We start from the raw sequence: 461373 nt of genomic DNA, 5'->3' as shown, positions 1-461373 counted from the left end.
TGTTTAATAAACCATTGGTATTGTAAATCCACATAAAGATTAGCGTTAACACCGCCGAGGATGTAACAGTCGGGAGAAAATATAAAATTCGCCAAGCGTTCTTACCCCGAATCCCCGAATTCAAGGTGACAGCTAAAATCAACGCCAATACAGTTTGGCTAGGAACAACAATCACCACATATTCAATTGTATTTCTCAAAGCAATCCAAACCCGCTCATCGGTGATTAAGTGGGAGAAATTGCGCAAACCGATGAAATGATACTCAATTTCCCCTAGAAGTCTCACCCGATGGAAGGAAAGAAAGACTGCATAGAGAATCGGTAAAATTACGAAAATACCGAGAACTGCGATCGCAGGAGCCAAAAATAAATAGGCTGCTAAATTTTCACTCAGATACCACTTAGCAGAATTTTGTCGTCTGTTAAAGTTAATCACATTTTTTCCTTTCCCACCCGATCTAAACCAGACTGGAGGGTGACTGCCACCAACTATCTTGATTGATGACTATATATAGATTTTACACCTCAAACCACCACTCTAATTTTCCTGCCAATTTCCGAATTTAGAATAATACTAAATATAGGAGTGGGCACTTACATCATTTGAATTCTCCTCTCTACACACAATCCCATCCACCTCCTCAGCCCATCAGTTGAATTAAGGGGGAAAGGCTTAATATCTCATCCTTTTGTAGACTCTATCTGCTAAAACCTACTGGTGAATTAGTATATTTATTCATCCAAAATATAAATAAATGTAAAAATAATCCAGTGCTTACTTCCATCGCCGACCTATTTTTGGCTTAAAATCAGGGGTTTGGGGAGCGTGTCAATAAGCATTTATTCCTTTTTTTTCAAAAAAGCTCTGACTAGGGATATATTCTGTTTACAAAACCACACATTACTTAATATAATGTAAACAAAGATGAACTTATAAAACGATTGTCAGTGATGAATGGTATAGAGTTTCCGTGGCTGAGTGCCATAATTGGCTTGCCCCTAATGGCAGCCCTTGCGATTCCCCTGCTTCCCGACAAAGATGGAAAAACAGTGCGGTGGTACACCTTGGGAATTGCGATCGCGGATTTTGCCTTAATGATTATTGGCTTTTGGCAAAACTACGACTTCCAAAATTCAGGGATGCAGTTAGTCGAAAGCTATTCTTGGATTCCCCAAATCGGTTTAAACTGGTCAGTTGGTATTGATGGCTTATCCATGCCATTAGTTTTACTAACTGGTTTAATTAATACCCTGGCAATCTTCGCGGCTTGGCAAGTGAAAAACAAGCCGCGATTGTTTTATGCTTTGATGTTAATGATGTACAGTGCCCAAATCGGGGTATTTACCGCTCAAGATATGTTGTTATTTTTCTTGATGTGGGAAATCGAATTGGTGCCTGTATATTTACTGATATCAATTTGGGGTAGTGCAAAACGTCGGTATGCAGCAACTAAATTTATCATTTACACTGCCGCAGCTTCGATTTTCATCTTAGTTGCAGGTTTGACAATGGCATTCTCCGGCGATACCTTTACCTTTGACATGGTAGCCTTGGGAATGAAACAGTATCCCCAATTAATAGAACTTGTAGTATACACAGGCTTTTTAATCGCCTACGGCGTAAAACTCTCAGTCTTTCCCTTCCACACCTGGCTTCCCGACGCACATGGCGAAGCACCAGCAGCTGGCTCGATGATTTTAGCGGGTGTACTCTTAAAAATGGGTGGCTATGGTTTAATTCGCTTCAACATCGAAATGCTACCCAATGCCCATGTATACTTTGCTCCAGTCCTAGCAATACTTGGTGTTGTCAATATTATTTACGGTGCGTGTTGCGCCTTCGCCCAAAGGAACCTGAAACGTCGTTTGGCGTACTCTTCCATCGCCCACATGGGATTTGTTCTAGTTGGTATTGCTTCCTACACTGAACTAGGAATGAGCGGTGCAGTCCTGCAAATGTTGTCCCACGGTTTAATTGCAGCTGCCCTATTCTTCCTATCCGGTGTCACCTACGAACGTACCCACACCTTGATGATGGACAAAATGGGTGGAATGGCAAAAGTTATGCCTCGCACCTTTGCACTGTTCACCGCAGGTTCAATGGCTTCCCTCGCATTACCGGGGATGAGCGGTTTTGTCGGCGAGTTAATGGTATTCCTGGGTATCGCCACCAGCGATGTTTACAGTTCCAGTTTCAAGGTTGTGGTTGTACTCTTAAGTGCGGTTGGTGTAATTTTAACCCCCATTTACCTACTTTCAATGTTGCGGGAAGTCTTCTACGGACAGCAAAGCCAAGAATTACACCTAGATGCGGTTGTTGCTGACATCAAACCCCGTGAATTATTTATCACCGCCTGTTTCCTATTACCCATCATTGGTATTGGCTTGTATCCGAAAATTGCCACCCAAGTCTATGATGTGAAAACAGTAGAAGTTGCAGCCCATGCACGGGAAGCCTTACCAGTAGTTGCCAAGCAACAGCCTAGCAGTATGTACGCCCAAGTATTTTCTGCACCCACCATCGCTGAAGCTATTTCTCAGTAATCACTCACAATTGAATTCAGTAAATTAGCGTTAGAAAGTTAAATCAAGATTGGGGTGGTTGATAAATCACCCCATAATTTTTTGCCGGAAATTATGTAGGGCTTGCTGCTTGTAAGTCAATACGCTTGGTGTTAAGGATAACTGTAGGTTAGGCTGAGGCTTTACGTAGACTGTTGATTTTGTGGAAATTTACCCATAAGTTCACACAGTTTTTGTGATTATCTCGTCCCGATGCTCCGCGTGGGGACGCATTCCACGAGGGCTACTGCCTTAACCTACCCAATAATCAGGCTTTTAAGTCTATAAGTATAACTGAACTTTGTTGCGATATATCGCATCTCCCTCCCGAAATCTACAAATTAAAACAAATGGAGACGTTGCTGAATTTGGGTATGAATTATAATTATTTACATTTTGTATTCAAACCACAATAGTAGAGACGTAGCAATGCTACGTCTCTACACAACGTAAATTTTCAATTCATATTTGTATTCAGCAGCCCCCAAATTGAAGATTTTGAAATTACAAATCCCCTATCAACAGCTTCAGAATTAATCAATTTCCTCGTAATCATCTAGGATGCTGCTATCTTCATCAAAATCAAAGTTAAATTGGGGAGTAAATCCCTCTTCAGCTACAGCACTACCAGTATCGGCAACAGCAGAACCACTGGTAATTTCCACTACTTCCCCTGGTTCTCCACTGGCACGATTGTACACCTCTGCGCCAATAGCAAACAGTGCTTGCTGGAAATCATCTAAACGCTGTTTAAAATCAGCCACAGACACATCTGTTTGCTCCATTACTGCTTGTAAGCCAGCAAACTTCTCGGCGGCTAGGGTTTTCATGGCTTCCCCAATTAAATCACCGTTATCCTTGAGGGTGGATGCGTAGCTGGCACAAAGATTATCAGCTTGATTTTTCAAGCCAACCAATTCCATCCGTTTCCTGTCCTCTTCGGCGAACATTTCCGCCTCTTGGCGCATCCGTTCAACTTCGCTGCTACTTAATCCACCCGTATTAGTGATGCGGATACTTTGTTCCCGTCCAGTACCCTTATCTTGGGCAGAAACTTTCAATATACCGTTGACATCCATCTCAAAGGAAACTTCGATTTGGGGTACACCACGGGATGCGGGGGGGATACCAGTGAGCAAAAATTTACCTAGACTCTTATTATCCCGTGCCATTGCGCGTTCACCTTGGAGGACATGGATTTCCACCGAGGTTTGTCCGTCCACCGCAGTGGAAAATATCTGGGATTTACTGGTGGGAATGGTGGTATTGCGTTCAATAATCTTAGTAAAGACTTCACCCAGTGTTTCAATTCCCAAGGACAGAGGTGTTACATCCAAAAGTAATAGATTATCCACCTCTCCACCTAAAACCCCGGCTTGAATCGCCGCACCTAGAGCCACCGCTTCATCGGGGTTAATAGAGCGGTCAGGGGTTTTACCACCAAAAAACTTGACTAGGGCATTTTGAACGGCGGGAATACGAGTAGAACCACCCACAAGGATAATTTTATCAATATCTTCCGGTTTGAGCTCCGCATCCTTAAGGGCTTGAATCATTGGTTCAATGGTGGCCGCAATCAGCTTTGCTGATAATTCTTCAAACTTCGCGCGGCTTAATTCCATCTCTAAATGCTTTGGTCCAGTTTCATCGGCGGTGATAAATGGTAAATTAATCGAAGTCGTTACCATTGTTGAGAGTTCAATTTTGGCTTTTTCCGCAGCTTCCCGTAAGCGTTGTAAAGCCATTTTATCCTCAGCCAGGTTAATCTTTTCTTGCTGTTGAAAAGCGGTAATCATCCACTCAACGATGACGTTATCAAAATCATCACCACCGAGTTGGTTATTCCCACAGGTGGCTTTCACCTCAAAGACACCATCACCCAATTGGAGTATGGAAACATCAAAGGTACCTCCCCCCAAATCAAATACTAAAATTAACTGCTCTTCATCTTGCTTATCTAAACCAAAAGCCAAAGCCGCAGCCGTTGGTTCATTAATAATCCGCAGAACCTCCAAACCCGCAATTGTCCCAGCATCCTTAGTTGCTTGACGTTGAGCATCGGTAAAATAGGCAGGTACGGTAATTACCGCTTGCGTCACCGTTTCCCCCAGAAAACTTTCCGCATCCTGTTTCAGCTTTTGTAAAACCATTGCCGAAACTTCTTGGGGAGTATAATTTTTACCACGAATTTGCACATCAACAGTATCATCACGACCCTTGATACACTGATAGGGAACACGCGATCGCTCGGTTTCCGTGTCTTCCCAACGCCGACCAATAAAGCGTTTGATACTATAAATCGTATTTTCCGCATTCGTCACCGCTTGACGCTTGGCCAACTGTCCCACCAAGCGCTCACCACCTTTGCCAAAACCGACAATACTGGGGGTTGTCCTTCCTCCCTCCGAGTTCGCAATCACAATCGGTTGTCCACCCTCTAAAACAGCGACGCAACTGTTGGTAGTGCCTAAATCAATTCCAATAACTTTTCCCATAGGTATCGTTTCATATACTGAATTTTATTGACATGAAGCAGTGCGGCATAAACCACGACTTCAGTTTGTCGATGTTTCATCGGTGTCACTGACCAAGAGCGACAAACCGATTGAAACTTACTAAAAACTAATTAAGTTCAGCAGATACTTTTAGGGCAGATATCGCGCCATACCAATCACATTCGCTTTGTCGGATGGTGGATACAAGTTGGAATCAGACCAGAGAAATTATGTATTTATCTATACATAAATAAGTGACCACAGGGGCTAACCGCCTGTGGTGAGAAATACTGAATTCGTGCAACACAGGCGATACCCGTAAATTTCGAGTCAGTGCTGCTCAGAGGTTGAATTACTCCCCCTGGGTGGAAACAGAATCCTGTGCTTGGGGAGAAGCATCTTCCTTCGGTGCTGCAACTTTGACCATCGCATGACGTAAAACGCGATCGCCTAAAAAGTATCCGCGCACTAACTCTTCTAACACTGTTCCCTCCGGATATTCATCCGTAGGTTCGCGCATAACTGCTTCATGGAAATTCGGATCGAATGGTTGTCCCTCTGGTCGCATTGGCGACACACCAATCCGTTTTAAACAATCCACCAGTTGTTTGTAAACACTTTGATAACTTTTGTGGATGTTCATTTCCCCATCATTTTGGGGTTTAATTTGGGCACGAGCTCGTTCAAAGTTATCAATCACTGGCAATAGTTCAGTAATTGTATTGCGTTTGACCTGACCATCAAGTTCTTCTTTTTCTTTCTGAGTACGTTTGCGATAATTTTCAAAGTCCGCAGCAATACGCATGTACTGAGTCTGTCGTTCTTCTAGTTGCAGCTTTAAGCTGTCGATTTGCTGGGTCAATTGGGCTACGACAACAGCATCGCCTGTTTCCATTTGGTTGTCAGGTGATTGATTTTCCTGGTTGGCATTGTTGATATCATCAGCCGAATTTACCGTTTCGGTTACTTGTTCTTGTGAGGAATTGATATTGATTGGCTCTGGGGAGTCGCTATTCATCGTCTTTGTTGTTTCTCCTTAAATTGCTAATTTTTCGGATTAATGTCGGTTGTTAGCAATACCAGCATCTTTCCATGTGAGCTTGTAGTCCAGAGTAGTTTACACCCTCTTTGGCATGAAAGTTGATTTGCTACCGATAATAATTGATGGAAGCAAACCCGATCGACACACCCTGGTGTTTGTGCCAAAAACATTGAATATGACACCGTTTTCTATTGTGACAAATACCGTACTCATTGACATATAACCGCAAGGACGGCTTACCGTAGAAGTTTAGTCGATATTTTGCCCCATGAATCAACCTATGGGATTTTGGATTTTAGATTTTCGATTTTAAAATGCTGAAACTGTAATCCCGAACTAGTACAAGTCGGCGGAAATCGCCTACCATTCCCCTAGCTCCCATGCTCCGCGTGGGAGCAGAATCTGCGAGGCTCCAGCCTCGTGAACCAAGGCGGTAGCCCTCATTTACTGGGTGACCACGCAGAGCATAGTCACCAGATAAAATGCTGAAACTGTAATCCCGAACTAGTACAAGTCGGCGGAAATACGCCTACCATTCCCCTAGCTCCCATGCTCCGCGTGGGAGCAGAATCTGCGAGGCTCCAGCCTCGTGAACCAAGGCGGTAGCCCTCATTTACTGGGTGACCACGCAGAGCATAGTCACCAGATAAAATGCTGAAACTGTAATCCCGAACTAGTACAAGTCGGCGGAAATACGCCTACCATTCCCCTAGCTCCCATGCTCCGCGTGGGAGCAGAATCTGCGAGGCTCCAGCCTCGTGAACCAAGGCGGTAGCCCTCATTTACTGGGTGACCACGCAGAGCATAGTCACCAGATAAAATGCTGAAACTGTAATCCCGAACTAGTACAAGTCGGCGGAAATACGCCTACCATTCCCCTAGCTCCCATGCTCCGCGTGGGAGCAGAATCTGCGAGGCTCCAGCCTCGTGAACCAAGGCGGTAGCCCTCATTTACTGGGTGACCACGCAGAGCATAGTCACCAGATAAATGGTCTGGATATTTCCACCAACCCGAACTAGTGGTCTATCGTATTAATTAATTTTGATGGGTAAGAAAAAGTTCTTAGTAGCCCTAGTCTACGACAACCCTGCGGCTATAGCGCATTTAAAGTAAAGCTTTTTCGACCCTATAGCTACAGACCACTAGCCTTATATGTAGCGAACTGGGTAAGTAGGTAGGTGCCATTAAACATAAAACCGCAACATAACCAATCATTCGGCGTACAGACGCGATATATCGCGTCTGTCCCTACTCCCTCTGTATCAAGCTAAAATTTTAGATATTGTTGGATGGGTGACTGTTTGCAGTTGATAGAATCCTGTTTACTGGGGATGGGGTCGAGCGATAAATCCGCAATGTTTGCTCAAAATCGATCGTTCTCTAATCACCAGCGAAAATTATGCCTGCAAGTGAATCTGATCCGAATCAGTCTGACCAATCGGCAATCACTGATTTAACCAAGCTCAAACCTGTACATTTTGCCGATTTAATTCGCACAGCCCAATTAGTATACAATCCTGCTTCCTGCGCTTCTGGAATTGATGTTCAAGTCGATTGGCAGGCATTTGGTATGTCTTTCGTTGTGGAAGAAAATCTCCGAACTCTGGGTGCAGAGTACCGCTATGAAATGCCGAATATCCCCCCGGAAGAGATTTGGGGTAAGCTGCTACCGGAAACCAGAATTTGGTTTGTAGAAAATCGCGAACAACTGTGGAAGTTTGAAGAATATTTTCCTGCCTTGGATGAGGATTGACCGATGGAGTAACTACCATTATTACTTGCTTCTCACGTAATAACACATACGTATTTTTGCCCTTGCCATCCCTTGGCGATTCATTAAACTTATACACATATACACTTAAACCAGCATCTACCAAATCTTTACTTTTCCAAGAATTTACTATCCCCCCATAGCTGTAAATTTTGGGTATAGTGGGATGACTCCATCGCCTTAAATTTTTTCAACCTAAAGTATCTGTTAGAGCAAGTAGTCGTGGCAAGTAACAAAATTCTAGTTATTGATGATACTACAGTTGTCAGGGTCAAAGTACGCGAGATGCTACCCCCTGGGAACTTCCAAGTTTTAGAAGCAAAGGATGGGCTAGAAGGGCTAAATTTGATTCGTCAAGAAAAATTTAGCCTGATTATGCTTGACTTTCTCCTACCGAAGATGAGCGGATGGGAGGTTTTTCAGCAAATTCAAGCTCAATCTGATTTGCGTAAAACTCCCTTGGTAATTATGTCGGGACGCAAAGAAGAGGTGACGGAAAAGATTTCTGAACCCTTTGAATATTTTGAGTTTCTCGGCAAACCTTTTGATCAAAAGCAATTAATTAGCGCCATTAAGTCGGCAATGGCGAAGGCTAAATTACCCCGTCAAGAAACTACGCAAATACATGCGTATCAACCTCAGCCAAATACAGGTGCTGCTGCGGGAAATTCTGGTGGTGAGATTCAAGCTTTGAATGAGAAAATTGCCAAAATGCAGGCCGAAATCGATACTCTCAAAAAGCAACTTACTCAAGTAGTCACCTTTATTAAACAAAAAGTTAAATAATTGCCGCAAATTTCCTGATGTTTGCTGGAGGAGAAAAAGCCTGCTGGAGTGGGCTTTTTTGTTTTTCTGATGAATTTGATAGGGTTGCTCTAATTAGGGTCTGCTGTTTGTGTGCAAGCACGCTAGCTGCCAAAGTATTGTATGTGGGTTCCATCTTTCCATCTATGTTGTAGTTGTACTCTTTTTTCCAATTGGTATCTATAATTAGGCACAAAGCACTAAAGCCCACGTTATATTACATGGTTGGACTCCAGCGTGAGCATCAGCCAAATACGCACAAAATTACTGTAACTAGGGCTACTCCCGACTCCCGACTCCCGACTCCCATTTATGCTGCGATAATGGTTCTAGCGAGTGTATCTACGGTAGGGCAATAATGAAGAATCAGCATGTTTTGTTAACAGGTGGTGTTGGTGGACTCGGTTTAGGAGTGACACCTGCTGTGTTAGAAAAAGGTGGCCACATAACGATTCCCTATGTTAATTATCAACAGGTTGAACGTCTTAAGGGTTATGTAAATCCGGCTGATTTCGCGAGAATTCGATTTGTGACAGCGAATCTCAGCGATGAGGTGGTGGTTGCAAGGTTGATTGATGAAATGCCACGGGTTGATGTGTTGATTCATCTGGTGGGTGGGTTTTCAATGGGTAAAACCGATTCCTATAGCTTTGATGCGTGGAAGGCAGATTTTGAGCTAAATTTGCATACGACGTTTTTGTGCTGTAAACATGCTTTGCGACGAATGCGGGAAACTGGATACGGACGAATTGTAACGGTTGGTTCTCGTGGTGCGGTTGAACCTGTGGGACAATTGGCTGCGTATTGTGCTGCTAAAGCGGGGGTGGTAGCCTTAACCAAGGCGATCGCAGATGAAACTAAAGGGACTAATATCACTGCGAATGTGGTTCTTCCCAGCGTGATCGATACTCCTGCGAATCGGGAAGCAATGGGTAGTGCGGATGCTGATAAATGGGTCAAACCCCAATCTTTAGCTGAAGTTATCTGTTTTCTGGCTTCCCCTGCTGCTGGTGATATCCGGGGTGCTGCTATACCTGTATATGGTAGTGTTTAACTGCACACTAATTGGGGCTTGCACCACTCTTGCTGGCTACTTCGGCTAAAACTATTTTTTTCTCTCCCCAAATACTTGTTTATTTACCAGTTTTTTGAAAAAATATCTTCATTCTTCTTCAGTGGTGCATTTCCAAACTTTAATTTTAGGGTTATAACTTTTAAAACCTTTGTCAAAAGCTATACATTTTACAAAAATTAACAACACTTTTGATGCAAGCTGTCTCAGTATTTTCCGGTTGAATATCTCAAGGCTTGTCTATAATTTGCAAGTTTGAGTATTGAACAAGAGAATCAAAGCTGAAACTATCTTGTTTAAATCGTGTTGACATTTGAATGTTAGCTTCCATTCATTAAGCATACTTTTCTTTGAGTGCCATATGATAATGGAATATTTAGGGAATTGGAAATATCAATTTGTATAGGTGGGTGAGTGTAAAAAAATTCTTATTTTGTCTTTCAGTATAGGGGAACGACCTTTGGGGAAAATCCCTTGTATTTATCCTACTTTCAGCAGTTGATAATAGCTTTTGAAAGCCTATAACCGACTTTTAAGCACAAAATAAATGTTTTCCGTCCGGACAAGCTTGAATAGTGAAAGAAACTAGCAATTGTGACGGTTTGAGAAAATTCTTCTTTGTGTGTTCCACCATTGATTGTAACCAGGCGGATGTATCTAAGTTAATCAGCGCTAAGTCAATCACCTTTCGCAATGAAATATCAGGTACTCGACCAAATTTTTAACAAGCGGAATACACCACGGAAAATTGAGCAATTGTGGATTAATCAGCAATTGCTAATTACTAATTTTTCGGAACAAGTTCAGCGTTTTGCTGATAATCCGGAAGAAATCGCAATTGGAAAGGATATTCGCCTCGGATTTCCGGAATTAGTTGGTGCAGAAGATATTTTATCCCACTTATGGAGTGGGGAAGAGGAGTTATTTTCCTTAGAATGTATTACCCGTAGTCGGGAAAATCAACCGAATTTATATATTGATATTTATGCTTTTGTGGAAGATAATCCCACTACAGATGAAAGGAAATTAGCAATTTTAATTATTGATGTCACTGAGAGGGTATTTGTCTCCCAGCAATTTAAGCAACGCATTAACGAAGCCAAACTATCATCAAGTATGTTGGTGGCATATAAAAATTATATGGATCAGGTGCTGGCTTCGATTGCGGATGCTTTAATTGTGACTAATAAAGCGGGAGAAATTAAGCGAATCAATCGAGCAGCCATAGATTTATTTGGCTACGGAGAAGAGGAGTTAATTAATCAGCCCATTTCTCGGATTATTGATGAAAACCAAATTATCAAACAAGCTATTCAACAGCGAACTTTATTTGATAAATATTTTCGTAATTTTGAGGCTGTTTGTCGAACTAAAAATCAGGAGAAAATTTTGGTAGCATTTTCCTGTTCTTTAGTTCCAAAGAAAATAGCTGGAAATGAAGATATTGTTTATGTTGGACGTGATATTACTGCAAGGAAACTGCGACAACAACGAATAGCAACCCAATCAATTGTCACGAGAATTATTTCCGAATCAGCCCCTTTGAAAACATCGATTCCAGAGATTTTACGGGTGATTTGTCAAGGGTTAGATTGGGATATGGGGGAATTGTGGACAGCTAATCAATATATACCGATTCCGGGGAGAAAACAAGGAGTAAATCCGATTCTTCGCTGTGTGGAAATTTGGTCATCAAGAACCGTCAATGCACGCAATTTTAAATCGATTACTTGGCAAACTATGTATACCCCAGGAATCGGGATACCGGGAAGAATTTGGTTAATGGACACACCTTTATGGGTGAGGGATGTTCGGGAAGAAGAGGATAATTCCTCAGTGCGATCGCAAGTTGCTTTGTCAACGGGTTTACATGCTGCCTTTGGTTTTCCGATTTCGGATGAGAAGCAGATGTTTGGGGTAATGGTGTTTTGGAGTCGGGAAGTCCAAGCTCCGGATGCAGATTTGTTACAAATGATGGTATCGGTTGGTAGTCAAATTGCCGAATTTATTAAACGTAAACATTACGAAGAAGCTTTATTTGCCAGCGAACAAAGGTATCGCGACTTATTTGAAAATGCCAATGATTTAATTCAAGCTATTGATGTATATGGCAAGTTCTTATATGTCAATAAAGCTTGGTATGACACAATGGGTTATAACCAGGCAGAAGTGGCAAAAATGAATATGTTTGATATTATCCATCCAGACTATCTACAACAAAGTCGGCAAATTTTCTATCGGGTCATGTCCGGTGAAAAAATTGATATGGCAGAAACGGCTTTTGTCACCAAAGATGGTAAAAAAATTATTTTAGAAGGTAATATTAATTGTCAATTTGTTGACGGGAAACCCACTGTAACTAGAGGTATTTTTCGAGATATTACCCATCGCATTGAAGCGGAAATTGCCCTGCGTCAACAACAACAACAAACGGAGAAACTACTTTTAAATATACTTCCCGAACCCATTGCCAATCGTCTGAAAACCCAACCCGGAAATATTGCCGAAAATTTCGCAGAAGTATCTGTTCTGTTCGCGGATATCGTGGGATTTACGGAAATATCCTCCCAACTCAGCGCCATTCAACTTGTGAATTTATTAAATCAAATTTTTTCCGCCTTTGACCGCCTATGTGACCGATATCAACTGGAAAAAATCAAAACCATTGGTGATGCTTACATGGTGGTCGGAGGTCTACCAACCCGTCGTCATGACCATGCGATCGCGATCGCGAATATGGCTATTGATATGCTGGAGGAAATTAACCATTTTAATCATGAAAATAATCTCAATTTCCGCATTCGGATTGGCATCCATTCTGGTGCGGTGGTTGCGGGGGTAATTGGAATTAAAAAGTTTACCTATGACCTATGGGGTGATACGGTTAATATTGCTAGTAGAATGGAGTCTCACGGCATCGTGGGGAAAATACATGTATCTGAAGATACGTTTAATCTCCTCAAGGAACAATTTGTATTGGAAAAACGCGGTGATATTCAGGTAAAAGGTAAAGGTTCAATGACGACCTATATTTTATTGGGACGGAAATAGTCAGGGTTATAAATTCACCTAAATCAGACAAAATATACAAATTCAAGCTTAAGACAAACTAATTCGAGAAAGTTGCTTGGGAACTGAATTTCCCAAACAATAGCCACAAATCTATTTCGATGCCAGCTACCTTGAGTGTATTTGGCTGCAAGCCGTTGCTAGCTTTTCTACTTGTATCAGTAAATCATATAAAGTACATACATCTTCGTTAACTGTGGATAATCTCAATAAAAATTAATATTTTGTTGTTGTATGTATAAATCAATAAAGTATTACATCTATTAATCAAAAATCCTAATTAGTCTCATTCTTGAGTGCGATCGCAATTGATCCCGGTTTTCCCAAAGCGGGATCGTCGGGGATCATGTTTTTGATTAAGGATTTGTTAAAAACAAGTAAACAGTGGTGCTAATTGATGTATGTTAGCCTCTAGATGAGGAGGCCTAAAAACTCAAAAGTAAAGTCTGCAAATAGGAGCATTGTTGAGATTCGGTTTTTGCTGTCATAATACGTGCAGAAATCAAAATTATCGAATACGGTGTGGTCTATGTAATAAAAATTAGTCAGCAAAATCTGGCAGTTCTTTGAAAGTAATGTACTGGCGACCAAGAGGTTGTTTTACTTTCCGCAAAATCGTTGATTGGATAGAGTAATTTCATACTTACTGTAGCCAAGGTTCAGCTGACATTGATGGAGTCAAGATTAATTTCGTGATGTTGTATCTGTATGCTCGCAATTCAAAGCCTTGATATGTCTCTGTTTCGGCATCACACTTCATATTTTTGTTATGAAAGCTTGATTTTTTTAACATATCTTTAGATAATTTGAGGATATATAACGCCAAAATGAAAATAGTTTAGTATACCAAACTACAAAATCCAGCCACAAATCTATTTTTGTCAAATTTTCGTCAAAATGTTTGTTTCCAGCAAAAACTGGGAACACTATTTACGTGTAACTTCGTGAGAGATACAAATGAGTGTAAATACGGTGTCAACTACTAGCTACTATTCTCTGGATGTAATTCAGGATGAAGCGCGTCGATTGGTGCAGAAGGGATTATTGAGCCGACAGCAGCCAATATATACACTTTGCCAATTTATACCCGCTCGCGAGTGGGTTTGTGTGGAGTATGAGTTAGAAAAGAGCGACTTTCTGTTGCGCGATCGCATTGCTGATTTGATCGGTCGTGAACAGTGGAACAACGATTAAAGTTAAAGACCTAGGCAACCTCACATGAATGATATTACTTGCTTGGCGGAAATAAATCAGTTGCATTTGAAACATTCAGTGGCAATCAACTAAATTATTTCTGAATGTCGAGGTATATTTATTTAGTCGTTGAGATCATGGTCTCTTGGGGTGCAGAGGTAGAAAATGGGTTGTTAGTAAGTAATAGAAACCTTGCCTTGTGATTTCACCACGTTCATCCCATCATCTACACCCCTAATGGCAACACGACAGGTTGATAGCTTTGAAAGTCGCACAAACCCCGTGATACTCAAGCTGCTGACAAATGCGGACAGGAGCATCAAGCAACATGGCTGCATCACAAACTCACAAATATTGATTTTGATAAGCAAAAAAGTAAGCAAAGCGGAGCGGTTTATCAATTAAACGGCTCCGTTTTACCAACAATTAGCCAGGGTGGGCAAATTATATATTACTTCCTTTGGGTTTGACCAAGTGGTCACACCCCCCATTTATCATCAAGGCAAACTGCATCCAAGGAAGGAATCCTATCTACCACTTTCTCGCCGTTGGATGGCCGCAATAATCTCTATATTAGCTTCAGGAAAAGTAAAATTATTTAGTTCTTCTGGTTTGACCCACCGTAACTGTTCACACTCGATTGGTTGGGGTATACCTTCCCGATGGTGACAGTAATGAACGGTTAACGTCACCTGTAAATCTGTATATGTATGGTCAACGGTGATTAGATGTTCACCAACATCCACTTTGATTCCTAACTCTTCTTGGATTTCCCGTTGAATGCAATGAATCAAGAGGGTTTGTTGGTAACTTGCTGAGAATAACTCACTTTAATTTCGGTAGAGTCGAAAATATCATCAAGATTTTGTAAATGAATGGTGGCGAGATTTGCGGAATTATCCCAAGCCGTAATCTTATCAACCATTAAAAACTGGAAAAGCGATCGCAGAATTATTTGACTTAGTTGCAGATACCTCAATTACCAAGTTATGCAGCAAGGAGTTAGTTCAAATACTAATGGGTACCTACCCTGTATTTCTCACGAGTGAGTAATAAGCGTTGACTAACGGGTTAATTTTCCTACTACTCCCAACTCCCTGTAAGTTTTAGGGGTTTGCAAAAAATCCGGATTACATGCTTTGAAACTTTTGTTTCCCCAGTATTCGTGAGTAAATTACGACTACCGACTTGTCCATAATACTTTAGATTAATTGGAGGGTATTATGTCATTCTCAAAAAATTCTGTCATTAGTTTGGTAAGTTTTTCTGCTACTGCTGTATTGGCCATAAATCCAGTTTTAGCCCAAACTGTCAACCAAGAAATTAATGGTAGGGCCATTGGTCCAGAAACCTTCGTCAACGGAAGAAACTTGACAATCAATCCAACTGGTACTTTAAACCAATTAATAAATTGTGAAGCCAGAAACGACAATATACCATTAGATCCTCGTTGCGATGCCAGCAACATAGCAATTTATGGTTCTCCCAGAAAAATCCATCCATCCCGACCACCCCACCAAGGTAATCATGGTAGTCACGGTGGTCATAGCTATCCGATTCCGAACATCAACCAAAATATCAAACATGGTGGCACAAATACCAATGTGATTGCCCCAGCGAATTCCAGTTCCAGGTCTAATTCCCACTCTAGTTCCGACTCCTCCAGCACTAGCAATTCCAACGTCGAAATTAGGGATAGCGGTAAGAGACCATTTATAAAGTAAATCTTTAGGAGGTTAAACGACGCAGCATAATGGGAGTCATAACAGCATATATAGCAGCCTCACTCATTTCAGGAAGATATTCATAATCTTTGCTTCAGCGACGATACTGGTTAAACCAAGCAAATGTTCTTTCTACTAGCCAACGTTTGGGTAAAACCTCAAATTGTTTTTCTTTGCGGTGCATTACCTCAACTTGAGCTGGAATCATTAACCAAACTGCCAAGCCAAACTTGTCACCATCGTAGCCAGAGTCAACCCCCATGACTTCAACTTTTTCCAATAATTCTGGACGTTCCTCGGCAAGTTCCATCAAGGCATAGGCCGCAAGAACCCTCTCTCCAGCATTTCCTTCGCTGACGATGACTTTGAGTCACAGACCAAGACTATCAACTATTGTTTGGCGTTTTCTTCCTTTAGTTAGTTTGCCACCATCAAAGCTGTACACATCCCCCTTTTTTCAGTCGTTTTTACCGACTGGCTATCCGCTGCGATCGCACTTGGCTGTGCCAAACGACCCATTTTCTCTCTTAAGCGATCGCGCAATGTATGATTTAATTCTTCCCAAATCCCACGTTTTTGCCATTTTCGGTAATAGCTGTAAACAGTTGAGCTTGGGGGAAATTCCCCCGGAAGCATATCTCTACTCCCTATCCCCCGCAAGTGTTAGGGATTTATGAGAAATCCGGAAGAATTAGTTTGATTAGTTTGGTTACTGCATTACCAAATGGTCGCAAGGAAACTGGAATGCAGTATCAATCGAGAAAGTATTTTTTCTGCCGAATCATTTAAACTTAAACAAAAAAATTAACTCACCTATACTTGACACAGACAATGGGTGAGCTTATTGGTTGAGATCATTAATCCTTGAAGGTCAACAGTCATCAGTCAACTGTCAACAAATCACAAGATAAATAATCTCAGCCTACAAAGAAGATAACCAATTGACAAAGACCACTACATTCGCGACAAAGCAGCTATTTTTTTGAGCTTATCGGTTGCTAACCCTTCCAATTCCTCCAGTTGTAGCCAGCCTTCCTGAACTAAACGCGCAAACACAAATACTAACATCGAATACCTGTAATCATACTTCCCATCGATTTCGTGTCTTCTGGCACTCAGGTAGTCGTGCAAATTCCAAATCTGCTCTAACTGTTTAATTGCACCCGCTTGAGAACTAATTTCCTCAATCAAAGCACTAGTTTCCCTGGCATAAGCCTTGTCAAATGCCTTCCTGGCAATGGTTTTCTCGATTTCAGTCCATTCTATACTTGTCGCTTGCATGTCAAATGTCAAATCAGTAAATCACAAATTTTATAGAACTAACATACTACGCAATTTAACTACAAACCCGCTTCCTCATCTTGACTTTCTCCTAGAGAAAACTCTAGAAGGGAAGTATCACACTTATGCATTAGACAACCCTGAGCAGTAGTAACATTACCCTCACATACCTGTATTTATCACAAGTGAGGATAAATAAGTGTTGAGTAACGGGTTGACTTTCCCACTACTCCCCTACAGACGTAATTTGTGTGTGAGAAATTGGAGGTATGGGTAGTCAAAATGAAATTGCGCATTAAGTTATATTATTCACTCTATCAGATTTCGTTATTCAGACCAACAAAAAGAGCGCTAAAATCCTAGCGCTCGGTGCAAAATGTTAATTTTATTCACTTTAATTTACACTTCTTTAATTAAACTCCCCATATTAACGAGCTAAATTCAATAACTCCTTGGGAGAAGCCAGCAAGTCAATGGCGACGAAAAAGATTTTTCCTTCAGGATTTAACAAAAATCTCCAAGCCATATTCATCCCTACGGCAGCACCAAACCAGGGTGTTTGGACTTTACCAGTGACTTTGATTTGAGTAAAGTCATCTTCGGCTGGTTCAATCACACCACGTTCCGGCATTAATTTGAGATTTTGACACTCTTCACGCAGGAAACGCAACACTGCATCACGACCGACAATCGGTCTTTGGAAGGGAGGTTGTAAAGCGCCGTCTGGAGTAAACAATTCAATTAAAGCATCGAAGTCGTTAGCATTCATGTTGTTCATGTAGCTCAACACGGTTGGATTCTCAACCCCTTCGATTTTCACTTGAGTCCGTTCGGAAATCTCTTTCGGAACAACAACAGGTTCACTAATCCGTTTGTAATCACCCATTTTGTTGGGGTCGTAACCCATATCTACCACGGCGTTACGCAAAACAGTGATTTGTTGTCCTGATTCTAAATTTCTAATCGCTTGTAAAACTGCGGCTGCATTGGCAGATAATTGATAACCTTGGGGAATGGGGGCTACGATACCCTCTTCCATCCATTTTCCTAATTGATACCAAAAGCCTAGTTTGATATTAGCAGACCATGAAGCGTAGGTACGACAAATCGGTGTATCTGCCCGGTTTGCAAGGTCGCACATTACCTGTGACTGTTGAGCAAAGCTCATTTGCTTGATTTCATTCATTGTGGCTTCTGCAAACTGCATGTTTGCAGCACCAGGTGCAGCGATGGTGATAGTTTTGCCCATTTCTAAATAAGCAAACCAAATTAATGCCAATTGGTCTTCAGCACTTAATTGCGCATATCTGGCGATTGTTGCAGGTACTGCATCTGCGCTCAGGGTATTAGGAAATATATTCCGGGCTGTATCAATGGTAAATGGCATAGTCTCGGTTTTACCTGTATTAGGGTTTGCAACTAATAAGTTAATTTGAAATTCACAGCTACTGGAAAATTGTGCCGCTCAATACTTAAACTATCACAATATGTAACGAAATGTAAATAATTATTTACAATGCAGTTGATAAGTTATACTTTCCTGACAGAATCGGGTGTCAGAGTCGTGGAACTGTAAACGATATAACAATGCAACGCAAAAATGACCCCTCATTACTGGATTAATCGCAAATCCCTGAGAATTGCAGAAAATAGGAAGTAGTGGCTCTAACCCTAAAAAGCGTTAATAATATAAAGGCGTTAAAGCGCTACTACGTACCTTTATTTACTCATCAAGATGAATGCGATAGACCAGTAGCCGATATGTAATGCTTACACTAGAACGTATGAAATAGAGGCGATACTTCAGAGGAGTCATTACGCGATACTCCCTAGGAGTCGCTTTGCGATTCTATGATGTAACCTGAGTTCGGGATAAGAAATCCTCAAAACCCTTGATTTTTCTTTGTTTAGTTTGAAGCTCTGTTTTAAACTCTTCTCAACAAGACATATTATTAATTATTAAGATTGGTCTTATTTGTGACCCTTATTGACAAAAGAGTCGTAATTTAATTACTTGTCTTACTACTTAGAGTTTTTCCCAATCCTTACAGAATAGGCTTTTTAGCTTCTGGCTTAACCCGAACTCAGGTATGATGTAATGTTGACATGGGGGCTACTCCCTGCTCCCTATTTACAAGCGAGATTATGGCTAAGGTTTTTGACTCGATTACTCCGGATTTGGCAAAGTTTATTCAGGAGCAAAAGCTGTTTTTTGTAGCCACTGCACCCCTAAGTCCAGATACCCATATTAATTTGTCACCGAAAGGATTTGATACTTTTCGGATAATTTCGCCTCAAAAAGTGGGATATTTAGATTTAACTGGGAGTGGGAATGAAACTTCTGCCCATTTACAGGAAAATGGGCGTATTACCTTGATGTTTTGCGCGTTTCAAGGAACACCGCTAATTTTAAGGTTGTATGGGAAGGGTCACGTCATTCTGCCAAATACACCTGCATGGGGTGAATATTCGTCCTTGTTTCCCGATTTACCGGGAACTCGACAGATTATTATTGCTGATATTCATCGGGTACAAACATCTTGTGGTTTTGGTGTACCGTTATATGAGTATCAACAACAACGTCAAGCTCTAGTAGAGTGGGCGGAGAAAAAAGGGGAAACTGGAATTAAACAATATCACCAGCAAAAAAATATGACCAGTATCGATGGTTTAGCTACTCCCCTAAGTCAATTTGTCGGTGAGGAAGATGGAAATTGATCACATTTGCATTTGGGGGAAATCTGGAAAAATTGCAGGGAGTAGAGACGACCGTCGGGTCGTCTATAATTCTATATGAGGTATCTGGGTCTATCTAAATACCCAATGCGAGTAGGGCTGCACCGTAGGCGGGTTCATTTTGGGGTAAAATGACGTTAACATGGGGAAACTGGGATTGGAGTTGGGAAATAAAGTGGGGACGTAGTTGGGATTTTCCTTTCCAAACGCTACCAGTTGTCACCACGGGTATTTGATGTTGAACACTGGAAACATCTGTAAAGAGGCAATTAATCACCGTCCCTGTTGCTAAAACCAACTCGGCAACACTGTTTTCAATAATTTGTTGGGCTACCGGGTCTCCTGTGGCTGCCAACTGGTCTACAATTGGGGCTAAACTGGCAATTTCCTTGACACCCCATCCCTGACGGTAAATTACACGAACTAAATCTTCCATTGTTGTCAGGTGTAGATGGTTTTGGAAAGCTGCTAATAAGGCAGTTTGTTCACCGCGACCATCATAGCTTTTGATCACAGCTTGCAAAGCCGCGATCGCAATGTGATAGGCACTTCCCTCATCACCCAATAAATAACCCCAACCACCGACCCGTTTCGTTTCTCCCCGTCCATTGCGACCAAAGGTAATTGAACCCGTACCCGCAGCTACCACCACACCAACATCATGACCAATTCCCCCCACCAAGCTAATTAACCCGTCGTGGGTGATGAGTAATCCTTCGGGAGTTGGGGATGCGATCGCAATATTTTTGGCGGACAAAAAGTTTTTTAGTTCTGGTGATTGTAGGGAATCTAGAAACCGGGTTCGCAACAAATCCACATCGTCCGGACGACCCATCCCCGCTAAACCCAGACAAATCCCCCCAATTTGTATATTTTCAACATCCGTCAAGGATGCACAAATTGCTCCATGAATTGCCCTTAAGGTAGCATCAATACCGATACTTTGGTAATTAGCACCACCGGACACACCCCGACCAAGGATTTCTCTTTGCTGATTGACTAACACACAAACGGTTTTGCTTGCACCACCGTCAATACCGATTACATGAAGTGTCATCTCATTTTGGTTTTTAAAAACTTTTGGTGTTAATTCGTAATTTGTAATAGCCTACGGCAACGCTTCGCGTACGTAATACCGCTACGCGGGGAGCGAGCTACGTAATTTGTATTCTTTTGTGGTGGTAGAGTGGTGAGGAATCTTCGCTGCTTTAGCAGGGAGCGGATGTCAATTCTTGATGATTGATTATTTAGACGACCCGTCGGGTCGTCTCTACTACCGATTTTAAACAGTACCGACGAAAACCCGTTCAGCTGGTCCTGTCATATAGACCCGTTGGTCAATGTTTGACCATTCAATTAATAGATTTCCTCCTGGAAGCTCAACGGTGGCGATTCTGTCACTGCGACCTGTGAGGACTGCTGCTACTAAAGATGCACATGCACCGGTTCCACAGGCTAAGGTTGCACCTGCACCCCGTTCCCAGACTCGCATTTTCATGTAGTCACGGTCAACTATCTGGATAAACTCGGTGTTGGTGCGTTGGGGAAAGGCTGGGTGATGTTCAAATTTTGGACCAAGGTCGGCTAAAGGTATGGCTGCAACGTCGTCCACAAAGGTGATGCAGTGGGGATTTCCCATGCTCACACAGGTGACTTCCCAGGTTTTGCCGTCGATTTGTAGGGGGTGTTCAACTACTTTATCATTTTTGTCACCCAGATTGGTGGGAATTTCTGCTGCTAATAATCGGGGTTCTCCCATATCAACCCTGACCTGTCCATCTGGCATTAATTGGGGTGTAATTACCCCTGCGAGGGTGTGGATGCGGTAGGTATCTGTTTGTCGTTCCATCCCTTCTAAATCGGCAATAAATGCGGCTAGACAGCGAATTCCGTTACCACACATTTCCGGTTCCGAACCATCAGAATTGAAAATCCGCATGGTGTAGTCGGTTCCATCTTGACCTGGTAAGACAAAAATCACACCATCAGCACCGATACCAAAATTGCGATCGCATAATTGAGCTGCTTGGTCGGATGTAATTATAGGCAAAGGGTGCTGACGATTATCAATTAAAATAAAATCGTTCCCCAAACCATGATACTTAGTAAAATTGATTGCCATTTTGCCTGTGAATGCATTATCAAGGATTAGTTATGGATTGATGATCTGAGTTTATCAACCAAGGCTAAATCATCAATCCATTAACTTTTAACATTTTTCTGCCAACCTAGTTTAGGAATACAAAAATACCGACAATGCTGACAGAATTCGATACTTCCCTACCTAGCACCCGTCAAATTCAAACCCTGATTAAAGAAGCTGGTGTAATCGAGATGAAGTTAATCACAGGTGATTTGATTTGTGGTAAAGTCCTCTGGCAAGACCCCCAGTGTATGTTAGTTCTCAATGATAGCAATGAACGGATCACGATTTGGAAACAAGCGATCGCTTTTTTGAAGACGAAATAGATAAAGAATATCGTCATTGCGACATCAGGTAGACGCGTAGCAGATCGACTTGCTTACGTAGCAATTTTAAACATCTGATTTCTCACAACGAGTGCGTAAGTCCTGAAATATTAGCGGTGGGGGAGGAAGGTGTATTTGTATCCCCTTCCATACCTGTGTAGTCATCTAGGGACAACCGAGACTATCACGGGTAGCGACTCCGGTGACTGGGTTGATACCATCAGCGCGATCGCACATTAATTTCACTTGATAACGGTCAATTAACGCATCGGTAAAATCAGCCCCCGTAATATCCGCATCAAAAAAACGACTACGGGTGAGGGTTGCTTCTTGAAAAATGGCATTCTTAAGATTTGCACCGTCTAAGGTGACTCGATCTACTAAAGCACCGGTTAAATTTGCCCCTTCTAAGTTGGCTTTGAGTAAAACACCCTTGGTGAGAATGGCATTAGTTAAGTTGGAACCGTGAAAATCAATACCACGCATTTCCGCAGCCACAAAAGTAACACCATGTAAATCCAGATTAGAAAAGTCACGGTTTTCCAGACTAGTGCTATTGTAGTTGATAGTGTTTACTTGAGCATAGGCAGGTGTGGCACTTAACAGAACCAACAACCAAGCAAGATAAATGATTATTATTAATCCGAGAAAACGGCTAAGTAGTTTTTTCATACCTCAATTTTGACATAAAATTGGCTCGTCGAGACGATATTTGGTCAACAAGCATAAACCGATGACGGGGAAGGCTGATACCCATCAAAGGTCATCCAAAATCCATAGTAGAGACGACTCGTCAGGTCATCTCTACAGTAATCCATTAATCCAAAATCCCATGTCTTTCCCAATTAAAGCCTCTACACGCAAAATCAAAAGCTGTTATTGGCCAGTTTCCGAACTACCGGGGTTAAGTAGTGATGAATTATCCCTGCTGGAAAATGCTGGAATTCAATCGACCCAGGAGTTATTACAACTGACCTCAACTTCAGCCAATCAAATTAAACTTGCTCAAAAGTTACAAATCCACCTCCAACACCTGAGTAAATGGGTCGCATTATCAGATTTAGCTAGGGTGCAAAGTGTTGGTACGCAGTATTGTGGATTAATTTTACATGCGGGGATTACGAATTGTGTTCATTTAGCCAACGCACCCGTGAGTAATTTACATAAACAGGTGATGCGTTTGTATGTTTCCATGATGCAGCGTCGTGATTTGTGTCCCGGAATTGATTTGGTACAACAATGGACACAACAAGCACAAATGCTGATTATGGGGGAAAAAGGGAAGTCGGGAAACTGACGCAATCGCCGTTAGATGATTCTGTCGGATAGTAGTCAATATAAAGGCGCTAAAGCGCTACTACGTGTCTTTGTTTACCCATCCAAGTTAATGTGGTTGAAGTAGTATTTCACCACATATACCGCAGTCCGAGGGGGATTTGTGAAATCTTACATGCAGGGTTGTTAATGGTTGACGCTTAACAGTCATCAGTCAACAGCACGCTTTTTTCACGACTTCAATCGGATTGGTGTACTAGTTCTATAATTAGTGGACGTGATATTAAATGAATATCAACCATGAATTACTAAATTTCATCAATCCAAAATCTAGAATCCAAAATCTCAAATCCCATGAATCCGTATTTTCCCAGTCTTGGAGAGTGGCTTGGGGAAAAATCCATACATTAACAAGTCGATTACTGACGGATGTCGTATGGCAAGATGGGGAATTTGCTGTGATTTCTCCCCCTGGTCAGCAGATTTTTCGCCTTAGTCCCAGGGAGGATTTTGTTGTTGTTGGGGATATTTGGTTAACTAACCAAGGGGAATTATTGGCAAAATTAGGGTTGATACCGGAGGAATTTGATGGTGATGATTTAGACTTGGTGGGTAGACTCTGGGAAAGATGGGGTCGGGAATGCTTACAGTTGTTGGTGGGGATGTTTTCCCTGGTTATTTGGGAACGACGACAACAGCGATTATGGATGATTCGCGATCGCGTTGGTGCTAAAACCCTGTATTATACCCGTCATGGTGCGGTGCAATGGATTGCTCCCCAATTACCCAGTTTATCAGCTTATCGTTCCTCAGAGTTGGATTTAGTGGCATTGCGGGATTATCTGTGTTGTGCTTTTGTTCCGGGGGAGAGAACCCTATGGCAAGATGTGAAGGAGGTGCGACCGGGTACGGCAGTACTGTCACCTGCAACGGAAGTTTATATCTATTGGCAGTTGCAAGAAAATATTAGTAACCAGGAATCTTTGGAATGGCATGGTGAATCTTTACGGGGTTTATTAAACCAAGTTGTGCAAGAATATTTACCCACAAATCAACCCGTCGGTGTGTTTTTATCGGGGGGATTGGATTCCAGTTGTATCACGGCTTTAGCGGCAAAATTCCATTCCCATCCCGTCCATACCTATTCCATACATTTTGGTGCAGAATTGCCGAATGAGTTGGAATTTTCGAGTTTAGTTGCACAGCACTGTCAAACCCAACATCATATTTTAGAAATTACCTTTGCGGATATGTGGAATTATCTGCCGCAGGTAATGTTGCATTTAGATGACCCGATTGGGGATCCCTTGACTGTACCCAATTTATTATTAGGAAAATTGGCGAAAAATCACGTCGAAGTTATCCTGAATGGGGAGGGAGGAGACCCCTGTTTTGGTGGTCCGAAAAATCAGCCGATGTTGATTAATAGTTTGTATGGTGGGGTGACAAATCAAGATGGATTAGCTGCCTATTTAACATCATTTAAAAAATGTGCCGATGATTTACCGCAATTGTTAAAACCGGATGTTTATCATGCTGTTGGGGAGGAAAAATCCGTTTTTGCTCCGGATTTTAATGTCAATATGAATTATTTAAATCGCTTGATGGGATTAAATATTAAATATAAAGGAGCAGACCAGATTTTAACTAAGGTAAATAACTTAACATCTGCCGTCGGATTAACAGGTCGTTCACCTCTATTTGACCAGCGAGTGGTAGATTTAAGTATGACGATTCCACCGATATATAAACTTTCTGGTGTTGAGGAAAAAGCAGTTTTGAAACAAGCTGTGAAAGATATACTTCCCCCAAGTATTATTCATCGACCGAAAAGTGGAATGATGGTTCCTGTCCAATTAGGTTTTCGTAAATATTGGCAACAACAAGCCAGAAAAATGTTGCTGCATAAAAAAAGCGCGATCGCACCCTATTTTCAGCAACAGGTAATTCAGGATTGGTTAAATTATCGTGGTGATATTTGGGGAAGGTATGGTGTAAAATTGTGGTTATTAACTAGTTTGGAAGTTTGGTTACAGGTGCATCAGGGTTAATCTGTGTTAATTATCTACCCTAATTATCATCGGCAGCAGTTACGGCATAAAAACTATAATTAACGTGAGTTAAACGAATTCAAATAACCCCTTGACTTACCTATCTTTGAAAGTAATATAGGCTTTGAAAATATTGATTTTTAGTTGAAAAATACAGACTTTTCTGCCCCTATCCATTTTGAAGAGAGATGAGGGTAAAGTTCATCGAATTCATCTGAATCAACTCTAAATCTACTCAATAATTCCGATTAATATTTGCATCAAGACATCTAAATCATCCGGCACACGATATAAAGTAATATCTTGAGTAATATGCAACTTTTGTTGCTCTAATAAACCAAAACGCCAAGTATCTCCCACTGTAACTGCTCCATATAGAATATCTTGTTCTTCTGCTGTCGCTAAAGCAATTAACTCTACTGCTAGTTGAGTAAAACCCCTTGATAAATCATCATTTTTTGCCTCAATCACCAGAAAAGTTTTACCTGTTTCTGTGTGTGTATTTCGTAGTAAGTAATCTAGATTCCCTTTCAACTGAGAGTTCACCTGAAGAGGGTATTCTACACGCATTTGACACTTACAAAAACGCGTCACTTCCGCAAGTACTGGTGCTACCAGAATTTCCCGACGCGCAGTTTCGCTAGATAGAGTTACTAGTGGTAATAAATCCTCAATTTGCTGACGTAATTCAGGTAAACGTTGTGGTGTATGTTGAGAAAATGGTAAATTCATACGCGCACGGGAAAAACTATAACCCAATTCAGCTAAAATATCTTCTGTTTCATAGGGTAACTCGAAGTAGGAACGAAAGGTGTAATTTTGTCCTTCTTGCAAAATTTTTGGCTTAGACATATAATCTAATATCCGGGTAATAAGGAAGTATTTTCAATCTTCATACAGCAGATGGGTTTTTTATCGTTTTTTTCGAGTAGGCTACATTTACCGATGAAAGTATTTTTCCTTCACACTACCACTCCCTATTTTCAAAACAAATATTTTCTAACTTAGCTTTTATTTTCTCTCGTTATTCAGTAAAGTTCAATTTGAATTACTTGATGATGATTGGTTCTGGATGGAATTGTTGATTTTCGTCTAAACACCAACTATGGATATTGATGGTATGGGGAAAAACTCCAGATTTCTCCGAGAAAATAGGGAGTAGGGGATATGAATGAACTATTTTATTGTTTGGTTGTTTACAAACCTTCATCAGGGACTGATAAAAATTGACATCACTATTGGTGATAGCAACAATAATATAAGAATATCCAGACCAAGCATAACGACGGTCAAACTCGGAAGGAATCGCAGAATAATCAGGATGGGAATGGTAAATACCGATAATATCTAAACTGCGATCGCGAGCATTTTTTTGTGTATTCAGCATGACCTGGGGTGCGATCGCATATCTGCGACGGGGGGAATTTTCCCCATTTTCCCCAAAAATCACAGCATTTTCAGCATTCCACACGTTTTCTGTGGGAATTAATTCCACAGCGATTTTTTCCGGTTCTGATGTTTCATAGTTAATAGAACCCAAAATAATTCCACAACATTCAAAGGGATAACTGACACATCCATGTTGATAAATTTGTTCTATCTGTTCCTGAGTTAAACAAATTGCCATTGGATTTAAGAAACTCTGCAATACATTATCCACTACTCCCAACTCCCCATTCCCCACTCCCTGTATTCACCAGAACAAATACGCAAACAGCACATTACTTAAATAAATGTATAGTTGTGTCTACAGAGTGAGCAATATTCCAGGTCTACTGGTTAAATTCAAGATGGTGTTTTGATCTGAAAGCTGTATTTCGATTCTCAGGAGAAGTAGCCAATGATTTTTCCGCGTATACGTCGAGTGATGGTAGCTCTACTGCTCTCGCTTGTATTATTCACTACCGCTTGTGCTACCCAAGCACCGGGAAGATTTGATCAAGTCCAGCAAGAAACCCAACGGGGTGTACAAGCTGTCGATAAAAGCGCGACCCAAGGTGGTAGTTTTAACAAATATTTCCCCAATTCCCAATCTGGTTTTGAGCGGGTATTTACCCAGGAGAAAAAAGGCTTTGCTCAAGCTAATCTCAAAAAAGACGGTAAAGTGGTCGCTCAATTATCCGTATCCGACACATCCAGTGTACCAACCGCAGCCGCCAAATATGCCAACAGCGACAAAAAAATTGCTGGATACCCCGCAGTTCAAACTGGTAATACCCAAACAAGTATACTAGTTGGTAATCGCTATCAGGTGACAGCTCGCTCTGTAGACCCATCATTTACAGCAAGCGATCGCGCTGAATGGTTAGGTAAATTTAATCTCAGTGGGATAGCCAATTTGAAATCATAGACATACATCGGAAACAGGTAATTAATCCCAATTCCCTGAAAGTTATTTGACACTTAGCGGTTAGCAGTTAACAGTTAACAAATTGCATATTTATTGATAACGAGGACGAGACTGTGAGCAAACCAATATTTCAACTGGTTGATGAGTTACCCACCAGTGGATTAACCGTATCCCTGCTAAATTCCCTCGATTTTATTGCACCGGGACAATGGAAAAATACGGTGGGTTTTGTCAACACCATTAAAACCGTGACCGGGGAATCTGACGAAGCTTTAATTCAACAAATTGGTGAACGTGCAATCACCCTATACAATGATAAATCCCAAGGTTATCAAACCGCGATGTGGTTGTATCAAACCGTTGATAGCACAGATAAAGCATTAGCAGCAGCAGCGTTAGCGAATAAAATTGGTGAAAGTATTTCTTTTTTAGGATTTTTGAATAAGGTGACACCCAAAGCTGATAAAGCTCAAACCATTGATTTAACCCTCAAGTTGGTTGCAGAATTAGTTGCCTTTTGTAAAATTAATGGTATTCCTGGTGATAGCATTGGTGATTTTGTCGCCGCATTAGGGGAATATAGTAGTGAAGCCCTAATTCGCATGGCTGCTTTAGTATGTTTTGACGGTTTAATACCCCTTGGACCAGACTTTATCCGCAAAGCTACTGATGTCATTGGAGGTTTAACACCCCAGGAACTAGAACAAAATTCCACCTTTAGCTCCATGCGCGATGAGATTCCCGGCAATAATTCTGCTGGAAAACTTGATTTTATTGGTCAAAGTTTTGACTCAGTAAAAGGTTGGATGGGTGGATTAGTCACAACCCATAATCTCACACCCGACAAAGTTCTGGGTAACATTCGGAAATTTGTGGATATCACCGATGATAAACTTGACTACTTAGCCGCATTTATCGACGTGTCCACCAACTACTACGAACACACCGGAACCCAATCCTTAGCTAGACGTTTAATTGAACGAGCAATGGCTGAAATCTAACGATTTTGGATTTTGGATTTTGGATTTTGGATTACCCTTATGGGAAATTGATTGTTGGGTTACAGTGCAGAAGGTGAATAATATCGCTGCATATTATGATTTTGGATTTTGGATTATGGATTTTGGATTACCCTTATCCTGGATTTCTCACGAGTAAGTTGTAAGCCTTGAGTAACGGATTGATTTTCTGACTACTCCCTACTCCCCATTCCCTATTCCCTGTGGGTTTTAGGGTTTTGTGAGAAATGCGGGTTATGGGAAATTGATTGTTGGCTTAAAGTGCAGAAGGTGAACTACTCTCTACTCCCCACTCTCTGAATTTGCGGACATTTTTGTTTTTCTGCTGCAATTCTAGCTTTGACTTTATCGGGTAATCCAGGTTTTGAGTTGCCATATAAACGCTCGATTTCTTGGCTAAAATGGGCAGCAACAACAGGATTTTTCATAATTACTACTGTTTCATCATTATTGTGATTAGCTGCTGCTGACCAATTATGGGAACCCGTAATCACCGTTTGATTATCAATCACCGCAAATTTATGGTGCAATAAATCACCTCGTGCAAGTTGCGGGATTGCAACCGTAGCTGGTGTTGACCAGGGACGATTATCGGGTTCATACTGACATTTATGACTACGAGCAACCCCCAATAAGTCTAGCGCTTCACTGTAGTAACGAAACGCAAAGGAAGGTTCAAATAAAGCCCTAATTCTCACATTTTGTTGATGCTTATACTGCAAACTATCAGCTAATCTTTGTTCGGAAAAAACAAATAATGCTAAATCAATCGATTTATTTGCCTTCTCTAATTTGCGTGCAATTAAGCCATTACTGGAACTCTCCCAGGGTTGAGTTGGAGAAATAGGAGAAAAGTTAATTGTCACCACATTATTACCAACTTGAATTGTTTGCGGAGGACGGAAGGGTTTTTGCAAACCAAATTTACTTTTATAATTTCCCCTAATTCCCGTTCCCCACATTAAATCAAATTCTTGTCGAAAAATATCAGCGACTTCGACATTATCAATAATTACTAAATTATTCGCATTTCCTAAACTCTGGGAATTTAAATTTGCTGCTTTCGATGAAGAATTACCAGGTTTACCATAGTCACCATGTACATCACTCATGGTAAAGTTAGCAGAAGTAACAACCACAAAGCGATTATCTACCACGACAAATTTATGATGCATTAATCCACTGCCTTTACTACCATCACCAGTATCATCAATTCCAGGGATTTTAGCATTAGCTATTATGACTAATGCATCCCGTTGATTAATTTCCCCTTGACTTAATTTACCATCTTTATTTATATCAATAAAATGTCGGTATTCTTGATATCTTGTGCGTTCCCGCTCCGGCATTTTTTTGATTTCTGCTAAACTAAAACTACTTGCAGGACGACTGTAGTTATTTTCTAAAATTACCCGGATTTTAACTCCTTGTTTTTGCTTATCCACTAATGCTTGAGCAATTCGGGGTAAACGTAATTCCTGAACTGCTATATCAATAGTTTTTTCTGCCCTATTAATCGTATTGATAATTTGCTGTTCTAAATCATCCCCTAATCGCGTCTTTTTTCGGTATGGGTCTTGATATTGAGATGCAGCAGAGTGATTAAAATAAACTTGAATAAATTTATCTTGTGGTAATGACTTTTCTCTCTGAATATTAGATTTTGCCGCTTGACACCCGACTAGAATTGTAGTCAGAGTAAATAGTAAAAATACCCGTGAAAATAAATGGTAATAATGCACAATATTTATTACAGAAATCAGTATATAGCAATTAGACTTGAGTAGTGAAAAATAGCGTGTCGTTGACTGGTGACTGTTAACCGTCAACAACCCTATATGTAAGATGTCACAAATTATTTAGGACTGCGGTATATTTGGGATAATTGACTAGAATAGTATTGAATTAAGCTTGTTTTTAAAAATTATTATTCCTCATTCTCTAGAATAAAATCTCAGCAAAAATACGGGAATTAGTAAATATTTTCAAACTTGACTTGGGGTGCATCCCAGCTTTTATTGCTGGGTGAAAAAATAATCATTGTATGGGAAGCACGACCTTCAACAATCGATGGACTCGTTCGGAGTGATGGATTTTGCGATCGCTACGTTGCAACCCTACGGTCGATCCGCTACGCGTCTACGCAATGACAAAATCCGCATTTCTCACACAACCCTAAAACTCACAGGGAGTAGAAGGAAAATCAATCCGTTACTCAAGGCTTAAAATTTACTCGTGAGAAATCCAGGAATAGCCTCAAACGGTATATTTGTCCTTATAAACAGACGCGACAAGTCGCGTCTGTCCCGATTCCCTACTACAATCTAAATTAAACCGAACTGTTTCCAAGATTCTGCACAATGGGTAGGCATTATTTTCAGATGGGGATTATTTTGGTGCAGGATATGTAGTTTATATAATGTATCTGTATATTGCTGGGAATCAGCAAATAAAATAGTAGCTATTTTTTGTGGTTGAATAAATTCTTGATATGCACGACTTAACCAACAAGCATCTGCAATTAAAAAATATTTTTGGTGGTGGGTATCTGTCAAAATTAATCCTAATTGTCCTGTTGCATGACCAGGTAATTCCACTGCTATTAAACTATTGTCAGCAAAGATGTCAAACCCGGTTATAAAAGGTGAAAAATCGGGGGGTAGTTGGATATTCTTGGTATCTTCAACGTAGATAACTCTTTCGGGAAAATTATCGGGAATTAAACCGGGTAAAAAACCAGCTTTAACTGCATTCCATCCCCGGAGATTTTTGACCGCATTGTAAGCTGATTGAAAACACATAAATTGTGCATTGGGAAATTCCCATAAACCACCTACATGGTCAGCATGGAAGTGAGAAATAATAATATATTTGATTTCCGTTGGTTTAATTCCATATTTTTCTAATTGGGATGCGGGATTTTCTCCTGGTTGGAGATATACAGGAGTAATCATGGCATATAAACGATTGGGGAAAGTTCGAGTTTCCTCAAAGAACCTTTGTGAGTATCCGGTGTCATATAGGATAGCACCTTGTTGAGGATGGATAATGAGGGCAAAGATTGCTGGAAAATTGGCTATTTTCCACTTTCCTCCACGCATGACGATTGCTTCCGGATGGGTGCAATATCCGGCTTGAAAAAATTTAACTGGAACAGGAAGCATTTTGTGATTTCCACCATTGACAGAATGAATTTAATCCTTGTTCTATATCGATACGGGGTTGATAACCTAATTCAACTTTGGCTGAGGTAATATCTAGGGTTTGGCTGAAGGATAATACACCGACAGTGTAACGGGTAAGAATGGGTTCACGGTGATTCAAAAGGCTTTTTGATAAAATTTCCATTACTTGAGCTAGAGAATAGGCAAAGTGATAATTTAATTTTTTCAGTTTTAATTGACATTCTAATTTTTGAGCCAGCATTGCTAATAAATCTAGCAAGTACATGGGCTGACCATTGGTAATATTAAATATACGTCCTAATAAATGGTTTGGTGCAGATTGACACAAAAGTAAAGCATCAACAACATTCTCAACATAGGTCATATCGATTAATGCTTGTCCCTGATTAATTAGGGGGATTCCAGTTCGGAAATTAGCTTTGAGTAGACGTGGTAAAATAGTTGTATCCCCAGGACCAAATATGGCACGGGGACGGATAGAAATAACAGGTAAACCTTGTTGATGAGCTTTGGTTATTTCTTGTTCAGCGATTAATTTTGTTGCCACATAGTGATTAGCGGGTTTGGAGGTGAGATAATCAGTTTCTTTGATATTTAATCGATGGGAGAAATCAAAATATACGCTGGGGGTGGAAACATATATTAAACGTTTAATTGCATGGGTTTGACAAGCTTGAATAATATGACGTGTTCCCAGAATATTAGCGTGATAAAAATCTATGTACCGACCCCAAGGGGAAGATAATGCACCACAATGAAAAATATAATCGGCATTTTTACAGGCAGAAATGACGGCTTGTTGGTCTTCTAAGTTGGTTTTTAAAAACCTGATTCCCTGGGATTGGAGATATTTACCAATATTCTGATTTCGTCCAATTACGGTGACATTAGACCCATTTTTCACTAAGCGCTGGGCTAATTTTTCTCCTAGAAAACCCGTTCCCCCGGTGACAACAATATTCATTTTTCCTTTCCTGAGCGATATTTTCTTTTCTGTAAATAGACTTGATAGGGAGTGGGGAGTAGGCTGTAGTCTATTTGATAAAAATGTTAATAAATTTTCTTCCCTGCTTCCGTAAGCATCTCCTACTCAGTACTTGCTATCCCTATAGACGGAAGCCTTCTGGTAGGGTGAAGCTCTGCTAAACCTCCCGAAGGTATCCTCAAAGCATTGGGAAAGGGTGAAAATAGCCTATTAAACCAAAGCTGAAACCATTTTGCAATATTATAGTGAGGGTTCCATGCTTGTGTGGGAATTGCTGGAATTCTGAATTCTGTAGGGTTTGAACGGAGAGAGAGGGATTCGAACCCTCGTTAGAGTTTCCCCTAAACAGCATTTCCAGTGCTGCGCCTTCAACCACTCGGCCATCTCTCCAGGTCGTCACAAGTTTCCATCTTACAATGGAATTTTATAAACTGCAAAGAAATATCCAAAAAATTTTTTGTTGAGGAATTTAGTCCTAGCTATGTCAACAATTTCACCCATGCATACCGTGACAGTTCGCGATCGCGCTCGCAATATTGAGCATACCTTCCAAGTCCCAGAAGACCGCTACATCCTGCATACAGCCGAAAATAACGGTAAGGAACTACCTTTTTCCTGTCGTAACGGTGCATGTACTACCTGTGCAGTTCGAGTCCTGTCGGGGGAAATCTATCAACCTGAAGCCATTGGATTGTCTCCAGAACTTCGACAAAAGGGATATGCTTTACTTTGTGTCAGCTATGCTCGCTCCGATTTAGTCGTCGAAACCCAAGATGAAGACGAAGTATACGAACTCCAATTTGGTCGCTTCTTCGCAAAAGGCAAAGTTCGTGCTGGTTTACCCCTGGATGAGGACTAAAGGGATTTTGGATTTTGGATTTTGGATTTTGGATTTGAAAGGAGCTAAATAGCTAGCTATTTGCGTGTTGATATATTTCTCTCTTGGTTTGTTAACTTTTGACGGGTGACAGTAGAGATGTAGCATTATTACCCCCCCATTTCTCACAAAACCCTAAAACTCACAGGGAATATTCCGTGACGGAAGTAGAAGTAAAATCAGTCCGTTACTCAAGGCTTACAACTTACTCGTGAGAAATCCAGGTTATGTCTCTTCGAGTGTTAACTATCTAAACAAAAAGCTTACTTTATTGACTGCGTGCAGAATAACAGCACAAAGCAACTAGATAACTCATATTCCCGTACAGACGACCCGTTATACCGTTTCACCAAAATCTAGATACATTTTCTACCCCAGTTCCCCCAGTTGATGGGAAAAAAATAATCCTGTGTAGACAAAACCCGGTAGGATCGATTAGCAGCTATACCTATGCCGACACGCGAATTTGATTAATGACTGATAAATTGACTCCTCCAACAAAAAAACCGAATAATCCCCATTTTTCCTCTGGTCCTTGTGCTAAACGTCCAGGTTGGACTGTGGATGCGTTAGCGAATGCTTGTGTAGGGCGATCGCATCGTTCTCCAGCTGGACGCGCTAAACTTGCTGAGGTGATTGACCGTTCTCAGCAAATTCTCGGTGTACCCCAGGATTACCGCTTGGGTATTGTTCCTGCATCCGATACGGGTGCGGTGGAAATGGCGATGTGGTCTTTACTTGGTAAACTTCCCCTGGATATCCTTGCTTGGGAAAGTTTTGGACAGGAATGGGTTCAAGATGTGGTGGAGGAACTTAAACTCCAGAATACCCGTGTTCTCCAAGCTGATTATGGTGGTTTACCGGATTTAAGTACGGTGAATTTTGACCATGATGTGGTCTTTTTGTGGAATGGGACAACTTCTGGGGTACGGGTTCCCAATGGTGATTGGATACCTGAGCAACGGGGGGGTTTAACTATTTGTGACGCAACATCGGCTGTTTTTGCAATGGATATACCCTGGTCAAAATTGGATGTTGTCACCTATTCTTGGCAAAAAGTTCTCGGTGGTGAAGCCCAACATGGTGTAATTGTTTTATCACCCCGTGCTGTAGAACGTTTAGAAACCTATACTCCTGAGCGTCCGATTCCCAAAATTTTCCGTCTCACCAAAAAGGGTAAATTAATTGAAGGAATTTTCAAGGGGGACACAATTAATACACCCTCCATGTTGTGTGTGGAAGATGCTCTAGATAGTTTAAACTGGGCAGAAAGTATTGGTGGTTTAACAGGATTAATCAATCGCAGCGAAGCTAATCTGAGTGTAATCAGCAAATGGGTGGAAACAAGTGACTGGGCTGATTTTTTGGCGGAAACACCCCAAACCCGGTCTTGTACATCGATTTGCTTAAAAATTATTGACCCCTGGTTCCAAAGCCTAGCACCGGAAAAACAGGCTGAATATGCCAAAAAGTTATCTAGTTTGCTGGAAAAACAACAGGTGGCTTTTGATATCGCTTCCTACCGTTCCGCACCCCCAGGTTTACGAATTTGGGGTGGTGCAACGGTAGAAACTTCTGATATTGAAGCTTTGTTACCCTGGTTGGATTGGGGTTATGCAACTGTGAAGTCGGAATATACCTCAGCAGTCCTTGCATCTAGCTAGTAAACGGATGTAGTAGAGACGACCCATCGGGTTATCTAGACGACCCATCGGGTTATCTAGACGACCCATCGGGTTATCTAGACGACCCATCGGGTTATCTAGACGACCCATCGGGTTATCTAGACGACCCATCGGGTCGTCTCTACAATGGTAAAAATTGTATTTTGCCAGGCTAAATTTATGACAATATCCGCAAATCTATTACCAATACCCGATTTTTTTGATCCTACCCGTGTTGACCAGGTATGGCGGGTTCCTTACCAAGAACGGGCAAAACAAGCACAGGAATGGGCAAAAATTCACGGAATTAAACCAGCATCAGAAGATACAACCCGTGTTTGCTTACTGGCAATTGATGTCCAAAATACCTTTTGTATTCCTGATTTTGAACTGTTTGTGGGGGGTCGTTCTGGTTTCGGTGCGGTGGAAGATAATATCCGCCTATGTCAGTTTATCTATCGTCATTTAAGTGTAATTACGGAAATTATTCCCACCCTGGATACCCATACTTCCATGCAAATATTTCACCCTATCTTTTGGGTGAATAATGCTGGGGAAAATCCTCCTCCGATGACGATGATTACCTTAGCGGATGTGCAGCAAGGTCTCTGGAAAGTGAATCCGGGGGTTGCTTACAGCTTAAGCGGGGGTGACTATGCTTCTTTGGAATCCTTTGCTTTGCACTATGTTCAGCGTTTGCATGATGCAGGAAAATATCCCCTCACCATATGGCCCTATCATTCCATGTTAGGTGGTATTGGTCATGGGTTGGTTGCAGCTGTGGAAGAAGCTTGTTTTTTCCACGCGATCGCTCGTTGTAGTCAAACCCGTTTTGAAGTTAAGGGTGGTAATCCCCTGACGGAAAACTATTCGGTGTTGCGTCCAGAGGTGTTAGATGATGCAAGTGGTCGCGCAATTGCGAGTAAAAATAGCAATTTAATTGGGAAACTGCTCCAGTTTGATGTGATAATTATTGCCGGACAAGCAAAAAGTCACTGTGTCGCTTGGACTGTAGATGATTTGTTGACGGAGATTCAAGCTGTAGACCCCCAGTTAGCGAAGAAGGTCTATTTATTGGAGGATTGTACATCTCCGGTGGTTGTCCCCGGTGTTGTTGATTTTACGGAACAAGCAAATAGCACGTTTCAACGCTTTGCTGATGCAGGAATGCATTTGGTTAAGTCAAGTGGGTCTGTTAGTTCTTGGGGAGGGAGTTAGGAGACAGGAGTGTCGGAAAGCACTGTTGACAACAATCTTCCACGAGAATTTGTGAAATATTATGTCGAATCTGTTGACTTTTTATGCCTAAATGTTGACATTGAGTAATTGCGATAAATCTTGAGGAATGGAGATGATAGGAGTTTGGGAAAGTTTAATCAATATGGCGTTGCTGAATACAAATAGGAATTGAAAATTTACGTGGTTTTATGTAGAGATGTAGCATTGCTACGTCACTACGGTGATTTTGTTTTTAATACAAAATGTCAGTGATTATAATTTATGTCTATTATTAATTTAAAACTACTCCCGATTACCGTACAGACGCGACATGTCCCGTCTCTTCCTACTCTCCAATAACGAAGTCAAGTATTCAAAACGACTTTTAACACAATTTGTAAAACTTTTATATCAACTGAAATCAAGTTCAAAATACTATGTTTAAAAAATATATTTTTGGTATAGCTTTGGCAACTGCCACTGGATTTATAATCGCTGGATGTGGTGGTGAAACTGCTAGTAATAGTAACAGTAATCAATCGCCAAATACCGGCGATGTGAGTAGTAATACCAATAATTCTGCGGGGAATGTCGCAGGTGCAATTCCCATTGGTATCGCTTTTGCCCAAACTAGTAATGTGGCTTTATTGGGACAGGAAGGAGTTGCAGGGGCAAAAATTGCAGAGAAGTATTTTAATGATAAAGGTGGGGTTAATGGTACACCAATTAGATTAGTTTTTCAAGATACGGGTGGTGATGAAGCGGGAGCAATTAATGCTTTTCAAACTTTAATAAATAAGGATAAAGTAGTGGGGATAGTGGGGCCAACATTATCCCAGCAAGGATTTAGCGCTCACCCCATTGCAGAACGAGCAAAAACACCTGCGATCGCAGCTTCAAATACCGCTAAGGGTATCCCAGAGGTGGGTGATTATATTGCTCGTGTTTCGGCTCCGGTTTCGACGGTTGCTCCTAACTCTTTGAAGGCTGCTTTGAAGCAAAATCCTAATATTAAAAAAGTGGCTGTATTCTTTGCCCAAAATGATGCATTTAATAAGTCGGAAACGGAGATTTTTCAACAAAATGTCAAAGATTTAGGTTTGGAGTTGGTGACAGTACAAAAATTTCAAACTACCGATACGGATTTTCAAGCACAAGCAACCAATGCACTCAAATTTAAACCTGATTTAGTGATAATTTCTGGTTTGGCTGCGGATGGAGGTAATTTGGTGCGTCAGTTGCGGGAACTTGGTTATAAGGGTGCAATTGTTGGTGGAAATGGTTTAAATACATCGAATGTGTTTAAAGTTTGTAAAGCCCTATGTGATGGGGTGATGATTGCTCAAGCCTATAGTCCAGAGCATCCAGGTGCTATTAATCAAGCATTTCGTCAAGCTTATTTACAACAGTTTAAATCCGAACCACCCCAATTTAGCGCTCAAGCTTTTACTGCTGTACAAGTTTATGTGGAAGCTCTCAAGGCTTTAGACAAAAAAACAAAAATATCGAATTTACAATTACCCCAATTGCGCAGTGAATTAAATAAGCAAATCTTAGCGGGTAAGTATGATACTCCCATTGGCGAAATATCCTTTACACCCATTGGTGAAATTGTACAAAAAGACTTTTATGTTGCTCAAATCAAAATGAATCCAGATGGGAATACCGGAAAATTTGCATTTATTAAATAGAATACAGGAGACAGAATACAGGAGATAGAAAAATAATCTCGATTTTTATCTGATTTTCCTCCACCATTTTTTCTGCTTAGGGGTTGTTTGGAACGTGTCAATAAATACTTTATCAACCACTTGTTGAAGAGAGTAAATAGGCTCAAACGGTATATTTGTCGTTAGAAACTGACGCGACATGTCACGTCTCTCCCGATTCCCTTCTGCCTACTCCCAAAAAACGAGTTTGTTAAGTATTAAAATCGACTTTGAAAACATCCTCTTAAAGACAACCTAAAGCTTCAGCGTGAAATCTTAAATGGTCATCGATAAAAGTGGCGATAAAATAATAACTATGGTCGTAACCTTCTTGATAACGCAGTTGTAAAGGTTGTTTTACCTGTTGACAAGCTTGTGCAAATAGTTCTGGTTTCAATTGGGTTTCTAAAAACTTGTCTGCTGTTCCCTGGTCAATCAAAATTGGCCGTGGATAACCAACTTCCTTGACTAATTCACATGCATCATAAATACGCCAAGTTTCCCGATTTTCACCCAAATACCCACTAAAAGCCTTTTCTCCCCAAGGACACCGCATCGGAGAAACAATTGGTGCAAATGCGGATACAGATTTATATTTTTCCGGATTACGCATTGCACAAACTAAGGCTCCATGTCCACCCATTGAGTGACCAAAAATACTTTGTTTTTCTGTTTGTACAGGGAAATTATTGGCAATCAGTGCGGGTAATTCTTCGACAACGTAACTATACATGCGATAGTGGTGCAACCAAGGGGTTTGGGTTGCATCCACATAGAAACTTGCTCCCGTACCAAAATCCCAACTCAGGTCTTCACCAGCAATACCCGTATCGCGGGGACTGGTATCTGGTGTTACCAAAATTATACCGTATTTAGCTGCTAGTTGTTGCGCTCCCGCTTTGACCATAAAATTTTCTTCCGAACAGGTTAAACCCGACAGGAAGTAAATGACAGGTAGGGTCTGGGTTTGTGCTTGGGGGGGGAGATAAATTGCAAACCGCATCTTGGTTTGACATTCCTGGGATTGGTGGGAGTAGAAACCCAATTTACCAGCGAATGATTTGTATTCGGCAATTTGTTCGAGAACCATGTATCAAGGAAATGTTAATTTTCGGATTTAGTGTAGCACTGATGTTGACAAATGGGGATTTTTTTGAGAATCCTTGAAAGCTAGAGGGAGTGGGGAGCAGGGAATAGTTTTTCAGCTTTCTCCTTTCACTTTTCAAAAGACCTATATATCCGTGTATTTGCACTTTTTTCAGCCAAAATATATACAGAGACGCGATATAGATAATAGAAGATATAGGTATGGAGATGCGATATATCGCGTCTCTACTTTCAAAAATAATCAGAAATCGTTGGGACAGTACCTGCGAATATTTGGGTTGCGGTGGAAATTGCATTCCCACTTCCTGTGAGTTGGCCGATAAATTGTAGCTGTACAGGTGCAAATAAACCAGTGTAGATAGGTGCGAGGGTGCGAATATCCAATTCTAAATCCCCATTGCCACCCTTTTCAACTTTGGCTTGTCCATGATTGATTTGCAAGAGAAAATTACCGTTATTTTCTGCAATTAAATCGTCTTTTAATTGGAGGTGTAATTCTGCTGTTAATCCCGGTGGATAACCTCGTTTTTCCAACGCTTTGACGACATTTACAATCCGCATCATCCATTTTGCTGCATCGTGTAGTTGCTGATGTTGCTCCGGTAATCCGTAGGCGATCGCAGTAATTCCTGCATCTGACCAGCGAACCTTGGTAATTTGCGATCGCATTTTTGCTAAAAAAGCCCAAAAACTGGTAATCGCATCCTGATTTAATAATACCCAGTCACGGATACGCAGAATATTTTCACCACCACTGGAATACTGAGTATAGATAATATACCCTTGCGGTTGCTCCCTACCCCCAATCACATAAGCATAAACCGTATCTTCCTCAGTGCGAATTTTCTCACCCCACAAAAAGCGATCGCGTTGCACATATCCGTTGTATAGTCGGGTTTGTTGACTGTATAGTTTTGTAAATAAATCCAATTCATCCACTGCAACCCGCTCAAAGGGTAAAATCTGAGGTAACAAAGGAATCTGACTGCTTTTGATTTCCCACTGACAAACTATCCCCGCTTCCCCATAGCCAATTTGTCGGTAGAAATACTGGGTCGCGGGAAATAATACCGAAATCCCCATTCCCCTTGCATACATTTCCTTAACACTTTCCTGCATTAAGACCCTCGCAGCACCTTGACCCCGATATGCAGGAGCAATTCCCACCACAGCGATTCCCCCCATCTCCACACAATTATTACCCCACCACTGACCCAAAGGAATAATTGCCAATCCCCCAATTATTTCCTCCCCAGTACGAATAATTCGACAACGTTCCACCCCCATCCGGTGAATATAACTTTCTCCTCTACCTGCAAAACTAATAAAACACTGATCGAGAATCTCTCCCAATTTCTCGATGTCCTTGTGATGAGATAATTCACCATACCGTAGGGTGAGTGACATGGGATTTTTACACCTAAATGTTCAACACTACAATCGTATACAAAAAGGGAGTAGGGAGTGGGGAATAGGTAATAGTAAATATACAGCAATCCTAAAAAAGGGAGTAGGGAATGGGGAATAGGTAATAGTAAATATACAGTAATCCTAAATGATTTGTGAAATCTTAGATGTAGGGTTGTTAACGGTTGACAATTGACGGTTAACAGTCACCAGTCATCAGCACGCTATCTTTTACGACTTAAATCGGATTGCTGTAATTAAACATTTTTGATTGCTCCATAGATTAAAATCAGGAGCTTGAAACCCAAACAAATTAATTTATCATTCAATACAGTTCAGTTAGACTTAAAAGCCAGATTATTGGGTAGGTTAGGTTGAAGAATGTAGAGGCAGAGCCTAGGCTGTGTACTTTGTACCTTTTTTGGGATGGCAAATTCATGCACAAACCGTGACAACAAACTTATTCCAATACTCCGGCTGTTGATACATATAGGGAAGCTCTGCTTCCTGATTTGAGACAGAGTCTCGTGATCGGGACGAGATCATCACAAAAACGGTGTGAACTTATGGGTAAATTTCCACAAAATCAACAGTCTACGCAAAGCCTCAACCCAACCTACAGTTATCTTTAACTGAACCATATTGATTTATAATTACGAATTACGTAGCTTGCTTCCCGCGTAGCGGGTATTACGTACGCGAAGCGTTGCCGCAGGCTATTACGAATTAAAAAACTATGGTTGACATTTTGCAACCACCCTAGTTAATTTCATATCTTTATTTGTATTTAAACTGGAACTTGTAAGCGGGTTTTCCCAACCTAAAGGTTGACTAAATACGGGGCTAACAGTACATTTGCTAAGTGCATCGTCGAGAAATAGTTTCTCATTGAGTATGCTCGTTTCCAAATGATAATTTCCTTTAATTATGGGAATATTTTTTAGTATGTAATCACAATAACCTCGCTGGATATCACCAATAATACTATTATTTCTTGACTCAGAAGATGCTACCAATTTATAGATATTTTTCTCTGTAATAGAAGAACCGTTATATTTGGGATTTGGGATGATTCTGCTCAAAGTTATCCGTAATAGTTTCTTATCACATTTTGCAGAAGCTATCGGTTTAACAAGATATATTCTGCCGCGAATTGTCCTATATTTTTTATTATTCATTACTAGTAAATTAACATTTTCGGAGCTTGATTTCTTCGGAGTAGCCCTTGCTTCTATCAGCATCAAATTCACCAATAATAGTACGACAATAGTGCAAAATCTCTTGAACATAAACACATTATTTTTATATTTATTTTGGGCTTTGCTGATTTAGGGGATGATTTTGCTGAATATTAAACGAAATAATAATACTTTTAGCCTTCAGTTCATCCTGCATTTATGCAATGCCTTATTTTTCAGTATACCCGACAAGATTCAAGTACGATTCTTATATTTACATTTCCTTACTTTACTATAGCCAGGAGTTAAAACCTGCAAAATAAATTTTCTTTAAAGACTTTGCCAAACCTATCCCAAAACTTGCTCCAAATACGGATCATGTGTAACACCAGACAACTGTCACACAAAGCAGATTCTTCGGATTTCCATCGTAGTTTAATTATGCATAGGGTGACTTACGTTAATTTCGAAGAACGGGTCGAATGCTTTTCTCACCTGAAATCCTTCAGGTAGCCGTATTAAACAGCAAATCTAAAATCTCAAATCCAAAATCCCATAAGTTTTGTAAACAAAAAGTAACTTCGGTCGAAATCGCGATGACGAAAATTGAAATTATTGACTATTGATGGATTGTCAACCGACATAACTTGATTCACTTAGTAAGATAAATCCTTATATGTCATTACAAGCTGGTTTAGAAGCCCTAAAACAGGGACAATATCAACAAGTAGTCCAATATTTGGAACAGTGTTGTCGTCATAGTTCGGATACCCACGAACTAGTACAAGCACAGATGGGATTGGTGAAAGCCTACCCTCAAATTGGGGAATACCAAAAAGCGATCGCAATTTGTCAGCAATTAATGACTCATCCCCAAGACCAAGTTCGAGCATGGGCAGAACAGGTTTACCCGTCTTTACAGTCCCAGGAAAATTCACCTGCATCAGCCTTTACTAAGGCGGGTAGGGCGGCTACAGTAGGTGTAAAATTGGCGATGGGTGGGATGGGGGGTAACTTGGTTCTCGCTTCCGGTGTCACCATCACCCTCTTGTTTGGGATGGTATTTGTTCTCAGCTTGGCAATCGTTTTGATTATCGGTAGCGATAATCCCACCCAAGGCTTAGTGTCTGCGATCGCCCTCACATTACTGTTTAACATCTTGATGTTTTTCCTGTCTCCATTTTTGATGGACATCACCCAACGTTGGTTATACCGCACCCGGTGGGTAGACTTGAATGACATCGAAATGCACAGTCCCGAAACAGTCCGGGTTCTCAGACGAGTATGTCAACAGAAAAATCTGAAAATACCCAAATTAGGGATTATCGATGACCAAAATCCCACTGCTTTCACCTACGGTTCCCTCCCCAATAGCGCTCGGTTGGTGGTCAGTGAAGGTCTATTTAAATACCTGGACGACGACGAAATCGCTACCGTTTACGCTCACGAACTCGGACATATCGTCCACTGGGATTTTGCCGTCATGACCATTGCCGCCAGTTTGGTGCAAATTTGTTACCTGATCTACATCACCTTCAGAAACTTGGGACGGGGGGGTAGCAATAACAAAATTAAAGATGCCATGCAGGGTGCAGCCCTAGCAGCCTACGTATTTTACCTGGTTGGTACGTACTTAGTCCTGTACCTATCCCGTACACGGGAATACTTCGCTGACCACTTCGCGGCTGAAACCACGGGAAACCCCAACGCCCTTTCCCGCGCCCTAGTAAAAATTGCCTATGGTATCGTGGAGGAGGGAGCGCGTAATCCCGAACCCAGTCGTCTGATTCAAGGTACCCGTAGTTTAGGTATCTACGACCCCAAAGCCGCAAGTTCCACCGGAACCGCTTACCGCATCGCCAGTGATCAACAAAAAATTGGTCGGGTCTTCCTCTGGGATATGTTCAATCCTTGGGGTTGGTGGATGGAACTAAATTCCACTCACCCCTTGACGGGAAAACGGGTTCGTGCGTTAAGTACCTACGCCGAACAGTTAGGTTTAGAGATTGAATTTGACATGGGGAGAATTATCGGTGAAGGTAAGCGTCTAGACAAGAAAAAACTCTACGGTGATTTCTTGCTGGATATTGCTTTATTTCGAGCCGAAACAATTGGCTTTTTCGTGGCTTTAATTCTGGCTTTCTTCTTCATCTCCACAAATCCAACGGGAGCTACGTTCATGATTATCGGTTTACCACTGCTAGGTTGTGGTATCGGTATCCTGGTGAAAACCCTAGTCATGTATCCTAGCTTTGCCAACGCAGAAGCCACCGATATTTTAACTTTAATGTCTAACCCCTACGCAAGTCCTTTACGGGGAAAACCAGCCCAAATTACTGGGGAATTAATTGGACGAGGTGATGCGGGTTATCAATTTGGTTCCGACATGAAAATTCAAGACCGCAGTGGATTACTGTATTTACATTATGCTTCCCGCTTTGGTCCAATTGGTAATTTCCTCTTTGGGATGAAGCGGGTGGAAAGCCTAATTGGTCAACAAGTGGATGCAATCGGTTGGTTCCGTCGGGGAATTGCTCCCTGGATGGATTTAGTTAGTTTAACTTCTCCCAGTGGCACTCGTGTCAACAGTTACCATCGCTTCTGGTCATTTGTATTCGGTGGTTTGTTGGTGTGTGCAGGTTTGTACCTGAATTTCGTCATCCGATAAACGGTAGAGACGTAGCACCGCTACGTCTCTACCCATCCATAATATCCGCTACGTCTCTACCCGTCCGTAAATCCCAATTTTCACAAAAATTTAGGAAACCTGGGACAGTTCCCGTTGGGGTCTGGGAGCTTCCATCATTTGGTGATACAAAAGACCAGCGAGAATTGCACCGATGAGGGGTGCAACCCAGAATAACCATAGTTGTTGTGTAGCCCAACCGCCAACAAATACCGCAGGACCTAAGCTACGAGCGGGGTTAACCGATGTATTGGTGACGGGAATGCTGATGAGGTGAATTAAGGTTAAACCTAAACCAATGGCCACAGGAGCAAAACCCTTCGGTGCACGTTCATCGGTTGCACCCAGGATAATCAACAGGAACATGAAGGTGAGAAATAGCTCGGCAATAAAACAAGCTATTAGGGAGTATTTACCCGGAGAATGGTCTGCATAACCGTTGGCAGCAAATCCACTCGCAGCCAAGTCAAATCCAGGTCTTCCCGTGGCAATAATAGCTAAAATACCTGCTCCTGCGATCGCGCCTAACACCTGAGCAACTATATAACCAATTAAATCAGATGCCGGAAAACGTTTCGCAGCCCAAAGACCAACTGAAACGGCTGGATTCAAGTGACAACCGGAAATATGACCAATTGCATAGGCCATTGTCATCACTGTTAAGCCGAATGCTAAGGAAACACCAACTAAACCGATCCCAACTGGAAACAAGAAGTTATTATTGTCTGCTTGGGGAGCATTGGCCACAAAGGTTGCAGCAAGTACAGCACTACCACAACCACCAAAAACTAACCACAAGGTACCAATAAACTCCGCTATACAGCGTTTAACCATTGTCATTGTTTTGATCCCTTGATTCTCGATACAAGAATTAATCGACAATATTATTTAATTATTTTTTTAGACTTTTCCCTCACTGAAAATATCCATCTGTCATCCATATTTCCAGGTTGAAAACAGTCAATACTGGACAGCTATTTGGAGTTTTTACTCTAGAAAAGTCTAATTAAGTAAATATACTATCAGCAAGACTTGAGTTGCATTCATTATTGCTACATTTCTTTATATTTTATGACTGATAAATATTGGTCTAAATATTGGTCTTTCTGCTTAATTGTGGTGGCTGTTAGGAGGTCGGATATTCAACCTGTGTCAGAATTATAAAGGAATTACAAAGATGATATGTCCATGTTTTTATTTGGAAAAATTACCAGAAATATGTAGCAGAAATCAGCTAAAATTAGATAACAGTAGTCAGGCTGTGATATTGAGAGTTATTAATACTTTTTTGGTGGGTTTATCTCTAATTTCATCATCACCTTAATCATTAATTAAATATTAAATTTGAATAATAGAGGAATACAAATAGAGACATAGCAAACAGCTACGCCTCTTTCAGATATTTCAATATTTCAGTGATTACAAATCAAGGTTTCAAATCTCAAATCCAAAAATTATTGTTACAGGTGATACCATTTCACTCAAATTTTGAGGCATTTTCTTCCCCTGCATCCCCGACTTCCCTTGTTCCCCGTCAGGTATCAACTCCAAAGTAAAACGGTATAAGTAGGGTTTGCGGAAAAATTAGTAAAGACGCGATGTATCGCGTCTCTTGTAAGCTTGAGAGGGTATTTTAGTTCCAATAATATCGTTTACGCGAATGCTTGCTACATATCAGGGGCTGTAACCGTTGATTATTCTAGTTTCATTTATTGCAAAGTACAAGAGAATCGATATAACTGTAAATAGATTAAGTGCATAGAAGCTCAAAAACTTGGCATCTGTTGTTTTTTGGGTCTTGTGAAAAGTGGAAAGGGAAATATTAAAACTATTCCCTATTCCCTATTCCCTATTCCCCACTCCCTTGCTTGAAAACCCCTCAGAACTTACCCAAAGGGGGTAGGGAGAGTACAGACGCGACCTATCGCATCTGTACGGAGAGTAGTAAAAAACACTTTTAGACTACTCCCTCAAACTACCAGAGATTTACTGCAAATGCGGATTGTGAGTTTCCTTAACGGTCTACCGAACCCATAATCACGTCGATACTACCGAGAATAACGACGATATCAGCAACCTTGACACCGCGAAGCAGGTGAGGAAGGATTTGCAAATTATTATAGTCAGCCGGACGAATTTTCCAGCGCCACGGAAACACGTTGTCGTCTCCAACGAGATAAATCCCTAATTCACCCTTACCACTTTCTACCCGTGCATAGATTTCACCTTGGGGAATTTTAAAGGACGGGGAAACTTTTTTCGCCACGAACTGGTAGTCAAAACCATCCCATTCCGACTTAGCCCCAGCCATCATCCGTTTTGCTTCCAGATTCTCGTAAGGACCACCGGGAAGTCCCTTCAAAGCTTGACGGAGGATTTTCACCGATTCCCGCATTTCTCGCATCCGCACCATATAGCGAGCTAAACAATCGCCAGCAGATTCCCATTGGACTTCCCAATCGAAATCATCATAACATTCGTAGTGATCGACTTTGCGCAAATCCCATTTCACCCCGGAAGCACGTAACATTGGACCCGACAGTCCCCAGTTAATGGCTTCATCACGGGTAATTGTGCCGATTCCTTCCACACGACGACGGAAAATCGGGTTATTTGTCACCAATTTTTCGTATTCGTCGATTTTCGGTTCAAAATATTCACAGAAATCTAGACACTTATCGACCCAACCATAGGGTAAATCCGCAGCGACTCCACCGACGCGGAAGTAATTATTATTAACCATTCGGTAGCCAGTAGCAGCTTCCCAGAGGTCATAAATCATTTCCCGTTCCCGGAATTGATAGAAAAATGGTGTTTGCGCACCCACGTCTGCGAGGAATGGACCAAACCATAGTAAATGGTTCGCAATCCGGTTCAATTCCAGCATAATCACGCGGATATAGCTAGCACGCTTAGGTACTGTCACCCCTGCAAGTTTTTCCGGTGCATTGACTGTCACCGCTTCATTGAACATTCCTGCGGCATAGTCCCACCGACTAACATAGGGGACATACATGATAGTGGAACGGTTTTCGGCGATTTTTTCCATTCCCCGGTGCAGATAGCCAATGACGGGTTCACAGTCTACAACATCTTCCCCGTCAAGGGTGACAATCAGCCGTAACACCCCATGCATGGAGGGGTGATGGGGACCCATGTTGAGAATCATGGGTTCGGTTCTGGTTTCAATTCTGGCCATGAATAAACATTCTCCCCTTTATGAAATCTTGTATAGCCACCCTTGGAATTTTAGATTAGTTTTAATTCCAGCTTACACAAATTCTATAGCAGGGGAGGGGATGGGGGTTGTAATTTGGAAAATCAAAGGATTTTGGATTTTGGATTTTGGATTTTGGATTACTTATCTATGAGCCAATACCGTTTAGTTAAGGAATAAACAGGAACGAGATTATGCTTATTAATAAGGCTTTTCGGCATCACTTTCTGAAAAATATTCATTTATCTGAACCGTATTGATCTATGAGCAAGTGGTCTATCGCACTCAAAATGCAGTGTGTGTGCTAGGGATAGGAAAAACCACTTTCATCTCCAAGAGAAACTGGGCTACGCGCATCTGGGGTTCTGGGGTATGCAGTACATCTAGTCTATTCCCTACTCCCCACTCCCTATTTTCTCACGAAGATATGTAGAGGGGAAACTGGGTAGATTATAATTAGGTGTATTTCCTAATATATGATTTGTTGTTTCAGGTCAACAGAAAAACTGAACATATTTTAATTAACAACAGGGATGGAACTTGCGGGAGTGTTCCGTGCTTTGCGGGATGACTGAGCGTGAGGAGACAACCGATGATGAAGTTTCAAGTATTGATTTTATGTAAACTGGCTTGTGGTTGAGGAATAAGAAGGATAAATATTATGAAGGCGATGATTCTCGCAGCAGGGAAAGGTACACGTGTACGTCCTATTACCTACACAATACCGAAACCGATGATTCCGATTTTGCAAAAGCCAGTCATGGAGTTTTTGCTGGAATTATTACGTCAACATGGTTTTGACGAAATTATGGTGAATGTCAGTCATTTGGCTGAGGAGATTGAAAGTTATTTTCGTGATGGTCAAAGATTTGGGGTGCAAATAGCCTATTCCTTTGAGGGAAAAATTGCGGATGGAACCTTGGTTGGGGAAGCGATTGGTTCTGCGGGGGGGATGAAAAAAATTCAGGATTTTTCACCTTTTTTTGATGACACATTTGTGGTGTTGTGTGGTGATGCTTTAATTGATTTGGATTTGACTAAGGCTGTGGAATGGCATCGTTCTAAGGGTTCGATTGCCACAATTATTACTAAATCGGTTCCCAGGGAAGAGGTTTCGAGTTATGGGGTGGTGGTGACTGATGCGGATGGACGAATCCAGGCTTTCCAGGAAAAACCCTCAGTGGAAGAGGCTTTAAGTACCAATATCAACACAGGTATTTATATTTTTGAACCGGAGGTTTTGAAGTATATTCCTTCAGGGGTTGAGTATGATATTGGCGGACAGTTATTTCCGAAGCTGGTGGAAATGGGTGCGCCTTTCTATGCGATCGCCATGGATTTTGAGTGGGTGGATATCGGTAAGGTTCCTGATTATTGGCGAGCGATTCGCGGTGTGTTACTGGGAGAGATTAAAAATGTACAAATTCCTGGGAAGCAGGTGCGTCCGGGGATTTATACTGGTTTGAATGTGGCTGTAAATTGGGATCGGGTGGATATTACTGGCCCTGTTTATATTGGCGGGATGACGAAGATTGAGGATGGGGCAAAAATTGTTGGTCCAGCCATGATTGGCCCTAATTGCTGGATTTGTAGTGGTGCAACTGTTGAGAATAGTGTCATTTTTGAATGGTCGCGTTTGAGTCCGGGTGTACGTTTGGTTGATAAGTTGGTGTTTGGTCGTTATTGTGTTGATAAAACGGGAGCAACCATTGATGTACAGGAAGCTTCCCTAGATTGGTTGATTACCGATGCCAGACAAGAACCTCCTTCCCAAGCTCCGGTAGAACATCAAGCGATCGCTGAATTGTTGGAAATTAATCCTACTAACTAGCTTTGATTTCCAAGGGAGTCGGGAAGAATTAATGGGAAAACAGGTGTACGTGGGTATACCTGTTTTTTCATTAGGGAAGTGTCAATATATCTGCGAGGATTCCCGTTTCTCCCACCAAGCGATCGCTCCTAGGGGAATCGTACACAACCAATAGGGAGGATGAACCGTTGATACTCGAAAATAAGGTAATTCCTTCTGCGTGGTCATCCCCATTACCAAAGGGAATTGCTAAAATTGCTGTGGGGTGGTTGAGGGTTCCCTCTTGTACATGCATCCCATCCTGCTGCCGATAAACTGTAACTGGCCCATCTAAATCCATTGTTGGCCCTGCTAATATTAGTAAGTCATCACCATCACGCAACAAATCGCGAATCCCTAAACCTTGCAAGTTAAAGAAGTGTTTTTTATAGGGTCTACCCTCAATTCCAATGGGACATAGTTCTAAAATTCCGGGATTATTTGAGGTGACTTCTACTTCCAAAATCATCGCCCATCCACGTAATACCGGACCTCGCAAACCCAAAAAAATTCGATTCTGGTCAACTGCTATTCCTTCGATATCAAATCCGTTGTCTTTTCCAGGTATTTTGGCTTGAATAAATGCTCCGAGATGGGGATCGGTTTGTAGTGCATCGATGAGGGTATTCCCTTGAGGTGTAATTTGCAATTTAGCAGCGTTGAGTAGAATATCGGGATGGTGGGGGTGGGGATGGGACTTGTGTAAAGTTCCATTTACCAAGGGAATTCGACCGAGGAGATATCGGTTTGGTTCGGTGGCGATTGTTGCTAATCTTGCGAGATTTTTTATACCACTTTTATCCGGTTTGGGTTTTTTCCGTTTGTAACTATGGGAACCCACAAACCATAAATATTCATCCGTAAATGCCAACCCTTCAATGTCGATTTCTTCTGTTTCAGGTGCTGGTAACTCAAGATAATTGGATACATGAAATTGTTGATGGTTGGCAAATATTTTTTCCCCCATCCAATCTAGTCTTTCAATGGTTGATGTTTCATCTGAACCTAGCCACAAATGTTTTTCTGGTGTCAGTAGTACTGCGGAAATATCTTGGCGATGTTCAGAAAATAAATGACTAAAATCTAATTGCACCCGATTGGTTAAGGTTATATTTGGCATATTTTTTGGTGATGATTTTAAATGATGTTTTCAACGTTGCTTTTAATACTTAACTTATCATTTTTTCGGGAGTAGGAAGAGACGCGACATGTCCCATCTATACGGGAATCGGGAGTAGTTGGTATTTTTCAAGCTTGTGAGAAACCACTTTGATGGACATATCCTGTATGATTTGATGCTACTTTATATCCATAGAGTGGCAAAAATTACCTGATTTACAGGTTATTTTCAAAATAAATCATAAAGATAACTATTTTATTAATTTTTAAACTATTTTGGAATATTTATTTACAATCAATCGACAGTAAAAAGTTCTGATGGGTAGAATATTTACCTATAATGCATTTATAATTTAATTTTGCGAATCACCATCAGAAATAACAGTACACTAATTTAGTGTTGAGAGAATTTTGTGCTGGAATTTTTGGAAAGTTCCAATTGTAATAGAGTTCTGTTTATGACTGTCACTACACCACTTCGCTATCAAACCTTGGGTGATTACACATATCACGCAATTAAAAAACACCTGAAAAAAATCGAAAAATGGGAAGCATCCGTCAAAAAAGATGAAGACCCGGAAGCATTGCATCAAATGCGAGTCGGGATGAGACGATTACGGAGTGTGGTCAGTAGTCTGGGTTTTGCGGTGGAGTTACCGAAATCCGTTTGCGATCGCAATATCGGTAAAATCGCTCGTCGTCTCGGTAATTTAAGGGATTTAGATGTTCTCAAGGATATATTAGAAAATCAGTATCAGCCTGGTTTACCCAGGGAAGAGCAAAAATATCTGCAAAAAGGGTTAGAAACGCTCGCACAGCAGCGTCAAACTCACTTAGAGTTAGTGCAACAGTTGCTAAAATCTAATCGCTATAAATCCTTAAAAAATGATTTAGAGGATTGGTTATTAACCCCAATTTATCAACCGATTGCTTTAATTTCGATTAATTTTAGTGTATCCGATTTACTTTTACCAGAAGTGAGTAGGTTTTTCATTCATCCTGGTTGGCTAGTTGGTCTTGAAATTGATGGCGAACCCATAAATGGGAATTCAGAATCCAAGTTATTATTGGTTGACGAGAATAATCAAGATCAACTTAATGGTCATCTAATGGAAAATAGCAAAGTACTCCACCATTTGCGTAAACAAGCCAAACGTTTACGCTATCAAATGGAGCTATTTACAGATTTATATGGGGAAAAATACCAAAATTTCGTCAACGATATCAAAAATATTCAAGACATATTAGGTAATCTCCAAGACTCTTTAGTTTTGGAGGAATGGTTAATGGAGATATTTGGACAAGAATGGAGCAGAAAATTACCGCAACTCCAGCAAATTGTAATAGCAACTCGATGGGAATATTGGCAGCAATGGCAAGCTTTACATGCTAAATATATGCAACATTCCACGAGAGAATCATTACATCAAGAGATATTAGATTCCCACAAAAACGAAATCAAAAATCCAGAACAACACCAAATATCAATTTGAGGGATTCTGGTCAATCAACCAATTAACTTTTGCCAAGTTGCTGGTCCAACAATCCCATCAGCAAACAACCCTTTACTTCTTTGAAATGCCTTAACCGCATTTTCTGTTTGGGGGCCAAAAATACCATCAATATCTAAATTTAAACGAAATTGCAAATAGCGAACGACAACACCACCAGCATGGTTTCGACGGATAATTCGTTTGGCAAGAATTTCATTGATTGCTCCCCAGGTGGTATTCCCAGCTACACCAGTTTTTTGGATACCAACTATTTCTTGAAATCTTTCCACCGCACTTTTCGTTTGGGCATCGTACACATTATCTTCCGATAAAGTGCGTCCATTTGCCGGCTTAATTTGTAAGCGATTTAAAGCTCTTTTTAAGCGTAAAACCGAATTATCCGGATTATTTTTTTCATCGGGAATCACATTAATTTTTTCTTCCGGTGCAGCTTTTCCAGTTAAACCAATAACGATGGCATTAGCCATTGCTTCTGCTTCAAATATACTCATATCCTTTTGGGAGTCAATAAAGCAGCACTCCACTAAAATCGCTGGCATATTTGTATTACTAATTACAAATAAATGGGAGCCATTTTTTAATCCACGATTGAAAAAACCGAGTTTGACAATTTCATCTAATACAGGTTTAGCGATTTGATGTCCACGGGTAGAACCAGCAAAAATTTCCGTACCATTTGCTTTGCGATTAAAAGCATTAAAATGGATGGAAACAAACACATCGACCTTAGCTCTGTTAGCGCGATCGCATCTTTGTCGTAATGAATCAGCGACAGTTGTAGCTTTATCTGGTTTACACTCAACAACTTGATGACCTAAAGCTCTTAACTTGGCAATCACCCGATTTCCGACATCTAAAGTCAAATTATCTTCAAATTTAATCCCTCGCGCTCCCGTGTCGGGAGGACAATTGTGTCCAATATCAATTCCATAACGCATGATTTTTCTCCTCTGCTCATTGAATATTTTTGAGTGATAAATCGTAAATTTCGACCATTAAAGCTTCAATAATCAGCGTTGCAAAACCCTAGTTCTTAGTCGTGATTATGAGATTGCTTCCTGACACGGCAATGACGAAAACTCCAGTTTTGATTATGTAGGAAGTTTAATCCCATGACCTGGATTTCTCACGAGTAAGTTGTAAGCCTTGAGTGACAGACTAATTTCCCCTACACACCCTACGGGTGAGCGCAGCGTTGTCGTAGACTAGACGCTACGCGTCTACAATACTCCCTATTCCCTATTCCCTATGAGTTTTAGGGTTTTGTGAGAAATGCGGGATGACTTACTTGAAAATCGAAACCCTTGCAGAAAAGTGATATATTATGTCTCTAAATAGAAATTCATACCAGTATTTAGCAACAACCGATAAACCATTTTTTTATCATTATCTGATTATTCACAGCTATCAACTAGCAGCTTCTCAAATAACAAAATCTGCGCTACACATGATAAGGTATATATTTATAAATGTCCATTCATACTCATCACAAATTTTGAAAAATCAACTCAATTGTATAAGCTTTTTCAATCAATAAAAGAAAAACAGGGAATGCGCAAGCGATATCTTTGGCTTTCTCACCAAGATATGGAAAACTGGAAATTAAATATTGTAAAGTGAAACTATAGGTTGCTGAATTGGGGTATGAATTATAATTATCTATAATTTTGTAATCAAACCAAAATCACCGTGGTTGTGTAGAGACATAACATTGCTACGTCTCCACCACAAAACGTAAATTTTTTATTCATATTTGTATTTAGCAACGCCAAAATAATCATCACCAGCTAATCTCCCAGTAACATGTCCGCGACCGAGTATCATCAACCCAAACCAATTGACTATTCTGCACCGATTATCAAACGAGCAGAACGTTCCCTAATATGCTCACCCTTCCAACTCAAGTTATTTACCACGATGGCAGAAGAACGAGTTCCCATCAGTGAAATAACTGATATGCAGGGTGTAAAAAATCAATACACCTATAAACCAATGTCCGAATTGGTGGTAGATAATGCCCTTGTTTGGTTGATACAGGTAGGGTTAGTGCGACGCGAAGTTGATGGACAGGGGATTACCGATAGTTTTCGTTTAACACCCCTGGGTAAACAAATAGTGAAGAATATTGCTCTGGAAAAATTACCTCAACCAACATGGGGCGATCGCATGGCTAATTTTTGCACTCGCTGGTTGCGTATTCCCTTTTAAGGTCAGGAAATTAGGAGAACAGACGACCTTCCGGAGTCGTCTTTCCCCTATCCTTCCAAATCTGCGATTTCCTTGGGAACACCTGCGGTGAGGACTTCATTCCCAGTTGCTGTGACTAAAACATCATCTTCAATGCGAATACCAATTCCTGACCAACGGGGGTGAATGGGGGGTTGACCTTCTGCGGGTTCGGTATTCGGTACAATGTAAATACCCGGTTCAACGGTGAGAACCTGTCCTGCTTGAAGAATTTGCGGTTTATCTTCGCCATGTTGATAAACACCCACATCATGGACATCTAAACCTAACCAGTGTCCGGTACGATGCATATAGAAGGGTTTATATTTTTCTTCACCGATGAGGGTATCAATATCTCCCTGGAGAATCCCTAAATCCACCAATCCTTCTGTAATTACCCGGACAGCTGTATCATGGTGTAAATTATAGGCATTTCCCGGTTGAACCTGCTCCAGCGCCTGTTTTTGGGCAGTTAAAACAATTTCGTATAAAGCCTTTTGTTCCCCCGTGAATTTGCCATCAACCGGGAAAGTACGGGTAATATCGGAATTATAGTAACCATAGGCACATCCAGCGTCAATTAATAGTAACTCCTGGGGCTGCAACTGGCGGTTATTCTCGATGTAGTGGAGTACACAGGCATTGGCACCCGATGCCACAATCGAAGGGTAGGCTGGGCCACTTGCACCATATAATTTAAAAGTATGCTCAATTTCCGCCTGCACTTGGTATTCATAGACACCAGGTTTAGCAAAATCCATGGCCCGGATATGGGCTGCGACAGCGATGTCAGCAGCCTTGCGCATCAGTGATAATTCGGTCTCACTTTTAACTAAGCGCATCGGGTGGAGAACATGGGCAATATCTTCAATGGCAACTGGACCCGTTCCCCGTTTCGGATAGGTACGTAATAGCTGTTGCCAATGTTTGATGATAGTATCATTAAAATGGCGATCGCGACCAAATCGGTAATAAATCCGTTCAGCTTTTTCCAGGTATTGGGGTAATTTCTCATTTAATTCGCTGATGGGATATGCTTCATCAGCACCGTATAATTCCTTTGCACCTTCCACACCACAACGATAGCCACTCCAAACTTCCTTTTCTCGGTCTTTAGGTTGGACAAATAAAACAAATTTATGTTCTTCGTGGTGAGGTGCTAACACTGCGACCGCTTCAGCTTCATTAAATCCAGTTAAATAATAAAAATCGCTATCTTGACGGTAAGCATATTCCACATCATTATGCATCACAGCCATTGGTGCGCTACGGAAAATCGCAGTTCCATTCCCGATTTTTGCCATTAACCGTTCACGACGCTGTTTATATTCAATTTGCATATCCGGTTGCATTTAATATTTGTGAGCGTAAGTTACTGTGTATTTTAGCTCGTAAATGGAGTGAGTAGGGAGTAGCCATCATGAACTGCGTACACCAGAACGAATGAAAGTGGTTTTTATTACTCACTACTCACCACTCCCTATTCACTTTATGTCCATCCACCCCCGTTGAGCAAAATTACGTATATTCATGTTTGTCTGATACAGAATGGCTCGGCTATAACGGAGATGGTTTTTGTATATCTAAGTATAACTTTTAATATTATTCTCCCATCTAGCTATTTTCACAGGGGTGAAACCTACGTATGTATCAGACAAAAAATAATGCCTTAGAATTGGATGCTGGATTAACTCAGGTGAATTCCGGAAGTGGAAATCCGTCCACAATTTTGAGTACGGATTTAGATAGTGGTTCCTTTGCATCCGTAAAATTACTCAGTTCATCCCAATCAGCAAGTTCACCTCGCAAATCCTGGATGATTCCGACTGATTTTAATGGGGATGGCAAAACAGATTTAATTTGGCGAGATAGTAATACTGGGAATTTACGAATCTGGTTAATGAATGGTGCAAATACGATTTCCGTCTTTGAACTGGAGGGAATGAATCCGGATTGGGATTTTAAAATTGGCGATTTTAATGGTGATGGTAACAGTGATTTATTTTGGCGGAATTACAAAACTGGTGAAAATCAGGTTTGGTACAATAACAATAATGGGAACAGTTTTACCAAGACGAATTTAATCCGTGTTGACCCGCAAACTCTAGGCTATTGGGATTTTAAAGTTGGTGATTTTGATGGGGATGGTAAGCATGATTTAATGTGGCGAAATTACACCAATGGTCAAAATGCCATTTGGACTATTGAGGGTCAGGAGGTGACTGGTAGATTCCTGGATACTCTGGATAGAGAAAATTTAAAATATGATTTTTTAATTGGTGATTTTAATGGAGATGGTAAAACAGATTTATTTTGGCGACATTACCAAACTGGTGTGAATGCGGTGTGGTTAATGGATGGTTTCCGATTTACACAAGCAGAGTTTGTCTTTAAAGTTGATGATTTTAATTGGAATCCTAAAATTGGTGATAGTAATAACGATGGTAAAAGTGATTTATTCTGGAATCACCTCAAAAATGGACAAGTAGCAATTTGGCAGTTTAATGGAGCTCAAGTCCAACAAGCAGAAATTATTATCCAAATTCCCGACACAGACTGGGAACATGCTATCGGTGATGTAAATGGTGATGGTAAAACAGATTTAATTTGGCGTAATTATCGAGATAATAAAGTTGCCATTTGGGAAATAGATGGTTTTAATTTTAATGGTTATTTCCTGGGTAATCCCCATAAAACAGTCGGAAGTACGGAGGAATTTTCCGTTAGGGATGTGAATGGAGATGGGAAAGCCGATTTAATTTGGCGCAATTATGAATCCGGTGATAATCGTCTCTGGTTTATTAGTAATCGGGATGCAAATTCTCAACCTTTAGCTAATTTATCTAGGGGTTGGTTGTTATATTAATCTAAGTTGCTAGTGATACAAGTAGGTGGGTGGTACAAATTGTCGTTGAGATCAGGGAGTACAGACGACCCGTCGGATCGTCTGTAAGTAAAGGGAGGAGGAAGAGACGCAATATATCGCGTCTTTACTATTTTTCCGCAAGCCCTACTTACCCTGAGTTGCTGTTGTTTCACTTTTTACCGAAAGAATAGGTCTAAAGCCCCGTCCTTCTAGGACGGCTTTTTCTTTACAGCACTTTCGAGGTAAATGAGGTACACTTGTTATTAGTGCATCAAAAATTAAAATGAAACCCTACTCAATCGATTTACGAGAAAAAATAGTAAGTGCTTACGAAAAGGGTGATACATCAATTCGAGGAGTAGCTGTACAGTTTGGTATAGCAAAAAGCTATGTGCAGAAGCTAATCAGGCAAAAAAGATTGGAAGGGCATCTAGAGCCCAAAAAGCAAGGTGGAGCAATGAAGGGTAAGCTAGATGATTACGGTAGCGAATTAGCAGAAATGGTTCAAAGTTACCCGGATTTAACTTTATTGGAATATTGCGAGTATTTTGGAGAAAAATATAACATTTGGGTGTGTGCAAGTGTGATGTGTTGTGCATTGCAAAAACAAGAATTAACTCGAAAAAAAAGACTTTACGTAGCAGCCAAGCGAAAACAGAAAGAGTCCAAAAACTGAGATTAGAATATTGGGAGAAAGTAAAACACATAGACCCAGAAAACCTTGTGTTTATAGACGAAATGGGTGTTTTGCTTGGTTTGACTAGAACTCATGCTCGAAGCGATCGCGGGAGTAGAGCTTATGATTTTAAACCATATTACCGAGGTGCAAAAATAAGTGTAATTGGAGGAATTAGCTTCAAAAAAGTCTTAGCTGTGATGACTTTAAATGGCTCAATGAATGGAGAAGCTTATAAAGTTTTTGTAGAGCATTTTTTACTTCCACAATTATGGGTTGGTGCAGTCGTTGTAATGGATAATCTGCCAGCACATAAAGTCGAAGAGATTAAGCCTTTGATTGAATCTGTAGGAGCAAGTGTTCTTTATCTATCTCCTTATTCCCCTGAATTTAATCCAATTGAACATTGGTGGTCACAATTAAAAGCGTTCTTAAAACAGTTTTCTCCTAAAAGTGCATCTGTAGTTGATGGTTTAATTAAAATTGCACTGACATTAGTTGATCCAAAGCATCTAAAAAATTGGTTTACTAATTGTTGCTACTGTACCTCATAAACCTCGAATCTGCTGTATCTTCAGGTTTCTAATGAGTTCTCTAAGCACATCAGTTTTTGTCCTGCCGACAAATAAGCAGTAGTCTTCAAGGATTTGAAGTTTGTATTCTTCTACTCTAAAATCTAATCGTTTCTTCATACTATTGTACAGCGTTATTGTGTACAATAGTAGCATGAGAACACTACGATTTAAGTTGTACGAACACAAACGCAATAAACACCTCAAGCGAATGATTAACGCTTCTGGGGTGATTTATAACCATTGCATTGCCCTTCATCGTCGATACTACCGGATGTGGGGTAAACACTTGAGTTGTGCGAAACTCCAATCTCCTCCAATCTCATATAGCCAAATTGCGGAAACGTAACTTGTTTTGGCAATCAGTAGGTTCTCAGGCAGTACAAGATATTTGCCAACGCATTGAGAAAGCATACCAATTATTTTTTAAACACAACAAGAAGGGGGTTCGTCCACCAGGATTCAAGAAAGTTAAAAAGTACAAATCATTCACCCTTAAGCAAGCAGGTTATAAGTTTTTAAGTGGCAACAAGGTAAAGATTGGTAATCGAATATATCAATTTTGGAAGTCAAGAGAGATAGAAGGAACAGTCAAAACTTTAACTAGAAAACGCACATCATTAGGTGAGCTGTTTATGGTTATTGTTGTTGATGATGCTAGCAATCCAGACGTTGAAATCAAGACAGGTAAAATCGCTGGTTTCGATTTGGGATTAAAGACATTTCTCCCTTGCTCAGACGGCACTAAAATGGAGTCGCCCCAATTCTTCAAACAGTCACTTAATGCTATTAAAAAAGCCAGTAGGCAGCATTCCAAAAAGTTGAAAGGGTCAGCTAATCGAGAACGGGCTAGAAAGAATTTAGTACGCAAGTATGAGGATATTTCTAATACTAGACGTGATTGGTTTTGGAAATTAGCTCACGACCTCACTAATAGGTTTGATGTGTTGTGTTTTGAAACACTCAACCTCAAAGGAATGCAACGTCTTTGGGGGCGCAAGATATCAGACCTGGCTTTTGGAGAATTTCTACAAATTCTAGAGTGGATTGCCAAAAAGAAAGGTAAACAAATCGTATTTATTGATCAATGGTATCCGTCTAGCAAAACTTGTTCTAATTGTGGACACGTTCTAGAAAAATTAGATTTGTCAGTTAGAAAGTGGCGTTGTCCGTCCTGTCAGTCAGTCAATGGGAGAGACGAAAACGCAGCTAAAAATATTTGTGCAGTTGGGACATCGACTGCTGGGTTAGACGATTTAAGACGGACTTTGTCCGCAATCGTTGTTTGAGCCTAGAATCCCTGCCTTTGTAGGCTATCCATTAGTCACATCTTTCTTAACAAAGTCTGAAAAGCGATTATAGAAATGATTTCAGTAGAGGGATTAAGCATTAAGATTAGACAAAACTCAGAAAGTATGCATTTAGATTTGATGGGCTAGCTTCCAAGTTACGGCGATATCGTGCAATCGTCGTAACCCTCTCCAAATCGTCTTGACTCCAGGTTCCCCATCACCTTTACGACCCAGAAAACCACCTAGTCGAGCAATCATTCGTACAGCTTCTCTTAATGTTGGTGGCTGATCTGGTGGAATTGGGTTTTTGTTCACACTTACACATAAAGATTGCCATTCAACTGTAGTTAAAACCGTTTCACAACTTTGTTCTGGATTATCCCTTGCTTGGTAAGTTAACCATAATAATCGCCATGCCACAATCGAATATGTCGCTAATGCCATTGATAGGCGTTTTCCTGTCTCCAGTTGTAATTCCTCGATTCGACAACCGCTTTTCAATGTATAGTGATAACGCTCGATTAACCAACGATATGTATACCATTCAACACATTTTACCGCATCTTCAAGGCTATTAATTTCCAATGTCGTTAACAATAACCAACTGATTGGTTTTATCTCCGATGGTGGACTCTTTTCTTCTGCTAATATCACCTGTAGTTTTACTGGTTTACAAAGCGAACGCCCGAGCTTATTTTTTGGTACTTCTATTTCAACTGTTTCGTATCTAATTGTTAGTTTTGCTATCCTTTCTGGTCTTTCTGGATTTCTTCTTACCTTGACTTCTACTTCTCCCTGAGTTGGACTTGACCTGATCGCCTCATGTAGATAATTCGCTGTATGGCTAACTTTTCTATTATGAGTTCCTCTGATTAGTAAGTGGCTATTTTCTGGTCTTTCCTGATTAAATAAATCAAATATATCTGCTTCTGAGTCTGCTACTGTTATGATTTTTATCTTTTCTGGTAGTAATTTATTTGTTCTCTCTAGCCCTTCCAACCATCTTTGGCTTTCTTTTTCTTCTGTTTGTCTTTTTCTACGTGTTTTTGCTATTCCTAAATCTTCGATATTTCTTGACCATACTTGTTGGTCTATTACTCCCAGTGGAACTCCTTTTATGCTTGATAATAACGTTGAATGTACTTTTAATCCTAAACTTTTTCTCTGGTCTAGATATCCAATTCCTTCTGTTGCTGGATGACTTGTTACATCCATATTTGTTGTGTCTTGTATTGCTAATACTATCTCGTGTTCTTTTGCCCTTTCGATTGTACTTTTGATATGTCCATTGCTTATATCTGATGGTTTTATATACGGCGAACTCCACAAATCATATGCTGCTGTTGTCGCTGCTACGCTCCCACATGCTTGAGGTACACTCGATGTTGGTTGTGCTGCTAAATCTTCTACCATCTTTATCAAACGCTTGTTTCGCCGTTTATCTCCCAAATCCAAGTGCTTCAATTCCCTTGCTGCCCATTTTTCCATTTTTTACACCCTATCTTTCCTCTCTCAAAACTATACCTATCAAGCCTTTCGTCTTCTTTTAAGTATTTTTACTTTTTGTTAAGAAAGATCCGGGTAATGGATAGGCTTGCGAGGAGGGGAGACAAGTGTTGATTCATGTTTAATCATCTCACATGTTCGAGGAGGGGAGACAACTGTTGATTCATGTTTAATCATCTCAAATGTTCAGTGATGAAAGTACATCCACGGGAAATTTATCGTTTGTTGCGCGGTTCGGTTCCAAATGGGAAGCATGTATCGGAGTTGATTATTGGTTTGACTTGGACCTATTGTCGGGTGGATGGGGTGGGTTTGTGTATGAGTCCTGGTATTAGTACGCGAACTCTTTCTTGGTCGGGAACAATTGTAAATACACCAGTGGAAGATTTAGCAGTGTGGTTGGAGTCGTGGGATAGTTATCAAGCGACTGTGGGGATGGCTGCTGTTAATGCGGTGATTAATCATACTTCGCCTTTGTTAGCTGCTGCACAACCCCTCAAACCCCAAAAATCACCTAATTTAGCAGTGTTTGAATATTTCTTACCGTTAATGCGATCGCAAAAAGTGGTGGTGATTGGTCGCTATCCGGGTTTGTCTGTGTATGAACAGGAGGTTGATTTAACGGTGTTGGAACGTCAACCGTCTCCCCAGGATTTACCGGATATTGCTTGTGAATATTTGCTCCCGGATGCAGATTGGGTGTTTTTGACTGCGACTTCAATTGCAAATAAGTCTTTTCCCCGGTTGGTGGAGTTGTCACAACACGCAAATTTAGTACTGATGGGACCGACTTTACCTTGGTTGGAGGACTTGGGAAGGATGGGGATTGATTATTTAGCTGGGGTTGCAGTAACTCATCCCCAAAGATTGCGACAGACGATTTGTGAGGGGGGTGGTGTGAGGATTTTTGAAACTGGTGTGGAATACCGAGTTTTGAAGTTTTGACATACTCCCCGTCCTGAAGGAGCGGGGATTCTGGGGTCAAACAGCAATTTTAGTCTTTTATAACCCTGTATCCAGCAAATATCAGCGTTTAAACACCCTACTTACACCTACCCAAATTTCGATGAAATCTTTCACCCTAATTATGTTTTTTCGGTAAATATTCCTTCCGCTAGATCCGAAATATCACGATATTCAGTATTTGTTGGGTATATACAAATAAAACGATAAATATACCCAATTGCATGAACAGGACGTTTTTTGTCAAAATTGTTACAATATCTTTGATGTCGTTAGGGGGTATTGGAATACTTGGGGGTGGATTCCTCCTCAGTCGCACAGTTAATCGTCAGGAAGAATCATCGGTTGTCAGTAACATTTCGGACTATCAAATAATCCGTAATAAAATCTGGTTGAACCCCCAGGAAATTAGCCATTTTCCGACGGAAATACCAGCAGATGCACAGGTAAAAGGTTTTATTTACTCACCAGCATCCGCGACGGGTGGTAGCGCTTTGCAGTTGCGTTTACAAAAATCCCCATCCCAAGTACGAGAATTACTGAGTCACTACCGACAAATAGCCCAAGCTAAATATTACGGTGGACATACCAACGAACATTTGAATCGCGTTCGCGGTTTACCAACTACCTTTTTTTATACTGGTAATCATGAAGGTGATAACGCATTCCCCGCAAGTTATGAAATCCTCGTATTGGGGACAAAAGATGAGGGAATTACGGGTTTCCCCTGGAGTCATGGCCATAGTTATGGTGTGGCAATTAATACTCAGGCTGCGGAAATAGTTTACTGGGCTGAAGTTTGGTAGTATGGGGGGTTTGGGATGTTCCGGAGGTGATTGTGTTTGGAGAGGGGAAGATTGGTTTAAGATGGGAACAGCGATCGCATATCGCCATTGTTTTGGGCTGTTTTCATGTTGAAATCATGGATGGTTATTGCTGGTGTTGCGGTGATTGTGGCAATATTGGCAAACACAATTAGTTCACCGGATGATTTGCGTTGGTTTAACCGTTTGCAGCGTCCTAGTTGGTTGACTTTTGAACGTTTAATTCCCCTGATTTGGACGGTTATTTTTGTTTGTGGGGGTTGGTCGGCTTATATTGTTTGGGAAGCAAATCCGGGAACCCTCAACACCTGGTTATTAATGGGATTATACGTATTATTAGAAACTGTCACAATGTTGTATACCTCCGTCATGGCAAAATTACGGAGTTTGCGAGTGGGTGCAATGATTGGTGCAACAGGTTTTTTCGTATGTGCATTTCTAGCTGTGGCTGTGTTTCGTGTTTCCAGTACAGCAGTTTGGTTATTAGTACCCTACTTACTATGGAGTCCGATTGGTACTTACACGACTTGGGCAATGATTCCCCTCAATCCTCAAGACGCTTGAGTTAATAAGACAAAATTACTTCGGAAGGGACGACTTGTTAGACAGCAAGTTCCCCTCAATCCTCAAGACGCTTGAGTTAATAATACGACAGCATAGGCACAAATGCCTTCTTCCCGACCAACGGGTCCAAGTTTTTCATTGGTAGTTGCTTTCACACCGACTTGATTTGGTTCCAGGTCTAAAACCTTGGCTAGATTTCCTCGCATTTTGTCAATATGGGGTTTGAGTTTGGGACGTTCAGCAACTACTACCGAATCAATGTTAGCAATTTTCCAACCTTGCGATCGCACTAGTTGATTAACTTGGGTTAACAGGACTAAGCTATTAGCACCGGACCATTGGGGGTCGGAGGGGGGAAAATAATGACCAATATCACCCAAGGATAATGCTCCTAACATGGCATCCATAATTGCATGGGTCAACACATCCGCATCACTATGTCCTAGTAAACCTAGTTCATGGGGGATATCCACACCACCTAAAATTAAACGTCTTCCAGTGGTGAGACGGTGTATATCATAGCCGTTACCAATCCGAATGCTCATAGCTGTGTTGATTTGGTTGAAAATCAAGGATTGATTATATCAAAATTAGAAGTCATTTTCATGCAGTGATGGGTGATTTTTTGTATTTTCTGTCTTCTAGTAACTATTCACGGTTAAACTTTGCGATAGAATTCACGAGTTGTGATTGAATAATATTTGACTTCAGATGTATTTTGATTTCTGCTGATTATCACATGTAATATCGATTCTCTTGTACTTTGGAATGAATGAAACTAGAATAATCAACGGTTACAGCCCCTGATATGTAGTAAGCATTAGCGTAAAAGATATAACTCTAGTTATGATTAATTCAACATGGGTTAATATTTAGAACTAAAGGATAAATCTAAATATTTCATAAGTGGGATTTTTTGAACTAAAAAATATTTCAGAATCAAGAATAATTAGTTAGTTCACCCTATACCCGCATTTCTCACAAAACCCTAAAACTCATGGGGAATAGGGAATAGAAGGAAAATCAATCGGTTACTCAAGGCTTACAACTTACTCGTGAGAAATCCAGGTATATCATCATATGCAATACAAGCTTAATTAGCAGATTATTTCGTTTTCAACTTTCTCCCTTGCTTTTCGTCTGATGTAATTATGACAATAATTGGCTGATACAGCAGTCCGAAGGGGATTTGTGAAATCTTATATGTAGGGTTGTTAACGGTTGACAGTTGACGGTTAACAGTCACTAGTCATCAGTCAACGGCACGCTATTTTTCACAACTTAAATCGGATTGCTGTAGATATAGAAGTCTATCCTATCCATTCTAGGGAAAAATTCCCATAATTTTAAATGTTATACCAATTTGATATTGAAGATGTAGATGACGAAACCTACCCCCTAATCCCCTCTCCCTACTTGTGAGAAGGGGAAACAAAAATCCAGTTCTCTAAGGTAAGTTTGCTTAGTATTAGGGAGGGGTTGAATTCGCAAGCAACTTAACAAAGAATTGGTATTAGATATATTCGCTTTGTTCAAAACCAGTTTTGAATTGACCATGTAGATAAATATACTCCTTCTATACAACATCAGAAAATATTGCAAAATATCGGCTTTATTTTTTCGATGTTAGAGATATGGAATGCGCTGTGTTGATTGTGGAAAAATTTCTAGTTGATTGATACAGAGAAATATTATTATCACCTCTTCAGGTATATATAAAAAGGTAATTATGGATAGAGTTAAAGATAAAGTTATTATTATTACTGGAGCAGCTTTAGGTATTGGTCGAGCAACCAGTATATTGCTAGCAAAAGAAGGAGCAAAAGTCGCTGTTACGGATATTTTGGTTGATGAAGGCAAAGCCCTAGTGGAAGAGATTCAAAAAAATGGCGGAGAAGCAGAATTTTGGCATTTAGATGTGACCAATGAAAATCAAATTGAACGGGTTTTTGCGGATGTTTATCAAAAATGGGGAAAAATCGATGTTTTGGTAAATAATGCGGGAATCTCAGGAGTGAATAAACCAACCCACAAAATCAAACAGGAAGAGTGGAATCTGGTGATGTCAATTAATGTTAATGGGGTGTTTTTATGTACCAAACATGCTGTAAATTTGATGTTAAATCATGGTGGTGGAAGTATTGTTAATCTATCTGCTGCCTATGGATTAGTTGGCTCTCCCAGTCTTCCGGCTTACCATGCTTCTAAAGGTGCGGTACGGTTAATGAGTAAAACCGATGCCTTAACCTATGCCCATCATAATATTCGTGTAAATTCGGTTCATCCAGGTTTTATTATGACACCGATGATTGAAGAACATTTAGGTGGGAAAGAAAACGTTGAACATGGCAAGAAATTTCTCGACCGTCTACAACCTTTAGGACATATCGGTGAACCAGATGATATTGCCTATGGGATTTTATATCTAGCTTCCGATGAATCTAAATTTATCACCGGTGCAGAATTAGTGATTGATGGAGGTTATACTGCTGGTTAAGTTTTGGTGGGGGTTGCCAAACTACCAGTTTTACCTCGCAACTCGATCGACTTGATCCGCAGCGATCGCATACCAAATTTGGGCATAGGTTTGAGGGTTGAGTCTACCATTACCACGTCTCACACCGGGGAAAAGTCGGTCAAATTTGGTGTTAGTATCAATATTCAGTTGGCGAATCGTGTAATTCCCAAACTCCCCATTATTGGCACGACTTACCCACCCTTGGTAATCCTGTCCGCTATAATTACCAAGTCTACGACGGGCGGCACTACTTAGCTGGGCTTGTTCCAATTTTGACAACAATTCATTGCCCTGTTTTAACCACTCTTGCCGTAAGGCTGCATCTTCAGGATTACCAGTTAAGGCACGCCCCCGGACTTCTGGATTTTGAGTATAAAAAATATCGTTAACCGTTTGCACAAAAAAACCATCGGGAATTTCTAACTGTTGACGACGGTTGCTGAGATTGGCAATGGTTTGATTATCTTGATTTCTTTGATTATTATTACCATTACCACCATTGGAGTTACCATTACCAGCATCAGGTAAACTAGGCAAACTGGGTAAAGAGACATTGGGGAGAGAAATCGAAGAAACACCGCGAATCACCCCATTAACAACCGCCACACTACCAGCAATGACCAACACTACTACTGTAGTACCCACCATACTGACCGCAAAGGGACGTAACCACCCAGGAAAAGGAATTAAAGCAGCGATCGCTTGGGTTTGTTGATGGAATTTTGTACCCAAAGCAGTTTTACTTAAACGAGCAGCAGGTGCAGCTACCATTGTTGCGATTTTGGTGATACGGCTATTGGGGGGATTAACTTGATGAGTTAGATGACTTTGATTACTATGATTCATAGTAGAAACAGGTGCAACCGTCACAGGAGCAGCTAAACCATCCAAAGCCAAAAAAACATCCTTAGCACTTTGTAAGCGATCGCTAGGTTTAAGGGCAACCATTTTTTTGAGTACCCGTCCCAACTCAGGACTAACTTGAATCGCACTCCCCCAACGCCAAGCACCCTCGTAACTATCATACAAATCCTGGGGTTCCTTCCCAGTTAATAATACCAGAGCCGTCACCCCTAACGAGTAAATATCGCTACAAGGAAACACCTTACCTTGGCGAATTTGTTCTTCTGGAGCATAACCTTTTTTACCCAACAAAGTGCGATTTACACCCAATTGGGTAGCCCAAAAACCCTGGGAAGCAGGTAACTGTTTCACCGCACCAAAATCAATTAACATTGGCAGGTTATTATCCCGTCGTCGCATCAAATTATCCGGGGAAATATCACGGTGAATTACATCACGGGAATGCAAATAGGTTAACACAGGTAAAACTTGCCGCAGCAGGAGAATAACTTCCTCCTCAGTAAACCTTTTTCCCTCAGCAAGGCGTTGATTTAATAAATCCCAATAGGTTTCCCCATCCACAAAATCCTGGACTAAAAAGAAAAAATCCTTCGTACCAAACTGAGTTTGGAGAGTACGATGAAACTTAGGAATTTGAGCATGTTGTAGTTTTTTTAAAACATCCGCCTCCCGCTCAAATAACTCCTTCGCCTTGAGAACATCCTCCGGATTCTCAACCTGGGGAGCAAACTCCTTTATCACACAAGCCTTCTGCTCCTGGTGAGTATCCTCAACCAAATAGGTACGTCCAAACCCACCCTGTCCCAAAGTCCGTACCACCCGATAGCGATTTGCCACCATCTCACCCGGTGGAATTGCCAAAGCCTCACCACACTGCGTACAAAAACGATTACCAGCAACATTCGGGTGTTGTTTACTGCAAAAAACCTGCATAAGCACCAAGGAATTAAGGAATTAATGAAAGGGATTTTCTAAACTGCTACAACCCATGACTTGATTTTTACGGATATAGTGTCGCTGATTTGCGGAAATTGGCATAGGGATAGGGGGTAAGGTTTTTCATCCCTATTATTTTGCCAATTACATACCGCAAAACATCTAATCACGTAAAATAAATAACCCATGTAGAGACGCGATATATCGTGCCTCTACGATAATTGTTGATTTGAACACAAATAATAGCTGATGGATTATTTCATCTCGGATTAGGGATTATCTTTGGATTGGTTGCAGGTATATTCACCTGGATGGTGATGCGGAGGAGAGATAGTAATAGCACTCAGAATAATTCCTTGACATAAATATTAAATCTTCGTTATGATAACTCTAATCGAACAAGTCAGCCTAGTCTAGCGATATACACAGTATCCCTAGAGCGGGGGAACCAGTAAAGGGGCGTATTTCCAGTTTTTTTTACCAACTACACGGTAATTGGAAAGGGACATCTCTCAGTCCTAGCCCGTCAGCTAACCTCGTCGGCATTGAGGGAGATCGAATCGTCTGTATTTATATATAAGCGTTTCACTATCCCAGTTTTTTTTACTACGGCTTGTTCGCTTCATTAGATAGTTGGTGGTTTGGAACAGGCTTCTGGAGGACAAGTGTTTTTAGAGGGACAGCCAATCCGCAAGCCAGGAGCTGATCGGATGATGGTGTTCCAGCAGTATTCCCTATTACCCTGGCTGACGGTGCGAGAGAATGTACGATTGGCGGTGGATGAAGTGTGCGATCGCCTGTCACCTGCCGAGAAGAAAGAATTGGTGGAGGAGCATCTCGCTATGGTCAATCTTACTGCTGCTGCCACCAAATATCCTGATGAGTTGTCGGGGGGGATGAAACAGCGAGTCGGTATTGCCCGCGCTCTCGCCATCTGTCCCAAAATGCTGCTGATGGATGAACCCTTTGGGGCACTTGATGCCCTGACTCGAGGACGTTTGCAACGGCAGGTACTCGATATCTGGGAGCGGAACCCCCAGGCGGTAATGATGATTACCCACGATGTGGACGAGGCTATCTATATGGCTGATCGCATTGTGATGATGACTAACGGTCCCCATGCCCAAATAGGCGAAATTTTGACTGTGCCCTTTAACCATCCCCGCGATCGAACTGCCCTGCGCGAGGCAAAGGAATATTATGACCTGCGTAACCATGCTTTAGATTTTCTTGATCGCTATTTTGAGCAAATGGCTGGTTAGTTGGGTCATCTCTAGACGACCCGTCGGGTCGTCTCTACTGCTGTTTCGGTTTAATGTTACGAGCTTTGTAAAAGGTTTCTAAACTATCGCGATCGCCAACAAATCGCCAATGCCAAGGTTCGTAACTTACCCCTTGTTGATTATCCCTGGGAAAGGACAGTTCAAAACCATATTTAGCAGCATTTTGACTCATCCATGCAAAGGCTTTAGTTTTCTCAAAATTTTCGCTTAAATTAGTCGCTGGTGTATTCCCATCCCCAATATCTACCGCGTATCCGGTATGGTGTTCGCTGTAACCAGGGGGTGCGCTTAGTGCTGCTCGTTGAGCTGGGGTTTGGTTGCGTTGAGCGCCAACACCAAAAAATAATTGCTTCTGTTCCTGCTCGGAACGAAAGGCCGAAATTGGTACTATATTCACACCTGAGCGTCGTGCATCCTGCACCATGAGATGAAATTTCTCGGCTGCTGCTCTACGCAAACGCAAACGCGGATGACCGGGAATTGGCACTAAATCGCTTTCCGGTGCTTCCGGGTATGGTAAATGTCCTAGTAAAGCCTGTGTTGTATTATCTGTATTTTCTACTGGGGTCTGGTCTGGATTTACCTGGGATTTAGTTTCACCCTCTTTCGCTTGACGGGATGCGGTCAAAGAAAAAATAAAACCACTCAACCCAGCAATTAACACAAACCCTAATATCCCAGCAGCAATCAAAAAAATGACTCGTAAACCTCGTTGCGGTGCAGCATCAGGAGTATCGCGCAATGCTGCTGGAATGTCTTCTCCCGAACCATGTGCGGAATTATGGGGTTTCCCCGGCTGTCCAGCATTACTCAAGGTTAAACTCCTGTTTTTGATTGATTGTAACCACCACCGATTCTAAACCGTAAATAATAAAACACAACAGCCAACATTTTACAATAGGGGGAGTCGGGAATCGGGAGTTGGGAGTTGGGAGTCGGGAATCGGGAATTGGGAGTCGGGAATTCCCTCGCACCCATGCTCCGCGTGGGTGCAGAATCTACGAGGCTCCTGCCTCGTGAACGAAGGCAGTAGCCCTCGCTAACTAAGTGACCACCCAGAGCATAGTCACTAGATATAACATTTTACAATCAATAGGGGGAATCAGGAGTCGGGAGTCGGGAATTCCCTCGCACCCATGCTCCGCGTGGGTGCAGAATCTACGAGGCTCCTGCCTCGTGAACAAAGGCAGTAGCCCTCGCTGACTGAGTGAATCGGGAGTCGGGAATTGGGGATGCAGAGGAGTATATTTAATTACTTGCATATCTAAGTTATTCTGTCTCTTGTCTCCCGTATTCTTTATCAAATCTGGGAACTGGGAAATGGCTAGTGCATTCGTTAAAATATAGAAATTTCTTCTCCACGACCTTCACACATGTTGTCTAAAATGTTATTTAGCCACTGGCGGTTATTACTGATTATTATTTTCGGAAGTAGTGCGGTTCTAACTCCCCTATTCCTGAGTTCCTACGTGAATGCAGCGACTAATCAACGCCGATTTACCCAGGTCTCGAAAGTACCTTCCCAACCTGTAGCGATTGTGTTTGGTGCGGGGGTTTCCCCGGAGGGAGTTCCATCACCGATGTTAGCAGACCGGGTTGATGCAGCAATTGAGTTATATAAGCAAGGTCATGTCAAAAAGTTGTTGATGACGGGTGACAATAGTCGCGAAGATTATAACGAAGTTGGGGTTATGCAGCAGTATGCGGTGGAAAACGGGGTTCCCATTGAAGATATTACCCTTGACCATGCTGGATTTAGTACCTATGAAAGTTGTTACCGTGCTAGGAAAATCTTTGGTGTGGAGCAAGCGGTGTTAGTCACTCAGAATTTCCATCTCCCCCGTGCTGTGTATACTTGCAACCAACTGGGAGTAGAATCCGTGGGTTTAGGAACTCCTGATTGGGAACGATATAGCTCGAAAACGGTGGGAAGATATACCCTGCGAGAAAAGTTATCTATTCTCAAGGCAATTTGGGAAATTCATGTCACCCGTCCCCAACCAACTTTTTTGGGTAATTTTGAAGGTATTAAGTAGGGAAAAAGCAGTAAAGAAATCGGGTTTCTCAAACAAACTCGATTTCTAGGATGATGGCGATCGCAATACAATTTCAGAAAATGATTCTGTACATGTTAGTAAACTTCAAATTTGACGAAGTGATGTCTAACACTGCGTTGGTACAGACATTACAGAGCTTATTGGCGAGCGTCTTCTGCGATCGCAGTGGTCAAGTTCGTTCAGGGTAAAACTAGACGTTGCTCTTGGAGGCATTTGTTTTCAAGGTTTAACCCACGATTGCGCGATCGCTCTACAGGGTAGTAGGTTAAATCCGGCAATATCATAGTCTACCCATCCAAAGGACTACGAACAGCTTTACCACCCCGATTAAGAACATGGGTATAAATCATCGTGGTTTTCACGTCTTTGTGTCCGAGTAATTCCTGAACGGTGCGAATGTCGTAGCCATTTTGGAGCAAATGGGTAGCAAAACTGTGGCGAAATGTGTGACAACCCACTTTTTTTGCAATTTTCGCGGCTCTAACAGCTTGTTTTAAAGCTTTTTGTAAGCTGCTCTCATGTAAATGATGGCGACGGACTTCCCCGCTACGGGGGTCTTTGGATATGCTACCGGAAGGGAAGACAAATTGCCAAATCCAATCATACTTTGCCCGCACATATTTTCTTTCCAGCGCATAGGGCAAATAAACCGAACCGTAGCCTTTTTCTAAATCTTGAATATGTAGAATTTTAACGCTTTGTAAATGAATCTTAAGTTCCTCTGCGATGCTTTCTGGCAACATTGTCACTCGACTTTCATTTCCCTTTGTGTCGCGGACAGTGATTTGAAGTTGTTCAAAATCAATATCTTTAACTCGTAAATTTAAAGCTTCGTTCAACCTCATTCCGGTACCGTAAAGTAATTTAATTAAAAGTTGATGAACGCCAGATAATTTTTGAATAATTAATATAACTTCGTCTTTCGTTAAAACCGTTGGTAAATATTTGGATTTCTTTGCCCGTACTGCATCGACTTTCAAATCTAAATCTTGTTTTAATACCTCTTTGTAGAGAAAAAGAACAGCATGAAGTGCTTGGTTTTGCGTTGATGCAGCCACATTTTCATGGACAGCAAGATGCGTTAAAAATTCTTCAATTTCCTTACTCCCCATATCTTTGGGATGGCGCTTATTATGAAAAAGGATATAGCGTCTAATCCAATAGATATAGGTTTTCTCCGTTTGATAAGAATAGTGCTTAAGCCGGATAATATCTTGCACCTGTTCGAGTAGCTTTTTTGGGCGTTGTTCCATATAATGTTTTGTAGAAAATTCCGTATAATACTCTAAATAAGGATGTTATACGGAAAAATTCCATATAACTCCTAGACTTATACGGAAAAATTCCATATAATCCTTCTGTGAAAGGTGTTTATACGGAAAAATTCGGTATAATATCTGAATGAGGGCATAAAAAAGAATTTTTCCGTGTAATATGAAAAGAGAGGCTATAATCCTTGATATACCAGGATTGAGAAAAAGATTATACGGAAACTTTCCGTATAATAAATAGTTGTGCCGCTTCGTTTCTAGGTGGTGGTGGCAATTTGAAATTTCTCTGTTGATGTGCTAAGTCAAGTTGTTGTCAGATTTGCTGGCAGAGTACACATTTTTGTAAACACCTCTTTTTGGGTTGCCATAAATTCCACAAATGCTCGAATTCGCGGCGCGACAAAGCGACGATCGAGATAACAAGCCCACACCGGAACTTCTGGTGGTCGGTAAGGGTGGAGGACTTCTAATAAATGACCAGCCGAAATTGCTTCCGCTGCCAAGAACGTGGGCATCTGGCTCAAACCTATTCCAGCGATCGCAGACCGCACAATCGCATCTGCATTATCAAACACAACCGAACCACTCACTGCATATCGTTCCACCTTGCCATCCACAGCAAAAGACCAGGGATAGAAGCGCCCGGTCGCTCGATTGCGAAAGTTCAAACAGGAATGTTGTTGAAGCTCCTCTGGATGCTGGGGTTGCCCATATTGCTCAAAATAGATCGGTGAACCACAGACAATCGCAGGGTAAGTGACCAGTTGCCGAACAATCAGGTTTGCACTGTCGCTCAGTTGTCCTGTGCGAATCGCCACATCAATCCCCTGTTCAGCTAGATCGACGGTGCGATCGTCCATTGAGATATCTAGAACAATCTCTGGAAAAGCTTGGGTGAATGACTTGAGAATAGGCACTAGGCAAACTCGTCCAAATGCTGTCGGAACACTGACGGTCAATCGCCCTCTGGGAGTTGCACGGCTGCCTTGGATTTCGGCTTCCAATGCCTCTAGCTCTCCTAGTAATTGCTGACATCCTTCATAAAAGCGAACTCCATCCGCAGTGAGGCTAATACTGCGGGTCGTGCGATGAAACAGTTTGATGCCTAAGTCTGCTTCTAAACGAGCGACTGCTTTGCTCACCGCAGAGGTGGACAATCCCAGCACATTCGATGCCTGGGCAAAGCTTTGAACCTCTGCAACTCGCACAAATGCCAGCATATTCGACAAGCTCTTCATAACGATTATTGAAAAAAGGTGGATAAAGAAGTGAAATCTAGCCCCTTCTCAAAAGATTGTAAACAAAATATCTTGGAAATCAAGGAGAGCAGCGAAGACAAATGCAGCCTCCCAACCAACTATCTTTCTGAGGAAACAATTATGACGACTCAATATCCCTTTGTCCGTGAACTCTACGATGCATTTCAAAACGGTGAACTCGATCGCTGGGATGCCTTAGTTGCAGAAGATGTCTTAGTTAATTCCACGATGGGACGAGGTATTCAAGGACGAGAAGCCCTGAAAGGATGGGCAGGGCAATTTGTAAATGCCTTACAATCGCGAGTCGATTTGGTGGACGAATTTGAAGCGATCGATGCAGCAGGGAATGGTCGCGCCTTCTTTACAGTGTGCCTAGATTGGAAACATGCGGAAGTTTTTATGGGGATGCAACCCACGGGGCGAGAAGGCACTTCGATTGAAACCATGCTCCTGACGATCGAGAATGGAAAGGTTGTGCGGTGGGATGTTGCGGACAACACGGTTGAAATCAACATCTATTTCTGGGAGCGAGGCTGGGCAATTCCTCACAATGTTCATCCAGAGATTCTTGTGAAAGGAATGGCACGTCGTCCCAGCGTTGCTTAGTGCTTGCCAATTGGTACTCAAAATTCATCTTTACCTTAATTTTGGAGAAACTCATGAAAACGATTCAAGTTGATGAACATGGCGATGCGAATGTCCTCAAACTCGCTGAGGTTGAGATTCCTAAGCCTCAAGCTGGACAAGCATTAGTTAAAATTCACTATGCAGGTGTGAACTTCATTGATGTGGCAATGCGGCGTGGTTGGTATCCCAATCCACCCATTCCTACGCCGTTTACGCCAGGTGTGGAAGGTGCAGGAGAAGTGATTGCGATCGCAGATGATGTGACCGAAGTGAAAGTCGGCGATCGTGTCAGTTTCATGCAAGAGGAAGAGCCTGGACTCGATCGTGCTTATGCCGAATACATTCCGATTGCAGCCTGGAAACTGATTCCTCTACCGGATGCTATTTCGTTTGAAACCGCAGCGGCGATGACGGCTCAAGGCTTAACCACTCAATACATGATGAATGAGTTTGTCAACCTTCAACCTGGGAAAAGCATTCTGATTCATGCAGCGGCGGGAGGCATGGGATTAAACCTGGTGCAATGGGCAAAGCATCTCGGTGCATTTGCGATCGGCACAACGTCTAATGCCACCAAAGCACAGCGAGTTTTGGAGTTAGGGGCAGATGCCGTCATTGATTACACCCAAGAAGATTTTGTGCAGCGCGTCAAGGCATTAACCAATGGGAAAGGTGCCGATCTGATCATTGATGGCGTTGGTAAAACTACCTTTGCAGGAGATCTCGAAGCCGTTGCGACACGTGGGCATATTGTGACCTACGGGATTACGGGCGGCATCCCCGATGACATCAATCCGTTTGATTTGCTTTATCGATCCAGAACGGTACATGGTGCGGATCTGTTTGATTATATTGCCAATCGTGAGGAGCGTATCATGAGAGCCAACGCTGTTTGGGACGCGATCGCAGCAGGTTGGCTCAAACCTCAAATTTCGCAAGTATTTGCACTAGAAGAAACGATCGCGGCTCACCGTCTCATTGAGGATCGCAACAATATGGGCAAAATTCTGCTCAAGATGTAGTTCTTTTTACTGTAAGGAATCACACCATGAAACTCGCAATCTTAGGTGCTGGAAGCGTTGGGAGTACGTTAGGTCGAGCTTGGGCGAAGCAAGGGCACACCATAATTTTTGGCGTGCGTGATGTGAATGCGCCTAAAATCCAAACACTACTGATGGAACTTGGAGAAAATGCCCAAGCTGCAACGCTGGCTGAGGCAGCAACTCAAGCGGAAACTATCGTACTCACCGTAACTTGGGACGCGATGCCTGATGTGGTCGAGGCGATTGACAATCTAGACGGTAAAATTTTGCTCGATTGCACGAACCCATTGGTTGCAAATCAACTAGATGCTGCATTGAATTTGGCTCAGTCCGGTGGGGAACAAGTTGCAGCTTGGTTCCCAGGTGCAAAGGTCGTCAAAGTTCTCAACCAAGTGGGTTGGGAGACGATGGCAGACCCACAATATGGTGCGGAAGTTGCCACGATGTTCTATGCCGGAGATGATGCGGGCGCGAAACAAATTGCATCTCAACTGGTGACTGAGCTTGGATTTGAGGCGATTGATGCTGGGTCACTCCAAGCGTCCAAATTCCTGGAGTCAATTGCAGTCTTCTGGGGACAGTTAGCTTATGGACAAGGATTGGGACGGAACATTGCGTGGCAATTGCTCAAGCGATAGAACTCTTTAACGAATTGAGTTGCTCTAGGAGGTCATTATGAATATTGGAATCATTGGCTCCGGCAATGTGGGCGGTACAGTAGGTGAACTTTGGGCGAAAGCTGGACATCAAGTGATGTTTAGCTTCTCGCGCTCCTCAGAACGGTTACAGACACTAGCTGCTCAGATAGGTACAAATGCAACCAGTGGAACACCCGCAGAAGCTGCAAATTTTGCAGATGTCGTGTTGTTCGCTCCGAATTTTTGGCTTGTGCAAGAAGCGATTGCTCAAGCTGGTTCTCTTGCAGGCAAAATTGTCATCGATACGACAAACCCTTACCGTTGGGCTGAGAGCGGTGGCATCGTCAGAATGGTTGGCGAGAATGTTTCTGGTGCAGAGACAATCCAAAAACTATTACCAGGAGCTAGATTGGTTAAAGCCTACAGCAGCTTTCAACCCAGTGCTTTGCGACGATGGGCAGAGCGTCCTTTAGATCAGCGATTGGCAGTTGCGATTGCTGCTGACGATGAAGCTGCAAAAGCAATCGTGGCTCAACTAATAGAAGACAGTGGCGGTCGCCCGTTCGATCTTGGTACACTGCAAAACGCTAGGTTGATAGAAATCCCTGGCTCCTTTTCCTCAAGTGATAATCTCACCTTAGATGCTGCATTCAAGCGACGGTTGCAAGTCCTTGGTTACTAGCGCCAGCAGCACAACAACCCCCTTGCAGCGGACGGTTGAGAGATCTCAGCGGGGATACAAAGGTGATCTGCCGCCGCTGAAGGGGAACGTTATGCCGCTGAATTGTCGTTAAGACATAGACAAGAAGTTTTACGTTACGCAAAGATTTGGAGAGTTCAAAAATGGGATGGAGTAACTGGGTAGAATGTCCGTTTGATGGCAGTGGTAATATTGATCTGTCTGGATTAGGCGAAGCTCCTAACTCTTCAGGCATCTATGCTATTGCAACTAAAACGGGTTGGAGCTACAACACACAATACGTTGGCAGATCAGGCAGGAGTATTCGCGGGAGACTACAAAATCATCTCTCTGGTCGAGGAAATCGCGTTGTCCGGGGAATTTTGGAAAATAAGAAAGAGCGTCCGAGCGATCCAACTCAAGCCCTCTATTTTGCCTTCTTAGAAACCAGAGAACATAAACTGATTGAAGCTGCCTATATTGACGCAGAAGATAGACCTGTCGGTAACTTAATTAGAGCAAGGCTTCCTGAAGGGCTAAGGGAGAATGAAGTATACACGTCTGAGTTGGAAGACTAGTCTCAGTGAAAGGGCTGAGGGACTAGCTACCACTAACTACCGTAGCGTGCCCTTTAGCCGCTTCGCCCAAAATCGCCAAAATCTTCGGTGCTAGAGGCTTCAGATCAGCTAACCGATTGGATGAAGCTTGTAGAACAATTACTGCAATATCAAACTGGAGCAGGTTTTGTTGAAACGACAAGTTACGATCAACAGTGATAAAAACATCAAAATCTGCTTCTGCAAGGACTAGAAGTTGACCATCTTATATTCCTGCCCAGCCTACTTGAGGCACTGTTTTTACCTCATAGCCAACAAACTCTCTTGCCAGTCTGCGATCAATGCACTCATCCAACAAAATCTTCATGCTATGCCACCATGCTGATAAGCTGTTTTCCCGCTTCCTCCAAGAAAGCAACGACTTGTTCTCTATTCACAGTTGGAAATCCGTCTAGAAAATCGTCGATTGACTCGCCTGCCTTGAGATAGTCTAAAAGTGTCTGAACAGGAACCCTAGTCCCAGCGAAAACTGGAGTACCGCTCATAATGTCAGGAGACGCGCTGATGATTGGAGTATCATTCGGCATAAGTTCTTGTTCCTCAAGTGCTGTTTTTATCAGTTTACCAATTCTTCAAGCAAACGGCGCGGTCTAACATGAGAAGGTAAAGGCTATTGTAGCACGTTCAACAACCTGTACTTTAGAAGTCAAATATAAAGATGTCGTCTCATATTTCGGTTTAAATGTTGGAAAGGTAACATGGTGGTTTCTAAGATTATATTTATCTCCAAAGAAGAAGAGTTTTGTAACTCGGTTACCTATTGATGAAGTGAAGAAATTATCATTAGGTTTTGAAGTTCAGGAGATGTCAGCTTCATTTGGCGATGCAACGGCAAGGGTAATCATTTCATCAATCAATGACTTGGATATTCTCAGTGACTTAATCCTCAAATGCTATGAGTCTGAGGCTTCAAAGCGAATGCCTAAAAAGGCAGCACCAAGTTAAAAGAATGTAACTATATTAAAGAATGTAACTATATTTATGATGATCATCAAAATCAAGAATTGAAATATAAAATTAAGATGTAATCATTTATGATGGAATATGCTGAAAACGATTTGGGCTACGATTCGTCAAGGAAAGATTGAACTGCTGGAGTCAACAGAGCTGCCTGAAGGAACAAAAGTGTTAGTCACACTGCTTCTCGATGATGAAGCTGGTTTTTGGTTAGAAGCGAGTCAAAAATCATTAGATGTCGTGTGGGATAATACTGAGGATGACGTGTATGCCCAGCTACTCCAAACATGATATCATCTTAGTTCGCTATCCATTCTCGGACTTGTCGAGTTCCAAAGTGAGACCTGCGGTTGTGATAAGCGCACCACATTCTTCTCAAGATATTCTGATTACGCCTTTGACAAGCAAAACCGGATCGTTGCTTGAAGGTGAGTTTGCACTTTCTGAATGGTCAGCAGCAGGGCTGAACGTAGCTACGGCAGTCAAGCGAGGTGTCTATACAGTGCATGAGAGTCTGGTGATAAAGGTGATTGGTAAGTTAGCTGATGTTGATGCAGAACGGCTAGAGCAGTCTTTGCAAGGTTGGCTGGGATTGTGATATGCACCAGCAGCCCAACACTGCGCTGCAACGGACGGGCGTAAGATCTTGGTGATGACGCAAAGGTTACTTGCCTCCGTTGAGCTATACCGTTGGGCTGCTTGAGTTATCGGTGGGGAAGCTGGTTGAGTTTATCAGTGGGATTGAGTTTGAATTAGGTGCATGGAGCGATCGCGAGATGAAACAGTTTGTTCGGGCTGTCAGTCCACGTTTCTAAATCAGCGTATTGAGGAGGATGACCAATGATCGTAAGAGAGGCGACCCACAACGATATACCTGCCATTGCTAAGGTGCATGTAGATACTTGGCGAACAACCTATCGAGGTATCGTGCCCGATGAGCATTTGGCGAATCTATCTTACGAGCGTCGAGGGAACCGTTGGCATGAAATTTTGAACCACAATCGGGAGAATGGCTACTTTACCTACGTTGCTGAGGACGAATCAGGTGAGATTATCGGTTTTGCGAGTGGAGGTGAAGAGCGAACAGGCGATCCGGTTTATCAAGGTGAGTTGACGGCAATCTACATCCTACAAAACCAGCAAGGCAAGGGAATTGGGCGCTGTTTAGTGCAAGCGGTTGCGAAAAAGCTTCATCTATCGGGCATCAACTCTATGCTGGTATGGGTTTTAGTTGATAATCCAGCCTGCCAATTTTATGCAGCACTTGGAGGTAAACCAGTTCATGAAAAAGAAATCGAAATTGGCGGTAAACCGTTAATTGAGGTGGCTTATGGTTGGATGGAGACAGGAAATCTTAGAGGGTGTTTATAAAGAAAAAATAAAGAACACCGCAATCATTTCCCAGAATATTTACTCTACTTAAGGGCGCAAGTAGCGTTTTTACTGGGGTGCAATGAGTCGAAAACCTTATCCGACAGATGTTTCTGATGCAGAATGGGATTTAATAAAATCAATGATTCCAGCAGAACGTAAGCGTAAACGTGGAAAAAAGCGTGAAGTAGATATGCCAGAAGTGGTGAAACCATGATATACGCTGCGATGACGCATCTGATGTTGCGTAGATTAGCTCGTAATCGCAGGTGTTCATCCGCTTAATATTTATTTTATAAACACCCTCTAAGGTTATCTGTGATGGGGCGCTGGGGTTTGTGGAGATTAGAGGCGATCATGAAGAAAATTGACACAACATAAAAAGCCATTGGAGCGGACTTTGTGGTAATATTGGGTCAAGTTGAGTCGTTTCTGTAAGCCGCTTAATTTTCCCGTTAGCTGGCTTTGTCCTGGGTTGGGTCTGTGCATAGAATATCGGTCAGATGCGAATGTTAAACTTGACTCAGAAACGCTAGGAGAGCGATCGCTGTGGCTTCTATTACCATTGATCTTTCAGATAGCCAATTTCAAAAGCTACGAGATTTGGCAGCACTGCATGGCATTACACTTGAAGTTTTATTAAAGGTCAGCTTGGAGGATTGGCTCAATTCTCAAAAGAACGATTTTGTTGATGCAGCCAACTATGTGCTGACAAAAAATGCTGAGTTGTATCGGCGTTTAGCATAATGCGTTTTCTGACGTTAATCGAGGTATTAGAACTACATCGTAGGGTCATTGAGCAATCCGGTGGAGCATTCGGTATCCGAGATGTAGGGTTGTTGGAGTCAGCAATCGCTCAGCCCCGAATGACGTTTGGTGGAGAAGATCTGTACCCAAGCTTGCTTGAGAAAGCAGCAGCATTAGGGTTTTCTATCATCATGAACCATCCATTTGTAGATGGAAACAAACGTACAGGTCATGCTGCGGCAGAGACTTTTCTTGTCCTGAATGGAATGGAAATTAATGCCTCTGTGGATGAGCAAGAGCGTGTGGTGCTGGCGATCGCATCGGGTGAACTAGGGCGCGAGGCATTTGTAGAATGGTTACAACGGAACGCAACCGCCAGCTAACAAGTCATTGGAGCGGCGAACCGAACCTTTTCTGCTTCGTTTCAAGGTAAAATAGTTAAGGAATGATACTTTTTGTTGAGGAAGCAAGTGATGAGATTTAGTGTAACGCTCGATCGCGATGAGGATGGAATTTGGGTTGTAGAGTGTCCTAGCATTCCGGGATGTGTGAGTCAAGGTCAGACGAAACAGGAAGCCCTTGAAAATATCAAAGATGCGATCGCAGCGTGTCTACAGGTTCGGGCAGAGCGTGGAATGCCGCTGACAGTAGAAACCTATCAGGTTGAGGTCGTTGCCTAATGGGTTCTGCTTTACCTGTCATGAGTGGGCGCGAAGTCGTGCGCGTCTTTGAGTCGTTAGGTTGGGAGGCTGTACGGCAGACGGGTAGCCACATCATTATGACGAAGGACGAGGAGCTTGTCACACTTTCAATTCCTGATCACCGTGAAGTAGCAAAAGGAACTTTAAGAAGTTTGATTCGCACTGCTGGATTAACCGTAGAGGAATTTGTTGCTGCTAAATAGCCTGTAAGCCGCAGGCTATTTAGGATTACTTCCATACAAACCAGCATTTGGCATAGTAGTGATCGACCCTGATGAGCTGTATGGACGAATAATTGTTGAAATGTACCCACACCACTCTGATTCGTTTGCCCCTACTTTTGAGTTGCGACCAGATCGAGATCCTCACTGGTATAAGTATTTTAGAGAGCAATTTGAGAACTTGTGGAATGGTTGTGGACAAAGGCACTTTTCAGGAGTCGAAGTGCATAAGTTAGTCGAAGAGGTGCGACACTTTGCAAGCAATTAACCACGCCACATAACAACCCTGGTGCAGCGGATTGCCTGACACGACTGGTGGAGTTGCAAAAGTTATCGGCAACCGCTGACCAGGAACGTTAGCTGGCTCTCGTGCTTATGCTACGTTCAAATATTTTACTGCTGGAGAAAACAGATGAGCAACTAGTATCCTGGTGCAAATAGTTGGGAAGATAAGGGTTCCTACAAGGTCAAACATAAATTTGACAGTAGCGGTTGACAGTAGCGGTAAATGCACCGATATACTCATGGCTCGGTCGAGTTTGAGTGATAGAGAGGCTGGACGTGAAGCATTTGTGGAGTGGCTACGGCAGCACACAACACCAGCTAACAATTCAAATGCAGTGGACAGTTGAAAGCAATTGGTGATGAGTTCAAGGCTAATTGCCACCGCAGATTGGGGACGTGATGCCGCTAGGATGAAGAAAGGCCTACTTTTTATTCCCTTATCATAAGAGTAAAAATAGGAGAAGTTTTTACCATAAGATTTGGCAATGGACAAAAGTACTGTAGAAAGGCAAAAACTCATTGAAGCAGTCAGCACTCTCCCTGAAGGGGCTTTGTTAGAACTTGACAGTTTTCTTGATTATCTTCGCTATAAATCAGCCCAAAACAGGGAAACTAACTAACAATCAATCTGCCAGTTTTTTAGTTGCAGTTGCAGGTTTAGGTAATTCTGGCCAACAGGATGTTTCAGATCGGGATGAAGAGATTCTTGGCAATGAAATTGATCCTGTCTATGGTTGGAGTTCCAATCCAAGCAATTCTGTATGATAGCGATACTTGACACCAGTTTTTTGTTTGCCTTGACCGATACAAAGCGATCGCAATCATCATTTTTACCAGGCGATAGCAAAGCTAACGGCTAAAGCCGTGTCGCAATCCGTTTTGGCATGATATGTAGATGTAATGCAATGGTTCTATTTATAATTAATCATCCGGACTTGATATAAGTTGGAGATACGGCTACTTCCTATTCCCTTACCATAAAAACACGAAAATCCTCATCCCGTTGACTTAGTTGAGCAGATTTAACTCCTTGGGACAGGAATATTTTTACCAGGCGATCGCAAGCGGGACGTTCGGTAGCATAGTGACCAGCATCCACCAAAATCAGATTGCGATCGCGGCTTTCTTGAAATTGATGGAATTTACAGTCGGATGTTAAATACACTTGCGCTCCTGTTTTAATTGTGGCTGTAATAAAGCTGGCTCCTGAACCACCTAACACTGCAATTCGCTGAATCTTTTGTCCTAGGTCGGCTGGGGAATGTAAAAGTTGGGGAGGATGTAATCGAGTTTGAATAGTGGATAATAAATCTTGTAATGTTTGGGGAGTGGGTAAATTCCCTACCCGTCCATAACCGATACCGGGTTGGGTGGGAAAAATTGGCTGGGTCGCTTGCAATTCCAATAGTTGAGCTAATACATCGGCTGTACCATCGGCAACCTGATCGAAGTTTGTATGGGCTGTATATACACCTATTTGCTGGGTAAATGCTAATTTTGTCATTTCACCGATATAATCCCCGCAACGCAATGATTTCGGGGGACTAAATAATAAGGGGTGGTGGGCAAAAATTAAATTGATGGGTATACCCTGTTCCCGCAGGATTAAAGCCTCCTCCATCACCGCTAAAGTCGGTGTCAGACAAACTAACACATGGGCATCTTGGGATAATACCCCTGGTTCAATTTGCCAGCCACAATTATCCCAGTTTTCTTGCCAAGTCGGATTGGCCCATGTTTCAAACCAAGTAATTAAATCGAGTATTTTCATTTTATATGGTAATCCGATTTCGGTAGTCAAAAATATCGGTTTTGGCTGTACCCTGTGGGAAGGCTTCTCGTAAAGAAGCCGCACTACGCCTAGGACTGTCAACGGTTAGCAGTCAACAACCCTACATGTAAGATTTTACAAATTATCTAGGATTGCTATATTTGTGTTGCAAACATTTTTTGGGCGTTAAATACAAATATTAATTGAAAATTGATTGTAGAGACGTAGCACTGCTACGTCCCTACAATGTTGAATCGTTTTTTTAAATCTGTATAAGAATAAATTATGAATCGGGCACTCATAGTTTATAGTCTATGGAAATTAATTATTTACCCATCAAATTTCTATCGTTAAATAAATATCGTCTCTAGTGCTTTTCCAAAGTGACTTTTCCGATTTTGATAGTTTTTGTGTACTAAAAAAAATCCCAAAAAAGTACCGCTATTTTTTTACTAGGCATTTTCGCAATAATTTGGCGTATTCTCAATAATCTTGAGACTTATTTTTAATAAATTAACGTAAAATATAGGCTTTCAGAAATGGTTGATTTTTTCAACATCTTTTTTGCTAAAATTAATTAAAATCCCAAGGGGGGTGTTTAAGTTTTATTGTTATCAGAGAATAGAAAACAGAAATTAGTAGTGCTATACATTCAATATTGATATATTTCGCGCGCTGATATATTTTCCTGTTTGTTTACGGCAATACGCTTGGTGTTAAAGATAACTGTAGGTTGGGTTGAGGCTTTGCATAGACTGTTGATTTTGTGGAAATTTACCCATAAGTTCACACTTTTTTTGTGATTATCTCGTCCCGATGCTCCGCGTGGGGACCCATTCCACGAGGGCTACTGCCTCTACATTCTTCAACCCAACATACCCAATAATCAGGCTTTTAAGTCTAACTGAACTGTATTGTTGTTTACGGTTGAGTGGCGACAATTGTCTTTTTAAGTATTAACCATCCCAACGAAAACTTAACCTTTTGACCGTGTTACTGTATTAAAGTATCTTTTCTGTTATCCCTGTTCATCATCTACCTTGAAATCCGACTGCTGAGAATCGAACTGCGTAAACTTTCCACAACACTAATCACCGTTTCCGCAACTAAATCAATTTCCTCACTGGTATTAAAGCGACCGATACCAAACCTTAAAGAAGCGTAGGCTAAACTTTCCGAACGTCCCAACGCAGTTAACACGTGGGATGGTGCGGTGGAAGTGGAAGAACAGGCAGAACCAGAAGAAAGGGCGACAGTGCTTTGTAAACCCAACAAAAGAGCCGCTCCATCGACCCCTTCAATGCTGATATTCAAATTACCAGGAAGACGTTGGGTCGGGTGGCCATTGAGGTAGATACCAGACAAAGAGGATAAACGCTGCCAAAGTTGTTGACGTAGACTTGTTAAACGTTGGTTTTCCTCCTCCTGTAGAGATAAAGCCATTTCTACAGCCTTGCCAAAGCCCACAATTTGGGGTGTATATAGGGTTCCACTGCGCATTCCCCGCTCATGTCCACCACCATGTAATTGGGGAGCGATCGCCACACGAGGCTGACGACGACGCACGTATAAAGCACCAATTCCCTTGGGTCCATAGACCTTATGGGCAGTTAGGGACATCAAATCGATGTGCATCCCTTCCACATCCAGGGGGATTTTGCCAATGGCTTGGGCTGCATCCGTATGAAACAGAATCCGGCGATCGCGACACATGGCACCAATGGCTGCTAAAGGTTGTAAAACACCGATTTCGTTATTAGCAGCCATGACAGACACCAAGATTGTATCGTCCCGAAAAGCCGCTTCTAAGGTCTTTAAATCAATGATTCCATCCTCACCTACAGGGAGATAGGTGACGGTAAACCCCAAGGTTTCCAGATATTTACAAGGGTCAATCACCGCATTATGTTCCGTTGCCACGGTGATAATATGCTGTCCCTGTTCCACATAGGCTTCAGCAACTCCCTTTATGGCTAAATTATTAGCTTCCGTTGCGCCACTAGTGAAAATGATTTCGACGGGAGTGGCGTTGATGGCATTAGCAATAATTTCTCGTGCCTGTTTAACTGCCGCTTCTGCTTCCCAACCATACTGATGATTAATACTAGATGGGTTGCCGAAATATTCGGTAAAATAGGGCAACATAGCAGCCATTACTTGCGGATCAACGGGTGTAGTGGCGTGACAGTCGAGGTAGATGGGACGGGACATAGTAATTTGGTTGATCTTAGCTCATCCGCAGCATTGATTAGGCATTGATTGTAGGACTTACGCACTTGTGACGAGAAATCAGGTGTTTGAGATTGCTACGTAAGCAAGTCGATCCTCTGCGCGTCTATCTTACGTTGCCACGACGGTGTTTACGTTTTCCTTGCGTAAGCCCTGCAATTATAGACATGAAAAATATCAAACTTTAGTGGTATGGTTATTCTGCTTATCTATTCTACCGGAAAAACAAGGTTTAGAGTTACTTCCTTCTAGGAAGGCTTTTCTTGAACTTCTGTATCAATTCTTTAAGTAGGGTCTGCTGTTCGCAAAGCGCAGCGCTAGCTGTAAAAGTCTTTTCGCGAGGGTAGGGAATAGTTTTAACCCAACAATATTTCCAGCTTTCTGACTCCATTAACAGTTTCTCTTTACAATTATTGGAGCAGAAAGCCCACCAGCAACAGACTCAAAATCGAAAAAATTTTTAGTCTGTTGAGTCATGCACGGGGTGGGACGGACAGTTTGCTCAAGCCGGGAAACCCGTCCATGCAACTGCCCTCATGAATGGGAAGCACCTTTAGGTGCAGTCCCATTGTTAGCGAGTTTTTTGATTAGCAATATACTTTTTAATTATCTCACTTGAAGCATCACCCGCAGTTCCACAAAAATAACTTCTTGTCCACATTGAAGGCATTCTCAATAAATGTAGAAATTCTTGTCTTAATACCCTAGAAGTATACCCTTTTAACCTAAACATAATTTGGTCTGGGGCTAATGTTGAAGGACTGCTAACAAAAAGATGTACATGGTCTTCCATAATTTCAAGAGCTAGAATCTCGCACTCTAGCTATGAATGCTTTTTCATAAAGCAATTCCTCAAGCCTGATAGCGAAATTTCCAACTAACACCTTTTTTCGTCTTTTCGGTATCCAGACGAAGTGGTAATTAATCATAGTGACTGATGTTGTCTTGTGCCTGTAATTTCTTGGCATATGTAAAGTTTTTGTCAAACTGCGGTCAATAGCTTGTATCTATCAACCATAGTATCAAGAATCCCACGGCTTTAAGTCGTGGGAGCGTCAACCCGATAGTAAACTCCGATTCATCAATGTTGACCGTCAATTTTAGGAGTAATTAGACTGGATACACCTTCCTTTGCTAGTCAAAAAAAATACACTATAAAGATTAATAATAAAAATAGGAATTCCCTTGACATGGAATGTAAGAGTAGTAGAATTTACTCTAATGAAGCCTAAAACCAGGGATACAGCTTTAGCCTTGTAGCGATTAGAACAAATCAAAACACGGGAGCAACGCATCTACCGGATTCCTCGATTCCGGGTATGCATTGTGACTTAAGCGATGCCCTGTTAGGATATCGATGTCGAATTTTTGAGATTTTATGGACAACAGTCCGCAAGACGGTAGTATCATCCTCCTCTAAGCTGGTGAGTTTGTCTCCCAGCGTGGGGGAGACAATAGGAGGTTTTATGCTTGTGCAAGATGTTCGCAGTTCTTTTGTTGACATTGGCGACTTGAACCAGCTCAAATGTGATTTGAATCGGTTGCCACCGGTGGATGTGGGGGAATATATCACCCAGTTACCAAAAAAAGACCAGGCGATCGCATTTCGGTTGTTAAATAAAAGTCATGCGATTGATGTGTTTGAGTATCTTCCCCCGGAGGTGCAGGAGGATTTAATTAATTCCTTGCATGATGTGCAGGTGGTGCAGATTGTCGAAGCAATGAGTCCTGATGACCGGGCTGAGTTATTTGATGAGTTACCAGCCAAAGTTGTCAAACGCCTCTTGCAGGAACTAAGTAGCGAACAGAGACAAGCCACGGCGACAATTCTTGGCTATCCGGAAGGTACTGCTGGTAGATTAATGACCACCGAGTATGTGTGGTTACGGGAAGGGTTAACGGTTGGTGAAGCTTTGAACAAAATTCGTCGTCAAGACGAAGACAAGGAAACCATTTATTATGCTTACATTGTTGATGATAATCGCAAACTAGTACGAGTCGTTTCCTTACGGCAGTTATTATTTACCTTTCCGGATATTAAGCTGAAGGAAATTGCCAGCGATCGCGTCATTCGTGTCCGCACGGAAACCCCCCAGGAGCAAGTAGCGCAAATCATGAAGCGTTACGATTTGATTGCGGTTCCGGTGGTGGATCGGGAAGAACGGTTAGTGGGCATTATCACCATTGATGATATCGTAGACATTATTGAAGAGGAAGCCACCGAAGACATTCAGAAATTAGCGGGTGTGAGTGGAGACGAAGCAGCCCTATCACCGCCAGCAATCACCATTCGCAAACGCTTACCCTGGTTACTCGGAAATATTGCCTTGTACGTTGGAGCAGCTAGTGCGATCGCGCCATTTCAAGAAGTAATATCCAAGGTGCCTGTTTTAGCCGTAATTATGCCGATTCTTTCCAATACCAGTGGTAATGTGGCAATTCAAGCTCTCTCCGTAAATGTACGTGGTTTAGGTGTCGGTGAAGTTACACCCAAAGACACCTTCAAAATTCTTCGCAAAGAAGTGATGGCAGGCATCGGTACATCCTTAGCTTTGGCTTTTACCCTGGGGATGTTGTCCTTAATTTGGTCTTCCGCTCCAGAAAGGTGGGTAGCAATTGTAGCTGCCACCGTGATGATTGTGAATGTGTTTGTCGCTGCTAGTTTAGGAACATTTTTACCGATGACACTACAGCGTCTAAATCTTGACCCAGCTTTGATTAGTGGGCCATTATTAACTACTGCCCTAGATGCAGTCGGATTTTTTACATTCCTGTCCATGATTTCCCTGGCGTTACAAATTTTGAAGTGAGATTGCAATCCGTTGAGGATTTGTAAAATCTGACACTTTGGGTTTTTGACTGTTAACTTTAACTGTTGACAGTCATAACGGGACTTAACGAATGCGCAGTTAAACTGTAAAATCTCAAATTGTGGTGCAGGCATCCTGCCTGCTTATTGTATACGCGGGTTTCAGAATATTTCTTGCCAGGTGGGGAAGCTTTTTCGGCAGCCTTGGCAATTTTAACAGTTTTAACCCAGCTGGGATACGGCTTTAATCCTTAGATTCGCGATATGCCTTCGGCATATCGCCAACAAGGTGATTGCTGTTACGAAGGCTCGTAGCAAAACACCCAGCAAGTTGCAAGGAGGTGCGATTGCTAACCAGGCGATTAGGGTAAGCGGCAAACCGATCTGCAATCCAATTAGTAGAGCGATCATATTGTTTTGCCAATTTAAATCTCTGTCGCTCATGCACAAGGTGCTAGTACTGTTGACTTTCCCAACGATCGAGGCAAAGAGTCTTAAGATACTCAATATAGCGGTCTAACGTCATCGAATTTAGCGGTTGCTTGAAAATAAGCTACTCACCCGTGTGTTTCGTCCATTCGCTCCAATGAGTAGTTAGACACGATGAGTGAAGCAACTTGGACTAGAAATATTGTACCGCCATTAACGAGATTTTGGGTGATTTAGTGAAGGGTGATCGCCCCCACAAACCCCACAACCAAGCCTTACAACCGCAGTCAAAAAACTGCACCACTCAAACTGTTCAACTCCAAAAAGAAGCTTACTATTGCCCGTCACAATGCAATGTCAAACAGATATGTCATGCGATCAAAATCCCAGCAACTTTATCTCCATCCATGGCCATGCGTGCCACAAATTCGTCCCCACCATCTTCAAAACTTAGCTTCCACAAATAGATATGGAAAACATTCTGTTGAAGACGACCAAAATAAGTAATTGAATATCCCTTTTCCATGCGTGGAGCGAGTTGCTCACTAACACCCTCAAACATTTGTTTTGTAATACCCGCTTTGTGGAATGAATTACCCACTGTTGTAAAAAGCTCGTAATTTCCCGATGCAGTGGCATCCAAAATAATCTGCAAACAATCGATGACATTTTGAGGAGGGGTTGTGAGATTCATATTCTTGAAGATGCTAGACACACTTTACCCTGGTTGATTCGGCGTCAGGCGGCAACAAACTGTTTGCGGAATCGCGCTGCAATCATTCCTTGGATTTGATTGAAAGTCCGAACAATCCGCCCGATAGAATGACAAGGATCACTGCAATCACACTTCCAACAATCGTCCAGCCACCAGAAGCTAATGTAAACGAGAGTGTGAGGAATAGCAGACATCCCATGAGAGAGACAAAAGCCCAAAACTCTATCTTCTTATTCATACCAGTCCGTTCCTTATCATCTTGTGTGGTGCGTTCTGGTTCCTATTCACTGCTGGAAAACCAATACCTATTCATTGGTAGCACCGCTAGATTTTTGATAGCATATGTTGCTTTATACTGCCCAACTATATTATTATATGGAATACTTCCGTATAATCTTTTCCTAAATCTCATATATATCAAGCATCATAGCTACCTCTTTTCCTATATTACACGGAAAACTTCGTTTTTCTGTTCTCATTTTGGATATTATACCGATTTTTTCCGTATAAAATCCCTCCTCAGAAAGATTATATAGAATTTTTCCGTATAAGTTCAGGGGTTGCAAAGAGCTTTTCTGTATAACATCCGAATTATGGACACTATACAGAATTTTCTGGGTGTTTTTATCTTATAGAGCAACGCCCTAGGTAGGGCTAACTTACCGTTGCAAAATCACCGCAATGGAAATAAACTAAGTTTATAGACTTAGTTTTTTCAGCGTATGGAAACTGTAAATATCCATCAAGCCAAGACCAACCTCTCTCGGCTATTGTCCCGTGTAGAACAGGGAGAGGAAATCGTTATTTCCAACCGAGGTATCCCCATTGCGAAACTTGTTCCCTTTCGGACATCCTTAGATCGACGGTCTAGTTTGGGACAGGATCGAGGTCTGTTTACTGTGCCAGATGACTTTAATGCTCCTTTACCAGAAGATATTTTGGTAGCATTTGAAGGTGGCGCAGAGTGAGACTTTTGCTGGATACACAATGCTGGTTATGGTGGTTTGCTCAACCAGAAAAGTTAAATGAGAACGTGATTGAGCAAATTGTGGATGAAACCAATGAAGTATGGTTATCAGTTGCCAGTGTTTGGGAGATGGGAATTAAAGTTTCCATTGGTAAGCTGCCACTGCCAAAGCAAATAGATGATTATGTCTCTACTCGCATGACTCAACTAGGAGCTAGATCGTTAGAAATCACCGCTTCTCATGCTTTGCGGGTGGCTGCATTACCTTTACATCATCGTGACCCTTTTGACAGAATGCTAATTGCCCAAGCTCAGGTAGAAGACATGACACTTGTGAGTGCAGATTCAACATTTAAGCAATATAAAGTCTGTTTACTCTGGGCAGCTAGCTAGTTCCTAGTTTTGATCAAGCTTCAAAATTGGTATCAGAAAACCACATAAAGCCGCCGCGATCGCCATCAGTTACTGGGCAGTTAAAATAAATAAAAATCTCTCTTTCGGGTTACTAAACCATCGCCGCTCATCCCTCTAGACTAATATCTAGATAACTAGATTTCGAGCGAACGAATCGCACCTTTATTGCTGCGTTGGTATCGCAACTACTGTTCACCCTTAATTTTTCGTATCATTTCAAAACCGCCAAATATACTAACCAGCAGAAAGCTTCCTCCTATAAATATCGCATAAGGTCGCCTATCGTATAGCTTTTGTAGAACTAAATCCTTCTGATTGGGGTTTTTGAGAAATGATTGAATAGTCTTAGCTTGCTCAGAGTTGAACCCGTTTAATCTAATTTCCTCTTGAGTTTGAGTTATTAATAGGTTGAACCATTCACTCTCAATAGGTTTTTCATAGGTCACATTCTTTATTTCACGCAGTAAGATATCCTGTTTTGTGCGATAGGTTTGCCTAACTATTTATTAGACTGAACTTTCCCCCAAGCAAAAAGAGCTAACTGTTGTCCAGAGTAAGTTTCAAGTTTTTTTTTGATTCGCTCTTACAGAGTACAAATTGCCAAAGGGTCTTGCGATAGGAATTTGAAGCGTTGAGCCCCTATTTCTCATCGTACCACGGATGTGCTAATCCTACTCTTGCTGACATGGGTACATATATCTTAGTATTAAAAGCTAGATTCTTTAGCTGACAAGGGCTAAAGGGGTGTTTAGTACATCAGCACCGGGGAAGTTCCTGAATTTGAGACATGAGTTCAGCTAATGACATTTGAGAATCTCTTCGTCTGAGGGCTGATGAAAGGAAGCGATCGCCCTCTTATTTTACCAACGCAGTGTTTAGATATCACTTCGTCGAATTGGAAGTTTACGAACACGCACTGAGTCATCGCTAATAGTAATTGCCGCACCTTCTGTTAGTTCGGTTTCTACAGTAGGTAAAACAGCTAAGAGTCTTTGAGCAACCACATCAGGTTTGGCAGAAGACAACCGTAATGTAATCAAACTGGGCACTCCATAATTACTGAGAGCCACCAGCATGGAAAAATCTAAGTCTTGTGTTAAAACAACTTTGCCTTCCACTCTGGCAAGTTCTAAAATCTCCGCATCGGAAGCAGTCGCAGGCAACAAGTCTGTAATCCGCACTGTATCGTAGCCCTGTGACCTTAAAGCCTCAACAGTCAAAGGAGAGATATGAACGTCAGCCAGCAAGAGCAGACTACTCATGCTGAAGTAAAGCTAACAATACGATCAGATACAGCCCAAGCCGCATAATTAAGAGCCTGACGAAGATCCTCTTCCTCTAACTCCGGGTAAGCCTCTAGAACTTCCTGAATAGATAAGTGGCTAGCCAGCAGTTTCAAGACAAATCCCACAGTGATACGCATTCCCCGAATAGTCGGCTGCCCAAGACACACTTGTGGATTAATAGTAATACGATCTAGGTCTCTAGTCACTGTGGGACTCCTGATATAGACTCCTCATATCGTCAATATCCCCCTATTATACAGAATTTTGTTCTAAACAGGACTTAACCCGGATTTCTCACCAAGGTTGAAAAAAGAGGGGTCAAAAACTGCCAACATATTTATTGCAGAACAATCCTAGCAGTTTCAAGTATGACCTTAGTACCAGTATTTCCTGTTGGATTGAACTCAACAACAACTGCACTAAACGCCAGCGATCGCCAATAGGTAACTGTAATGCCTGCTGACATCGTTCGTATTGTCAAAATTCTCATCAGCCAGAAACTTCAACATGCTTCTTGTTCTTTTCTACGAGCAAGAAGGTGATCGCGCAAACCTTGTGGGTCAAATCTCACTTGATTCATTTCACGAATCTCTTGTGCTTGCTGCCGTCGCTGCTGCAAGTAGGCTTCTACCTCTTCTACCTCTGATTGGTGATTGAGATAGAAGGCGATCGTGGCGTAAACATCAGCTAATTTTAGTGAAGGATACCGATAAACAATTTCTTCTGTTGTTGCGCCTTGATTAAAGACAGCGACCACAGTATCTAATGTGACGCGAGTTTGTCCCACGAGAATTACACCATCTTCTATTTGCCTTCAAAGGAGCAGGTTCAGCCACAATTGCTAAGGTCATAAGCATCTTCAAGTTCAATATCCTGATGGTAGCAAATCTTCGTCTGCCTCAAAAGATTGCTAGAGTGCTGGGTATGAGTCAAAAGGAGGTGGGGCGAATTCTTCGGGCACTTGGTCAGGAGACGGAAACGGATACTTGAAATTAAACGCCCAATGACTAACACCATGCTCGTTCAGGTGATTTAATCTTTGCTTTGCTTTTGTGACACTTGGAATATGTCCTGCCTCCACCCACCACAGTGCAAAGTATATTCTCCCGATTCTTAACTCCCAACTGCCTGTTCAATAAATGGTATCATCTTTCCTGCAATGCATTCAACAGTGGCACAAATGCGATCTCGTCGAGAAGCCGCGCAGAGCGGGTCAACGTCAAATTGGAATCGTCACCACATTCTTTCCCTCGCGGATTTTACCCCAGGGGAATATAACACAGTTTTACAGACTGCAACTAGTTTACAGGAAGTGCTTTCTGGCAAGATGAAAAAAGTCCCCACCCTTCAGGGACAACTGGTGACTAACCTCTTTTTTGAACCATCTACCCGTACCCGCAGTAGTTTTGAACTAGCAGCGAAACGCTTAAGTGCAGATATTCTCAACTTTGCCGCAGCCACATCCTCCATGACCAAGGGAGAAACAATTCTCGATACTGCGAAAACCTATTTGGCAATGGGTACGGATATCATGGTGATTCGTCACAAAGAAGCAGGAGTACCCCAGGCGATCGCTGCGGAAATGGATCGACTGGGTGTCCGGGTCGGTATTCTCAATGCTGGTGATGGACAGCACGAACACCCTTCCCAAGCTCTACTGGATCTTTTTACCATTTGTAATTTAATTGACCCTGGTCAACCTTGTATCGAATTGCTTCAGGGGAAAAAAATTGCCATTGTCGGGGATATACTCCATTCCCGTGTTGCTCGTTCTAATATTTGGAGTTTAACTGCCAGTGGAGCAGAAGTCCATCTTGCTGCACCACCTACCTTGTTACCTAAATGGTTTGAGGATTTTGTCAAACAACCAGAATCTCACCCAACAGCTGGTTTATCTCGCCATTTACAGATACACTGGCAACTGGAACCAGCCCTCCGGAATGCGGATTTTGTCATGACCCTACGGTTACAAAAGGAGCGCATGACCGCCCATCTGATTCCTAGTTTACGGGAATACCACCAACAGTTTGGTATCACCCGCAGTCGTCTCCAACTTTGTCAACCGGATGTGAAGGTTTTACACCCAGGTCCAGTGAATCGGGGTGTGGAAATTAGTTCGGATTTAATGGACGACCCCCAATTTAGTCTAATTCAATCCCAGGTTACTAGTGGGATTGCTGTACGAATGGCTTTGCTTTACCTCATCGGTCGCGGACAGGGAGATTGATTTTATGCGTTGAGATTGGCTTGAGCTTGTAACCACGGATCAACGGGTTGGCCATCTTTACGACGTAATTCGATTTCGATGACCATGACCAGTTTGGAACCGGGAGGTGCGGGTTTTTGATGAAAGATGATCTCAAAATCAGCTGGGTTTTGATTATGTTCCTTGAGCCAATCTTGAACTTTGGTGGTAGCAAAAAAAGATTGTCCCGTCTCGAACATACGGGTAATCTGCATTTGTAAAGAGTAAGGATCTAAACGGGGCATTTTCCCACCTAATTTTATGGATAGAATACAGGATATAAGATGGCAAATTTTGTCGTTGATTTACTGTTGACGGTTGACGATTAACACTCAACAGTCAACAGTTAACGGTTAACTACTGCCTAAGTAAAAAACTGCTAACTTGCTAACTATTCTACAGCTACTTTAACTGAAGCAATAGCAACCTGATTATTAAGAGTCTCGGTGGTATTAAGTGCATCATTGTGAATCGCTTTCCACCACAAACTGGTTGCAGGAATAACCCCAAAAACGCATCCTAAAGCCACTGGGACAAAAAAGCCAGCACCTAAACTTAAACCCGCAGCAAAGGCAAAATTACTTAAATAAACAATAATCGGCACAGTTAAATGCGATCGCTTGAGTTGAATCTGAGCATTACGCCATAAAATCGCTGCTACACCCATAAATAAGGCGCTGGTTCCGAACCAACCTAGGTAGTTTTGATAGGGTGTGCCATAAAAAGCACCAGGTGTAGCCCAAGCCCAAAATGGCATAATTGTCTGACTCATGGCTGGTTCGAGGGCAAAATCCCAACAAGTGAACAGTATCGCTCCCACAACTACTGCTCCAATTTGCCGTTTCCAAGTCGGGTTTTGACTGACACTCAAACCCGCGCGAGCAATTAAATAGGCAGAAATACCCACATAAAACCACGACAAAGGGATGGTAAAAGGTACTAAACCAGCAATTTTGTAGCCTAAACCACTCAAATAACTGTAATCACCGAAGGGGAAACCCGTACTTGTACCCAGTAGTTCGCTACCAACGGATATGAAAATGGCTGGTAACATAAAACTGAGCCATCTTGTTAATCCCAGCGTCCTGAAGGCAAAAATTGATACTGCTATAGTGCCTAAGACGATATCTACCACACCTCCGTCTGTCAAACTCAGGTGCATTGCTTTTTCGCCCACATCACCCCAATTCAGGACAAAGTTTGCATTGGGAATAACAATTAAAATTCCTACTAATCCAAATACTTTCGCGAGTATATGCCCTGTTAAGCATACACGTTCTACAATTACAACTTGTCTCATGAGAATCCCTTAATCAAGATATGCCCTATGGCTACTATGCTGCTAACAGTTTACAAATGTTTAAGAAAATTTTTAACCTAATTTTGGGTTTTGGGCAAAATCATTAGGATTTGAGGATGGAGAATAGTTAGGAGACGGGAGTAATCTTTTCTATTCATTCCGGTGATTGGGTTTTTCGGATTGCTGTAGATTATGGGGTGTATGGGGTGGGGTAATAGTAGCTCTAGTTCCGAAAAAGCTTTAAAATAAAGGCGCTATGAGCGCTACTGCGTGCCTTTCTGTTTCCGCAAACCCGGTTTAATCCAAAATCCAAAATTGTTTGATTTTAATTACACAATGGTTCAATTCCAACGTCTACCGTGGATATCACTGATATTAATGTTGCTCACCTATTCTAGTTTGGGCTGGAATTTAGCGAATGCAAAACCGTCACTATATGGGTGGGGATTGATTGCGATCGCCATCCTTCTATTGATTGAATTATTAACTATACCCTGGAAAAGGTTAAATTACTATTCCCTGATTCTATTTCGCTCGGCTTTGCGCAGTTTCTTGATTTCGATTTTGGCTGCTTTTGTACTATTTCTCATGATTTCCAGATTTCGTCTGTTTCTAGATGTCCTGGTTATCCTTGCAGCCACAATTTTGGCACGCATCGACTTTCAAACGACAAAGTTCTCGCGAACCCAGACTTTTTGGACGTTGGCTGGTTTATCCCTCACTGGTTTGTTGATCGGATTTATGCTGGAACAATTGGATTTTAGATTTTGGATGAGGTAGAGACCGTTTTTTGCTAATATCGAAGATCCGACCGCATTACGGATGTCAACATGAGCAAAGGAACCTTATTCGATAAAGTTTGGGATTTACATACAGTTGGTGTGCTGCCTTCTGGACAAACACAGTTATTTATCGGCTTACACCTAATCCATGAAGTCACCAGTCCCCAAGCCTTTGCCATGTTGCGGGAACGCGGTTTAAAAGTCCTGTTTCCCGAACGTACTGTGGCTACGGTTGATCATATTGTTCCCACCGCGAATCAAGCCCGTCCCTTTGCTGATACTTTAGCAGAGGAGATGATGCAAGAACTAGAAAAAAATGTTCAGGAACACAATATTCGCTTCTACAATATCGGTTCCGGTAATCAGGGTATTGTCCATGTCATTGCTCCAGAACTGGGATTAACCCAACCGGGGATGACTATAGCCTGTGGAGATAGCCATACTTCTACCCACGGTGCATTTGGAGCGATCGCGTTTGGTATTGGTACAAGTCAAGTCCGTGATGTGTTGGCTTCCCAAACCCTTTCCCTGTCTAAATTAAAAGTCCGCAAAATCGAGGTCAACGGAGCCTTGAAACCGGGTGTTTACGCTAAAGATGTAATTTTACATATTATCCATACCCTAGGTGTTAAAGGTGGGGTTGGCTATGCCTATGAATACGCTGGTAGCACCTTTGCCAATATGAATATGGAAGAGCGGATGACCGTGTGTAATATGTCCATCGAAGGGGGAGCTAGGTGCGGTTATGTCAACCCTGACCAAGTTACCTATGATTACCTCCAAAACCGGGAATTCGCTCCCCAGGGTGCGGACTGGGACAAAGCCGTTGCTTGGTGGGATTCCCTGCGCAGTGATGTCGATGCGGTGTATGATGATGTGGTTGTGTTTAATGCTGAAGATATCCCCCCCACGGTAACTTGGGGAATTACTCCGGGACAAGGTATCGGTATTGACCAGATAATCCCTTCCCCTGATTATCTCCCTGACGAGGAACGATTTATCGCCAAAGAAGCCTACGAATACATGGATTTGGCCCCCGGACAACCCATTCGCGGCACAAAAATCGATGTTTGCTTTATTGGTAGTTGCACCAATGGACGGATTAGTGACCTGCGGGAAGCAGCAAAAGTAGCTCAAGGTCGTCGAGTCGCCAATGGAATTAAAGCCTTTGTTGTCCCTGGTTCGGAACGGGTCAAAAAACAAGCGGAAGCCGAAGGACTTGACCGTATATTTACGGAAGCAGGTTTTGAATGGCGTGAACCAGGTTGTTCCATGTGTTTAGCCATGAATCCTGATAAACTCATGGGTAGACAAATTAGTGCTTCCTCCTCCAACCGTAATTTTAAAGGTCGTCAAGGTTCCGCTTCCGGACGGACTTTATTGATGAGTCCAGCGATGGTTGCTGCTGCTGCGATCGCTGGTGAAGTCACCGATGTCCGTGAGTTTTTGCAAGGGTGAACAGTCGAGTCGGCTTTCTTGTTTTAGGAACCCAATTTAAAGGCTTCAATAAACAAGCTATAAATAAAACCGATTTTGAAAATATTAATCATTTCCACCCATCCCCCCCTTTTCATACTGGAACGGCGATAAAATATGAAACTAATGATTTCCGCTACGGCTGTAAGAATTGCGGCAATATAAATATCCAGGGTTGCGCGTTGTCCCGCAGTCGTGGAAATGGCAGTTCCCATGAAAACCCCAAAGAGAAAACTGATGATAATCATGGAGATGCGTCTCCAGGGGTTAGATAACCATTGTTGAGAACGTTGCGCGATCGCACTTACGAGTATATTTAAACGAGTATCTTGCATGGCTGTATGAATTAGGTGGTTAGGAAGTCGGAGATAGGAAAGAGTACAAGTTTTCTCAGGAGTTCCCCATTAACGTTTTTACACAACCGTTCGGCTGACGCTTACGGCAAAGCCAAGCATGAAAAACGTTTCGCCACTCTCCTTATCCCCTACTCCTGATTTAAAAGCAAGGGAAGACCCAGATTATATGGATCTTAAACACAGGTTATATTAAATATCGCTAAAATATGAATATGGACTTGATGTTTCCCGCTTTAATGGGGATAGGCACAGTGATTTGAGGAATATTTTACCCCAAGATTCTGTTGACTTTTCTCGTTGGAGGCGAAATAATCAGGTTTGTAATTTTGATATTTGATGCATTCCCTGACATACTTTTTTGTAAGTCAGTGCGACATGTTTTTTTTGACACAATTGAATAGAAAAATTAACGAAAATATTTGCCTATACCTAATCCAGAATGATTTAGGTATCAGTTTAGACATAAACCAATACCAATATTCTTGGTAAATTAATCTCTAACCACAAGAATCAGGGATTATCAGGCAAGATGATGTGATATATATAACTCTGTTTCCCTATCCATTGAGTGGCTGGATTTTTGAAATATTGGCGGTCTTCCCTCAAAGATTTCGACTGAATTAGCACCTAAATTCTTTAGTCGTGCTGATGATTTTAGATTCCTAGTCAAGACTTAAGTTTTGGCTGAGATATTTTTTATGGGCAGAGCAACAACAAACTCCTAGGGAACATTGAATATATCATTGATCCCCTGATATCTAAACCTATTTCTTTCTAAGTATTCTCTCAAATATAATTATTGATCCCGATGCAATCGATAAAGTCTCGTCGTTTATTTCTCCTTGCCTTCTGCTTGGGTACACTCGGTATATTTGCTGGATTTTACCAGTTCAGTGTCACATTTGAACCTGCCGTATCCGAAGTCGCAGCCATCTCCAAAGAGAATCATGCTCAAGATAGCGTATCCCAAGGAAGTAGCCTCGCGATCGCGGATACTGCCACGACTAACTCTACCACCACTACACCTAAGAAATTACTAGCCTATGGAAGTAACTTCAACAACAACGGTACTCAAGGGAAATTCCGTGCTAGTAACCAAACCGACCATCCAGTTCGCCTTGCCCTACTGACACGTAATCCAGAAAATCAAAGTCTTAAAAGTAACAGTCAATCAGCCAACCCAAGTAAAAACCACCTACCCGTCCACTGGGATTTTGCCCCCCAAGAAGGCAGTAGCACCGGGATGCTGCTATCCCTACCTAACGGAAACCTGACCCTAGAACCAGGAGATATAATTGTCGCCTTTGCCCAAGATGGCTCCCGTCGTTACTGGGGTCCCTACGTAGTCGGGGAAACACCATATCCCCTCTGGAATCCCCAAAGCCAAGAATGGCAGTTGATATTACCAGGGAATGGGGACAAATAATATTTAATTTTAGATTTTGGATTTTAGATTTTGCGGAAAGCTGGGGAAAGTAGACAAAATCTAGATTTTGCGTGAGGTCAGAAGCCGGTTTTATCCAAGAAACCTGACTTCTGAAATATTAAGGTTCCACTGTCACCCCACGCCAAAAAGCCACATAGCCTTCAATATTTTTGGCTTTTTCCTTCGCGCTGGGGTAGTACCAAGCAGCATCCTTATTTTGTTGACCATTGACAACTATTGTGTAATAGCTAGCTACACCTTTCCACGGACAGGTGGTGTGGGTAGTGCTGTCTTGAAAATACTCCCGATTAATTGTATCTGGAGGAAAATAGTGATTTCCCTCCACCACAATGGTCTCGTCGCTCTCCGCGAGGATAGCGCCGTTCCAAATTGCCTTTGCCATATTTATTTATTGTGAAAAAATTTACCTTGAATATTATGTAACATTTATCAATGGGATATATATACAAATCTTTAATATTAGGGAGTAGGGATTAGGGAATAGAGACCTGATTTGGTGCAGCCGTCCCCGAATCGGAGGATAGTGGGGAGTAGGGATAGTCCGTAGAGACGACCCGATGGGTCGTCTCTACAGGAGTGACCGAAATGTAATACCTACGCTAGTGCTCCATGTTATTTGAGGACAACCAAATAGGACAATAGATCATTTCTGCTCCCCTTCCAGAGGCGATATGTCGCGTCTCTACTCCCTATTTTCTCGCGAGGGATGGTGTTTGCAATCCAAAATCTAAAATCTAAAATCCAAAAATTGGCCTGTTTAGGCATAAAGGTACAAATAGTCCTAAAATTCTACACGGAGCTATTAAATAAATTAGCTGCGAATTTGATTTTCGAGTTTAACTGATTCAGCAAGGAGTTTGATTGTGGATTTATCGCTGATCCCAGCCCAGCCAAAGCCAGGTATTATTAATGTACTAATTGAAATTACTGGTGGTAGCAAAAATAAATACGAATTTGATAAGGATTTAAACGCTTTTACCCTCGATCGGGTGTTGTACTCATCGGTGAAATATCCCTATGATTACGGATTTGTCCCCAATACCTTAGCCGATGATGGCGACCCCCTAGATGGGATGGTGATGATGGATGAACCCACATTTCCTGGGTGTATAATAGCAGCACGACCAATTGGTATGTTAGAAATGATTGACGGCGGCGATCGCGATGAAAAAATTCTTTGTGTACCAGACAAAGATCCGCGTTATGCCAATGTTAAATCCCTGCGCGATGTTCCTCCCCACCGCCTTGATGAAATCGCTGAATTTTTCCGTTCCTACAAAAATCTGGAAAAGAAAGTGACGGAAATCCTTGGTTGGCAAGATGTGGATAAGGTTCAACCCCTAGTCGAACAATGTATTAAAGCCGGTGCTAAGTAGCTGAGGGATAGGGGTCAATTAAGGAGACAGAATACAGAATACGGTCGTCAGTAGGGAAAGGGGGTGGAGGGGAAATTGAATAATAAATAAATGATTAAATATCTAGTGCAGACGACCTGTCAGGTTGTCTCTACCTTACTCCCCGCACCCTATTTCCTGTTCCCCCATTCCCCATTGCTGGATATGCTACGCACAGTTTTATTGGCTAAGATTCATAATTGCACCTTGACGGCTGCAAATTTACATTATGTTGGCAGTATCAGTATTGACCGTATTCTCATGGAGCGTGCGGGTATACTACCATACGAACAGGTGCAAGTAGTGAACGTCACCAATGGAGAGCGTCTGGTTACATACGCAATTCCAGCTTCAGCTAATTCTGGAGCGATTGAGTTAAATGGGGCGGCAGCACGTCTAGGCATTTCTGGCGATCGCTTGATTATAATGTCTTACGGGCAGTTGTCTGAGAATGAGTTAAAAAACTACTCACCGACGGTTGTCATCGTTGATGAAAATAACCGAATTCTGGAAGTGCGTTACTACGATGACCTACTCAGTTCAATTTAAGCCCCCACATAATTATGTCAAATCCAGATTTGTCGCAACCTCAATCTAATTTAGTGACTCGGCGAATGTCAGAACATCAGCAGCAAGAACAAAGTGATTTTATTGTCCGATTTTGGGGTGTACGGGGTTTAATTCCCACCCCTGGTGTGAATTCTCACCGCTATGGGGGTAACACGGCTTGTTTGGAAATGGATATTGCTGGTAAATATTTGATTTTTGATGGGGGAACAGGGTTACGAATCCTGGGAAATAGTTGGAAAAATTTACCCCAACCAATTGAGGCTCATTTATTTTTTAGCAATTCCCAGTCAAATCATATCCAAGGTTTTCCCTTTTTTGCTCCCGCTTTTGTCAGTGAAAATTGTTTTCATATCTACGGAACAGCAGCATCGAATGGGGCTTCCATTAAACAATGTTTATGTGACCAAATGTTACAACCCCATTTCCCCTATCCTCTGCAAGCGATGCAGTCGGAATTGAAGTTTCATAATGTGGTTCCTGGGAATGGGATTGAGATTGATGGAATTATGGTGAACACTGCATTCGTCAATCAAAATCAAAAATCTATCGGTTTTCGAGTAACTTGGGGTAACTGTAGTGTCGCCTATGTGACGGATTTGTGTGAAAATATGGAACCGAGCGATCGTGATCGCACGATTGAGTTAGTACGGAATGTCGATTTATTGATTGCTAATGCAGCCTATACTCCCTTAATGCCCCGTAATTATGATGATAAGTCCCATTGGCAAGTAGCGGTGGATTTGGCAAGGGAAGTCAACGCAAAACAGTTGGTGATTTCTCACCACCACCCAGATGATAGTGATGAGTTTTTAGACGAAGCTCAATCGTTGATTCAACTGGCTTTCCCGAAGGGATTATTAGCCAGGGAGGGTTTAGAGTTAGTGGTAAACGGTTGATGGTTATATAGGAATTCAATTTGGTTTTTGACTGTATCTGTTAGGGACAGGGATAGTCCGTAGAGACGACCCGTTCGGTCGTCTCTACGGGGAATTTAACTTGCCAAATTGGTAAAATTCCCTTAAATTAACTCACCAGTCAACAAATAATCGCTCGTAGTTATAAATAAGGAAGATATCCCCAAATATGTCATGGATTGAATTAAGCTTGGATGCTACGGGTGAAGGGGTTGATTGGGTTTATAGTTTGTTAGCCAAAACAGGTTTTTGTCCAGAAATACGGATTGATAGGTATTCCTCAACAAATTTGACAAACTTGAGCAGTCCAACCCATACATGGGAATTTCACATTTGTTTATATTTAGCTTCAGATATTCAGGTTTATTCCCAGATACAGGTGATTGAGAATAGTTTTCATTCCCTCCAGCGTACTGGATTAGTCACCCAAATCAGGGAAAAACTAGTTGAGCAAATCCCCGTAACAGGGAATGTTTGGGTGAATGTCCAGGAAATCGGTGAAAAATTTGCGATCGCGAAATCCCACAACCCAGGTTTAGGCGATCGCATGATTATTAAAACCAGACCATCCCTAGCTTTTGGTAGCGGTTTTCACCCAGCTACCATATTGGCTCTACAACTGATGGAACGCCATATTCAAGAGGGAATGCGTGGATTAGACTTAGGTTGCGGTTCGGGAATACTCAGTGTAGCTCTGGCCAAATTAGGAACACAAGTTTTAGCCGTAGACAATGACGCGATCGCCACTCAAGCAACCCGTGAGATGGTTATAGACAACAATGTCGAGACCCAAGTTACTGTCAAGCAGGGTAGTTTAGGTAGCGGTAGTGATTTAGGACATTGGTTAGGGGGAGATATTCATCGTGGGGAAGATTTAACAGTGATTCCAGCAACTGCTAATTTTGATTTTATTGTTGCCAATATTCTCGGTCGGGTACATATCCAACTTGCATCGGAATATCAACAAGCTTTACGTCCTTCCACCACTGGAGGGATTTTGATTACTGCTGGTTTTAATCAAGATATGGAAAGTGAAGTGGAATCCGCATTAAGTCAAAACGGATTGAGATTAATCGACAGTATTTATTTAGATGAATGGGTCGGGTTTGTCCACCAATGTGGATTTTAGAGGATTTTGGATTTTGGATTTTGGATTTTAGATTTTGGATTAGAATTCAGGTTTTGATTACAATTATCTGATATTACGATTTTGGATTTGACATTTTGGATTCCAACCAAAATTATCATCTGTAGAGACGCGATATATCGCGTCTCCCGAAATCACCACGAAATATGATTAACCCAACCGTATTAGGACGCAATACGTAATATTTAATAAATACCAAATATCAGATGAAATATGTAATACATCCAGAAGATGAATCCAGAATATGAGACGCGATATGCAATAAATACAGAATATTCAGACGCAATACGTAATACATCCAGAATCTGAGACGCGATATGCAATAAATACAGAATATTCAGACACAATACGTAATACATCCAGAATCTGAGACGCAATATATTGCGTCTCTACATGTCAGATTGGTATACAATTAATCCGCTTCATTAAATACTAACTGTCCGCGATAACCTGTGACTAAACGACTACCATCTTTAAAAATATGTACCTCAATTTGGTCACTAGCCCAACTAATTTGCCCACTTAAAGCTGGATTAAAGATATGTACCCGTTGATTGCGGGAGGAAACCGGTGAATTCGGGTCATTAATGGCTTGAGATTGAATATAGGGACCATCAATCAAAATATCCAACTGGTCTAATAAATCTTGCGCACCAGCTGGGGCATAGGGTGATTGTAGCTGTTCTAGGGTAAATCCAGTAAATGACATCACATTTAAGCCCGCAGCTTTCACTTTCCGTGCTAAATTCGCTAAAGCTGGTGCTTGCCAAAATGGTTCTCCCCCGGAAAATGTCACCCCTTGATTGCGCTTATCAGCGATAATCCGCTCCGCTAAATGTTCCACCGACATCAACTGATTAATTTCAAATGACCAGGAAGCTGGATTAAAACATCCTCCACACTCGCGCATACAACCTTGTACCCAAAGCACTGCACGACATCCAGGTCCGTTAACTTCCGATGCGTCCACATACCCCATTGCATTGATATAACCTGGGGGTATGCTCATCAGTGAAAGATAGGGGTGAGTTTGGGAATGAGTTTGAGGTTTGGTCATGGTGAAATCAGTCCGGGATACAACAAATCCATCAACAATCAGCAGCTTAACGAGAAAATGTGAGAAACTTGTGAGCATTGCCTTGATGAAGAGGGAGCGGGGGGTGCAGACCCTTTTAAAACATCCTCTGATTAGGGCTGACTGCAAAAGATTAAAACTCTTGTCTTGTAAGCTTTGGAGGGTACTTTAGTGGCAAAAAACGCTTTCCCAATAGGCGTACAGGAGCTACAAACATTTTACATCTGCAATTTTTTGCAGGTGTAGACGGCTTTTCGTAGAGATGAAAAGTGGAATTTTTGGGTTAAAACTATTCCCTACTCCTTACCCTTACTAAAAGACTTTTTCTGCAGACCCTAAGTATTTAGATGTAGACTACTACCTATTCCCCATTCCCTGGGATAAAAATATCATCCCCATAAATAATATAAATAAATGTTCTCCAGCAACAGTCTGACAGAAGCCAAAAAAGAGATTTATTAAAATTGCCGAAATATTCCTTAACCTCGATCATCTTAGGCACGTGAACCCCTATGCTAGATGGTTGGGCTGCATTGAATGGTTTTGCAGAAGCGGCATTGAATTGCGTTTGTAGATAAGGATTAAACAGTGATGATAGATACTGCAATTGAGGCAATAATCGCACGGGAAATTCTTGATTCCCGTGGTAGACCCACCATTGAAGCTGAGGTACATCTTGTTAATGGTGCGGTGGGACTTGCTCAAGTTCCTAGTGGTGCATCGACTGGTACATTTGAAGCTCACGAGTTGCGTGATGGCGATAAAAGTCGCTACGGTGGGAAAGGTGTGCTGCAAGCGGTAGAAAATGTGAAGGAGAAACTTGCACCGCAATTGTTAGGTTTGGATGCACTCAACCAAGAACTCCTTGACCGAACAATGATTAGTTTGGATGGTTCGCAAAATAAAGCGAATTTGGGTGCAAATGCAATTTTGGCGATTTCTTTGGCTGCATCGAAAGCTGGTGCGGAAGCTTTGGGAATTCCTCTATATCGCTATTTGGGTGGTCCTTTGGCGAACTTGCTTCCCGTACCCCTGATGAATGTGATTAATGGTGGTGCGCACGCTGCGAATAATGTTGATTTTCAGGAGTTTATGATTGTTCCGGTGGGTGCATCTTCCTTCCGGGAGGCTTTACGCTGGGGTGCGGAGGTGTTTGCTACCTTGAGTAAGGTGTTGGATGATAAGGGTTTGTTAACAGGGGTTGGTGATGAAGGGGGTTTTGCTCCGAATCTGGAATCAAACCAAGTTGCTTTAGATTTGTTAGTGGATGCGATCGCCAAAGCTGGTTATAAACCTGGGGAAGAGGTGGCTTTAGCTTTGGATGTTGCTGCTAGTGAATTTTACCAGGATGGCCAGTATATTTACGATGGTAAACCCCATGCTCCTGGAGAATTTATTGACTATCTAGCCCAGTTGCTCGGTCAATACCCAATCGTCTCGATTGAAGATGGTTTACATGAGGAAGATTGGCAAAATTGGCAAGCACTCACCGCGAAAATTGGGGATCAGGTGCAATTAGTGGGGGATGATTTATTTGTCACCAATGCCACCCGTCTGCGACAGGGTATCGAACAAAAGGCTGGGAATGCAATTTTAATTAAGCTCAATCAAATCGGTTCCTTGACGGAAACCTTAGAAACTATTGACCTGGGAACTCGCAACGGTTTCCGTTCGGTTATTAGTCACCGTTCCGGAGAAACCGAAGACACCACCATCGCCGATTTAGCGGTTGCTACCCGTGCTGGTCAAATTAAAACCGGGTCATTGTGTCGCAGTGAGCGGGTTGCTAAGTATAATCGATTACTTAGAATTGAGGATGAATTAGGCGATCGCGCTGTTTATGCAGGTGCTGTGGGAATGGGACCGAAATGATTTTGGATTTTGGGGGTTGCTGAATCCAGGGATAAATTTGAAATAATGTAGAGACGCGATATATCGCGTCTCTACATAATCCAACGAATTAATTTCATCCATCAAATCAGCAACACCGGGTTTTGGATGAGGTAGAGACGACCCGACGGGTCGTTTCTACATGAATTGGAATATTTACAAATACATTGCTAACAGGATACATGTTGGGAATAACAACGCTTATAAATCAAACTCATTTTCCCCATCCTGCATCCTGTATCCTCTACAGACTACGCAAAAGCGCAGTAGGAAGTGTGAGCGGTTGCTAAAGCCTCCACCAATCCACGGACAACGGCAATCATGGCAACTTCGCTATTCAGTTGGTTAACTGCGGAACCAACACCCACACCAGCAGCACCGGTCGCGATCGCCAGAGGTGCGGTGACGTTGGAAATGCCGGAAGCACACAGTACGGGAACTGGCACAACACGGGAAATTTCGTAGGCTGCGGCTAAGGTGGGTGCAGCTTTTTCAATTAATCCGAGGGTTCCGGAATGAACTGGTTTGCTGCTATTGCTACCTTCGGTTTGGATAATATCCGCACCCGCGTTGACTAGTGCTTCGGCTAACTCGACCTGTGCGTCTAATTTGAGAATATGGGGAACTGTCACCGACAGGGTGGTTTCTGGGAGGAGACGACGAGTTTCTGTGGTTATAGCTAAAATTTCCTCGGCTTCAAACTGAATTCCTTGGCTATAGAAGGAGTCGAAATTCCCAATCTCAACTAAATCCGCACCTGCTGCGACAGCTTGGAGCAATTTTTCTGGTTCTACGGCTGATACACATACAGGTAGGGATACCACCTGTTTCACTTGTTTGACTAATTCTGGGTCAGCAGCAATATCCACAAAAGTCGCACCGCCAATTTCTGCGGCTTTCACGACTGCGATCACGTTCTGTACATCAAAGTTATTCAAGCCGCTAATTACTTTTAAAGCACGACGAATAGCAAATGCGCGTTGGAGAGTTGGATGCATCATCTTCATTTCCTCTAAAAATTTCCCTCGCAGTCCAATATTGAAAATAGGATTATTTTTGCATTACTAGGTAATTCTTGCTAGTAGTTTGGTCATAAATCCTAGATTCTAGAGACAAATTAAAATTATTATTGCCCTTTATTTAAGCATGACTAAAACCCTAGATTGGGGCAACAAAGTTTTACAAATCTTGTCAGTACATTAATATTTTGAGGCTAAAATACGGTCGTCTGAAATATAGGAGACAGAATATCAGGATGGTAAATCGTAAATAAAAATCTATCTATTGATATTATTTGATACTCATTTGCGACCAAAGATGGTAGGCTAGGTCGATGCAATTAAACATAAAACCGCAACGTAACCGATTATTCAGTTCAAAGCCTTACTCCCCTACAGACGCGATATATCGCGTCTCGGAAGTACAGACGACCCGACGGGTCGTCTGTACTCCCTGATTTTAACGACAATTTTCACCACCCACCTACTTAACTATCCGTGATTGTGACCCAAGACCAGCAATTTCATTATCCTCAAACTACCAGGAAAGAAGGCAACTTGGTATGGAGGATGATAATTTATGTGACAATTATGTGATAGAATTTTAACTACCTATTTCAGTATTTCGGCTGGTATAAATTTCACATGATTTTAGGTATTGCCGAACAAATATTTGCAGTCCTTGGCTTGTTATTTTTTGCTGGTGCTTTTTCCGATATTCTTCCTAATGCAACAATTTCCCTGCTGCGATATTTAATCTGGTTCGGCGCGATCGCATTATTAATTCTACGCTGGCACAGCACATTATGGGTCGCTAGTCAAACAAAATTACTCTGGGTACTTTGCACTATTATTTTATTTTCCTTTCTCTGGGCAGATGTGCCTTTAGATGTGCTGAGGGACAGTCGGGAAGTGATGCAAATGACTGCCTTTGGCTTATATTTTGGGATGCGATTTATCCTCCGCGACCAAGTAAAACTATTGGCGATCGCTTTTGGGATTGGGGCATTAATGAGTTTGACTGCGGTTGTTGTTGACCCCACCATTGGCATTCACGGTAGTGACCATCCTGGAGCTTGGAAAGGTGTATATGGCTACAAAAATATTTTAGGTAGTATGATGATTTTGGGTGCAGTTTCCTTTGCTTTGCTACCTAAGTATATTATGCCTGTAATTTGCCAATGGATAGGTTTCGGTCTGTGTGTAGTTTTAATCTTACTTTCGACTTCTAAAACATCCCTGATTTTATCGATACTATTGGCGGCAATTATTGTATTTTACCGTTTCTACCGTTGGCGGGGAAAAATTACGATTGTTTTCTGGGATTTATTTATCCTTGTTGCTGTGAGTGTCAGCAGTATCATTTTCACTAATTGGACGGAAATTATCACCGGATTAGGAAGAGACCCCACCCTCACTGGACGCACACCCATGTGGACGGTTGCACTCATCCGCTTAATGGAACGTCCTTGGTTAGGATTTGGACGGGGAATGTTTTGGCGACCAGTACATGCTTACGCCCGCGAAGCTGGAAGTGCAGTTGCACACGGATTTATTCCTCCCCATGGTCACAATGGGTTTATTGATATGGCTTTAGATATAGGGTTGGTGGGTTTGGGGATATTTTTGGTTTGTTATGGTTTTGCCTATATTCGTTCCCTCAAACTAGCCTATGGGACTGATAGGTTATATAATTTGTATCCGTTAGCGTTTTTGATATTTTTGTTTGTAAATAACATTACCGAAAGTTTTATCCTGTATAAAAGCAATATTTACTGGACATTATTTATTAGTTTTGCAGTGAAATTGGCCGTGATTGAGCAGGAAACAAAACTAGACAATATTTCCCAAGTATCGGAATTAGGAAAGTTGGAAATAGGCGGTTAAATCGTAGGTAGAGACGCGACATGTCGCGTCTCACCAAGGATTTAAAAATGCAACAGACGAATTTTGACCAGACGTAGCATTGCTACGTCTCTTATTGATCAAAATCATGATTGGACACAGCAACACCTAATTTTGTCCAAAAATCAGCGAATAATGACTATACAGCCTAGTGAGTAGTAACCTGAAAAACCTGGTAAATATTTTTGATTAATTCTTGTTCCGGAGACGAAAATTCCTCATCGCTAGCTGCTAAATCATTACATACCTTCAAAAGTTGAATTTTCACAGTCTCACTTTCAATGCGAGCATTAATATCCTGAAGTAAACTATTCAATTTATCTTGATCTGCTAAAGCCGCTCTAATTTTGGGTGTAACTTTACCTAAATAAAATTCCAGGGATAGGGGTGATTCCCATTGGGTATTGTTCACATATTCTTGGATGATTTCATCTTCAGCAAGTTTCAGATTTTTATCACCATACATCATCAATAGCATGAGTTCGATGATAGCTTCTCGCTCGTTTTGAGTTACATCTTGCTGAATAATTTCGCTAAGGGTTGGGTGTAATTTATCTGACATTATTTTCCACACAATATAAATTACGATACGCCCATATACTATGTAATTTAAATGACAGAGTAAAGTTGTTGACGATACACTAGGATAGGAGTTTGAAATGAAAAATTATATTTAGAGGGATTGTCGAGTATGTTACGGATTTCATCCTAAATACCGATGCAAAAATGTTTACAACGTATCCAGAATTGGAGACGCGATATATGGGGGGACGTAATTGTAGAGACGCGATATATCGCGTCTCTACTGATATATCGCGTCTCTACTTAGGAATTAGGGGTCAGGAATCCCGATAAACCTCGGTAGGCTGCAATAAATTTCCCCTGAAATAGAGCTGCTACTCCCGACAGTGCTTGTAGTTCGCGAATATGGGGATTAAGTTCTAAAGCGGGTTTGAGGGCTGTTTCTGCGGCTTGGGGATGCCAATTGTATAGATGCACAAAAGCCAGATAACCCCATGCAAAGGGATTTTGGGAATCGATTTTTGTCACATATTCCAGGGATGCGATCGCATCTTCAACCCGTCTTAATAGTACATTACTTAGGGCGACTGTGTAGGCTAGTTCTCGATTTTGCGGTTGTTGTTGCAAGCGGTATTGACTCGCAATCAGAACTTGTTGCAGGTAATCTTGGGTGGGGTCGTATTGATTAATACGTCCAATCTCAGCAAATATGTTTTCAAAGGCACTAATTCCCTGGGGCATAGTTGCCGCCATCTGCCTTAATTGACTGGCTAAATCTGGTTCGGGGGCAGCAGAGGCTGGAACTTGGGGATTGATTTCAATGGTAACATTGGGAACTTTGACTGTATAGGTAGCTTGGGTCTGACGGTGAAGGTAGGTAGCTTTCAGGGTATATTTACCGGGAGCGATCGACAGGGGTGGTGACATAGCCGTGCGATCGCGTACTTGTGCATACATATCCCCATGAAATCGCGGATAAATATCACCCATGCCGATACTATGGTCATGGAACCATTGTTGTTGATCTAGATTTAGGTTGTTTGAATTATCACTATCACCGTCAATTCGTCGCCATGTCAGCAACATCACCCCGTCATGGAAAGCTTGCAGATTTCCTTGCCAAGTATAGGTAATGGGGATGGGTACTCCCCCAGGGGATGCGTCAGGGAGTTTGACATCAATCAGTTCAATATTTGGATTCACCTGACTAGGGGGAGGATTAATCGGTGTCACTATCGTTGCGGGTTGAATTCGGTGGTATAGTTTCAGACTTTCCCCATCCGGTAGTTGCCAGGTTTTGTGTAGTTGTAAATCCGGGGAAGTTTCCACCTTGTTCACAGCTTCTGCTTGGATATTCCTCACACTACCTTGATTTCCGGTTTTGGTAATAAACCAATCTAAAGCTGCAATATCTCGTTCTAGATATTGGCGATTTGTTGCCACCTGTCTACCATATACCTGAAAATTCGCGGTTTGGGAAGCACCTTCTCGCCGACTAATTGCACCGTAGTAGTTCAAGTTATGTTGATTGACATCAGGGGTGGAGGGTAAAACAGCTACGGTGGAACGCAGATATGGCTGGGTACGTATAATTTCGGCAATAACTGCGGTATGGGGATATTTTGCACCTTGGTAGGGATAATGTTGGCTGTGGGGTGCGAAAATTTGAGCAATTCCCGCACCGGGTAGGGGAAATAGGTTGATTAGAGTTAAACCGGTGGTCAAAATTAAGGTTGCGACACGGAGATTACGCCACCAATAGGATTGTATACGGGTAAGTCCGTAAGCGAGGATAATTGTTAGTGACGGTAAATAGGGAATAATATAGCGGTCATCCTTATTAATGTTTACAGAGGAAAGTAAATAGGATGCAATTAAAAATAAAGCTAACCAGCGCAGGGATTTGCTGGTATTTTGATGGTGATTAGGATTTTGGTTGGTGCAATCTAGCTTGTAACTAGAAAGTGGGGAGTGGGGGACAGACTTACCCTGGCGTTGACGAAAATAATGCCAGCCATAGATAATTAAACCCACAAGCGGCATTACCAGCAACGGAAAAGATAATTGGTGGGGAAGTTGTTCCCAGTAAAAAGTCCATGCTGCAAGGGTATTTAAAGGCGGATCACCCTCCGCGATCGCGGAATCAATGCTAGCTCTTTTCCCCGATGTCACAATCAACAACCAATTAGCACGATACCAAGGCATAAATATCCAAGTCGCAACCCACACACCCAGCAAAAACTGACCAACCCTCAACCAATGTCGGGAAAATAAAGCAGTCGTACCACTCCAAACTATGGGTACTAACAGAAAAAAAACCGCCGTTTGTTTCGTTAACAATGCCAAAGCAAAGGTAATTCCACAACTAATTGCCAACCCCAAAGATTTATACCATTTTGGATTATCATTCCATCTGTCACCTTCCTTTGGCAAATTGGTATTACCTATAGATTTAGCTTCTTTCTGGAGGGATGATGTACCGGAAAAATGCCACAGAGTCACACACAAAAAACACAGCGTCACCATCGCTGCAAGGGGATAATCCAGCAAAAAATCCAACCGCAGCCGATAAAGACCAGGTATGATTTGACACAATCCCGCCGCCAACAAACCTAAATTCCCATCAAATAACACCCACCCTAAACCATACACCGCAGCCAACAACACCCCACTATACAGGGACATAATTATCGTCGCTTGTTCAACCCCCACTCCGACAAAATTTTGTAGCACCCCTGCAACCATATAGGTTAGAGGAGGAATTTTCGACGACAATAACCATAAATTCCGCCACCAATCCCCATTTCCCCACTCCGGACGAGACAGCGCTGCACCATAATTCAGCGTCCCCGTTAAATAATCAGCCTGATCCCAACCCGGTACACCCTCATCCAAACTCCACCAAATGCGATCGCAAATTACTCCCCCCAACCAAATCAAGAACAATATCCAGATATTTCGAGGAATCCTGACCTTCCCAGCTTGATTTTTTAGCGCTGTTAGCTTCATCGTTACTTTCCTCGATATATAATTGCCCTGACTTTATTCCCTATTTAATTTTGGCAGCTATTTTAAACTTACCATCAGGCATTTGATTCACAAATTGTCGATTCAATAGATATTTTATGATTAACACTTAGGTACACATCAGTTTTTCTTAAAGCCACTATTCTACCTGTAAACTTGATGGTTATTCTATCGAACCCCGTCAAAACCTAACTACCTAGTACTCCACCAACCCCAAAATCATGGGTGAAGGGAAGCAGAGAATTTAAGGGAAGGATATCCTTAGCGGCTGTTAATATCTTTGAAATTCAGTTAAATACACTAGTATTTGCACCGACTGATTGTATCAAAAGTAACTCTCGTCAAGTTTTGAGACAACCCCAAAAAAGTAGTGAAAATCACATTTTGATTCTGATTGAATTATTCCAAAATTAACATGTAAGCAAAAACCAAATCTAAAGATATCAGATAGAAAAAAGTAAATAATTTAACTAGATTGACCACAAGAACAATCAATTAGATAGACGATTAATCATTATCAGGGTTCCAACGGTTTTTGCTACCACATCACTGTTTCATCATTCATTTAATAATTCAAAAATATTAACCAACCAAATTTATTTACCAAGGGAGAAAAACATGTTTAACAAAAGTGCATTCCTAGCTGCTGCAATTACTGCTGTTTCTGCTGTCACCCTAGTTAGCAATGCAGAATCCGCTCACGCGATGAACTTCAAAGTCACCAGAGGTATAGACGCTGGATTGACCACCTGGAATGCACAAACAAATAGACGGGAATCCCAAGGGATGTTCTCTGAATTCCACGGTCAAGCGGGAGTTGTCACCGTTGATTTTAACAAATTACCCAACAACAATGCTGGTTTTGGTGTCCAGGCAAAAACAGACGCAAAAGGTGTTGGTTTGATTACCGGACTCAATGCAGCTAACGCTGTAATCAATTACTCCTATGTCGGTAATGGTAGCAGTAATGTCCGTAACGATAAATGGGGTCCAGCAGGATATGATGCGACAACAGGACAAAGTACCTACAACACATCTAATTACCTTGCAGCCTTTGCAGGTAAAGACGTTGAAATCAGAATGAATGGTTTATTTAACTACTTCGGTGTCAACTGGGGTGCAGCCCACCAAGCCAACCGTTATTCATTCTATCGCGGAGATACCCTCGTCGCTGGCTTTACCTACGGAGAAAACTATAAAGTGGGTGATATCCAATATGTAGATGTGAGCAAGGTTTTCAGAGAAAATGGAGCAAGGGCTTCATGGCAAGGACAGGATAATGCCTACTTCCACGTCTATGCAGATAGTAAAGCAAGCTTATTTGACCGAATTGTGATTAGTCAATTTGGTGGTGGTGGTTTTGAATCAGATAACCACTCCTTTAATGCGGGTACACGTGCATTTAACTTCGAGAAAGGTAGAACAGTACCAGAACCAGGAATGGTGCTTGGTTTAATCGGAGTTGGTGCAGCATTTCTCCACAAACGCAAAAAGGGTGAAAACGCCATTTAAACCCCTTGAAAACAACTTTTAGCCCACAGGACTTACACACAGACTACCTATTCTCACCCTCACAAGTTCGTAAGTCAGAATAGAGTTGAACACACTTAAATACAGTTGAATACAGTTGTTCGCCTCTGCTAACGACTATTTAAAACTTATCTGAAAATTTGCTTATCCCTTATCCAGATAGATGTTCACCATCTATCTTTTTATTTTGGATTTTGGATTTTGGATTGTTCTTCTTTCTCCTATTTCCTATATCGTTTACGCTAATGCTTGCTACATATCAGGGACTGTAACCGTTGATTATTCTAGTACGGCGCGGCGTAAATATACCTACCTTTTCCCTCGCTCCCATGCTTTGCGTGGGAGCAGGATCTGCGAGGTTCCTACCTCGTGAATGAAGGCAGAGCCTTCAACTAACTAAGTGACCACGCGGAGCATGGTCACTAGATCAATCTGAAAATTTGCTTATCCCTTATTCAGATAGATGTTCACCATCTATCTTTTTTATTTTGGATTTTGGATTGTTCTTCTTTCTCCTATCTTTTAGAGGATGTTTGTCAAGTATTAATTATCACTATTTTGACAATCGTCCTGACTCTGGACATGGGGTTATAAAGCTGATTTTTCCTTCGAGAGTACAAACGCGACATGTCGTGTCTCTCCCTGCTCCCAAAAACGATAATTCAAGAATCGAATTTTAAAACAACCTCTAAGCCCCCATCCCAGAATAACGCTTGAGTCCAGCCCGCCACAACATCCGATTTAAGCCAACAAAGAATAATGTCCACCCCAAAATAATCGTAAAACCACGTCCAATATCTGTTGGTAAACCGACTAAAATACTGACAGGAAAATTTATTAAATAGGGGAATGGAGTAGAAAGGACAACAGTCCTAACAGCCGGAGGAAATACTTCTAAAGGGGCAATTAAACCTGATAAAAATAAATAAAATAAAAACCAAAAATTTTCAATAGCGCTAGCTCTTTCCGTCCAAAATGCGAACATAGCAAAAGTATATTGAATTGTAAATCGTAAAATAAACGCCGAGACAATTGCCAAAATAAATAATACAATTTGCTGCAAATTCGGAATCCAAATCGCCTGGGGATACAAGACAAAAAACAATACAATTAGCAATAAAGCAAAGGGAATTCTAGCAGCACGCTCCGCAAGATGGGCAACAACATGATGCCATACCGGGTCTAGGGGTTGTAAAAGTCGAGGGGAAAGTTTTCCTTCCACTACTTCCCGTTCAAATTCCCAAATTACCCAAACAACCGTAAATTGGCGGACAATAAAAACTGCTAAAAAATAACGGGCAAAATCCACTGGTGATAATCCAAATTGTCCCCCTTGAGCAGCTTGTGTCCAAATACCCATGAGAATAATCGGTAAAGAACCAGCCAATACCCATAAAATCAATTCTGCCCGGTATTCCACCATATAAGCATAGTATACCGATAGAAATGTGAAGATTTTTTTGAAGATGTTCATGGGATGTGATTAGGTAAATTTTGAAAAAAATGCGACAGATGATTTTTTATTTTGTGTAGAGACGTAATATATTACGTCTCCAAAAATTTTGTATATATATTACGTCTCCGTCCCATCATCTGGATGTGTTGCAAAATTTTTTTTGAATCGTTATAAAATAGAAAAAATATCAACGCAATGGTTCTTACTGGAGTCGATGGGAGGCATAATCTCAGCTATGGATTTGGAACCACAGGAAATTCTCACCCTCAGCAACGAAACCCCTGAAAACCCAACCGAAATAGGTGCAGAAACTGCCAATACACCCCGCACATCCCTAGAAATATTGCGGGATACGGAAGCGGCTCTCCGTCGTCCGGTTGTGGCAATGATTACACCAATTATTTCACCTCCCCTCAGCGAGAAAATTACAACCATTTCCCAACAAGCTGATCAAACCCTGAATCAACTCGCTGGTATTGATCTTAACAGTATCAGTGATTGGGAGTTACGTCCGGCTCGCATTTCCATCGGTTTAAGCTTCGTGGGTTTTGCAGCCTTAAGTATTATATTTTTGATTTTGTATTTACAAACCCTGGATTCTGGGTTAAGTAAGTCCGTGCAAATAGGTAAATATTGGTATCAATACATTTCCTGTGTGAATCTGGGTGTGACAGGGATGTTTTTGTTGGGACGGGAAGCTATGCGCACTCCCAAGCGTAAACCGAAACCCAAGCGTCGTGATTATAGCTACCTTAAGGATAAATTCTCACCATAGTATTATTCTCTGCACCTGGGCTAATTTCAACCCGGCAAAAGCTAGACCATGACGATAAGTTATTTACCCGCTTTTTCATGATTGAGGATTTTTTTAGGTGGTAACTATTGCTGACAAGTTAAGCTTATCGGACTTTTGTCAATAAGTAATAATGCTCAAGATATTGTCAAAATCTGGGTGAATAAACATGATTTTGAAGGATGCGATCGCTACTGGCATAGATTTCAACGATTTTGTCCTCGCTCTGGAAAAGTTAAATGAAAAAGGAACCGTATTTGCTATCAGTTACGATGGTAAGTTAGGCGATAAGGCTTTTGGTCAGATTCTTCCTAGGTGCTTAAATCTAGAAAGGATTGAAATTGAAGTTGGAAGGTCTTCGCAGTCTACATTACTTGGTAAGGAAGAAACAACCATTGAGTCATTATACTTATCCCCAAGTTTATCCAGAAGCCTAACGACTACCCAAATCAGCAATTTTACGTGTATTGATATTGACAAAAAACCAAAGCAACTAACCCTCTGGGAAAAACATGGAGAATTCGCAGCAGTTACCAGATAACTTCTTGGAATTTTGCCGCTCCATAACAGTATTATACTCTAAGACATCTGCAACTGATGTAAATCTCTGGGAGACAAATTTGAATGGATCACCTCTCCATCACGAAACCAGACAATACGCTTAGTTTGTCGAGCTACTTCCACTTCATGAGTCACCATCACCACAGTAATACCTGTAGCATTAAGCTCAGTAAAAATACTGAGTACTTCCTGGGTAGTTTGGGAATCTAGCGCACCAGTGGGTTCATCTGCAAGGAGGACGAGAGGACGATTCACAATTGCACGAGCGATCGCAACACGTTGTTGTTGTCCCCCGGAAAGTTGGTTGGGTTTATTGCTAAGACGCTTTTCTAAACCGACTCGAATCAAAGCTTCAGTTGCGCGATCGCGTCTTTCGGATTGGGGAACCCCTGCATACACCATTGGTAACATTACGTTTTCCAATGCGGTGAGTTGGGCTAATAAATGAAATTGTTGAAAGACAAATCCCAGTTTGCGATTACGGATATGGGCTAATTCTGTGTCTGTCATTTTTGCGACATCAACCCCATCCAAAAAATAATTACCAGAGGTGGGACGATCTAGACAGCCAATAATATTCATCGCTGTCGATTTTCCCGAACCGGATGGTCCCATAATCGCGCAATATTCACCTTTATTAATAGTTAAGTTCACACCATTTAAGGCTTTAACTTCCGTTTCTGCACTGCCGTAAATTTTAAAAATATTTTCCAGACGAATAATTGTAATTTCGGGAGAGGAGTCCAAAATCGGTTCGGTGGTTGTTTGCATGTTTATTCATTTTCTGACCAGTCAACATTATCATAAATATCAGCCAAGCTAATTTCAAAGGGAATTGATACTAAGGAAATTACCGCATCTTCCTGTTGATATTCAGAAAAAATCCACTTATTTAAATCCGTTTTATAGTAATGTTCCACATGGATTTTATATTGGTCAATTAAAAGATATTCTTGAAAAGTAGGAATCGTCCGATAGGCTGCAAATTTCTCATCCCGGTAGTTACTTTTGGTAGACTTTGATAACACTTCTGCAATCATCACCGGATTAATGACGGTATCTTTTCGTCCTTCCTGTAACTGAATTGGTTTCGCAACCACCATCACATCGGGATAAGTATAAATTCTGTGGTCAGGAATCCATAACCGTTGATCTGTGACAAACACACGAAAGGATTGACGCTTCAAGGAAAAGTTGAGCGCACCGCTTAAATTAAGAGCAAGTTGATTATGGTTTGGTGTTCCACCTGTCATAAGCACCATATTACCATCAATATACTCATGACGTTCTGGGGAATTAATTTCCATTTCGAGATACTCGTCGGGTGAGTAGTAACGCTGTTGTTGGACGGTTGTCATACTGTTTATCTACTCCGTAGCATTTAAAGCTAATTTGTAATTCGTAATTCGTAATTCGTAATGGCCTACGACAAGTCGCTACGCGTCTACGTAATTTGTAATACCCGCTACGCGGGAAGCAAGCTATGTAACTTGTAATGAAAAAGCGATTATTTGAAATTGTGACTATTTTAGCTCATAATATCGATTGGGTGAACACTAGGGATAAGCCATTTTCATGCTTTACTTTTTGATGTACGCAATACATATCGACTATTCCCTAACCTCAAAAAAATCGATGCAAAAACCAAAGCCGATTCTTATCCTGCATTTGGAGCGAGTTAACGGTAAGCCTTGAGTAGTGGCTTAGTTTTCTTTCTATTCCCTACTCCCTTTTCCCTACTCTCTGAAATTTTTAGGAGTTTGCGAAAAATCCTGTTTATATGTGTTCTTGATGTTGATTTGCTTCCTCTTCCATAATAGGTAAATCAAACCAAAATGTTGTCCCCACTCCCACTTCACTAATAATATGTACTTTACTATGATGTTTATCAATAATATTGCGGACAATTGATAAACCTAATCCGGTTCCTTCTAGGGTATGTACGCGGTTTTCGACTCGGAAAAATCTGTCAAAAATGGCTTCTTGGTCATCTGGAGCAATCCCAATTCCGGTATCGGAAATTTCCACGCGAACTTGGGTGAGTTTGGGGTTATTGGGATTGGTAATTTTATAGGCTCTGAGAGCAACTTTTCCTCCTGCTGGGGTGAATTTGAGGGCATTTCCAATTAAGTTCCCAAATACCTGTAATAGCAGGTCATAATTACCGACTACAAAGGGTAATTTTGGTTCTACTTCTTGAATTAATTCGATTTCTTTATCTTTGGCATTTAACTGATAGGTACGCAGGGTTTGTTCAATTGCTTGTCCTAAATCTACTCCATCCAGGGCATAATTTCGTCCTGATTCTAAGCGGGATAAATCTAAAACATCATTGACTAATCTGGTTAAACGGTCAGTTTCATGGTTTACGGTGGCTAAAAATTCTTGGCGTTGTTCTTCTTCTAAATCGCTTCCGTAATCATGGAGGGTTTCAATGTAGGTTTTGATATTAAATAAAGGTGTTCTTAATTCGTGGGATACATTACTAATAAATTGACTTTTAGCTTCATTTAATTCTACTTCTCTGGTAATATCCTGAACCGTCATGGCGATTCCCCGGACATTTTCTTTTTGTTGGTCTAATACACTGGTTAACATAATCCGAATTGTCCGTTTAGTCGGTTCGGAAATTGGGATGCGAAATTCTGCTGATTCCATCTCACCTTCTGCCATTTGGTACAGGGGGTGGGTAATTTCCATTTGCACACTGGATGGGATGTTTTGCAGCAAGTTTTTGCCAATTACATCCATTGATTCCCAACCAAAAATTCTTCGAGCAGTGGGATTTACTAAAATCACATTCATATTGCTATCTAGCAGAATTGCCCCATCGGCAATGGTGGAAACTAAAGTTTCTAACTTGGCTTTTTCGGCGGTTAATTCTTCGATATTTTGTTCTTCATAACTTTCCAATCTTTCCGCCATCTCATTAAAATTATAAATTAATTCCCCTAACTCTCCACCCAAGGGTAAGTCTATTCTTTGTTTAAAATTTCCTGCCGCAATTTGTTTCACACCAACCAATAATTCCTTAATGGGTTTAGTAATAGTTAAAGCATTCACCACACCTGCTAAAATCACCATTACCCAAATCGTAATAAACACCGCAATTGTGACATCACGGGTAAAATTTGTGGAAATTACCGCCGCCGGGTTAGAATTAATTCCAACCGCCAATACCCCTAAATACTTACCATTAGCCCGTAAAGGCACAAATACGTCCGTAACTTCCCCGTCCGGAGTTTGATGTTGACGTACCATTGGCTTTTCCGCATCCGCGGCGTAATCTTCTGGTAATTGGATACGACGCTGAATCGTGAGGGAATTTTCCACCTCCGGTTCCCAGAACGGAATCCCAAAGAAGATATTACCAGTTTCATCAGCATATAGCATATACCGCACACTGGATGTGCTGCTATAAAACCGTTGGGAAAACTGAGCTACTTCTGTTAAATTGTGATCCGCGATCGCTGGTGCCACATTTGCCGCTAATAATAAACCCAAATCCCGACCAAAACGGGTATCATTAAGCCGTGCATCCTGTTGAATCGTATTTACAGCCCAAAAGGTCAAACCACTCATCACCAAGGATACAACCAAAGTGGCCGCTGCCAATAGTTTAGTTTGCAATGTAAATTGTGACCACCAGGTGGCGATACTCTTCCAGAGACCCTGGGTAAAAGCATTGTGGATTGTCGAAAAAACAGCCAGCATCTTCAAAAATAAAAGTTAAATAAGGTTTTTTGTCGCTTTAATCATCAATATCCCAACATTTAAAAAGTAACAGTTTATTGGCAAAACAGGAAATAAAACAGAGACAGAAAAGACGACGCGCATCTACGGGTCGTCTTCAGTACATGAGGCTTACAAGCTTTGCATTTGTGATTTTTGAGAGTCTGTGAAAAGCCCAAGAAACCCGGATTTTGAGCGATTAATTTACCAGCTTTGAAGGAGGGATTGATTTTCCTGATTTGATATCTTGCACCTTGGGGAATATCAAAATCAATTTCACCAAGTCTGCCTGATCGCTGAATCCACCCCAGAAACAGGGACTGTCAACAAAACACAAGGGAAATATATCAGCGTACGAAGTATAGAATATACAATACTTTTTTCCCGCACCCGATTTAGGGATTATCTCCAATTTTACCTGCTTTTCGTGGATAGCGTTGCATCAATTCCCGTACTTGCTCTGCATGATAGGAACTTCTTGTCAACGGAGAAGCAACAACTTGTAAAAAACCAATCTCCTCCCCATAGGCTTTCCAGTCAGCAAACTGTTCCGGGGTAATAAAATCATTCACCTGTAGGTGCTTTTGACTCGGTTGCAGATACTGACCAATTGTCAAAATATCACAATCTACAGTCCGTAAATCCCGCATCACTACACGGACTTCGGCATCGGTTTCTCCTAACCCGACCATAATTCCCGACTTTGTATACACCCAAGGAGCAATTTCGCGACAACGCTTTAATAATTCCAAACTACGGAGATAATCTCCCTGGGGACGGGTACGACGATACAAACGGGGGACGGTTTCCGTGTTGTGGTTGAGAACTTCTGGAGCGGCTTGTAAAATCGTCTCCAAGGCTTGCCAATTGCCACACAAATCGGGAATTAACACTTCGATGGTGGTGTGGGGTGATAGGGTGCGGGTGGCTTCAATACAGCGCACAAACTGGGAAGCACCCCCATCTGCTAAATCATCACGATTGACGGAAGTAATCACCACATGGTTTAGCTGCAATCTGCGTACCGCTTCCGCTAATCGTTCCGGTTCTGTTGGGTCAAGGGGTTTAGGCTTTTTCTCAAAATCAATATCGCAGTAAGGACAAGCGCGAGTGCAAGCAGGTCCCATAATCAGAAAGGTAGCGGTTCCTGCATGGAAGCACTCACCAATATTTGGACAAGAAGCCTCCTCGCAAACCGTATTGAGAGCTAAATCCCGCAAAATTTCCTTCACACTACCAACGCGTTGCCATTGCGGTGCTTTGACCCGCAACCAGTCTGGTTTTACTGCCACAGCTTTTGATTTACCATCATTCAGATATATACAGAACTTATCTTAACAAGCCTTGGTCTGTTTTGCTTCGGTAATGGATACAATTTTGGGGTGGGGAGGAAACAGGAGAAAATATATACACTTTGGCTGAGAATTCCTTGGAGGCTGAAATTACACCGACAGGAGAGGTGATTTGGTTATGACTATTAAGCCAGATTTTCAACAAATGACTTTGGATGAGTTAAGAAATTATGTTTTAGCTCATCGGAATGATTGAGGAAGCATTTCAGGTTTATATTACCAGAAGACGCGCTCTGGCAATGAATGCGATACCAATGACTATTGAAGAAGCTGAAGCCGAGTTAGGAAGACGATTTGGACAACAAGCAATTTAACAACTACCTCGGTAGAGTTTAATGTTGTTTTTCCTATTCCCTATTTTCCCCTCCCTCCTGTATCCTAGATTCTGTATCCTGTATTCTGTGAAAAAGTCGTGAAAGCGCAGGTATTTCGAGGGGTTAATCATCTTTCCTACGAAGATGTGGCACTTCCAGCACTATTAGCTGATGAGGTTTTAGTTCAGGTGAACGTGGTGGGTTTGTGTCAATCGGATATCAAAAAGATTCTTTATCCGTTGTACGAACCTCCGCGGATTTTTGGCCATGAAACTGCGGGGGCGATCGCAGCTGTTGGAGAACAAGTACAAACATGGCAGGTGGGACAACGGGTAGCTGTAATGCACCATATCCCCTGTATGCGCTGCGATTATTGTTTAAATGAAAATTATTCCATGTGTGACACGTATAAAAATATTGTCACGACCGCCGGGTTTATACCGAGTGGAGGTGGGTTTGCTGAGTATGTGAAGGTACCTGGTCATATTGTTCGCAATGGGGGTTTAATCCCGATTCCCGATGGGATTAGTTTCGAGGAAGCGAGTTTTGTGGAACCGACCAATTGCTGTTTGAAGGCGGTAAAAAAAGCAAATATTCAACCCGGACAAACAGTTTTGATTACCGGTGCTGGACCGATTGGGTTAATGTTTGTCATGCTTGTGAAATATTTTGGTGCAAGAGCGATCGCAACTGATTTAATTCCCGCTCGTGTGCATAAGGCGCTGGAATTGGGAGCGGAAGCGGCTTTTGATGCGCGAGATACTGATTTACCTCCGAAAATCCAGGCTTTGACACGGGGAATGGGTGTGGATGTGACGTTGTTGGCTGTTCCCAGTGAAAAGGCGTTTTTTCAAGCTTTAGATTGTACCCGTAAGGGTGGAAAAATCCTCTTTTTTGCCGAATTTCCCGATGAGGTGGAAATACCGATTAATCCGAATATTCTCTATCGTCGGGAAATTGATTTAATTGGTAGTTATAGTTCGTCATTTAAGTTACAACATTTAGCTGCGGATATTGTATTTAATCGGCGTATTGATGTGCAAGCTTTGATTAGTCATCGATATCCTTTGTCTGATTTAGGTAAAGCGGTGGAACAAGCGATTAAACCAACCCCCGAAACCTATAAAATCCTCCTTTATCCAGATTTACAATGAACAGTCTTTCCTGGATTTATGACGATAAATTCAGGGTCAGTTCTGCTTGTCAAATTTCTCAAATCTGATGCGAAAAGGCTCCTTGAAAGGCTGTAGTTAACAACAATTTATAGTATGAAGCTATTGTTCTCACTCCAAAAGCTGGATCTCGTCGGATAATTCCTAACAGTATTCTGAAATCATGCTTAATTTTGAACTGTTTCGCAATGAGCTTTCGGCATAAATACTTATTATAACCTACATTCATTAATTTATAGTACACTTTTGGTAAATCACGATATCGCATTCTAAACCAGACTTTAGGTTTCACAATATCATTAGTACCAAAGTTATAGGTGACAAATACCTCTTGAGAAAATTTGACTCTACCTTGCAAAGCACAAAAAGCAGTCCAGAATAATTGTCCTTCTAAGTTATTGAGACTGTTTTTCCAGACCTGTACAGCACATTTAATAGCTGTAGTCCGGTAGACTTGAGCTGTCATGAAAGCTAGTCCAGCATATTTTTCTTGTTCTAAATACTTTTCAATGATTCTCTGTCCATCATCCAGTAATTCATTATTGCTATATTCAAAATATTTCTCATAGGTAATTTCTCCGGTTCGGACATCCCTAAATCTCGTATTTAGATTCAACAAGGATAGGTTATTTGATGCTTTTAAGCTTTCAATCACATAAGCTAATGCTTCTTTTTTGATATCGTCATCATCCCCCCACAATCCATATATACTCACTCTGAGCTTGTTGAACACAAAATGCTAAATTAGGCATTAGTCCAATATTTCGAGAATGACGATTAACTTGGAAAGAAATATTTTGAAGTCGGGTTTGCCATTTTTTTATCACATCAGGAGTCCCATCCATTGAGCAGTTATCTGAAACTAATATGTGACACTCTGTTTCATGACCTTGAATTGCTTCTGATAGCCATTGAAGCTGTTTATCTAGTTCAGTGCAACGGTTATAGGTGGGAATCGCAATGGTTAGCAGTTTATTCATATATTCAAGATTGGTGATTTAGATAGTTGGAAAAATAGATATATCAGTTCTCGGTAATTGGTAGATGTAAGTAGATATAAACTATATTCACCTCAATTGCACTGTAAGTTTATGAATGATTGGTGATGAATCATCCATTTTTACACCATATTAGCTACACTACTATATATGTAATTGATAGTGTTGCGGAATACAAATATGAATTGAACATTGTGACATTGTGTAGAAAAGTAGCAATGCTACAGCCTAGGTCTCTACGGTGATGTTGATTTGCATACAAAACGGAAATAATGATAATAATTCATGCCCAAATTCAGCAACATCACGTTCAAGTACTTGTCTAACTTGATTAGCTGTTACACACCTTCAAGTTTGTTTTTCATTATGCCATCAGATTTACATCTGCCGTAAAATATTATCAATTTTTTATCGAAATATGCTTCTAATGCTAATTTTTGATAAAGTTATTTTTTTTGTGAAATATTTAATAATGATGTGTAATTATCTGCTTTTATTATAGATGTATATGGATTTTTAGATGATATTCATTGCAAATTACTTATCATGCTTTGCTAATAAAATATTTTTGGAAGTAGAATAATGATGTGAGACTAAAATGAGTTCTAGGTATAGCTAGAAAGTTCTTGAAATGTTTGGTGAGAAGGAATTAATTGATTTAATTTACGAATTCGCTTGGAAAGAACACGAATGATATTTAAAGCGATTTCTGGTGTTTCTTCAATAGCTTCGTATAATTGTTCTTGGGTTAGCTCTAAGCAGTCGCAGGGTTCATTAGTGATAACGGAAGCGGAACGTTCCATTGCGTCAAAAACTGCCATTTCTCCAAAGTAATTATTTTCGCTTTTATCACTGATTTGGGCAATGACTTTATCCCCATTATAGATACTAACGGAGCCAGACATGAGGATATAAAGGGAACCCCCTTCTTCATTTTGACGAAATATAGTATGTTTGGCAGGAAATGATAATTCATCCATCACGGAAGCTAGTTTGACAATAAAGTCGTCCCGTAGTTCCGCAAAGATGGGTACTTGTTGGATAAAGATTAAACGTTCGACGGTGGTTAGCATTTTCGATTTTCGATTTTGGATTTTAGATTTTAGATTTTGGATTATTTAGAATGTTGACAGTTAACAGTCAACAGTCAAAAATTAGAGGTCTCTCCTGTATTCTGTCTCCTCAATAATACTTTTCCATCAGAGTTTTGACTTGATATTGAATCAGGGGATGGGGGTCTTTTTGGAGTTGGGGGAGTAGGTCGATGAGGATACGAGGGGAAGCTATACTGAGATAGGCGATCGCGGCTTCTCGGACGTAGCTGGTGGGGTGACGGAGGTTGTCGCGTATCTGTTCGACTGTTAAACCGATGCGACCGTGGAGAGCGAAGTTGATGATGGATGCTAGACACCAATCACTGAGGGATGATTCTTTGGTGAGTAGACGACGAATGCGATCGCCGACAACCAGTGGTTCGTAGTTGGCGTATTTTGCGTCAATGATGGTTTGTAGTTTTTGCTGGATTAGTTCTAATTGTTGTTGAGGTTCGATACTAACGCGTATCGGTTTTCCATCTACGTCTGTGATTGTTAAGGTGTCTTCGTGTTTGTGGTTTGTGTGTTCAAATATTTTTAATAGTACTGGTTTTGCTGGCAGATGGATGGTATGTTCTAAAATTTCTAAACCTCTGGCTAAGTTAATGCTGGATTGGGAGCGGAGGTTAAAGGTAGCAGCTTGAATTTTGTCTTGGGGATATAATAGTTTCAGGATTAATAATAGTCGTTCACGAATGTCTGCTTCAACGTTTAACAGGGATTTTTGTAATATAAATAGTAATTTGATAACTTCAGTCAAGGATAAATTATGATGGGTTGGTGTGGGAATTTTGTGTTGTAAAAATGTCAGGTAAATTTGCCCCATTTTTCTTAAATCTATGTCCACATAGGCTGCATAAATTTCTGCGAGGATACTTAACTCTTCTTCAATTAATTGCTCTACTTTATTGGTAATCCCCCTATCAAACAGGGCTGATTGTTCCCAATGGAGGGTATGTTTAATGATTCCCCGCAAAATATAATTACGGTTGTAACCTTTGCTCAAACCCAAATGATACCATAGTAAATCTAACGCTTCCATTGTCGGTATTTGGGCTATTGTCCGCCACGCGTACATCCGGAGAATTTCTGGGGTATAACGATTAATTGCCGCAGCTTCTAATATCGGCAAAGCCTCATTTCCCAGTTTCGTGAGGGACGCAATTGCAGTTGCACGGGTGGATTTTTGCTTGAGACCTGCTACCAGTACCGGATAATATTCCTTAGAGTGGGTTGCACTAATCATTTCTAATACCGCACAACGCACGTTTAATGATGGGTCTTGAATGAGTTGGGGAATATATAAACGTAGTGCTTGCAAATATGTAGAAATACTGAGGGCAGAAACGGCATCGAGACGTTGCTGTTCCTGGGGATGTTTGAGCATGGTTTGCAAGACTTTAGTTGCATAGGCGTTTTGTTGGGGGGAGCCATAACGCAATAATATTACAGCTGCAGTTGCTCTGATGGCGGAATGGTTTTCTGGTGTGGTTAGTCGTTCGATTTGATGCACATTCGGCTTTTCTGGAGATGCGGCCATGTAGCGTAGTGCAAGGGTAAATAAATGGGGGTGGTGGAGACGATTTTCTTCACTGAGTAAACTGCTAATGTATTCCATATGGGTAGGATTCAAATCCACCTCTAGCATTGCCTCCAAGCTGATGATTTGTAGTGGAGGAGACAATTGACTTAAAATTGGAGACAGGACGCTTGGCGCTCCTTCTGGGTCGATTTGGGTGAGTAATTTAATGCAGGAAATTTTGTCTTTTTCTATTTGCTGCGGATCGACTTGGGGGTTTTCTTTTGCCTTGAGGATTTTGGTGACAGCTTGGCGAAATGCTTGTAGATCCACGTTAGAACCATCTAACTGTCCCTGTCCGGTACTTAATACCAGTAAATCAACATAGTGCGATCGCAATACCCATAGTACCCCTAAACAGGCGATGGCAATTCCACTAGTACCAAAAATTAATGCCCATTGGTCAATTTCATCACCTGTATGGGGCATAATTAACCAGAAGGTGGCTAAGATGATAATTCCCGTCACACCCGTACCCAAGGCTTCTGCCATTCCTCCAGAAACAGTTTGAATCGTGTTGCGAATCCGTTCGGGAATTGGTTGAAAGAGTAGGGGTCCACTACTGACTACGAAGGTATAACGTAGCAGTTCATCGATGAATTTCATGATGACTAGTCCCCAAAAAAACCCTTTGGTTTGCAGGTTGGGAATTAATCCGAAAACGGCAATGGTAGTAGGGAGTAAGACTGCAACACATAGGGGTAGGGTTGCTGTTGCCGCAAAAACGCTAAATTTTTCAATGACACGACTAGATAGGAATAGCTGTAAGCATAATTCACAAATCCCGGCAAAACCACTAAAGTACCCCAGAAAACTGGCTATTTCCTTGGGACTGTAGGCTTGTTTGAGTTCCGTTAGATATTGAAAATCAATTAAAACACCGACTATTTGCAACAGGGCAAAAAAGATAAATAATAATAAAGCATACCGTTTTAACGGTTTGGATAAACGCCGACGCGCATGGGTCTGTACCATTGCTCGTTGCTGTTGACGTAATTCGGGAAAAACGCTTTTATACTTGTGGCTCAAATACACTAAAATTCCTGACCCCACCAAAATTGCGATCGCGGATGTGGGAATAATAATATTTGTCAAACCCACAAACATAATCAGTAAGGGTAAACTAAACCCACTAAATATATCTGCAACCAGTAATCCACTACTAATCAACGGATAAGCACGTTTGATTTCCCGAATATTAAATAACTGATTGGCTGCAATTGAAGTGTTCAAATCATGCAACACATAAAACCCATCCACCCACAACCGCAACAAAAATACCGCCATAATCATCAATGTCGGTATTTCTAACCCAAATCGCAGCACCACCAATACTAAAAACATCCCCGGAGGAATCAACACAATTACCCGACGCAATGGTAATACTCGCTGCAACCAGGAGTAAAAAAAAACTAAAACAGTCCCCATCACCGCACTTGCAATGTAAATCAAAGGTAGCCACTGCGCTCCGTATTTATCCAAAAATAAAGCCACCGTACTATCTTCCGACCACCGCAAACCAATTGATGTCAAAGTATAGGCAGAAAATAATAACCACGTGCGATCGCTTTCTTCTGGTCGCAAATTGACTAATGGTAAAATCCGTGCAAACAAGTTGCTATGCACCACCCGATTTGTTGCTAGTTGTTGATGATTGAGTTCCATGTCATCTGCATCATATAGTCGGTGTACACCACAACTCCTCTAGGAGTCGGAGGTATCACCAATGCCAAAAATTAGGATAGATAAGACTTACGCACCTGTTCCATAGACACCCATAACCTGGTTTCTCACATCGGAAAAGCCAAGCTCTGAGAATTGCTCTGGTCTGTGACAAGTTGCTTACACGTCTGGTGCAATTACGTGCACTAAAAACATTTTTTGAGAAACTGGACTTTCCCAATTGTCAAAATACCCATTCGGATACATAGCTAACTACTCGTAGTCTCAATCAGGTAGTCCACGCTTCCATATTGAAAATAAAAAACTCCAAAAAGCTATATCTATCTTTCCCATTCCCACACCAGGTCTATCATGTGGTTATTACGGATTTTTGACTAGAACGTCATATTTAATTTTTAAAATTGATGTCGATATGTCGCGTCTTTTTTTTCAGCCAGCTTTACTTTCACTCAAAAACTTTGCTCGCAAACTTAAATTTGACAATTTCAATCTAGCTATAGCTCGCGCCCTATTTTACATGAGTATATCCGCGATTTGTCAAGATGTCAATTATTAGTCCTCAAAGCACTATGGTTACGTCCAGGGATTGAGAATAAAGTCATTAATATTGAGAATACAAGCCTTTTTATTGTCAATAGGCTCAGAAACCGAGCGAAAGTACAATTTTGGAATTTTGACACATTTAAATAACTAATCAATCCTCAAAGAGAATAACTAACTAACATTCGATCACATTCGTGACAAGTGAGGTGAAGGAGAAGTATTAAATTCACCTTGGCACTGAGTTTTCCGCACCAGAATAAATTATGCATGAAAAATTTAGCGATCGCATTCTTCAAAATCATGTTTATTCATCCAAATTTTGACAAGATTTTGAGCATTATTACTTATTGACAAAAGACAAATGAGCTTAACGTGTCAGCAATAATTCGACCACATTGATTTTGATGGGAGAGGAAAGGTCGGTAGTAGGGCTATTCTACGACAACCCTAGGGGTATAGCGCCTTGATACCAGAGCATTTGTGTGGCTAAAGCCACTACTACAGACCCCTCATAATTTATCAGTTGACATACTCACCATCCTAAAGGAGCGGTGATTCTTGACGGCTCACCGAGATGCGCGGGCGAACCCGTCTTACCGGTTGAAATCAAGACAGGTAAAATCGCTGGTTTCGATTTTGGATTAAAGACATTTCTCGCTTGCTCAGACGGCACTAAAATTGAGTCGCCCCAATTCTTCAAACAGTCACTTAATGCTATTAAAAAAGCCAGTAGGCAGCATTCCAAAAAGTTGAAAGGGTCAGCTAATCGAGAACGGGCTAGAAAGAATTTAGTACGCAAGTATGAGGATATTTCTAATACTAGACGTGATTGGTTTTGGAAATTAGCTCACGACCTCACTAATAGGTTTGATGTGTTGTGTTTTGAAACACTCAACCTCAAAGGAATGCAACGTCTTTGGGGGCGCAAGATATCAGACCTGGCTTTTGGAGAATTTCTACAAATTCTAGAGTGGATTGCCAAAAAGAAAGGTAAACAAATCGTATTTATTGATCAATGGTATCCGTCTAGCAAAACTTGTTCTAATTGTGGACACGTTCTAGAAAAATTAGATTTGTCAGTTAGAAAGTGGCGTTGTCCGTCCTGTCAGTCAGTCAATGGGAGAGACGAAAACGCAGCTAAAAATATTTGTGCAGTTGGGACATCGACTGCTGGGTTAGACGATTTAAGACGGACTTTGTCCGCAATCGTTGTTTGAGCCTAGAATCCCTGCCTTTGTAGGGCAGGGAGTATGTCAATGCAACCCTAACCAGGCTAACACGCCTTTATCTGTCACCACTTCGATGATGATCATCAACAAAAACCCAATCATTGCTGCCCTTCCATTCAATCTCTCGGCATAGGAATTAAATCCAAATTTTGTTTCTTCTAAGTTGGGTTTTACGGTGGGTTGAGATTGTGTCATTGTTTAAAACCTCCCTATCTTAACTTGATTTGTGTCAAATTGTGTCCAAATTTCTCAGACGGTCAGCTGCATAAATCTGACGGAAAAAAGGATTGCCCTGGACAGCAACGATATGCTTGTGCTGTAAACTATCATCATTGTTGCAACAGTTTCGACAATCCCGAAGATTACTCTTATTACTTCGTAATATTTTGTAATCTTTATTTACATATTCGCGTATTTTGAGTTAGATAGTCAAGAAATCAATCGTTGTGGGGTAAATTGTCAAAAATGATGCAGAACTATGGCAGTAAAATCGGGTAAGGAAAAGCAGTATTTTTGTATCCCAGCATCAAGTGGGATCGATGCCGATCTTGTTTGATTTGAACTATAGTTATGGTCATAAGCCGATATAACTAAGACTTACACTAAAAACTAATTAAATTGAGGCAGGACATGGAAATAGGAGTACCCAAGGAAACCAAAGACCAAGAGTTTCGGGTTGGGTTGAGTCCTTCGAGTGTGCGTGTTTTATGCGAACAGGGACATCAGGTATTTGTGGAAACACAAGCAGGGGTAGGTTCAGGTTTTAGTGACGAAGATTACAGTCATGCTGGTGCAACAATAGTGACAACAGCAGAATCAGTATGGAACCGCCAACTGATTGTAAAAGTAAAGGAACCCTTGGCGAGTGAATATAAATTTCTCCAGAAAGAGCAAATATTATTTACATATTTACACCTAGCGGCTGACCGAAAATTAACAGAGCATTTGCTAGATTGTGGGGTGAGTGCGATCGCCTACGAAACGGTTGAACAAGCAGGAGCGAATCGTCTACCTTTGTTAACACCGATGAGTATCATTGCCGGACGTTTATCAGTGCAGTTTGGAGCGAGATTCCTAGAACGGCAACAAGGGGGTAGGGGAGTACTATTAGGTGGAGTGCCGGGAGTGAAACCGGGTGAAGTAGTGATTTTAGGTGGTGGAGTAGTAGGGACAGAAGCGGCAAAAATTGCCGTCGGCTTAGGTGCAAGCGTGACGATATTAGATGTCAACGTGGAGCGGTTGAGTTATTTAGAAACCCTATTTGGTTCCCGCGTCAAACTCCTTTACAGCAATTCCGCTCACATTGAAGAAACCGTCAAAAGTGCAGATTTATTAATTGGTGCGGTATTATTACCAGGAAAACGAGCACCGATTTTAGTCTCGCGAGAACTGGTAAAACAGATGCGTCCGGGTGCGGTGATTGTGGACGTAGCGGTGGATCAAGGTGGTTGTGTGGAGACCTTACATCCAACTTCCCACACCCATCCAGTCTACGAAGAAGAAGGCGTACTGCATTATGGTGTACCGAATATGCCGGGTGCAGTTCCCTGGACATCGACCCAAGCACTGAATAATAGTACACTACCCTACGTTCAATTGCTAGCTGATTTAGGCTTAAAAGCCTGTGAAGTCAACACTTCTCTGGGAAAGGGATTAAATGTACATAATCATCAACTTGTTCATCCAGCTGTGCAAGAGATGTTTCCCGATTTAGGTAAACCAGCGTCAATTATTTAGTGGTCTATCGCATAATTCTATGAGGGGTTCGTAGTAGTGGCTTTAGCTGTGGAAAAGTTTTAATATAAAGCCCGAAAGCGCAACTACGTGCCTTTTTTCACCCATCAAAATTCATGTGGTGGACTATTACTCCCTCCCTACTCTCTAATTTTGGAAATGCCTTGTCAACTATGGCCCTATACAACACCCGGAATACCCGACGAGTTATTTGAGTATTTACCGGGAATTCCCCTAAGTCAGCGAGAAATTCGTTTATTGCTGCTAGCTCAACTGAGATTAACGCCTAATTCCGTACTCTGGGATATCGGTGCAGGAACTGGAACCATTCCCGTCGAAGCCGGATTATTATGTCCCCAGGGAAAAATAATTGCTGTTGAACGGGATGAAGAAGTCGCCAACCTGATTAGACGTAATTGCGATCGCTTTGAAGTGAAAAACGTCCAAGTAATTGAAGGTTCAGCCCCAGAATGCTTGTCCAAAATTGAATTTCAACCCGATCGAGTCTGTATTGAAGGTGGCAAAGCATTGGATAATATTATGCGTACCGTTTGGGAATATTTACCAGTATCAGGTCGAGTAGTCGCAACAGCTGGTAATCTAGAAGGATTGTATACAATTTCCCAAGTATTTTCCCAATTACCAGCTCGTAACTTGGAAGTGGTTCAATCTGGTTTTAATCGCTTGGAAACCAGAGGATTCACCCAAACCTTTGCTGCTGTCGATCCGATGTTTATCCTCAGTGGCGAAAAACTTGAATAATTGAGGAGAATACTGAATAGAGAAGACAGGAAACAGGATGAAAATCCAAAATCCATAGACACATTATTGCGGCTTATCTAGGGTAATCCAAAATCCAAAATCCATAGACACACTATTGCGGCTTACCTAGGGTAATCCAAAATCCAAAATCTAAAATCTAAAATCCATAGACACACTATTGCGGCTTACCTAGGGTAATCCAAAATCCAAAATCCATAGACACATTATTGCGGCTTACCTAGAGTAATCCAAAATCCAAAATCCAACATCCAAAATCTAAAATAACCTATGCCTTGGTCTCGGATTCTGAGTGGAATAATTGCGATCGCGATCGCTCTGGTATCAACCTTACTTGGTGGTTGGTACTTCACATTTACCTTTGCGACAATTATCATCCTTGGACAAGGCGAGTTTTTTAACTTGGTTCGTGCTAAAGGTATTGCTCCCGCGTCCAAAACCACCCTCGCTGTCAGTTTAACCTTACTCGCTATTTGTACCCTTGATGGCAGTTTAGCTGATGCGGTAATGCCGGTTGCTGGTACTTTTATTTGTTTTTATCTGCTTTTCCAACCAAAAATGGCCACAATTGCCGATATTGCTGCCTCAATTATGGGATTATTTTATACTGGTTATCTACCAAGTTACTGGGTAAGATTACGTAGTTTGGAACGAGTTAGTAATATTCCCCTAGCCGGATATGTGCCTCCAGACTGGCACACATTTTTCAGTCGCGAACAAGTAGCCACCCTACCCAAAGGACTAACTGTAACTATTTTGACATTTTTCTGTATTTGGGCAGCGGACATCGGAGCCTATACATTTGGGAAATTTATTGGCAAAACCCCCCTCTCCGAAATTAGTCCGAAGAAAACTGTAGAAGGAGCGGTTTTTGGGATGATAGGTAGTATTGCGATCGCAATTTTTGGAGCCTATTATTTGAGTTTTCCCCATTACCTATTTGCCGGATTTGCCCTGGGTTCACTAATTGGGATTGCCAGTTTACTAGGAGATTTAACCGAATCCATGTTGAAACGGGATGCGGGAGTCAAAGATTCCGGTCAATTAATTCCCGGTCATGGAGGCATACTCGACCGTACCGACAGCTATATTTTTACCGCACCCCTAGTATTTTACTTTGTCACCTTGATTTTACCCCTATTAGCATCGGTATAAGTGGGGTCTGCTGTAAAAGTCTTTTCGGGAGGCTAATACCGTTTTACTTTGGAGTTGATCCATTTAGGGGATACAAGGGAAGAAAATGTATCAAAATTTGAGTAAAATGGTGTTGGCGGGTATTATGTAGACTGCAAATTACATAGCTTACTTTCCCACAGGGATATTACGAACTGCGTAGGCGTAGCCAAGCTCAACGGCTATTACGTAGCTTGCTCTCCGCGTAGCGGGTATTACAAATTACGTAGGCGCGTAGTGGCTTGCCGCAGGCTATTATGAATTACAAGAGATAGGCAAAACAGACTGACTAATTGCGCGAAAAACTCTACAATAGTCGCAGCAAGCATTTATTTTTATTGACATTAAAACATCAAATTTAACCGCTTATGCCTCCCCGTTGGTCTCGTATCCCTACCCGCGCAGACGCTGATTACCGTAAACTTGACGACCGGATGAACTTCGCCGTCCATGTAGCCATATTTGCCGCGATCAATTCAGGAATGTGGTTTTTCCATAACTTCCTCCACACAGACTGGGAATGGCTATCTTGGTTCAGCCTCGGTTGGTTTGGAATTTTAGTAATGCATTTAATTTATATTAGTGCGATCGCAGATTATTCCGATGCTGCTTAAACTAAAAATATCCAGATAGTCTCCCATCTGGTTTAAACACAACCAAACCATGTGTACTTTGCACGGTGATACATTGCTCCTTTGATTTGTGGACAGTTGACAGTTGACCTTTAAGCACTAAGTATCGGACTAAAATCTATGGCGAATATCAACACGACCGAAATCCTCGAATCCCTAGCAGCAGAAATAGGTGAAAACATTTACATCGATATTTCCAAATGGCACTTGTACCTAGCTGATGCTAAATTACACACTGTAGTTGCGGAAAAAATGTATCCCCTACTAGCCGAAAATAACGTCAATGAAAACCTGGTTGTGGACATTCTCGGCTCCATCAACGTCAAAATCGGTGGCGGTCGTCGAGAACTACCCTTGATTGATTTGTTACCCATGCAGTGCCAAGTTAATCTCGTGGATATACTGGAAAAGTTTCAGAAAAACATGTAAATCAGCATACCCTTGCGAATCCTGTATCGCTGACATGATCGATCAGCTTTGAGTAACAGGTTGATTTACCCACCGCTCCCGACCCCTGTACAGACCTATGTGTCGTGTTTCTCCCAAATCCTGCACGTTGTCAAGATTTGGGAGATATCCAGGTGAATTTGCTCCTCCCCCTTGCTCCCCAAAAATCCCATTGATTGAAAATCCCAATTGGAATTAGTCACCGGATTGGGATATCTTAATTGGTGAGATATTAAGCAAACGTTAACATGACCTTGGTTTCCCCTCACAAAAAAGCAAAAGCCCTCAAACCCGGTAGTCGTCGTCCTGCAAAAGAACTTTGTAGCGAATGTGGACTGTGCGACACCTACTATATCCATTACGTTAAAGAAGCTTGTGCATTTATTAATCAGCAATTTGATGCACTGGAACAACAAACCCACGGACGCGATCGCCATCTCGATCAAGAAAATGAGTTATACTTTGGCGTACACCGCCATATGTTTGCAGCTCGCAAAATCGAACCCATTGAAGGCGCACAATGGACGGGAATAGTCAGCAGTATCGCCATTGCCATGTTGACAAACGGTTTAGTTGAAGGTGTGGTCTGTGTCCAAAATACCAAGGAAGACCGCTTTCAACCCCAACCAATTATTGCTACCACCCCCGCAGAAATTCTTGCTGCAAAAGTTAATAAACCCACCCTCTCCCCCAATTTATCCGTCCTCGAACAAATCGAAACTTCAGGAATGAAGCGATTGTTAGTAATTGGTGTTGGTTGCCAAATTCAAGCCTTACGCGCAGTGGAAAAACAACTCGGTTTGGAAAAATTATACGTCTTAGGTACACCCTGTGTTGATAATGTTACACGTGCTGGCTTACAAAAGTTTCTAGATACCACCAGTCGTTCACCCGACACGGTTGTCCATTACGAGTTTATGCAGGATTTCCGCATCCACTTCAAACATGCTGATGGTTCCATCGAAAAAGTTCCATTTTTCGGCTTGAAAACAAATCAACTCAAAGATGTGTTTGCACCCTCCTGTATGAGTTGTTTCGACTACGTAAATTCCCTGGCTGATTTAGTAGTTGGGTATATGGGCGCACCCTTTGGTTGGCAGTGGATTGTCGTCCGCAATCAAACCGGAGCCGAAATGTTGGAACTAGTCAAAGACCAGCTAGAAACCCAACCAGTTATGTCCCAAGGCAATCGCAAAGAAGCCGTACAACAAAGTATTCCTGCCTACGATAAGGGTATCACCCTCCCCATGTGGGCTGCAAAATTAATGGGTGTGGTAATTGAAAAAATTGGTCCCAAGGGTTTAGAATACGCCAAGTTCTCCATCGACTCCCATTTTACACGTAATTATTTATATACAAAACGCAATTATCCAGAAAAGTTAGCGAAACATGTCCCTGAATTTGCCAAACGGATTGTTAGTCAGTATAAATTACCAGATAACGATTAATATTGTTGATCAACTTTCATTTCCAGCTAAGTAAGTTGGTGTCAAAAAATCAAGGTATGTCCGAAGCGAGTGGAATGCAGTGAAAGGAAGCAATCTCAAGGTTGTGAATTTTGTTTGCAATCCGCTACATAATGAGGTTGATTTGTGCTGACTTACTTGGGGTCTTTAGAAAAAGTCTTTTCGTGAGGGTAGGGAACAGGAGTCGGTACAGACGCGACATGTGGTGTCTGTACCGGAATGGTTTTAACCCAACTATTCCACTTTTCACAAGACCCAAAAAATGACAAATGCCATGTTTTTAAGCCTTACATACCTAATTGGAAAGTACTTTTTGCGACTAAAATCTCCTTAATCCCTTGCAAAATATAGAGACGCGATATACCGCGTCTTTACTATTTTTCCGCAAGCCCTACTTAGATACTAGGGGATAGTAGGAGGTTTTTAAAAACTTTTATTAACCACAAATCATGCTGGACAAGAGTTTCAGTCTTGATGACTCATAGTCACCAACTCCTCTGTAGGAGTATTCATATTACTTTACATAGGGTCTGCAGAAAAAGTCTTTTCGTGAGGGTAGGGATTAGGGAATAGTTTTAACCCAAAAATTCTACTTTTCATTGACTCGAAAAAAATTACAGATGCAAGATATGCCTATTTGGAAAGCACTTTTTACGAATCAAATACCCTCCAAAGCTTACAGGATACAAAGACGCGATATATAGTGTCTTTATTATATTTTGGCAAAGCCCTACGTCAACTGTCACCTGTTAACTGTCAACAAGGTTAAAGGGAAATATATCAGCGTGCAAAATATGTAAATATATCAAGATTTTGACAGCAAACCCACCTGAATCCGTAATCTCTGTCGCTCAACTTGTGTTCATATTTTGATGATAAATCGCCAAAATTTTCAAAATCATGATTAACAAGTCCATCTTACCAGGTAGTGCTTTAATTTCTGTGTTATTACTTAGCGGTTGTGGAGATACCAATATCCTCCCACCAGCAAATCAACTTCCTGCTGCGACCACAACACCCGTTACCCAAACCACAACACCCCCAGCAACAACCAGTCAACTAGCTCCTGGAACCTATTGTTATTCAGCTAAAACCAAAACCTTGGATGCTAATGCCACAATCAATATTAGCTCCAATAATCAAATCAAGGGTCAAATTCAAGCTACTATCCAAAACCCCGCAGAAAACTACTACTCCTCCTACAACCAAACCTTAACAGGGGAATTAATTGGAGAAACAGCCAAATTGAAGATTGTCACCAAAATTGAAAATGATACTCAAAATAGTCAAGTAAACTGGACAATCACCCCATCCCAGTTAAAAACCGATCGTGAAACCTTCGTCAAAGCTGATTGTGCAAGTTCCAAAGCTGACCAGGAAACTTCAGCAACCAAGAAACCAGTACGGGTCAGCTTCCCCAAAGGAGCTAGTTCTACCACCGTTAAAAATGCTGTTGTTAGAGGCGATCGCGACACCTATATTTTAGGTGCAAAACAGGGACAAACAATAAACCTGAAAATAACCTCCCTGGAAAAAAACGCCGTTTTTGAAGTCATTGCACCCAATGGTCAAACCCTTATCCCGGAAGCAACCACTTGGAACGGAAAACTTCCCGTCAACGGTGACTATCAAGTGATTGTTGGAGGAACACGGGGTAATGCTTCCTATGAATTAGCTGTAGAAATTAAATAGGGATAAGGCGATCGCGACATCATACTATTTGATACCATGTCCGCTCCTATAACCATCATCCAACTCAAACCTTGGTGGTTTACCGTCTCTGGGTGAGTTTTTTATGGGTCTGTCAACGGACATGATATCACTGGTATGAATGTAGAATAGCTGTAGTATAAACCGAACAACCCGCATGGGAATTGATGATTGAGAATGCGCAATTATTCTACTTTTGGTAACACAGTACGTTATGTTGAATGGACATTAATAATCGTTTACTTGACGATATTTTTATTTGAATTGCGTAAAGGTACTTATATTTCCCGTCTTTGGCCATCTGCGGCGATTTTTACCTGTTTTGGAATGACAGCAATTCTCAGCTTTTTCTTCCCGATTAACCGTCCTATGTGGTTGCGTCGGCTTTATATTTTCGTTGATATAACTGCGGTCATGCTATCTCAAGCAGCAAGCAAAGGTTTAGATATACTTTTATATTTGATTTTAGCCAAAACCTGTTATTTATTTAAGCGCCAAGAAGTAATTCTCACAACTATTTTTACAGGCTGTGTTTGGATTGCTCTGCGGGTCTGGAGCATACCTCCCATGTTAGAGTTTGAACGGATGAATATTGAAGTCCGAATTCAACGTTTATTTAATACCCAAGCAATTGTAATTGATGCTTTGATCAATGAGGCTGGTAGTTATTTAGCAGCTAGCACATTTGTAATTTTATTTTGTTTTGCTATTGTTGCAGAACAAAAAAGTCGTCTGCAAGCACAAAAACTTGCTCAGGAAGTAGAGGTGTTAGCAACACGCTTGGAAAGGGTGCAAATTGCTAGAGAAATCCACGATTCCCTGGGACATATTTTAACTTCTTTAGATGTACAACTGGAACTAGCCCAACGTTTATATCAACGCGACCCAGACAAAGTTATCAAATCATTAAATATTGCCAAAGACCTTTCTAGCCAATGTTTAAACGAAGTCAGATTATCAGTCAAAACTATGCGTGATGGGGGAAAATTAGGTTGCGATCGCAATCTCCAATTTAATGACGCACTCCAACAATTAATCGCCCAAATTCAACAACACGAAACTATCACATTTCATCTAAATTTAAAACTTCCCCAATTACCTTTATCTACCAGCCATCAAATTTACTGCATCATCAAAGAAGGTTTAAATAATATTCAAAAACACGCTAGCGCCAAAAATGTAAATCTACGCGGCTATCAACAGCGAGAAAATATTATCATTGAACTGGAAGATGATGGTATCGGCTTCGATGTCAATTCGCCCCACACAGGTTTCGGTCTGCAAGGAATGCGCGAACGCACTCAAATTCTTGGTGGAGAATTAGATATTCAAAGTTTTGCCAATATCGGTACAAAAATTAAATTGAAAGTACCTTTTTGAAGGGGATAAGATACCAAAACAGGTTTCATTACAAAATTAAAGTTTTAATCACTTTCTTCCTGACCATCTTTCACAGTAAAATCAACTTGCTCGTAAATGTCACCTAATGTAATTGTAAAATCCACAGTTACCAAGGTTAAATTAGCTGATTCCCCTTCAATTTCATCTAAAACCCATTTTCCATTCCCAGTCTTCACATAATGCATCACATGATATTGATATTGGTCGATTAAAATGAATTCTTTAAATTCCGGAATCGAACGATAGTACAAAAACTTATTTCCCTGTTCATAATTTTGGGTTGATTTTGATAAAACCTTTACAATTTTTCAAAAGACCCAAAAAATTACAAATGCAAGACTTTGAAGTTTTATATACCCATGTATTTGCACTTTTTTCCGTCAAAATAGCCTCAACAGCTGACGATATAAGTCTTGAGTGACGGATTAATCGTCCTTCTACGGACTATCCCCGTAAGTTTTTGCTCCAAATGCAGGTAACGCATCCTCAAAAAAATTATTCACACCCCTTGACAGTCCATACCACCTATACTACATTAATAATACAAGCAAATACAGCTTGGGTGTCGCGGATAGTTCAATATTTGAGAACACCATTCCTTACCTGCAAAGGTCGAATGTTTGAGGGTTATCGTATATTGAATACACAATCCCTTAAGCAGCAATTCCGGAGATGCGGGTGTAAATCCTGCTTCGCGACATCAATTTCAACGCGTATTTATATATATGTATTTATACTTTGCGGGCTGATATATTCCCCTGTTGGTTGACAGTTGACTTTTAAGCATTAACCATCTAGAAAGTCGTGTATATGTCAGCACCGGAAACAGAAATCGCAGGTTTTCTGTACTCCTGTATTCTGTATTCACCTATATTGTGCGGGGGTAGCTCAGTAGCAGAGCAACGTAAACATCCTTTTTCGATACTTGCCTTTGAGGACGCAGAATTAGGGTTATCGCTTTCTCAGCCGTTGGACGCAGGTGCAAATCCTGCCCTCCGCGTTCAATTATACCATCTTGGATTCAAGATTTTTATCTGGTCTCCTGTGTTCTTTTCTCCAAATCATATATGCGGTGAGTAGCAAGAGCAGGAGAGCGCTTATCACCCTTCATTCATTACTTACCCTTGGGAACGCAGAATAGAGGGTTATCGCGGGTGCAAATCCCGTTCCACCGCCTTGTTTTGCCCATTGGGCTGGAGGTATAAAAATGGACTATAAATTTTTCACACAAAAAAATACCAAATATACTAGTCAAAACCAGCCCATCCCTGGTCGGGAAACAGAAATGATATGGGGACGTAGCGGTGGATACATGTTCGATGTGGGAATTTGGGAGATGTTACGCCGTTGTTTGCTGGTGGGAACAGCCCAAAGTACCTATTATGCGGGGAAACAGGAATTAACGGCAGATTTTATCGATATATTACAGCAAGCGATCGCCAAAAATCCCGATCGAGTTGCCCAGGAGATTGTGTATGCTAGTGATGGTAGAGCAATCAACAACAGCGCACCGATTTTGGCTTTAGTGTTGTTGTCGATGGGGGAAACACCCGCAGCGAAAAGTGCCTTTTTGAGGGTTTTTCCCCAGGTGGTGCGCACAGGTAGCCATTTTTACGAGTGGTTAAGTTATACCAAATCCATGCGTGGTTTTGGGAAAATAGTGCGGGAAGTTGGTAATCAGTGGTTGCAAAACCCGGATGTGAAAGGTTTGGCTTATCAACTATTGAAATATCAACAACGTCACGGTTTCAGTCATCGGGATGCCCTGCGGTTATTCCACGTTAAACCCCCGACAACAGACCATCAACTATTATACAACTGGGTGGTGAAAGGTTGGTCTGAATTACCGACGGAAATCCCCAGTCAAGCTTTAGCACAGGTGTGGTGGTATGAATGGTTGAAACGGAATCCCCAAGGAAGCAAAACTGCGATCGCTCAAGGTCGGTTAACCCATGAAATGGCTGCACCCATTGGTAAAATGGATAAGAAAGCTTGGCAGTTGTTGTTTAACGACATGCCAATTGGAGCCATGTTGCGGAATTTAGGTTCTTTGACGGAGCTAGGTGTACTCAGTCCCCGTGAAACCAAGAATCTGGATCGGGTGGAAGCGGTTCTTAATAGTTCCCAACATCTACGTCAAGGTCGGATTCATCCGATTGATGTTCTCAAGGCTTTAAAAACCTACCAATCAGGGGGAAATTTGGGACGGGGGAAAAAAACTTGGCAACCAGTTCCTCGGATTGTCGATATCCTCGAAAAGGCTTTAGAACTTGCGTTTGATGTCGTGGAACCAACAGGTAAGGTGTTTATGCACGCTGTGGATGTGTCCGGTTCCATGAGTTACTACTCCGTTAGTAGCATGGGGTTAACCTGCTGCGAAATTGCGACCACAATGGCTCTTGTAACTGCTAAAGCCGAGAAAAACTACATGATTCGTGGCTTTGCCGATGATTTTCGGGATTTGAAAATTACAGCCAAGGATAGCTTTAGTTCGGCTTTAAAAAAAGCTAGCGAGCAAAACTTTGGTGCTACAGATGCATCCGTTGCTTATGATTGGATGATTCAGCACCGGTTTAAAGCCGATGTGGTGTGTTTTTGGACTGACTCGGAAAGTTGGGCTGGTTCTAAACACCCATCTCAAGCTCTACAGGAATATCGCCAAAAAGTCAACCCCAAGGTCAAAGCGGTATATGTCACCTTGACACCCTACCAAATCAGCTTGGTAGACCCCCACGACCCCAATTCCTGGGATTTTGCGGGATTTGACCCTGGTATCCCCAGGTTAATTCAGATGCTAGCAGCAGGGGATGTGTAACTGTTATAGACGCGATATATCGCGTCTCTAGCTATGAACAAAATTCTTTGGCGGGTTTTCCCTGATTCATAATTAACCTTTCAGGACGCAGAATCCAGGGTTATCGGTCTCAATGGGTTCGACTCCCACACCCGCCTTTTTTTATTCAACATCATGTTAAGGGTTTAATATCGTTTACGCTAATGGTCGCTACATATCAGGGGCTATAACCGTTGATTATTCTAGTTGCATTTATTGCAAAGTACAAGAGAATCGATATAACCGTTGATTATTCTAGTTTCATTGATATCAAAGTGAGTTCGATGAGTTATAAAGCCTGAAACTCTTGTCCAGTATTATTCGTAGGAAATAGAAGTTTTTAAAAACCTCCGAGTATGATGTTGAGAATAAAATCATTAAACCTGAAATCAGTCAGTAATTGACTTTGTTCTCAACTAATGGATGAGGTTACTTTAAAACTTAACTTTCAAAATCATTGATTCACAGGCATTGTAGCGTTTACAATCCGTCGAATTCACGTGATATCAAAGTACAAGAGGATCGATATAAATCAAAATTATCTGGTTGTGAGAAATTTCTCTTGATCTATGGGTGTATAGTTAGCATTTGATTTCCCCCCCGTTGAAACTCGTAAGCAACGGTGGAAATTTTGACTTGATATCCTAATTGTTGAAATCGATGGCGAATCGGTTCCACATAGGGAGAAATTTCCCCATCCAAAGTCACCAAAGGAAAAATTCGTACCTGTAATCCAACCCGTAATAGTTCATCAATCGATGCGATATGCATATCCAAACTTAATAAATCTGAATACAAAAACAGTAAATGGGAACAGAGACATAAATCAAACTCGCGATTGCCGAATCGGGTTTGCGGAAGCGATCGCGCAATATACCGACCAGCTAATTTACCCTGGGGATAATCCTCCAGAAATAACTCCATCGTTTCCCTTCTCACCCTTCCTAAGTCCTCTGGGTCGCGAAAATTCTGCCAAACATAGCGTGAGGACTGTTTTTGTAGTTGATAAATAATTGTGGGATAGGTGTCCTCAAAGCGCTGACGAATTTCTTCTGGGGAAAAAGCATATAGGGGATCGATGGAAGTAACCTGGTGTCCTAGTTGGGTCATCTGTGCATTAAAGCTTGCAGGACCATCCCCACATCCCAATATGCGCTGACACAAATCCCCATCACTCAGGTTAAACATTTGTCTATATTCAGCTAAATTGCGTCCCCAAGGAACAATTTCTTCAAGTTTCATGTTTCACGGAATTAGTTATTGAGTTAAGTCGTCACAAATAAACCTCATTATGTAACGGATTGTAAACAATATTCACAGCCTTGAGATTGCTTCCTTTCACTGGGTTCCACTCGCTTCGGACATATTTTGATTTTTTCAAACCGACTTATCCATACCTGGATTTCTCACGAGTAAGTTGTAAGCCTTGAGTAACGGATTGATTTTCCTTCTACGGACTATCCCTACTCCCTATTCCCCATTAGTTTTAGGGTTTTGTGAGAAATGCGGGTATAGGGATTTCCGGTCTAGTGAGGTGCGATATTTCAGTCTACTTGTATTGTTGGATAAAAACTAGAGAAATTGAGGTGTACCTCAGTTGTTTGGGGAAGGATACATCTGCATTTCTCGCAAGGGAGTCTCCATGTTGTTGGGACACAAACAAGAAAATAGTTTATTTGCACTCCCCACTCCCTACTGACTGAAAATTTGCGGAGTTTGTGATAAATCTGGGTATTTCTCAATTAGTCAACAGTTAACAGTGAACCGTTAACTGTCAACTAAATTTCTACCAGATAATTAATTTTCGGGTATGTCCCTACATTCTGTCTAAAACCGAAATACCCAACAAATTCAAACCTAATTTTAAGGTTCTCGCAGTTAAATCACATAACATTAACCGTGACGTTTTAATTGGCTCTTCGGACTTAAGTACCGGACAGTTTTCGTAGAACTTATTAAATTTATCACTCAGTTGATACAAATAATCACACAGACGATTCGGCATTAATTCTTGCTCAACGGCGTTAATTACTTCACCCAATTCTAAAAGATGTTTAGCTAGGGTAAATTCCCCATCTGCCTGTAAAATTATTTTTGCCTCATTCCCTAAATTAGTAAAATCAATATTACCTTCCCTCGCAATACTTTGTGTCCGCGCAAAGGAATACAACATATAGGGAGCCGTATTCCCTTTTAAAGATAACATCCGGTCAAAACTAAACTTATAATCGGTGGTACGATTTTGACTTAAATCGGCATATTTAACCGCACTTATCCCCACCACTTGAGCAACATGGGCAATAAATTCTGGACTTTCTTGACGTTGATTTTCCTCCAACCGTGCTTCTAAGTCTTGTTTCGCTCTCAATACGGCTTCATCCAGTAAATCCCGCAATCTCACCGTATCTCCCGCACGGGTTTTCAGTCTTTTACCATCTTCCCCCAATACTAACCCAAAGGGTACATGGACAAGTTCCACATCATCGGGTACCCAACCAGCACGACGTGCGACTTGAAAAACCCCTGCAAAATGTCCCGCTTGTCCAGCATCGGTGACATAAATTAATCGTTTACCTTCTTCTTTCTGAATTCGGTGTCGCAGCGCAGCTAAATCGGTGGTTGCATAGTTATACCCTCCGTCTGATTTTTGAATAATCAAAGGTAGGGGTTGACCTTCCTTATTGGTAAATCCTTCAAGGAAAACAACCTTAGCACCATCACTTTCTTCCAGTAAACCAGCCGCTTCTAAATCGGTGACAACATGGGGAAGGAACGGATTATAAAATGATTCTCCCCGCTCCGTCAAGCGAATATCTAATAAATCGTAGATTACCTGGAATTCCTGACGGGATTGTTCACAGAGTAACTGCCATGCATGGGTCGTATCCACCGCACCAGATTGCAATTTCACAACTTCTTGTCGTGCAGTTTCTTTAAAGTTATCATCCTCATCAAAGCGTTTTTTGGCTTTTTTATAAAACTCTACTAAATCACCAATTTCTAATGCATTAGCAGTCGTTAAAGCCTGTGGATACACTTCCCGTAAATAGGCAATTAACATTCCAAATTGTGTACCCCAATCCCCAACATGATTCAAACGTAAAACATCATGTCCTCTAAACTCTAAAATACGGGCAATACAATCACCAATAATTGTGGAACGCAAATGTCCCACGTGCATTTCCTTGGCAATATTGGGACTGGAAAAATCAACTATTTGTCGTTGGGGATTTTTCGCTTTTCCTACACCCAAACGCTCATCTTGATGCATTCGGGTCAATTGGGTTTGCAAATAATCGGTTTTTAAGCGCAAATTAATAAAACCAGGACCAGCTATTTCCGGTGGTTCACAAATATCCGATACATCTAATTTGGCTACAATTGACTGCGCGATCACTCTTGGTTGTTGTCCGATTTTTTTGGCCAGTGGTAAAGCAAGATTTGCTTGGTAATCCCCAAATTTCGGATTACTAGCAGTCACTAACATCGGATCTGTTCCCGTCCATTCTCTACCAAATGCCGCTACTAATGCCTGTTCTACCTTTAATTTTAATTGTTCCTGCGTCGAGTCCATAGGTTATTTTCTTTTTGTTTTGCTTTTTGTTAGAACTAGCTAGTCATCGGAGTCCATCGCTATTTCTCCTGTTATCAAAGTCTCACAGCCATGCAATTGCACTCACACAAATAGGGAAACACACTACCTAGATTCCATCAGAATTGATGAAATTCTAGTCATTTTGCTGTCTTGACAGATTTATTTTGACATACTTACTCCCCGCTCACCCATTGCGGAGATTCTAGCCTCAAACAGCAATTCCCGGATTTCTCACAAACTCCTAAAACTTTCAGTGAGTAGGGAGCGGGGAGTAGGGAGTAGTAGGAAAATGAACCCATTACTCAAGGCTGATCACTCCCTTGTCACAAATGTAGGAATTGCAGGTATTGTCTAACATTACCTAACCTAACAGTTGATGCACGTTGCTGGGTTATCGGGGAACCGCGATAGCGCAGTGGTTCCCAACTACACAAATATTTTTCGCTGCGTTTTTGTTCCTCCCCTTCACCGATATCTATGAAGGTAAATACCACATGGCTTGAGTATTTTCTGCCTTGACAAACCCACATTTTTCGTAAAATGCGATCGCATCTTGATCCGCAACCAAAATTTGCATGTGAAAACCTTGATAACGTCGCTGTAACATTTCCATTAGTTGTTTCCCAATCCCCTGGTGTTGGTAATCAGGATGGACAATTAAATGGGGATAGTACACCACTAGATAACCATCGGAAATTGCATTCCCAATCCCCACCAACTCACTTCCATCCCACGCTGACACCAAATAGTGGGAATTTAATAAACCTTGATGTAATTCCTGCGGTTTCTGGATTGATGACCAACGATTCGCTTTGTATAAAAAAATAATTTGGGTGAGTTCGATATCTCGCGTTTCCGAAAAGTGGATTGTCATACTATTTTGATTAAGTTGTGCTATCTTCACATTCAATGGCTGCGGTGCGAGAACAGAATTACTTATACTAGTTATTTGTGTAGACGTGCGTAGAACGGCTAGTCTACCCCATCCCACAGACGCGAAGCGTCGCAGAGCTTCTCCCCTCCTCACAAGTAGGGGACTAGGATTTTGGCATTGCTGAATACAAATATGAATTGAAAATTTGACGTTGTGTAGAGACGTAACATCGCTACGTCTCTACGGCGATTGTGGTTTCAATACAAAATGTAAACAATCATAATTCATACCCAAATTCAGCAACACCAGGATTTTTGTTTCCCCCTGCTTCTTTTCCGTCAAGGTTACACCTTTGAATTCAATAAAAATCGAGCCGGATATATTAAACCGGAAAATTTTTTATTCCGCAATATATTTTAGATAAGTGTGTTGTATTTAACACTTTATCTCGTCTTCCGTGATGCTCCTTCACCAACAGTCAACCGTCAACAGCCAACAACCCCTATGCAGTACGACGATTAATCCAAACCCCTCGTATCCCCACAGACTTTGCTCCATAGTAATCATCGGTTTTACTATCGCCCACATGCCATGCTGCACTTGGCTGACAATTATGTTTGGCTAAAGCGGTAGTAAATATCTTTCTATCTGGTTTGGCTGCACCTACCTGGGTGGAAATCGTAATCGAACCGAAAAATTCCCGCAATTCCAAGGCCTGCAATACTGAATATAAACGGGAATCAAAGTTAGAAATTATACCTAGTTCAATTCCCCGCTTACGCCAACTAATTAAGGCTGGAATCACATCTGGATAAACTATCCACGGTTCGGCTGTACCGAAATGAATGTATAACTCGCTAAAAAAAGTCTCAAAGTCTGTAAACTGGGAAATAACACCCGCCTGCATAAATGTATTATAGGCGATCGCCCGCCACCAAGTAAACTCCGCCTGGGGAATATCGACCTCGGCAATCCCCGGAAACACTGGGGGTGGTAATGCTTGAACGCTATCGATAAAGGCTTGATTCACATTTTTTGGGTCTGCATCCACCCCAAAATCTCGGGCTATTTGACTATAAATTTCACCGACGCTACCTTTCACCCCAAATAACGTACCCACCGCATCCAGAAAGATAACTTTTGGCTTGTCCATAATTTCTGACACCGAGATATTATTTCCAATATACTCAAATTCTTCCTAGTGCCGACGTTCTCCCTGGGTAAATCTACCAAATCGGTTGCAAAAGTTTATATAAATTTCGTCTGGGAAGAAAATAGGCTGATTCCATTTCACCTACTCCCTCAAAATGCGATACATTGTCTTCCCCTGCAACCCTACTCTTCCCCTACTGCCATTTTCTCTAGACTATGCTATCGTAAATAAAGCGTAGTCGTTATGAGTTTATTATAAATACCTATGACAAATCCCACTGTAGAGAATGTAGTAATTATCGGTTCTGGGCCAGCCGGATACACAGCAGCAATTTATGCAGCACGGGCTAACTTGAAACCAGTTGTCTTTGAGGGTTTCCAGATGGGGGGTTTACCTGGTGGACAGTTGATGACGACAACCGAGGTAGAAAATTTTCCTGGGTTTCCCGAAGGAATTACAGGGCCAGAATTAATGGATAAGATGAAAGCTCAAGCTCAAAGGTGGGGTGCAGAACTGTATATGGAGGATGTAATTGAAGTTAATTTGCAGCAACGTCCCTTTACAGTTCGCTCCTCCGAACGGGAATTTCAAGCCAATAGCGTAATTATTGCTACAGGGGCAACTGCCAAAAGACTAGGTTTACCGAACGAACAAAGATTTTGGAGTCGGGGGATTTCAGCCTGTGCAATTTGTGACGGAGCGACACCAGCATTTAAATCCCAGGATTTGGTGGTGATTGGTGGTGGGGATTCGGCTGCGGAGGAAGCAGTATATTTAACAAAGTATGGCTCCAAGGTGAATTTGTTAGTGCGTGGTGAAAAAATGCGTGCTTCCAAGGCTATGCAAGACCGGGTATTAGCAAATCCGAAAATCCAAGTTCATTGGCATACCCAAGCGGTGGATGTGTATGGTGGTGATTGGCTAGAAGGTGTGACAGTGAAGAATGGGTTAAGCGGGGAGGAATTTCAGATACCAGCTAAAGGTTTGTTTTATGCCATTGGACATACACCCAACACATCCTTATTTCAAGGACAATTGGAATTAGATGAAGTGGGTTATATTGTCACCAAAGCCGATTCCGCAGCGACGAGCATCGAGGGGGTATTTGCTGCGGGAGACGTACAAGACCACGAATATCGACAAGCAGTGACAGCCGCAGGTAGTGGTTGTATGGCAGCATTATTAGCAGAAAGGTATTTATCAGCCAACGGCTTGATTCAGGAATTCCATCAAACCGAGACCAACATTAGCCAACAGTCCCATACCTCCAGCGAGAAAGCAGTTAGTGGTGGGGAGGAATTTGACTTGAATCAGACTCGTCACCAAGGTGGCTACGCCCTAAGAAAATTATTCCACGAAAGCGATCGCTTACTGGTGGTTAAATACGTTGCACCGGGTTGTGGTCCTTGTCATACCCTCAAACCGATTTTAAACAAAGTTGTAGAGGAGTTTGACGGCAAAATCCACTTTGTGGAAATTGACATCGACCAAGACCGGGAAATTGCAGAAAATGCTGGAGTTGTCGGTACTCCCACCGTCCAATTTTTCAAAAATAAAGAATTATTGCAGGAGTTGAAAGGAGTCAAACAAAAAAGCGAATATCGGCAGTTGATTGCCAGTCATATTTCCTAGAAGATGACGGGGGATGAATTTACTCATAGCTCGCATTTCTCACAAAACCCTAAAACTCATGGGGAATAGTCCGTGACGGGAGTAGAAGGAAAATAAATCCACTACTCAAGGCTTACAACTTAATCGTGAGAAATCCAGGATAGGGGCTTTTTTTTTGCCCCTATAGTTATTCTTGGGACTGAACTCAAATCTTGGTTGTGAGGTGTTCAAGTTTTGCCAACTGCTACACAGAGCATTCGGTGCGTAATTCTGTGTTAATCCCTGACCAATACTTTTACGCCTATTTTTGTAATTCGTCTTGATGAAAGAACAGGTAATTTATTTATTCTCGCTGGGGATAACATAGAGATAGAAATTGATCGCAATGGTCTTTGGAGGTTTTTATCATGAAGGTTGATTTTAGCACCATGACAAAAGGCGAGTTAAGAGCCTATGTGATAGCCCATCCGTATGATAAAACGGCATTCCATGCTTTTGTTGACCGTTTTACGGCTGATGCATCTCCAGAGACCTTCGATATTCCTAATTCCAGCGCAGAACTTCAGGATGTTGACGTATTAATCAAGCAAAAGTTAGAACAACTCAAAACAAGCTAGTTAAAATTTCTGCTCGCTTGTAAATGGGGAGTGGGGAGTAGGGAATAGGGAGTAGTGGGAAAGTTAACCGTTACTCAACACTGATGGCGATACCGATAAAAAGGGAGCGGGGAGTAAGCAATTCAGCGTCAAGGGTGATTGCGGATTACAAATTTTCCTTTACTCAGGTCGTAGCATCCATAGTAGGATACTTAAAATCCCCTCCACCGGTGGTAAGGGATAGTCGGTTAATTCAATGGTTACGGTTTGTCCTTGTAGTTGCAAAAATCGCCAAGCGGTTCCACTGGTGACACAACCATAGATTGTCGGGATTGGCTGTTTTGCAGCTTGATTAAATTTTTGCGCTGCAACCATTTCGGCAATACATTGTCCTAATCCCAGTTTTATATCTTCTTTTTTCGCTTCGACGATAATTATGGCAGGAGCTTTGATGAATAACTGTTCTGCCGAGCGACTAACTAGAAAATCACAACGTCCACTCAGTTCTGCCTCTACATCTACGGTAAAATCTTCACCAGAAAATACGCTCACCTGACGATTTAATCGTCGCCTAACTTCCAACAAAATTGGTGTAATAATTGCTTCAGAACGAGCCTTCTCACTACCAACAGCAATTGCCCAAGGTAAACTATCTGCTAGGGTTTCCCGCAATAAATCACTTGGTGTAACAGGTTCTAATTTGGGAATAAATGTATCACCTTCGACAATTTCTAAAGAGAAATCTTCCACTACCTTACGTAATGTGAACTTGTTGTATGGCATGGTATTTGTTAATTGCAGCTGGCTATGGTTATTTTAGCGGGTAAAAAAATTGAGCGAGAAAAATAGGAGACAGGAGACAGGAGGTATTTACCTGCATTTCTCAAAGGTAATCCATAAGCTTTGAGTAACAGGTTGATTGTCCTACTACTCCCATAAAGACGCGATATATCGCGGCTCTCCCTACTCCCACTCCCGCAATGTCAAGCCTTTAACTTAAATTAATTACTACTAATGGCAAGCCGAAACATATTTTCGCAAAAATCTTCTACACTGTTAGATAACTTTAGTCAAAATACTCTGTAAATAATTATATATAGGTGTCAGGAGTAGACGATATGCGCATTCTGCTTGTCTATCCAGTGTTCCCGAAAACATTCTGGTCGTATGAAAAAATTTTGGATTTGGTGAATCGCAAAGTACTCCTTCCACCGTTAGGATTAGTAACCGTGGCAGCGATTTTACCCCAAGAATGGGAATTTAAATTGTGCGATCGCAATATTCGGGATGTAACTGAGGCAGAATGGGAATGGGCGGATATTGTGATTTTTTCGGCGATGATTGTCCAAAAAGATGATCTACTAGCCCAAATCCAAGAAGCAAAACGTCGCGGTAAATTAGTCGCTGTTGGTGGTCCCTACCCCACATCCGTTCCCCAGGAAGTACAAAACGTCGGTGCTGATTACTTGATTCTGGATGAGGGAGAAATCACTTTACCAATGTTTGTCGAAGCTGTACAAAGGGGTGAAAAATCCGGAGTGTTCCGCGCTACAGAAAAACCCGATGTCACCACCACCCCCATCCCCCGCTTCGATTTACTCGAATTTGATGCTTACGATATGATGTCGGTGCAGTTTTCCCGTGGTTGTCCTTTCCAGTGTGAGTTCTGCGATATTATCGTTTTATACGGACGCAAGCCCCGCACCAAAACACCTGCCCAATTATTAGCGGAACTGGATTATTTGTATGAGTTGGGTTGGCGACGGGGTGTATTTATGGTGGATGATAATTTCATCGGTAATAAGCGCAATGTGAAGTTGTTGCTCCACGAATTAAAAAAATGGATGGCCGAGCATCAATACCCCTTTCATTTTGACACCGAAGCCTCTGTCGATCTAGCCCAAGACCCAGAATTGATGGAATTAATGGTGGAGTCGGGTTTTAAAGCTGTATTTTTAGGGATTGAAACCCCCGATGAGGATAGTCTACAACTGACCAAAAAATTCCAAAATACCCGCAGTTCCCTGGCTGATGCAGTCCACACCATCATCAAAGCTGGTTTGCGACCAATGGCAGGATTTATTATCGGTTTTGACAATGAAAAAACCGGTGCTGGTTCACGTATTGTCAGATTTGCCGAACAAGCGGCCATCCCTTCCACCACCTTTGCTATGTTACAAGCCTTACCTAATACCGCCCTGTGGCATCGTCTGAATCGGGAAGGACGCTTACGCGCAAATAAAGATGGGAACATCAACCAAACCACATTGATGAATTTCATCCCCACCCGTCCCCTAGAAGAAATTGCACGAGAATACGTGGAAGCATTTTGCGATTTATACGACCCAATTAAGTATTTAGATCGCACCTACCGTTGCTTTTTAATGCTGGGTGGTCCAAGTTGGACAGCACCAGCCAAGTTCCCCGAATTAGTTGTACTCAAAGCCTTGTTGATTGTGATTTGGCGACAAGGGATTAAACGGGAAACTCGATGGAAGTTCTGGCATCACCTATTTGGCATCCTCAAGCATAACCCGAAGGTCTTCGACCATTATCTAGCAACTTGTGCCCATATTGAGCATTTCTGTGAGTATCGACAAATCGTCCGCGACCAAATCGAAGCCCAATTATCGGAATATCTCGCTCAAGGACAGGAAAAACCCTACGTCCCCCCTTCCTCAACTCCCGAAGCTGTCGCAAGTGTCGCTAGTTAATTTGACCTAATCGGAGTAGGGACGACCCGACGGGTTGTCTCTACTTGATTTATATTTCTCCACAATTTTCCCCATCTGCGTTAAACTTCATTGCGAAATGCAAAATAAATTACCAATAACGTGATAAGTTTTGGTAATGCTCAATCCGTTCTGGCAAAGAAGTAGAGTTCAAGGAGAAACATTGTGGCAATGGAATCTAGTTTCGCACAGGGTCAACAGGCAGCTCGCTTACATGCACCAGGAAACTCTGTTCGGGAAGACTTTAGCGAATACGTTGCACACCTACAACTACACATGGCGCTACAAGCACGTAATTTAGTTCCAACCCTCAATCCCACTTCCAATGATAGTCGCGATCAATTGCTGCGCCAAACCCAGGCTGATTTTGAAAAACAGGTTTCCCGACAAATTAATAAGTAAATTATAGTCAGGTTGTTGCTAAATGTTAAGATAATTAACGTAACATCTCTCGTATTCAGATATTTTTTGCCCGAATATAAAATAGAATGAAGGCAGGCTTGACAAGTTCAACATGATTCAGTTGTTCTGAACAAGTCCTGCTTTTTGGTATTTTTGTCAGCAAAATCAGTCTTTCGGAACGCAAATAATTCAAAAAATGCCGTTAAGATAATTGCAACACTCCCCCATCCATTTAACTTGAGGCGTAATTGCGGCTCCCATGAAAATGACTTCTTTACTACCCCAAAACCTTCGCGTGGTTATCCGTCCAATTCAGTATCGAGATTTGGATACTATTGAGCGTTTAGCTAGTACTAGTGCTAATTCAGATACGGAAAATGAGCATCAAAACGGCGAACCTTTGCAATGGCTGCGTCGTTGGTATGGATTCCTCAAGTTCTTGAGTTGGTTTCCCAATCCTTTGCGTTATCGTTTTTGCGCTTACGTAGCTGAACAGGGTCGCGATGTGTTGGGGATGGTTCAGGTATCGCCTTTTAATCGTACCCGCACGACTTGGCGTGTGGATCGGGTGATGCTGGAGCGGGGGATAGAAAGGCAAACAATTGGTTCGCAGTTGCTGCGCTATTGTTTTGAGTCAATTTTAGAAGCGCGGACGTGGGTTTTGGAGGTGAACGTCAACGATAGTGATGCGTTGGCTTTATATCGTCGTAATGGGTTTCAAAGGTTAGCGGAAGTCACCCATTGGGAAATTACACCGGATTTATTGGCAGAATTGGCGGAATCGGAGCCAGATTTGACGAATTTGCTGCCTGTAAGTAATGCGGATGCCCAGTTGTTATACCAGTTGGATACTGCCTCTATGCCACCCCTGGTGCGTCAGGTTTTTGACCGTCAAACCTGTGATTTCAAAACCAGTTTAATTGAATCGTTGATTGATGCGGTGAAATTATGGGTGACAAAAACCGAGGTGGTGAGTGGTTATGTGTTTGAACCCCAACGTAAAGCCGCAATCGGCTATTTTCAAATCACCTCCGACCGTCAGGGGAAAAAACCCCATGTGGCGACTTTGACGGTTCACCCAGCCTATACGTGGTTATACCCAGAGATGTTGTCGCAATTGGCACGAATTACCCAGGGTTTCCCCACCCAGTCATTGCGAATTACCTCGGCGGATTATTTGCAGGAAGGGGAAGAATGTTTAGAAAAAATCGGCGCTACGCGGATAGAGCATACTTTGATTATGTCCCGTTCGGTTTGGCATAAGGTGCGGGAATCGAAATTTGTCTCCTTGGAAGGGATACAGTTACCGGATGTCTTGCAGGGTTTACAACCAGCACGCAAACCGATTCCCGGAGGGATGTCGTGGCGACGGGGAGAAAAGCGTGGCAGTGGAGAAAGGATGGGTAATCGTCATCACAGTTCCGACTCGGTAGCTTTTTCTTCCGATGGATGTGCTGATAGGGGAAATTGTCCGGGACAGATGGGGGAGAATGACCAGGAATCTTGAAGGGATGGATATGGCAGTTGCAGAAACTACTGGGGATCAAACGGTGAGGGAAAGTGTGATTCCCAGTTATATGCAATCTAAGTATATTTCGGCACTCGGTTTGGATGTGGGGCGGAAGCGCATTGGTGTAGCTGGTTGCGATCGCACGGGGTTAATTGCCACGGGGATAACGACGATTAGGCGGACTCGCTTTGTGGAAGATATGGCCGTCCTGGGGGGTATAATTCAGGAGCGGCAAGTGGATGTGGTAGTGGTGGGTTTGCCCTATTCTATGGATGGGACATTAGGTTTTCAAGCGCGTCAAGTGCAAAAATTTGCCCAGGGGATGGGGAAGTTTTTGCAAATTCCGGTAGAGTACATGGATGAGCGTTTAACTTCCTATCAAGCCGAACAGTTAATCATCCAAGAAAATCGCTCCCCATCACGGGATAAGGGATTAATTGACCGCAAAGCCGCAGCTTTGATTCTACAGCAGTGGTTAGATTGGCGAAATAGCCAAAAAAAGGCGAACTAACTACTCATATTTTGAATAAAGCAACTCAGATATACATGCATTCAGCAGCGTACATGATATTCTGAAAGTTGGATAGCCTGTTTGACCTGCGAGAAATGATTTTTGATTAGTATTAGTTATTTAATGATTCTAAATTCAGAACAAATTTGGCACGTCAAGCTCAAAGAGTGCATTTGCTTGTAAATATAAAAGGTTTTTATTCCTCGGCTATGTATCAATCGCAATTTTCTGAAGGCAATGAAAATGAAAGAGTTAACACCAGTGCGATTCGCTTGAGTGACGAACAAGGGCGATCGCTTGAATGTTATGTGGAACATTCTCTATTTGTGGATGAGCAGGAATATGTCTTGTTAATGCCTGTGGATTCACCTGTGGAAATTTTCGCATGGCAAGGTGATGATGAGGAAGAGGAAGCAGTCTTAGTTGAAGATGATGATTTAATCGATGAAATATTTGATACCGCACAGGCAGTGTTATCCGAGCAAAATCTGTCTTTGAAAAATACTGCTTATGCACTGACGGTTGCGGGGGAATTACCTCCGGTGGAAGAGACGGAATTGTTTACTTTGGAAATTGATGATGAGGATGCGTCTGACTTAGAACCGGAGAAATTACAGTTATTGGCAACATTTTTTCATCAAGAACAGGAGTATGCCGTTTATACTCCCCTTGATCCATTGTTGTTTTTTGCTAGAGTGGGAGCAAATGGAAATTATGAATTGCTGTCTCCAGAGGAGTTTCGTCAAGTTCAACCCATTCTAGAAGAACGGTTATTTGATCAAGTTGAGTGATGTGACTTTGATTTTTTCGTTCGTTTTGCGGTTTAGTACTCACCACATAAGTTCTGAAGGGTTCGTGGAGTGGCTTGAGCTTTGAAAAAACCTGATTACAAAGTGCTATACCCACAGGGTTGTCGTAGACTAGCGCAACTACCTACCTTTCTTCACCCATCAAAATTAATGCGGTGGAGTACTACTATGAGTGGGTTGGGAATTGAAGGAAGTTAAACAAAGACGGAAATACATCACCCGGCGAAGTTTACATAAATTATTAAATTGATCCAATTATTATGGAATCACGAAATTACCTGGGTTAATTGCATTTTTCAAATCGCAAACTATAATATATATTTCGCAGTTTGCGGGATCAGCTAAGAAAATTTATGGATTTAGGTAGTTTTTTACAACCAGATTTGATTCTAGAGGATTCGGTACTCACATTAACACCAGAAATTGTCCAAACCTATGGGTTAAAGGGTTTAGTGTTGGATGTTGATGAAACCCTCGTCCCGTTTACTGTGATGGAGGTGTCTCCCGAATTGCGAGCTTGGATCGAGAAAATGCGTCAATTTGTGGATTTATGGCTAGTCAGTAACAATCTTTCAGAAGCTCGAATTGGAGGTATTGCGCGATCGCTCGATCTTCCCTACTATTTGGGTGCAGGTAAACCATCCCGTCGCAAAATTCGCTCTGCTCTAGAACAAATGAACTTACCTGTCCATCAAGTCGGGATGGTGGGCGATCGCCTATTTACGGATGTATTAGCTGGAAATCGTTTGGGAATGTTTACTGTTTTGGTGGAACCAATTGTCCATCCTGGGGTTGCTGTTCGCAAACACCCGATTCGCAATATTGAGGTGTTGATTTCGGAATTTTTAGGTGCTTCCATCAAACCCAAGCAACATCGTGTCACCAAGCTTCACAAACCTTCAGACAAGTAAAGCTAAAGAAATAATTAAAAAAAATATTGTGGATACAAAAATTGTAAATAATGGAAGTATAGATAATAAGGGGCAAAAAAGACTATAAAGCCCTAAAAATAGTAAATATTTTTAAATTCCGTCAAGCGTCAATCCCCACTAAAAGGAGACTGGCGCTTATTTTCATGTCAAGGTATGTTGACATGATGTTTTCACTATGACCCAGGTGTACATCTAAGACAAATCCAGGTAAAACATCTTCTCCAGATATGCTCAAAACTAATGGTGATGGCGGTCATAGGAAGTGCTTGGGGTTGGGTAATGGTTCGAGAACAGGGTATCATCAAATTTATAGGGAGTAGGGGAAAAACCACTTTCATCTCCAAGAGAAACTGCGCTACCCCCATCTACGGTTTTGGTGTCAGTAGTAGATGTAGACTCTTTCCTGTCACCTATTCCCTATTGAATTGCCTGATCTCCAGTTTATCTTCCCATCCATGTCGGAAACAATTGTTGTCAAAATTGGTACTTCGAGTTTGACCCGTCCGGAAACAGGACAACTCGCGCTATCGGTGATTGCTACCTTAGCGGAAGTCCTCTGTTCCCTACGACAACAAGGACACCGAGTAATTTTAGTTTCATCGGGAGCGGTGGGGGTCGGTTGTGGTCGATTGGGTTTAAGCGATCGCCCTAAAAGTATTGGTTTAAAACAAGCAGTTGCAGCCGTGGGACAGGGGCGATTAATGCGGGTATATGATGACTTATTTGATACTTTACAGCAGCCGATTGCCCAGGTGTTATTAACCCGTCATGATTTAGTGTCACGGCATCGCTATTTGAATGTTTTGAACACCTTCAGGGAATTACTAGAGTTGGGAGTAATTCCGATTGTGAATGAAAATGATACCGTGGCGGTGGATGAACTGAAGTTTGGGGATAATGATACCTTATCGGCTTTGGTGGCTAGTTTAGTGGAAGCGTCCTGGTTATTTTTACTCACGGATGTGGATCGGTTGTATTCGGCTGACCCGCGTTTGGTTCCCGATGCACAACCAATTACCCTGGTGCGCGATTTAAAGGAATTGGCCAGCTTGCAAATCCAAACTGGTCAACAGGGTTCTCGCTGGGGTACGGGGGGAATGGTGACAAAAATTGCTGCGGCTCGCATTGCCACCTCCGCAGGAATACGGGTTGTGATTACCGAAGGTTCCCAGCCAGGAAATATTCCCAGAATTTTGCAAGGGGAAACCCTGGGAACCCAATTTGCTCCCCAACCGGAACCGACATCCGCTCGCAAACGTTGGATTGCCTATGGGTTAATTCCTCGAGGAAAGTTGTATGTAGATGATGGAGCGAAAAAGGCGATCGCTAGTGGAGGAAAATCCCTATTAGCTGCTGGAATTACAGAGGTGGAAGGGGATTTTGATGCAAATGATGCGGTTTTACTGTGCGATCGCAATGGTCAGGAAATAGCTAGGGGTTTGGTGAACTATACTAGCTCAGAATTACAACGCATTCGCGGTCAACATTCACGGGAAATATCCAAGATTTTGGGATATGAAGGAGCGGAAACCATCATCCACCGTGATAATTTGGTTTTACTTTAGAGGATATTTTCAAAGTCGATCTGAATACTTAACAACAGAGGCGGCATGTCGCCTCTGTACAGTTTATAATGACGAATATACCGTTTGAGCCTATTGACTGGCTTCCATAAGTAGTTGATAAAGTATGAATAATACTTGACCAACATCCTCTTGAATCCCCATTTGAAGTAAATTCTGAAAACTCACTCAAATTTTGATACATTTTCTTCCCCTGCTCCCCAAAGCTTCCCGTCAGGTATCAACTTCAAGGTCAAACGGTATTACCTACATTTCTCACAAGGGAGTGATAAGCCTTGAGTAATGGGTTAATTTTCCTACTACTCCCCTGGAGACGACCCGGTGGGTCGTCTCTACTCCCCGCTCCCTACTCACTGAAAGCTTTAGGAGTTTGTGCGAAATCCGGGATTACATGTACTGCATGACCCTGGAACTGTAGATGGGCGTAGCGCAGCTTACCTTGAAGATGAAAGGGGTTTTTTTCCTACTCCCAAGTCCCTCCGCATCCAACAAGGGAGAGACTGTCAACAATGGGTGACAGTTTATCTGTTATTATCTATAGATAGGATAGGTTTTTTCTGAGGATATCTCCTATCATTATTAGTAATCAATTGCATCATTTCTCTGAATCATCAAATTGAGACAAGGTATTGCATTGTGTACCTGCGATCGCCTATCCTCAATATAATAGGAATTTACACCTAAATTAGTATACTCTTATCTATTTGCTGCTTGGAAAGTATTTTCCTCCGATTCGATAATTACTTGATTTGACATCTCCGGAAGTTTATCGATGGGATGATACCAAAATCAAGTTTTTTTGGTATTGGGACAACTTTGGGAAGCAGCAATATTATCACATTGGTTTGCAGTTAATTGGTTGAATAGATTGTTGATTTGAGGGGTATGTTCTCCTGACAGTAACCCATAGATTTCAGTCTCTTGCTACTTGACTATTACGACTAAAAATGGAATATCTCATATATACTTCGGTGTTTTTCCATCCAGAAAACAGACCTCCAATTAAAAATCATATACAAAATTCTCGCGAATCCGGGAGCAAAATATAATTGATTTCAGCTTTTTGAAGTTGAAAATTTTAACCCCATATCCTGGAAATAGACTGTATTTGTCTGATATCCATTCCCTCTAGAAACTGTAATTATCTTTTACCAACTACCAACAATTTCGATGTTAGAAGCATGTATACTGGCAACAATTTTCTGTGGTTTTTTCGGAATTATCTGGAAACAAAACCTGGTGATGAAAATTATCTCGATGGATGTGATGAGTACGGGGGTTGTTGCCTATTTTGTGATGATTGCCTCACGCACAGGTTTATTTACACCAATCCTTGACAGTCAAAAAAATGTCGCCTACGCCGACCCGGTTCCCCAGGGGGTAATTTTAACAGCAATCGTCATCGGTTTTTCGATTCAGGCCGTGATGTTAGTAGGTGTGATGAAGCTATCGCGAGATAATCCGACCTTGGAAACCAACGAAATTGAGAAAAACAATACTCCATGAATATAATTACTATTGTCTGGGTCGCCTTACCTTTCTTTCTCGGATTTTGTATTTATTTATTGCCGAGAATCGATCGCTATTTGGCACTATTGACAACTCTGATTTCCACAGCCTATGGACTAAGTTTATTATTGACATCTTCCTCCTTGCAGCTACAGTTATTAGATAATTTTGGTGTCACCCTCGTCGCAGATCAACTCAGTGGTTTGTTGATTTTAACCAATGGGTTAGTGATGACGGCGGTAATTATTTACTGTTGGTCTACAGATAAAACGGCTTTTTTTTACATGCAGACCATCATTTTGCATGGCAGTGTGAATGCAGCCTTTATTTGTGGTGATTTTGTCAGCTTATATGTAGCTTTAGAAGTAATTGGGATTGCAGCATTTTTATTAATTACCTATCCCCGGAGCGACAGAACAATTTGGGTGGGATTGCGCTATCTGTTTATCAGTAACACAGCCATGCTTTTTTATATGGTGGGAGCAGTACTGATATACCAGAATCATCAATCTTTTGCCTTTACTGGTTTAGGTGATGCACCCACCGAAGCGATCGCATTAATATTTTTAGGGCTATTAACCAAGGGGGGAATTTTTTTATCCGGGTTTTGGCTACCCCTGACCCACTCCGAATCCCAATCACCCGTGTCCGCGATGTTGTCGGGAGTTGTGGTGAAAACAGGAGCCTATGCTTTAGTGAGAATCGCTTTACAGGTGAATGAGGTTAGTCCCATTGTGCAGATATTTGGAGTCGGGACGACCCTGTTGGGGGTATTTTATGCCATTTGGGACAAAGACACCAAGCGGACTCTTGCCCTTAGTACTATTTCCCAACTAGGTTGGGTGGTGGTTGCACCGAAGGTGGGGGGTTTTTATGCCTTGAGTCATGGACTGGTGAAGGCAATTATGTTTCTGAGTGCGGGAATTCTCCCCAGTCGGGACTTTCAGGAATTACAGCAAAGACCCATTTCCACTAGGGTGTGGATAATTCTGGTTACAGCTAGCCTATCGATTTCCGGTTTTCCCTTGCTGGTGGGATTTGCAGCCAAAATGGGGACATTAAGTAATCTGACTTCATGGCAAGCGATCGCCATGAATATCGGTGCAGTGGGAACAGCCATCGTCTACGCCAAATTTATCTTTTTACCCCACAAATTGCAAACCTCCAACCAGGAACAAATCGACCCCAACTATTATTTTGCCGTCACTCCCCTGATTGCGGGATTAATTATCGCCAACCTCGGCTACCTCCAAGCTTATACCCTCAATAAAATGATTAAAGCGATCGCGATTATTGCTGTGGGGTGGTTGGGATACTGGTTGATTTGGCGGCGCACGGAATTAAAGCTACCACGGATAATCGAAAAATTAGAGCATTTAGTTGGGTTAATGAGTTTAATGCTGATGTTACTACTGGGAATGGTACTGATATGATTGGATACTTAAACTTAATCTTACGACTAGTGATCTGGTTTTTGCTGACAGCCAATTTTAGTCCAGCAAACATCATGATTGGGATTGCGATCGCTTTAATATTACCTGGAAGACCCAAATCTCTAGGAAGATTAAGAGATTGGCTACTGGCTTTATGGGAAACCCTAGTCGCCGTTCCCCAAGCCTACATGGAAGCCGTGGAAATCATGCTCTTTCCCCACAACTACGAAGAAGTCACCCTGGAAAAAGTTCCTCTACGTCGCACACCAGGATTAGTGTTTTTAGATGTATTCGTGATTACCTTCACCCCCAAAACCATTGTCTTGAAATACCACGAAGACGGTTGGTACGAAGTTCACCGCATCTGTCGGAGGAAAAAATAAATGAACCTAGTTTTGATTGCCATGATTGGAGCGCTGCTCATCCCCATGTACGAAGCCTGGAAAGACGAGAACATCTGGCAAACCATGCTAGCCTTCGCCAGTATCGCCACCAAAACATCCGTCATGATTTTGGTGGTATCTGTCCTCCGTAACGACTGGATGATTGGTGTAGTTGGTGTCATCATCCTCAGTGTTGGTAATGCCGCCTTAATGCTTCTTGCCCACATCATTAGACGGATTAATGAATCATGATAGATATAATTAGTTATACTTTGATTACCATTGGCTTAATATTCTGGTTTTGGGGAACTTTTCCCTTGTTGGGCAAACGCTCAGTTCTATTCAAACTCCATAGTCTATCGGTAGCAGATACCCTAGGTTCAATGACAATTGTCGTTGGTCTGCTATTAAAAATACCGAATGAATGGCCATTACTGCTGTTAGCAATTATTTCCCTGGCAATTTGGAACACCGTTCTTGGTTACGTACTAGCCTACTGTTCGAGTAGCGGTAATCAAGATGAAGATATATCAGTAGCGGAACCCTATCAGTAGCCGAATCCTCCTCCATCCACCCATGAATGACACCTATTTTTACCTTATTATTGCCCTCATGCCCCTGTCCGCCTCCATGTTAGTATTTCAAACTAACCCCTACCACGCTTTAGTGGTACGAGGAATATTAGGAGCAATATCAGCTTTAGTTTATGCCCTACTGGGAGCCGCAGATGTGGCTTTAACGGAAGCTCTGGTGGGGACAATGTTATCAATTACCCTCTATGCGGTGGCGGTCAGGTCATCCCTAGTAATGCGTTTAGGCATACTTAAAGACAATCTTCACCCGACTCCCACTGGTTTCCCCCCAGAGCTACTGGAACACCTACGCCAAATATTCCACAAACGACATATGCGTATAGAACTTGTCCCCTACGAGGATATGCACACTCTACAGGAAGCTTTAGAAGCCAAAGAAATTCATGCTACCTGTACCTGGGATTCTCCCCTAGAGTCGCCGACAGGAGAAGAAATAAATTCATCAACATCCTCTCCCACCTACCATACTACCACCAGGGTACAACGCATATATGACATTATTAGGACTGAACTTTCTTTACCAGCCACTAGCCTTAGTTACGTAAATCTTACAGGTACGCAGGAGAAACACAAATGAAGATGAAATGGGTGTATATTGCAGCTGGAATTATGATATTTGCGAAAATGCTGGTTATTCCCCATCCGGCTCCTGATTTATCGCAGACATCGTTTGTGGAGCTAGTAGTCAAAGATAGTGGAGTTCCCAACGCCGTATCCGGTATAATTTTTCGGAATCGTCTCTACGATACCATTTTTGAAGTCGTAGTATTTACTATAGCCATCCTGGGAGCAAAATATCTCCTTGCTGACGAAAAACCCACCCATGTGATCCACCAATTTACCGACAAACCCTCCATCGTCTTAGCCAGGTTAGGAGCGACTATTTCCGCATTGGTGGGGATTGAATTGGCAATTCGCGGACACCTTAGTCCTGGTGGTGGATTTGCAGCTGGAGTTGCAGGGGGAACAGCCATTGGTTTGGTGGCAATTACCTCATCAACGGAGTGGATGCAGGGGATATATCAGCGTTGGCAAGCAGCACGTTGGGAAAAGGTCTCGGTGCTGATTTTTCTCGTCTTAGCCGTGATTACCCTTGCGGGATACGAATTACCCCACGGTCAACTGGGAGAGTTGTTGAGCGGTGGAGTTCTTCCCCTCTTGAATATTTTAGTTGCCATTAAGGTCGCCTTGGGGTCTTGGGCTGCTATTTTAATTTTCATCCGTTACCGAGGCTTATTGTGAGATGTCATTTCCCTGCAAGACACTTTCAAACATCAAAACCCCAATTTTACTGATAAATCGGGGTTTTTTCGCATATAGCTAAAGATATAGCTGGGAACAGGGAAAGGATTTGAAAGCCTTTTATGATTTCATCGGTGTTAGTAGTGCATTTAGACTATTCCCTGCTCCCCACTCCCTATTCACTTTGATTTGCAAGCAAGTTAGATTTTATCTGCTGTTGAATGTAAAAAGGTTTTCAACTGCTGTTTAATTGCTTGTTCCGTTTGAGCAACCTTGGCTCCTGCTTGAGCGGCTTTATCCATCGCTTGAGCTTGATATTGGTCTACAGGGGAAGTTTCTCCATTCTCCATTCTGATTTTAGTTGCTTGGTAGGAAGTTTGGGCACTTTGCCAACGTTGCTTAATTTGAGTATAGCGATCGCCGTATTTTTCCGTCAGGCTAGTATCCCATTTTGCTAATAGTTCCTGTAGGGAAGCGTTTTCTTGGTGTAGGGAAGCAAACAACTTGGCTTTTAAAGCATTAAATGCTGCCAACAACAGGGAGAGAAAACTACGGGATTCTTGTTTTTGGTTGGTTTCTACTGCAACTAAAGCTCCATCAACCGCTTCTAAAATTTGTTGCTCTTGCGCTTGAGTTTCGCTTGCTACAGATTTATCACTAACTCCAGCAACCGCACCTTCCATTGCAGCCATTACTTCATTTTTAGCCTGTTTTCCTTTACTTTTAAGATGTTCGATGACTGCGGTGACTGCATCTTGAGTCAGAGAACGAATTTCTGTTGCTCCTCCTTTCAACTCATGCATTGCATCACCCACAGCAACCTGGACGATTTCGCGAATCCGTTGAGTTCTTGCACTTCCTTGTTCTTTGACCTGTTCTAAATCTTTGACAATACGCTCTTTGACTGTAGACATTTATATTTCTCCCAATTCAATTATCCAATTTAATCACGACACTACGACTAGATATTTTGGGAAAATCCCAGAAGTTTTGCGGTCAATCAGAATCTCCAAAATAGTAAATAAAATATAAAATTGAATCTTGAGTCGAAAAGCTGACTGCTAACTATTGACAACTAACGACTTTTCAGTTACACCTACAATTGAAGTTAGCTTCCTCAAATTGTGAATACTTCTATCTAGGGAACTAATTTTCACCCATACCTGGATGGTAGTAAATAGGTCTGGAGCTAGGTGACAATCAAGGGAAAAGATTCAAATTTAGGATTTTGACGAGTTGCGTTTCAATATGAGATAATTCTAAGTATATAGCAAGCCGATTTCTGTAGTAAAAAATATCGGTTTTGAGTTGATCATGCGGGATTGTCAAGGGTTAATGCTCAACAACCCTAGATGTAAGATGCTATATAAACTTAAAAATAATCAAATTAACACAATGTCACGAAATATTAAATAGCCCGAAAACCTAATTCTCTTCCCTACGGACTGATGAGTGGTTTAATTTGTCACACACATCTATTTGACTGCGATCGCCTCAACATCAATCACATGATTGACGGGAATCGAATCAACCGAAGTCGTTTCCGGTTGTTGAGAAGAATTTTTTCTCCGATTTTGTATTTGTTCTAGCAGTATTTGTGACACTTCCGCGACCACAAAGCTCACGATAATTCCATCATCAATCCAACCTAACAAGGGGATAGCATCGGGAATAATATCGATAGGATTGAGAAAATAAAATAATCCCGCAATGATACCTAACCACCGATATTTAGGATTGCGTAGGATTTTGCGAATCCAATTTTGTAAGATTTTACTGAAAAAATTCTTTTTCATGAATCATTCCTCTACCGCACAAATTTATCTTGGCAGATTGTCACAAATAAATCTGGTGTAGATAACCATTTATTTTGTCGTGAAACTACACCGTACCGAAAATTGACGGTAAACCGTAAAAGTTGGTCTAGGGAAAATCTTCAGATGAAACTGTAGGGAAATAGGAATATAGGATTACTCCCTAGAAAAAATAAGGTATGGGGAGTAGCCTATATGTATTGCTAACACCAGAAAGTATGAAAACGGTTTTTCCCCACTAACTTGAAAGTGAGTAGAGAGTGAGAATAAACTATTTTCCTGTTTAGTTGTAATTTTATTCCCAAAATATTGCCATTGTGTTAGCGCGTAACTTCTCATTATGAAAGTTTGGTGTCTAACGAAGAAACTGATAATACACCCTATTTTCAGATGAAGTTAGTAAGAAAAATTGTGGAAAATATATTGATTATTAATATTTTCAAATCTATTGCAAAGGGCTATTGTTTCCCATGATTCCAATTATTATAGAAGTTAAAAGTTAAATGCTATCCAGTCAATACTTAAATATACGGAAGTAAAAAAACAACTTCAGTGATATAGTATTATAGTAACCCCAAATAAATTATGAAATCTTTTATATATAGTCGTTGACTGTTAACAGTTGACAGTCATCAGTTTCCCACAGGATACAACTAAAACCGATATTTTTACTAATTGAATAGGATTATTGTAGCTAATTTTTGGGAAAACAAAGAATTGAAAGAAATGATAGCAGACAAGCAAGATTTTTGTTTTTGTACATATGCGGGAGGTTCCACATATCGGACTTTTGCTAAAAATTTAATTAATGATATTCAAAAATATGCACCAGGCATAAGTATTATTATCTTTACAGATAAACCAGATGATTTTACAACATTTTCTCATGCTTTAGTTTATAAACATGAAAGAAAAGGTGTTTTACATTACCATGAGCGTAGATTTGCGATCGCTAAAGCTTTATCTATGTTTAAGTCTTGCATGTATATCGATGCAGATGTCAGAATATGCGCTCCATTTGTTCGCAGGGAATGGCTTCCAGGTATCACAGCTAGAAGTTGTTGTGATATGAAAAAACATTTTCAAAAACGTATGGATAATAGTAATCCTAACTTGACTCAGGTCATCCGCAAATATAATTTTGTGAAACTTTTAGCGCAAAAAATTGGTGTCGATTTAGAACAGGAAGAAGTTAAATGGATCTATGAATTTTTATTTGTTGTCACCCAAGATTCAGGAAAAGAGTTAGAATTTTTAGAGTACTGGGATAAGCTGGCTCTTTATTGTGAATTAAAAGGTCTCAACAAACATCCAGCTTATGCGATGGGTCTAGCTGCAACCAAAGCTGGTTTAAAAGTGAGACATGATGTGATGGATGGAATCGATTTTATGGATGATAGAATCGAAAAAATCAGAATTTCCACCGGAGAATCTCAAGTGGATACAAAAAAAACTTTAATGCAAGCGCAATATCAAATTGAGTATGCGAAAAAGTCCCTATTTCAGGAAGTAAAAACAAAAATTATAACAAAAATAGAATACATATATTACTATTTTCGCCTTGCCATTAAAACGGTAATCCAGGATTATAGTTTTTACTATGATTCAGAAGTTTTTTAATTAGAATAATCTATATGCATGTTTGTATGAAAAGTTTATGAAAATGTTAGATAGTAAAAAAATTATAAATTTATATATTCAAGATGTAGCACTGATCTATTTAGGAAACATCCCAATTTTGTAAAAACATATTTTGTCATTGCAGTGCAAGGAAGTAATCACAAAATCCATCACTCAGAACGAGTCCATCGACTCCAGAAGGTCGTACTTCTAATGCAATGACAAGATTATTCTTTTAGCAAGCAATACATCTTAGGATGCACCCTACATCTCTAGGAACAGGGATTTAATCTATTATTCAGTCAACTACCCTGAAAATAAGGTAAATAATTATTTGGCATCATGAAAATGATGATTTCAATGAAATCATCAAATAGTTAACTGACATTAAATCAGGTTATTGCATCCTCAAAATATCTACGCATGTAAAAGTGTTTTAGCTAAATATTTAATGAACGCAAAAATCCTTTAATTTGTGTGATATTTCGCTGCCAATAATTGGGTTGGGGAAAGTTGGCTGGTGGTAAATTGGGATTTAAATTTCGATAATATTCCCAAATATCCCAATAGGGACAACCAGGTTGAATCCGAATTCCAGCCCAGTGAAGATATTGAAGTTTTTGATTAACCTTGGGGTCAATAAGAGTATTATCTTGTTTTTGAAAATAGGGTGTACCAGCCCAATTTCCAGGTGCTTTTTCCGGACGACGTACAATATTAAAACGTTTAGGAATTCGTTTTAATAGCATGTAATTAATAATTGGTTGGTCAGAGGTTTTTTCAGAAAAATCAAAGTATTCGGGGTGCTTGGCACATTCTGTGAATACTTCGTATAAATCCTGTTCCGAAATGAGATTTTTTTTGGAACCCCAAAAACCACCATTAAATATATCTTTTACTTCTGTCTCACTAAAAACTTTTTCCGTTAACACTTGCTGGGAGAAGACATTCCTAATTCCCCCTGCGTGTTGATAATCGCAATTGATAAAGTCATAATCCTGTAAATAATTGAGATTATCAGCAATCTTTTCAAAAACAACTATATCTGTGTCAATATATAAAAATTCATCAAACTCACCAAACCAACAAGCTTGTTTGCGAAACTGATTAGGACGGGCAAAAAATTGACCACCAAAGGTTTCATGGAGTTTGGTTGATAGTCGTTCGATAAACTCTAAATCCCCGTATAATTCCACATTGTAATGGGTTTTTAATAACTCAGCAATTTGTTGGTAATTATCATCATAGGGAATCATTAGCACAGGGGTTTGTTGGTCATATAAACGAATACTATTTAACAGTGCGATCGCATGGTCGATTACTTTGTCATTCGCAATAATATAAATGCCACGTGTCATCATATTTTTACTTGATATTTTGAAGATTTAGTCTTGACAATCAATCCAATTGACTTCGGTAACTAATTTATAGCTAAGTTTACTATCACAATAATTATCGAAGATATATCCCCTATCTTCCGTATTTATTTATAAATAGGGGAATTCTGGATAAGTGTTGAGTAACGGATTAATATTTCCAGCACTTCCTACATCTTGACTGCGGATTTAGTTAACCTACTGCTAATCCGATTTTCTTTAAAACGCGTTTAGTAAGGGAAGGAGGTGCATCATATCGCTGGGGACGACCAGAAAAATTAGGTCTTGCTTCAGGTGTATGTAGATATCGATAATGTAAAAATACATCTCGATAGGGAAAATCTAAATTCTCTCCTTCACAAACACGATTAAATAGTTTAGAAGATAAACCAATATAATGCAGATAAGTTAAACGTTGACCCTTATCATAAACAATATTATCTTTGACAGTAAAATGTTCGGAAGTTACAGAATTACCCGTTTTCAATTCCGCAGGTAAATTCAAAGCAAAGTTATAAAACGAAGTATTAGTTCTCATCCGCATATAATTCAGAACAGATTGGTTGGGAGCAGACATATACAAAACATCAGATTCTCCCTCATTTAATTTACTTAATAACCATTCCCTTTGTTCTGGAGGAAAGGTACCCCTTTTGGATGCATAAAAGCCAGAACAAAAAATTTCTGTGTCTATCTGCTGTTGGCTAAATATTTTTAATAGTTGCTCTGATTTTAAGTTGAAAATATGACCAGGGTCTTTATACTGAAAATCATAGACAACAAAATCTTGATGTTCCAACTGTTGAAAAATAAAATCAAGCGGCTGCATTACTAGTGTATCTGCATCTAAATAAATAAAGTTTTCAAATAAACTATCAGCATCAAATGCGCAATAACGCCGATTTTCACCCACTCTATAAAACTTTTTAATTCCCTTTTCCTGCCAAATTTTAATTGCAGTCGGATGGGATTTCCACACTTGATGAGAATATTCTTCCCAACGAGCAAAAATATCTGGATTATCTAACAAAGTCACATTCTGACGTGATGCGACTTCTGCTTTGACTTTTTCAATTTGGTCGTTGTATGCGATGACGCACACGGGTACATCTCGACCTGCATTGGCTTCAATACTATTTAGTAAAGCTACCAATTGGTTATAAACAACATCATTGGCTAAAGTATAAATTCCATTTTTCATCTTTTTATCCTTGTCTTTCTACAAAATTTGCTAACCAATTCATCAGATTTAATTCATGTAAAATGATTTGTCTTGCTTCGGCGATCGCATCCTTTGCTGCATACCAAGCATCAGGATTTGCAGTCACTTCCTGGATATAAGCAATACCTTTTGCGTCTAAACTAGGTAAACGTAAAAAACTACCTGGTGGTAATAGTTTATCCGCAGCAGAACCACCATAATAAATTGGTAAACACCAAGCTAAAAGTGCATCCCATAATTTCTCGCTCACATACCAGCTATTACCACTATAATTTTCAATGGCTAAATTATAATAATAGGGAGACATGGCATACCATTTATTAGCTAATTCACCCAATGATTGCACCCAGCTAGGTAAATCTCTTCCATAGAAATCAACTTTTACACCACTTGTCTGTAGGGATTTTAAAAACTCTAAACGCTGACGATGATTTGCAGTACGACTAATTCCCGATGTAATCCAACTACAGGGAGAAATTTTTTCTGGTGGTGGCATTTCGTTTAAATCACGAAATGAATTGTTATGATACCAAATAGCTGGCATATAGTCAGGATTTGGAGCAAAATCATCCGGACCTGAGACATAACCACAATATTTTTCTGCTTCTTGATAGGCTATTTTGTGTTTTTCTACTACTTCATCTAGGGGTGGTTCACGCAATAAGTAAATAATATTTTCTTTCCTCACTCCCCGGAATAACGATTCAATTTGAATTTCCGGTTGTTTGGAGCGGCGAAATGAAGATAAAAATGATTTTTTTTGATGTTTTTTGGGAAAATCAAACTGATACATTAATAAATAATCAGGTATGGATGCAGTTGCTTGGAGTTGGATATTTTTCCATGTTCCGAAAGGGTAGGGTGTTTGTTGCCATAGCCAATCTGCTCTGTTTGCAAGTGCGCTATAGCTGCTAATCATACCAATAGTTTTTTTCTTCATATTCTGGGAGATGAATATCTAGATTAATACATTTATTAGCTATTGAGTAAATCCATCACCTGTTCATAGAAATCACGATTGCGATCGCGATTTTCAACTAAACTCTCTGGATAGGTTTGAGATTTTTTTAAATACTCCTTCCAGTCTGGATGGTGACAGATAAATTTATTCTCGTAAAATGATTCATGGAGGGTTTTACCAAATAGGGATACTTTAAACTGTGCTTGGAACCATTTTTGGACGGGATATATTCCTGGAAGATGTTTTAATGTGTAAAATTTACTGGTGAAAGGGAAGGCTAAAACTTTTCTTCCTAATAATGTTCCCCAATATGCACCATGATAGGAACTAGTGAGGATGGTTTCCCCTGAACCGAGGAAATCGAGAATTTCTTCTAGATTTTGATTGCAATTTGTCATCCTGGGGAAAGGAGGAAATTCAATTTGGAATTTCTTGTGGGAAAAGACGACAAATTCATGTTTGACTTCCCGTTTTTTATCAAAACTGGGGTGCATACAACTTGCACAGGGAACCCAATTACCATAGTGGTAATCTCGAATTCCCACCAAATCGAATCCTTCGGTGTAGGGAGTATAATCGAAATTTTTAATATCTAAGGGTGAGTAATCACGATATATTTGTTGACCAATACCCCAAATGATTAATTTAGTCTGGTGATTAGCATGATTTTTACGGTGTTGAGATAAGACTTTAAAGGTTTCTAAAAACCGGGAAAACGCCAGACCACCACCACCAATAATAACATGTTTACCTTGAATATGATTAGCTGTTAAATTCCGAATATCAATATTTGCAAAATTATAGCCAGGGAATTCAAAGTATTGATAGGGGGCAGAGAATAAATCACCGATGTTTGTGTTATCAATGACGTAGGAGTTAATTATTTTTGACATATTTACATAGGTGATGAGGTTTGACAGACATATAGTATATAAAATTATTTTTTTTGCAGAATTTGCGGTGAATTATAAAAGTATGATTCCACCACATTAGCTATTTCTAACATGAACTTTTCTGTCGAAAATTTATGCTGCTGTATTTTTAATTTCTCCCGCAGTTGATATTTTTTTTCTCCGTCTTGAAAAATCTGGATAATCTTGTCAACAGCTTCCTGCTCTGTATCAAAAAATAATTCTTGATTTTCTTGACCAACTATCTCTATCTGTCCTCCGACGCTACGGACAAAGGGTATTGCACCAGCTTTCACCATTTCTGCAATTGATATCCCGAAGGGTTCTTTTTTGAAGTGAATACCATATTTACATCTGCTGAGTAATTTCACATATTCAGGATAGGGTAAATTATTGTACAAGGTAATCCAAGAACTATTTTCTTGAATCAATCTCCTGATAAACCTTTGATATTGCCATTCGTAAACACCTCCACCTCCACCTGTCATATATAATTTCACATCAAAGCCTTTTTCCCGCACTTGTTTGAGAATGCTAATCACACGATGGGGCTCTTTGGCTTTGACAATTCTACCGCTACAAATAAAGGCGTTTTCCTTTTCTTCCCAAGGTATTTGTGAAGGTTCTATCACAACGGGAGGATAAATCACTTGTGCATCAACATTGTATACTTTCTTTGCTTCTTTAGCGACAATTGATGAATTGACTAAGGAAATATTTTGATGAATTTGCTGCTCCGAAAAATTGGATATTTTTCCTCCAATTCCTTCACCAGTAATCACCTTAGTCCAGTGAATATATTGAATCCCTTTTTTACCTAAATCAACCCCGTTGTACCCAGATATAACTAAATCATAGTTATAACATTGCAACTTGAGATTACGCAGACAAAAATGAAAAAAAAGGTTACGAAAAAATTTATTATTGGCAATCAAAAAATAACAAATACCCTGGAATATCTCTGGAATAAATGTTCTTTGAATAATTGGAAACTGTGACAAAGATGTTCCATACATCAAATCCAATTTATTCAACTTAAATTTACTGATGGTAAACAAGGTAATATCATATTTATCACACAATGCTTGCATCATCCACAGGGCTACAGATTCAGCACCACCCCCTAAAAAACAAGGGTAAAAAAAGGCAATTGTTTTTTTACTTTGAGTCATATTGAAATTAAATTCGCTGATTTGAAATAAATCTATTCTCTAACCATTAACCACTAACTTTTCCGATACGGAATTATTACCATCTTCACTAAACTGCATGGAATACAAACGGGAATAGTAACTACCCTTTTCCAATAATTCATCATGGGTTCCTAATTCCACCACCCGTCCTTGATCCATGACTGCAATTTGATCAGCATTCTTAATGGTCGAAAGTCGATGTGCAATCACTAGAGTAGTGCGATCGCAACTCAATTCATCGATTGCTTGTTGAACCAAACGTTCGGAAACCGTATCTAAAGCACTGGTCGCTTCATCCAGAATCAATATCTCTGGGTCGCGTAACAATGCTCTTGCAATGGAAATCCGTTGTCGCTGTCCTCCTGATAACATCACCCCGCGATCGCCGACTATAGTTGCAAATCCCTGGGGTAGTTTGACAATAAATTCGTATGCATTTGCACGCTGTGCTGCTTGAATTACATCGTCTTCAGTTGCTCCTGGTCGTCCGTAAGCGATATTATTCAAGACGGTATCGTTAAATAGGAAAGTGTCTTGACTGACGATTCCCATTTTTTCCCGGACAGATTTAATGTCATAATCCCGTAGGTCGATTCCGTCAATCATGATGCAACCGGAATCCGGTTCATAAAAGCGTGGTAATAGGTCTGCTAAGGTGGATTTACCTGCTCCGGAGCTACCAACTAAAGCCAAAGTTGTCCCCTTGGGTAAAGTTAAATTGACCCCTTTTAATACCTGTTTTTCCTGTCCTGGATAGCTAAAGATTAAATCCTTAAATTCAATTTTGTCCCGTAATTCTGGAAGTTGAATATTACCATTTCCCATGAAAGGTTTATTATCACGACGCAGGAAATCAACGACAAAATCCACCGCAGCAGCATTATTTGCAAAGGTACTTCGCAAATTATTCAACTGCGATAAAAATGGTAATAAGCGCATTAAAACTAGGAGGTAACTCAGTAAAATAGCTGATAGGGAAGCAATGCGGTCAGCAAATATAAATCTAGCAATAAATACAATTAAAATTAAGGCAACAATACCGACAAACTCACCACTAGGAGCAATAATTTCAGCAAACAGTTGTGATTTATATTCAGCGTCCTCCTTTCTCTGTACCAAACTATTTATTTTTTTCTTGGTAATCTCCTCATGGGTATTACCCTTAATAATCCGAATTCCCGATATAGTCTCTATCATTGAATTCGTCAGTAGTTTGGATGATTCAGAAAGCTCTTTTCCTAGTGAGCGAGAGCGATAGATGGGATATTGATTAACAATTGTAACCAGAGACAGAAGAATTGTCGAACAAATGGTTAATTCCCAAGAAATTGATAATAAAATGCTTAAAAATACTAAAATCGTAATCGATAGTGTCACTAAACGGACAAAATTACTCAAAGAGGTTGCAGCTTTTGGTATCTCCCCGTTAAAGCGATTCATTAAATCACCAAGTTTACTCTTGGCAAAGTAATTTATATCAACACTCATTAACATATCGATTGCATCTTCTCGCATTTGTGTTGCGATTTTTCTTTTTAAAGAACCAGCTGCGATCGCACTTGCATAGGATGCCATATTTTTCAACAGTAATGTCAAAATAATTGCTCCTGACATGACCATTGCTCGATATTGTTCATCAATGTCATCGAAGGGAGCCATTATGGCTTTGATTAAGGAGGGAGAATCCCTCAAATCTACTTCTTGACCAACAATTTTCAGGATTACAGGTACAATTAATGCTGTACTAATACCATTAAATAAAGCACCAGAAAATCCTAAAATGATAGCCGCAATAATCAGAATTGGATACTTTTTCAGAAATTGAAAAAATAGATTTTGTTTGAACATTAGATTTATACTAGGAATATTTATAATTTTCACAACCGAGCAACTACTTCAGATAACGTCTCTGACATTGCTGTAATACTATAGTATTGCACACACCTTTCTCTAGCTTTTCTCCCTTTCTGATTAGCAGCATCTAAATTCGCAAAAATTTCATTAATTGTTTGGGCTATTTCCTGGGGTGATTCTGGTTCCACCAAATAACCTGTTTCCCCTAAAATTTCTGGAATATCACCAACTTTTGTGGCTAAAATTGGTTTAGCCATTGCCATACCATCGGTCAATTTCAGGGGAAATTGGGCTAAAGCTGCGGGGGTATTTCTTTGGGGAACAACGATAATATCAGCTGCTGCAACGATTTCTGGCATTAATTTTGCGGGAAATTTCGGTAGCTTAATTATCCATTGACCCCAACGTTCCCTTAATTTTTGGTCGTAATCATCATAGGGACTACCACCGACTATCACTAGACGAATATCAGGTTGATTTAAAATTTCTAAAGCTTTTAAAACATCTTCTACCCCTTTATAGGGTCGGGGAGCACCAGGAAACATTAAGACTCGATATCCCTTTAATCCATAGCGTTCGCGACTAATTTCTGGTTGATAAAGGTCGGGATTAAATAAATCTGTATCCTTACCATTCGGAATATACACCCCACCAAATTTTTCTTGTAAAAATCTAGTATGTACCGTAATCAAGTTAGCATATTTAACATTTTTTTCCATCCAATTGATATAAACAGGATGGTCTGGATGTCGCAATGCACCATCTGGTTTTAATATATCTTTTGTCAGCTGTTTTAATGATGGTTGATACTGCCATTTATCTCCACCATGCCAACTTAATTCCCAATCATCAATATCTAAAATGATTGGTCGATGATTTTTCAAACGATATAAAAGCGATAAACCAAAAGTTGTGGCTTTTGGTCTCATGGCATAAATAACATCACCGTCAATCTTTTTTAAAGCTTGAGATACGGAACTCAAAAACTGTGGATAATAAGTTCCCTGAAAACTGTGAACTGGTATGTCTAATTTAGCCAGTTCCTGTGATTCTTCTCCAAATAAAAAACCAAATATTTCAGCTTGAATATCTAGCTGACGCAGTGCTTTTGCAAGTAAGAATGAGCGGACTGCTCCTCCCCATCTTCCTGCACCAGCAGTTGATATATCACTCACAATAATTGAAACTTTCACTCTCAGTTTTACCGTAGATTTTATGATAGGATTTTGAACTTGTCTTTGCCAGAATTTCTCATAAGTAAGTTGTAGACCTTGAGTAACGGATTGATTTTCCTTCTACACCCGACGGGTCGTCTGTACGGACTATCCCTATGGGTGTGAGGGTTTTGTGAGAAATGCGGCTTTGATTAATTAAGTACAAGTCTAAAAATCTATGAAACCGGTCGAGTATATGCCCCAGATATATATTAATATTAAACACTAATAATTTAACTTGAATAACTAATACCTTCTAGGGTAAAAACACCTATGATTATAAGTTTGCGATCGCAAATATTTTTTGAGCTACGCAAATTTACTGAAAGTTAAATTTTAAACACTAAGGACTTTAGGCTTCACTGTGCTAAAGTCCTCATCTAGAGTTAGATTAATAAGCTACCAACCGACTAGTTTGATATTACCAGTCTGAATGTAATCAAAAATCCTATTGATCTGCCGACGTTCACCTTCACTAATTCTTCCTTTGACTAAACTAGATAGAAGTAACTTGTGGTCATCGGGACTCATTTTTGCGGAGAAAATAATTCGATCAACAATTTTTTTGAGTTTGGCTTCGAGTTTGTAGTCAAGAGCAGTATACATAAATGAATGATAACTCATTTTCTCAAATTAAATTTTTAAAAATAGGTAGATGCAGCTATGAATACAGAATATTTGCTCAAGTTGCCAGCAATCATCTTGATGGTGATCACGAAGGAATACCTGACAGCCAATATTTCCTCGATGCTACAAACCCCAGATTTATCTAGGGAAAGAATCTCAAATTTCAATTTTAAAATTGTTTAATCTCGGATGATTTACAGATGGAAACAACAGATGATAAATTATTGTCAAATATTGTGAAAACTGAACATATTTGCTACTGTAATTCCCAACTTAATCCTTATTGGCAGGAACGTGTTCATCAATTTTTGATGAGAATCGCAAATTGAATGATGTTCCAGGTATTGTCAACTTTATTTGAGCAAATAATGATGGTTTTATGCTCACAGCCCTAATTTAATCCGTAAAAATCAGGAGATACTTTTCATCCCTAGCCTTGCATCTACAGACGATGCAAATATCGCATAAGCTCTCAAAAGTATCCAAAATTTTACAAAATATTTAGGACTGCTATCGAGTCTGTCATATAAAAAGTTTTAAGTATCTTTTTATATTTAACGAACAAAATCAATCTAACTTTGTATTCCTTAGACGTTCCAGGGAAAAACTACTGATTATTGGGGAAAATGTATAAAATTTCCTAGTTACTTACACGTATCAATCGGGATAATTGTATAATTTTTGTAATCATGCCAACTAAAGTCATGAAAATTTTATATGTTGTAGTGGTCTCGGTCAAGTTTCCTGCTTTTAAAATGGGAGATATGGGAGGTGAAAAACACCAATAGTGCATGATGACGCTCTTTTGAGGTAAGGTGAATGGAAATAATACGGCTAGCTGCACTCAAAGATAATTACATATTTCTCTTACATTGTCCGGTGCAGAAAATTGCCGCAGTGGTAGACCCCGCAGAAGCTGTACCCGTTGTCAAGAAACTAGACCAGCTAGGTGCGGAATTGATTGCTATTTTTAATACCCATCATCACCATGACCATGTGGGGGGAAATCAAGCTTTGCTCAATCGCTTCCCGAATTTGACAGTCTACGGTGGAGAAGCTGATCAAGGACGTATTCCCGGACAACAAGTATTTTTAAAAGACGGCGATCGCATTTCTTTTGCAAATCGGGAAGCCTTGGTTTTATTTGTCCCTGGTCACACCCGCGCTCACATTGCCTACTATTTTCCCCCGGTTACGGAAGGTGAATGGGGGGAATTATTCTGTGGAGATACTTTATTTGCAGGGGGTTGCGGACGTTTATTTGAAGGAACTCCTGCACAAATGGTAAATTCTTTATCGAAATTACGCTCTCTACCAGACAATACCAGAATATGGTGTGCCCATGAATACACACTGAAAAATTTACAATTTGCTTGTACCCTAGATGGGGAGAACATTGATTTGCTAAAACGTTTTCATCAAGTGCAGGCAATGCGCAGACGGGACGAAGCAACTATCCCCTCCACTATGGGTTTAGAAAAAAGAACTAATCCATTTTTGCGCTGGGATACACCAGCTTTGCAAATTGCTACGAATAGCTCTGAACCGATACAAACATTCGCCCGACTCAGAAGTCTCAAGGACAAGTTTTAGGTCGAGAATGGGATAAAATCAATGTTTATTTACCTTGGGGTTGCGATCGCACTCAATAATTCGCTACGATTTGTAAGCTTTAGTGAACGCACAGAAATTATTTCCCCTCACATGGGAGTGGTTCTTCACGGGTGGGGAAGATATAGAATTCAACAGGAAAAACGATGGCCAAACGCGTACAATTAGTTTTAAACCAAGATGTGAGTAAATTGGGTAAGTATGGTGACTTAGTTGAAGTTGCACCTGGCTATGCCCGAAATTACCTAATTCCCAGAAAATTAGCAAGCCATGTCACCCCTGGTTTGCTCAAACAGGTTGAACGTCGTCGGGAAATCGAGCGTCAACGTCAGTTGGAGTTAAAGCAACAAGCCGAAGCACAAAAAGCAACCTTGGAAAATGTTTCTGCATACAGTATTGCCATGCAGGTTGGTGAAAATGAGGCAATCTTTGGTAAGGTGACAAACCAAGACGTTGCTGATGCCATCAAAGCAGCTACTGGGATCGAAATTGACCGTAGAGGGATTGATATGCCTGATGTCAGTCAATTAGGTACATATCAAGCATCGGTTAAATTGCATACAGATGTCACCGCCAAGATTAATATTCAAGTTGTGGCTAGCTAGATTTTTGGCATTTTGGATGATGCAATCAACAGAGACGTAGTATTTTACGTCTCTGTTGATTTTGGGCTAATTTGATGGGTATATTATCCAGAGGTGGCGGTTTTTAAAAAGTTTTCAGTCCAACTTTCAGGTTGAATAGATGGTTCTAGTTGTAATTGGTCTAATTGTTCTAACAATTTAGCTTTGACGACATGGCGAAAACTGAAAAAATGTTCGCCTATCCCTAAAGCAACTAGGTAATCATAGCAAAGACGCGGCTTTTGTGTCAGCATTATCAAAAGTTGCCACCAAAAATGCCAGCGAGTACTGCGTTTAATTCCCTGTCTCCAGCACAAATTAGTGAAGAATTTGAGTTCGTGGATAGTAATGGAGCGATTGATTTTTGGTCGCTGGGGATTAATATTTTGGAAATGACGAAATGTACGTTTTAAATAGGGAATCGGTTCGTATAAACTCCAGAAACAATTAATATATTCTTGCACAATTTCTGCGATTGGACGTGTGGGCATAAAGTTCATAATTGCCCCTTGGTAGACTGTTCCTAATCCATCTAATAACCGTCCTTCCTGTTGTAAACGTTGCCACATTTGTGTACCATGTAGAGCCTGTAATAGACTTAAATGGGCTTGGGGAATACCTGTTTCTTCAATAAAACTTTGAATTCGCGCACCAGCACCACTTTTTTCGCCATCAAAACCGATAATAAAACCGGACATAATTTGTAATCCAGCTTGGGTTATTTTCCGACAAGATTCAATTAATGAAGCACGGGTGTTTTGTTCTTTGTTAATACCAATTAAACTATCCACATCCGGTGTTTCAATCCCCAGAAAGACAATTGTAAAACCAGCCTTCACCATCAGTTCCATTAATTCCTGGTCTTCTGCCAAATTTAAGGATGCTTCTATAATCAAACTAAAGGGATAGTTCCGTGCTTCCATCCAGGGAATTAAGGTTTTTAAAAACAACTTGGCATTTCGTTTATTGCCAACAAAATTATCATCAACGAGAAATATATAACGTTGCCATCCCAGGCGATACAGAACTTCTAATTCTGCTAACATTTGTTCAGGGGTTTTAGTACGTGGCTTACGTCCAAATAAATTAATAATATCGCAAAATTCACACTGAAACGGACAACCACGGGAAAATTGCAAGGTGATAGCCATGTAGGCATCGAGTGCTAATAAATCAAAGCGAGGTATCGGTGTTTGTGTCACATCAGGTTTTTCAACTGACCGAAATATACCCTTTTCTTCACCTTTTGCTAAGGCTTCCAAAAACATGGGAATCGTACATTCCCCTTCATCTAAAATTAAATAATCCGCACCCGCATCCAGGGCAAATTCTGGAATAGAAGTGGGAAATGGCCCCCCAACGGCAACTTTTTTCCCTTTGTTGACACCAGTTTTAATTAAATTTTGAAAATCCTGTTTTTGGATAATCATGGCGGATATAATTACCATATCGCACCACTGCCAATCTGCTTCTGTTTCCAGACACACATTGCGGTCAATTAAGCGAATTTCCCAATCATCGGGTAACATCGCCGCAACCGTAATTAAACCTAGAGGTGGATTTGTGGAGCGCAAACCAGCCATATCTAATGTTTCTTGATATGACCAGAAGGAGTTGGGTAAAATCGGCCAGATAAGTAAAGCTTTCATTGTTGTTTGAGATTTATTAAAAAATTTTTTTGTGAAAAAATCACACTTCAGAATCTATCCTGTATGCGTTCTCAAAATATTGCGCAAAAATCAGGCTATGGTATTAAGAGAGTTTAGTTTATAGATTTGGAAGACCCTTCTTTTTGAAAAGGACAGCAGATTTCAGTTTTTTTTCGGAGATGGTTATTTAAATTGTTAAATCTTGTTCAAAATGGCTTTGACAAAACAAGTTAAAAAGCAAAATTTTTTGAATTCTTTTAACTTATTTTTATTTTCCATTTTTATCTTTTGACTTGTTAATCCTGTATTATTGAATCCTGCTGTCTTATCATTAACTTGACTAGATTAAAATCCCAATAGACCTTCGCCAATCAATTACAAACCCCTATGAAAAACCAGATTTTTTTGGCTATTAGTATTTGCTCACACACACCTATTTGAACAAGGTGCAAGATTTCGATTGAGACCGTTGAATAAATCTCAAATCTCCAATCCCTTGATCAAAAAGTTGATTGCATGATTTTTGTATCTACTTAGTTTCTAAATTAATCTTTTTTTTACTATCGGAGATTACGATTTGTAACTCTATGTAACTGATTTGCAATCATTCATCACTTGCCAATTTACTAGATTGCGCAATATTGAAGCGATCGCAATTTAAACTAGCACTATAGATAAGTAAATTTTATAGAGTGTAATCGGTGTGGGAATGAAAGTATATTTACCAGACGAAAACGCCACCCGTCAATTTGGGGTAATACTCGGTCAAACCCTAAATCCGGGAAGTGTGATTCTCTTACAGGGGGAGCTAGGAGCAGGGAAAACGACCCTAGTTCAGGGAATCGGAAGCGGATTAGGTTTAGAGGAGGCGATTGTCAGTCCGACATTTAGTTTAATTAGCGAGTACGAGGAAGGAAGAATTCCCCTTTACCATTTAGATTTATATCGCTTAAAACCAGAGGAAGTAGCTGGTTTATATTTAGAATCCTATTGGGAAGGGGTGGAAATCCCTCCGGGGATAATGGTGATTGAATGGGCAGAACATTTGCCCTATTTACCAGAATCCTATTTAAAAATCGAGTTGACCTATACAGACACAGTGGGACGTTGGGCAAAGTTGACAACATGTCAATTCGCTTGTGAACCACAATTAGCGATCGCTCTCCAATCCTTGAACCGAGAATAATCGTAGAATACCCATTTACAGTATCATCATTTGCTGGGGTGGTTGACTGTCAAGCTTCAACCGTCAACAAATGTGGCGCAGATAAGTAGGTAGGTGCAATTAAACATAAAACCACCATGTAACCAATCATTCAGCGTAGAGACGCGATATATCGCGTCTCTCCCCATATTTACAGATATTTTTATTTACAGATATTTATTTTTAAAAACCGATTTTTGGGGGACTGTCGAATTTATCGGAACTGATTGTCCCGTCCAGACTATTTTTTTAATCTTGAATCAAGATTTAATCTACCGCTACCACGTTCGTTATCGATAAAATTGATTTTCACCATTGTTTTACCACCTGTTTTATCTGAAATAAATATAGTTGTTGACATCCTCGTCATGGAGAATTAATCATATGAGTTACGGGAAATATTAACCATTGGCATCAGGGTCTTTTAAATTATTAAGAAAAAGTTCTAAAAACAATTATAATTGAGGTATACATAGATGAATCAGAACTTTTATCTAGCTATCAATAGCAGATTAAGCAACCAAAATATATCCAATGTTTGATTAATGTTTATTCCGAAATTAGCAGAAATAATTCTCTTTTTTCGATAAGTTAATCAAACTGATTTCGTATCTATTTCTCGTTCAGTTTGGCATATCACAAAAACTTCAACATGCGTATTTGCTCGTAAATAGAAAAAAATCAGTATTTCACGCATATCCGTTCCTTTCCGGAGAGTGTTTTTGCGGGGATGGGGATATACAGTGCTACACACAGAAAAATCAGAAAAAATTACAAAATACAAATAAAAATGGTGATGCTCACTAATTCAACGGGAAAAAATCAATTAGATCCTATCGCAATTCGGTTTAAATATTTAGATAGCTTGCGTCAGCAGGGAACAAAGGACTGAGTTTTTCAGCGCAAGCGCAGGCTAAACCAACAGAAATCAAATATGACTCCTATATCCTAAAGAATATTGATAAGAGATAAAGATAAAATCTGCATGAATTATCTATTAAGTCGAATTTAAGCTTCAACGTCAATAAAAGATACGGGAAACATAATTCTTGTTGGTGATTGGTGGTTGGCGTAAATCTTGTTTTACCCCTTTCCTTTCACCCTTAATCGAAAACTACCGAACAGCTAGTGATATTTTCTACTTGTAGACTTGTCAAACTAGGGGAAGCGTAGTATAATCCGTTTCGCCGATTTGTTTTGTTAACAAGTACATATGGGGAATAAGGTTGAGTAAAAAAAATGCAGTTACTTGCTTGGTAGTTCCAGGGAAAAAGGCTGAATTTAGTATCTTCATCGATTTGGAGATGGCACTAGGGGAAAATACATATCATTGACTGGGATTATGTGGTAGCTTTAATACCCAAGCATTTAATGTGTTACGCACAGAAAATCAGCAAGAGGTTTAATTGAAGCTATATTGTGGGTGATAAAATCTGCGATAGGGGGAACATTCCAACCACCTATTCATCTAAATCTGGACTTGTGGGAAAGTATTTTGTCAGCCTCTAAGGAATGTGAAGAATCAATCTCTCCATAGATGAAATCAGCATATACTAGTATTCTCACTTGTAAGCTGTTCTCTACTGACTACTGACTGGTTCCTAAATCCCTATGCTGATTCAGAATATTCCTACTGCCAATGGAAGGAACATTACTGTCTGCTATTCCCTACTAACTAGCAACTACTTCCTGCTCTCTGTGTTGTTTAAACGTTTTATCTAGTGTAAATATATCTGGAGCGATCGAATCTAACAATGGTTAACAAAGTAATGATATAGCGAAAACGGGTTGATGTATAACACTGAAGTTGTATCGTTAACAGAATGCAATAAACTTGTTGTTATACCTAACCATAGAGCCTGACATCCAAGTTATGATTATGGCACGGTTAAAGATAGTTTGGCACACTCGTAGGTGATTTATGTCGATTGCGCTCCAGGGGAAGTGACAGTGCGAATTCCGCTTGATTACTACCGAATTTTAGGATTACCGTTGGCCGCAAGTGAAGAGCAATTGCGGCAAGCCTATAGTGATCGCCGACAGCAAATGCCGCGTCGGGAATATTCTCACGCTGCCATTACATCTCGCAAACAACTCATAGAAGAAGCTTACGTGGTATTATCTGATCCGAAAGAACGCAAAGCCTATGACCGTCTTTATTTAAACCATGCCTATGCTCCCGAAGGTGGGCATGAAGGTGCGATCGCTGTGGAAGATCGAGTTGATGATCATCAAAGGAGCGATCGCGAATCATTAAGTATTGAAATTAAACCCGAAGAATTAGTTGGGGCTTTGCTGATTCTGCAAGAGTTGGGTGAATACGAACAGGTTTTAGAATTAGGTCACCCCTACTTAATTAATCGCGGTCAAAATCACCATAACGGTCACAGTGGTCACGCAGATCCAGCCATAATAGATACAGATGTATCAGAACATCCCGATATTGTACTCACCGTTGCCTTGGCTTGTTTGGAGTTAGGACGGGAACAATGGCAACAGGGGAACTACGAAAATGCCGCCGTATCCCTGCAAACGGGTGAAGAATTATTAGCGCGGGAAAATTTATTCCCTAACGTGCAAGCGGAAATCCGTGCCGATTTATACCGTCTGCGTCCTTACCGAATTCTGGAATTAGTTGCCTTACCCACAGAAAAAGTTGGCGATCGCCAACAGGGTTTACAACTATTGCAGGAGATTTTAGATCAACGGGGAGGATTAGATGGTTCGGGACAAGATTACTCTGGACTGAATGTTGATGATTTTTTGCGCTTTATCCAGCAAATCAGGAATCACCTGACGGTAGCAGAGCAACAAAAGTTATTCCTTGCAGAGAGTAAACGACCATCGGCAGTTGCGACTTATTTAGCAGTCTATGCATTGATAGCACAGGGATTTAGTCAACGTCAACCCGCCCTGATTCGTCAAGCGAAACAGATGTTGCTAACCCTAGGAAAACGTCAGGATGTCCATCTCGAACAGTCTCTTTGTGCCTTACTATTAGGACAGACAGAGCCAGCAAGTCGAGCCTTGGAACTAAGCCAAGAATATGAAGCTTTAGCATTTATCCGCGAAAATTCGCAAAATTCCCCCGATTTGCTGCCAGGATTGTGTTTATACTGCGAAAGGTGGTTAGAAAATGATGTTTTCCCCCATTTTCGCGATTTAACTTCCCATACTGCTTCCCTTAAGGAATATTTCGCCGATCCACAAGTCCAATCCTACTTAGAAGCCTTACCCAACGACAGCGAAACCGCACCACCTCCATCCCCTTCTTCGACAACAACAAAGGTAAAAACAGTTGACTTTAATCGCGATGACAGACAAGCACAATCCCATCATTCCGGTGTCAATTCCCCTTTGCCACCAGAACTAACCGAATTAAAACCTTACCGAGAAAATTCCCACAGATATCCGCATCCGCAATCCCCAAGCCTCCAGACGAATATCCCCGAAAACCCAAGTCAACATCAAAGCCGACGACAAAAACCCCTATCTACGAATACCTACGGGACAACTAGCGTCATGGATGCTCCTCCCCGTCCGCGACGAGTTAAAACCCGTCGCCGTGCGACTAAACGTTCTTCCCTAGTAGCCAGAACTAAATTACTGTGGATGGGATTAGGTTCGGTTGCTGGTTTAATTGTACTGTGGTTGTTATTGAGTACTACCGTTGGTTGGCTGAAAAACCTGTTTAACCCTGCACCCCAGTTAACAGGAGAGCAGTTAAACATTTCCCTCAATCAACCCCCCTTGGAATTGCCTCAACCGGATAGTCAACCCCAATATCCCCAAGGTAAGTTGACGCAAGAAAGTGCTATTGATGTGGTACAAGCTTGGTTAACAGCAAAATCAGCCGCCTTGGGACCGAACCACGAAGTTGAGAGCTTAAAAACTATTCTTACGGGTTCGGCATTGAAGTTTTGGTATAACTTGGCAGTACAGGAAAAAAATGCCAATCGTTATCGTCAGTATAGCCATGAATTTGTCAGTCTTGACAATTTGGAAGTCAGTGATAAAGATTTAGATAATGCCGCAGTGGAAGCAACGGTAAAAGAATCCGCCAATTTTTATGCTAACGACCAGCAGCAAAATCGAAGTTATAATGAGACTGTTAAGGTGCGCTATACTTTGGTACGCAAGGAAGGTACGTGGTTAATTCGGGAGATGTCCTTGCTAAGTAATGTTTCTAGTAATTAGGGTCTGGGGATAATTCGTAATTGGTAATTCGTAATTCGTAACTGGGGGGTGACGAAAACTTCTGAAACTATGATACAGCAATAGTTTTAAGCCAGTTTGCCATCAAAAGATAAACTACATTTTCCGGCTTTATTGATTCTATTATTAATAAGCTTTGGGCAAAAGCCTTATTTTTCCGTTGAACTTGGCTCTGAATTTAGTTTTATAATTAGGGTGATACTCCGTAGGAGTCGCTTCGCGAACGCTATTCTATAATCCTTGCTGTATAAACATTTCAAGCTAGATTGTCACCCCTCCAGAATTCGTAATTAATAATTCGTAATTAATTAGTTAACTGTTGAGTGTTAAGTGTCAACTCCAAAAGTTATGTAGGCTATTATGTAGCGGGTATGACAAATTACAAATTAGTTAAAAGCCTTCCGGAAGATTTCATCCCTGGAATAAAACCGCAGGGTTTTCAATTTCTCGCTTAATTGATTAGTTATTTAAATGAATAAAAATGCAAAATTTGGCGTTTGCTCGGTTTGGTCATCTAATTCTCAATAAATTGCCTTTTATCTCAATATTAATGACTCTATTTGCAATAATGTGACGTAATCACAATATTTTCAAGACTGATTATTGACATCTTGACAAATTGCGGATAATATAGAGTAAGATACCGCCGGTGCTATATAAAGTTGAACATATCCGGAAATAAAGCTGAAATAGCAAACAGGTTTCTACTTTTGGATTAAGCGCGTAAGACATAACCAGCACCTCGAACAGTATGGAGAAGACGCTTGTGGTTATGGGCTTCTAATTTGATGCGAAGATAGCGGATGTAGACTTCAATGATATTAGAATCTCCCATAAAATCATATCCCCAGACAGCTTCGAGGATGCGATCGCGGGTAAGAACTTGGCGGGGATGTAGGAGAAAGTATTCGAGAAGGTCGAATTCGGTGGCAGTGAGTTCAATTTTGCGATCGCCACGACTGACTTCTCGGCTGTAACGGTTGAGTTTGAGGTCTTCAAATTGGAGGATATTGGGGTCTTGTTGTGGGTTGGTGGGCAAATGGGCTTTGATTCTGGCGAGTAAATCTTCGATGCGAAAGGGTTTGACAACGTAGTCGTCAGCACCAGCATCTAAACCAGCAACGCGATCGCTGATTTCATCCGTGGCGGTTAGTAAAATAATCGGAACTGCATCACCAGTAGTGCGCAAACGCCGACAAACTTCTAAGCCGGATATTCCTGGTAGCATCCAGTCTACAATCAGTAAATCTGGACTTTGTTCCCGTGCAGCCTGAAGTCCACCTAAACCATCATGGACAACTTTGACTTGATATCCTTCCCCGGATAATTCTAGCTCGATGAATTGAGCTAATTTCACCTCGTCTTCAACTAATAATATATGTGTCATGATGTTTGCATGTGGACTTTGAGTGGATGGAAGATAATTTTTCCCATAATCCATATTTCTCACTAACTTCGGTATACAGCGAGTGGTTAGCGATGAGCTATATTATCTTGCACCTTTACGTATACATACGTTGAATTTTAAAATATACACGATATAGCTACAGTACCCTTGTTCGCTTTTAACGCTAAAATAGTACATTTAGATTTATACAGAGTATTTTATTTTCATCAGCTTTTCTTGGTGCAAGATGTGAGTATATACCCTGAACTAATTTTCCCATTCCCTATTCCCCACTCTCTATTCCCTAAAAGTTTTAAGAATTGGCGAGAAATTCCAACTGATTATATTCAAAGATAACAAGACAGTATAAGCTGAGTTTTGATCTAAATTGAGTAAACTACCGATAGTTTTAACAAATAAGTTTTAAGTTTTCCGATTTTCCCAAAATGTTGTCCATCCTTAACAATAGGCAGTAATATCTTCACCGCATTCATCAGCAAGGAAGCACAAAGCTTTGAAACGTAGTCCCACCACCTGTTCATAAAAGGGATTGAGTTTGCACATAGGGGGAATATGAAATAGCTTTTTCCCAAATACCATCACATCACGTTCAAAGGGACATTGGGACGGTATCAACTTGCATAAAAAATGAGCGATCGCAGCGTTGTGGATTTCGATTCTTTCTAACCACTGACGTAGGGGTGCAAATACATCTGCATGGGGACGGACTGGTGTAAATGTAGTCATCATCTTGACCTCTGGCTGTTTTCTTGCTTCTGTAGATATATACGTCTGAGCGGGGATGACTTATGCAACTTGATTTACGCTGTCTTTCCCCAACTACCCTTAACTACAAATACCTATTCATTGCTTCCGGATGCTTTCCCTGAAGTTATGGTTCAATCCAAGGGTCAATGGAGTCAATTTTGGGAATATTTTCCCCTGAAGGCAATCGAACATTTAAGTGCAGACCGAGAATAGGAAAAAACAGGATAAAGGAAATTGAACAAGAATTTATCCAATCTCAGAATTTGGTGAGAAAACATCTTTATACTTTGCGCGCTGAGATATTTGACTCTTAGCATGTTGCGCTTGAAGATTATAGCAAGAGCCTTATCTTGAAGTCGCGACATTACAAACAACTTAGATAACATGTCAAACTTCCATAAAGTTTAATTTTTAATCAATAGTATTATGCTGCTCTTATGATGAGAAATTCCTCAATCTATAATTGTGGAATTGGTAAAATTTTGGCATTTTGACATAGGTTAATAGCGTGGAAAATCACAAATATTAATAAAATTTTGGAGGAAATAGATGTTGAATATATTCTTAATCATAATTGGTATATTTTTAATTATGTTTTCGCCCAAAAATTCAATTTATTGTCAAAGAGATAAATTTAATGCCAACGAGGGATACTGCACCATTGAAAATAGTAGTTTTCTTCGTTCTGAGATGAGAGAAATTCCCTTAGAAAACATTCAAGAAGCACAATTTCGAGTTGAACAAAAAAATAATCAGTGGAAAATAAAAAATAATTCAGAAGATACTGAAGAGATAAAATCTCAAGTTGTCTTAGTTATGAATGACACGGACAATAGTAAAAGATATTTACCTGTCAATAGTGATTTTAATTCCCACTATAAATCTCAAGCATTGCAAAAGAAAATTAATCGCTTTCTCAAAAATTCTCACCAGGAGAAATTAGAAGCGACAAGTAAGGATAATAATCAATGGATAATTGCTGGCTTTATGAGCATATTTGCTGCGGCCTATGCAATGTCTAATAAAAAGTAATATAATTATAATTATTTTATACTGCAAGCAGTTAGCTATTATTTATGAGTTATGCCGCAGTCCTAAATAATTTGTGAAATCTTACATGTTAGGGTTGTTCAAAGTTGATGGTTGACGGTTAACAGTCACCAGTCATCAGTCAACGAAACGCTATTTTTCACGACTTAAATCGGATTGCTATATACCCTAACTAAAGGGTATTTTGACAATGTGGAAATTCCAACTTCTAAAAGGATGTTTTAAAAGTCTCTCCCTGTTCCCTACCCTCACTACAAGACTTTTTCACTACAAGACTTTTACAGCTAGTGCTGCGCTTCGCGAACAGCAGACCCTACATAGTTCTGTCAACTTACGCCAACTTCAGGAATCCGTCGGTAAGTCTTGAGTAATTGAGAATAAAAAATGAAAAGGGGATAAACCCCTTGTAGATATTGTACAGATATCTGAATTACACAAGCTGTCTCGCTTCATCTTGCAACATTCTCACCAATGCATCGTCACCTTTTAACTTAGCGATCGCTAAACGATATTCGATGTTGCGACGAATATTTCTTAAATGGATGCAATGAATATTTTCTGGTTTTTGTCCATTACCGGAAATCACACATCTATCAGCTAGCTTGATGAGTTGGGTCAGTGGTTCTTTTTCTGGACCCAGATGATATTTCACCCCTCGATATTTTAAATCTACATCTCGCGTATCAATTGGCATCATGCGGACTGTGTTTTTTCTCCAGTATTGACCCCGGTATTTCCCGACCGTTTGGGTGGGAATCACGTCAATTTCTGGGTTATGGGTTTCGTATTCAACCCCACGATAAGTTAATCTAGTCACCTGATTTGCCTCTTTTCCTGTTCCAAAGTCAAATACTCGCTCATTGCAGTGCATTCAACTTGAGTTTCTTTCGTTGGCTATTAGCTACACTCGCTGACCAAGCTCGATTAACTTGAAGTTGATTATTATCGCCTGCTTTTCTGTATCATACGTTACTTTTTGATTATTTTGTCGATACTTTTAATAAAAATTAATGAGGGATTTGGGAATGGGGAATAGACATATGGATAAAAGCTATTTAAGTAGGTGGGTGGTGAAAATTGTTGTTGAGATCAGGAATTAGGGAGAGACGCGATATATCGCGTCTGTACGGGAGTAAGGCTGATCCTACCAATACTGGGATTGCTGAATTTAGGCATGAATTATAATTATTTACATTTTGTTGTCTTAAAACCAAAATTATCCTAGAGATGTAGGGATGCTACGTCTCTGCACAACGTCAATATTTGCAATAGATCCAGAACTTGAGACATGATATATTGCATCTGTAAAAACAAAATTCATCTGTTCCATATCTTTTGCTAAATTGGTATTATTCCCGTCTCCTGATGACCATATTCTATATCCTGTATTCTTTGAGCAATGTTGAGCGTTATCATTTTAGCTGGTGGAAAAAGTTCGCGGATGGGACGGGATAAGGCTTTGATTTTAATTGATGGAGTCCCATTGATTGCTCATGTGTGTAATGTGGCAAGAAAGTTAAGTGAAAATATTTATATAGTGACGAAATTGCGATCGCAAGGTGATTCCCTTGAAAACCCTTGTTATCGGGATTATTTGCCACCGCATATCCAGTATATATATGAACAGGAACAAGCGGGTCCTTTAGTTGCATTTGCCCAAGCTTTACCCGAAATCAAAACCGAATGGGTGTTATTATTAGCTTGCGATTTACCGAATTTGTGTAGCGATATTTTGCGAAAATGGCAAGAAGAATTAATACATGTGGATCACAATGCGATCGCGGCTCTTGTTAAGGTTGAGAAAGGATGGGAACCCCTGTGTGGATTTTACCGCCAATCTGCTGTGGAAAGTTTAAAGAAATTTATTGCTCAAGGTGGACGTTCTTTTCAAGGTTGGTTGCAACAAAATCAAGTGCATGAATTAACAATTGATGCTGGAAATAGGCAGATGTTTTTTAATTGTAATACTCCAGAGGATTTACAATGGTGGATGGAATCGCCGGAAAATTCAGGGAGTAAAAACGAAAAATCTCTACCCCTCCAATAAGCAGCAAAGAAACCCAACCAGAATATTGGTTGGCTGATACAGCAAATATTTCACAATCCAAAATCCTCTGGCTTTTCACATAACTCCTAAAAGCCTCCAAACACGGCAATGTTATAATATTTCCAGGGAATAGCAACGGTATTAAAACCTGCGGTTTTCAACATCTGAATTTGAGCTTCGAGGGTAGCAAGTTGGTCTTGACTGGAATATCCGTGGGTATCGCTAGAACCCATCTTGATGCGAACATCGACCAGATTGATATTATTTCTGACAGTCCATTCTTCCCTAGCTAATTTATACACTTCCTCTAATTGGGGAGATTCTGGAAGAACGGGGTCTGCATTCCAAAAACAACCATGCTCAATTAATACAGAACGAACAGTTTGATACAATTTGGCTTTCATTTCATCTTGAAGATGGTGGATTGCCAAGGAAGACACACAGGCATTAAAATCACTCCTGAGTCCGTATTTTTCCGGATAGTTTGCCCATTCCCCAAAATCAGCCTCAACCCCCATCCATCGGTCATCGTAACCTGCATCTTTGATTTTTTTGCGAGCAAGTTTGAGCATACGGGGGGAATAATCCAAAGCGATAATTTCTGCATCTGGACAGCGTTTGAGGAGTTTAAGGCTTAACTCTCCAGTTCCGCAACCCAGTTCGAGAATGCGTGAACTGGTGGAAGGAACACAACGGGTAATCGCATCCAGCATTTCATCGTAGTATGGTAATAGCTGGCGAATACCTTGATCAAAATCCGTAGCATTGGCAAATACTTCACCTGGAAATATTTCTGACGACATAGCGATCGCATCCCAATTTTTCAGCACTCAACAAGTGAATATTATCGCTTGTCTGGAAAAATGGCACTAAAAATGCAGGAGACAGAATGGAAGGCAATTTGATTGTGATGTTGAGCAGCGATCGCAGTCTTCCTTTGTGGGGAAATAATCAAATGTGATTACTCTTTGCAAAGCAATAAACTGAGCTGTTACAAATTAATTTTGCACTACTACCTATTTCCTGAAAGTTTTAGCGGTTTGGTGAAAAATCAGGAAATATGAGGAATACCCGGATTCTGGGATGAATCCTTAAAATATATATTTATTCAGATTTGTTTTGATTCCCGATTAACCTAATATAGTGAACTTGATATGGCTATTCGTAAAGCTATTCGTAAATCTACTGCCTTCAATCAAAAACTATTACTGTACGCCCAAAGCAAATCCTACAATCAGTTGCGAGCGACAGTGATGGCGATCGCAGTTGCAGGGCTAACTGCGGTGACGGTTCCGGCATTTGTATTAGTCCAGCCAGCCTTTGCCAGGGAAGCTATTCTAATGGTACAACGTTCCTTGCAGGGAGGAAATACCCCCAAACCGGAAAGTAAATTTCAGACATTGGTCAATCAACTTGCATCCCTAGAGGTGGAACGGACAATGTTGACAGCCAAATTTTCCCCCAACCACCCCAGTGTCATCGAAATTAGCCAGCAAATTTCCCAACTACATCAACAATTCTCCAATATACCTACTGAAAACCACTCCCAAAATCAGATTGACCAGATAATTACCCAAGCCCTAGTTGCTAAAATAGTGAAACTAGAAATCGAGCGATCGCAGTTACAGGTAAACTACCATCCCAGTGCAGAAGTGATAAAATTTACCGACGACCAAATACGTAATCTCCGTCGTCGCATTGTAGAAATTGCTCCCCAAAACCCCAAAAATCAGATTAATCCCCTCGTCAAACATGCTTTAGAAACCAAAATCGCCGAACTCCATCGTCAACGCAATCAATTTGCTCAAGCCTACACCCTAGACGACATCGAGGAAATATTTAGCCTGGAGATACAATTGCACAGCTTAGAACAAAGATTAGCGATTTATGCTTGATGGGTAAGTAGGTGGTGAAAATTGTCGTGAAAATCAGGAAGTACAGACGACCCGTCAGGGAGTAGAGACAACCCGTCGGGTTGTCTCTACGCCGAATGATTGGTTACATTGTGGTTTTAGGTTTAATTGCACCTACCTACTTAGAACTCAGAAGCAGTTATACTTCCGACGCTAATATCTCTTCCTTGTTATTTTGTTGACAGGTGACAGCAACCACTAGCTTCTGAAACAATTACAAATTACGTAGCTTGCTTCCCGCATAGCGAGTATTACGTACGCGAAGCGTTGCCGCAGGCTATTACAAATTACGTAGCTTACTCCCCGCATAACCGGTATTACAAATTACAAATTACAAATTACAAATTACGAATTACAAACTATTTCCTCCCCACCTGTCATCTTTGTTATCTCCACATCCAAAAGCAAGTAGTAGAATAGGGTACATAACACTGCGGTTGAGGAGGATGGGAAATTGGATGAACTCAGAACAGCCCTTGAACTAGCAACAGAGCAAGAGTTGCAAGATTTAACGGCAATCATGTTTAGCCGTAAGTTTAATCCATTAGATTATTTTAATACACCTGAACCCTATGAAGTCCAACGTAATGGACGTGATGCTTGGATTGATTCTCTAGAGGAAAGGTTTCGCTATTTAGCTGCGGATGGAGTGACGGTGCTACGAGGAAAAACAAGACAAGTTTCTTACCGTCAAGCACTAATTCAAGTCTGTAAATATCTCAAAATTCCCTACGCAGACAATCTATCCACAGTTGATTTAGAAGCAGAAGTATTTTTATTTTTATTAAGTGGTGTGTGGAAAAAATTACCACCGGCAGAGAAAAAGAAATTAAATGAAAAAGTTCAGATACAGTTGGCGAAAAACGTCCCCACTCAATCCCTCGACTTGGCATTGCAACGCGACCCCTTGGGGTTATTATTTAAAGGTACTAGTGCTTTTGCGGTAACTTCGGTGTTACGTCCATTACTCTTAAATCAAATTGCCCGTCAATTTGCGATCCATTTTGCTTCCTATCAGGTTGCTCAACAATCAATCCTTCAAGGAAGTAAAGCTGCTGCTGGACAGTTTCAAAATTATGTGGCAATGCAAATGGCAAAACGGGGAATGGTCACATCCGCAGCTCGCTATGGTGCAGTTCGCAGTGTGTTCGCCTTCCTCGGACCAGCCATGTGGGGATGGTTTTTCGCTGATTTAGGTTGGCGAACAATTGCCACCAACTATGGACGGATTATTCCGACAATTTTCACCCTTGCTCAAATTCGTCTTACCCGTGGTCAATCTTGGGAAATGGCGATTGTTTAATAACTATACTTTGCATGGCTATAAACTGAGCTTTTATTTGGATATTTAACCGTTAACTGTTGACTGTTAACGGTTAACTGTCAACAAACTTCAAGAAAAATCTATCACCGTACCAAGTATAACTTGAGAGGGATGTTATTGCAGCAACCTCTCCAGAATTACAGCTTTGGGAGACAATTTGTCGGGAAAAGTTGACATGAAACATTATTTATTATAACCTGACGTGCATCCTGATTGCACTTAATACCAAAATGGGAAAATGCCTCTACTAAGTTGAGATGGTAGTGTGCATTTTTTCTATTGGAAGCATAACTGAAAAATATTTCATGACAATAATTACCTCCAGAGAAATTGCCCAATTTCGATCGCAACTTGCAGAAGACGCGATCGCATTGGAAGCTCTTGATTTAATCGAAGATTGCGAAGGGGATTTGGAAGATGCGGCCATGACCTTGGCAATTAGAGCGGGTTTAGAACCGCAACGAGACAACTCCGAATGGTTAGATGCGCTCGCCAGACGTTGGCGAACTATTCTCTGTCAAAATCAGTTTCGCAGTCAATTACGCGATCGCTCAATTCAAGAGTTATTTACGCACCTAAAAACCATTTCTAGTTTTCCCCAGCCCCTAGCAGTGCCAATTTTACTCTACATTACTAAGTATGGCATTGATAGTTTTTGCGCTCCCTTAGATAGTTTCCGTCCCCCAGATTCAGTATAAAAAATCAACAGGTCGTAAAACCACCATCTAACAGCAAACCATGTCCCGTGACAAAACTGGAATCACTCGAACATAGCCAAACTACCGCATTCGCAACCTCTTCCGGTGTCCCGATCCGACCAATCGGATGCAACTTAATCATGTAATCCAGAATTTCCGGACTGTTAAAACCACGACGCACCATATCTGTGTCAATACAAGCAGGACATACCGCATTGACACGGATATTGTGGGGAGCATATTCCAAGGCAAATGCTTTTGTTAAACCCATAACACCATGTTTGCTAGCAACATAGCTAGATAGGTTCGCAGCTGCAATCACCCCAGCAGCAGAAGAATTATTGACAATGACACCACCACCCTGGGTTAACATCTGGCGGATTTCGTACTTCATCGACAACCAAACCCCCTTGAGGTTAGTATCAATCACATCATCCCAAGCTTCCTCCGTTTGTTCAATACCCGGAGCCACCATCCCTTCCGTTCCAGCGTTATTAAAAGCACAATCCAAACGTCCAAAACTACTGACTGTCTGATTCACTAAATTTTCCACATCGGTAGCTTTTTTCACATCCGTCGGCACAAACATTGCTTCCCCACCATGTGCCTGAATTTTGTCAACAACTTCCTGACTTTCCTTTTCCCTACGGCTACCAATTACCACCTTTGCACCTTTCTCCGCAAAAGCTAAAGCAGTGGCTTTCCCGATACCGGAACTTCCGCCTGTGATTAAAACTACCTTTTCCCTAAAATCAGTCATAGTATTAGTTCGCTGGATTCTGGTTAAATTCTGTAATGATTATCATAGGATTTAAGGGGACAAAGGAAAAGGGGAAGGATGAAATTATATTAAGTAGTTGGACAAAATTAAGTGTAATATCGTCGACGCTAATGATTGCTACATAACATATCAGGGGCTGTAACCGTTGATTATTCTAGTTTCACTTATTGCAAAGTACAAGAGAATCGATATAACTTGCGCTCAAAAGCTTATAGAATCGTAGTTATTATCAATATTCATTCTGAAAAGATATTTTTTGGAGAATGTATTATGCAGAACAACGCGATAGCACAGTGTTGGCAAAGTTATCCGTAATGGTCGCATATCTCTACTGGGTAGCAAAACCTAGATTTCCTTTGTCTTCAGCTTGCCAAACTAACGCTAATGCTTCCATATTTTGGATAAATCCATTTTTCCCATCCATATAAGCTTCGATATCATGGGGAAATTTTTCAGCTAAATCTCGTTTCAAATTGCTATAGGCTAGAGCTTGTTGGGGATGGGCAATCATATAATCACGAAATTTTAAATGTCGCGTGACATGCTTGGAACCAGTTGCAAAAATATGCACATGATGGGTACGAACCTGATTGATTTCTTTGCGAAAATAACGCCTTCCGGGAATACCAAATTCTCCCATTGCTTCATAACCTAAAGCTATCAACTGCGGATTATATGCATCTACTCGCTCAATATCCGTTACTTCCACTAGAATATCAATGATTGGTTTGGCGTAAATATGAGGAATTGATGTACTACCAATATGATGAATTGCTGTGATCAAAGGATTATCCCCAGAATTAGTTGAATTATCATGGAAAGCAGCTAAAATAAACTGGGATTCTTTGTGGAATTCCCGTTGCCACTCCGGATTATGGGGAACAACTTCGACTTTTTTCATGTATATATCAATCCTGTTTGATTTATCTCCTACTTCCCATTCCTTCCCAAGGCAAACTCATCAAATTTCACCACATCCGCATCCGGTTTACTGGTATTAAACCAATAACTACTAATAACTCCCCTTCCCGTATCCAAAATACTAAATACGGTAATTTCGTTACTTGCAATATAGGGCAAAGGATTACCATCAGCATCCAGCAAAGGAGCGATATTCGGGATTTGGGGTGGGAGACCGTTGGGATTTCCCAGGGATTGATAATCCTCTTTCCCCCAGTCGGGGATATTGTCACGGTGGTTGTTTCCGTAGGCTGCACCGTAGGAATTACCGACATTGGATGTTTCTAAAAAATGCATTCCCGAAGGACTGGTAAAACGATTCCAGAGATGGGAATGTCCGTAAAAGACTAGCTGTACCTGGGCTGTTTCCAATAACGGTACAACATCACGCAGCAAATAATCCTGTGCGCGAGGATACTCATAACTCACCCCAATTACCTTTCCCGTTTCATCCCGTGTGATAGTTTGAATCGGATCCGTATAGGGGGGGACAATATTTTTACCTAGGGTATGGGGAGGATGGTGTAACATGACCACCTTGTATTTTGCCCTTTGAAACTCGCTGCTAGCCAACTCCCTTTCCAACCATTGATACTGGGGACTACCAGTGGCGATCGCTTCGTAAATATGTTGTCCGTAACCCCATTTTTCGGGATATTCGAAATCTGCCTCCACCTCCCCATATTTTCCCTGTTTACCACCCTCAGTGGTTACAAATCGCCACATATTGGTTGCATACAACACCACCAAGCGTATGTCCCCAAATGTCACCGCGTAATAGGTTTTACCACCCGTTGGGGATTGGGGAAGGGTAAATATTTCTTCGTAGGTATCAGTATTAAAGGAATTATTTTTGATATTCTCGCTTCCAAATAATTGCAGTGCAACCTGTCGAGGTATGGTATTATCAAATTCCGCATTTAAATTGACTCCCGACTCCCATCGTCCCATCACTTCATGGTTGCCAATGCAAGTATACATGGGTGCATGTTGGATAATTTCGCCACCGGTGTAAATATGCGTACCTTGCTGTCCATGTATGGGATAACAAGCATTACCTTGCAAACAGGGAAAAAAAGCATTACCGCGATTATCATCAAACCATTCGCTAGCTCGGTCTGGAATATTCACCAAATCCCCCGCAAACCAAACTGCATCGACTCGACCGACGGTTTCCACGACTTTCTGTAAATTTGCCGCTACCATTGGTTTAATTTGGTGGTCAGAAGTCAGCAGGATTTTTAATGGTGTACCTGGAGTTGGTGCTGGAGTCAGGCTAAATATACGACTGGTAATCACCCTATCCCCATCAAAACTAACAACCCGGTAGGGAAGGCGTTGATTGGGTTGCAAATTCGTCACTTCCGCTTCATGTCGCCAAATTAAACGCGGTGTGGGGGATGTGTAAACTTTGCCATCACCCCGTTGTTCACCGAGATAGGATTGTTGATCTTCACGGGTGCGTGTGAGTTTTTGGGTGACAGCAGTAATTTTTTGCTCTAGATGCTCACCAAACTCTACCCAATGGGATTGACCAGCAAAATCCGTAAACCAAACAACCCGTATGGAATTGGGAGTGGGTAATTGTAAGAATGGATCGGTAAGTAATTGGGACATGGTGGTGATAATTCGTAATTTGTAATAGCCTACGGCAACGCTTCGCGTACGTAATTTGTCGTTAATTAGGTGGGTGTTAAGTCTACTCAATCCAAAATCTCAAATCCCCAAAAAATCTGTCTCCTGTTTACTCAATCCAAAATAAAAATATGAGTCAGCGATATAGAATACACCGCAGACTCACAGGAGGGGTTGAATTCACAAAAAAAACCAACAAAACTTAACTTTACTGGGGTGTTAATCTTTGTTGGTAGTAGTCGATGATACGGGCTGTGACTTGGGAAATTGTTAAGCCGTCGGTGGTCAATTCCACAGCGTCAGGAGCCTTTTGCAGGGGGGAGACTTTGCGGGTGCTGTCTTTGCGATCGCGTTCGGCAATATCTTTTTCTAGTTGTTCGAGGGTGATTTGGGTTCGCCCTTGTTTGTGAAAGTCTTGTTGACGACGACGTGCCCGTTCCCTTACGGATGCAGTTAGATAAATTTTTACTTCGGCATCGGGGAAAACATGGCTGCCAATATCCCGACCTTCGGCAACTAATCCGCCTTTTTTCGCCCAGCGCTGCTGTTGCTTGACTAATGCCTGACGAACTGCACTTTGAGCGGCAATTGCGGATACATTGGCGGTGACTTCCGGTGTGCGGATTTGCTGGGTGACATCATGCCCATCAATATACACCTGGACGGGGGTATCTAGGGATTTATTGGAGGCTAGTTCAATGACGCTGGTTGCGGCTAATTCCGCGATCGCACATTCATCATCAACGGCAATACCTTTTTCTAAAACTAACCATGTCAGGGCCCTATACATAGCACCCGTATCCAAATAAATCAAGCCTAATTGACTGGCAACTTGGCGAGCAACGGTAGACTTACCCGCTCCAGCAGGACCATCTATGGCGATGATCGGTTGGCGATCGCGCAGCATGGTGTTGTCAATTAAACGTGTAGAACCAAGACGAGTGGCGATCGCGAGCATTCCTTCCTCCTGAATAAGTTCAATGGGCATTAAAGTAGTCGGTTCAACTAATTCAATATATTCGACAGATACAGTTTTAACTTTGGCTATTTCGCGTGCGGCGATCGCGATTAATTCACGTGAATTCCGAACACCAGCCTTAAATGCGGCTTGCGCACATTGCAAACTTTTGTACAAAATAGCCGCGTCTTTTTTTTGGTCAGCAGTTAAGTACTGGTTACGCGAACTCAAGGCTAACCCCGATGGTTCACGTACCGTCGGACACGCAATAATCTCAATTGGCAAATTCAGGTCGGCAACTAACTTGTTGATAATTGCCAGTTGCTGTCCATCCTTTTCACCAAAATAGGCTCGGTCAGGTTGCACTAAGTTAAAGAGCTTAGTCACAATCGTAGTCACACCCTGAAAGTGACCTAGCCGAGAACGACCACACAAGCCAGATATCATAGCAGATGGAGGGATAACCTGTGTAATTTTTAATTCTTGTATATTATTCTCCGTTATCCCTAATTCTTCCGGAGTAGGCACAAATAACGCGTCCACTTTTTCATGCGCACATACTTCCCAGTCATGGTCGAATGTGCGCGGATATCGCTGAAAATCCTCATTTGGCCCAAATTGTAGGGGGTTGACAAAAATACTCACAATCACCGTCGAGTTTTCTGCCCTTGCCCTTTGAATCAAACTTAAATGCCCCTGATGTAATGCCCCCATCGTGGGAACAAAGCCTATCGCAGTCCGGAAACTGCTTGTTAACTCAAATTGTAGCGACTCTTCTTCAATTGCGCATATATTTTCCATACGGCGTTTAGCCAAATAACACCGCAAAGCTGCAACGGTTCTAATCAGGCGCACAAAAATCCCCTAGTTACACTGTCTCATCGATAGTTTAGATCCGAAATCCTATCAATAGATGTGACACTAGGGGTAGCTGTCTAGAGTTTTTACGCCTCAGTGTATGCAAATTTTGCGTAAAAACTGTGAGTCAGTTTGTAAGTTTTTTTTTAAGTAAACTTAATTTCCTTCACCAAATAATTTATTAGGCTGTTAACTGTTGACTAGATTTAGGGAATGGGGAATAGGGAGGTAGAAAGTAGGGAATGGGGAGGGTCTTCTCTAATAAATATTTCGGAGTATTCATGTATTTATTAAATTTCCCCTCCTGTATTCTGTCTCCCGTCTCCTCCACAAATTAGCGCCCTAAAACTTCCACCTTCACAGGTGCTAATCCATTACCAACCATCCCAATCGCTCTTGCAGCTCCAAGGGATAGGTCAATCACACGACCACGAATGAATGGTCCTCGGTCATTGATGCGGACAACTACTGAACGTCCGTTTCTTTTGTTAGTAACCCGTACCCGTGTACCAAATGGCAGACTGCGGTGAGCTGCGGTTAATCCGTTGGGGTTAAATCTTTCTCCCGTTGCTGTTCTTTGCCCTTGCCAATAGAAGGAAGCAATCCCCAGAATTGTGGAACGTACAGGTACGGAAGCAATTTGCTGGGCTGGTCGGGGTAGGGAAATACCAGCGATTTGCTGGGTTGGGGGTAAGTTAGAAATCTCGGTAATTGGTTCTGCACCACCAATTAAGCGACGCAAACGATTGGTTGCTTGTAATGCGTCTGCGGCCAAGTTTTCTGTAGCACCCGCCAATCTAGTATTGGGGTTAATTTCTACAACTTTTTGACCATCGGCTTTAATTTCGTAGCGTTCTACCGATGCTGCCGAGTTTTCTAGGGCTTTATTCGCAGCAGTTTCTGGTTCGGAAGGTTTCCAACTAACTGCAATCTTGCTTGCATCAACGTTTGCACGGACTAAATCATTAATTCGAGCTGCGACTACACTTGCACGCTGTACAGGGTCGCTATTGTTGACGGATACGGAATTTTTTATTTGGGTTAGGTTCTGGCTAGATGCTACGCGGACACCACTCTGGATGTTTGCTGCTTGTCCGTTGTCTGATTCTTGAACTGCTCCCATTTTGGTCTCTGCTTCAGTATCGGCAGACGCTGAAGCACCAATGAATGTAATTACGGGAATGTTGCGAACATACAAGGTTGCGGCTGCTTTTCCATCCATTTCATGGCTATGGATTTGGGTGACTACGGTGTTGTTGTCTTCGGCTTGGTATTCACCTACTTTGACAACTTCTGTAGCTTGCACCTCTGGTTTTGCGGTCGATGATTGCTTTGTCGCTTCGGTGCGACCTAGCGATGGAATTCCAGCAAAACTCGTAACTAGCGCGACAACTGTCCAAAATTTTTTGTGATTCATGCCTTCAAATGTAAAGCGACTAAAGAACAGGGATTCGGAATGCAACCGGGCACAAATGGAATCAAAAACATCAATTTCGTGATCATGATTTGCCCTTGCTCGCGAACCCGTCCCGCAAAACGAAATTTGATTGGTTGTAACTTTCACAAGTACTACCTAGCTTCAACAATTTGCTTCAGCTTGATCGAACTCGTTTCGCTTTCACTTTTTGATTGTGACTGCAACAGATTAACACGAATTGTTGAACATGTGGATCGGGGTTTTAGCGTAAAGTTAGGTAAATTTCGTTCCTGAACTTGATCAACACATAGGCAAAAGTCTTTTAAATACTAGGGTTTTGGCGTGTAACATTTTTTTTCCAAACATTTCTGAATCTTATCAACTTTTTACAAAAACTTAAATTCTTGACATCGGCAATTTTATATGTATGCAGTGTTATTTTATTTATTTACACGCCTATTTTCTAGATGCTGTCTAAGTTTGCGTTCCTTCAGTTTTAGTTAAAGAAGAAACACATATTACCCGAATTAGATGGATTTATGATTAGAATTTTCTATTACTGTTATCAGGGGAACAACGCCGGAATCACCCCTATAATCAGAAATATTTCTATTTGAGTCTTGCAAAAAACATAAAAAGATTTGATAATAAACAGAGATGGACTACTGAGTTTAGAAATACTAATAAATAGATTTCTTATACTTACTTATAGGTTTAATTGTTTTTAGTAATTAATTAGCGATTTACATCAGCTTCCCTTATCCTTTTGATGAGAATTTTCTTTGTTTCGCGATCGCCTATCCTCACCTACAAAGTAAACACTGGGAATGATTATTAATAACAATACAGCAAATATCAAGCTATTTAAACTTGACACTCGCAGTATGGAATAAATTGATACACCATCGATAACCTGGAGAGGTAGGGACGACCGGACACCGAGTGGAGTAGATTAGAGAAAACATTAAAAATGGGTGTAGTTCTGATGGGGAATCAAGGGGAAATCGAACTAATTAAATCACCAATTCAGGGGTTTATTGCCGACTTACATCATCGATATCAGCATTTGCAAGATGGTGTAGTTGCCAATTATATTCCAGAGTTAGCGAAAGTCAATCCCAAACTATTTAGTATTGCGATCGCAACGGTGAATGGGGATGTATACGCGGTGGGTGATGTGGATCATTTATTTACGATTCAATCCATTTCCAAGGTATTTGTTTACGGACAAGCCTTAGCAGACCGGGGAAGGGACTACATGTTAACACGGGTGGGGGTAGAACCGACCGGAGACGCATTTAATTCGATTATTTTAGACGAGCAATCGAAACGACCCCATAACCCGATGGTAAATGCAGGAGCGATCGCCACCACAAGTTTAATCAAAGGCAATGACCCAACGGAGCGTTTAAATCGCTTATTAGACATGTATCGTCGTTATATTGGCCATGATGTGTTTGTGGATATTTCCGTATTTACCTCCGAACGCTCCACCGGACACCGTAACCGAGCAATGGCCCACCTGATGTTAAACTTTGGAATGATAGACGCGCAGATAGAGCCAGTTCTTGACCTCTATTTTCAACAATGTGCAGTCATGGTCAATTGTCGAGATTTAGCAGTGATGGCAGCAACCCTTGCCAATAAGGGAGTGAATCCCCTAACCCAAGAAACAGCCGTTGACAGTGGTTGCATTAAGGATATTCTGAGTGTGATGTACACCTGCGGTATGTATAATTTTGCTGGAGAATGGGCCTATAAGGTGGGAATCCCCGCTAAAAGTGGAGTCAGTGGGGGAATTATCGCTGTAGTCCCTGGACAAATGGGAATTGCAGTCTTTTCACCCCCCTTAGATAGCAGAGGAAACAGTGTACGCGGTGTCAAGGTTTGCGAAGAACTATCCCAGGAATTTGGTTTACACCTATTTGATTGCTCTTCCCGTTTCTGGGACAAACTAGGAATGATTGCCGCACCAACTTTCCGTAATGGAAATTAATTTCGGATTTTTCACAAACTCCTAGAATGCTCAGAAATTAGGGAGTTGGGAGTGGAACAGGCTTCCAGCCTGCACCACATTAAGACTTTATTCTATACCCGCAGTGCCACCATTTTTTCCACAGCTTCAACAATTTGCTCTGGTTGGACAATTGTTAATCTTTCCAAAGTTCCATTGTAGGGAGTGGGAATATCCTGGGATGATAACCGCAACACCGGAGCATCTAGTTCATCGAATAACCTGTCATTAATTGATGCAATCAACTCCGCTCCAATACCACCCGTGCGCATACACTCTTCCACCACAATCACCCGATGGGTTTTGCGAATTGATGCACCAATCGTATCAAAATCTAGGGGTTTCAGGGAAATTAAATCAATTACTTCCGGGTCAAAGCCTGATTTCTCCAAGCTTTTCACAGCCTGCATCACATGGTGACGCATCCGGGAATAGGTTAAAATCGTTACATCCTGACCACTGCGAACGACTTCGGCTTTATTTAAAGGCAGTAGGTACTCCGTGTCCGGCAAATCTTCTTTTAAGTTGTACAGTAAAACATGTTCAAAAAATAACACCGGATTATCATCCCGAATTGCCGATTTCAGCAGACCCTTAGCGTTATAGGGGGTAGAACAAGCGACAATTTTCAAACCCGGAACAGCTTGAAAATAGGCCTCCAAACGCTGGGAATGTTCCGCACCTAACTGTCTCCCGACACCACCGGGACCACGGATAACCATCGGAATTTTAAAATTACCACCGGAAGTGTAACGTAACATCCCAGCATTATTAGAAATTTGGTTAAAGGCAAGTAGTAGAAACCCCATATTCATCCCTTCAATGATGGGACGTAACCCAGTCATCGCTGCACCAACTGCAATTCCGGTAAAACTATTTTCCGCAATTGGTGTATCCAGGACGCGTAATTCTCCATATTTTTTATACAGGTCCTTCGTGACTTTGTAGGAACCACCATAGTGACCCACATCCTCACCTAAAACCATCACTGTCTTATCTCTAGCCATTTCCTCATCAATGGCTTCCCGCAGAGCATTAAAAAATAAAGTTTCCGCCATTAGACCTTTGCTTAAAATTTCTCGTTATAGAATCTTATCGTGCATTGACCATAATTACCGTAAAGTTATCGACGGCTTTGGGGAAAAATCCCGATTTCAGGGGTTTGTAGTGGCATACACCAACCATGAACTATGATCGGTTTACTCCCTGAGCTTGCAAAAAACTATCAAAGGTGAATCGGTCAGGAAGTGAAGGCTGCGCACCCGGTTTAGTTGCTGCTAATGCACCAGCTGCTGCACCCCAAACAACAGCTTCCCGTAAACTTAAACCTTCAGCGATCGCAGTTGCTAAACCCCCATTAAAAGCATCACCCGCAGCAGTTGTATCCACAGTTGGAACGGGAAAAGCAGGTGTAAAAAACTCTTCTTGAGCGTTAGCACAGTAGACCCCCTTTGCACCTAACTTGATGATGGCGCATTTCACACCTCGTCTCAGTAACTCCCGTCCAGCTTCCGCTGCACTGTCTTGATTACTGACACCAAACCCCACCAGTTGACTCGCTTCAATTTCATTCGGGGTAATAATATCAATTAACGGGTACAACTCATCTAGTCGGGAACTATCCTGAGCCGGTGCAGGGTCTACAATCACCGGAACACCAGCACTGTGAGCCGTTTGTGCAGCCGAAATTACCGCCGCAAGGGGAATTTCAAACTGCAATAATAACGCCTTCCCCCGGGGTAATATTTCCCTTAAACGCGCCACATCCTCCTCATCAATTAGAGCATTTGCTCCAGGAATGACAACAATTTGATTTTCACCCCGCTCATCCACAATAATAATTGCCACACCGGAATTAGCTACTGCTTCAATCGATACATTCTCAGTGCGTACACCCGCCGCTTGTAAACTATTAATCAACTCCGCACCAAAACTGTGAGCGCCAACGCGACCCACCATGTAGGTTGTTACTCCTAATCTTGATACTGCTACAGCTTGGTTTGCACCCTTTCCACCAGGTACTTTAAAAAAATCCCGTCCTAGCAGCGTTTCTCCCGCTACGGGTAAGCGAGTGGCAGTTGCAACCAAGTCGATATTAATGCTGCCGAAGACGATAACGGCCATATCATGTGTTGATGTTTGTATGAGTTATTTCCAGCGAATATACTACCAACTGCCATCTGGTAAAATCTAGATAACCTACGACATAAAATAAACTGAAGTAAGTAGTGGGTAGGGAATGGGGAGTAGAGACAAACCGCTTTTATTTCTTGTATTTCAAAGAGAAACTGCGCTACGCCTATCTCCGCTTATGGTGTCAGCAGTACATCAAGGCTAGTCGCAAAAAACCACAAGCCAAGTCTCGTATTGAGCTAAAAACCAGTTCAAGTGACGCTTACTTTTGGGTAATACCGTTTGAATGTGATGTTGCACATGACAAGTTGTCCGCAGCGAGGATGAACGACAAAGCAATCTCATCATCTTCAATATTAACGAGTTGCTCAGATTGCCGAGTTCCACTTCGTTCTGCACTGCACCGCAACAAGCAAGCTACACAATGGCAAAAAAATTATATGCAGTTTCATCTGAAACAGGTATGAGTTCTGTTAATTTTCCGATTCCCGATTCCCCACTCCCTATTTTTCTTGCTAGCCAAAACAAACAAAGAGGGAAGCAATGATTTGCTTCCCCCTCCTGGTTGGTTCTGATTTGGTTTTTGTTCGGACTGGTTTTTTGTAATCTGTTCTTGTTTTAACTTTTGCCGCAGTTGTTGCTGTTGTTTACGCAATTGCCTCTGACGAGCCGCACCTCCCCGACCTTTATCGTTACGTCCTTGACGACGAGGGGATTCCCAACGTTTTAAACGCATAATTTTTTTGATTAATCGCCTTATAATTATAAGTGTAGCACACTTAATTGTTGGATTTTGGATTGAATTGAATTCAGAATTCATTAAAATACGGAGACGCTACTGAAATTTGGGCATGAATTTTCAATTATCTACATTTTGTATTAAAACCAAAATTACCGTAGAGACGTAGCATTGCCACGTCTCTATTAGCATTGCTACGTCTCCCTGTTCTAGACCTGAGCTAATTCCTGTACAGGTGCTTTACTATTGCGAATTGCATGAATTGCCTGAGCATAGTCAGGTGCATTAAACACCGCAGAACCCGCCACAATGGCGTTTGCACCGGCTTCTAATACTTGCCAAGTGTTATTTGCTTTTAACCCCCCATCAACCTCAATCCAGGGATTTAAACCACGTTCATCACACATCTGCCGTAGTTGACGAATTTTCGGTACAACTGCGGGAATAAAACTTTGCCCCCCAAATCCAGGGTTAACACTCATGATTAAAATCAAATCACAAACGTCCAGGACGTACTCAATCAAAGTCAAAGGAGTGGAAGGATTGAGAACTACCCCTGCTTGCTTTCCTAACTCTTTGATTTGACACAAAGTCCGGTGTAGGTGAGGTGATGCATTATGTTCGCAATGGACGGAGATAATATCCGCACCAGCTTTGGCGAAATCTTCTACGTATTTTTCTGGCTCCACAATCATCAAATGCACGTCCAATGGCTTTTGTGTCACCGGACGAATTGCTTCCACAACTAGTGGTCCAATTGTTATATTAGGTACAAAGCGTCCGTCCATTACATCGACGTGAATCCAATCAGCCCCTGCTGCATCAACAGCACGAATCTCTTCTCCCAAACGGCTAAAATCTGCTGAGAGAATCGAGGGAGCAATCACAATGGGTTTTTCTGGTTGGGTTTGGGTCATGGCTAGTGGGTTTTGATGCGTTTTCTGTCTGTATTGATTGTAACAAAATATGAGCAATTATTTGCCCTTCCAATTCCATCCTACAGGTCAGTGTCAGCGAATGGAACATATAGATAGTCAGAATTTGAAAAATTCAAGGAAATAGGGGATTTTTGCTCTCAGTTAACCAAAACTTAATTTATCGACAGTCTTCGTTTGTCAATAGGGTGAGTCGGAAGTCGGGATTAGTTCACAAGGGTAAGCCTTTGAGAAGATCGAATATCAAATAATAGTGGAGAAAATTTTCAATATCGGCTGGATATAGACAAACAATGGACAAATACAGGGATTAGAGACGATCCGTCGGGTCGTCTGTACAGGGAGGGATTAGGGAGAGACGCGATATATCGCGTCTATACGGGAGTAAGGATTTAAGCTGAATGTTCGGTTACATTGCAGTTTTATGTTTAATTGCACCTACCTACTTACCTACTGTTGAAAAGTGGGGATAAGGGGAAAATCTACCCATTACTCAACGCTTATCGCTCCCTCACCAGAAATTTCGGTTTTTCATTCGCGAATACTCAAATGGGTCAAAAATGGTGGAGGTTTTCACTAATCTTAATATCGATGGTGAAAGAAAAGTGTTTGGGATGAGGCCATTGGCAAAGATTTTTTTGCATCTGTGATTACACCTACTCCCTATTCCGGTACAGACGCGACATGTCGTGTCTCTCTCACTCCCGATATTTAATGGAGACAAATTTTCGGTTTAAAATCATCAATAGACTAAATAGCAAAGATATGAGCAAAAAACTGAGTTGGATTTTGTGGGGATTGGGTTTATCCTGTGTAACAGCACCTGCTTTGGCATTTATTTATAGAACATCTTTAGATGCAACGGGGATTGATGCTTTGCGGTTGCACAAACCTCCATATAATTTGACTGGTCGCAAAATTGCTATTGGTCAAGTTGAAATTGGTCGTCCCGGTAAATTTGGGGTCGATAAATCCGTTTCTAAGAAACCGAATTTATCTGTGGAGGGGGTTTTTTCCCGCAATGAACCAGCCAAGTCTAATAGTGGGGTGGATACCCATGCCCACAATGTGGCTGGAATCATGGTAAGTAACGATAAAGCCTTTCCGGGAATTGCACCGAATGCACGCTTATATTCCTCTGCGGTAGGAGCGATGAAAGGTCTGGGACAACCGCAGGAATGTTTATCTGCACAACACATTGCTCTACAAAATGGCGGTGATATCCGCGCAATTAATTTTAGTTTCGGTGAACCTTTAAGTCGTGACCCCCGTGCAAACCCGATTCTTGATGGCAATGCTTTATTAACCATGTGTGTGGATTGGTCGAGTCGCGTCCACAACGTTTTATACGTGGTTGCAGGGAATCAGGGTAAGGGGGGAATTCCTATCCCTACTGATAACTATAATGCGGTGAATGTGGCCTTTTCTTCCCGTCGTGAGGGAATTTTTAGTAAGGTTGATGTTTCTAATTTAGCTGCTGTCGGTGAGGGAGCAACACGGAGATTAGCTGGTAAAGAATTTAATTTTGACAACCGTCGCTCCGTGGGAATCGTGGCTCCTGGTTACAGTATTCCCACCGTTAATCCCAATGGTAGCGTCAAAAATGTTACTGGCACTAGTTTTGCTGCTCCCCATGTGACAGCGACGGTTGCGTTATTACAGGAATTTGGCGATCGCATGTTACGTCAAAAGCAACCCCGTTGGACTACCGCAGCTCGTCGTCAGGAGGTGATGAAGGTGGTATTGTTAAATTCGGCGGAAAAGTTGCGGGATGAGGGGAATGGGTTGCGGTTGGGAATGACACGTACTTTGATTGATAAACAAAATAAAAATTGGTTAGAGTCGGATGCCTATCAAGATGCCAAAATACCTTTAGATGCGCAGATGGGTACGGGACATTTACATGCGTTCCGCGCTTACCAACAATTTAGTGCTGGACAGTTTAATTCATCCCAACCTGTTCCCCCCCTGGGTTGGGATTATGGAGAAATTAATCTGGGTACACCAGTTGAATATACCCTTGCAAAACCTCTGAAAGCGGGTAGTTTTGTGTCTGTGACTTTAACCTGGAATCGGTTGGTGGAATTAAGCGATCGCAATCAAAATCAAATGTTTGACGAAGGTGAGAACTTTCGCGATCGCGGTTTAAATAATCTCAATCTGTATTTAGTACCTGTAAATGCATCTCCTACAGACAAAGGTAGTATTTGCGCATCCACCAGCGAAGTAGATAATGTGGAACACATTTTCTGTCCTGTTTCCAAAGCTGGAAATTACAAAATCCGTGTTGAATACGCAAAGCAAGTTCATGAACCGACCCAAGCATATGCGATCGCATGGTGGACTGTAAGTGAAAATTGATTTACAGCAGAATTCAAGAATACAGGACACAGGAATTGTAGAGACGTAGCAACGCTACGTCTACCCAACGTCAAATTCCCAATTTATATTTGTATTCAGCAACGCCAATAATTTAATTGACAGCAGAATTAAAATACAAGGGAAATGGGATGGGGTATATCCCTGCTTTTATTGCTTGGTAAAAGAATAATCTGTCACTGCATTGGGAGTACGACCTTCAGCAATCGATAGACTCGTTCTGAGTGATGGATTTTGCAATTGCTACTTTGCAAGAAGCCGCTGCACGTCTACGTTGCACTTGCAATGACACTTACTGCTGCTTAATCACTAACAATGTCACATCATCATCCAAAGGACGTTTACCAATAAACCGATGTAAATCATCAATTACAGCGTTTTTAATTTCTTCAGCACGACGATGCCAATACATACGCACAATTTTTGATAATCTATCTATACCATAATGCTGATGAGCTTGATTTTCCGCTTCCGTTAACCCATCAGTATACAATACAATTCCATCCCCAGCAAATAGTTGAATTTGTTGCTGGTCAATAAAACTACTAAGCGTTGAATTTGAGTTGCATCCAGATTCCGTCCGACAATCAACGAACCACGTACCGGACCTTGGATATCACTAGTGACAATCGGTTGGGAAGTGATTAAAATTGGTGCTGACGGTGACATGACAATCCCGGTTTGCTTGGTTGTTAAATCCGGACGCTGTAGAAGTAAATCCTGTGGATTTGCAAGTCGAGATGCTAAAGCTTGGGGAATCGGAGTTTCGGTTTTCGTCCCTTGATCAAATCCAGTCCCATAGATAATCCTTCCCGACTGATTGACAAATACAATTGTATTGATTTTGAGATTCGCTAAAGTGGAAGGGACGAGATTCGCTTGTACATAATCTTGATTGCGATCGCGGATAAAGCGATAGGTGTCATCCCAAGCAGACCAATCCGCAAAGCGATCGCGAAAATTTTCTTGGGTTTGAGTTAAGAGGTTTTGCACCCCTTTAATGGTTTGTTGAGCTTCATTTTCCTCGGCTGTACGAATACTCCCAATTAAAATACTAGAGGATGCGACATACAAAACCCCGATTAAACTAGCAAGGGTAGCATTAACAATGAGTAAGGTTTTTTGCCTTAATTTCATAATTTAGTCACTTCTTCACAAATACTCTCAATCTAGGATTCCCGAAAAAAGTCTTGATTCAACGATTTTTTGGCTCCGTAAAAATACTTATTTTTTCTGGAAAAATAATTTTATCGATTCCCACTCGCGAGAAAATAGGGAGTGGGAATAAGCTATTTTCTTCCCCTGTTCCTACTACCCCTGGGTTTATTCAGTCACATACCACACAAATCAGAACGGGTGAAAAATTTTCTTCTTTGCTTCCTAAGTACGGTGAGTATTTTTTCCACCCACGTCATTTTTTTATTTTTGAAAATAAAATATAGGAAATAAATCAACCCTGGAGTGAACATAAATTAGTCAAAAAAACAACTTATTGGAGACATACTTCTTTGTAATTCGACCCATAAATGTAGTATATTCATCAAATACTGTTGGCTAATCAATTTAGTTGTTGCTAAAACTGTAACCGCCATTAGTTCTGCATCCAAACTATGCCATATTTAACATCAAAACAAGAGAGTTCAGGTGGTGTGATGAAATATCAATCAAACACAGCACGAGAAATTTTTTTACAACGGCGCTATGGTGTACAGTTGGGTAGAAGATACGTCTTAGCGGCTGCAAGTGTGATGTTGATCGGCGTACTAGGTTGTTCCCAGATTAGCAGCAACTCCGAACGGGCGATCGCAGAATCCCCTTCACCCCGCACAGAAGTACCACGCATTAATCAACCGATGACCCCCGACCCGAAAATTATCGCTGCCAATACCAAATTTGGGTTTAAATTATTTACAGAAGTTCAAAAACAAGACCAAAATCAAAATATCTTTGTTTCTCCCGCGAGTGTGGCCATGGCATTGGCGATGACCTACAATGGTGCAAGTGGTTCCACTCAAGAAAAAATGGCTCAAACACTGGAGTTACAGGGATTCAGTTTGGAGCAAATTAACTCCACAAATGCCGAACTAGCGCAACTTTTGACAAACCCAGATGAAAAAGTCAAACTGACCATTGCCAATTCATTATGGGCAAATCAAAACATTCAGTTTCAACCAGATTTTCTCCAACGAAATCGAGATTTTTATAATGCCAAAGTCACAAATTTGAACTTTGCAGCTAATGACGCTACCAATCAAATTAACAATTGGGTGAAAGACAATACCCAAGGAAAAATCGAAAAAATAGTTGAACAAATCCATCCTAACCAGGCATTATTCCTCATTAACGCCATTTATTTTAAAGGCAATTGGTCTCGGGAATTTGACAAAAATCAAACCACAGATTTACCCTTTTATCTCCCCTCCGGACAACAAAAACAACATCCGATGATGTCACAACGGGGTAAATATCGCTACTATGAAACCCCTGAATTTCAGGCAGTCAGCTTACCCTACGGTAAAGACGGGAAAATCAGCATGTACGTCTTTTTACCCAAAGAGAATTCGAGTTTAGCTGCTTTGCAGCAAAACCTGAACTCGGAAAACTGGCAAAAATGGATGGGCGAATTTAACCAACGTCAAGGACTAGTACGTCTACCTAAATTTAAAATGGACTATGATGTTAACCTTAACGATGCACTCACTGCCTTGGGTATGGGGGAAGCATTTACTGACAAAGCCAATTTTTCCGGAATGGGCAAAAATTTAAGTATTAGCGAAGTCAAACATAAAACCTTTGTGGAAGTGAATGAGGAAGGAACTGAAGCCGCAGCAGTGACTTCTGTCGGTATAGTCCGTCTTTCGGCAGTACAAGAAGAACCACCCTTCGAGATGGTAGTGGATCGGCCATTTTTCACTGCGATTCGCGACAATCAAACAGGAAGTATCCTATTTATGGGTTCCATCGTCAATCCCACCTAAGTCAGTCGGTGTAAAAAAATCAATCTATGTCCGAAACGAGTTTATACTCAAATATCGATTTTTGGGGAGTAGCCGACATGTACTGCTGACACTAGAAGTAGAGATGGGCGATTAAGCGGAGCTTAACGGCTAAAGCCGTATCGCAACTTAATCTTGGAGATGAAAGAAGATTTTTCCTACTCCCCTTCTCTGTCCTCAAGCTTCAAAAATTCCTAGAGACTTCTGTTTGAGATCCGGTTGTTTTGCCTCTGGAGGAGCTTGCATCTCCACTGAGACAGGATGTTCATCGCCATTTTCATTTCGTTCCCGCAAAGCACTTAAAGTCGTTTTAATCACCACTGCTGTAGGTACAGCTAAAACCACACCCAAAAGTCCACCGATTCTCGCTCCAGTCAGTACAGAAATTAACAACCACACTGGATTTAACCCCGTAAAACTACCGAGAATCCGGGGAGCAATGAGATTTTCCAGAATTTGTTGCACAATTACGGCTGCAATTAAAACCCGCACTCCCATCGAGAAATCCTGTAAAGCCACAATTGAAGTCGTTAAAGCAATACCCACGGAACCACCGTAGGGAATCAGAGCCATTAAGCCAATCGTTAAGCCAAACAACAATCCAAAGGGAACCTTCAGCCACAAAAAGGTGGGAATTAAAGCTGAAGCCATGCAAGTTGAAACGATTAACTGGGTAATAAAAAAATTCTGGAAACTGAGGCGAATCGTATTTGTGAAAGGTTCACGGAATCGAGTTGGGAGCCAATCAATGATACTTTGCCACAATTCATCCCCATGTTGGAGTAGATAGAAAGTCAATACCATCGTCAAGAGAAAATCCAGCAAACTGGTGAGGGTGATTACCGCCAAATTTAACACCTGTCCAGCGATCGCTTGTAATTGTCCCTTGACTTTATCATTGATTTGGGAAACCAGGGCATCAAGATTAATTGGTAAACCGATACTATCGGCTTTTTCATTGAGTATCATAAGTTGGGAGCGTCCAGAATCAATTAATTCCGGTATCCGCGCGACCAATTGCTGTGCTTGCGTTAACGCTAAAGGAAATAGGGTGACACCTAATGCCAATAAAATCGATAATGCCAGTAAAAATACTAAGATAGCAACAGGGGTGCGTCTAGCTCCTTGCCGTTCCATCCAGCTAACGGGATAATTCAGCAAAAACGCCAGCACCGACGCTCCCACCAAAATCACAATCAAGGAGTGGAAATATTCAAAAATTGCCGAAACAGCCCAACCATTGAGTACCAACAAAGGCGCAAAAAGTGCGATCGCCATCAATCGGGATAGGGGGGCTAAAGTCTGCCACCAATCAAGGAGCTTACGTGTTTGCATCTGCCGTCATTCGGGATACAACTAAAAATATATCTGCCATTAAGCCTATTATCTCTAACAAAAGTACAGAAAATTCTACTTTAACCAAGATTGTTCCCAAAATACTATGAAAAATTTTTCTCCCCAGGGTCATCCCCACCAAAATACCCATGAATGGCAACCGGATATCCCCCCAGATGACCAGTATTTAGATCTAGTCTACCACCACAACAGCAATGTCTCTGGCCAATCCTCTCCAAACACTTCCAGTTTTTTTAGCCTCATCTTTTACCTTGTACCCATTATCGGTGTCTTTCCTTCCCTCTGGACCCTCTACCGTCGCGATGGCACAAGGGAACAAATAGCAATCAGCCGTTTATCTACAACCCTAACCCTCACCTGGGTTCTCGGCTATTTGTTATTGGCAACAGGTGCTGAAACTTCCCATTTCGCCCAACTGCGATTAATGATTCTCAATAGCTTCTTCACATCCGGTTATTTTTTGGTCAGCATTTGGCTCATCTTCCGCACAATCAAGGGTAAAACCCAACGTCTACCGGGAATTACCCCCCTCTCTCGACGGATTTTTGCCAAAAAACCCAAACGTAAATAAATTGCTGTTAACTAGGTCGGTGGTAAAAATTGTCGTTGAGATCAGGGAGTACAGACGACCCGACGGGTCGTCTGTACAGGGAGAGACGCGATATATCGCGTCTCTCCCTGCTCCCAAAAACGATAATTCAAGTCTTAAAATCAACTTTTAAAACATCCTCTGATGTTTAATTGCACCTACCTACTTAACTCGCTTATAAATAGGGAATCGGGACTGGTGAGTACAAATAAACTATTTATGCTTGGTTGTGTTCAAATGACATAGAAAACCGACTTGACAGACCACTATTCCCTACTCCCTTTTTTTATCAGTGTATGCAACGAAAATTGTTTAAACCAGGAAATTTTAAGTACATTTACGTATTTGCAATTTAAAATTTAGAGTATCTACTTATAAGAGTGGTCAAATGAGCAAAAAACTTGCCATACTTCAATAAAACATATCCGGATCAATGTAAAGGTGAAGAGAAGAAATAGGAAAAACACGACAATAAGTGTTTTGCTTAACACTCTATTAGAAAATTTAGCGTTGATAATCAAAAGTTAAATATTATATATTGGTTGACCAATCATTCACACCAGGTAAAAACACAATGGATTCGTCCATCAAGCCAATCCATAAACATATCCCCAGAGATGTAACGCTTAATCTTCGAGAATGCTTACTAGCATACTTTTGAAGTAATCCCAAATCCATAGACGCGAAGTGGCTTCCCGAAGGGTAATCTAAAATCCACAATCGATAGACCTGCTTTGTTCAGACAGAAATGTGAAATTGTAATTAAGTGTGAGGATGAGAGTGACGATTCAACGAACTTCCACAGAAGGAAATAATTCGATTAATACAGTGAACCTTCAGGAGCAAAAGTCCGCGAGTGGCAAACCTGGACGTTGGCTGTGGTTTTGGCTAGGGATGAGTGGTATCGCCATGATTTCAGCCACCGCAGGAGCTTTATTAGCAGTTTCACTTACTAGTCAACCCTTAATGCAAGCAAATCTCAGCGCATCCGAAGCGGCTGTGTTTGGACAAGGTAGAATTTCCGGTGAAGGATTGCGATTTTCGGAATTAACCCGTCCTGTTAACATTTTAGTTATGGGGATGAGCGTTTTACCCCACGACACCCAAAATGCACCGGAATCCCTCAAGGAACTGGGTTACTTCCCCCAGGTTAATGCCTTTGATGGTTTAGCGGATGTGATGTTACTGATCCGCTTTAACCCAGAAACAAAAAAAATGACCATGTTATCGATTCCTCGTGACACAAGAATCGATCTCAAAGGACATGGCAAAGTGAAAATTAATTCCACCAATATTCATGGTGGTCCAGCTTTAACAGCTAAGAGTGTTAGCGAGTTGCTGGGAGATGTCCCCATCGACCGTTATGTACGCATCAATGTGTTGGGTGTAGCGAAATTAATCGATGCTTTGGGGGGGGTGGATGTCTATGTTCCCCAGGATATGAAATACCATGACCATTCCCAACATCTATACATTGATCTCAAAAAAGGCCAACAGCATCTAGATGGGGAAAAAGCACTACAATTATTAAGGTTTCGCCATGACGAAAATGGGGATATTGGTAGAATCCAACGCCAGCAAATCGTGATTCGCGCTCTGATTGACCAAGTTCTTAATCCTGGTATTCTTACCCAGATACCCCAAATTCTGAATGTTGTCAAGGAGAATATTGATACTAATTTAAATGTGGAGGAAATCCTCGCTTTAGCAGGGTTTGGCGCACGTACAAATCGCTCTAACTTGCAAATGTTAATGGTTCCTGGGCGATTTAGTCAACCAGGAGAGTTTGATGCTAGTTACTGGGTTCCCTATCGCAATCAAATTCGCCGCATGATGGCACAACATTTTGATCTACCTATTGATAATCCAGTTGCGACCAGAGATGTGAATTTAAGGTCTTTACGGGTTGCCATTCAAAATGCAACTGGTGAAGATAATATTAATTTTCAGCCATTGGTTAATCAACTAATTCGTTCTGGATACCGTAATGTGTATATGGCAAAACGTATTGGTAAGAATTTGGAAGAAACACGGATTATCGCTCAATACGGTGATCAAGAAAGTGCGGAATCGATGCGTGGTGTTTTAGGTTTTGGCGAAGTTCGGATCGACAGTACTGGTTCTATTGGTTCAGATATTAGTATTCAAGTCGGTCAAGATTGGTTAAAAAATAAATCTCTCTGGGAAAATCTGGTTGATCCGGTTGTGCGATAGGTTTTTAGATTGAGATGAGAGATTTTTGATGGAGTTATATTCATGATTTCATGATTCAGTCAACGGCACACTATTTTTCAATTCTTAAATCGGATTGCTATAGATATATTCAAAACTACTCAATTTGACGATCATCAATTAATTCCAGCTTTGCTGGGATTTTTTTAATTAGGGTTTGCTGTTCGCGAAGCGCTAGCTGTTATATCGTTTACGCCAATGCTTGCTACATATCAGAGGCTGTAACCGTTGATTATTCTAGTTTCATTTATTGCAAAATACAAGATAATCGATATAAAATTCGCGAGGATAGTAAATAGGGAGAGACGTAACATGTCGTGTCTGTACAGGGAGTAGTTTTAGCCCTACGGATTCCCATTGTCACAAGACCAAAAAAACTACAGATGTCAGGTTTTTGAGCTTCTATGCACTTATTTAGTTGCACTTTCTGGAACTAAAATGCCCTCCGAAGCCTACAGTATAAGAGTTTTACTACTTTTCAGCAAGCCTTAATTTATATCTTGCACCTTTACGTATACATACGTTGAATTTCAAAATATACACGATATAGCTACAGTACTCTTGTTTGCTTTTAACGCTCAAATAATACTTTGAGCTTTATATTGAGTATTTTATTTCCATCAGCTTTTCTTGGTGCAAGATGTGAGCTAATTAAAAATAGAGAATAGGGAACAGGAAATAGGGAACAGAAATCAAAACTATTGGTACATGGGAATTTCCGCAAAAGAAAAGTGTGCTGAGGTGTGTTGGATATAACTAAGTTGCTGTTGCTACCAAAGATAGTAATATCCGTTATTGAAACTACAGGGAAGCAATCTTATCATCCTCAAACTACCATGACAGAAGGCAAGGTGGTATCAAGTATTTAAAAACTACCTATAATGATTTTCAGAGGTTGATCCACAACGCCACTTTTTACTTGATAATTTCCCCAATTAACCATGTCTTGTCGATATTTGCGTATTTCTTCCCTATTTTCAACTGTATTTCTAATCACACTAGCTTTAATTTTCAGTTGGGGATTATATATAAATCCTGTAATTGCCGAAAATCAAGAAAAAGCACCGATTGTCATCGATGGTCAGCAAATTTTTGAAATTGGTGAATCAGGCAATCAAAGTGCTAAGGAGCGCGCTCAAGAAGTTAACAATCGATTAAGACAGGCTGTACGTTCTGACCAAACAATCGAAGTTACTGTTCCAGAAAACCAAAAAACGCCACAGATTCTATTAAATAATCAACAGTTATTAACTGTCACACCCAACGACATTGAAGACGAAAATAGCCCTCAAACTCAAGCGCAAATATGGGGAAGACAAATTCAAAACAGCCTAATTAATGCCCAATCCCAAAGAAGTCTAGGATACCTGCGTAACATGACCCTTGTCTCCGTTGGGATTATACTACTAGCATTTGCACTTTCCTGGTTACTCGGATTTTTAAGAGGGCGTTTTTTAGAAAAAATTATTGAACAACTGAATAAAACCAGTGCGAGATTTGCTGGTGCTGATTTAGTCCGGGGATTAACAGTGCTTTTACATCTATTGTTGATTACAGCACGCTTAGGCATCTGGATTGTTTCGATTCTGTATATTGCCAATTTATTCCCCTACACCCGTCAGTGGAGTTATCGAATCACCAGTATTTTAATATCTAGTTTTACCTCCTCCTTTGTCAGTTTAGGTAGTCGTTCCTATACGGTGATTGACTTTTTAATTTTAGGAGGTTTGCTATTTACTTTAGTGATTGTTGCTGGTAGTGCCACCAACATTCTGAGAACACGTGTACTTAGTGCCGCTGGAATTAATCGAGGAGCGCAGGAAGCGATCGCTATCCTCGCAAAATACAGTTTCATCGTGATTGGTGGCTTAGTTCTATTGCAGGTTTGGGGTCTAGAATTAAGTTCCCTGACGATTTTAGCCAGTGCTTTAAGTATTGGGGTTGGTTTTGGTTTGCAGGATATTGCCAAAAACTTCGGTAGCGGTCTAGTATTAGTGTTCGAGCGTCCCATCCAAGTTGGAGATTTTATCGAAGTTGGGAAATTAAACGGTACAGTGGAACGGATTGGTGCTAGAAGTACGGAAATTAGAACCCTAGATCACGTTTCTATTATCGTTCCCAATTCCCGCTTTTTAGAAAGTGAAGTTGTTAATTGGAGTCATCGTAACCCTATTTCCCGTTTACATATCCCCGTGGGAGTGAGCTATAGCGCTAACCCCGAAACCGTCCGTCAAATCTTGTTAGCAGCAGTTCAATCCCATCCCAGTGTTCTGGCTTCCCCTCCTCCTAGTATCCTATTTAAACGCTTTGGAGATAGTTCCCTCGATTTTGAACTGTTAATTTGGACATCCGAACCCCATAAACAATTCGTCACCATTAGTGATTTGTACTTTGATATCTTTAAAGCCTTAGCAGAACACAATATCGAAATACCCTTCCCCCAACGAGATTTACATATCCGTTCCGGTACTTTAGGACTTTCCCCGGAAATTGAAGCTGCGTTAGTTCGTTTGTCCAAATCCAATTTCCATCAATACAATCAGCACCACCGCGACCAAGATTCCGAAGTTGCCAATGGAAATTGAGCTAATCAAATGGTTCAATATAATAAATAGATTCATCATCCATCAAAGCGGAGAACATCATGGGTATACTCTTATTCGTCGTTTTTATTGCCATCTTTTTTGGTATCGCAGTTGGTTTACTGTTCGGTTTACGTTCTGCCAAAATTCTCTAGTATTCAGTAACCGTTAACTGGTAACTGGACAAATCCGCAAATTACATAGACAGGGGTTTGTCACCCTGTCTCTTAAATGGGAGCATTAACGTAGAGTAGTTGGTTTTCCTCTGGGATTGATTAGTTTTTTTAATCTGTAAAAACTCAAAATACGTCATTTCCCCCAGTCTCACGGCTTATTGACAAAAAAACTGACCATATTCTCAATATTATTGATTCTATTCTCAATCCCCTGACGTAATTATCATACTTTCAAGACTGATTATTGACATCTTGACAATTTGCAAATACGATATTGTATATTGCCGCCGGGGCTATATTAAAAAATAAACTTCAAACTAATCGAGCGATCGCTCATTGTAAATATACTATACTGCTTGGTTGACCTGGTTGATCTGCATAAACGCGATCGCAAACCCATAAAGTAGTGCCAAGTTAATTTACCATAAGTCCAGCTAGTAAAATTCTCATCACAGTTTCCAGGTCATCAGTTACCCGGTAAAGATTAATTGCTTGTTCAATGCTTTGTGTTTGTCGGTATAGTACACCGAATTGCCAGATATTACCAGTGGTGACTGCCCCCAATATTTCTGTTTGGTGAGAATCGGTAAATTTATCTAAAGCGATCATCTCAGTTGCCAGTTGTGTAAATCCCCTATTTATATCCGCTTGTTTGGCTTCAATGACAATTAAATTAGTATTAGAACGCAAGTAATAATCTAAACTTCCTTGAAGTTTATTATCTACTTTAATAGTATATTCGATGCGTAATTTAGCACGGGAATAATGAATTAAATCAGTAATAATAGGAGCAATTAAAATTTCCCTGCGTGTAGCCTCGTTTTCTAGGTCTACATATGGTAGCACCTCTTCAATTCGCTGTTTCAAGTCGAGAAGTCGGTCTAATGTACCTGAATATTGAGGTAAATCTAAAAATTTACGCTCGAATGAGTACCCAAATTCTGCCACTAAATCATCAACTGGAAAACCTAACTCAAAATAATTGCTAAAAGTATAGGAGCGGTTTGGATCTAGCAACGGTTGGCGGTTCATGTGACTCCTCCAATTCCCCTATTCTAATTAGAGTCTGCGGAAAAATCTTTATAGTGGGATTGGAGACGAACCGACGGGTCGTCTCTAATCCCGAAAAACGAGCTTGTTAAGTATTAAAATTGACTTTTAAAACATCCTCCATTCGTGACAATTTAAGGTGAAAATAGTTTTGTCAACTCGTAATTATCCTTAAAAGTGAGGTGAAGGAGAAGTATTAAATTCACCTTCGGACTGAGTTGTCCGCGCCAGAATAAATTATGCATTGCAAATTTAGCGATCGCATCCTTCAAAATCATGTTTATTCATCCAGATGTTGACAAGATTTTAAGCATTATTACTTATTGACAAGAGACCAATCCTGGATTTCTCACGAGTAAGTCGTAGACCTTGAGTAACGAATTCATTTTCCTTCTATTCACTATTCCCTACTCCCTACTCCCTGTGAGTTTTAGGGTTTTGTGAGAAATGCGGGCAATGAGATTAACTTGTCAGTAATGAACATCCTCTGGAATTCAGGTGGAAAATATGAGGGTGAGAATTGGGATTTTGGGCAAAATTACTTGATTATAATCAACATTATTCTTAAAAAATCTACTGCCTACTCCCGACTCTCTATCCATAAAAAAACGACTGCCTACTCCCCACTCCCCACTCCCTATTCTTACTGAGAATTAGCTTTTTTAAAAGGACTACGTTTATTTTTCTTTTTCTCCTTAGCTTTATTCTTTTCGTAATCTATTTCTTTCAGCTTTTTCATAATTCGGCTGAAATATTCCTCTAAATAACTTTCCAGTGTAGTGGTGTCACCGATTTCAAAACCAAATACCTGATAGGTCTCTTCCATCGGTGCAGTTAATGGTTTACCACTGGCTAAAACCTCTGTGAATGCTAGACGGTCAGACACATTCCAACCCCATTGGAAAAATCGTAAAGTTCTCCTCATGAACCTCAATAATCCCATTGGCATTCGTGTCACCCTGGCCGTTTTTCTGGATAAACGTTCACATACAGCAATAATTTCTTCCGCACTCCAAGCCCTAGTTCCTACTACTGGAAAAGTTCGTTTCTCTGTTTCCGGAATTTCTAAAGCTCGAATTGCAAATTTAGCAATATCCTGGGTATCCATGTAGGCAATGGGTGAGGATTCTCCAGTCACCCATACCGGTTGTCCTTCCAACACCGGAATTCCATACTGACCAATTAAACCCTGCATGAACCCAGCTAATTGTAAAACCGTGTAATTAATCCCTGATTCAGCTAAAAATAATTCCGTACACCGTTTAATCTCCATTAACGGTACATCTGGATATTTGTCTGCATTTAAAATCGAAAAAAAGATAAATCGGGAAATATTAGCCGCTTGAACAGCTTGAATTAAAGCAACCTTCCCTTCCCAATCCACTTGACGAATACTCAAGGAATCCGTTGCTCTAGCCGTCGCTGCGTCAATCACCGCATCCACACCCACCAAAGCCTCTGCTACCGTTTCAGGGTAACACAAATCTCCCCCAGCTAACTCCGCACCCCATTCCTTAAGAAAAGCTGCCCTTTTCCTACTCCTGACCAAGCAACGAACCTCATGTCCTTCATCGATAGCGCGGCGAACAACTTGTCTTCCCAAGGTGCCTGTGGCACCGATGATTAGTATCTTCATGAGGCTTCTTTACAAATCGTAAACTTTTATTAATAGAATCTTATCAGAGATGACCACTTATGTGTAAAGATGTCGGTCGAAATTTTCCCTATACCGAAGGTAATCAGGCAAGGTAAAGATTACCTTGCCGTCATTGCAGTGCGTGGTTATTCCTTGTCAGCACCTTGAATCTTGAGTAACAATGTACCAAGTCCCCAACCAACAAAAATTAAGCTAAAGGGCAATATCGCTGCGGTGAGAATTTCGCCACCCATTCTGTTTGACTCCTGATTATGAATTTATTTATCCAATCTTAAGTTTATCAGAGGGAGTGGGGGGTGGCTTCATGGGGGTTAGTTTTTGTAATTCGGTTTGGGGGGTAAGTTAAGGTGGGAAAGCAGACAAGAAAGCATCCCATATCGATTCAAAAGTTTTACAATTCACCTTCACGTTTGCTTGTGAGACGAAATTCGTCAGGCATACTCAGTCCTGCTTTGTCTTGACCTGAGAACCTCTTAGGATTCACAATCAGGAACTCCTTCCCGGAAGACTCTACTTGCGAGTATGTCTGCCGCTTCTATCGTAATCAAATCTTGTCTGGTAATGTGGTTGCTACCAGTGCTTAACAGACGACTTGCTTGACGCAATCTAGCTCGGTCAATAGCGTTGCGAACACTACGAGCATTGGCAAAATGGGGCATTGTTTTACGTCTAATTAAATACTCTTGAAAGGCATTTTCCGCTTCTGGACTGAATTGATAATCCTGTTCCTGCAAGATTTTGCGAGCAATAATCATTAAATCGTCAATCGAGTAATCACCGAATTCTATATGTAAACCAATACGGGAGTTCATTCCAGGGTTGCTATGGAAAAAATGCTCCATTTGTTGTTTGTAGCCTGCCAAAATCACGACTAAATCTGCACGCTGGTTTTCCATCACTTGCATGAGGATTTCAATCGCTTCTAAACCGAAATCTCCAGGATTGTCGGGACGAAACAGAGTATAGGCTTCATCGATTAATAGAACTCCACCCATCGCATTATTTAACACTTCTCTGGTTTTGGGTGCAGTCTGACCGATTCCTTGTCCCACTAAATCATCGCGAGTGACTAACATGACGCTTTCACGTTGAATATATCCCAAACGATGGAGTATTTCCGCCATTCTTTTAGCCACAGTTGTCTTACCCATTCCCGGATTACCCAGGAAGGTCATGTGTAAAGTTGGCATTCCTGCGGTTAATCCTAAACTTTTGCGAACTCGATCTATCAGCAGTAAAGCAGCCATTTCCTTAATTTTGTTTTTGACTCCACGCAAGCCAACCAACTCTTGGTCAAGCTGGTCAAGAATCTCTTGCACTTGGGACTCTTGAAATGCATTGGATAAATCAATTGTTGGAATTGGAGATTTTTCCTGAATTGCTGTCTGTGCTACTACTTGTTCACGCATTGGGGTTTACCTGTATCGATGCTCCCAATCATAGCAACAAATGGATAATTAATAAAAGATTTTAATACTAATATGAGTTATATATTTTTTTAAATTATCAATCATTGAGTCAAATCATCAAAGAAGATTATGGAAGTTGATGCCTTGGATTAAATATTTTGGATCACAGCGACACTAATATGGTTGTATATATGTATGCTTGGGTCTTTTACAAGCATTCTGAAAGAGAAGTTGCACTTAGTGACTTGAAGACAAGTTGATTTTTCCCTTTCCTGCTTTTAATTGAGTCTGTTTTGAGAGATGTACATGATGTTCATTCAGTTCACCCTGCGGATTTTACTGATATTTAGTGTATCCTGTATCGTATTGACAATACCTGGGAAAGAAGTATTGGCGATAAGCCAAAGGCTTGATGCTCCGGGTATTGCCTTACCAATCTCTTTGACTCAGAACCATCGAACAATGGTATTGGGGAAGTTTGATGCTTCCAGGGAGTTCACTCCATTACAACGTCAACGTCTTCAAGGGTTGCGTCAGAGTCGCAATCGGGATATCCAAGCAGTATTAAACACCTCCCAGGAGGAGGAATTACGACGGTATTTACGACGGGGAGAATCCTTAGAAACTGCTATTGACAAGGTGAAGCTATCCCACGACCAACGAGAAATGGTGAAAGCCGTTGGGCATATTTATCATCTGAAGGTAAAAGCGTTGAATTATCCGGGCTTTGAGTAGGGGAGCAGGGAATAGGAAGTAGGAAAAAAGACTAGTTAACCGTTAACTGTCAACAAGTCAAAAGGGAAATATATCACCGTGGGAAGTATGGTTTGCGATACGGCTCTAGCCATTAAGCTCCCCTTATCGCCACACTATAATCCATGCAAATTCTTGTTGGACACTATTGACCGAAACGCAGAAAAGTGGACTACCAGGGGTTTGTTTGAACCGCGATCGCTCTCAAAACACGAATTGTAAATTTTTGTAACTTTATCCAACCGATTTGGATAAAAACCACAATTAGCATCCGATAGTTTTTAGAGTCATATGATTCTCTCTAATAAATAATTTATGAACGAGCAACAGCTTCAAGAGCTAGCTCTACAAGCCCAACAACACCCTCTAGGGACAACAATTAGACGGATAACTTTATCAAAATTAATCGATGGCATATACCGATGGGGCAAACTTTGTCATCCATATAAAGGTCAATTTCCAGGAGTTTACGAACAAATTTATCAGGAGGCAGTACAAGACCTATTCTTGTATATCTGTAAAAATCTTCATAAGTACGACCCGGAACGGGCTTCATTTATGACTTGGGTTAATATGTTATTGAGTCAACGTTTTTTTAAAGAGGCTATTCCCAAAGTAATTGGTAAAGCCAATGAAATTAATATCGAAAGTTCGTTCTTAGAAAACTTGGAAGATTTAGCATTTGATGATAGTCAAGACGAGGATAATTATATCTTAGCTTTTCAAAAAATCAGACGATATATAGAAATAGACCCAAAAGGGATTTTTCAACAAGCATATATCAAAAAATATCCCCAAGTAAATTTCCAAGAAATAGCAGTTAAAAGATGGTCAGGTATATCTTGGAAAGATATTTCCGAAGAATTTAATATTCCAGTAGCAACATTAAGCAATTTTTATCAGCGAACTTTAGAAAAATTTCGCGACGAATTTAGAGATTTATGTGGTGGCAAAGACTGAACGAGGGAGGGAATCAACTATGAGTGAGATGGCAACTATTTCGACATTTACAGGCCCGATATCAACCGTTGCTCGTAGGCTAGCAGAAAAATGGTCAAGGCAGCAAGCTACTCCTGAAAAAAGTCAGCAGGTTTTGCTTAATACTTTGTCTGTGTCTTTCATGAATTTTTATCTAGAGTGTATGGGGTTTGAAACTGACCTAGAAGGAAGCGACAGTTGGAATCCGGTACAACAAACTCTGATGGATGTAGCCGATTTATTGATTAAAAATTTGGGTAAGTTAGAATGTCGTCCGGTGCTAGGAAAGGCAGAGTATGTTTATGTACCACCAGAAGTCCAATCAAACCGAATTGGCTATATAGTTGTGGAAATAAGTGAATCTTTACAATCAGCCAAGTTGTTAGGATTTGTCAAGGAGATATCAATTGATAACTTCCCTATTAATCAATTACAACCGCTAGAAAATTTATTGGATTATTTAGAATCTCTAGAATTACAAACAACTAAAGATAAGAGTCAAAATTTAGGTTTATCTAGCCAAAATGTTGTGAAATTAAAAAGATGGTTTGAGAATATTTTTGATTCAGGTTGGTCAACTATTGAATCTATATTATTAGCTGAACCAGCTTGGCAATTTAGAAGTGCAGAAGAGGGGCTAAAACAATCTGTTGAACGGGCTAAATTGATTGATTTTGGGATAAAAGCCAACAGAGTAGCAGTTGGTATAGTTGTTAAAGTCAGTCATGACGAAAGCGACCTTGACGAGATGAAAATTATTGTGGAGTTACATCCAACTAATGGTCAAGAGTATTTGCCATCTTTCCTTCATATTATGATTTTAGATGAAGAGGAGATTGCTGTGATGGAAGCTCAAGCAAAAAATAATAATAAGAAAATTGATTTGGAGTTTAATGCTTCTATTGGAGATAAATTCAGTGTCAAGATTGCTTTAGAAGATATTAGCGTCGTAGAAAATTTTGTTGTTTGAAAAATAATAAATTATTATCATATATTTTTAAAAACTTAACAACTTAGAGGGTTTTAATTCCCTACCTTCTACGTTTTGAGTTTGGGTCAATCCCCATATATAAATAAAAATACATTGTGCTATTTGTCGCTTTTCCTTAGAAAGCCGAAGCGAATTGATTTAATATTCTTGCTGGTAATGCCGATTCAAAAAATGTTTGCAATACATCCAGGATATGAGACGCGATATATCGCGTCTTGTTTGTTGTGTCTATTGTTTATGCTATGACGGTCAGTTTATCTGTGGGTTGGCATATATTTTACCCTGGATAACTTTTCAAACATTCTTGAAGAGCTTTGATACCTAAAAATACTTAATGATTAATTAGAATATTACCTAAAAATAGTTAATTATCAAACCAATTTCAAAAGAATAGTATTGATATTAAGCAAGGGCGAAGAGATTCGCAAACACACTAAACCTTATTACCTTGCTGTAAAAAAACAACACTCTATTTTTCAAAGGAAAAAATCATGGCTAACAAAATCGAAAAACGTCAAGATTACGAAACTCAAATTATTGTTCGTGCTTTAAAAGATGAATCGTTCAAGCAACAACTACTTAGTAATCCTAATGTAGCGAAGGCTGAAATTGAAAAAGCGATTGGAGAAAAAGTACCTGATGGTTTTAAAGTGCAGGTGCTGCAAGAAACTGCTGATACAGCATACCTGGTTCTACCCCACGTACCTGCAACTGAAGGAATGACGGAGGAGCAATTGGAAGCAGTGGCAAGCGGTTTCATTGGAGGCAGTATAGGAGGCAATCTCAGAGTAGGTTGTATCCTTGGATCAATTACTTTCACAGATGGTGTCAATATCGGTGTCAATGTCGGACGATAGAACAGGATTCTGCGTCAGGGCAGGTTTTACTTATAGTTTACCGCTTTCAGGATAACTTTGCTTAACCTGCCTTACAACCCTAAAGAACCCCATACGAACCCTCCCCGTTTGCAGGGAGGGAACTGGACGCAAGTAAACAGAAGTTCAGTTAAGAATAATTGTAGGTTGGGTGTAACGGAGTGGAGCCCAACAAAATCCTGAAAATGTTGGGTTACGTTTCACTCTACCCAACCTACATACAGCACTTTCGAGGTAAATGAGGTACACTTGTTATTAGTGCATCAAAAATTAAAATGAAACCCTACTCAATCGATTTACGAGAAAAAATAGTAAGTGCTTACGAAAAGGGTGATACATCAATTCGAGGAGTAGCTGTGCAGTTTGGTATAGCAAAAAGCTATGTGCAGAAGCTAATCAGGCAAAAAAGATTGGAAGGGCATCTAGAACCCAAAAAGCAAGGTGGAGCAATGAAGGGTAAGCTAGATGATTACGGTAGCGAATTAGCAGAAATGGTTCAAAGTTACCCGGATTTAACTTTATTGGAATATTGCGAGTATTTTGGAGAAAAATATAACATTTGGGTGTGTGCAAGTGTGATGTGTTGTGCATTGCAAAAACAAGAATTAACTCGAAAAAAAAGACTTTACGTAGCAGCCAAGCGAAAACAGAAAGAGTCCAAAAACTGAGATTAGAATATTGGGAGAAAGTAAAACACATAGACCCAGAAAACCTTGTGTTTATAGACGAAATGGGTGTTTTGCTTGGTTTGACTAGAACTCATGCTCGAAGCGATCGCGGGAGTAGAGCTTATGATTTTAAACCATATTACCGAGGTGCAAAAATAAGTGTAATTGGAGGAATTAGCTTCAAAAAAGTCTTAGCTGTGATGACTTTAAATGGCTCAATGAATGGAGAAGCTTATAAAGTTTTTGTAGAGCATTTTTTACTTCCACAATTATGGGTTGGTGCAGTCGTTGTAATGGATAATCTGCCAGCACATAAAGTCGAAGAGATTAAGCCTTTGATTGAATCTGTAGGAGCAAGTGTTCTTTATCTATCTCCTTATTCCCCTGAATTTAATCCAATTGAACATTGGTGGTCACAATTAAAAGCGTTCTTAAAACAGTTTTCTCCTAAAAGTGCATCTGTAGTTGATGGTTTAATTAAAATTGCACTGACATTAGTTGATCCAAAGCATCTAAAAAATTGGTTTACTAATTGTTGCTACTGTACCTCATAAACCTCGAATCTGCTGTAATTCAAGCTTTTTGGCTCTAACTAAACCGTATTGTACCATAAACATGTTTATCTAGGTATTTACTTGCAAGGTGCAAAATTTGAAGAAACCTTGCTTTTAAAAAAAAACAACACTCTATTTTTCAAAGGAAAAATCATGGCTAATCAAATCGAAAAACGTCAAGATTACGAAACTCAAATTATTATTCGTGCTTTAAAAGATGAATCGTTCAAGCAACAATTACTTACTAATCCTGGAGTTGCAAAAGCTGAAATTGAAAAAGCCATTGGACAAAAAGTACCTGATGATTTTAAAGTGCAAGTGCTGCAAGAAACTGCCGATACAGCATACCTGGTTTTACCTCACGTACCTGCAACTGAAGCCATGACAGAGGAGCAATTGGAAGCAGTGGCAAGCGGTACGTTCATAGTTAGAGACGGTATAGGGGATTTAGGACCCTGTATGATGGGGTCAATTACTTTGGCTGATTGTTTTGTTTATCGCTAATACCTTCTCCAAGCTGTGATAGATTCACGAGGTAGGAGTTAGGCTGTGTATTTTGTGCCTTTTTAGGTTAGTAACAGTTCAGATACAATCGAGGCAGAGCCTCTTGAAATGCGTCCCCACGCAGAGCGTGGGAACGAGTCTGGAAATCGCCTATTGAATTTAAAACGTTTGATTGTGAAATGCGTCCCCACGCAGAGCGTGGAAACGAGAGAATACCTCTTCAAAGCTCCCTCATACAATAACAGAGGCTTTGAAAGCAGTTATTTTGGGTTTAAACTATAGATTTTTCTGCCCCTTTCCATTCTGGAGAGGGGTTGGGGTGAGGTTCATCGAACTCACGTTAAAAAAGTTAAAAAAGTATTGATTGACGCTTTCCAAACATCTTCCTAGCCAATCTCGAAATTTTCATCAGGGAAATTGGCATATAAAGTGCGATAGAGACAGTTTTTAATATTTATAAAAGCCTAACAGCAAGATGGGAGAATATGCAAATTACTCAAGAAGACTTAATTAAAATTGTAGAACAAGCCAGCACAATTCCTGAGCGCTTGGGAAGGGAGTTTTTATCCAATCAAATATCAGTTGATGACAATGCTATCAACGCACGAATTGAACGTTGGTGTCAAACAATAGCTGATGGAAACGAAGCTCAATTTGAGAAGCGTCTGGCTTGGGATGGTCTAGATTTAGATAAAATCCGTCATGTTCTCGGTTCTGTTCGTCTAGTTGATCGGCAAAATTTACCAACTTGGGCAGAAACTCTGAGGACGCTTTTGGAATCCATTACCCCAGATTCTGCTGATGCTTTCGAGAAAGATTTCTTAGATAAGAAATATCCTTTAGATTCTCAACAGTCGCTCCCCTTTGAGGAACTATTTTTGTCGTTTATCGATGTTGCACGGCAAAGATTAACTACTCAATCTGGTGAAAATTATTTCCTTCTTTCATCCGAGTCTCACGCTACTTTAGAACGGTCTTTGCTCAAGTCATTAACCTCCCTTTGTTCTCAGGCACTCGGAGAAAATTTCCTGGTGTTTCGGCTTTATCAAAAATCCTCACTCATTCGACTAATTGGGCAACTAGAGGGGAGTCATTCCACGAAGCACTACCGTAATTTTATCAGAAATATGTTAGCAGGGGAACTGCTTGATTTTTTTCTGGAATACCCTGTTTTAGCTCGACTGGTGGCAACTGTCACAAACTTTTGGGTAAATAATCTCTGCGAATTTCTACAACGATTAGCCGCAGATTGGTTAAAAATTCAGACAACTTTTCAAAGCAATGCAGAACTTGGACAAGTCGTTGCGATTCAGCCTGGTCTTTCTGACTCCCATTGTAATGGGCGATCGGTCATCAAAATTACCTTTGCTTCTGGTTTAAAGCTAATTTATAAACCCAAAGCTCTCGGTTTAGAGGAAGCCTATTTTCGGCTAGTGGCTTGGTTGAATGAAAATGGGATTCCTTTGCAACTGAAGGTGCTAAAATTAATTAATTGCTCAAATTATGGTTGGGTTGAATACGTCGAACATTCCCCTTGTACCGACCAACTAGCCGTCAAGCGATATTACCAAAGAGCGGGGATGCTACTGTGCTTGCTGTATGCACTCTCAGGTACAGATTTTCATCAAGAGAATATTATCGCCTGTGGAGAGCAACCTGTTCCCATCGACCTAGAAATGTTGATGTCTGCGATCGCTCGACAGGAAGAAAGTGGAGAGGCTACAAGTGCTTTATTTATGGCGTTTGAGCAGTTTACTTACTCGGTGTTAAGCACTTACCTGCTACCCAGTTGGCAATTAGGACAGGACGGGGTTGCTTACGATATGAGCGGTTTTGGTGGATCGGGAAATCAACAAACCAGTTATCACAGATTAGTGTGGCAAAACATCAACACTGACGGTATGGTTTTGCGTCGGGAAGCGGTGAAAACGCCATCATACTCCAACATTGTGACTTTAAATGGTGTACAGATATCACTCAGCGATTATGTAGAAGAACTGGTGGAAGGATTTGAGCAAATGTATCAGTTCTTGATTGACCATAAACAAACACTGATGGCTGAGAATGGTTTGTTGGTGGTGTTAGCTCATCAACAGGTTCGGGCTATTTTTCGTGCAACTCAAGTTTATAGTTCGCTGCTCAAGGAAACACTACAGCCGAAATTTCTCCGAAATGGTGTCGATCGCAGTATTGGGTTAGATGTACTCAGTAAGTCACTCCTGAAACATGAGACAAAACCCAATTGTTGGAGTATTATTGCAGCCGAACAAAAAGCCCTGTCTCATTTAGATATTCCCATCTTTAGTATTCATCCCTACAGTCAGGATTTGCAAATTGGTACTAATCAGTCAATTAAAAACTATTTTGTTGACTCAAGTTATGACCACGTAATGGCTCGTTTTGAACAACTCAATCAAACCGATTTAGCACAGCAGATTGGTTTTATTCGCAGTTCCCTATATACCAATTTTGCTAGCGATGTTGCGGGTTCATTAGCTTCATCTAGACAGCCGACACTAGGTGATGACGCGATCGCTCCAGTAGCTAGAGAAATGTTAATTGAGCAAGCGATCGCGATCGCATGGGAATTACAAGAACGGGCAATTTGTGCCACGGATGGTAGCGTGACGTGGATCGGGATGGAATATTTACCGGAAGCTGGACGACTACAACAAAAGCCAATGGGTTATGACTTCTATGATGGAGTTTCGGGAGTTGCTTTATTTCTGTCTGCATTAGCGCAAGTTACCAAAAACGCAGAAAATCGTCATTTGGTGTTAGGAGCGCTACAACCCCTATTCAAACTTTTGCAATTAGAGTCCGTAGACAAGCAGAGAATACTGAAAAACATCGGTATTGGTGGAGGGAAAGGTCTCGGTTCCATTCTCTATACCCTAGTACGGTGCAGCCAGTTTTTAGGAGAACCTACACTCCTGGATCATGCTCAATCTATCGCCTCTTTCATTACACCAGAACTCATTGGGAGCGATCGCAAATTTGATGTTGTGTCGGGGACGGCTGGTACCATTTTAGGGCTGTTAGCGTTGCATCAAGCTACCGCAGATGTAGCCATTCTAGAGCAAGCAGTAATCTGTGGCGATCATTTGTTGAACCATCGCATTACCAGTGATGCAGGTTTGCAAGTATGGAAAACCTTGAATGGAAAAACATTGACGGGCTTTTCTCATGGTGCGGCTGGTATTGCCTACGCTTTACTACGGTTGTATAAAGTCACAAAAAATACCGATTTTCTCGCAGCCGCCACAGATGCGATTGCTTACGAACAAAGGGTTTTTTGTGCGATCGCCCAAAATTGGCCAGATTTCCGCAGCGAAAAGCCATTCTTTAGTGCCAGTTGGTGTCATGGCGCTCCTGGTATTGGTTTGGCTCGTTTAGGTGGTTTGGCAATCCTAGATACTGATGACATTCGCCAAGACATTGAGATCGCTTTGCAAACCACGCAAATATCAGGAATGCATGAAATTGATCACCTGTGTTGCGGTAACTTTGGTCGGATGGAAACGCTTCTAGTTGCAGCCATTCAACTGAAGCGACCGGAACTTGCAGAAATCGCTCAAAAACAAGCAGCATGGGCTGTCACCAGGGCAATCAATACGGGTTCTTTTCAGATATTCCCCAACCGTTTCCAAGGAGCTTATAATCCTGGTTTCTTTCAAGGAACGGCTGGAATTGGATATGAACTATTGAGGTTAGCATATCCAGAACAAATGCCCTCGGTATTGCTATGGCAATGAGGTTAGCACGATGTTGACACTCTCTTCCCATGACTACAGGAGAGTCTAAAAATTCAGAACATTCCAGCCGAGCAATTGCTCTATCGGACTGAAGTTAGCCTCTAGCGTTTACAAATCTAGTAGTCCACCACACCAACTTTGATTCTTTGTACTCACTTTACTACTCCCTACTCACTGAACCCACCATTAATCTACTTCAGGTGAATATCATGGATAACATTCAAACACTGCAACTAAAACAACAAGGAACTGGATGGATTCAAGACCCGATTGATGAACGGGACAAAACTTATTACATTGAAGTTTTGACTGACCTACCAAAATCGGTAAATTTGCGAGATTGGTGTTCTCCGATTAAGCACCAAGGTAAAATCCAGTCCTGTACAGCCAATGCAGCAGTGGCATTAGTAGAGTATTATCAAAGACAAGCATCCGGGAAGGATTTGAATTTATCTAGATTGTTTCTCTACAAAGCCACAAGGAATTTGCTTCAGTGGACAGGAGATCAAGGAGCAAATCCGAGAACCACGATGAAAGCGCTAGCGCTTTTCGGTACACCTCCGGAAGAATATTGGCCCTATGATGAAGCAAAATTCGACGAAGAACCTCCGGCTTTTTGCTATGCCTTTGCCAGTAATTATCAGGCTTTAGAGTATTATCGAATTGATATTAAAGGCAGAACTAGAGATGTGGTTCTGCAACAGATTAAGGCAAATCTAGCAGCGAATCGTCCTCTCATGTTTGGTGCTCTTCTCTATCAAAGCAGCCTAGAACAATCTATTACAACTGGGATGATACCGCTTCCTATCGCATCTGAAACCAGGTACGATGGTCACGTGATGGTAGCAGTGGGATATGATGACGACATCAAAATTAAGAATACAGACCCGACAGGAATAGAAACAACGGGAGCGATTCTGATTAGAAACTCATGGGGAACTGAGTGGGGTGATCAAGGCTATGGTTGGCTTCCCTATGAATATGTTTTAAGAACATTATCCGAACATTATCCTATGATTGGTGGACACTGCTAAAAGCGGAATGGCTAGATACTGGAAAATGTGAAGCCAAAAAATCTTAAGTAGTCAGGTTTAATTAAAAGTAGGATGTGTTAGGAGTAGCCGTAACGCATCAAAGTCTTCTTCTGCATGGTTTACGCTGATTTATTCCACCTTCCTACTTAATGCGATCGCTAGTACAAGTCGGCGGAAATACGCCTACCATTTCCCTAGCTCCCATGCTCCGCGTGGGAGTCCAAGAGTGTGAGGCTCCAGCCTCGTGAATGAAGGCTCTGCCTTCATTCACTGGGTGACTACGCAGAGCATAGTCACCAGATAAATGGTATGGATATTTTCGCCAACCCGTACTAGCTTGTCAGGAGTAGCCTACATGTACTGCAAACACCAGAATCTATGAGAGTAGTTTTTCCCACTACTCCCTACTCACTTTCAAGTTAGGAATGAGCTATTTTCATGGTTATTTTTCCACAATCTAGGAGAAACAATGTTAAAAATGCAATTATCCCAACACAATTTAGAGGTTTATCAGCATGTTCTGGAAACTACTCTACAAAATTATCGATTGGGTCGCGTCAAGCCAATTCAGTTTGTATTGAATAAGTATGGAGACTTCTTCACTCACAGACTATATCTACTGATGGAGAGTCGTTTACCGCAGTCTGAGCAAGTTATTATGCAACAAGCGGCGAATACCCGTGAACATGCTTTAACTGCTGTTCGCCGTGGGGAATTCATCATGGCAGAGCATCTGTTTGCAAAAGCTCGTATCCCCCTGGAATCTAATTTGCTTTCACCCGAAAGCAGTCTGCTACATCGATCTTTCCTAGAACAGGCTGAAGCCTACCTTGATTACCGCAAGGGTAATTTTGAGCAAGTTTATGCTCGCACATCTGTTGCTCTAGCCATAGATGCAGTTTTGGAGGAGAAATACGAATACCAGATTATGCACATACATCGTATTCAACTCCTCCATAATCTTGTACGCACTGAAGCCAGACAAATGCGCTACAATCAGGCAATTGAGCTTGCAGCCAAACTACTAGCTTACCTGGAAGGAGTAATCAAGACTTTGCCATTTCCAGGATTTTGGGGTTTTGAGCATGTCGTCTCCCAACCCAAAGAACTTGTAGCAGCAACCTTTGCACAAATAGCGAGTGAAATCGCTGTGATTTTGGCAGGAAAGTCTCCTCGGTTAGCTAGAGAATTATTGGCAATTGTTAGGCATCACATACCACCACAATTACAGAAAAATTATCACGGACACCCGCGAGCTTATGATTGGTTTCTCCTGAAAAAATCTTTTTTAGAGAACGATATTCCTACATTTTTAGAACAAGCATCTCACTTCCTCGCAGAGGGATGTACGGATACACCATTGCTTTGGTATGCTGCTGTTGTCGATTTCGTCGCATTATGTAACGATTTTGACAAACCTTTCTCACTTCTGGTAAAGCAAGAAGTTGCCACTGATGCCATTAGCTGGAAATTTCTTCCCCAAATATTTTCCATTCTACTGGACATTGATTCCAACAAATTATCACTATCTAAAAATAATTAATCATCGCTTCGACGACTTCCGAAAGATTGTTAATCGTCAATCCAATTCCGAAACAATAGTATTGATATTAACCCAGAGCTTCATCGTTAGGAAATAAGCTCAATTTTGCATTTTCAATAAAGCTCAATTTTTTAAACTGGAGAATTATGATGAATCCTTCAAATCCGCCAAATTCCTCTGATAAAATAGAAGCCAAAAGTATCTTTGCTAGTAGAACATTTTGGGGAGCCATCTTAGCAGGAGTAGCATCCTTAGTTCCACTGTCTGTGAATAGTATCAAGGAAGGCGAAATCACCATTGACGACGTGGGACAGGCAGTACTAATTTTATGTGGCGTAGGAACTGCAATTGTTGGACGTGTCGATGCCCAAGCACAAATTTACACTCCGAATGGTCTACCTGGACCAAATAAGTCAGATTTTGAAAAGTAAGCCTCCGTTGACAATACGGTTCTGTTCTCAGAGAACCGTATTTTGTCATATCTTGGTTATTGAGATTTTCGTCACCCCCAGGGTCTTAAAACCTGGTAAAACTTTAAACGGTATCGTTAAGTAGGAAGGTGTAATTTTTTGTAAAACCCGTGCTTCCGGAAATAAACACTTAACCTTTGAACAACATGGGTTACGCTGCGTTAACCCATCCTACATTTAATTCAACCCATATACTTAGTAACGAGTAATTAAAATATTTTGGTTATGGAAAAAGTATCAGGAATCCCATCCAAGTGAGAAATGTTAAAGTCAAATAGATGTGGAGGTTGTAACTATGACCCAAACCCTAACCAAGCCCGTAACCTACGAAGAATTTATCGAATGGTATCCCAACGACGGGAAGCGGTACGAACTACACTCAGGAATAATTGTTGAGATGGCACCACCTAGCGGAGACCATGAGAAGGTTGTTGGATTTTTGGCTCGAAAAATAACGATAGAATATGACCGAATGGATTTACCCTACACCATTCCAAAAACTGCATTCGTCCGAACCCCCAGTACGTTGTCAGTTTACTCACCCGATGTATTGTTATTAAACCTTGACAATCTTGATAATATGGATTCGGAACCCTTATGGAAAAAAGAATCAACGGTAATAGATGCTGCATCCGTACCCTTAGTAGTTGAAGTTGTGAGTACTAACTGGCGGGATGATTACCATAAGAAGTTTGCGGATTATGAAGAAATGGGCATTCCTGAATTCTGGATTGCTGACTACAAAGGGTTAGGGGGTAAAAAATTTATTGGAGACCCAAAACAGCCTACTTTCTCAGTATGTCAACTGATTGGAGATGAGTACCAAGTTACCAAGTTCACGGGCAATGATTTAATTATTTCTCCAACATTCCCCCAACTAAAACTTACCGCACAACAAGTGTTTAATGCAGCTCTGCCACGATAAAATATGGTCGGCACATGTCCATAACCCAACAATAAATTTCTTGTGGAACAAACGTTAAGTAATAGCTTAATTTTATTGCTATTCCCTACTCCCGTCACGGACTATTCCCTGGGAGTTTGAGGGATTTGTGAGAAATCCGGGATTAGTTGTTAATATCACGATGGTTGTGCTACTACTTACATGAAATTTCTTCGCCTAGTTAAATATACTAATAAGGGCACAGCAATGTTGTGCCCTTATCAGTATCTGATGATATAATTTTGTACCATATCTGAATGGGAATCTCTATAGTTATTATACCTTTTTGCAATAATCTTAGCAGAAGGAAGCTACGGGATTTGTAATTAAGAAATCCATATATAGCAATGCTTCTATCGCTTCTAGGTGTAGGCTCATTGGAAGAATTAATCTGATTAAAGTTTAATTTTTGCGTAAACTGATGAGGAAAGCTGTAGCATAAATAAAAGTGTTTATTTTTTTTGCTACCAATGACAAAATTAGTTGTCTTAAAATTGGACGGCGATTTGCAGCAGGGTGTAAGGGTAACGCTTTCAATTGCTTTGGAAGGTGTTAGTCCCCATAAAGAAGTAACTGGTAATCTACCAGCAGTTACGGAATTACAGACAACAATTGATCAGTGGCGATCGCACTATCGGAGTTTAGGTAGTGGTAATCGTGCTATCAAAGCAAAAAAAGTTACTTATGATGGTTCTATTACTCAGAAACAGTCAGACTGCAAAAATTCAGCAACTGAGTTAAAAAAACGATTGAATAACTGGCTACTTTCGGAATCTTTTCGCTCCATCCGGGAGAGTTGGTTAAAGGAATTACAAGAAAATGAAATAGTACGGATACTAATTCGCACATCTAATCCACAATTGCGACAAATACCTTGGCATCTTTGGGATTTGGTGGAAGAATATCCCCATGCCGAACTAGCTTTAAGTGCAACCGATTACCAAAAAACACCCCCAACCAAAACCCCAAGTATGAGGGGTAAAGTCAAAGTTCTGGCGATTTTGGGTAACAGTACTGGTATTGATGTCCAAACAGACCGCAGGTTACTCAATAGTTTACCGGATGCCGATGTCACCTTTTTAGTACAACCCCAACGCTATGAAATCAACGACCAATTGTGGGAAAAACCTTGGGATATCTTGTTTTTTGCCGGTCATAGCCAAACAGTGGAAGATAGCGGTCGCATATATATTAATGAAAACCAAGAAAGCTTAACTACGGATGACCTCAAATATGGTTTGAAAAAAGCGAAGAGTAACGGGTTAGCTGTAGCAATTTTCAATTCCTGTGATGGTTTGGGATTAGCGTCTGATTTAGAAACGCTACACATTCCCCAAATTATTGTCATGCGCGAACAAGTTCCAGATGAAGTAGCACAGGTATTTTTAAAGCATTTTTTATCAGATTTTGCATCGGGTAGTAAGTCCTTATATCAAGCAGTCAAGGAAGCTAGATTAAAGTTGCATGGACTGGAGGATAAATATCCCTGTGCTTCCTGGTTACCAGTAATTTGTCAAAATACGGATGCAAACCCACCCCATTGGTTAGACTTGGGTCGTTGTCCCACCGATATTATTCCCTATCGTGGTTTATTCGCCTTTGGTGAAGAAGATGCACAGTTTTTTTTTGGACGGGAAACTTTCACCAATATGTTGGTGGATGCGGTGCAAAATCAACCCTTGGTAGCGGTGATTGGTTCTAGTGGTAGTGGTAAGTCCAGTGTGGTGTTCGCAGGTTTAGTAAAGCGTCTGCGAGATGCTGGTAATTGGCATATTGTTGACTTTCGTCCCGGTTCCAGACCTTTGTTTAATCTGGCAACTGCCCTTGTTGACCAACAACAAGAAGACCGCAGTTCTAATCAAAAAGAGTCCCAAGTCACCAAACCTGTACTTAGCCGCACTGAACGCTTGCGGGAGATGAGAAACCTGGCTAGCGACCTGGGACAGTACCAGAATGGGTTGCGGGATGTGGTGGATGATATCCTCAAACAAAATCCTAGCCAGCATTTTTTGCTGATCGCCGACCAATTTGAAGAACTTTATACCCTTTGCACAGATGCACAGGAACGCCAAACTTTTCTCGATCGATTACTCGAAGCTATCTGTCGCTGTCGTCATTTCACCTTCGTCATCACTCTGCGGGCAGATTTTCTCGGACAAGCATTGTCTTATCGTCCCTTTGCCGATGCCTTACAATATGCAGACTTAAAGCTTGGTCCGATGACGGATGAGGAATTGCAAGCAGTAGTGGAAAAACCTGCGAATTTATTGGGAGTAACAATCGAACAGGGGTTGGTGGAACGCATCCTTGCTACTATTAGTGTCGAACCGGGGAATTTACCTTTATTAGAGTTTGCTTTGACTCAACTATGGGCAAAACAACTGAATGCTCAATTAAATCACGCTGCCTACGATGAAATTGGCGGAGTAGAAGCAGCATTAGCAAGTTATGCTGACCAAGCATATAACAAGTTAAATTTCGAGGAAAAAGAAAGGACACAGCGAATTTTTATCCAGCTAGTACATCCAGGGGAAGGAGCGGAAGATACCCGTCGCATCGCTACCCGCACTGAGGTGGGTGAAGAGAATTGGGATTTGGTAACTCGCTTGGCTGACGCGCGTTTGGTAGTTACTGGAAGGGATGAGAAAACGGGTTTGGATACGGTAGAGGTTGTCCATGAAGCTTTAATCCGTAATTGGGGACAATTACATCGGTGGATGCAGCAAGATAGGGACTTTCGCCACTGGCAAGAGCAGTTACGGGTAGCAATGCGTACTTGGGAGAGTAGTGGTTTTGATGAAGGGGCATTGTTGCGAGGAAAACCACTGGCAGATGCGGAGTATTGGGAAAGACAGCGTTTTTTAGAATTGAGTCCGGTAGAGAGGAGTTTTATTAGGCTGAGTGTGGAATTTCGGGAGCGTGAGAGCAGGAAGAAAAAGCGGAGACGACAATTTACTGTCTTCGGGCTATCTGGTGGTTTGGTTGTAGCCTTGAGTTTGACTGGGGTGGCTTGGTGGCAATCACAAAACTCAGCCAAGAATGAAATTATATCCCTCACGAACTCCTCAGAAGCACTTCTGACTTTAGGACAAGAATTTGATGCGTTGAAAACTATTCTCAAGGCTGCGAAAAAAGTCACACAAATTCAAGGGGAAAATATAGAGCTAAAAATTCCTATTACAGTTGTATTGGGGCAAGTGATGAATGAAGTTAAACAGTTTAATCGCTTGCAAGAACATAATAGTTATATCAGAAGTGTTATATTTAGCCCCGACGGTGAAACTATTGCCACTGGAAGTGACGATCAGACAGTTAAATTGTGGAATCGCAAAGGTCAGATGCTCAAAAGTTTTGATGCACATGCGAGGCTGATTAATAGCATTAGTTTCAGCCCTGACGGTCAAATTGTGACTAATAGTAATGACGATACAGCTAAACTATGGAGTCGCGAAGGCAAATTGATTGCAACTTTTGTCGGACATGAGGATAATGTCAATAGCGCTGCATTTAGCCCCGATAGTAACATCCTGGCTACAGCTAGTACTGACAAGACGGTTAAACTATGGAACACCGAAGGTAAACTGCTCAAAACCTTCACTGGACATAATGAACAGGTTAATAGGGTGACATTCAGTCCTGATGGTAAAACCCTAGCTACAGCCAGTAATGATAAGACAGTTAAACTATGGAACACCAAAGGTAAGCTGCTCAAAACCTTCACTGGACATGAAGGTCATGTTAATAGCGTTACATTTAGTCCTGATGGTGAAACCCTGGTGACAGCTAGTAATGACAAGACAGTTAAACTCTGGAACCGCGAAGGTAAGCTTCTCAAAACCTTTGTTGGACATAGCGATGCAGTTCATAGTGCTACATTTAGTCGTGACGGCAAAACCCTTGCTAGTGCCAGTACTGACAACACTGTAATCCTGTGGAAATTGGAACACAAGCTGTTTACCACCCTTACCCAAAATAACGAGCAGTTCAATCAGGTTGCATTTAGCCCCGATGGTAAAATCCTGGCGACAACTGGTAATGACAAGACTGCTAAACTGTGGAACCGGGAGGGTAAACTTTTAAAAACTTTAACTGGACATAGCGATCGCGTCAATAGGGTTACATTTAGCCCTGATGGCAAAATCCTGGTGACAACTAGTAATGATCAGACAGTTAAATTGTGGAATCGGCAGGGTCAACTGGTAAAAACCCTCACTGGGCATAAAAATAGGGTCAATAGTGTCACCTTCAGCCACGACAACAGTCAAACTTTCGCCACTGCCAGTGATGATCATATAGTTAAATTGTGGAGTCGAGAAGGTCAGTGGCTAAAAACCTTCACCGCTCAACATAATGATCAACTCAATAGCGTTACATTTAGTCCCGACGGTCAAATCCTTGCCACTACTAGTAATGATACTACAGCTAAACTATGGAACCGGGACGGTCAGTTACTAAAAACTCTCACCGGACATAGCAGTTGGGTCAACAGCGCTACATTTAGTTCCGACAGTCAAACCCTCGCGACAACTAGTGAAGACAAGACGGTCAAACTATGGAACCGGGAGGGTAAACTTCTCAAAACCCTGATTGGACATAGCAACCATACCCGCAGTGTCAGTTTTAGCCCCGATGGTAAAATTTTGGCTACAGCAAGTGAAGACAAGACGGTCAAACTATGGAATCGGGATGGTCAATTGCTACAAACCCTTACCGGACATACCGATGTAGTCAATAACGCTACATTTAGTCCTGATGGTAAAACCCTCGCTACAGCAGGTAATGACAAAAGGGTAATTTTATGGAATTTCGATTTTGCTGATTTACAAATGCGTGGGTGTACCTGGTTTGCAGATTATCTCATCACCCACCCTGATGCACTCAATGAATTAGAACAATGTGAAACTCCCGCTATCAGAGCGGCTTCGGCATTTGTCATGGTAACTCAAGGAGAAAAACTAATTATCAAAGGCGATATTGAAGATGGAATTGCCAAGTTTCGCACTGCGCTGAATTGGAATCCGACTAAGTTGAAATTTAATCTCACAGCCAAGGTAGAGGCTTTAACTAAGGTTAAAGAAGGAGAAGATGCAGGACGACAGTGTAATTTAGAAGTTGCGAGTGCTAAGTTTCAATCCGCGTTGGAACTCGATCCAAATCTCGGTTTTGAACCACAGACAAAAGCTCGTCAGTTTGTATCTTTAGGTTTAATTAGGAAAGGGGAAAAATGTGCCGCAAATGGCAAAATTTGGGAAGCGATCGCAGCTTACGCACAAGCCCAAAAATTCGACCCCTCCTTGGAAATTTCTCCCAGTTCTTGGAGTCACCTCTGTTGGTTTGGTAGTCTACATAAACATGCTGCTGATGTCATATATGCCTGTGAACAAGCAGTAGCTCTTGTGCCTAATGATGGAGAAATTTTAGATAGTCGCGGTCTTGCTAGAGCATTAACAGGTAATACCGAAGGAGCGATCGCGGATTTTCAAGCTTTCATCGCTTGGACTTCTAATCTGCAAGATAAATTAAAACGGCAACACTGGATTAATACCCTACGTACTGGTATGAATCCGTTCACTGATAAAGAAATTCAAAGTTTATTTTAAAACCCATCACAATCATCATTTCTGGCATTTTAGCAGAGGCACATCTCAAAGGTGCTAGTGGACTAATAAAACTTTTGCTAAAAGATAAAGTCACTAGTACAGGTTGGCTGAAATAAACCGAGTATTAACTTTTTATCTAGTGACCATGCTCCGCGTAGTCGCTTAGTGAGTTGAAGGCTCTGCCTTCATTCACGAAGCAGGAACCTCGCAGATTCTTCTCCCACGCGGAGCATGGGAGCGAGGGGATAATTGCACTTTTTTTTATGCAATTCTGCCGTTAGTAAAGTACCCATTAGGGTAATAGTATTTCATTTTAACATGTGCTGAAGATGATACTCCAAAAGACTTATGAGCTTTTTGGATAGACATCCATCTCTTATGTAAAGTTTTGTAACAAATTGGCTATATTTCAGATAAAGAGGTTTTTTCTTAACCGAGTAATTTGTGTCAAGCATGTTCAAAGTATTCAAAAAATCAATATTAGGAGAAAGTATGAGTAATATTTTTTTAATTGATGAACATCCTGAAACAAAAAACCTCTTAATGAAATGCTTGTCAACAGCAGGATTTGAGGTAATTATCACAGAAAATGGTCTTGTTAATGTGCAGTTAGCACACCAGAAATTATCTACTACTACCGAAAATCGAAAATCAAATACTCAGAAGTCCATATTTCCATCGATTCCCCGACTGCGGGAGGTCTTTGAATTTATTGAATTGAATTATCATCAAAATATTAAACTAAAAGAAGTAGCTCAAGCTGTTGGTTATTCCCCAGCTTACTTAACCGACTTAGTGCGAAAACTGACCGGGAAAACGGTCAATAATTGGATTATCGAGCGTCGGATTGCAGCTGCAAGCTCCTTACTTTTAGAAACTAATAATTCTGTTGAGCAGATTGCTTTAGATGTAGGCTATCAAAATATCAATCATTTCTACTGTCAATTTCGCGATCGCTATCAAAATACTCCCCGTATTTGGAGAGAATCACAGCGTTGTAAACTGGATCAGAACCAAAAATTGCAGCGATTAGAAGGCATTGCTAGTTAAATTTATCGATTGAACGCTCTTTAATAATCACTCTTCGGAATGATATTACCTCAATTATCAAGCACTAAATTTGAGAGCTTACTAAATCAAAAGGATTTAAACCAGTTAATTTGGCTTGTAAATGGGAAAAAAAGGTGAAAGGAGTTATACCAAAATAAGGCTGGTTTATTGCTACTAATTTTCCTCTGATGCTTATTGAATCAGCTTTGCAGATATTTTCGTCACCCCTTCAGATTTTTAACTGAACCAGTTTGGCAATTTATAAGTGCTGAAGATGGGTTAAAAAACTCTGTTGAAAGGGCTAAATTGATTAATTTTGGGATAAGAGCTAAAAAGGGAGCAGTAGGGATAGTTGTTAAAGTCAGTCATGACGAAAACAACTTTGAGGAGGTGAAAATTATTATAGAGTTACATCCAACCAATGCTCAAGAGTACTTGCCATCTTCTCTGCATGTAATGATTTTAGATGAAGAAGCAACTACTGTGATGGAGGCTAAGACCAAAAACTATAACAAAAAATTGATTTGGAGTTTAATGCTGCTGTGGGAGATAATTTCAGCGTCAAGATAGCTTTAGAAGACATTAGCGTAGTAGAAAATTTTGTTGTCTAGAAAATTACCAAACCCCTTCCGGGGGATTTGTGTGACTACATTCCGGAATGACCGGGGTCGCTCGTGAATCTAACTTTTGAACACAACACAAGCTATCGATGCTAAAATAGTCCTCGTCAGGTTGTCAAACCTGAAAATATCTCAAATGTGTCTCTCAAAAACCAAGAGCGACCCCATCTCATAGAATAGTAAAAATATATTTTTCAACCAAAAGTAAAAAATGAAGCTCTCTTAATTAAATTGTTTTCAACTCCAAGCACTAATTAGCAAAAGTCTTTTCAAATAATGCGTCCCTGCAAGATAGCGACGCTCAAATACTTGTTGTCGAAAATTTTCCATAGCAAGCGACTTTAACTTTGATTGAATCGCGGATGAGTTAGAGCAAGCTATGATAATCTATGGAGTTGAAAATAACAGCTTAAAGCTTTTGTCAAAATATTTCTCACCATTTTATTATTTTGACTTTTGTAAAGACGCGATAAATTACGTCTCTACTAATTAGGACTTGGAGGAATAATATATGCTCAATGTGAGAGCTATACAAATTAACTTCGGACTTCAAGAAGTTTTGAAAAATATTTCTTTTGGTTTAAACGCAGGAGAAGTAATTGCAATTACAGGTGCAAACGGAGCAGGAAAGTCCTCTTTACTAAAATGTATCGCAGGTACCCTAGCACCATCGAGCGGGGAAATTCAGTTGCAAAAAGGCATTCACTTTGCTTATTTACCCCAATCTAGACCAACAGAAAAGCAATCCGTGATGGAATTTCTCCTCAGAGATTTTCCCGAAATCCACAAAAGCTACCAGAAAATGCATTCTCGTAATATAGAAACTATCGAATATGCTAATGCAATTACAGAGTATCTAGAAATTGGTGGATATGAATTAGAAAGCAAGTTTGCGCGCTTGCTATTATCCTTTGGCTTTGATGAAACTGATTTATCAAGAGAATTACAAGACTTTTCTGAAGGACAAAAGCAAATTTTCCCCTTGCTGCAAATCTTAGCGAGTGACGCACAATTACTTATTTTAGACGAACCAACGAACCACCTAGATATATCAATGTGTCTCTATTTAGAAAAAGTAATTTGCAAAGAAAAACAAAAAGGACGCTCTTTTATTGTTGTCAGTCATGACCGCGTTTTTGTCGATAAAATAGCTGACCGCACTCTTTATATTCAAAGAGGAGAAAGTATACTTGTACGTGGTGGATATTCTCAGCTACTAGTGCATCTCGAACAAGACTTTCAAAGCCGACAGGAACTAGCAGTAAATATTCAAGATAAAATTAAAAAACTAGAAACAGAAGCTCGGAGGAAAAAAGTTTGGGCTGGACGCAAAGAAAAAGAAAAAAATGGAGCCGCAGATAAAGGTTTTATTGGTGCTAGAGCAGCCAAATTAGCTAAACGAGCTAAGGTTGTAGAACAAAGACAACAGCAAATGCTGGAAACCCTCAAAGCAGAAAAGCCATTTGTCGAAAAGAAGTTAAACCTCTCCTTTGCTGATTATACTGTTGCCAACAAACATATACTCTCTGCCCAAAATTTATCTAAAAAATTTGGCGAGCGTGCAATATTTGAAAATGTCTCTTTAGAGCTAACAACTCAAGACCGAGTCGCGATTATTGGCGATAATGGTAGCGGTAAGACAACATTGATGAAATGTTTGCTAGGGTATGAGCAAGCTTCGAGCGGTCAAATACACCGTAACAACTACGCAAAATGGCTTTATTTTCCCCAAAATATCCAAGATTATTTCACCGAAAAAATTTTACTGCATAATCTCATGAGTTATGGAGTAGAAGAAGCAATTGTACGCCAATTTTTAGGAGCAGCAAAATTACGCCGAGAAAGAGTTCTGCAACCAATTTCTACCCTTAGTTATGGCGAACTAATGCGAGCGGCTATTGTTAGTGCCATCCTTGCTTCATCAGAGTTTCTCTTTTTAGATGAACCAACAAATCATCTGGATATCGAATCTTTAGAAGTTCTAGACCAATTACTTTGTCAATTTCCCGGTGGTTTGTTATTTATCAGTCACGACAGACAATTTATCGCTAAAAATGCGCTGACGATTTTATCGATTGAGTCGTTCATGCTATAAACTTGGAGACAGCTTATTTTGCTCCCTGTGTCACCTACCCTATATCTACCCCTACCAAGCTGACAGTAATCTTGAACACACTCAATCCATGTCTATCTTCCTTTTATACTTAGGGCGAAAGCTATTCCATAATCCTTGCTGCACAAACCTTTGAAGCTAGATTGTCACCCCCCCAGGTAAAATTGACAATTAATCCCCGCATATGAACCACGAACAGTAAGATGGGAAATGATGTCCCATCGGATCTAATTACTGTTGATTTGATGGCGATTTATCCATCCAGATTAAATGTATAGATAATGACTAAAAGTTGGTTTAAATTCGCGCTATTAGGAATTTTTCTATTTGCTCTTGCTTGCCGATTTTGGGGATTAGCTCGGTTTAATACGCTGGTATTTGATGAAGTTTATTACGCAAAGTTTGGTAATAATTATCTTACGCATGTACCATTTTTTGACGGTCATCCCCCCTTGGGTAAATTAATTATTGCTGGGGGGATATGGTTGGGTAGTCATGTACCTTGGTGGCAAGATGATCTTAACGGCTTAACAGGGTCACTGCGATCGCCGATGAGTTATCGTTGGCTAAATGCTTTGTTGGGGTCTTTTATTCCCGTACTTTTAGCGGGTATTGCCTATCAACTTAGTCATCGACGCAGTTTGGCAATCATCGCTGGTGGTTTTGCTGCTGTTGATGGAATTTTTCTCGTCGAAGCTCGCTATGCACTGATAAATCAATATATAGTTATATTTGGATTATTAGCTCATTTTTGTTTTTTACTAGCATTAAATCACCGTCTTTTTTACCGTCAATTTTGGTTACTGATTTCTGGAATTTGTTTTGGTGCTGCGATTGCCAGTAAATGGAATGGATTATGGTATTTACTGGGAATATATCTGCTAGGTGGATTAGCTTGGTTAGTTAATTGGTTAGGAAAATCTCAGCCATTTTTGCAGATAAATAATGAAAAACCCAATCCTCTGCAAAACCTAATTGAATTAAATATATTTCACGTTATTTTTTATCTGATTATTATTCCTATAATTACCTATAGTTTAATTTGGATTCCCCATCTCCAACTGGATACTCGCTACGACTTTATCCAAGTTCACCAGCAAATTTTTAGCTTCCACGAGCGACTTGGTGGTAATGAGACTAAAATACATCCCTATTGTGCTGCTTGGTACACATGGCCACTAATGATTCGACCAATGGCATATTTATATAAAACTGCTATGAGTGTCAATGACCCTTTACCGGTTTATGGTCCACCCTTACCACCGGGAACCCATCGAATTGTCTATGACGTTCATGCGATGGGTAATCCGTTTTTATGGTGGTTCGGTTTAGCTGCGGTTTTATTAATTGCTGCTTTGCTAGGACAACAACTATATAAATGGCTACGTCAGCCAAAATTGACAATTCCCAGTAACTTCCATAGTCGTACCTGGATTGGTTTATATATAGTAATTAACTATTTTATCCATCTTGCACCCTGGGTAAAAGTCAGTCGCTGCGTCTTTATTTATCACTATATGACTGGAGTTGTGTTTGCTTTTTTAGGGTTAGCTTGGTTTGTGGATTGGTGTCTACAAACGAAAAATACTCCCTTACAAATCATTGGTACTGCTATTATCTGGACTGTAATCGGTGGATTTATCTTTTGGCTACCGATTTATCTGGGTTTACCCCTAACCACTTCCCAATACTCCCTACGCATGTGGTTTAGTTCTTGGATTTAACTGGAAGACTGTTGTTGCGCTGCTTGTGCTACTTCCTCAACGGTCAAATCTAACTCCTGAGCAATTTGCTCGATTGTTAAACCCAATGCTAAAAATAGGGGTACTGTTTTTAACTTTCCTCTACGTTCTCCTTCTTCCCTTCCTTCTTCTCTTCCTTCTTCTCTTCCTTCTGCAAAGGCTTGTTGATATACTCGTGTTTGTTTTAATTCGCTCAATCCAAACATTTGCTGTATCTCCTCAATGTCCATGCGGGGAAATTTATAAACTAAAATAGTTTCAATAATTTGCAATAATTGCTGCTGTTTTTGTATTGAATCGATTTCCTGGTTAGTTCTGTTAATTAGCTCCCTTGCTGAATTGATTGCTGTATCTTCATCTTCTATGACTAATTTAATTGTAGCAATACCGATGGGTGAGGATGAATTTTCTCCTAGTTCCTCTAAATAAATAGGGGTGACTCTACCAGAGGTAAAGGATTCGCGGTAATGAATGGTTGATGCGGTGTCGATGCTGCGAGATGGGTAAATCACCACGGCTAACCAATCATTCTCTGGCTTATTTTGCCTTAGGTATAAATGAATTTCGGTAAATAGTCGTGAGTAGATTTCTGTGTCTGCTTGAAATTGAACTTCGACGAAGTAAATGGCTTGTTCTGGGGTTGTTGGAAGAAAAACACCATCGATACGCAAGGCTGTTTGTTTAACTTCGACTGAGGAAAATTGGTAATTTGTGGCAGTTTCGGGGGAATTTCCAATTAGTTCAAAGAAAATATCCGGAAATTCTTGAAATATTCGGTAGAATAGGCTGTCGGTTTTCACGCAGTTTTTTGAATATTGGGTTGTGGTAGGAATAACCCAGAGGTTTGACGCTTTTTTAATCGCGGTTTTTTACTCTGGTCAAAAACTAATCTTACAGTATTTTGCACTTCCCCTTTTGGTTGATAATTCGCTCCAAAAATGATGAAAAAACATCCCTGTATAATTAATCTGACTTATGTCTGATACCGATAAAAGGTCAAACCAGTGCTACCGTAGGTCTTCTGACGACAAATTTCCCAACCCGCGATCGCTGGTGCTTCCCAACCTTTTCCAGGGTGTTCTACGGCAATTTCTCCGTCGGGTGCAAGTAATTTGTATGTGGCGATCGCATTTAAAACTATTGGATATAAATTACTTTTGTAGGGTGGGTCAAAGTAAATTCGCTCAAATTGCTGTCCCCCTAGTTGCGGTAATATTTGCACTACGTCGCCGCGTATAATTTGAAACTCTTGATGGGGACGGGCGACTTTTTGCCAGTTTTCTTGAATAATTGCACAAGCTCGACTGGATTGTTCAATTCCAATTACTTGTTTCGCATCTCGACAGAGAGCTTCTGCACCCATTGCTCCTGCTCCAGCGCAAATATCTAACCATGATGCACCCTCGATGTATCCTTGCCAAATATTAAAGACAGCAGCACGTACCCTCGCACCTGTGGGTCGAGTTTGATTTCCTGGTAGTGTTTTTAGCGCTCGATTACCGTGGATTCTCAGAGACATCGAATTTTGGATTTTGGATTTGAGATCATAAATTCGGTAGCTGTCATAATATAAATTACATCTTGACACTCTCCGCCCTAGAAGTGCGGAGATTCTTGAGCTAATCACTGCCTTTCAGGTTCCCCCCTACTGAGGTCTTACACGATTATGTCTAGTCCGAGCCTACTAGAATATCACTTAATATCTAGACGCCCTTTGAGTGGACTAATCTCCAAGCGTTTACCCATTTCAGGGTACGTTCCCGTGTGCCCCACGGTACGCAGATTACTCCGAAATTGTTTTTCTAAATCATTCAGCCTTGTTGAAGACTTAATGCACTGTTTAACGAGTTATCGTTGCTCGTGGTCTTTTCTATTTCCCAGGCTGTCGTGTGGCACTGTTTCAGCCATATTTGTCGGGCACGTTCTGGCGGATTTTCAACCTGAAGCCAACTAAATTTTAGCATTAAAGTCCCCCTAGAAGGGGGAGGCTTTAAACCCTATTTTTCGGTAACCGAGGGAAAAACGTTTTTTCTACAGCAAAGCTGCTTTTTTGAAGCTGGTCTTACCTCAAGTTTAGACATCATAGACCTCAAAATAGTTCATTCCTACTCCCTACTCCCTATTCCCTACTTACTATTTTTCTATTTTTACATTCCGAAACATTTAAATCCTGGGGATGAACTTTCAAGTAACGTAATGACAAAAAGCCACTTACGTATATTCCTATTTCCCAAGATTCTATATCCCCACGAGCATATTCTGTGTTTTGATTCCTGTATTCTGTCTCCTGTCTCGACCCCCTCAAGCAGCGACTTTTTGATAGACTTGGGAGACAAAATTCGAGAGAATTTGCAAACCGATATTGGAGGATTTTTCGGGGTGGAATTGGACAGCCATGAGATTATCACGAGCGATCGCCGCAGTTACTGTTTGATTCCCGTGACTAACGCAAGCAGCGCGAATATCGGGGTCGGTTGGGTCTACATAATAGGAGTGGACAAAATAAACCCAGGGATTAGGGGGGAGGTGTTCCCATAAAATTGATTGGGGTTGTTGCAGTTGTAGTTGATTCCAACCCATGTGGGGAATTGTAATATCTGGTTCCGGACGAAATCTTTTAACTTTTCCTTTAACTATTCCTAATCCTTTTTCGATTCCTTCCTCGGAGGATTCAAATAGAATTTGTAATCCGAGACAGATACCCAAAAAGGGTTTACCAGACGCGATCGCATTTTTGATTGGTTGTTCTAATCCCCGTTTGCGTAGGTGTTGCACGGCTGGGTCAAAGGCTCCTACTCCTGGTAAGATAACCGCATCTGCTTGTTCAATCAATTTTGGAGAATCGGTAATTTGAGGAGTTGCTCCTGCTTTTTCTAATGCTTTACAGACCGAGTGTAAATTTCCCATGTCGTAATCAACAACTGCAATCACCGCCATCGTTTTGCTCCCGATATGATTTTGATTATGTCGGCTATCTCTTATTGTAAATAATATTTTTTATGACGAAAAGATTTCTCTTAACTTCTTTTGACACTTGGTTGAGCCATCAAGAATCAAATTCTTCAGATGATTTATTAGAGGCTGTTTGCCAAAGGGCAAATTTTCCCTATTCCTTGATTTTTTTGCGCCGACTTCCCGTTGATATTTCCCTTGCTTCTTCCCAAGTGATTGCCGAAATTAATCGGACTCAACCGGATTTTGTCGTTGCTTGTGGGATGGCTGCAAGTCGCCACAATTTAAGTTTAGAGGAAAATGCCACAAATTGGAGTATGCTAAATTCCCAGTCGGAATTAGTTGAGGAAGAAAATTACCATCTCCAAACTCTCTATACGCAAATTGATTTAGCAAAATTGGTAGCCGTGATACCAAAAATATCCCTCAGTCATGACTGTGGCAAATTTGTTTGTGAGGGATTTTATTACTCGATTCTTGATTATCTCAAACAAAAAAAATGTAAAACCCAATGTCTTTTTGTCCACGTTCCGATTTTAACCGAGGAGAATCGGGGTAGCATAATTGATGATTTTCTGTTAATGATTCATCAGTTGGCACTTTTAGCCCCCATGTCGCGTCACTAAATTTCAAAAAAATATATCCGTGTATGTTGCCAATCTTACTTAGTTTTACCCTAGCCCAAACACCACAGACCCCCCCACCACCTCCCCCTGCGGAAGTAGTCCAACCCCATCAAGTGAGACCCTTACCGGGAGGACTCGATCGGGTTCCGGTCTTTAACAGCAACAGTCCGGAAAAAGTTCTCACCGAAGGGATTCTTCTGTCCACCTTACCCCCCCAAGGGAAAAAACATCCCCAAGCCCATCTCAACTTTGCCTTCCGCGATCGCTTTGATGTGTTTTCCCACCATGTAGCCCAAGCACCGACTCCGGAAGACCTGCGCACCCTCTACCACGGTATCCTCCTCCACAATCCCGGTTCGACCCCGGTACGGGTGAATATTCTCCAAGCTGCGAGCTACCTTAGCCAACCGGACGCACCTTTTATTGATTTACCCTCCTTTGCCATCAACATGCTCGGTAATGTCTACGCAGGTCCCGGTAGTCGTGCCATGAGTGATATTCTCCGGGGTCGTCGCCAGGATACCTTTCCAGCCGAAATTACCATCCCCCCCGGTGGTAGCCAAATGTTACTGAACGCACCTATCCCGGTGCGAGAATTAACTCCTCCCCTGAACGGACGCTCTACCTACGCACGTTTACGTAGTACTGGTGTTGTCCATGTTGCCAGTTTAGCCATGTTTGCACCCACTAATGGGGATGGTAGCGAACGACCACCGACCCTAGAAGAGTGGCAAAATTTACTAGAAAATGGCAACCTTGCGGGTCCCCGCGATAAAGCTCCTACTCCCCCAGAACAACAAACTTCTCGGATTTATGGACGGGTTGCTGGTGTGGCTCAGGGTTCCTCTTGGCGTGCCAGAATCACGGATACACCCAGAAGTAATTTTTTAACCATACCCGAACCAGGACAAGCTGTTTCCTACGGCATTAGCACCCTTCCGGGAGGGATGCTAGGAACCAACCAATCCCAAAGTGCGCCGATGTTAGTTCGTTATCCTGACACAGCCTACTTTGCCCACGGAAACTACGGGATTCAATATCGCATCCGCATTCCCCTCTACAACAATACCAGTAGCAATCAAACCGTAAATATTGCCCTCCAAACCCCCATTAAAGAGGATACCCTCAGTAAACAAGGATTGAGATTTTTTGCCGAACTTGCTCGACCCACCTTCTTCCGGGGAACCGTCCTAGTACGTTATCGAGACGATGCTGGTAGACCCGCAGCGAGATACATCCATTTAGTCCAAAGACGTGGCCAACCCGGTGAAGCTTTAGCCCAACTAAATCTAAAACCCCAGGAAAATCGATTAGTGGAAGTGGACTTTCTCTACCCTCCCGACGCAACTCCACCGCAAGTATTAACAGTGCAAACATTACAACCGGAGAATATTGCACCGTTTCCGGGAAATTAAGGGACTGTTGACTGTTGACAGTCAACGGTCAGCATTAAATCTGCAAATTGAATAAAACATTTAAAACCCTTGTAGAGACGCGATATATCGCGTCTCTACATTTAAATTCATACCTGGATTCACCAACGTCAAAAATAAATATATGACGTTGTTGGATGCAAATATGAATTGAAAATTTTACGTCTCTACACCCGTACAGATGCATCTCCTAACGACAGCGATCGCAATGTCCACAGCGAAAATCTGAACCCTGGGAAAATCCGAAAGCCGTTAACAAATATCCCCAACGACAACCCCGACCATACAAATACCTATGCATCGCGTTCCCAATATCTGTCGGTGATTGGGGTTTTTTCGCTAAGTTATCCCTAATTGTATATTTAAACGGGTCTTGCCAATACAAATAACCTTGAGCATGTAAAATTGCTAGAGCGATCGCTGCTTGGGGATACCGTTTACTCACCTCCTCAATATCCCCCACCTGCGGTAATTTGCGACGCAACTGTAATGCTTGCTTTTGGGTTTCCCCCATACTATTGATAAAAAATTCTGCTCTTCGTTTATCCTCCCGATCCAACCACCCCGTCGGTTCACTCACCAAAGCCAAGACATCCGCACTTTCACCATCCCGACCCCCTCGACCAATTTCCTGCACATACTCAGATAACAGCAACGGTACCTGATAATGTACCACCCACCGCACATCACTTTTATTTATACCCATACCAAAAGCATTCGTAGACACCACAAACGGTATCTTCCCTTCAATCCAATCTCCTTCAATTCGTCGTCGTACTTCCCCACCTAAACCCGCATGGTACGCAACTGTCACCAAACCTTGACTAGATAACCGACTTGCCAACTCTTCACTATCTCGACGAGTACGTGTATAAACTAGTCCGGGCTGTTTCTGTTTTTTTTGAATAAAGTACAGTAAATTATGATACCTTTGTCTAGACGACCAACAAATCCGCACCGACGGGTTTAAATTAGAACGATAGGGATTGAGACGGAAAACCTGCGGTTGTTGCAATTCCAAACATTCAGTAATTACAGTTTGGGCTAGAGGGTCGGCGGTTGCAGTAAAAGCCGCAAAACTGATTTTTGTTCCCTTTGGTTTTGCTGCCATCAAGGAACGACGCACCGCTCCTAACCTCCGGTACGCTGGACGAAACGTGTCCCCCCATTGCACTAAGCAATGGGCCTCGTCCAGTATAATTGCGTTAATTTTCAGTTCTGGTTTACACAAAAGTTCCCAGAGTCGTGGACTCAGTAAAGTCTCTGGAGAAAGATACAGTAAGCGTAACTTTTGTTGCTCAATCGCCGTAAACACCTGTCGCCGTTGTCCGACTAATAACTCGCTATGCAACAAAGCCGCAGGTAATTGTTTCTCCCGCAACTCCCGCACCTGGTTTTCCATCAATGCTACCAAGGGTGATATCACCAAGGTTAACCCCGTTTGCAACAAAGCTGGTAACTGGAAGCAAATCGATTTTCCCCCACCGGTAGGCATAATAATCAACGCATCCCGACCCGTCAATAAGGTCTGAACAATTTCACCCTGGGGGGGACGAAAATCATCATATCCCCATATCCTGCGGAATTCTCGAAGAATGATATCCTGGTTTACCGCCATGCAATGCACCCAATGAAAATAAAACCTAAATAGCAGTTTTTTTATTTCCGCTTTGCTGTACTATAGCCATCCAGAACCATTCGTGAGAAAACACTCAAAGAAAAATACTCAGTCTACAAGCATCCTAGCCTTGTTCTATTCTCACGTATCATTTAGGACTGCTATATCTGTGGCTTTGGTCTCGAAAAATTCTTAAGATAAGGGCGTTAAAGCGCTACTACGAACCTTTCCTCACCCATCAAAATTAATGGGACAAAGCACTAAATCCAAAATCCAAAATAGATACACCCTAATGACTTCCTTGCACACTTTTTTTAACGTCTATCTAACTTTAACGCAAAAGTGTAATATGTCACTCAGTATTATCAGCAAGTATATTATAAATGTATAATAAATAACGCTAGCACAGGTTGGCGGAAATACGCCTAGCATTGCCCTAGCTCCCATGCTCCGCATGGGAGTCCAAGGGTGTGAGGCTTCATTCACTGGGTGACTACGCAGAGCATAGTCACCGGACAAATGGTCTGGATATTTCCGCCAACCCGTACTATTAGTCAAAAAATCACAAAGCCTATTTTATTTTATAGACTTTTCAGACATTTCCATATAGTAGCTTTATTTACGCCGTGTTGTACTAACATTATGACGTTAATCTCGCACTCCGTAACCGTATCACAAAAGTCGCCCTTGAAGGGCGAGCTTTAGACCCAATTTCTGGGTAAATTCGCCAGTTACGTAATTCCTCGAAACTAGGAAATTCCCGAAGAATATAGGAGAAAGTTTAATTAAGAACGTTTACGTGAATTCGTCACCACCAATTCAAACTCCCATCCGGGAATTTTTTCAACGGACTCACTAATCCGCAATAGGTCTTTATTACCATTCAAACTGAGATTTTCCCTAGTTCTGACACTAGTTGCAATCACTTTTGTACCATTAGTGGCAATTAAATCTAAGGAATAATTAGCCAAGGTTGGAGGTAGACAATCTGCAGAAGGGTAGATACTGACAACGTAGCCTTTTTGTGTATACTCTTGAGCGAGTTTGCGAACACGTTTATCTTCTAGCCGATTTGGATGTTCTCGGTAACTCATGGCATGACTATAGGAATTGGAAAATAGGGAGTTGTTGATACCCATTTTGTCTCAAAACGGCAAAAACAAATCTAGCCGAATCAGGAGATTATACCCTGCTTGAGATGGAAATTGGGATGACGAATTTTACTTTGCTACATATCTAATTGTAGATGCAAAAACCAGAACTTGTTGAACGTAGCTCAAACGCGAACTCAATAGATATTTAACTACGTGATAATACGGTATTTTTTTGAGATATTCCTGATTGTACAATCTATCTCCGTAAATCCACTGTCCTAAAGTATACGAAAACCCTATAAAAATGATTAACTTTTGAAGGTGAACCCAGAGAAATCTCTATTTATTATAAGAGGGAGTACCTAGATTTCTCACGAGTAAGTTGTAAGCTTTGAGTAACGGATTAATTTCCCTTCTAAGTAGTAGTGCAAAATTAATTTGACATTCGGAAATGCTGAAATCATGGTGTTGGCGAAGTCTGTCTGAAGGACTTATGCTACTCTTCGAGAAGGCTTCGTCAATGTTCCAAATCCTTCGGACACGCTACGTGTTTACGCAGTATTGCATCAGCACTTACTCCCTGCTCCCTATTCCCTATTTTTTAGCGAGGGAATGAGGTAAAGAAATTACAAATTATAATTATTATTGTCTCGGTTTTGTGTACCAGTAAATTTAATTAAATTTACTGGTAATTTAAATTTACTGGGTCAGGAGCTGCTTCAATGCGAATATGAATAAATTCCTCTCCTTGGGAAAAACCTTGTGCTAGGGTTGGAGAAATTCCCCGGACACGAAAAGAACCGTTTAAATTGCGTCTGCGACTGACAAAATCTGTAATTTGATAATCATCTACATAAATTAGACCATTAAGAGCATCACGGATTGGTTTAACAATGTTATCACTGTCGGGGACGGAAGATTCATCTCCATAGGGTGCATCATAGTAATGGGTAATTACTACTTGAATAAAATTACCGATTGGTGTTTCTGAAGACCAGTTTGCTTCAGCTATTTGCCGAACTTTTTCTTTCCAAGCTTGTATACGTTTACGTTCTTTTGTTTGATGGGAAACAGGCTTACCAATGACGACAAATTCAAATGGTAACATTAATAATTTCCTTGATGAGGTAGAAAATTTGCTGCAACAGTCGTCATACCTTGAATATACGGATGATATATTCACAGAGAATATTCACTTATTTATTACTTGTAATTTGCTTAACAAATACAAGTTTTCGACACAGCTTCCACCCCGAAAAAAGGTCTATTATTTTACATTTAAATATTTGATTACATCATTAACCTAACATATAAAAATTGGGAATTGCAACTACAAAAAATGGAATTATACTATAAATTTTAAGATTTTTGGGGAAAATAAAAGCATCTGAATACCCTTATTCGAGAGTAAACTTATACGATTTTAGATTTGGGATTTGCCAAATCTTATACAAGAATATCTTTGCACACCCATTTGTTACATTTATGCTTCAAATACGCAAATTTGTATTGTTTATAACAATAAAATAACCACTGACTGATAAATACAGACAATGGTGAATTGCTTTGATATTTGTGATGAAGTTGCTAAGTAGATTTGCTTATTCGAGTAATCGAATATCAATTACACTGGCATTGAAATTATAGTTGAAGCCTTCTAATTCAAAAGGCATACCGATTTTGACTTTGCTATTGCCAAGAACTGGTCCTGTATCTGTTAAATCCGCTTGACCTTGGAGGGTTAATAACATATCGGTGCTAAAGTTATTAGAACGGGGGTCAGGTACTTCCTTTGCGGTTCCATTGGGTAGGGGGATAACAATGGTGCGGGGGAGGATTTGCACTGATTTGATGCCGATTTCGCCATAGGGTTGATTACGGATAATCACCCTGGTTTTTCCCTCTGCTTTAAATCCTTGTTTTTCTAGTTGCTCAACATTGCGGACGTTAAGACCACGAACTACCAGGTCTACTTCGATGGGTACTTTTTTGCTGTTGACTTGCGCAACGGAACCCGTTGGTCCGGGAATGATAAAAATACCAACAATGACTAGGAGAATAATTAGTACTGCACCGACATCGAGCAGATTAAATTTGCCAAATAGGCGACCTTTAGAATCTAACAGAGCCATAATACTGTTTTCCCAGATTAAATATATTTTGATTATGTGCAGAACAAACGATAGGTATGTTTAACAGCAAAGAGTGTTTTTCGTCAAGGCTAGATAGATCGGTATGGAGAAAAATTAACTCTGTCAATCCCCAGGATAGACCTTTGAGGGGATTGATGCTATGGGACAAGACGATAATTTGACTGAGGTATTGCAACTAATATATCGATTAAGTCGTCTGTGTTATGGATGGTTATGGGATTTGGGATTTTAGATTATGGATTGTACAATATTTGCTATGTAAGTTAAGTCGGCAAAAATAAACCCAATCATGTAAAAGAATGTAAACAAGCGTCAAACCTTTGTGTTGGCGAAGTCTATCCGTAGGTTTCACTAGGTTTCATTCGCTTCGGATGTACATTGATTTTTTTACGCCTACTTACTTCAGCTTTTCATCTGGACATCTGTCGCAATTGATGGTTCAAATTGGTATCGCAGCGATCGCATAAAAAATCTACCTGTTTTATCTGTTGATTGTACTTATTGTACGTTCTGGCAAAATCTTTAATAACTACCGGATGAATATATGAATATGTTTGGGAAGTTGTTTAATTTTCATCATCAAGTGCGACGACGCTGGTTATACCCTGTTATTTCCGTGGTTGTCGCTGTTTCTATTGGTTTGGCTAATGTTGTACCTGCTCAAGCAAATATAAATCGTTGGCTACCCAGTATTATTCGTGGCGTGCAGGTGTACCAGCTATCCAATATATCACCCCGTCAAGAGATTGAATTGGGTAGACAAATGAACGATCAAATTCGCCAAAATATGCGTTTTGTACGTGACCCGAACATTAACGAATATGTCCGGCAAATTGGTCAGCGTTTAGTTTCCCAGTCGGAGCGTCCAGATTATCCGTTTACTTTCCAGGTTGTTGATAATAATACCATTAATGCCTTTGCCACCACAGGGGGCTTTGTTTATCTCCATAGCGGATTGATTAAAAGTGTGGAAAATGAAGCGGAATTAGCCAGTGTCCTGGGTCATGAAATTGGTCATATCACCGGACGACATTTAATCGGTCAATTGCGTCAACGAGCGATCGCAAGTGGAGTTGCGAGTGCTGCGGGTATTGACCGGAATACAGCAGTTTCTTTGGGGGTTGAACTTGCTCTGAACCTTCCCCGGAGTCGTCAAGATGAATTTGATGCAGATCGACGAGGACTACGAATGCTCTCGAAAGCTGGATATGCGCAATCGGCGATGATTTCGTTTATGCAAACTTTACAACGCAGAAGTCCCTCCATACCCGCTTTCCTTAGTACCCATCCTCCGATGCGCGATCGCATTGCGGCTTTGCAACGTTTGATTAATTCGGAACCAACCATTGGACAAGATGGTTTAAATACTTCCCAATACCGCGCTCGCATCAGTAATCTGTAATCAATGGGATTACCAAAAAGAGACGCGATATATCGCGTCTCTACAAATGGTTTTTTCGGTTAAAATCTCTGACCTGCATAAATGGAACGAACTTCCCCGTTGCGACGGATTATGGCTTCACCGTTCGCAACTTCCACCAGTGTCCATCCACTGGAACTAATTGTTTCACCCACTTCAATCCGTCGGGTGACATCGCCAATTTTAAACAATGCGGCTGATTTTTCCCCTAGTTCTAGTAGTCCTTCTAAAATAATGTTGGCACTAGCAGGAGCGACTGCAACTTCTGTGGGTGTTGTTGCTTTGGCTGGTGCTGTTACTTTAGGGGTTTGCGGTTGACTAGGTGTAACACGCGCTACTTTTGGCGGTTGGGGTTGACTCAGGGTTATCGGCTGGTTTTGAATTTTAATCGGTTTGATGTTGGGACGTACAGCCGCTAACACATTCATTGGTTGGGGAGGAACTGTTTGATTTTTGACTTGTTTAGCTGGTGGATTTGCAGCTGTTTGCGTTGCTGGTTGTGATGCTTTGGCGTTTGTTGGTATGGGTGGTAGGGTAGTCGCTACATTTGTCCCCGGAATGGCTGGAGGTGCATAGCGCATGGGGAGGGGAGCTTGGTAAACGGGGATGTAGATACGTTCAACTAGGGTGGTGGAACGGGGAACTGCGGGAGCTGTATTATTGGCTGCCATTGGTGGGGGTAATTGGCTACCTGTGGGGTTTGCCATTGCGACTGTTTGTTGGGGAGCAGTCGGAAGATTTTGGTTAATTGTTGTTGGTTGTTGCTGGACTTTTGCCTGTTCGCGCTCAATGACTGCCATTGCACCTAACATATAGTTAGCCAAGTTAGCGCGTAAATCCGCTTGGGTCAGGGTTTCAACTTGATTCTGGGGTACATCCGGTTGAATGGAGAATTGCAGCGATCGCTTGAAGGTCAAACGGTTGATTAATTCGCTATTTTGCACTAATATTACACCGGCAACTGCTATGCCCACCATTGCCCCCCAAGTAATAACCTGTCCCAACCAATTACGGGATTTCCGACGACTTTTAACTACGGTTTTGCGAGTTGTTGGGGTCGATGAACCAACTTTTTGGGGTTGATTGGGTATTTGGGTAGCCCGTACCGGACGCAATTCGCTCTCATTGCCGATGTTTGTGGGAAGTTTCACCGTTGATACCCGCACATATTCCGGTTCAATTGTCCGGATTGGTTGCTGTTTCACCCCATCGACAGCTCGATCTAAATCCGCAAATAACTCATCCATTAAACCATCTGCGTATTTTTCAATCGACCAGGGTTCATTGGTGATGAAATCATCAGCTGGTTCGGGAATAAAAGTGTTGGTACTAGCTTGAGTAGACATAGCAATTGTGTTTAATAATGGCTTAATCGAGCGGTTTGGATTACCCACCCTCTCCGCCAAAACTGCAAAAGTTGAAGTTTTTCATGAATCATCCGCGTAATCACACGGATATATGAACAACTGGAATTAAATTCAAACTGGGTAATTTAGGAATTTAAATCATCTTGATATTTATCATTCCCAAATTTTTAATTTGAATAAACACCTGAAGCAGATTTTTTTTATTTTTCTTCGGAGAATACTGACAGAGGCACCACTAATATGTTTTCCATCATACCCTCTTTTTAATGGTATACCCTACTACTATAAGCGCACTTCATGAAGATTTGTTGCATCAGTTGCCTCCACGCCAGGACTAGACTGGTTTTTACGAATTTCTAAGTAAATTAATAACGCATTCACATCCGCAGGGTTAACCCCACCAATTCGGGCTGCTTGACCAATTGTTAGGGGTTTGACCTTCGCGAGTTTTTCCCGTGCCTCCTTTGACAATGTATCAATTGATGCATAATCTAAGTCCGATGGCAGGGGACGATTTCCTTGACGGGCGATTTGCTCGATTTGATTTTGTTGACGAGCGAGATAGCCGGAATATTTGATTTCGATTTCCGCACCTTCGGTCTCATCCCTTGTCAATTCAGGGTTTCCTAGACCATAGTTCAGTAGATCCTGGTAGTGGAAACCGGGACGACGTAATAAATCTGCCAGAGTAATCGATCCTTTTATCGCTTGTTGAGTTGCTTGGGCGATCGCTTGACCCACTGGGTCGTGTTCTTTGACTCTGGTGGTGTGTAAACGTTCCTTTTCGGCGGTAATCTGGGCTTGTTTGCGGGTGTACAATTGCCAACGACGGTCATCAATTAAACCGATTTCCCGACCCAGGGGAGTTAGCCGCTGATCCGCATTATCCGACCGTAGTAATAACCGATACTCCGAGCGACTAGTTAACATCCGGTAGGGTTCACGGAGGTCTTTGGTACACAAATCATCAATTAGCGTACCGATATAACTTTGTTCACGGGGGAAGATAATCAACTCCTGAGAGCGGACAAATCTCGCAGCGTTAATCCCCGCAACCAAACCTTGCGCTGCTGCTTCTTCGTAACCCGTTGTCCCATTAATTTGTCCAGCACAAAATAACCCTTCCACCTTTTTCGTCATCAAGGTAGGATAACATTGGGTTGCAGGCAAATAGTCGTATTCCACCGCATAGGCTGGACGCAGCATAATACAATTTTCTAAACCGGGTAGACTGCGCAACATTTGCAATTGCAAATTCTCCGGTAAACCCGTGGAAAAACCTTGAATATAGAGTTCGGGAATATCCCGTCCCTCTGGTTCAATAAAAATTTGGTGGCTGTCCTTATCGGCAAAACGGACGATTTTATCTTCAATACTGGGACAATAGCGGGGTCCTTTAGCATCAACCCAACCGCCATATACGGGAGATAAATGCAAATTTTCCCTAATTAATCGGTGGGTTTCGGCGGTGGTTCTAGTCATATGACAGGGAATTTGTTCCCGTTCCACCCACACTTGCGGGTCAAAACTAAACCAGCGCACCTCCTCATCACCGGGTTGCAGTTCCATTTTCGTATAATCAACGGAACGTTTATCAACCCGTGCTGGTGTACCAGTTTTCAACCGACCAGTTTCAAATCCCAACCGATTCAGGGTATCTGTCAAGCCAACAGCTGCAAATTCCCCAGCTCGTCCAGCTTCCATTGATTTATTCCCCACCCAGATGCGTCCACCCAGGAATGTTCCGGTGGTGAGAATAACTGCTTTGCATGCAAAAGCGACACCAAAATAGGTTTCAACACCGATAATTTCCTCATTCTTGCCCAAAACCAAGTCTGTCACCATTGCCTCACGAATCGACAAATTGGCTTGGTTCTCGACAATATTTTTCATTACCGCCGCGTATTCTCGCTTATCAGTTTGAGCGCGCAAAGCCCAAACCGCAGGACCTCGTGACGAATTTAAAATACGCTTTTGCAGGTAGGTTCGGTCAGCCATCTTGCCAATTTCCCCACCTAAAGCATCGACTTCATGGGTGAGTTGGGATTTAGCTGGACCACCCACTGCGGGATTACAGGGTTGCCAAGCGATTTTATCGAGATTTAACGTCAGTAGCAGCGTCCGGCATCCGAGGCGAGAAGTTGCCAGCGCTGCCTCACAACCGGAGTGACCTGCACCAACTACAATAACATCAAATTCGTCTTGGAATTCAACTGATTTGTGCATGGCCGGTGATTTGGGATTTTAGATTTTGGATTTGGGAATATACAGGGAGACGGGATGCAGGAGGGGAATGGATGTTGGATTTAATTCCTTGTTTCAATAAACATAGGACATTTGGTGATTATTCTTAGCCATTGTTAATTTTAGCCTATTCTGGTGCTTGCGGGAATTCTTGTATTTTGCCTAGTTTGGAGATGACCCACCGGGTCGTCTCTACTAACCCCTGCATCCCTATTCCCTACTCCCTACTTCAAACATGATCCCATTCAAACTCGGCTAACAATAACAAACAAGCAGCCATTAACCCACCTGTCAGCAAAAATTGCCAACCTAGCATCCAGGGTAAAATTGTGATTCCCACTACGTGTAAAGCTCCTGTGAGGATTAACATTCGCGATCGCACGGCAAAACCTGTACAAAAATAACCTAATGCACTCAATCCCAACCACAGGGGACAAATATGAAATAAAATTCCTCCCCAACCGGCAAAAATCCCTAAATTCGTCAATATCACTCCAAATAACATTAAAAATGCCCAACAGTATAAAATCCAGTTCACATTCCGTTTCACTACCCAATAACGAGTCCAATTCATCATCGCTAGCACACCGAAACAACTCAAAATCGACCAGACCATCGCTTGCAGTGTCCAACTAACAGGAAAAAACTGGGCTGTGATAAACATTGGCAGCAATAAAATCCCCCAGAGAATGAATGCTTGATCGACTCTGGTATAGTAAGTAGAATAAACTTGCAATTTCCCAATCCGCCAATTCACCCGCCACAACCCTTCTAAATCTTGTATATCTAAATTTTCCCGCTTCCGACGCAGGGGGGGAACATTATCATTAAAAAAACCCATATTTGTATTTTTTTATATTTATTTAATTATTTAGATATTATGTATAGTGTGGTATTTAACCGTGATCTGAAATTGATATTTTAGGTGATTATATTCATTAATAACGCGAATATCCCATCTCCACCAGTCATTGTCAACAGTAGGTGACATAGTATCTTGGAAAGAGGGAGTAGGGAATAGGGAGTGGGCAATAGAGTCAAGATTTTTTCCTTGTAGAGCTTGTGATCAAGGGGTTTTTCTCCCCTCAATAGTCACAATATAAACGAAAAAGTGAGTTTTGCTAGTAACGCAATCGGACAGTTGTCAATTTTTCGACAAGATTACCCTGAGAGGATTTTTGGAAAGTGTCTATCAATAATTGATCAATTTTTATTTATTGAAAACAGTAAATAGGTTCAAACGGTATATTGATTGAAGTGGTGAGAGAAAATAGGATCAACATTTTTATGAAATGGGATAAGTCATGAGATAAAATAAGGATTTTTGTCAGTACGGTTAAAAACAGTTAATTAATAACTTTATTTGTAAATAAATAATAAGAACAGACACAAATAAAAATATTGCGATCGCGGCTAACTATTTTAGTAAAAAAATCATGATAACTCTTAATTAATCAGAGGGTTATGAGGGAAATGATTTTGATTTCTGGATAAATTGAGGTAGCCATAATTTGTCATGTCATGCCATTGTCATCAAGAATAAATTGGCAAAATCAGACATTACGATATTACATAATTTCTCCAGAGTAGATTTTCAATTGATTGAGGACTTAGGCACTCTTGATGGAGAAATCAGGTGTTTGGGATTGCTACTTTGCAAGAAGCTGCTGCGCGTCTACCTGAAGTTGTAATGACGGTGTTTACATTGTCCTTGCATCAGTCCTGTGATTTTGAAATTGATGCGGATATTTGATTATCTAGAAGGAATTAAATTTTCTAGATTCTCTCCAAAAAACCGTTCAAAACTTACGTTTTTTCCTTTTCCCATAATAAGTGAGTGATATCAGGATTGATGCTTCTATCTGTAATTCAAGACAGATTTCATCCTTGTTCTCATCACCTGAAAGAGCTAGAACCATCTGCACGTAAGTAATTTCCAAATCCAGCATCAACAAATCATTTTACCCGACATCACATATTTGCCGTCTCTGAAAAGTTAATTGCTACAATTTATAGGAGTAAAAAAATGTTTTGGAAATTTGCTATCAGTGCGTTGATTTTGCCAACTTGCTTAGGATTTGGAAGCGCACAAGCTAGTAATGCAGTTCCCGAACAAACAGCGAAACAAATCACCCTTGCAGCCAACACTTTAGTAACCACTGATACAGATACAAACCTAGTTAGCAACGAAATTCCCAACCCCAACCAATTACTTGCTCACAACTACTACAACGGGGGTTGTAAATACCGACGCTCTGGATACTATCGTCGTGGCTACTACAATAATGGTTATCGACGCAGTAACTACTACCATAATGGTTATGGGCACAATCGTTACTACCGCTCCAACTATTACCATCGTGGACATAATGGCTACCACAACAACTACTATCGCAATGGTGGGTATGGAAACTACCACCACAACAACTATTCCCACTGGTAAATAGGTGGTTGTCAGTCAAATCCCAACCTTATACCAATTTTATATGAAGAGGCATAGAAAGAACCCCACCCTAACCCTCCCCGATTACGGGGAGGGGACTAGATTTCTCCCTCTTCGTAGGTGAAGGAGTGGGTTCAAATTATGTGCAACTTTACATTAAATTGGTATTACCCCTTTCCTTCTCCGACAACGAAGAAGGGAAGGGGTTTTCATTGATGTCACAGAATCATTAATGTGTTATTTTTGACAAGCACTATGTAGCACAATTGGTAGTGATGATGAAAATGATTCTTTGGACTGTGGTTGGTTTGTTAATGGGATTGGTGGTGATTGTGGAAATTGGCTTGCGATCGCGTTATGGTTTTGGTAATCCTTTGCTCTACACAACTGACCCGGAGATTGGCTATTTAATCGCTCCCAATCAACGTACCCGTCGAAATGGAAATTTAATCGAGATTAATGAATATTCGATGCGTAGTCAGGGGGTGACAGCGGTTCCAGAAGTAAAAACCCTGCGGGTGTTGATGGTGGGGGATTCGATTCTGAATGGAGGATGGTGGACAGACCAGAGTAATACTATCTCTAATTTAATTGCCCAAGGTTTAAAGCAAAAAATACCAAGGGAATTTACTCAAGCAGAAGTACTCAATGCATCAGCCAATTCCTGGGGACCGCGTAACGAACTAGCTTACCTACGTAAATTTGGTAATTTTGGAGCGCAGATAATTATCCTAGTGATTAATACCGATGATTTATTTGCGATCGCCCCCTATTCGGTGGTTGTTGGACGCGATCGCAATTATCCTGACCGGAAACCGGGTTTAGCGCTAGTGGAAGTATATCAGCGTTACCTCCAAAAACCCGCAGCAATACCAGAACTAGCAAAATTGCAGCAGGAACCCGGTGACAGGGTGGGGATTAACCTAGAAGCAATTAAACACATCCATGAATTTGCGATCGCTCACCAAAGTAGGTTTTTACTAATTATGACACCCCTGAAGCGGGAACTAGGAACACCCGGACCCCGTGACTATGAATTCAAAGCTAGAGAGCGATTACAAACATTTACAAACCAAGAAAATATTCCCTACATCGACGTTTTACCCATATTTAATCATCACCCCCAACCGGAAACACTCTACCACGACCATATTCATTTAAATGTGCAAGGAAATATGCTCATCAGGGATATTTTAACAGCGAAAATACAGGAATTATTTGTGCCAGTAAGTTCACACCTCCCGTGGGAAAGTTCATCAGCTAATAGCTATAAATAAGCTAAAATATCTCCACATCCAATACCTCAAACCCATAGAATTAATTCTTTCCCCACATCCAGAACTTTTTATTTTATCTCCTGTATTCTTGAATTCTATCCTCAACAATTCCCACTAATGATATTTACCTATCAACAAATACTCAACAATTAATTCTTATATTTCTGTAAAGAAAAAGTGTCAAACTGCCAAATTTACCACACAATGTAAATTAATGATTGTGAACAAACAAACTGAATTTGTCGCGAACTAAAATGACTGATTGATGTGTGGTTTGAGGGGAATCAATAGCCAAGTTAACACAGAACTTTGAAATATTGAGGCAAATTAACATGGATGCACAAACAGTCCTCAGTCGCTATGCAGAAGGCGATCGCGATTTTCATGGAGCAAATCTTCACCAAGCCAACTTTTGCGATGCCAACCTACAAGGTGCCAATTTCGCTGGAGCAGACCTAAGTGGTGCTAACCTTTGTCGCGCAAACCTACAAAATTGTGACCTGCGCTGTGCTAACCTCACCGACGCAGATTTAAGTGGTGCAAACCTCCACGGTGCAATGTTATACGAAACTAACTTAATCGGCGCTGATTTAATACACGCCAATTTGGAAGGTGCAAATTTAACACGAGCAGACCTACGTTCAGCCAACTTAATTTTGGCAGACATGACCCGTTCCTGTCTTGATTCTGCCGAACTGAGCGGTGCAGACTTTAGCGGTGCAAATCTTAGCTATGCCGATTTCAGCGATTGCAACCTCAACGAAGCTGAAATATCCGGTGCAAACCTCACGGGTATCTCCCTATCCGAAGAGGAAATGAGTGGAATGCGGATGCATCCCGGACAATCTCACCGATGGGTGACATGGGCTGGAAAATGATATTAACTAAATAGGGAACAGTAGAGACACGATAATCGTGTCTCTACTGGGACAATTTCGTTATTTTTACCGATTTCCTATTCCAGCAACCAATCAAAAATACGCTCTAACTGATAGGTTTGCACTAATCCATATTGCCACAAAATCATGGGTAAAGTGTGAGGATTAAGTTCTGGATGGCGTAATGCCAGAAGTCAATTATCTGTCGGAATTTCTAAATCAGCTTCTAAAAAATGAATTAGTTGAGTAAAGTTTTTCATATCATTAATCTCTAGCCCCTGGATTGAATCTGGTTTTGAAGTTAGATTAAAATTTAGATCAAAATAATGAGGAAGTTGTGAAGATACATGGACACAATATCAAAAAATTGAGTCAAATTCACCTTGCTCCAGGGAGTCAGGTGACGATTCCGGATCTGAATTGGAGTGAGTTTGAATCATTGTTGCAAGAAATGGGTCAAAAACTTCTTGAAGTGGACTCTAGAAATTATGGTTCCTCTCCCTGAACATGAAATCCCCAAAGATTTAATTTCTGACATAGTAAAAACCCTATTAACGGGACTCAAACATTTTTGAGGTAGAAATAAGCCTCAAACCCATACAGGGGAAGGAAAATACACTACATGTTCCAAAATGCTTGAAACCCAGAGATAGCAAGAAGCGATTCAAAACGATGTCAAAGTCTTGCTATATATACATTTGAGTAGTTTTTCTGGTCTAAGTACCATTAAAAGGACAATCAATCCGTTACTCAAGGCTTACAACTTACTCGCTCAAAATCCAGGGGAAGACTGGATAATTTTTGCGGAAAACCCGACTACCGGAATACTTCTCCCGAAAATACTGCTTGCAATTATGATGGAGACAGGATTTAGATTTTTGTAATTTTTGACCCTGGCGATTCCGAAAATATCCAGTTAAGATAGGTGTTTGTAATCTCAGATGATGTTTTAAAAGTTGATTTTAATACTTAACCTATCCTTGTTTGGGAGTAGGGAGAAGGGAATCGGGAGTAGTTTATAACGACAAATATACCGTTTGAGCCTATTGACCGTCTTCAAAAAGTGGTTGTTCAAGTATTTATTTACACTTGACTAACATCCTCTCAGAGACATCAAGCCTATTACAGAAAGTATAAATTACTCCCTAGATTTATCCTGGATTCAGAAACTGGCAATTAGCTTTATCCTGAAGGGAAAGATTGTGGTTTGATTATAGATATCAGATAAACTACTTTGATACGGGGAAATAAAAGCTGTGCGTAGTGATTTACAAGGGTTAAAAATTAGCACACGCGAGTTGCAGCAACTGACAAATCTACCTGTGAATTATGAATTGGTGCGGGTCGTCAATTTTTGGCAAACACTCGGACAAAGGTTTGTCGAAAGACTGCGGGGACCAGAAGCTGCGACGGCTGTATTTATTGGTATTTCCAGTTTTGTGATTATTTATTGTTTGCTGTATGCATTGGTTGGTGTATTTATGCAGCTTCCTTCATGGATGGTATTTATATTATCATTCCTAGGGATAAATGGGTTAGCCCAGTTAGGGTTTTATTTGCTTTGGAAACAAAAACAAAAACAATTATCGACCGCACTTACCCCCAGTTTACGAATATTATTATACGATGTAGAACGATATAATAATGCCATTCAGGCAATTCATATTAATGATGAATTAGAAGCAGCTGGAAATCCAGATGTGAAAATTCGCGATCGCGCTAAGGTGATTCAGGCTTTAGAGCTAACCCGGGTAGATTTAGTGCGAGCCTTGAAAACCGAGCGCATTATGCGGGAAAATCAAAGCTTTATCATTAATAATGCCGATTTATTTGCTGATAATTTAGCTACCCTATCAGCATTACAGGTTAAGGAAAAAGCTAGCGAACACGGTAGATTATTAAACGAAGCCCTAGAAATTGCCCTCGATGTGCAAGGGGAAATGCGGAAATTACAAGGGTTACGATAAGTCGAGAGTCGGGATAATCAGAGTTAACAGGTTTAACAAGCCAAGACATCCTTTTACGTGAAAACCGCAGTAGAGGAAGTTTATATATTGACAATTTTCTAAGGTTGAAAACGAAAGTGTTGGAGCGATCGCACCTGAGCAATTGTTTCAAAATCACAATCGTTGTGAATCAACAGTAAATCATTCTCCAAAGCTACCTGGGCAATGCAGCAATCAATCGGACTCCGAACTGTTAGTCCTTGACGACGCAAATCATAGAAAATCCGCGCTGCCGCTTGCCAAGAATCATTCGCCAGTTCAACCTAGTCCTGAGTTTTAAGATAGGTGGAAAGGAGCATCCACTCTTTTTCATTCAAACTCCCTTGAAGCAGTTCAAGCTGGGTGAACCGTACCAGGAAAATGTCACGATCATCAATCAGCGTTTCGAGTTTTTGACGGACTTGACCTGTGCGATCGCGAAAGACACCAATCCAAACAGACGTATCAATCAGCAGCATGGCGAGTCTCGCGAAGCATTTTGTGGTCAAAATCTTCTGTAAATTGAATTTGCCCCGCTAGGTCGAGAAGGTTCTTCTTGCGGCGCGATCTTACTAGCTCTTTCAAAGCGAGGTTAACCAACTCCTCTTGAGTCGTGAGATTAGTGAGCTGCAAAGCTTCATTCAGAAGGGAGTCGTCGAGGTTGACCGTAATTTTCATAGAAGTAATTGTGAAACTCATTGCCCCCAAGGGCAATCTGGCTTGGCTAAATTATAGCCAAAGGGTGATGGTGGCTTGTAAGTCACCATCACTTCCGCTCAACCCTATTCTAATTCAAAAGATTGGTGCTTTTCCTATAAGCTCAAAACATCATAACCTGCATTCTACAGAAAATATAATTTTGAATACATAGAAGTTCCTTGTTTAAATCTACTTCTTTGTTATCCCTGTTTTTGCTTACTTTTGGTTGTCCATATTTCTTTTCTACAATTTATGTATTTGCAACTTCAGCAACTTTTTCTGTCTGGATTTTTTCCTTTTTTACTTGTTCAACGTGAGTTCGATGAGTTATAAAGCCTGAAACTCTTGTCCAGTATTATTCGTAGGAAATAGAAGTTTTTAAAAACCTCCGAATATTGAGAATAAAATCATTAAACCAGGAATCAGTCAGTTATTGAGTTTGTTCTCAACTAATGGATGAGGTTACTTTAAGCCTTAACTTTCAAAATCATTGATTCACAGGGATTGTAGCGTTTATAATCCGTCGAATTCACGTTAAAGAAGAAAAAAACCGCTCTATCCCATAACTTTCTTTCCTGACTTCCTTATCAACCACTTATTGAAGACAATAACGGCTGGGGAGGATGTCAATGTAAGCGTGCTAAAACCTGCTTGAGGGCGATCGCAGTCCATTCTATATCTGCCATTGTTATTGATTTTCCTAGTGTGAGGCGAATTCCCCCCAGGGCTGCGGTTTCGGAATAGCCCATTGCCAGTAAAATTGGACTAGGTTTAAGTTTACCGCTACTACAGGCTGAACCTGCACTAGTGGCAATTCCTGCCATATCCAAATGACGCACAAGACTACGACCATTTCGATGCTGATAGTCACTGTGCTGCCAACAAAAACTGACGTGGTGGGGGAGACGGTATTCTAAATCACCCGTAGGGACTAATTCGGGTGTATCAGCTAATAGGGTAAACAAGCGATCGCGCAATTGGGTCAATCTAGCTGTTTCCTCTGGTAATTCCGATGCAGCCAACTGTGCAGCAGTCCCAAATGCAGCGATGACGGGTACTGCTTGGGTTCCCGAACGTAGTCGATTTTCCTGTCCTCCCCCCGCCAAAACTGGCATTATTTCCACACCGGGACGCACATATAAAGCACCTGCACCCTGACATCCATAGATTTTATGACTAGAGATGCTCAGTAAATCCACTGGTAATTTTTGCACGCAAATTGGTAAGCGACCAGCAACCTGCACTGCATCGGTATGGAACAAAATCTGATGTTGCTGGGCAATTTCTGCTAATTCCGGGATGGGTTGGAGGGTTCCCACCTCACTTTGACCGTAAATAATCGAAATTAATACGGTATTTTGCCGAATCGCTTCCCTTAAATCCTGGGGATTGACACGTCCTTTGCTATCCACTGGTAAACGGGTAACTTCCCATCCTCGCATTTCTAACAATCTGACAGGTTCAGAAACAGCAGGATGTTCCACACTAGAAATAATCACATGTTGAGGTTGGGAGTATAAATTGGCCACACCCATAATCGCTAAATTATCCGCTTCCGTACCACTGGAGGTGAAAACAATCGATTCTGGGTGGGGAGCATTAATTAATTGTGCCACCTGCATCCGTGCAGTTTCCAGCACCGTTGCCGCATTTTTTCCCCAAGCATGGAGACTGGAGGGATTTCCCCATAGTTGGGTACAAGCAATTTGCAAACTGGCGATCGCTTCCGGACGTGGAGGGGTAGTAGCACTGTAATCAAGGTAAATTTGCATAATCAATGGATTTTGGATTTTGGATTTTAGATTTTGGATTTAGCATTCTTTTCAATTTTGATGAGGTATAAATATCTACTTGATTTTTGATGATTATACTCTAGTGGTCTTTCTACCCCTGCTCCCCCAATCAAGATAATCCACCAGTCGTCTCTACTCCCTGACACCTAACCGTCAATTTTGGCGCTTATCGAGTACTAATTGTATTTATTTTCCCACTTTATCGCTCCCATCTGTCCCCCATCCCTTTAAAGAGCTTAAATTAGGAATAAGGAATCCTAATTGCTTGCACAACAAACTTTCTGGGAGGATAAATCTTTGTTTCCTTTATACGATGAAAATCCCACTCGAATTACCCCCTATTTGACGTACCTAATTATTGGCGCAAATGTTTTTGTGTTTTTACACCAAATCAGCCTATCTCGCCAAGAACTCGACCTATTTTTCCAAACCTATGCTGTCATTCCCCAGCAACTCACGGCCAGTTTTCAAGGAGAAATCGGCAGACAGGAAATTCCTGAATGGGCAACCCTTTTTACGTCTCAATTTTTACATGGCGGTTGGTGGCACTTAATTTCTAATATGTTGTTTCTGTGGGTGTTTGGCAATAACATCGAAGACCGCATGGGTCGGATTCGGTATATTATTTTTTATTTAATTTGCGGTGCTTTAGCAGCCCTGTGTCAATGGGCAATCAACCCCAGTTCCGCAATTCCCTCCTTGGGTGCAAGTGGAGCGATTTCGGGAATCTTGGGAGCCTACGTAATTCGTTTTCCCCAAGCCAAAATTATGACACTGGCATTTTTAGGCTTTTTTGTAACTACCCTACGGGTTCCAGCCATATTACTCATCGGTATATTTGTGGTTCAAAACGTCATTGCCGGGTTAGTGAATCTCCAAGAAATGGCAAGAATGAGCGTAGAAACTGGAGGTGTGGCATACTGGGCCCATATTGGTGGTTTTGTGTTTGGTTTGATACTTGCTCCCGTTTTTGGTATATTCCGTCAGGATGATTATTGATTTTGTTGACCGAGATTTTAGATTTTAGATTTTGGATTTTGGATTGTCGCAAGAGCTTTGCGCAGGCTAGATTCAAAATCTAGAATTTCCAAAGGGTGGTTAATAGCAATCCGATTTCAGTAGTGAAAAATAGCGTGCCGTTGACTACTAACCGTTAATATCGATTCTCTTGTACTTTGCAGTAAATGAAACTAGAATAACCAGCGGTTACAGCTCCTGATATGTAGCAAGCATTAACGTAAACGAAATAACAACCCTAAATCTAAAATTTCACAAATCCCGCTCGAAATGCGGTATATGTACCTAGTACAACATGATAGGAGATGCAAGATTTTAGTTAATCCAAAATCCATAGACGCGCGTAGCGCGGATCGACCGAAGAGTAATCCAAAATCCAAAATCCAAAATCCAAAATCCCTTAATTATTCAGCCGTACTGGAAGAAAAACCACGGTCTAACATCAACACCTTATGGTTATTTTCGTGGTGTAGTGCGTTGGCTGCGAAGTTTTCTAATGCTATGGGGGTGGAAGGTTGGTGGAGGGCGATTAACTGGGCTAAAACCTTTTTCAGTTGGGTTCTAGGGACGATTTCGTCCACAAATCCATGCTTGAGTAAATCCTCTGCGGTTTGGAAATCTTCAGGTAGTTTTTCCCGTAGGGTCTGTTCGATTACCCGTCTACCAGCAAAACCGATTGTGGCCTTGGGTTCGGCGATAATTATATCACCTAACATGGCAAAACTCGCGGTGACACCACCAGTGGTCGGGTTGGTTAAAACGGGGATATAAAGTAATCTTGCATCCCTGTGACGTTGTAAAGCACCAGATATTTTCGCCATCTGCATCAGGGACAACATCCCTTCCTGCATTCTTGCTCCCCCAGAAGTACACACAATCACCACTGGATACTGTAATTCGGTGGCTTTTTCGATTAGTCGAGTTAATTTTTCGCCGACAACCGACCCCATACTCGCACCGATGAAGCGAAAATCCATCACCCCTAGAGCTATTGGTAAACCGTCAATTTCTCCTAAACCCGTTTTCACCGCATCGATTAAACCGGTTTTGGCTTGCATTTCCCGTAGGCGATCGCTATAGGGTTTGCGATCGCGAAATTGTAACGGGTCTGTCGGACATAAATGATTATTAATCTCTTGCCATGTCCCCTTATCTATCAGTTGACGGATACGCTCGTCACTATCAACCCGGTTATGATGACCGCATTCACTACACACCATTTGATTGGCTTGGAGGTCTTTAGTGTAGGACAAAACCCCACATTTGGGACATTTATGCCACAATCCATCCGCTATTTCCCGTTCTTGCCTTTCTATACTTGTTGCACCTGATTTGCGTCGGTTTGCAAACCAATCAAATAGAGACTTTAAACCGCGCGATTCTTCGTTGTTTGCCATTTTTGCTGATTTTTTGGTTGGTAGTTTTTGAGAAAATAGTTAAATCTTTTTTCTTCTTTAGGTAAAGATAATCCGATTTTGATCAAATTACAAAGTTCGGTTAAGGGTGCTAGGAGTTATTACTTTTACCTCTTGACTAATCGGTCAAGTTCGTGCCCTCTACCATTCAGACCCGATTTTACTGCTTTGGTTGCCAGCTTAATGAAAATATATAAACCCATTTCGGCTTAGTAATTTATTGCTAACAAGCTCATAAAATCAAGTATCTCCGGATATTTTTCTCGAAAGGTAAACACTTAGTATAAATAGGGAGTGGGGAGTTGGGTACAGATGGGACATGTCACTTCTGTACGGTGAGTTGGGAGTAGGTAGTAGGGTTTTAATACCATTTCACAAAAATGTTGATACATTTTCTTCTCCGACTTCCGCAAGTTTCCCCCAAAGTAAAACCTCATAACCTAACAATTCCACTTTTGCTTGGCTCCCACAAATTACAGATGCAAGGTTTTTTGAGCTTCTATTAGGTCTAGTTTTGTTTGCACTTTTTGCGACTAACATACCCTCTAACGCTTACAAGATATAGAGACGTGATATATCGCGTCTTTACTACTTTTCAGTAAGCCCTAATACCAGAAGATTAGTGATTTGCGGAAGGGCTGAGGGTAATTCTAACCACAAATTGATACTATCAGAAGAAAAACCCTGCTGCTTGTAATCAAATTAACAGTTATAAACTCTGACCCCGCATTTCTCAAATATTCCTCAAATCTACAGGGAGTACAGACGACCCGTCGGGTCGTCTGTACAGGGAGTAGGGAGTGGGGACAAAACCACTTTTATCAGTTCAGGTGTACTCAGTTGATGATAGTTACTCCCCGATGTAGGTGTATCTAAATCTGGGAAATACATCCTGGAAATAATATATTCAAACGGAAAATAAATTCAGATAGTTAGAGATAAACGTTTCTCCAAAAAACATCGCCAAGATAGCTCCAATTGCTAAATAGGGTCCAAATGGTATCTTCAGCATACTGTTACTTTTCTGGGAAGTTCGACTTAGCATTATCCCTCCAACAACTGCACCGAGTAAGCAAGCAATAAAGCTCGCTAACAGCAGATTTTGCCATCCTAACCAAGCACCCATCATTGCTGCGAGTTTTGCATCTCCTCCACCCATTGCGGTTTTACCGAAAGCAACCGAACCCAGGATGCGAATCGTATCAAATAGCCAAATACCAATCACACTCGCAAAAATGGCTGCAAATAAGGAGTTTACAGCTGGTGACCAACCCCCTTGCTGCCATCCCTCAATTAATTTAAAACCAATACCTAAAATAACTCCCGATGCGGTTAGGGGATTCGGAAGGGTCATGGTATCCGCATCAATTAAAGCCAAAGCTATCAACCAGCTACAAAATACCCAATAGCCCAAGGTTGAAAGGGAAAATTGAAAATTCCCGAAAACCAGTAAAAAAACTATTCCAGTGGTAAACTCTACCACCGGATACCGGGGAGAAATACGAGTTTTACAATAACGACACCGACCCTTTAACCATAACCACCCTAACACGGGGACATTATCATGGGGTTTAAGGGGTGTAAAACACTGGGGACAACGGGATGGTGGATGTAACAGCGACAAACCCGCAGGTAAACGATAAACGACAACATTGAGAAAACTACCAACCGCAGCACCCACCACAAATGCGATCGCACTTGCAGGAATAAAAACTACCATATCCATCGCCAAATACACTCACCAAAAAAGCAACATCGGCTACAAATATAGCCTTTGCTTGGGAGTAGGCAATAGGGTGTTGCAATCAGAAAAAATCTGTTTTTACCTGCTTCCAAGAGCTAATAAACATAGGATTCTATTTGACTTAGGGGAATGAAACATTCATCCGGTAACAAGGCTGGATTTTCGATAAAAATCACCTTACCTCGCAAATTCGTGCGTTTTATTGCCACACCCGTTGCTTGACCAGTGATTTCTGGATGCACTTCACAATAGGTGTGATAGATTTGACCAGCTGCGCGGATGACTGCTGGGTCAATTAATGCAGCTTGCGGTCGCACTTTGGTGAATTCGTTTTGTTCTTGTCTATAAGCGTACACGGTTTACTTTTTTCTGTATGTTAGATTTATGGTTTGGAATTAATCGAAAATTGACATACTCACCCTCCAAAAGGAGCGGTGATTCTTGACGGCTCACCGAGATGCGCGGGCGAACCCGTCTTACCTTCTCTCCCCGTCCATTTAGAGTCGTGCCCATGCCCGATGCCGACTTTTGTCCGAAAACCCTAAAACATGGGTGCTTTTAAGGTTGGACTTTAGACCATTGCCTCAAAGAGCATTCTCTGCTCCTACTCTCACCGTCGCTGTAGTGGCTGCTGCCGTTCAACGTGTCTTGAGTCCAGAGGGATAATAGCCAGTAGCTCTAGTAGAAGCATAGCAAAAAGCCGTGCTAGAAGCACGATGGCTCTGTATCCCATTCTTTTGGTCAACGGCTAGGAAATTCCGTTTCTTTTCTGTTAGCTAACAGTTTTCAACTACATTGCGGCGATCGCTTGCAATAATGCATCACCCATCCCTCGACACCCTAACTGGGTCATTCCTGTTGCCATTATATCGCCTGTACGGAAACCACTCTGTAAAACTTGCGACACACTAGCTTCGATGAGATCAGCCGCAGCTGGTTGATTTAAACTATAGCGTAACATCATGGCGGCACTTAAAACCTGTGCCAAAGGGTTGGCTTTATCTTGACCAGCAATGTCAGGTGCAGAACCGTGGACGGGTTCGTAAAGCCCTGGTCCGGATGCACCCAAACTAGCCGATGGTAACATACCAATACTACCTGTCAACATGGCCGCTGCATCGGAAAGGATATCCCCGAACAGATTACCTGTGACAATTGTGTCAAATTGTTTGGGAGCGCGTAGTAATTGCATAGCCGCATTATCTACGTAGAGATGGGAAAGCTCCACATCGGGGTATTCTATACTCAATTTGGTCATGCGATCGCGCCATAGCTGGGAAACATCTAACACATTAGCTTTATCAACGGAACAGAGTTTACCCCGGCGTTTCCGAGCAGTTTCAAAGGCAACTCGACCGATGCGATCAATTTCGGCTTCGCTGTAAACCATCGTGTTCACACCCCGTCTGACACCGCTTTCATCACTAAAAATTCCCCTCGGTTTACCAAAATAAATCCCTCCCGTTAATTCCCGTACCACCATAATGTCCACACCTTCCACCACCTCTTTTTTTAGGCTGGAAGCGTCAATCAACTGGGGAAGAATTTTCGCCGGACGTAGATTGGCAAATAGTTCTAAACCCGCACGCAACCCTAATAAACCTGCTTCCGGTCGCTGCTGAGGTGGTAAACTATCCCATTTATACCCACCAATTGCCGCCAATAAAACGGCATCACTCTGGCGACATTCCTGTAAAGTCTTTTCTGGTAAAGGTTCTCCAGTGGCATCAATCGCCGCACCACCAATTAATGCTTCTGTAAACGTGAATTCAATGGCACATTTTTTACCTATAGCTTTGAGTACATCCACGGCTACGGCCATAATTTCTGGACCAATGCCATCGCCAGGAAGAATAGTGATTCGGTATTGAGCAGCCATAGGTACTTAACAACAAAAATGGAAACGTCAACAGTTTCAATATCATAATCCCAAAGTGTACCTCACAGAGAAATCAAGTTAAAATTTTCATCGCCGTACTATTTCAGAACAGTAACTTATCCCGGATTTATCACAAACTCCTAAAACTTGTTGGGAGTAGGGAATAGAAAGAAAACTAAGCTATTACTCAACGCTTACCGTTAACTCGCTCCAAATGCAGACTTATACCGTTTTACCTTGGAACTGATACATGACGGGATACAGGGGAAGAAAATATGTCAAAATTTTAGTGAAATGGTATTATATCGATTTTCTTCCCGGATTTCTCACAAACTCCTAAAGCTTTCAGTGAGTAGGGAGCGGGGAGTAGGGAGTAGTAGGAAAATTAACCCATCACTCAAGGCTTATCACTCCCTTGTGAGAAATGTAGGTCTTGTACTTTGAAATTAAATAAAGCGTTAGCCAGGAGATTAGGTGACTCAAAAAGCTGTTAAAGAACTGAAGTGCGATTAATGGGCTAAATCTTTTTAAAGCTTTACCAATAATAAACTTATAAACTACTCCCGACTCCCAAAAAACGAGCTTGTTAAGTATTAAAATCGACTTTTAAAAAATCCTCCCATCCCTCCTCCCTATTCCCTGAAAGTTTTAGGGATTTGCTCTCAAGGGGGGATATGAGTTTTCCCAAATAGAATTTAAATTATTAATTGATATATTTAGTTTTGCTTATGCATTCCGAGTTGATGGTTTTTGAAAGTTGAAAAAAACGGAAATATCCTTGATCTCTACAGTTTTACCTATACTAAAAATCATCCTCAAGCCAGCTTTTAAATAAGTTTTAATTATTATTTGGTAACTTGTCTGAGAAAATGTAAAAAACTACTTAAGAAACTTAATGTTTCGTCAAAAAGATTCCAAAATTGAAAATTATTTGAAATTCTGCAATCGAAGTCTGGAACTGGGCTAAAGGAGGGCTGCGAGCTAAGTTGACATTTGTCTAATTAGATGAATGTCGATATTTAGTCGTGATTGGATATGAATGATCAGCAACTAAAAGTGTGGTTGCGCTTTTTGAAAGCGTTAGCGGATGAGAGTCGCTTAAAGATTTTAGGTATTCTTGCAAATCAAGAATGCAGTGTTGAGGAGTTAGCAACTTTGTTGAATTTAAAAGAACCAACGGTATCCCACCATTTAACTAAGTTAAAGCAATTAGATTTAGTGAAGATGCAGGTAGAAGGAAATGTGCATTTATATCAAATCAATTTAGAAACATTACAGGCTTTTGGACGAGAAATCTTTACACTAGAAAAAATGGCAAGTTTGGTACAGGATTTAAACACAGAGGTGTGGGACATTAAGGTTCTCAAAGCAGTGATTGAAGGGGATTTTGATAATCCCGATGCTGTTATCCGGTTGCGGGAAATCCCTACAAATCGACAAAAGCGCTTGGTGGTTCTCAAGTGGTTGGTTTGCCATTTAGAAGTGGGGGTTAGCTACACTGAAACTGAAATTGATGAGTTTATTCAAAGATTTCATCCTGATTATGTCACCCTACGACAGGAGTTGCTGGGTTTACAATTACTAGTTCGGGATAATGGTAACTATATGCGATCGCCCCAATTTCTCCCCTAGTGGTTGATCGTGTTAATTTTGATGGGTGAGAAAGGGTCAGTAGTTGCACTTTAGAGCTTCATATTAACCCTTTTTTGGGGCTAGAGCCATATGGTATAGACCACTAGTTATTCCCGTGATGGTCATGCGATCGCTTACCGATAGAAGGGGTGATTCAAGGGGAAATTTCTATTTTTTCGTCATCAGAGTATAATTTAAAACTTCATATTAACTATTTGACGGGCATATAGATTAACTGTTTCAGTATTAATTTATATAATATTGCCCGTTTTGCGATTTTTAGGTGAATAAAGTATAATTTAAAATTCGTTGTTTCCGTATGTTCGGTATTTAGAAGGATTTTTGACCAAAAAAATATAAAGTTTTTGATTTCTTCATGAAAATTATACATATTTTGTATTAAGGGTTATTGAATTTAAAATATTATAGAGGCGTATAAATACGCAATTAGGGTGTTGAGGGATGAATTGTACGGGAAAGTGCTGAAAAAGACAGAAATTGACGGATTCGGAGGTGTTAGGTGTTTTGCTTTTGCTCTCGATACACGGTCAATATCCATCAAGGCACTTCCATAGACTCCGAATTCGGTCACCAATTTTTAAAGATGAGACCAATAGCTAGTCACCTGTGACATGGCAAAATGGTGAAATCTTGGTAAACAAATCTAAACAGGACAAAAAGATCAAAAACTATGTTCAGAAAAGTTGTATTACCAGCATTGATTGTTTCCGGTTCCTTTTTAGCCGCATTTGCCACTTTGATTGCAACTCAAGGGCCAAAATTGGTTGAAGTGCGTAGTGATAATGAACAGATATTCAATGGAAGGGTCAGCGATGTATTTACGCCGGCAATGGGTGTATTATTGAGCGCAGGAGTTGGTTTAGCAGCTTGGACTGCAATTGGCTGTGGATATTCATTAAAAAAATCAAGTCAATTGGAAAATGAAGTCAGTAAACTCCAGAAACTGATTGCAGAACGGGAACAGCAAATTCAAGCCTTGAAGGTGGAACCATCTAGTCCGATGATGTCCCAGTTGAAGTGGTTTATGGATGAAGAACCAAGCCAACCAACCGTGTTAGCAGACACGACAATTCCCACTCCCCATGAACCAATCCCAGAGGTTGAAGCACCGAGTGAACCAGTGGGAACAACCACTCCTGGGTTTGAATATGAAGTGATTCGCGACAGTAAACCTGTGGTACAGTCGGCTGCTTTTGCTTTTCCCTCTGCTCAAACAGGATTGGGTTTAGCCTACAAACAAAAAACAAAGTAGTTCTCGAATAATCCCCGAAATTGCCGTTAGCCGTCAACAGCAGATCAGGTAGTTACGTGATTTATGGGATTTTTAGCTTAGTATAGTTCCCTTGGTGGACTAGTCGCTGTTGGAGATGCAGAAATTAGCTATTTCTATTCTTGACTCGGCGATCATTATTTTTCGGTGTGGTGTGCTTCCCTGTAATCAGCATTTCTCACAAATCCCTCCAACTCTGAGGAAATAAGGAATAGGGAGTAGAAAGAAAATTCAGCCTTTACTTAAGGCTTACTCTTCACTTGCTCCAAATACAGGAAATACCAATCATTTCCACTGATTTTCATTTAACATTGTTTGTTCAGTCATTTCCACCAAGTCCACTACAGGGGGAGTTTTACTGGGGGAGATTTGGGAAGACTGACTAAAATTGGGGATTTGGGGAACTATTCCCACTAGTTGTAAAGCTAATTGAGCTTTAACTATATCCCGTAATTTTCCATCTTCAATCGATTCGATTAAGGCGATCGCATTTAGTTGTTTTTCGTCGCTACGTAATCTGTCGTAAAGTTCTGTTGCGCGTTTGCGGGTTCCATCAGCTTGGGTAAGAAATAAAACCGCAACTCCTTCAATCGCTAAACCAGGTATAACATGAAGCAGGGCTATTTGTGGCTGTGGAGAATGTAATTGTCCCACTAAAGCATAAATAATAATTCCAAAGCCAAAGGATGCAGCAATCACACTAAACCAATATTGGGAAGTTGCCTGGGCTAGGGCTTGGGTGTGGTATGATTCAACCAGGTCACGGGTCACTACTTGAAAGTCTTGGTGGGTTGATTTATTTGTGCCGTTATTGGGTATTGGTTGAAATCGCTGATTTCCCCCATTGGTGAGCAACTTTTCCGTATGGCGAAGATTTGCTTCCAGTTGCTGACGATTTTTACCCGATAGGACAGATACTAACAATCCTAAACTTGTTATTCCCAATGCACTAACTCCAGCGAGCAGCAACTGGTTCGGAAGTTGATGTTCCACCACCGAAGGAGATAACCGATCCCACCTGGTCACCCTTGCAGCGATCACTGGTACTGAAAACGATGGACTTGAGGGGATTTTTCCACAGCAAGCGATCGCTACCACTAATAACAATATTTTTGTTTTGCCCATGTATTTCCAGTTTTTAGTATGGAAAAATACAGGATACAGGATATTAGGATGCAGGAGCAAGGCTTTAGTGCCTTCATCTGAAAGCTTTTTTGGGGCTAGAGCCACACCTACGAACCCATCAGAACTAATGACACAGATCATTCGCCTACATGTACTGCGTACACCAGAACCTGTGAAAGTGTTTCTTCTCTTACTCCCTATTCCCCCTCTCCAGGTCATTCCCACAGAACTTCAGTTAACATTTATTTAAGCATCCTGTCCTTCCTGTGCTAAATTTAGCATGTTTATTCGGTGCAAATTGCTTTATAATGGCTGGTGCAGATTCTGTGAAATAGATTACTTTTTGTCAGATGGTGCTTGTTCATCAGCCGATTTTTGAAGATTTTTGAAGATTCATGACAAAATACAACGTCTATAAATAAAAACACGATAATCAGCACATCTAATGTATACTAGCGAACTTGCCAAATATCCTCCGACTACAGACTTCGGACAAGTTAGTCGCGTTTTAGTCGTTGAAGATGAAGAATTAATTCGGGAGATGATTGTCCTAGCCTTAGAAGAAGAAGGCTACGGAGTGGTGACTGCAAATGATGGTCGGACTGCGGTGGATTTGCTCAAGGGGGGAGATCCCAATTCAACGGATAGCTCCTTCGACTTGGTATTGCTAGATTTGATGTTACCCTACATCAATGGCTTAGATATTTGTCGGCTATTGCGTCATCAAGGCAATCCTGTACCAATTTTAATGCTCAGTGCCAAAGGTAGCGAAACAGACCGGGTGCTGGGTTTAGAGGTGGGTGCGGATGATTATTTAACTAAACCCTTTAGTGTGCGGGAATTAGTTGCTCGTTGTCGAGCTTTGTTGCGTAGACAGCGATTAAGCATCCAACCCCAAGCTCCGGTTCTCCAGCATAAGGAAGTAACATTGTATCCCCAGGAATGTCGGGTGATAGTGCGGGGAGAGGAGGTAAATTTATCTCCGAAGGAGTTTCGTTTATTGGAAGTATTTATGAGTTATGCGCGACGGGTCTGGTCGCGGGAACAGTTGTTAGATCAGGTTTGGGGACCGGATTTTGTCGGTGATAGCAAAACCGTGGACGTGCATATTCGCTGGTTGCGAGAAAAATTAGAACAAGACCCCAGTAATCCCGAATATATTGTGACGGTGCGTGGATTTGGCTATCGTTTTGGTTAGATAGTTGCTAATCTAATAGTTGCAAACTACTAAAGGCTGACCTGTCAATGTTTGTACTGGGGTTAATTGTCGGTTTCGGCATTGGTATGGGTTTTTGGGTTTGGCAGCAATTGCAACTGCATCGCTACCTCACACTACTAATGCAACCTCTTCCCAAGAAGCTGCCAATGGGAATGTTGATGTTGCCGCAATTACGCCAAAAAATCCTCCTCTGGAAACATCAGCGCCACCATTTACACCAGGAATTACAAACCCATCAAGAAATTTTGGAGAATGCACCAATTGGTTATCTTCAGGTAGATGAGGAAAATCAACTTTTATGGTGTAATCAACAGGCTAGGGAAATATTATATTTACAGCGCTGGCAACCAGAACAGATTCGTTTGTTGTTAGAGTTAGTGCGTTCCTACGAATTGGATCGCCTCATTGAACAAACCCGCGATCGCCAAAAAATCCAAGTCAAAGAATGGCTATTCCACCCTACCTACGATAATCCCAGCATTAGTCCAGAACTCAAAGACCGACAACTACGGGCGATCGCTTTTCCGCTCTACAATCGTCATGTCGGTGTCTTCCTGGAAAATCTCCAACCCCAACTGGATGTGAACCAAGCACGCGATCGCGCTTTTTCCGATTTAGCCCACGAACTGCGTACCCCCCTCACCTCGATTCGCCTAGTGGTGGAAACCCTCCAAGACCGGATTTCTCCTCCCCTTGACCGTTGGGTAAACCGACTGATGTACGAAGTTGACCGTTTGATTGGTTTAGTCCAAAGTTGGCTTGACCTTACCCAATTGGAAACCAATCCCACGATTCAACTCAACCGTCAACCCCTCGATTTCTACACCCTGATCCATTCCGTTTGGGAAACCCTGGAACCCCTAGCTCAAAAACAAGATATTAAGTTTTCCTACGATGGTCCCAACCCCTTGTGGATTAACGCCGATCAAACTAGAATGTATCAGGTATTTATAAACTTGCTTGATAACTGCATCAAATACAGCGCCCCCCACGCTCAGATTCAGGTACAAGCGAGGATGTTGCCAGAAAAACAAATGACCGCCGATATGCCTCCCCATGCATCCAGTTTAGAAGTCAACGTCATTGACTCCGGTGCAGGATTCTCCGAAGCAGATTTACCCCATATTTTCGAGCGGTTTTATCGAGGAGACACCGCGCGATCGCGTCATGACTCTTTGAGTTTACCTTCCCCCTCCTACCCATCATCAACTAGTACCACAAATACAACCACAGTCGGTAGTGGATTAGGGTTAGCAATCGTCCGGCAAATCGTTTTAGCCCACGGAGGTTCCATTAAAGCCATGAACCACCCCCAAACAGGTGGAGCTTGGGTAAAAATCGAATTTCCCGATGTCATGGTGAAAAGTGTTTAGAGAATCGATAATTATTGCTTTCCGTTGGGTTACACAGGATTTCTCGCAACCAATTAAGTTGGTAGGCATATATAAGCCAAACTACAGCAGATTCGAGGTTTATGAGGTACAGTAGCAACAATTAGTAAACCAATTTTTTAGATGCTTTGGATCAACTAATGTCAGTGCAATTTTAATTAAACCATCAACTACAGATGCACTTTTAGGAGAAAACTGTTTTAAGAACGCTTTTAATTGTGACCACCAATGTTCAATTGGATTAAATTCAGGGGAATAAGGAGATAGATAAAGAACACTTGCTCCTACAGATTCAATCAAAGGCTTAATCTCTTCGACTTTATGTGCTGGCAGATTATCCATTACAACGACTGCACCAACCCATAATTGTGGAAGTAAAAAATGCTCTACAAAAACTTTATAAGCTTCTCCATTCATTGAGCCATTTAAAGTCATCACAGCTAAGACTTTTTTGAAGCTAATTCCTCCAATTACACTTATTTTTGCACCTCGGTAATATGGTTTAAAATCATAAGCTCTACTCCCGCGATCGCTTCGAGCATGAGTTCTAGTCAAACCAAGCAAAACACCCATTTCGTCTATAAACACAAGGTTTTCTGGGTCTATGTGTTTTACTTTCTCCCAATATTCTAATCTCAGTTTTTGGACTCTTTCTGTTTTCGCTTGGCTGCTACGTAAAGTCTTTTTTTTCGAGTTAATTCTTGTTTTTGCAATGCACAACACATCACACTTGCACACACCCAAATGTTATATTTTTCTCCAAAATACTCGCAATATTCCAATAAAGTTAAATCCGGGTAACTTTGAACCATTTCTGCTAATTCGCCACCGTAATCATCTAGCTTACCCTTCATTGCTCCACCTTGCTTTTTGGGTTCTAGATGCCCTTCCAATCTTTTTTGCCTGATTAGCTTCTGCACATAGCTTTTTGCTATACCAAACTGCACAGCTACTCCTCGAATTGATGTATCACCCTTTTCGTAAGCACTTACTATTTTTTCTCGTAAATCGATTGAGTAGGGTTTCATTTTAATTTTTGATGCACTAATAACAAGTGTACCTCATTTACCTCGAAAGTGCTGTATGTAAAAAAAGAAAAAAAGAAAATTTTACATTGTGCAGAGACGTAGCATTGCTACGTCTCGACGACGATTGTGGTTTTAATACAAAATGTAAATAATTATAATTCACCCAAATTCAGCAACACCAATCTTTCTACCCACCTACTTGTATGCATTCAAATCAAGAACGGAAAGGTTGAGTCAAGTCCCTACTTTCTGTTACTCAAACATTACAATTAGGTAGGTGCAATTAAACATAAAACCGCAATGTAACCAATCATTCGTCTCAAAGCCTTACTCCCGTACAGATGCGATATATCGCGTCTCTCCCTGTACAGACGACCCGACGGGTCGTCTGTATTCCCTGATCTCAACGACAATTTTTACCACCCACCTACTTAACTTAATTGCTGATATTGATTCAACCAACTCTACCAACTCTATCTATAGACACTAGACAGATACAAACGTTAGCGAGAAGATAAATAATACCCTTGTTCTGCAAATCTACCCGCAGACTAGTATGGCGAAAACTAAGTTAACATGTAGTTTAAACCCTATTTCCTACCCCCTAACCATAACGATAATTTCTCCACCCACATACCATCAGGATTTTTCACAGCAATGGATGGAAATTTTCCCATCTTCCCAGGGAAGATGTTGATGAAATAAAAAAATAAAATTTCTTGTCTAGTGCATTACCTGCATTTCTGACTTATACAGTGGTGAGCGTTGAGTAATGGATTAATTTGCCCACTGCTCCCATCACAGATTACTCCCTATCAGTTTTAGGGACTTGCGAGAAATCCGGGATTAAAGCAGTTAAAACCCACGAATTGGAACAATCTCAATCGGTCAACCCATCAATTACCTGGTTGGTTATGGCAAGTTATGAAAAGACTTACGCAGTTAAAACGCACACTCAGCCTTCGTAATTTTCGTCCTACGGTTGCAACGACGAAAATACGTTATCTTTGCTTAAGTCTGAATATGGCAATTATCAAATTCCCGATTCGCCATCACCAACAACTGTGTTAAAGGAGGAATATCCATACCCATTTCCTGACTTGCCCATCTAAAACCTGCCTATCTAGCCTATCTAAATATTTATAAAGTTTGATATATTTACTTCTAGACCGTCCTGTGAAAACACCCCTTTATAACCCCAATTCAGACCAACCCCAACTAGCCCGTGACATTCGCCGGTTAGAACAAGATATCCTGAGAATGGGCGCACTAGTGGAAAAATCCTGCCGTCTGAGCCATAGCGCCCTCTTTGAACAGGATATTCAAGCAGTTGCCCAATTACCCAAACTTGACAAAAAAATTGACGCATTCTACAAACAGGTTGAATCTGATTGTACCAGCATTATTACCCGCCACAATCCCGGAGAACAGGATTTGCGCTGTTTAAGTGCTTTTATGCAATTGGTACGGGATTTAGAGCGCATCGGTGATTATGCCCAGGATTTAGCTGATATCGCCGTTAAACTGCTTCCCTATCCATCCCATCCCACCTTAAACGAAGTAGCAATGATGTCCCGTCATGCTCAAGCCATGCTTGCTTGTAGTTTAGAAGCTCTCGGTGACTTGGATGAAACCAAGGGACGTAATATTAAATACCTTGATGATGAAGTGGATAATGCCTACGAACGGGTGTACCAATCTCTCGCCCAACAGCGTGATGTTAAAGGTGTTTTAGAGCCTTATATCTTGTGGGGTTTGACTATTCGCTGTTTGGAACGGATGGCTGACCACGCAACTAATATTGGCTCCCGTGTCACCTATATTGTCACTGGACAGAGGGGATAAGGTAATTTGTAATTCGTAATAGCCTCACACAGTTTTTGTGATTATCTCGTCCCGATGCTTCGCGTGGGGACGCATTCCACAAGGGCTACTGCCTCAAATCAGGAAGCAGAGCTTTTCTGAGTGGGTGACCACGCAGAGCATGGTCACTAGATAAAGGTAATTTGTAATTCGTAATAGCCTCACACAGTTTTTGTGATTATCTCGTCCCGATGCTTCGCGTGGGGACGCATTCCACGAGGGCTACTGCCTCAAATCAGGAAGCAGAGCTTTTCTGAGTAGGTGCCTACGCAGAGCATGGTCTCTAGATAAGATATTCGATAAGATATTCGTTGAGTGGGTGACCACGCAGAGCATGGTCTCTAGATAAGATAAAAGTTCTGCTTATCTTACTACCCTGAATGTATCAACTCCTGTAGTACAAGTAGATTTATGCGATAAAGTGTCAATAGCTAACAAAAATTCGTTCTTAAGATAGAGGCAATTATTAGAATCAATAGGATAATAAAATTAATCTAATTGCAAATACACTGTAACCAAAAATTGTATAAAAAGCTAGTTTATCGTTATACATCTGCGGAAAGAAAAAAAAGCGACTAAAATCTAGATAGGGCAAGCAATATAGGTTAGGTAACTAGACCATTTCGCTACGTGTTATAAATTAAATATTGGCTAACTAACATACATTTTAAAAAAAGCTTACCTGTTCTTAAACTTTTCGGTTTAAAGTAGCAGAGGCGAATGCAAATGTTGTTTAGCTCACCTCTGGTCTGGTTACTAATCGAAGCGAATGAGTATTACACGTCGGGATTTTTTGTTGTTGATGGCAGGTAGTACGGGGGCGATCGCTCTCGGAAATTTGACAGGTTGTGAACGTCGGAGTGTGGAAACTGCGACACAAATGACCAAGGCGGTTTTTCCGTTTAACCCCATTCGGGGTGTGATTCCGGTGGAAACATTAGGTTTGCCAGTTGCACAACAAAAAACAGAATATGCTTCCCTTGCAGTTGCAGATGATGTGGTGCTTCCAGAAGGTTATGGATACCAGATTGTTGCAGCTTGGGGGGATAAGGTGGGTGACTCCCGCTTTGGTTATAACAATGACTATCTTTCCTTTGTGCCGATTCCAGGTCAAGCTCAAGCAGGATACTTAACGGTTAACTTTGAGTATATCAGCGCTATCCCCTGGATGGAGACCTATACCAAGGTTATTGGGAAGTCATTACCGTTTGCAGAGGTGAAAGCATCACTACAAAAATCATCAGGGAAAATTGACGCTTTTGCACTAGCTGATACCGATCCACTCAAAGCCCAAATTCGGGAAATTTGCCGTGAAGCATTAATCGATCAAGGTTTAGGGATTATTTCGATTCGTCAAGGTGATGACGGTAGTTGGCAAAAAACCAATTCTTCCGTCGAGCGACGGATTACCGGGATTTCTGGATTAGAAGATAAACGCTATCTGCGGGTTAGTGGACCTGCGATCGCAATTTTTCGCAAATCCCAGGGAATAGGATACATCGATAAATTAGGCGATCGCATCATTGGTTCCTTTGCCAATTGTGCTGGAGGGACAACTCCCTGGGGAACGGTGTTGAGTGCGGAAGAAAACTTCCAAACACAAGTACCCGAACCCGTCTATCCCGATGGTACATCCCTCAATCCCAAAGAACGTCCCTTTGCCATCGATGATGAGGAAATCATGGGACAAGGGAATGTGTTTGGTTTAGCTGGTAATAAATACGGATGGATTGTCGAAGTTGACCCCAGTAACCCCAAGGATTTCGGGACGAAACACACCTGGTTAGGACGTTATCGTCACGAAGCCGTGGGTATCCGCGTCGAACCCGGAAAACCGATTGCATTTTACTCCGGATGCGATCGCCGTGGTGGTCACGTATATAAATTTGTTAGTCGTGACCCAGTGACCACGGTCACAGACAAATCCAATTCCCAACTTTTATCATCAGGGATGTTATACGCAGCTAAATACAACCCCGACGGTACAGGTAAGTGGATACCCCTTGCACCTGATACCCCCATTGCTCCCGATTCACCCCAGGATATCGCAGGGAATATCCTCCCCTTACCCCCTGGTCCACCCGCAAGTCCCAAGGTTGGGAAAAAACTATTGTCGTTCAACGACGAATTTGAACCCATCGAAGGATTTCATTTTGTCGCCAAATCCAACGCAGATATTAATGTCTACAAACAAAAATATCGCCAATTGGCTGACTTGTATGTGGGAACACCAGAGGAAAAACAGGGCATAATTCTGATTGATGCTCACTATGCAGCCAATGCAGTCGGTGCAACCTGCACAGCACGTCCCGAAGACACCGTAGTTGCTCCCAATGGAGATTTGTACATTAGCTTTACCTCCGGTTCCCCAGGTAAAGAAGGTGGCCCCGACCTGCGTATTTTCGCCGGCCCCCAGGGAGAAACCCCCTACGAATATGGCTGGGTTATGCGTCTAGTGGAAGACAATAACGACCCCAGTGCGTCTACATTTCGCTGGCAAATGCTGGCAACCGGAGGAGAACCCGCTAGCGGTGGTATGGGCTTTGCCAATCCTGATAATTTGTTACTTGACCGTAGCGGAAATGTATGGATGGTGACAGACATTTCCACGAAAAAAATGAATAATGCAGTTAAAAGTCGCACAGATGACAAAGGCAAGACCGCCAGTATCTCAGGGTTATTCGGTAATAATTCCCTCTGGTATATTCCCACCAGTGGGGAAAAAGCAGGTCAAGCCTTTCTGTTTGGTACTGGTCCGATGGAATGTGAAATGACAGGGCCATGCTTCACCCCCGACAACAACACCCTCTTTCTTTCGGTTCAACATCCGGGTGAAGCCTACGGTATTCGCAAAAATCAAGCCAGCGAAACACGGGAATTCCTTGTGCGGACAACAACGGGAGAAGTGTTTACCCAATCCCGTCAAGTACCCCTGGGTTCCAATTGGCCTGGGAAAACTCCAGACGCACCACCCAAACCCGCAGTTATCGCCATCCGTAAAACTTAAATACTAGTTAATTAGTTTTTAACTAATTGACATAAATTCTCAAGTTATCTACAATACTTGTATACATCGGGTGCAAAGTCAAAAATATACAAGTAAGTTCCGGTTCCGCTCAGCTAACTGGTTGCGTTGAAATAGAACAATATTGCTTCACCTAGGCAATATGGGTTACAGCCCCTGGATTGTTAAGTCATTAACTGGTGATTGCACTGTATAGTTAATCCTATTTATCAATCCCATGCCAATGGGCAAGCACGTAGACTAGTTACGATTAATACTTACTGACAATATTCTGCCAATGGGAATAATTACAAGTAAGTTACATACCAATATAAGATGAGCATATAAAAATCCTCATCAATCAGCATCTACCTGTCGGCTGAGTCCAGAGGTTGTTTTGACCAAGGCAAAAACAGTATCCAGTAATTGGTAATAGCCGCTACGCGGGAACCAAGCTACGTAATTAGGTAGACGTGGTTCTTTGGCGTAGTCTGTTACGAATTAATCATTATGGGTTATGAACTGAATTTTGCCATAAACACAGAGTCAATTGCGGATTTACAGGATACCTCCACACAAGATTAAATCGACCGAATTCCTTCGCGGAATTATTTTGCTGAAAATCTTAACCAAATCTAGACCTTCCAATCACAAAAAACTATGATGTACTCCAGCAATCGCAATACCAACCCGGCCATTAGCGGACAAAATGCTAACGTCACACCAGGTTCCTTACCCCAGAGATTATTCACCCGTCGGGAAATTATTCCCCAACGGAATGATGTTTTGTGGCGGATTGAACGTGGTGCTGTTCGCACCCTCACCTGGAGTGAAGATGGAACCTTCATCACCTTGGGATATTGGGGACCAGGTGATTTGATTGGTTATCCCCTCTCCCGTGTTAAACCCTATCAAATTGAATGTCTCACTAGTGTTGAAGTAAGTGTGCTTCCTCCTCACCTTTGGCATCAAGATGTCAACGCTTTACTCTCTCACATTCAGCAAGCAGAAGAACTCTTGAGCATTGTTCACCGCAAACCCATCTCCCTAAGATTGTGGCAATTTTTGGTCTGGTTAAGTGAAAAATTTGGTCGTGACGTTGAACAAGGCAAGCTAATCGACTTGAATGTCACCCATCAGGAAATGGCTGAAGTCCTAAATACTACACGCGTAACCGTAACTAGACTTCTGCAACAATTTGAAGAAGAACAAATTATGGTGCGCCATAAACGCCGGATAATCTTACGTTCACCGGAAAATAATGTCCGTAAGTAAGAGCCAAAAAGTGTATTGCTTTACTTGTTTTCACCACCCCTAGTATTGCTAGAATTAGCACTGTAAATCATCAGTATTTACCCTGAGATAGGAAAATATCCAGGGTTTTTTACTCGGTGGTAATACTCAAATAGGTGTGAGTGAGAACAACCATGACAAAACTATTCTGGAACGTAATCAAGCTGAGTCCAGTAGTAGTTGCAGCTAGCTTTTTGGCTGCAAATACAGCTTTCGCTTCCGAGACCAACAAAGTCACCTCCGTTGCTAGTATTGCTCAAGAAGCTAACAGCATTGGTCAAGTAACCTCCGTTTCTCAGTTCTCAGATGTTCAACCCACCGATTGGGCATTCCAAGCCTTACAATCCTTGGTAGAACGCTACGGTTGTATTGCAGGTTATCCCGATGGAACCTACCGTGGAAGCCGCGCTTTAACCCGCTATGAATTTGCAGCTGGTTTAAATGCTTGCTTGGATCGGATTAACGAATTGATTGCTACCTCCACCGCAGAATTAGCAACCAATGAAGATTTAGAAATTTTACAGCGTCTACAAGAAGATTTTTCGATTGAACTTGCGACCTTACGTCAACGTGTAGATACTTTAGAAGCTCGTACCAAAAAAATCGAAGCTCAACAGTTCTCTACCACCACTAAACTCAGAGGTGAAGCAATCTTCAACCTCACCAATGCTTGGGGTGATAATGCTGATGGAAATACTAACACCAAAGTTAATAGCAATGAAACCTTCGGTAACCGGGTGCGTTTAACTTTAGAAAGCAGTTTCACTGGAAAAGACAGATTACAACTACGGTTGAATGCTGGGAATATTGCTAGCAATCAAACCCAAACAGGAACAGCTATGACCCGCTTGGGTTTTGATGGCAACTCTCCCAGTGACAATGCTGTCACCATTGACAAAGCTAACTACCGCTTTAACTTGGGTAAAAATGCTACAGTTCAAATCGATGCAACTGGTGCTGAATTAAACGACAACGTAGAAAACTACAACCCACTATTCCAAAGCAGTGCTTCCGGTGCAATCTCCCGCTACGGTCGTTTCAGCCCCATATATCGTGCTGGTGCAGGTGGTGCAGGTGTCACCTTACGTTACAACCCCAAAGGTAAATTTGGTGCTGATGTTGCTTACATTTCCAGAGAAGCCAATACTGCTACTCCTGGACAAGGTGCATTTGAGGGAGATAACGTTTGGTTTGGTCAGTTGAACTTCAAACCCAGCGATAGCTTTAGACTTGGTTTGACCTACTCTCGCGCTTACAGCAGCGTTCCCGGATTCCAATCCCTCACAGGTGCTACTGGTAGTGGCTTCGCAAGTAATCCTTTCAATAGCACCACCATTGGAACCATTAGCAACAACTATGGTGTGCAAGCTTCCTTTGACCTAGGAAAGACAGCTACTCTTGCTGGTTGGTATGGTTTAACCAAAGCTGAACAAACAAGTGGTCCTAACACAGCAGACATCAACTACTGGGCTGCTAGTTTGGGAGTAAGAGATTTCGGTGCAAAAGGTAACATGTTAGGTTTCATCTTTGGTCAACCCCCCAAAGTTACTGACAATACCATTACTGGCCGTAAAGATGCCAATGGAACTTCCTACCACTTGGAAACTCTGTACAGAATGAGAATCAACAGCAACGTATCCGTTACTCCTGGTTTGTTGGTTATCTTCAATCCTGAGCATAACAACAACAACAACACCGTTTACGTTGGTACTTTAAGAACTACCTTCAGCTTCTAATTGAGTGATTTTGTGCAAACAGGTGCATTGTTTGCGGTGGCTGATTTCTCGATTTAGGTATTGTTGTCAGTGATGGCTGATTTTCCCAAGCTCCCTTATGGGGGCTTTTTTGTTTGAGGGACGTAGATATAAATTTAAGAGACGCGATATATCGTGTTAAGAGACGCTGGACGTAGGGATGGGTAAAAACCTAGAGACGTAGCGATGCTACGTCTCTAGGTGGAAACAAATATTTAAATATCTAATCCCAAAAAACCCGATTCCTGGTCTATTTACCAGCAACTAGAGCAGCTCGTAATTCTCTCAATACTCGACCAATTTCCAAAAATTCTTGGTTTTGGGCTAACCGTCTCAGGGTTGCTGTATCACTTGTTCTGATAATCTCATTGTAAGCATTAATTGCCGCATTCAGTTGATTCACGTCAACTACGGGTGTTTCACTCTGAGCAAGCTGAAGATTTTCTAAAGTTCCACTTGCAACTAGCAGTTCACTAGGTACTGTTGCACTTCGGTTAGAACCTCTAAACAAACTGGTTAAAGCATTTACTAATGCTTGTACTCTTGCAGGAGAAACTCCTACATTCACAATTACAGTTCGCACCTGGTTAATTGCTGCATTTGCACCGGTACCCCTAGTGATGATGACAACAACTACAGAACTAGGATTAGCCCTAACAATCGCAGCAGCAACACGATTCACATTCACCTGAACAGCTGGAGGAACGGTCAGTTGTCCATTTGCACCTACGGTAACGTTGGTTCCAGGAGCGGGAGTAGGTGGTGGTACAGGAGCGAAAGTACCTCCGGTTGAAGTAGAGGAGTTATTGGAAGCACCTGGAGCTGGAGAAGAACCTGCATTCACAGATGTAGGTAGCGCAGCAAACAAAAACAAACCTAAACCGAGACTGAAAGCCAATCCTTGCTTTTTCATGACTATTTTCTCCTAAGTTATATTTAATCTTCAAAATTGACTAAACCTAGAACTGGATACTATAACCACCACTGATGGACAAACCAGCACCATTACCTAGGTTATTGGTCACGTCTGTGACAACGGTATTAATAACTAGAGGAGTTTTTTTGAAGGGAGCAAAGGAACCACCAACATTTAAAGAGTTTCCAGTCCAACTGGAAACAATGGCTGCTTCTGGTGACACTCGTAAACCAGCACCAACAAACAGGTTAGGAGAATTATCTCCTGCTTTAATTGCACCTTTGGAACGGAATGTACCGCTACCAACGCCAACAGAAACAGTCAATGGTAGCTTATTTCCAGAACTCTCCGAGTTTAGGTCAAATGATTTGGTAACTACACCATAGATAGTGTCTTTCGCTCCTTTTGCATCACCCCATTTCACTGGGTCAGACCAACCCACAGCGACAGCAGTACCATTTGGTAAATGTTTGTGTACTACTAGACCAACTGTACCGCTACCAGCAAAGTCAAAATTTTGACCCCCAATACTGGTGAGATTCACCCCAAGCTCCACACCAACGGAGTCTACCGGGTTCCCGAAACCTGCACCAAGACTAACTGAACCGTCAACATAACCTTGTTTGAGGGGGACATACCCAGCAACACCAACATATGCTTGACCAGCACTAGCACCATATGCGGTAGGAGTTCCAGCTGTAGAACCAGGAACAGCAGCAGGACGTTCAGTAGGTACAACGATGGGGTCGATCAGCAGTTGCTGACGCAATTTATTCGCTTCTCCAAAGGTATCACCAACAACACCAGAGGAATTTGCTTGGGCGATCGCTGCACTCAAGAACAAAGTAGCGGGAACAACAGAGCTAATAAGTATTAGACGCAAAGCTTGTGTATTCATATGTAATTTTGATAGGTTGAATCGTTTACAATTACTAAGCCGGTTTGAGTAACTGCAAGAGAGCAAAGATGAAACCAAAATCATCATAGAGACGTGGCCATTCTGCGTCTCTAATATTCCCAATTTCCCAATGAAAATATGAGGAAAAACACTAGATACACCTGAGATTTTGATATTCTTTTTAGAGGCTTATCAATGAAAAATTTAAAAACAATAATAAGCCTGATTGCAGAATTTATTTTCGACTAGCAAGCACAGAGAAACAGACTAATCTGACGTGATTTTTATCTTTTTGGGAGAGTCAAATTACAAGACTCCATAATTATTTTAGATAATTAGGTTTGACGGTTATAGTTGAGATAAATACAAACTAAATAGTTAACTATTACATCTGTTTAATGTCTTCAGCGAAAATTTTATGTATTACTATCTCCGCGATGTAAACAAATTAAAAATGCTCGTAAAATTTCTCTAATTAATAATCCGTACTTTGCGTCATATTCTTGCGCCTTAAGGAGTAAACCTGTAAAAAGTATATAAAAAGCGCACAAATAAATATAACGGTAATCAATAAATAGCGCTTAAGCATTATTTTAATAACTCTCATGACTGAGCAAACAATATTTGTTATTACAACCGGAACTTATTGTAGAGAATCAATACCAAGGTTTTTTTGCGATTACTTCTCTACGAGCAGCAACGCTACACACTGTTTCGCTTTGATCAAGCTACGTAATGACATAGTTAGTGCCTGAGTCTTGAACTCTTTTTACCCAAAATTACAGTATTTTTACGTAAGCCAGTGAAGCGAATGGTGTCATTGAATCGGCGTGCATACAAATTTACTACAAGACGAAACTCTTTCCAAACCCTAACCTTGTCTTGTCTGCTACTGACAACCCATCCCCAAAAAACAATATCCACATATAAAAAATCTTTATCAGAGATAAGAAAAAGTTATAAATAACATAAACTCTCTATATTCACTTTCTCCGCAAAATTGTTGGTAGAATTACAAATAAGGTGTCACAAAGTAAATACCTAAACCTTGTTAGGAAAATCCAACTTTAGTAATACTATCGTACTATGTGATTACACCGGGTAAGTTAGGTGTGAGAGAGAACAATAACATGACAAAAGGAATTCGGGATGTATTAAAGGTTAGTCCAGTAATTTTGGCGGCTAGCTTTTTGGCGGGTAACGGAGCGATCGCATCGGAAGTAAATCAGAACGTGACTTCGGTTGCTAGTTTGGAGCAGCAGCAAAACAGCTTAGGGCAAGTTACCTCTGTTTCCCAGTTTTCGGATGTACAGCCTACAGATTGGGCATTCCAGGCATTACAATCCTTAGTGGAGCGTTACGGTTGTATTGCGGGTTATCCCAATGGAACCTATCGTGGGAACCGGGCTTTAACTCGTTATGAATTTGCGGCTGGTTTGAACGCTTGTTTAGACCGGGTGAATGAATTAATTGCGACAGCAACGGCTGATTTGGTGAGTAAGGAAGATTTGGCAACCCTGCAACGTTTACAGGAAGAGTTTGCGGCTGAGTTGGCAACCTTACGTGGACGGGTGGATACCCTAGAAGCGCGGACAGCCGAATTGGAGGCAAATCAGTTTTCCACCACCACCAAACTCAGAGGTGAGGCGATTTTCAACGTTACCGATACTTGGGGGAATCTTGCAGCTGCTAACGGCGTGAATGGGGAAAACCAACCGGATTCGACTAGCAATACCACCTTTGCTAATCGGGTACGTTTGAGCCTAGAAAGTAGCTTTACTGGTCGGGACAAACTGCAAACCCGTTTAAATGCTGGTAATATCGTTTCCAATGCCGGGCAGACTGGTACTGGAATGACCCGTCTTGCTTTTGACGGCGGCGACAATAACAACGTTGAGTTAGATAAATTAAACTACAGCTTCAACCTGGGGAATGCGATCGCAGTAAAAATTGACGCAACAGGGGCAGAGGTTTACGAAAACATTAATAACTTTAACCCCTTATTTAGCAGCAGTGCTACCGGTGCAATCTCCCGTTACGGACGCTTTAGTCCCATTTACCGCTTTTCACAGGGTGGTGCAGGGGTGACAGCTACCTTCAACCCCAAGGGTACAATTAGTGCCAGTGCGGCTTATATGGCCAGGGAAAACGCCAACCCCAACCCCGGTAACGGTGTATTTGAAGGGGATAGCGCCTTTTATGGTCAAATTGATTTTAAACCAAGCGATCGCTTGAATGTAGGTTTGACCTATGCTCGTTCCTACAATGGTACTAACCTCAACACCTTGGGAAATCCTGTTTTATCATCGGGTTTGATCGGTGCTACTGGTAGTCGGAATGCCAATGCGCCTTTTGGTGGTGTGCCAACGGAAGCAAACAGCTACGGTGTACAAGCAGCATTTGGGATTACGGATAAAATTACCCTTGCAGGTTGGTATGGTTTAACGGAAGCAAGTTCTGCCACTAGTAATGCGAGTGCGGATATCAACTATTGGGCTGCAACTTTGGGAATCAGAGACCTGGGTTCCAGAGGTAGCACCTTCGGTGTGATTTTTGGTCAACCTCCCAAAGTAGCTGGTGCTAGTAACGGTGGTCTCCGCGACAGAGGTGGTACTTCCTACCACTTGGAAACCCTGTACAGATTCAACGTCACCAATAATATTTCCTTGACACCCGGATTGTTGGTCATCTTCAATCCTGAGCATAATAATACCAACGATACTGTTTATGTTGGTACCTTGCGGACAACCTTTAGATTCTAGTACAGGTTGGCTGAAATAAACCGAGTATTAACTTTTTATCTAGTGACCATGCTCCGCGTGGTCGCTTAGTGAGTTGAAGGCTCTGCCTTCATTCACGAAGCAGGAGCCTCGCAGATTCTGCTCCCACGCGGAGCATGGGAGCGAGGGGAAAGGTAGGTGTATTTACGCCGCGCGGTACTAGGTTGATGGGATTGGTATTTAGACATTAGTATTTGTCAAAAAATTTGTAGAGACGTAGCCATGCTACGTCTTTATATTTATTAGGGTTTTTTGGGAGTAGAGACGACCCGTCGGGGAGAGACGACCCGTCGGGAAGAGACGACCCGTCGGGTCGTCTCTACTTAGAATCGGAGATAGTTTAAATTGTAAAAGTATTTTTTTGGTAGATTTATTTCTATTTCTCTTCTGTTCCGTTCTCAAACAAAATGCGAAAATATTCTTGTTCTTGGAGTGAATGAAATTCCTCCTTGCTGTGGATAATTTTCTGAAATCTTTCTGCATCTAGTTCTTTGGCTTTTTGAAAAGATTCTAGAGCCTTTTTGAGTTCTGACTTCAACATATAACACCGACCGAGACGAAACCAAGACCAGAAAAAGTCTGGTTTGATTTCCAGAGACCGATGATAAACGGCGATCGCTTCATCGAACCGTTCCAATTCCCTTAATACGTTACCCAAACCGTACCAACCAATATGATTATTCGGGTCAATTTGTGTGGCTTTTTCATAGGATTGTAAAGCCTCTTCAAATTTACCCATCCTTCTTAAAGCCCAACCCCGACTAGACCAAGCTAAAAACGAATCTTCTTGTCCTTTAATGACTTCATCGTAGGAACGAATTGCTTCTCGATAGTTTCCTTCAAAAAAGAAGGCATCTCCTTGTTTTAAATAATCATCAGTTGTCAAGAATAATTGGGGATTTTTGAGTTTGAGGTCTTCTAGTTGGGTTATCAATGCTTGGATTTGTTTTTGAACATCCGGTTGATGGGTGTCGGGGATAGAAGACAGGGGAGGAGCTAGTTTTGATAATTCTTGGAGAATTCGGTCTTTTTCTCGCTCCATTTCATCTTTCGCTTCTTGGGTTTTTTTCAGGGTTTCGGTTAAGGTCTCGGCGATTTTAACCTTGATGTCGTTAGTGAAATCATTCACATATGCCTTTTGTTTTTCAATTTGCTTTTCGACAAAATCCCTCTGTTCATCAATATTTTTCGCTATTTGTAATTTTAATTGCTCAATCCGTGCTGTAATTTCATGCATTGTGATTTCCGCCTCATTAATTTTCATTTTATTTTCTTGAATTAATCTATCTATTTCTGCCTTATTAGCATTAATTTGAGATTCAATTGTTTCTCTGATTTCCTTTTGAATAGTATCAATTTCTTCTTTAATTTTTTCTCGTGTATCTTTTTCTAACTTTCTGATAATCGCAGCCCGAAAAATGAAAAATCCTCCCGCTCCAATTAAGGGGATAGCAATTAACCAAAAATTAATAATTCCCAGATTAAAATTAATTAAATTGATAGTTGGTTCTAGCAGTTCAATCAGAGTGCGATTAGCTTCCTCCTGGACTCGCTTCTCTATTTGCTGAGATTGCGGAGAATTTTGAACCTGTTCCAGTACTTGGTTTTTTGGTTGGGGAGTGGATGTAGCAGGCACCTGTGACTGGGCAATGGCAACGTTGCCTGATAAATTTATGATAGAAGAAAATAACAGTGATATAACCTTAATTTTCATGTGGATTTGAGCAAGCATAGTTTACAATACTTGACATGAGGGTAAAGTAGAATCATCAATTTGCGAACACTAATTTCTGAACAACTTAAAAAAATCAAGTTGTTTGTAATCAAAATTAGTATCCGACGGGAATGGTCTATTCCCCCGACAAAGAAAAGACTTAGGACAACGCGACAATCACAACAGCAACACGCACCACCATCATACCAACCCGCGATCGCGCGTCAACATGATCAAATAATTATTGTCGGAATTCGGGTTACAATAATTCTGATAATAATGAACCTCCCCTATCCCATCTCCTATATTTTTCTTCTAATACCAATTCCAACTATGAGACGTAGCAATGCTACATCTCTACAAAATTGCAATGCTATGTCTCTACAAAATTGCAATGCTACGTCTCTACAAAATTTATTTGTTGTATTTTGGGAAAAATTCGTATAACTTCTTACCTCCTGTCTCCTTCCTATTTGTTAAAATAACTACATTTAGAAAATTTTTAAAAATATCATCCCTAACAACTTGACAAAAATAAATATGAGCAAAATAGAGGCAACCAGATACAGCTAAAATTTGCAATTATTTTGATATTAATCATGGTTGCTACAACAGAAACTGTCGAGCGTCGGTTAACGATACAAACGGTAGAGATTGCACCCAACACGACAGCGATTCGTTCGTTGGATTGGGATCGCGATCGCTTTGATATTGAGTTTGGGTTACAGAACGGGACGACCTATAATTCCTATTTAATTAAGGGGGAAAAAACGGTTCTGGTTGATACTTCCCATACCAAGTTCCGGGATTTATATTTACAAACCTTAAAAGGTCTTGTGAATCCCAAGGAGATTGATTATATAATTGTTAGTCATACTGAACCTGACCATAGTGGTTTAGTCGGAGATGTATTAGAAATTGCACCTAGAGCCACAGTTTTAGCTTCAAAAGTGGCGCTACAATTTTTGGAAAACCTGGTTCATGACCCTTTTAGTAAGCGGATTGTCAAATCAGGCGATCGCATTGATATTGGTGGTGGTCATTGTATCGAATTTATCAGTGCGCCAAATTTACACTGGCCAGATACAATTTTTAGCTTCGACCACAAAACCAAAATTCTCTACACCTGTGATGCCTTCGGGATGCACTACTGTAGTCATGATACCTTTGATGTGGATTTGGAAGCAATTGAACCTGATTTCCGCTTTTACTACGATTGCTTGATGGGACCAAATGCGCGATCGCTAATTAATGCCATGAAGAAAATGGCAGAATTAGGGGAAATCAAAATCATCGCCAATGGTCATGGTCCTTTACTATACCATCACCTAGAATTTTTACGGGAGCGCTACCAAGCTTGGAGTAATGTCCAAGCGAAAGCAGAAACTATCGTCGGCATGTTTTATGTTCCCAATTACGGCTATGCTGATCATGTTGCCCATGCACTTACCCACGGAATCCAAAAAACCGGGGTGGGAGTGGAAACCCTCGATATCAGTACCGCAGACCACCAGGAAATTCAAGAATTAGCTGGACGTGCAGCTGGTATAATCATCGGGATGCCAGCGAGTGCCAATGTTGCTGCTCAAGCCGGAATTAGTTCCCTGTTAGCTGTGGTCAAACCTAAACAATTTGTCGGCTTCTTCGAGTGCTTCGGTGGGGACGATGAACCCATTTCCCCCTTGCGTAAACGCTTTGTAGACTTGGGGATTAAAGAAGGCTTTAGCGCCATTAAAATCAAAGAAACACCCACCACCAACACCCTAACAGCATGGGAAGAACGGGGAAGTGAATTTGGACAGGTTTTAGTACGCGATCGCAATCTCAAACAGGTGAAAGCCCTTGATGTGAATATGGAAAGGGCCCTGGGACGGATTAGTAATGGTTTATACATCATCACCAGTGAAAAAAACGGCACAAAAAGCGCCATGCTCGCATCATGGGTTGCTCAAGCTAGTTTACAACCATTAGGGTTCACCGTTGCCGTAGCCAAAGATAGAGCCATTGAAGCATTTATGCAGGTTGGTGACAGTTTCGTGTTGAACGTGTTGGAAGAGGGTAATTACAAAGACCTGAAAAAACATTTCCTCAAGCGTCTCCCCCCAGGTGTGGATCGATTTAGCGGTATTAAAACCCAGGTAGCTCAAAATGGCGCACCTATCCTGACTGATTCCCTAGCTTATATTGAATGTGAAATCGTAGACCGGATGGAATGTAGTGACCACTGGATAGTCTACTGTCACGCAAAGGAAGGAAGAGTGGCTAAAAATGAAGGACTCACAGCAGTCCGTCACCGGAAAGTGGGAAATTACTACTAATTTGGGAGTAGGGAGTAGAGATGACCCATCGGGTCGTCTCCAGGAAGTTGGGTTTTTGCGTAAATACCTGGAAAATAAGATAACCACCTTCCCAAACCGATTTTTCACCCCGCAGAAAATTTAAAATTTTAATTTGGCATTTTTATTAAATGTAGAGACGCGATATATCGCGTCTCTAGACAACGTGAAATTTTCAATTCATATTCCGCAACGCCACAATTATTATTTTGGGTGACGAAAATCCAAAATCTAAAATCTAAAATCCAAAATCCAAAATCCAAAATCCAAAATTAAAGACGACCCGACGGGTCGTCTCTACGGATATCCAAAATCCCCCTCATCCCTTCACACACCATCCAAATTGATCACCATGACTGATACAATTTCTCGTGAATTACGACCCCGTGACGTTCAAGTATTACCCATTGCTACAGATACAACAGTTTTACGCGCTCGTAGTTGGACACGACAACGATTTGAAATTGAATATGCTCTCGGACGGGGTACTACTTGCAATTCCTACGTGATTCAAGGTCACAAAACTGCTGTAATTGACCCACCTCCGGAAACGGTGACGGATATTTATCGTGAGGCTTTACGACGCTGTTTAGAGTTGGAAACTATTGATTATGTGATTATCGGTCACTTTAATCCGAATCGCATGGCTTCTTTGAGGTTTTTATTGGAAATTGCACCGAATCTGACTTTTGTGACTTCGGTGATGGGTGCGAGATATTTACGTCAAGCTTTTGCCAATGAGAATTTATCCGTGCTGGAAATGCGAGGTAAGGAAACCCTCGATTTAGGTAAGGGTCATATTTTAAAATTTATCCCTACCCCCAGTCCGCGATGGATTGAAGCACTTTGTACCTACGACCAACAAACCCAAATTCTCTATACCGATAAATTATTTAGTGCCCATGTCTGCGGTGATGATATCTTTGATGAAGACTGGGATAAATATAAACAAGACCAACGCTATTTTTATGATAGCGTCATGGCCCCTAATGCTCCCCATGTCAAGGCTGCTCTAGAGAAAATTTCTGATTACCCCGTGCGGATGTACGCAGTGGGAAATGGCCCTTTAATTCGCTATGGTTTACTCGAATTAACCAAATCCTACACGGAATGGAGCCATTCCCAAGCCACCAGAGAAATCCGTGTCGCCTTATTATACGCTTCCGCCTACGGAAATACAGCCACCCTTGCGCAAGCCTTTGGCTTAGGTTTAACAAAAGCTGGTGTAGCCGTTGATTTGTTAAACTGCGAGTTTGCTACAACCGACGAAATCCGTACAACCCTAGAAAAAGCCGACGGGTTTATTATTGGTTCCCCCACCATTGGTGGCCATGCACCCACCCCCATCCACACAGCCCTAGGAATTATTTTAGCCCTAGCAGATACTAGTAAACCCGCAGGTGTATTTGGTTCCTACGGGTGGAGTGGGGAAGCCTTTGACTTGATTGAAGGTAAGCTCAAGGAAGCTGGATATCGATTGGCATTCCCCACCATGCGTGTCCGCTTTAAACCCTCCGACCCAATCTTGAAGGAATGTGAAGAAACCGCTATCGACTTTGCCCAATCCCTGAAACGCGCTCGTCGGCAAAGATTACCCCAAACCGCAGCTTCTCCCCTGGAACAAGCGGTTGGTCGGATTGTGGGTTCGGTATGTATTATTACCGCCAAACAGGGTGATATTGCTACGGCAATGATGGGTGCATGGATATCCCAAGCAACTTTTAATCCTCCCGGTTTAACAATTGCGATCGCAAAAGATCGAGCGATTGAATCCCTGATGTATGCTGGTGGAAAATTGGTGGTAAATATTCTGGGTGAGAAAAACCATCAAGAATATATTCGCCATTTCCGGAAAAATTTTGCTCCGGGAGAAGATAGATTTGCCGGATTTGATACCAGTGTGGCAGCCAATGGTTGTACTATTTTTAATGATGCGATCGCCTATTTGGAGTGTACAGTCAATAAGCGTTTGGAATGTGGCGACCATTGGGTAATTTATGCTATTGTTGATGATGGCAAGGTCTTGGAAGCGAATGAATTAACTGCTATTCACTATCGTAAATCTGGCAGTTATTATTAATGACGGTTTGAGATGCTTTGAAATCAGAATAGCGCAGATAAATTTTATGAGTAGAGACGTAATATATTACTATATTACGTCTCTACTACAGTGTCGGAACCTATCAAGCACTACCAGTGAAAGTAACTTCGGGAAATTTCAATTGAGCTTCGGAAATTGGACGGTTTCTACCTTCCTCTTGCCAATAGTTAATGACTTCGGTGGCTTTGTTGAGTAACTCTACCCGATCCATTTCACTGATCCAATGCTTGGCTTCAAGTTCTTTTTTTAATTCTTCCCAAGCATCGTTTCTGGGCCAAAAAAAGTATTTTGTTAAAGGACTAGTACCTTTACCAACAACTTGATCCACGGCTAGAGCAACATTTTCGTCCAGCCAAAGAATTTTCAAGATAAATTTCGACAATCAAGACCTCCGGGATGTCCCGCTCTCGTTTTACTCTACTTTTGTGTTGCTATTGCCATTGGGAAAACATCATCATTAGATTTTTTGATGCTGCTTTCACAATTTCCGGTAATAGCGTTGCGATAGCCTATTCTAACTCAAGACCTTGCTCTGTGGGTGAATTAATCTCAAAATAGTTTCTACCTGGATTATTTATAAATTCCCAAAATTTGCAGAGAGTAGAGACGACCCAACGGGTAGTCTCCAGGAGAATAGTAGAAAATTATACTTTCAACATGATTTGCAACTCTGGAAGTAGCCAGAATGCTTCTAGCTGTTTTTGTATTTGTATCACTGACTGCTTGCAGTATAACCCATTACTTTTCACGTCTCACATTTTATCCCATTCCCAACTTCTGCAATACTGGTCGGGTGGATACCACATGACGCTCTAGACCTAATTCCTGGGGACTTATACCTAAAGCCAAGGCGACTAACTGGGGTAAATGGAGAATCGGTAATCCCAGTTGCTGACCAATGGTTTTTTCGACCTCCGGTTGACGGGAATCCAAATTGAGATGACACAGGGGACAGGGGGTGACAATACAATCCGCACCAGCTGCGATCGCTTCTTGAATATGTTTGCCTGCCATTTTAAAGGATTCAGTGGTGGCATAGCTAGATATGGGCCAACCACAACATTGGGTACGTCCTTGATAGTAAATTGGTTCTGCTCCCACCGCAGTAAATATTGATTCCATTGCCTGGGGATGAAAAGGATTGTCGTCACGGGAAAACTTTTGCGATCGCAGTAAGTAACATCCGTAAAATGCCGCACATTTCAAACCAGTCAGTTTGCGGGTGACACGATTGGCGATCGCCTCAATCCCATAATCTTGAATTAAAGCATACAGTAAATGCTTGACTTGGGTATTCCCCCGATAGGGTAAACAACCTTCCTGCTGCAACAAATCATTAACCTGGTGGAAATAGGGAGAATTGCGATCGCGCTCTGCCTTCAATCGCTCGTCCACATGACCAATTACCCCTTGACAGGTGCTACAGTGGGTTAACATTGGCAAGTTTAATTCTTCCGCTAGGGCAATATTCCTTGCATTCACCGTGTCTTCCAAAAGTTGGGAATCTTCCTTAAAAGTCCCGGATCCACAACAAGCTGCTTTTTTTAATTCAATTAATTCAATCCCCAGTCTACCAGCAAGGGCAACTGTCGCTAAATGCAATTCACCACAAGCTCCCTGAGCTACACATCCGGGAAAATAAGCATATTTGAGGGGTACTGACTGAGATACCATAAAAAAATAGTTATAAAGTGATTGTTTACCCTTGACATTAACTGTTCTATCATTACTAACAGTCGAATAGTTACATCAGCCGCGAATAAACCTATAGTTTGATGAAGAAAAACACAAACAAATAAAATCAGCTAAATCAAACTTTTTTGCCAATATCATCAACATCTCTATAAATTTCCCCCATGAACAAAGGTAAGCAGATAGTACAAAAGTTTTAAAAAATAAACTGTGGATTCAGAGCATATACGGATGATCGCGCTTTCCGATAAGATGTATATGCTCTAAAATCGTGTCGTTGTCAACGCGAGATAACTATAAACTTATTGTTGGAGTATTTTATCCATGAGTCAGACGGAAATTTTTGAAAAAGTCAAGAAAATTGTGGCAGATCAACTCAGCGTTGAGGCTGATACCATTAACCCCCAATCCCATTTTGCCAATGATTTGGGTGCGGATTCCCTGGATACGGTGGAATTGGTAATGGCACTGGAAGAGGAATTTGATATTGAAATTCCCGATGAAGCTGCCGAAAAAATCACTACCGTCCAAGAAGCGGTTGACTACATCAACAATAAGGTTGCAGCCTCTGCATAGTTATTGCTGTCGCAAATTCCCAATTTTTTCTGTGCAGGGCAGGGTATGCTGTTACTTTACATACATTTCTGGAATATATGTTGAGATATTTGGAGCCACACCAGGCGTTTTTATCCTAACTCAAGGTCAATACCCAGATTTCTCACAGACTCCTCAAACTTTCAGTTAGTAGGGAGTGGGGAGTAGGAATTAGGAAGCGCAAATAGACTATATTTTTTGTTTGCGTCCAAACAACATGGGGACTCCCTTGCTCTAAATGCAGGAATACATCGCTGCAAGATGTGACGTGGAAACATGTATACTTGCGGTGTTCTGGAAATGTTTATGGTAAGGAACAGCAAATCTTGACTCGGCACGGTCTTTCATAAATAGCCACCAAACTTAGAATCATGACAGAAATAGAACGTAAACGCGTTGTTGTCACGGGTGTTGGCGCGATTACACCGATTGGCAATACATCCGCCGCATATTGGTCTGGGTTAGTCAACGGACACAACGGAATTGGCGAAATTACTTTATTTGATGCTTCTCATCATGATTGTCGCATCGCTGGCGAAGTGAAAAATTTCGATCCAGAGGATTATATGGATCGAAAGGAAGCCAAACGGATGGATCGATTTTCCCAGTTTGGAGTCTCAGCTGCAAAACAGGCTTTGGCGGATGCCAATTTGGTGATTAATGACCTCAACGCCGAACAAATAGGTGTGATTATTGGTTCTGGGGTTGGTGGTATTAAAGTGATGGAAGACCAACAAACCGTCTACTTGAACCGAGGTCCTGACCGGTGTAGTCCCTTTATGATTCCGATGATGATTGCCAATATGGCAGCAGGTTTAACGGCAATCCACACCGGTGCAAAGGGACCAAATTCCTGTGCGGTGACGGCTTGTGCTGCTGGTTCCAATGCCATTGGTGATGCTTTTCGGATTATCCAGAATGGTTATGCCCAAGCGATGATTTGTGGCGGTTGTGAGGCTGCCATTACACCCTTGTCGGTGGCGGGATTTGCAGCTTGTAAGGCTTTGTCCTTCCGTAACGATCAGCCCCAAAAAGCGAGTCGTCCCTTTGACAAAGACCGGGATGGTTTTGTGATGGGGGAAGGTGCGGGTGTTTTGATTTTGGAAGAATTACAACATGCCTTGAGTCGTGGGGCCAGAATTTACGCGGAAATAGTTGGTTACGGGATGACCTGTGATGCCTATCATATGACCTCCCCCGTTCCCGGTGGTGAAGGGGCTGCAAGGGCAATTCGCATGGCTTTGAAGGATGGTGGTCTTGACCCCAACATGATTGATTATATCAATGCCCACGGCACTAGTACCCCTGCCAATGATGTGAATGAAACGGCTGCAATTAAAAGTGTGTTAGGGGAACATGCCTATAAAGTCGCTGTAAGTTCTACCAAGTCCATGACGGGGCATTTATTGGGTGGTTCCGGTGGTATTGAAGCCGTTGCTACAGTTTTGGCTATCGCTAACGGAGTGATTCCCCCCACGATAAACCTGGAAAACCCAGACCCAGATTGTGATTTAGACTACGTACCCCAAACCAGTCGCGTCCAAGCTTTAAATGTAGCTCTATCTAATTCTTTTGGATTTGGTGGGCATAATGTCACCTTGGCGTTTAAAAAGTACGCTGAAGCCAAGTAGTTATGGATGGACAATGGGGGTTGGGTAGGGTGTGAGATTAATTTCAAGAATTTTCTTTCCTTGTCTACTTCGTAGACCTGCAAAGCGCAGTTTCTCTGATGCAGGGGTAAGGGATGAAACCAAAAGATTTTTCCTATCCTGCTTTGGGAACTGCTTTCCACCCACCAATTAGGGGTTGTCAATTTTTGCAACCCACTTCTTTGGTAAAATAACATGCGGTAAATTCAGTCCAATAGACAACGGATATAGGTTGCGATCGCGCATACAATAAATCCAAAAGTAAATTTAGAAAATCCCATCAAATACGGCTTGTCCGTCCACAAACACCAATGGGATGATAGGTATAACTGCTCATGAACATGGAATCGGTGGTTGGTGGCAAAAGTTGTCTGGTGGTTAGCGGTTGACCGTTGATGGTTAACTGTCACCCGATTCGACATTCCCAAACAAGTAAAAATCACCAAACCCCTTCCAGGGAAAGAGCAGTAGATAAGAATCATAGTGCTAACCCGTCGTTAAAAATTTGAGAGATTATGGCTGTTGCAACCCAAACCCTTGAAGAACTTTGTATCAATTCGATTCGCTTCCTGGCTATCGATGCTGTCGAAAAAGCAAAATCCGGACACCCAGGATTACCGATGGGTGCAGCGCCAATGGCGTTCGTACTTTGGGATAAATTCATGCGGTTCAACCCCAAAAATCCCAAATGGTTCAATCGGGATAGATTCATCTTGTCGGCGGGTCACGGCTCAATGTTGCAGTATGCTCTGCTCTATTTGACAGGTTTCGACAGCGTGACGATTGAGGAAATTAAACAATTTCGTCAGTGGGAATCTAAAACCCCCGGTCACCCAGAAAACTTTGTCACCCCCGGAGTAGAGGTTACCACCGGACCCCTAGGACAGGGTATTGCCAATGGTGTCGGTTTAGCAATGGCTGAAGCTCACCTGGCTGCGAAATACAACAAACCCGATGCCAAAATCGTTGACCACTATACTTACGTGCTTTTGGGTGACGGTTGCAACATGGAAGGGGTTTCTGGTGAAGCTTGTTCCTTGGCTGGTCACTTGGGGTTAGGTAAACTAATTGCTTTATACGACGATAACCACATCTCCATCGACGGTTCTACCGATGTGGCATTTACCGAAGATGTTTCCTTGCGCTTTGAAGCCTATGGCTGGCACGTTCTCCATGTCAAAGATGGTAACACTGACCTCGATGCGATCGCCAAAGCCATTGAAGAGGCGAAAAAAGTCACCGACAAGCCCTCGATGATTAAGGTGACTACCACCATCGGTTATGGTTCTCCCAAAAAGGCTAACACCGCAGGTGTTCACGGTTCGGCTTTAGGTGCGGAAGAAGTCGAAGCCACCCGGAAAAATTTACATTGGGAATTGCCTCCCTTTGAAGTACCCCAGGATGTGCTAGACCACATGCGCAAGGCAATAGAACGGGGTGCAAAGGCAGAAAGCGAGTGGAACCAACTTTTTGCCGAATACAAGGCTAAATATCCCCAAGAAGCAGCCTCCTTTGAACGCCAAATCAGTGGCCAATTACCTGAAGGTTGGGACAAAGTTTTACCCACCTACACCCCAGAAGATAAAGGTGTGGCTACCCGGAAACATTCGGAAACCTGTTTAAATAAATTAGCAGCCGTATTACCCGAATTAATCGGTGGTTCCGCTGACCTCACCCACTCCAACTTAACCGAAATCAAGGGTGAAGGGGACTTCCAAAAAGGACAATACCAAAATCGCAATATCCACTTTGGTGTCCGTGAACACGCAATGGGAGCTATTTGTAATGGTATGGCCCTGCACGGTTCCGGATTGATTCCCTACGGTGCGACTTTCCTCATTTTCACCGACTACATGCGAGCAGCGATTCGTCTATCAGCCCTTTCCCTCGCTGGAACCATCTGGGTCATGACCCACGATTCCATTGGTCAAGGTGAAGACGGTCCAACCCACCAACCTGTAGAAACCCTGGCTTCTTTGCGAGCTATTCCTAACCTCACCGTTATCCGTCCGGCTGATGGTACAGAAGTATCAGGAGCCTACAAGGTGGCGATTGAAAAAGCGAAAAAGAATAATCCCACCTTGTTGGCATTCTCCCGACAAAACCTCCCCAACCTTGCGGGTACTTCCATTGAAGGTGTCACCAAAGGTGCGTATACCGTTGTGGATAGTGAAGGTACACCCGATTTGATTTTGATTGGGACTGGTTCGGAATTGAATCTATGTATAACTGCGGCAGAAAAATTAACCGCCGAAGGTACAAAGGTTCGTGTTGTTTCCATGCCATCCTGGGAGTTATTTGCGGAACAGGATGCAGCTTACCAAGAATCCGTACTACCCAAAGCTGTGACTAAGCGGGTATCGGTGGAAGCAGGTGTGAGTTTTGGTTGGCACAAGTACATTGGTACGGAAGGTGCAGCTGTGAGTATCGAACGTTTTGGTGCATCTGCTCCCGGTGCGGTTTGTATGGAGAAATTTGGCTTTACTGTGGATAATGTGATTGCAACAGCTAAAGGTATTTTGTAATTAATGTCAGTTGATTAATTAATGAATTAGGTTCCAAGGGGTGGGTAAAAATGCCCACCTTTTATTTTTATTAACGATTCCAAAAATGTTTGAAACACATCTGGAATGTGAGACGTAGCAGTGCTACATATACTACATATAAAGGTAACGTGAGTACTCCTGGGTCGTAGCGAGCGACGACGGATTCAAATAACCCCTCTCCAAACCTTTCCCCCTCTTGGAGAGAGGCTTGGAAAACATTGATTTTTGGTTAAAACTACGGATTTTTCTGCTCCTCTCCATCCTGGAGAGGGGTTGGGGTGAGGTTCATCGAACTCACGTTAAAGATAAGACGTAGCAGTGCTACGTCTCTACAAAATTTCACAAAATCGATCTGTGGCATTTATTTTTCAAACTGGTATATCCAAAATCCAAAATCTAAAATCCCTTGATTTTCCCTGCTTCCACGGTGATAACCTGTGATGATTTTAACCATTGCGCATCAAATGCACCTAAATGGGTTGTAGTAATCAGGGTTTGAAAGCGTTCTTGAATGGCATCGAGAAGTTGATTTTGACGGGATGGATCGAGTTCAGCAAGGACATCATCCAGGAGGAGGAGGGGTGGTTCACCGACCACATCCTCAATTAACTGTAATTCGGCTAATTTTAAAGCTAACACTAAAGTTCTTTGCTGTCCCTGGGAACCGTAGAGACGAGCGGGTGTCTGGTTAATAATTAATTCGATTTCGTCGCGGTGGGGTCCGACTAAAGTTGTATTTTGATGTAATTCCGCGATCGCTCGACTGTGAATTTTCTCTAAAAAGGCTGTATGAATCTGTTCTGGTTCCTCCCTGTCTAGGGGAACATTGGGTACATACTTAATAGTTAATTCTTCAGTGCTACCACTGATATTTTGATGCCAAGCTGTAGCTAAAGGAGCAAGACGTTGGAGGGCGCGATCGCGTCTTCTGATGACCCTGGTACCAGCGATTGCCAGTTGGGTATCCCAGACTGCTAATTCGGTTTTGACTAAATCTAGATTGCCATTTTCGGCGTAGTGACGTAAAAAAGCATTGCGCTGACGTAGTACTTTATTATACTGTTGGCAAATATGGGCATACACTGGTTCTAGTTGAACTAACAAGGTATCAAGCCAATGACGACGGTTGTCAGGTCCACCCCGCACCAGTTCTAAATCTAGGCTGGAAAATTCTACTGCATTCACCACCCCCAGAAAATCCATCTGTCGGCGTAAATTTTCACCATTGAGGTTAACGGTGCGTCTACCATTGCGTCGTAAAGTTAATTTAAGTTCACTGATACCAGTTTCCCGTTTTAGGGAAGCTTGAATGATTCCCGCATCCGCACCATCTTGAACCAAATCGCGATCGCGAGCCATACGATGGGTGCGTAGGGTTGCTAATAATTCCACCGCTTCCAATAAATTTGACTTTCCCTGGGCGTTATTCCCTAATAAAATCGTTTTCGGGGCAGTAAATTCGACAAACTGCTCCTGATAATTACGAAATTGACGAAGATATAGCGATCGCAAAAACATGAATCAACGGGAAGTGGAAGTCAGGATACAGGATACAGAATACCCCATTCATCGAATTTAGGCTTAATCGCGAAAACAGCATGAACAGACTAAACTATTCTCATAATTTTTGTCACGCACGGATTCGGTAGTGTTCCCCGTTCCCTATTTTCCCCTAGTTTACCCGTCGATTCTCAGCAATTTTTAGCTGACGCAATCAACTGTTAGGCGTTAAACTGTCCTTAGCACCCAAGTTGGAATCTCGATTTATCCGTTCTACTTAGCTCAAAGTTTACCCATCCATCGGTAAGGGGTTGTGGGGAAAGCCCTCGGCTAATCATCAAATCGAAGCTCCTTGAAACCGGAATTAAGGAACTGAACACATGTTAATTTGCCCTCAGTGTAATTTTGAAAACCCGAATGCTAATAAGTTTTGTCAAAATTGTGGCACTTCCTTGACGGAAAAACCATGTCATCACTGCGGTGTCGATGTACCAGTGAATGCACAGGAATGTCAAAATTGTGGTGCCTTTTGCGGTGTGGTTTGGTTGGCAATTATTGCACTGAATCCGATTGCGGAAAATCACGGTGGAAATGGGAGTGATTTATCACTGACTGCTGCGGAAAATCCTGACCAGGAAGGAGAAAGCTCCATATCCTCTCCTGTCACCCTATCACAAGAGTTCCCTGTATTGTCAACGGGGGAATTTCTCGATCCACAACAACGTTACCGCTTATTGGAACCCCTGGACTGTAATCGACTAACGGAAGGAGAAATTTGTGTACAGGTACTGGACTCCCAACCTTTTCAAGTTACGTTTTTACATGCTTTAATTAGCAACCCTAGTCAGGAAATTGTGGATGCAATCAGCCAAAGGCTTAAGGCTGATTCTCCGAATATTCCTGCCATTGCTCAACCCTATCTAGCTCTCCAATCCTATTCCCATTTGGGTATTCCGGCAATTCATGATGCATGGCAACAGGGAAATATCCAAGTTGTTTTAATCGAGGAACGTTCCCATTTACCCCATGTGTTGGAACTATGGCAACAGGAACAGACGACGATGTTACAAATTGTCCATTATTTCCAGCAGATGAGTCAACTGTGGGAAATTTTACAGCCTTTTAAATGTCGCCAAAGTTTATTATTCATCGATAATTTACGATTTGACGAAGACCAAGCCCTTTCTCTACAACGGCTTCACATTGATGATTTTACCATTCCTTGTGATTCGATTGACGATACTTCCCCATCTTGTCTCCCTGAAGATCCATTCCTGGAGAATGAATTCCCCATCCAAGCTTTAGGAAGGGTTTGGCATCAATTATTTAAACAATCCCAACGAACCCAATTTGGCACTTTGATGCATTTACTGGGGGAAATGGAACTGGGAAACATTGATAGCCTCCAAGAAGTCCAATCCAGTCTCAAAGCGATCGCGGAGGAATTACAACCAATTACCCCGGAAATAAACACCGATGATGATGTCACAGAAGCCTTCACGAGTATTGGAAATGTCCCTGCTTCTACGCTGTTGCAATCAACTGCTAGCCCAGACAATGAAAATAAAGGCGATGATTTACCCACGCTAGTTTTACCCATGCAACTTTCCCAACTTGACCATGCAGGACTAACGGATGTTGGCCGTCAACGTGACCATAATGAAGATTATTTTGGCATAGATACGAGAATCAGTAAAATTGAACTACCTCGCACACGGGCGATCGCTGCACGGGGATTATATATCCTCTGTGATGGGATGGGGGGTCATGCTGGTGGTGAGGTGGCTAGTGAGTTGGCTGTAAATACCCTCCAGAAGTATTTCCAAATCTACTGGGATACTCCGAAATTACCCACCGAAGCCATTATCCGCCAAGGGATTCGCGAAGCAAATCAGGCAATTTTTGACCGTAATCAACAGGATGCTCGTTCCGGTGTTGCTCGCATGGGAACCACCTTAGTCATGTTGATGTTACAGGATAATAATATTGCCGTTGCCCATGTTGGTGATAGCCGCCTATACCAATATACCCGCAAACATCATCTGAAACAAATTACGGTTGACCACGAAGTCGGACAACGGGAAATTAGTAGAGGTGTGGAAGCGGATATTGCCTATGCTCGTCCTGATGCTTATCAGCTGACGCAAGCTCTTGGTCCTCGTGACGATAACTTTGTTGAACCTGATGTCCAATTTTTCCAAATCCAAGAGGATACTTTGTTTATCCTCGCTTCTGACGGTTTATCGGACAATCAGTTAATTGAAACCCATTGTCACACCCATTTGGAACCCCTACTATCTTCGAGTGCAAGTTTAGAAAAAGGAGCAAAAGACCTCATCGATTTAGCCAATAAATACAATGGGCACGATAATATTACTACGGTACTGATTCGTGCCAAAGTCCGTCCCGTGGTGAGTTAATTTTCAAGCAATACGTTCAAGGAGAAGATCGGTGTGGAGGGAAAGTAGTACCTAATACCCAACTCTCTTTCAAGTCAGGAATGAGCTATTTTCTTGTTTGCTTGTGTCTAAACAACATGGGAGACTGTTTTGATATGGGGACAAAAAGTACCAGGGTACAGGAAGGTAGTTGAGTAATTTGATAATACGGAGTGAAGTTTGTTAAATTTATTTTTAGTCGAGATATGGTGCAAGATGTTGATTTAAGGTCAATCAGTATTTAAAAAGTAAAAAGTCTCACATATACTCAGGACTCACCCCAGGACAATCTAAACACTGTCATTGCACTTCTTCGCGTAGCGAATCGACCGCAGGGTCGTAAGGAAGCAATTCCAAACACCTGATTTCTCGTCACGAGTGCATAAGTCCTAGTGCTTTCAACGGTCATCAACGGAGCTTTTCGTTGAGATGGTTAATAGTTACAGCTCAACTGTCAGCCATCAACAGTTAACAAACCAAAAGGAATATAGATCAACCTGTGAAGTATATCTAAACTTGGCATGAGAATGTGATTACACTTACTCTGTTAGACCCGCAAAACCATACACCACTCCAAACATGGAGTTTCAGCAACGAGTCTGTGATTCGCATTGGTCGTGCGACAGATAACGATATTGTGATTATGGATGATTTGGTTTCTCGCCATCATCTCCAACTACTACCAATTAATTCTGCTCAAAACACTCCTGTCTGGCAATTGGTAAATCAGGGTATTAATGGTACCTATGTTAATGGTGTTGCAGTGACCCGTTCCCAATTGCCTGCACAAGCTCAATTACAATTAGCTAAGGGTGGTCCAATTCTGCGTTTTGAAGCCACAATTCCACCCCCAACCCCATCGGTTTCTGTAAGCCATCCAACCTGTACCCACGAAGGTAATCCCGCAAGTAATCTTTTCTGTATCCACTGCGGACAACCTCTTAATGTCCAAAAAACTATCCGTAACTACCAAGTATTACGTACCCTGGGACAAGGGGGAATGGGAACAACCTATCTTGCATGGGATGGGGAGGGTAAAATCGTCGGTTTTTCCCAATTACTCGTTCTCAAACAAATGAATGCGGACATGGCTAAAATTGCCAAAGCTCAAGAGTTATTTGAACGGGAAGCAAACATCCTCAAATCCCTGCAACACGAAGGTATCCCCCGCTATTACGATTTTTTTGTGGAGGATGGGAAAAAGTATTTGGCAATGGAACTAATCCACGGTCAAGATTTAGAGAAACATATTATTTACAAAGGAACCGTCACTCCTAATCAAGCAATTGAATGGATGATTCAAACCTGCGAAGTCTTAGAATACCTCCACAGTCAAGAACCACCATTAATCCACCGTGATATCAAACCAGCCAACCTGATGGTACGCAACAGCAATAATCGCATCGTCGTGTTAGATTTTGGTGCTGTCAAGGAAAGTAGCAACTTACCCGGTACAAGAATTGGTGCAGAAGGCTATTGCGCTCCAGAACAGGAACGCGGTCAACCCCTCACCCAATCAGACTTGTATGCAATTGGTCCAACCTTAATTTTTTTACTCAGTGGTGAAAGCCCCTTTAAATACTATCGTCCCCGGGGACGTACTTTTCGTTTTGAAATCAATTCTATCCCCTCCATTACCCCCGAACTACGTCAGGTAATTGACAAGTTAACAGAACCCCTACCACGCGATCGCTATCAAACTGCAAGAGAAGTCATTGCAGCTTTATCAAACATTAACTAGGGTTTGCGGAAAAAGTCTGAAGCGTGAGGGTAGGGAGCAGGGAGTATTCTTAACGCTGCGGATTTAACTTTAATTGGGATTATTCGTGGGGAATAAAAGTTTTTAAAAACCTCCCTAATACAGGTTGGCGAAAATAAACCGAGTATTAATTTAGTCACAACTTGATATATATCTAGTGACTATGCTCTGGGTGGTCACTCAGTCAGCGAGGTCTACTGCCTTCATTCACGAGGTCAGAACCTCGTAGGTTCCGCACCCACGCGGAGCATGGGTGCGAGGCAAATTGGCAAATTATTAATTTTTAATTACGAATTACGAATTATCTAGTGACTATGCTCTGGGTAGTCACTCAGTTAACGAGGTCTACTGCCTTCATTCACGAGGTCAGAACCTCGTAGGTTCCGCACCCACGCGGAGCATGGGTGCGAGGGAAGCGGATCGACTGAAGGGTAATCCAAAATCCAAAATCCAAAATCCTTAATACCCCTCCTCCTCATATTCCGGTTGCTTCTCCTTGACCTTCTGGGGAATATTAATCGGTTGGGGAGCATCATCATCCCACGCATCCTTCTCCAGGTCGTGGTCAATGTAATCCTCAGCCTTCACCTCATCCACCGGTACACTATAACTATCCTTCCCTGTAGCTTCACTCCAATTATCTTCCTCCTCCTCATCATCGTAGTATGCCGGTTCCGGTTCCGGACGTGCTTCCATCACCTGACGACGGGGGGGTTCCTCTTCGTAATAATCCTCATCCCAAACTTCCTCTTCCACTGGTTCCGGTTCCCGCAGTTTTTGTCGCGGTGGTTCTAGGGGTATACCACTGGGAAGTTGGTTTGATGGGGCGATCGCTTTTGGCATGGCGTATTCCTCATCCCCATCCCGTTCCCAAGGTGCGCGACCAATCCCCAAGCTCTCCAGGATACCAACACTCAGTTGATTTACCCTTTCCTCTGCTCCTTCAAACACGATTAACCGATTCGGTCCAGTACTAACCACCTCATCAATGGAAATTTCGTAGGTGCTAATCAACCGGTCGGGGATTTGCGGTAATCCCAGGGAGGCAATAATAATCGACAATAACTTACCATTTTCCCGATGGAAGGTAAATCCACGCACCCGTCCGAGAACTTCTTCGGTTTCGGTAATGACCTCCCAGTTGATGAGATTACTTAACAACTCCACGTCGATATCTTCGATGACATCTTCGTTTTCCACCAGGATGACATCACCGATTTTACTGATGCGGTCAAGATACATGTAACGGGGTATACTGGAAACGGCGATGAGGCTGTCCTTGAGACCAAGGGCTACTACTTCTCGCTGTTCCACATCAACCCAGATTTGATTGACTATTCCTAGCCGTTTTCCGTTGTCACTGGTGACGACCTGGGTGTTTAATATATCGGAGCGTCTGATTTGTTCTGAGGTCATTTATCTACCGAGTCCCGATTCTCGAATCCGGTTTATCCATACAACACTATTAATAACAAAAACTCAAGCGGTTGTATTGCTTGATTGTAATTTTATTCCCAGTACTTGTGAAAGTGGTTGTAAATAGGGAGTAGGGAGTAGGGAGTGGAATGAGATTTTTTTGTAAGGTTGTGTCCCAAGGAAGTGGGGAACTCGCTTGAAAGTGTTGACGCGTAGCTGATCAATCGAAGAATTTAGTGCAAAGGTTCAGTTTCTTTACCGTAGTGGTCTGTCAACTTGATTTTGATTTTGATGGTAGTGGTGCGGACATCCTGCCTGCATTTGATTTATAAATATAATGTATCCATCATTTCTGTTTTAACAAAGCAGTGGGCTGTGGAGAGTGGGGAGCAAGAAAAATCCACTTTCATCTTTTCTCGTGTCAGCTTTACATGTAGGCTAATCCCTGCCAGTTTTAGGGATTGGCTACAAATGCGGGATAAATCCCAGAAACTAAACTTTTCTCTAATTTATCCGTATATTTGATGAAATTCCCATAATTTATACTCAAGATTATTTCAGATTTGACTAGTTAAGTACTGATTATTCCCGCTTAATTCATTTATTCTTCTGGAAAATTACAGTATAAATACTGATACGAAATGGAAATCTAAATGTATTTAAGACTGAAAATCCCTCAAGCACAACTGAGTGCGATCGCGGTTGTCAGGGTATTTACATAGAAGTATTCTCAGGGAAAGCACGTATTTGTTGCTGAATACTCCTCATATTTGTCTTCCTGAGATGAAATCCATGTTTAAGCTTCCCTTTTTCGCTGTATTTTTCACTGGCATCGGCTGCAATTACTTAATTACACCAGCACTCGCAGAAAGTATTAATGTTCAGTTTACGGGCATTGTGGAAAAATATATTTCGATCAATATTTCCTCACCCCCATCAGAAGGATTGGCAATAGACCGGAGCTTTGATGCTGCACGTATCGCAACTAGTTCCCCCAATAGTTTACAAATTCCCCCTGTACCCTATCTCCCAACTGTTCAGGTTAACTCCAGTCAACCAGTAAATATTATTCTCACTTCTACTGAAACACCTGAACAAGTAATCAAAAATCTATCCCCTGGTAAAACGAACCTACAATTACCACTCACCAATTCTCCCCAGTTCCACATCACCGTCGTTCCCCAGTAATTCGTTATACTTTACACGCTGATGCTTTTACTTTTTGGTTTGTTGACTCTTGACAGATGACGTTGAAGCCCGGAGGGGTGACAATCTAGCTTGAAATGTTTATGCAGCAAGGATTATAGAATAGCGATCGCGAAGCGACTCCTACGGAGTATCGCCCTAACTATAAAACTAAATTCAGAGCCAAGTTCAACGGAAAAATAAGGCTTTTGCCCAAAGCTTATTCATAATAGAATCAATAAAGCCGGAAAATGTAGTTTATCTTTTGATGGCAAACTGGCTTAAAACTATTGCTGTATCATAGTTTCGGAAGTTTTCGTCACCCCCCCAGCGTTGAAGCATTAACTTTATGTAATAAATACCTATCCTTTTCAACCACTGCAAATAAAAGGGACTTAAACATTTTTGAGGCAGAAATTAGCTTCAAACCCATACAGGGGAAGGAAAATACATTACAGGCTCAAAAATGCTTGAAACCCAGATATAGCAAAAAACTATTCAAAATTTTAGATGAAGTTGCATATAATTTTTTGCGTGTTTTTGTGTAGCTTGCTTATTGTTCTCGCAGTGCAGAAAGAACTGGAGCTTGGCAATCTTAGCAACTCGTTAACATTGAAGACCATGAGAAGATTATGAGATTGATTCGTCGTTCCTCCTCGCTTCAGACAACTTGCTATGTGCAAGTGCATATTAAAACGGTATAAGAATAAGATAAAACTAATTTAGCTGTTAGGCTTTGCTGAACCCATAACTTTAGTGCAAGAATTTTAAGACTCTAGATTTTTCACAGGCGTACTTGTTTGAGGAAAAAATTTTGAATCCCTGATACAGGTTGCGTTACGCTTTATCCAACAAGCTTTTCTTAGGTTTACATAGCCCCGGCGGCATTTTAGATTATCTTATTTGTAATTTGTCAAGATGTCAATAATCAGTCTGAAAGCCCTATAGTTACGTGGATAAATTGAGAATAGAGTCATTAATATTGAGAATAGACCCATTTTTTTTGTCAATAAGCTGAAAAGGGGAGGAAAAGCAGAATTTGGCATTTTCACTGATTTAAATAACTAATCGTATTATCCGTATTATCTATTTGTAGCAAATTTAATTAACTGACCAAGAATGTATTAAGGATTCATTAAGAAATCACGCCGATAACTAATTCTGCCCAATAATCATATATTTATTTAATCTTGTGCCTTGGAGAATAGGTCATGAACAAAATCATCCCATTTCTAATCGGTGGATTTTTACTCATTGGAACTGTTGGTTGTCAGCAAGGAACCAATAACGCTGACTCCACGGGTACAACCAATGAATCTCCTGTCAATCAAGTTAAGAAAACCGCAGATAAAACTGCTGATGCCGTCAAAAATACAGCAGATAAGGCTTCCACAACAGTGAAAAACACTACTGATGGCGCAAAAACCACAGTGAAGAATGCTGTTGATGGAGCAAAAACTACTGTTAAAAATAATAGCGGAGTTGAAACCATTGTCGCCAATCGCTTGAAAGAGAAATTCCCCAATAGCCAACTTCAGGTCAGCAACAAAGATGGTGTCTTAACTATCTCTGGTGTAGTTCCCAATGAAGAAACATTGAAGAAAATTGCCCCCACTGTTAAGGACTATAAATTCCAAGGCATTAAAGATGTCAAGGTGGAAGCCAAGGTAGCAGATAAAAAACCTCAGTAATCCGAGTACCATTACTCCCCACCACTGGGACGCAAGCGTTCACGCCAAGATGGAGAACTACCTTCTGAGGAACCAGTACCGGAGGATGAACCACTAGATGCCGGTGCGGAAGAACGACGACGGGGTTGGGGAGAGGTGGATTCTGGATTAGAATTGCGACGACGGCGACGAGAGCGAGAGGGTGACGAATTCTCGGTTGATTGGCTTGATTGACTTGACTGGTTACTATCATCCATATTGCGGTCAATCCGTCGTCTCCGTCTCCTAGGTCTTTGATTTTGCTCTGTCGTCACCTCCGCCGTCACCGAGGAATTTTCGCTTGATTGCTGATTACGACGACGGCGACGACGACTGGAACGATTTTCGTTAACTTCAACATTAACTTCGCTATTGATGCTATCGTGACGACGACGGCGACGACGACGTGGCACTTCCGCATCATCGTTAGTGTCAACTTGATTGTCTGTGGAGATGGGTCGATTTACTACGCGTATGGGTCTAACCGGTTCAGCTTTAATACTAGCCTTACGTCCCTGGAGTTTGGGTAATTCGGGAAACTTCTCAATCGGCAGGTCTGCTGTTGCTTTGGACATGAATTGCTGCCAAGTATAGGCGGCTGTGGCACTACTTCCGTGGGTGGGACGATTGTTATCGTTTCCTAACCAAACCCCCGTCACTACTTGAGGGATGTAACCAACGAACCAGAGGTCGCGGGCTTTATCGGTAGTACCTGTTTTCCCAGCAACAGCACGTCTATCTAGACTAGCTGGACTTCCGGTTCCGGAGGTGACGACACTGCGCAGCATCCAGGTCATAATGGCAGCACTATCGGAGTCGAGAACCCGTCTGGGTTGATACTGGGCTTGCCATAGTACATTTCCCTGACGGTTAAGAATTCTGCTGATACCGTGGGCTTCGGTGTGTAAACCTTCGTTGGCGAAGCTGCCATAGGCGCTGGTGAGTTCTAGTAAATTGACCTCATTGGAACCCAAGGCAAGGGAATAGGTGGGTTTGAGGGTAGATTTAATCCCCATATCTTGAGCTAATTTGATTATCGGGTTGAATCCGGTTCTGACCAAGGCTTTAACGGCGATAATATTTACGGATTTAGTTAGGGCATTGCGGATATCCATGCTACCGCGAAATCCCTCGTCAAAGTTTTTCGGTTCATAACCATCAACCACGTAGGGAGCATCAACATAGGTGTCATAGGGACTTTGACCACTGGCGATCGCGGCTGCATAGACAAAGGCTTTGAAGGTGGAACCGGGTTGACGTTGGGCTTGGGTGACGCGGTTAAATTGGTTTTTATCAAAGTCTTTGCCACCGACCATTGCTTTAATTTCACCGGTACGGGGGTTAAGGGAGACTAATGCCCCTTGTTGGAAGCGTTCCCAACGTCCTCGGTTACGGATGGTTTTATTGACTGCGGCTTCAGCGTATTCTTGCCATTTCGGGTCAAGGGTGGTTTCGACGGTTAAGCCTCCAGCAGCTAAAACATCTTGGGGGACTAATTTGGGTAGTTCTTTTTCGATGTAGCTGGTAAAGTAGGGGGCTGTGATTTGGGTGCGTTTTGGTAAACTGGGTTTAAGCACCAATTCTTCGCTAGCTGCGGCTTCCCTTTCACTGGGGGTGATGTAACCATCTTCTAGCATTCGCTGCAACACCAGATTCCGTCGAACTTTCGCAGCTGATGGGTTGCGGTCGGGAGCATAGATACTGGGTGCAGGAGCGAGTCCAGCGATTGTTGCCATTTCCGCTAGGGTTAATTCGTCAACGCTTTTGCTAAAATAGACCCAAGCGGCATCTGCAACTCCGTAGGCTCCCGCGCCTAAATAAACCAGATTGAGATAGCGTTCAAGAATTTCGTCTTTAGTGAGTTCTCGCTCCATTTTTTGAGCCAGACGGATTTCTCGAAGTTTACGGACAACGGTTTTTTCTTGTTTGAGAAACAAAATTCGCGAAAGTTGCTGGGTGATGGTACTACCACCCTCCACCACACCTTGGGAACGGACATTATTGACCACAGCACGGACAATACCTTGATAATCAACCCCATCATGCTGAGTGAAGCGACGGTCTTCGGAGGCAATAAAGGCTTGACGAAGTTTTTCCGGGATTTGGGAAATTGATAGGCGATCGCGTGTTGCAGGTCCTGTTTGTCTGAGAATAGAACCGTCTGCGCCTTTAATGGTCAGGGTTTGTTCGCGAGCAATACTGTTGAGTTCGGCGGTTGGTGGTAATTGTTGATCAATAGACCAAATACCGTAGGAGATTGCGGCTGCACTTCCCCCCAAGCCTAACCATGTCCAAAACCAACGGCGTTGATAAAGGGGTTTAGGATGACCAGGTAGTTTGTTGATGACGGCGGATAATACTGACCCCATCCGTTTCCATACTGATTTTGATGGGGGAGGCTGATCATCAGTTGCGGTATCGCCAGTATTAGTATCAGTATCTGGAATTAACTCCGTATTGGTAGAAAATTCCGGATTTTCGTTTTGGGTATCCCGATCAGTGATGGGAACTGATTTATCTTGAAACCAGGAGTTAAACTTAACCACAGTTCGCTCCAGCACCACGAAGAAGTTGCAATCCGAACATCATTTGGCTTGATATCTGGGAATTTCTAAATTTGTAAATTGTATAATCCTGATTGACCTTATGAAAAATTTCTCTAAATTTTACAGCGACTTATGGGAAGGACAACGTAACACCGTCATTGCGTAGACGCGTTGCGGATCGACCGCAGGGTTGTAAGGAGGCAATCCCAAACATCTGATTTCTCATCACAAGTGGGTAGATCCTAATTTTATTTTGGTTGTTGAATGTTATCGGATAACTCTCAACCTTCCACAAGTCACAATCAGGACTTCCTACGTAATCTTAACCAACCATCAAAATTACGTGCAAGCAAACCGGATATCAGTATAACATTATGAACTTACCTGTATGTATCCGCTAAATACTTATCGATAAATTTAAACTTTAACCAATATTTTCCGATGGAGTCAATCCAAAACTTGTACTATGAGTTTCCCAGTAACAGCAGCGATCGCTCTCGGCAGCAATTTAGGTGATTCCTTAGATATACTGCACCAAGCCGTTACCACCCTTGCCGAAACTCCGGGAATCGAGTTGGAAAAAGTATCCAGCTGGTATCGTACCAAAGCCGTTGGTCCAGTTCAACCCGACTATGTGAACGCTTGTGCCATTCTTCAAGTACAGATGATACCACTGATGCTTCTAGAAACTTTGTTAAAAATTGAAAATAAATTTGGCCGAGTTCGTACTGAAAAATGGGGAGCTAGAACCCTAGATTTAGATTTACTACTATACGACAACCAAATCATTCAGACACCGAACCTGGAAGTTCCCCATCCCCGTATGGGCGATCGCGCTTTTGTTTTGGTTCCCCTAGCCGAAATCGCTCCCGATTGGATTGAACCTGTTTCCGGTTTATCAATTTTGCAGTTAAGTCAGTCTGTTGATCAATCGGATGTACATTTGTTGGCTGATTGGAAGGGGAGGAGGGAGTAGTGATACCTATTTGAAAAAAGAAGGCGACAGATCAATACAGATCATACAGATCAATGTTGAAGAGAGGTAGCAATGCTACGTCTCTTGTCTTGTTCTGAATGTGTTGTAAACATTTTTTGAATCGGTATGAGTAGGAAATAGCCATAATGTTTAAGGATTACAGCATAACCTAATTCCTCCCTAGTGGTCTGTCCCATCAATTTTGATGAGTAAAGAAAGGCACGTAGTAGCGCTAGTCTATGACAACCCTGCGGGTATAGCACCTTTATAGTACAATACAGTTCAGTTAGACTTAAAAGCCTGATTATTGGTTAGGTTGGGTTGAAGAATGTAGAGGCAGTAGCCCTGGTGGAATGCGTCCCCACGCGGAGCATAGGGACGAGATAAACGAATTCATTTTCCTTCTACTCCCTACTCCCTGGGAATTTTAGGGTTTTGTGGGAAATGCGGGTTACTCCTCAAAATCTACCAACCCCAGCTACCGGGAACACCTTTAAATGGGCCAACAATATCTTTAGTAATCCAACCACCGTAAAAATTTCCTGGTTGGGGTGTAACTAACTCACCATCAACATAACATGCATCCATGACATGGGCATAGAAAGCAACATGGTTTTGAATTGCCGCAAAAGGTGGTGTGGGATTCGGATAAAACCAACCAGCATTTTGTACCTCTTTGTCTCCAACCCGGATCGTGTAATATCCCGCTCGACCTTTCCATTCGCAAAAACTGGATTGGGGGGTTGCGATTAAATACTCCATCTTAATATCTGCCGGAGGAATATAATAGGAGGGGGGATGGCTAGTTTCCAGTACCCGTATGGCATTAGTCGTATCGGCAATCACTTCCCCATTAAAAATAATTTGAATGTGTTTACTAGTTGGTTCTAGTTTCGGTGGACGGGGATAATCCCATACAGATTCTTGTCCTGGTTGTGGTTCGATACGCTGCGGTCGCATACTGGTAGATTTACCTTTTATCAGTGTGTTGTTACCGTTGGTTTACTCGCAGAAATTTCCTCAAGATGCATATCAAGACCAAAATTCCAGTCAAATTTGAATGATTTTGGTAGTTTTTGATGCGATACGCTCTTGGTGTTTTGCTTTACTGGTTCTAAACCAATAAAATTTCTGTGTAGTAAAAATGCTATCAATATAGGGAACCACCAGAGATAAGGATATCGCAAAACTATCAAAAAAACTTTTTTACCCCAATCGAATACTGTCATCCCATTAGACGTAAATTTGGCTCTTTTGTACATGGTGCGCTCGGTTTTGAACACAGTCTATGATTTGCCTGATTTTCAGGGATTTCAGGCACTTGTAGTTTGAATTCGTGCCGATGCTAGAGATGGTCATAATAGCTCTAATGCCACCCTAGCAAAGCTCCAAAAATAATTGGTTACTTTGTATTCCTAACTTCGGAAGCTCCCTCGGTTTTCTCTGAGTGTGTGAAAAACTACCGGAAATTACCTGGTTTCAATTTGGTCGCAGATTGGGGTCGAGTCTGATTGGGTTGTAATCTAACAGCATTACGTAGACCTGTAGCCGTACCACCATCTTCCCGTGCTAGATAGGGTTTGAGGTTAATTGCAGTTCTGGAATTAGATGCTTGCGGTCTTCTTCCTCCAAGAATAGACCGACCCATGTTGTAGATATTCTCTACTTGATTACCACTCGTAGTATAGGTATTGACACCAAAGGTTTGTTGACCACTGTCGGCAGTAACTAGATTCTCAAATACGCTGTTACGAACAATAAACGGGTCTCTGTCGGGTGGAACCGTGAGGACAATCCGACAACTGGGATTTGCTTCCGTCGTGACACACAGGATATTGTGACGATTTTCAACGGCGGTTTGTAGTTCTAATAATCCATCGGGACGATATAATTCTAAACGTTGGGCTATGGTCAAACAACGTCTTTGGGCATCCCAACCACCACCTAATGCGCGGGGAGTAGCCCAAGGGAAAAATTGACCCGGTTGGCTACGGGGTTGGTACATAACTGTGTATTGACCGTTATGGAACTGACAGGTGAATCGCTCCGCAGTTTGTACCGTAGAACCTGTGGATGGATTGGTTGTACCGGTGGGAAGTGTGGAAGAATTTCCCCCCGTCGGGACGACAAAATCGTCATTGGATTGGGCTAAGGCAGCATTACCAACTAATAGTGATAAACTTAAACCGCCTAATACCAATAATTTTATGGGTTGTGCCATAGATATACGCTCTCTGTAAGAACACTAGGGTCTATTTAGGCTGGTTGACGAAATTTCTCAGATTTTGATTCATTTCCTCCTTGAAAGTGAGTCGGGAGTCGGGAGTGGGAAAAACGACTTCCTATTGTTTACAGTTTAAGTCTGTATCGCAGTTTTCAAGGGGCTTTGAGATAATATTTGAAAGAACAATCGATCAGAACCTCGTTATTGATCAAGAAATAGTGCAAAAATTAACTTAATACTGGGTTTCCTTGTCGTTTAAAATCGTATGCTGGATAGCGATCGCCTAAAAACTGAGCTTGTATTATTGCATTAAAAGTCAAACATAAACTTTTGACGAAACAATTCGACTTTCCACATCTAGTGTAAAGTCATAGGTATTTAAAAAATCAGGTCGCCTTTGTAGAATAGCTAGTTCAGCTATCCTTGTTTTACCAGAACCTGTAGGGGTACAAAGCGCAAATGATTCTGCTGTTGCTAGTCGCTCAATTCCACAAATTTGAGAACGCCATGCTAAAGTTTTACACTTTGTGGTTCTCGATTTAGTGTGACGGTGTGCATCTTCTACTCCCGCTCCTTCTTCGGACACTTCTTGCGGTCTTTGCGACAGGCTTTGGTTTGTTTGATGATTTCTTTGACTTTAGTCTGGACTTCTATGTGTTTTTTTACACCCTCGTAGCCATAACGGTTGTAACCGTTTTCTACAATCATTGCCTCTAAATACTTCACGCGATCGCGTCCTCCAGGGTGGGATGATGCCCATTCTGGGGGTGTGTTTTTTTGTTCTTTTTCTAGGGTTGCCATCAGGTTGCGTAGACCATCGGCTGCGTAACCTGAAGCGACAATTAATCTGGTACCGAGTACGTCAGCTTGTCGTTCCATGTCCCGACTGTAGGAGAGGGAAAATAATTGTCCGACGGTTCCTCCTAGTGGTAAATACTGAGTTAAATTCGAGATTAAGTTACCTTGAGTGACGAGTTGAAATCCGTGGGAGAGGACAACGTGGGCTAGTTCATGACCGATAAGTCCAGCTAATTCGGCTTCGGAATTGGCTTTATCAATGGCTCCAGCATTAATAAAAATTTTACCCCCTGGCAGGGCAAAGGCGTTAAGTTCCGGTTCGGGAAGGACGAAAAACTCGTATTTAAATTCTTTGCGTCCGGCTACTTGGGCTAATTTTTGACCAATTTCGTTGACATAGTTGACCACTGTTTCATCTTTGACCAGGTTAAGTTGTCTTTGAGCCTGTTTTGCAACCGATTCACCGATGGATTCTTCCCCTTGGAGCAACAGTAAGGTGGAATCTAACGCCGAAAATGGACCCAGTAAACTTCCCGTCACTGCATAGCCAATAGCACCAGTGATGATGTTGGCGATCGCATTTCCGCGAATTTCACGACGAATGTGGGATTTATACCGTCTGAGGTTATCGTCCGCTAATTGGATGAATTCCGGTGCAAGGGGGTCTTGGGGATACAAAATCGCATATTGACGGGCTGCAAGGGAAGCTTCCATGTATTTTTTCGCACTTGCTAGGGCTTCTACCCGTGCTTTCACTAATTCCGGTTGCTGGGGATATCGGGTGGTTCCCTGTTCTAGGATACGCAGTGCTTCTTTTTCCTGACCGTATTCCCGTAGTGCTTGAGCGTAACGAATATAACCAGGAATAAATTCGGGAACTTCTTCCACCAACAACTTGAGGGGTATTAAAACGCGGGTTTGTAATTTTGCAGCCATTCCCGCTTCCGCTTCTCGCCAATATACCCTACCCCGTGGTGGTAATTGTTCTGGGTCGGTAATTGCTGGTTGACGATTTTCCACCGTTGCAGTGGTGTTAGCAAAAGGTTCTTTCAACTGACGGTAGATTTTTTCTGCTTCTGCGACATTTCCTGCTAAAAATAGCTTGTCAGCAGCAATAAACTGCTCTCTTCGTGCAATTTCCTCCGGTGTGAGGGGATTGCCTTCCTCTTGACTTCCACTCACTGAAGTTTCGGGATTTTCCGGTTCTTTCGTTTCTGATGGTTTATTTTCGGGATTTTTGGCTTCCGTGGCTTGATTATCCGTGGTTGGTTCTGTTTTAATCTGAATATCTTCACTGACAACTAAAGGCGTGGGAAATTGGTGATTAACTGTTACCTCCGCATTACCAGTAGAGATATTTGGATTTTTTCCTTGCTTGTAAATAGGGGGTGGGGAATGGGGAGTGGGGAGTGGGAATGAGCTATTATTTTCAGATTTGGTTGTGTACAAACCTTCATGGGAAGCTGTTTTTAAATCCGATAGATCCGACGGGGAACTACTTTCCATCCCAACTTCCCCACCCATAGAGGGAACAGATTCCAGCGCAGGTGAAACCCGCACTTGCGTCAAGACAACTAAAATCGACGTTCCCATCGACAACAGCAACCAAGTGAGTGCAAGGAACCAAGACTTCCATCTACCTTTCATAGCAGCACGGGTGACAACAGCGACGACCAATTAATCTACTTCAACAGCAAAATTGCCAGAACTGTAAGATTAATCCTATCTTTAATGTAGGAGTAAATACCAAAATCGCAAACACCAGGATCTAAATTCTCGATAAATCTAGACATTTACTTTATATATGGGACGTACACGCTCAAAATCCGACCTACCAACAAAAATATGTCCCGTATGCGATCGCCCTTTTACATGGCGAAAAAAATGGGCTGATTGCTGGGATGACGTAAAATACTGCTCTGAACGCTGTCGCAGAAGACGTTCCCAAGCGAACGAGAAAGGTAATGGGGAATGATGAGGGTAATTTTGGGGAGGGGTTGGAGTGAGTTTGATAAACCTCACATCTACCTATCATCTTCATGGATAATTTTTTTGCGCTCCAGGGATTTACCAAAGTATTTCCAAATTAGCAAACCAATAATGACACTGAAAATTAAACTTGCGAAAAAAGACATGAAAAAATTTTCCGGTTTAATCCCGTTAATTCCTTTATCCTCATTATGTTCTGGAAGTGCTACTTGAATACTAGATGCAACATTCCCCCCGACCGCAATTCCCGTACTTAGTGCAAAAATCAGCACCTGTTCCTCCCGCTCCCGTTTAGTTTGCTCAATTGCCACTTGTCCACGGATAGATGCGATCGCTTTATCAATTAAACTAAATCCATGATGGAAGTATTGTAACTCGGCACTTATCTCTTCTTGAAAAGAAAGACTAGTTTGTTCTGTAAAAAAACTTAGAAAGCTCAGGTCTTCTCCGGGAGATATACTCTGCACTTCTTGGAGTTTATCTGTATAATCACGGGTATAAATCAGGATAATGTTTTGATATTTTTCTAACCTGCGCAGCATCTCTGCATACTTAAGTCCGATTTCTGGTAATGAAATTAATTTTTCTTGAAAATATTCAAGTTTTTTTTTCATTCATTGAGTTATTGTTATCAAGTAGACTTTTGACCTCTGACTCTAACTGGTATTACAAAACAAAGGTATAGATGAAAACATCTGTATAATTGGTATTTCACTTATATCCATCACCCCCATTTCTCACAAAATCCAAAAACTCACAGGGAATAGTCTGTGACAGGAGTAGTAGAAGGAAAATCAATCCGTTGCTCAAGGCTGACAACTTACTCGCTCAAAATCCAGGATCAATTGATCACCCCTTCCAGTGAAGGAAAAATGGGCTGATTTTTGGGATAAAGTCAATATTGCTTTGAACGCTGTTATAGAAGGCTGCTCAAGCCAAGCAGAAAACAAACGGGGGATGAGAAGGGGAGATTATGCGATCGCTGGCTTCAAAGTCAGTTAGACTACAGAATATTAGCGATTTTGCCAATAAAAAATATATACATCAACAAAAATATTAAACCCTCCCACCGGGAAACATTTTTATCTTGAGTTAAAAGATAGAATAATAAAGCCGCAACACAGTAAATCGGTAGGGGAAATCTTAATACTTCGGGTGTCACAATTAAAGTCCCAAAAAAAGAAGCCACTCCAGAAATTGCTAAACCATTAAAAATACAAGAACCAAGTATATTACCAATCGCAATTTCCCCCTTACCCTGACGAGAAGCGGTTGCACTGACAACAGTTTCCGGTAACGTTGTACCAAAGGAAAGTAAAGTCACAGAAACAATTGCTTTGCTGATACTCATAATCTCAGCCAGCTTTTCTAAAGAAATAATTGTGTATCTTGCTCCCAGATAGATAAATATTCCGCCCAGAGTTACAATCAGCACATCCTGAATGCGAATATTGCCCTTTCTCCCTTCGGCTTTCACATTTTCATCTAGCAAAATATCTATTGGTGTACTACCATCCTTCAGAAGATAAAACACATAGATACAATAGGCGACAAGACAAATTATTCCTTCCCCTACCGTAATCTTGCCATCATACATTGTGAGTACCACAATAAATACAGTGGCCATTAAGAAATTGAGGTCGATAAATATATATTGATCACCCAATTGAATTGCCGCTCTGGTAAACAAGCTAGCAATCCCAAGCACAAAAAATAAATTAGAAATACTGGAGCCAATTACATTACCAGGAACTATTTCCGATACTTGTTGACTAACCGCAATCACGGAGGAAACTAACTCCGGGAGGGAAGTACCGATAGAAACAATAATTACTCCAATCACAAAAGGAGACATCCCCAAAGCCAAACCAATAATTTCTGCCGCATCCGTAAAAAATCTCGCAGCAGTAATTAAAACTGCCAGACTAACTACGAATATACCTAACCAGATCAATAGGTCCATTTTTTCAAAAGTTCATATTTGAACCGCATGGGTTATGCTACGTTAACCCATCCTACAGTAATTCAACCTACTTGGTTCAAGCTGTCACCAAGCTGTCACATTTATCAGGTATTCGTGTAATTAAAATAAAGGGTAGTGAATAGGGGCTTTTTTCATGTTTGGCTGTGTCCAAATCTCATGGAGGGACTTTCTGGAAAATAGAGAATAGTAATCAGAAGAACTATTTTTATAGTTTGGCTTCGCCGTGAGCGTCAGCCTAACCGCACTACATACAACTACCCCAACCCTTTATAGATAAGTAGGACTTACAAACTCTTTACAGGAAATCAGATGTTTGGGATTGCTACGCAAGCAAGTCGATCCGCTGCGCGAAGAAGTGCAATGACGGTGTTTACGTCGTCCTTGCGTAAGTCCTGGATAATTAGGACAGAGGTGTAATTACCATTACTACTCCCTACTCCCTACTACCTCTATTTTTTCAAGTTAACCAATCGCAGTTGCGGCAATAATTTGGCGAATATCTGCTGGTGTTAAATCCGGATTTGCACTTAACATTAAAGCTGCAACTCCAGATACATATGGTGTAGCCATTGAAGTGCCACTCAGAAACCCATAGGTATCATTTGGTGTTGTGGAATATATATCTTTTCCTGGTGCGACTACGTAATAAAGACTACTATCAGAACCCGCTCGATTACTAAAATCGGCCATATTGTAATTGATATCAATCGCACCAACGGCTATACCCCAGTATTTTGCTAAAGCTGCGGGATAGACAGGTTCTTCCCCACCGTTATTTCCAGCTGCCATCACGACAATCGCACCACGTTCGGTCGCATATTTGACTGCGGCTTCCACCTCCGGACTATATCCTCCCGTTGTCAGACTGAGGTTAATCACATCTGCTCCATTATCCGCAGCATAAATAATTCCTTTAATAAAATCTTTCTGGGTTCCCCGACCATTTGCATCAAAGACGCGAATAGGCATAATTTTGGCATTGTAAGCAACTCCAACCATACCATAACCATTTGCTTCTGCGGCAATAATGCCAGCGACGTGGGTTCCGTGGGTTTCCTCATCCATCGGATTGTAGTCATTACCGACAAAATCCCAACCAATCAAGTCATCGATATATCCGTTGCCATCATTGTCGATACCGTCCCCAAAAATTTCACCAGTATTAATCCAGATATTGTCATCTAAATCTGGGTGGGTAAAATCAACCCCACTATCAATCACTGCTACTACCACACCTTCACCTGTGTATCCCTGTGTCCAAACTTCGGGGACACTGATTGCATCTAATCCCCAGGTGTATATGTTGCTGTGGTTGGGAATGTCGCTGAAGCGGGGTAAACCTATGGCTGTAGCAACTGCATTTGCTGCATCAATTAAACCATCACCATAGACTGGACTGAAGTTGTAAGACTGGGTGGTGTAGGTCGGTTGGGGATTGGAGGTGGAACTGAGGGGGGAAGAGGTGAAATGAAGGTTCGGATTTGGTATTTCCATATCGATTGTGACTTCTGGGGAGGGAAAATCGATCTGGAGGTTAGGAAACCAATAATCAAAATCCGTTTGGTTTTCCCCAGTGAAAGTTAGTTGGTAGTGACTACTGAGTTGATTGATGATGGTTTCGTCACAGGAATCGATCTGAATATCATGATTAGGAGTAATTGAATCAGTGATTACATTTGCGACATCAGTATCTAAACTGCTAGAAAGGCGATAAAAAGGATTGATGCTGCTATTGACTTTCAGGGTGTTGGTGAATAAAGATACTGGTGATGTGATCAGGTGATCTGTGGTTAATTGGTGTGTAAAACCGTTGGGGAGATGCATCAAATTGTAGTTTTCCAGCATAATTTGGGGCAGTTTGGTCAGAAATCGTCTGAAGGATATATATTCCTAAGACATGGAACTGATGCAAAATTACGCCAGGGTTGGTTGATATATTTCCCTTTTGGTTTGTTGAGTATGTAAAGTAAACTGCAAACAAAATGTAAACTAAAACTGCTTTCGGTGTGGTGATTCTGATAAGTTAGTAAAATCGCCTTCTGTGATACCTATTTGCTGTTTATCTTTTGTTATTGATTAATATGGCGCTGATAGTTCAAAAGTACGGTGGGACTTCTGTTGGTTCGGTGGAACGCATTCAAGCGGTTGCGCAGCGCGTGTGTAAAAGTGTGAATGCAGGTAACTCCTTGGTGGTTGTGGTTTCGGCGATGGGGAAAACTACCGATGGACTGGTAAAATTGGCCTACGAAATTTCGCCGACTCCTAATCGCCGGGAAATGGATATGCTGCTGTCAACTGGGGAACAGGTAACTATTGCCTTGTTGAGTATGGCTTTACAGGAGTGTGGACAAGCGGCGATTTCGATGACTGGGGCGCAGGTAGGAATTGTTACAGAAGCTACCCATACAAAGGCGCGGATTTTGCAAATTAGTACCGAACGGATTCAGCAACACCTCCAAGAGGGTAAAGTGGTGGTGGTTGCTGGTTTTCAAGGCATCAGTAGTACCGCAAATTTGGAAATTACCACCTTGGGTCGGGGGGGTTCGGATACCTCCGCGGTGGCTTTAGCGGCGGCTTTAGGAGCAGATTATTGTGAAATTTATACCGATGTTCCGGGGATATTAACTACAGACCCCCGTTTAGTTCCCGAAGCTCAGTTAATGGCAGAAATCACCAGTGATGAGATGCTGGAATTAGCCAGTTTAGGAGCGAAGGTATTACATCCTAGGGCAGTGGAAATTGCTCGTAACTATGGTGTGCCGTTGGTGGTGCGTTCTAGTTGGAGTGATGCACCGGGTACTTGGGTAAGATCAACTCGACCGCCAGAGCGATCGCTGATTAATTTAGAGTTGGCGCGGCCAGTGGATGCGATTGAATTTGATACCAACCAGGCACGGGTGGCGTTACTACGGGTTCCCGACCGTCCAGGGGTTGCTGCTAGTCTGTTTGGGGAAATTTCCCGTCAAAATGTGGATGTGGATTTAATTATTCAATCTATCCATGAAGGTAATACGAATGACATTGCCTTTACCGTCATGACCCCCATATTACCAAAGGCAGAAGCAGTTGCCGCCGCGATCGCACCAGCTTTATCCAATCCAGGGGAACATGGCAGTGACACCGCCGAGGTGATGGTAAAATCGGATATTGCTAAGGTAAGTATTGCCGGGGCAGGAATGATTGGCAGACCCGGTGTAGCAGCGAAAATGTTTGCTACCTTGGCAGAGGCTGGTGTGAATATCCGGATGATTTCCACCAGTGAGGTGAAGGTGAGTTGTGTGGTGGATGTTTGTGATTGCGATCGCGCAGTTAGTGCCCTCTCCCAAGCTTTTGAAATTACTTCTTCTCCCATCCGCTCTGTGGTAGATATTCATCCAGGTAAAAATACTGGCAAACCGCCCGTGCGTGGTGTTGCCCTTGACCAAAATCAAGCCCGCATCGCCATCCGTCATGTTCCCGACAAACCTGGTATGGCTGCCAAGTTATTCGGTTTATTGGCGGAAAAAACCATCAGTGTGGACATGATTATTCAATCACAACGCTGTCATATCATTAACGGTGTACCGACTCGCGATATTGCTTTTACAGTAGCACGGATGGATGCCCTCGCAGCCCAAGAAATGTTAATTACAGCTGGGAAGGAATACGGTTGGGGTGAGGTGGTGTTAGATCAGGAAATTAGTAAAGTAAGTATTGTTGGTGCAGGGATGGTGGGACAACCAGGAGTCGCGGCTAAAATGTTTACAGCCCTGGCACAAAATCAGATTAATATCCAAATGATTGCCACTTCCGAAATTAAAATTAGTTGTGTGGTTTCCCAAAGTGAAGGAGTGAAGGCTTTACAGGTGATTCATGCGGCTTTTGGTTTAGCTGGAAGTGAGAAATTTGTCGTTCCCGCTTAGTACAGCTTTGTATAAGTTCGTAGCGTCATTGAGTCTCCCAAGGTTTTACCGATTAGGTCATTTATTTCGTCACGGATTTACGAAATGCTGTACTTAGAGGTTATGTGAAAAGTTGCTTTTAATACTTAACCAGCTCGTTTTTTGGGAGTGGGGAATAGGGAATTGGGAGTAGCCGTCATGTAATGCTGACATCAGAACCTATAAAAGTTGATTTTTCCCACTCCCGACTCACTTTCAAGTCAGTAGATAAGGACAAATATATTGTTTGAGCTTATTTCCTGTTTCCAAGAAGTGGTGAATAAAGTATTTATTGACACTTTCCAAATATTCTCTAACACCGTTTTATTTTGGTGTTGATACCTGACGGGGATGCAGGGGGATTAAATGTATCAAAATTTTAGTGAAATGGTACTAAGTCGCCATGTAATGCTGACATCAGAACCGTAGATTCCCATAGCGCAGCTTCTTTTGGAGATGAAAGTGGTTTTTTCCCACTCCCCACTCCCAACTCACTTTCAAGCTAGGATTAATCACAAAAATTATGTCTAAGTCTAAAAATATGCGCCGTGATTTTCAAAACCGCGAGGAATTAATTGACTACCTGCGGGAACAATTCCCCGATGCGGTTAGGAATGATGACCATGTGAGTCCCATTCATGGTGGTTATAAAATTGCTCGACAACGTTTGCAAAAGGTCGATCCGGTAAAATATGCCAAAACCCGCAATTTCCTTAACGGTGCGGTGACACGGCTATCCCCCTATTTGCGTCATGGGGTGTTAAGCTTACGAGAAGTGCGGGATTTTGTCCTCGAACGCGTCAACCATGATGACGAGGCGATGAAGTTGATCAATGAATTGGGGTGGCGAGATTATTGGCAACGTTTATATTTTAAATTGGCGGATAAAATTTGGGAAAACCAAGAAGATTATAAAACGGGTTTTGCCAGCAGTGAATATGCCCCAGAATTACCAGATGATATTCGCAACGGGACAACGGGTTTAGTCTGTATCGACGCATTTCGCCAAGAGTTATATACAACAGGATACTTGCATAACCATATACGCATGTGGCTAGCCGCCTATATAGTTCACTGGCGGAGAGTGGCTTGGCAAGCGGGAGCGAGATGGTTTTTAGAGCATTTATTAGATGGAGACCCAGCCAGCAATAATTTATCATGGCAATGGGTCGCCAGCACCTTTAGTCACAAACCCTATTTTTTCAACCGTGAAAATTTACAACGCTACACAGAGGGTCTTTACTGTCAGGGATGTCCATTATTAGGTCAATGCGATTTTGAAGGTAGTTATGAGGAATTAACAATCAAGTTATTTCCCAAGGGGGAATTTCAGAAACAAGATAATAGTCAAAGTTGGCAAAAAGGTAAACGTCGGAAGTAATAGTCGCTGACACAGCAAATATTTCACAAACCAAAATCCCAAATCGCCTATTACCGAGAAACTCGTTCACCGTAGCGTAGCAACTTTTCCACCGTAATCAAGCGATTTTCCCAGAGACGGACTTGATAGGGATTGGTTTGAAAATGCGATCGCATCCAGTTTTGATAATTGGCTCGAAATCTCCTAATACTAGCACGGGCTGCACTAATTTGACTGGATTTGGGTTTATCTTGAAGTTGATTAAGTGCCTGTTCAACTAATTGGGCTTGTTGATTAAAACTCTCCCTAACTGTCGCTGGTAAACGCAGCTGATTATTACTTTGGGCAAGTTTCCATTCGCCGTGTAAAGCTTGATACCTCTGGGCGGCTGCCAGGAAGGGTTGGCGGTGGGGGATAATTGATGTATTACTGCGGGAATTACCCACTTGGGTATTCTTGAGCATAGTTTGGATATCCGGGTTGAGGTTTTCGGCGGCAAACAGGGCATACCCAGCTACGGGAAAATCGCGAATTGCTTGCAACTGGTCGAATGTCCCCAACTTGGGCAAATTAAGTAGGCGAATTCCTGGTAAAAGTAGGGCTGAACCCAATTGCTCAAAGCGAATTGATGCTACCCAAGGTTGGGCTAATCGTTCAAACTTATAGGTTTCCGTGGCATAGGTCATGGGTACAATTAAATCCACGTCTCCCCGTTGTGCCCAATATTCCCAGTTTTGTTGGATTTTCTGAATGCGTTCGTTGCGAGGTAAGGGGAATACCGCCACTGATAATTTTAAACGGGGGCGTTGCCGTTTGAGTTGCCTGGAGACCATTGCCACAAAACTGTCAACCTGTTGGGTGCGAAAGTCTGTCCATTTTCGCCATAAATCTGCTTGCTGGGGATTAATTGTGATTGGATCAACTCCATAACGTTGCTGAAAAATTTCCCGCGCTGCTTTACCATATCCATAGCTACGTCCGGCATTGGGGTCTTGGAAGGGATAGCGGATGTAATCGAGTTGTAACCCATCCACATCATACTTGGTGACGATTTCCGTGTATAACCGCAACAAATAATCCCGCACCTGGGGATTGGCTGGGTCAAAAAAGGGTTTACCTTGTCCTTGGGGTATGGTTTGTCCACGGTGGTCAAATCCAGCCCAATCAGGGTTTGCCGCTAATACGGGTCCGGGATAATCACTACTCATGCCAACTAACGGATTGTGTTGCACATTGCCAGCCGCAAACACCCACACCCAAGCATGTAGCTCCATATTCCGTTGTTTCGCTAATTTCACCGCACTCGCGAGGGGGTCCCAACCCTTTGTCAGGGGATTTTGTTGGGGAGCAACAAGGCTGGGATAGATGGGATAACTCGCATTCAGGGTTTCAAAAAAGACGGTATTAATTCCTGTTTGGGCAAAACGGTCAAAAATTTGCGCCAATCCGGCCTCACTCCCGGCACGAACAATTGTACCCCGATCCAGCCAAACGGCACGGGTTTCTGCTGGAGCTAGGGGACTGGTAAGGGGAAACTGTTGCCATAGGCTGGTACGGGCTTGTAGCCACGCTTGCCTAGCCCTTGCGTATTGTCGCTGACGAATTAATTCGGGGATTTGTTGGGCTGTTTGTCGAGCAGATGCGAGGGTATGCTCTGTGCCGTTTATAATTCCTTTAGTATTGGCCAAGGCAATCACCGCACTAGCGGATGGGGAAGAAGTATTTGTATTGTTTCTTACCAATGATGCCAGGTTGGCGCTTTCCACCCGTCCAATGAGGTTATTCAGTTCTTCCTGGAGAGCGCGGGCTTCATTGGCGTTAATGGGAGCGTTAGAATTGGGATCAATGTTCCAACGTACCGATTGTTCTAGTTGGTCGATGGCTTCATTGGGACGGATTCGGGGTGCTGTTCCTTGGGTGGTTGGCGAAGTTCTGGGTTGATTGGGATTGGTTGTTGAGCCAACATTGGAGACTGGTGGGGGGTTAGTTGTGACTGGATTCGGTGAAGTTCTGGGTTGACTGGGATTGGGTATTGAGGCAACATTGGTAATACAGTTTTTGTCTCCCCCCTCAATATTGGTGGCCACATTACTCGGTAATCTCATGTGACGTTCCACGGAAACACGCAACCAATTTTGATCGATTTGGGGATTGGCAACCGTATCTCCACCAAAACGCCAACCGAGCAAAGTTGTTCGTTCAGTAGCAATCACAGCTGCAGAATTATTGTTAGTACTCCACACCGCAGCAGTTTGAGCATTGAGGGAATCGGGAACTACAACCCCACCCCGAACTTGACCCGATAAACCGGATTGGAGATTCCAATCCATGTTTTTGATTTTACTGGGTTGTAAACTTTGGGCATCATTCAAACTAAAACCCCAGTAACCACCGAGTAAATTACGTAACAATTGCCGCACCCCTGGAGAAGATGACACCCCCACTGGACCTGTGGCGATTAATCGACCTCCCCGACTCATCCATTCTTCGAGAGCGATCGCTTGCATAGGGGTAATATTTTCTACGTTTGGCATCAGTAATACCCGTCTTTCTCCCCAATCGCTAGAGGTTTGGACACGATGCAGGGGTACAATACAATAGCTCAATCCCGCCGCCTGTAAGCGTTTACTGATTTCCCCCCACTGATTGGCATTCTCTGCACTGTAGACTACACTGATTTGACTAGTTTGGCGATCGCGTTGATTCGCTCGAACAGGTGTATTACAAAAATGGGTAAATAATAGGGGAATTTCTAGTAATAGGCATAAAAGGGTTTTTTTGCGGAAATACTGCGGCGGAAACTTCACTCGTCACTCCTTCTGTAATTGATTACAATTTCTGAATATAAAGTAATAAATAATAATGAAAGCCTATGCGACAGCCATCCAATCAATCAAGCTTTTGTCAAGATTGTTGGAATACAAATATTAATTTACAAAAACCCAACTTATGACCTAACTTAAGATAACAAATTCATGGCTTTAATGACACAAATGTAACTACAAAATTAGTGAATCATAAAAATGATACGCAAACATAAAATACTATGGAAATCCCATTTGAATATTTATACTAATTCGTAATTCGTAATACTAATTTTTCATAGCCTTTTGTCTTGCTATTAGGTGTCTACGTCATTTCAAAAGAATAGATATAGCATCGCAATGATTTTTCAATTCAGTCTGCTGCTTAATTCTAGAAAATTGGTGTAATGCAGATTCAAAAATGGTTCAACATAGGGACGTAATATATATAGAGACGTAATGTATTACGTCTCTACAAGCACAAAATCCATCTTTCGTATCCTTTTTTCAATTGGTATAATTTCTGGGTTTATAGACCATAAACTACTATTTTCCACTCCCTATTCCCTACTCCCTTAACTAATACATTGACGAATTAATTCCTCTACTCCAGCAACTGGATAAATGGGAACATTTAATTTTTGGGAAACTTCCTCAACACTTACATCATCTAAAAAGACTGATTCACCATGTTTCAGCATTACGCTTGGCAATAAAATTCCCTCCCCTAAATCACAATTTCTTAATTTCAATAATAAATCATGCCCCGTTAACAGCCCAGTCACACTAATACTTTGTCCCCAATAATCGCTGTTTAAAGCTTGCATTTGCACCTGTAAGCCTTCCACTTGATTCAGTCTAGTTAATAATGGTTGAAATGCATGTTCAACCGCATTTCCCACCACCCAAGTTAAACGTTTCTGTTTGGTCAACTTTGTGGGCAAAATTTGCGCTGAAATTGCCATAAACTGCTTGATAAATAGTTGAATCGAACCAACCCCATTATCAATTTGGGGATAGTCTTCATACTCCGACTCATCAGGTAAATCCTCTTGAGCAATTAAGAACCATTCATCAGCTAACCAAACAAAGGTTGTTCCGTATTTTTGGCGAAACTCTTGCTGGAGTGACCGCACTTGGCTAATCACCTCCTTTGCTTTGGAAGGGGTGACGGGAACCAGTTCATCCTCCGGAGGGCGAAATCTGGTTAAACCAACGGGAACCACGGCAACCGATGTGACAGCGGGCACATCGTTTTCTTGGAAAGACGCTAAATCACGGATAGTTTGTTCCAAATGTTTGCCATCATTTATACCAGGACATAATACCACCTGGGCATGAATTTGTAAGCGACGGGCTTGAAACCAGGCGATTTGTTCGAGAATTTTGCCTGCACGGGGGTTTTTGAGGAGACGGATACGGACATCGGGTTCTGTCGCGTGAACCGACACGTAGAGGGGGGATAGACGCATTTGTTCGATGCGTTGCCATTCCCGTTCTGGTAAATTAGTTAAAGTCAGGTAGGAACCGTAGAGAAAACTAAGGCGATAATCGTCATCTTTGTAATATAAACTTTCTCTTTTTCCTGGTGGTTGCTGGTCAATAAAACAAAAAGGACAGCGATTATTGCATTGAATTAAACTATCAAATAGGGCGCTAGCAAATTCTAAACCTAAATCCTCATCATAGTCCTTTTCCAATTCGACATGATGGGTTTGACCTGATGCATCTAAAACTTCCAATTCTAAATATTCATCAGCACATAAAAACCGATAATCAATCAAATCCCGTGGTTGAACGCCATTTATACTGACGATTGCGTCACCGACCTCAAAGCCAACTTCAGCAGCAATTGAGTCAGGTAGAACTTTAGTAATACGTGCAGGTTGAATAGTCGCCATCGGATGAGAGGATAGGGAATTTAAAGGTAACGATTGTATGTAGAGACGACCCGTCGGGTCGTCTCCATTGGTGGTCGGGTCGTCTCCATTGGTGGTCGGGTCGTCTCCATTGGTGGTCGGGTCGTCTCTACTGGGAAAATCGTTTTAACCACCCTTGCTTCATTGCCCAATCGAGGATTAACCTTGCAGCAGCGAACCAGAGAAAACTTTCGCCAAAAATGAGGAAAATTATTGACAGATTGACCTTCTCGAACCAAAGTGACGAAAGTAAGGTGGACTGCTGGTTATCACTTAGCCAATTTTGACTAACTACCTCTAATTGTGCCATTCCTCGCACCAACGCAAAAGCTGCGATCGCACCTGTTTCTAAATGGAAATTGGTATCTTCCCGTACTATATATCGATAGGTGACACCGAATAAAAAGCCAGAAAATAGGGCGAAAGTGCTGCCAAGTAAAGTATTTATCACCTGAAATCTGGTTAGAAAACCCGAATTTCCTAGCTCTAAATTATACCCAAGGGAGGAAAATCCCCACATCAGGAGGGAAATTAGCCAATGGGTGCAAACCACAGCTATGGCCGCAAACACACCAGCTTTGAGGGATTCCAGACGTTCCCGCACCAAATCTGGCTTCAACAGACGATCAATTGTTTTGCCCATGACCAAAAAACACCCCTCATCAAATCACCATACAAAGTATGATAAAAAATGAAGTAGATTTGCAAATACATTTACAAAATTCGTTATGGTCTTGACATTAGGTTGGGTTTCGCTGTTAGTCGTCTTCACATGGTCGATTGCAATGGTTGTTTGGGGACGAAACGGACTCTAAAGGTGGCTTGTGGAAAATACTTTCCTGAATTATTTGGCCTTATTGGCATTGGTGCTATTGGTGGTCACTACCTTGAGTATCGGTTATCTGACGCTTTCTGGTTGGCGCGATCGCCGTCTTCTGGAAGAGGAAAAGCGTAATCTCCGACTCAGGACAACACCAAAGCGCAAATAATTTTTCTTCATAGAGTGTAATCCGCTTCCATCCCCCTTTGCTTGTCCTATCGACTAACTCGAATATGCGCAGTACCCCATGTACTGCGTATTTTAATTGAAACAGGACTTACGCAATCACTACGTAGTTACGTCATTACGATATCAGCAAGCAATCTCAAGGTCTTGTTTTATGGTAATAAGTGCGTCACCTGGATTTCTCACAAGTAAGTAATCAGCCTTGAGTAACGGATTGATTTTCCTTCTACTGACTACTGACTACTCCCTTTGAGTTTTAGGGTTTTGTGAGAAATGCGGAGTAAGTCCTATAAAATTCGCTTTTGAGAGCTAATGCCATCAGCAATTTACATTGCCTTAATGATTGGCAATTCCCGCTACCATTGGGGATTATGTCAACATACCCAACTTATACATTCTTGCTCCAGTCCATATCTATCAACTCCCCAAATCCAGCAACTCATTCACCAACCCACCCTCAACCATTTCCTGACCATCCTCAATCCTCCCTCTTTCCCTACCTCCTCCCTTCCTGTCCCCCTGTTTTTGGCTTCGGTTGTTCCTAAACAAACACAACTCTGGCTAAATTATCCCCACCTACGGATGATTTCCCTAGCAGATATCCCCATAGCCAACATGTATCCTAGTTTGGGAATAGATCGAGCTTTAGCCCTATTTGCTGCAACTAAATCCTTTGGTTCCCCTGTCTTGGTTATCGACGCAGGTACCGCATTAACCTTTAGCGCTGTCGATGCAGAACAAAATTTCGTCGGTGGAGCAATTTTACCCGGTGTGGGTTTACAGTTAACAATGTTAGGAAATCAGACTGGACAACTTCCGCACATCGACCTCTCCAGTCAATTACAATCTCGCTGGGCAATGAATACAAATGATGCCATTCAAAGCGGTATAATTTATACTTTATTGGCTGGCATCAAGGATTTTATCGAAAATTGGCGGCAATCTTTTCCTGATGGGAAAATTGTGATTACAGGGGGAGATACAATGATTTTATCTAATTATCTGCAAACTATATATCCCCAAATCTCTGAGCAAATATTAATAGAAAAAAATTTAGTTTTACAAGGAATTTGCCAAGTCAGCCACGGTCTAGAGTAGCAACACAATCCCCATTGGAGTGTAGTGTATGGAAATGAGTTTATATCAAATGCCACCATCAGTATTACAAAAAATCCAAGAATATCCCGTACTCAAAACCATCCTACCCGTGGCTGAGGATATTTCTGACCCCAACCATTGGCGAACTTTAGAATTTTATTTGACACCAGATGTAATTGCTCAAGTAAAAGAAGATATCCCCTCAATCCTTGCTGCTGGAGAATCTGGTTACTTTGAACTTGGTAATATCTGGTATTTACTCCATTGGTATCTGACTGGAGATAGCGATAAATTTATGCGTCTACAGTACTTAGTTCAACATACTAATGACAGTCATTTATTACTTGTAAATGCTTTATCCGGTGGCATATTAATTGATGAAGGATTACTGACTGATTGTCAATATTTTAATGCAGAAATTGTTGTCGAATTAGCCCAAGGGTTAACCAAAATTAGTGAAGAGGATTTTTATCAGCGTTGGAACCAACTCCCTCCTCCCCTGGAAAATAGTTTGGTTTATGATTGGTACACCCAGATAGAAGGGGAAGATATGCAGGATTTTCAAGCTTTATTTTTAGAACTGGTTGATTACTACGAGGAAGCTGCTGAGGATGGTAATGCGATTCTGCGCTGGGATAGTTGGTTATAGGATTTTGGATTTTGGATTTTCGATTTTGGATTAACGTGAGTACTCCTGGGTCGTAGCTCGCTACGACGGATTTTTAACACTACAATCCCTGTGAGTCATTAACGAATCGCTTCTGTTATTCTTTGCATCGGAATCCAGACAGTAAAAATGGAACCGATACCTTCCGTTGATTCGACCTCGATTCGTCCCCGATGTAGTTCCACCAATTGTTTGGTTAAGGCTAAACCTAAACCCGTACCTTCATAACGACGACGGTAGGGAGTGTCCAATTGATGGAATTTTTCAAATAATCGCGGTAATTGGTTTTCTGGGATACCGATACCCGTATCTTCAACCTGGAAAATAGCTGTGTTTTCTTCTACCCAAACCCGCAAAATCACGTTTCCACCTGCTGGTGTAAATTTAACTGCATTACTGAGAAGATTACCGATGATTTGTTGAATCCGGTGGGGGTCGGCGGTAAAATCGTCTTGGTGTTGATTGGTTTTGAGGTCGAGCTTCAGGTTTATTTGTTGATTTACAGCTTTTGCTTCTATTGACTTGATACTTGCTTGAGCTATCTGACTTAGGGAAAAATTAGTCACTTTGAGGACGGTTTTTCCAGCTTCAATTTGGGATAAATCCAAAATATCGTTAATCATTCCCAGTAAATGTTCACCGCTATCGTGGATTGTTTGTAAATAATCTCGCTGTCGTTGACTTAATTCTCCAAAGGACCATCTCAGCAAAGTTGAAGACATGCCAATTACGTAGGTTAACGGAGTCAACAATTCATGGCTAATGGTGGCGAGAAACTCATTCCGTACTCTCCCTGCGGCTTCTGCTGCCACCAGGGCATCGTGGAGTTCGCTGGTACGTTCGACTACCCGTTGTTCTAGTAATAACTTTTCTTGGGTAAGCGATCGCATGAGTTCGGCTTGATGGATAGCGATCGCTAATTGTTCGGCAATGGAGGTGAGTAAATTGGTTTCATTTTCTTGCCATCTGCGGGTTTGAGTGCATTGATGGGCAATTAATAATCCCCATAATCTATTTTCAAATACAATGGGGGCTACAAACTTGGCTCGAACTTGACAAGTCCGCATAAATTCTAGTAGACAACTTTCCAGGGGGTAGGTTTGTTCTACATCTTCTACGGCTAGGGTAAAACCCTTTTGATATTTGAGCCAACACTCGTTAGTGGGTGTAAAACAGGTTTCCTCGCTGTAATTGAGTACGGAGGTGATATCTGTGGAGGAGCGTACTTCATAGACGATACATCCATTCCCCCCGTGATAATTGCCATTGACCACCGGGGAATGATTGCTACTGTTAGGATATTCAAATTTATAAACAACAATTCGGTCTAGTTCGAGAAACTCCCTTACCCGTGCTACTGCCGTTTGCATAATTACAGGTAAGTCCAAGCTTTTACGGATTTGGGTGTTCACCTGATTTAATAACTTTTCCTGGGCGATTTGCTTTTGTAATGCAGTTTCCACATGAAGACATGCGGAATTATTGTGAGCTATGGTTGGTTCTGATTCCGACTGAAAGTTACCTGGCTGTTGAACTTGCCAAGCTGGCAAAGTGAGAGAAAAATCCAATAAAAGCAGTGTAAACTTTTGTTGGAGAGTAATATCATTTGGAGATAAATCTTGACAGTAGGGTTGTAATTTTTGGTAAGTTTGGAGATGTGGAGGAAAGAGGTTGACTAGACAAGACACAAATGTAGCGATCGCTTGGTGGTCAAAAGTCAATTCCACATCCAGCAATGTCGATTCAGTAAGCTGGAATTTTTGTTCGTGAATAGATTGGAGATTCGATGACAATGTAAGTTGACTTGGTTTGGCTTGCAACATGGCATTAAACCCATCACTCAACACCACCAAAAACTTCATCTGTGGCCAACTCAGATGGGGAATCCGCACAGTCAACGCATCCGTTAGCACCATTGGTGGATTGTCCCTTGTTTGAGCCATCTGTTGTAGCAATTTACCAAGCTGTTGATAAAGACAGTTTGGTAGGGTTCTAGAAAAGCTCACATCAGGGGAACTAGTCATGTTCAGAAATTAGGAATTAGTTGATTAGAGTGGGGGTGTAATAAATAGCATCAAAACTTGAAGATACTTCTGGAGAAACAGTTGACGATGGGATTTAATCCTCAGTCACCCGGATGTTTCCTTGATTAGTATTGTCGCAGACTAGCCCCTACGTATTGATGGATTTCTATCTGGCGACAATCTTGAATCTACCACCTTTGAAACTATCAGTCATATATAATCATGCATAGAACAAGTACCACATCGGTAGGATTAAATTCACAATTTGCAAGTATTAGCTTCATCGAACAAACCACCGCACCGATTGTGTTACTAACGGCAGCCGATACGGATATTCAGACCCTAGCGGCAGCAATTTCCAGATTACCAAAAACCTTTCCGGCTCTGCGGGTTGCCAACATTTTGCAATTACAACAGCAAATAAGTATTGATAATTATGCCGAAGCAGTGTTAACACATGCTAGAGTGATCATTTTACGCCTGATTGGTGGGCGTTCCTATTGGCCCTACGGAATTGAAGTAGTTCAGGAAATAGTTGCCAATCATCATACAACTTTAATTGTAATGCCAGGTGACGACGCACTGGATTTTGATTTAATTTCTCTCTCCAATTTACCCCCAAAAACTGTGCAGCAAATCTGGCGTTATTTTAACGAAGGTGGCATCGAGAATTTTGTTAATGGGTTGAAGTTTATCACCGATACCTGTTTCCATACTTCCTACCAACCTCCCCCACCCCAAATTGTTCCCCGTGTTGGTCTGTATTTGTGGAATAATTGGGAAAGGGACAGGAGACAGAATACAGGAGACAGAATACAGGAGAATATTGATTTCAGCCCTTGTTCCTATCCGCCCCAAAAAGCTGCTATTCTTTTCTACCGTGCCCATTACCTAGCGGGAAATACCCAGGCGATTGATGCCTTATGTGGGGCATTAATTCATCATAATTTAATCCCTATACCTGTGTTTATCTCCTCCTTGCGGGAACCGGATGTCCAAGCGGACTTACTGCGGATATTGGCAGAGGAAGGAAAAAATCGCCCTAATATTATCCTCAATACTACCAGTTTTTCCCTGGCCCGTATTGATAGTGACAGTCCCCAACTGGATTTATGGCGACAACTTGATGTTCCCGTATTTCAAGTTATCCTCAGTGGAGCTTTCCGCGAAACCTGGGAACTTAGTAATCAGGGACTCACACCCCGCGATATGGCCATGAATGTCGCATTACCAGAAGTCGATGGCAGAATCATTACCCGTGCTATCTCCTTCAAAGCCCTACAAACCCATCATCCTGACCTGGAAACCGATGTGGTCGTCTACGAACCCATCCCCGACCGGATTGATTTTGTGGCTCAATTAGCTGCCAATTGGGTAAAACTGCAACAAAAACCCCCACAAAAACGCCGCCTCGCTTTCATTTTAGCCAATTATCCCAGTCGAGATGGTCGGATTGCCAATGGAGTTGGTTTAGATACTCCCCAAAGTTGCGTGGAAATCCTTCAAGCTTTGCAAAAAGCAGGTTACAGTCTGGATGATATCCCCAGTAATGGTGATGAATTAATCACCCTGCTAACATCAACAATTACCAATGACCCAGAAAGTCAAGAGTTGCGTCCCATCCTTCAATCCCTTTCACGTCAGGATTACTTAACATTTTTCCACTCTCTTCCCACATCCATTCAAACCGCCATTAATCAACGGTGGGGAACACCAGACACCGAACCTTCCGTCATACCTATATCAGGTATCCAACTGGGAAATATTTTTATTGGTATCCAACCACCACGGGGATACGACCTTGATCCCAGCTTAAACTTCCATGACCCAGACTTGGTGCCAAATCACAGTTATCTAGCCTTTTATTACTGGATACGGGAATTTTTCGGAGCGGATGCAGTGGTGCAGATTGGCAAACATGGCAACCTAGAATGGCTACCGGGTAAAAGTATTGCCCTGTCCCAGCAATGCTATCCCGAAATTGCCCTGGGAGCATTACCCCTTTTATACCCCTTCATCGTTAACGACCCTGGGGAAGGTTCCCAAGCCAAGCGTCGTTCCCAAGCCGTAATTATTGACCATCTCACCCCACCCCTCACCCGTGGGGAATTATACGGTAACCTCCACGATATCGAAAACCTGATTGACGAATATTACGAAGCGACCACCCTTGACCCCAAACGTTTACCCCTAATTATCGAGCGGTTACGGGAATTAATCAATCAAGAAAACCTCCATCTCGACCTCAACTTAAAACCCATTCCCAACAACCCAGACCAGGAATTACCCATCAACCAAATTGATGCTTACCTCTGCGACCTCAAAGAAGCTCAAATACGTGATGGATTACACATCCTAGGTAAATGTCCTAGCCAAGAACAACTACGGGATTTAATCATTGCGATCGCCCGCCATCCCAACCCCTATCAAATCGGCTTAACCCGCGCCATTTCCCAATCTTGGCAACTTGATTTAGACCCCCTCAGTGACAACTTTGCTACCCCCCTCACCCCCACCCAAATCCAAATTCTCGCCACTAAATCCACCCAACCCTGTCGCTTAGTTGGTGATGCAGTCGCAGTTTTAGAGGAATATGCTTGTGAACTGGTGGGAGAATGTTTGGCAAGGAGACAGGATATGGTGGATAGCCCTCCGACCCCCCCGTCGGGTCATTCCTACCTCCGCTCCTCCCGGGAATGGATCGAAACCAAACTCATTCCGGCTTTAACCCAAACAGACCGGGAAATTACCAATTTGCTCCACGGACTTGATGGTGGTTATGTTCCTAGTGGAGCTTCCGGTGCGCCGACGCGAGGTAGACCGGAAGTCCTACCTACAGGCAATAATTTTTACTCTGTAGATACCCGCTCTCTGCCGACGGAATCGGCTTGGGATGTGGGTAGAAAAGCAGCCGAGACTTTAATTGAGTGCTATACTCAGGAATATGGGGAATATCCAAAAACACTGGGGATTTCCCTGTGGGGAACCGCTACCATGCGGACAGGGGGCGATGATATAGCCCAAGCCCTGGCTTTGTTAGGGGTACGTCCTGTTTGGGATGGGGTAGCACGACGGGTTGTGGATTTGGAAATTTTGCCGATTTCGGTGTTAGGTCGTCCCCGTGTAGATGTGACGTTACGGATTTCGGGTTTTTTCCGTGATGCTTTTGGAAATTTGATTGATTTATTTGCCCAAGCTGTAGCAGCTGTAGCGGAATTAGAAGAATCGGAAGAGGAAAATCCTCTAGCGGCAAATGTGAAGATTGATATGCAAGCCGAAATTCAGCAGGGATTAAGCCCAAGTCAAGCGAGAACGCGATCGCAATCTCGCATTTTTGGTTCTAAGCCGGGTGCTTATGGGTCTGGTTTGCAAGGATTAATTGAAGCTCAGGCTTGGGAGGATGACGCAGATTTGGCCCGCGCCTATATTAATGGCAGTGCCTATGCCTATGGATCTCATGGGGAACCCCTCTATGCACCGTCCCTACTGAAGACCAGGTTATCGCAAATGCAGATTGTCCTGCAAAATCAAGATAATCGGGAACATGATCTACTGGACTCGGATGATTACTATCAATTTCAAGGAGGCTTAACCGCAGCCGTGCGATCGCTCAAAGGGGAAAATCCCACGGTTTATTTTGGTGATAATTCCCAACCGTTCAACCCCAGAATACGCCATCTCAGGGCAGAAATTGCCAGAGTTTACCGTTCCCGTGTCGTTAACCCCAAATGGATTGCTGGTGTGATGCGACATGGATATAAAGGTGCATTTGAACTCACTGCTACGGTAGACTATTTATTCGCCTACGATGCAACTGCCCAATGCGTAGAAGACCATATGTATACAGGAGTTGCCCAAGCATACCTATTTGACCCGTCTGTATGCGAGTTTATTCAACAAAAAAACCCCTGGGCACTCCGTGATATTGCTGAGAGATTACTTGAAGCATATCAACGCAATTTATGGCAGGATGTAAGTATACAAACCATCGATAAGTTACGCAATTTAGTTCATCAAGCCGAAGCCTCCATTGAAAACAAACAAGTGGTGTAGGAACAATTTAGGAACAGCCCTATGGAAAACTTCGCATATTCACACTTTGCTTGCGACTCACAAGACCCCAACTTCGATGATTCGCTCCTCTTGAACCCGGATTTCAGCCTCGATTTACACAAGCTCTCCAGTAGAGCCTGGCAACACCTATTGCCCCTAGCCTTGGTTTTAGCGATTATGACCAGCTACGGTAGCGCCCTAGCCCTGGAAAAAGGCGATCGCGGCCCATCTGTACGTCGTCTTCAGGAACAATTGCGTAATGCTGGTTTCTATCAAGCACCCGTTACCCAAGTATACGATAGCCGCACCGAAGCTGCCGTCCGTAAATTCCAGCAAGCTGCGGGATTAGAACAAAACGGCATTGCCGGAAATACTACCCTCGAAAAACTCAATAATTGGCGCGCACCTAAAGCCTCCACACAGAACCGTAAAAACGTGGTTGTCCCCACCACAACGGTGAAACCACCCGCCAAACAACCCACAGCTACCCCCGCAGCTAACCGCCAACCCACCACAACAACAGCCTCTAGACCCGCCACCAATAACTACGGATTCCTGCGTCGGGGAGATGAGGGGGAAGCCGTCAGAGTATTACAGGAACGGTTACGAGTTGCGGGATTTTACTACGGTAATTCTACGGGTATTTTTGGCCCGATCACCGAAGAAGCTGTGAAAAACTTCCAAAAAGCCTATAACCTTCAACCAGATGGTATTGTCGGTCCAATGACCCAGAGAGTCTTACCACCTGTAGGAGTCGGTGGACCCCAGGAAACTCCCCCACCTCGCACCCGCAACCGTGATGTATTGCAATTAGGCGATCGCGGTGAAGCCGTCAGGGTATTACAAGCCCAATTAATTGAAGCTGGATACCTGCAAGGTAAACCCAATGGACACTTCGGTCCCTACACAGCCGATGCGGTTCGTCGTTTCCAATCTGCTAATTACCTCGCATCAACAGGTATTGCTGGCCCTACCACCCGTGCTAAGTTATACAACCTTGTCAATAGTGATGCTCCCAAACAAGGGGAATTTAGTGTTTTGGAAATTCAACGCCGTTTACGGGAACGGGGATTCTATAAAGGTTCCCTGAATGGAGTGATGAATGACGATACCCGCAAAGCCATTCGCCAAGCTCAGGAATTTTACGGAATTAGCCTCAGTGATGTCCGGACTGGAAATTTCTAAACAATAGGCTCAAGGAGAAGAGGACGGAGGAGACGAGTAAGTTGGTAATAAATAACCATAATCCATGTCAAGAAAAGTAGAGCCTCCCTATTTCGCTTGTAGTTGCGCTTTGGCTTTGTAGCACAACTACAAACAAGTGATAATCATTTACACCAACTGACTGAGGTTATTTTTGATTTTCTTGAATTTATCTTGCATCTGTTTCTCCCCTGTCCTTCCCTCCCTTTCCTACACCCTATTAGACAGGCATTAAGGAGCGTTGACACTTCGGACAAATCGCATGGATTGTCATTTGGCAATCTAAAAGGTGATAACCCTCTTTCTGTGCCACTTTTGCCCCAGCTTTTAAAACCGCATCATTTTTAAATTCAATCGTGGCATTACAACGAACACAAATCAAATGGTGGTGATGATGCGGATAGGGCTGGTTAATTTCATAGTGTTTATGGCCTTCCCCTAACTCAAGCTCTCGCAAAATCCCCATTCTTGCCATGAGCTTCAGAGTCCGGTAAATCGTCGATAAACTAATCGATTCTCCCTCCTCCACTAGCCTTGCATGTAAATCCTCCGCACTCAGGTGTTCCCCTTGAGGAAGGTTTTGAAAGATGTGTAATATCGTCTCTCTCTGGGGAGTTAAACGCCAGCCACGCTCGTTAAGCTCTGCCTTGAGGGAAGAAGCTGAATAGACAGAAGACATAGTAATACTTCTCAACAACGGCTGTCAGCTGAGAATATAACAAATATTTGTCCCCATTTGCAACAATCGTAACTTATTGAGAATAATTCTAGCGAATATCAAAATTGTCATGATTTCATGACTAGTTAGAAATTCTGTATCCGTATAGACTGTTGAAAAGGGGTAAATGTCTTTATAAAACGCTACAAATGTCTAGATGCAAAATACTTGCTACAAACTGAAAACCAAGGTTAAGCTAGTGGCGACTCTAACTCGAAGCAAAGCCCTGTAAATCAAGGAATTACCCGCGATTAGGATTTACTAATCGCGAGTTCTGATGGTAATCATTAATTAAGTTAATGATTCTAAATAATCGCGAATCAGGTTACGACGTTTAGGCTGACGTAGCTTTTGTAGGGCTTTAGATTCAATTTGGCGAACACGTTCACGGGATAGGTCCAATGCTCGTCCAATTTCAGCTAAGGAATAGGGATGACCATCAGCCAAACCAAAACGCATCAGGATAACATCCCGTTCACGGGTAGTTAAGTCGGATAACAAACTTTGTAAATCCCGTTGTAAAGACTCACGCATTAACATTTCTTCGGGTGTTACGCCGTCTGTTTCTAGCAATTCGCCCAGTTCCGTATCTTTGTCTTTACCGACTTTGGTTTCTAGGGAAACTGAACGGGGAACCCTTAACAAAACTTCACGTACTTGGGCAGGAGTCATTTCCAACTCAACAGCCAAATCTTCCAAAGTTGGGGTACGTCCCTTTTCTTGAGCGATTTTACGTTGGGCTTTTTTGATTTTGTTGAGTTTTTCGGTGATGTGGACTGGTAGGCGAATTGTCCGACTAGAGGTTGCGATCGCCCGGGTAATACCTTGACGAATCCACCAATAGGCGTAGGTACTAAAACGATAACCCTTAGTGGGGTCAAATTTTTCGACTGCTCGTTCCAATCCCAAAGTACCTTCCTGTACCAGGTCAAGTAATTCCAAACCTCGATTTTGATACTTTTTGGCCACAGATACCACCAGACGTAAATTCGCCTTAATCATGTGTTCCTTAGCCTGTAGTCCGTCGCTTTGGATTTGCTCCAATTCGGTGACACTAATGGCAGCTGTTTCAGCCCAACGACGTTTACCCTTGGCTAAAATTTGCTTCAGTTCAAACACATCGACATTAACACTTTTGGCCCATCTTTCCAAGGAAGGGCGGTGTCCCAACTCAGAAGCTAAACGTTCTTGAGCCTCAATTGCCCGTAAATATACAGCAATCGTATCATCACCTTTTTTGGCTGCATCTGCCAAAACAATCCGCATCCGCAAATAACGCTGAACTTTCTGAGCCTCAGAAACCTCCTCATCCCGTCCGAGTAAACGAACTCGACCAATTTCCTGTAGATACAACCGCACCAAATCCGTACTACGACGATTCGGAGTGGCACCAAAATTAGTTGATTCTGGTGTGGACGAATTGAAATTTTCTTCCTGAAGAGAAGCCATCTCCAACTCCTGTAAATCTTCAGGCGATAATTCCGGCTCCTCTACCGTCAGTTCCGGATCGAAGACTTGGTTGGGTTCAATGGCTTCGTAGGCGGCATCTGCGTAAAAAGATGTTGCTGGCATAAGGCTTAATCTCAATGGCTCCAGGTAACAATAGATGACGGTGAATCAGTGCTTGATTTCCGGGTTTTCCCGGTCAAAGCAGTTCTTAACCCGTACTTGCAAAACCTATCCCGTCGGGTTGGGTCAGCTAATCATAATCAACTGATGCTATTGTTCCCGCGATTTTGCACGAACTAACATAGTTGAGGGGAATTTTCGGATCTTTTTTTAGAAAAAATTTGCTAATGTCGCTTTTAATACTTGACAGACTGACAAAAATTCAAAATATAACAGTCTCATTAAATCCATTTACCTCTCTCTCAATGGCTTTGTGCCCGAAATTTCCGACCTTGCCAAAATAAACAGTTGACCGTAGCTTTTTAGACATGGTATAAACAAGATTAGGTAAAAATCATGTTTATAATTGGCATAGTCATATCTACAGGTATGTAGCTTCCCTTTCCTGACGGTTTTATGGAAGCTTTAATATTTTTTTGACCAAAAATAATTCGTATTTGTCAGCAGTCGGCAATTTCTCATCAGACCGCAGTACATAGTGGAATTGCGATGTGTCGATTAAGATGATATTTAATCTAGTAACTTGGGGATGTTATATTTCTCTGATAAGAGAATACTATGAACCAGTTATCTACCAACCCCTGGAGATGGAACAAGTGAAGGGCGATCGCGGAATCTGATCCGTTGAGGATTTGTAAAATCTTACATATAAAAGAGTTGTTGACTGTTAACTGTTGACAGTTATGACCCGCATTTTGAGCAAAACCCGAAAACTCAGAGGGAGTAGGAGGAAAATCAATCCCTTACTCAAGGCTTACAACTTAACTCGCTCAAAATCCAGGATAGGTGTAGACAAGCGTAGCACGGCTTCTTGTAGAGAAGCTTTCCTGTCGGGTACAGTCAAAACCTATATTTTTCACAACTGAAATCTGATTGTTCTATTAAGTTAGAAAAGGGGATGAGAAACGATGGCATACAGTAACTTTACCCTGGAAATGGTGCTGGAGCAGTTTCAACTGACAATTCGGGAAACGCGATCGCTTACCCAAGCCGATGGCTGATGTCGTAGGTTCATCGCTAAACCAATGACCCAAGTTTTCTGCTTCATATTGGGATCTTAAAAACACTTTTTTGGTCTCCCCACATCCATTTGGCAAGTATCCCCTTAGACGAAGTATTTGAGGGTTTGCATATAAAATATGACATGCTCAGTTGAAATATCACCAACTGCGATCGCTGAGTTATTCGCTACTCTTCCTCAAAGATAGCTGAAATATCTCGTGCTGCATGAATTACCCGCACTATCTCTATATATTCATCGGTGTCTAAGTAAAAAATTAGGTATCTCGCAAAACCTTTTACAGCCCACTTCCGCATATTAAATAAACGTGAGTTGACAGATTTGCACGAGCTACCAATCCCAGGATTTTTTGCCAGTTGGGAAAAAGTTAACCTGATTGCATCAAAAAATTTCAACGCCACATCGTAATTATCTTGGGCAATATAAGCAAAAGCAAACAATTCATCAATATCTTCGCTTGCTTTTGGTGTAATAGTGATGCGTAGCGTCATTTATTCTTATGTGGGAATCGTTGCTTAATTTGAGCGCGTTTTTTTTCCCACCATTCATCTGTCACCTCAATCGCTTCCCCGCTATCCAAACCCTCTAATAACATTGCTTCTAACTTTTGTTCTTCAGCTTTTTTTTGGGCTTGGCGAATTAAATCGCGGATATACTCACTTGCAGTACTGTAACCACCTTTGACTACTTCAGAATCAATAAAAGCTCGCATCGCTTCCGGTAAAGATATGTTCAGTGTTGTCATCGGCTATTGACCTTGGTTGAGTTGATTTAATTATGACAAATTTTGCCAATATATGCCAACAACCAAACCCCTTGCAATTCTCAACGTTTAACAATCTCGATTACAAATGCCTCATCCGCAGATGGTGGTTGAAAGAAACTGGTGACATGATAGAAAACCTCTTCGGTATCAAATAGCGCCCTTTCCGGATTGGTTTCTCGTCGCTGGGCTATTTGTTCGATACAAGTTTTATCATCGACATCAAGATAAATTAGCCGATGGGGAATGCCTTCATGAAAAAATATCTCTTTGAACCATGCTCTTTGATTTCTCGTATTTGCAGGGAAATCCATGACTACGGAGATTCCTGAATTGAGTATGCTTCTGATATGGGATTTTAATAGTGGTTTGAGGCGATTGGCATATTTTAAATAATCATCGAAATTGTTGATTTCCTCCGGGTAAAGAGTTGATAACCAATCATCCTCAGATAGGAGGATTGCATTTAATTCTTGGGAAATTTGTCGAGATAAAGTTGATTTACCCGCACCCATTTTCCCACAGAAGAATATCAAAGTTCCTTTTGAATACATTTGTTTTATCCCTGACGTACCTTTGTGTCAATAAAGCCTTGGTGTGGTGAATCTATCAGGTACTGGAATCATTTTGAGCTTGCTGATTCCATTTCATTGGTGTCCCCCATATCCCTTTACAAAAGAAGCGATCGCCACTTTCCCTAAATCCAATTTTCTGATAAAAAGCTACAGCTATCTCCGCAGCATTAACTGTAACTTCCTCAAAGTCGTTTGCACACCGGATAAACAGTTCTCGACCAATTCCCTGACGAGAAAACTCCCTACGGACAAACAGCAACGACAAATGATTTCCCCTTTTAAATGCGATAAAACCCACAACTATCCCATTCCAGGTTGCAACAAGGGTTTTTTCTTTGCTAACAATCCTTTCTTTTAATTCTTCGGGGTGACAAATTTGTAACCACTCAGCAACACTTTCTGGTGTACCATCAGTGAGTTCCCATAAGTCCGCAGCAGACCACATACACCCACTGATTTGGTGTTCGTCTCCTAGTTGGGGTGGTCTGTAGATAATGGTGTTCATTGTTCTTTGGAACTGGGATTTAAATGAGTAGAACTAGTTAAATTTTCCATTTTATTCTTGATTTTCTGGTGGGAGAGAAAAAGGTGTTCCCTGATGGAACCGAAGTTCCCAACCATTAGTTGTTCGTGACCAAATTGAATTTCTATGGGTATGTTCGACAATACCATCGTAGCTGAATGCGCTATCGTAGGTAACTTGGGCAATATTCTCATCCAGCAGACGAATGTGTAATTCTGGTAAGGGGGAAAGGGTATCCTTTTTTTGACGTGTTGTAGCAAGTGTGTTTTCCCGATACCAAACGCGTCCAGAACGTCCAAATTCAAAAAAATCGTCTGCTAGCAATTCTTGAAGACGTTCTTTATCAATATCTGAGTCCCATAACTCTTGCTCTAAGCGTTCGAGAGTTTCTCGATCTTTGCGACTAATTTCCATCACGACCTTTTTGTGTATTACTAAATTTAGAAAGGCAAAATCATGACATTAACCCACCCAGGAGAGAACCCAGAAAGATGATTGATTTTTGCGCAACTTTGTCATGAGTTTCGTTTAGTCCAACCGTGGAACCCACCTCAAGAAACATCGATTACCTTGTTGGTCAGTAATTTCTGCACCTAATCGCTGATAAAAACCAAGTCCGCGAATATTTCGAGCATCCGCATTCCAAGCAAGATGACTACAATGATTTTCTTTGGCAATTTGAGCTAGTTTTTCCATCAGTGCAGTTCCTGCACCTTGACTTCTGTGATTTTCATCTACGTATAAATCATCAAGCCAAATGCTCGGTTGACCGACAAACGATGAATATCTGAATCCATACAATGCAAATCCGATGTCGCATCCCGAAGATTCTGCAAACAAAACGTATGCAAAAGGGGTTTTTCCAAACAGCGTCTTGCTGATTTTCTCTGGGGTAACTTGCAACACTCCAGAAAAAGCACCAATATCGCGATCGAACTCAGCTTTCCTCTGGATAAACGAGAAAATGAGCGAAATATCATTGGGGTTTGCGGGTCTGGTTTTCATAATTTGTATTTAATTTAGTTAGTAACAGCTTTGGATTCGATAATTACAGAAAATTTGATTGGTGAAATAAAGAGATGATGTACCGCTTATGAAGTTGGACTCTGGGGTGCTTGTATTACTTCCCAAAGTAGCCATACTGATATTGTCAAACCGATTGCACCACTGATTAACCCTGCTGGTATGGTGATTAAATGCTGGGTATATCCCAGATAGTAAACCCAAACACTTAAAGGAAACAGTAACAATAATCCAGTCAGACTACCGGGACGAAGTTGTTGATATTTCCAACTCAAAAACAAGTGGTCGAGTAGGGGATGGGTAAGACCAACCGCAGGTAAAATCATCCCCAAAATAGGTAATTTCCACCCTGCAAAGGCTGTAACAAAGGCAAAGATAAATACGGGTATATTTTCGAGAAATAATATACGGTCAAAAACAACCAAACGCCAATCGGGTTTAACTTTTGCATAAGCTGGTAGCCATACTTCCGCGATTGTATGCAAAATTAACGCGATCGCTAATAGCCAAATCGATAAATTCTGTAATTCCATAGTTATTTGGTAATTAATATTATTGAAATTTTCCGATTGATAAGGCTTTATCCCATCAATAATCACCACATAAATAAATTCATATTGGGTGTGAGTCATTCCGAGGATTGAGTCACACCCTTTTTATGTATCGGGATTTATCAGGGTTTGATGCAACAGATATTTTGGTGAAAGTTTCTTCACAAACCCCAAGAGGATGTTCGGAAAGTGTCAAGAAGTACTTTATCAACCACTTATTGAAGACAGGGAATAGCCTCAAACGGTATATTTGTCGTTATAAACTACTCCCGACTCCCAAAAAAACGAGCTTGTTAAGTATTAAAATCGACTTTGAAAACATCCTCTAACTAATATCAGCCTTTCTGGTAATTTCGCATTGCTTTAGTAATCTTTTTCCATTTTTCCTTTTCGGCAAGATACTCCCTTTGGTCTTGTTTTCTTTCCATGTACTTAATTTCCTTCTGCAATTTTTGGTAATTCGCAAACCGCGATGCATCCAAGCTCCCTTCCTGCAAAGCTTGTCGTACTGCACAACCGGGTTCATGTTCGTGTTGGCAGTCGCGAAAACGACATTGCTGTGCTAATTCTGCAATATCTGCAAAGCTTTCCGATATTCCTTCCTCTCCACTCCATATCTGTAATTCCCGCATTCCTGGAGTATCGATGATTAATCCGCCTGTGGGCAATCGGAGCAGTTCTCGGTAGGTGGTGGTATGTTTCCCACGACTATCTCCCTGACGCACAGTTTGGACTGCTTGCACCGTTTCACCCAAGAGTTGGTTGGTAATCGTTGATTTACCTACCCCAGAGGAACCTAATAAGGCTACGGTTTGTCCCGGTCGCAAATATGGTTGGAGTGTTTCTAATCCTTGGTTGGTGGCTGCACTAATGGTCATAATTGGCACACCTAGAGCAATTGACTCAACTTCTGCCAAACAGTTCTCCAAGTTAGGACAGACATCGGCTTTATTGAAGACAATTACGGGATTTGCACCGCTTTCCCATGCCAAAATTAAATAGCGCTCTATGCGTCTAGGATTAAAGTCACCATCCAAACCGGACACTAAAAATACCGTATCGATGTTAGTAGCTACTATTTGCTCTGTGGTTTCTGAACCAGCTGCTTTACGGGAAAACTTGCTTTTGCGGGGTAAAATCTCGTGGATGGTTGCGGTTCCTTCCTTTTCCCTGGTGCGGATAACAACCCAATCACCGACTGCGGGAAAATCTTGGCGATCGCTTGCACGGTAGCGGAGTTTACCTGTAATTTCCGCCGATATTTCTGCATTTTCACTTTGCAGTATGTAACTATTTCTGCACTCAATTACTACCCTAGCCACGGAAAATCCTTGCTGACGGTAGGGTGCAAAGTGGTTGGCAAAAAAATCACTCCAACCCCATAATTCCAAATTCATGATGATTTCCTCAATACGTGTTACTTGTGTGACACAAGGCACGCAGAAGAATTTATTAGTTCATTTCCGAGTTATTTAGACCTAATTATCTCGACTGGAAAAGCAAGATGGGAAAATCTAGATAGAAAAAACGGGATTGGGAAAGTTGAACCAACAATTCTGCTCCTTGCGTCGGTTTTGTGGGGATATTTCGACAGAGATGGCAGTAAATACAGTCATAGTTCAACCTCCTGTGAGGGTTTTGTATTTTGAGAATAGCCATTTAATAAACAGCTATTTAGTTATTAACAACTTGGGAGGGGGTAATTCCAGAAAAAGTCGATAAAAATACGGTGCAATTCTGTTCTTGAGTTGTTACGCTCTTTCTAAACTATGGTTTCGAGGGTGGCGATCGCAGGTCATTTTTCCAATCCAAAATCCAAAATCCTATCACTGTTCCGGTTTTGCATCTCGCAGCATCAATTCCGTTAAAGCATCTGTGGGTGTGATTTCTCCTTCTAGGATGCGTTGAACTTGTTCAGCAATCGGCATAGATATATGATATTGGTGAGCGCGTTGGAGCAAGACACGACAGGTATTAACCCCTTCAGCTGTTCCAGGGAGATGGGTGAGAATTTCAGTGAGGGTTTTCCCTTGAGCTAGTTGATAACCAACTTGGTAATTGCGACTGAGGGGACTGTTGCAGGTGGCTAATAAATCTCCTAAACCGGATAAACCGTAAAAAGTTTCTGGCTTTGCACCCCAGAAAACACCAATACGCACCATTTCCGCTAGTCCTCTGGTGACTAATGCCGCTTTGGCATTGGTTCCCAATTCTAAACCATCACAGACACCAGCCGCGATCGCAATCACATTTTTTAAGGTTCCTCCTAATTCCACACCTAAAGGATCAAGGTTGGTGTAAACTCTAAATCTAGGTGAGGAAAAGACTTGTTGGATGGATTCGGCTGCGGTTGGGGAATAACTGGCGACTACGGTTGCAGCAGGTAGTTGTTGTTGAATTTCTTTGGATAAATTTGGTCCAGAGAGGACAACTACCGGATGGGAAGGAAACATTTCCTGCCATATCTGTGCAGGGGTGCGGGTGGTTTCTGGGTCGAGTCCTTTTGTGGCTGTGACAAAAATTACTTGACTAGAAATAGGTAGGGATTGTATTTGGCGAGCGACTTGGCTAACTCCTGACATGGAAACCGCCGATAAGATAATATCAGCATTTTCAACGGCATTCGCTAAGGTGAGGGAACCGCGACGAGACCAAATGCGAACATTATGGTTATTGGCTAGAGCGATCGCTGCTAATGCGTTTCCCCATGCACCAGCACCAAGAATCGTGATTGATTGGGATTTGGGTTGTTGGGATTTGATGTTACTCAAGTTGGGATGTGAGGTTTTTGGATGTTTTGACAGAAAACAGTATGGGCTGAAGTACTTACAACACCCAATTATTTTAATGCAACTGTGTAACGGCTTTACATTTCATCTCAAAAATCTCATCTCCGTAAATTTTGTTACAATTTGCTATTTTTCTTTGCACAAAAAGATATACAATCAAAGCACCAGAGATACACTTATGCAGACGCAGATAAATCGATCACTTTTATCTGCGTTTTCTCATTGATGAACCTCTCCGCAGAACGGAGAGGGGCAGAAAAACTCTTGTTTTAGACCAAAAATCAATGCTTTCAAGGATTACCTGTCTCCTCTCTCCTTGGTTACAGACAACTCCGGATCACGATGCATCAGGGGACGTAATGCATTTAAACCAGCTGCGATCGCCGAACCATTGTGAACGATTGTTGCAGCCAGGGGATGGATTCCGACCGTTCCTGCGAGTCCGAGTGCAGCTAAGTTAGGCATCACGGAGATACCGATATTTTGATGAATCACCTGTTGGGTTTCCTGGGCGATTTCCATTGCTTCGGTAAAGCTGGTCAAGTTATTTTCCATTAACACCACATCGGCGGTTTCCCTGGCGATTTCGGAACCGTTACCGAAGGAAATTGATACATCGGCATAGGCTAGGGCGGCGGAATCATTTACTCCATCTCCGGTATAACCGACTACTCTGCCTTGGGCGGTTAGTTGTTGAATTATTTCCGCTTTGCGTTCGGGAAAGGCTTCTGAATGAACACAATTAGGGGGAATACCTAGTTGTTGGGCGACATGGTGGGCGCGATGGTGGCTGTCTCCGGTGAGGATATGAACTTCGATGCCGCATTGCTGTTGAAGTTGGGCAATGACTGCGGCGCTTTCAATTCGTAGGGGGTCGGTATAACTAATTACGCCTTGCCATTTACCGTTGACAGCTACATAAATCAGGGATTCCCTTGAGGTAGAGTGGTAATTACGGATATGGTCGTATAGGTGGTGGAGGGAATCAAAGTCGTCACAATTACAGGTGTCACAGAGGGAAACACCGACAGAAGCAAAAAAGCGATCGCTACCCACTAGTACTTTTTGTCCATCAATTTCGGCGTGGACTCCGCCACCAATTTCGTAGTTCCAGCTTTGTCTAGTGAGGGGTTCGATTCCTTGTTGACGGGCATATTCACAAATAGCGATCGCGACGGGATGGGTTAGTCTTTGTTCGGCGGATGCGGCTAATTCTAGCACCCGTTGGGCTGGTAAGCGTCCGGGGAGGGCTTGGACTGCAACTACTTCCACTTCGCCTTTGGTGAGGGTACCTGTTTTATCGAAGACAAGGGTATCCACCTGTGCTAATTTCTCTAATGCCCGACCACTACGGACAATTACACCATGTCGAGTGGCGTGGGTTAGGGCTGCTAAATAGGTTGTGGGTAGGGATACGCGAATCCCGGTCATGAAATCTAGGGTTAAAATTGATGCTGCTCTGGCGGGGTTACGGGTGACTAGAAACACTAGACTGGAAAATAATAGGGCAGGAAAAATGGTTTTATCGGCAATGTGGGCCGCGTGATTTTCCATGCGGGTATCATGGATGGGTGCTTGCTGGACAAGTTTGATACTTGCGGCGGCTCTGGTGCTGTAGCCGACCCGTTCTGCCCGGAGATAAATTTGTCCTTCCCGCACCAGGGTGGAAGCATAGACCTGTTCACCTGCTATCCGGTAAACTGGCATTGGTTCCCCGGTTAATTTTTGTTGATCGATGAGGGCATTACCCCGTAAAATTACTCCATCAACGGGGATTTGTTCCCCAGGATAGACAATCACCGTATCGCCGATTTTCACATCACTGGCAGCAATTTGTATTTTTTCGCCGTTGGCTTGTTCCACCCAAGCATATTTCGCGAGGGATGCGAGCAAATCTGTCACATTATTACTGCTTTTGCGAGCAGTGCGATCGCGGATTGTATCGCCAATTTCGTGCAAGGTCATCATTAACGCGGGAGTGAGGAGATTTCCTTGGCTGGCAGTTAAAATAATGGCAAGCAAATCCAAACAATCAAGATTTAATTTGCGATCGCGATGTATACTTTCATAGGCTCTTTTGGCGACGGGAACCGCAGCACAAGTTACTGCCGCAGCCACAAAAATACCGGGAATTGGCAATCCTAAACTTAATAATGCCAAACTTGTTGCCACTAGAGGTAGTTTGAGGGCGTGTTCTTCCTGGTTCTGTTTGCCGTTAGTAGAAGTTGTAGAATCAACTTTAATATCTTTAATATCCGCGACTGGTAAGCGATGGGCTGTATGCAGAACTTTTTCTAAATGCGATCGCCGTTTCAGTTGATTTTCCCGTGTATATTCATAGGAAATGGCAATTGAACTGGCTGCACGTTGAATTTTGACATTTGTCACCCAGGGTATGGCTGTGAATATTCGCTGTAGATGTGGTGCATAATCAGCATTTACCGCCAACATCGCCACACGAAACCGCACCCGACCCGGAACCGCATGGACAACTTGATAATTCACATCGGAATTTGTCCCTTGTTTTGCGGTCGATTGCCACACAGGTAATGATTTTGTCGCAATTAAGTTTGCAGCCAATGTCATCAGAAAATCCCCTTGCGGAAAAAGGTACAAATACGGAGCAAGTTTCTTGCACAGGACTTACGCGTGGACTATATTTACCCCATATTTCTGGTGACTACTCCCTTTGTCTGGTGTAGAGGTGTAGCGGCAATTCCCAAAATAGATTTTTTCAACGAGTGCGTAAATCCTATTATTTTTTGCCCCAAATAATTCACCATCAAATTGATTTAATTCCATTAAATAATATTGCCATCAGATATGTCACTAACGTAATTATTCGTAAACAAGTATTTGTGGATTTTTATTGCAATTAATTATTAATTATTGGATGGTTTTAAATGCATATTTTTCCTAAATTAAATATGCTGATATCGCAATACAGTTCAGTTAGACTTAAAAGCCTGATTATTGGGTAGGTTGGGTTGAAGAATTTAGAGGCAGTAGCCCTCGTGGAATGGGTCCCCACGCGGAGCTTAGGGACGAGATCATCACAAAAACTGTGTGAACTTATGGGTAAATTTCCACAAAATCAACAGTCTATGCAAAGCCTCAACCCAACCTACAGTTATCTTTAACACCAAGCGTATTGGCTGATATCGCATTTCAAAAATCAATCAAATAAAGAGAAGGACTAGTTAAAATTTTAGCCCTTCTCCTCGATATGATTCTAGTTAACAGTTGTCGGACATGCTGCAATTCCAATTAAATCCAGCCATAATTACGCCTAGACAGTCGTAATTTCCTTTTCCTTTTCTGCCAAGAGTTTGTCAATTTTGCCAGTATATTCGTTGGTTAGCTTTTGCAATTGATCTTGTAAATCGCGGGATTCATCCTCAGAGATTTCTGAGGCTTTCTCCTGTTTGCGAATTGAATCAATGGCATCTCGACGGATATTCCGAATTGCCACCCGTCCTTCCTCTGCATACTTAGCAGCAATTTTGACAAATTCTTTCCGACGTTCGGTAGTCAGGGGGGGAATATTCAAGCGAATTACGGAACCGTCATTACTGGGGGTTAACCCCACATCTGACATCGAAATTGCTTTTTCAATGATGTTTAAACTACCCTTGTCATAGGGTTGAATAATGAGAGTAGTTGCATCAGGTGTGCCAATATTTGCTAAAGATTTCAGTGGGGTGGGCGAACCATAGTATTCGACCATAACTTTATCAAGCAAGCTCGCATTGGCGCGACCTGTCCGAATTGTGTTAAAAGACCTTTGAGTTGCCTCTATTGTCTTTTGCATATTACTTTCAACATCAGCTAACTTCACAAGAACCTCCCACAAGCGTGCCAATCGATTCTCCCATAACTGCGCGGCGAATATTGCCAGAGACAGTTAGGTCAAAAACTAAAATTGGGATATTGTTATCTTTACATAATGCGATCGCAGTGCTATCCATGACGCGCAATTCTTTCGCCAACACGTGTCCATAGGTTAAAGTATTGTAACGCTTGGCATCCGGATATAATTTCGGGTCAGCATCATAAATACCATCCACCTTGGTTGCCTTAAAAATTACGTCCGCATCGATTTCTGCTGCTCTTAAAGCCGCAGTTGTATCAGTCGTAAAAAAGGGATTCCCCGACCCAGCACCAAAAATAACCACCCGTCCCTTTTCCAGATGACGGATGGCTCGACGACGAATATAGGGTTCGGCTAATTCCTGCATGGCGATCGCTGTTTGTACCCTAGTTTGCACGCCAATGCGTTCGAGGCTATCTTGTAAGGTCATGGCATTCATTACCGTAGCAATCATCCCGATATAATCGGCATTTGCTCGATCCATTCCTGCTGAAGCCGCTTTGACTCCCCGAAAAATATTGCCACCGCCGACGACAATGGCCATTTGAACACCTGTTGTGGAGACTACCTCCGCAATCTCTTGAGCAATTTCCTTAACCACTTCGGGGTCAATTCCATAGCCTAGATTGCCCATTAAGGCTTCACCACTCAGTTTAAGTAAAACCCGTCGGTAATGTGTACCCATGAAGTTAAGCTTTTTTTCAAAAAAGTTGCAATTTCCTCCAATTTAAGATAACAGTACCCGGCATATCTGTCTCTAGTTTGTCTCTAGTTACGCCAAATTATATTAGTGCCAATTACTTCTGTCTCTGTTATTTCGATCACCTTCCCGGCAATTAAAGACGCGATCGCATTGTGTAAGTAAGGTTGTTTTACACCCCCAACTCCCTGGGGATGATCGTCAATCTGTCCCCGATAGCGGACAATCCCATTACTATCGATTAAAAACGCTGTTGGAGTAGCTGTCCCCCCAAAACTACGCATTACATCCTGAGTCGAATCCCACAAATATGGAAAATTTAATTGCCGTTCCTGGGCAAATTTCTCCATCATTTTGACTGTTGTATGGGCATCTTCCCCCACATCTGTCGAATTTAAACCCACCAATGTCACGTTTTGATGACAAAACTGACTTTGTAGGGATTTTAAGCGGTCAATATATAAATCAACATAGGGACATGTGTTTGCCATCGAAATTACGGCAATGGCGCGGAATTTCTCTAGATAACGGCTCAAATGATGAACTTGTCCGTCGATTCCCGGTAGTTCAAAATCTGGCGCATAGTTACCAATGGGATTGTTGAGCATTTCTAGCGTTTTCATTTCCCCTGATGTTTTTGGAAATTAATAATTACACTTGGTAGGTGTTGCTGTGTTTCTGGGTTGAATTGTGGTAATGAGTTTTTATATAAGTGCAAATCTAAGATAATAAACATTGTAACCACGTAGCCAGTCAGCGTAAATTGTAAAACCACTTAATCACCTTTGCCAATCATGTTTAATTTGTTTTAAATCTAAACAATCGTCCCCATATTCTCCGAATTTATACTGAGGATACTTTGTTGTCATTTATCGGCTGTGATTTTGCGATCGCTCTACCTTTATATCCTGGTTACTTAGGTGATAGTATAAGTTGTATTACGATAAATAAATTTTTGTTAAAGATTTCCGACCCATACACCATTGATCCTAAAAGCAGTATAGAAATTTTGCTCAACCGAACCCGATTGAAGCCATTAAATTAATCCCAAATCAAATGACCATACTAGCTTCAGAACAGACAAACAAAGCCAAAACTTGGTATTGGAAAGGATTTCCCACCACCTATTACCAGGAAGGGGAAACAGGTGCAGCAGTCGTTCTTGTCCACGGATTTGGTGCATCATGGCAGCATTGGCGCAAAAATATCCCGGTCTTAGCTCAAACATGTCGAGTGTTTGCTATTGATTTGCTTGGATTTGGTGGTTCAGCCAAACCCTCACCAACTCAAATTGGTTACACCTTTGAAACCTGGGGACAACAGCTAGCCGATTTTTGCCGTGAAGTAGTAGGAGAACCAGCCTTTTTAGTAGGAAATTCCATCGGTTGTATAGTCATTCTCCAAGCTGCTGTAGATCATCCCGAAATTGCTCGCAGTGTCGCTTTACTTAATTGCTCTTTACGGCTATTACATGACCGCAAACGCGCTAGCTTACCTTGGTTACGTCGGACTGGAGCGCCGATTTTACAAAAAATTTTGGCATGGAAACCACTAGGGAAACTGTTTTTTCAACAGTTAGCAACCCCGAACACTGTCCGGAAGGTTTTATTACAAGCCTACAAAGATAGAAGTGCTGTCACAGACGAACTTGTCGAAATTCTCATCCAACCCGCTCGTGATGTCGGTGCAGCAGAGGTTTTTTTAGCCTTTACCGCCTATTCTACAGGTCCGTTGGCAGAAGATTTATTACCCCAACTTCCCTGTCCAGGAATCATTATTTGGGGAAGTGCTGACCCCTGGGAACCCATCGAACTCGGACAAGAATTAGCGAATTATCCGCAAATCCTCAAATTTATTCCCCTAGAAGGTGTCGGTCACTGTCCTCAAGATGAAGCACCCCACTTAGTGAATCCGCTTTTATTGGATTGGATTAACTCAAATCCCGAAAAATTACAGGGAGTAGGGATTAGGGAGTAGTATTCGACCACATTAATTTTGATGAGAAAAGAAAGGCACATAGTAGCGCTTTATATCAATTTAATGTAAAGTTGCACATAATTTGAACCCACTCCTTCACCTACGAAGAGGGAGAAATCTAGTCCCCTCACCGATTACGGGGAGGGTTAGGGTGGGGTTCTTTCTATGGGTCTTCATATTAAATTGGTATTAGCGCTTCATATATCCTAGTAGAACAGAAAACCGTCCTTGTCGGACTTTGCTCTAAACCCGGTTTTTTCAGGTAAAGTGGTAGCTATTTTTGGTAAAAAATACTATAATTCAAATAACAACACCAAACTACTGTATTTATAAGCAGTGTTCTCAGTAGATTCTAGTCGCGAGACTGGAAAGGGATGGCAACCCATACAGCACTGAGAGTAGTTGAATATCAAAGCTTGTCGCTACCCAAAATAAAACCATCAAATCTCCTCTAGAAAACAGGAAGGAGAAAGGGTAATTTGTATGAGTATGTCCGCAAGCTTTTGATTCAGAATCCAGCTTGGACAGAAAATTCCCTGAAGATAATGGTGTTGTTGGTAAATTCATGGGGTGTTTTACCCCGGCTAATTTAAATTATATAGTTTCAACTATTAGCTGGGATTTGCAATTTCCCACAAACTTGAGTCTACAGGTTCAACCTTTCTTGAGTTGGGATAAATGCTTTGATCCATGATTTAAGAAAACCAACAGTATCCTCAATTTCAGGAATTTCCAAAAGACGCTACACCTGCAACAAAGCTAATCGCCAAATGTAGCTATACTGTCTCCAAAATTTTGTGATTCTGACTCATTTTGACCTATTCCTTTTCCGAGGATGTTTTAAAAGTCGATTTTAATACTTAATCTATCATTGTTTGGGAGGGAATCGGGAGTAGTTTATAACGAAAAATACACCCCTTGAGCCTATTTCCTGTCTTCAATAAGTGGTTGATAAGGTATTTATTGACACTTTCCAAACATCCTCTCAGCGACAACAATTATATCGTACTAAATATTAACGTCGAACCGTGTTCAAAACTGCCCTCGTAAAAAGTGCATCAACCCCGTCTTCGGGTACATTACCACTAGATTTATTCGCTGCAATTGACGATTTAAAACGTGAACTCAATGCCGTAATTTTGGCCCATTACTATCAAGAGCCGGACATTCAGGATATTGCGGATTATATTGGGGATTCTCTCCAATTAGCGCGTGCAGCTGCCAATACTAATGCAGACGTAATTGTTGTTGCTGGCGTACATTTTATGGCAGAAACGGCTAAAATTCTCAACCCCGATAAATTAGTTTTATTACCAGATATCAATGCTGGATGTTCCCTAGCAGATAGTTGTCCTCCGGAACAATTCGCTCAATTTAAAGCTGCCCATCCCCAACATTTCGTGATTTCCTACATTAATTGTTCGGCGGAAATTAAGGCGATGAGTGATATCATTTGCACTAGTTCTAATGCGGTAAAAATCGTTCAACAAATTCCTCCAGAACAACCAATTATTTTTGCTCCTGACCGCAATTTAGGACGCTATGTCATGGAGCAAACAGGTCGGGACATGCTGTTATGGCAAGGTAGTTGTATTGTCCACGAAACGTTTTCGGAAAAGCGAATTGTTCAGTTAAAAATTTCCCATCCCCAAGCTGAAACCATCGCTCATCCAGAGTGTGAAGAAAGTGTTTTACGACACGCTAATTATATTGGTTCTACAGCAGCTTTATTAAAATATTGTCAAGAAGTTGCGACCCAGGAGTTTATTGTTGCAACTGAACCAGGAATTATCCACCAAATGCAAAAAGCTGCTCCCCATAAACGTTTTATCCCTGCACCTGCGGAAAATAATTGTAACTGTAATGAGTGTCCATTTATGCGGTTAAATACTCTAGAAAAATTATATTTAGCAATGAAGCACCGAACACCAGAAATTACCATGAGCGAAGATACTCGTTTAGCTGCTTTGCGTCCCATCCAACGTATGTTAGAGATGAGTGTGTAGTTGATTTCGATGCAAGTCAAGGGAAAACAGGAAGTCATCAATCAACGAGGAACTCCCTCAACGCTGTTCAGTCCCTTGTGAAAAATGCAGGTAACGAAAATTCGATCTCATCAGGACTTACATAAGTGCTATTTGTGATTGCGATCGCAAGTAACCTATCCTCGGAAAGCAATTTCAGAGTTTTGGATGAGAACGTCAAGCCTACAGTTTATCGCTTTTAGTCGGTTGATGAGAGATTAGTCTTGACAAACAAGGGACTTTAAGCTGTCGGGTAATTCTCTCTACTTCCTGCTTTCTTCAGGAAAAATCTATCTGGGGAGACTTGTTCGATATTTTTTCGCCGATAATCTCCCCAATTTACCTGAATTTGCTAGTTATTTGGGAATTATGACTGATAAATCTAAAAAATGTATTAAGGGAAACGTAAATTTGGGAATTTAATGAGAATCTATAATATAGCTTTAATAAACGACATAAATCGAGGTCAAACAAAACATAAAGACCTTGAAAATAACAAACCATTAAAACCAAAGTATTGTTAAGCGTCAAATTTATCGAGTTTGGCGCTTAATTTATAATCATAATCATTAACCATAAATACATTATTCTGTGAATTTACAGATTTATGTACCAAGAAATGATGAAAATTAGGGAATTTTAACGGTTTATTTCGTTTTATTTCGATAAATGAGATAGAGTTACTTTGGTGTGAATAGACTACTCAAGCAGAATCAAGTTTTTGAACGTGCTAACTGCTTGATAGTTGGATTTAAAAAATACTTAAAGGTCTATGGGAGGATTTGATTCTGAGGCTGTAGGCTTTGTCTGATATTCGTTAGCATGATTGAAAGAATGAGTTTTTTGATTGCTGTTTCCCAATTCCTTGCTTCTCGATATCCTTGGTGGGGTGTATGTCATCTGCGATTTGAGCCGAAAAGTCGCACTTTATATTTATTATGTGTGAATTCAGAACATCGGAGTGCTATTTTTCGTGACGCTTCAAGTCTTTCCCGTTTAGACGTGGGAATTGAACGTTTTATCGTCATTCACCCTGGTTATCCAGATATTATTATTCCCTATGTTCCTCGTCAAAGTGTGGAGTAAATTCATTCATCTTTGAATTTGAGCGAAATTTGAGCGAAAGTGTGGAGTAAGAAGAGGGCAAAAATAAAAAAAGACGCTTGAAATGCGTCTTTTCCTTCATGCATCATATGTGGGCGAGGAGAGACTCGAACTCTCACGCCTGTTGAGGGCGGCAGATTTTGAGTCTGCTGCGTCTACCAATTTCGCCACTCGCCCTTGGTGGCAACTGCACTATTATACTCCATAAAATGATTTTTTAGCAACTGTTCATATTCTTTACTTGTTGACCAGCGATCAATTTCTCTGGCTCTTAATACGGGTACGGGGTGGGTTAGTTGGGCTGTGCGAGCGGCTTTAATCATTTCCCCTAGTTCAGTTTTGCTGATATCATCGTAGGCACGGGCTTGGGCGATGAATGCGTCAAGATTGAGTTGGGGTGCGAGTTTGGGGGAACCACCAGCTAGTTTCATTAATACCGACATGACTGTGCGGGGATTTTGGGTGGCTAAAAGTGCAGCGCGATCGCAGGTAAATTCTGCACATCTAACCCATTCTAATAGTTGGGATTGTAAAGATTGGGCTAGGGCTGCACCTAAAACTGGTAGACTTGCTGCCGTGAGAATCAGCAAATTTACTGGTGTCAGATAGACACTATGGTCACATTTGAGGTGTCCCAGTTCGTGGGCAATTACTGCTTGAATCTCATCGGGTTCCAGCATGTCCACCAGGGAAGTATGGAGGACAATGAAGGGTTGTTTACCCCGCATGGCAAAGGTGTAGGCATTGGGTGCAGGATGCTGACGCAGGTACATTTGGGGTGGTTCTATGTCTAGGATTTGACAAGCTTCCGTCAGCAGTTTGTATAGGTCGGGTAATTGGTTTTCACTGACTAACACACTTGAGGCGATATTTTCTGCATAAAAAACCTGTTCCGCAACTGGACCAAGGAAGTTTCGCACCATCAAATCCAAACCAGGAATCTGTTTGAGTGCTTTTGTCGCTTCCAAATCAAGGGGATGGCGAAACGAGTCAGCTTTGAGTCCAATCAAGTTAGTTTTGAATGCAGGCATGATTTCCTAATCAAGTTGATGATTAATCACATTGTTTACTAGTATATCGATTCTGCAGGGGTGTTGGGGGAGATTTCTGTTTTCGTGCCTACCCCTAGAATTTATGAAAAATGGGCGTTGTATAATATGATTTCGCAAAAAGAGGGGAAGATGGTGAGATGCTAGAATGGGGGGATGGGAAGTATTTTTGTGTAATTGTCCTGAAAGTTTAAATTTATGCTCTGATTTAGCAATGTCTAAAAAGTAAGATTAGGAATAGTTTATGTCATCAATATCCTGAGACTTCTATATTGATTTCTGTGGAGAGTACTTCCTCCTCCAAACCTGCTTTAGTAAGGTTTTTTTGTAGTATATCTAAAACTATTTGCGGATTAGCAGTTTGCTGCATGACTTCTGCTTCTGCATCGTGACGATTTCGCACACCTGGTAAATCAACCCGTAATTCCTCCACTAGTCTAATGAGTTTCGTAATTTTTTGCTCTGTGAGCAGATTCACTTGCAGAGCTAAATGCGATCGCTTTTCTTCGAGTTGTTCCTCACGGGTTTGCCGAATGAGGACACCAGTAGCAATCATTAAGGAAGCCGCATCTATACCTTGTTCTTCCAAAGTAAATCTTGGTAAATCCCATACAAGTACACCCGTATCGGCTAAATGGGAGCAATACCCCCAAACAGCAAAAAAAATCACTTGAGCATAAAAAAACCAGGGTTTGCCAAAGGTAGCAGCAATCTTTTCTAAAATGCGTTGATGAACTGGGATTTTTCGCTCTAATTGGGTTTGCAAATTAATAATTGCCTCAATATTTTTTTCTACCTGTTCCGGTAGTCGATGAATATCTGATGTTGATAAATAATTCATAGCTGCTTTTATCGGTTATAGATCATTTAGGACAGACGCAAAAGTTATGTTAACATTGCATGTCCGCAGAACAAACAAACTCTGATGACTACTCCCTACTCCCTGTATAGACGACCCGACAGGTCGTCCGTACTCCCTATTTGTAATGGAGAATCTTAAATTAAGGAACCACCCCCATCAATCCACACCTCCGTACCTGTAATAAATTTTGCTGCATCGGAGGCTAAAAATAACACTAATTTGGCGATGTCTTCACTAGTTCCGGCTTTGTTTCCTGTGAGGGGAATATAATCCTGCATGAATTCCTCTGCTCCTGGAATCCATTCCAGATGGCGCTTGGTGGTACTTTCATTAATTGCAGTCATCACCCCACCGGGACAAATCACATTGACGCGAATATTATTTCCAGCCAGCTCCAAGGCTAACATTTTGGCAAAGGCTACTTGAGCGGCTTTGGTGGAAGCATAGGCTGTTGCACCCACTTTTTTGAAGCTACGGGTACCGTTGATTGATGATGTGATGATAATTGCACCGCCCTGTTTTTTGAGGTAAGGTACAGCATATTTAATGGTGAGAAAAGTTCCTCGCAAATTAATATTAACAGTTGAATCCCACTCATCAATTTTAATATCTTCGATGGGTGCCCATATCCCATTTACTCCAGCATTAACGAATAAAATATCTATCCTTTGATACGTATCAATAATCTGTTGAAATGCTTTTTCCATTTCTTGGGAATTGGCGACATCTGCGGCGGTTGCGAATGCCTGACCTCCGGCATTTATAATATCATCAACTGTTTCCTGTCCAGTTTCTAAATAGAGGTCAATGATTGCAACTTTTGCTCCTGCTTGAGCGAGTAAAATGGCTGTTGCTCGACCAATTCCTGACCCCCCCACCAGTAATTACGGCAACTTGATTTAAAAGTCTCATGGTGCTTTCAACCAGGATGTTTTTATCATATCCACATTTGTGATTTATTTTGGCATTCACACCGAGTATTTAACTAATTCCTTTTGGTAGAATATATACCTATCAAAGGTTATGTGATTTTGGATTTTGCAGGAAGTTGTTGTGGTTGGTTGTTCCGCAAACTTTCAGAAACGGATTTGAAAAGCTTTACTTCACGATATTTTCCCCAAATAATAATATATTTATCTATACTTATCTGTCGCGTTTATTTTTCAAATTACTGCTGCTGAATTTGGGCATTATATTTGTATGTATTCAAACCACAATCATCAGAGACGTAGCAGTGCTACGTCTCTACAGAAGGTCTGATTTGATTTAATTCTGGGGAACCCAAACAGAAACTGAACCAGCTGGACAACGGAATTCAGCCCAACCTTCCTCATTGGTTGTAATCGGTTCGCTAATATGTTCTGTAATGTCAATATAGGTACGATTTGGTTGTCCTATTTCCATATATTTACTGCCATCGCTACCATTACTAAGGACAACAGCCATACCACCGGGATGTTCTTGTGTTCCTAGTCTTGTCCAACCGATGGTATTTGCATGGTCAAAATAATCATACTGGTCTCCGTAGGCATAGGTTTGACGAGCAAATAAAAATTTATCAATCAACCATTTATGACTATCTAGCCAAATTTCATATTCATTCCCATCTTTGCCGTAATCTTTGTAATGAGCGCCGTAATAATCTGCGTAAAATATACAGGGATATCCTTCTCTTCTTAACAGGATTAAAGCGTAGGCAAGGGGTTTAAACCAAGCTTCTACCACCGATTCTAAGGATTGTAGGGGTTGGGAATCGTGGTTGTCTACTAGGGTGACTGCAAGGGTAGGTTGGTGCTGTACCAGGGTGTGATCAAAAATTTGCCGTAGGTCGTAGTTATTACCCGATTTACTGGCTATATGGAAGTTGTAATGTAAAGGTGCGTCAAATAAAGTCACTTTACCATCTGTAACACTAATAAAATGGTGTAAAGCTTCTACTTCATAGGACCAATATTCACCGACGGCAAATACCTCTCGCTTGGCATAATTGCGGACATGTTCTAACCATTCCTGGAAAAAGTCTGCGGATACGTGTTTTACCGCATCGAATCGGAAGCCATCGACACCTGTTGTGTCTATGTACCACTCACCCCAATATTTTAATTCTCCGGTAACTTCCGGGTTTTGCATGTCCAAATCGCAACCCATCAAATAGTCGAAGTTACCTTTTTCTAGGTCAACGTTACGCTCAAATTCTTTGCCTTTGAGTAAATAAATAGCCTTTTTCTCACTGTTGTAAGCATTGTAATCGATGGCATCAAAATGCCACCAATGCCATTTCATACTGGAATATTTATCACCGCGACCGGGAAAGTTAAAGTGGGTCCATGCTTTAATTTTTTGGTATTCACCGACTGTGGCGTTACGGTTTTCTGGATCGAAGGGTGTCGCTTCTACTTCTTCTTCTGCGTCTGCACCTAATTTGTGGTTAAAGACAGCATCTGCGTAGATTCTAATTCCGACTTTTTGGGCTGCTTTGATGGCACGTATATATTCGTCCTTTGTACCATATTTTGTCCGTACGGAACCTTTTTGATCAAATTCTCCTAAATCAAATAAATCATATACACCGTAACCTACATCCATTCCACCACCAGTACCCTTATATGCGGGAGGTAGCCAAAGGGAAGTAACACCCGCTTTTGCTAATTCTTCCGCGTTTTCTGCTACCTGGTTCCAGAGACTACCATCGGCTGGGTTATACCAGTGAAAATACTGCATCATTACGCCATTGGTTTCGGACATGGTTTTTATATGCTCCTGATTTGTTAAAAAAATAAATGAATTAGGCTGACGCGATCGCTATTTGGTGATCCCGTAGGTCGAATAATTTTTTTGGATATGTAAAACCGTCACAAAGACACGATATAGCCTCTTTCAGAGGAGCTTCGCTAACGCGTCTCTACATTTAGATTCATACCTAAATTCAGCAATACCTGTTTTTTAATGCCTAAAATCTGGGTTCGTACTCTATTGGGTAATGCTAGATTTAATACATACCTTTGCGGGAATGCATTGTGTGCTGTTTTCGACTGTAGAGATTATCAGCTAATTTTTTGCCACCTGCAATAAGTCTCTGGATAGGTGGGTGGATATCTTTGGATGTATTTGCGATCGCAGTTCAATCTCTCTGGGATGATATTTGTGTATTAAACATGATTAAAGTACAGGAATGCTGCTTGGATTAACCCCACTACGAAACCGAGAATTCCCCCCAGGGATACAATGGCTTGTAATTCGTTTTTGACTATACCTTCGATTGCGTCTTCTAAGTCTGCGGGGGAGGTGGATTTCACTCGGTCGATGATCACTTGATCGATGGATAGAATCGGGATGACTTGGGTGACTATTTTTTCTAAATCCCGTTCTAAGTACCTTTCTAAAACTAATGCCAATTCTTTACTCACCACTTCTAGGGAAGAATTGACTACAGAGGAGTTACTGAGACGAGTGACTAATAATACAGCAATATTTTCCCAGTCAATGGAATCACTCAAACCTTGAAGGAGTTCACCGCCACTATTTTGGAGATAATGACGGACGCTTTCACGGGTGGTTTTACGGAGTTGACGTACTGTAGATATGGGTAAATTTTGCAGGGAAATACTGAGGAGAAAGCTTTTAATGCGATCGCGTACATTTAAATCTTGGATAAGTTCGCGAATTCTGGTATTGGTAGCTTCTTTTTCGTCTAAGCAAAATGTCCGCAGTCTAGTTAAAGTGTTGCGTAAACCAAATAAATTAGCCACTACCCAATAGGTTCCGCTAGTTTTTTCCCGAAAGCTTTCGTCAATGGTTTGAATTGTCCGGTCGGTCAGGAAATCGATAATCGCTAATCGGATGGTTTCGGGTGGTAATACGACCTGTAGCAACCATTCCGCTAAACGAGTCGCTTGTTCTTCGGTGAGTTGAAATTCTAATAAAATTTGATCAAAAATTTGATTGATCTGAACTTCTAAAAAATCTTCCCGACGAGCTAAGGTTTTCAGTAGACGCGGTAGGGATTCTCCCAGCAAATCTCGTAAAATCCCTGCGAGGATTTTGGCTGTTTTCTGCTCCCGGTCAGATTTTACCTGGGAAAGGGCTGTTTGTAGTAACCATTGGATTGCTCCCTGTACCCGTTCAGTATGTAACAATCTCCTAGCTAAATTTTGTAATTCCTCTGGGGTGAGCAAAGACCCCATAATGCTATCGGAAATATTTTTCGCTAACCGTTCTTGATTACTAGGAATCAACCCAGGGGTAAACGGAACACGTCGTCCACCAATGTACCATGCACGATAGGGACGAAATAGCATTTTGATGGCTACATCATTGGTGAAATAGCCAATTATTCCTCCTAAAACGGGGGGAGATAGATAAAGCCACAGGTGAGACCAGTCCACTAATTATGATTTTGGATTTGAGATTTGAGATTTTGGATGAGGAATATAGAACACAACTGGAACAAAAGGAGAATCTTCCCTACACGCTGTTCCCTATTTTTCTATTTTTCCACTACTAGCACTCCCATCATATCGCTTGCAATTGGGTAATGTGTGGTAGCAAGGAAACCAATTTGGGTTGCGATCGCAATTTGTTCGCGTCCAGTGGGAAATTTTTCCAGACTAGGACTAATATAAGCATACTCCGCTTTTAAGCCCATTTCTGTGGCTGCGGGAACAACCCAATTATCTAAATACCACTGTTGAAATTGTCGCATCAGGAAATTATCAGGACGATGGAAGTCTAAAATTGCGGCTTTTGCTCCTGGTTTTAAAACGCGATATATTTCTCCCAAGGCTTGGGGAATATCTGTTACGTTTCTTAATCCATAACCCATTGTCGCTGCATCAAAATAATTATTAGCAAAGGGTAATTTTAATACATCTGCTTCCAACCAGCTAATATTTAAGTCTGGATAGATATTTTGACTCCGGGTTTGAGCAATATCCAATAATTCGCAGGAAAAATCCACTCCGTATACCCTTCCTTCTTTCCCTACCCGTCTCCCCAGACGAATCGTCAAATCACCGCTTCCACAGCATAAATCAATACACCTATCCCCTAATTTCGCTCCACTCCACTTAATTGTCATTTCCTTCCACACCCGATGTAAACCAAAACTCAGTTTATCGTTGAGTTGGTCGTATACGGGTGCAATGCGATTAAAAATACCGCGAATTTCTTCAGACATTTTGGATACAGGAGACAGGAGATATAATGTTTAGTTGGCAATTAATTGTGTTTTTGCAAAGTTTATCGGTTCGCATAACGCTCCACAGGAAAACAGACCTTACGAATTACGAATTATTCCCCCATTTTCAATGTACTTGATCACGCCTTCACAAGCATCTACTAGTAAATCGACCACCAAATTAAATCCTTCCACACCACCATAGTAGGGGTCAGGAACTTCCTTCAGGTCATGACGGGTACAGAAATCGCAAATTAGGTGTACTTTGTCATCGTAAACCCCCGCTCGGTCCCAGGCTAATATATTTTCGTAATTTTCCTTATCCATTGCCAAAATCAAGTCGAATTCTAGGAAATCGGATTGTTGAAACTGTCTTGCTCGACCTGTAGTTTCAATATTCAGCTTTTTGAGAATAGCTGCACTCATGCGTCGATCCGGTGGACTACCGATGTGATAATTAGATGTTCCGGCTGAATCACAGCTAATTTTATCGCTTAATCCCCGTTCTTTGAGTAAATGATTCATAATATTTTCGGCTGCTGGAGACCGACAAATATTACCAAGACACACGAATAAGATTTTATACGTCATTGTTTGAGTGTTGAGAGGAGAACTAAAACTATTGGCAGATTTTGCCGGAATTTCCAAAGAACCATTCTACACTGCTGTCTAGATTAAGAAAATATAAGTAACTTTGCCTGGGAAAATATTGGCGCTTATACTAAGCGTGATAGTTGACATCAATCCAAATCTATAACAAATATTGCCCAAAGCCACGTTTTATATCTACGTCTAATTTCTGGAAGATACTTTAAACTTGAGGTCAGGAAAATGGCAGATAGAAATGCTGAACAAGGCGAAATGGAAGCTAAACTCCAGGAATGGGGTGCAAAATTAGATGAAATGAAAGCAAAGGCAAATGATGCTCAAGCTGACATGAAAGCTGATTTGGAGCAGCGTATTGCCGCTTTAAGCGCTAAACGGGAAGCAATGCAACAAAAATTAGCTGAATTAAAGTCTGCTAGTGACGATGCTTGGGAAAGTATCAAAACTGGTTTCCAAGGTGCTTGGAGTGAGTTAAGTACTGCTTTTGAAGAGGCTGCTGCTAAATTTAAATCTTAAAGGTTTTCTGAAAAGTTGCTTTTTGTACTTAACAAGCTCGTTTTCAGGGAGTGGGGAGTCGGGAATTGTGATTAGTACTGGGGAACATAAAATCGGTTGATGTTCCCATAAAGGTTCGTTGACTACATTATTATAATTTTGGATTAAGATATCGGGTAAATAAAGTGTTTCGGTTTCTGGAATTTTCACAAATGCTGTTTTCGGAATGCGGTATGGTAGTCCCATCTGCATAAATTGAAAGGTTATTTGCCCTGCTAAAAATCCTAATACACCTTCATGTTTTCCATTGGGAGGAGGTATTTCAGTAATTATACCTCTATCTAATTCGTATTTATTGGGTGAATTTTCTGGGTAAAAGTTCGATAAATTCTTCAACTGTATATAGTTTTCATTCCGGTAAGGTTTGAGCCATAAAGTTTACCAGTATAGGCTTGACTAATTACTTTAACTTATCCAATAAGCGACTTACCCTCGCAGCTTCATTAATTTGTCTTTGTTTACGCAAAATATTCCGAGCTAATTCTAGCTGTTCAATGGCTGCTGCACGCTGTTCTTGACGCATATAGGCATTACTTAAACGCAGGTAAGCATCAGCTCGTTTTGGCGCACGGCGAATTACTTCTTGAAATTGAGCGATCGCATCCTCAACTTTTCCTTGTCGCATTAAAGTATCACCCAATAGTAAGTGTACCGCATCGTTAGTTGAATTCATGGCGATACAGTTGCGAAAGGCAGTCTCTGCGGCCTCATAATCTTCCGCTTGGTAAAAATCTACACCTTTTTTGTACCAATTAGCGGTGACAATTGTCCTCCAAGCAAAATAGATTAATAATACAGCACTTACAAATACAGATGCGATCGCAAAAATAATCTTTGGCGATAAAGTTTCTAACATAGATTACTCGCTTGTAGATAGGGAGTGGGTCGTCTCCAGGGGAGTAGGGAGTGGAAATGGTATATTGACGTCGTTTGGTCGTGTCTAAATGACATGGGGAACAAGCTTGATGCAGAGGGAACAGTTCTCAGAACCATAGGGGGAGAAAAATATTTTTCTCTTCTCACCTACCCCTCAGAATGAGCGGGGAAAGACCCCAATTTTGAATTTAACCGAAACCCAAGTTAAAATGGTACGTCTATGCCCTAGAAATACCAAAAATAACCTATAAAAATAAATGTAGGGGAAATTTGTTCACAAATTCCCGATGCTGGATAATTTATGGACTTGGCAGTCGGGAATAGCCTTCATGTAACGTTTACACCAAAAACAGATGAAATGTAGTTAATCCCTATTCCCCACTCCCTACTCACTTTCAAGTCAGGGAGTGAAAAACTCAAATATACCCTAACTTTGTGGAAAACACGTATTACACAAATAGTCCAAATTGTCACGGCTAAAGTAGATATTAGGTTGTGATTATGATCAAACTATCGAAATTGTCTGGTTCAATCCGTCAATTCCTAACCCATCTATTAGCGATCGCGTTTGGTGCAATTTTCACTTTTACTAGTTTACAAGTTCCTGCTTCCCAAGCAGAACCAGCACCAAATCTTTCGATGGAGGTTGCCCAAAGCCAATCATCTGCCAATATGGGGGGTGGAAGTAGAAGTTTTGTCACCGCAGCCGTGAATCGAGTTGGCCCGGCTGTTGTTAGGATTGATACAGAAAGAACGATTACCCGCAGTATTCCTGACCCATTTTTCGATGATCCGTTTTTCCGTCGCTTTTTTGGTGATATTCCCCGTCAATCACAGCAACAACAACGGGGTTTGGGTTCGGGTTTTATTTTTGACCGCAGTGGGTTGGTCTTGACTAATGCCCATGTGGTGGATAAGGCTGACCGGGTAAGTGTACGCCTCAAGGATGGACGAACTTTTGCTGGTCAGGTATTGGGTGAGGATGAAGTCACTGACCTGGCCGTGGTCAAAATTAATGCCGGAAATGACCTCCCTGTAGCTCCCTTGGGATCATCGGCTAATGTCCAGGTGGGTGATTGGGCGATCGCTGTTGGGAATCCCCTGGGTTTGGATAATACGGTGACGTTGGGAATTGTCAGTACCCTGAGACGTTCCAGTGCCCAGGTGGGATTAGGTGGTAATCGACGCTTGGAGTTTATCCAAACTGATGCGGCGATTAATCCGGGAAATTCCGGTGGACCGTTGGTAAATGGTAACGGTGAGGTTATCGGTATTAATACGGCAATTCGTGGTGATGCAATGGGGATTGGTTTTGCGATTCCTATTGACCGGGCTAAAAGTATTGCCGCTCAGTTACAACGGGGTGAGCAAGTTGCTCATCCATTTATTGGTGTGGGGATGGATGATATTACCCCAGAAAAAGCCCGTCGATTAAATGCTGACCCCAATTCGCCTTTGCAAATTGCGGAGGTCAATGGGATATTGGTTGTCCGTGTTGTTCCCAATTCTCCAGCTGCTAATGCGGGTATTCGTATTGGTGATGTGATTACCGAAGTTGATGGTAAACGTATTACTAAGAGTGATGAGTTACTAAATATTGTGGAAGCAAGTCGGGTAGGACAAACTTTACAATTTAAAATTCAACGGGGTAATCGAACCTTGCAAATTTCCCTCCGCACTGCTCAGTTACGGGATATTTCTTAGGATTTTGGATTTTGGATTTTAGATTATTCGATTTTGGATTACTCTTCGGTCGATCCGCTAGCCTAAAGGCATGGCTTTCGCCAACGCGTCTATGGATTTTGGATTTTAGTTAACAATTGGTAAACAATGGTGGGTGAGGACTATTTTCCTTACCCACCAATCTGTAATTTGAAGATTTTGATTTGGAACTCCCTAATAGGCATAATGAGACAAAGGTTGGGGGGAGTAGTCTGGATAGGAACGACCAGTATCTGTGGAAGTTACGGAAGTTAATGTCGCATCACTATCAAATAGGACTGCGACGAGTTCGCTTTCAGTAAAGTTAAAACCGAGGGAGTTGGCAAAACTGACTATTTTGTTTGTATCCCAGTTCCAAGCGCCAAACATTCCCCGTTGGCAGCAAGTACTGTAGTACTGTTCATAAATGTTGGCATCAGTGCTGACGACCTCGTAAAAGGCGTTGACTTGTTCAAGTGACATTATATTTATATCTCCTAATATGTCTTCGTAGATGGATGAATAATTTTTGTAAACGCATCAAGTGCGTCTTCTATGCCTGTCTTCTATATTGATGGGGACTTACTTACTTTCCTTTTTCTGTCTCGTTTCCAACCAATTATTTCCCCCACAGGAGGAGACTATGTATAGATACATGGGCATTTTGTTTGATTCCGTATCTTTAAAATTTGTCAAGCACATTGTTTGAATTTCAAAGACCCATTGGAGGCTATTTTTATTAACCTATTATGTATTTATGCTGTATTATTCATTCGTGTCCACACTAGGTTCCCACGGATAAAAAATAAGAAGAGAATATCAAGAGATAGTTCCAGGTTTCACACTTTTGAGGGAGAATGTCATCCGTGGGAATGCGGAAAAAGGGGAACTAGGGGAATTTCGCGAGGGTGAAGTTTTGCGTATTTCCATCTCCAAGTGTAAATATACATCTTTGCTGCCATTGCTGACTGAATTTTTCCCTGGAGAAATGGGAATCCTAGCAATAGGGTTTTAGTTCCAGACAAAAATGCTGAAAGTTGTTGTTGGTCATAGTGATGACCCAGATAGTCAAAGTGCGATCGCGGATGTTCTCAAACAGTGTTGTGCTGATTTAGGGGAGGTTAAACCCAATGCTGGTATCCTCTTTGCTGCGATTGATTTTGAACACCAATTGATTGTGGAGGAAATTAATCGAGTATTTCCTGGTTTGGATTTAATTGGTTGTACTACCGATGGAGAAGTATCCTCAGTACTAGGTTTTCAACAGGATTCCCTGACTTTAATGTTATTTGCCGTTGATGGGGATCGGATCCAAATAGGGGTCGGTGTGGGTTTGGGGGTAAAGGAGAATCCCCTGCTAGCAGCCGAAAAAGCTGTATCAATTGCCACACAAAAACTAGACAAACCAGTTAAATTATGTATTCCCTTACCAGCTAGCTATATTGCTGATGGTTCTACAACTAGTGGAGAAGATATTCTTCAGGGTTTAAAAGCAGTTTTAGGCGAAAATTTACCGATTGTGGGGGGGACAGCCGGGGATCAATTTCGGTTTCAAAAGACCTATCAGTTTTATCGAACAGAGGTATTAACTGATGCCTTACCGATTTTACTATTGGCGGGTGATATCCATTGTTCCTTTGGAGTCGATTGTGGTTGGCAACCCATCGGAAATAGGAGTGTGGTGACAAAATCCCAAGGTAATATTGTTTATGAAATCGACGGTAAACCAGCCATTGAATTTTACCACAAATATCTAGGCGATCGCGCTCCTAATGCCGAACATCCTTTAGCAGTGTATATCGAAGATAGCGATCGCTATTATATGCGGGTTCCCAATAAAACGGATTTGGAAATTGGCAGTATTCATTTTTTGGCAGAAGTTCCTCAACAATCGATGATCCGCATGACCAGTATTAGTCGGGATGAAGTTATTGGAGCTGCTAAAACCGCATGGCAAATCGCTTTCAATGATTATCCGGGAAAAGAACCGCAAGCAGTTTTAATTTTTTCCTGTTGTTGTAGACGCTGGCTGTTGGGAACACGTACCCAAGAAGAGTATCAACTGATTCAGTCTAGTTTCCGTGAAAAAGTGCCTACATGTGGATTTTATACCTATGGAGAATTTGCACCCCTAGCCCTGGCTGGTGAAAGTTACTTTCATCAAGAAACATTTGTGACATTACTCATCGGGACAAAATAGATGTGTATAGAGTCTACAGAGTACGAGCAAAGAATTCAAGAATTGGAGAAAAAAGTCAGGATTTTGACCAAAAAACTCCAGCGTTCGGAAGCTGATAGACGACAGTTAGAGGATGCTAGTCAAGAGCAAGAAATTGTCCTTAAAAGCGTGATTAAGGAATTAGAAACATCTCAAATGGATTTAAAGTCTCGGAGTCAGGAGTTAGAAGCAGCCTTGAATAATTTGACTAATTTACAAGTGAAATTGGTCGAGTCTGAAAAAATGTCAGCTTTAGGAGTGATGGTAGCAGGGATTGCCCATGAAATTAACAATCCAGTGAGTTTTATCTATGGAAATTTACCCCATGCCCAAGGATATATTGAAGATTTATTGGTGCTTTTAAATTCCTATCAGCAATATTATCCCCAACCAGTAGATGAAATTCAAAAGTTGATAGAATCCATCGATATAGATTTTCTCAAAAAAGATTATCTATTGTTATTTGACTCGATGAATCTGGGGGTGGAAAGAATTGCCAAAATCGTCCAATCTTTGAGAACTTTCTCCCGTTTAGATGAAGCCGACTTGAAAACAGAGGTAAATATTCATGAAGACATTGAAAATACCCTCAAGCTTTTAAATCACCGCTTACAAAATTCTGCTGTTTTTCCCCAGGGAATTACTGTGATTAAAAATTTTCACCACCTACCGAGAATAGATTGTTATTCCCGCCAATTGAATCAAGTATTTATGAATCTCATTGTCAATGCTATTGATGCTCTCGAAAGTCATGCTCATCATTTTAAAAATTATCATAAAATGCATCCAGAGGTCAATCCGACCGTGGATATTCCCATCAGCGATTACCAACTACCAACAATTCAAATTAGCACACAGCAACTTAATCATCAGTGGATTGCGATTGAAATTGCTGATAATGGTATTGGTATCTCTCCAGAATATCATTCCCGATTATTTGACCCATTTTTTACGACTAAACCTGTTGGTAAGGGAACCGGTTTAGGATTATCAATTGCCTATCAAATTATTGTCCAACAACATGGAGGAACTATTGATTGTGAATCAACTCCAGGTAAAGGGACTAAATTCATTATCAAAATTCCCCTGCGTCAAAGTTAAAAATTAAGGGAGTAGTGAGTAGCCACTCGTAGTTGTGCTTTGCAAGTTATAATTATTTACACCTAACTACTTATAATTATGTCTCAATACCAATCTAGTATTCGACGGAATAAAAACACCCAGCTTGTAGATAAGGGAAATAAATTTGTTCCTCCTCTAGAACAAATTAAAAATGTGGTTGTAGTACCTTTTATCGCAGAAGATAAACTAGTCTGTGGTCTCAAAAATGCTCAGATTACCCTTCCTAGTAGATGTACACAAATATACGATTTAGATTGTTTTGATACTGTACAACGGGAATTACGGGAAAGTGTAGGAATTATTACTGGTGAGTTAAAACTACTGAAAGTACTGGCATCAGATTATTACGGTACGAAACCAGAACAGCTAGCCTATATTGTTGTGTTTGCGACCATAGCAGAGAAGTTCTTATACTCAACTAGCAATTTAGGAATGCATTGTCGCTTAGGTCGAAAAGTTGTCTCTTTGGAAACTTTTTTCCGTGAACACAAATCTAACCATCAACAACTGGTTGAGGAAATTGTGATTACAGGTAGACAATTAGCCTTTGACACCTCTCCCAGGGATGAAATTATGGAAAAATTTAAACTTGATCGCCTAGAAATTCAGTTTGCAAAAGAACAAGCACAGCGACGTGCAAGAAAAAGTTGGTTGTATGATAATCCCGATTATGCCGCAGGAGTAAGTCTTGCTAATTCGATGAAACAACGTGGAATCTGGATTTATGGGTAAATTGGTTTAATATTCGCTTGATGTAGAGGGAGTGGGATAAATGAGCTTATTTCTTCCCCTGTTCCCCTCTCTTGCGCTCCCTGACTCCCTCTGACAAAATCGATAAGCGTACCGTATCACCGTCATTTAATGGCCCACTACTGCGACTGACGTAGGATTCCCCTGGTTGTAAACCATTTAAAACTTCCACCTTTCCATCCGCAGTTTCCCCTAACTTAACTGGACGGGATGTTACTTGTGGTTTTGGACTATTGGGATTAATTACAAATATATTGCCCTCTTGGGGTTGGTTGGAAGAGTTAGTGGAAGATTGATCTCGGTTTTGTTGTTGGCGTTTTTGGGTAGTTGTCAAGGCTGTCAGGGGAATGACGATGCGAGAAGTATTATTATTCTCAAATTGAATCCTAGCAAGTAAACCGCTACTAATACGTTGATTGGGATTAGACATCACCACCTCCACCGGAATTAGTCGAGCGGTGGGGTCTGCGCTGGGAGCAATTCGACTCACTTTACCAGTGTACGACTGGTCGGGAAAGGCATCGAGGCGAATTTGCACTGGTTGACCGACACGAATTTGACTTAGGTCGAGTTCGGAAACTTGGGTGATAATTCTGATTTGGCTAAAATCACTGAGCCTAACAACTTCGCCACCGGGTTGTAAAAAATTACCAGGCTCACTGACCCTGGCACTGACTACACCTGTAATTGGGGATACCAGTTGGGCATAGGCGCGGCGTTTTTTGGCTTCGGCAACTGCGGCGGTTTGGGCTAATACACGCCCCTGGGCTGTTTTCACAGCTTGAGTATCAGTTTGTACTTTCTCCTGGGCTGCACGGAGGGCTTTCGCGGCGGTTTGGGCTGTAGTTTGGGCTTGTTCGGCGCTTTGGAGGGGAACTGCACCCTCAGCTGCTAATTTTTTGAATCTGTTAGCATCGGCGATGGCTTGATTATACTGCAAGCGCAGCCGTTCCACTTCAACCCGGCTATTGGCAACTTGGGAATTTAATCTTGCGACCTCCGATTGGAGAGAAGCTAATTCTGCTTCTGCTTGGTTGAGGGCTGTACGTAGAAGAGCATCATCCACCTGGCCCAGATTTTGCCCTTTTTGGACGCGATCGCCGACATCGATACTTAGTCCTAAAAGTTGTCCCTGGATTTGCGATCGCAATGACACTTCTCGTTGTGGTAAAGTTGTACCTGTGTATTCAACTTGACTACGTAAACTTTCTGGACGGGCAATTCTCACATCCACCGATGGGGTAGTGTTTCTTGCACCCCTTTCACCCCTTGTTTGGGGACGTGCTTGAACTGCGTCTGGGGATTTTTCCCCACAGGCGACAATTGATAGTAACAAAAATAAGCAAGTAGGTGCGAGTTTTCTCGGATGCAATAACTGCGATTGATTGAATTTACTGATGATAAAAGGTTTTGCGATAAGTTTAATTAGTAAACTGAATACATTAATTTGCCGAGTCTTCCCATCTCCATGCATCTGGTAGTTTCCCCTCTTGACACGGGTTTTGAGCTATTTTGAACCAATAACCCTTTTACAGATAACATGCATTAAATTCGACTACAAGTGAAAATCTTCATATTTGGGAGGACACCGGACAAAGACCACACTAGAACACCCTAACCCCTCTCGAAGAATAGACCCATGTAGCGCGACCTTGAGAAATCCATTACAAATATTGGCGTTGCTGAATTTGGGTATGAATTTAAAATTATTTACATTTTGTATTCCAACCAAAACCATTGTAGAGACGTAGCAATGCTACGTCTCTACAACACAACGTTAAATTTTTAATTCATGTCTGTATTCCCCAACACCAAAATATTTAGGTTTATTTTGATCTTGCTGTTAGGTTCCCCGGACGAATCTCCTGGGCAATAATTACAGGTTGATTCTGGAATCTTTGATAGGTACTATCTTGCAGGTCTAAATTAAACTCTCGTTCAATCGCTGGAATCGATAGATTGCGAACTGTTCCTGTAATTCTCAAGTTAGTACTACCTCGATTCGGTAGTTGAACAGGTTGTCCAGAAGCATTGATCACTAAAATCGATTTTTGGGGAAAATTTTCTTGATTACTAACGGTAAAAGCACTTTTCCCCACTGATTCAATCTGATTGGCTTCGACCGTTACCGTTTTACCAATAAAATCCTCCACTTGACTAACCACCGTCGTCGCAGAAGTAGACTTTTGGGAGTTTTCCGTCGGTGAATTAGCTTCTTGGTTAGACAGGATCATCATTGCAAACAGGAACAAAAAGACGATTAATCCCATGTCCCAAATCGTCTTGATGATTCCGTTACCACGTGGATTACCTTCATTGTCAACTTGACTAACGTGAAATTTATCCATGATAGAAGTACCACTATTTATGAGTGAAGATTTTCGCTTGAGTACCAAAATCAAGCTGTTGCTGCTGATTTTTGGGGAAATTCCCAAAATATAAAAGTCAGAGTGAATTCAGTTGATTAGTGAATTGAGACTTGTTTGCAAACAAAATGGCGTAGATTGGTTGATCTAGTCCTTGGTATGCAAGGATTGGTAATCTACAAATCCTGGGGTATGAGAGTATCCTCCTTGTTGAGAGAGGATGACAAACTCAACAGGGGAAGCTTGACATGAAGTCACGTCAACCCAGAAAAATGACTATGGAATAATTGCTAATGATTGAAGACTGTCCACCAGAAATCTCCTCAAAAAGGGGGATTCTCAACCCTATTGTTGCGTGACGGGCTAGTGAAATAAACTATGGGAACACTGACTACACAGAACCTATTCACCCTGAGAAACGAATACCTAACTGCCTTAACTTCGGTCAGCTAGTTACACCACCCGCCAACTTAATTAGAATCTAACCAACTAATTAGCTTGTACTATTCTGATTTCATAAATTCATTGTAAAAAAATTTTTTGATTTTTACCAGCTTCTCCGCAAAAATATTTACAAATTTTGCTCGTAGAGACCAGGATCTAGTCCCAGCAATTGTCAGCTGTGTCGAATCAAAATCATGTGTCTATGAAAAATCACATTTACCAGCGAACCACCTACCCCATCAATATATCTTGTTGTCTAATGTATACTGCATTCCTGTCGCCCTATCGACTTTGCAATAGATATTAATCTTTCACGGAATTAAATTATTTAGCGTTGCAAATATTCACAATCTCTGCAATCAAATTTAAGACCACATAGGTTATGAGGAGTTTGTAGTTGTGGCTTTAGCTAATGCATAAACTTCCGCCTTTCGACATATATAGACGTGGAACCAGGTCTGAGGTTTCCCGTCTCAGATTTTGTATATACCTGTACAAGTCTAGGACTGAAGAATATTTTGAGAATTTTGACTGGTGGATGATTCTGTCAACAGGTAATCAAATTGACTTGATTGGACTGACCGCACGGACTACCGATTCACGTCCTTGTGTAAACGTGTAGTAGCTATAGTCCAAGATAACGTGACCTACATCTGTAGGGTTGTAAGCTGTCTCAAAACAAGATTCCTTTTTCACGAGTACGTAAGTCTGATTGAAGTTTTTTTTAAATAATCTGCAATATGCGTCCGAAAAACTATTATCAGTATTTGTATGTAAAACTATCCAAATAGATATCACAAATCAAGTAATGCCTTACCGTAATTGCGTTTATGAAAGTGTGAAGTCAGGGAGATAAAAAGTGATTCGGATATTAATTGATGCCGACCTGATTATAGAAGCATTATTAAATCGAAATGGACTTGTCGGAGATATTAACCAACTATTTGATCGTGTTAATCCATTCTTACAATTTTTTGTGACTGATATCGGTTGGCAAAAAATATATACTTGTATTAGTTGTCTACAAAATTCCTGTGCTACGCCTATTATCATGGATTGGTTAAGGGAAAAAATTCAAATTTGCAAAATTGATAAAATGATTGTCCAGCAAGCAAGAAATAATCCTATTCAAGATTTTGAGTCGGCGATTGAATTTATTTGTGCTACAGGTAAAAAGTTTGATGCAATTGTGACGCATCATGGTGAAAACTTTAATCCAATTACCCACCAATTGAGGATTTGGTCGGTTGAAGATTTATGGATTCGAGCGAATTTAGAAACCCAATTTCAAAAGCTAACATCCAATCAAATTCCCACCTATTTATCTTCTTAGTTTGGAGGGAATAGGGAGTGGGGAGTAGGAAAAGCCACTTTATATTAGTTTCAAATAGTGTATTTGTTGTTATCAACTACTCCCGATTACCGTAGAGACGACCCTACAGTTCGTCTCTACAGGGAATAATTTTAACCTAAAATTCTAATTCTACTTTTGCTTGGCTGCAAAAATCAAATATGCGAGGCTTCTTGAGCTTCTATACATCTATTTTTGCGACTACCATACCCTGAAAAGCTTACAGGATATAGAGACACGATATAGCGCGTCTTTACTATTTTTCAATCAGCCCTAATTAGGTGTTTTTTTTAGTTGTTCTAATCGATAGTTTGCTTCTTGAATTTGAATTTCTAACAGCATTAAGTTCGCTTCCATTGCCTTTTGTTGAGTTTCTAATATTTCTGTTTCCTTGCGTAATCGCATCATCCGCATTTTATGGTCTTGAGTACGTCCGGGTTGATAAATTAAACCTAAATAGATGGTAACGTTCGCTGGATCTAGGGTGTTAATTCCGGCCGATAAATTAAAGCCGAAGTCGTTTTCCGTATTGACAAAAGCATTGGGTAAATAATTCAGGGGGTATATATTGGGATAATTCAGGTTAGTAGAATTATTGTTGTTATTGTTGACTGGTACTTGTTGACTGTTTTGATTTACCTGGTTAAAACTGGAGTTCTCTCCAATTGTGTTGCTCTGGTTGGTGTCTGCTGTTTGAGCTACCACTGGAAGGTTTAATCCTGTAAGGATAAAACTCAGGAGGACAAAGCTAATGGGGGATAGGTGGGAACCTGGAAAATACTGATTAGACATGATGGGATTAGTTTAAAGCGCGATCGCCAACATATAATTTCCTCATTGTATCTGTTTTTCTCAGTACAACCCTAATCTTTGATCTAAACCTACCTGGAAAATCAATTGTCATCATTTTTTGACATGATGCTAGGGTAATTCCGGATTTGGGTTTTTACTTGCTGTAAATAGTTGAGTGTGTAATTACAGCATAGATATAGTTTGTACAATTAGTTTGTACAACTTTGTGGAGAGGTGAGCAGGAACTATGCAACTATTCTCTGCAACCGATTCTTGTCACTACTTGTATGCATAGGTGATTTTTTCCATGAGAAAATCTGCTTTTCTGCTTCATAATTATTTATGAAGTTTTATTTTTTTTGTGATTTTTCTCTGAGTAAACAATTTAATGGCAAAGTCAGAGGAGGTGTAATTTATATAGCTAGGTGAGGCTGATAAAAATTATGAAATGCCGTGACAATAGATTATCTACTGATTCATTATTTTACAACCTGGTATTAGTGTTTTGTCCTAGCCCAGATTAAAATGTTGGTAAAAGTTTGATAAAGTAAGATAAGTTTGTTGATGATATCAGTCACAATTTAATTACGAAAGTAATGTCATAAATTTCAACTCTGGAATCGATGCGCTATGCGCAACCCAACCAGAGACGCAAGTAGCAACTGGATGCGGCCAAATATAATGTTATATTTACAACTTCAAAATGGCAAATTAGTACTGAGGAGATACGCGAAGTCGAGCAGATAGGAACTCGTGGAAGTAAAAGCGCGTATTTGATTTTGCGGAGATTTGAAGGGAATGGAAATATGAGCGAAGGTTAGCGATCGCAGTTGTATTTGTGTTATTGGTTAGTTGTTAAAAAAGTTACCCAAAATTAGACAAGTAAACTTAAATAAATATGGACTCTTTTGCGTCATTACGTGTTCGGGGAGAAGAACAAAGTAAAAATGCGCAATCTACAACCAGTGATTTGCAGAAGTTGCAAATTCCCTCCCCAATTGCGATCGCGACATTCCGAAAATTGTTAAAACGGGTCGCGGGGGAAACGAGTCACCTCTCAAATTTAGGTTCAAATTGGCAATTGGGGGACTATAGCTTAGGGGATGAGATATTCAAGTGTCAAGGGGATGTTCGCAGTAATGGGGATCAAGACAAATTTATCTATTTAATTTGTCAGGGAAAGGTACGTGTTGTGGCTAGGGATAGGGTGACTGGTCGAGAAGTTTCTGTGCAATTATTGGCATCGGGGGAATTATTGGGGATTGATGGTGCATTTAGTAGTGCGTCTTTATCCTATCGAGTAATTGCAGCAACCCAGGTGACGGTAGCGCAGATTCCCCTTACTCAATGGGAGGAATATGTACAGGAATTTCCTGGTTTAGGTGAATATTTAAAGAGTACGACCCAATTCAGACAAAAGTTACTGTTTTTCAAAACCCAAACCCTATTATCAACTTTTTCGAGTCAGCAACTTATAGATATAGTTGCAGATATCGCTCCGATTTCCATACCCCCAGGAACACCATTACAACCATACCTTTCCCCCTACCCCGGTAAATATTGGCTGGTAGCGGGGGAAATGACAACCCCGACCCTCAAAGTTGGAGATAGCTGGGGATACCCCGATCCAATCGATCCTACATGGTCAACCCAGACAGATGTAATCATTTATCACTTACCCAAGATTAGCTGGGAAGTATTAACAGCAACAGCCTCCTCCGTCATTGAAATAATTTTAGCTGATAAAACGACTGAATTCCAAGTGAATTCCTCTTACCCCACTCTAGTCAACAGTGAATTAGAACATACATCAGTATCCCCCCCTAACCCGGATACCGAGGCAGAAATCCCCGTCATCCTTGATACCTATTCATCAGCAGTTACCAGCGAATCCGTCTGGGAATTCTTACGCCATCAGACCAGAGCAAAATGGCAAAAACCCTGGTGGCAACAGTATCCCCTAATTCGGCAACAAAGCTCCTCCGACTGTGGTGCTGCTTGTCTGGCAATGGTAAGCCAGTATTGGGGACAGCGACTAAGCTTGAACCGGTTACGTAATTTAACCCAGACAACCATCACCGGAGCATCCCTACCAGCCATGGCCGATGCGGCGGTGAAATTAGGCTACCGAGCTTTTCCCATTCGTGTCAGTTTAGACATTCTCGAATGGCATTGCTATCCTTGGATTGCTCACTGGCAGGGAATTCATTATGTTGTGGTTTGGGATATACGGGGTGAAAATGTTACTCTATCAGACCCAGCTGTTGGCATCAGAAGAATTAGTCGTGAAGAATTTTTAGGGAATTGGACAGGATATGCTTTAGTCCTCGACCCCACCCCAGGATTAGCAGCGGTTGCGGGTGAAAATAGCCAAAATGTATCCGTGGATTTTCTCTGGCAGAGGTTTTGGCGCTATCGTTGGCTGTTGTTGCAATTACTAATTGCCTCCATTTTTTTGCAAGTATTTGGGTTAGCCACACCCCTAATTACCCAAGTGGTGATTGACCGTCTGTTGAAATCACCAGTCCTGAATACCTTGAATTTTTTGGCATTAGGATTTTTGGGTCTAGGAATGTGGCGAATCATGATGCGGGGGGTGCGTCAATATTTGTTGGATTATCTATCTAATCATATAGATTTGAGCGCCTTAAGCGGGTTCATGCGGCACACATTACGTTTACCTCTGCAATTTTTCACCTCCCGTCAAGCAGCCGATATTATTACCCGCATTGAAGAGAGCCGTAAACTGCAATTGTTCCTGACTCGTCAAGCATTGGTGGTGGGTTTGGATGTGGTGGTGACACCAATTTGTTTGCTGCTGATGGTTTATTACAATTTACGCTTAACCTTACTGGTATTGACCCTCATATTACCAATAGTCATTCTCACCCTGTTTACCAGTAACTCATTACAGCGAGTATCCCAAGATATTGCCCGTGAATCAGCTAGACAAAATGCGGCCATGGTGGAAATCGTCAAGGGAATCGCCACCGTCAAAGGAGCAGCAGCCGAACGGTGGGTGAGATGGAGGTGGGAAGAACGGTTTGCCAATTTAGTCACAGCCAGATTTCGCGGTCAAAAATTAGCCAACACCATCCAAGTGATTCATAGTCTGATAAATCACATCGGTAACACCGCGATTCTTTGGAGTGGAGCAATTTTAGTCATGAATAATCAATTATCAGTGGGGAAATTCATTGCTTTTAATATGTTGATTCACAACGTTATCAATCCCATCTTTGCATTATTAGAACTACGCGATCGCATTCCGGAGGTATTAGTGGCAATTGAAAGACTTGATGATATTTTGGCCACCCCTTTAGAAGAACGGTCTCCCCCAGACCAAAATCAACCATCTCCGTTACGAGGGGAGATTCGTCTCCATCAGGTTTGTTTTCGCTATACCCACGACCAAACCCGCTATGTGCTGCAAAATATAAGTTTGCATATACTTCCTGGTCAAAAAATCGGGATTGTGGGAACACCTGGTTCTGGGAAAAGTACCTTAGTCAATTTACTCGCTGGATTATATCAACCGAGTGAAGGGCAAATTTTTATTGATGGTCACGAGATTAGTCAAATTAGTCCCCATCAGCTACGTAAACAAATGGGTATAGTTTCCCAAGATTGCTTTTTGTTTTCCGGAACCGTCTACGAGAATATTAGCGTTTTCAATCGCGAAGTGGATTTAGAACAAGTGATGTTCGCCGCTAAACTCGCTGGTATCCATGAATTGATCGCAAACCTCCCCTTGGGATATCAAACCCAAATCGGTCCACGGGGAAGGATGTTACCAACATCAGTACGTCAACAAATTGCGATCGCTCGAGCACTGATCCGTAATCCCCATATTTTCATTTTAGACCAGGCAACCACAGCCCTGACACCAGAAACAGAACAACAAATACTCCAAAATATCTGGCATCATACCCATGTCCGCACCACACTAATTGTGACTAATCGTCCAACAACCCTACAACATACAGACCAAATCCTCATTCTCGACCGAGGGATGGTGGTGGAATCCGGAACCCACGCAGAACTCATCAATCACAATGGTTTGTATGCTAATTTATCCCGGCAATGTCTCAATTTCTAATTCGTTCCAGCTTACAGCAAGACACCACACATCTATACTTTTGGACACGACCGTTCGGACATTCGGTGAAGCCAAATAAATTCTAGCACCAAGCGTCTAAATAGCTCATTCCTACTCCCTAATCTCTACCTGGATTTCTCACGAGTAAGTTGTAAACCTTGAGTAACGAATTCATTTTCCTTCTATTCACCACTCCCTACTCCCTGTGAGTTTTAGGGTTTTGTGAGAAATGCGGGTCTATTACCTTTTTCTTCCCGTAAAAATATTGAGAGTAAATTAAAAACTCATAAACTGGCAATGTTAATTATGAACATTTTCCTCTTTCATGTAGCCATAGAATACGCATTTGTACGAGGGGCATTTACTAAATTCATTAAGACTATAAATTACTAAGACAAATGTCAATCTCTAGGTTTTTCGGGACACAATGTATATGGGTATACGGTCTATTTTTTATTAAAAAAATACAATAATTTTACAGTATTCTTGACAAGAGTCGTCACAAATACGGTGGACTTTTGCCACAGAATCACTATCACTTAGTTGAGGTAAATGAAAGTTTATAAAATTTTGTCCAACTCCAATATCTGTAAATAAAATATCTTTATATAACATAGACAAAATCGTCATAGAATCCTAGATACATCCCAAAAATGATGCTAGAATTTATTGGTAACTTTATAAAATTACAGAAACAAAAATAGTAATACTGAGGGGCAAAACCCCCTAGATTTCACTTAAGGGACAAAACGTAAAGTTGCACATTACCTAAGTAAATACAAAAACGATTTCAGTAAATTAAACATAGGGAAATGCCAAAATGGCAAGATAATAAATAACTCAGGGGCAGTCCAGTTAGAAATCAGTAAATAACAAATATTGAGTGATAAATACTGAGCGAAAATGAGTAAGATTTTAAATTATGATGATAGTGGGCAAAGAATATACTTAAATAAATTGAGGTTGTGATACAGAAGTTGAGTTGATAACAACAACAAATAAACAGAAAAAATCCTAGTAATATCAGTAATTATCCAATTCAATTTTCCCAAAACCGTCAGGCTTGAGTAGCCACCATATCTACAGTAAAAAAATTTCTGGAATTACGAGATTTAAGAACATCATCACAAGGCACTGGAGTTTTTGTAACTGATTTCACCATTGGGAGAGAACTATGGAACAAGCGATTATTTGCTTGCGTTGAGAATCAGACTTTTGGTACAGAAAAATCCGCATAGTGTCATCCTTTAGGGATAAAAATAAAGGTTAACTCATGAAACGAATCATCAGGTCAACATCACAAAACATCGCATCTGCAATTCCGATAACTTCCGTGGGTGGAAATAGTATCGGGACAAATCCCCAGACCATATTTTGGGGAGATACATCGAAATTATCTGCTTCTGGAAACCCGTCAGCATCTTTGCAAAGAATGTTGGAACAACCTCCATCGGTATTAGCGAGGATGTTCTTACTCGGTAGCGTCATCATCTTTGCAATTGTGTTGACTTGGTTATGGAGTTGAAGGATAGAACAGATTAGTCACGTCCAAGCAAGATTTGTGCAACCCCAGGGATTTAAGATTTCCAACCCCCAAACTAGTAGCCAAGCAAAATTAGATACTCATCAATTTGCACCCACACCAGAAATAGACAAGCTTCTGGAACAGATGCAAACATTAAGCCAAACTTTGGTTTACCTACAGGTAAATGCCAAAGTTGCAACAACCTTATTGCAAACAATTCCAGCAACAGCATGGGAAGTTTTTCGGGGTGTTAATACACCAGTACTTTCCGAATCCGTTCTTAGCCATTACTATCGGGGTCAGGAAAAAAAAATGGTGCAGATGAGTCAATTACCAGCATCCGCAATCCATCAACTGAAAACAGGCGATACTGTTGAAATATCCCTAGAATCGACAAATAGCACCCAGTTGATTACAGGAAAAATCATTGGAACGAGCTACGCGATCGCAGCAGACGATTTCGTGGTAGCAATTCCTTCCCATCCGCAGAATTATCAACATCAGCCAAGTAATTCCATTAAAATTGCCATTTCTAAAACTTCAACAACACAAGCACGCATAATTGAAAAAAAGCGCGTAATCGATATTTTTTGGGATAATATCCACACACCACCAACCATTCCTATCAACTAAGCATTCCAAAAAGTCACAACAATCACAAATTTTCTCAACAGATTTGTTTATTTAATTATCACAACCGAACTATGAATCAAGACATTCCTGGTATGAGTAGCCGCTTGGAGAAAAACATGAACCACGAGCAATTTGACCAAGTTGTAGAAGCAATTCTAGCTGGTAAATATTCCTGGGCTTGTGTTTTAATGCTACGCTTTGCCGGGTATAACCCTTTACATTATATTCCCTACAGAACTTATAATCGCTTACTCAAAGAAAATTCGACCAAGGGTAAAAAAGCGAATTCGTCGATCGACGACAAAGTAAATACAAATAAACATGCTGTCACAAAATCAGCGAATAGCTGTTTAGGCAAAATTAAAGATTTAGCCTATTTAGAAGTAGTTGGCAAACAAAACACAGATATTCGTGGTGGCAGTTTAGAAGATTGGCTATCTGTACAAATTACGGAAACACAGCCATTAAAACCAGATTTATCAACAGATACCCCCAGAGATACTTGCTTAAAATTCTGTGAATTTAACTAGGTTTTGTAGAAATCGACCTGATAGTTATTGATAGTTGATTGAGTTGCTTATGAGTAACCTTGTAGTCATTTATGTGACTACAAGGCATTTTTTATATTGTTTATTTCAGAATTTTAAATGTCCTCTACAGCGGATTGCAGGTAAATGCGGTACACCATTTTAATTGACATGAGCGTATACTGTATGGAATTCTGCTGAGTTATATTTGCTATGACTAATACTGTTACAGCAGATACCGGTTTACAAAAATATTAAATAATTTGTAAGTTAAATTAATCACAAATCCACCATTTTTGTCGATTAAATTTATACTTATTTAGTCAAACAACTGCCAAATTGGCAAGGCGATTGTAGTTTTAGTTTATAAATTAGATATAACAAGGTCAGTGAAATCTACAGTTACTTGCATATTTATTTAAGGAAGGAGTGGAATAAATTGAACACATAAATTAAACAATCTCATAAAATGTAATTGTCAAGAGAATAATTGTAGCAACATGTGGTGGTTTAGCATTCATCTTATAGGACATTGATTGATATTGATGGAGTTGTAAATATCCAGAAATTAGTCATCTAAGCTCAATTAATTAAAAACAAATCAAAACGCAATTAGTTGGCAAGCTAAGTCTGCATCTCCATCTTCTAAATTAAAGATGATTGAGCGAGATAAAATTTAGGGGAAAATCGACAACAAAATTAATTATCATCAATGGGTGAATATAGCTAAAGTGTAGCAGCAATATTTTCTTGTGTTCTGAATATCAGGGTTCCTCTACACCTTGCAAACAATCAACAACTCAGTGGGAAGCTAATTAAATTAGCTTCTTTTTTTTGGGATACTGATAGTGTCGCAGTAGAAATTTTTCTTGGTGCAAGTCTAGCAAAGCTCTATCCACCTATAATGGTCAAGCAGTAGTGAGTTGTGCTAAACATTCAAGTAGGATTTCCATAGTGCTTGCGTCACAAAGAACCAATCCCAACAGGGTAGGTAATCATCAAAACCATTAGCCAATTTAAACCTTGACATGATGCCAAAACTCATCCAGAGAAAACTTGTTTACAGACAGGAGATTTACGGTGCATTCATCATATTGCTCTCAACGTCAAAAACATGGAAGCATCGCGGTATTTTTATGGTGTGATTTTGGGTTTACACGAACTTGAGGGAGAAGAAATACCAGAAACCCTTGTGGATTTGGTGAAAGCAGGGAAAGTGGCTAATTTTATTACCCCTGACGGCACAATTTTAGACCTTTTCGCCACACCCGAACTAAATCCACCAGCACCAGACCCAGAAATAAGCTTTACTAGAGCTTACCATCTTGCCTTCGACATTGATCCAGCATCCTTTGAACATGCTGTCACCGTTTTGCGCGAAAATAGAATTGCGATCGCTCACGGTCCTGTAACTCGTCCCACTGGACGCGGTGTTTATTTCTACGACCCGGACGGTTTCATGATTGAAATTCGTTGCGACCCCACATAAATACACAGCAAATCGACCAATGAATGATAAATTTTTCCCAGCCATTGACAACGCTCTCCAAAATCCCCTAATTCCCCACGAACCCATGAAACAATCTCTCAAACAGTGGGCAATGTTTGTGTTACGAGATAAGGGATTTAAGGTTGTTTATGCTCAAAATGCCGATTTTGCGGTTGAATATGGTGGTGAGAAAATTTATTTTAAAGTGGCAAATACGGATCAAGAATTGGAACCAGAATTGAATTGGATTGTTTGGTATGGTGATACCCAAAAAGTTCGCTTAATTCCCCGTGATTCATTCACTTCTTAGAGTTTATTTGAAAAGTCGTTTTTTTATGCTTGACTTCCAGAGACGCGACATCATGTCACTGGAAGTACGACCTTCAACAATCGATGGACTCGCTCTGAGGGATGGATGGATTTTTGCGATCGCTACTTTGTGACCCTACGGTCGATCCGCTACGCGTCTACGCAATGACAAAATATGTTTTCACATATTCAGGATGCTCCCCAACTTATCGAAGAGAATATTTTTTCTTTCTAAGTACCCCATTAGAATATTTATAAGTTTTCTCAAATCGTTATCTTCATCACACCGATACACGAAATATCTCAATAATATATATAGATGCATCTTCGGAGAAAGATATATCACTGCATCTGCATCGATTCGTCTAGGTTTAGATTTGTTGGCAGTAATACCATTTAATTTTGCTTTTAGAGACGCAATATATTGGGTCTCATATGGCGATGTATCACGTCTGTTATTCTGAATGTGCTGCAAACATTTGGGAATCGATATAAATATTGTCGATAAATTTATCGATATGAAATATTTTGTGTTTTGTTGCATGTGTAGATGCCGCAAAAATTTTCTGTCATCAAGGTAAATTGAGTAAGTTTTGTGTATCTATAAATTTTATACTTTTCCCGAATAAAGCGTTGCTTAAATTATCTAGATATGCGATATGTCGCTTCTAATAATTTGTGCTTAAGTTGCCAATATTTGGGAAATTAGTATGGATATAAACTGGTTGACTGCAAATAGGTAAATCCGATTAAAAAGGAGTTGAAAATGCCAGGAAGGATGTGTTGGTTGCCACTTTCAGGTACGGACGGGAACAAGATTTTGCACTTACAAATTGAACCGAATCAGCCTTGGAGACCCTATACAACCTTTCCTCAGTTTGCTGTACCCGATTATCAAATAGTTGGTAGTTCCAAGGGTATGGCAACCTATCATAAGTTATTTAAAGCTGGATGGACGGTAGTTTCTAGTAGTGAAGCGCGAGGATATTAGGATTTCTAGTTGTACTTGATTTTAATGTGAATGCCGAGGAAAGTAGAGGACAACGGCATTCTCTAAATTAGGTTTTAATTACAACTTTTCATCGGGGTGCATCCCAGCTTTTATTGCTTTGTAACAGAATAATATTATCCTTGTACTGGAAGTATGACCTTCAGCAATCGATGAACTTATTCTGATTTATGGATTTTGCGATTGCTACTCTTCGAGAACGCTCCGCGTACCCTGCACTCGCAATGACAAAATATGTTTTGACATATTTTTGACATATTTAGGATGCTCCCTATTCACCTTTTGATTGCTACTTCCGACTTTCCCTATTTATCAAGATTTACCTAACATCTTGTCATATCGCTTGAGCAGTAAATTTGGTTGAATAACTGTTACTACATAGCCAATCAAGACACAAATAAAAGATAGCAACATAATCGGTATGGCTAGGGGTAAATGGAGTAACTTATAGGGATGACAAGAAAAAATATTGCGGAGGCGATCGCAATATTTTTTGATTCTTACTTTCAGGGAATTATTATCTGTATATTGGCTTTTCCATTTATCCGTGAGCAGTTTATTTTGCCAATAAGAATCATGTCCAAGCACCACAAATTGCCAAAGAAAATGGGAAAGGTGGTTAGGTGGTCGATAAATAGCTCGTGCTTGGGGTTCTTGCCAAATTGTACACCCGATATCATGCAATTTTTGGGCATGAATTACACAGTTACCCCGGTATAATGGTAAGTCTACTGGGATAGGGTATTTTAATAAAAATTCCCGGCGAAATGCCACATTATTAGAATAATATTTTTGTGTAGGGATTAATCTTTCCTGCTGCGAAAAAGGTGGAAAAATATAACTCATCACCATTGCTGTTCCGTAGATTCCCTTACCCCGTGTTGCCGTTTCCCCCGTCACCACCTGGATATTATCACCCTGGATAAATCCTGCTAATATTCTTTGTAACCATGTCGGCTCGTATTCGCAATCTACATCAGTGTATATAACTACTTCTCCTGTAGCTATTTCTGCTCCTAGCATTTTCGCTCCATAGTAGCCAATACCTGAAGGAGCAGTCACAACCGTTATCCAAGGATATAATTCGTGAATTTGTGCTAGTAACTGCTGAGGTATATTACCAGTATCGATTAATAATACCTCCTGAGCTTGAGTCAGAGGTAAATCTTGGTGAACCAGGGAAACTAATGATTTAAATAATCCTTTGACACTACTATTTGCTAAATTTTCTGTTTCTAAAATAATCGAAAAACTTGGCAATCTCACCAGGGAATTCGCAGGAAAAGTGGTCATATTGACATTGGTTCAGAAATTACAGCTTGGACTTGCAGTTAAAATTTACATTAGTATTGTCGGGAATGACAAGGTAAGTAATTGGACAAAATAGTCGAAATAGAGAACAAGGAACAGATAAAGCAAGGTATGCAACTCGATTCCCGTCTAAATACTTACTTCCCGCTTTCACCAGTATTGCCTTTTTTACAATCACCTGTTATCACTGTTGAAAAATCATCAGGGAGTAAAAAATGACACAAACTGCTGTGGAAATAGTTCATGTCTATTATGATGCTTTAGAGCACGGAGACATGACCACCTTACTCGCGATCGCATCGGAGCAAATTTTAGTGGAAGGTGCTACATCCTTACCCTACGCTGGTAAATGTCAAGGACGTATCGCTTGGGTACAGTTTGCCGAAAAGTTTCAACAAGTCTGGGATAATCCGGTATTTGCTATTGAAAATATTCATGAAACCGGAGATTGTGTAGTCGGATTAGCTAGACTGAAAGCTACATCCAAAAAAACTAAAAAGATGATTGATATGCCAATGGCAGAGTTTTTCTGGATTGAAGATGGGAAAATTTCCCGATTATTACCGTTTTATTGGGATACTGCGGCTGTGATTCAGGCGATCAATTAATCTGGAAATAGGGAGTGGGGACTCAGTACTTAGACCTACAGTGTTGTTAGCTAGTTTTCGACCACATAAGTTCTGATACCATTTCACTTAACTTGTGATATATTTTCTTTCCCTGCTCCCCGTCAGGTATCAACTCCAAAGTGAAACGGTATGAGGTATTCGTAGTAGTAGCTCTATACCCCCAGGGTTGTCGTAGACTAGCGCTACTACGTGCCTTCTCTCATCTAGCTGAATATAGCTACGTAATTACCGTAATGTGGTGTAACCGATATTTAGTATAAATATAAAAAATACCCTAATTATACTGATGGGAAATGAAATCGCCGTAATTGTATCTAGAAGCATCTGGCTCGGCGATTGGTTCGCAAATTGTTGTTAAATAAAATACCTACAATATACTAATGTCTATTCAGATTTATCATCTGATTGCCTTTCTTGCTGCGGCAGTGGTTGTTCTCTGGACTACACCGGATGTCAGAAATATCGGTATAAAAAGTGGAAAAGTAGATAAACCCGATGCTCGCAAAGTCCATCACCGACCGATGGTGAGGTTAGGAGGAGTTGCGATTTTTGCTGGAGTTGCGATCGCACTAATAATTGTTTGGTGGTTGGGTGGTTTTGGCTATCTCTCGACTGAGAAGGAATGGCAAGTTTGGGGGGTAATGTTTGGGGGAGTCGGGTTTTTCCTAATTGGTTTGGCGGATGATTTATTTAGTTTGTCTCCCCTCACCCGTTTATTAGTACAAACCATAATTGCCACTGTGGTTTGGAAAGTGGGAGTAAGTATCGATTTTATCAGTATTCCCACCCTCGGGATTTTCCAATTGGGTTGGTTGAGTTGGCCAATTACAATTATTTGGCTGGTGGGGATGGTCAATGCCATTAATTGGATTGATGGTTTGGATGGTTTGGCTGCGGGAGTTTCGGGTATTGCGGCATTAGTGATTCTATTTGTCGCTTCATTTATGAATCAACCTGCTGCGGCTTTAATTGCAGCAGCGTTAGCAGGGGCAACCCTGGGATTTTTACGGTATAATTTCAATCCAGCGCAAATTTTTATGGGGGATGGGGGTTCCTATTTTATTGGGTTTACCCTGGCTGCGGTGAGTATTATTGGTTTAGTAAAAATACCTGCATTCACGGCTATTATTTTACCCTACGTCATTTTAGCAGTACCCATTGTGGACATGTCGGCGGTAATTTTAGCCCGGTTGCGGAGTGGGAAATCACCCTTTGCAGCCGATAAACGTCATCTTCACCATCGTCTGTTGAACCTGGGTTTATCCCACCGTTGGACAGTCCTGTTTATCTATTCCCTGACCCTATGGGTCGGTAGTATTGCAATGGCGATCGCTGGTATTCAAAGCGGTGTTGCTTTCGCTTGTGCTGCCACTTCCCTACTTAGTTATACCAGTTGGAAAGTTTGGCGACGCGCTCGACAGTAATTTCCATTTTGGATTTTGGATTACTCTGTGAGTTCTCGTTAAAAAAATTATTCTCGGTCAATCTGCTAGGTGTTTATGGATTTTTGATTTTGAATTTTGGTGATTTCTACCTAGGCGTAGCGTTGTCGCAGAAAAGGCTACACAAAGTGCGTCTGTGGAGTTGCAAAACTATATACAGCAATACCTACCAACATTGGATTTCTCACGAGTAAATTACAAGCCCTAAGTAACAGATTGATTTTCCTTCTACTCCCGTCACGGACTATTCCCTGTGAGTCTAGGGTTTTGTGAAAAATGCGGGATCTATCTGTCCCATTCATTTTTCTAATTGGTATCATAACCGCTATAGGCGAATCCAAAATAGTTTAGGATAGGGATAGTGAATTTACTGAAATATTGGTGATGAGAAACCTCCCTAAGCAATGGAAATGGTTGGTTGTAACCCTTTGTGTCGTTGTTGGTCTTGTTGCCAGTAGTGCGATCGCCCAAATATCCCAGAACGAAAGTAAAACCCCATTACAACCCGCACCGGATTGTCAACTCACAGGTGCTTTAGCCAAACTCTGTCCCCCCACAGATACACCTACCCCCACACCACCAATAATTATTGACGACAAAAGCAAATTTTTCAATGCGATCGCCACAAAACTCAATCCATTACCCACCCCCAAAACCTATGAGTATTTAATTTTACAGGAATACGGGGGAATTTTTGCCACCACTAATCCACAAATTCAACTGCCGCCAAAGGTAGCTTTTGATACCGCAAAGGAAACCAAAGCTTTTCAAGATACCCTGAAACAGGTTCGTGTTAATGCTGGTCTTGATTGCTTTCTTCAAGCACCAGCCGCCGCATCATTTAATACCATCCTCCGCACCACCCCTATTCCCCTCAAATCGGGAAAAGGTAAAAGTGATTGTTTACGCACTTTTGAAACCACCAGCAGATTTTGGCATCGGTCTTCTAACCAAAAAATCCTCCAAAAAATTCGTCAAGGACAACTACAACCAATCATGCGGAAGGTTGCACCCCCCGGTTCATCCCAGCATTTATGGGGTTTAGCAATTGATTTAGGACAATTGAATCCGCGACAAACCCAAATCCTTAACCAAAATGGCTGGTTTCAAACAGTGAAGGGAGACCAACCCCACTGGACATATTTAGGAATGTCGATGGAGGAATTAATTCAACTTGGGTTTAAAAAGCAGGTAATTGGTCGCAATACATATTGGTTAACACCGCTTTTGACTGATAAATAATTCCAACGACCCGTAGAAACGTAGCGATGCTACGTCTTTGATGATCATGATTTTAATACAAAATGTAAATAATTATAATTCGTACCTAAATTTAGCAACACCCCCCAATAATTTTCCCCTTGAACACAAAAATGTAAATACAATTAGATCAAAGGTAGATACAAATAAACAAAAAGCCTGAATTATGCTAGCAACAAACCTTGCAGAAACCAGAACAATACTTCCAAATATTAGTTGGCAAACCTTTAGGTTAATGTTAGCGGAAATGGGTGGGGAGCGAAACTTTCGACTTGCCTACGAGCATGGAATTGTAGAAATTATGACACCACTAATGCCCCATGAAAATTCAAACCGGATTATTGAAGGTTTTGTGTTGGTGTTGTGTGAAGAGTTTGCCTTTGAAGTCAAAAGTTCTGGTTCACTAACTTTAACGCGAGATGATTTAGAAATAGGGTGCGAACCAGATAGTAGTTACTACATTCAAAATGAGGCATTGATTCGGGGAAAAGATAATATTGACCTGGCTTTTGACCCACCACCCGATATTGTCCTGGAGGTAGAATACTCCAAGCCAAAAATCAATAAATTTATTCTTTATGCAGCAATGGGAATAGGAGAATTCTGGCGATATAACGGTACAACTTTCAGGATTTATATCCTCCAAAAAGGACAATACACAGAAACTGAAAACAGTCCCACTTTCCCAGGAATTGCCATCAAAGAAATCCCTCGATTCATTCAAGAAAGCCGAAACATTGGTCAACTAGCTGCAAAGCATGTTTTCCGTGACTGGGTGAGACAACAGTTGTTTAAAAGTCAGGATTAGCCTACTTGTAATACTGGTATCAAAAACCCAAGCTACTGTGTTTCAAGTCAAGGGCGATCGCCATATACTAAGAGGATGTTTGGAAAGTGTCAAGAATTACTTTCTCAACCACTGCTTGAAGACAGGGAATAGCCTCAAACGGTATATTTGTCGTTATAAACTACTCCCGACTCCCAAAAAACGAGCTTGTTAAGTATTAAAATCGACTTTTAAAACATCCTCTAAATCTTGGGTATTGCGATCGCATTGCGGAATTATTGCAGTTTGCGAGTCAGCAGGAAAACTGTGACAATTAATTTAATATTACTTAAAATAAACCCTAATTTAGTTAATTCCTACGGAAATCAGCAACGCCAATTACTTGATGATTAAGCAGAATGATTGAGATGGATCGACTGTAACATTTTTTCGCGTTTTTTCCGGGCTATTTCTTGTAAATCAACGGTTCTATCGGTTTCATCGACAATTTCGCCAGTAATCACTTCCAACACATCTTCCAAGGTGACTACACCGACCACGCAACCATATTCATCAACGACAACCGCAAGATGTTCGCGAGCTTCAATAAAGTTTTTCAACAACTTATCAGCGCGGATAATTTCGGGAACAAAATGAACTTTCCGAGCTAAATTAGCAATTTTTTCATGGTGATTACCTTCTACCATCGCTGTTAATAAATTTTGCTTTAAAGCAAAACCAATCACTTGATCGATAGATTCATCCACCACAATGATGCGGGTATGCTGGGAAGCAATAATATCCTGTTTTGCTTCTGCAAGGGTTAAATTTCCCCGGATATAGGTCAACATGATTCTCGGTGTCATGAGGTCGGATGCGGTGACATCATTGAGACGAAATACCCTTTGAATCATCTCGGCTTCATCAGTTTCAATAATTCCCTCTTGTTGACCAATATTTGCTAACAGTTTAATCTCTGCTTCGTTGGTAGTGGGTCGTTTTTTCCCTTTGACAAAAGGTGCTGTCACGTTTTCGATGAGCCAAACTAAAGGGGTAAATAGAATTGCTAATCCAGTCACAGGTAAAGCTGCAAGTAATGCGATGGATTCTGAATACCGTTCCCCAATCGTCTTGGGAATTATTTCCCCAAAAATAATAATTAGGAACGTAAAAACGCCAGAAAATATCCCCAACCAAGTATCTCCCAACATTTGGGTGGCGATACTACCTGTGAGGATGCTACCAACAATATTAAAAATATTATTAAGAATGACAATCGCTGCAATCGGTCGATTCATGTTTTCCCGAATTGCCAAAAGAGCGATCGCTGCGGGATTACTTGATTGTGCCAATTGTCTGACTTTCAAAACCGAAACGGAAAATAGCGCTGTTTCGACACTAGAACAAAGCGCTGACCCAAAAATCACAATTAACACAACGGTGATTAGCTGGAACATACATAGTTACCAATAGTTGCCAAGAATAAAAGTGATTTGTGTGGGTTTTCTTTCCGTTTGGTTTTGAGTGTCCAATTGGCGATCGCGCACTGTATCCACTGCCCTTTGTTTCACATCAGGTTTTTTTCAGGATACAACGAGTTGGCTATAGGCGCTACTGTTAGCTACCAACTGCCACTTTCATTGGTGATGGATTGAGAATACCATTCAGCAGGGACGCGGGTTGTTGTCCATAGGGCCAAGCAAAGGCATGTCTAAAAGCAGCGTCTTGACAGGCTTTTAATTGGGGGAAACTAATAATATCGTAGGTGAGGAGATTTTCGTACTCAAAGGGTAGACGTACGTTATGTAACCCCGCATTATCAGTACAAATCGCGATATCCACCCCCGCATCAAAACACCTTTCAAATACTTGCTTCAACAAACGAATATCTGCTAAAGTGCCAGTTTTAATGTAAGTTGTTGGACAAACTTCCAAACATTGCCCCCTCCGAGCCAAATCAGGTAGTAGCTCTGGATACAACAAGGGTATCTGGATACCGTGACCAATGCGCATTAGATAGGGTAATAACTCAGGGTAGCAGCCTGCAGTTGTTTCGTATAGATGTCCTGTCGTATTTATATCGAGGGACAGGGCATACTCATACAGTTTTATCCACTCATCTAAACGTTCCGCATAGTGGCTATCCCCCCCAGCCACATCCACCGCACAAACGTATTTTTTGCTTTGAGCAGCCAAGTCAATAATTGCCCGATTCACCTCATAGGGTAAGCGGGAATGCATACACAAAATTTGACTGGTGACAATTGGGTATTCCGTAATTTGACTTGCTTTCCCTACCACCTCAACTATTTCCGCCATCTGATCAATGCGATCGCTTTGAGATAAATCCTCTGAAGTCCGGAGGTAAGGTGTATAGCGTAATTCTAGGTAAGCTAAATTTTCAAAAACATAGGCTCCCCGTAATAGACGGTATATGAAATAGGGCAATGTGTCAACCGTTTGCACACTTTCCACCAATGTGTGTAATTCCAGATATTCATCCAGAGTATTACGGGGACGAGTATAAAAATCCTCAAATTCGGCATAATCCTGAAAGCGGGAAACCAAGTCCCCATCATGACGCTGGAAATAGCGCCAGAGAACGCGGGGAACAACCGACCCTCCCAAGTGCCGATGAAGTTCTGCGTATAATGCCATAATGTTTTTTTTACATAAAAATTTTAATAATCTTAACAAGAACTACGGGAAAAAGAATCACTCGGATAGCAAATTTTTTGTGAAGGTTAGTCAAATTCCCAATTGCCTACACACATTTAGCAAAAAAATGCTATGCTGTTAATTGACTCGGAATTATGCGACTTCAACGCCTAAATCTTGTCAGGACCGGAAGGTAGCAGCAATACGGGATGCTTGTGGTAGGCGTAGTCTCCGGGTCGCCCCCCTACAGTCGATCAGCAGTAATCACTAATGCCTGGATTTGGAGATGTAGTTCAAAAAGCATTTTATCTCGGTATCGGGCTAGCTTCGTATGCGGGAGAAAAAGCAGGGAGCAAATTAGCTGAACTGCGATCGCAAGCACAGAAGCTAGCTGATGAGATGGTCGCGCGCGGTGAAATGTCAACGGAGGAAGCCCGGCGATTCGTCGAAGAAATGATGAAACAGGCTCAGGTTCCAGGTTCTACAGAGGAAACCAAAGAAGAAAAAACTTCAACGGAACCCCGACGCATTGAAATTTTAGAAGAAGATGAATCACCCACAACACCGGTAGATAACACCAGTAGTGACGATGATGTGGATAAGTTGAGGGAACAAGTTCGGCAGATGCAAGAAGAATTGCGTCGTCTACAGCGTGAAGGCTAAACATACATACATTTTTCAAGCATTTGTTTGAGAGGGAGACTAACTGCTTCCACCCTTTGGTTTCACAAAACCGAAATCAGACGAGAATTCTGTCCTCAGTAAGGCTATTAAGCAGGCAAAAAGTTCTCGTTAATCCTCAAACCATCGAATTCCAAGACCAGCAAGGATTTAAAGTTTATGCACAAGTGGCAAAAAGACTTCTTAGAATTGCTACACGCACTGGTGGATGAGGTGGAGAACTTTTTTGTGGACATGAACGAAATAGTGGATGCATTTTTAGAATTTACACAAGACTTTGGGGAACCCATCGAAACTACAGAACCATCAGAAATAAGTGACTTAGAAATCGGGTCATTTTTAGGAGATGTCAGTGAAAACTATTGGCACACCGAGGAATCATTTTTAGACTTCGACCCCGCATTTCCCTACGCAGTCGAACCCACACCAGAAAAGAACCCCGCTTGTGTTGGTTGTCGTTACTATCATGGTTATGCCTACGGTGGAAATCTATTAGTTTGTGCAATGCATCCTCAAGGATGGCATGATAGTAATTGTCCTGACTGGGAAGCAGAAGATGTATTCGAGTAAATCAAGAGTCAAAGAATATCTACTCGAATAAATCCCAAATTTTGCAACTTGCCAACAATTATTGACAAAAACATCAACTACATGAGCAATCAATCTACAGCAGAAATGAAATATGGTGAACGGGAAATAATCGAAGGCAAATTAATTACCTTTCCCAACCCCCGTATCGGTCGTCGCTATACCATTGACATTACCCTACCCGAATTTACCTGTAAATGTCCCTTCTCCGGATATCCCGACTTTGCCACCATATATATTAATTATATTCCCGACCAGACGGTAGTCGAATTAAAAGCCTTAAAACTATACATCAACAGTTATCGCGATCGCTACATTTCCCACGAAGAATCAGCTAACCAAATCCTCGATGATTTTGTCGCAGCTTGTAATCCCCTAGAAGCAACAGTCAAAGCCGACTTTACCCCACGGGGTAACGTTCACACCGTCGTTGAAGTTAAACACACTAAATAAATCTATTGCTTGCTAAGACACCCAAATTCTATAGTGCGATGCGCAAACAGCCAAATCAAATCAATCCATCTTTTTTTTGATTAACAATGAGGAAACGTAAAGCTTCATTGACTGATTGGGAATTCGGGAAAATTTCTGCTACATCTGGTTCTAAATAGATAACTAAACCATTATTTGGGAGAGAGGATTGATGTAATTTATTGACAAGAGATTCCCAACTATTTGCTTTGATTTGAAAATATTCTTTTGCTTCCCGCAATGTTTTAAAATGTTGCTTAATACTCTCAATATTATATCTTTTATCAAGATAATCAGAATAAATATTGCTAGTATTTTCAATATCTCCTTGATGATTTTTATGCTGTTGATTCAAATCATCCTGAAGCATCTCAACAACCTCATCAATGAGTTTGTCATGATTCTCAGAAATTTGAGCAGCAGCACCTAAAATACGAGACGTTGCTTGCATTTGCACTTCCGTTTCAAATTTCAGGTTATCGGCAATATCACGAATTTTATCGGCTAACTTTGGTTTTTTCTTCCGATCCACAGCAGAAGCAGATTTTTCTCCCATAATTAGTGTCCATGTGAAAATATATTAAATATTATATTGACTCCGAAAGTATCTCTTTAATTGCTAACCAAATCCGCTTAAATTTTTGTACCATTCCTACCGGAGTATTTATTGTTTCACCCTCAACAGAATCTACCAAAGATTGAATTCGATCCATTCGTTCTGCAATAATATAGAGATTATTTATTGCTTCATCCTTGCTTGATAAAGATTCTCGCAATAACAGAACCATATTAGCAATTTCTTGTTTCAACCTTTGATTTTCTGTTTTGCGACGAGTTTCCCATCCTTTAATACTTGCTTTAGAACGACGCTCAAATTTTAGCTCTTCTTTCACCTCGTTATACATAACTATGTAACGGTCTCGTTCGGAAGTTACTTCTTTATATTTTGCAAGTAACTCATTGAATCGCGTCTTTTCTGCGTGATAAGAAGATAAGATTTGTTGATAATTTTGTTTTTCGTCCGCAATAGCTGTTTCTAGTTTTGTCACCTCTCTTTCATCTTGATACACTACATAATAAATACTTTTTAAAAACTTTAAATCACTCTCCCAGTCTTGAATTGCTTGCTGGTTATTTTTGTTAGCTTGTTGTTTAGCATTGTTTATAAAAGCAGTGATTGAATCAACTATCTTATAGAATCTTTTTTGACTATTTGGTTTACCCCACTCAAACATATACTCAGTACTGTTAATTGATGGTAAATCCCCAGTTAAAACTTGTTTCAAAATTTGCCGACGCTGATTTTCCGGTAAACCACTAAGTCCTACCCTGTACCCCATATGTCTTAAAATTCCTTCGGGGTACTGGATAATATCACTTAGTTGATTATCAACAGTATTTTCTGGATTCTTATTGGTAAATTTTTCCCGATTTTGAGACTTTTGCCAATCTTTTTTTGCTGACAAATCTTGAAAGCGAGCAAAAACTTTTGTGTATAAAGCACGAGCTTTTGGTTTAGAACGATATTTCAATTCCTCACAAATTAATTGAAGTATATCGATACTATTCCAATGGGTATTGCTAATGATTTCGAGTTCATCTGTAGACTTACTAATATATGGACGTTCCTGAGACATAGCGATGATTTAATGTCTTTTTAAGCACATATCCATATTTTATACATGGGGGTATAAATCAGATCAGGATGATTTGAGAAATTTACTTACCGCTTATTACAATGCACTCATATCAAACAGATTGTTGGTATAGAGATAATCTGATATACCTGAAAGGGTAACAAAACCAAAATATCAAATCACTATGTACGGATAGCAGAGAGTAAAAATAGTACGAGATTTTTTGGCTGTAGCAATTACTTGATAATCTCAATGCGATCGCAAATTAACAAAACAAAAGTATTGATTCGGATTTCATCCACTTAGTTAAATAAATTACTTAAAGCCCAAATTGACCACTGAATTCGATTCGCCGCTCAATCCATCTAAAATATCCAACATCTCCCGTTCAAAAGCAACCTGAGCGCGGTTAGTTCTCCCACCCACATATAACTTACCATTTTCCTCCAAAGCCCATATTTGGGAATGGGAAAAATAACTCATCACCACACCAGCCATTAAAATTGCAAAACCAGTGTAAACAATGGGAATACCAGGGTCAGCCTTGATTTGTAAACCAGTACTACCCACAACATCAATTAATTTCAAAGTAATCCCATTTACCTCCACACCCATCCCAGTCCGCAGAGTATTTACCAATTGTCCCGCACCATCATAAATCAACACCATTCCTTGTAAATCCTTAGCAAGTAGGGATACACCCTCACTCAAATCTGGTTTTGTCGGTATCCAGGTTCCCCATAACTTACCTTTCCCGTTAGTATCCAATTGAGCCATTGGTAATTGAAAAACAGGACTATTATTCAATTTCACCTTGACCGCAGCAATACCCCAATCGGTTTGATAAAAAGTCACACCTCCATATCTCAGAGGTTTATTAACATAGATTGTCTCCTGTTTGACCTCCTCCCCCTTGTCATTTACCACTGATAAATCCGAGTAAAACTGGTCAATCCCTCCAGAGGGAGTATAATCAATCCAAAATCGATTCACTCGTACTGCCCAATCTTGAGGAATTTGTCCCTCAGCCAAAGGTCCCGCATCAATAATATTTTTAACTTGGAATGTATTCCCACTAGCTATCATTTCTTGAGCGACAAATCCTGTCATTGTTCCCCAAATTGAACCCAGTAAAGTAAGGACAATACCAATGTGAACAACTATGGGACCAATCCTACCAATAATACCCTTACGGGCATAAATAACATTATCATTTTCTTGAAAAACTTTGTATTTTCGCTGTTGTAATAAATTCGGTAAACTTGCCAAGGATACACGTTCAAATTCTGCACTCAAAGCTAATTTATTAAACTGACTCGGCTTTTCAAAATACTTCCATTTCCGTGCCGCTTTCAGGGCTGGTAATTGCCTAGTGAAAGTACAGGCAGTTAAACTTGTACCAAACAATATTAATAAAGCTAAAAACCACCATGTTCGATAAACATGGTCTAAACCAATAGTTAAAATTACCTTCCAGGTGAGAAATCCAAATAATGCCGGATGTTGAGGATAATTTGTACGATAAAAATCTGGGGATTGTCCCTGTTCAATGACTGTTCCCGTAATACTAAATAGGGCAATGACTAACAGCATGACAATTGCTAAACGCAAATCCGTCAAAATCGGTAAAAAATCTTGACGTAGGGTTTTCTTGATTCCTTGCCACCAAGAAACTAAAAGTTGGGAATTTGAATCGGAGTTGTTGACGGTCATGGGGATTTTAGATTTTGGATTTTGGATTGTATTAGGAGAAAATGGACAATAGAAAAATCATCCGGCGTTGCTGAATACAAATATGAATTGAAAATTTGACGTTGTGTAGAGACGTAGCATCGCTACGTCTCTACGTAGACGCGCGTAGCGTGGCTTCTCGAAGAGACGATTGTGGTTTCAATACAAAATATAAATAATCATAATTCATACCCAAATTCAGCAACGCCAATCATCCCAAGGACTTATTAATAACTAAGAATTACGTAGCTTGCTTCCCGCGTAGCGGGTATTACGAACTACGAATTACGTAGACGCGAAGCGGCTTGCCGCAGGCTATTACGAATTACAAAACACGATTAAGTAAGGAAAAAACCCCAAATCCAATTAGTAAAACTCCACTGACAGGATTAATCCAACCAGACCATTGTCGCAATTCTAATATTTTTTTAATAGAAGCCGTAAAAGTACCCGCCAAAATTAAAGGGACAACATAGCCAAGGGCATAGCAAAGCAGTAAAATACCCCCTAAGCCTAAATCATGGGTACTAGCAACCCAAGCTAATATACTTGCTAATACGGGGGTGCTACAGGGAGAAGCTACTAAACCAAAGCTCAAACCAATTAAATAAGCCCGTACTCCTGAAGGCAGTTCCTGGGAAATCCACTCAGTCCCTCCCCAATTCGGAAATTGTAACGGTAGAGCTTCTAATAGATTCAAACCCATCAAAATCGCCACCACACTGACAATAATCGGTAATCCAGTACCAATTTGACCGTAGACCTTACCTAAAACCGCAGCTGCAATACCTAGTCCCGCCAAGGTTGTTGCTAAACCCAAGGAAAACCAGATTGATTGTTTGGCAGCGTGCCAACGAGTTTGGGTTTCATAGCCACCAATATAACCAATCGTAATTGGTAGCATAGAGAGCATACAAGGACTGATACTTGTCAATAAACCAGCAATAAAAATTAACAAAATACTCACTAAACTGAGATGGGAAAGCTGGTTACTGACTAAGTTGTTAGCAAAATACTCGATTTTATAAAGATTAGTTTGCAGCGCTGACAACATGTTTTCAACATTAGCCTATTTTTCAGGGCTTTATTTCTTAGAACCTTTATCTATTCTGACATATTTCCAGTGGCAATCAGGTTTGATAACTATACGCGACGACGACGGGAAATTTGACCGCGAATCGGTACTATGTCGGCTTCGTTACTTTCCCGTGCAGCACGAATCAAGATTCCAGCTGCTAACATACTGGAAATCATCGAGTTACCACCATAACTAAATAGGGGTAGGGGTAATCCCGTAGTAGGTAATGCACCGGTTGTCACTGCGATATGGATTAAGGATTGGCCAACTAGAAGGATGGTAATACCCATCGCAATTAACTTATAAACTAGATTTGTGGTTTTGATGGCAACTAGCAATCCCAGGGTGGCATAGATAAACAGCACGGAAATCAAAACTGTGCAACCAACAAAGCCAAATTCTTCTGCAAAGACGGAAAAAATGAAGTCCGTATCTTGTATCGGTAGATAAAACTGTTTTTGTTGGGACATGGTAAAACCGACTCCCCAAGTTTGTCCCGAACCCACTGCTAATAAGCTTTGGACAAGTTGATAACCTGTGTTCATTGGGTCTTTCCAGGGGTCGATGAATGAGAGAATTCGTTTTAGCTGGTATGGTCTGACACTGACACTTAACCCAGCTAAAAATATTCCTCCTAGCGCAGTTCCACCTAAATACTTATAGGGTAAACCCGCAGTCAAGGCAACTAGCCATACTGTCATCCCACAAAGTGATGCAGTACTCAAGTTAGGTTGGGCAAGAATACCTAGAATCACTAAACTAAAGATACCTAACCAGGTCAGACGTACTCGCCATGCCAATTTATCCCAATTCCCAAATAAACGGGCGCTTTGGATGACTAGGAATGGTTTAATAAGCTCTGATGGCTGAATGGGGACTGGTCCAAGTAGACGACGAGCTGAACCCAGGTCGGTTTTTCCTAAACCTGGTATCAGAGTCACAAAAATTAGTCCCAGGAACAGAAATATGAACCAGTGGGAAGAGGAAATAAACCTGTGTAATGGTAAGTTAACAGCAATTTTAAATATGGCTAACCCCACTACGACCCACAGTAGCTGACGTTGGATGTAATATAGTCCGTCTTGATGGGTTGAACTAGCTACGGGGTAGGAAGCGGAAAATAAAACCACCAAACCGATTAATAACCAAACCAGGGTTAACCAATGCAGTAATCGAGCTTCTAAAGCCCAACTATTGACTGAATCATCGAAAAATGGAATTAGGCGGAGAATTTTCTTCACTGTTAATCTGGGCAATGGTAAGGTTCAGTGTTGATATTAACCTATTCGCTGCTGTTTGGTTATGAATCACAAAAAGAGGTCGCTCCTCGACCTCTTGACAACTCCCAGAAATGATAAATCAAACTCGAATCTCGAATATTGGTGTTGATGCTTAAAGTAACCCAGTATTTGCACCTTGCTTACCAGTTGCAAGTTCAACTTTAACGATTTTGCCACCCATTTTTTGAATCCGTTGCTGTTCTTTGAACCAGTTATCGTAGGCAACTAACTTGGTAAAGTAGGTGTTTTGTAATTCACGTTGGGTACGAATTCTGGTTTGGCTGGGAACGCAAGCCGTAATTTTAAACATGCGCATAGGTTTAATGTCTCCGATTTTGATGGGGATAACTTTTGTATGTGATGTCTTATGAAATTCTGCAAGCTAGTGGCTGTGATTAACTAATCTCTGATTTACCCAGTCCACTCACTCAAAGACTGGAAACCATGCGCCAATACAAGACCAATCCCACTCATCATGGCGATGATTCACCTGGATGATAAGCAAAGAACGGTTCTCGCACTCACGATTGATTTCCAGCCCTGATTTCGCACTGCCAACAATTTAATCTCGATATTTTCTGAAACTGAAATTGCTTTGTAGTACGAGTTATTCTTTTCCTAGCTTAAGCCGGAGGAGATGTAATCGAAGTAAACACCCATTTCTTTACCTGCATCTGGACCAACCAAGCTAGCTGTTACTTCTTTCATGGCTTGGATTGCTTGTACAGTTGCACCAATGGGTACTCCCAAGGAGTTGTAGGTTTCTTTTAATCCGTTGAGTACGCGCTCATCTAGGATAGAGGGGTCACCTGCGAGCATTGCGTAGGTTGCGTAACGGAGGTAGTAGTCGAGGTCGCGGATACATGCAGCGTAACGACGGGTGGTGTACATGTTACCACCGGGACGGGTGATATCGGAGTACAACAAGGATTTGGCAACTGCTTCTTTGACAATTGCGGCAGCGTTAGCGCTGATGGTGGTAGCTGCACGAACACGAAGTTCACCTGTTGCGAAGTAGCCTTTGAGCTTTTCCATCGCGGCCGAGTCTAGGTATTTACCTTGAACGTCGGAGGAGTTAATTACTGCGGTAATAGCGTCTTGCATTGTTGTGATTCCCTTATTTACAACCTAATGGCAGTCTTTTGCCTGTGTGCAAAATTCTAGTTTGGTTCCGATTTATTCTGCGATCGCAAAACTAGTAGTAATCGCACTATGACATTGCACCGATAACGTAGTCGAAGTAAGAACCTGCTTCTGCTGCGTCTTCTCCAGACATCATGCCAATAGCAATTCCTTTCATCGCGGCAACACCACCTGCTACTGCATCGATGGGGGTTCCCAAGGATTTGTACATTTCCCGAACGCCAACGATACCGATTTCTTCGATGGGGGTCACGTCACCAGATACGATTCCGTAGGTAATCAAACGCAGGTAGTAATCCAGGTCACGCAAGCAGGTTGCTGTCATTTCTTGACCATAGGCGTTTCCACCGGGAGAAACAACGTCAGGACGTTTTTGGAATAGTTGGTCGCCTGCTTGTTTCACAATCCGTTCACGGTTGTCGGTCAATACTTGAGCGATGCGTAGGCGCTTCTCTCCGCTTGTTACGAAGGTTTTGATTCTATCTAATTCGCCAGGGCTGAGGTAACGGGCTTCAGCGTCTGCATTCACGATGGACTTCGTGACGATACTCATTGAATGGATTCCTCCAATTACGAATGTAACCAGTAGTTTGATTAAAACTGGTGCAACTTTGTTTTTTTAATGGCTGACTGAGTTTTCGCTCTCTTGTGGTGATGAACAACAAGCTGTTTGACCTACTTATTGCCCAATTTCCACTTTTATTTGAGCCTGCTTGAGTAAATCCGAGTACACAAGCTGGGAAAACTCAGATACCTCCCGCAAATATTTTCCAGCATTCTGTTGAGTATTTATGACTGTTTTTAACAGTTTGTAACATTATTTTCAGGATTACCTCACATCCACAAGCCAGAACGATTGTCAAGCTTTTGGTTGGAGAAATTTACAGGGGAAGAAAGTAATACCCTAAATTGGATTTTGGATTTTGGATTGGGAATTGACCTGTAAATAGGGAGTAGAGACAACCCGTCGGGTCGTCTGTACAGGAAGTGGGGAGTGGAAATAAACTGTTTTCTTGTTTGGTTGTGTCTAAAAATAATATAAGGGGCTGACTTGACATTGTAGACGCACTAGTGGCTTGCTACAGGCTGTGGGGAGTAGGGAGTGGGGAAAAATGCCTTTCATTCGTTTAACTTCTGGTGTACCCAGTTTTCCACTATAAAGCTTGTCTAGGACAATGCTACCCATACGCTTACATGTAGACGCGTAGCGGTTTCTTATGAAGATGGCTACTCCCAAATCCCGATTTTCTCGCGAGAAGAAGATGGCTACTCCCAAATCCCGATTTTCTCGCGAGAAAATCCATGAAAAAACAACTGGGTAAGGAGTCAAAACCCTACTATCCCAGTTGAGTTGATTTATTTAAATTCAGGATGAAAAGTCCACCCTGATCTTATTTCCCGGTTTTACTCGGTTTTGATGCTACCAAGGTAGTTGGTCGCGAGGATGGGAGTACGCTGGTAAGGAACTACTTCGTTGCCAAAAAATTGTTCGTATTCACTGCTGTCGATAATAGTGTTCACAGCTTGAACAAACCCTTGTTGACGCAAAATCTCACCATAATGATGAATTTCAGCTTGGGTACTGGGTTTGCGTCCCAATAAATGCCGGAACATCAATTCAATCACCTTGGGTTGGGGATAGGCATTGACAAAGCGTTCTTGATATGCATTTGATGTCGCGATCGCTCTGACAAATTCCCGCACTGAGATTTTACCTGTTTCCAGTTTTGCCTCACCATCTAAGCAACGCCATTCTTCAGGGATTTGCCTAGTTCCTGCTCCCCAAATTTGGGTATAAACAGCATCCAGAATGGTTGCAAATACTGATTCATCCCTACGACCTAAACTCCAGCGATGAATCCTAATTACAGCTTTTTTGGGCTGATTTCTCCTGTCTGGGGAGTAACACTACGACCCAAGGTCTGGTATAACTCCGCCGTTTGCCGGGATTGGGCTGCCATATCTGCGATCGCTTTTCCAGTCATCGGCATTGTTGCCATATCCATTTTCGGCTTGATGGTGTCGAAACTGGGAACGACAATCTCGTCGTTCTGTTTGGTCAACTGGTTGTATAGGCGTTGGGTGTTGGGGAAGTTCGCCGCAGGTAGGGTGGGGAAGCGACGGTAGGGAACGGTGTCTTCTCCAAATACTTCCTGGTACTCAACACTGTTGACCATTGCGAAGATGAAGGCTTTAATCCCTTGGGTTGCCAAAATTTGATTGTATTTACGAATTTCGGCTTGATCTAAGGGTGCGCGTCCCAGGAAGTGTTTGGTTCCTAGCTCAATCACTTTCGTGTTGGGATAGGGTGTATAGAATTCCTTCAGGTATAAACTGGAACAACCCAATCCTTCGATAAATTCCTTAACAGTTATTTCCCCGTTACTCAGACGACTTTCCAGGACTTTAAATTCCCGCGAAGAAGCCACGTAGGGTGCAACATCACGCTCAAAGATTTGGCGGTAAGCAGCACTAATGACATTCTTAATTGCCACTTTATCGCTGTTATTCGCAACCAATTTGAAGACTTTGCTTTGCTCCCGTTGTTTGGGTACCCCTTGCTGAATCCGGAATTGGACATCTGGTTCCATCCGCATATCGGTGGGTGTACCCAGCTGCACAAACAATGGTGTTTCGTCTTTGGGTATGGAGGGGGCAATATCTTGGCGAATTGAACCTACTCGCAGATTACGCTGGGCTTGACCTGCGGGGGTAATATACCGTTCGTAGGGAACCGTATCTTCCCCGAAGGCTTCTGCGTACTCCTGGCTATCCAAAATCGCATCTATGAGGGCGTAAAAACCTTTTTTCGCACAAATATCGAAGTATTTGTTGGTTTCTTGACGACCATAGGTGGGACGACCCAATAAACGTCGATGGATGTATTCAACCGCCTTCATCACATACAAGCTAGTCCAATACATCTTCCGGAATGTATCGGATTTCGCCAAGCCGCGAATAAACTCCTTCATGGTGATATCACCGTTTTCGAGTTTAATTTCCAGTACGGTCAAACGCTGACCAGCGTATACTTCGCGACCAAACACCTGTAAGTATGCGGCTTTGATTGCTGCTTGGGTAGAAGTTTCGGAGAACTTAATGTTTGTACCAGCTTTAGATTTTTTTCCACGGGTTCCCGGTAGCTGATCCAGTTTAAATACCTTCGGTCCAAGTGTGCCGGGTGCAACACCACGAGCACCAGGATTGCTGTTTTGATTATTAATTCCCGGTCCACGGGTAATCAATAGGCGTTTGGTATCCTTACCAAAGAAAGCCGGACTACTGCTGGGGTTGCGGGTTTCTTTGGGGAAAATCGCCCCAAATTGAATTTCTAGGGGGTCATTTCCAGAACCGTACACATGTTGGTCTGGTAAGGGTTGGTTATAAGCCGCAAAGGTGGTAATAAATTGGGGAACCTTGCGGAAGGGGGCGCTATAGTTAAATAGGTCGATTTGTGGTCCCCAGTTGCGACATTCCTGGGCTTCTTGACCTAAACCACGTAAATAGGGTACGGTCTCTTCCCCAAAGTAATCTGAGTATTCCTGGGAATCCACTAGTGCATCCACGAGGGCAGATAAGCCACCACTAGAGACTATCGAGAAGTATTTTTGTACTTCTTCTCGGGAGCTAGGTCCCCGTCCGAGAATGTGACGAAAAGCCAATTCTAAAGCACGGCTATTGATAAACGGTTCAAAGAACTGTTTCCGATATAAAGGTGATTTGGCTAAACGGCGCACAAACTCTTTCATCGAGATGTCGCCGTTTTTCACCTGGGATTCCAAATAGGACAGGGATAATCCATAAGCACGGGTGATATCCCGTTCAAAGATTTGCCGATAAGCAGCCTTAACAATCTCGTTTTTCTCCGAAGTTGACAAACCCGGCTTCATGACAAATTTTTGCCGCCGTTCAGCCGCATTAAAGTAAATTTGTGGCAATTGCAAACCTTGCAGGTCAACGGATGAACGTTGACGTAGCTTGTTTGAGGGAGTGGGTGCTTTGAACTCCTCAATCAAAACATTCATGTACTGGGTGACAATTTCTACCGCTTCTGGGTCTTGGCGCACGTAGGAAATTGAAGCCGCTTTAATTTCTTGCAATGCTACTAGAGTTGCATCGGTCGAACAGGCATTTTCAATAATTTCCCGTAAACCCCGTGTATTCACCACCAGAATGTTCGGGTCTCCAGCCACGATTGCATAGGTAGCATAGCGCAAAAACCATGACAAATCCCGTAGGCTTTTGGCCATGTTTCCCGGACCATACCGAGCAATATTGATTGGTCGGAAACCGGCTGGAACTGGACCACCGGATGTGGAATTAAAAATCGAGCGCAGGTTTTCCAGGAATCCACCCCGTGTTTCCACATAGGTGACGGTTCCTAATTCCATTTGCCGACGCACATCGGCTGATTCTGCCATTGGTGCAGCTCCAGCCATTGCCATTGCTGGTTCCTCTTCCCGTGGCTTTTCTAAAAATGCCATTGGTGAACCACCGACAAAAATCCGGTTAGCTGCCCGTGAGACAATTATCTCCGAGTTATCGGTGAGCGTTTTGGCGATTTCTAGACGCTTGGCCCCCGAAGCGAAATAGCTTGATAATTCTTTTAATTCCCCAACTCCCAGATAGCGGTCTTGTTGCTCCGCTTGGGAAATGGTCGATAATGCTAGAGTCTGATAAAGTTGCGGACGCGCAACTGAACTTCCACCACTCGCCTTAACACTCATTGGATTTATAAAACTCCCATCATATGCGTTTATGTGTTAAGTTTGGGTCGATTTGCGGCTTGACAAGTCGGTGATTTCATGCATCTATTTTTACCACCAATCATGTTTCCGGAAAAAATTAACCCATTCAGTTTTTAGATTAAAACGTTTTGGGTTGTATCAGGGTAAATATTAAGAAGTATGTAGATTATGGGAGAAAAAGCTGGGGATTTTGGATTTTAGATTTTGGATTTTGGATTAACGCTTGCTGACAGCAGAACCACGGTACAAAGCCTCTAAAGGGGTGACAAGCGTCATCAACTCATTGTAGGGCAAGCTTTTCAGGCGATAGATACTGAAAAGATAAAAAGCCAACACTAATATTTTTCTATCCACCAGTGCTTAAAACTCCCATTCAACCGTTGAGCGATCGCTAAAATTAATTTTCATCTTTTCAGGAGTCGTTAAGACGAAAAGCTTGCCCTAGCTAGGTTACATCCACCTTGTTACCCCTCAGACAAAGCCGTGAAACTCGACAAAACCTCCTTTTCGTCTGGATTAACCTCCTCCCGTATCCTTAATTCAACTTCAACTGTTCCCCAATCTCCCCCTCCTCCTGTATTCTGTAATTCTGTATCCTGTATTCTTCTGCAATTATGTCCGAAGCTCAGTCCCAGACTCAACAAGTCACCGCAGCAGTTGCCAAACTTTATGATACCTACCCATTTCCTCCGGAACCGCTTCTAGATGAACCGCCACCGGGTTATAATTGGCGCTGGAATTGGTTGGCTGCCTATAATTTTTGTGCGGGAAGGAAACCGGAGCGGGAGAATATCCGTATTCTCGATGCGGGATGTGGTTCGGGGGTGGGTACGGAATATTTAGTGCATTTGAATCCCCATGCACAGGTGGTGGGGATTGACATTAGTGCAGGAACTTTGGAGGTAGCGCGGGAAAGATGTCGGCGCAGTGGAGCAGACCGGGTAGAATTTCAGCAGTTGAGTTTATTTGATGTGGAGCAGTTACCGGGGGAGTTTGATTTGATTAATTGTGTGGGGGTATTGCACCACACTGACGACCCGGTACGGGGGATTCAAGCTTTAGGGAGGAAGTTAGCACCTGGGGGAATTTTTCATATTTTTGTGTATGGGGAGTTAGGAAGATGGGAAGTTAGGTTAATGCAAAAAGCGATCGCATTGCTCCAGGGTGATCAACGGGGTGATTATCGTGATGGGGTGGAAATCGGTCGGAAAATTTTTGCTAGTCTCCCCGAAAATAACCGCATTCGCAAGCGTGACCAGGAACGGTGGAGTCTAGAAAATCATCGGGATGAAAATTTTGCGGATATGTATGTCCATCCCCAAGAAATTGATTACAATATTGATACTTTGTTTGAACTAATTGACGCATCGGGGTTAGAGTTTGTCGGTTTTTCTAATCCGGGATTTTGGAATTTAGAGCGACTCATCGGTAAATACCCGGAATTGATGGAGCGGAGTCAAAATTTATCTCCCCGGCAAATTTATCGTCTCATTGAACTACTTGACCCAGAAACCAGCCATTACGAATTTTTCCTTGCCCGTCCACCTTTGCGGAAATCGGACTGGAGTGATGATAATTTATTACAATCGGCGATTCCGGAAATTCATCCCTGTATCGATGGGTTTCCCGGTCAAACAGTTTTCAATTACGATTACCAAATTGTGAATTTAACCAGTGCAGAACTCGCATTCATGGAAGCATGTGATGGTAGTAGCAGTGTCACTCAGATTTTAGAACAGGTAGAATTAGATTTAACAGGAGTGCGATCGCTACAACAACGACAGCTGATTATCCTTAAGGAATAGGCGGGAATCCTGATTTATTGCCCAGGTGTAATCCAACTAGTTTCTCAAGCGATTTCCTAAATAGTAAAATACAGCAGATTCGAGGTTTATGAGGTACAGTAGCAACAATTAGTAAACCAATTTTTTAGATGCTTTGGATCAACTAATGTCAGTGCAATTTTAATTAAACCATCAACTACAGATGCACTTTTAGGAGAAAACTGTTTTAAGAACGCTTTTAATTGTGACCACCAATGTTCAATTGGATTAAATTCAGGGGAATAAGGAGATAGATAAAGAACACTTGCTCCTACAGATTCAATCAAAGGCTTAATCTCTTCGACTTTATGTGCTGGCAGATTATCCATTACAACGACTGCACCAACCCATAATTGTGGAAGTAAAAAATGCTCTACAAAAACTTTATAAGCTTCTCCATTCATTGAGCCATTTAAAGTCATCACAGCTAAGACTTTTTTGAAGCTAATTCCTCCAATTACACTTATTTTTGCACCTCGGTAATATGGTTTAAAATCATAAGCTCTACTCCCGCGATCGCTTCGAGCATGAGTTCTAGTCAAACCAAGCAAAACACCCATTTCGTCTATAAACACAAGGTTTTCTGGGTCTATGTGTTTTACTTTCTCCCAATATTCTAATCTCAGTTTTTGGACTCTTTCTGTTTTCGCTTGGCTGCTACGTAAAGTCTTTTTTTTCGAGTTAATTCTTGTTTTTGCAATGCACAACACATCACACTTGCACACACCCAAATGTTATATTTTTCTCCAAAATACTCGCAATATTCCAATAAAGTTAAATCCGGGTAACTTTGAACCATTTCTGCTAATTCGCCACCGTAATCATCTAGCTTACCCTTCATTGCTCCACCTTGCTTTTTGGGTTCTAGATGCCCTTCCAATCTTTTTTGCCTGATTAGCTTCTGCACATAGCTTTTTGCTATACCAAACTGCACAGCTACTCCTCGAATTGATGTATCACCCTTTTCGTAAGCACTTACTATTTTTTCTCGTAAATCGATTGAGTAGGGTTTCATTTTAATTTTTGATGCACTAATAACAAGTGTACCTCATTTACCTCGAAAGTGCTGTAGTTCATTAATACTCTCAATTAAAAAAAATGTAACGGTAAACGATGGCTTTATCAGCAAACAATCGAACTTTAATAGTTCGTACAGAGCGTGGTTTAACAATTGCAGGTACACGCATCAGTCTTTACGATGTTTTAGATTTTTTGAAAATCCATTACCCACCTAAATTAATCCGCGACAAACTGAATCTGACGGATGCACAAATTGAAGCAGCTTTATCCTACATTGAAGCAAATCGATCAACCATAGAGATAGAATATCAACAAGTTCTTCACACAAGAGAAGAAATTTACCAATATTGGCAAGAACGTAATCGCGATCGCCTGGCTAAAATTGCATCAATGCCCCACAAACCAGACCAAGAAGCCCTCTGGAAAAAGCTTGAGGAGCAAAAAGCTAGACGAATCGCTAATCAAACATGACCTTCCTAGTTGATTATAATCTAGACGGCTACGCCCTCCTGTTTTTGGGTATTTTAGCAAAATTCGGCTGGCTAGAATTGATTGCAATTCTATTTGTCACCTTCAGAGATGTTGGGCTATTGATGGAAAGTAGCGATCGCGTCGTTTGGCGTTATGCTCAAGACAATCAAATGATGATACTCACAGCTAATCGAAACATGAAAGGTGAGGACTCATTAGAACAGTTAATACGTGAGGAAAATACGGAAAATTCTTTTCCAGTTGTAACGATTGGAAGTCTTGATCGGCTTGATGAAGCTGACTATCGAGAACGCTGCATATAACGCTTGATTGAGATAGTAATAGATATAGATAACTACAAAGGTTCTGGTCGTCTATTTATTCCATGATTTTGATATCGTTTCTAGAGTAAATTTTATAACTTGCAATACATGATTCGGTCTACCGATTCCTGCATATTTTTGGATACAAGACTCTCTGAATACAAGTTCTACAAATATTTTCGGTTTGATTCCTTCCAAAATCCTGCCACTCAAACCTGATCTTCGGGAACAAAAACTGCCAAAATCAACAGTTAGAATGTGAAATAGGAAAGTTTTGGCTGACCTTGGTGGCTTACCATCCCGATTTATCGACTAAACTAACAATCGCAGATGGGGGAATAGTAAATTTTCGGCAACCCGGCCAAGTTTTATAGTCAGACCACTGGTCCTCCCAGTTCATTGCGGAATCTCCCCATCCAGAATCCATCGCCAAGTGAGGAATCGGGTCTGTATAAATATCAACAAAGCTGTTCATCCCTAGTGACGATTCCCCAAAATCGTACTATCGTGAATTTACTGACTTGATCATGGTCTGGAATCTCCCGTCTACTCACCTGATGATTACCCTTGGTGACAATATAGTTTTTTCTTAAAGTATTGTTACCCAATCATGATATGATTCAACTGGCTGAAAATTAAAAGTCAACTAGCTAGCTTTACTGGTATCGAGTCCTGTGAGCTATCGAGACGAATCTCACGTCCCCATCTCAACAAATCAGCAGGATGATGCCGATGGTCAAAAAAATACTACCACGGCAAATTCCATGCAGGAGTTTTACCAACTTTATCGACAGTTGTTGGTAATAACTTTGGCGCTAATTGGAATTATTTTCATCTCTGTGTGGATTTTTTACTCCATGAACATTGCCCTCAATTATTTGCTTGGGGCATGTGCTGGTGTGCTTTACTTAAGAATGTTAGCAAAAGATGTTGAGGGGTTAAGTGAGGAAAATCAGAGCTTGAGCAAGAACCGTCTGGCTTTAGTCGCGGTACTAATAATTGTGGCCAGTCAATGGCAGCAGTTAAAAATCTTGCCCATATTTCTGGGTTTTCTCACCTATAAAGCCACACTCTTGGTCTACATGCTACAAATTGCTTTCATATCTGACTCAAAATAATATTTGATTCTGTGTTATTGGTGAAGTTAGATTGATAGCGAGTAATCCTCCAATCCTAACTGTTTGGGGAAAGTTCTTGAAGAATGCCAATGCTTAGTGTCTTAAACGCTGTTAATTCTTTTCCCCTAGCCTCGTTGGAAGTAGGGCATCATTTTTATTGGGAAATAGGCAATCTCAGATTACATGGACAGGTTTTTTTGACTTCCTGGTTTGTGATTGCGGTGCTGGTAATAGCTTCATTGGCTGCAACTAGCAATATCCAGAGAATTCCAAAGGGTATCCAAAATTTGATGGAATATGCCTTAGAATTTATTCGGGATTTAACAAAAAACCAGTTGGGTGAAAAAGAGTATCGCCCTTGGGTACCGTTTATTGGTACTTTATTTTTGTTTATCTTCGTATCGAATTGGTCTGGAGCGTTAATACCCTGGAAACTAATCAAGTTACCAGAGGGCGAATTAGCAGCCCCGACAAATGATATAAATACGACGGTGGCATTGGCGTTACTAACTTCTTTAGCCTATTTCTACGCTGGTTTTAGCAAGAAAGGTTTGGGTTACTTTAAAAAGTACATTGAACCTACGCCAGTTCTATTACCAATTGCGATTTTAGAAGACTTCACCAAGCCTCTTTCCCTCAGTTTCCGTTTATTTGGTAACATCTTGGCGGATGAATTGGTGGTGGGAGTGCTGGTGCTACTAGTTCCTTTGTTTGTACCTTTACCAGTGATGGCATTAGGTTTATTTACTAGTGCAATTCAGGCTTTGGTATTTGCCACCTTGGCTGGTGCTTACATCCATGAAGCCTTAGAAGGTCACGGAGAAGAGGGACACGAGGAACATTAAAATCCATGTCATGGGTTTCATGTCTGGATTTTGTCACAAATAAGAAAAATGAGACTTTGGATGTATTGAGATGGACTAGAAACCAATCAATCATACAATTCTCTCTGAACTTGGGAATTCCGCATCAGGAAATCCAAATAACTGCCCATAACGTTTTTGTACTAAGTATTTAAGGAAGATAAAAATGGATCCATTAATCGCTGCTGCTTCGGTTCTCGCTGCTGCTTTAGCTGTTGGTTTAGCTTCAATTGGTCCGGGATTAGGACAAGGTAATGCTGCTGGTGAAGCGGTTTCCGGTATTGCTCGTCAACCAGAAGCAGAAGGAAAAATTCGCGGTACATTGTTGTTAACCTTAGCGTTCATGGAATCTTTAACCATCTACGGTTTGGTGATTGCCCTAGTATTGTTATTCGCTAACCCATTTTCCTAAAATAGCTAATTGATTGTAGAGACGCAGTGTGGAAGATGTGTAAGCATTTTGTACATGGTGCGTCTCTACGGTTGATGTTGGTTATTGGGAAATTTGAGTGTGTGGACACGACTCCCTTGTTGGCAATCGGGTTTCCGAAAACAGAGATTTGTTGATATTGCTGACAATAAGAAAAATCTTGTAGGCCGAACGACGGGAAGAAATGTTTGATTTTGATGCAACTTTACCCTTTATGGCGTTGCAGTTCTTGCTGTTAGCGGTTTTATTGAATGCAATTTTCTATAAGCCCCTAACCAAAGCATTGGACGATCGCGATAACTACATCCGAACCAATAAGTTAGATGCTCGTACTCGTTTGGATCAAGCAGAACGTTTGATTAAGGATTATGAGATGCAATTGGCGGATGCTCGGAAAAAATCCCAAGCTTTAATTGCCGAAGCTGAGGCTGAAGCACAGAAAATTTATGCCCAAAGGGTTGCGGAAGCACAAAGAGAAGCGCAAATGCAACGGGAACAGGCAGCTAGTGAAATCGAACGCCAAAAGCAAGCAGCTTTAAGTTCGTTAGAGCAACAGGTAGATTCCCTGAGTCAGCAGATTTTAGGGAAACTATTGGGAGCCAATTATGCTAGATAGAGCGGTCTAGATAAAGCGATAAATTAATATCACCCCATAGGTCCGGTCAAGCCTACGCGCAAAACGGGTGAATGCGATCGCATCATCCCCGTATAAAGTGTAAAAAATCACACTTTTGTTCTCGAAGAATTGAGAATTTAACCTAGGTTAGCAGTGAAATAGCGCAGTTATAGATAGGTATGATGGGCACTTTGTTATTTTTGGCAACAGAGGCGATCGCATCCCAGGAAGAGGGGGGTTTTGGTCTCAACTTAGATATTCTAGAAACCAACGTCATCAACCTGGCGATTCTAGTTGGGGTATTGGTGGTTTTTGGAAGAAAGTTCTTGGCTAACACCTTAAACGAACGCCGAGCAAATATTGAAGCAACAATAAAAGAAGCTGAACAACGTTTAGCAGAAGCGACTGCAAAGTTAGCAGAAGCGCAAAAAAGTGTGAAGGAATCAGAGCAGGAAGCACAACGGATTCTGCGTGCAGCCGAGGACATTGCCAAAGATGCGAGGGAAGCGATTTTGGCAAAAGCGGCGGTGGATGTACAACGGATGAAGGATGTGGCTGCGGCTGATTTGAATACGGAACAAGAAAAGGCGATCGCCTACGTGCGATCGCAAGTTGTGGCGAAAGCCTTAGCAAAGGTGGAAGCAGAATTGCAATCAGGAGTGTCGGATGAGACTCAACAAAAACTGATTGACAGCAGCATTGCGTTATTAGGAGGACGGTAGTGATGAGAAGTGCGATCGCCACCGAAGAAATCGCTGCACCCTATGCTGAAGCGTTAATGTCCGTAGCCCAATCCCATAATCTGACGGAGGCATTTGGTAATGATGCACGGGGTTTAGTTGGGTTATTAGAGGAAAGCGAACAACTACGGACTTTTTTGGAAAATCCTTTCATCCCTGGGGAGGGGAAAAAGGCGGTGATTAATCGCATTTTAGGCGATGATACCAACCCCTTGTTCCGTAATTTCCTCATGTTGTTGGTGGATCGGAAGCGGATTTATGTATTGTCGGCAGTGTGTCAGCAATATTTGGCCTTACTGCGGGAATTAAATCAAACGGTTTTGGCAGAAGTGACTTCAGCAGTACCCCTTTCGGATGCACAACAGCAAGCCGTGAGGGAAAAAGTAATTGCCATGACCAATGCTCGTGAAGTTGAACTAAGTCAGAAAATAGACAGAGACTTGATTGGTGGGGTCATCATCAAAGTTGGTTCCCAGGTGGTGGACGCAAGTTTACGTGGTCAATTGCGGCGCTTGTCTTTGCGTTTAAGCGGTTCCTAATGTCAACAGTGAACTCCATCGCAACTGGATAATTTATTTTTGGGTATTCCCTCAAATTTTCCGTTTAATTCCCTCAATTTTGAAAAGCAAACATGAGTATTTCCATTAGACCAGACGAAATTAGTAGCATTATTCAGCAGCAAATCGAGCAATATGACCAAGGAGTCAAAGTTGCCAATGTGGGAACCGTGCTGCAAGTTGGTGACGGTGTAGCCCGTGTGTATGGTTTAGAAAAGGCCATGGCTGGGGAACTGTTAGAGTTTGAAGACGGTACAGTTGGTATCGCTTTAAACTTGGAAGAAGATAACGTCGGTGCGGTATTAATGGGTGAAGGACGGGAAATCCAAGAAGGAAGTACCGTCACGGCTACCGGACGGATTGCTCAAGTTCCCGTAGGTGAAGCGATGATTGGTCGGGTGGTAGATGCACTCGGTCGTCCCATCGATGGTAAGGGCGAAATTAAAACCACCGAAAGCCGGTTGATTGAATCAATGGCTCCAGGGATTATCGCTCGTCGTTCGGTTCACGAACCTCTGCAAACCGGGATTACTGCGATTGACTCCATGATTCCTATCGGTCGGGGACAACGGGAGTTGATTATTGGTGACCGACAAACAGGTAAAACCGCGATCGCCATTGACACAATTATTAACCAAAAAGAAGAAGACGTAATCTGTGTGTACGTGGCCGTTGGTCAAAAAGCTTCCACCGTTGCCAATGTGATCCAAACCCTGCAAGATAAGGGAGCGATGGACTACACCATTGTGGTAGCTGCCAACGCATCTGACCCTGCACCCCTGCAATTCTTGGCTCCCTACGCTGGTGCAGCCTTAGCTGAGTACTTTATGTACAAGGGTAAAGCTACCCTGGTGATTTATGACGACCTCTCTAAACAAGCGGCAGCCTATCGCCAAATGTCCCTATTGTTACGTCGTCCCCCGGGTCGGGAAGCATACCCTGGTGATGTATTTTACATCCATTCCCGTCTTCTGGAACGGGCAGCTAAACTCAGTGACGAATTAGGTGGCGGTAGTATGACTGCCCTACCGATTATCGAAACCCAAGCGGGTGACGTATCAGCCTATATTCCCACCAATGTTATTTCCATTACCGACGGTCAGATTTTCTTATCATCCGACCTGTTTAACGCCGGTGTACGTCCAGCTGTGAACCCTGGTATTTCCGTATCCCGTGTCGGTTCAGCCGCTCAAACCAAGGCCATGAAAAAAGTGGCAGGGAAAATCAAACTGGAACTAGCTCAGTTCGACGACCTGCAAGCCTTTGCCCAGTTTGCCTCCGACCTGGATAAAGCCACCCAAGACCAGTTAGCACGGGGAACTCGACTGCGGGAACTACTCAAACAGCCCCAAAATTCACCCCTATCCGTAGCAGAACAGGTCGCAATTCTGTATGCAGGGATTAACGGTTACTTAGATGATATCCCTGTAGATAAAGTATTACCCTTTACCCAAGGTTTACGGGAGTATTTGAAAAATAGCAAACCTGCTTACGCTCAAGCTGTGCAAACCTCAAAAGTGATGGGGGATGCGGAGGAAGCAGCCTTGAAAGAAGGTATTACAGAATACAAGAAAACCTTCATGGCCTAATCATGAGCAGAGATTCAGTTAACAGTCACCAGTCAACGGTTAACTGTTAACTGATATGCAGATAACTGAGTCACAGGTAATGAGAGTATGGCAAATTTAAAGGCAATCCGTGACCGGATTCAATCGGTCAAAAATACGAAAAAAATCACTGAAGCGATGCGACTTGTGGCCGCAGCACGGGTGCGTCGCGCTCAAGAACAAGTTCTTTCTACCCGTCCCTTCGCAGACCGTTTAGCCCAGGTTTTGTACGGTTTACAAAATCGTTTGCGGTTTGAAGAAGCTGATTTACCACTCTTGCGTCAGCGTGCCGTCAAAACCGTAGGAATTTTAGTTGTGTCCGGCGATCGCGGTTTGTGTGGTGGTTATAATTCTAACGTGATTAAACGGGCTGAAAACCGGGCTAAGGAACTGAAAGCCGAGGGTATAAATTATAAATTTGTCATCGTTGGTCGCAAAGCCACTCAGTATTTCCAACGACGCAACTATCCCATTGATGCTACTTTCTCTGGTCTAGAGCAAATTCCCACAGCCAAGGAAGCATCCGATATTGCCGACGAGTTACTATCCCTATTTTTATCCGAAAGTGTAGACAAAATCGAATTAATCTATACAAAATTTGTCTCCCTAGTTAGTTCCCGTCCCGTTGTCCAAACCCTGTTACCCTTAGACCCCCAAGGTTTAGAAGCAGCCGACGATGAGATATTCCGGTTAACAACTCGGGGTGGACAATTCGAGGTCACACGGGAAAAAGTGACAACGGAAGTGCGAGCATTACCTCGCGATATGATTTTTGAACAAGACCCAGTACAAATTCTGAATTCATTGTTGCCTTTGTATCTGAGCAATCAGCTACTACGGGCATTACAAGAAGCCGCAGCCAGCGAATTAGCAGCCCGGATGACCGCCATGAGCAACGCCAGCGATAACGCTGCCCAGTTAATTTCCACCTTGACCATTGGGTATAACAAAGCACGACAAGCAGCCATTACCCAGGAAATTCTGGAGGTGGTCGGTGGTGCGGAAGCATTGAATTGATTTTGGATTTTGGATTTTGGATTTTGGATTTATTCAGAATAAATGTGGAATAAATTTGAATTGGTGATTTTGGTAAGCTTCCAAAAGATTGGAACGGCACTTTAGGAATCTTGATCAAAGCATTGCGAGATATTATCTAAGTAGAACCTAGTTCTATGGCGCTATGCCCGAAGAAATCCGATGATTACCCGGCTTGAAGTATCTAGAACCACATCTTTACGTTCATAGGTAGTAAAATTAACCAACTCTACAATAAGGGTTTTAGTTGATTCTGAACCTAGATTAAATAACGAATCTCAAATTTCCAATCAACTAAGGGTAATCCAATTCAATAGTTATCCAATTTTTGATTGTGGAACAGACATCTCTGCCTGTTTTTTCAGGTAAGATGGCCTTTCATCACAGGATATTTTATTTTCAGGAAGCCCCTAAGCACAAATTCTTATTCCAAAATCTAAAATCTAAAATCCTATTTGTCAGTTTCCCAATTTTGTACTACAATAAAAATACAAGCACGGGGCTTTACTGGTTTCGACTTGGTGGCGAAAGCTGCCCGTTGATGCAGGTCGAGAGGGAGTCAACTCTCGGAAATAAAGGCTCGCTTAAATATAGATGCAAACAACATCGTTGCTTTTTCTCGTAAGCAAGCTGTAGTAGCTGCCTAATTACCTCTTACAGGTTCGAGAGCTTCTAGTGTGACTCCGTTAAGCATTAGAGGCAACCCCCAACGGATGCGTTAGTTAGTTCCCTCTGGTGGACTTTCTAACTAAGACCTTACCAGAGCATCCTAGCGTTCGGGATAATGAACGCTTCCCGCCTTGAGGATCAGAAAGGCTAAACCTGTGAATGATGCGGGGGTAATTACCCATTAAGGACATGGGTTCGACTCCCATAAGCTCCATTGAAGAGAATTTACAGCAGTCTAACAAGAGGTGTTTGTTAGGCTGCTTTTTTCATCATGTTTTCGTTCCTTTGATCCAGAGTATGGTTCAATACGGTTCAGTTACTGTAGGTTGGGTTGAGGGTTTGCATAGACTGTTGATTTTGTGGAAATTTACCCATAAGTTCACACCGTTTTTGTGATGATCTCGTCCCTACGCTCCGCGTGGGGACGCATTCCACGAGGCTTTACCTCTAGATTCTTCAACCCAAGCTACTCAAACGTGAATTCGACGGATTGTAAAAGCTGTAATCCCTGTGAATCCATGATTTTGAAAGTTAAGGTTTAAAGTAACCTCATCCATTAGTTGAGAACAAAGTCAATAACTGACTGATTTCAGGTTTAATGATTTTATTCTCAACATCATACTCGGAGGTTTTTAGAAACTTCTATTTTCTACGAATGATACTGGAAAATAGTTTCAGGCTTTATAACTTATCGAACTCACGTTACTCAATAATCAGGCTTTTAAGTCTAACTGAACTGTATTGGATTTTAATCTATATGCAGAAATGTTTCTTGATTTAACAAAAGTTTCAGTCTATGCAAATTGGATTATCATCCTGCAACAATGCAACGCCATAATTTTTAGTAGCCAATAAAAAGAGGAATGTTTGGCTTAAAACTATTCCCTATTCCCTATTCCCTATTCCCTACCCTCACTAAAAGACTTTTACCGCAGACCCTAGTTAATGCGATCGCACCCAGTCTTTAATTTCTTGAGCGACCCAAAGACATTCCATTGCACTCAATCCCACACCAAAGGAATAGCGATTGGTGTCCGTTTGAATTGTCACCATTTCCCGACCTTCCAGGTTATCGACTTGAAATGAAGTTTTCGCATTCGTTTGGATGACACTTTGGAAAACGTCTTGGATACTAGCATTTTCACCCTGTTTACGACTAATACACCACTTAAATAGCCAAAGTTGAATTTCAAATAATTCTGCTGTTAAAACAATTCGTTGATAGCCAAAATAGGATAACAAAATTGTGTATCCAAACATAATTGCAAAAACTAGTAAAACAGTTCCAATCAAAAAACCAAATACGGATAGAAATAAGAGGAAAAGTAAAAGTCCAAAGAAACAAAGTATCAAAATCAAAAAGGAAACGGTAGAGCCAATATTTCCCAATCCAGATGAAGTGGGATTAGGGATTTTTATGGCTAAAATATCAGTAGTTTTTTGGACAATGATACGACTGTAAATTGGTAAAGCAACTCTTCCGGATATGCGACTAGCTCGATTTTCCTGTAGACTTTGGAGAGCTTGACGAGCAGTTTTGAACCGCTTTTCCACCGAAGGTTCTGTCATTTTTGCTAACCAATATTCAAAATTTGAGCTAATACTAACTTTATCCTGAAATTGAATCCGCATATCCCGGATTGGTAAATCTGCTGGAGAAATACCCGTCAAGAGGTGGATTAAAGTAGTTCCTAAAGCATATAAATCAGAAGCAGGAACAGCCTTACCACCAAATTGTTCAATGGGTGCATAGCCGTAGGTTCCCACAACCGTAAAAGTTACCCCTTCCTTAGCAGCTTTATCTTGGACTGCACCAAAATCCACAAGATAAACATGTTCATCCTCACCCCAAATTAAATTACTAGGTTTAATATCCCGGTGAAGAATGGGTGGATTTAACTCATGGAGATAAATCAAAATATTTAAAGTTTCTATGGCAATTTTTTTGACTTGCGCTTCCGGGAAGCGATGACTATTTTCTAATAGCTGTTTGAAAGAATGGCCAGGGATATATTCTTCCACAAGCGCAAACCACAATACCCGATCATCCAGGGAAAATAATCAATATATTGAGGAATTCGCTCCAATTGAATTTGTTTTAGTATTTGAGCTTCCCGTTCAAATAACTTTAAATCTTCCCACTCTACATCTCCACCAAAAGCCAATAACTTGACAACAACCTGTGCATTTTGGTTATTTTCAAGATTATTTGCATCAGTATTGTCAACATCATTTTCAATATTTTCAAATCGCTTTAAATCAGTTGCTAACCAAGTTTGGCGAGCCGCATTTTTACTGAGTAAAGATTTTAATTGATAGCGATTTTGTAAAACTTGTTGGGGTTGTAGCATGGTAGATTTACCAGGTAAGTCAAAATAAATACTATAAGTAATATCGAATAGAAAATATACTCAATAACTATGCTAGCTAAACAAATATTCCCGCAATAGCCGCGAAAGTGACTAACCACAAGAGAAAACTTAACGGCGCACCCAGTAAAATTCCCGCGATCGCCCAACCTCTTTGATGTTGTTTAAAGTGTTCAATACTACGCCACCGTCGCGACTTCCAAGCCCATTCATTCCCTTTCACCCCCAAAATAACCGTCATCACCAAACCGACATTGGGAATAAAACACAATAATCCCAACCAAACATTATTTGTCCATAACCAAAGCCACGGCATTAAAAATGCTCCCCAATTCCAACCTAAAATTTCTTCGGGAACCATTTCTTGACTACTAATTCCACAGCCAGAATTATTAATAAATCTCTCTTTAGTTACGGCGGCTAAAGATGAATTATAACTCGGTTTTTTGGCTCCATGTCGCAATGCATAATAAGCCTGTTGAGCCGTTTGAAATCGATTTTCTGGTGCAGGTTCAACCATCCTTTGTAACCAACTCATAAAAGCAGGACTTAAATTCACATGGTCACTAAATTGCACACGTAAATCCTTCTGAGGTAAATCCGCAGGAGATATTCCCGTTAATAAATGAATCAGAGTTGTTCCCAAAGCATATAAATCGGAAGCTGGAACCGCTTTTCCACCAAATTGTTCCATTGGTGCATAACCATAGGTTCCCACCACTGTAAATGTCACCCCTTCCCTTGCAGCCTTGTCCTGAACAGCGCCAAAATCGACTAAATATACATGTTCATCTTCCCCATAAATTAAATTACTTGGCTTAATATCGCGATGCAGAACAACCGGATTTAACTCATGTAAATGAATCAGAATTTGTAAAACTTCCTTGGCAATTTTTCGTACTTGTTTTTCGCTAAAACGTTGTCCACGATTTAACAAATCCTTAAAAGATTCCCCAGCAATATATTCCTCCACCAAAACAAACCATAAAGTGCGGTCATCCACACAAAAATAATCAATATAATTAGGGATGCGAGGATGATCAATCGCCTTCAGGATTTGCGCTTCCCGTTCAAACAACTTTAAATCATCCCACTGAACTGCACCACCAAAAGCCAACATTTTCACAACCACTAATTCATGTTCAGCTTCCGTTGCTTGCAAATCCCTGGCTAACCAAGTTTGTCGCACTCCATTATTGCCAAGTTGACGTTCCAGTTGGTAACGATTTTGTAATACTTCCTGTGCTTGCAGCATCTTGACTACCTGTCTGGGGGTAATACTTATAATCTATCTATTTCTGATGAGTGTTGTCAGTCATTTAGACCAAAATCTTATCTGCGCTGATAAAGTTAGGACTAAGAGGTTGTTTGAAAAGTCGCTTTTAATACTTAACAAGCTCGTTTTTTGGGAGTGGGGAATAGGGAATTGGGAGTAGTCAGCAATTTCGGATTTTCAATTATCTAGTGACCATGCTCTGTATGGTCACTTAGTCAGCGAGGGCTTACAGCCTTCATTCACGAGGTAGGAACCTCGTAGATTTTGCACCCACGCGGAGCATGGGTGCGAGGGAAAAGCCTCGTAGATTTTGCACCCACGCGGAGCATGGGTGCGAGGGAAAAGCCTCGTAGATTTTGCACCCACGCGGAGCATGGGTGCGAGGGAAAAGCCTCGTAGATTCTGCACCCACGCGGAGCATGGGTGCGAGGGAAAAGGTAGGCGTATTTACGCCGCGTATTACTAGTAAACTACACTTCCCCCCACTTTAATTCCAGTCAAGCAATTTCGGATTTTCGATTAGATATCTATGGGTAATCCAAAATACATATACGCACGTAGTACAGATCAACCCTAGGGTAATCCAAAATCCAAAATCTCCTCACCCTTCCACCACTAAAGGTAAACTCACAATAAAAGTTGATCCGCCACCGGGTTGACTTGTAACGACAATATCACCACCCATCATTTCGCAGAAATGGCGGCTAATTGCTAATCCTAAACCCGTTCCACCGTATTTTTTGGTGGTTGAAGCGTCTCCTTGGGTAAAAGGTTGGAATAGTAATTGTTGTTGGTGATAGGTCATCCCAATCCCCGTATCGGTGACAGTAAAAGTAATGATTTCCTTGGCTGATTCTTGGGTTTTGTCGGGTTGAATTTTGACACTGAGACTAACTCGACCGTTGGTGGTAAATTTGGCTGCATTACTCAACAAATTCAATAATACCTGTCGTACCCGTGTTTGATCTGCATACATGGTTCCCAACTGGGGATCACAATCAATATCTAAAGTATTACCGTTCTTTTCAATAATTGGCTTTACCGTGACAACAACATTATGAATCAGGGTGGCAATTTCAAAAGTTTCTGGGTAAAGGGTCATTTTACCCGCTTCAATTTTGGATAAATCTAAAATATCGTTAATTAATTCCAATAAATGCCGACCAGCCGTATTAATTGTTTCTAGGTCACTCGTAAATTCCCCTGATAAACCCATATCAATGGCATCATCCTGTAGCAATTGACTTAAACCAATCACTGCATTTAGGGGTGTGCGTAATTCATGGCTGACATTAGCTAAAAATTGACTTTTGGTTTTGCTTGCTGCTTCTGCCAATTCCTTCGCTTGTTGTAACTCTTTGGTACGTTCGGAGACACTAGCAATGAGGTGATTTAAGGATTTTGCCAACAAACCGATTTCATCCTCAGTCGTCACCGGAGCGCGGAGGTCGAAATTCGATTTACGCGCAACCTGTTCTGCAACCTGGGTGACGGTGATTACTGGTTCTGCGATCGCTCGACTAGTTCGCCAAGCAACAATTGATGCAACCAACAGGGAGGTTAACATACTGAAAATCACAATCAACCTTTCAAAGGTTTTAGCCCTTTCTAACCACATTCCCCGGTTATAGGCTTCTTCCTTGGTGGTACGAAGAAAATCTAGTAGCTGTTCGGTAGAACGATCAAGTTGAGCTGCTGTTTCTCCCCCGGTAACTGCTAACAGGGAATTTTCCAACTTTGCTGCTTGTTGGGGACTCAGGGGTTGATTCAAATCGACAGTCGCTAAAATACCTTGAATTTGGTTAACGTAAAGACTGAAATTACGACTATATTCCTCTAGAAGGTTTTGCAGGGATATGGCATTTACCACCAATTCCCTGGGATTTGTAGTAATGAATTGACTGAGTTCTTGCTCCCACTTTTGCACAGTTTCAATCTGTTGGAAGAAATTTGCTTGTTTTTGCTGAAATCTTTGTGGTTGTCGAATCAACGTTGCTAACTGGGTGCTTTGCAATTGACTCATCACCATGCCATCTTTATAATTAGTCAGCATTTCTACCTGCAAATTAGCTTGGTTTAAACGTCGCACCCCTTGACCCCGATAGTAATGGGCAAAAACTAAACCCATCAAGGAACCTAAAAAACCGATTGCCAACGCGACAAAATACCCATAGCCAATTTTTTGATGAATTCGCCATGAACTTGCTTTCAACTTTCCCCGTGAGGGAAATTCAATCGTTGGTAATTCATCGTTGCTGGATTGGTTGTTCGATTGCACAAGCCTTAGTTTTGTACCTGAATTGGTCGCGGTTGGCAATTGCTTTCGCATCACCCACAACTCCTTCCAAATAGTAAAGTGATTGGGAATTACGAGTATCGATTCGGGGAAAATCTTTGTCTGTATGCTTTATGTCTAATTCTGATACCAGCTATCCTTGATAGATATTTAGTAAATCCCCGTATAATTAACCTGTTGTCTAATAATCTACGTCAACAAAATATTTTATTTATTACTTCTTTTATAGCAGTAGAAAGAAAATCTCCCCAAGTGCTTTTGGTTGGGAATTTGGAGTTCCCTGTCACCTGGAATCATCACGCTGAACAACATCAAGCTTTGGAATGAGCTATTCAAACCCTGATAAAGTTTGACTTTGGAGTTGAGACCTGACGGGGAGCGGGAGAAGAAAATTTATCAACATTTTTGTGAAATGGCATGACTACCCGATTAACTACCCACAGAATACTGGTATCTGCATTTTGAGCAAGTGAACGGTAAGCCTGAAGTAATGGCTTAATTTTCTTTCTACTCCCGTCACGGACTGTTCCCTATTCCCTAAGAGTTTGAGGGGTTTGGGAGAAATCCGGGTTGTAATGGACGATATACCTGCTCTCAATTTCCACACCCTCACCAAAGTTTTCTTCATTTAGCAGGCACTCGCTTCTTGATTTTATCCGAAAAATTTAAATTATTTGTATGCCGCCAGACGTATTATAATATACTAAGTATTGAAGAAAAATCAGCCAAAATTGTCAAAATCTTCGTAATTAACAAAAAAATAGGCAAATTCACGTTTGAAATCTGCCTATGGAGAACTTTGTTTCCAAAATTACATCTTCCCCTCTGACTTCACCCGAAGGTTGATGAAATGCTGGATGATTATGCGATCGCTGGAGTACGTAGCTCGCTAGCAGCTGCCCTCAGCAGCTCCGCTTTATCTGTACGTTCCCAAGGTAAATCTAAATCATCTCGACCAAAGTGACCGTAGGCTGCAACGTCCTGATAAAAACGTCCGCCTCTTTCTTTCGGTAAGTTTTGCAGGTCAAAGGCTTGAATTATTCCGGCTGGACGTAATTCAAAGTTGTCTTGAATCAACTTTAAAATCACTTCATCATCAACTGTCCCTGTACCAAAAGTATCAACAAAAATACTGGTAGGACGAGCGACACCGATGGCATAACTCAGTTGCACTTCGCATTTTTCTGCTAATCCAGCAGCAACAATGTTTTTCGCCACATAGCGACAAGCATAGGCAGCACTGCGGTCAACCTTTGTGGGGTCTTTACCGGAGAATGCACCACCACCATGTCGGGAATACCCACCATAGGTATCGACGATGATTTTACGTCCAGTTAAACCCGCATCCCCCTGGGGTCCACCAACTACGAATTTACCCGTGGGGTTAACCAAAAAGCGTGTTTGTGCATCTGGCTTAATCGTTAAATCACCAAATATTGGCTCTACGACTGCGGTCCACAGGTCGGATTTAATTTTGGCTTGGACTGCATCCTCATCGGTAATTTCACCAATGGTGGCATCGTGCTGGGTGGAGATTAAAATTGTGTCAATCCCCACTGGACGACCGTCTTCATAAACTACGGTAACTTGGGTTTTGCCGTCGGGACGCAAATAGGGCATTAAACCTTTTTTGCGCACAACCGATAAACGCCTTGCTAAACGGTGAGCTAAACTGATGGGCAACGGCATCAATTCGGGTGTCTCGTTACAGGCAAACCCAAACATAATCCCCTGGTCACCAGCCCCAATTTTATCAAACTGCTCATCACTAGATGCACCACGGGTTTCTTGGGCTGAATTTACACCTTGGGCAATATCGGGTGATTGTTCGTCCAGGGCAATAAGTACAGAACAACTATTCGCTGAAAAACCGTTATCAGCATCGGTGTAGCCGATTTCGGTGATTTTTTTGCGTACCAATTTGACATAGTTAACATTGGCTTGGGTAGTAATTTCACCAGTAATAACAACCATGCCAGTATTAACTACAACTTCAGCCGCCACCCGACTTTTTGGATCTTGAGTTAACAAAGCATCCAAAATTGTGTCGGAAATTTGGTCACAAACTTTATCGGGGTGTCCCTCGGTGACGGACTCGGAGGTAAATAAGTTACGACGTGACAATAGTAGTATCCTCCATGTTGGATTATTCTCTTGAAGGCAGACAATCAAACAGGTACTTAAGTAGTAATTTTTGTATTTCCTTGATGAAAGTCTCTTCAATCTGAAATCATAACAACATTTCTCACTGGAGTGATATCTCTATTCGTATCTTTAAACAAAATTCTCTGGATTTACCCGACCAATAGATGGGCTAAACAATTTCCCAAGGAGAATTATAGGTGGGAATGGGGAAGGAAATAATTACTGATACGTTTCAATAATTTTACTTATATAAAAAGGTGATAAAGATTACTTTTTACGGAATCTTAAAATTTGCAGATTTTTTTGGTATTTACTTTCGCACGCTGAAATATTTCTCTTTTGGTTTGTTGGCAGTTGACAGATGAGGGTGGAAACAGAGCAATGCTATGCCTTTTCAAGTTATTGATTCCCCACAGGTGATACTGTTATCAGACTCTGCTACCTTAGCTAATCTAACATCAACTTGAAAATAAAGCTGGATGAGGGTATGGTGATCGCAATTGGAAAAAATGGGAATCAGCATTGATTTATTGAACCGCCAACATTCAACAGTAAACCAATTCCGATTCCCCATCTAGATATTTTTTTACTTGTTGATTGGTACTTTCACCTGACGAGCCATTTCTAGGAAACTATTCATATTTGCACCAGGACGACGACGACTCATAGTATTAGTCGTGGTGAGGTATTTGGTGGCAAAGTTTTTCTCTTGGGGTTCTGGGGGAGTTGCGGGTTTGACTGTTGCTACTGGGGTTGCAGCAACTGGTTCAGTCGTTTTTGGTTTAGCTTCTGACTTTGCCTTTTTGATGCTGGTTTTACCTGATTTTTTCTTTTCTGCAACAGGAGTCTCCGTAGTTGCTGCTGCTGGTTGAACTTCTTTCTCCTCCGGTTTGACTGCTGGTGTTGCTGGTTGAGATGGAGTATTTGTTTCCACTACATTTCCTGTTTCATCGAGTTGCAGATAAAAGCCACCGTCTTTTTTCTCACCCGAACGATTAATAATATTTTTTACAAAGCCTAACATTGAAAAATCTCCTGCGTTGATGCCAAAACTGCCCGTAATTATGAAAAAACCAACGGTTGAATGTTACATTACATCAAGACTGTCCAGATTGGATGCAGATTTTTCGCCCTCATTTGTTATCTACGCGTCAATGTCAGTCAAATTTCAGTCAAGTGATATTCACTACACTCCGATTAACATTGCCGGCAACAGATAAACTCAGCCAGCGATAAACCTTCATCCATAAACATTTACAATCGATGTAAAGATATACTTATTATCAAAGTTTTTGGGTACTCAGGGCAAGGGTGGGAAAAACTGGCTTAACAAAAGTTAATTATATGTTTTAATATTTGCAGAATCCTCCCGGATTTCTCACGAATCCCTCAAACTCTGAGAGAATAGGGAACAGTCCGTGACGGGAGTAGAAAGAAAATGAAGCCGTTACTTCAGGCTTACCGTTCACTTGTGAGACATGCAGGTCTTGATTCATTCCCACCGGATTTATTTTGTATATTATGAGCATCGCCGTTTCCCTAGATTCCGTCAGTAAAACCTATAATCAGCGTCTAGTTGTTGATAATCTTTCCTTTGAAATCAAAGTTGGAGAGATATTCGGTCTATTAGGACCCAATGGTGCAGGAAAATCGACCACAATTCGTATGTTGACGACCCTAACCCAACCTTCTGCTGGTCGCATTGAGATTTTTGGCTATGACGTGGTGCGGGAACCAATTTTAGCAAAACGACAGATTGGGGTGGTTCTGCAACAAGTGAGTGTGGATGGGGACTTAACGGTGTGGGAGAATATGGAATTTCATGGTCGTCTACACCATATACCCAATCCCCAACGTCAACAGCGGATTCGGCAATGGTTAGAGTATGTGGAATTAAGCGATCGCCGAAACGATTTAGTCAAAACCCTATCGGGAGGGATGAAGCGACGCTTACAAATCGCGAGGGCTTTATTACATCAACCGCAAATTTTGTTTTTAGATGAACCGACCGTGGGACTTGACCCACAAACACGACGCAGATTATGGGAGATTATCCGTGATTTAAATACCCAAGGGATGACTATTCTGCTAACTACCCATTATATGGATGAGGTGGAATATTTGTGCGGTAATTTCGGCAACCAGGTTGGGGGAAGGATTGGAATTATGGATAATGGTCAACTCCGTAGCTTGGGAACCCTACAACAATTACGCTCAATCTACGGTGAAGGTTTAGTGATGAAACAAACAGGGGAAAGATGGGAGTATAAATTTTTCCCCACCCTAGCGGAGGCAAATCAATACTTGAATGAACAACCAGACAAAACAGGGATGATGTCCCGTCCTGCAAATTTGGAAGATATTTTTGTGGAACTTACAGGACGGAAATTGGATTGAATAATTACGAATTATAGTAACTTACTACCTTCTTCCACCTTTTGTATTCATCAAGGTTTTGAGTTGGCGAACTTGGGGGTGATTCGGATCAATTTTAACTGCCTCCTCATAAGCCCATTTAGCGTTAGAATGCTCACCTAACCGCAGTAAAACAGTAGCTAAACCAACATAGGAATTCACATTATTACGGTTTAAGCGAATGGCACTCCGATAGGCTTCTTTGGCAGTGCGGTAGTCACCCATACTACCACTAACAAATCCCAGGGCATACTGGTAATCTGGGTTGTTGGGATTGAGGGAAACTGCTCGTCGATAGGAGGAAAGGGAAGCAGAATAATTACCTTGTTGCGCGTAGAGATACCCAATTGCGGAATGGATGGATGCATTCCGGGGTTCAAGTTCTGCTGCTTGTTGATAAACAGAAATTGCTCCAGCGTAATCTCCCCGATCCACTAATCGACGACCATCATCCAGTAGTTGTCTGACCTGTGTCGAAGTACGCATTTGTGCAAGCTGTACTTGAGCGTGACTGATTGAAGGTACTGCGATCGCAACACAACTATATGCAAGGAAACTGGCTAAAAAAAATGTCCGTTTGAACACAGTATTGTACCTGAAAATTAAGGGATTTTTTCACAGTTACCGCGAGTGCATGTACATTAAAACAAAAATATTTCCATTTGCAAACTATGTTTTTTGACTTTTAGAAAAAATTCCGATCCAAGAGACGACACGACGGGTCGTCTCTACCCAAAAATCGATTTAATCCCAATCTTCTGCATCGCGACGACGACGGAGTCTTCGTTCGGGATTGGGGATTCTCCGACTAACTTCGACAAAAAAGTCATGACGGACGCAAGGATAATCACTGACCCAAATATCCCGACTGGGAATGTAGATATCGCTGATTTCATTGATGCGACTTAAATCGGGAGTATTGGACATTACCAGCATTTCCGCAGTTTGTCCCCGTGCTATTGCTTTATAGGTAACCCGTAATGGTGCTTGTAATTCGGCTGTAAATCCGGTTTCATCGCCAACTTCGATGTTGATGCGTTTTTCCCGGTTCTCCACAATTACTAAATCACCTTTGCTATCCACCGTTTCCTGTTTGCCAATTAGTTCTTCTGTGATCCACAAGTCCAAAACACGTCCACGGAAAAATCCACCGTATTTGTAGCGACGATATTTAGCATTACGGAGACTTGCTTGAAATATTGGTCCCCACATCCAATAAAAACCACCGATTAATCCAAACATGAAGACCACCGGACCTAAATTCAAGCGTAAAACACCTTTTAATAGTACAACAATCGCCACGGCTACGACGGAGATTAATAACCGTTGCAGAAAATCAGAAAACTTACCCCAGTAGTATTTATACTGAGGTCCAGTGGCAATTAGGGGTACAAGTTGCTCAAATTTAGCGCGGGTGACGGGAACTAGCATTTTCTAAAGGATGAAGATAATGAAGGAAGGAAAAACAAGCATAGAGGGAGACGGAAAGTGGTTAATCTAATCGAATAATACTAGATATATCGTCTCTCGGACTCATGGGTGGTTAGGATACACTACCAACATCAAGTTGACAGAATAGTAAGCTAAAACTCGCATAAATCACAATAACTACTTGATCTGCTGTTGACGGTTATAGGCAAAGCCTTCCCGTCGAGTACACTTAAAATGCGCAACAGCTGAGTACAGGGTAGCGGAAATGGGCAAATTATTCCAGATTGCAAGGAAGCTCTTTCCATCCCCTGTCACTTCTACTCCCAATTCCCTATTCCCCACTCCCTAATTACAGGATTTTTTCTAAACCATATACTAATGACTTTAGCTTCTGGACTTGACGAATGGCTAGTATTACCCCTGGCATATAACAGGTGCGATCGCTAGTATCGTGACGTAGGGTGTAAATTTGTCCTGGTGCGCCAAAAATCACTTCTTGGTGGGCTATGAGTCCAGGTAAACGGATACTATGGATTCTAATTCCTTCTTCGGCTAATCCCCCCCGCGCACCAGCAATTTTTTCCGTTTCTTCCACCTGTTGCTGGTTATAGGTTTTTCCCATCTCTGCTAGCATCTGGGCTGTTTGCACGGCGGTTCCACTGGGCGCATCGGCTTTTTGGTTGTGGTGGAGTTCAATAATCTCGACGTGATCGAAGTATTTGGAGGCTGCCACTGCCGCTTGTTGTAATAATACCATGCCAATGGAAAAGTTGGGAATTACTAAACATCCCGTACTGGCTTTTTCGGCAAAGTCCCCTAAATCCCGTAATTGTTCTGGACTCAACCCGGTTGTACCCACCACGGGACGAATTCCATAGGCGATCGCACTGCGCACGTTGTCATATACGACATCGGGATGGGTGACATCCACCATCACCCCTGGTAGCATTTGTCTTTCACCTGCTACGTATCCCAACATGGGTTCCAGTTGATTGGTGATGGGTACTTCCAAGGGTTCGCTCAAACCTGCAATTTCTCCCGCGTCCTTACCTTGTACCTCTGGATTGCGAGCGATCGCTCCCATTAAAATTAAATCGGGTTCTTTGGCTACTGCTTTGACGATTTCCCGTCCCATTTTCCCGGTTGCACCATTGACAATCACGGGTATTTGGTTTTGACTCATAATTTCCAGCACCTCTGCGCAGCTAACAAAGGCATTTTAACTAATTCCGGTAGGTTGATATACTTCGCACGCTGATATATTTTTCTTGTGGTTGGTTAACGATTTAGTGTTAACTATTTACCCCTTGTTCAAGGGTATTTGGGCTGCTGGAAAAGTCCAGTTTCTAAAATGAGTGAACAGCAAAAAGCGCTAGGACGTGTGACCGTGTTTCCACTCCTAGCGCCTCTGCTTTCAACTTTGCTCCTCACACACAACTATAGATTAGCCTTGTTTTTAGGATAGTGCAAGTAGTTTTGCCAACAATTTCGATAAATATATATATTCTTCATGGAGAGCAATATTTGCATACAAAAACTTGATGTTACTGCTTTTTTTCTCTCTCTGGGGATAGGTGATTTTTTCTGAGTTGACAGAAATTAGCCTTTATGTACTGCGTACGCCAGAAATTATGAAAGTGGATTTTTCCTGCTCCCCACTCCCTATACCATTTCACTCAAATTTTGTTTTGAATAGGTAAGTCGTCACAAATAAACCTCATTATGTAAAGGATTGTGAACAATATTCACAGCCTTGAGATTGCTTCCTTTGACTGCGTTCTACTCGCTGCGGACATACCTTGATTTTTTAACGCCGACTTATACCGATGCCAAATACCGATACCAAAAATGTTTGCGACATATCCAGAATATGAGACGTAGCATTGCTACGTCTCTACAAAATTCATCCATCTGTCGCATTCTTTTTTCTTTCAAATTGGTATTACTATCCCCACTACCTATTCACAAACTAGGGAAAAACCATTTTCTCGGAGGTAAATAAAAAACGCCTAGACGTGTTGCCGTGTTTCCACTCTAGACGTTTTTTACTTCAGCTTACTCCTCACACGCCCATGATGATAGCGCTTGTTCCTGATTTTGGCAAGTTAGGTATGACACTTTTTGGCATGGATATTAGAAATTAGCGAAATTAGCGATCGCGTTTTTCGTTTTCTCAATGACCTCGGTGACGGGGATACTCCCTAAATCTCCGGAAGCGCGGGTACGGATACTCAAGCTGTTGGTTTCTAATTCTTTTGCACCAACAACGGCCATGACAGGGATTTTTTCTTTTTCGGCGTTGCGAATCAGTTTACCGAGTCTATCCCCACTGGTGTCAACTTCAGCACGAATCCCGACAGCTTGCATTTGTGCAAGGGTATTTTGGGCAAAGTCTAAAAACTGTTCGCTCACAGGTAATAATCTGACCTGAACGGGTGCTAACCACAGAGGAAAATCCCCCGCATATTCTTCAATCAGGATACCAATTAACCGTTCCAGGGAACCGAAAGGAGCGCGGTGAATCATAATTGGCCGTTGACGGGAACCATCTTCGGCAACGTATTCTAAATCGAAACGTTCAGGGAGGCTATAGTCAACCTGCACTGTTCCTAATTGCCATTCCCTTTCCAAGGCATCTTTGACGATAAAATCGAGTTTAGGACCATAAAAAGCAGCTTCGCCAATCCCTTCAAAATGATCCATTCCCAAATGTTCCACAGCTCGACGAATCGCACTCTCAGCTTTATTCCAAGCTTCGTCTGAACCTAAATACTTGTCACTGTTGGGGTCACGGAAACTCAACCTGGCTTTAAAATTACTGTCGAGTTGCAACCTTTTGATCACCGACAGAATTAAATCCACCACCTTCATAAACTCATCATCGAGTTGTTCCTGGGTGACAAATAGGTGTGCATCATCCTGGGTAAATCCTCGTACCCTGGTTAAACCACCTAACTCACCCGATTGTTCGTAGCGGTAGACCGTACCAAATTCCGCCAAACGCATCGGTAATTCCCGATAGGAACGCAGCTCACTTTTGTAAATTTGGATATGGAAAGGACAATTCATGGCTTTGAGGACAAAACCCTGTTCATGTTCCCTTGCGTCATCATTTTCCGCCATCATGGGAAACAGGTCTTCCTTATACTTTTGCCAATGTCCAGATACCTTAAATAAATCAACCCGTCCTAGGTGGGGTGTGACAACAGGTAAATAACCGCGCTTGATTTGTTCCTGCTTGAGGAAATCCTCTAAAATACTGCGTAGCAAAGTACCCTTGGGAGTCCACAACGGTAGACCAGGACCCACTAAATCAGAAAAGATAAATAAACCCAATTCCTTACCTAATTTGCGGTGGTCTCGTCGCTGCGCTTCCTCCTTACGACGAAGATACTCCTCCAGCTGTTCCGGAGATTCCCAAGCAGTACCGTAAATACGCTGTAATTGAGCCTTCGTTTCGTCACCACGCCAATACGCACCCGCTACACTTTCGAGAGCGATCGCTTTCGGATTCAAATCTCCTGTATTCTCAACGTGGGGACCAGCACACAAATCCCACCATTGATCACCTAAATGGTAAATTGTAATGGGTTCCTGTTTGATGTCAGCTAGAATTTCCAGTTTATAGGGTTCATTAATCGCTTCGATCCGTTTTTTTGCCTCTTCACGACTAACTTCTTCCCGAATCACAGGTAATTTGCGATTAATAATTTTCACCATTTCTTTATAAATGGCTTTTAAATCCTTTTCCGTGAAGGGTTCTGGACTATCAAAATCATAATAAAAGCCATTTTCAATCCAAGGACCAATGGTAACTTGAGCCTTGGGGAAAAGTTTTTGTACAGCCATTGCCATCACATGGGAAGTGGTATGGCGAATTTTTTTGAGACTTTCCGATTCGCTGGTACGCGGTAGAGAAATTTTGGCAGTTTTTTCGACTTTTTCTAGTTGGGAAGACATGGGGATTTTGGATTTTGGATTTTAGATTTTAGCTTTTGGATTATCTTAGAGACGACCCGACGGGTCGTTTCTAATGACTGATGTTGGATGATTTCACAGATGGAGGTTTCTTGTGTATTATCAACATTCAGGACTGGACACGCAAGGATTTTTGGGTATTGATTCCCATCCTCTGCATGGGAGCGAAAGGTGCGAGATTCCTGCCTGGTGAAGGAAGACAAGATAAAATAAAAACAGAGCGTACAGATTGCACGCCCTGTTTTGAAAATTGCTTAAGAGTGCGTGCTAGCCAATGGGAGGCGATGTAGTCACTGTAGTAGTTATCACGGTTTCAGTCATCGCTGTGTGATTTATAGGTGTGTTTAATTGGGGTATCATACTCATACTAGTATCATCAACCGGTGCAGGTGCAGCCATATCACTAGGTAAGAAAATTCTGGCACTGACGGCTACAAGGGCAGCAAAAAAGATTAATACTACTAATAAAGGGGCGATGTACTGACGAAAAATAGCCATGAATAGTCAACAGTGAATAGCAGTTAAAAATGACAATTTCATCATAACCTGTTCCTGGGTAGACGCGATATCTGGGTAGAGACGCGATATATCGCGTCTCTACATCGAAATTCATACATGGATTCAGGAACGCCAAAAAAATTTTTTATCCTGTATCCTGTCTCCTTAAATAAAGCGATCGCGTTCTTCCCATTGGGTGATAACTTGTTGCCAATACCAGGTTTCCTCCATACCGGGTTTGCGATCGCGTATGACCTGTACTAAACGTTCTGCTCGTTCTTTATCCCCATCCAATAGACGAATTAATCGCTCTTTGAGAACAGGGAGGTCATTACCTAACTCCTGATTGGTTTCATAGTGTGATTCATAATTTGTTCCATAATTTGGGGCATAATCAAAATCATCTGCCCGATTGAAGGTTGTAGAGGGTCGTCGAGATGGTAAAGTTTGGGTAGGAATGCGGCGAAATTCCCAAAAGAGGACGTAGTACAATGTCCCGAAAATGACGATTAAACTAAAGGTTCCCAAAAAAGTTACCAGGTTGACTGCCAATATGCCCTGAATGAGTTGGGAAAGCACATAACCAAGTAAAACACCAGTAATCAACAAAATAACCGTTGATATAATAATTACTAATCGTTGCCCCATACGTCTGCATCCTCATTATCGATTCCGGGTCGAGAAACGTTGACTGTTTGCTGGTTCCACGGTGCAAAGAACGGTAGAAGCAATAACCCTGGTAAACCTGCTACTAAGGTAGCAAGAAAAAACAATGGCCAGCCTTTTTGGTCAAGTCCTGCTAGCAATTGAATTTGATTAATCGCATTATTAACCGGGACAAACTGCTGAATTCTTCCAGCAAGTTCACCAGAAAAGGGTGCAGCGATTATATCCCGACCAACAGCCATCAAACTGGAAAGTAAAGCAAATTGGGTGGCACTAAAACGGGGATTACACAGACTCATCATAAAGCCGATAAATCCAGATGTCCCCAAACCACCGCTAAAGTTTTCAATATTGATGGCTAATACCATTGCGTTGTAATCTTTGCCAATTACAGCTAAGAAATAATAACCGAGATTACTAAAAACCTGCAAAATCCCGAATACCCACAGGGAACGATTAATTCCCAGTTTTCCTAAAGCAGCACCACCCACCAAGGTTCCCATAATCGTTGCGAATAGTCCCATACCTTGGCGAATATTGCCAATATCCGCGTCTGAAAAACCTAATCCCTTCCCACCCAAAAAGGGAACGGCCATTTTTGCCACCATCGAATCCCCCAGTTTGTAAAGAATGATGAAAATCAGGGCAAATAAAGCCTGTTGCCAACCTAAACGACGGACAAACTCGGTAAACGGTTGAATAATTGCAGCCTTCAGAGTTTCCGGGGGACGTTCATCAACACGGGGTTCGGGAGACCAAAAGGAAGTTGTCACACCAATACCCATCAATACCGCCATGATAATGTAAACTTGGGGCCAGCCAAAGCGATCTGCCAAATTAAAACCTAGCCAACCACTGGATAGCAAGGCAATCCGATAACCCAATACCCAAACCGCTACACCAGCACCAACTTCTAAGGGATTGAGAACATCGGTACGATAGGCATCAATGGAAATATCTTGACTTGCACTTAAAAATGCCACCAGTACAGCGATCGCACCTAAAATTAAAATTGCTGAGGCTGGTTTCGGGGAAGGCAATCCAGAAATAATTGCCATTTGGGAGGCGATCGCAATTATCCCCGCAATCAAACCTAACTGAGTCAACAGCATCCATCCCCGTCTGCGACCCAAAAACGGTGGTACAAATCGATCCAATAAAGGTGCCCAAATAAATTTTAAAGAGTAGGGTAAACTCACCAACCCTAACCAACCAATAGTTTTAATATCCAGATCAGCCTTGGTCATCCAAGCTCGAAATGCATCATCCGTCAGTGCAAAGGGTAAACCCGACGAAAAACCTAATAACAGTAAAGCCGCCATTTTGCGGCTACGGAACACCTGTAGGAACGATTCAATTTGCTTCATAATCTTTTTGCTATGGGAAATGGGGATGGGTAGGGAAGACCCGACGGGTCGTCTCTACTGTACATTATTAATTTCCCCGATATTAACTATACAAATTACACCTCCCCATCCAAATAATCCGCAATTAAACTGCGATCGCATGATTCATTCTCCATACCCATTCCCCCAGAGAGACCTACAATTTATCAAAATAAAGATAAACTCAAAACAAGATGAAAGCACACACAGGTCAAAATGGAAAAAATTACACTGGGTCGTACAAATATTGAAGTCCCATTGCTGTGTATTGGAACTTGGGCATGGGGTGATAAATTTTTTTGGAGCTATGGTAAAGACTATACTGCGGACGAATTGCAGAAAGCATTTAATGCTGCGATCGCTGCTGGTGTAACTTTTTTTGATACCGCCGAAGTCTATGGTAACGGTTTGTCGGAAAAATTCCTCGGACAATTTATCCAGGGTACTGGTGCCAAAATACAAATTGCTACCAAGTATGGGCCAATGCCGTGGCGGATTTCTGCCCAAGCAGTCAAAGATGCCTTGAGTGCAAGTCTCCATCGACTCCAACTGGAACATATCGATTTATACCAAGTCCACTGGCCATTTGCCTTTTTTATGAGCCAAAGCACCCTTATGAATGCCCTTGCAGATGAGGTGGAACGGGGACGGATTGGAGCGATTGGTGTTAGTAACTACTCTGCCGACCAAATGCGTGAAGCCCATCAACTGCTTTCTCGACGGGGAATTCCCCTCGCTGTCAACCAAGTTCGCTATTCCCTACTGACACGTCAAGTGGAAACTAACGGAATTATCGACACAGCAAAGGAATTAGGTGTGACAATTTTGGCATACAGTCCCCTAGCCCAAGGTTTGCTGACGGGTAAGTATAATTTGAACAGTGGTGAAAAGCCAATGGGAGCGAGGAAACTAGATAGCAGGTTTAAAGCAGACGGTTTACAGAAAATCGCCCCAGTAATTAATTTACTAAGGGAAATCGGCGATCGCTATCATAAAACACCCGCTCAAGTTGCCCTCAATTGGTTAATCGCTCAAGGTAACGTCATTCCCATCGCTGGAGTCAAAAACCCGCAACAAGTGGAACAAAATGCTGGTGCTTTAGGTTGGAAACTCACAGAAGCAGAAGTTAGCGAACTTGAACAAGTCTCCCGTCCCTGGCGTTAGATTGGATTATACCAATGTGATATTAATTATTACTAACGCGATCGCAGATTCACTTCTGGGATCGGAAGATATTTTTACCGGTGAGGATGCGATCGCTCGAGTCTCAACTCATGCTAAGTTGCGACCAAAGATTGTACTATCCGTCATTGCGAATAAAGGAAAGCAATCTCATCATCCTCAAACTAAGAGGAAAGATGGCAACCTGTTATCCCAGCAATAATGACAGCGACGCACTCAAAAAAGTAAACTAGTACTAATCCCAGAGAAGCACTGGAGCAATCAGATGCTACTGAACATTAAACAAATTGATGTTCCACCAGGACAAAGGGTTTTGTTACGTGATGTCACTTGGCAAGAATTTGAAACAATTCTGGATGAGTTAGGAGAACATCGTGCAGCACGTATCGCCTATGACCGAGGAATGCTGGAAATTATGGTCCCATTCCCAGAACATGAATTTGAAAAGGAAATTATTAGTGACCTAATCAAAGCACTTTTAGAAGAGTTAGATATTGAATTTCTTAGTCTTGGTTCGACTACTTTCAAGAACAAAAAAATGCTTCAGGGAATTGAACCTGATCAGTGTTTTTACATCCAAAATGAGAGCAAAGTTCGCGGAAAAAAGAAATTAGATTTAGAAACAGACCCACCACCAGATTTAGCTTTAGAAATTGATGTGACTTCCCGGACGAATCCTAGTATTTATGAATCATTAATGGTTCCCGAACTGTGGCGCTTTGAAAAAGGTAGATTACAAATTAATTTGTTACAAAATGGTGTTTACTTCGAGTCGGCAAGAAGTGCGATTTTTCCCCATTTTGATTTCCCGGAAAAGATTATTCAGTACTTGGCATTAAGTAAAACTGCTGGGAGAAACTCTGCAATTCGAGCTTTTCGTAATTGGGTACGGGAACAGTTAAATACCTGCTGAAAAATTGACATCAGAAACACCATTTTTAACAGCTTGAATTAAATCATCCGGTGTGCCAATATCCACATAACTACCATCAGGAAAAGCCTCCGCTTGTACCTTTAAACCTGCATGGATACCAGCTTGAATTACATCACCAATCGGTACTTCCCCTTTGATCTAGTGACCATGCTCCGCGTGGTCACTTAGTAAGTTGAAGGCTCTGCCTTCATTCACGAGGCAGCAACTTCGCAGATTCTACTCCCACACGGAGCATGGGAGCTAGGGGAATGCGATCGCAGACAGTAGAACTGTGATTAAATTAACCTGAGTTCGGAACCCTCTCAAGTACCCCTTCTATCGCATTACGAAATAGCCGTTACCCGAACTGACGCTAATTCACATCAGAAACACCATTTTTAACAGCTTGAATTAAATCATCCGGTGTACCAATATCCAAATAACTACCATCAGGAAAAGCCTCCGCTTGTACCTTTAAACCTGCATGGATACCAACTTGAATTACATCACCAATCGGTACTTCCCCTTCCTTGCTAAAATTAGGATGGGTTATTAATTGCAGTAAATAATCATGCAGAAATTGAGTAAATTTTGGTATCCAAACGGCAATTCCCCACATGTAACGTAAACTGGAACTGGGGGGCTTTTCAATAATAGCTTGCACCCAACCTGCTGCATCAAAATCCACCATTCCCGCTTTTTGAGGTTTATCTGTAGGAAATAATCCTAACACCACATCCGCTTGGGTTCTCCGCTGACGCTGAATAATCCGGACAAAAGCATCTCTAGGAGTAAACAAAATATCCGGAAAACCTAACGCGACAATTTTATCCGCAACAAAACTAAAAGCTTGATCAAGAGTAAAAGGAACCCCGTAGGGTAATCCCATGATTAAATAACCGATATGCAAATCCAGAAAACTACCATCACCAAAATAGGTTGGAATATCCCATTTACCCGGACGCAGGATAAAATACACATTCTTCACACCTCCATCACGCATCCGTTCCAGTAAATATTGGCTGACCACCTGGGGATAAACCCGATTGGTTTGTGGATGGGTTTGAAAACCAATCGGATATAGTTCCTTGCTTAAGGGTAAAGGTGATATTCTCGTCGCTTGTCCACCTGCGGGAATTAAACCAATAATTTCGGATGCAGCCATCGAGTTTGATTTCAGTTAGTTATTTTTGTTAGAGTCTGCTGAATGAGTCTTGCGCTGAGTCTAGAGGATAGGAAGAAACAGGAAGCAGTTTGACCTCTATTTTTCCAGTTTTTTTGGAGTCCCAAAAATTGGCAATGCAAAGTTTTTAATAAACACTTTCTGGATCGATATTTAATTCCCGTAATTTGGCAGAGAGACGTTCGTTTTTTTGCCTTTCTTGTTCGGCTCTTTGAGCTTCTTGTTCAGCTCTTTGCTTTTCTTGTTCAGCTCTTTGAGCTTCTTGTTCAGCTCTTTGCCTTTCTTGTTCAGCCCTTTGAGCTTCTTGTTCGGCTCTTTGCTTTTCTTGAATTGCCACCTCTTCTGGTGTGGGGACTATTTCACCTTCAGGTGTAAAAAAGCGCAATTGATTTTGGTACACACCCAAATATAAATTCAGTTGTTGGCTCCATAGCCAACCTTGCTCATTTGGTTCCAAAGGCTGGTACACCCCACCAACTAGAATAAAACCGGCAAATTCTAAGCTATTGGGGTCGAACCAAAAATAGTTAGGTGTACGGAAAGTATCTTGATAAATTTGTTTTTTTAAACCACGGTCGTTATTGGCTGTACTCGACGACAGAATTTCAATAATCACATTTGGATATTGACCATTCTCATGCCATACAACCCAACTATTGCGGGGTTTGCGTTCTGTATTCAAAACCACAAAAAAATCTGGACCACGAAAATCTTCCGATTTGAGTTGGTAGGGACTGTAATAAATCGTCAAATTTCCGGCCGCAAAGAAATCATCCCGGTCTTGCCACCACCACTCCAAACATTTAATCAACAGCAACATCTGCTGCAAATGTAGATAACTTTCCAATTCTGGCTCGTTGCTATAGGGATCTACTGGAGGAAATATAACATTTTCTGGGAGATTTTCTGAGGGATTTGCTGAAGTTTCTAGCAAAGGTGTTTGTCTGGTGGAGGCTTGAGTATCTTTTGCGACTGACATGGCTCAAGAATAGTTACAAATAAAAATATTTAGATGCTAACAACTAAAGTGGGGACATTTCCTGGTGGTTATCATGGCGAGAGTTTGTGTATAAGTGTTAAGCAAAAAGCCGATTGCAACAATCTGTAGGCATAGCAGCGATCGCAGAAGCAAACTTTTCCAGGTTAAAATCTGTGTATATATGTTATGGTACGGCTTCAGGTAGAGATGGGAGTCGGAATCATTATTGTTTTACTCAGAGCATCCAGCATTTTAACCAGACTTTGCATTCAGTTAGCAGACAACAAAAAACACTCACCGCAACCTTGTCTATTCCACAGAAACCGCGTCTACATCAATTGTATCTTTTTCGGAGGTCGAATTGGCAGGGGAATTTTCGCCCTTGGTATTTTCTCGACGCGCTTTAAAAGATTCAATCACCATGCTGGAAACTTCCGTCAGGAACAGGGTTAATATAATACCATCATCGATTTGACCGAGAATCGGAAACACGTCCGGTGACACATCAAACGGACTGATCAGATACAACAACGTTCCTGCAACTATCCAGAGACGATACTTGGGATTGCGTAACAAATCGCGATACCAGGTGTAAAGTGACGAGATAGAGAATTTCATGTTTTTTTCAACCTCCGGTTATCTTCAATTTTGGCAAATAATATCCTACACTTCCTGTGGTAATAACCGCCCGATTTGATCAAAAATAGGCAATACGAGTATCTTGTGAGAAATGCATCCATGTATAAAAAACATGATGCCTATGATATTTTGACTGACAAGTATCTCCATTGTCGAGAAATGATATAGGGTATTAAAACCAGGATTAATGAGGGAGGAACGCACAAATCGTGGGTATAGATATAGTTGCTGAATTTCAAAAAGGTGGAGTGGCAATGTATCCATTGCTGGCTCTATCAATTCTAGCTGTCAGTATTATTTTTGAACGGTTATGGTTTTGGTTGCGAATTCTTAACCAGGAACGCACGATTGTTAACCGTGTTTTAAATGCAGCACAAACTGATTGGGGAGAAGCGCGGGAAATTGCTCGCAATGCAACCGATCAACCCATCGGTAGATTTTTATTCGCACCTTTGAGTTTACCGAGTGCGGATTTGGAAACTTTCCGTTTGGCTTTGGAAGCAACCGCAGAGGAAGAATTAGCTGGTATGCGACGGGGTGAAAAACTCCTAGAAGCCATTATCGGTCTTGCTCCTTTATTGGGTTTATTTGGAACCGTATGGGGATTGATTACCTCCCTGCGAGCAATTAGAATTGGAGACCTAGGAACCGAAGCGGCTGCTGGTGTGTCAACGGGAATAGGAGAATCTTTGATTAGTACAGCTGCTGGTTTAGTGGTGGCGATTATTAGTCTCGCTTTTTACCGCTTATTTCAAACCCTACTGTTTAACCAAGTGCGGGTATTTCGCAAAGCTGGAAATGATATCGAATTACTGTTCCGTCAATTTCCCCCCAGTGCTGATTTCAGCCAAAACCGGGGAACCGTTTTACCCGCATCACCACCTTCTAAACCACAACCCCCGAAACGACGGGGTAAACTCAAATTCGGCGAACCCTACGACAATCCAACGGATACAACCAATTCCGAATCAGAAAATAATTAGCAGTTAATTGTTGACTTTTGACTGTTAACGGTCAACACCATCAAAATACATAACTCAAGCATGAAGATTAATCTACACTCATCAACGGACGAAGCCCAAGTTCAAATTATTCCCCTAATTGATGTTATTTTCTGTATTTTGACGTTTTTTCTTCTGGCTGCATTACAATTTACCCGTCAGCAGGCAATTAATATTGATTTGCCAAAAGCCGGATCGGGAACCTCTGCTGTAGTTAATAACCAAGCATCACGGGATATTTTACCTGTGACAATTGATGCACTCGGTCAAACCTATATCGAACAAAAACCAATTGATAGAGCGCGTCTAGCGGAAAATCTGCGCGATTACTTGCAAAAAAATCCCCAGGGGGTGCTGGTCTTAAATGCTTCTCGCTCCGCAACCTATAATGATGTAATCGAAATCTTGGATCTATTACGTCAAGTCGGTGGCGATCGCGTTTCTTTGGGTATCATCCCTGGACCATCTGAAGGTGTCCCACCAACCACTCCTGGACTACCACCAGGGAGCAATTTAACCCCTAATCTCCAACCCGCTAATCCCTTTCCCGCAATTCCCCCTGCTGGACAAACTGCTCCTAACTCCACTAACCCTGGAGTCCCAGTTCCACCTGCTGCTCAACCTGCACCGAATCCATCTCCCTAGTACCTCAAGGCAAAAGGGATAATTACCAATTTAGGTCTACTTATTTCCGCCATGCTGTACTAGCTACATCGGGATGGATATTCTTTCAACCCTCACACCTCAAGTTCAGAAAACCTGACGATTTCGGATTGAGTCCGGAAATTTCCATCATCAACTTTGTCCATAACCACAGTTGGAGTTTTCGTCATTGCACTTCTCCCCATAGCGGATCGATCTTAGGGTCATAAGGACGCAATCTTATAATCACGACTAAGAACTAAAGTTCTGAAACTGGATAGGGATTAGGGAGAGACGCGATATATCGCGTCTGTAGGGGAGTAATATCAAGTCCGAATGATTGGTTACGTTGCGGTTTGACGTTTAATTGCACCTACCTACTTATAGATATCTTTAGAAATAAATCACAAAAAACGAGAAGTAGTTTGCGAAATTCCTTTCTATCCTGTTTTTCGTGTAAATATAAGTTTGTCAAGAGGTATTTACAAAAATTAGATATGAGTTTTGGTGTAAAACGTAACTCAAAAATTGTAGTTGCAATTTTAAATATATCTAAAATGAAATGTACTTAACGAGAATAATCTGGTAAGTTACGGATAATAAGATTTACTCCTTGGCTGTTGAGCTAAACACACATAATTGTCGGAAAAAGTCCAAATTTAACCATAATCAGGGTTCTCGCCCCATTTTAATGAGTTAGTCTATAGGCAAATTAATTCTTGATTTCATGTAATTTCAAGATTGCCACGGCGGAGTTTTAATTTCAGTTATCAGCAGTTTATCCACCTAAATCAAGAGGCTTTGCAAATGAATGATATTATTGGACTGTTAATCACATGGGTCGTGACGGCCATTAGTTTTTTCATTATCAGTAAATTGCCAATTGGTGTGGAAATCGACACAATTGGTAAAACCTTCATATCCGCAGCTGTTTTAGGTCTAGTTTCAGCTGTCGTCAAACCGATTATGAGGGTGATATTTTTAGTCCCTAATGTACTCACCCTTACTTTATTTCACTGGCTGTTTACTTTTATTGCCTCAGTAATTTGCTTTGGTATTGCCGCATGGCTCGTCCAAGGATTTCGACTCCGCTTCGGTATTTGGAGTGCCATCCTTGGAGCTTTTGCCCTTTCAATAGTGAATAGCTTGCTGTTTAGAATTCTACCTATTTAGTAGGATTCTACTACAGCAGCCTACCTAATCACGACTCACTGCTTCCAGAAGATGGCGTTGAGGCATTAGCTTGTTGTTGCGCTCTTTGCTCCCGCTTTTTACGTTCAGCTTGGAGCATGTCTTCCATGACAACTAATGCCTGGGCCATTTTATCTAGATTCGAGCGATATAAATCTAAATCCTTGGTGAGTTTATCGTCAGCGATCTTCAATCCTTTGGCGATTTCCACCAGGGTTTCATTACGCTGTTTGTCATCCTTGACGATTTCTGGATTTGCTAATTCCAACAGGGTAAAAATCCCAATGGCAAACAAGCGACTATATTTAAACTTCGGATTATTACTGATGGCTGCTAGTACCTCCTCCAACTCACTGTTGGGACTAGACATATTGGTACGACTCAACCAAGCAGTCATTTCCGCACCAGAAATTCCTGTGGCGATCGCCCTTAACCTTTCCGCATCTTGAC

General features: G+C 41.6%; 398 protein-coding genes, 3 tRNA genes, 2 other RNA genes, 9 pseudogenes and 1 riboswitch (2 of these 413 only partly in view). Of the genes and pseudogenes, 209 read left to right on the top strand and 203 right to left on the bottom strand.

What is annotated here, in order from left to right; all coding sequences use genetic code 11:
- On the bottom strand, positions 1-436 hold the 5' portion of the coding sequence (locus tag CDC37_RS14205; RefSeq protein ID WP_096622599.1) for a carbohydrate ABC transporter permease. 461 nt of this gene lie to the left of the window's left edge; 436 of the gene's 897 nt are visible here — the first part of the coding sequence; the start codon lies at positions 434-436; its stop codon lies beyond the left edge, outside the window.
- A gap of 515 nt (positions 437-951) precedes the next feature.
- Here CDC37_RS14205 and CDC37_RS14200 point away from each other — a divergent pair.
- Positions 952-2544 (top strand): NAD(P)H-quinone oxidoreductase subunit 4, encoded by a 1593-nt coding sequence (locus tag CDC37_RS14200; RefSeq protein ID WP_096622598.1) that lies wholly within the window; start codon positions 952-954, stop codon positions 2542-2544.
- A 551-nt stretch (positions 2545-3095) separates the two neighbouring features.
- Here the strand turns inward: CDC37_RS14200 and dnaK are convergent.
- Entirely contained in the window at positions 3096-5057 is a 1962-nt protein-coding gene (dnaK, locus tag CDC37_RS14195) for a molecular chaperone DnaK (RefSeq protein WP_096622597.1), read from the bottom strand.
- A gap of 352 nt (positions 5058-5409) precedes the next feature.
- Positions 5410-6075 carry a nucleotide exchange factor GrpE gene (grpE, locus tag CDC37_RS14190; RefSeq protein WP_096622596.1) on the bottom strand — a complete coding sequence of 222 codons (666 nt, stop codon included), beginning with the start codon at positions 6073-6075 and terminating at the stop codon, positions 5410-5412.
- A gap of 1424 nt (positions 6076-7499) precedes the next feature.
- Here grpE and CDC37_RS14185 point away from each other — a divergent pair.
- A complete protein-coding gene (locus CDC37_RS14185; protein WP_096622595.1) occupies positions 7500-7853 on the top strand; it encodes an excinuclease ATPase subunit in 354 nt (117 codons plus the stop codon).
- 240 nt (positions 7854-8093) lie between these two features.
- Complete coding sequence (locus CDC37_RS14180) at positions 8094-8657, top strand: response regulator (protein WP_096622594.1); 564 nt, start codon at positions 8094-8096, stop codon at positions 8655-8657.
- Here CDC37_RS14180 and CDC37_RS14175 read toward each other — a convergent pair.
- Positions 8650-8811 (bottom strand): hypothetical protein, encoded by a 162-nt coding sequence (locus CDC37_RS14175; protein WP_157780752.1) that lies wholly within the window; start codon positions 8809-8811, stop codon positions 8650-8652. The genes CDC37_RS14180 and CDC37_RS14175 overlap by 8 nt on opposite strands.
- Before the next feature lie 222 nt (positions 8812-9033).
- Here CDC37_RS14175 and fabG point away from each other — a divergent pair, with 222 nt between their 5' ends.
- From fabG to CDC37_RS14160, 3 genes are all read left to right on the top strand, one after another.
- Entirely contained in the window at positions 9034-9729 is a 696-nt protein-coding gene (gene fabG / locus CDC37_RS14170) for a 3-oxoacyl-ACP reductase FabG (RefSeq protein WP_096622592.1), read from the top strand.
- Between the two features lie 711 nt (positions 9730-10440).
- Entirely contained in the window at positions 10441-12798 is a 2358-nt protein-coding gene (locus tag CDC37_RS14165) for an adenylate/guanylate cyclase domain-containing protein (protein ID WP_096622591.1), read from the top strand.
- 975 nt (positions 12799-13773) lie between these two features.
- Entirely contained in the window at positions 13774-14010 is a 237-nt protein-coding gene (locus tag CDC37_RS14160; protein WP_096622590.1) for a DUF4327 family protein, read from the top strand.
- A gap of 527 nt (positions 14011-14537) precedes the next feature.
- Here CDC37_RS14160 and CDC37_RS14155 read toward each other — a convergent pair.
- Entirely contained in the window at positions 14538-14804 is a 267-nt protein-coding gene (locus CDC37_RS14155) for an NUDIX domain-containing protein (RefSeq protein ID WP_096622589.1), read from the bottom strand.
- A gap of 429 nt (positions 14805-15233) precedes the next feature.
- Here CDC37_RS14155 and CDC37_RS14150 point away from each other — a divergent pair, with 429 nt between their 5' ends.
- Positions 15234-15734, top strand: coding sequence for a hypothetical protein (locus CDC37_RS14150; protein ID WP_096622588.1), 501 nt, complete (start codon positions 15234-15236; stop codon positions 15732-15734).
- Between the two features lie 4 nt (positions 15735-15738).
- On the opposite strand, the pseudogene CDC37_RS14145 reads toward CDC37_RS14150, so the two are convergent.
- The 3 genes and pseudogenes from CDC37_RS14145 to CDC37_RS14135 form a co-directional block, all read right to left on the bottom strand.
- Positions 15739-16373: pseudogene (locus CDC37_RS14145) on the bottom strand (IS5 family transposase); the annotation flags it as partial.
- 315 nt (positions 16374-16688) lie between these two features.
- A complete protein-coding gene (locus tag CDC37_RS14140) occupies positions 16689-17015 on the bottom strand; it encodes a hypothetical protein (RefSeq protein WP_096622587.1) in 327 nt (108 codons plus the stop codon).
- A 427-nt stretch (positions 17016-17442) separates the two neighbouring features.
- Positions 17443-18402, bottom strand: a complete 960-nt coding sequence (locus CDC37_RS14135) for an orange carotenoid-binding protein (RefSeq protein WP_096622586.1) — start codon at positions 18400-18402, stop codon at positions 17443-17445.
- A 758-nt stretch (positions 18403-19160) separates the two neighbouring features.
- Between CDC37_RS14135 and CDC37_RS14130 the strand changes: the two genes are divergently transcribed.
- A complete protein-coding gene (locus tag CDC37_RS14130) occupies positions 19161-19733 on the top strand; it encodes a pyridoxamine 5'-phosphate oxidase family protein (protein ID WP_096622585.1) in 573 nt (190 codons plus the stop codon).
- Between the two features lie 94 nt (positions 19734-19827).
- Here the strand turns inward: CDC37_RS14130 and CDC37_RS14125 are convergent, their stop codons facing one another.
- Together CDC37_RS14125 and dapF are read right to left on the bottom strand one after the other, a co-directional pair.
- Positions 19828-20808 (bottom strand): N-acetylglucosamine kinase, encoded by a 981-nt coding sequence (locus CDC37_RS14125; protein WP_096622584.1) that lies wholly within the window; start codon positions 20806-20808, stop codon positions 19828-19830.
- 225 nt (positions 20809-21033) lie between these two features.
- Positions 21034-21873 (bottom strand): diaminopimelate epimerase, encoded by an 840-nt coding sequence (gene dapF, locus CDC37_RS14120; protein ID WP_096622583.1) that lies wholly within the window; start codon positions 21871-21873, stop codon positions 21034-21036.
- Between the two features lie 134 nt (positions 21874-22007).
- Between dapF and CDC37_RS14115 the strand changes: the two genes are divergently transcribed.
- Positions 22008-22220 (top strand): Hfq-related RNA-binding protein, encoded by a 213-nt coding sequence (locus CDC37_RS14115; protein WP_096622582.1) that lies wholly within the window; start codon positions 22008-22010, stop codon positions 22218-22220.
- Positions 22221-22385: 165 nt separating this feature from the next.
- Here the strand turns inward: CDC37_RS14115 and CDC37_RS14110 are convergent, their stop codons facing one another.
- On the bottom strand, positions 22386-22892 hold the full coding sequence (locus CDC37_RS14110) for a pentapeptide repeat-containing protein (RefSeq protein WP_096622581.1): 507 nt from the start codon (positions 22890-22892) through the stop codon (positions 22386-22388).
- Between the two features lie 160 nt (positions 22893-23052).
- Between CDC37_RS14110 and CDC37_RS14105 the strand changes: the two genes are divergently transcribed.
- Both CDC37_RS14105 and CDC37_RS14100 read left to right on the top strand, forming a co-directional pair.
- Complete coding sequence (locus CDC37_RS14105; protein ID WP_096622580.1) at positions 23053-23517, top strand: DUF4332 domain-containing protein; 465 nt, start codon at positions 23053-23055, stop codon at positions 23515-23517.
- Positions 23518-23782: 265 nt separating this feature from the next.
- A complete protein-coding gene (locus CDC37_RS14100; protein ID WP_096622579.1) occupies positions 23783-25546 on the top strand; it encodes an asparagine synthetase B family protein in 1764 nt (587 codons plus the stop codon).
- 231 nt (positions 25547-25777) lie between these two features.
- On the opposite strand, the gene CDC37_RS14095 is transcribed toward CDC37_RS14100, so the two are convergent.
- Positions 25778-26398 (bottom strand): hypothetical protein, encoded by a 621-nt coding sequence (locus CDC37_RS14095; RefSeq protein ID WP_096622578.1) that lies wholly within the window; start codon positions 26396-26398, stop codon positions 25778-25780.
- A 196-nt stretch (positions 26399-26594) separates the two neighbouring features.
- Entirely contained in the window at positions 26595-27173 is a 579-nt protein-coding gene (locus CDC37_RS14090) for a Mov34/MPN/PAD-1 family protein (protein ID WP_096626225.1), read from the bottom strand.
- 213 nt (positions 27174-27386) lie between these two features.
- On the opposite strand from CDC37_RS14090, the gene CDC37_RS14085 reads away from it, so the two are divergent.
- A complete protein-coding gene (locus CDC37_RS14085; RefSeq protein ID WP_096622577.1) occupies positions 27387-27896 on the top strand; it encodes a hypothetical protein in 510 nt (169 codons plus the stop codon).
- A 113-nt stretch (positions 27897-28009) separates the two neighbouring features.
- Complete coding sequence (locus CDC37_RS14080) at positions 28010-28897, top strand: hypothetical protein (protein WP_096622576.1); 888 nt, start codon at positions 28010-28012, stop codon at positions 28895-28897.
- Between the two features lie 293 nt (positions 28898-29190).
- On the opposite strand, the gene CDC37_RS14070 is transcribed toward CDC37_RS14080, so the two are convergent.
- From CDC37_RS14070 to CDC37_RS14055, 4 genes are all read right to left on the bottom strand, one after another.
- Complete coding sequence (locus tag CDC37_RS14070) at positions 29191-30657, bottom strand: phospholipase D-like domain-containing protein (RefSeq protein WP_231943064.1); 1467 nt, start codon at positions 30655-30657, stop codon at positions 29191-29193.
- Between the two features lie 582 nt (positions 30658-31239).
- Positions 31240-32079 carry an MBL fold metallo-hydrolase gene (locus tag CDC37_RS14065; protein WP_096622574.1) on the bottom strand — a complete coding sequence of 280 codons (840 nt, stop codon included), beginning with the start codon at positions 32077-32079 and terminating at the stop codon, positions 31240-31242.
- Positions 32060-33064, bottom strand: a complete 1005-nt coding sequence (locus CDC37_RS14060) for an NAD-dependent epimerase/dehydratase family protein (RefSeq protein ID WP_096622573.1) — start codon at positions 33062-33064, stop codon at positions 32060-32062. The genes CDC37_RS14065 and CDC37_RS14060 overlap by 20 nt, the downstream gene beginning before the upstream one ends.
- A 324-nt stretch (positions 33065-33388) precedes the next feature.
- Positions 33389-33475 (bottom strand) — tRNA-Ser (locus tag CDC37_RS14055).
- A gap of 91 nt (positions 33476-33566) precedes the next feature.
- Between CDC37_RS14055 and CDC37_RS14050 the strand changes: the two genes are divergently transcribed.
- Positions 33567-33944 (top strand): 2Fe-2S iron-sulfur cluster-binding protein, encoded by a 378-nt coding sequence (locus CDC37_RS14050; RefSeq protein WP_442861041.1) that lies wholly within the window; start codon positions 33567-33569, stop codon positions 33942-33944.
- Positions 33945-34435: 491 nt separating this feature from the next.
- Complete coding sequence (locus tag CDC37_RS14045; RefSeq protein WP_096622572.1) at positions 34436-35626, top strand: phosphoserine transaminase; 1191 nt, start codon at positions 34436-34438, stop codon at positions 35624-35626.
- On the opposite strand, the gene CDC37_RS24365 is transcribed toward CDC37_RS14045, so the two are convergent.
- Positions 35603-35758, bottom strand: a complete 156-nt coding sequence (locus CDC37_RS24365) for a hypothetical protein (protein ID WP_157780751.1) — start codon at positions 35756-35758, stop codon at positions 35603-35605. The genes CDC37_RS14045 and CDC37_RS24365 overlap by 24 nt on opposite strands.
- A gap of 48 nt (positions 35759-35806) precedes the next feature.
- On the opposite strand from CDC37_RS24365, the gene CDC37_RS14040 reads away from it, so the two are divergent.
- Complete coding sequence (locus tag CDC37_RS14040) at positions 35807-36844, top strand: isochorismatase (protein ID WP_096622571.1); 1038 nt, start codon at positions 35807-35809, stop codon at positions 36842-36844.
- Between the two features lie 437 nt (positions 36845-37281).
- On the top strand, positions 37282-38535 hold the full coding sequence (locus CDC37_RS14035) for an ABC transporter substrate-binding protein (protein ID WP_096622570.1): 1254 nt from the start codon (positions 37282-37284) through the stop codon (positions 38533-38535).
- Between the two features lie 262 nt (positions 38536-38797).
- On the opposite strand, the gene fghA is transcribed toward CDC37_RS14035, so the two are convergent.
- From fghA to CDC37_RS14020, 3 genes are all read right to left on the bottom strand, one after another.
- Positions 38798-39643, bottom strand: coding sequence for an S-formylglutathione hydrolase (gene fghA / locus CDC37_RS14030; RefSeq protein ID WP_096622569.1), 846 nt, complete (start codon positions 39641-39643; stop codon positions 38798-38800).
- 248 nt (positions 39644-39891) lie between these two features.
- On the bottom strand, positions 39892-41067 hold the full coding sequence (locus CDC37_RS14025) for a GNAT family N-acetyltransferase (protein ID WP_096622568.1): 1176 nt from the start codon (positions 41065-41067) through the stop codon (positions 39892-39894).
- 734 nt (positions 41068-41801) lie between these two features.
- The gene (locus CDC37_RS14020; protein ID WP_157780750.1) at positions 41802-42308 is read right to left on the bottom strand and encodes a hypothetical protein; all 507 of its coding nucleotides are present in this window, start codon (positions 42306-42308) and stop codon (positions 41802-41804) included.
- Between the two features lie 613 nt (positions 42309-42921).
- On the opposite strand from CDC37_RS14020, the gene CDC37_RS14015 reads away from it, so the two are divergent.
- A complete protein-coding gene (locus CDC37_RS14015) occupies positions 42922-44913 on the top strand; it encodes a zinc metalloprotease HtpX (RefSeq protein WP_096622566.1) in 1992 nt (663 codons plus the stop codon).
- Positions 44914-45003: 90 nt separating this feature from the next.
- Here the strand turns inward: CDC37_RS14015 and aqpZ are convergent, their stop codons facing one another.
- Both aqpZ and CDC37_RS14005 read right to left on the bottom strand, forming a co-directional pair.
- Positions 45004-45771, bottom strand: coding sequence for an aquaporin Z (aqpZ, locus tag CDC37_RS14010; protein ID WP_096622565.1), 768 nt, complete (start codon positions 45769-45771; stop codon positions 45004-45006).
- A 1174-nt stretch (positions 45772-46945) separates the two neighbouring features.
- The gene (locus CDC37_RS14005; protein ID WP_096622564.1) at positions 46946-48130 is read right to left on the bottom strand and encodes an NAD(P)H-quinone oxidoreductase subunit H; all 1185 of its coding nucleotides are present in this window, start codon (positions 48128-48130) and stop codon (positions 46946-46948) included.
- Between the two features lie 679 nt (positions 48131-48809).
- On the opposite strand from CDC37_RS14005, the gene CDC37_RS14000 reads away from it, so the two are divergent.
- Positions 48810-49979, top strand: a complete 1170-nt coding sequence (locus tag CDC37_RS14000; RefSeq protein ID WP_096622563.1) for a sugar phosphate nucleotidyltransferase — start codon at positions 48810-48812, stop codon at positions 49977-49979.
- 70 nt (positions 49980-50049) lie between these two features.
- On the opposite strand, the gene CDC37_RS13995 is transcribed toward CDC37_RS14000, so the two are convergent.
- Positions 50050-51117 carry a DUF3616 domain-containing protein gene (locus CDC37_RS13995; RefSeq protein ID WP_096622562.1) on the bottom strand — a complete coding sequence of 356 codons (1068 nt, stop codon included), beginning with the start codon at positions 51115-51117 and terminating at the stop codon, positions 50050-50052.
- Between the two features lie 457 nt (positions 51118-51574).
- On the opposite strand from CDC37_RS13995, the gene CDC37_RS13990 reads away from it, so the two are divergent.
- The gene (locus CDC37_RS13990) at positions 51575-52609 is read left to right on the top strand and encodes a CHAD domain-containing protein (RefSeq protein WP_172892784.1); all 1035 of its coding nucleotides are present in this window, start codon (positions 51575-51577) and stop codon (positions 52607-52609) included.
- A 14-nt stretch (positions 52610-52623) separates the two neighbouring features.
- Here CDC37_RS13990 and CDC37_RS13985 read toward each other — a convergent pair whose 3' ends face one another.
- Positions 52624-53568: an N-acetylmuramoyl-L-alanine amidase gene (locus CDC37_RS13985; RefSeq protein WP_096622561.1), complete on the bottom strand. Its 945-nt coding sequence runs from the start codon at positions 53566-53568 to the stop codon at positions 52624-52626.
- A gap of 865 nt (positions 53569-54433) precedes the next feature.
- Here CDC37_RS13985 and CDC37_RS13980 point away from each other — a divergent pair.
- Positions 54434-54838, top strand: a complete 405-nt coding sequence (locus CDC37_RS13980; protein ID WP_096622560.1) for an Npun_F0494 family protein — start codon at positions 54434-54436, stop codon at positions 54836-54838.
- Positions 54839-54885: 47 nt separating this feature from the next.
- Here the strand turns inward: CDC37_RS13980 and CDC37_RS13975 are convergent, their stop codons facing one another.
- A complete protein-coding gene (locus CDC37_RS13975) occupies positions 54886-56196 on the bottom strand; it encodes an aminopeptidase P N-terminal domain-containing protein (RefSeq protein WP_096626217.1) in 1311 nt (436 codons plus the stop codon).
- A 305-nt stretch (positions 56197-56501) separates the two neighbouring features.
- On the opposite strand from CDC37_RS13975, the gene CDC37_RS13970 reads away from it, so the two are divergent.
- The 4 genes and pseudogenes from CDC37_RS13970 to CDC37_RS13950 all read left to right on the top strand — a co-directional run bounded on the left by CDC37_RS13970 (position 56502) and on the right by CDC37_RS13950 (position 60259).
- The gene (locus CDC37_RS13970) at positions 56502-57722 is read left to right on the top strand and encodes an FG-GAP repeat domain-containing protein (protein ID WP_096622559.1); all 1221 of its coding nucleotides are present in this window, start codon (positions 56502-56504) and stop codon (positions 57720-57722) included.
- Positions 57723-58005: 283 nt separating this feature from the next.
- Entirely contained in the window at positions 58006-58398 is a 393-nt protein-coding gene (locus tag CDC37_RS24945; RefSeq protein ID WP_096619923.1) for a helix-turn-helix domain-containing protein, read from the top strand.
- Positions 58296-58952 (top strand): IS630 family transposase, encoded by a 657-nt coding sequence (locus tag CDC37_RS24360; protein WP_330220810.1) that lies wholly within the window; start codon positions 58296-58298, stop codon positions 58950-58952. Before CDC37_RS24945 ends, CDC37_RS24360 begins: the two co-directional genes overlap by 103 nt.
- Positions 58953-59124: 172 nt before the next feature.
- Positions 59125-60259 (top strand): annotated as a pseudogene (locus tag CDC37_RS13950) (RNA-guided endonuclease InsQ/TnpB family protein).
- A 132-nt stretch (positions 60260-60391) separates the two neighbouring features.
- Here CDC37_RS13950 and CDC37_RS13945 read toward each other — a convergent pair.
- The gene (locus tag CDC37_RS13945; RefSeq protein WP_096620005.1) at positions 60392-61750 is read right to left on the bottom strand and encodes an IS4 family transposase; all 1359 of its coding nucleotides are present in this window, start codon (positions 61748-61750) and stop codon (positions 60392-60394) included.
- Between the two features lie 210 nt (positions 61751-61960).
- Between CDC37_RS13945 and CDC37_RS13940 the strand changes: the two genes are divergently transcribed.
- From CDC37_RS13940 to CDC37_RS13930, 4 genes are all read left to right on the top strand, one after another.
- Complete coding sequence (locus tag CDC37_RS13940; RefSeq protein WP_096622558.1) at positions 61961-62713, top strand: DUF364 domain-containing protein; 753 nt, start codon at positions 61961-61963, stop codon at positions 62711-62713.
- A 284-nt stretch (positions 62714-62997) separates the two neighbouring features.
- Positions 62998-63537 carry a hypothetical protein gene (locus CDC37_RS13935; protein ID WP_231943063.1) on the top strand — a complete coding sequence of 180 codons (540 nt, stop codon included), beginning with the start codon at positions 62998-63000 and terminating at the stop codon, positions 63535-63537.
- Positions 63531-63710, top strand: a complete 180-nt coding sequence (locus CDC37_RS24730; RefSeq protein ID WP_172892783.1) for a hypothetical protein — start codon at positions 63531-63533, stop codon at positions 63708-63710. Before CDC37_RS13935 ends, CDC37_RS24730 begins: the two co-directional genes overlap by 7 nt.
- Positions 63643-64119, top strand: a complete 477-nt coding sequence (locus CDC37_RS13930) for a TspO/MBR family protein (protein WP_096622556.1) — start codon at positions 63643-63645, stop codon at positions 64117-64119. The genes CDC37_RS24730 and CDC37_RS13930 overlap by 68 nt, the downstream gene beginning before the upstream one ends.
- A gap of 62 nt (positions 64120-64181) precedes the next feature.
- On the opposite strand, the gene ispF is transcribed toward CDC37_RS13930, so the two are convergent.
- Entirely contained in the window at positions 64182-64664 is a 483-nt protein-coding gene (gene ispF, locus CDC37_RS13925) for a 2-C-methyl-D-erythritol 2,4-cyclodiphosphate synthase (RefSeq protein WP_096622555.1), read from the bottom strand.
- Between the two features lie 1184 nt (positions 64665-65848).
- Here ispF and CDC37_RS13920 point away from each other — a divergent pair.
- Positions 65849-66616, top strand: coding sequence for an SDR family NAD(P)-dependent oxidoreductase (locus CDC37_RS13920; protein WP_096622554.1), 768 nt, complete (start codon positions 65849-65851; stop codon positions 66614-66616).
- Between the two features lie 30 nt (positions 66617-66646).
- Here the strand turns inward: CDC37_RS13920 and CDC37_RS13915 are convergent, their stop codons facing one another.
- Positions 66647-68434, bottom strand: a complete 1788-nt coding sequence (locus CDC37_RS13915) for a serine/threonine-protein kinase (RefSeq protein WP_096622553.1) — start codon at positions 68432-68434, stop codon at positions 66647-66649.
- A 398-nt stretch (positions 68435-68832) separates the two neighbouring features.
- Positions 68833-68996, top strand: a riboswitch (cyclic di-AMP (ydaO/yuaA leader).
- A 70-nt stretch (positions 68997-69066) separates the two neighbouring features.
- Here CDC37_RS13915 and CDC37_RS13910 point away from each other — a divergent pair.
- Positions 69067-69699 (top strand): annotated as a pseudogene (locus CDC37_RS13910) (ABC transporter ATP-binding protein); the annotation flags it as partial.
- A 34-nt stretch (positions 69700-69733) separates the two neighbouring features.
- Here the strand turns inward: CDC37_RS13910 and CDC37_RS13905 are convergent.
- Complete coding sequence (locus CDC37_RS13905) at positions 69734-70534, bottom strand: M15 family metallopeptidase (RefSeq protein ID WP_096622552.1); 801 nt, start codon at positions 70532-70534, stop codon at positions 69734-69736.
- A 2-nt stretch (positions 70535-70536) separates the two neighbouring features.
- A complete protein-coding gene (locus CDC37_RS24355; protein ID WP_157780749.1) occupies positions 70537-70698 on the bottom strand; it encodes a hypothetical protein in 162 nt (53 codons plus the stop codon).
- A 407-nt stretch (positions 70699-71105) separates the two neighbouring features.
- On the opposite strand from CDC37_RS24355, the gene CDC37_RS13900 reads away from it, so the two are divergent.
- The gene (locus CDC37_RS13900) at positions 71106-71756 is read left to right on the top strand and encodes a SanA/YdcF family protein (RefSeq protein ID WP_231943062.1); all 651 of its coding nucleotides are present in this window, start codon (positions 71106-71108) and stop codon (positions 71754-71756) included.
- Positions 71757-72064: 308 nt separating this feature from the next.
- On the opposite strand, the gene CDC37_RS13895 is transcribed toward CDC37_RS13900, so the two are convergent.
- Together CDC37_RS13895 and CDC37_RS13890 are read right to left on the bottom strand one after the other, a co-directional pair.
- The gene (locus tag CDC37_RS13895; RefSeq protein ID WP_096622550.1) at positions 72065-73030 is read right to left on the bottom strand and encodes an integron integrase; all 966 of its coding nucleotides are present in this window, start codon (positions 73028-73030) and stop codon (positions 72065-72067) included.
- A 320-nt stretch (positions 73031-73350) separates the two neighbouring features.
- Positions 73351-74286 carry a LysR family transcriptional regulator gene (locus CDC37_RS13890; RefSeq protein ID WP_096622549.1) on the bottom strand — a complete coding sequence of 312 codons (936 nt, stop codon included), beginning with the start codon at positions 74284-74286 and terminating at the stop codon, positions 73351-73353.
- A gap of 141 nt (positions 74287-74427) precedes the next feature.
- On the opposite strand from CDC37_RS13890, the gene CDC37_RS13885 reads away from it, so the two are divergent.
- The 5 genes and pseudogenes from CDC37_RS13885 to CDC37_RS13865 all read left to right on the top strand — a co-directional run bounded on the left by CDC37_RS13885 (position 74428) and on the right by CDC37_RS13865 (position 77872).
- A complete protein-coding gene (locus CDC37_RS13885) occupies positions 74428-74913 on the top strand; it encodes an ester cyclase (protein WP_096622548.1) in 486 nt (161 codons plus the stop codon).
- 53 nt (positions 74914-74966) lie between these two features.
- The gene (locus CDC37_RS13880; protein ID WP_096622547.1) at positions 74967-75956 is read left to right on the top strand and encodes a quinone oxidoreductase family protein; all 990 of its coding nucleotides are present in this window, start codon (positions 74967-74969) and stop codon (positions 75954-75956) included.
- A 20-nt stretch (positions 75957-75976) separates the two neighbouring features.
- A pseudogene (locus CDC37_RS13875) lies at positions 75977-76615 on the top strand (NADPH-dependent F420 reductase); the annotation flags it as partial.
- A gap of 37 nt (positions 76616-76652) precedes the next feature.
- Positions 76653-77297, top strand: coding sequence for an NADPH-dependent F420 reductase (locus CDC37_RS13870; RefSeq protein WP_096622545.1), 645 nt, complete (start codon positions 76653-76655; stop codon positions 77295-77297).
- Positions 77298-77458: 161 nt separating this feature from the next.
- Entirely contained in the window at positions 77459-77872 is a 414-nt protein-coding gene (locus tag CDC37_RS13865) for a GIY-YIG nuclease family protein (protein ID WP_096622544.1), read from the top strand.
- Between the two features lie 347 nt (positions 77873-78219).
- On the opposite strand, the gene CDC37_RS13855 is transcribed toward CDC37_RS13865, so the two are convergent.
- Positions 78220-78438, bottom strand: coding sequence for a DUF433 domain-containing protein (locus tag CDC37_RS13855; protein WP_096622543.1), 219 nt, complete (start codon positions 78436-78438; stop codon positions 78220-78222).
- A gap of 517 nt (positions 78439-78955) precedes the next feature.
- Here CDC37_RS13855 and CDC37_RS13845 point away from each other — a divergent pair.
- The 10 genes from CDC37_RS13845 to CDC37_RS25530 all read left to right on the top strand — a co-directional run bounded on the left by CDC37_RS13845 (position 78956) and on the right by CDC37_RS25530 (position 82813).
- A complete protein-coding gene (locus CDC37_RS13845) occupies positions 78956-79159 on the top strand; it encodes an antitoxin family protein (RefSeq protein ID WP_096622542.1) in 204 nt (67 codons plus the stop codon).
- Positions 79137-79466, top strand: a complete 330-nt coding sequence (locus tag CDC37_RS13840; RefSeq protein ID WP_096622541.1) for a type II toxin-antitoxin system PemK/MazF family toxin — start codon at positions 79137-79139, stop codon at positions 79464-79466. The genes CDC37_RS13845 and CDC37_RS13840 overlap by 23 nt, the downstream gene beginning before the upstream one ends.
- Positions 79467-79545: 79 nt before the next feature.
- Positions 79546-79683, top strand: coding sequence for a hypothetical protein (locus CDC37_RS24350; protein WP_157780748.1), 138 nt, complete (start codon positions 79546-79548; stop codon positions 79681-79683).
- Positions 79684-79708: 25 nt separating this feature from the next.
- Positions 79709-80239 carry a GNAT family N-acetyltransferase gene (locus CDC37_RS13835; RefSeq protein WP_096622540.1) on the top strand — a complete coding sequence of 177 codons (531 nt, stop codon included), beginning with the start codon at positions 79709-79711 and terminating at the stop codon, positions 80237-80239.
- A gap of 82 nt (positions 80240-80321) precedes the next feature.
- Positions 80322-80456 (top strand): transposase, encoded by a 135-nt coding sequence (locus CDC37_RS25535; RefSeq protein ID WP_157780747.1) that lies wholly within the window; start codon positions 80322-80324, stop codon positions 80454-80456.
- Between the two features lie 332 nt (positions 80457-80788).
- Positions 80789-80986: a DNA-binding protein gene (locus CDC37_RS13830; protein WP_096622539.1), complete on the top strand. Its 198-nt coding sequence runs from the start codon at positions 80789-80791 to the stop codon at positions 80984-80986.
- Positions 80986-81369: a type II toxin-antitoxin system death-on-curing family toxin gene (locus tag CDC37_RS13825; protein ID WP_096622538.1), complete on the top strand. Its 384-nt coding sequence runs from the start codon at positions 80986-80988 to the stop codon at positions 81367-81369. The genes CDC37_RS13830 and CDC37_RS13825 overlap by 1 nt, the downstream gene beginning before the upstream one ends.
- A 90-nt stretch (positions 81370-81459) precedes the next feature.
- On the top strand, positions 81460-81666 hold the full coding sequence (locus CDC37_RS13820) for a type II toxin-antitoxin system HicB family antitoxin (RefSeq protein WP_009457224.1): 207 nt from the start codon (positions 81460-81462) through the stop codon (positions 81664-81666).
- Positions 81666-81890 (top strand): type II toxin-antitoxin system HicA family toxin, encoded by a 225-nt coding sequence (locus tag CDC37_RS13815; protein ID WP_096622537.1) that lies wholly within the window; start codon positions 81666-81668, stop codon positions 81888-81890. The genes CDC37_RS13820 and CDC37_RS13815 overlap by 1 nt, the downstream gene beginning before the upstream one ends.
- Positions 81891-82678: 788 nt before the next feature.
- The gene (locus CDC37_RS25530) at positions 82679-82813 is read left to right on the top strand and encodes a hypothetical protein (RefSeq protein ID WP_255408808.1); all 135 of its coding nucleotides are present in this window, start codon (positions 82679-82681) and stop codon (positions 82811-82813) included.
- A 344-nt stretch (positions 82814-83157) separates the two neighbouring features.
- On the opposite strand, the gene CDC37_RS13805 is transcribed toward CDC37_RS25530, so the two are convergent.
- From CDC37_RS13805 to tnpA, 3 genes and pseudogenes are all read right to left on the bottom strand, one after another.
- Entirely contained in the window at positions 83158-83964 is an 807-nt protein-coding gene (locus tag CDC37_RS13805; RefSeq protein WP_096626213.1) for a Nif3-like dinuclear metal center hexameric protein, read from the bottom strand.
- A 1035-nt stretch (positions 83965-84999) separates the two neighbouring features.
- A complete protein-coding gene (locus CDC37_RS13800) occupies positions 85000-86175 on the bottom strand; it encodes an IscS subfamily cysteine desulfurase (RefSeq protein WP_096622536.1) in 1176 nt (391 codons plus the stop codon).
- 589 nt (positions 86176-86764) lie between these two features.
- Positions 86765-87161: pseudogene (gene tnpA / locus CDC37_RS13795) on the bottom strand (IS200/IS605 family transposase).
- A gap of 498 nt (positions 87162-87659) precedes the next feature.
- On the opposite strand from tnpA, the gene mgtE reads away from it, so the two are divergent.
- Complete coding sequence (gene mgtE, locus CDC37_RS13790) at positions 87660-89003, top strand: magnesium transporter (RefSeq protein ID WP_096622535.1); 1344 nt, start codon at positions 87660-87662, stop codon at positions 89001-89003.
- Between the two features lie 798 nt (positions 89004-89801).
- Here mgtE and CDC37_RS13785 read toward each other — a convergent pair.
- Positions 89802-90125, bottom strand: a complete 324-nt coding sequence (locus CDC37_RS13785) for a hypothetical protein (RefSeq protein ID WP_096622534.1) — start codon at positions 90123-90125, stop codon at positions 89802-89804.
- A gap of 743 nt (positions 90126-90868) precedes the next feature.
- Here CDC37_RS13785 and CDC37_RS13780 point away from each other — a divergent pair.
- Positions 90869-91114 carry a type II toxin-antitoxin system Phd/YefM family antitoxin gene (locus CDC37_RS13780; protein ID WP_096622533.1) on the top strand — a complete coding sequence of 82 codons (246 nt, stop codon included), beginning with the start codon at positions 90869-90871 and terminating at the stop codon, positions 91112-91114.
- Positions 91111-91506 (top strand): type II toxin-antitoxin system VapC family toxin, encoded by a 396-nt coding sequence (locus tag CDC37_RS13775; RefSeq protein WP_096622532.1) that lies wholly within the window; start codon positions 91111-91113, stop codon positions 91504-91506. The genes CDC37_RS13780 and CDC37_RS13775 overlap by 4 nt, the downstream gene beginning before the upstream one ends.
- Before the next feature lie 896 nt (positions 91507-92402).
- On the opposite strand, the gene CDC37_RS13765 is transcribed toward CDC37_RS13775, so the two are convergent.
- The 5 genes from CDC37_RS13765 to CDC37_RS25805 all read right to left on the bottom strand — a co-directional run bounded on the left by CDC37_RS13765 (position 92403) and on the right by CDC37_RS25805 (position 93924).
- Positions 92403-92789, bottom strand: coding sequence for a DUF5615 family PIN-like protein (locus tag CDC37_RS13765; protein ID WP_096622530.1), 387 nt, complete (start codon positions 92787-92789; stop codon positions 92403-92405).
- On the bottom strand, positions 92786-93019 hold the full coding sequence (locus tag CDC37_RS13760; protein WP_096622529.1) for a DUF433 domain-containing protein: 234 nt from the start codon (positions 93017-93019) through the stop codon (positions 92786-92788). The genes CDC37_RS13765 and CDC37_RS13760 overlap by 4 nt, the downstream gene beginning before the upstream one ends.
- A gap of 131 nt (positions 93020-93150) precedes the next feature.
- Positions 93151-93279, bottom strand: coding sequence for a hypothetical protein (locus CDC37_RS25525; protein ID WP_255408807.1), 129 nt, complete (start codon positions 93277-93279; stop codon positions 93151-93153).
- A 36-nt stretch (positions 93280-93315) separates the two neighbouring features.
- On the bottom strand, positions 93316-93600 hold the full coding sequence (locus CDC37_RS13755; protein WP_231943061.1) for a DUF433 domain-containing protein: 285 nt from the start codon (positions 93598-93600) through the stop codon (positions 93316-93318).
- A 123-nt stretch (positions 93601-93723) separates the two neighbouring features.
- A complete protein-coding gene (locus CDC37_RS25805) occupies positions 93724-93924 on the bottom strand; it encodes a DUF3291 domain-containing protein (protein WP_096622528.1) in 201 nt (66 codons plus the stop codon).
- A gap of 69 nt (positions 93925-93993) precedes the next feature.
- Here CDC37_RS25805 and CDC37_RS13745 point away from each other — a divergent pair, with 69 nt between their 5' ends.
- Entirely contained in the window at positions 93994-95040 is a 1047-nt protein-coding gene (locus tag CDC37_RS13745) for an aspartate carbamoyltransferase catalytic subunit (protein ID WP_096626211.1), read from the top strand.
- Between the two features lie 2 nt (positions 95041-95042).
- Here the strand turns inward: CDC37_RS13745 and CDC37_RS13740 are convergent, their stop codons facing one another.
- The gene (locus tag CDC37_RS13740) at positions 95043-95303 is read right to left on the bottom strand and encodes a hypothetical protein (RefSeq protein WP_096622527.1); all 261 of its coding nucleotides are present in this window, start codon (positions 95301-95303) and stop codon (positions 95043-95045) included.
- Between the two features lie 146 nt (positions 95304-95449).
- Positions 95450-96358, bottom strand: coding sequence for a gamma-carotene 1'-hydroxylase CruF (gene cruF / locus CDC37_RS13735; RefSeq protein WP_096622526.1), 909 nt, complete (start codon positions 96356-96358; stop codon positions 95450-95452).
- Positions 96359-96694: 336 nt separating this feature from the next.
- On the opposite strand from cruF, the gene CDC37_RS13730 reads away from it, so the two are divergent.
- Both CDC37_RS13730 and leuC read left to right on the top strand, forming a co-directional pair.
- Positions 96695-97138, top strand: a complete 444-nt coding sequence (locus CDC37_RS13730; RefSeq protein WP_096626209.1) for a hypothetical protein — start codon at positions 96695-96697, stop codon at positions 97136-97138.
- Positions 97139-97188: 50 nt separating this feature from the next.
- A complete protein-coding gene (leuC, locus tag CDC37_RS13725) occupies positions 97189-98598 on the top strand; it encodes a 3-isopropylmalate dehydratase large subunit (RefSeq protein WP_096622525.1) in 1410 nt (469 codons plus the stop codon).
- A 23-nt stretch (positions 98599-98621) separates the two neighbouring features.
- Here the strand turns inward: leuC and CDC37_RS13720 are convergent, their stop codons facing one another.
- Entirely contained in the window at positions 98622-98951 is a 330-nt protein-coding gene (locus CDC37_RS13720; RefSeq protein WP_096622524.1) for a DUF565 domain-containing protein, read from the bottom strand.
- Between the two features lie 829 nt (positions 98952-99780).
- On the opposite strand from CDC37_RS13720, the gene CDC37_RS13715 reads away from it, so the two are divergent.
- Positions 99781-100398 (top strand): hypothetical protein, encoded by a 618-nt coding sequence (locus CDC37_RS13715; RefSeq protein WP_096622523.1) that lies wholly within the window; start codon positions 99781-99783, stop codon positions 100396-100398.
- A 118-nt stretch (positions 100399-100516) separates the two neighbouring features.
- On the opposite strand, the gene CDC37_RS13710 is transcribed toward CDC37_RS13715, so the two are convergent.
- Positions 100517-100801 carry a DUF427 domain-containing protein gene (locus CDC37_RS13710; RefSeq protein WP_096622522.1) on the bottom strand — a complete coding sequence of 95 codons (285 nt, stop codon included), beginning with the start codon at positions 100799-100801 and terminating at the stop codon, positions 100517-100519.
- A gap of 481 nt (positions 100802-101282) precedes the next feature.
- Here CDC37_RS13710 and CDC37_RS13705 point away from each other — a divergent pair, with 481 nt between their 5' ends.
- From CDC37_RS13705 to CDC37_RS13690, 4 genes are all read left to right on the top strand, one after another.
- Entirely contained in the window at positions 101283-101795 is a 513-nt protein-coding gene (locus CDC37_RS13705) for an inorganic diphosphatase (RefSeq protein WP_096626207.1), read from the top strand.
- Between the two features lie 183 nt (positions 101796-101978).
- Positions 101979-102362 (top strand): aspartate 1-decarboxylase, encoded by a 384-nt coding sequence (gene panD / locus CDC37_RS13700; protein WP_096626205.1) that lies wholly within the window; start codon positions 101979-101981, stop codon positions 102360-102362.
- 14 nt (positions 102363-102376) lie between these two features.
- Entirely contained in the window at positions 102377-103279 is a 903-nt protein-coding gene (locus CDC37_RS13695) for an MBL fold metallo-hydrolase (RefSeq protein ID WP_096622521.1), read from the top strand.
- Positions 103280-103466: 187 nt separating this feature from the next.
- Entirely contained in the window at positions 103467-104426 is a 960-nt protein-coding gene (locus tag CDC37_RS13690; protein WP_096622520.1) for a 50S ribosomal protein L11 methyltransferase, read from the top strand.
- A gap of 430 nt (positions 104427-104856) precedes the next feature.
- Here CDC37_RS13690 and CDC37_RS13685 read toward each other — a convergent pair whose 3' ends face one another.
- A complete protein-coding gene (locus tag CDC37_RS13685) occupies positions 104857-105501 on the bottom strand; it encodes a 4Fe-4S single cluster domain-containing protein (RefSeq protein WP_231943060.1) in 645 nt (214 codons plus the stop codon).
- A 609-nt stretch (positions 105502-106110) separates the two neighbouring features.
- Here CDC37_RS13685 and eno point away from each other — a divergent pair.
- Complete coding sequence (gene eno / locus CDC37_RS13680) at positions 106111-107391, top strand: phosphopyruvate hydratase (RefSeq protein ID WP_096622519.1); 1281 nt, start codon at positions 106111-106113, stop codon at positions 107389-107391.
- A gap of 269 nt (positions 107392-107660) precedes the next feature.
- On the opposite strand, the gene CDC37_RS13675 is transcribed toward eno, so the two are convergent.
- Complete coding sequence (locus CDC37_RS13675) at positions 107661-108407, bottom strand: DUF561 domain-containing protein (protein WP_096622518.1); 747 nt, start codon at positions 108405-108407, stop codon at positions 107661-107663.
- Positions 108408-109052: 645 nt separating this feature from the next.
- On the opposite strand from CDC37_RS13675, the gene CDC37_RS13670 reads away from it, so the two are divergent.
- Entirely contained in the window at positions 109053-110294 is a 1242-nt protein-coding gene (locus CDC37_RS13670; protein WP_096622517.1) for an O-antigen ligase family protein, read from the top strand.
- A 166-nt stretch (positions 110295-110460) separates the two neighbouring features.
- Here the strand turns inward: CDC37_RS13670 and CDC37_RS13665 are convergent, their stop codons facing one another.
- On the bottom strand, positions 110461-110874 hold the full coding sequence (locus CDC37_RS13665) for a TerB family tellurite resistance protein (RefSeq protein ID WP_096622516.1): 414 nt from the start codon (positions 110872-110874) through the stop codon (positions 110461-110463).
- 263 nt (positions 110875-111137) lie between these two features.
- Entirely contained in the window at positions 111138-113843 is a 2706-nt protein-coding gene (locus CDC37_RS13660) for a phospholipid carrier-dependent glycosyltransferase (RefSeq protein ID WP_096622515.1), read from the bottom strand.
- A gap of 636 nt (positions 113844-114479) precedes the next feature.
- On the opposite strand from CDC37_RS13660, the gene CDC37_RS13650 reads away from it, so the two are divergent.
- Entirely contained in the window at positions 114480-115373 is an 894-nt protein-coding gene (locus CDC37_RS13650) for a PEP-CTERM sorting domain-containing protein (RefSeq protein WP_096622513.1), read from the top strand.
- Positions 115374-116079: 706 nt separating this feature from the next.
- Here CDC37_RS13650 and CDC37_RS13645 read toward each other — a convergent pair.
- Positions 116080-116865, bottom strand: coding sequence for an ABC transporter permease (locus CDC37_RS13645; protein WP_096622512.1), 786 nt, complete (start codon positions 116863-116865; stop codon positions 116080-116082).
- 217 nt (positions 116866-117082) lie between these two features.
- Between CDC37_RS13645 and CDC37_RS13640 the strand changes: the two genes are divergently transcribed.
- The gene (locus CDC37_RS13640) at positions 117083-117622 is read left to right on the top strand and encodes a hypothetical protein (RefSeq protein WP_096622511.1); all 540 of its coding nucleotides are present in this window, start codon (positions 117083-117085) and stop codon (positions 117620-117622) included.
- 187 nt (positions 117623-117809) lie between these two features.
- Positions 117810-118181: a hypothetical protein gene (locus CDC37_RS13635; RefSeq protein ID WP_231943059.1), complete on the top strand. Its 372-nt coding sequence runs from the start codon at positions 117810-117812 to the stop codon at positions 118179-118181.
- A gap of 38 nt (positions 118182-118219) precedes the next feature.
- On the opposite strand, the gene CDC37_RS13630 is transcribed toward CDC37_RS13635, so the two are convergent.
- The 4 genes from CDC37_RS13630 to lipA form a co-directional block, all read right to left on the bottom strand.
- Entirely contained in the window at positions 118220-118972 is a 753-nt protein-coding gene (locus tag CDC37_RS13630) for an ABC transporter ATP-binding protein (RefSeq protein ID WP_096622510.1), read from the bottom strand.
- Between the two features lie 2 nt (positions 118973-118974).
- Positions 118975-119559 (bottom strand): Uma2 family endonuclease, encoded by a 585-nt coding sequence (locus CDC37_RS13625; RefSeq protein WP_096622509.1) that lies wholly within the window; start codon positions 119557-119559, stop codon positions 118975-118977.
- A gap of 418 nt (positions 119560-119977) precedes the next feature.
- Positions 119978-121915 (bottom strand): two-component system sensor histidine kinase NblS, encoded by a 1938-nt coding sequence (gene nblS, locus CDC37_RS13620; RefSeq protein ID WP_096622508.1) that lies wholly within the window; start codon positions 121913-121915, stop codon positions 119978-119980.
- 413 nt (positions 121916-122328) lie between these two features.
- Entirely contained in the window at positions 122329-123225 is an 897-nt protein-coding gene (lipA, locus tag CDC37_RS13615) for a lipoyl synthase (protein ID WP_096622507.1), read from the bottom strand.
- A 178-nt stretch (positions 123226-123403) separates the two neighbouring features.
- Here lipA and CDC37_RS25800 point away from each other — a divergent pair, with 178 nt between their 5' ends.
- From CDC37_RS25800 to CDC37_RS13610, 3 genes are all read left to right on the top strand, one after another.
- Positions 123404-123481: a DUF6887 family protein gene (locus tag CDC37_RS25800; protein ID WP_442861093.1), complete on the top strand. Its 78-nt coding sequence runs from the start codon at positions 123404-123406 to the stop codon at positions 123479-123481.
- Positions 123474-123599 carry a hypothetical protein gene (locus CDC37_RS25520; protein WP_255408806.1) on the top strand — a complete coding sequence of 42 codons (126 nt, stop codon included), beginning with the start codon at positions 123474-123476 and terminating at the stop codon, positions 123597-123599. Before CDC37_RS25800 ends, CDC37_RS25520 begins: the two co-directional genes overlap by 8 nt.
- Positions 123600-123697: 98 nt before the next feature.
- Positions 123698-124753, top strand: a complete 1056-nt coding sequence (locus CDC37_RS13610; RefSeq protein WP_096622506.1) for a zinc-dependent dehydrogenase — start codon at positions 123698-123700, stop codon at positions 124751-124753.
- 58 nt (positions 124754-124811) lie between these two features.
- Here CDC37_RS13610 and CDC37_RS13605 read toward each other — a convergent pair whose 3' ends face one another.
- From CDC37_RS13605 to CDC37_RS13590, 4 genes are all read right to left on the bottom strand, one after another.
- Positions 124812-125486 (bottom strand): hypothetical protein, encoded by a 675-nt coding sequence (locus tag CDC37_RS13605; protein ID WP_157780746.1) that lies wholly within the window; start codon positions 125484-125486, stop codon positions 124812-124814.
- On the bottom strand, positions 125458-125751 hold the full coding sequence (locus tag CDC37_RS13600) for a glycosyltransferase family 2 protein (RefSeq protein WP_096622504.1): 294 nt from the start codon (positions 125749-125751) through the stop codon (positions 125458-125460). Before CDC37_RS13600 ends, CDC37_RS13605 begins: the two co-directional genes overlap by 29 nt.
- A 623-nt stretch (positions 125752-126374) precedes the next feature.
- Positions 126375-126842 (bottom strand): Crp/Fnr family transcriptional regulator, encoded by a 468-nt coding sequence (locus tag CDC37_RS13595; protein ID WP_096622503.1) that lies wholly within the window; start codon positions 126840-126842, stop codon positions 126375-126377.
- 109 nt (positions 126843-126951) lie between these two features.
- The gene (locus CDC37_RS13590; protein ID WP_096622502.1) at positions 126952-130107 is read right to left on the bottom strand and encodes an Npt1/Npt2 family nucleotide transporter; all 3156 of its coding nucleotides are present in this window, start codon (positions 130105-130107) and stop codon (positions 126952-126954) included.
- A gap of 1160 nt (positions 130108-131267) precedes the next feature.
- Between CDC37_RS13590 and CDC37_RS13585 the strand changes: the two are divergent.
- Positions 131268-131885: pseudogene (locus CDC37_RS13585) on the top strand (RNA-guided endonuclease InsQ/TnpB family protein); the annotation flags it as partial.
- Positions 131886-131921: 36 nt separating this feature from the next.
- Here the strand turns inward: CDC37_RS13585 and CDC37_RS13580 are convergent.
- A complete protein-coding gene (locus tag CDC37_RS13580) occupies positions 131922-132092 on the bottom strand; it encodes a chlorophyll a/b-binding protein (RefSeq protein ID WP_096622501.1) in 171 nt (56 codons plus the stop codon).
- A 435-nt stretch (positions 132093-132527) separates the two neighbouring features.
- Between CDC37_RS13580 and ald the strand changes: the two genes are divergently transcribed.
- The 8 genes from ald (at position 132528) to CDC37_RS13540 (ending at position 141219) form a co-directional block, all read left to right on the top strand.
- Complete coding sequence (ald, locus tag CDC37_RS13575; protein ID WP_096622500.1) at positions 132528-133634, top strand: alanine dehydrogenase; 1107 nt, start codon at positions 132528-132530, stop codon at positions 133632-133634.
- Positions 133635-133790: 156 nt separating this feature from the next.
- Positions 133791-134393, top strand: coding sequence for a precorrin-6Y C5,15-methyltransferase subunit CbiT (cbiT, locus tag CDC37_RS13570; protein WP_096626199.1), 603 nt, complete (start codon positions 133791-133793; stop codon positions 134391-134393).
- A gap of 288 nt (positions 134394-134681) precedes the next feature.
- Positions 134682-135566, top strand: a complete 885-nt coding sequence (locus CDC37_RS13565) for a phosphatidate cytidylyltransferase (RefSeq protein WP_096622499.1) — start codon at positions 134682-134684, stop codon at positions 135564-135566.
- Between the two features lie 386 nt (positions 135567-135952).
- On the top strand, positions 135953-136198 hold the full coding sequence (locus CDC37_RS13560) for a 2TM domain-containing protein (protein WP_096622498.1): 246 nt from the start codon (positions 135953-135955) through the stop codon (positions 136196-136198).
- Between the two features lie 138 nt (positions 136199-136336).
- On the top strand, positions 136337-136645 hold the full coding sequence (locus tag CDC37_RS13555) for a DUF3181 family protein (protein WP_096622497.1): 309 nt from the start codon (positions 136337-136339) through the stop codon (positions 136643-136645).
- A 266-nt stretch (positions 136646-136911) separates the two neighbouring features.
- The gene (locus CDC37_RS13550; protein WP_096622496.1) at positions 136912-138111 is read left to right on the top strand and encodes a Coenzyme F420 hydrogenase/dehydrogenase, beta subunit C-terminal domain; all 1200 of its coding nucleotides are present in this window, start codon (positions 136912-136914) and stop codon (positions 138109-138111) included.
- 918 nt (positions 138112-139029) lie between these two features.
- Positions 139030-139821, top strand: coding sequence for a hypothetical protein (locus CDC37_RS13545; RefSeq protein ID WP_096622495.1), 792 nt, complete (start codon positions 139030-139032; stop codon positions 139819-139821).
- A 195-nt stretch (positions 139822-140016) separates the two neighbouring features.
- Entirely contained in the window at positions 140017-141219 is a 1203-nt protein-coding gene (locus CDC37_RS13540) for a sensor histidine kinase (protein WP_096622494.1), read from the top strand.
- A 44-nt stretch (positions 141220-141263) separates the two neighbouring features.
- On the opposite strand, the gene CDC37_RS13535 is transcribed toward CDC37_RS13540, so the two are convergent.
- Entirely contained in the window at positions 141264-141491 is a 228-nt protein-coding gene (locus tag CDC37_RS13535) for a Uma2 family endonuclease (protein WP_197707010.1), read from the bottom strand.
- A gap of 626 nt (positions 141492-142117) precedes the next feature.
- On the opposite strand from CDC37_RS13535, the gene CDC37_RS24340 reads away from it, so the two are divergent.
- A tRNA-OTHER gene (locus CDC37_RS24340) sits at positions 142118-142240 on the top strand.
- 207 nt (positions 142241-142447) lie between these two features.
- Positions 142448-144055: a TROVE domain-containing protein gene (locus tag CDC37_RS13530; RefSeq protein ID WP_096622493.1), complete on the top strand. Its 1608-nt coding sequence runs from the start codon at positions 142448-142450 to the stop codon at positions 144053-144055.
- A gap of 585 nt (positions 144056-144640) precedes the next feature.
- Here CDC37_RS13530 and CDC37_RS13525 read toward each other — a convergent pair.
- The 4 genes from CDC37_RS13525 to CDC37_RS13510 all read right to left on the bottom strand — a co-directional run bounded on the left by CDC37_RS13525 (position 144641) and on the right by CDC37_RS13510 (position 149695).
- Positions 144641-145315: an SAM-dependent methyltransferase gene (locus CDC37_RS13525; RefSeq protein ID WP_096622492.1), complete on the bottom strand. Its 675-nt coding sequence runs from the start codon at positions 145313-145315 to the stop codon at positions 144641-144643.
- A gap of 574 nt (positions 145316-145889) precedes the next feature.
- Complete coding sequence (argS, locus tag CDC37_RS13520) at positions 145890-147647, bottom strand: arginine--tRNA ligase (RefSeq protein ID WP_096622491.1); 1758 nt, start codon at positions 147645-147647, stop codon at positions 145890-145892.
- Between the two features lie 496 nt (positions 147648-148143).
- On the bottom strand, positions 148144-148542 hold the full coding sequence (locus tag CDC37_RS13515; RefSeq protein ID WP_096622490.1) for a GNAT family N-acetyltransferase: 399 nt from the start codon (positions 148540-148542) through the stop codon (positions 148144-148146).
- Positions 148543-149044: 502 nt separating this feature from the next.
- Complete coding sequence (locus CDC37_RS13510; protein WP_096622489.1) at positions 149045-149695, bottom strand: HAD-IA family hydrolase; 651 nt, start codon at positions 149693-149695, stop codon at positions 149045-149047.
- 264 nt (positions 149696-149959) lie between these two features.
- Between CDC37_RS13510 and trxB the strand changes: the two genes are divergently transcribed.
- The 3 genes from trxB (at position 149960) to CDC37_RS13495 (ending at position 151923) form a co-directional block, all read left to right on the top strand.
- Positions 149960-151327: a thioredoxin-disulfide reductase gene (trxB, locus tag CDC37_RS13505; protein ID WP_096622488.1), complete on the top strand. Its 1368-nt coding sequence runs from the start codon at positions 149960-149962 to the stop codon at positions 151325-151327.
- Between the two features lie 261 nt (positions 151328-151588).
- Positions 151589-151717 carry a DUF6888 family protein gene (locus CDC37_RS25795; RefSeq protein ID WP_096626195.1) on the top strand — a complete coding sequence of 43 codons (129 nt, stop codon included), beginning with the start codon at positions 151589-151591 and terminating at the stop codon, positions 151715-151717.
- Positions 151714-151923, top strand: a complete 210-nt coding sequence (locus CDC37_RS13495) for a DUF6887 family protein (RefSeq protein WP_172892782.1) — start codon at positions 151714-151716, stop codon at positions 151921-151923. The genes CDC37_RS25795 and CDC37_RS13495 overlap by 4 nt, the downstream gene beginning before the upstream one ends.
- A 159-nt stretch (positions 151924-152082) precedes the next feature.
- Here the strand turns inward: CDC37_RS13495 and CDC37_RS13490 are convergent, their stop codons facing one another.
- Positions 152083-152685 carry a hypothetical protein gene (locus CDC37_RS13490; RefSeq protein ID WP_096622487.1) on the bottom strand — a complete coding sequence of 201 codons (603 nt, stop codon included), beginning with the start codon at positions 152683-152685 and terminating at the stop codon, positions 152083-152085.
- Positions 152686-153020: 335 nt separating this feature from the next.
- Between CDC37_RS13490 and CDC37_RS13485 the strand changes: the two genes are divergently transcribed.
- The 14 genes from CDC37_RS13485 (at position 153021) to CDC37_RS13420 (ending at position 165541) form a co-directional block, all read left to right on the top strand.
- The gene (locus CDC37_RS13485; RefSeq protein WP_096622486.1) at positions 153021-154616 is read left to right on the top strand and encodes a B12-binding domain-containing radical SAM protein; all 1596 of its coding nucleotides are present in this window, start codon (positions 153021-153023) and stop codon (positions 154614-154616) included.
- Between the two features lie 189 nt (positions 154617-154805).
- On the top strand, positions 154806-155036 hold the full coding sequence (locus tag CDC37_RS13480) for a hypothetical protein (protein ID WP_096622485.1): 231 nt from the start codon (positions 154806-154808) through the stop codon (positions 155034-155036).
- A gap of 247 nt (positions 155037-155283) precedes the next feature.
- Positions 155284-156543 carry a GNAT family N-acetyltransferase gene (locus CDC37_RS13475; protein ID WP_096622484.1) on the top strand — a complete coding sequence of 420 codons (1260 nt, stop codon included), beginning with the start codon at positions 155284-155286 and terminating at the stop codon, positions 156541-156543.
- Positions 156544-156613: 70 nt separating this feature from the next.
- Positions 156614-157057, top strand: coding sequence for a Holliday junction resolvase RuvX (ruvX, locus tag CDC37_RS13470; protein WP_172892833.1), 444 nt, complete (start codon positions 156614-156616; stop codon positions 157055-157057).
- A 209-nt stretch (positions 157058-157266) separates the two neighbouring features.
- Entirely contained in the window at positions 157267-157848 is a 582-nt protein-coding gene (locus tag CDC37_RS13465) for a DUF3727 domain-containing protein (RefSeq protein ID WP_096622482.1), read from the top strand.
- A 371-nt stretch (positions 157849-158219) separates the two neighbouring features.
- On the top strand, positions 158220-158777 hold the full coding sequence (locus CDC37_RS13460) for a YqeG family HAD IIIA-type phosphatase (RefSeq protein WP_096622481.1): 558 nt from the start codon (positions 158220-158222) through the stop codon (positions 158775-158777).
- 476 nt (positions 158778-159253) lie between these two features.
- Entirely contained in the window at positions 159254-160363 is a 1110-nt protein-coding gene (gene proB, locus CDC37_RS13455; RefSeq protein ID WP_096622480.1) for a glutamate 5-kinase, read from the top strand.
- 1188 nt (positions 160364-161551) lie between these two features.
- Positions 161552-161887 carry a cation:proton antiporter subunit C gene (locus tag CDC37_RS13450; protein ID WP_096622479.1) on the top strand — a complete coding sequence of 112 codons (336 nt, stop codon included), beginning with the start codon at positions 161552-161554 and terminating at the stop codon, positions 161885-161887.
- Positions 161884-163323 carry a cation:proton antiporter gene (locus tag CDC37_RS13445; RefSeq protein WP_096622478.1) on the top strand — a complete coding sequence of 480 codons (1440 nt, stop codon included), beginning with the start codon at positions 161884-161886 and terminating at the stop codon, positions 163321-163323. The genes CDC37_RS13450 and CDC37_RS13445 overlap by 4 nt, the downstream gene beginning before the upstream one ends.
- The gene (locus CDC37_RS13440) at positions 163320-163706 is read left to right on the top strand and encodes a Na+/H+ antiporter subunit E (RefSeq protein WP_096622477.1); all 387 of its coding nucleotides are present in this window, start codon (positions 163320-163322) and stop codon (positions 163704-163706) included. The genes CDC37_RS13445 and CDC37_RS13440 overlap by 4 nt, the downstream gene beginning before the upstream one ends.
- A complete protein-coding gene (locus tag CDC37_RS13435) occupies positions 163707-163958 on the top strand; it encodes a hypothetical protein (RefSeq protein ID WP_096622476.1) in 252 nt (83 codons plus the stop codon). It abuts the gene before it with no gap.
- Positions 163955-164260: a monovalent cation/H(+) antiporter subunit G gene (locus CDC37_RS13430; protein ID WP_096622475.1), complete on the top strand. Its 306-nt coding sequence runs from the start codon at positions 163955-163957 to the stop codon at positions 164258-164260. Before CDC37_RS13435 ends, CDC37_RS13430 begins: the two co-directional genes overlap by 4 nt.
- Before the next feature lie 22 nt (positions 164261-164282).
- Complete coding sequence (locus tag CDC37_RS13425; protein ID WP_096622474.1) at positions 164283-164876, top strand: DUF4040 domain-containing protein; 594 nt, start codon at positions 164283-164285, stop codon at positions 164874-164876.
- Positions 164877-164878: 2 nt separating this feature from the next.
- A complete protein-coding gene (locus tag CDC37_RS13420) occupies positions 164879-165541 on the top strand; it encodes a Na(+)/H(+) antiporter subunit B (RefSeq protein WP_096622473.1) in 663 nt (220 codons plus the stop codon).
- A gap of 200 nt (positions 165542-165741) precedes the next feature.
- Here CDC37_RS13420 and CDC37_RS13415 read toward each other — a convergent pair whose 3' ends face one another.
- Positions 165742-166455 (bottom strand): hypothetical protein, encoded by a 714-nt coding sequence (locus CDC37_RS13415; RefSeq protein WP_096622472.1) that lies wholly within the window; start codon positions 166453-166455, stop codon positions 165742-165744.
- A gap of 561 nt (positions 166456-167016) precedes the next feature.
- Positions 167017-167337: a YkvA family protein gene (locus tag CDC37_RS13410; protein ID WP_096622470.1), complete on the bottom strand. Its 321-nt coding sequence runs from the start codon at positions 167335-167337 to the stop codon at positions 167017-167019.
- A gap of 693 nt (positions 167338-168030) precedes the next feature.
- On the opposite strand from CDC37_RS13410, the gene CDC37_RS13405 reads away from it, so the two are divergent.
- Positions 168031-168975 (top strand): hypothetical protein, encoded by a 945-nt coding sequence (locus tag CDC37_RS13405; RefSeq protein ID WP_096622469.1) that lies wholly within the window; start codon positions 168031-168033, stop codon positions 168973-168975.
- Positions 168976-169415: 440 nt separating this feature from the next.
- Here the strand turns inward: CDC37_RS13405 and CDC37_RS13400 are convergent, their stop codons facing one another.
- The 8 genes from CDC37_RS13400 to CDC37_RS13365 form a co-directional block, all read right to left on the bottom strand.
- Positions 169416-170333, bottom strand: a complete 918-nt coding sequence (locus tag CDC37_RS13400; protein WP_096626193.1) for an Npun_R2821/Npun_R2822 family protein — start codon at positions 170331-170333, stop codon at positions 169416-169418.
- A gap of 211 nt (positions 170334-170544) precedes the next feature.
- Positions 170545-171552, bottom strand: coding sequence for an Npun_R2821/Npun_R2822 family protein (locus CDC37_RS13395; protein WP_096622468.1), 1008 nt, complete (start codon positions 171550-171552; stop codon positions 170545-170547).
- A gap of 4 nt (positions 171553-171556) precedes the next feature.
- Positions 171557-172513: a glycosyltransferase family 10 domain-containing protein gene (locus CDC37_RS13390; protein WP_096622466.1), complete on the bottom strand. Its 957-nt coding sequence runs from the start codon at positions 172511-172513 to the stop codon at positions 171557-171559.
- Positions 172514-172548: 35 nt separating this feature from the next.
- The gene (locus tag CDC37_RS13385) at positions 172549-173427 is read right to left on the bottom strand and encodes a polysaccharide pyruvyl transferase family protein (protein WP_096622465.1); all 879 of its coding nucleotides are present in this window, start codon (positions 173425-173427) and stop codon (positions 172549-172551) included.
- A 44-nt stretch (positions 173428-173471) separates the two neighbouring features.
- Positions 173472-174617: a glycosyltransferase gene (locus tag CDC37_RS13380; protein WP_096622464.1), complete on the bottom strand. Its 1146-nt coding sequence runs from the start codon at positions 174615-174617 to the stop codon at positions 173472-173474.
- 39 nt (positions 174618-174656) lie between these two features.
- Entirely contained in the window at positions 174657-176486 is a 1830-nt protein-coding gene (locus CDC37_RS13375; RefSeq protein WP_096622462.1) for an ABC transporter ATP-binding protein, read from the bottom strand.
- Between the two features lie 29 nt (positions 176487-176515).
- Entirely contained in the window at positions 176516-177685 is a 1170-nt protein-coding gene (locus CDC37_RS13370) for a glycosyltransferase family 4 protein (protein WP_096622461.1), read from the bottom strand.
- Between the two features lie 420 nt (positions 177686-178105).
- The gene (locus tag CDC37_RS13365; protein ID WP_096622460.1) at positions 178106-178330 is read right to left on the bottom strand and encodes a hypothetical protein; all 225 of its coding nucleotides are present in this window, start codon (positions 178328-178330) and stop codon (positions 178106-178108) included.
- 822 nt (positions 178331-179152) lie between these two features.
- Between CDC37_RS13365 and gloB the strand changes: the two genes are divergently transcribed.
- Positions 179153-179926 (top strand): hydroxyacylglutathione hydrolase, encoded by a 774-nt coding sequence (gloB, locus tag CDC37_RS13360; RefSeq protein WP_096622459.1) that lies wholly within the window; start codon positions 179153-179155, stop codon positions 179924-179926.
- 164 nt (positions 179927-180090) lie between these two features.
- On the top strand, positions 180091-180549 hold the full coding sequence (gene rplI, locus CDC37_RS13355) for a 50S ribosomal protein L9 (RefSeq protein ID WP_096622457.1): 459 nt from the start codon (positions 180091-180093) through the stop codon (positions 180547-180549).
- Between the two features lie 83 nt (positions 180550-180632).
- Here the strand turns inward: rplI and CDC37_RS13350 are convergent, their stop codons facing one another.
- Positions 180633-182216: a B12-binding domain-containing radical SAM protein gene (locus CDC37_RS13350; protein ID WP_096622456.1), complete on the bottom strand. Its 1584-nt coding sequence runs from the start codon at positions 182214-182216 to the stop codon at positions 180633-180635.
- A 709-nt stretch (positions 182217-182925) separates the two neighbouring features.
- On the opposite strand from CDC37_RS13350, the gene tsaE reads away from it, so the two are divergent.
- Together tsaE and CDC37_RS13340 are read left to right on the top strand one after the other, a co-directional pair.
- Entirely contained in the window at positions 182926-183402 is a 477-nt protein-coding gene (tsaE, locus tag CDC37_RS13345; RefSeq protein ID WP_096622454.1) for a tRNA (adenosine(37)-N6)-threonylcarbamoyltransferase complex ATPase subunit type 1 TsaE, read from the top strand.
- 1968 nt (positions 183403-185370) lie between these two features.
- Positions 185371-187617 carry an IMS domain-containing protein gene (locus CDC37_RS13340; protein WP_096626191.1) on the top strand — a complete coding sequence of 749 codons (2247 nt, stop codon included), beginning with the start codon at positions 185371-185373 and terminating at the stop codon, positions 187615-187617.
- A 733-nt stretch (positions 187618-188350) separates the two neighbouring features.
- Here CDC37_RS13340 and CDC37_RS13335 read toward each other — a convergent pair.
- Both CDC37_RS13335 and CDC37_RS13330 read right to left on the bottom strand, forming a co-directional pair.
- Positions 188351-189025 carry a response regulator transcription factor gene (locus tag CDC37_RS13335; protein ID WP_330220848.1) on the bottom strand — a complete coding sequence of 225 codons (675 nt, stop codon included), beginning with the start codon at positions 189023-189025 and terminating at the stop codon, positions 188351-188353.
- Positions 189026-189481: 456 nt separating this feature from the next.
- Positions 189482-189769 carry a Mo-dependent nitrogenase C-terminal domain-containing protein gene (locus CDC37_RS13330; RefSeq protein ID WP_096622453.1) on the bottom strand — a complete coding sequence of 96 codons (288 nt, stop codon included), beginning with the start codon at positions 189767-189769 and terminating at the stop codon, positions 189482-189484.
- Between the two features lie 69 nt (positions 189770-189838).
- Between CDC37_RS13330 and CDC37_RS24335 the strand changes: the two genes are divergently transcribed.
- Entirely contained in the window at positions 189839-190003 is a 165-nt protein-coding gene (locus CDC37_RS24335) for a hypothetical protein (RefSeq protein ID WP_157780745.1), read from the top strand.
- 378 nt (positions 190004-190381) lie between these two features.
- Positions 190382-190822, top strand: a complete 441-nt coding sequence (locus CDC37_RS13325) for a hypothetical protein (protein WP_157780744.1) — start codon at positions 190382-190384, stop codon at positions 190820-190822.
- A 448-nt stretch (positions 190823-191270) separates the two neighbouring features.
- On the opposite strand, the gene CDC37_RS13320 is transcribed toward CDC37_RS13325, so the two are convergent.
- Entirely contained in the window at positions 191271-191657 is a 387-nt protein-coding gene (locus CDC37_RS13320; RefSeq protein ID WP_157780743.1) for a DUF4278 domain-containing protein, read from the bottom strand.
- Between the two features lie 582 nt (positions 191658-192239).
- Here CDC37_RS13320 and CDC37_RS13315 point away from each other — a divergent pair.
- Positions 192240-192887: a molybdenum cofactor guanylyltransferase gene (locus CDC37_RS13315; protein WP_096622448.1), complete on the top strand. Its 648-nt coding sequence runs from the start codon at positions 192240-192242 to the stop codon at positions 192885-192887.
- 86 nt (positions 192888-192973) lie between these two features.
- Here the strand turns inward: CDC37_RS13315 and CDC37_RS13310 are convergent, their stop codons facing one another.
- Positions 192974-193690: a class I SAM-dependent methyltransferase gene (locus CDC37_RS13310; protein WP_096622447.1), complete on the bottom strand. Its 717-nt coding sequence runs from the start codon at positions 193688-193690 to the stop codon at positions 192974-192976.
- Positions 193691-194041: 351 nt separating this feature from the next.
- Here CDC37_RS13310 and CDC37_RS13305 point away from each other — a divergent pair, with 351 nt between their 5' ends.
- The 3 genes from CDC37_RS13305 to CDC37_RS13295 all read left to right on the top strand — a co-directional run bounded on the left by CDC37_RS13305 (position 194042) and on the right by CDC37_RS13295 (position 196822).
- Entirely contained in the window at positions 194042-194782 is a 741-nt protein-coding gene (locus tag CDC37_RS13305) for a hypothetical protein (protein ID WP_096622446.1), read from the top strand.
- A 472-nt stretch (positions 194783-195254) separates the two neighbouring features.
- On the top strand, positions 195255-196103 hold the full coding sequence (locus tag CDC37_RS13300; RefSeq protein WP_096622444.1) for a YaaW family protein: 849 nt from the start codon (positions 195255-195257) through the stop codon (positions 196101-196103).
- 326 nt (positions 196104-196429) lie between these two features.
- Complete coding sequence (locus CDC37_RS13295; protein WP_096622443.1) at positions 196430-196822, top strand: hypothetical protein; 393 nt, start codon at positions 196430-196432, stop codon at positions 196820-196822.
- Between the two features lie 4 nt (positions 196823-196826).
- Here the strand turns inward: CDC37_RS13295 and CDC37_RS13290 are convergent, their stop codons facing one another.
- The 5 genes from CDC37_RS13290 to CDC37_RS13270 form a co-directional block, all read right to left on the bottom strand.
- Positions 196827-197582 (bottom strand): SDR family oxidoreductase, encoded by a 756-nt coding sequence (locus CDC37_RS13290; protein WP_096622442.1) that lies wholly within the window; start codon positions 197580-197582, stop codon positions 196827-196829.
- A 349-nt stretch (positions 197583-197931) separates the two neighbouring features.
- Positions 197932-198504 carry a GrpB family protein gene (locus CDC37_RS13285; protein ID WP_172892781.1) on the bottom strand — a complete coding sequence of 191 codons (573 nt, stop codon included), beginning with the start codon at positions 198502-198504 and terminating at the stop codon, positions 197932-197934.
- A 29-nt stretch (positions 198505-198533) separates the two neighbouring features.
- Positions 198534-200189: a metallophosphoesterase gene (locus tag CDC37_RS13280; protein ID WP_442861092.1), complete on the bottom strand. Its 1656-nt coding sequence runs from the start codon at positions 200187-200189 to the stop codon at positions 198534-198536.
- 217 nt (positions 200190-200406) lie between these two features.
- Positions 200407-202011, bottom strand: coding sequence for a bifunctional pantoate--beta-alanine ligase/(d)CMP kinase (locus CDC37_RS13275; protein ID WP_096622438.1), 1605 nt, complete (start codon positions 202009-202011; stop codon positions 200407-200409).
- A 337-nt stretch (positions 202012-202348) separates the two neighbouring features.
- A complete protein-coding gene (locus tag CDC37_RS13270; RefSeq protein ID WP_096626187.1) occupies positions 202349-203431 on the bottom strand; it encodes a septal ring lytic transglycosylase RlpA family protein in 1083 nt (360 codons plus the stop codon).
- Positions 203432-204416: 985 nt separating this feature from the next.
- Here CDC37_RS13270 and glsA point away from each other — a divergent pair.
- Entirely contained in the window at positions 204417-205427 is a 1011-nt protein-coding gene (gene glsA / locus CDC37_RS13265; RefSeq protein ID WP_096626185.1) for a glutaminase A, read from the top strand.
- Positions 205428-205519: 92 nt separating this feature from the next.
- On the opposite strand, the gene CDC37_RS13260 is transcribed toward glsA, so the two are convergent.
- The 4 genes from CDC37_RS13260 to rpe all read right to left on the bottom strand — a co-directional run bounded on the left by CDC37_RS13260 (position 205520) and on the right by rpe (position 209234).
- The gene (locus CDC37_RS13260; protein ID WP_096622436.1) at positions 205520-206503 is read right to left on the bottom strand and encodes an alpha-ketoacid dehydrogenase subunit beta; all 984 of its coding nucleotides are present in this window, start codon (positions 206501-206503) and stop codon (positions 205520-205522) included.
- Between the two features lie 130 nt (positions 206504-206633).
- Positions 206634-207569 (bottom strand): ribokinase, encoded by a 936-nt coding sequence (gene rbsK / locus CDC37_RS13255; RefSeq protein ID WP_096622435.1) that lies wholly within the window; start codon positions 207567-207569, stop codon positions 206634-206636.
- Between the two features lie 457 nt (positions 207570-208026).
- Positions 208027-208314 (bottom strand): hypothetical protein, encoded by a 288-nt coding sequence (locus CDC37_RS13250; RefSeq protein WP_096622434.1) that lies wholly within the window; start codon positions 208312-208314, stop codon positions 208027-208029.
- Between the two features lie 212 nt (positions 208315-208526).
- The gene (gene rpe, locus CDC37_RS13245) at positions 208527-209234 is read right to left on the bottom strand and encodes a ribulose-phosphate 3-epimerase (protein ID WP_096622432.1); all 708 of its coding nucleotides are present in this window, start codon (positions 209232-209234) and stop codon (positions 208527-208529) included.
- Positions 209235-210017: 783 nt separating this feature from the next.
- Here rpe and CDC37_RS13240 point away from each other — a divergent pair.
- Complete coding sequence (locus tag CDC37_RS13240) at positions 210018-211613, top strand: S8 family serine peptidase (RefSeq protein WP_096626183.1); 1596 nt, start codon at positions 210018-210020, stop codon at positions 211611-211613.
- Positions 211614-211923: 310 nt separating this feature from the next.
- On the opposite strand, the gene CDC37_RS13235 is transcribed toward CDC37_RS13240, so the two are convergent.
- Both CDC37_RS13235 and CDC37_RS13230 read right to left on the bottom strand, forming a co-directional pair.
- Positions 211924-212124: a PP2C family protein-serine/threonine phosphatase gene (locus tag CDC37_RS13235; RefSeq protein WP_231943057.1), complete on the bottom strand. Its 201-nt coding sequence runs from the start codon at positions 212122-212124 to the stop codon at positions 211924-211926.
- Positions 212106-212768, bottom strand: coding sequence for a CHASE4 domain-containing protein (locus CDC37_RS13230; RefSeq protein ID WP_096622429.1), 663 nt, complete (start codon positions 212766-212768; stop codon positions 212106-212108). The genes CDC37_RS13235 and CDC37_RS13230 overlap by 19 nt, the downstream gene beginning before the upstream one ends.
- A gap of 515 nt (positions 212769-213283) precedes the next feature.
- Between CDC37_RS13230 and CDC37_RS13225 the strand changes: the two genes are divergently transcribed.
- Entirely contained in the window at positions 213284-214609 is a 1326-nt protein-coding gene (locus tag CDC37_RS13225; protein WP_096626181.1) for a serpin family protein, read from the top strand.
- 195 nt (positions 214610-214804) lie between these two features.
- On the opposite strand, the gene CDC37_RS13220 is transcribed toward CDC37_RS13225, so the two are convergent.
- The gene (locus CDC37_RS13220) at positions 214805-215962 is read right to left on the bottom strand and encodes an AI-2E family transporter (RefSeq protein WP_096622428.1); all 1158 of its coding nucleotides are present in this window, start codon (positions 215960-215962) and stop codon (positions 214805-214807) included.
- Between the two features lie 106 nt (positions 215963-216068).
- Here CDC37_RS13220 and CDC37_RS13215 point away from each other — a divergent pair, with 106 nt between their 5' ends.
- On the top strand, positions 216069-216554 hold the full coding sequence (locus tag CDC37_RS13215; protein WP_231943056.1) for a hypothetical protein: 486 nt from the start codon (positions 216069-216071) through the stop codon (positions 216552-216554).
- 549 nt (positions 216555-217103) lie between these two features.
- Here CDC37_RS13215 and CDC37_RS25245 read toward each other — a convergent pair.
- On the bottom strand, positions 217104-217250 hold the full coding sequence (locus CDC37_RS25245; RefSeq protein ID WP_231943055.1) for a hypothetical protein: 147 nt from the start codon (positions 217248-217250) through the stop codon (positions 217104-217106).
- A 102-nt stretch (positions 217251-217352) separates the two neighbouring features.
- Between CDC37_RS25245 and CDC37_RS13210 the strand changes: the two genes are divergently transcribed.
- The 3 genes from CDC37_RS13210 (at position 217353) to petL (ending at position 221541) form a co-directional block, all read left to right on the top strand.
- Positions 217353-218786 (top strand): LCP family protein, encoded by a 1434-nt coding sequence (locus CDC37_RS13210; RefSeq protein ID WP_172892780.1) that lies wholly within the window; start codon positions 217353-217355, stop codon positions 218784-218786.
- A gap of 959 nt (positions 218787-219745) precedes the next feature.
- On the top strand, positions 219746-221389 hold the full coding sequence (locus tag CDC37_RS13205; protein ID WP_096622426.1) for a mechanosensitive ion channel family protein: 1644 nt from the start codon (positions 219746-219748) through the stop codon (positions 221387-221389).
- Between the two features lie 59 nt (positions 221390-221448).
- Positions 221449-221541 carry a cytochrome b6-f complex subunit PetL gene (gene petL, locus CDC37_RS24330; RefSeq protein ID WP_442861040.1) on the top strand — a complete coding sequence of 31 codons (93 nt, stop codon included), beginning with the start codon at positions 221449-221451 and terminating at the stop codon, positions 221539-221541.
- A gap of 435 nt (positions 221542-221976) precedes the next feature.
- Here the strand turns inward: petL and CDC37_RS13200 are convergent, their stop codons facing one another.
- From CDC37_RS13200 to CDC37_RS13185, 5 genes are all read right to left on the bottom strand, one after another.
- Positions 221977-222594 carry a hypothetical protein gene (locus CDC37_RS13200; RefSeq protein WP_096622425.1) on the bottom strand — a complete coding sequence of 206 codons (618 nt, stop codon included), beginning with the start codon at positions 222592-222594 and terminating at the stop codon, positions 221977-221979.
- 152 nt (positions 222595-222746) lie between these two features.
- The gene (locus CDC37_RS24325) at positions 222747-222890 is read right to left on the bottom strand and encodes a hypothetical protein (protein WP_157780742.1); all 144 of its coding nucleotides are present in this window, start codon (positions 222888-222890) and stop codon (positions 222747-222749) included.
- Positions 222891-223255: 365 nt separating this feature from the next.
- Positions 223256-224248, bottom strand: a complete 993-nt coding sequence (locus CDC37_RS13195; RefSeq protein WP_096622423.1) for an SDR family oxidoreductase — start codon at positions 224246-224248, stop codon at positions 223256-223258.
- 146 nt (positions 224249-224394) lie between these two features.
- Entirely contained in the window at positions 224395-224502 is a 108-nt protein-coding gene (gene petM / locus CDC37_RS13190) for a cytochrome b6-f complex subunit PetM (protein WP_096622422.1), read from the bottom strand.
- Between the two features lie 240 nt (positions 224503-224742).
- Positions 224743-225678: an AAA family ATPase gene (locus tag CDC37_RS13185; RefSeq protein ID WP_096622421.1), complete on the bottom strand. Its 936-nt coding sequence runs from the start codon at positions 225676-225678 to the stop codon at positions 224743-224745.
- Between the two features lie 306 nt (positions 225679-225984).
- Between CDC37_RS13185 and CDC37_RS13180 the strand changes: the two genes are divergently transcribed.
- The 17 genes from CDC37_RS13180 (at position 225985) to CDC37_RS13100 (ending at position 249853) form a co-directional block, all read left to right on the top strand.
- Positions 225985-226413, top strand: coding sequence for a hypothetical protein (locus tag CDC37_RS13180; protein WP_157780741.1), 429 nt, complete (start codon positions 225985-225987; stop codon positions 226411-226413).
- Positions 226414-226746: 333 nt separating this feature from the next.
- Positions 226747-227391 carry a hypothetical protein gene (locus CDC37_RS13175; protein ID WP_096622418.1) on the top strand — a complete coding sequence of 215 codons (645 nt, stop codon included), beginning with the start codon at positions 226747-226749 and terminating at the stop codon, positions 227389-227391.
- 19 nt (positions 227392-227410) lie between these two features.
- On the top strand, positions 227411-228379 hold the full coding sequence (locus tag CDC37_RS13170; protein WP_231943054.1) for a DUF1822 family protein: 969 nt from the start codon (positions 227411-227413) through the stop codon (positions 228377-228379).
- A 512-nt stretch (positions 228380-228891) separates the two neighbouring features.
- Positions 228892-229257: an NHLP leader peptide family RiPP precursor gene (locus tag CDC37_RS13165; RefSeq protein WP_096622415.1), complete on the top strand. Its 366-nt coding sequence runs from the start codon at positions 228892-228894 to the stop codon at positions 229255-229257.
- A 293-nt stretch (positions 229258-229550) separates the two neighbouring features.
- Positions 229551-229943, top strand: a complete 393-nt coding sequence (locus CDC37_RS24940; protein ID WP_096619923.1) for a helix-turn-helix domain-containing protein — start codon at positions 229551-229553, stop codon at positions 229941-229943.
- On the top strand, positions 229841-230497 hold the full coding sequence (locus CDC37_RS24320) for an IS630 family transposase (protein ID WP_330220810.1): 657 nt from the start codon (positions 229841-229843) through the stop codon (positions 230495-230497). The genes CDC37_RS24940 and CDC37_RS24320 overlap by 103 nt, the downstream gene beginning before the upstream one ends.
- Before the next feature lie 81 nt (positions 230498-230578).
- Entirely contained in the window at positions 230579-231001 is a 423-nt protein-coding gene (locus CDC37_RS13150; RefSeq protein WP_231943053.1) for an NHLP leader peptide family RiPP precursor, read from the top strand.
- 485 nt (positions 231002-231486) lie between these two features.
- Complete coding sequence (locus CDC37_RS13145) at positions 231487-234756, top strand: type 2 lanthipeptide synthetase LanM family protein (protein WP_096622413.1); 3270 nt, start codon at positions 231487-231489, stop codon at positions 234754-234756.
- 209 nt (positions 234757-234965) lie between these two features.
- Positions 234966-235790 carry a C1 family peptidase gene (locus tag CDC37_RS13140; RefSeq protein ID WP_197707009.1) on the top strand — a complete coding sequence of 275 codons (825 nt, stop codon included), beginning with the start codon at positions 234966-234968 and terminating at the stop codon, positions 235788-235790.
- 469 nt (positions 235791-236259) lie between these two features.
- Positions 236260-237333 (top strand): hypothetical protein, encoded by a 1074-nt coding sequence (locus CDC37_RS13135; RefSeq protein WP_096622412.1) that lies wholly within the window; start codon positions 236260-236262, stop codon positions 237331-237333.
- A 146-nt stretch (positions 237334-237479) separates the two neighbouring features.
- A complete protein-coding gene (locus CDC37_RS13130) occupies positions 237480-237764 on the top strand; it encodes a hypothetical protein (protein WP_096622411.1) in 285 nt (94 codons plus the stop codon).
- 334 nt (positions 237765-238098) lie between these two features.
- On the top strand, positions 238099-238728 hold the full coding sequence (locus tag CDC37_RS13125) for a Uma2 family endonuclease (RefSeq protein ID WP_096622409.1): 630 nt from the start codon (positions 238099-238101) through the stop codon (positions 238726-238728).
- A gap of 488 nt (positions 238729-239216) precedes the next feature.
- Positions 239217-244346, top strand: a complete 5130-nt coding sequence (locus CDC37_RS13120) for an nSTAND1 domain-containing NTPase (RefSeq protein ID WP_096622408.1) — start codon at positions 239217-239219, stop codon at positions 244344-244346.
- Between the two features lie 492 nt (positions 244347-244838).
- Entirely contained in the window at positions 244839-245396 is a 558-nt protein-coding gene (locus tag CDC37_RS13115; protein ID WP_096622406.1) for a helix-turn-helix domain-containing protein, read from the top strand.
- 195 nt (positions 245397-245591) lie between these two features.
- Positions 245592-245966 carry a DUF1822 family protein gene (locus tag CDC37_RS13110; RefSeq protein ID WP_197707008.1) on the top strand — a complete coding sequence of 125 codons (375 nt, stop codon included), beginning with the start codon at positions 245592-245594 and terminating at the stop codon, positions 245964-245966.
- A 561-nt stretch (positions 245967-246527) separates the two neighbouring features.
- The gene (locus tag CDC37_RS13105) at positions 246528-248111 is read left to right on the top strand and encodes an ABC-F family ATP-binding cassette domain-containing protein (RefSeq protein ID WP_096622405.1); all 1584 of its coding nucleotides are present in this window, start codon (positions 246528-246530) and stop codon (positions 248109-248111) included.
- Positions 248112-248410: 299 nt separating this feature from the next.
- Positions 248411-249853, top strand: a complete 1443-nt coding sequence (locus CDC37_RS13100; RefSeq protein ID WP_096622403.1) for a dolichyl-phosphate-mannose--protein mannosyltransferase — start codon at positions 248411-248413, stop codon at positions 249851-249853.
- Here CDC37_RS13100 and CDC37_RS13095 read toward each other — a convergent pair.
- From CDC37_RS13095 to hisH, 3 genes are all read right to left on the bottom strand, one after another.
- A complete protein-coding gene (locus CDC37_RS13095; RefSeq protein ID WP_096622402.1) occupies positions 249850-250671 on the bottom strand; it encodes an Rpn family recombination-promoting nuclease/putative transposase in 822 nt (273 codons plus the stop codon). The two genes, CDC37_RS13100 and CDC37_RS13095, sit on opposite strands and share 4 nt — an antisense overlap.
- Positions 250672-250844: 173 nt before the next feature.
- A complete protein-coding gene (rsmD, locus tag CDC37_RS13090; protein ID WP_096622400.1) occupies positions 250845-251390 on the bottom strand; it encodes a 16S rRNA (guanine(966)-N(2))-methyltransferase RsmD in 546 nt (181 codons plus the stop codon).
- 782 nt (positions 251391-252172) lie between these two features.
- On the bottom strand, positions 252173-252808 hold the full coding sequence (gene hisH / locus CDC37_RS13085; RefSeq protein ID WP_096622399.1) for an imidazole glycerol phosphate synthase subunit HisH: 636 nt from the start codon (positions 252806-252808) through the stop codon (positions 252173-252175).
- Positions 252809-252870: 62 nt separating this feature from the next.
- On the opposite strand from hisH, the gene CDC37_RS13080 reads away from it, so the two are divergent.
- Positions 252871-253449, top strand: a complete 579-nt coding sequence (locus CDC37_RS13080; protein WP_096622397.1) for a pyroglutamyl-peptidase I family protein — start codon at positions 252871-252873, stop codon at positions 253447-253449.
- Positions 253450-253472: 23 nt separating this feature from the next.
- Entirely contained in the window at positions 253473-254864 is a 1392-nt protein-coding gene (locus tag CDC37_RS13075; protein WP_096622396.1) for a DUF3370 domain-containing protein, read from the top strand.
- Between the two features lie 208 nt (positions 254865-255072).
- Here CDC37_RS13075 and CDC37_RS13070 read toward each other — a convergent pair whose 3' ends face one another.
- From CDC37_RS13070 to CDC37_RS13055, 4 genes are all read right to left on the bottom strand, one after another.
- Complete coding sequence (locus CDC37_RS13070; RefSeq protein WP_096622394.1) at positions 255073-256500, bottom strand: RecQ family ATP-dependent DNA helicase; 1428 nt, start codon at positions 256498-256500, stop codon at positions 255073-255075.
- A 785-nt stretch (positions 256501-257285) separates the two neighbouring features.
- Complete coding sequence (locus tag CDC37_RS13065) at positions 257286-257639, bottom strand: hypothetical protein (protein WP_096622393.1); 354 nt, start codon at positions 257637-257639, stop codon at positions 257286-257288.
- A gap of 637 nt (positions 257640-258276) precedes the next feature.
- On the bottom strand, positions 258277-258702 hold the full coding sequence (locus CDC37_RS13060) for a RusA family crossover junction endodeoxyribonuclease (protein ID WP_096622391.1): 426 nt from the start codon (positions 258700-258702) through the stop codon (positions 258277-258279).
- A gap of 493 nt (positions 258703-259195) precedes the next feature.
- Positions 259196-259726, bottom strand: coding sequence for a DUF4330 domain-containing protein (locus tag CDC37_RS13055; RefSeq protein WP_096622390.1), 531 nt, complete (start codon positions 259724-259726; stop codon positions 259196-259198).
- Positions 259727-260297: 571 nt separating this feature from the next.
- Here CDC37_RS13055 and CDC37_RS13050 point away from each other — a divergent pair.
- On the top strand, positions 260298-261149 hold the full coding sequence (locus tag CDC37_RS13050; protein WP_096622388.1) for a M48 family metallopeptidase: 852 nt from the start codon (positions 260298-260300) through the stop codon (positions 261147-261149).
- A gap of 59 nt (positions 261150-261208) precedes the next feature.
- On the opposite strand, the gene CDC37_RS13045 is transcribed toward CDC37_RS13050, so the two are convergent.
- The 3 genes from CDC37_RS13045 to CDC37_RS13035 all read right to left on the bottom strand — a co-directional run bounded on the left by CDC37_RS13045 (position 261209) and on the right by CDC37_RS13035 (position 265619).
- Positions 261209-262513 (bottom strand): hypothetical protein, encoded by a 1305-nt coding sequence (locus CDC37_RS13045; protein WP_157780740.1) that lies wholly within the window; start codon positions 262511-262513, stop codon positions 261209-261211.
- A 303-nt stretch (positions 262514-262816) separates the two neighbouring features.
- Positions 262817-264760, bottom strand: coding sequence for a tRNA uridine-5-carboxymethylaminomethyl(34) synthesis enzyme MnmG (gene mnmG / locus CDC37_RS13040; protein WP_096622386.1), 1944 nt, complete (start codon positions 264758-264760; stop codon positions 262817-262819).
- A 247-nt stretch (positions 264761-265007) separates the two neighbouring features.
- Positions 265008-265619 carry a hypothetical protein gene (locus CDC37_RS13035; RefSeq protein ID WP_096622385.1) on the bottom strand — a complete coding sequence of 204 codons (612 nt, stop codon included), beginning with the start codon at positions 265617-265619 and terminating at the stop codon, positions 265008-265010.
- Positions 265620-266804: 1185 nt separating this feature from the next.
- Here CDC37_RS13035 and CDC37_RS13030 point away from each other — a divergent pair.
- The 3 genes from CDC37_RS13030 to CDC37_RS13020 all read left to right on the top strand — a co-directional run bounded on the left by CDC37_RS13030 (position 266805) and on the right by CDC37_RS13020 (position 269376).
- On the top strand, positions 266805-267221 hold the full coding sequence (locus CDC37_RS13030; protein ID WP_096622383.1) for a hypothetical protein: 417 nt from the start codon (positions 266805-266807) through the stop codon (positions 267219-267221).
- 278 nt (positions 267222-267499) lie between these two features.
- The gene (locus tag CDC37_RS13025; RefSeq protein WP_096622382.1) at positions 267500-268498 is read left to right on the top strand and encodes an SGNH/GDSL hydrolase family protein; all 999 of its coding nucleotides are present in this window, start codon (positions 267500-267502) and stop codon (positions 268496-268498) included.
- Positions 268499-268830: 332 nt separating this feature from the next.
- Positions 268831-269376: a pentapeptide repeat-containing protein gene (locus CDC37_RS13020; RefSeq protein WP_096622380.1), complete on the top strand. Its 546-nt coding sequence runs from the start codon at positions 268831-268833 to the stop codon at positions 269374-269376.
- A gap of 77 nt (positions 269377-269453) precedes the next feature.
- Here the strand turns inward: CDC37_RS13020 and CDC37_RS25790 are convergent, their stop codons facing one another.
- The gene (locus CDC37_RS25790) at positions 269454-269567 is read right to left on the bottom strand and encodes a DUF2949 domain-containing protein (RefSeq protein WP_442861091.1); all 114 of its coding nucleotides are present in this window, start codon (positions 269565-269567) and stop codon (positions 269454-269456) included.
- 1065 nt (positions 269568-270632) lie between these two features.
- Here CDC37_RS25790 and CDC37_RS13010 point away from each other — a divergent pair.
- Complete coding sequence (locus CDC37_RS13010) at positions 270633-271343, top strand: hypothetical protein (protein ID WP_096622379.1); 711 nt, start codon at positions 270633-270635, stop codon at positions 271341-271343.
- 98 nt (positions 271344-271441) lie between these two features.
- Here CDC37_RS13010 and CDC37_RS25240 read toward each other — a convergent pair whose 3' ends face one another.
- The 4 genes from CDC37_RS25240 to CDC37_RS12995 form a co-directional block, all read right to left on the bottom strand.
- On the bottom strand, positions 271442-271594 hold the full coding sequence (locus CDC37_RS25240; RefSeq protein ID WP_231943051.1) for a hypothetical protein: 153 nt from the start codon (positions 271592-271594) through the stop codon (positions 271442-271444).
- Positions 271595-271645: 51 nt separating this feature from the next.
- The gene (locus CDC37_RS25235) at positions 271646-271840 is read right to left on the bottom strand and encodes a hypothetical protein (protein WP_231943050.1); all 195 of its coding nucleotides are present in this window, start codon (positions 271838-271840) and stop codon (positions 271646-271648) included.
- Positions 271827-272039 carry a type II toxin-antitoxin system VapB family antitoxin gene (locus CDC37_RS13000; RefSeq protein WP_096626173.1) on the bottom strand — a complete coding sequence of 71 codons (213 nt, stop codon included), beginning with the start codon at positions 272037-272039 and terminating at the stop codon, positions 271827-271829. The genes CDC37_RS25235 and CDC37_RS13000 overlap by 14 nt, the downstream gene beginning before the upstream one ends.
- 647 nt (positions 272040-272686) lie before the next feature.
- Entirely contained in the window at positions 272687-273832 is a 1146-nt protein-coding gene (locus CDC37_RS12995; RefSeq protein ID WP_096622377.1) for a cysteine desulfurase family protein, read from the bottom strand.
- 318 nt (positions 273833-274150) lie between these two features.
- Between CDC37_RS12995 and CDC37_RS12990 the strand changes: the two genes are divergently transcribed.
- A complete protein-coding gene (locus tag CDC37_RS12990; RefSeq protein ID WP_096626171.1) occupies positions 274151-274852 on the top strand; it encodes a rhomboid family intramembrane serine protease in 702 nt (233 codons plus the stop codon).
- A gap of 422 nt (positions 274853-275274) precedes the next feature.
- Here CDC37_RS12990 and accD read toward each other — a convergent pair whose 3' ends face one another.
- The 4 genes from accD to leuB form a co-directional block, all read right to left on the bottom strand.
- On the bottom strand, positions 275275-276267 hold the full coding sequence (gene accD, locus CDC37_RS12985) for an acetyl-CoA carboxylase, carboxyltransferase subunit beta (RefSeq protein ID WP_096622376.1): 993 nt from the start codon (positions 276265-276267) through the stop codon (positions 275275-275277).
- 925 nt (positions 276268-277192) lie between these two features.
- A complete protein-coding gene (locus tag CDC37_RS12980) occupies positions 277193-278011 on the bottom strand; it encodes a prepilin peptidase (RefSeq protein WP_096626169.1) in 819 nt (272 codons plus the stop codon).
- A 113-nt stretch (positions 278012-278124) separates the two neighbouring features.
- Positions 278125-278385 (bottom strand): hypothetical protein, encoded by a 261-nt coding sequence (locus CDC37_RS12975; RefSeq protein ID WP_096622374.1) that lies wholly within the window; start codon positions 278383-278385, stop codon positions 278125-278127.
- Positions 278386-278819: 434 nt separating this feature from the next.
- A complete protein-coding gene (leuB, locus tag CDC37_RS12970; RefSeq protein WP_096622373.1) occupies positions 278820-279908 on the bottom strand; it encodes a 3-isopropylmalate dehydrogenase in 1089 nt (362 codons plus the stop codon).
- Between the two features lie 1035 nt (positions 279909-280943).
- Between leuB and CDC37_RS12965 the strand changes: the two genes are divergently transcribed.
- Both CDC37_RS12965 and CDC37_RS12955 read left to right on the top strand, forming a co-directional pair.
- Positions 280944-281540 carry a DUF2087 domain-containing protein gene (locus tag CDC37_RS12965; protein ID WP_096622371.1) on the top strand — a complete coding sequence of 199 codons (597 nt, stop codon included), beginning with the start codon at positions 280944-280946 and terminating at the stop codon, positions 281538-281540.
- A gap of 691 nt (positions 281541-282231) precedes the next feature.
- Positions 282232-282813, top strand: a complete 582-nt coding sequence (locus CDC37_RS12955; RefSeq protein ID WP_096622368.1) for a hypothetical protein — start codon at positions 282232-282234, stop codon at positions 282811-282813.
- Positions 282814-283116: 303 nt separating this feature from the next.
- On the opposite strand, the gene CDC37_RS12950 is transcribed toward CDC37_RS12955, so the two are convergent.
- Positions 283117-283956, bottom strand: a complete 840-nt coding sequence (locus tag CDC37_RS12950; protein ID WP_096622367.1) for a TRADD-N-associated membrane domain-containing protein — start codon at positions 283954-283956, stop codon at positions 283117-283119.
- Positions 283957-284401: 445 nt separating this feature from the next.
- Here CDC37_RS12950 and CDC37_RS12945 point away from each other — a divergent pair, with 445 nt between their 5' ends.
- Both CDC37_RS12945 and CDC37_RS12940 read left to right on the top strand, forming a co-directional pair.
- Complete coding sequence (locus tag CDC37_RS12945) at positions 284402-285154, top strand: response regulator transcription factor (RefSeq protein WP_096622366.1); 753 nt, start codon at positions 284402-284404, stop codon at positions 285152-285154.
- A 47-nt stretch (positions 285155-285201) separates the two neighbouring features.
- Positions 285202-286548: a sensor histidine kinase gene (locus tag CDC37_RS12940; protein ID WP_096622365.1), complete on the top strand. Its 1347-nt coding sequence runs from the start codon at positions 285202-285204 to the stop codon at positions 286546-286548.
- Between the two features lie 99 nt (positions 286549-286647).
- Here the strand turns inward: CDC37_RS12940 and CDC37_RS24315 are convergent, their stop codons facing one another.
- Positions 286648-287289, bottom strand: a complete 642-nt coding sequence (locus tag CDC37_RS24315; protein WP_197707004.1) for an IS630 family transposase — start codon at positions 287287-287289, stop codon at positions 286648-286650.
- Positions 287202-287594, bottom strand: coding sequence for a helix-turn-helix domain-containing protein (locus CDC37_RS24935; protein ID WP_096620491.1), 393 nt, complete (start codon positions 287592-287594; stop codon positions 287202-287204). The genes CDC37_RS24315 and CDC37_RS24935 overlap by 88 nt, the downstream gene beginning before the upstream one ends.
- A gap of 924 nt (positions 287595-288518) precedes the next feature.
- Between CDC37_RS24935 and CDC37_RS24310 the strand changes: the two genes are divergently transcribed.
- From CDC37_RS24310 to CDC37_RS12910, 5 genes are all read left to right on the top strand, one after another.
- The gene (locus CDC37_RS24310) at positions 288519-288665 is read left to right on the top strand and encodes a hypothetical protein (protein ID WP_157780739.1); all 147 of its coding nucleotides are present in this window, start codon (positions 288519-288521) and stop codon (positions 288663-288665) included.
- Positions 288666-288770: 105 nt separating this feature from the next.
- Positions 288771-289439: a phosphate signaling complex protein PhoU gene (gene phoU / locus CDC37_RS12925; RefSeq protein WP_096622363.1), complete on the top strand. Its 669-nt coding sequence runs from the start codon at positions 288771-288773 to the stop codon at positions 289437-289439.
- Positions 289440-290226: 787 nt separating this feature from the next.
- Complete coding sequence (locus tag CDC37_RS12920) at positions 290227-292464, top strand: PhoX family protein (protein WP_096622362.1); 2238 nt, start codon at positions 290227-290229, stop codon at positions 292462-292464.
- 657 nt (positions 292465-293121) lie between these two features.
- Positions 293122-293736, top strand: a complete 615-nt coding sequence (locus CDC37_RS12915; protein ID WP_096622360.1) for a Crp/Fnr family transcriptional regulator — start codon at positions 293122-293124, stop codon at positions 293734-293736.
- Positions 293737-293888: 152 nt separating this feature from the next.
- The gene (locus tag CDC37_RS12910) at positions 293889-295490 is read left to right on the top strand and encodes an iron uptake porin (RefSeq protein WP_096622359.1); all 1602 of its coding nucleotides are present in this window, start codon (positions 293889-293891) and stop codon (positions 295488-295490) included.
- 268 nt (positions 295491-295758) lie between these two features.
- Here the strand turns inward: CDC37_RS12910 and CDC37_RS12905 are convergent, their stop codons facing one another.
- Positions 295759-296421, bottom strand: a complete 663-nt coding sequence (locus tag CDC37_RS12905; RefSeq protein ID WP_096622357.1) for a hypothetical protein — start codon at positions 296419-296421, stop codon at positions 295759-295761.
- A gap of 46 nt (positions 296422-296467) precedes the next feature.
- Entirely contained in the window at positions 296468-297322 is an 855-nt protein-coding gene (locus CDC37_RS12900; protein WP_096622356.1) for a hypothetical protein, read from the bottom strand.
- Positions 297323-298452: 1130 nt separating this feature from the next.
- Between CDC37_RS12900 and CDC37_RS12895 the strand changes: the two genes are divergently transcribed.
- The gene (locus tag CDC37_RS12895; protein ID WP_096622354.1) at positions 298453-300084 is read left to right on the top strand and encodes an iron uptake porin; all 1632 of its coding nucleotides are present in this window, start codon (positions 298453-298455) and stop codon (positions 300082-300084) included.
- A 394-nt stretch (positions 300085-300478) separates the two neighbouring features.
- Here CDC37_RS12895 and CDC37_RS12890 read toward each other — a convergent pair whose 3' ends face one another.
- Positions 300479-301834: a tetratricopeptide repeat protein gene (locus CDC37_RS12890; RefSeq protein ID WP_096622353.1), complete on the bottom strand. Its 1356-nt coding sequence runs from the start codon at positions 301832-301834 to the stop codon at positions 300479-300481.
- 581 nt (positions 301835-302415) lie between these two features.
- Between CDC37_RS12890 and CDC37_RS12885 the strand changes: the two genes are divergently transcribed.
- Together CDC37_RS12885 and CDC37_RS12880 are read left to right on the top strand one after the other, a co-directional pair.
- Positions 302416-304134 (top strand): diflavin flavoprotein, encoded by a 1719-nt coding sequence (locus tag CDC37_RS12885; protein WP_096622352.1) that lies wholly within the window; start codon positions 302416-302418, stop codon positions 304132-304134.
- Between the two features lie 370 nt (positions 304135-304504).
- Positions 304505-306232, top strand: a complete 1728-nt coding sequence (locus tag CDC37_RS12880) for a diflavin flavoprotein (RefSeq protein ID WP_096622350.1) — start codon at positions 304505-304507, stop codon at positions 306230-306232.
- A gap of 103 nt (positions 306233-306335) precedes the next feature.
- Here the strand turns inward: CDC37_RS12880 and CDC37_RS12875 are convergent, their stop codons facing one another.
- Together CDC37_RS12875 and CDC37_RS12870 are read right to left on the bottom strand one after the other, a co-directional pair.
- Positions 306336-306635, bottom strand: a complete 300-nt coding sequence (locus tag CDC37_RS12875) for a 30S ribosomal protein PSRP-3 (RefSeq protein WP_096622349.1) — start codon at positions 306633-306635, stop codon at positions 306336-306338.
- A 377-nt stretch (positions 306636-307012) separates the two neighbouring features.
- Positions 307013-307927 carry a CoB--CoM heterodisulfide reductase iron-sulfur subunit B family protein gene (locus CDC37_RS12870; protein ID WP_096622348.1) on the bottom strand — a complete coding sequence of 305 codons (915 nt, stop codon included), beginning with the start codon at positions 307925-307927 and terminating at the stop codon, positions 307013-307015.
- A gap of 342 nt (positions 307928-308269) precedes the next feature.
- On the opposite strand from CDC37_RS12870, the gene acpP reads away from it, so the two are divergent.
- Together acpP and fabF are read left to right on the top strand one after the other, a co-directional pair.
- Positions 308270-308521: an acyl carrier protein gene (acpP, locus tag CDC37_RS12865; RefSeq protein WP_096622347.1), complete on the top strand. Its 252-nt coding sequence runs from the start codon at positions 308270-308272 to the stop codon at positions 308519-308521.
- Between the two features lie 389 nt (positions 308522-308910).
- Positions 308911-310170 (top strand): beta-ketoacyl-ACP synthase II, encoded by a 1260-nt coding sequence (gene fabF / locus CDC37_RS12860; protein WP_096622346.1) that lies wholly within the window; start codon positions 308911-308913, stop codon positions 310168-310170.
- A 224-nt stretch (positions 310171-310394) separates the two neighbouring features.
- On the opposite strand, the gene CDC37_RS24305 is transcribed toward fabF, so the two are convergent.
- Positions 310395-310670 carry a hypothetical protein gene (locus tag CDC37_RS24305; protein ID WP_157780737.1) on the bottom strand — a complete coding sequence of 92 codons (276 nt, stop codon included), beginning with the start codon at positions 310668-310670 and terminating at the stop codon, positions 310395-310397.
- 33 nt (positions 310671-310703) lie between these two features.
- Between CDC37_RS24305 and tkt the strand changes: the two genes are divergently transcribed.
- On the top strand, positions 310704-312713 hold the full coding sequence (gene tkt / locus CDC37_RS12855; RefSeq protein WP_096622344.1) for a transketolase: 2010 nt from the start codon (positions 310704-310706) through the stop codon (positions 312711-312713).
- 417 nt (positions 312714-313130) lie between these two features.
- Here the strand turns inward: tkt and recF are convergent, their stop codons facing one another.
- On the bottom strand, positions 313131-314252 hold the full coding sequence (gene recF / locus CDC37_RS12850) for a DNA replication/repair protein RecF (protein WP_096622343.1): 1122 nt from the start codon (positions 314250-314252) through the stop codon (positions 313131-313133).
- Between the two features lie 362 nt (positions 314253-314614).
- On the opposite strand from recF, the gene CDC37_RS12845 reads away from it, so the two are divergent.
- The gene (locus CDC37_RS12845; RefSeq protein WP_096622341.1) at positions 314615-316654 is read left to right on the top strand and encodes a serine/threonine phosphatase; all 2040 of its coding nucleotides are present in this window, start codon (positions 314615-314617) and stop codon (positions 316652-316654) included.
- Between the two features lie 547 nt (positions 316655-317201).
- Complete coding sequence (locus CDC37_RS12840; protein ID WP_096622339.1) at positions 317202-318413, top strand: FHA domain-containing serine/threonine-protein kinase; 1212 nt, start codon at positions 317202-317204, stop codon at positions 318411-318413.
- 477 nt (positions 318414-318890) lie between these two features.
- Here the strand turns inward: CDC37_RS12840 and CDC37_RS12835 are convergent, their stop codons facing one another.
- Positions 318891-319847, bottom strand: a complete 957-nt coding sequence (locus CDC37_RS12835) for a PRC-barrel domain-containing protein (RefSeq protein WP_096622338.1) — start codon at positions 319845-319847, stop codon at positions 318891-318893.
- A gap of 792 nt (positions 319848-320639) precedes the next feature.
- Here CDC37_RS12835 and CDC37_RS12830 point away from each other — a divergent pair.
- Positions 320640-321035, top strand: coding sequence for a hypothetical protein (locus tag CDC37_RS12830; protein WP_157780736.1), 396 nt, complete (start codon positions 320640-320642; stop codon positions 321033-321035).
- Between the two features lie 1208 nt (positions 321036-322243).
- The gene (locus tag CDC37_RS12820) at positions 322244-322723 is read left to right on the top strand and encodes a transport-associated protein (RefSeq protein WP_096622333.1); all 480 of its coding nucleotides are present in this window, start codon (positions 322244-322246) and stop codon (positions 322721-322723) included.
- Positions 322724-322734: 11 nt separating this feature from the next.
- On the opposite strand, the gene CDC37_RS12815 is transcribed toward CDC37_RS12820, so the two are convergent.
- A complete protein-coding gene (locus tag CDC37_RS12815) occupies positions 322735-325287 on the bottom strand; it encodes a transglycosylase domain-containing protein (RefSeq protein WP_096626167.1) in 2553 nt (850 codons plus the stop codon).
- A gap of 466 nt (positions 325288-325753) precedes the next feature.
- Between CDC37_RS12815 and folK the strand changes: the two genes are divergently transcribed.
- On the top strand, positions 325754-326263 hold the full coding sequence (gene folK, locus CDC37_RS12810; RefSeq protein ID WP_096622332.1) for a 2-amino-4-hydroxy-6-hydroxymethyldihydropteridine diphosphokinase: 510 nt from the start codon (positions 325754-325756) through the stop codon (positions 326261-326263).
- 465 nt (positions 326264-326728) lie between these two features.
- Here folK and CDC37_RS12805 read toward each other — a convergent pair whose 3' ends face one another.
- From CDC37_RS12805 to CDC37_RS12790, 4 genes are all read right to left on the bottom strand, one after another.
- Positions 326729-327223 (bottom strand): DUF427 domain-containing protein, encoded by a 495-nt coding sequence (locus CDC37_RS12805; protein WP_096622331.1) that lies wholly within the window; start codon positions 327221-327223, stop codon positions 326729-326731.
- Between the two features lie 499 nt (positions 327224-327722).
- Positions 327723-328484 (bottom strand): COP23 domain-containing protein, encoded by a 762-nt coding sequence (locus tag CDC37_RS12795; RefSeq protein ID WP_096622329.1) that lies wholly within the window; start codon positions 328482-328484, stop codon positions 327723-327725.
- A 319-nt stretch (positions 328485-328803) separates the two neighbouring features.
- A complete protein-coding gene (locus CDC37_RS24300; RefSeq protein WP_157780735.1) occupies positions 328804-329073 on the bottom strand; it encodes a hypothetical protein in 270 nt (89 codons plus the stop codon).
- On the bottom strand, positions 329049-330962 hold the full coding sequence (locus CDC37_RS12790) for a M48 family metalloprotease (protein ID WP_442861039.1): 1914 nt from the start codon (positions 330960-330962) through the stop codon (positions 329049-329051). Before CDC37_RS12790 ends, CDC37_RS24300 begins: the two co-directional genes overlap by 25 nt.
- A 127-nt stretch (positions 330963-331089) precedes the next feature.
- Between CDC37_RS12790 and CDC37_RS12785 the strand changes: the two genes are divergently transcribed.
- Positions 331090-331260, top strand: coding sequence for a DUF2256 domain-containing protein (locus CDC37_RS12785; RefSeq protein ID WP_096622328.1), 171 nt, complete (start codon positions 331090-331092; stop codon positions 331258-331260).
- A gap of 49 nt (positions 331261-331309) precedes the next feature.
- On the opposite strand, the gene CDC37_RS12780 is transcribed toward CDC37_RS12785, so the two are convergent.
- A complete protein-coding gene (locus CDC37_RS12780; protein WP_096622326.1) occupies positions 331310-331888 on the bottom strand; it encodes a hypothetical protein in 579 nt (192 codons plus the stop codon).
- 247 nt (positions 331889-332135) lie between these two features.
- Here CDC37_RS12780 and CDC37_RS24295 point away from each other — a divergent pair, with 247 nt between their 5' ends.
- A complete protein-coding gene (locus tag CDC37_RS24295) occupies positions 332136-332276 on the top strand; it encodes a hypothetical protein (RefSeq protein WP_157780734.1) in 141 nt (46 codons plus the stop codon).
- Position 332277: 1 nt separating this feature from the next.
- Here CDC37_RS24295 and CDC37_RS12775 read toward each other — a convergent pair whose 3' ends face one another.
- Together CDC37_RS12775 and CDC37_RS12770 are read right to left on the bottom strand one after the other, a co-directional pair.
- Positions 332278-333237: a calcium/sodium antiporter gene (locus CDC37_RS12775; RefSeq protein WP_096622325.1), complete on the bottom strand. Its 960-nt coding sequence runs from the start codon at positions 333235-333237 to the stop codon at positions 332278-332280.
- 483 nt (positions 333238-333720) lie between these two features.
- The gene (locus tag CDC37_RS12770; protein ID WP_231943049.1) at positions 333721-335103 is read right to left on the bottom strand and encodes a S8 family peptidase; all 1383 of its coding nucleotides are present in this window, start codon (positions 335101-335103) and stop codon (positions 333721-333723) included.
- A gap of 236 nt (positions 335104-335339) precedes the next feature.
- On the opposite strand from CDC37_RS12770, the gene CDC37_RS12765 reads away from it, so the two are divergent.
- Positions 335340-337160, top strand: a complete 1821-nt coding sequence (locus CDC37_RS12765) for an aspartate kinase (protein ID WP_096622323.1) — start codon at positions 335340-335342, stop codon at positions 337158-337160.
- A gap of 559 nt (positions 337161-337719) precedes the next feature.
- A complete protein-coding gene (locus tag CDC37_RS12760; protein ID WP_096622322.1) occupies positions 337720-338559 on the top strand; it encodes an FAD-binding domain-containing protein in 840 nt (279 codons plus the stop codon).
- Positions 338560-338609: 50 nt separating this feature from the next.
- Here CDC37_RS12760 and CDC37_RS12755 read toward each other — a convergent pair whose 3' ends face one another.
- From CDC37_RS12755 to CDC37_RS12745, 3 genes are all read right to left on the bottom strand, one after another.
- Complete coding sequence (locus CDC37_RS12755; protein WP_096622321.1) at positions 338610-341345, bottom strand: glycoside hydrolase family 10 protein; 2736 nt, start codon at positions 341343-341345, stop codon at positions 338610-338612.
- Between the two features lie 572 nt (positions 341346-341917).
- A complete protein-coding gene (locus tag CDC37_RS12750) occupies positions 341918-343243 on the bottom strand; it encodes a TIGR03279 family radical SAM protein (protein WP_096622320.1) in 1326 nt (441 codons plus the stop codon).
- Between the two features lie 127 nt (positions 343244-343370).
- Complete coding sequence (locus tag CDC37_RS12745) at positions 343371-343904, bottom strand: hypothetical protein (protein WP_096622318.1); 534 nt, start codon at positions 343902-343904, stop codon at positions 343371-343373.
- A gap of 85 nt (positions 343905-343989) precedes the next feature.
- Between CDC37_RS12745 and petN the strand changes: the two genes are divergently transcribed.
- From petN to CDC37_RS12725, 4 genes are all read left to right on the top strand, one after another.
- Positions 343990-344076 carry a cytochrome b6-f complex subunit PetN gene (petN, locus tag CDC37_RS12740; protein WP_096622317.1) on the top strand — a complete coding sequence of 29 codons (87 nt, stop codon included), beginning with the start codon at positions 343990-343992 and terminating at the stop codon, positions 344074-344076.
- A gap of 9 nt (positions 344077-344085) precedes the next feature.
- Positions 344086-344250, top strand: coding sequence for a hypothetical protein (locus CDC37_RS24725; protein WP_096622316.1), 165 nt, complete (start codon positions 344086-344088; stop codon positions 344248-344250).
- Positions 344251-344579: 329 nt separating this feature from the next.
- Positions 344580-345365 (top strand): pantothenate kinase, encoded by a 786-nt coding sequence (locus CDC37_RS12730; RefSeq protein ID WP_172892779.1) that lies wholly within the window; start codon positions 344580-344582, stop codon positions 345363-345365.
- A gap of 28 nt (positions 345366-345393) precedes the next feature.
- Positions 345394-346014: a DUF1877 family protein gene (locus tag CDC37_RS12725; protein ID WP_096622314.1), complete on the top strand. Its 621-nt coding sequence runs from the start codon at positions 345394-345396 to the stop codon at positions 346012-346014.
- A gap of 98 nt (positions 346015-346112) precedes the next feature.
- Here the strand turns inward: CDC37_RS12725 and CDC37_RS12720 are convergent, their stop codons facing one another.
- On the bottom strand, positions 346113-348056 hold the full coding sequence (locus tag CDC37_RS12720) for a GAF domain-containing sensor histidine kinase (RefSeq protein WP_096622313.1): 1944 nt from the start codon (positions 348054-348056) through the stop codon (positions 346113-346115).
- Between the two features lie 222 nt (positions 348057-348278).
- Here CDC37_RS12720 and cobN point away from each other — a divergent pair, with 222 nt between their 5' ends.
- Together cobN and CDC37_RS12710 are read left to right on the top strand one after the other, a co-directional pair.
- Positions 348279-352109, top strand: coding sequence for a cobaltochelatase subunit CobN (gene cobN, locus CDC37_RS12715; RefSeq protein WP_096622311.1), 3831 nt, complete (start codon positions 348279-348281; stop codon positions 352107-352109).
- Positions 352110-352130: 21 nt separating this feature from the next.
- Positions 352131-353294 carry a peptidoglycan-binding domain-containing protein gene (locus CDC37_RS12710; RefSeq protein ID WP_096622310.1) on the top strand — a complete coding sequence of 388 codons (1164 nt, stop codon included), beginning with the start codon at positions 352131-352133 and terminating at the stop codon, positions 353292-353294.
- Positions 353295-353532: 238 nt separating this feature from the next.
- Here the strand turns inward: CDC37_RS12710 and CDC37_RS12705 are convergent, their stop codons facing one another.
- From CDC37_RS12705 to CDC37_RS12635, 15 genes are all read right to left on the bottom strand, one after another.
- Entirely contained in the window at positions 353533-353991 is a 459-nt protein-coding gene (locus tag CDC37_RS12705) for a Fur family transcriptional regulator (RefSeq protein WP_096622309.1), read from the bottom strand.
- 330 nt (positions 353992-354321) lie between these two features.
- Entirely contained in the window at positions 354322-355602 is a 1281-nt protein-coding gene (gene sigC, locus CDC37_RS12700) for an RNA polymerase sigma factor SigC (protein ID WP_096622307.1), read from the bottom strand.
- A gap of 1245 nt (positions 355603-356847) precedes the next feature.
- The gene (locus CDC37_RS12695; RefSeq protein ID WP_096622306.1) at positions 356848-357171 is read right to left on the bottom strand and encodes a type II toxin-antitoxin system RelE/ParE family toxin; all 324 of its coding nucleotides are present in this window, start codon (positions 357169-357171) and stop codon (positions 356848-356850) included.
- Positions 357168-357425: a type II toxin-antitoxin system ParD family antitoxin gene (locus tag CDC37_RS12690; RefSeq protein ID WP_096622305.1), complete on the bottom strand. Its 258-nt coding sequence runs from the start codon at positions 357423-357425 to the stop codon at positions 357168-357170. The genes CDC37_RS12695 and CDC37_RS12690 overlap by 4 nt, the downstream gene beginning before the upstream one ends.
- 80 nt (positions 357426-357505) lie before the next feature.
- Complete coding sequence (locus CDC37_RS12685) at positions 357506-357997, bottom strand: AAA family ATPase (protein WP_096622304.1); 492 nt, start codon at positions 357995-357997, stop codon at positions 357506-357508.
- Positions 357998-358052: 55 nt separating this feature from the next.
- Positions 358053-358523: a GNAT family N-acetyltransferase gene (locus tag CDC37_RS12680; protein ID WP_096622303.1), complete on the bottom strand. Its 471-nt coding sequence runs from the start codon at positions 358521-358523 to the stop codon at positions 358053-358055.
- Between the two features lie 51 nt (positions 358524-358574).
- Positions 358575-358955, bottom strand: a complete 381-nt coding sequence (locus CDC37_RS12675; RefSeq protein WP_096622302.1) for a nuclear transport factor 2 family protein — start codon at positions 358953-358955, stop codon at positions 358575-358577.
- A gap of 114 nt (positions 358956-359069) precedes the next feature.
- Positions 359070-359546, bottom strand: a complete 477-nt coding sequence (locus CDC37_RS12670) for a GNAT family N-acetyltransferase (RefSeq protein ID WP_096622301.1) — start codon at positions 359544-359546, stop codon at positions 359070-359072.
- Positions 359547-359632: 86 nt separating this feature from the next.
- Positions 359633-360196, bottom strand: coding sequence for an HXXEE domain-containing protein (locus tag CDC37_RS12665; RefSeq protein WP_231943047.1), 564 nt, complete (start codon positions 360194-360196; stop codon positions 359633-359635).
- 254 nt (positions 360197-360450) lie between these two features.
- Positions 360451-361512: a ribosome small subunit-dependent GTPase A gene (gene rsgA, locus CDC37_RS12660; protein WP_096622300.1), complete on the bottom strand. Its 1062-nt coding sequence runs from the start codon at positions 361510-361512 to the stop codon at positions 360451-360453.
- Between the two features lie 429 nt (positions 361513-361941).
- Entirely contained in the window at positions 361942-362886 is a 945-nt protein-coding gene (locus CDC37_RS12655; RefSeq protein WP_442861038.1) for an NAD(P)H-dependent glycerol-3-phosphate dehydrogenase, read from the bottom strand.
- 315 nt (positions 362887-363201) lie between these two features.
- Positions 363202-365490 (bottom strand): heavy metal translocating P-type ATPase, encoded by a 2289-nt coding sequence (locus CDC37_RS12650; RefSeq protein WP_096622299.1) that lies wholly within the window; start codon positions 365488-365490, stop codon positions 363202-363204.
- 703 nt (positions 365491-366193) lie between these two features.
- Entirely contained in the window at positions 366194-366742 is a 549-nt protein-coding gene (gene frr / locus CDC37_RS12645; RefSeq protein ID WP_096622298.1) for a ribosome recycling factor, read from the bottom strand.
- Positions 366729-367460, bottom strand: coding sequence for a UMP kinase (pyrH, locus tag CDC37_RS12640; RefSeq protein ID WP_096622297.1), 732 nt, complete (start codon positions 367458-367460; stop codon positions 366729-366731). The genes frr and pyrH overlap by 14 nt, the downstream gene beginning before the upstream one ends.
- Positions 367461-367543: 83 nt before the next feature.
- On the bottom strand, positions 367544-368098 hold the full coding sequence (locus CDC37_RS12635) for a thioredoxin family protein (protein ID WP_096622296.1): 555 nt from the start codon (positions 368096-368098) through the stop codon (positions 367544-367546).
- 433 nt (positions 368099-368531) lie between these two features.
- Between CDC37_RS12635 and CDC37_RS12630 the strand changes: the two genes are divergently transcribed.
- The 3 genes from CDC37_RS12630 (at position 368532) to CDC37_RS12620 (ending at position 372562) form a co-directional block, all read left to right on the top strand.
- Entirely contained in the window at positions 368532-369452 is a 921-nt protein-coding gene (locus CDC37_RS12630; RefSeq protein WP_096622295.1) for an alpha/beta fold hydrolase, read from the top strand.
- Positions 369453-370480: 1028 nt separating this feature from the next.
- Positions 370481-371458 (top strand): quinolinate synthase NadA, encoded by a 978-nt coding sequence (nadA, locus tag CDC37_RS12625; RefSeq protein ID WP_096622294.1) that lies wholly within the window; start codon positions 370481-370483, stop codon positions 371456-371458.
- Positions 371459-372310: 852 nt separating this feature from the next.
- Complete coding sequence (locus tag CDC37_RS12620; RefSeq protein ID WP_096626155.1) at positions 372311-372562, top strand: hypothetical protein; 252 nt, start codon at positions 372311-372313, stop codon at positions 372560-372562.
- Between the two features lie 110 nt (positions 372563-372672).
- On the opposite strand, the gene CDC37_RS12615 is transcribed toward CDC37_RS12620, so the two are convergent.
- The 8 genes from CDC37_RS12615 to CDC37_RS12580 all read right to left on the bottom strand — a co-directional run bounded on the left by CDC37_RS12615 (position 372673) and on the right by CDC37_RS12580 (position 380258).
- Positions 372673-372757: transfer RNA gene (locus CDC37_RS12615), tRNA-Leu, on the bottom strand.
- Positions 372736-373611, bottom strand: a complete 876-nt coding sequence (locus tag CDC37_RS12610; RefSeq protein ID WP_096622293.1) for a M48 family metallopeptidase — start codon at positions 373609-373611, stop codon at positions 372736-372738. The genes CDC37_RS12615 and CDC37_RS12610 overlap by 22 nt, the downstream gene beginning before the upstream one ends.
- A 268-nt stretch (positions 373612-373879) precedes the next feature.
- A complete protein-coding gene (locus CDC37_RS12605) occupies positions 373880-374470 on the bottom strand; it encodes a DUF1003 domain-containing protein (RefSeq protein WP_096622292.1) in 591 nt (196 codons plus the stop codon).
- Between the two features lie 155 nt (positions 374471-374625).
- Positions 374626-375369 (bottom strand): SDR family oxidoreductase, encoded by a 744-nt coding sequence (locus tag CDC37_RS12600; protein ID WP_231943046.1) that lies wholly within the window; start codon positions 375367-375369, stop codon positions 374626-374628.
- A 388-nt stretch (positions 375370-375757) separates the two neighbouring features.
- Complete coding sequence (locus CDC37_RS12595) at positions 375758-377236, bottom strand: alpha-amylase (RefSeq protein ID WP_096622291.1); 1479 nt, start codon at positions 377234-377236, stop codon at positions 375758-375760.
- A 404-nt stretch (positions 377237-377640) separates the two neighbouring features.
- Positions 377641-378876 carry a DUF445 domain-containing protein gene (locus CDC37_RS12590; protein ID WP_096622290.1) on the bottom strand — a complete coding sequence of 412 codons (1236 nt, stop codon included), beginning with the start codon at positions 378874-378876 and terminating at the stop codon, positions 377641-377643.
- 101 nt (positions 378877-378977) lie between these two features.
- Positions 378978-379667 (bottom strand): bifunctional demethylmenaquinone methyltransferase/2-methoxy-6-polyprenyl-1,4-benzoquinol methylase UbiE, encoded by a 690-nt coding sequence (ubiE, locus tag CDC37_RS12585; protein WP_096622289.1) that lies wholly within the window; start codon positions 379665-379667, stop codon positions 378978-378980.
- 99 nt (positions 379668-379766) lie between these two features.
- A complete protein-coding gene (locus CDC37_RS12580) occupies positions 379767-380258 on the bottom strand; it encodes a low molecular weight protein-tyrosine-phosphatase (RefSeq protein ID WP_096626153.1) in 492 nt (163 codons plus the stop codon).
- Positions 380259-380498: 240 nt separating this feature from the next.
- On the opposite strand from CDC37_RS12580, the gene CDC37_RS12575 reads away from it, so the two are divergent.
- Positions 380499-380789: a hypothetical protein gene (locus CDC37_RS12575; RefSeq protein ID WP_096622288.1), complete on the top strand. Its 291-nt coding sequence runs from the start codon at positions 380499-380501 to the stop codon at positions 380787-380789.
- On the opposite strand, the gene CDC37_RS25785 is transcribed toward CDC37_RS12575, so the two are convergent.
- Positions 380745-381164, bottom strand: a complete 420-nt coding sequence (locus CDC37_RS25785) for a Uma2 family endonuclease (RefSeq protein ID WP_197707007.1) — start codon at positions 381162-381164, stop codon at positions 380745-380747. The two genes, CDC37_RS12575 and CDC37_RS25785, sit on opposite strands and share 45 nt — an antisense overlap.
- Positions 381165-381228: 64 nt before the next feature.
- Entirely contained in the window at positions 381229-381684 is a 456-nt protein-coding gene (locus tag CDC37_RS12565; RefSeq protein ID WP_096622287.1) for a tetratricopeptide repeat protein, read from the bottom strand.
- Between the two features lie 524 nt (positions 381685-382208).
- Between CDC37_RS12565 and CDC37_RS12560 the strand changes: the two genes are divergently transcribed.
- Positions 382209-383408 (top strand): HhoA/HhoB/HtrA family serine endopeptidase, encoded by a 1200-nt coding sequence (locus tag CDC37_RS12560; protein WP_096626151.1) that lies wholly within the window; start codon positions 382209-382211, stop codon positions 383406-383408.
- 192 nt (positions 383409-383600) lie between these two features.
- On the opposite strand, the gene CDC37_RS12555 is transcribed toward CDC37_RS12560, so the two are convergent.
- Complete coding sequence (locus CDC37_RS12555; RefSeq protein WP_096622286.1) at positions 383601-383888, bottom strand: Nif11-like leader peptide family natural product precursor; 288 nt, start codon at positions 383886-383888, stop codon at positions 383601-383603.
- A gap of 544 nt (positions 383889-384432) precedes the next feature.
- Here CDC37_RS12555 and CDC37_RS12550 point away from each other — a divergent pair.
- The 3 genes from CDC37_RS12550 to CDC37_RS12540 all read left to right on the top strand — a co-directional run bounded on the left by CDC37_RS12550 (position 384433) and on the right by CDC37_RS12540 (position 387477).
- Positions 384433-385605, top strand: a complete 1173-nt coding sequence (locus CDC37_RS12550) for an FIST signal transduction protein (RefSeq protein WP_096622285.1) — start codon at positions 384433-384435, stop codon at positions 385603-385605.
- Positions 385606-385611: 6 nt separating this feature from the next.
- Positions 385612-386724, top strand: a complete 1113-nt coding sequence (locus tag CDC37_RS12545) for a sensor histidine kinase (RefSeq protein WP_096626149.1) — start codon at positions 385612-385614, stop codon at positions 386722-386724.
- A 78-nt stretch (positions 386725-386802) separates the two neighbouring features.
- Positions 386803-387477 carry a hypothetical protein gene (locus tag CDC37_RS12540; RefSeq protein ID WP_096622284.1) on the top strand — a complete coding sequence of 225 codons (675 nt, stop codon included), beginning with the start codon at positions 386803-386805 and terminating at the stop codon, positions 387475-387477.
- Between the two features lie 46 nt (positions 387478-387523).
- Here the strand turns inward: CDC37_RS12540 and CDC37_RS12535 are convergent, their stop codons facing one another.
- A complete protein-coding gene (locus tag CDC37_RS12535) occupies positions 387524-388969 on the bottom strand; it encodes an efflux RND transporter periplasmic adaptor subunit (RefSeq protein WP_096622283.1) in 1446 nt (481 codons plus the stop codon).
- A 352-nt stretch (positions 388970-389321) separates the two neighbouring features.
- Complete coding sequence (locus CDC37_RS12530) at positions 389322-389843, bottom strand: hypothetical protein (protein ID WP_096622282.1); 522 nt, start codon at positions 389841-389843, stop codon at positions 389322-389324.
- Positions 389844-391164: 1321 nt separating this feature from the next.
- Here CDC37_RS12530 and CDC37_RS12525 point away from each other — a divergent pair.
- Positions 391165-391638 (top strand): hypothetical protein, encoded by a 474-nt coding sequence (locus CDC37_RS12525; RefSeq protein ID WP_096622281.1) that lies wholly within the window; start codon positions 391165-391167, stop codon positions 391636-391638.
- A gap of 291 nt (positions 391639-391929) precedes the next feature.
- Here the strand turns inward: CDC37_RS12525 and CDC37_RS12520 are convergent, their stop codons facing one another.
- Positions 391930-392448, bottom strand: coding sequence for a hypothetical protein (locus CDC37_RS12520; RefSeq protein WP_096622280.1), 519 nt, complete (start codon positions 392446-392448; stop codon positions 391930-391932).
- Positions 392449-393346: 898 nt separating this feature from the next.
- Between CDC37_RS12520 and CDC37_RS12515 the strand changes: the two genes are divergently transcribed.
- From CDC37_RS12515 to CDC37_RS12480, 7 genes are all read left to right on the top strand, one after another.
- Positions 393347-396547 carry a cysteine peptidase family C39 domain-containing protein gene (locus tag CDC37_RS12515; protein ID WP_096622279.1) on the top strand — a complete coding sequence of 1067 codons (3201 nt, stop codon included), beginning with the start codon at positions 393347-393349 and terminating at the stop codon, positions 396545-396547.
- 1273 nt (positions 396548-397820) lie between these two features.
- Positions 397821-398072, top strand: coding sequence for a hypothetical protein (locus CDC37_RS24290; protein ID WP_157780733.1), 252 nt, complete (start codon positions 397821-397823; stop codon positions 398070-398072).
- 36 nt (positions 398073-398108) lie between these two features.
- Positions 398109-398705 (top strand): hypothetical protein, encoded by a 597-nt coding sequence (locus CDC37_RS12505; protein ID WP_096622277.1) that lies wholly within the window; start codon positions 398109-398111, stop codon positions 398703-398705.
- Between the two features lie 71 nt (positions 398706-398776).
- Positions 398777-399235 (top strand): HetP family heterocyst commitment protein, encoded by a 459-nt coding sequence (locus tag CDC37_RS12500; RefSeq protein ID WP_096622276.1) that lies wholly within the window; start codon positions 398777-398779, stop codon positions 399233-399235.
- A 1081-nt stretch (positions 399236-400316) separates the two neighbouring features.
- Complete coding sequence (locus tag CDC37_RS12495; RefSeq protein ID WP_096622275.1) at positions 400317-400721, top strand: VOC family protein; 405 nt, start codon at positions 400317-400319, stop codon at positions 400719-400721.
- Positions 400722-400740: 19 nt separating this feature from the next.
- Positions 400741-401031, top strand: a complete 291-nt coding sequence (locus CDC37_RS12490; protein WP_096622274.1) for a hypothetical protein — start codon at positions 400741-400743, stop codon at positions 401029-401031.
- A 765-nt stretch (positions 401032-401796) separates the two neighbouring features.
- On the top strand, positions 401797-402021 hold the full coding sequence (locus CDC37_RS12480) for a hypothetical protein (RefSeq protein ID WP_096622272.1): 225 nt from the start codon (positions 401797-401799) through the stop codon (positions 402019-402021).
- A gap of 330 nt (positions 402022-402351) precedes the next feature.
- On the opposite strand, the gene CDC37_RS12475 is transcribed toward CDC37_RS12480, so the two are convergent.
- The gene (locus tag CDC37_RS12475) at positions 402352-403332 is read right to left on the bottom strand and encodes a glycosyltransferase (protein WP_096622271.1); all 981 of its coding nucleotides are present in this window, start codon (positions 403330-403332) and stop codon (positions 402352-402354) included.
- 233 nt (positions 403333-403565) lie between these two features.
- Here CDC37_RS12475 and CDC37_RS12470 point away from each other — a divergent pair, with 233 nt between their 5' ends.
- The 4 genes from CDC37_RS12470 (at position 403566) to CDC37_RS12455 (ending at position 407489) form a co-directional block, all read left to right on the top strand.
- Positions 403566-403958 (top strand): nuclear transport factor 2 family protein, encoded by a 393-nt coding sequence (locus tag CDC37_RS12470; RefSeq protein WP_096622270.1) that lies wholly within the window; start codon positions 403566-403568, stop codon positions 403956-403958.
- Positions 403959-404359: 401 nt separating this feature from the next.
- Positions 404360-405403, top strand: coding sequence for a glycosyltransferase family 4 protein (locus CDC37_RS12465; protein WP_096622269.1), 1044 nt, complete (start codon positions 404360-404362; stop codon positions 405401-405403).
- Positions 405404-405805: 402 nt separating this feature from the next.
- Entirely contained in the window at positions 405806-406663 is an 858-nt protein-coding gene (locus tag CDC37_RS12460; protein ID WP_096622268.1) for a D-alanyl-D-alanine carboxypeptidase family protein, read from the top strand.
- Positions 406664-406847: 184 nt separating this feature from the next.
- Positions 406848-407489: a Uma2 family endonuclease gene (locus tag CDC37_RS12455; RefSeq protein ID WP_096622267.1), complete on the top strand. Its 642-nt coding sequence runs from the start codon at positions 406848-406850 to the stop codon at positions 407487-407489.
- 368 nt (positions 407490-407857) lie between these two features.
- Here CDC37_RS12455 and CDC37_RS12450 read toward each other — a convergent pair whose 3' ends face one another.
- A complete protein-coding gene (locus tag CDC37_RS12450) occupies positions 407858-408904 on the bottom strand; it encodes a hemolysin family protein (RefSeq protein ID WP_096622266.1) in 1047 nt (348 codons plus the stop codon).
- Between the two features lie 160 nt (positions 408905-409064).
- Positions 409065-410105, bottom strand: a complete 1041-nt coding sequence (locus tag CDC37_RS12445) for an adenosine deaminase (RefSeq protein ID WP_096622265.1) — start codon at positions 410103-410105, stop codon at positions 409065-409067.
- 144 nt (positions 410106-410249) lie between these two features.
- Between CDC37_RS12445 and ffs the strand changes: the two genes are divergently transcribed.
- The 4 genes from ffs to queF all read left to right on the top strand — a co-directional run bounded on the left by ffs (position 410250) and on the right by queF (position 411827).
- An RNA gene (ffs, locus tag CDC37_RS12440) (signal recognition particle sRNA small type) lies at positions 410250-410346 on the top strand.
- A gap of 29 nt (positions 410347-410375) precedes the next feature.
- Positions 410376-410768: a phasin family protein gene (locus CDC37_RS12435; RefSeq protein WP_096622264.1), complete on the top strand. Its 393-nt coding sequence runs from the start codon at positions 410376-410378 to the stop codon at positions 410766-410768.
- A gap of 177 nt (positions 410769-410945) precedes the next feature.
- Positions 410946-411356, top strand: coding sequence for a hypothetical protein (locus CDC37_RS12430; protein ID WP_096622263.1), 411 nt, complete (start codon positions 410946-410948; stop codon positions 411354-411356).
- 81 nt (positions 411357-411437) lie between these two features.
- The gene (gene queF / locus CDC37_RS12425) at positions 411438-411827 is read left to right on the top strand and encodes a preQ(1) synthase (protein WP_096622262.1); all 390 of its coding nucleotides are present in this window, start codon (positions 411438-411440) and stop codon (positions 411825-411827) included.
- 55 nt (positions 411828-411882) lie between these two features.
- Here queF and CDC37_RS12420 read toward each other — a convergent pair whose 3' ends face one another.
- The 10 genes and pseudogenes from CDC37_RS12420 to CDC37_RS24285 all read right to left on the bottom strand — a co-directional run bounded on the left by CDC37_RS12420 (position 411883) and on the right by CDC37_RS24285 (position 423816).
- Positions 411883-412401, bottom strand: a complete 519-nt coding sequence (locus CDC37_RS12420; RefSeq protein WP_096622261.1) for a hypothetical protein — start codon at positions 412399-412401, stop codon at positions 411883-411885.
- 31 nt (positions 412402-412432) lie between these two features.
- Positions 412433-413482, bottom strand: a complete 1050-nt coding sequence (locus tag CDC37_RS24930; protein WP_197707005.1) for a hypothetical protein — start codon at positions 413480-413482, stop codon at positions 412433-412435.
- Between the two features lie 315 nt (positions 413483-413797).
- Positions 413798-415195, bottom strand: coding sequence for a cytochrome c biogenesis protein (locus CDC37_RS12410; protein WP_096622260.1), 1398 nt, complete (start codon positions 415193-415195; stop codon positions 413798-413800).
- Positions 415196-415538: 343 nt separating this feature from the next.
- Positions 415539-416267, bottom strand: coding sequence for a cytochrome c biogenesis protein CcdA (locus CDC37_RS12405; RefSeq protein WP_096622259.1), 729 nt, complete (start codon positions 416265-416267; stop codon positions 415539-415541).
- An 89-nt stretch (positions 416268-416356) separates the two neighbouring features.
- Entirely contained in the window at positions 416357-417532 is a 1176-nt protein-coding gene (locus CDC37_RS12400; RefSeq protein ID WP_096622258.1) for an FtsW/RodA/SpoVE family cell cycle protein, read from the bottom strand.
- A gap of 151 nt (positions 417533-417683) precedes the next feature.
- The gene (locus tag CDC37_RS12395) at positions 417684-417887 is read right to left on the bottom strand and encodes a phycobilisome linker polypeptide (RefSeq protein WP_096622257.1); all 204 of its coding nucleotides are present in this window, start codon (positions 417885-417887) and stop codon (positions 417684-417686) included.
- 302 nt (positions 417888-418189) lie between these two features.
- Positions 418190-418675 (bottom strand): allophycocyanin subunit beta, encoded by a 486-nt coding sequence (apcB, locus tag CDC37_RS12390; protein ID WP_096622256.1) that lies wholly within the window; start codon positions 418673-418675, stop codon positions 418190-418192.
- A 106-nt stretch (positions 418676-418781) separates the two neighbouring features.
- Entirely contained in the window at positions 418782-419267 is a 486-nt protein-coding gene (gene apcA / locus CDC37_RS12385) for an allophycocyanin subunit alpha (RefSeq protein WP_096622255.1), read from the bottom strand.
- A gap of 851 nt (positions 419268-420118) precedes the next feature.
- Positions 420119-423441, bottom strand: a pseudogene (locus tag CDC37_RS12380) (phycobilisome rod-core linker polypeptide).
- 237 nt (positions 423442-423678) lie between these two features.
- Positions 423679-423816 (bottom strand): hypothetical protein, encoded by a 138-nt coding sequence (locus CDC37_RS24285; RefSeq protein WP_157780732.1) that lies wholly within the window; start codon positions 423814-423816, stop codon positions 423679-423681.
- Positions 423817-424076: 260 nt separating this feature from the next.
- Here CDC37_RS24285 and CDC37_RS12375 point away from each other — a divergent pair, with 260 nt between their 5' ends.
- Positions 424077-425267, top strand: coding sequence for a class I SAM-dependent methyltransferase (locus CDC37_RS12375; RefSeq protein WP_096622254.1), 1191 nt, complete (start codon positions 424077-424079; stop codon positions 425265-425267).
- An 86-nt stretch (positions 425268-425353) separates the two neighbouring features.
- On the opposite strand, the gene CDC37_RS24280 is transcribed toward CDC37_RS12375, so the two are convergent.
- Positions 425354-425995, bottom strand: a complete 642-nt coding sequence (locus tag CDC37_RS24280) for an IS630 family transposase (protein ID WP_197707004.1) — start codon at positions 425993-425995, stop codon at positions 425354-425356.
- Positions 425908-426300: a helix-turn-helix domain-containing protein gene (locus CDC37_RS24925; protein WP_096620491.1), complete on the bottom strand. Its 393-nt coding sequence runs from the start codon at positions 426298-426300 to the stop codon at positions 425908-425910. Before CDC37_RS24925 ends, CDC37_RS24280 begins: the two co-directional genes overlap by 88 nt.
- Before the next feature lie 98 nt (positions 426301-426398).
- Between CDC37_RS24925 and CDC37_RS12360 the strand changes: the two genes are divergently transcribed.
- Together CDC37_RS12360 and CDC37_RS12355 are read left to right on the top strand one after the other, a co-directional pair.
- Entirely contained in the window at positions 426399-426776 is a 378-nt protein-coding gene (locus CDC37_RS12360; RefSeq protein ID WP_096622253.1) for a DUF433 domain-containing protein, read from the top strand.
- Positions 426773-427165: pseudogene (locus tag CDC37_RS12355) on the top strand (DUF5615 family PIN-like protein). Before CDC37_RS12360 ends, CDC37_RS12355 begins: the two are co-directional and overlap by 4 nt.
- Positions 427166-427391: 226 nt before the next feature.
- On the opposite strand, the gene CDC37_RS12350 reads toward CDC37_RS12355, so the two are convergent.
- Complete coding sequence (locus CDC37_RS12350) at positions 427392-427574, bottom strand: hypothetical protein (protein ID WP_096622252.1); 183 nt, start codon at positions 427572-427574, stop codon at positions 427392-427394.
- Between the two features lie 199 nt (positions 427575-427773).
- Here CDC37_RS12350 and CDC37_RS12345 point away from each other — a divergent pair, with 199 nt between their 5' ends.
- The 9 genes from CDC37_RS12345 to ssrA all read left to right on the top strand — a co-directional run bounded on the left by CDC37_RS12345 (position 427774) and on the right by ssrA (position 434951).
- A complete protein-coding gene (locus CDC37_RS12345; protein ID WP_096622251.1) occupies positions 427774-428217 on the top strand; it encodes an ATP synthase subunit I in 444 nt (147 codons plus the stop codon).
- 83 nt (positions 428218-428300) lie between these two features.
- Entirely contained in the window at positions 428301-429062 is a 762-nt protein-coding gene (gene atpB / locus CDC37_RS12340) for a F0F1 ATP synthase subunit A (RefSeq protein ID WP_172892778.1), read from the top strand.
- Positions 429063-429246: 184 nt separating this feature from the next.
- On the top strand, positions 429247-429492 hold the full coding sequence (atpE, locus tag CDC37_RS12335; protein WP_096622249.1) for an ATP synthase F0 subunit C: 246 nt from the start codon (positions 429247-429249) through the stop codon (positions 429490-429492).
- 202 nt (positions 429493-429694) lie between these two features.
- Positions 429695-430126, top strand: coding sequence for a F0F1 ATP synthase subunit B' (locus CDC37_RS12330; RefSeq protein ID WP_096622248.1), 432 nt, complete (start codon positions 429695-429697; stop codon positions 430124-430126).
- A gap of 173 nt (positions 430127-430299) precedes the next feature.
- The gene (locus CDC37_RS12325) at positions 430300-430848 is read left to right on the top strand and encodes a F0F1 ATP synthase subunit B (RefSeq protein WP_096622247.1); all 549 of its coding nucleotides are present in this window, start codon (positions 430300-430302) and stop codon (positions 430846-430848) included.
- A gap of 2 nt (positions 430849-430850) precedes the next feature.
- Positions 430851-431405 carry an ATP synthase F1 subunit delta gene (gene atpH / locus CDC37_RS12320; protein WP_096622246.1) on the top strand — a complete coding sequence of 185 codons (555 nt, stop codon included), beginning with the start codon at positions 430851-430853 and terminating at the stop codon, positions 431403-431405.
- A 92-nt stretch (positions 431406-431497) separates the two neighbouring features.
- Complete coding sequence (gene atpA / locus CDC37_RS12315) at positions 431498-433012, top strand: F0F1 ATP synthase subunit alpha (protein ID WP_096622245.1); 1515 nt, start codon at positions 431498-431500, stop codon at positions 433010-433012.
- An 87-nt stretch (positions 433013-433099) separates the two neighbouring features.
- Positions 433100-434047: a F0F1 ATP synthase subunit gamma gene (locus CDC37_RS12310; RefSeq protein WP_096622244.1), complete on the top strand. Its 948-nt coding sequence runs from the start codon at positions 433100-433102 to the stop codon at positions 434045-434047.
- Between the two features lie 516 nt (positions 434048-434563).
- Positions 434564-434951, top strand: a transfer-messenger RNA (tmRNA) gene (gene ssrA, locus CDC37_RS12305).
- A 725-nt stretch (positions 434952-435676) separates the two neighbouring features.
- On the opposite strand, the pseudogene CDC37_RS12300 reads toward ssrA, so the two are convergent.
- The 5 genes and pseudogenes from CDC37_RS12300 to CDC37_RS12270 form a co-directional block, all read right to left on the bottom strand.
- Positions 435677-437085, bottom strand: a pseudogene (locus CDC37_RS12300) (serine/threonine protein kinase).
- A 76-nt stretch (positions 437086-437161) separates the two neighbouring features.
- Positions 437162-438358 carry a serine/threonine protein kinase gene (locus CDC37_RS12295; RefSeq protein ID WP_096622242.1) on the bottom strand — a complete coding sequence of 399 codons (1197 nt, stop codon included), beginning with the start codon at positions 438356-438358 and terminating at the stop codon, positions 437162-437164.
- A gap of 622 nt (positions 438359-438980) precedes the next feature.
- On the bottom strand, positions 438981-440708 hold the full coding sequence (locus CDC37_RS12290; protein ID WP_096622241.1) for a sensor histidine kinase: 1728 nt from the start codon (positions 440706-440708) through the stop codon (positions 438981-438983).
- 828 nt (positions 440709-441536) lie between these two features.
- The gene (gene metK, locus CDC37_RS12280; RefSeq protein ID WP_096622238.1) at positions 441537-442799 is read right to left on the bottom strand and encodes a methionine adenosyltransferase; all 1263 of its coding nucleotides are present in this window, start codon (positions 442797-442799) and stop codon (positions 441537-441539) included.
- Positions 442800-443406: 607 nt separating this feature from the next.
- Positions 443407-443844, bottom strand: coding sequence for a hypothetical protein (locus CDC37_RS12270; protein WP_096622235.1), 438 nt, complete (start codon positions 443842-443844; stop codon positions 443407-443409).
- A 497-nt stretch (positions 443845-444341) separates the two neighbouring features.
- On the opposite strand from CDC37_RS12270, the gene CDC37_RS12265 reads away from it, so the two are divergent.
- Positions 444342-445217 carry an ABC transporter ATP-binding protein gene (locus CDC37_RS12265; protein ID WP_096622233.1) on the top strand — a complete coding sequence of 292 codons (876 nt, stop codon included), beginning with the start codon at positions 444342-444344 and terminating at the stop codon, positions 445215-445217.
- Positions 445218-445241: 24 nt separating this feature from the next.
- On the opposite strand, the gene CDC37_RS12260 is transcribed toward CDC37_RS12265, so the two are convergent.
- The 7 genes from CDC37_RS12260 to CDC37_RS12230 form a co-directional block, all read right to left on the bottom strand.
- Positions 445242-445820: a tetratricopeptide repeat protein gene (locus CDC37_RS12260; RefSeq protein WP_231943044.1), complete on the bottom strand. Its 579-nt coding sequence runs from the start codon at positions 445818-445820 to the stop codon at positions 445242-445244.
- Positions 445821-445979: 159 nt separating this feature from the next.
- The gene (locus CDC37_RS12255; protein ID WP_096622232.1) at positions 445980-446666 is read right to left on the bottom strand and encodes a phosphate ABC transporter permease; all 687 of its coding nucleotides are present in this window, start codon (positions 446664-446666) and stop codon (positions 445980-445982) included.
- A gap of 349 nt (positions 446667-447015) precedes the next feature.
- Positions 447016-447849 (bottom strand): 4-hydroxy-tetrahydrodipicolinate reductase, encoded by an 834-nt coding sequence (dapB, locus tag CDC37_RS12250; RefSeq protein ID WP_442861037.1) that lies wholly within the window; start codon positions 447847-447849, stop codon positions 447016-447018.
- 950 nt (positions 447850-448799) lie between these two features.
- Positions 448800-450626 carry a threonine--tRNA ligase gene (thrS, locus tag CDC37_RS12245; protein ID WP_096622230.1) on the bottom strand — a complete coding sequence of 609 codons (1827 nt, stop codon included), beginning with the start codon at positions 450624-450626 and terminating at the stop codon, positions 448800-448802.
- A gap of 285 nt (positions 450627-450911) precedes the next feature.
- Positions 450912-451142, bottom strand: a complete 231-nt coding sequence (locus tag CDC37_RS12240; RefSeq protein ID WP_096622229.1) for a hypothetical protein — start codon at positions 451140-451142, stop codon at positions 450912-450914.
- 165 nt (positions 451143-451307) lie between these two features.
- Positions 451308-451790 carry an ABC transporter permease gene (locus tag CDC37_RS12235; protein ID WP_096622227.1) on the bottom strand — a complete coding sequence of 161 codons (483 nt, stop codon included), beginning with the start codon at positions 451788-451790 and terminating at the stop codon, positions 451308-451310.
- Positions 451775-453175, bottom strand: coding sequence for an AmpG family muropeptide MFS transporter (locus CDC37_RS12230; RefSeq protein WP_172892777.1), 1401 nt, complete (start codon positions 453173-453175; stop codon positions 451775-451777). Before CDC37_RS12230 ends, CDC37_RS12235 begins: the two co-directional genes overlap by 16 nt.
- A gap of 234 nt (positions 453176-453409) precedes the next feature.
- Here CDC37_RS12230 and CDC37_RS12225 point away from each other — a divergent pair, with 234 nt between their 5' ends.
- Both CDC37_RS12225 and CDC37_RS12215 read left to right on the top strand, forming a co-directional pair.
- Positions 453410-454357, top strand: a complete 948-nt coding sequence (locus CDC37_RS12225) for an aldo/keto reductase (protein ID WP_096622226.1) — start codon at positions 453410-453412, stop codon at positions 454355-454357.
- A gap of 283 nt (positions 454358-454640) precedes the next feature.
- Complete coding sequence (locus CDC37_RS12215) at positions 454641-455288, top strand: Uma2 family endonuclease (protein ID WP_096622223.1); 648 nt, start codon at positions 454641-454643, stop codon at positions 455286-455288.
- Positions 455289-455661: 373 nt separating this feature from the next.
- On the opposite strand, the gene CDC37_RS12210 is transcribed toward CDC37_RS12215, so the two are convergent.
- From CDC37_RS12210 to CDC37_RS12200, 3 genes are all read right to left on the bottom strand, one after another.
- Positions 455662-456453, bottom strand: coding sequence for a sugar phosphate nucleotidyltransferase (locus tag CDC37_RS12210; RefSeq protein ID WP_096622222.1), 792 nt, complete (start codon positions 456451-456453; stop codon positions 455662-455664).
- 145 nt (positions 456454-456598) lie between these two features.
- Positions 456599-457450: a Uma2 family endonuclease gene (locus tag CDC37_RS12205; protein ID WP_096622220.1), complete on the bottom strand. Its 852-nt coding sequence runs from the start codon at positions 457448-457450 to the stop codon at positions 456599-456601.
- Between the two features lie 309 nt (positions 457451-457759).
- Positions 457760-458068 carry a YkvA family protein gene (locus CDC37_RS12200; protein WP_096622219.1) on the bottom strand — a complete coding sequence of 103 codons (309 nt, stop codon included), beginning with the start codon at positions 458066-458068 and terminating at the stop codon, positions 457760-457762.
- A gap of 236 nt (positions 458069-458304) precedes the next feature.
- On the opposite strand from CDC37_RS12200, the gene CDC37_RS12195 reads away from it, so the two are divergent.
- From CDC37_RS12195 to CDC37_RS12185, 3 genes are all read left to right on the top strand, one after another.
- Positions 458305-459072: a MotA/TolQ/ExbB proton channel family protein gene (locus tag CDC37_RS12195; RefSeq protein WP_096626141.1), complete on the top strand. Its 768-nt coding sequence runs from the start codon at positions 458305-458307 to the stop codon at positions 459070-459072.
- Positions 459073-459132: 60 nt separating this feature from the next.
- Positions 459133-459735, top strand: coding sequence for an ExbD/TolR family protein (locus tag CDC37_RS12190; RefSeq protein WP_096622217.1), 603 nt, complete (start codon positions 459133-459135; stop codon positions 459733-459735).
- Positions 459736-460539: 804 nt separating this feature from the next.
- Positions 460540-460905 carry a phage holin family protein gene (locus CDC37_RS12185; protein WP_096622216.1) on the top strand — a complete coding sequence of 122 codons (366 nt, stop codon included), beginning with the start codon at positions 460540-460542 and terminating at the stop codon, positions 460903-460905.
- 28 nt (positions 460906-460933) lie between these two features.
- Here CDC37_RS12185 and psb29 read toward each other — a convergent pair whose 3' ends face one another.
- Positions 460934-461373, bottom strand: partial view of a photosystem II biogenesis protein Psp29 gene (gene psb29 / locus CDC37_RS12180; protein WP_096626139.1) — the 3' portion only. Its footprint extends 274 nt past the window's final position; 440 of the gene's 714 nt are visible here — the last part of the coding sequence; its start codon lies beyond the right edge, outside the window; its stop codon occupies positions 460934-460936.

It is taken from the genome of Calothrix sp. NIES-3974 (assembly GCF_002368395.1).
In the GTDB taxonomy this organism is placed as follows: domain Bacteria; phylum Cyanobacteriota; class Cyanobacteriia; order Cyanobacteriales; family Nostocaceae; genus NIES-3974.
The sequence above is the reverse complement of the archived record's forward strand: the minus strand, read 5'-3'. Positions and strand labels throughout refer to the sequence as shown.

Coding starts and splice junctions, on each gene's coding strand:
- CDC37_RS13060 (WP_096622391.1), bottom strand. CDS start 258,702: ATGTTACCATTTGAATTTGTCGTCATTGGTAAGCCTGTTTCCCATCAA.
- CDC37_RS12565 (WP_096622287.1), bottom strand. CDS start 381,684: ATGTTAGAAACTTTATCGCCAAAGATTATTTTTGCGATCGCATCTGTA.
- CDC37_RS14160 (WP_096622590.1), top strand. CDS start 13,774: ATGAGTGTAAATACGGTGTCAACTACTAGCTACTATTCTCTGGATGTA.
- CDC37_RS14045 (WP_096622572.1), top strand. CDS start 34,436: ATGACTGATAAATTGACTCCTCCAACAAAAAAACCGAATAATCCCCAT.
- CDC37_RS13920 (WP_096622554.1), top strand. CDS start 65,849: ATGGATAGAGTTAAAGATAAAGTTATTATTATTACTGGAGCAGCTTTA.
- CDC37_RS13820 (WP_009457224.1), top strand. CDS start 81,460: ATGAGATTTAGTGTAACGCTCGATCGCGATGAGGATGGAATTTGGGTT.
- CDC37_RS14060 (WP_096622573.1), bottom strand. CDS start 33,064: ATGAATATTGTTGTCACCGGGGGAACGGGTTTTCTAGGAGAAAAATTA.
- CDC37_RS13940 (WP_096622558.1), top strand. CDS start 61,961: ATGAAAGTACATCCACGGGAAATTTATCGTTTGTTGCGCGGTTCGGTT.
- CDC37_RS12405 (WP_096622259.1), bottom strand. CDS start 416,267: ATGTTGTCAGCGCTGCAAACTAATCTTTATAAAATCGAGTATTTTGCT.
- CDC37_RS13225 (WP_096626181.1), top strand. CDS start 213,284: ATGAAATATCAATCAAACACAGCACGAGAAATTTTTTTACAACGGCGC.
- CDC37_RS14110 (WP_096622581.1), bottom strand. CDS start 22,892: ATGAAAAAACTACTTAGCCGTTTTCTCGGATTAATAATAATCATTTAT.
- CDC37_RS13730 (WP_096626209.1), top strand. CDS start 96,695: ATGGTTCAATTCCAACGTCTACCGTGGATATCACTGATATTAATGTTG.
- CDC37_RS12375 (WP_096622254.1), top strand. CDS start 424,077: ATGTCCGAAGCTCAGTCCCAGACTCAACAAGTCACCGCAGCAGTTGCC.
- CDC37_RS24930 (WP_197707005.1), bottom strand. CDS start 413,482: ATGTCTCAGGAACGTCCATATATTAGTAAGTCTACAGATGAACTCGAA.
- CDC37_RS13350 (WP_096622456.1), bottom strand. CDS start 182,216: ATGAAAGCTTTACTTATCTGGCCGATTTTACCCAACTCCTTCTGGTCA.
- CDC37_RS13135 (WP_096622412.1), top strand. CDS start 236,260: ATGTTAAAAATGCAATTATCCCAACACAATTTAGAGGTTTATCAGCAT.
- CDC37_RS13425 (WP_096622474.1), top strand. CDS start 164,283: ATGAATGACACCTATTTTTACCTTATTATTGCCCTCATGCCCCTGTCC.
- CDC37_RS13515 (WP_096622490.1), bottom strand. CDS start 148,542: ATGACAATCCACTTTTCGGAAACGCGAGATATCGAACTCACCCAAATT.
- CDC37_RS14050 (WP_442861041.1), top strand. CDS start 33,567: ATGTCAACAATTTCACCCATGCATACCGTGACAGTTCGCGATCGCGCT.
- glsA (WP_096626185.1), top strand. CDS start 204,417: ATGGGGAATCAAGGGGAAATCGAACTAATTAAATCACCAATTCAGGGG.
- CDC37_RS14015 (WP_096622566.1), top strand. CDS start 42,922: ATGTCATTACAAGCTGGTTTAGAAGCCCTAAAACAGGGACAATATCAA.
- CDC37_RS13545 (WP_096622495.1), top strand. CDS start 139,030: ATGATTAACAAGTCCATCTTACCAGGTAGTGCTTTAATTTCTGTGTTA.
- CDC37_RS13660 (WP_096622515.1), bottom strand. CDS start 113,843: ATGAAGCTAACAGCGCTAAAAAATCAAGCTGGGAAGGTCAGGATTCCT.
- CDC37_RS13315 (WP_096622448.1), top strand. CDS start 192,240: ATGTTGAGCGTTATCATTTTAGCTGGTGGAAAAAGTTCGCGGATGGGA.
- CDC37_RS13030 (WP_096622383.1), top strand. CDS start 266,805: ATGTTTTGGAAATTTGCTATCAGTGCGTTGATTTTGCCAACTTGCTTA.
- CDC37_RS13400 (WP_096626193.1), bottom strand. CDS start 170,333: ATGACACGTGGCATTTATATTATTGCGAATGACAAAGTAATCGACCAT.
- CDC37_RS14065 (WP_096622574.1), bottom strand. CDS start 32,079: ATGCTTCCTGTTCCAGTTAAATTTTTTCAAGCCGGATATTGCACCCAT.
- CDC37_RS12940 (WP_096622365.1), top strand. CDS start 285,202: ATGTTTGTACTGGGGTTAATTGTCGGTTTCGGCATTGGTATGGGTTTT.
- CDC37_RS12915 (WP_096622360.1), top strand. CDS start 293,122: ATGATGTACTCCAGCAATCGCAATACCAACCCGGCCATTAGCGGACAA.
- CDC37_RS13785 (WP_096622534.1), bottom strand. CDS start 90,125: ATGAATCTCACAACCCCTCCTCAAAATGTCATCGATTGTTTGCAGATT.
- sigC (WP_096622307.1), bottom strand. CDS start 355,602: ATGCCAGCAACATCTTTTTACGCAGATGCCGCCTACGAAGCCATTGAA.
- CDC37_RS12730 (WP_172892779.1), top strand. CDS start 344,580: ATGCCATCAGCAATTTACATTGCCTTAATGATTGGCAATTCCCGCTAC.
- CDC37_RS13220 (WP_096622428.1), bottom strand. CDS start 215,962: ATGCAAACACGTAAGCTCCTTGATTGGTGGCAGACTTTAGCCCCCCTA.
- CDC37_RS13685 (WP_231943060.1), bottom strand. CDS start 105,501: ATGACCAAACCTCAAACTCATTCCCAAACTCACCCCTATCTTTCACTG.
- CDC37_RS13720 (WP_096622524.1), bottom strand. CDS start 98,951: ATGCAAGATACTCGTTTAAATATACTCGTAAGTGCGATCGCGCAACGT.
- mnmG (WP_096622386.1), bottom strand. CDS start 264,760: ATGCACAAATCAGTTGAATTCCAAGACGAATTTGATGTTATTGTAGTT.
- CDC37_RS25525 (WP_255408807.1), bottom strand. CDS start 93,279: ATGTCAGCAGGCATTACAGTTACCTATTGGCGATCGCTGGCGTTTAGT.
- rsgA (WP_096622300.1), bottom strand. CDS start 361,512: ATGAATTTGGAATTATGGGGTTGGAGTGATTTTTTTGCCAACCACTTT.
- CDC37_RS13270 (WP_096626187.1), bottom strand. CDS start 203,431: ATGAATCACAAAAAATTTTGGACAGTTGTCGCGCTAGTTACGAGTTTT.
- CDC37_RS12780 (WP_096622326.1), bottom strand. CDS start 331,888: ATGAAAAAAAAACTTGAATATTTTCAAGAAAAATTAATTTCATTACCA.
- CDC37_RS12210 (WP_096622222.1), bottom strand. CDS start 456,453: ATGGCTGCATCCGAAATTATTGGTTTAATTCCCGCAGGTGGACAAGCG.
- CDC37_RS13415 (WP_096622472.1), bottom strand. CDS start 166,455: ATGTCTACAGTCAAAGAGCGTATTGTCAAAGATTTAGAACAGGTCAAA.
- CDC37_RS12650 (WP_096622299.1), bottom strand. CDS start 365,490: ATGACATTGGCTGCAAACTTAATTGCGACAAAATCATTACCTGTGTGG.
- CDC37_RS24290 (WP_157780733.1), top strand. CDS start 397,821: ATGAAACGAATCATCAGGTCAACATCACAAAACATCGCATCTGCAATT.
- cbiT (WP_096626199.1), top strand. CDS start 133,791: ATGCCTTGTCAACTATGGCCCTATACAACACCCGGAATACCCGACGAG.
- CDC37_RS12690 (WP_096622305.1), bottom strand. CDS start 357,425: ATGACAACACTGAACATATCTTTACCGGAAGCGATGCGAGCTTTTATT.
- CDC37_RS14125 (WP_096622584.1), bottom strand. CDS start 20,808: ATGACACTTCATGTAATCGGTATTGACGGTGGTGCAAGCAAAACCGTT.
- CDC37_RS12535 (WP_096622283.1), bottom strand. CDS start 388,969: ATGCATGGAGATGGGAAGACTCGGCAAATTAATGTATTCAGTTTACTA.
- CDC37_RS13835 (WP_096622540.1), top strand. CDS start 79,709: ATGATCGTAAGAGAGGCGACCCACAACGATATACCTGCCATTGCTAAG.
- CDC37_RS13200 (WP_096622425.1), bottom strand. CDS start 222,594: ATGAACCGCCAACCGTTGCTAGATCCAAACCGCTCCTATACTTTTAGC.
- CDC37_RS12830 (WP_157780736.1), top strand. CDS start 320,640: ATGTTTAAGCTTCCCTTTTTCGCTGTATTTTTCACTGGCATCGGCTGC.
- CDC37_RS12310 (WP_096622244.1), top strand. CDS start 433,100: ATGGCAAATTTAAAGGCAATCCGTGACCGGATTCAATCGGTCAAAAAT.
- atpH (WP_096622246.1), top strand. CDS start 430,851: ATGAGAAGTGCGATCGCCACCGAAGAAATCGCTGCACCCTATGCTGAA.
- CDC37_RS13035 (WP_096622385.1), bottom strand. CDS start 265,619: ATGGGTTTTTTTAATGATAATGTTCCCCCCCTGCGTCGGAAGCGGGAA.
- CDC37_RS12555 (WP_096622286.1), bottom strand. CDS start 383,888: ATGTCACTTGAACAAGTCAACGCCTTTTACGAGGTCGTCAGCACTGAT.
- aqpZ (WP_096622565.1), bottom strand. CDS start 45,771: ATGACAATGGTTAAACGCTGTATAGCGGAGTTTATTGGTACCTTGTGG.
- CDC37_RS12395 (WP_096622257.1), bottom strand. CDS start 417,887: ATGCGCATGTTTAAAATTACGGCTTGCGTTCCCAGCCAAACCAGAATT.
- CDC37_RS13890 (WP_096622549.1), bottom strand. CDS start 74,286: ATGAAGAGCTTGTCGAATATGCTGGCATTTGTGCGAGTTGCAGAGGTT.
- CDC37_RS13465 (WP_096622482.1), top strand. CDS start 157,267: ATGTATCAATCGCAATTTTCTGAAGGCAATGAAAATGAAAGAGTTAAC.
- CDC37_RS13540 (WP_096622494.1), top strand. CDS start 140,017: ATGCGCAATTATTCTACTTTTGGTAACACAGTACGTTATGTTGAATGG.
- atpB (WP_172892778.1), top strand. CDS start 428,301: ATGCCAATGCTTAGTGTCTTAAACGCTGTTAATTCTTTTCCCCTAGCC.
- CDC37_RS12905 (WP_096622357.1), bottom strand. CDS start 296,421: ATGAAAAAGCAAGGATTGGCTTTCAGTCTCGGTTTAGGTTTGTTTTTG.
- CDC37_RS13175 (WP_096622418.1), top strand. CDS start 226,747: ATGAACGAGCAACAGCTTCAAGAGCTAGCTCTACAAGCCCAACAACAC.
- grpE (WP_096622596.1), bottom strand. CDS start 6,075: ATGAATAGCGACTCCCCAGAGCCAATCAATATCAATTCCTCACAAGAA.
- CDC37_RS24945 (WP_096619923.1), top strand. CDS start 58,006: ATGAAACCCTACTCAATCGATTTACGAGAAAAAATAGTAAGTGCTTAC.
- apcA (WP_096622255.1), bottom strand. CDS start 419,267: ATGAGTATCGTCACGAAGTCCATCGTGAATGCAGACGCTGAAGCCCGT.
- CDC37_RS12750 (WP_096622320.1), bottom strand. CDS start 343,243: ATGGCGACTATTCAACCTGCACGTATTACTAAAGTTCTACCTGACTCA.
- CDC37_RS12885 (WP_096622352.1), top strand. CDS start 302,416: ATGGTTGCTACAACAGAAACTGTCGAGCGTCGGTTAACGATACAAACG.
- CDC37_RS13935 (WP_231943063.1), top strand. CDS start 62,998: ATGTCGTTAGGGGGTATTGGAATACTTGGGGGTGGATTCCTCCTCAGT.
- CDC37_RS13975 (WP_096626217.1), bottom strand. CDS start 56,196: ATGCAAATTGAATATAAACAGCGTCGTGAACGGTTAATGGCAAAAATC.
- CDC37_RS12235 (WP_096622227.1), bottom strand. CDS start 451,790: ATGGGGCAACGATTAGTAATTATTATATCAACGGTTATTTTGTTGATT.
- CDC37_RS25235 (WP_231943050.1), bottom strand. CDS start 271,840: ATGCTGCTGATTGATACGTCTGTTTGGATTGGTGTCTTTCGCGATCGC.
- CDC37_RS13075 (WP_096622396.1), top strand. CDS start 253,473: ATGTTGCCAATCTTACTTAGTTTTACCCTAGCCCAAACACCACAGACC.
- CDC37_RS12980 (WP_096626169.1), bottom strand. CDS start 278,011: ATGGATATGGTAGTTTTTATTCCTGCAAGTGCGATCGCATTTGTGGTG.
- CDC37_RS12765 (WP_096622323.1), top strand. CDS start 335,340: ATGGCGCTGATAGTTCAAAAGTACGGTGGGACTTCTGTTGGTTCGGTG.
- CDC37_RS13970 (WP_096622559.1), top strand. CDS start 56,502: ATGTATCAGACAAAAAATAATGCCTTAGAATTGGATGCTGGATTAACT.
- CDC37_RS12785 (WP_096622328.1), top strand. CDS start 331,090: ATGGGACGTACACGCTCAAAATCCGACCTACCAACAAAAATATGTCCC.
- ispF (WP_096622555.1), bottom strand. CDS start 64,664: ATGAGCATTCGGATTGGTAACGGCTATGATATACACCGTCTCACCACT.
- mgtE (WP_096622535.1), top strand. CDS start 87,660: ATGCTTGTGCAAGATGTTCGCAGTTCTTTTGTTGACATTGGCGACTTG.
- CDC37_RS12200 (WP_096622219.1), bottom strand. CDS start 458,068: ATGAAATTCTCTATCTCGTCACTTTACACCTGGTATCGCGATTTGTTA.
- CDC37_RS12895 (WP_096622354.1), top strand. CDS start 298,453: ATGACAAAAGGAATTCGGGATGTATTAAAGGTTAGTCCAGTAATTTTG.
- CDC37_RS13560 (WP_096622498.1), top strand. CDS start 135,953: ATGCCTCCCCGTTGGTCTCGTATCCCTACCCGCGCAGACGCTGATTAC.
- CDC37_RS13260 (WP_096622436.1), bottom strand. CDS start 206,503: ATGGCGGAAACTTTATTTTTTAATGCTCTGCGGGAAGCCATTGATGAG.
- CDC37_RS14090 (WP_096626225.1), bottom strand. CDS start 27,173: ATGGCAATTTGTTTAACTCAGGAACAGATAGAACAAATTTATCAACAT.
- leuC (WP_096622525.1), top strand. CDS start 97,189: ATGAGCAAAGGAACCTTATTCGATAAAGTTTGGGATTTACATACAGTT.
- CDC37_RS13765 (WP_096622530.1), bottom strand. CDS start 92,789: ATGAGTAGTCTGCTCTTGCTGGCTGACGTTCATATCTCTCCTTTGACT.
- CDC37_RS14035 (WP_096622570.1), top strand. CDS start 37,282: ATGTTTAAAAAATATATTTTTGGTATAGCTTTGGCAACTGCCACTGGA.
- CDC37_RS12530 (WP_096622282.1), bottom strand. CDS start 389,843: ATGGATAAATTTCACGTTAGTCAAGTTGACAATGAAGGTAATCCACGT.
- CDC37_RS14100 (WP_096622579.1), top strand. CDS start 23,783: ATGAATATCAACCATGAATTACTAAATTTCATCAATCCAAAATCTAGA.
- CDC37_RS12480 (WP_096622272.1), top strand. CDS start 401,797: ATGCCAGGAAGGATGTGTTGGTTGCCACTTTCAGGTACGGACGGGAAC.
- CDC37_RS12230 (WP_172892777.1), bottom strand. CDS start 453,175: ATGAAGCAAATTGAATCGTTCCTACAGGTGTTCCGTAGCCGCAAAATG.
- CDC37_RS12430 (WP_096622263.1), top strand. CDS start 410,946: ATGCACAAGTGGCAAAAAGACTTCTTAGAATTGCTACACGCACTGGTG.
- CDC37_RS12760 (WP_096622322.1), top strand. CDS start 337,720: ATGCGCCGTGATTTTCAAAACCGCGAGGAATTAATTGACTACCTGCGG.
- CDC37_RS13080 (WP_096622397.1), top strand. CDS start 252,871: ATGACGAAAAGATTTCTCTTAACTTCTTTTGACACTTGGTTGAGCCAT.
- CDC37_RS14085 (WP_096622577.1), top strand. CDS start 27,387: ATGATTTTTCCGCGTATACGTCGAGTGATGGTAGCTCTACTGCTCTCG.
- CDC37_RS13070 (WP_096622394.1), bottom strand. CDS start 256,500: ATGGCGGTAAACCAGGATATCATTCTTCGAGAATTCCGCAGGATATGG.
- CDC37_RS12670 (WP_096622301.1), bottom strand. CDS start 359,546: ATGAAAACCAGACCCGCAAACCCCAATGATATTTCGCTCATTTTCTCG.
- CDC37_RS12435 (WP_096622264.1), top strand. CDS start 410,376: ATGCCTGGATTTGGAGATGTAGTTCAAAAAGCATTTTATCTCGGTATC.
- CDC37_RS25245 (WP_231943055.1), bottom strand. CDS start 217,250: ATGGATTTGGGATTACTTCAAAAGTATGCTAGTAAGCATTCTCGAAGA.
- petN (WP_096622317.1), top strand. CDS start 343,990: ATGGTCTTGACATTAGGTTGGGTTTCGCTGTTAGTCGTCTTCACATGG.
- CDC37_RS13740 (WP_096622527.1), bottom strand. CDS start 95,303: ATGCCCCGTTTAGATCCTTACTCTTTACAAATGCAGATTACCCGTATG.
- CDC37_RS13555 (WP_096622497.1), top strand. CDS start 136,337: ATGGCGAATATCAACACGACCGAAATCCTCGAATCCCTAGCAGCAGAA.
- CDC37_RS12550 (WP_096622285.1), top strand. CDS start 384,433: ATGCTGAAAGTTGTTGTTGGTCATAGTGATGACCCAGATAGTCAAAGT.
- CDC37_RS12950 (WP_096622367.1), bottom strand. CDS start 283,956: ATGGGCAAAACAAAAATATTGTTATTAGTGGTAGCGATCGCTTGCTGT.
- rpe (WP_096622432.1), bottom strand. CDS start 209,234: ATGACCCAAACCCAACCAGAAAAACCCATTGTGATTGCTCCCTCGATT.
- CDC37_RS25530 (WP_255408808.1), top strand. CDS start 82,679: ATGGACAAAAGTACTGTAGAAAGGCAAAAACTCATTGAAGCAGTCAGC.
- CDC37_RS12420 (WP_096622261.1), bottom strand. CDS start 412,401: ATGGGAGAAAAATCTGCTTCTGCTGTGGATCGGAAGAAAAAACCAAAG.
- CDC37_RS13745 (WP_096626211.1), top strand. CDS start 93,994: ATGCGATCTCGTCGAGAAGCCGCGCAGAGCGGGTCAACGTCAAATTGG.
- CDC37_RS14020 (WP_157780750.1), bottom strand. CDS start 42,308: ATGCTGATAGAAGCAAGGGCTACTCCGAAGAAATCAAGCTCCGAAAAT.
- CDC37_RS12720 (WP_096622313.1), bottom strand. CDS start 348,056: ATGACTAGTTCCCCTGATGTGAGCTTTTCTAGAACCCTACCAAACTGT.
- CDC37_RS13450 (WP_096622479.1), top strand. CDS start 161,552: ATGTTAGAAGCATGTATACTGGCAACAATTTTCTGTGGTTTTTTCGGA.
- CDC37_RS13510 (WP_096622489.1), bottom strand. CDS start 149,695: ATGGACAAGCCAAAAGTTATCTTTCTGGATGCGGTGGGTACGTTATTT.
- fabG (WP_096622592.1), top strand. CDS start 9,034: ATGAAGAATCAGCATGTTTTGTTAACAGGTGGTGTTGGTGGACTCGGT.
- CDC37_RS13020 (WP_096622380.1), top strand. CDS start 268,831: ATGGATGCACAAACAGTCCTCAGTCGCTATGCAGAAGGCGATCGCGAT.
- CDC37_RS13490 (WP_096622487.1), bottom strand. CDS start 152,685: ATGCCATACAACAAGTTCACATTACGTAAGGTAGTGGAAGATTTCTCT.
- fabF (WP_096622346.1), top strand. CDS start 308,911: ATGACAGAAATAGAACGTAAACGCGTTGTTGTCACGGGTGTTGGCGCG.
- CDC37_RS14150 (WP_096622588.1), top strand. CDS start 15,234: ATGTCATTCTCAAAAAATTCTGTCATTAGTTTGGTAAGTTTTTCTGCT.
- CDC37_RS13145 (WP_096622413.1), top strand. CDS start 231,487: ATGCAAATTACTCAAGAAGACTTAATTAAAATTGTAGAACAAGCCAGC.
- CDC37_RS13395 (WP_096622468.1), bottom strand. CDS start 171,552: ATGAAAAATGGAATTTATACTTTAGCCAATGATGTTGTTTATAACCAA.
- CDC37_RS24935 (WP_096620491.1), bottom strand. CDS start 287,594: ATGAAACCCTACTCAATCGATTTACGAGAAAAAATAGTAAGTGCTTAC.
- CDC37_RS13865 (WP_096622544.1), top strand. CDS start 77,459: ATGGGATGGAGTAACTGGGTAGAATGTCCGTTTGATGGCAGTGGTAAT.
- CDC37_RS13240 (WP_096626183.1), top strand. CDS start 210,018: ATGAGCAAAAAACTGAGTTGGATTTTGTGGGGATTGGGTTTATCCTGT.
- CDC37_RS13625 (WP_096622509.1), bottom strand. CDS start 119,559: ATGACAACCGTCCAACAACAGCGTTACTACTCACCCGACGAGTATCTC.
- CDC37_RS14140 (WP_096622587.1), bottom strand. CDS start 17,015: ATGCAAGCGACAAGTATAGAATGGACTGAAATCGAGAAAACCATTGCC.
- CDC37_RS13460 (WP_096622481.1), top strand. CDS start 158,220: ATGGATTTAGGTAGTTTTTTACAACCAGATTTGATTCTAGAGGATTCG.
- CDC37_RS12945 (WP_096622366.1), top strand. CDS start 284,402: ATGTATACTAGCGAACTTGCCAAATATCCTCCGACTACAGACTTCGGA.
- CDC37_RS12255 (WP_096622232.1), bottom strand. CDS start 446,666: ATGCTAGTTCCCGTCACCCGCGCTAAATTTGAGCAACTTGTACCCCTA.
- accD (WP_096622376.1), bottom strand. CDS start 276,267: ATGGCAAACAACGAAGAATCGCGCGGTTTAAAGTCTCTATTTGATTGG.
- CDC37_RS13670 (WP_096622517.1), top strand. CDS start 109,053: ATGATTTTAGGTATTGCCGAACAAATATTTGCAGTCCTTGGCTTGTTA.
- CDC37_RS13900 (WP_231943062.1), top strand. CDS start 71,106: ATGTTATTTAGCCACTGGCGGTTATTACTGATTATTATTTTCGGAAGT.
- CDC37_RS12190 (WP_096622217.1), top strand. CDS start 459,133: ATGAAGATTAATCTACACTCATCAACGGACGAAGCCCAAGTTCAAATT.
- CDC37_RS13880 (WP_096622547.1), top strand. CDS start 74,967: ATGAAAACGATTCAAGTTGATGAACATGGCGATGCGAATGTCCTCAAA.
- CDC37_RS12710 (WP_096622310.1), top strand. CDS start 352,131: ATGGAAAACTTCGCATATTCACACTTTGCTTGCGACTCACAAGACCCC.
- CDC37_RS14005 (WP_096622564.1), bottom strand. CDS start 48,130: ATGGCCAGAATTGAAACCAGAACCGAACCCATGATTCTCAACATGGGT.
- eno (WP_096622519.1), top strand. CDS start 106,111: ATGATAGATACTGCAATTGAGGCAATAATCGCACGGGAAATTCTTGAT.
- CDC37_RS13180 (WP_157780741.1), top strand. CDS start 225,985: ATGATGTTCATTCAGTTCACCCTGCGGATTTTACTGATATTTAGTGTA.
- CDC37_RS13580 (WP_096622501.1), bottom strand. CDS start 132,092: ATGACACAATCTCAACCCACCGTAAAACCCAACTTAGAAGAAACAAAA.
- CDC37_RS12215 (WP_096622223.1), top strand. CDS start 454,641: ATGCTACTGAACATTAAACAAATTGATGTTCCACCAGGACAAAGGGTT.
- CDC37_RS12880 (WP_096622350.1), top strand. CDS start 304,505: ATGACTGATACAATTTCTCGTGAATTACGACCCCGTGACGTTCAAGTA.
- CDC37_RS12350 (WP_096622252.1), bottom strand. CDS start 427,574: ATGAACAGCTTTGTTGATATTTATACAGACCCGATTCCTCACTTGGCG.
- CDC37_RS12770 (WP_231943049.1), bottom strand. CDS start 335,103: ATGCTGGAAAACTACAATTTGATGCATCTCCCCAACGGTTTTACACAC.
- acpP (WP_096622347.1), top strand. CDS start 308,270: ATGAGTCAGACGGAAATTTTTGAAAAAGTCAAGAAAATTGTGGCAGAT.
- hisH (WP_096622399.1), bottom strand. CDS start 252,808: ATGGCGGTGATTGCAGTTGTTGATTACGACATGGGAAATTTACACTCG.
- CDC37_RS13635 (WP_231943059.1), top strand. CDS start 117,810: ATGATTTTGAAGGATGCGATCGCTACTGGCATAGATTTCAACGATTTT.
- queF (WP_096622262.1), top strand. CDS start 411,438: ATGAGCAATCAATCTACAGCAGAAATGAAATATGGTGAACGGGAAATA.
- CDC37_RS13330 (WP_096622453.1), bottom strand. CDS start 189,769: ATGACTACATTTACACCAGTCCGTCCCCATGCAGATGTATTTGCACCC.
- CDC37_RS12965 (WP_096622371.1), top strand. CDS start 280,944: ATGAATGATCAGCAACTAAAAGTGTGGTTGCGCTTTTTGAAAGCGTTA.
- CDC37_RS13170 (WP_231943054.1), top strand. CDS start 227,411: ATGAGTGAGATGGCAACTATTTCGACATTTACAGGCCCGATATCAACC.
- CDC37_RS13845 (WP_096622542.1), top strand. CDS start 78,956: ATGCTGAAAACGATTTGGGCTACGATTCGTCAAGGAAAGATTGAACTG.
- CDC37_RS12705 (WP_096622309.1), bottom strand. CDS start 353,991: ATGTCTTCTGTCTATTCAGCTTCTTCCCTCAAGGCAGAGCTTAACGAG.
- CDC37_RS12610 (WP_096622293.1), bottom strand. CDS start 373,611: ATGCCTGCATTCAAAACTAACTTGATTGGACTCAAAGCTGACTCGTTT.
- CDC37_RS12265 (WP_096622233.1), top strand. CDS start 444,342: ATGAGCATCGCCGTTTCCCTAGATTCCGTCAGTAAAACCTATAATCAG.
- CDC37_RS12205 (WP_096622220.1), bottom strand. CDS start 457,450: ATGTCAGTCGCAAAAGATACTCAAGCCTCCACCAGACAAACACCTTTG.
- CDC37_RS13640 (WP_096622511.1), top strand. CDS start 117,083: ATGGATTTGGAACCACAGGAAATTCTCACCCTCAGCAACGAAACCCCT.
- CDC37_RS13590 (WP_096622502.1), bottom strand. CDS start 130,107: ATGGAACTCAATCATCAACAACTAGCAACAAATCGGGTGGTGCATAGC.
- CDC37_RS24925 (WP_096620491.1), bottom strand. CDS start 426,300: ATGAAACCCTACTCAATCGATTTACGAGAAAAAATAGTAAGTGCTTAC.
- CDC37_RS12955 (WP_096622368.1), top strand. CDS start 282,232: ATGTTCAGAAAAGTTGTATTACCAGCATTGATTGTTTCCGGTTCCTTT.
- CDC37_RS24355 (WP_157780749.1), bottom strand. CDS start 70,698: ATGGGTGCGAGGGAATTCCCGACTCCCAATTCCCGATTCCCGACTCCC.
- CDC37_RS13195 (WP_096622423.1), bottom strand. CDS start 224,248: ATGAAGATACTAATCATCGGTGCCACAGGCACCTTGGGAAGACAAGTT.
- leuB (WP_096622373.1), bottom strand. CDS start 279,908: ATGGCTGCTCAATACCGAATCACTATTCTTCCTGGCGATGGCATTGGT.
- CDC37_RS12410 (WP_096622260.1), bottom strand. CDS start 415,195: ATGACCGTCAACAACTCCGATTCAAATTCCCAACTTTTAGTTTCTTGG.
- CDC37_RS24305 (WP_157780737.1), bottom strand. CDS start 310,670: ATGATTCTTATCTACTGCTCTTTCCCTGGAAGGGGTTTGGTGATTTTT.
- CDC37_RS13115 (WP_096622406.1), top strand. CDS start 244,839: ATGAGTAATATTTTTTTAATTGATGAACATCCTGAAACAAAAAACCTC.
- CDC37_RS12450 (WP_096622266.1), bottom strand. CDS start 408,904: ATGTTCCAGCTAATCACCGTTGTGTTAATTGTGATTTTTGGGTCAGCG.
- CDC37_RS14165 (WP_096622591.1), top strand. CDS start 10,441: ATGAAATATCAGGTACTCGACCAAATTTTTAACAAGCGGAATACACCA.
- CDC37_RS12465 (WP_096622269.1), top strand. CDS start 404,360: ATGTCTATTCAGATTTATCATCTGATTGCCTTTCTTGCTGCGGCAGTG.
- CDC37_RS13435 (WP_096622476.1), top strand. CDS start 163,707: ATGAACCTAGTTTTGATTGCCATGATTGGAGCGCTGCTCATCCCCATG.
- CDC37_RS12745 (WP_096622318.1), bottom strand. CDS start 343,904: ATGGGCAAAACAATTGATCGTCTGTTGAAGCCAGATTTGGTGCGGGAA.
- CDC37_RS14105 (WP_096622580.1), top strand. CDS start 23,053: ATGTCTTTCCCAATTAAAGCCTCTACACGCAAAATCAAAAGCTGTTAT.
- CDC37_RS13855 (WP_096622543.1), bottom strand. CDS start 78,438: ATGCCGAATGATACTCCAATCATCAGCGCGTCTCCTGACATTATGAGC.
- CDC37_RS12665 (WP_231943047.1), bottom strand. CDS start 360,196: ATGACTCACACCCAATATGAATTTATTTATGTGGTGATTATTGATGGG.
- CDC37_RS12445 (WP_096622265.1), bottom strand. CDS start 410,105: ATGGCATTATACGCAGAACTTCATCGGCACTTGGGAGGGTCGGTTGTT.
- CDC37_RS13495 (WP_172892782.1), top strand. CDS start 151,714: ATGAAGGTTGATTTTAGCACCATGACAAAAGGCGAGTTAAGAGCCTAT.
- tkt (WP_096622344.1), top strand. CDS start 310,704: ATGGCTGTTGCAACCCAAACCCTTGAAGAACTTTGTATCAATTCGATT.
- CDC37_RS13185 (WP_096622421.1), bottom strand. CDS start 225,678: ATGCGTGAACAAGTAGTAGCACAGACAGCAATTCAGGAAAAATCTCCA.
- CDC37_RS13630 (WP_096622510.1), bottom strand. CDS start 118,972: ATGCAAACAACCACCGAACCGATTTTGGACTCCTCTCCCGAAATTACA.
- CDC37_RS12620 (WP_096626155.1), top strand. CDS start 372,311: ATGAGTTTTTTGATTGCTGTTTCCCAATTCCTTGCTTCTCGATATCCT.
- CDC37_RS12630 (WP_096622295.1), top strand. CDS start 368,532: ATGACCATACTAGCTTCAGAACAGACAAACAAAGCCAAAACTTGGTAT.
- CDC37_RS14040 (WP_096622571.1), top strand. CDS start 35,807: ATGACAATATCCGCAAATCTATTACCAATACCCGATTTTTTTGATCCT.
- CDC37_RS12680 (WP_096622303.1), bottom strand. CDS start 358,523: ATGAACACCATTATCTACAGACCACCCCAACTAGGAGACGAACACCAA.
- CDC37_RS12290 (WP_096622241.1), bottom strand. CDS start 440,708: ATGCGAAAGCAATTGCCAACCGCGACCAATTCAGGTACAAAACTAAGG.
- CDC37_RS12515 (WP_096622279.1), top strand. CDS start 393,347: ATGGACTCTTTTGCGTCATTACGTGTTCGGGGAGAAGAACAAAGTAAA.
- CDC37_RS12775 (WP_096622325.1), bottom strand. CDS start 333,237: ATGGACCTATTGATCTGGTTAGGTATATTCGTAGTTAGTCTGGCAGTT.
- cobN (WP_096622311.1), top strand. CDS start 348,279: ATGCATAGAACAAGTACCACATCGGTAGGATTAAATTCACAATTTGCA.
- CDC37_RS14000 (WP_096622563.1), top strand. CDS start 48,810: ATGAAGGCGATGATTCTCGCAGCAGGGAAAGGTACACGTGTACGTCCT.
- CDC37_RS12695 (WP_096622306.1), bottom strand. CDS start 357,171: ATGACGCTACGCATCACTATTACACCAAAAGCAAGCGAAGATATTGAT.
- CDC37_RS13565 (WP_096622499.1), top strand. CDS start 134,682: ATGCCTTGGTCTCGGATTCTGAGTGGAATAATTGCGATCGCGATCGCT.
- CDC37_RS13885 (WP_096622548.1), top strand. CDS start 74,428: ATGACGACTCAATATCCCTTTGTCCGTGAACTCTACGATGCATTTCAA.
- CDC37_RS13045 (WP_157780740.1), bottom strand. CDS start 262,513: ATGTCTACTCAAGCTAGTACCAACACTTTTATTCCCGAACCAGCTGAT.
- CDC37_RS14095 (WP_096622578.1), bottom strand. CDS start 26,398: ATGTCTAAGCCAAAAATTTTGCAAGAAGGACAAAATTACACCTTTCGT.
- CDC37_RS12520 (WP_096622280.1), bottom strand. CDS start 392,448: ATGTCTAATCAGTATTTTCCAGGTTCCCACCTATCCCCCATTAGCTTT.
- proB (WP_096622480.1), top strand. CDS start 159,254: ATGTCGGAAACAATTGTTGTCAAAATTGGTACTTCGAGTTTGACCCGT.
- CDC37_RS13800 (WP_096622536.1), bottom strand. CDS start 86,175: ATGTCCCGTCCCATCTACCTCGACTGTCACGCCACTACACCCGTTGAT.
- CDC37_RS13025 (WP_096622382.1), top strand. CDS start 267,500: ATGAAAATGATTCTTTGGACTGTGGTTGGTTTGTTAATGGGATTGGTG.
- atpE (WP_096622249.1), top strand. CDS start 429,247: ATGGATCCATTAATCGCTGCTGCTTCGGTTCTCGCTGCTGCTTTAGCT.
- CDC37_RS12225 (WP_096622226.1), top strand. CDS start 453,410: ATGGAAAAAATTACACTGGGTCGTACAAATATTGAAGTCCCATTGCTG.
- CDC37_RS14185 (WP_096622595.1), top strand. CDS start 7,500: ATGCCTGCAAGTGAATCTGATCCGAATCAGTCTGACCAATCGGCAATC.
- CDC37_RS13985 (WP_096622561.1), bottom strand. CDS start 53,568: ATGCGTTATGGAATTGATATTGGACACAATTGTCCTCCCGACACGGGA.
- CDC37_RS13780 (WP_096622533.1), top strand. CDS start 90,869: ATGGAAACTGTAAATATCCATCAAGCCAAGACCAACCTCTCTCGGCTA.
- CDC37_RS13120 (WP_096622408.1), top strand. CDS start 239,217: ATGACAAAATTAGTTGTCTTAAAATTGGACGGCGATTTGCAGCAGGGT.
- CDC37_RS13675 (WP_096622518.1), bottom strand. CDS start 108,407: ATGCATCCAACTCTCCAACGCGCATTTGCTATTCGTCGTGCTTTAAAA.
- rbsK (WP_096622435.1), bottom strand. CDS start 207,569: ATGGCCGTTATCGTCTTCGGCAGCATTAATATCGACTTGGTTGCAACT.
- pyrH (WP_096622297.1), bottom strand. CDS start 367,460: ATGGGTACACATTACCGACGGGTTTTACTTAAACTGAGTGGTGAAGCC.
- CDC37_RS13130 (WP_096622411.1), top strand. CDS start 237,480: ATGATGAATCCTTCAAATCCGCCAAATTCCTCTGATAAAATAGAAGCC.
- CDC37_RS13945 (WP_096620005.1), bottom strand. CDS start 61,750: ATGGAAAAATGGGCAGCAAGGGAATTGAAGCACTTGGATTTGGGAGAT.
- rplI (WP_096622457.1), top strand. CDS start 180,091: ATGGCCAAACGCGTACAATTAGTTTTAAACCAAGATGTGAGTAAATTG.
- CDC37_RS12870 (WP_096622348.1), bottom strand. CDS start 307,927: ATGGTATCTCAGTCAGTACCCCTCAAATATGCTTATTTTCCCGGATGT.
- CDC37_RS13650 (WP_096622513.1), top strand. CDS start 114,480: ATGTTTAACAAAAGTGCATTCCTAGCTGCTGCAATTACTGCTGTTTCT.
- CDC37_RS12595 (WP_096622291.1), bottom strand. CDS start 377,236: ATGTCCGAAACCAATGGCGTAATGATGCAGTATTTTCACTGGTATAAC.
- CDC37_RS24325 (WP_157780742.1), bottom strand. CDS start 222,890: ATGATTTTGAAGGATGCGATCGCTAAATTTGCAATGCATAATTTATTC.
- CDC37_RS12270 (WP_096622235.1), bottom strand. CDS start 443,844: ATGTTAGGCTTTGTAAAAAATATTATTAATCGTTCGGGTGAGAAAAAA.
- cruF (WP_096622526.1), bottom strand. CDS start 96,358: ATGAGACAAGTTGTAATTGTAGAACGTGTATGCTTAACAGGGCATATA.
- CDC37_RS13165 (WP_096622415.1), top strand. CDS start 228,892: ATGGCTAACAAAATCGAAAAACGTCAAGATTACGAAACTCAAATTATT.
- CDC37_RS12890 (WP_096622353.1), bottom strand. CDS start 301,834: ATGCTTGCTCAAATCCACATGAAAATTAAGGTTATATCACTGTTATTT.
- CDC37_RS12475 (WP_096622271.1), bottom strand. CDS start 403,332: ATGACCACTTTTCCTGCGAATTCCCTGGTGAGATTGCCAAGTTTTTCG.
- CDC37_RS24940 (WP_096619923.1), top strand. CDS start 229,551: ATGAAACCCTACTCAATCGATTTACGAGAAAAAATAGTAAGTGCTTAC.
- CDC37_RS14200 (WP_096622598.1), top strand. CDS start 952: ATGAATGGTATAGAGTTTCCGTGGCTGAGTGCCATAATTGGCTTGCCC.
- nblS (WP_096622508.1), bottom strand. CDS start 121,915: ATGCTGGCTGTTTTTTCGACAATCCACAATGCTTTTACCCAGGGTCTC.
- CDC37_RS12455 (WP_096622267.1), top strand. CDS start 406,848: ATGCTAGCAACAAACCTTGCAGAAACCAGAACAATACTTCCAAATATT.
- CDC37_RS13445 (WP_096622478.1), top strand. CDS start 161,884: ATGAATATAATTACTATTGTCTGGGTCGCCTTACCTTTCTTTCTCGGA.
- CDC37_RS13840 (WP_096622541.1), top strand. CDS start 79,137: ATGCCCAGCTACTCCAAACATGATATCATCTTAGTTCGCTATCCATTC.
- CDC37_RS13870 (WP_096622545.1), top strand. CDS start 76,653: ATGAATATTGGAATCATTGGCTCCGGCAATGTGGGCGGTACAGTAGGT.
- CDC37_RS12580 (WP_096626153.1), bottom strand. CDS start 380,258: ATGACGTATAAAATCTTATTCGTGTGTCTTGGTAATATTTGTCGGTCT.
- CDC37_RS13140 (WP_197707009.1), top strand. CDS start 234,966: ATGGATAACATTCAAACACTGCAACTAAAACAACAAGGAACTGGATGG.
- dapB (WP_442861037.1), bottom strand. CDS start 447,849: ATGAGTCAAAACCAAATACCCGTGATTGTCAATGGTGCAACCGGGAAA.
- CDC37_RS13825 (WP_096622538.1), top strand. CDS start 80,986: ATGCGTTTTCTGACGTTAATCGAGGTATTAGAACTACATCGTAGGGTC.
- ruvX (WP_172892833.1), top strand. CDS start 156,614: ATGCAATCTAAGTATATTTCGGCACTCGGTTTGGATGTGGGGCGGAAG.
- CDC37_RS13980 (WP_096622560.1), top strand. CDS start 54,434: ATGTCCGCGACCGAGTATCATCAACCCAAACCAATTGACTATTCTGCA.
- CDC37_RS13430 (WP_096622475.1), top strand. CDS start 163,955: ATGATAGATATAATTAGTTATACTTTGATTACCATTGGCTTAATATTC.
- trxB (WP_096622488.1), top strand. CDS start 149,960: ATGACAAATCCCACTGTAGAGAATGTAGTAATTATCGGTTCTGGGCCA.
- CDC37_RS13325 (WP_157780744.1), top strand. CDS start 190,382: ATGTTTTCGCCCAAAAATTCAATTTATTGTCAAAGAGATAAATTTAAT.
- ubiE (WP_096622289.1), bottom strand. CDS start 379,667: ATGTCTGAAGAAATTCGCGGTATTTTTAATCGCATTGCACCCGTATAC.
- CDC37_RS12470 (WP_096622270.1), top strand. CDS start 403,566: ATGACACAAACTGCTGTGGAAATAGTTCATGTCTATTATGATGCTTTA.
- CDC37_RS13375 (WP_096622462.1), bottom strand. CDS start 176,486: ATGTTCAAACAAAATCTATTTTTTCAATTTCTGAAAAAGTATCCAATT.
- CDC37_RS14135 (WP_096622586.1), bottom strand. CDS start 18,402: ATGCCATTTACCATTGATACAGCCCGGAATATATTTCCTAATACCCTG.
- CDC37_RS12995 (WP_096622377.1), bottom strand. CDS start 273,832: ATGCAAATTTACCTTGATTACAGTGCTACTACCCCTCCACGTCCGGAA.
- CDC37_RS13550 (WP_096622496.1), top strand. CDS start 136,912: ATGACCTTGGTTTCCCCTCACAAAAAAGCAAAAGCCCTCAAACCCGGT.
- dapF (WP_096622583.1), bottom strand. CDS start 21,873: ATGGCAATCAATTTTACTAAGTATCATGGTTTGGGGAACGATTTTATT.
- CDC37_RS13665 (WP_096622516.1), bottom strand. CDS start 110,874: ATGTCAGATAAATTACACCCAACCCTTAGCGAAATTATTCAGCAAGAT.
- CDC37_RS13305 (WP_096622446.1), top strand. CDS start 194,042: ATGGCTATTCGTAAAGCTATTCGTAAATCTACTGCCTTCAATCAAAAA.
- CDC37_RS13690 (WP_096622520.1), top strand. CDS start 103,467: ATGTCATGGATTGAATTAAGCTTGGATGCTACGGGTGAAGGGGTTGAT.
- petM (WP_096622422.1), bottom strand. CDS start 224,502: ATGGGTGGCGAAATTCTCACCGCAGCGATATTGCCCTTTAGCTTAATT.
- CDC37_RS13645 (WP_096622512.1), bottom strand. CDS start 116,865: ATGAACATCTTCAAAAAAATCTTCACATTTCTATCGGTATACTATGCT.
- CDC37_RS13480 (WP_096622485.1), top strand. CDS start 154,806: ATGGAATCTAGTTTCGCACAGGGTCAACAGGCAGCTCGCTTACATGCA.
- folK (WP_096622332.1), top strand. CDS start 325,754: ATGAGTTTCCCAGTAACAGCAGCGATCGCTCTCGGCAGCAATTTAGGT.
- CDC37_RS13600 (WP_096622504.1), bottom strand. CDS start 125,751: ATGAATAAACTGCTAACCATTGCGATTCCCACCTATAACCGTTGCACT.
- CDC37_RS13805 (WP_096626213.1), bottom strand. CDS start 83,964: ATGAAAATACTCGATTTAATTACTTGGTTTGAAACATGGGCCAATCCG.
- CDC37_RS12575 (WP_096622288.1), top strand. CDS start 380,499: ATGGCAGATAGAAATGCTGAACAAGGCGAAATGGAAGCTAAACTCCAG.
- CDC37_RS14115 (WP_096622582.1), top strand. CDS start 22,008: ATGCTGACAGAATTCGATACTTCCCTACCTAGCACCCGTCAAATTCAA.
- CDC37_RS12920 (WP_096622362.1), top strand. CDS start 290,227: ATGAGTATTACACGTCGGGATTTTTTGTTGTTGATGGCAGGTAGTACG.
- CDC37_RS24310 (WP_157780739.1), top strand. CDS start 288,519: ATGAAAAGACTTACGCAGTTAAAACGCACACTCAGCCTTCGTAATTTT.
- CDC37_RS13105 (WP_096622405.1), top strand. CDS start 246,528: ATGCTCAATGTGAGAGCTATACAAATTAACTTCGGACTTCAAGAAGTT.
- CDC37_RS12460 (WP_096622268.1), top strand. CDS start 405,806: ATGAGAAACCTCCCTAAGCAATGGAAATGGTTGGTTGTAACCCTTTGT.
- CDC37_RS13715 (WP_096622523.1), top strand. CDS start 99,781: ATGCAATCGATAAAGTCTCGTCGTTTATTTCTCCTTGCCTTCTGCTTG.
- CDC37_RS12490 (WP_096622274.1), top strand. CDS start 400,741: ATGAATGATAAATTTTTCCCAGCCATTGACAACGCTCTCCAAAATCCC.
- CDC37_RS14130 (WP_096622585.1), top strand. CDS start 19,161: ATGGCTAAGGTTTTTGACTCGATTACTCCGGATTTGGCAAAGTTTATT.
- CDC37_RS13485 (WP_096622486.1), top strand. CDS start 153,021: ATGCGCATTCTGCTTGTCTATCCAGTGTTCCCGAAAACATTCTGGTCG.
- CDC37_RS12805 (WP_096622331.1), bottom strand. CDS start 327,223: ATGCGACCGCAGCGTATCGAACCACAACCAGGACAAGAATCTGTATGG.
- CDC37_RS12500 (WP_096622276.1), top strand. CDS start 398,777: ATGAATCAAGACATTCCTGGTATGAGTAGCCGCTTGGAGAAAAACATG.
- fghA (WP_096622569.1), bottom strand. CDS start 39,643: ATGGTTCTCGAACAAATTGCCGAATACAAATCATTCGCTGGTAAATTG.
- CDC37_RS13250 (WP_096622434.1), bottom strand. CDS start 208,314: ATGCGTTTAAAACGTTGGGAATCCCCTCGTCGTCAAGGACGTAACGAT.
- CDC37_RS13050 (WP_096622388.1), top strand. CDS start 260,298: ATGTTTGGGAAGTTGTTTAATTTTCATCATCAAGTGCGACGACGCTGG.
- CDC37_RS13695 (WP_096622521.1), top strand. CDS start 102,377: ATGTCAAATCCAGATTTGTCGCAACCTCAATCTAATTTAGTGACTCGG.
- recF (WP_096622343.1), bottom strand. CDS start 314,252: ATGTTTTTGCGATCGCTATATCTTCGTCAATTTCGTAATTATCAGGAG.
- CDC37_RS12330 (WP_096622248.1), top strand. CDS start 429,695: ATGTTTGATTTTGATGCAACTTTACCCTTTATGGCGTTGCAGTTCTTG.
- rsmD (WP_096622400.1), bottom strand. CDS start 251,390: ATGTCTCTGAGAATCCACGGTAATCGAGCGCTAAAAACACTACCAGGA.
- argS (WP_096622491.1), bottom strand. CDS start 147,647: ATGGACTCGACGCAGGAACAATTAAAATTAAAGGTAGAACAGGCATTA.
- CDC37_RS12725 (WP_096622314.1), top strand. CDS start 345,394: ATGGAAATGAGTTTATATCAAATGCCACCATCAGTATTACAAAAAATC.
- CDC37_RS12685 (WP_096622304.1), bottom strand. CDS start 357,997: ATGTATTCAAAAGGAACTTTGATATTCTTCTGTGGGAAAATGGGTGCG.
- CDC37_RS12910 (WP_096622359.1), top strand. CDS start 293,889: ATGACAAAACTATTCTGGAACGTAATCAAGCTGAGTCCAGTAGTAGTT.
- CDC37_RS13915 (WP_096622553.1), bottom strand. CDS start 68,434: ATGCAGGTTTTTTGCAGTAAACAACACCCGAATGTTGCTGGTAATCGT.
- CDC37_RS14025 (WP_096622568.1), bottom strand. CDS start 41,067: ATGTCACTCACCCTACGGTATGGTGAATTATCTCATCACAAGGACATC.
- atpA (WP_096622245.1), top strand. CDS start 431,498: ATGAGTATTTCCATTAGACCAGACGAAATTAGTAGCATTATTCAGCAG.
- CDC37_RS13285 (WP_172892781.1), bottom strand. CDS start 198,504: ATGAAAAAAGTCGAAGTTGTTCCCCATAATCCGGAGTGGCAACGGGAA.
- CDC37_RS12605 (WP_096622292.1), bottom strand. CDS start 374,470: ATGAATTATTTATCAACATCAGATATTCATCGACTACCGGAACAGGTA.
- CDC37_RS12360 (WP_096622253.1), top strand. CDS start 426,399: ATGGCTTTATCAGCAAACAATCGAACTTTAATAGTTCGTACAGAGCGT.
- CDC37_RS13420 (WP_096622473.1), top strand. CDS start 164,879: ATGAAATGGGTGTATATTGCAGCTGGAATTATGATATTTGCGAAAATG.
- CDC37_RS12635 (WP_096622296.1), bottom strand. CDS start 368,098: ATGAAAACGCTAGAAATGCTCAACAATCCCATTGGTAACTATGCGCCA.
- thrS (WP_096622230.1), bottom strand. CDS start 450,626: ATGTCTTCCCAACTAGAAAAAGTCGAAAAAACTGCCAAAATTTCTCTA.
- CDC37_RS13710 (WP_096622522.1), bottom strand. CDS start 100,801: ATGGCAAAGGCAATTTGGAACGGCGCTATCCTCGCGGAGAGCGACGAG.
- CDC37_RS13215 (WP_231943056.1), top strand. CDS start 216,069: ATGAAAAATTTTTCTCCCCAGGGTCATCCCCACCAAAATACCCATGAA.
- CDC37_RS13995 (WP_096622562.1), bottom strand. CDS start 51,117: ATGCCAAATATAACCTTAACCAATCGGGTGCAATTAGATTTTAGTCAT.
- CDC37_RS13930 (WP_096622556.1), top strand. CDS start 63,643: ATGTTGAAATCATGGATGGTTATTGCTGGTGTTGCGGTGATTGTGGCA.
- CDC37_RS13595 (WP_096622503.1), bottom strand. CDS start 126,842: ATGCTAACCACCGTCGAACGTTTAATCTTTATCCAACAAGTACCCATC.
- CDC37_RS25535 (WP_157780747.1), top strand. CDS start 80,322: ATGAGTCGAAAACCTTATCCGACAGATGTTTCTGATGCAGAATGGGAT.
- CDC37_RS12845 (WP_096622341.1), top strand. CDS start 314,615: ATGTTAATTTGCCCTCAGTGTAATTTTGAAAACCCGAATGCTAATAAG.
- CDC37_RS13230 (WP_096622429.1), bottom strand. CDS start 212,768: ATGAAATTAAGGCAAAAAACCTTACTCATTGTTAATGCTACCCTTGCT.
- ald (WP_096622500.1), top strand. CDS start 132,528: ATGGAAATAGGAGTACCCAAGGAAACCAAAGACCAAGAGTTTCGGGTT.
- CDC37_RS13000 (WP_096626173.1), bottom strand. CDS start 272,039: ATGAAAATTACGGTCAACCTCGACGACTCCCTTCTGAATGAAGCTTTG.
- CDC37_RS12240 (WP_096622229.1), bottom strand. CDS start 451,142: ATGGCTATTTTTCGTCAGTACATCGCCCCTTTATTAGTAGTATTAATC.
- petL (WP_442861040.1), top strand. CDS start 221,449: ATGGGTATACTCTTATTCGTCGTTTTTATTGCCATCTTTTTTGGTATC.
- CDC37_RS13310 (WP_096622447.1), bottom strand. CDS start 193,690: ATGTCGTCAGAAATATTTCCAGGTGAAGTATTTGCCAATGCTACGGAT.
- CDC37_RS13125 (WP_096622409.1), top strand. CDS start 238,099: ATGACCCAAACCCTAACCAAGCCCGTAACCTACGAAGAATTTATCGAA.
- CDC37_RS25520 (WP_255408806.1), top strand. CDS start 123,474: ATGATTGAGGAAGCATTTCAGGTTTATATTACCAGAAGACGCGCTCTG.
- CDC37_RS12675 (WP_096622302.1), bottom strand. CDS start 358,955: ATGGAAATTAGTCGCAAAGATCGAGAAACTCTCGAACGCTTAGAGCAA.
- CDC37_RS13440 (WP_096622477.1), top strand. CDS start 163,320: ATGATTGGATACTTAAACTTAATCTTACGACTAGTGATCTGGTTTTTG.
- CDC37_RS25800 (WP_442861093.1), top strand. CDS start 123,404: ATGACTATTAAGCCAGATTTTCAACAAATGACTTTGGATGAGTTAAGA.
- CDC37_RS13290 (WP_096622442.1), bottom strand. CDS start 197,582: ATGACTGATTTTAGGGAAAAGGTAGTTTTAATCACAGGCGGAAGTTCC.
- panD (WP_096626205.1), top strand. CDS start 101,979: ATGCTACGCACAGTTTTATTGGCTAAGATTCATAATTGCACCTTGACG.
- CDC37_RS13100 (WP_096622403.1), top strand. CDS start 248,411: ATGACTAAAAGTTGGTTTAAATTCGCGCTATTAGGAATTTTTCTATTT.
- CDC37_RS12900 (WP_096622356.1), bottom strand. CDS start 297,322: ATGAATACACAAGCTTTGCGTCTAATACTTATTAGCTCTGTTGTTCCC.
- CDC37_RS12185 (WP_096622216.1), top strand. CDS start 460,540: ATGAATGATATTATTGGACTGTTAATCACATGGGTCGTGACGGCCATT.
- CDC37_RS13365 (WP_096622460.1), bottom strand. CDS start 178,330: ATGAGTTATCATTCATTTATGTATACTGCTCTTGACTACAAACTCGAA.
- CDC37_RS12295 (WP_096622242.1), bottom strand. CDS start 438,358: ATGCTGCAAGCACAGGAAGTATTACAAAATCGTTACCAACTGGAACGT.
- CDC37_RS14175 (WP_157780752.1), bottom strand. CDS start 8,811: ATGGAACCCACATACAATACTTTGGCAGCTAGCGTGCTTGCACACAAA.
- CDC37_RS12820 (WP_096622333.1), top strand. CDS start 322,244: ATGAACAAAATCATCCCATTTCTAATCGGTGGATTTTTACTCATTGGA.
- CDC37_RS13525 (WP_096622492.1), bottom strand. CDS start 145,315: ATGAAACTTGAAGAAATTGTTCCTTGGGGACGCAATTTAGCTGAATAT.
- tsaE (WP_096622454.1), top strand. CDS start 182,926: ATGAAAGTATATTTACCAGACGAAAACGCCACCCGTCAATTTGGGGTA.
- CDC37_RS13385 (WP_096622465.1), bottom strand. CDS start 173,427: ATGTCAAAAATAATTAACTCCTACGTCATTGATAACACAAACATCGGT.
- CDC37_RS12540 (WP_096622284.1), top strand. CDS start 386,803: ATGTCTCAATACCAATCTAGTATTCGACGGAATAAAAACACCCAGCTT.
- apcB (WP_096622256.1), bottom strand. CDS start 418,675: ATGCAAGACGCTATTACCGCAGTAATTAACTCCTCCGACGTTCAAGGT.
- CDC37_RS13895 (WP_096622550.1), bottom strand. CDS start 73,030: ATGGAACAACGCCCAAAAAAGCTACTCGAACAGGTGCAAGATATTATC.
- gloB (WP_096622459.1), top strand. CDS start 179,153: ATGGAAATAATACGGCTAGCTGCACTCAAAGATAATTACATATTTCTC.
- CDC37_RS12795 (WP_096622329.1), bottom strand. CDS start 328,484: ATGGCACAACCCATAAAATTATTGGTATTAGGCGGTTTAAGTTTATCA.
- CDC37_RS13990 (WP_172892784.1), top strand. CDS start 51,575: ATGACTGTCACTACACCACTTCGCTATCAAACCTTGGGTGATTACACA.
- CDC37_RS13410 (WP_096622470.1), bottom strand. CDS start 167,337: ATGAAAAAGAATTTTTTCAGTAAAATCTTACAAAATTGGATTCGCAAA.
- CDC37_RS13390 (WP_096622466.1), bottom strand. CDS start 172,513: ATGAAGAAAAAAACTATTGGTATGATTAGCAGCTATAGCGCACTTGCA.
- CDC37_RS13055 (WP_096622390.1), bottom strand. CDS start 259,726: ATGGCTCTGTTAGATTCTAAAGGTCGCCTATTTGGCAAATTTAATCTG.
- CDC37_RS13065 (WP_096622393.1), bottom strand. CDS start 257,639: ATGGGTATCAACAACTCCCTATTTTCCAATTCCTATAGTCATGCCATG.
- CDC37_RS13205 (WP_096622426.1), top strand. CDS start 219,746: ATGTCTTGTCGATATTTGCGTATTTCTTCCCTATTTTCAACTGTATTT.
- dnaK (WP_096622597.1), bottom strand. CDS start 5,057: ATGGGAAAAGTTATTGGAATTGATTTAGGCACTACCAACAGTTGCGTC.
- CDC37_RS13380 (WP_096622464.1), bottom strand. CDS start 174,617: ATGACTCAAAGTAAAAAAACAATTGCCTTTTTTTACCCTTGTTTTTTA.
- CDC37_RS13530 (WP_096622493.1), top strand. CDS start 142,448: ATGGACTATAAATTTTTCACACAAAAAAATACCAAATATACTAGTCAA.
- CDC37_RS12835 (WP_096622338.1), bottom strand. CDS start 319,847: ATGACCTCAGAACAAATCAGACGCTCCGATATATTAAACACCCAGGTC.
- CDC37_RS13295 (WP_096622443.1), top strand. CDS start 196,430: ATGACAATAATTACCTCCAGAGAAATTGCCCAATTTCGATCGCAACTT.
- CDC37_RS24365 (WP_157780751.1), bottom strand. CDS start 35,758: ATGGGTCGTCTAGATAACCCGATGGGTCGTCTAGATAACCCGATGGGT.
- CDC37_RS13815 (WP_096622537.1), top strand. CDS start 81,666: ATGGGTTCTGCTTTACCTGTCATGAGTGGGCGCGAAGTCGTGCGCGTC.